General features: G+C 39.6%; 491 protein-coding genes, 11 tRNA genes, 2 other RNA genes, 2 pseudogenes and 2 riboswitches (2 of these 508 running past the window's edge). Of the genes and pseudogenes, 327 read left to right on the forward strand and 179 right to left on the reverse strand.

What is annotated here, in order from left to right; translation table 11 throughout:
* The 13 genes from SP60_RS04980 to SP60_RS05040 all read left to right on the forward strand — a co-directional run.
* Positions 1–2227, forward strand: the 3' portion of a protein-coding gene (locus SP60_RS04980) for a S1C family serine protease (protein ID WP_053951575.1). The gene continues 164 nt to the left of window position 1, outside the view; the window shows 2227 of its 2391 coding nt (coding positions 165–2391); its start codon lies off the left edge, out of view; its stop codon occupies positions 2225–2227.
* 7 nt (positions 2228–2234) lie between these two features.
* Entirely contained in the window at positions 2235–3011 is a 777-nt protein-coding gene (locus SP60_RS04985; RefSeq protein ID WP_053951576.1) for a hypothetical protein, read from the forward strand.
* A gap of 18 nt (positions 3012–3029) precedes the next feature.
* Positions 3030–5597 (forward strand): caspase family protein, encoded by a 2568-nt coding sequence (locus tag SP60_RS08500; protein ID WP_053951577.1) that lies wholly within the window; start codon positions 3030–3032, stop codon positions 5595–5597.
* Positions 5598–5616: 19 nt separating this feature from the next.
* On the forward strand, positions 5617–6441 hold the full coding sequence (locus SP60_RS04995; RefSeq protein WP_053951578.1) for a lipoprotein: 825 nt from the start codon (positions 5617–5619) through the stop codon (positions 6439–6441).
* A gap of 35 nt (positions 6442–6476) precedes the next feature.
* Positions 6477–9299 (forward strand): caspase family protein, encoded by a 2823-nt coding sequence (locus SP60_RS08270; protein WP_082319647.1) that lies wholly within the window; start codon positions 6477–6479, stop codon positions 9297–9299.
* Between the two features lie 4 nt (positions 9300–9303).
* The gene (locus SP60_RS05005) at positions 9304–11763 is read left to right on the forward strand and encodes a BON domain-containing protein (RefSeq protein ID WP_158403342.1); all 2460 of its coding nucleotides are present in this window, start codon (positions 9304–9306) and stop codon (positions 11761–11763) included.
* Positions 11764–11804: 41 nt separating this feature from the next.
* Positions 11805–14153, forward strand: coding sequence for a caspase family protein (locus SP60_RS05010; protein WP_053951580.1), 2349 nt, complete (start codon positions 11805–11807; stop codon positions 14151–14153).
* Positions 14154–14305: 152 nt separating this feature from the next.
* Positions 14306–14761 carry a hypothetical protein gene (locus SP60_RS05015; protein WP_053951581.1) on the forward strand — a complete coding sequence of 152 codons (456 nt, stop codon included), beginning with the start codon at positions 14306–14308 and terminating at the stop codon, positions 14759–14761.
* Between the two features lie 192 nt (positions 14762–14953).
* Positions 14954–15388 (forward strand): hypothetical protein, encoded by a 435-nt coding sequence (locus tag SP60_RS05020; RefSeq protein WP_053951582.1) that lies wholly within the window; start codon positions 14954–14956, stop codon positions 15386–15388.
* 122 nt (positions 15389–15510) lie between these two features.
* Entirely contained in the window at positions 15511–16059 is a 549-nt protein-coding gene (locus tag SP60_RS05025) for a recombinase family protein (protein ID WP_053951583.1), read from the forward strand.
* Positions 16060–16171: 112 nt separating this feature from the next.
* Positions 16172–17374: a tyrosine-type recombinase/integrase gene (locus SP60_RS05030; protein ID WP_053951584.1), complete on the forward strand. Its 1203-nt coding sequence runs from the start codon at positions 16172–16174 to the stop codon at positions 17372–17374.
* A gap of 4 nt (positions 17375–17378) precedes the next feature.
* On the forward strand, positions 17379–17600 hold the full coding sequence (locus tag SP60_RS05035; protein WP_053951585.1) for a helix-turn-helix transcriptional regulator: 222 nt from the start codon (positions 17379–17381) through the stop codon (positions 17598–17600).
* 68 nt (positions 17601–17668) lie between these two features.
* Positions 17669–17920, forward strand: a complete 252-nt coding sequence (locus tag SP60_RS05040) for a hypothetical protein (protein WP_144418595.1) — start codon at positions 17669–17671, stop codon at positions 17918–17920.
* A 205-nt stretch (positions 17921–18125) separates the two neighbouring features.
* On the opposite strand, the gene ssrA is transcribed toward SP60_RS05040, so the two are convergent.
* The 5 genes from ssrA to lptE form a co-directional block, all read right to left on the reverse strand.
* Positions 18126–18472: a transfer-messenger RNA gene (gene ssrA, locus SP60_RS08275) on the reverse strand.
* A gap of 24 nt (positions 18473–18496) precedes the next feature.
* Entirely contained in the window at positions 18497–19681 is a 1185-nt protein-coding gene (tyrS, locus tag SP60_RS05045; protein WP_053952227.1) for a tyrosine--tRNA ligase, read from the reverse strand.
* 16 nt (positions 19682–19697) lie between these two features.
* Positions 19698–20957 carry a glutamate-5-semialdehyde dehydrogenase gene (locus tag SP60_RS05050; RefSeq protein WP_053951587.1) on the reverse strand — a complete coding sequence of 420 codons (1260 nt, stop codon included), beginning with the start codon at positions 20955–20957 and terminating at the stop codon, positions 19698–19700.
* Positions 20945–21964, reverse strand: a complete 1020-nt coding sequence (holA, locus tag SP60_RS05055) for a DNA polymerase III subunit delta (RefSeq protein ID WP_053951588.1) — start codon at positions 21962–21964, stop codon at positions 20945–20947. Before holA ends, SP60_RS05050 begins: the two co-directional genes overlap by 13 nt.
* Positions 21954–22409: an LPS assembly lipoprotein LptE gene (gene lptE, locus SP60_RS05060; RefSeq protein ID WP_053951589.1), complete on the reverse strand. Its 456-nt coding sequence runs from the start codon at positions 22407–22409 to the stop codon at positions 21954–21956. Before lptE ends, holA begins: the two co-directional genes overlap by 11 nt.
* 153 nt (positions 22410–22562) lie before the next feature.
* Between lptE and ftsH the strand changes: the two genes are divergently transcribed.
* From ftsH to SP60_RS05120, 12 genes are read left to right on the forward strand one after another with little or no spacing between them, the layout of a single operon-like run.
* Positions 22563–24476, forward strand: a complete 1914-nt coding sequence (gene ftsH, locus SP60_RS05065) for an ATP-dependent zinc metalloprotease FtsH (RefSeq protein WP_053951590.1) — start codon at positions 22563–22565, stop codon at positions 24474–24476.
* An 18-nt stretch (positions 24477–24494) separates the two neighbouring features.
* Positions 24495–25304: a dihydropteroate synthase gene (gene folP, locus SP60_RS05070; RefSeq protein ID WP_053951591.1), complete on the forward strand. Its 810-nt coding sequence runs from the start codon at positions 24495–24497 to the stop codon at positions 25302–25304.
* A 1-nt stretch (position 25305) separates the two neighbouring features.
* Positions 25306–26631 (forward strand): phosphoglucosamine mutase, encoded by a 1326-nt coding sequence (gene glmM / locus SP60_RS05075; protein ID WP_053951592.1) that lies wholly within the window; start codon positions 25306–25308, stop codon positions 26629–26631.
* Complete coding sequence (locus SP60_RS05080; protein WP_053951593.1) at positions 26631–27368, forward strand: sulfite exporter TauE/SafE family protein; 738 nt, start codon at positions 26631–26633, stop codon at positions 27366–27368. Before glmM ends, SP60_RS05080 begins: the two co-directional genes overlap by 1 nt.
* 10 nt (positions 27369–27378) lie before the next feature.
* Complete coding sequence (gene rsxA / locus SP60_RS05085; protein ID WP_053951594.1) at positions 27379–27954, forward strand: electron transport complex subunit RsxA; 576 nt, start codon at positions 27379–27381, stop codon at positions 27952–27954.
* The gene (gene rsxB / locus SP60_RS05090; RefSeq protein WP_053951595.1) at positions 27954–28496 is read left to right on the forward strand and encodes an electron transport complex subunit RsxB; all 543 of its coding nucleotides are present in this window, start codon (positions 27954–27956) and stop codon (positions 28494–28496) included. The genes rsxA and rsxB overlap by 1 nt, the downstream gene beginning before the upstream one ends.
* Positions 28489–29997, forward strand: coding sequence for an electron transport complex subunit RsxC (gene rsxC / locus SP60_RS05095; RefSeq protein WP_053951596.1), 1509 nt, complete (start codon positions 28489–28491; stop codon positions 29995–29997). The genes rsxB and rsxC overlap by 8 nt, the downstream gene beginning before the upstream one ends.
* Positions 29990–30937: an RnfABCDGE type electron transport complex subunit D gene (locus SP60_RS05100; protein ID WP_053951597.1), complete on the forward strand. Its 948-nt coding sequence runs from the start codon at positions 29990–29992 to the stop codon at positions 30935–30937. Before rsxC ends, SP60_RS05100 begins: the two co-directional genes overlap by 8 nt.
* Entirely contained in the window at positions 30934–31536 is a 603-nt protein-coding gene (gene rsxG / locus SP60_RS05105; RefSeq protein ID WP_053951598.1) for an electron transport complex subunit RsxG, read from the forward strand. Before SP60_RS05100 ends, rsxG begins: the two co-directional genes overlap by 4 nt.
* Before the next feature lie 3 nt (positions 31537–31539).
* Positions 31540–32553, forward strand: a complete 1014-nt coding sequence (gene queA, locus SP60_RS05110) for a tRNA preQ1(34) S-adenosylmethionine ribosyltransferase-isomerase QueA (protein WP_053951599.1) — start codon at positions 31540–31542, stop codon at positions 32551–32553.
* Positions 32550–32906, forward strand: coding sequence for an HIT family protein (locus tag SP60_RS05115; RefSeq protein WP_053951600.1), 357 nt, complete (start codon positions 32550–32552; stop codon positions 32904–32906). The genes queA and SP60_RS05115 overlap by 4 nt, the downstream gene beginning before the upstream one ends.
* Entirely contained in the window at positions 32903–33232 is a 330-nt protein-coding gene (locus SP60_RS05120; protein WP_053951601.1) for a thioredoxin family protein, read from the forward strand. Before SP60_RS05115 ends, SP60_RS05120 begins: the two co-directional genes overlap by 4 nt.
* On the opposite strand, the gene SP60_RS05125 is transcribed toward SP60_RS05120, so the two are convergent.
* Genes SP60_RS05125 through sucC form a run of 3 tightly spaced genes read right to left on the reverse strand, consistent with a single transcriptional unit; the run spans position 33229 to position 36091 of the window.
* Positions 33229–33996 carry a hypothetical protein gene (locus SP60_RS05125; RefSeq protein ID WP_053951602.1) on the reverse strand — a complete coding sequence of 256 codons (768 nt, stop codon included), beginning with the start codon at positions 33994–33996 and terminating at the stop codon, positions 33229–33231. The two genes, SP60_RS05120 and SP60_RS05125, sit on opposite strands and share 4 nt — an antisense overlap.
* Before the next feature lie 56 nt (positions 33997–34052).
* Positions 34053–34922 carry a succinate--CoA ligase subunit alpha gene (gene sucD / locus SP60_RS05130; protein WP_053951603.1) on the reverse strand — a complete coding sequence of 290 codons (870 nt, stop codon included), beginning with the start codon at positions 34920–34922 and terminating at the stop codon, positions 34053–34055.
* The gene (gene sucC, locus SP60_RS05135) at positions 34919–36091 is read right to left on the reverse strand and encodes an ADP-forming succinate--CoA ligase subunit beta (protein WP_053951604.1); all 1173 of its coding nucleotides are present in this window, start codon (positions 36089–36091) and stop codon (positions 34919–34921) included. Before sucC ends, sucD begins: the two co-directional genes overlap by 4 nt.
* Positions 36092–36143: 52 nt before the next feature.
* Here sucC and efp point away from each other — a divergent pair, with 52 nt between their 5' ends.
* The 8 genes from efp (at position 36144) to rbr (ending at position 42681) form a co-directional block, all read left to right on the forward strand.
* On the forward strand, positions 36144–36707 hold the full coding sequence (gene efp, locus SP60_RS05140) for an elongation factor P (RefSeq protein ID WP_053951605.1): 564 nt from the start codon (positions 36144–36146) through the stop codon (positions 36705–36707).
* A 55-nt stretch (positions 36708–36762) separates the two neighbouring features.
* The gene (gene epmA, locus SP60_RS05145; protein WP_053951606.1) at positions 36763–37653 is read left to right on the forward strand and encodes an EF-P lysine aminoacylase EpmA; all 891 of its coding nucleotides are present in this window, start codon (positions 36763–36765) and stop codon (positions 37651–37653) included.
* Positions 37654–37665: 12 nt separating this feature from the next.
* Positions 37666–39135: a tetratricopeptide repeat protein gene (locus tag SP60_RS05150; protein ID WP_053951607.1), complete on the forward strand. Its 1470-nt coding sequence runs from the start codon at positions 37666–37668 to the stop codon at positions 39133–39135.
* Positions 39136–39139: 4 nt separating this feature from the next.
* On the forward strand, positions 39140–39589 hold the full coding sequence (locus SP60_RS05155; RefSeq protein WP_053952228.1) for a YcgN family cysteine cluster protein: 450 nt from the start codon (positions 39140–39142) through the stop codon (positions 39587–39589).
* Positions 39589–39996 (forward strand): DUF2914 domain-containing protein, encoded by a 408-nt coding sequence (locus tag SP60_RS05160; protein ID WP_053951608.1) that lies wholly within the window; start codon positions 39589–39591, stop codon positions 39994–39996. The genes SP60_RS05155 and SP60_RS05160 overlap by 1 nt, the downstream gene beginning before the upstream one ends.
* Entirely contained in the window at positions 39974–41185 is a 1212-nt protein-coding gene (locus SP60_RS05165; RefSeq protein WP_053951609.1) for an argininosuccinate synthase, read from the forward strand. The genes SP60_RS05160 and SP60_RS05165 overlap by 23 nt, the downstream gene beginning before the upstream one ends.
* 237 nt (positions 41186–41422) lie before the next feature.
* Entirely contained in the window at positions 41423–42034 is a 612-nt protein-coding gene (locus tag SP60_RS05170; RefSeq protein WP_053951610.1) for a fumarylacetoacetate hydrolase family protein, read from the forward strand.
* Between the two features lie 68 nt (positions 42035–42102).
* Positions 42103–42681 (forward strand): rubrerythrin, encoded by a 579-nt coding sequence (gene rbr / locus SP60_RS05175; RefSeq protein ID WP_053951611.1) that lies wholly within the window; start codon positions 42103–42105, stop codon positions 42679–42681.
* A 56-nt stretch (positions 42682–42737) separates the two neighbouring features.
* Here the strand turns inward: rbr and SP60_RS05180 are convergent.
* The 6 genes from SP60_RS05180 to SP60_RS05205 form a co-directional block, all read right to left on the reverse strand.
* A tRNA-Cys gene (locus SP60_RS05180) sits at positions 42738–42811 on the reverse strand.
* A 60-nt stretch (positions 42812–42871) separates the two neighbouring features.
* Positions 42872–42947: transfer RNA gene (locus SP60_RS05185), tRNA-Gly, on the reverse strand.
* 221 nt (positions 42948–43168) lie between these two features.
* Positions 43169–43753, reverse strand: coding sequence for a CDP-diacylglycerol--glycerol-3-phosphate 3-phosphatidyltransferase (gene pgsA / locus SP60_RS05190; RefSeq protein WP_053951612.1), 585 nt, complete (start codon positions 43751–43753; stop codon positions 43169–43171).
* Positions 43754–43806: 53 nt separating this feature from the next.
* Positions 43807–43883, reverse strand: a tRNA-Arg gene (locus SP60_RS05195).
* A 53-nt stretch (positions 43884–43936) separates the two neighbouring features.
* On the reverse strand, positions 43937–45190 hold the full coding sequence (locus SP60_RS05200) for a UDP-N-acetylmuramoyl-tripeptide--D-alanyl-D-alanine ligase (RefSeq protein ID WP_053951613.1): 1254 nt from the start codon (positions 45188–45190) through the stop codon (positions 43937–43939).
* Positions 45191–45248: 58 nt separating this feature from the next.
* The gene (locus SP60_RS05205) at positions 45249–46676 is read right to left on the reverse strand and encodes a UDP-N-acetylmuramoyl-L-alanyl-D-glutamate--2,6-diaminopimelate ligase (protein WP_053951614.1); all 1428 of its coding nucleotides are present in this window, start codon (positions 46674–46676) and stop codon (positions 45249–45251) included.
* Between the two features lie 232 nt (positions 46677–46908).
* On the opposite strand from SP60_RS05205, the gene SP60_RS05210 reads away from it, so the two are divergent.
* Positions 46909–48801 (forward strand): 5'-nucleotidase C-terminal domain-containing protein, encoded by a 1893-nt coding sequence (locus SP60_RS05210; RefSeq protein WP_053951615.1) that lies wholly within the window; start codon positions 46909–46911, stop codon positions 48799–48801.
* A 62-nt stretch (positions 48802–48863) separates the two neighbouring features.
* Positions 48864–49982: a HupE/UreJ family protein gene (locus SP60_RS05215; RefSeq protein ID WP_053951616.1), complete on the forward strand. Its 1119-nt coding sequence runs from the start codon at positions 48864–48866 to the stop codon at positions 49980–49982.
* A 63-nt stretch (positions 49983–50045) separates the two neighbouring features.
* Here SP60_RS05215 and SP60_RS05220 read toward each other — a convergent pair whose 3' ends face one another.
* Positions 50046–51011: a KpsF/GutQ family sugar-phosphate isomerase gene (locus tag SP60_RS05220; protein ID WP_053951617.1), complete on the reverse strand. Its 966-nt coding sequence runs from the start codon at positions 51009–51011 to the stop codon at positions 50046–50048.
* A 52-nt stretch (positions 51012–51063) separates the two neighbouring features.
* On the opposite strand from SP60_RS05220, the gene SP60_RS05225 reads away from it, so the two are divergent.
* From SP60_RS05225 to SP60_RS05395, 35 genes are all read left to right on the forward strand, one after another.
* On the forward strand, positions 51064–51540 hold the full coding sequence (locus SP60_RS05225) for a low molecular weight protein-tyrosine-phosphatase (RefSeq protein WP_053951618.1): 477 nt from the start codon (positions 51064–51066) through the stop codon (positions 51538–51540).
* Between the two features lie 115 nt (positions 51541–51655).
* The gene (gene rpsL, locus SP60_RS05230) at positions 51656–52030 is read left to right on the forward strand and encodes a 30S ribosomal protein S12 (RefSeq protein WP_053952229.1); all 375 of its coding nucleotides are present in this window, start codon (positions 51656–51658) and stop codon (positions 52028–52030) included.
* Positions 52031–52058: 28 nt separating this feature from the next.
* Positions 52059–52526: a 30S ribosomal protein S7 gene (gene rpsG, locus SP60_RS05235; RefSeq protein ID WP_053951619.1), complete on the forward strand. Its 468-nt coding sequence runs from the start codon at positions 52059–52061 to the stop codon at positions 52524–52526.
* Between the two features lie 30 nt (positions 52527–52556).
* Entirely contained in the window at positions 52557–54659 is a 2103-nt protein-coding gene (gene fusA / locus SP60_RS05240; RefSeq protein ID WP_053951620.1) for an elongation factor G, read from the forward strand.
* A 12-nt stretch (positions 54660–54671) separates the two neighbouring features.
* Positions 54672–55862 (forward strand): elongation factor Tu, encoded by a 1191-nt coding sequence (tuf, locus tag SP60_RS05245; RefSeq protein ID WP_053951621.1) that lies wholly within the window; start codon positions 54672–54674, stop codon positions 55860–55862.
* Positions 55863–55950: 88 nt separating this feature from the next.
* On the forward strand, positions 55951–56262 hold the full coding sequence (gene rpsJ / locus SP60_RS05250) for a 30S ribosomal protein S10 (RefSeq protein WP_053951622.1): 312 nt from the start codon (positions 55951–55953) through the stop codon (positions 56260–56262).
* A gap of 29 nt (positions 56263–56291) precedes the next feature.
* Positions 56292–57008: a 50S ribosomal protein L3 gene (rplC, locus tag SP60_RS05255; RefSeq protein WP_053951623.1), complete on the forward strand. Its 717-nt coding sequence runs from the start codon at positions 56292–56294 to the stop codon at positions 57006–57008.
* Between the two features lie 9 nt (positions 57009–57017).
* The gene (gene rplD, locus SP60_RS05260) at positions 57018–57632 is read left to right on the forward strand and encodes a 50S ribosomal protein L4 (protein WP_053951624.1); all 615 of its coding nucleotides are present in this window, start codon (positions 57018–57020) and stop codon (positions 57630–57632) included.
* Entirely contained in the window at positions 57629–57919 is a 291-nt protein-coding gene (gene rplW, locus SP60_RS05265; protein ID WP_053951625.1) for a 50S ribosomal protein L23, read from the forward strand. The genes rplD and rplW overlap by 4 nt, the downstream gene beginning before the upstream one ends.
* Before the next feature lie 9 nt (positions 57920–57928).
* Positions 57929–58759, forward strand: a complete 831-nt coding sequence (gene rplB / locus SP60_RS05270; protein WP_053951626.1) for a 50S ribosomal protein L2 — start codon at positions 57929–57931, stop codon at positions 58757–58759.
* 2 nt (positions 58760–58761) lie between these two features.
* Positions 58762–59031: a 30S ribosomal protein S19 gene (gene rpsS, locus SP60_RS05275; RefSeq protein ID WP_053951627.1), complete on the forward strand. Its 270-nt coding sequence runs from the start codon at positions 58762–58764 to the stop codon at positions 59029–59031.
* Between the two features lie 9 nt (positions 59032–59040).
* Positions 59041–59376 (forward strand): 50S ribosomal protein L22, encoded by a 336-nt coding sequence (gene rplV, locus SP60_RS05280; protein ID WP_053951628.1) that lies wholly within the window; start codon positions 59041–59043, stop codon positions 59374–59376.
* 3 nt (positions 59377–59379) lie between these two features.
* On the forward strand, positions 59380–60072 hold the full coding sequence (gene rpsC, locus SP60_RS05285) for a 30S ribosomal protein S3 (protein ID WP_053951629.1): 693 nt from the start codon (positions 59380–59382) through the stop codon (positions 60070–60072).
* 13 nt (positions 60073–60085) lie between these two features.
* The gene (gene rplP / locus SP60_RS05290) at positions 60086–60496 is read left to right on the forward strand and encodes a 50S ribosomal protein L16 (protein ID WP_053951630.1); all 411 of its coding nucleotides are present in this window, start codon (positions 60086–60088) and stop codon (positions 60494–60496) included.
* Positions 60496–60684, forward strand: coding sequence for a 50S ribosomal protein L29 (gene rpmC / locus SP60_RS05295; protein ID WP_053951631.1), 189 nt, complete (start codon positions 60496–60498; stop codon positions 60682–60684). Before rplP ends, rpmC begins: the two co-directional genes overlap by 1 nt.
* Positions 60681–60947 (forward strand): 30S ribosomal protein S17, encoded by a 267-nt coding sequence (gene rpsQ, locus SP60_RS05300; RefSeq protein WP_053951632.1) that lies wholly within the window; start codon positions 60681–60683, stop codon positions 60945–60947. The genes rpmC and rpsQ overlap by 4 nt, the downstream gene beginning before the upstream one ends.
* A gap of 25 nt (positions 60948–60972) precedes the next feature.
* Positions 60973–61341 carry a 50S ribosomal protein L14 gene (gene rplN / locus SP60_RS05305; protein WP_053951633.1) on the forward strand — a complete coding sequence of 123 codons (369 nt, stop codon included), beginning with the start codon at positions 60973–60975 and terminating at the stop codon, positions 61339–61341.
* On the forward strand, positions 61341–61652 hold the full coding sequence (gene rplX / locus SP60_RS05310; RefSeq protein ID WP_053951634.1) for a 50S ribosomal protein L24: 312 nt from the start codon (positions 61341–61343) through the stop codon (positions 61650–61652). The genes rplN and rplX overlap by 1 nt, the downstream gene beginning before the upstream one ends.
* Before the next feature lie 20 nt (positions 61653–61672).
* Entirely contained in the window at positions 61673–62212 is a 540-nt protein-coding gene (gene rplE / locus SP60_RS05315; RefSeq protein WP_053951635.1) for a 50S ribosomal protein L5, read from the forward strand.
* 5 nt (positions 62213–62217) lie between these two features.
* Positions 62218–62523 (forward strand): 30S ribosomal protein S14, encoded by a 306-nt coding sequence (gene rpsN / locus SP60_RS05320; RefSeq protein ID WP_053951636.1) that lies wholly within the window; start codon positions 62218–62220, stop codon positions 62521–62523.
* A gap of 11 nt (positions 62524–62534) precedes the next feature.
* Positions 62535–62930 carry a 30S ribosomal protein S8 gene (gene rpsH / locus SP60_RS05325; RefSeq protein WP_053951637.1) on the forward strand — a complete coding sequence of 132 codons (396 nt, stop codon included), beginning with the start codon at positions 62535–62537 and terminating at the stop codon, positions 62928–62930.
* Between the two features lie 15 nt (positions 62931–62945).
* A complete protein-coding gene (gene rplF, locus SP60_RS05330) occupies positions 62946–63491 on the forward strand; it encodes a 50S ribosomal protein L6 (protein ID WP_053951638.1) in 546 nt (181 codons plus the stop codon).
* 17 nt (positions 63492–63508) lie between these two features.
* The gene (gene rplR / locus SP60_RS05335; protein WP_053951639.1) at positions 63509–63856 is read left to right on the forward strand and encodes a 50S ribosomal protein L18; all 348 of its coding nucleotides are present in this window, start codon (positions 63509–63511) and stop codon (positions 63854–63856) included.
* Between the two features lie 40 nt (positions 63857–63896).
* The gene (gene rpsE / locus SP60_RS05340) at positions 63897–64415 is read left to right on the forward strand and encodes a 30S ribosomal protein S5 (protein ID WP_053951640.1); all 519 of its coding nucleotides are present in this window, start codon (positions 63897–63899) and stop codon (positions 64413–64415) included.
* Positions 64415–64597: a 50S ribosomal protein L30 gene (rpmD, locus tag SP60_RS05345; protein ID WP_053951641.1), complete on the forward strand. Its 183-nt coding sequence runs from the start codon at positions 64415–64417 to the stop codon at positions 64595–64597. Before rpsE ends, rpmD begins: the two co-directional genes overlap by 1 nt.
* A 4-nt stretch (positions 64598–64601) precedes the next feature.
* The gene (rplO, locus tag SP60_RS05350) at positions 64602–65036 is read left to right on the forward strand and encodes a 50S ribosomal protein L15 (protein ID WP_053951642.1); all 435 of its coding nucleotides are present in this window, start codon (positions 64602–64604) and stop codon (positions 65034–65036) included.
* Between the two features lie 3 nt (positions 65037–65039).
* The gene (secY, locus tag SP60_RS05355; RefSeq protein WP_053951643.1) at positions 65040–66338 is read left to right on the forward strand and encodes a preprotein translocase subunit SecY; all 1299 of its coding nucleotides are present in this window, start codon (positions 65040–65042) and stop codon (positions 66336–66338) included.
* Positions 66339–66353: 15 nt separating this feature from the next.
* Positions 66354–66467 carry a 50S ribosomal protein L36 gene (gene rpmJ, locus SP60_RS05360; protein WP_010646235.1) on the forward strand — a complete coding sequence of 38 codons (114 nt, stop codon included), beginning with the start codon at positions 66354–66356 and terminating at the stop codon, positions 66465–66467.
* A gap of 127 nt (positions 66468–66594) precedes the next feature.
* Positions 66595–66948, forward strand: coding sequence for a 30S ribosomal protein S13 (gene rpsM / locus SP60_RS05365; RefSeq protein WP_053951644.1), 354 nt, complete (start codon positions 66595–66597; stop codon positions 66946–66948).
* Between the two features lie 15 nt (positions 66949–66963).
* Positions 66964–67347 (forward strand): 30S ribosomal protein S11, encoded by a 384-nt coding sequence (rpsK, locus tag SP60_RS05370; RefSeq protein ID WP_053951645.1) that lies wholly within the window; start codon positions 66964–66966, stop codon positions 67345–67347.
* A 9-nt stretch (positions 67348–67356) separates the two neighbouring features.
* On the forward strand, positions 67357–67983 hold the full coding sequence (gene rpsD, locus SP60_RS05375; RefSeq protein WP_053951646.1) for a 30S ribosomal protein S4: 627 nt from the start codon (positions 67357–67359) through the stop codon (positions 67981–67983).
* An 11-nt stretch (positions 67984–67994) separates the two neighbouring features.
* On the forward strand, positions 67995–68975 hold the full coding sequence (locus SP60_RS05380; RefSeq protein WP_053951647.1) for a DNA-directed RNA polymerase subunit alpha: 981 nt from the start codon (positions 67995–67997) through the stop codon (positions 68973–68975).
* 9 nt (positions 68976–68984) lie between these two features.
* The gene (gene rplQ / locus SP60_RS05385) at positions 68985–69371 is read left to right on the forward strand and encodes a 50S ribosomal protein L17 (protein ID WP_053951648.1); all 387 of its coding nucleotides are present in this window, start codon (positions 68985–68987) and stop codon (positions 69369–69371) included.
* Between the two features lie 12 nt (positions 69372–69383).
* A complete protein-coding gene (gene rpsU / locus SP60_RS05390; RefSeq protein ID WP_053951649.1) occupies positions 69384–69599 on the forward strand; it encodes a 30S ribosomal protein S21 in 216 nt (71 codons plus the stop codon).
* Between the two features lie 86 nt (positions 69600–69685).
* Positions 69686–70132 (forward strand): GatB/YqeY domain-containing protein, encoded by a 447-nt coding sequence (locus SP60_RS05395; RefSeq protein ID WP_053951650.1) that lies wholly within the window; start codon positions 69686–69688, stop codon positions 70130–70132.
* A gap of 173 nt (positions 70133–70305) precedes the next feature.
* On the opposite strand, the gene SP60_RS08395 is transcribed toward SP60_RS05395, so the two are convergent.
* A complete protein-coding gene (locus SP60_RS08395; RefSeq protein WP_158403345.1) occupies positions 70306–70482 on the reverse strand; it encodes a hypothetical protein in 177 nt (58 codons plus the stop codon).
* Between the two features lie 162 nt (positions 70483–70644).
* Between SP60_RS08395 and SP60_RS05400 the strand changes: the two genes are divergently transcribed.
* Positions 70645–71370, forward strand: a complete 726-nt coding sequence (locus SP60_RS05400) for a DUF3530 family protein (protein ID WP_053951651.1) — start codon at positions 70645–70647, stop codon at positions 71368–71370.
* Positions 71358–72140, forward strand: coding sequence for a sulfite exporter TauE/SafE family protein (locus SP60_RS05405; protein ID WP_053951652.1), 783 nt, complete (start codon positions 71358–71360; stop codon positions 72138–72140). Before SP60_RS05400 ends, SP60_RS05405 begins: the two co-directional genes overlap by 13 nt.
* Positions 72141–72156: 16 nt before the next feature.
* Here the strand turns inward: SP60_RS05405 and SP60_RS05410 are convergent, their stop codons facing one another.
* Genes SP60_RS05410 through msrB form a run of 3 tightly spaced genes read right to left on the reverse strand, consistent with a single transcriptional unit; the run spans position 72157 to position 74419 of the window.
* Positions 72157–72756, reverse strand: a complete 600-nt coding sequence (locus SP60_RS05410) for a UbiX family flavin prenyltransferase (RefSeq protein WP_053951653.1) — start codon at positions 72754–72756, stop codon at positions 72157–72159.
* Positions 72753–74051, reverse strand: coding sequence for a UDP-N-acetylmuramate:L-alanyl-gamma-D-glutamyl-meso-diaminopimelate ligase (mpl, locus tag SP60_RS05415; protein WP_053951654.1), 1299 nt, complete (start codon positions 74049–74051; stop codon positions 72753–72755). Before mpl ends, SP60_RS05410 begins: the two co-directional genes overlap by 4 nt.
* Before the next feature lie 2 nt (positions 74052–74053).
* On the reverse strand, positions 74054–74419 hold the full coding sequence (gene msrB / locus SP60_RS05420) for a peptide-methionine (R)-S-oxide reductase MsrB (protein WP_053951655.1): 366 nt from the start codon (positions 74417–74419) through the stop codon (positions 74054–74056).
* Between the two features lie 41 nt (positions 74420–74460).
* Between msrB and SP60_RS05425 the strand changes: the two genes are divergently transcribed.
* Positions 74461–75546, forward strand: a complete 1086-nt coding sequence (locus SP60_RS05425; RefSeq protein WP_053951656.1) for a tRNA nucleotidyltransferase/poly(A) polymerase-related protein — start codon at positions 74461–74463, stop codon at positions 75544–75546.
* Here the strand turns inward: SP60_RS05425 and SP60_RS05430 are convergent.
* Together SP60_RS05430 and yihA are read right to left on the reverse strand one after the other, a co-directional pair.
* Positions 75523–77997 (reverse strand): PD-(D/E)XK nuclease family protein, encoded by a 2475-nt coding sequence (locus tag SP60_RS05430; protein WP_053951657.1) that lies wholly within the window; start codon positions 77995–77997, stop codon positions 75523–75525. The two genes, SP60_RS05425 and SP60_RS05430, sit on opposite strands and share 24 nt — an antisense overlap.
* Positions 77998–78597: a ribosome biogenesis GTP-binding protein YihA/YsxC gene (gene yihA / locus SP60_RS05435; RefSeq protein WP_053951658.1), complete on the reverse strand. Its 600-nt coding sequence runs from the start codon at positions 78595–78597 to the stop codon at positions 77998–78000.
* A gap of 82 nt (positions 78598–78679) precedes the next feature.
* Between yihA and SP60_RS05440 the strand changes: the two genes are divergently transcribed.
* From SP60_RS05440 to lon, 7 genes are all read left to right on the forward strand, one after another.
* Positions 78680–78961, forward strand: a complete 282-nt coding sequence (locus SP60_RS05440) for a c-type cytochrome (protein ID WP_053951659.1) — start codon at positions 78680–78682, stop codon at positions 78959–78961.
* A 94-nt stretch (positions 78962–79055) separates the two neighbouring features.
* Positions 79056–79697, forward strand: coding sequence for a c-type cytochrome (locus tag SP60_RS05445; RefSeq protein ID WP_053951660.1), 642 nt, complete (start codon positions 79056–79058; stop codon positions 79695–79697).
* A gap of 108 nt (positions 79698–79805) precedes the next feature.
* Entirely contained in the window at positions 79806–81101 is a 1296-nt protein-coding gene (tig, locus tag SP60_RS05450) for a trigger factor (RefSeq protein WP_053951661.1), read from the forward strand.
* On the forward strand, positions 81102–81698 hold the full coding sequence (gene clpP / locus SP60_RS05455; RefSeq protein ID WP_053951662.1) for an ATP-dependent Clp endopeptidase proteolytic subunit ClpP: 597 nt from the start codon (positions 81102–81104) through the stop codon (positions 81696–81698).
* 5 nt (positions 81699–81703) lie between these two features.
* Complete coding sequence (gene clpX, locus SP60_RS05460; RefSeq protein WP_053951663.1) at positions 81704–82969, forward strand: ATP-dependent Clp protease ATP-binding subunit ClpX; 1266 nt, start codon at positions 81704–81706, stop codon at positions 82967–82969.
* A gap of 11 nt (positions 82970–82980) precedes the next feature.
* Complete coding sequence (hflX, locus tag SP60_RS05465) at positions 82981–84291, forward strand: ribosome rescue GTPase HflX (RefSeq protein ID WP_053951664.1); 1311 nt, start codon at positions 82981–82983, stop codon at positions 84289–84291.
* A complete protein-coding gene (gene lon, locus SP60_RS05470; protein ID WP_053951665.1) occupies positions 84270–86606 on the forward strand; it encodes an endopeptidase La in 2337 nt (778 codons plus the stop codon). Before hflX ends, lon begins: the two co-directional genes overlap by 22 nt.
* A gap of 131 nt (positions 86607–86737) precedes the next feature.
* Here the strand turns inward: lon and rsmB are convergent, their stop codons facing one another.
* Entirely contained in the window at positions 86738–88003 is a 1266-nt protein-coding gene (gene rsmB / locus SP60_RS05475; protein WP_053951666.1) for a 16S rRNA (cytosine(967)-C(5))-methyltransferase RsmB, read from the reverse strand.
* Positions 87993–88712, reverse strand: a complete 720-nt coding sequence (locus SP60_RS05480; protein WP_053951667.1) for a DsbC family protein — start codon at positions 88710–88712, stop codon at positions 87993–87995. The genes rsmB and SP60_RS05480 overlap by 11 nt, the downstream gene beginning before the upstream one ends.
* A gap of 82 nt (positions 88713–88794) precedes the next feature.
* Here SP60_RS05480 and SP60_RS05485 point away from each other — a divergent pair, with 82 nt between their 5' ends.
* Together SP60_RS05485 and ppnP are read left to right on the forward strand one after the other, a co-directional pair.
* The gene (locus SP60_RS05485) at positions 88795–90219 is read left to right on the forward strand and encodes a leucyl aminopeptidase (protein ID WP_053951668.1); all 1425 of its coding nucleotides are present in this window, start codon (positions 88795–88797) and stop codon (positions 90217–90219) included.
* A gap of 9 nt (positions 90220–90228) precedes the next feature.
* A complete protein-coding gene (gene ppnP, locus SP60_RS05490; protein ID WP_053951669.1) occupies positions 90229–90540 on the forward strand; it encodes a pyrimidine/purine nucleoside phosphorylase in 312 nt (103 codons plus the stop codon).
* On the opposite strand, the gene SP60_RS05495 is transcribed toward ppnP, so the two are convergent.
* The 6 genes from SP60_RS05495 to SP60_RS05520 all read right to left on the reverse strand — a co-directional run bounded on the left by SP60_RS05495 (position 90537) and on the right by SP60_RS05520 (position 94499).
* Entirely contained in the window at positions 90537–91481 is a 945-nt protein-coding gene (locus tag SP60_RS05495; protein WP_053951670.1) for an MBL fold metallo-hydrolase, read from the reverse strand. The two genes, ppnP and SP60_RS05495, sit on opposite strands and share 4 nt — an antisense overlap.
* Positions 91482–91544: 63 nt before the next feature.
* A complete protein-coding gene (locus SP60_RS05500) occupies positions 91545–92165 on the reverse strand; it encodes a DUF302 domain-containing protein (protein ID WP_053951671.1) in 621 nt (206 codons plus the stop codon).
* 84 nt (positions 92166–92249) lie between these two features.
* On the reverse strand, positions 92250–92663 hold the full coding sequence (locus tag SP60_RS05505; RefSeq protein WP_053951672.1) for a CBS domain-containing protein: 414 nt from the start codon (positions 92661–92663) through the stop codon (positions 92250–92252).
* A complete protein-coding gene (locus SP60_RS05510; RefSeq protein WP_053951673.1) occupies positions 92663–93013 on the reverse strand; it encodes a P-II family nitrogen regulator in 351 nt (116 codons plus the stop codon). The genes SP60_RS05505 and SP60_RS05510 overlap by 1 nt, the downstream gene beginning before the upstream one ends.
* A gap of 11 nt (positions 93014–93024) precedes the next feature.
* Positions 93025–93768, reverse strand: coding sequence for a DUF1538 domain-containing protein (locus SP60_RS05515; protein ID WP_053952230.1), 744 nt, complete (start codon positions 93766–93768; stop codon positions 93025–93027).
* Positions 93768–94499, reverse strand: a complete 732-nt coding sequence (locus SP60_RS05520; RefSeq protein ID WP_053951674.1) for a DUF1538 domain-containing protein — start codon at positions 94497–94499, stop codon at positions 93768–93770. Before SP60_RS05520 ends, SP60_RS05515 begins: the two co-directional genes overlap by 1 nt.
* A 41-nt stretch (positions 94500–94540) precedes the next feature.
* Here SP60_RS05520 and mltG point away from each other — a divergent pair, with 41 nt between their 5' ends.
* Genes mltG through SP60_RS05555 form a run of 6 tightly spaced genes read left to right on the forward strand, consistent with a single transcriptional unit; the run spans position 94541 to position 100509 of the window.
* Positions 94541–96331, forward strand: a complete 1791-nt coding sequence (gene mltG, locus SP60_RS08400; protein ID WP_082319649.1) for an endolytic transglycosylase MltG — start codon at positions 94541–94543, stop codon at positions 96329–96331.
* Positions 96332–96336: 5 nt separating this feature from the next.
* Complete coding sequence (gene tmk, locus SP60_RS05535; RefSeq protein WP_053951675.1) at positions 96337–96954, forward strand: dTMP kinase; 618 nt, start codon at positions 96337–96339, stop codon at positions 96952–96954.
* Complete coding sequence (locus SP60_RS05540) at positions 96951–97964, forward strand: DNA polymerase III delta subunit-related protein (protein WP_053951676.1); 1014 nt, start codon at positions 96951–96953, stop codon at positions 97962–97964. The genes tmk and SP60_RS05540 overlap by 4 nt, the downstream gene beginning before the upstream one ends.
* Before the next feature lie 8 nt (positions 97965–97972).
* Positions 97973–99256 carry a glutamate-1-semialdehyde 2,1-aminomutase gene (gene hemL / locus SP60_RS05545; protein WP_053951677.1) on the forward strand — a complete coding sequence of 428 codons (1284 nt, stop codon included), beginning with the start codon at positions 97973–97975 and terminating at the stop codon, positions 99254–99256.
* A gap of 6 nt (positions 99257–99262) precedes the next feature.
* Positions 99263–99853, forward strand: coding sequence for an LOG family protein (locus tag SP60_RS05550; RefSeq protein ID WP_053951678.1), 591 nt, complete (start codon positions 99263–99265; stop codon positions 99851–99853).
* Positions 99854–99855: 2 nt separating this feature from the next.
* The gene (locus SP60_RS05555; protein ID WP_053951679.1) at positions 99856–100509 is read left to right on the forward strand and encodes a histidinol-phosphatase; all 654 of its coding nucleotides are present in this window, start codon (positions 99856–99858) and stop codon (positions 100507–100509) included.
* A 71-nt stretch (positions 100510–100580) separates the two neighbouring features.
* Here the strand turns inward: SP60_RS05555 and SP60_RS05560 are convergent, their stop codons facing one another.
* Both SP60_RS05560 and SP60_RS05565 read right to left on the reverse strand, forming a co-directional pair.
* On the reverse strand, positions 100581–101102 hold the full coding sequence (locus SP60_RS05560) for a DsrE/DsrF/DrsH-like family protein (protein ID WP_053951680.1): 522 nt from the start codon (positions 101100–101102) through the stop codon (positions 100581–100583).
* A gap of 28 nt (positions 101103–101130) precedes the next feature.
* A complete protein-coding gene (locus SP60_RS05565; protein ID WP_053951681.1) occupies positions 101131–101355 on the reverse strand; it encodes a sulfurtransferase TusA family protein in 225 nt (74 codons plus the stop codon).
* Between the two features lie 108 nt (positions 101356–101463).
* Here SP60_RS05565 and SP60_RS05570 point away from each other — a divergent pair, with 108 nt between their 5' ends.
* Positions 101464–102795, forward strand: coding sequence for a M48 family metallopeptidase (locus SP60_RS05570; protein WP_053951682.1), 1332 nt, complete (start codon positions 101464–101466; stop codon positions 102793–102795).
* A 6-nt stretch (positions 102796–102801) separates the two neighbouring features.
* Here SP60_RS05570 and rpiA read toward each other — a convergent pair whose 3' ends face one another.
* Positions 102802–103461 (reverse strand): ribose-5-phosphate isomerase RpiA, encoded by a 660-nt coding sequence (rpiA, locus tag SP60_RS05575; protein WP_053951683.1) that lies wholly within the window; start codon positions 103459–103461, stop codon positions 102802–102804.
* A gap of 42 nt (positions 103462–103503) precedes the next feature.
* Between rpiA and rdgB the strand changes: the two genes are divergently transcribed.
* From rdgB to SP60_RS05610, 7 genes are all read left to right on the forward strand, one after another.
* Complete coding sequence (rdgB, locus tag SP60_RS05580) at positions 103504–104091, forward strand: RdgB/HAM1 family non-canonical purine NTP pyrophosphatase (RefSeq protein WP_053951684.1); 588 nt, start codon at positions 103504–103506, stop codon at positions 104089–104091.
* Positions 104092–104097: 6 nt separating this feature from the next.
* Positions 104098–105204, forward strand: a complete 1107-nt coding sequence (gene hemW, locus SP60_RS05585) for a radical SAM family heme chaperone HemW (protein ID WP_053951685.1) — start codon at positions 104098–104100, stop codon at positions 105202–105204.
* On the forward strand, positions 105201–105608 hold the full coding sequence (locus SP60_RS05590; RefSeq protein WP_053951686.1) for a c-type cytochrome: 408 nt from the start codon (positions 105201–105203) through the stop codon (positions 105606–105608). The genes hemW and SP60_RS05590 overlap by 4 nt, the downstream gene beginning before the upstream one ends.
* A gap of 65 nt (positions 105609–105673) precedes the next feature.
* Complete coding sequence (gene argB, locus SP60_RS05595; protein WP_053951687.1) at positions 105674–106552, forward strand: acetylglutamate kinase; 879 nt, start codon at positions 105674–105676, stop codon at positions 106550–106552.
* A complete protein-coding gene (locus SP60_RS05600; RefSeq protein ID WP_053951688.1) occupies positions 106545–107402 on the forward strand; it encodes a dihydroorotate dehydrogenase electron transfer subunit in 858 nt (285 codons plus the stop codon). Before argB ends, SP60_RS05600 begins: the two co-directional genes overlap by 8 nt.
* Positions 107403–107465: 63 nt before the next feature.
* Positions 107466–108104, forward strand: coding sequence for a YggS family pyridoxal phosphate-dependent enzyme (locus SP60_RS05605; protein ID WP_269465019.1), 639 nt, complete (start codon positions 107466–107468; stop codon positions 108102–108104).
* A 48-nt stretch (positions 108105–108152) separates the two neighbouring features.
* Positions 108153–108638, forward strand: a complete 486-nt coding sequence (locus tag SP60_RS05610; RefSeq protein WP_053951690.1) for an asparaginase domain-containing protein — start codon at positions 108153–108155, stop codon at positions 108636–108638.
* 29 nt (positions 108639–108667) lie between these two features.
* Here the strand turns inward: SP60_RS05610 and SP60_RS05615 are convergent, their stop codons facing one another.
* Positions 108668–109105: a c-type cytochrome gene (locus tag SP60_RS05615; protein ID WP_053951691.1), complete on the reverse strand. Its 438-nt coding sequence runs from the start codon at positions 109103–109105 to the stop codon at positions 108668–108670.
* Positions 109106–109159: 54 nt separating this feature from the next.
* Between SP60_RS05615 and SP60_RS05620 the strand changes: the two genes are divergently transcribed.
* From SP60_RS05620 to SP60_RS05705, 18 genes are all read left to right on the forward strand, one after another.
* Positions 109160–111646, forward strand: a complete 2487-nt coding sequence (locus SP60_RS05620; RefSeq protein WP_053951692.1) for a YhdP family protein — start codon at positions 109160–109162, stop codon at positions 111644–111646.
* A complete protein-coding gene (gene tldD / locus SP60_RS05625) occupies positions 111643–113067 on the forward strand; it encodes a metalloprotease TldD (RefSeq protein ID WP_053951693.1) in 1425 nt (474 codons plus the stop codon). The genes SP60_RS05620 and tldD overlap by 4 nt, the downstream gene beginning before the upstream one ends.
* A gap of 93 nt (positions 113068–113160) precedes the next feature.
* Positions 113161–113517: an NADH-quinone oxidoreductase subunit A gene (locus SP60_RS05630; protein ID WP_053952232.1), complete on the forward strand. Its 357-nt coding sequence runs from the start codon at positions 113161–113163 to the stop codon at positions 113515–113517.
* Between the two features lie 3 nt (positions 113518–113520).
* Positions 113521–114000 (forward strand): NuoB/complex I 20 kDa subunit family protein, encoded by a 480-nt coding sequence (locus SP60_RS05635; RefSeq protein WP_053951694.1) that lies wholly within the window; start codon positions 113521–113523, stop codon positions 113998–114000.
* Positions 114001–114002: 2 nt separating this feature from the next.
* Positions 114003–114620, forward strand: a complete 618-nt coding sequence (locus SP60_RS05640) for an NADH-quinone oxidoreductase subunit C (RefSeq protein WP_053951695.1) — start codon at positions 114003–114005, stop codon at positions 114618–114620.
* A 2-nt stretch (positions 114621–114622) separates the two neighbouring features.
* A complete protein-coding gene (locus SP60_RS05645) occupies positions 114623–115876 on the forward strand; it encodes an NADH-quinone oxidoreductase subunit D (RefSeq protein WP_053951696.1) in 1254 nt (417 codons plus the stop codon).
* A gap of 142 nt (positions 115877–116018) precedes the next feature.
* The gene (locus SP60_RS05650; RefSeq protein WP_053951697.1) at positions 116019–116492 is read left to right on the forward strand and encodes an NADH-quinone oxidoreductase subunit NuoE family protein; all 474 of its coding nucleotides are present in this window, start codon (positions 116019–116021) and stop codon (positions 116490–116492) included.
* Positions 116489–117757 (forward strand): NADH-quinone oxidoreductase subunit NuoF, encoded by a 1269-nt coding sequence (gene nuoF / locus SP60_RS05655; RefSeq protein ID WP_053951698.1) that lies wholly within the window; start codon positions 116489–116491, stop codon positions 117755–117757. The genes SP60_RS05650 and nuoF overlap by 4 nt, the downstream gene beginning before the upstream one ends.
* Positions 117757–120015, forward strand: a complete 2259-nt coding sequence (gene nuoG, locus SP60_RS05660; RefSeq protein ID WP_053951699.1) for an NADH-quinone oxidoreductase subunit NuoG — start codon at positions 117757–117759, stop codon at positions 120013–120015. The genes nuoF and nuoG overlap by 1 nt, the downstream gene beginning before the upstream one ends.
* On the forward strand, positions 120012–121091 hold the full coding sequence (gene nuoH, locus SP60_RS05665) for an NADH-quinone oxidoreductase subunit NuoH (RefSeq protein WP_404815207.1): 1080 nt from the start codon (positions 120012–120014) through the stop codon (positions 121089–121091). Before nuoG ends, nuoH begins: the two co-directional genes overlap by 4 nt.
* Before the next feature lie 12 nt (positions 121092–121103).
* The gene (nuoI, locus tag SP60_RS05670) at positions 121104–121595 is read left to right on the forward strand and encodes an NADH-quinone oxidoreductase subunit NuoI (protein ID WP_053951701.1); all 492 of its coding nucleotides are present in this window, start codon (positions 121104–121106) and stop codon (positions 121593–121595) included.
* Between the two features lie 12 nt (positions 121596–121607).
* Positions 121608–122219: an NADH-quinone oxidoreductase subunit J gene (locus SP60_RS05675; protein WP_053951702.1), complete on the forward strand. Its 612-nt coding sequence runs from the start codon at positions 121608–121610 to the stop codon at positions 122217–122219.
* On the forward strand, positions 122219–122524 hold the full coding sequence (gene nuoK, locus SP60_RS05680) for an NADH-quinone oxidoreductase subunit NuoK (protein WP_053951703.1): 306 nt from the start codon (positions 122219–122221) through the stop codon (positions 122522–122524). Before SP60_RS05675 ends, nuoK begins: the two co-directional genes overlap by 1 nt.
* 2 nt (positions 122525–122526) lie before the next feature.
* Positions 122527–124497 (forward strand): NADH-quinone oxidoreductase subunit L, encoded by a 1971-nt coding sequence (gene nuoL, locus SP60_RS05685; RefSeq protein ID WP_053951704.1) that lies wholly within the window; start codon positions 122527–122529, stop codon positions 124495–124497.
* Positions 124498–124499: 2 nt separating this feature from the next.
* Entirely contained in the window at positions 124500–125999 is a 1500-nt protein-coding gene (locus SP60_RS05690; RefSeq protein ID WP_053951705.1) for an NADH-quinone oxidoreductase subunit M, read from the forward strand.
* 13 nt (positions 126000–126012) lie between these two features.
* The gene (gene nuoN / locus SP60_RS05695; RefSeq protein ID WP_053951706.1) at positions 126013–127467 is read left to right on the forward strand and encodes an NADH-quinone oxidoreductase subunit NuoN; all 1455 of its coding nucleotides are present in this window, start codon (positions 126013–126015) and stop codon (positions 127465–127467) included.
* 288 nt (positions 127468–127755) lie between these two features.
* A complete protein-coding gene (locus SP60_RS05700) occupies positions 127756–128007 on the forward strand; it encodes an RNA recognition motif domain-containing protein (protein ID WP_053951707.1) in 252 nt (83 codons plus the stop codon).
* Between the two features lie 31 nt (positions 128008–128038).
* A complete protein-coding gene (locus SP60_RS05705; RefSeq protein ID WP_053951708.1) occupies positions 128039–128248 on the forward strand; it encodes a VF530 family protein in 210 nt (69 codons plus the stop codon).
* Positions 128249–128268: 20 nt separating this feature from the next.
* Here the strand turns inward: SP60_RS05705 and bioC are convergent, their stop codons facing one another.
* Genes bioC through cmoB form a run of 3 tightly spaced genes read right to left on the reverse strand, consistent with a single transcriptional unit; the run spans position 128269 to position 130875 of the window.
* Positions 128269–129057 (reverse strand): malonyl-ACP O-methyltransferase BioC, encoded by a 789-nt coding sequence (gene bioC, locus SP60_RS05710; RefSeq protein ID WP_053951709.1) that lies wholly within the window; start codon positions 129055–129057, stop codon positions 128269–128271.
* Positions 129045–129908, reverse strand: coding sequence for a metal ABC transporter solute-binding protein, Zn/Mn family (locus SP60_RS05715; protein WP_053951710.1), 864 nt, complete (start codon positions 129906–129908; stop codon positions 129045–129047). Before SP60_RS05715 ends, bioC begins: the two co-directional genes overlap by 13 nt.
* 13 nt (positions 129909–129921) lie before the next feature.
* Positions 129922–130875 carry a tRNA 5-methoxyuridine(34)/uridine 5-oxyacetic acid(34) synthase CmoB gene (gene cmoB, locus SP60_RS05720; protein ID WP_053951711.1) on the reverse strand — a complete coding sequence of 318 codons (954 nt, stop codon included), beginning with the start codon at positions 130873–130875 and terminating at the stop codon, positions 129922–129924.
* 66 nt (positions 130876–130941) lie between these two features.
* On the opposite strand from cmoB, the gene SP60_RS05725 reads away from it, so the two are divergent.
* Positions 130942–131325 (forward strand): hypothetical protein, encoded by a 384-nt coding sequence (locus tag SP60_RS05725; protein ID WP_144418596.1) that lies wholly within the window; start codon positions 130942–130944, stop codon positions 131323–131325.
* Between the two features lie 66 nt (positions 131326–131391).
* Here the strand turns inward: SP60_RS05725 and frr are convergent, their stop codons facing one another.
* Both frr and pyrH read right to left on the reverse strand, forming a co-directional pair.
* Positions 131392–131949 (reverse strand): ribosome recycling factor, encoded by a 558-nt coding sequence (frr, locus tag SP60_RS05730; RefSeq protein WP_053951713.1) that lies wholly within the window; start codon positions 131947–131949, stop codon positions 131392–131394.
* Between the two features lie 2 nt (positions 131950–131951).
* Positions 131952–132665: a UMP kinase gene (gene pyrH, locus SP60_RS05735; protein ID WP_053951714.1), complete on the reverse strand. Its 714-nt coding sequence runs from the start codon at positions 132663–132665 to the stop codon at positions 131952–131954.
* 98 nt (positions 132666–132763) lie between these two features.
* Here pyrH and uvrA point away from each other — a divergent pair, with 98 nt between their 5' ends.
* Positions 132764–135580, forward strand: a complete 2817-nt coding sequence (uvrA, locus tag SP60_RS05740) for an excinuclease ABC subunit UvrA (protein ID WP_053951715.1) — start codon at positions 132764–132766, stop codon at positions 135578–135580.
* Here uvrA and SP60_RS05745 read toward each other — a convergent pair.
* From SP60_RS05745 to purM, 3 genes are read right to left on the reverse strand one after another with little or no spacing between them, the layout of a single operon-like run.
* A complete protein-coding gene (locus SP60_RS05745; RefSeq protein WP_053951716.1) occupies positions 135575–136291 on the reverse strand; it encodes a DUF3108 domain-containing protein in 717 nt (238 codons plus the stop codon). The genes uvrA and SP60_RS05745 overlap by 6 nt on opposite strands.
* Positions 136282–136887, reverse strand: a complete 606-nt coding sequence (gene purN / locus SP60_RS05750; protein WP_053951717.1) for a phosphoribosylglycinamide formyltransferase — start codon at positions 136885–136887, stop codon at positions 136282–136284. Before purN ends, SP60_RS05745 begins: the two co-directional genes overlap by 10 nt.
* Positions 136888–137889, reverse strand: coding sequence for a phosphoribosylformylglycinamidine cyclo-ligase (gene purM / locus SP60_RS05755; RefSeq protein WP_053951718.1), 1002 nt, complete (start codon positions 137887–137889; stop codon positions 136888–136890).
* Between the two features lie 54 nt (positions 137890–137943).
* On the opposite strand from purM, the gene SP60_RS05760 reads away from it, so the two are divergent.
* Both SP60_RS05760 and hda read left to right on the forward strand, forming a co-directional pair.
* A complete protein-coding gene (locus SP60_RS05760; protein WP_053951719.1) occupies positions 137944–138501 on the forward strand; it encodes a CDP-alcohol phosphatidyltransferase family protein in 558 nt (185 codons plus the stop codon).
* Positions 138502–138511: 10 nt separating this feature from the next.
* The gene (gene hda / locus SP60_RS05765; RefSeq protein WP_053951720.1) at positions 138512–139186 is read left to right on the forward strand and encodes a DnaA regulatory inactivator Hda; all 675 of its coding nucleotides are present in this window, start codon (positions 138512–138514) and stop codon (positions 139184–139186) included.
* On the opposite strand, the gene SP60_RS05770 is transcribed toward hda, so the two are convergent.
* On the reverse strand, positions 139183–139590 hold the full coding sequence (locus tag SP60_RS05770) for a hypothetical protein (protein ID WP_053951721.1): 408 nt from the start codon (positions 139588–139590) through the stop codon (positions 139183–139185). The genes hda and SP60_RS05770 overlap by 4 nt on opposite strands.
* Before the next feature lie 79 nt (positions 139591–139669).
* Here SP60_RS05770 and cysG point away from each other — a divergent pair, with 79 nt between their 5' ends.
* Positions 139670–141055 carry a siroheme synthase CysG gene (gene cysG, locus SP60_RS05775; protein WP_053951722.1) on the forward strand — a complete coding sequence of 462 codons (1386 nt, stop codon included), beginning with the start codon at positions 139670–139672 and terminating at the stop codon, positions 141053–141055.
* Positions 141056–141060: 5 nt separating this feature from the next.
* Here the strand turns inward: cysG and SP60_RS05780 are convergent, their stop codons facing one another.
* A complete protein-coding gene (locus SP60_RS05780) occupies positions 141061–141279 on the reverse strand; it encodes a YgaP family membrane protein (protein WP_053952233.1) in 219 nt (72 codons plus the stop codon).
* 91 nt (positions 141280–141370) lie between these two features.
* On the opposite strand from SP60_RS05780, the gene SP60_RS05785 reads away from it, so the two are divergent.
* From SP60_RS05785 to SP60_RS05860, 16 genes are all read left to right on the forward strand, one after another.
* Positions 141371–141455, forward strand: a tRNA-Leu gene (locus SP60_RS05785).
* Positions 141456–141474: 19 nt separating this feature from the next.
* Positions 141475–142296 (forward strand): phosphoserine phosphatase SerB, encoded by an 822-nt coding sequence (gene serB, locus SP60_RS05790; protein ID WP_053951723.1) that lies wholly within the window; start codon positions 141475–141477, stop codon positions 142294–142296.
* A 6-nt stretch (positions 142297–142302) separates the two neighbouring features.
* On the forward strand, positions 142303–144219 hold the full coding sequence (locus SP60_RS05795) for a heme lyase CcmF/NrfE family subunit (protein ID WP_053951724.1): 1917 nt from the start codon (positions 142303–142305) through the stop codon (positions 144217–144219).
* Positions 144216–145376 carry a c-type cytochrome biogenesis protein CcmI gene (gene ccmI / locus SP60_RS05800; protein WP_053951725.1) on the forward strand — a complete coding sequence of 387 codons (1161 nt, stop codon included), beginning with the start codon at positions 144216–144218 and terminating at the stop codon, positions 145374–145376. The genes SP60_RS05795 and ccmI overlap by 4 nt, the downstream gene beginning before the upstream one ends.
* Positions 145377–145380: 4 nt before the next feature.
* Positions 145381–146511, forward strand: coding sequence for a succinyl-diaminopimelate desuccinylase (gene dapE / locus SP60_RS05805; RefSeq protein WP_053951726.1), 1131 nt, complete (start codon positions 145381–145383; stop codon positions 146509–146511).
* A 4-nt stretch (positions 146512–146515) separates the two neighbouring features.
* Positions 146516–147190: a tRNA (guanosine(37)-N1)-methyltransferase TrmD gene (gene trmD, locus SP60_RS05810; protein ID WP_053951727.1), complete on the forward strand. Its 675-nt coding sequence runs from the start codon at positions 146516–146518 to the stop codon at positions 147188–147190.
* 159 nt (positions 147191–147349) lie between these two features.
* Positions 147350–147688, forward strand: a complete 339-nt coding sequence (locus tag SP60_RS05815) for a P-II family nitrogen regulator (RefSeq protein WP_053951728.1) — start codon at positions 147350–147352, stop codon at positions 147686–147688.
* A gap of 9 nt (positions 147689–147697) precedes the next feature.
* Positions 147698–148972, forward strand: coding sequence for an ammonium transporter (locus SP60_RS05820; RefSeq protein ID WP_053951729.1), 1275 nt, complete (start codon positions 147698–147700; stop codon positions 148970–148972).
* 114 nt (positions 148973–149086) lie between these two features.
* Positions 149087–149977 (forward strand): 4-hydroxy-tetrahydrodipicolinate synthase, encoded by an 891-nt coding sequence (dapA, locus tag SP60_RS05825; protein ID WP_053952234.1) that lies wholly within the window; start codon positions 149087–149089, stop codon positions 149975–149977.
* A gap of 1 nt (position 149978) precedes the next feature.
* Positions 149979–151112: an NlpB/DapX family lipoprotein gene (bamC, locus tag SP60_RS05830; RefSeq protein ID WP_053951730.1), complete on the forward strand. Its 1134-nt coding sequence runs from the start codon at positions 149979–149981 to the stop codon at positions 151110–151112.
* Between the two features lie 11 nt (positions 151113–151123).
* On the forward strand, positions 151124–153025 hold the full coding sequence (locus tag SP60_RS05835) for a BRCT domain-containing protein (protein ID WP_082319650.1): 1902 nt from the start codon (positions 151124–151126) through the stop codon (positions 153023–153025).
* 12 nt (positions 153026–153037) lie between these two features.
* Positions 153038–153973: a PDC sensor domain-containing protein gene (locus SP60_RS05840; protein WP_053951731.1), complete on the forward strand. Its 936-nt coding sequence runs from the start codon at positions 153038–153040 to the stop codon at positions 153971–153973.
* Positions 153974–154241: 268 nt separating this feature from the next.
* Positions 154242–154586, forward strand: coding sequence for a P-II family nitrogen regulator (locus SP60_RS05845; protein WP_053951732.1), 345 nt, complete (start codon positions 154242–154244; stop codon positions 154584–154586).
* 10 nt (positions 154587–154596) lie between these two features.
* Positions 154597–155808 (forward strand): ammonium transporter AmtB, encoded by a 1212-nt coding sequence (locus tag SP60_RS05850; protein WP_053951733.1) that lies wholly within the window; start codon positions 154597–154599, stop codon positions 155806–155808.
* Between the two features lie 156 nt (positions 155809–155964).
* Positions 155965–156408, forward strand: a complete 444-nt coding sequence (locus tag SP60_RS05855) for a CBS domain-containing protein (RefSeq protein ID WP_053951734.1) — start codon at positions 155965–155967, stop codon at positions 156406–156408.
* A gap of 17 nt (positions 156409–156425) precedes the next feature.
* Entirely contained in the window at positions 156426–157010 is a 585-nt protein-coding gene (locus SP60_RS05860) for an ANTAR domain-containing response regulator (RefSeq protein WP_053951735.1), read from the forward strand.
* A gap of 5 nt (positions 157011–157015) precedes the next feature.
* On the opposite strand, the gene tatC is transcribed toward SP60_RS05860, so the two are convergent.
* From tatC to hisI, 5 genes are read right to left on the reverse strand one after another with little or no spacing between them, the layout of a single operon-like run.
* Entirely contained in the window at positions 157016–157951 is a 936-nt protein-coding gene (gene tatC / locus SP60_RS05865) for a twin-arginine translocase subunit TatC (protein ID WP_053951736.1), read from the reverse strand.
* A complete protein-coding gene (gene tatB, locus SP60_RS05870) occupies positions 157948–158235 on the reverse strand; it encodes a Sec-independent protein translocase protein TatB (RefSeq protein WP_053951737.1) in 288 nt (95 codons plus the stop codon). The genes tatC and tatB overlap by 4 nt, the downstream gene beginning before the upstream one ends.
* Before the next feature lie 9 nt (positions 158236–158244).
* Positions 158245–158460 (reverse strand): twin-arginine translocase TatA/TatE family subunit, encoded by a 216-nt coding sequence (tatA, locus tag SP60_RS05875; protein ID WP_199401928.1) that lies wholly within the window; start codon positions 158458–158460, stop codon positions 158245–158247.
* A 19-nt stretch (positions 158461–158479) separates the two neighbouring features.
* Positions 158480–158797, reverse strand: coding sequence for a phosphoribosyl-ATP diphosphatase (locus SP60_RS05880; protein ID WP_053951738.1), 318 nt, complete (start codon positions 158795–158797; stop codon positions 158480–158482).
* Positions 158790–159170, reverse strand: coding sequence for a phosphoribosyl-AMP cyclohydrolase (gene hisI / locus SP60_RS05885; protein ID WP_053951739.1), 381 nt, complete (start codon positions 159168–159170; stop codon positions 158790–158792). Before hisI ends, SP60_RS05880 begins: the two co-directional genes overlap by 8 nt.
* Before the next feature lie 55 nt (positions 159171–159225).
* Between hisI and SP60_RS05890 the strand changes: the two genes are divergently transcribed.
* Positions 159226–159702 (forward strand): thermonuclease family protein, encoded by a 477-nt coding sequence (locus tag SP60_RS05890; RefSeq protein WP_053951740.1) that lies wholly within the window; start codon positions 159226–159228, stop codon positions 159700–159702.
* Between the two features lies 1 nt (position 159703).
* Here SP60_RS05890 and gorA read toward each other — a convergent pair whose 3' ends face one another.
* From gorA to SP60_RS05910, 4 genes are all read right to left on the reverse strand, one after another.
* On the reverse strand, positions 159704–161050 hold the full coding sequence (gene gorA / locus SP60_RS05895; protein WP_053951741.1) for a glutathione-disulfide reductase: 1347 nt from the start codon (positions 161048–161050) through the stop codon (positions 159704–159706).
* Between the two features lie 38 nt (positions 161051–161088).
* Positions 161089–162183: a peptide chain release factor 2 gene (gene prfB / locus SP60_RS05900; RefSeq protein WP_053951742.1), complete on the reverse strand. Its 1095-nt coding sequence runs from the start codon at positions 162181–162183 to the stop codon at positions 161089–161091.
* A 69-nt stretch (positions 162184–162252) separates the two neighbouring features.
* Entirely contained in the window at positions 162253–162513 is a 261-nt protein-coding gene (gene rpsO, locus SP60_RS05905) for a 30S ribosomal protein S15 (RefSeq protein WP_053951743.1), read from the reverse strand.
* 84 nt (positions 162514–162597) lie between these two features.
* A complete protein-coding gene (locus tag SP60_RS05910) occupies positions 162598–163494 on the reverse strand; it encodes an LpxL/LpxP family acyltransferase (protein ID WP_053951744.1) in 897 nt (298 codons plus the stop codon).
* A 13-nt stretch (positions 163495–163507) separates the two neighbouring features.
* Between SP60_RS05910 and dnaG the strand changes: the two genes are divergently transcribed.
* Positions 163508–165334, forward strand: coding sequence for a DNA primase (gene dnaG / locus SP60_RS05915; protein WP_053951745.1), 1827 nt, complete (start codon positions 163508–163510; stop codon positions 165332–165334).
* Here the strand turns inward: dnaG and SP60_RS05920 are convergent, their stop codons facing one another.
* The 9 genes from SP60_RS05920 to ppsA form a co-directional block, all read right to left on the reverse strand.
* The gene (locus tag SP60_RS05920; RefSeq protein ID WP_053951746.1) at positions 165335–167224 is read right to left on the reverse strand and encodes a peptidoglycan D,D-transpeptidase FtsI family protein; all 1890 of its coding nucleotides are present in this window, start codon (positions 167222–167224) and stop codon (positions 165335–165337) included.
* Complete coding sequence (locus SP60_RS05925) at positions 167221–167514, reverse strand: cell division protein FtsL (RefSeq protein WP_053951747.1); 294 nt, start codon at positions 167512–167514, stop codon at positions 167221–167223. The genes SP60_RS05920 and SP60_RS05925 overlap by 4 nt, the downstream gene beginning before the upstream one ends.
* Positions 167515–167516: 2 nt before the next feature.
* Positions 167517–168440 carry a 16S rRNA (cytosine(1402)-N(4))-methyltransferase RsmH gene (gene rsmH / locus SP60_RS05930; RefSeq protein ID WP_053951748.1) on the reverse strand — a complete coding sequence of 308 codons (924 nt, stop codon included), beginning with the start codon at positions 168438–168440 and terminating at the stop codon, positions 167517–167519.
* Entirely contained in the window at positions 168437–168889 is a 453-nt protein-coding gene (gene mraZ / locus SP60_RS05935; protein WP_053951749.1) for a division/cell wall cluster transcriptional repressor MraZ, read from the reverse strand. Before mraZ ends, rsmH begins: the two co-directional genes overlap by 4 nt.
* A 405-nt stretch (positions 168890–169294) precedes the next feature.
* Positions 169295–170593 (reverse strand): TRAP transporter large permease, encoded by a 1299-nt coding sequence (locus tag SP60_RS05940; protein WP_053951750.1) that lies wholly within the window; start codon positions 170591–170593, stop codon positions 169295–169297.
* Positions 170590–171105: a TRAP transporter small permease gene (locus tag SP60_RS05945; RefSeq protein ID WP_053951751.1), complete on the reverse strand. Its 516-nt coding sequence runs from the start codon at positions 171103–171105 to the stop codon at positions 170590–170592. The genes SP60_RS05940 and SP60_RS05945 overlap by 4 nt, the downstream gene beginning before the upstream one ends.
* A 112-nt stretch (positions 171106–171217) precedes the next feature.
* Entirely contained in the window at positions 171218–172216 is a 999-nt protein-coding gene (locus SP60_RS05950; protein ID WP_053951752.1) for a TRAP transporter substrate-binding protein, read from the reverse strand.
* Positions 172217–172310: 94 nt separating this feature from the next.
* On the reverse strand, positions 172311–173135 hold the full coding sequence (ppsR, locus tag SP60_RS05955; protein WP_233487238.1) for a posphoenolpyruvate synthetase regulatory kinase/phosphorylase PpsR: 825 nt from the start codon (positions 173133–173135) through the stop codon (positions 172311–172313).
* On the reverse strand, positions 173116–175488 hold the full coding sequence (gene ppsA / locus SP60_RS05960) for a phosphoenolpyruvate synthase (RefSeq protein WP_053951753.1): 2373 nt from the start codon (positions 175486–175488) through the stop codon (positions 173116–173118). The genes ppsR and ppsA overlap by 20 nt, the downstream gene beginning before the upstream one ends.
* Positions 175489–175769: 281 nt before the next feature.
* On the opposite strand from ppsA, the gene SP60_RS05965 reads away from it, so the two are divergent.
* From SP60_RS05965 to dnaE, 25 genes are all read left to right on the forward strand, one after another.
* Positions 175770–176252, forward strand: coding sequence for a hypothetical protein (locus SP60_RS05965; protein WP_053951754.1), 483 nt, complete (start codon positions 175770–175772; stop codon positions 176250–176252).
* Positions 176239–176835 (forward strand): succinate dehydrogenase/fumarate reductase transmembrane subunit, encoded by a 597-nt coding sequence (locus SP60_RS05970; RefSeq protein WP_053951755.1) that lies wholly within the window; start codon positions 176239–176241, stop codon positions 176833–176835. The genes SP60_RS05965 and SP60_RS05970 overlap by 14 nt, the downstream gene beginning before the upstream one ends.
* A complete protein-coding gene (locus SP60_RS05975; RefSeq protein WP_053951756.1) occupies positions 176832–178760 on the forward strand; it encodes a fumarate reductase/succinate dehydrogenase flavoprotein subunit in 1929 nt (642 codons plus the stop codon). The genes SP60_RS05970 and SP60_RS05975 overlap by 4 nt, the downstream gene beginning before the upstream one ends.
* Entirely contained in the window at positions 178757–179488 is a 732-nt protein-coding gene (locus tag SP60_RS05980; protein WP_053951757.1) for a succinate dehydrogenase/fumarate reductase iron-sulfur subunit, read from the forward strand. The genes SP60_RS05975 and SP60_RS05980 overlap by 4 nt, the downstream gene beginning before the upstream one ends.
* Positions 179489–179530: 42 nt before the next feature.
* Positions 179531–180757 carry a malic enzyme-like NAD(P)-binding protein gene (locus SP60_RS05985; RefSeq protein WP_053951758.1) on the forward strand — a complete coding sequence of 409 codons (1227 nt, stop codon included), beginning with the start codon at positions 179531–179533 and terminating at the stop codon, positions 180755–180757.
* Positions 180758–180829: 72 nt separating this feature from the next.
* Positions 180830–180914, forward strand: a tRNA-Tyr gene (locus SP60_RS05990).
* Between the two features lie 16 nt (positions 180915–180930).
* Positions 180931–181004 (forward strand) — tRNA-Gly (locus tag SP60_RS05995).
* Between the two features lie 13 nt (positions 181005–181017).
* Positions 181018–181093: transfer RNA gene (locus tag SP60_RS06000), tRNA-Thr, on the forward strand.
* Between the two features lie 40 nt (positions 181094–181133).
* Complete coding sequence (tuf, locus tag SP60_RS06005) at positions 181134–182324, forward strand: elongation factor Tu (RefSeq protein WP_053951621.1); 1191 nt, start codon at positions 181134–181136, stop codon at positions 182322–182324.
* A gap of 71 nt (positions 182325–182395) precedes the next feature.
* Positions 182396–182471, forward strand: a tRNA-Trp gene (locus SP60_RS06010).
* A gap of 16 nt (positions 182472–182487) precedes the next feature.
* The gene (gene secE, locus SP60_RS06015) at positions 182488–182859 is read left to right on the forward strand and encodes a preprotein translocase subunit SecE (protein WP_053951759.1); all 372 of its coding nucleotides are present in this window, start codon (positions 182488–182490) and stop codon (positions 182857–182859) included.
* An 11-nt stretch (positions 182860–182870) separates the two neighbouring features.
* On the forward strand, positions 182871–183404 hold the full coding sequence (nusG, locus tag SP60_RS06020; protein WP_053951760.1) for a transcription termination/antitermination protein NusG: 534 nt from the start codon (positions 182871–182873) through the stop codon (positions 183402–183404).
* Positions 183405–183488: 84 nt separating this feature from the next.
* Complete coding sequence (rplK, locus tag SP60_RS06025; RefSeq protein ID WP_053951761.1) at positions 183489–183917, forward strand: 50S ribosomal protein L11; 429 nt, start codon at positions 183489–183491, stop codon at positions 183915–183917.
* Positions 183918–183921: 4 nt separating this feature from the next.
* Entirely contained in the window at positions 183922–184617 is a 696-nt protein-coding gene (gene rplA, locus SP60_RS06030; protein WP_053951762.1) for a 50S ribosomal protein L1, read from the forward strand.
* Between the two features lie 199 nt (positions 184618–184816).
* Positions 184817–185335: a 50S ribosomal protein L10 gene (gene rplJ / locus SP60_RS06035; RefSeq protein WP_053951763.1), complete on the forward strand. Its 519-nt coding sequence runs from the start codon at positions 184817–184819 to the stop codon at positions 185333–185335.
* 32 nt (positions 185336–185367) lie between these two features.
* The gene (rplL, locus tag SP60_RS06040) at positions 185368–185745 is read left to right on the forward strand and encodes a 50S ribosomal protein L7/L12 (protein ID WP_053951764.1); all 378 of its coding nucleotides are present in this window, start codon (positions 185368–185370) and stop codon (positions 185743–185745) included.
* 171 nt (positions 185746–185916) lie between these two features.
* Positions 185917–189999 carry a DNA-directed RNA polymerase subunit beta gene (gene rpoB, locus SP60_RS06045; protein WP_053951765.1) on the forward strand — a complete coding sequence of 1361 codons (4083 nt, stop codon included), beginning with the start codon at positions 185917–185919 and terminating at the stop codon, positions 189997–189999.
* A 13-nt stretch (positions 190000–190012) separates the two neighbouring features.
* The gene (rpoC, locus tag SP60_RS06050; RefSeq protein WP_053951766.1) at positions 190013–194197 is read left to right on the forward strand and encodes a DNA-directed RNA polymerase subunit beta'; all 4185 of its coding nucleotides are present in this window, start codon (positions 190013–190015) and stop codon (positions 194195–194197) included.
* A gap of 83 nt (positions 194198–194280) precedes the next feature.
* Entirely contained in the window at positions 194281–195735 is a 1455-nt protein-coding gene (gene trpE, locus SP60_RS06055) for an anthranilate synthase component I (RefSeq protein WP_053951767.1), read from the forward strand.
* Positions 195736–195857: 122 nt separating this feature from the next.
* Positions 195858–196205 carry a sulfur oxidation c-type cytochrome SoxX gene (gene soxX, locus SP60_RS06060; protein ID WP_053951768.1) on the forward strand — a complete coding sequence of 116 codons (348 nt, stop codon included), beginning with the start codon at positions 195858–195860 and terminating at the stop codon, positions 196203–196205.
* Positions 196206–196215: 10 nt separating this feature from the next.
* The gene (soxY, locus tag SP60_RS06065) at positions 196216–196662 is read left to right on the forward strand and encodes a thiosulfate oxidation carrier protein SoxY (RefSeq protein ID WP_053951769.1); all 447 of its coding nucleotides are present in this window, start codon (positions 196216–196218) and stop codon (positions 196660–196662) included.
* 37 nt (positions 196663–196699) lie between these two features.
* Complete coding sequence (gene soxZ / locus SP60_RS06070; RefSeq protein ID WP_053951770.1) at positions 196700–197002, forward strand: thiosulfate oxidation carrier complex protein SoxZ; 303 nt, start codon at positions 196700–196702, stop codon at positions 197000–197002.
* Between the two features lie 25 nt (positions 197003–197027).
* Positions 197028–197843: a sulfur oxidation c-type cytochrome SoxA gene (soxA, locus tag SP60_RS06075; protein ID WP_053951771.1), complete on the forward strand. Its 816-nt coding sequence runs from the start codon at positions 197028–197030 to the stop codon at positions 197841–197843.
* Between the two features lie 9 nt (positions 197844–197852).
* A complete protein-coding gene (locus tag SP60_RS06080; protein WP_053951772.1) occupies positions 197853–198173 on the forward strand; it encodes a hypothetical protein in 321 nt (106 codons plus the stop codon).
* Between the two features lie 125 nt (positions 198174–198298).
* Entirely contained in the window at positions 198299–201736 is a 3438-nt protein-coding gene (gene dnaE, locus SP60_RS06085) for a DNA polymerase III subunit alpha (protein ID WP_053951773.1), read from the forward strand.
* Between the two features lie 24 nt (positions 201737–201760).
* On the opposite strand, the gene SP60_RS06090 is transcribed toward dnaE, so the two are convergent.
* The 3 genes from SP60_RS06090 to ribD form a co-directional block, all read right to left on the reverse strand.
* Positions 201761–204040, reverse strand: coding sequence for a DNA internalization-related competence protein ComEC/Rec2 (locus SP60_RS06090; protein ID WP_053951774.1), 2280 nt, complete (start codon positions 204038–204040; stop codon positions 201761–201763).
* Between the two features lie 344 nt (positions 204041–204384).
* Positions 204385–205578 carry a bifunctional phosphopantothenoylcysteine decarboxylase/phosphopantothenate--cysteine ligase CoaBC gene (gene coaBC, locus SP60_RS06095; protein ID WP_053951775.1) on the reverse strand — a complete coding sequence of 398 codons (1194 nt, stop codon included), beginning with the start codon at positions 205576–205578 and terminating at the stop codon, positions 204385–204387.
* Complete coding sequence (gene ribD / locus SP60_RS06100) at positions 205575–206591, reverse strand: bifunctional diaminohydroxyphosphoribosylaminopyrimidine deaminase/5-amino-6-(5-phosphoribosylamino)uracil reductase RibD (protein WP_053951776.1); 1017 nt, start codon at positions 206589–206591, stop codon at positions 205575–205577. The genes coaBC and ribD overlap by 4 nt, the downstream gene beginning before the upstream one ends.
* Before the next feature lie 90 nt (positions 206592–206681).
* On the opposite strand from ribD, the gene recA reads away from it, so the two are divergent.
* The 6 genes from recA to SP60_RS06130 are packed head-to-tail and all read left to right on the forward strand — an operon-like array spanning position 206682 to position 211745.
* Positions 206682–207689 carry a recombinase RecA gene (gene recA / locus SP60_RS06105; protein ID WP_053951777.1) on the forward strand — a complete coding sequence of 336 codons (1008 nt, stop codon included), beginning with the start codon at positions 206682–206684 and terminating at the stop codon, positions 207687–207689.
* Positions 207673–208104, forward strand: coding sequence for a regulatory protein RecX (locus SP60_RS06110; RefSeq protein WP_404815209.1), 432 nt, complete (start codon positions 207673–207675; stop codon positions 208102–208104). The genes recA and SP60_RS06110 overlap by 17 nt, the downstream gene beginning before the upstream one ends.
* Positions 208070–208474, forward strand: coding sequence for a hypothetical protein (locus SP60_RS06115; protein WP_144418597.1), 405 nt, complete (start codon positions 208070–208072; stop codon positions 208472–208474). Before SP60_RS06110 ends, SP60_RS06115 begins: the two co-directional genes overlap by 35 nt.
* Entirely contained in the window at positions 208458–210260 is a 1803-nt protein-coding gene (locus SP60_RS06120; protein ID WP_053951780.1) for an ABCB family ABC transporter ATP-binding protein/permease, read from the forward strand. The genes SP60_RS06115 and SP60_RS06120 overlap by 17 nt, the downstream gene beginning before the upstream one ends.
* Before the next feature lie 13 nt (positions 210261–210273).
* Positions 210274–211380 (forward strand): tRNA guanosine(34) transglycosylase Tgt, encoded by a 1107-nt coding sequence (gene tgt / locus SP60_RS06125; protein WP_053951781.1) that lies wholly within the window; start codon positions 210274–210276, stop codon positions 211378–211380.
* Positions 211380–211745, forward strand: coding sequence for a hypothetical protein (locus SP60_RS06130; protein WP_053951782.1), 366 nt, complete (start codon positions 211380–211382; stop codon positions 211743–211745). Before tgt ends, SP60_RS06130 begins: the two co-directional genes overlap by 1 nt.
* Here SP60_RS06130 and mrdA read toward each other — a convergent pair.
* From mrdA to SP60_RS06150, 4 genes are read right to left on the reverse strand one after another with little or no spacing between them, the layout of a single operon-like run.
* Positions 211722–213572: a penicillin-binding protein 2 gene (mrdA, locus tag SP60_RS06135; protein WP_053951783.1), complete on the reverse strand. Its 1851-nt coding sequence runs from the start codon at positions 213570–213572 to the stop codon at positions 211722–211724. The two genes, SP60_RS06130 and mrdA, sit on opposite strands and share 24 nt — an antisense overlap.
* A gap of 2 nt (positions 213573–213574) precedes the next feature.
* On the reverse strand, positions 213575–214045 hold the full coding sequence (mreD, locus tag SP60_RS06140) for a rod shape-determining protein MreD (protein ID WP_053951784.1): 471 nt from the start codon (positions 214043–214045) through the stop codon (positions 213575–213577).
* Positions 214042–214839, reverse strand: coding sequence for a rod shape-determining protein MreC (gene mreC / locus SP60_RS06145; protein WP_053951785.1), 798 nt, complete (start codon positions 214837–214839; stop codon positions 214042–214044). Before mreC ends, mreD begins: the two co-directional genes overlap by 4 nt.
* A 32-nt stretch (positions 214840–214871) precedes the next feature.
* Positions 214872–215903: a rod shape-determining protein gene (locus SP60_RS06150; protein ID WP_053951786.1), complete on the reverse strand. Its 1032-nt coding sequence runs from the start codon at positions 215901–215903 to the stop codon at positions 214872–214874.
* 90 nt (positions 215904–215993) lie between these two features.
* Between SP60_RS06150 and SP60_RS06155 the strand changes: the two genes are divergently transcribed.
* The 3 genes from SP60_RS06155 to SP60_RS06160 all read left to right on the forward strand — a co-directional run bounded on the left by SP60_RS06155 (position 215994) and on the right by SP60_RS06160 (position 218344).
* Positions 215994–217484, forward strand: coding sequence for a fumarate hydratase (locus SP60_RS06155; RefSeq protein WP_053951787.1), 1491 nt, complete (start codon positions 215994–215996; stop codon positions 217482–217484).
* 79 nt (positions 217485–217563) lie between these two features.
* An RNA gene (gene rnpB, locus SP60_RS08195) (RNase P RNA component class A) lies at positions 217564–217907 on the forward strand.
* 164 nt (positions 217908–218071) lie between these two features.
* Positions 218072–218344, forward strand: a complete 273-nt coding sequence (locus SP60_RS06160; RefSeq protein WP_053951788.1) for a hypothetical protein — start codon at positions 218072–218074, stop codon at positions 218342–218344.
* On the opposite strand, the gene SP60_RS06165 is transcribed toward SP60_RS06160, so the two are convergent.
* From SP60_RS06165 to SP60_RS06190, 6 genes are read right to left on the reverse strand one after another with little or no spacing between them, the layout of a single operon-like run.
* Positions 218331–219626 (reverse strand): TRAP transporter large permease, encoded by a 1296-nt coding sequence (locus SP60_RS06165; RefSeq protein WP_053951789.1) that lies wholly within the window; start codon positions 219624–219626, stop codon positions 218331–218333. The two genes, SP60_RS06160 and SP60_RS06165, sit on opposite strands and share 14 nt — an antisense overlap.
* A complete protein-coding gene (locus tag SP60_RS06170) occupies positions 219623–220048 on the reverse strand; it encodes a TRAP transporter small permease subunit (RefSeq protein WP_233487243.1) in 426 nt (141 codons plus the stop codon). Before SP60_RS06170 ends, SP60_RS06165 begins: the two co-directional genes overlap by 4 nt.
* Positions 220049–220100: 52 nt before the next feature.
* Positions 220101–221204, reverse strand: a complete 1104-nt coding sequence (locus SP60_RS06175; RefSeq protein ID WP_082319653.1) for a TRAP transporter substrate-binding protein — start codon at positions 221202–221204, stop codon at positions 220101–220103.
* A gap of 18 nt (positions 221205–221222) precedes the next feature.
* Positions 221223–222011 (reverse strand): peptide chain release factor N(5)-glutamine methyltransferase, encoded by a 789-nt coding sequence (prmC, locus tag SP60_RS08420; RefSeq protein ID WP_053951791.1) that lies wholly within the window; start codon positions 222009–222011, stop codon positions 221223–221225.
* A 3-nt stretch (positions 222012–222014) separates the two neighbouring features.
* Positions 222015–222641, reverse strand: a complete 627-nt coding sequence (locus SP60_RS08425; protein WP_053951792.1) for a rhodanese-like domain-containing protein — start codon at positions 222639–222641, stop codon at positions 222015–222017.
* Between the two features lie 17 nt (positions 222642–222658).
* The gene (locus SP60_RS06190; protein WP_053951793.1) at positions 222659–223294 is read right to left on the reverse strand and encodes an electron transport complex subunit E; all 636 of its coding nucleotides are present in this window, start codon (positions 223292–223294) and stop codon (positions 222659–222661) included.
* 148 nt (positions 223295–223442) lie between these two features.
* Between SP60_RS06190 and SP60_RS06195 the strand changes: the two are divergent.
* Together SP60_RS06195 and SP60_RS06200 are read left to right on the forward strand one after the other, a co-directional pair.
* A pseudogene (locus SP60_RS06195) lies at positions 223443–223706 on the forward strand (BrnT family toxin); the annotation flags it as partial.
* A gap of 2 nt (positions 223707–223708) precedes the next feature.
* A complete protein-coding gene (locus SP60_RS06200; RefSeq protein ID WP_053951795.1) occupies positions 223709–223921 on the forward strand; it encodes a hypothetical protein in 213 nt (70 codons plus the stop codon).
* 161 nt (positions 223922–224082) lie between these two features.
* Here SP60_RS06200 and clpB read toward each other — a convergent pair whose 3' ends face one another.
* Positions 224083–226641 (reverse strand): ATP-dependent chaperone ClpB, encoded by a 2559-nt coding sequence (clpB, locus tag SP60_RS06205; RefSeq protein ID WP_053951796.1) that lies wholly within the window; start codon positions 226639–226641, stop codon positions 224083–224085.
* A gap of 81 nt (positions 226642–226722) precedes the next feature.
* On the opposite strand from clpB, the gene SP60_RS06210 reads away from it, so the two are divergent.
* Positions 226723–227184 (forward strand): tRNA (cytidine(34)-2'-O)-methyltransferase, encoded by a 462-nt coding sequence (locus SP60_RS06210; protein WP_053951797.1) that lies wholly within the window; start codon positions 226723–226725, stop codon positions 227182–227184.
* Here SP60_RS06210 and SP60_RS06215 read toward each other — a convergent pair.
* Genes SP60_RS06215 through SP60_RS06230 form a run of 4 tightly spaced genes read right to left on the reverse strand, consistent with a single transcriptional unit; the run spans position 227176 to position 231198 of the window.
* The gene (locus SP60_RS06215; protein ID WP_053951798.1) at positions 227176–228381 is read right to left on the reverse strand and encodes an APC family permease; all 1206 of its coding nucleotides are present in this window, start codon (positions 228379–228381) and stop codon (positions 227176–227178) included. The genes SP60_RS06210 and SP60_RS06215 overlap by 9 nt on opposite strands.
* 2 nt (positions 228382–228383) lie before the next feature.
* Entirely contained in the window at positions 228384–229313 is a 930-nt protein-coding gene (fmt, locus tag SP60_RS06220; RefSeq protein ID WP_053951799.1) for a methionyl-tRNA formyltransferase, read from the reverse strand.
* Entirely contained in the window at positions 229313–230722 is a 1410-nt protein-coding gene (gene argH, locus SP60_RS06225; RefSeq protein WP_053951800.1) for an argininosuccinate lyase, read from the reverse strand. Before argH ends, fmt begins: the two co-directional genes overlap by 1 nt.
* The gene (locus tag SP60_RS06230) at positions 230719–231198 is read right to left on the reverse strand and encodes a thioredoxin family protein (protein WP_158403347.1); all 480 of its coding nucleotides are present in this window, start codon (positions 231196–231198) and stop codon (positions 230719–230721) included. The genes argH and SP60_RS06230 overlap by 4 nt, the downstream gene beginning before the upstream one ends.
* A 31-nt stretch (positions 231199–231229) precedes the next feature.
* Here SP60_RS06230 and hemC point away from each other — a divergent pair, with 31 nt between their 5' ends.
* Genes hemC through SP60_RS06250 form a run of 4 tightly spaced genes read left to right on the forward strand, consistent with a single transcriptional unit; the run spans position 231230 to position 234100 of the window.
* Positions 231230–232147 carry a hydroxymethylbilane synthase gene (hemC, locus tag SP60_RS06235; protein WP_053951802.1) on the forward strand — a complete coding sequence of 306 codons (918 nt, stop codon included), beginning with the start codon at positions 231230–231232 and terminating at the stop codon, positions 232145–232147.
* Positions 232147–232428: a 4a-hydroxytetrahydrobiopterin dehydratase gene (locus SP60_RS06240; RefSeq protein WP_053951803.1), complete on the forward strand. Its 282-nt coding sequence runs from the start codon at positions 232147–232149 to the stop codon at positions 232426–232428. Before hemC ends, SP60_RS06240 begins: the two co-directional genes overlap by 1 nt.
* Positions 232429–232431: 3 nt before the next feature.
* On the forward strand, positions 232432–233109 hold the full coding sequence (locus tag SP60_RS06245) for a hypothetical protein (protein ID WP_053951804.1): 678 nt from the start codon (positions 232432–232434) through the stop codon (positions 233107–233109).
* A 1-nt stretch (position 233110) separates the two neighbouring features.
* On the forward strand, positions 233111–234100 hold the full coding sequence (locus SP60_RS06250) for a zinc-binding alcohol dehydrogenase family protein (protein WP_053951805.1): 990 nt from the start codon (positions 233111–233113) through the stop codon (positions 234098–234100).
* 35 nt (positions 234101–234135) lie between these two features.
* On the opposite strand, the gene SP60_RS06255 is transcribed toward SP60_RS06250, so the two are convergent.
* From SP60_RS06255 to ftsY, 4 genes are all read right to left on the reverse strand, one after another.
* Positions 234136–234615: an efflux RND transporter periplasmic adaptor subunit gene (locus tag SP60_RS06255; protein WP_053951806.1), complete on the reverse strand. Its 480-nt coding sequence runs from the start codon at positions 234613–234615 to the stop codon at positions 234136–234138.
* The gene (locus tag SP60_RS06260) at positions 234605–235852 is read right to left on the reverse strand and encodes a TolC family protein (RefSeq protein WP_053951807.1); all 1248 of its coding nucleotides are present in this window, start codon (positions 235850–235852) and stop codon (positions 234605–234607) included. Before SP60_RS06260 ends, SP60_RS06255 begins: the two co-directional genes overlap by 11 nt.
* Positions 235849–236346 carry a thioredoxin family protein gene (locus SP60_RS06265; protein WP_082319654.1) on the reverse strand — a complete coding sequence of 166 codons (498 nt, stop codon included), beginning with the start codon at positions 236344–236346 and terminating at the stop codon, positions 235849–235851. The genes SP60_RS06260 and SP60_RS06265 overlap by 4 nt, the downstream gene beginning before the upstream one ends.
* 106 nt (positions 236347–236452) lie before the next feature.
* Positions 236453–237397 carry a signal recognition particle-docking protein FtsY gene (gene ftsY / locus SP60_RS06270; RefSeq protein ID WP_053951809.1) on the reverse strand — a complete coding sequence of 315 codons (945 nt, stop codon included), beginning with the start codon at positions 237395–237397 and terminating at the stop codon, positions 236453–236455.
* A 25-nt stretch (positions 237398–237422) separates the two neighbouring features.
* Here ftsY and SP60_RS06275 point away from each other — a divergent pair, with 25 nt between their 5' ends.
* The 6 genes from SP60_RS06275 (at position 237423) to SP60_RS06300 (ending at position 243923) form a co-directional block, all read left to right on the forward strand.
* The gene (locus SP60_RS06275; RefSeq protein WP_082319681.1) at positions 237423–238754 is read left to right on the forward strand and encodes a M16 family metallopeptidase; all 1332 of its coding nucleotides are present in this window, start codon (positions 237423–237425) and stop codon (positions 238752–238754) included.
* Positions 238751–240040: a M16 family metallopeptidase gene (locus SP60_RS06280; protein WP_053951810.1), complete on the forward strand. Its 1290-nt coding sequence runs from the start codon at positions 238751–238753 to the stop codon at positions 240038–240040. Before SP60_RS06275 ends, SP60_RS06280 begins: the two co-directional genes overlap by 4 nt.
* Before the next feature lie 38 nt (positions 240041–240078).
* The gene (locus tag SP60_RS06285) at positions 240079–240729 is read left to right on the forward strand and encodes a rhodanese-like domain-containing protein (protein ID WP_053951811.1); all 651 of its coding nucleotides are present in this window, start codon (positions 240079–240081) and stop codon (positions 240727–240729) included.
* Positions 240730–240839: 110 nt separating this feature from the next.
* Positions 240840–241547, forward strand: a complete 708-nt coding sequence (locus SP60_RS06290) for a rhodanese-like domain-containing protein (protein WP_053951812.1) — start codon at positions 240840–240842, stop codon at positions 241545–241547.
* 80 nt (positions 241548–241627) lie between these two features.
* The gene (locus SP60_RS06295; RefSeq protein ID WP_053951813.1) at positions 241628–243331 is read left to right on the forward strand and encodes a sensor histidine kinase; all 1704 of its coding nucleotides are present in this window, start codon (positions 241628–241630) and stop codon (positions 243329–243331) included.
* Positions 243324–243923: a response regulator transcription factor gene (locus tag SP60_RS06300; RefSeq protein WP_053951814.1), complete on the forward strand. Its 600-nt coding sequence runs from the start codon at positions 243324–243326 to the stop codon at positions 243921–243923. The genes SP60_RS06295 and SP60_RS06300 overlap by 8 nt, the downstream gene beginning before the upstream one ends.
* Before the next feature lie 31 nt (positions 243924–243954).
* Here the strand turns inward: SP60_RS06300 and SP60_RS06305 are convergent, their stop codons facing one another.
* Positions 243955–244524, reverse strand: a complete 570-nt coding sequence (locus tag SP60_RS06305; RefSeq protein WP_053951815.1) for a hypothetical protein — start codon at positions 244522–244524, stop codon at positions 243955–243957.
* A 266-nt stretch (positions 244525–244790) separates the two neighbouring features.
* Here SP60_RS06305 and SP60_RS06310 point away from each other — a divergent pair, with 266 nt between their 5' ends.
* Positions 244791–245963, forward strand: coding sequence for an IS3 family transposase (locus tag SP60_RS06310; protein ID WP_082319619.1), 1173 nt, complete (start codon positions 244791–244793; stop codon positions 245961–245963).
* A 44-nt stretch (positions 245964–246007) separates the two neighbouring features.
* A pseudogene (locus tag SP60_RS06315) lies at positions 246008–246466 on the forward strand (transposase); the annotation flags it as partial.
* 242 nt (positions 246467–246708) lie between these two features.
* Here SP60_RS06315 and SP60_RS06320 read toward each other — a convergent pair.
* A complete protein-coding gene (locus SP60_RS06320; protein ID WP_053951816.1) occupies positions 246709–247056 on the reverse strand; it encodes a hypothetical protein in 348 nt (115 codons plus the stop codon).
* Between the two features lie 91 nt (positions 247057–247147).
* Here SP60_RS06320 and SP60_RS06325 point away from each other — a divergent pair, with 91 nt between their 5' ends.
* Positions 247148–247504: a gamma-glutamylcyclotransferase family protein gene (locus SP60_RS06325; RefSeq protein WP_053952240.1), complete on the forward strand. Its 357-nt coding sequence runs from the start codon at positions 247148–247150 to the stop codon at positions 247502–247504.
* 6 nt (positions 247505–247510) lie between these two features.
* On the opposite strand, the gene SP60_RS06330 is transcribed toward SP60_RS06325, so the two are convergent.
* On the reverse strand, positions 247511–251194 hold the full coding sequence (locus tag SP60_RS06330; RefSeq protein ID WP_053951817.1) for a DUF3683 domain-containing protein: 3684 nt from the start codon (positions 251192–251194) through the stop codon (positions 247511–247513).
* A gap of 103 nt (positions 251195–251297) precedes the next feature.
* Here SP60_RS06330 and hemJ point away from each other — a divergent pair, with 103 nt between their 5' ends.
* A complete protein-coding gene (gene hemJ, locus SP60_RS06335) occupies positions 251298–251720 on the forward strand; it encodes a protoporphyrinogen oxidase HemJ (protein ID WP_053951818.1) in 423 nt (140 codons plus the stop codon).
* Here the strand turns inward: hemJ and SP60_RS06340 are convergent.
* The 6 genes from SP60_RS06340 to SP60_RS06365 form a co-directional block, all read right to left on the reverse strand.
* Positions 251717–252988 (reverse strand): chloride channel protein, encoded by a 1272-nt coding sequence (locus tag SP60_RS06340; protein WP_053951819.1) that lies wholly within the window; start codon positions 252986–252988, stop codon positions 251717–251719. The two genes, hemJ and SP60_RS06340, sit on opposite strands and share 4 nt — an antisense overlap.
* A 3-nt stretch (positions 252989–252991) precedes the next feature.
* Positions 252992–253885: a cysteine synthase CysM gene (gene cysM / locus SP60_RS06345; RefSeq protein ID WP_053951820.1), complete on the reverse strand. Its 894-nt coding sequence runs from the start codon at positions 253883–253885 to the stop codon at positions 252992–252994.
* Positions 253886–253919: 34 nt separating this feature from the next.
* Positions 253920–254984: a threonine synthase gene (gene thrC, locus SP60_RS06350; RefSeq protein WP_053951821.1), complete on the reverse strand. Its 1065-nt coding sequence runs from the start codon at positions 254982–254984 to the stop codon at positions 253920–253922.
* 12 nt (positions 254985–254996) lie between these two features.
* Positions 254997–256283, reverse strand: a complete 1287-nt coding sequence (locus SP60_RS06355) for a homoserine dehydrogenase (RefSeq protein ID WP_144418598.1) — start codon at positions 256281–256283, stop codon at positions 254997–254999.
* A 77-nt stretch (positions 256284–256360) separates the two neighbouring features.
* A complete protein-coding gene (locus tag SP60_RS06360; RefSeq protein ID WP_053951823.1) occupies positions 256361–256906 on the reverse strand; it encodes an RNA pyrophosphohydrolase in 546 nt (181 codons plus the stop codon).
* A gap of 23 nt (positions 256907–256929) precedes the next feature.
* On the reverse strand, positions 256930–257595 hold the full coding sequence (locus SP60_RS06365) for a Bax inhibitor-1 family protein (protein WP_053951824.1): 666 nt from the start codon (positions 257593–257595) through the stop codon (positions 256930–256932).
* A 63-nt stretch (positions 257596–257658) separates the two neighbouring features.
* Between SP60_RS06365 and murD the strand changes: the two genes are divergently transcribed.
* The gene (murD, locus tag SP60_RS06370; RefSeq protein WP_053951825.1) at positions 257659–258957 is read left to right on the forward strand and encodes a UDP-N-acetylmuramoyl-L-alanine--D-glutamate ligase; all 1299 of its coding nucleotides are present in this window, start codon (positions 257659–257661) and stop codon (positions 258955–258957) included.
* Here murD and miaA read toward each other — a convergent pair.
* Positions 258944–259825, reverse strand: coding sequence for a tRNA (adenosine(37)-N6)-dimethylallyltransferase MiaA (miaA, locus tag SP60_RS06375; protein ID WP_053951826.1), 882 nt, complete (start codon positions 259823–259825; stop codon positions 258944–258946). The two genes, murD and miaA, sit on opposite strands and share 14 nt — an antisense overlap.
* Before the next feature lie 118 nt (positions 259826–259943).
* On the opposite strand from miaA, the gene SP60_RS06380 reads away from it, so the two are divergent.
* Genes SP60_RS06380 through SP60_RS06395 form a run of 4 tightly spaced genes read left to right on the forward strand, consistent with a single transcriptional unit; the run spans position 259944 to position 263507 of the window.
* Entirely contained in the window at positions 259944–260957 is a 1014-nt protein-coding gene (locus tag SP60_RS06380; protein ID WP_053951827.1) for a CDP-6-deoxy-delta-3,4-glucoseen reductase, read from the forward strand.
* The gene (locus SP60_RS06385; protein WP_053951828.1) at positions 260954–261262 is read left to right on the forward strand and encodes a BolA family protein; all 309 of its coding nucleotides are present in this window, start codon (positions 260954–260956) and stop codon (positions 261260–261262) included. Before SP60_RS06380 ends, SP60_RS06385 begins: the two co-directional genes overlap by 4 nt.
* A gap of 2 nt (positions 261263–261264) precedes the next feature.
* Positions 261265–262809 (forward strand): LysM peptidoglycan-binding domain-containing protein, encoded by a 1545-nt coding sequence (locus SP60_RS06390; protein WP_233487246.1) that lies wholly within the window; start codon positions 261265–261267, stop codon positions 262807–262809.
* A gap of 5 nt (positions 262810–262814) precedes the next feature.
* The gene (locus SP60_RS06395) at positions 262815–263507 is read left to right on the forward strand and encodes a hypothetical protein (RefSeq protein ID WP_053951829.1); all 693 of its coding nucleotides are present in this window, start codon (positions 262815–262817) and stop codon (positions 263505–263507) included.
* Here SP60_RS06395 and SP60_RS06400 read toward each other — a convergent pair.
* From SP60_RS06400 to SP60_RS06475, 16 genes are all read right to left on the reverse strand, one after another.
* A complete protein-coding gene (locus SP60_RS06400; RefSeq protein ID WP_158403349.1) occupies positions 263491–264183 on the reverse strand; it encodes a cell division protein FtsQ/DivIB in 693 nt (230 codons plus the stop codon). The genes SP60_RS06395 and SP60_RS06400 overlap by 17 nt on opposite strands.
* Positions 264184–264259: 76 nt before the next feature.
* A complete protein-coding gene (locus SP60_RS06405; RefSeq protein ID WP_053951831.1) occupies positions 264260–265141 on the reverse strand; it encodes a D-alanine--D-alanine ligase in 882 nt (293 codons plus the stop codon).
* Positions 265138–265950 carry a UDP-N-acetylmuramate dehydrogenase gene (murB, locus tag SP60_RS06410; protein ID WP_053951832.1) on the reverse strand — a complete coding sequence of 271 codons (813 nt, stop codon included), beginning with the start codon at positions 265948–265950 and terminating at the stop codon, positions 265138–265140. The genes SP60_RS06405 and murB overlap by 4 nt, the downstream gene beginning before the upstream one ends.
* A 30-nt stretch (positions 265951–265980) precedes the next feature.
* Complete coding sequence (gene murC, locus SP60_RS06415) at positions 265981–267402, reverse strand: UDP-N-acetylmuramate--L-alanine ligase (RefSeq protein ID WP_053951833.1); 1422 nt, start codon at positions 267400–267402, stop codon at positions 265981–265983.
* Positions 267399–267872, reverse strand: a complete 474-nt coding sequence (gene ispF / locus SP60_RS06420) for a 2-C-methyl-D-erythritol 2,4-cyclodiphosphate synthase (protein ID WP_053951834.1) — start codon at positions 267870–267872, stop codon at positions 267399–267401. The genes murC and ispF overlap by 4 nt, the downstream gene beginning before the upstream one ends.
* Complete coding sequence (ispD, locus tag SP60_RS06425; RefSeq protein ID WP_053951835.1) at positions 267869–268576, reverse strand: 2-C-methyl-D-erythritol 4-phosphate cytidylyltransferase; 708 nt, start codon at positions 268574–268576, stop codon at positions 267869–267871. The genes ispF and ispD overlap by 4 nt, the downstream gene beginning before the upstream one ends.
* 53 nt (positions 268577–268629) lie before the next feature.
* Positions 268630–268965, reverse strand: a complete 336-nt coding sequence (locus SP60_RS06430; protein ID WP_053951836.1) for an FtsB family cell division protein — start codon at positions 268963–268965, stop codon at positions 268630–268632.
* Positions 268966–268982: 17 nt separating this feature from the next.
* The gene (locus SP60_RS06435) at positions 268983–269246 is read right to left on the reverse strand and encodes a hypothetical protein (protein WP_144418599.1); all 264 of its coding nucleotides are present in this window, start codon (positions 269244–269246) and stop codon (positions 268983–268985) included.
* A gap of 52 nt (positions 269247–269298) precedes the next feature.
* Positions 269299–269694: an RDD family protein gene (locus SP60_RS06440; protein WP_053951838.1), complete on the reverse strand. Its 396-nt coding sequence runs from the start codon at positions 269692–269694 to the stop codon at positions 269299–269301.
* Positions 269684–270508, reverse strand: coding sequence for a peptidoglycan DD-metalloendopeptidase family protein (locus SP60_RS06445; RefSeq protein ID WP_233487248.1), 825 nt, complete (start codon positions 270506–270508; stop codon positions 269684–269686). Before SP60_RS06445 ends, SP60_RS06440 begins: the two co-directional genes overlap by 11 nt.
* A complete protein-coding gene (gene xseA, locus SP60_RS06450; RefSeq protein ID WP_053951840.1) occupies positions 270495–271895 on the reverse strand; it encodes an exodeoxyribonuclease VII large subunit in 1401 nt (466 codons plus the stop codon). Before xseA ends, SP60_RS06445 begins: the two co-directional genes overlap by 14 nt.
* Before the next feature lie 3 nt (positions 271896–271898).
* Positions 271899–272381, reverse strand: a complete 483-nt coding sequence (locus SP60_RS06455) for a Smr/MutS family protein (RefSeq protein WP_053951841.1) — start codon at positions 272379–272381, stop codon at positions 271899–271901.
* A gap of 67 nt (positions 272382–272448) precedes the next feature.
* Complete coding sequence (gene rpsT / locus SP60_RS06460) at positions 272449–272709, reverse strand: 30S ribosomal protein S20 (protein WP_053951842.1); 261 nt, start codon at positions 272707–272709, stop codon at positions 272449–272451.
* Between the two features lie 87 nt (positions 272710–272796).
* Complete coding sequence (gene hflD, locus SP60_RS06465) at positions 272797–273435, reverse strand: high frequency lysogenization protein HflD (RefSeq protein ID WP_053951843.1); 639 nt, start codon at positions 273433–273435, stop codon at positions 272797–272799.
* Positions 273428–274513 carry a tRNA 2-thiouridine(34) synthase MnmA gene (gene mnmA, locus SP60_RS06470; RefSeq protein WP_053951844.1) on the reverse strand — a complete coding sequence of 362 codons (1086 nt, stop codon included), beginning with the start codon at positions 274511–274513 and terminating at the stop codon, positions 273428–273430. The genes hflD and mnmA overlap by 8 nt, the downstream gene beginning before the upstream one ends.
* Positions 274506–275423: a PhoH family protein gene (locus SP60_RS06475; protein ID WP_053951845.1), complete on the reverse strand. Its 918-nt coding sequence runs from the start codon at positions 275421–275423 to the stop codon at positions 274506–274508. The genes mnmA and SP60_RS06475 overlap by 8 nt, the downstream gene beginning before the upstream one ends.
* A 121-nt stretch (positions 275424–275544) precedes the next feature.
* Here SP60_RS06475 and SP60_RS06480 point away from each other — a divergent pair, with 121 nt between their 5' ends.
* The 4 genes from SP60_RS06480 (at position 275545) to SP60_RS06495 (ending at position 277618) form a co-directional block, all read left to right on the forward strand.
* A complete protein-coding gene (locus SP60_RS06480; protein WP_144418600.1) occupies positions 275545–275916 on the forward strand; it encodes a hypothetical protein in 372 nt (123 codons plus the stop codon).
* 69 nt (positions 275917–275985) lie between these two features.
* Complete coding sequence (locus SP60_RS06485; protein ID WP_053951847.1) at positions 275986–276480, forward strand: copper chaperone PCu(A)C; 495 nt, start codon at positions 275986–275988, stop codon at positions 276478–276480.
* Positions 276481–277170, forward strand: coding sequence for an SCO family protein (locus SP60_RS06490; protein WP_053951848.1), 690 nt, complete (start codon positions 276481–276483; stop codon positions 277168–277170). It begins immediately after the preceding gene.
* Positions 277160–277618 (forward strand): hypothetical protein, encoded by a 459-nt coding sequence (locus SP60_RS06495; protein ID WP_053951849.1) that lies wholly within the window; start codon positions 277160–277162, stop codon positions 277616–277618. Before SP60_RS06490 ends, SP60_RS06495 begins: the two co-directional genes overlap by 11 nt.
* Here SP60_RS06495 and miaB read toward each other — a convergent pair.
* From miaB to SP60_RS06550, 11 genes are all read right to left on the reverse strand, one after another.
* On the reverse strand, positions 277611–278933 hold the full coding sequence (miaB, locus tag SP60_RS06500) for a tRNA (N6-isopentenyl adenosine(37)-C2)-methylthiotransferase MiaB (protein ID WP_144418601.1): 1323 nt from the start codon (positions 278931–278933) through the stop codon (positions 277611–277613). The genes SP60_RS06495 and miaB overlap by 8 nt on opposite strands.
* Before the next feature lie 12 nt (positions 278934–278945).
* A complete protein-coding gene (locus SP60_RS06505; protein ID WP_053951851.1) occupies positions 278946–279983 on the reverse strand; it encodes a mechanosensitive ion channel family protein in 1038 nt (345 codons plus the stop codon).
* A 17-nt stretch (positions 279984–280000) separates the two neighbouring features.
* Positions 280001–280567, reverse strand: a complete 567-nt coding sequence (locus SP60_RS06510) for a M23 family metallopeptidase (RefSeq protein WP_053951852.1) — start codon at positions 280565–280567, stop codon at positions 280001–280003.
* Positions 280557–281129: a YqaA family protein gene (locus SP60_RS06515; protein ID WP_053951853.1), complete on the reverse strand. Its 573-nt coding sequence runs from the start codon at positions 281127–281129 to the stop codon at positions 280557–280559. The genes SP60_RS06510 and SP60_RS06515 overlap by 11 nt, the downstream gene beginning before the upstream one ends.
* Positions 281130–281135: 6 nt before the next feature.
* Entirely contained in the window at positions 281136–282035 is a 900-nt protein-coding gene (gene glyQ, locus SP60_RS06520) for a glycine--tRNA ligase subunit alpha (protein WP_053951854.1), read from the reverse strand.
* A gap of 276 nt (positions 282036–282311) precedes the next feature.
* Positions 282312–283229, reverse strand: coding sequence for a GDP-D-glucose phosphorylase 1 family protein (locus SP60_RS06525; RefSeq protein ID WP_144418602.1), 918 nt, complete (start codon positions 283227–283229; stop codon positions 282312–282314).
* Positions 283230–283507: 278 nt separating this feature from the next.
* A complete protein-coding gene (gene ahcY / locus SP60_RS06530; protein WP_053951856.1) occupies positions 283508–284878 on the reverse strand; it encodes an adenosylhomocysteinase in 1371 nt (456 codons plus the stop codon).
* A gap of 22 nt (positions 284879–284900) precedes the next feature.
* Positions 284901–284977, reverse strand: a riboswitch (S-adenosyl-L-homocysteine riboswitch).
* A 27-nt stretch (positions 284978–285004) separates the two neighbouring features.
* On the reverse strand, positions 285005–286144 hold the full coding sequence (gene metK / locus SP60_RS06535; protein ID WP_053951857.1) for a methionine adenosyltransferase: 1140 nt from the start codon (positions 286142–286144) through the stop codon (positions 285005–285007).
* Between the two features lie 154 nt (positions 286145–286298).
* Positions 286299–286964, reverse strand: coding sequence for a heme exporter protein CcmB (ccmB, locus tag SP60_RS06540; RefSeq protein WP_053951858.1), 666 nt, complete (start codon positions 286962–286964; stop codon positions 286299–286301).
* Complete coding sequence (ccmA, locus tag SP60_RS06545; RefSeq protein WP_053951859.1) at positions 286961–287563, reverse strand: cytochrome c biogenesis heme-transporting ATPase CcmA; 603 nt, start codon at positions 287561–287563, stop codon at positions 286961–286963. Before ccmA ends, ccmB begins: the two co-directional genes overlap by 4 nt.
* A gap of 6 nt (positions 287564–287569) precedes the next feature.
* Positions 287570–288292: an outer membrane protein assembly factor BamE gene (locus SP60_RS06550; RefSeq protein WP_082319656.1), complete on the reverse strand. Its 723-nt coding sequence runs from the start codon at positions 288290–288292 to the stop codon at positions 287570–287572.
* Between the two features lie 63 nt (positions 288293–288355).
* On the opposite strand from SP60_RS06550, the gene fur reads away from it, so the two are divergent.
* Together fur and SP60_RS06560 are read left to right on the forward strand one after the other, a co-directional pair.
* On the forward strand, positions 288356–288763 hold the full coding sequence (gene fur / locus SP60_RS06555) for a ferric iron uptake transcriptional regulator (RefSeq protein ID WP_053951860.1): 408 nt from the start codon (positions 288356–288358) through the stop codon (positions 288761–288763).
* Positions 288764–288778: 15 nt separating this feature from the next.
* On the forward strand, positions 288779–289567 hold the full coding sequence (locus tag SP60_RS06560; RefSeq protein ID WP_053951861.1) for a metal ABC transporter permease: 789 nt from the start codon (positions 288779–288781) through the stop codon (positions 289565–289567).
* Here the strand turns inward: SP60_RS06560 and prfA are convergent.
* Positions 289559–290650 carry a peptide chain release factor 1 gene (prfA, locus tag SP60_RS06565; RefSeq protein ID WP_053951862.1) on the reverse strand — a complete coding sequence of 364 codons (1092 nt, stop codon included), beginning with the start codon at positions 290648–290650 and terminating at the stop codon, positions 289559–289561. The genes SP60_RS06560 and prfA overlap by 9 nt on opposite strands.
* A complete protein-coding gene (hemA, locus tag SP60_RS06570) occupies positions 290650–291900 on the reverse strand; it encodes a glutamyl-tRNA reductase (RefSeq protein WP_053951863.1) in 1251 nt (416 codons plus the stop codon). Before hemA ends, prfA begins: the two co-directional genes overlap by 1 nt.
* Before the next feature lie 97 nt (positions 291901–291997).
* Between hemA and SP60_RS06575 the strand changes: the two genes are divergently transcribed.
* From SP60_RS06575 to SP60_RS06635, 13 genes are read left to right on the forward strand one after another with little or no spacing between them, the layout of a single operon-like run.
* Complete coding sequence (locus tag SP60_RS06575; protein ID WP_053951864.1) at positions 291998–292507, forward strand: lipoprotein insertase outer membrane protein LolB; 510 nt, start codon at positions 291998–292000, stop codon at positions 292505–292507.
* 22 nt (positions 292508–292529) lie between these two features.
* Positions 292530–293558: a Holliday junction branch migration DNA helicase RuvB gene (gene ruvB, locus SP60_RS06580; protein ID WP_053951865.1), complete on the forward strand. Its 1029-nt coding sequence runs from the start codon at positions 292530–292532 to the stop codon at positions 293556–293558.
* Entirely contained in the window at positions 293551–293952 is a 402-nt protein-coding gene (ybgC, locus tag SP60_RS06585) for a tol-pal system-associated acyl-CoA thioesterase (protein WP_053951866.1), read from the forward strand. Before ruvB ends, ybgC begins: the two co-directional genes overlap by 8 nt.
* Positions 293942–294610, forward strand: a complete 669-nt coding sequence (gene tolQ / locus SP60_RS06590; RefSeq protein ID WP_053951867.1) for a protein TolQ — start codon at positions 293942–293944, stop codon at positions 294608–294610. Before ybgC ends, tolQ begins: the two co-directional genes overlap by 11 nt.
* 9 nt (positions 294611–294619) lie before the next feature.
* A complete protein-coding gene (gene tolR, locus SP60_RS06595; protein WP_053951868.1) occupies positions 294620–295072 on the forward strand; it encodes a protein TolR in 453 nt (150 codons plus the stop codon).
* Complete coding sequence (locus tag SP60_RS06600) at positions 295072–296001, forward strand: TonB C-terminal domain-containing protein (RefSeq protein ID WP_053951869.1); 930 nt, start codon at positions 295072–295074, stop codon at positions 295999–296001. The genes tolR and SP60_RS06600 overlap by 1 nt, the downstream gene beginning before the upstream one ends.
* Positions 296001–296417, forward strand: coding sequence for an antitoxin Xre/MbcA/ParS toxin-binding domain-containing protein (locus SP60_RS06605; protein WP_053951870.1), 417 nt, complete (start codon positions 296001–296003; stop codon positions 296415–296417). Before SP60_RS06600 ends, SP60_RS06605 begins: the two co-directional genes overlap by 1 nt.
* Positions 296378–297127 carry a septum site-determining protein MinC gene (gene minC / locus SP60_RS06610; RefSeq protein ID WP_082319657.1) on the forward strand — a complete coding sequence of 250 codons (750 nt, stop codon included), beginning with the start codon at positions 296378–296380 and terminating at the stop codon, positions 297125–297127. The genes SP60_RS06605 and minC overlap by 40 nt, the downstream gene beginning before the upstream one ends.
* Before the next feature lie 8 nt (positions 297128–297135).
* Positions 297136–299175 (forward strand): glycine--tRNA ligase subunit beta, encoded by a 2040-nt coding sequence (gene glyS / locus SP60_RS06615; RefSeq protein WP_233487250.1) that lies wholly within the window; start codon positions 297136–297138, stop codon positions 299173–299175.
* A 6-nt stretch (positions 299176–299181) separates the two neighbouring features.
* Entirely contained in the window at positions 299182–299619 is a 438-nt protein-coding gene (gene dtd, locus SP60_RS06620) for a D-aminoacyl-tRNA deacylase (protein WP_053951873.1), read from the forward strand.
* Positions 299613–300023 carry a PGPGW domain-containing protein gene (locus tag SP60_RS06625; protein ID WP_053951874.1) on the forward strand — a complete coding sequence of 137 codons (411 nt, stop codon included), beginning with the start codon at positions 299613–299615 and terminating at the stop codon, positions 300021–300023. The genes dtd and SP60_RS06625 overlap by 7 nt, the downstream gene beginning before the upstream one ends.
* A complete protein-coding gene (locus tag SP60_RS06630; protein ID WP_053951875.1) occupies positions 300020–300643 on the forward strand; it encodes a hypothetical protein in 624 nt (207 codons plus the stop codon). Before SP60_RS06625 ends, SP60_RS06630 begins: the two co-directional genes overlap by 4 nt.
* Before the next feature lie 8 nt (positions 300644–300651).
* A complete protein-coding gene (locus SP60_RS06635) occupies positions 300652–300981 on the forward strand; it encodes an arsenate reductase (protein WP_053951876.1) in 330 nt (109 codons plus the stop codon).
* Here the strand turns inward: SP60_RS06635 and trxA are convergent.
* On the reverse strand, positions 300978–301343 hold the full coding sequence (gene trxA / locus SP60_RS06640) for a thioredoxin (protein ID WP_053951877.1): 366 nt from the start codon (positions 301341–301343) through the stop codon (positions 300978–300980). The two genes, SP60_RS06635 and trxA, sit on opposite strands and share 4 nt — an antisense overlap.
* 161 nt (positions 301344–301504) lie before the next feature.
* Between trxA and ruvC the strand changes: the two genes are divergently transcribed.
* Positions 301505–301975, forward strand: a complete 471-nt coding sequence (ruvC, locus tag SP60_RS06645) for a crossover junction endodeoxyribonuclease RuvC (RefSeq protein WP_053951878.1) — start codon at positions 301505–301507, stop codon at positions 301973–301975.
* Here the strand turns inward: ruvC and SP60_RS06650 are convergent.
* Positions 301972–303111, reverse strand: coding sequence for a cation diffusion facilitator family transporter (locus SP60_RS06650; protein WP_053951879.1), 1140 nt, complete (start codon positions 303109–303111; stop codon positions 301972–301974). The two genes, ruvC and SP60_RS06650, sit on opposite strands and share 4 nt — an antisense overlap.
* A 397-nt stretch (positions 303112–303508) precedes the next feature.
* Here SP60_RS06650 and SP60_RS06655 point away from each other — a divergent pair, with 397 nt between their 5' ends.
* The 5 genes from SP60_RS06655 to SP60_RS06675 all read left to right on the forward strand — a co-directional run bounded on the left by SP60_RS06655 (position 303509) and on the right by SP60_RS06675 (position 307639).
* Entirely contained in the window at positions 303509–303730 is a 222-nt protein-coding gene (locus SP60_RS06655; RefSeq protein WP_053951880.1) for a FeoA family protein, read from the forward strand.
* Positions 303727–305910 carry a ferrous iron transport protein B gene (gene feoB / locus SP60_RS06660; RefSeq protein WP_053951881.1) on the forward strand — a complete coding sequence of 728 codons (2184 nt, stop codon included), beginning with the start codon at positions 303727–303729 and terminating at the stop codon, positions 305908–305910. The genes SP60_RS06655 and feoB overlap by 4 nt, the downstream gene beginning before the upstream one ends.
* A 163-nt stretch (positions 305911–306073) precedes the next feature.
* Positions 306074–306685, forward strand: a complete 612-nt coding sequence (locus SP60_RS06665; RefSeq protein ID WP_082319658.1) for a cytochrome b/b6 domain-containing protein — start codon at positions 306074–306076, stop codon at positions 306683–306685.
* A complete protein-coding gene (locus SP60_RS06670) occupies positions 306682–307065 on the forward strand; it encodes a DUF1924 domain-containing protein (protein WP_053951883.1) in 384 nt (127 codons plus the stop codon). Before SP60_RS06665 ends, SP60_RS06670 begins: the two co-directional genes overlap by 4 nt.
* Before the next feature lie 10 nt (positions 307066–307075).
* Positions 307076–307639 carry a diheme cytochrome c gene (locus tag SP60_RS06675; protein WP_053951884.1) on the forward strand — a complete coding sequence of 188 codons (564 nt, stop codon included), beginning with the start codon at positions 307076–307078 and terminating at the stop codon, positions 307637–307639.
* Here the strand turns inward: SP60_RS06675 and SP60_RS06680 are convergent.
* Positions 307636–308157, reverse strand: coding sequence for a helix-turn-helix transcriptional regulator (locus SP60_RS06680; RefSeq protein ID WP_053951885.1), 522 nt, complete (start codon positions 308155–308157; stop codon positions 307636–307638). The genes SP60_RS06675 and SP60_RS06680 overlap by 4 nt on opposite strands.
* A 154-nt stretch (positions 308158–308311) precedes the next feature.
* Between SP60_RS06680 and SP60_RS06685 the strand changes: the two genes are divergently transcribed.
* The 6 genes from SP60_RS06685 (at position 308312) to SP60_RS06710 (ending at position 314625) form a co-directional block, all read left to right on the forward strand.
* Positions 308312–308962, forward strand: a complete 651-nt coding sequence (locus SP60_RS06685; RefSeq protein WP_053951886.1) for an ABC transporter ATP-binding protein — start codon at positions 308312–308314, stop codon at positions 308960–308962.
* 64 nt (positions 308963–309026) lie between these two features.
* On the forward strand, positions 309027–310046 hold the full coding sequence (locus tag SP60_RS06690) for an extracellular solute-binding protein (RefSeq protein ID WP_053951887.1): 1020 nt from the start codon (positions 309027–309029) through the stop codon (positions 310044–310046).
* An 85-nt stretch (positions 310047–310131) separates the two neighbouring features.
* The gene (locus tag SP60_RS06695) at positions 310132–311739 is read left to right on the forward strand and encodes an ABC transporter permease (RefSeq protein WP_053952242.1); all 1608 of its coding nucleotides are present in this window, start codon (positions 310132–310134) and stop codon (positions 311737–311739) included.
* Between the two features lie 42 nt (positions 311740–311781).
* Positions 311782–312966, forward strand: a complete 1185-nt coding sequence (argJ, locus tag SP60_RS06700; RefSeq protein WP_053951888.1) for a bifunctional glutamate N-acetyltransferase/amino-acid acetyltransferase ArgJ — start codon at positions 311782–311784, stop codon at positions 312964–312966.
* A complete protein-coding gene (gene purU / locus SP60_RS06705; RefSeq protein ID WP_053951889.1) occupies positions 312963–313814 on the forward strand; it encodes a formyltetrahydrofolate deformylase in 852 nt (283 codons plus the stop codon). The genes argJ and purU overlap by 4 nt, the downstream gene beginning before the upstream one ends.
* A 52-nt stretch (positions 313815–313866) precedes the next feature.
* The gene (locus tag SP60_RS06710) at positions 313867–314625 is read left to right on the forward strand and encodes a sulfite exporter TauE/SafE family protein (RefSeq protein WP_053951890.1); all 759 of its coding nucleotides are present in this window, start codon (positions 313867–313869) and stop codon (positions 314623–314625) included.
* Here the strand turns inward: SP60_RS06710 and SP60_RS06715 are convergent.
* Positions 314622–315500 (reverse strand): LysR family transcriptional regulator, encoded by an 879-nt coding sequence (locus SP60_RS06715; protein WP_053951891.1) that lies wholly within the window; start codon positions 315498–315500, stop codon positions 314622–314624. The two genes, SP60_RS06710 and SP60_RS06715, sit on opposite strands and share 4 nt — an antisense overlap.
* 388 nt (positions 315501–315888) lie before the next feature.
* Here SP60_RS06715 and SP60_RS06720 point away from each other — a divergent pair, with 388 nt between their 5' ends.
* The 11 genes from SP60_RS06720 (at position 315889) to SP60_RS06770 (ending at position 327808) form a co-directional block, all read left to right on the forward strand.
* Positions 315889–317271 (forward strand): ribulose-bisphosphate carboxylase, encoded by a 1383-nt coding sequence (locus tag SP60_RS06720; RefSeq protein WP_053951892.1) that lies wholly within the window; start codon positions 315889–315891, stop codon positions 317269–317271.
* Positions 317272–317432: 161 nt separating this feature from the next.
* A complete protein-coding gene (locus SP60_RS06725; protein WP_053951893.1) occupies positions 317433–318242 on the forward strand; it encodes a CbbQ/NirQ/NorQ/GpvN family protein in 810 nt (269 codons plus the stop codon).
* A gap of 14 nt (positions 318243–318256) precedes the next feature.
* Positions 318257–320503, forward strand: coding sequence for a nitric oxide reductase activation protein NorD (locus SP60_RS06730; protein ID WP_053951894.1), 2247 nt, complete (start codon positions 318257–318259; stop codon positions 320501–320503).
* Complete coding sequence (locus SP60_RS06735) at positions 320503–320892, forward strand: hypothetical protein (RefSeq protein WP_053951895.1); 390 nt, start codon at positions 320503–320505, stop codon at positions 320890–320892. The genes SP60_RS06730 and SP60_RS06735 overlap by 1 nt, the downstream gene beginning before the upstream one ends.
* Before the next feature lie 276 nt (positions 320893–321168).
* Positions 321169–322587: a form I ribulose bisphosphate carboxylase large subunit gene (locus SP60_RS06740; RefSeq protein ID WP_053951896.1), complete on the forward strand. Its 1419-nt coding sequence runs from the start codon at positions 321169–321171 to the stop codon at positions 322585–322587.
* A 59-nt stretch (positions 322588–322646) separates the two neighbouring features.
* Positions 322647–322994, forward strand: coding sequence for a ribulose bisphosphate carboxylase small subunit (locus tag SP60_RS06745; protein ID WP_053951897.1), 348 nt, complete (start codon positions 322647–322649; stop codon positions 322992–322994).
* Between the two features lie 74 nt (positions 322995–323068).
* Positions 323069–323386: a hypothetical protein gene (locus SP60_RS06750; protein ID WP_053951898.1), complete on the forward strand. Its 318-nt coding sequence runs from the start codon at positions 323069–323071 to the stop codon at positions 323384–323386.
* 16 nt (positions 323387–323402) lie between these two features.
* Complete coding sequence (locus tag SP60_RS06755) at positions 323403–324218, forward strand: CbbQ/NirQ/NorQ/GpvN family protein (RefSeq protein ID WP_053951899.1); 816 nt, start codon at positions 323403–323405, stop codon at positions 324216–324218.
* Positions 324219–324307: 89 nt separating this feature from the next.
* Positions 324308–326653 carry a nitric oxide reductase activation protein NorD gene (locus SP60_RS06760; protein ID WP_053951900.1) on the forward strand — a complete coding sequence of 782 codons (2346 nt, stop codon included), beginning with the start codon at positions 324308–324310 and terminating at the stop codon, positions 326651–326653.
* Positions 326654–326660: 7 nt separating this feature from the next.
* Positions 326661–326915, forward strand: coding sequence for a hypothetical protein (locus SP60_RS06765; RefSeq protein ID WP_053951901.1), 255 nt, complete (start codon positions 326661–326663; stop codon positions 326913–326915).
* A 14-nt stretch (positions 326916–326929) separates the two neighbouring features.
* A complete protein-coding gene (locus tag SP60_RS06770) occupies positions 326930–327808 on the forward strand; it encodes a tetratricopeptide repeat protein (protein WP_053951902.1) in 879 nt (292 codons plus the stop codon).
* Between the two features lie 2 nt (positions 327809–327810).
* Here the strand turns inward: SP60_RS06770 and mog are convergent, their stop codons facing one another.
* Complete coding sequence (gene mog, locus SP60_RS06775) at positions 327811–328338, reverse strand: molybdopterin adenylyltransferase (protein ID WP_053951903.1); 528 nt, start codon at positions 328336–328338, stop codon at positions 327811–327813.
* A 214-nt stretch (positions 328339–328552) separates the two neighbouring features.
* Here mog and SP60_RS06780 point away from each other — a divergent pair, with 214 nt between their 5' ends.
* From SP60_RS06780 to SP60_RS06810, 7 genes are all read left to right on the forward strand, one after another.
* Complete coding sequence (locus SP60_RS06780; RefSeq protein ID WP_144418603.1) at positions 328553–329827, forward strand: MFS transporter; 1275 nt, start codon at positions 328553–328555, stop codon at positions 329825–329827.
* Positions 329828–329859: 32 nt separating this feature from the next.
* Positions 329860–331473 carry an MFS transporter gene (locus SP60_RS06785; RefSeq protein ID WP_053951904.1) on the forward strand — a complete coding sequence of 538 codons (1614 nt, stop codon included), beginning with the start codon at positions 329860–329862 and terminating at the stop codon, positions 331471–331473.
* A 187-nt stretch (positions 331474–331660) separates the two neighbouring features.
* Positions 331661–335404, forward strand: a complete 3744-nt coding sequence (locus SP60_RS06790; protein WP_053951905.1) for a nitrate reductase subunit alpha — start codon at positions 331661–331663, stop codon at positions 335402–335404.
* Positions 335405–335424: 20 nt separating this feature from the next.
* Positions 335425–336984 (forward strand): nitrate reductase subunit beta, encoded by a 1560-nt coding sequence (gene narH, locus SP60_RS06795; protein WP_053951906.1) that lies wholly within the window; start codon positions 335425–335427, stop codon positions 336982–336984.
* Between the two features lies 1 nt (position 336985).
* Positions 336986–337501: a nitrate reductase molybdenum cofactor assembly chaperone gene (narJ, locus tag SP60_RS06800; RefSeq protein WP_053951907.1), complete on the forward strand. Its 516-nt coding sequence runs from the start codon at positions 336986–336988 to the stop codon at positions 337499–337501.
* Positions 337502–337512: 11 nt separating this feature from the next.
* Complete coding sequence (gene narI, locus SP60_RS06805; RefSeq protein ID WP_053951908.1) at positions 337513–338208, forward strand: respiratory nitrate reductase subunit gamma; 696 nt, start codon at positions 337513–337515, stop codon at positions 338206–338208.
* Between the two features lie 24 nt (positions 338209–338232).
* Positions 338233–338577 carry a TusE/DsrC/DsvC family sulfur relay protein gene (locus SP60_RS06810; protein ID WP_053951909.1) on the forward strand — a complete coding sequence of 115 codons (345 nt, stop codon included), beginning with the start codon at positions 338233–338235 and terminating at the stop codon, positions 338575–338577.
* Between the two features lie 149 nt (positions 338578–338726).
* Here the strand turns inward: SP60_RS06810 and moaD are convergent, their stop codons facing one another.
* From moaD to SP60_RS06830, 4 genes are read right to left on the reverse strand one after another with little or no spacing between them, the layout of a single operon-like run.
* Positions 338727–338963, reverse strand: a complete 237-nt coding sequence (gene moaD / locus SP60_RS06815; RefSeq protein WP_053951910.1) for a molybdopterin converting factor subunit 1 — start codon at positions 338961–338963, stop codon at positions 338727–338729.
* A 2-nt stretch (positions 338964–338965) separates the two neighbouring features.
* Positions 338966–339961, reverse strand: a complete 996-nt coding sequence (moaA, locus tag SP60_RS06820) for a GTP 3',8-cyclase MoaA (RefSeq protein WP_053951911.1) — start codon at positions 339959–339961, stop codon at positions 338966–338968.
* Positions 339954–340460 carry a cyclic pyranopterin monophosphate synthase MoaC gene (moaC, locus tag SP60_RS06825; protein WP_053951912.1) on the reverse strand — a complete coding sequence of 169 codons (507 nt, stop codon included), beginning with the start codon at positions 340458–340460 and terminating at the stop codon, positions 339954–339956. The genes moaA and moaC overlap by 8 nt, the downstream gene beginning before the upstream one ends.
* Positions 340457–341722 (reverse strand): molybdopterin molybdotransferase MoeA, encoded by a 1266-nt coding sequence (locus SP60_RS06830; RefSeq protein WP_053951913.1) that lies wholly within the window; start codon positions 341720–341722, stop codon positions 340457–340459. Before SP60_RS06830 ends, moaC begins: the two co-directional genes overlap by 4 nt.
* 77 nt (positions 341723–341799) lie before the next feature.
* Between SP60_RS06830 and mobA the strand changes: the two genes are divergently transcribed.
* Positions 341800–342381 carry a molybdenum cofactor guanylyltransferase MobA gene (mobA, locus tag SP60_RS06835; RefSeq protein WP_053951914.1) on the forward strand — a complete coding sequence of 194 codons (582 nt, stop codon included), beginning with the start codon at positions 341800–341802 and terminating at the stop codon, positions 342379–342381.
* Between the two features lie 3 nt (positions 342382–342384).
* The gene (locus SP60_RS06840; RefSeq protein WP_053951915.1) at positions 342385–342993 is read left to right on the forward strand and encodes a hypothetical protein; all 609 of its coding nucleotides are present in this window, start codon (positions 342385–342387) and stop codon (positions 342991–342993) included.
* Here the strand turns inward: SP60_RS06840 and moaE are convergent.
* Entirely contained in the window at positions 342988–343440 is a 453-nt protein-coding gene (moaE, locus tag SP60_RS06845; RefSeq protein WP_053951916.1) for a molybdopterin synthase catalytic subunit MoaE, read from the reverse strand. The genes SP60_RS06840 and moaE overlap by 6 nt on opposite strands.
* 312 nt (positions 343441–343752) lie before the next feature.
* Between moaE and SP60_RS06850 the strand changes: the two genes are divergently transcribed.
* Positions 343753–344040 carry an FAD-dependent oxidoreductase gene (locus SP60_RS06850; protein WP_053951917.1) on the forward strand — a complete coding sequence of 96 codons (288 nt, stop codon included), beginning with the start codon at positions 343753–343755 and terminating at the stop codon, positions 344038–344040.
* A 102-nt stretch (positions 344041–344142) separates the two neighbouring features.
* Complete coding sequence (locus SP60_RS06855; protein WP_053951918.1) at positions 344143–345597, forward strand: molybdopterin oxidoreductase family protein; 1455 nt, start codon at positions 344143–344145, stop codon at positions 345595–345597.
* Here SP60_RS06855 and SP60_RS06860 read toward each other — a convergent pair.
* From SP60_RS06860 to SP60_RS06870, 3 genes are read right to left on the reverse strand one after another with little or no spacing between them, the layout of a single operon-like run.
* Positions 345594–346631, reverse strand: coding sequence for a 4-phosphoerythronate dehydrogenase (locus SP60_RS06860; protein ID WP_053951919.1), 1038 nt, complete (start codon positions 346629–346631; stop codon positions 345594–345596). The genes SP60_RS06855 and SP60_RS06860 overlap by 4 nt on opposite strands.
* Complete coding sequence (ung, locus tag SP60_RS06865; protein ID WP_053951920.1) at positions 346628–347302, reverse strand: uracil-DNA glycosylase; 675 nt, start codon at positions 347300–347302, stop codon at positions 346628–346630. The genes SP60_RS06860 and ung overlap by 4 nt, the downstream gene beginning before the upstream one ends.
* Entirely contained in the window at positions 347284–347784 is a 501-nt protein-coding gene (locus SP60_RS06870) for a redoxin domain-containing protein (protein WP_053951921.1), read from the reverse strand. Before SP60_RS06870 ends, ung begins: the two co-directional genes overlap by 19 nt.
* A 181-nt stretch (positions 347785–347965) precedes the next feature.
* On the opposite strand from SP60_RS06870, the gene SP60_RS06875 reads away from it, so the two are divergent.
* The gene (locus SP60_RS06875; protein WP_053951922.1) at positions 347966–348691 is read left to right on the forward strand and encodes a Crp/Fnr family transcriptional regulator; all 726 of its coding nucleotides are present in this window, start codon (positions 347966–347968) and stop codon (positions 348689–348691) included.
* 1 nt (position 348692) lies between these two features.
* Here the strand turns inward: SP60_RS06875 and SP60_RS06880 are convergent, their stop codons facing one another.
* Together SP60_RS06880 and SP60_RS06885 are read right to left on the reverse strand one after the other, a co-directional pair.
* Positions 348693–349160, reverse strand: a complete 468-nt coding sequence (locus tag SP60_RS06880) for a tetratricopeptide repeat protein (RefSeq protein ID WP_158403352.1) — start codon at positions 349158–349160, stop codon at positions 348693–348695.
* Positions 349161–349247: 87 nt separating this feature from the next.
* On the reverse strand, positions 349248–350708 hold the full coding sequence (locus SP60_RS06885) for a multiheme c-type cytochrome (RefSeq protein WP_144418605.1): 1461 nt from the start codon (positions 350706–350708) through the stop codon (positions 349248–349250).
* 369 nt (positions 350709–351077) lie between these two features.
* Between SP60_RS06885 and SP60_RS06890 the strand changes: the two genes are divergently transcribed.
* The 10 genes from SP60_RS06890 to SP60_RS06935 all read left to right on the forward strand — a co-directional run bounded on the left by SP60_RS06890 (position 351078) and on the right by SP60_RS06935 (position 358769).
* The gene (locus tag SP60_RS06890) at positions 351078–351332 is read left to right on the forward strand and encodes a chaperone NapD (RefSeq protein ID WP_053951925.1); all 255 of its coding nucleotides are present in this window, start codon (positions 351078–351080) and stop codon (positions 351330–351332) included.
* An 11-nt stretch (positions 351333–351343) separates the two neighbouring features.
* Positions 351344–352180 (forward strand): ferredoxin-type protein NapG, encoded by an 837-nt coding sequence (gene napG, locus SP60_RS06895; protein WP_082319684.1) that lies wholly within the window; start codon positions 351344–351346, stop codon positions 352178–352180.
* Positions 352177–353037, forward strand: a complete 861-nt coding sequence (gene napH, locus SP60_RS06900) for a quinol dehydrogenase ferredoxin subunit NapH (protein ID WP_053951926.1) — start codon at positions 352177–352179, stop codon at positions 353035–353037. Before napG ends, napH begins: the two co-directional genes overlap by 4 nt.
* 102 nt (positions 353038–353139) lie before the next feature.
* Positions 353140–355683, forward strand: coding sequence for a nitrate reductase catalytic subunit NapA (gene napA / locus SP60_RS06905; protein WP_053951927.1), 2544 nt, complete (start codon positions 353140–353142; stop codon positions 355681–355683).
* A 12-nt stretch (positions 355684–355695) separates the two neighbouring features.
* On the forward strand, positions 355696–356298 hold the full coding sequence (locus SP60_RS06910; RefSeq protein ID WP_053951928.1) for a nitrate reductase cytochrome c-type subunit: 603 nt from the start codon (positions 355696–355698) through the stop codon (positions 356296–356298).
* A 16-nt stretch (positions 356299–356314) separates the two neighbouring features.
* The gene (napF, locus tag SP60_RS06915) at positions 356315–356782 is read left to right on the forward strand and encodes a ferredoxin-type protein NapF (protein WP_053951929.1); all 468 of its coding nucleotides are present in this window, start codon (positions 356315–356317) and stop codon (positions 356780–356782) included.
* A gap of 27 nt (positions 356783–356809) precedes the next feature.
* Positions 356810–357244 carry a thiosulfate oxidation carrier protein SoxY gene (locus tag SP60_RS06920; RefSeq protein WP_053951930.1) on the forward strand — a complete coding sequence of 145 codons (435 nt, stop codon included), beginning with the start codon at positions 356810–356812 and terminating at the stop codon, positions 357242–357244.
* A gap of 21 nt (positions 357245–357265) precedes the next feature.
* Entirely contained in the window at positions 357266–357574 is a 309-nt protein-coding gene (gene soxZ / locus SP60_RS06925; RefSeq protein WP_053951931.1) for a thiosulfate oxidation carrier complex protein SoxZ, read from the forward strand.
* Between the two features lie 94 nt (positions 357575–357668).
* On the forward strand, positions 357669–358136 hold the full coding sequence (locus SP60_RS06930; RefSeq protein ID WP_053951932.1) for a hypothetical protein: 468 nt from the start codon (positions 357669–357671) through the stop codon (positions 358134–358136).
* 9 nt (positions 358137–358145) lie between these two features.
* Complete coding sequence (locus tag SP60_RS06935) at positions 358146–358769, forward strand: c-type cytochrome (protein ID WP_053951933.1); 624 nt, start codon at positions 358146–358148, stop codon at positions 358767–358769.
* A gap of 5 nt (positions 358770–358774) precedes the next feature.
* Here SP60_RS06935 and SP60_RS06940 read toward each other — a convergent pair whose 3' ends face one another.
* Entirely contained in the window at positions 358775–359245 is a 471-nt protein-coding gene (locus SP60_RS06940; RefSeq protein WP_053951934.1) for a DUF302 domain-containing protein, read from the reverse strand.
* 273 nt (positions 359246–359518) lie between these two features.
* Between SP60_RS06940 and SP60_RS06945 the strand changes: the two genes are divergently transcribed.
* From SP60_RS06945 to SP60_RS06955, 3 genes are all read left to right on the forward strand, one after another.
* Positions 359519–360109: a c-type cytochrome gene (locus SP60_RS06945; protein ID WP_233487252.1), complete on the forward strand. Its 591-nt coding sequence runs from the start codon at positions 359519–359521 to the stop codon at positions 360107–360109.
* Positions 360110–360121: 12 nt separating this feature from the next.
* The gene (locus SP60_RS06950) at positions 360122–361420 is read left to right on the forward strand and encodes an NAD(P)/FAD-dependent oxidoreductase (RefSeq protein ID WP_053951935.1); all 1299 of its coding nucleotides are present in this window, start codon (positions 360122–360124) and stop codon (positions 361418–361420) included.
* 173 nt (positions 361421–361593) lie between these two features.
* A complete protein-coding gene (locus SP60_RS06955) occupies positions 361594–362331 on the forward strand; it encodes a Crp/Fnr family transcriptional regulator (protein ID WP_053951936.1) in 738 nt (245 codons plus the stop codon).
* On the opposite strand, the gene SP60_RS06960 is transcribed toward SP60_RS06955, so the two are convergent.
* Positions 362328–362828: a toxin-antitoxin system YwqK family antitoxin gene (locus tag SP60_RS06960; RefSeq protein WP_053951937.1), complete on the reverse strand. Its 501-nt coding sequence runs from the start codon at positions 362826–362828 to the stop codon at positions 362328–362330. The two genes, SP60_RS06955 and SP60_RS06960, sit on opposite strands and share 4 nt — an antisense overlap.
* Before the next feature lie 66 nt (positions 362829–362894).
* Positions 362895–362999: a twin-arginine translocase TatA/TatE family subunit gene (locus SP60_RS08520; protein WP_144418607.1), complete on the reverse strand. Its 105-nt coding sequence runs from the start codon at positions 362997–362999 to the stop codon at positions 362895–362897.
* A gap of 160 nt (positions 363000–363159) precedes the next feature.
* Here SP60_RS08520 and SP60_RS06965 point away from each other — a divergent pair, with 160 nt between their 5' ends.
* The 8 genes from SP60_RS06965 to SP60_RS07000 all read left to right on the forward strand — a co-directional run bounded on the left by SP60_RS06965 (position 363160) and on the right by SP60_RS07000 (position 370961).
* The gene (locus SP60_RS06965; RefSeq protein ID WP_053951938.1) at positions 363160–363810 is read left to right on the forward strand and encodes a thiopurine S-methyltransferase; all 651 of its coding nucleotides are present in this window, start codon (positions 363160–363162) and stop codon (positions 363808–363810) included.
* Positions 363811–363819: 9 nt separating this feature from the next.
* On the forward strand, positions 363820–364164 hold the full coding sequence (locus SP60_RS06970; protein WP_053951939.1) for a cold-shock protein: 345 nt from the start codon (positions 363820–363822) through the stop codon (positions 364162–364164).
* Complete coding sequence (locus SP60_RS06975) at positions 364165–364770, forward strand: transglycosylase SLT domain-containing protein (RefSeq protein WP_053951940.1); 606 nt, start codon at positions 364165–364167, stop codon at positions 364768–364770. It begins immediately after the preceding gene.
* Positions 364770–365072, forward strand: a complete 303-nt coding sequence (locus SP60_RS06980; protein ID WP_082319660.1) for a Rieske (2Fe-2S) protein — start codon at positions 364770–364772, stop codon at positions 365070–365072. Before SP60_RS06975 ends, SP60_RS06980 begins: the two co-directional genes overlap by 1 nt.
* Before the next feature lie 2 nt (positions 365073–365074).
* Positions 365075–366145 carry an anthranilate phosphoribosyltransferase gene (locus SP60_RS06985; RefSeq protein ID WP_053951942.1) on the forward strand — a complete coding sequence of 357 codons (1071 nt, stop codon included), beginning with the start codon at positions 365075–365077 and terminating at the stop codon, positions 366143–366145.
* A gap of 289 nt (positions 366146–366434) precedes the next feature.
* Entirely contained in the window at positions 366435–367940 is a 1506-nt protein-coding gene (locus SP60_RS06990) for an FMN-binding glutamate synthase family protein (RefSeq protein WP_053951943.1), read from the forward strand.
* Complete coding sequence (locus tag SP60_RS06995) at positions 367937–369574, forward strand: acetolactate synthase large subunit (protein ID WP_053951944.1); 1638 nt, start codon at positions 367937–367939, stop codon at positions 369572–369574. The genes SP60_RS06990 and SP60_RS06995 overlap by 4 nt, the downstream gene beginning before the upstream one ends.
* Positions 369575–369581: 7 nt before the next feature.
* A complete protein-coding gene (locus SP60_RS07000) occupies positions 369582–370961 on the forward strand; it encodes an aldehyde dehydrogenase family protein (protein WP_053951945.1) in 1380 nt (459 codons plus the stop codon).
* Between the two features lie 26 nt (positions 370962–370987).
* Here the strand turns inward: SP60_RS07000 and msbA are convergent, their stop codons facing one another.
* Positions 370988–372709, reverse strand: a complete 1722-nt coding sequence (msbA, locus tag SP60_RS07005; RefSeq protein ID WP_053951946.1) for a lipid A export permease/ATP-binding protein MsbA — start codon at positions 372707–372709, stop codon at positions 370988–370990.
* Between the two features lie 79 nt (positions 372710–372788).
* Here msbA and SP60_RS07010 point away from each other — a divergent pair, with 79 nt between their 5' ends.
* Both SP60_RS07010 and SP60_RS07015 read left to right on the forward strand, forming a co-directional pair.
* Positions 372789–374429, forward strand: coding sequence for a CTP synthase (locus SP60_RS07010; protein WP_053951947.1), 1641 nt, complete (start codon positions 372789–372791; stop codon positions 374427–374429).
* Positions 374430–374759, forward strand: coding sequence for a hypothetical protein (locus SP60_RS07015; protein ID WP_053951948.1), 330 nt, complete (start codon positions 374430–374432; stop codon positions 374757–374759).
* Here the strand turns inward: SP60_RS07015 and der are convergent.
* The 12 genes from der to rpsF all read right to left on the reverse strand — a co-directional run bounded on the left by der (position 374756) and on the right by rpsF (position 384708).
* Entirely contained in the window at positions 374756–376168 is a 1413-nt protein-coding gene (gene der, locus SP60_RS07020) for a ribosome biogenesis GTPase Der (RefSeq protein WP_053951949.1), read from the reverse strand. The genes SP60_RS07015 and der overlap by 4 nt on opposite strands.
* 14 nt (positions 376169–376182) lie before the next feature.
* Entirely contained in the window at positions 376183–376797 is a 615-nt protein-coding gene (locus tag SP60_RS07025) for a YfgM family protein (RefSeq protein WP_053951950.1), read from the reverse strand.
* Positions 376794–378062: a histidine--tRNA ligase gene (gene hisS / locus SP60_RS07030; protein WP_053951951.1), complete on the reverse strand. Its 1269-nt coding sequence runs from the start codon at positions 378060–378062 to the stop codon at positions 376794–376796. The genes SP60_RS07025 and hisS overlap by 4 nt, the downstream gene beginning before the upstream one ends.
* 66 nt (positions 378063–378128) lie before the next feature.
* Positions 378129–379016 carry a hypothetical protein gene (locus SP60_RS07035; protein ID WP_053951952.1) on the reverse strand — a complete coding sequence of 296 codons (888 nt, stop codon included), beginning with the start codon at positions 379014–379016 and terminating at the stop codon, positions 378129–378131.
* Positions 379013–379915: a 5'-nucleotidase gene (locus SP60_RS07040; RefSeq protein ID WP_053951953.1), complete on the reverse strand. Its 903-nt coding sequence runs from the start codon at positions 379913–379915 to the stop codon at positions 379013–379015. Before SP60_RS07040 ends, SP60_RS07035 begins: the two co-directional genes overlap by 4 nt.
* Positions 379900–380355 carry a DUF1249 domain-containing protein gene (locus tag SP60_RS07045; protein WP_053951954.1) on the reverse strand — a complete coding sequence of 152 codons (456 nt, stop codon included), beginning with the start codon at positions 380353–380355 and terminating at the stop codon, positions 379900–379902. The genes SP60_RS07040 and SP60_RS07045 overlap by 16 nt, the downstream gene beginning before the upstream one ends.
* Positions 380346–381071, reverse strand: coding sequence for a metallophosphoesterase (locus tag SP60_RS07050; protein ID WP_233487253.1), 726 nt, complete (start codon positions 381069–381071; stop codon positions 380346–380348). Before SP60_RS07050 ends, SP60_RS07045 begins: the two co-directional genes overlap by 10 nt.
* Entirely contained in the window at positions 381064–382110 is a 1047-nt protein-coding gene (alr, locus tag SP60_RS07055; protein WP_053951955.1) for an alanine racemase, read from the reverse strand. Before alr ends, SP60_RS07050 begins: the two co-directional genes overlap by 8 nt.
* A 6-nt stretch (positions 382111–382116) precedes the next feature.
* On the reverse strand, positions 382117–383562 hold the full coding sequence (gene dnaB, locus SP60_RS07060) for a replicative DNA helicase (RefSeq protein WP_053951956.1): 1446 nt from the start codon (positions 383560–383562) through the stop codon (positions 382117–382119).
* 70 nt (positions 383563–383632) lie between these two features.
* A complete protein-coding gene (gene rplI, locus SP60_RS07065; protein ID WP_053951957.1) occupies positions 383633–384085 on the reverse strand; it encodes a 50S ribosomal protein L9 in 453 nt (150 codons plus the stop codon).
* An 11-nt stretch (positions 384086–384096) separates the two neighbouring features.
* A complete protein-coding gene (rpsR, locus tag SP60_RS07070; RefSeq protein ID WP_053951958.1) occupies positions 384097–384351 on the reverse strand; it encodes a 30S ribosomal protein S18 in 255 nt (84 codons plus the stop codon).
* A 9-nt stretch (positions 384352–384360) separates the two neighbouring features.
* Positions 384361–384708, reverse strand: coding sequence for a 30S ribosomal protein S6 (gene rpsF / locus SP60_RS07075; protein WP_053951959.1), 348 nt, complete (start codon positions 384706–384708; stop codon positions 384361–384363).
* A gap of 261 nt (positions 384709–384969) precedes the next feature.
* On the opposite strand from rpsF, the gene SP60_RS07080 reads away from it, so the two are divergent.
* The 13 genes from SP60_RS07080 (at position 384970) to SP60_RS07135 (ending at position 393371) form a co-directional block, all read left to right on the forward strand.
* Positions 384970–385620, forward strand: a complete 651-nt coding sequence (locus SP60_RS07080) for a biosynthetic peptidoglycan transglycosylase (RefSeq protein ID WP_144418608.1) — start codon at positions 384970–384972, stop codon at positions 385618–385620.
* A 4-nt stretch (positions 385621–385624) separates the two neighbouring features.
* Positions 385625–386284 carry a tRNA (adenosine(37)-N6)-threonylcarbamoyltransferase complex dimerization subunit type 1 TsaB gene (gene tsaB, locus SP60_RS07085; RefSeq protein WP_053951960.1) on the forward strand — a complete coding sequence of 220 codons (660 nt, stop codon included), beginning with the start codon at positions 385625–385627 and terminating at the stop codon, positions 386282–386284.
* 26 nt (positions 386285–386310) lie between these two features.
* Positions 386311–387051, forward strand: a complete 741-nt coding sequence (locus SP60_RS07090; protein WP_053951961.1) for a heme ABC transporter permease — start codon at positions 386311–386313, stop codon at positions 387049–387051.
* A complete protein-coding gene (gene ccmD, locus SP60_RS08290; protein ID WP_082319661.1) occupies positions 387051–387212 on the forward strand; it encodes a heme exporter protein CcmD in 162 nt (53 codons plus the stop codon). The genes SP60_RS07090 and ccmD overlap by 1 nt, the downstream gene beginning before the upstream one ends.
* A gap of 1 nt (position 387213) precedes the next feature.
* A complete protein-coding gene (ccmE, locus tag SP60_RS07095; RefSeq protein WP_053951962.1) occupies positions 387214–387630 on the forward strand; it encodes a cytochrome c maturation protein CcmE in 417 nt (138 codons plus the stop codon).
* Between the two features lie 2 nt (positions 387631–387632).
* On the forward strand, positions 387633–388172 hold the full coding sequence (locus tag SP60_RS07100; protein ID WP_053951963.1) for a DsbE family thiol:disulfide interchange protein: 540 nt from the start codon (positions 387633–387635) through the stop codon (positions 388170–388172).
* A 100-nt stretch (positions 388173–388272) separates the two neighbouring features.
* A complete protein-coding gene (locus tag SP60_RS07105) occupies positions 388273–388578 on the forward strand; it encodes an HU family DNA-binding protein (RefSeq protein WP_417903483.1) in 306 nt (101 codons plus the stop codon).
* A 59-nt stretch (positions 388579–388637) separates the two neighbouring features.
* Positions 388638–388713 (forward strand) — tRNA-Val (locus tag SP60_RS07110).
* Between the two features lie 12 nt (positions 388714–388725).
* Positions 388726–388802: transfer RNA gene (locus tag SP60_RS07115), tRNA-Asp, on the forward strand.
* A 153-nt stretch (positions 388803–388955) separates the two neighbouring features.
* Positions 388956–390800, forward strand: coding sequence for a SurA N-terminal domain-containing protein (locus tag SP60_RS07120; RefSeq protein ID WP_053951965.1), 1845 nt, complete (start codon positions 388956–388958; stop codon positions 390798–390800).
* 75 nt (positions 390801–390875) lie between these two features.
* The gene (locus tag SP60_RS07125) at positions 390876–391805 is read left to right on the forward strand and encodes a sulfurtransferase (protein ID WP_053951966.1); all 930 of its coding nucleotides are present in this window, start codon (positions 390876–390878) and stop codon (positions 391803–391805) included.
* Between the two features lie 85 nt (positions 391806–391890).
* Entirely contained in the window at positions 391891–392922 is a 1032-nt protein-coding gene (locus tag SP60_RS07130; RefSeq protein ID WP_053951967.1) for a c-type cytochrome, read from the forward strand.
* A complete protein-coding gene (locus SP60_RS07135) occupies positions 392916–393371 on the forward strand; it encodes a DUF302 domain-containing protein (RefSeq protein WP_053951968.1) in 456 nt (151 codons plus the stop codon). The genes SP60_RS07130 and SP60_RS07135 overlap by 7 nt, the downstream gene beginning before the upstream one ends.
* Before the next feature lie 56 nt (positions 393372–393427).
* On the opposite strand, the gene SP60_RS07140 is transcribed toward SP60_RS07135, so the two are convergent.
* The gene (locus SP60_RS07140; protein ID WP_053951969.1) at positions 393428–394210 is read right to left on the reverse strand and encodes an enoyl-ACP reductase FabI; all 783 of its coding nucleotides are present in this window, start codon (positions 394208–394210) and stop codon (positions 393428–393430) included.
* Between the two features lie 91 nt (positions 394211–394301).
* Here SP60_RS07140 and SP60_RS07145 point away from each other — a divergent pair, with 91 nt between their 5' ends.
* The 12 genes from SP60_RS07145 (at position 394302) to SP60_RS07195 (ending at position 406629) form a co-directional block, all read left to right on the forward strand.
* The gene (locus SP60_RS07145; protein ID WP_053951970.1) at positions 394302–395765 is read left to right on the forward strand and encodes a PucC family protein; all 1464 of its coding nucleotides are present in this window, start codon (positions 394302–394304) and stop codon (positions 395763–395765) included.
* Positions 395762–396235, forward strand: a complete 474-nt coding sequence (lspA, locus tag SP60_RS07150) for a signal peptidase II (RefSeq protein ID WP_053951971.1) — start codon at positions 395762–395764, stop codon at positions 396233–396235. Before SP60_RS07145 ends, lspA begins: the two co-directional genes overlap by 4 nt.
* Positions 396232–397221, forward strand: a complete 990-nt coding sequence (locus SP60_RS07155) for an NAD(P)/FAD-dependent oxidoreductase (protein WP_053951972.1) — start codon at positions 396232–396234, stop codon at positions 397219–397221. The genes lspA and SP60_RS07155 overlap by 4 nt, the downstream gene beginning before the upstream one ends.
* Entirely contained in the window at positions 397211–397762 is a 552-nt protein-coding gene (locus SP60_RS07160) for an Lcl C-terminal domain-containing protein (protein ID WP_053951973.1), read from the forward strand. Before SP60_RS07155 ends, SP60_RS07160 begins: the two co-directional genes overlap by 11 nt.
* Positions 397752–399446 (forward strand): single-stranded-DNA-specific exonuclease RecJ, encoded by a 1695-nt coding sequence (recJ, locus tag SP60_RS07165; protein WP_053951974.1) that lies wholly within the window; start codon positions 397752–397754, stop codon positions 399444–399446. The genes SP60_RS07160 and recJ overlap by 11 nt, the downstream gene beginning before the upstream one ends.
* 214 nt (positions 399447–399660) lie before the next feature.
* Positions 399661–401565, forward strand: coding sequence for a threonine--tRNA ligase (gene thrS, locus SP60_RS07170; protein WP_053951975.1), 1905 nt, complete (start codon positions 399661–399663; stop codon positions 401563–401565).
* A gap of 2 nt (positions 401566–401567) precedes the next feature.
* The gene (infC, locus tag SP60_RS07175) at positions 401568–402101 is read left to right on the forward strand and encodes a translation initiation factor IF-3 (RefSeq protein ID WP_144418609.1); all 534 of its coding nucleotides are present in this window, start codon (positions 401568–401570) and stop codon (positions 402099–402101) included.
* Between the two features lie 159 nt (positions 402102–402260).
* Complete coding sequence (gene rpmI / locus SP60_RS08295) at positions 402261–402458, forward strand: 50S ribosomal protein L35 (RefSeq protein ID WP_082319663.1); 198 nt, start codon at positions 402261–402263, stop codon at positions 402456–402458.
* Between the two features lie 12 nt (positions 402459–402470).
* Positions 402471–402848 carry a 50S ribosomal protein L20 gene (gene rplT, locus SP60_RS07180; RefSeq protein WP_053951977.1) on the forward strand — a complete coding sequence of 126 codons (378 nt, stop codon included), beginning with the start codon at positions 402471–402473 and terminating at the stop codon, positions 402846–402848.
* Between the two features lie 118 nt (positions 402849–402966).
* The gene (pheS, locus tag SP60_RS07185) at positions 402967–403980 is read left to right on the forward strand and encodes a phenylalanine--tRNA ligase subunit alpha (protein WP_053951978.1); all 1014 of its coding nucleotides are present in this window, start codon (positions 402967–402969) and stop codon (positions 403978–403980) included.
* Between the two features lies 1 nt (position 403981).
* A complete protein-coding gene (gene pheT / locus SP60_RS07190; protein WP_053951979.1) occupies positions 403982–406345 on the forward strand; it encodes a phenylalanine--tRNA ligase subunit beta in 2364 nt (787 codons plus the stop codon).
* Positions 406345–406629, forward strand: coding sequence for an integration host factor subunit alpha (locus tag SP60_RS07195; RefSeq protein WP_053951980.1), 285 nt, complete (start codon positions 406345–406347; stop codon positions 406627–406629). The genes pheT and SP60_RS07195 overlap by 1 nt, the downstream gene beginning before the upstream one ends.
* 106 nt (positions 406630–406735) lie before the next feature.
* Here the strand turns inward: SP60_RS07195 and SP60_RS07200 are convergent, their stop codons facing one another.
* From SP60_RS07200 to SP60_RS07215, 4 genes are all read right to left on the reverse strand, one after another.
* Positions 406736–407206, reverse strand: coding sequence for a hypothetical protein (locus tag SP60_RS07200; RefSeq protein WP_053951981.1), 471 nt, complete (start codon positions 407204–407206; stop codon positions 406736–406738).
* A 67-nt stretch (positions 407207–407273) separates the two neighbouring features.
* Entirely contained in the window at positions 407274–408353 is a 1080-nt protein-coding gene (locus tag SP60_RS07205) for an AI-2E family transporter (protein ID WP_233487254.1), read from the reverse strand.
* A gap of 2 nt (positions 408354–408355) precedes the next feature.
* Positions 408356–408664 carry a YqfO family protein gene (locus SP60_RS07210; protein ID WP_053951982.1) on the reverse strand — a complete coding sequence of 103 codons (309 nt, stop codon included), beginning with the start codon at positions 408662–408664 and terminating at the stop codon, positions 408356–408358.
* A 1-nt stretch (position 408665) separates the two neighbouring features.
* Positions 408666–409370: a DNA alkylation repair protein gene (locus SP60_RS07215; protein ID WP_053951983.1), complete on the reverse strand. Its 705-nt coding sequence runs from the start codon at positions 409368–409370 to the stop codon at positions 408666–408668.
* A 40-nt stretch (positions 409371–409410) separates the two neighbouring features.
* Between SP60_RS07215 and msrA (SP60_RS07220) the strand changes: the two genes are divergently transcribed.
* From msrA (SP60_RS07220) to SP60_RS07255, 8 genes are all read left to right on the forward strand, one after another.
* Entirely contained in the window at positions 409411–409902 is a 492-nt protein-coding gene (gene msrA, locus SP60_RS07220) for a peptide-methionine (S)-S-oxide reductase MsrA (RefSeq protein ID WP_053952248.1), read from the forward strand.
* Positions 409899–410663, forward strand: a complete 765-nt coding sequence (locus SP60_RS07225; protein ID WP_053951984.1) for a HesA/MoeB/ThiF family protein — start codon at positions 409899–409901, stop codon at positions 410661–410663. Before msrA (SP60_RS07220) ends, SP60_RS07225 begins: the two co-directional genes overlap by 4 nt.
* Positions 410664–410819: 156 nt before the next feature.
* Positions 410820–411002 carry a hypothetical protein gene (locus tag SP60_RS07230; protein WP_053951985.1) on the forward strand — a complete coding sequence of 61 codons (183 nt, stop codon included), beginning with the start codon at positions 410820–410822 and terminating at the stop codon, positions 411000–411002.
* A 350-nt stretch (positions 411003–411352) separates the two neighbouring features.
* Positions 411353–412606, forward strand: coding sequence for a serine hydroxymethyltransferase (gene glyA, locus SP60_RS07235; RefSeq protein ID WP_053951986.1), 1254 nt, complete (start codon positions 411353–411355; stop codon positions 412604–412606).
* An 18-nt stretch (positions 412607–412624) separates the two neighbouring features.
* On the forward strand, positions 412625–413077 hold the full coding sequence (gene nrdR / locus SP60_RS07240; RefSeq protein ID WP_053951987.1) for a transcriptional regulator NrdR: 453 nt from the start codon (positions 412625–412627) through the stop codon (positions 413075–413077).
* Positions 413077–414438 carry a DNA repair protein RadA gene (gene radA, locus SP60_RS07245; protein WP_053951988.1) on the forward strand — a complete coding sequence of 454 codons (1362 nt, stop codon included), beginning with the start codon at positions 413077–413079 and terminating at the stop codon, positions 414436–414438. The genes nrdR and radA overlap by 1 nt, the downstream gene beginning before the upstream one ends.
* Positions 414439–414519: 81 nt before the next feature.
* Positions 414520–415779 (forward strand): peptide-methionine (S)-S-oxide reductase MsrA, encoded by a 1260-nt coding sequence (gene msrA / locus SP60_RS07250; protein ID WP_053951989.1) that lies wholly within the window; start codon positions 414520–414522, stop codon positions 415777–415779.
* Positions 415780–415883: 104 nt separating this feature from the next.
* Positions 415884–416216 carry a hypothetical protein gene (locus SP60_RS07255; protein ID WP_053951990.1) on the forward strand — a complete coding sequence of 111 codons (333 nt, stop codon included), beginning with the start codon at positions 415884–415886 and terminating at the stop codon, positions 416214–416216.
* 67 nt (positions 416217–416283) lie between these two features.
* On the opposite strand, the gene cobO is transcribed toward SP60_RS07255, so the two are convergent.
* From cobO to SP60_RS07270, 3 genes are all read right to left on the reverse strand, one after another.
* A complete protein-coding gene (gene cobO, locus SP60_RS07260) occupies positions 416284–416877 on the reverse strand; it encodes a cob(I)yrinic acid a,c-diamide adenosyltransferase (protein WP_082319664.1) in 594 nt (197 codons plus the stop codon).
* A 9-nt stretch (positions 416878–416886) separates the two neighbouring features.
* Positions 416887–417468, reverse strand: coding sequence for a hypothetical protein (locus tag SP60_RS07265; RefSeq protein ID WP_053951991.1), 582 nt, complete (start codon positions 417466–417468; stop codon positions 416887–416889).
* A gap of 86 nt (positions 417469–417554) precedes the next feature.
* Complete coding sequence (locus tag SP60_RS07270; RefSeq protein ID WP_053951992.1) at positions 417555–419297, reverse strand: TonB-dependent receptor domain-containing protein; 1743 nt, start codon at positions 419295–419297, stop codon at positions 417555–417557.
* A 16-nt stretch (positions 419298–419313) separates the two neighbouring features.
* Positions 419314–419439: riboswitch (cobalamin riboswitch) on the reverse strand.
* A 68-nt stretch (positions 419440–419507) separates the two neighbouring features.
* On the opposite strand from SP60_RS07270, the gene serC reads away from it, so the two are divergent.
* From serC to aroA, 5 genes are read left to right on the forward strand one after another with little or no spacing between them, the layout of a single operon-like run.
* Positions 419508–420587: a 3-phosphoserine/phosphohydroxythreonine transaminase gene (serC, locus tag SP60_RS07275; protein ID WP_053951993.1), complete on the forward strand. Its 1080-nt coding sequence runs from the start codon at positions 419508–419510 to the stop codon at positions 420585–420587.
* Positions 420580–421659 carry a prephenate dehydratase gene (gene pheA / locus SP60_RS07280; protein ID WP_053951994.1) on the forward strand — a complete coding sequence of 360 codons (1080 nt, stop codon included), beginning with the start codon at positions 420580–420582 and terminating at the stop codon, positions 421657–421659. The genes serC and pheA overlap by 8 nt, the downstream gene beginning before the upstream one ends.
* Positions 421656–422720 carry a histidinol-phosphate transaminase gene (gene hisC / locus SP60_RS07285; RefSeq protein WP_053951995.1) on the forward strand — a complete coding sequence of 355 codons (1065 nt, stop codon included), beginning with the start codon at positions 421656–421658 and terminating at the stop codon, positions 422718–422720. Before pheA ends, hisC begins: the two co-directional genes overlap by 4 nt.
* Complete coding sequence (locus SP60_RS07290) at positions 422717–423571, forward strand: prephenate dehydrogenase (protein ID WP_053951996.1); 855 nt, start codon at positions 422717–422719, stop codon at positions 423569–423571. Before hisC ends, SP60_RS07290 begins: the two co-directional genes overlap by 4 nt.
* 20 nt (positions 423572–423591) lie before the next feature.
* Positions 423592–424893 (forward strand): 3-phosphoshikimate 1-carboxyvinyltransferase, encoded by a 1302-nt coding sequence (gene aroA, locus SP60_RS07295; RefSeq protein WP_053951997.1) that lies wholly within the window; start codon positions 423592–423594, stop codon positions 424891–424893.
* A 71-nt stretch (positions 424894–424964) separates the two neighbouring features.
* Here aroA and SP60_RS07300 read toward each other — a convergent pair whose 3' ends face one another.
* The gene (locus tag SP60_RS07300) at positions 424965–425291 is read right to left on the reverse strand and encodes a TusE/DsrC/DsvC family sulfur relay protein (protein WP_053951998.1); all 327 of its coding nucleotides are present in this window, start codon (positions 425289–425291) and stop codon (positions 424965–424967) included.
* A gap of 89 nt (positions 425292–425380) precedes the next feature.
* Between SP60_RS07300 and lepB the strand changes: the two genes are divergently transcribed.
* Positions 425381–426265 carry a signal peptidase I gene (gene lepB / locus SP60_RS07305; protein WP_053951999.1) on the forward strand — a complete coding sequence of 295 codons (885 nt, stop codon included), beginning with the start codon at positions 425381–425383 and terminating at the stop codon, positions 426263–426265.
* A 29-nt stretch (positions 426266–426294) separates the two neighbouring features.
* On the opposite strand, the gene SP60_RS07310 is transcribed toward lepB, so the two are convergent.
* The 3 genes from SP60_RS07310 to SP60_RS07320 are packed head-to-tail and all read right to left on the reverse strand — an operon-like array spanning position 426295 to position 429260.
* On the reverse strand, positions 426295–427143 hold the full coding sequence (locus SP60_RS07310; protein ID WP_053952000.1) for a ParB/RepB/Spo0J family partition protein: 849 nt from the start codon (positions 427141–427143) through the stop codon (positions 426295–426297).
* 5 nt (positions 427144–427148) lie between these two features.
* Positions 427149–427919, reverse strand: a complete 771-nt coding sequence (locus SP60_RS07315) for a ParA family protein (protein WP_053952001.1) — start codon at positions 427917–427919, stop codon at positions 427149–427151.
* Between the two features lie 3 nt (positions 427920–427922).
* Positions 427923–429260: a S41 family peptidase gene (locus tag SP60_RS07320; protein WP_053952002.1), complete on the reverse strand. Its 1338-nt coding sequence runs from the start codon at positions 429258–429260 to the stop codon at positions 427923–427925.
* A gap of 101 nt (positions 429261–429361) precedes the next feature.
* Here SP60_RS07320 and SP60_RS07325 point away from each other — a divergent pair, with 101 nt between their 5' ends.
* From SP60_RS07325 to SP60_RS07350, 6 genes are all read left to right on the forward strand, one after another.
* Entirely contained in the window at positions 429362–430012 is a 651-nt protein-coding gene (locus tag SP60_RS07325) for an ABC transporter substrate-binding protein (protein WP_053952003.1), read from the forward strand.
* A 31-nt stretch (positions 430013–430043) separates the two neighbouring features.
* Positions 430044–430358: an ArsR/SmtB family transcription factor gene (locus SP60_RS07330; protein ID WP_053952004.1), complete on the forward strand. Its 315-nt coding sequence runs from the start codon at positions 430044–430046 to the stop codon at positions 430356–430358.
* A 36-nt stretch (positions 430359–430394) separates the two neighbouring features.
* Positions 430395–430471 (forward strand) — tRNA-Arg (locus SP60_RS07335).
* Positions 430472–430483: 12 nt separating this feature from the next.
* Positions 430484–431248 (forward strand): prolipoprotein diacylglyceryl transferase, encoded by a 765-nt coding sequence (gene lgt / locus SP60_RS07340; RefSeq protein WP_053952005.1) that lies wholly within the window; start codon positions 430484–430486, stop codon positions 431246–431248.
* On the forward strand, positions 431245–432099 hold the full coding sequence (gene thyA, locus SP60_RS07345; RefSeq protein WP_053952006.1) for a thymidylate synthase: 855 nt from the start codon (positions 431245–431247) through the stop codon (positions 432097–432099). Before lgt ends, thyA begins: the two co-directional genes overlap by 4 nt.
* Positions 432100–432108: 9 nt before the next feature.
* On the forward strand, positions 432109–432438 hold the full coding sequence (locus SP60_RS07350; protein WP_053952007.1) for a zinc ribbon domain-containing protein YjdM: 330 nt from the start codon (positions 432109–432111) through the stop codon (positions 432436–432438).
* 240 nt (positions 432439–432678) lie between these two features.
* Here the strand turns inward: SP60_RS07350 and SP60_RS07355 are convergent, their stop codons facing one another.
* Both SP60_RS07355 and cas6 read right to left on the reverse strand, forming a co-directional pair.
* Entirely contained in the window at positions 432679–433710 is a 1032-nt protein-coding gene (locus SP60_RS07355; protein WP_053952008.1) for a thioredoxin fold domain-containing protein, read from the reverse strand.
* A 69-nt stretch (positions 433711–433779) separates the two neighbouring features.
* Positions 433780–434448, reverse strand: a complete 669-nt coding sequence (gene cas6, locus SP60_RS07360) for a type I-MYXAN CRISPR-associated protein Cas6/Cmx6 (protein ID WP_053952009.1) — start codon at positions 434446–434448, stop codon at positions 433780–433782.
* 37 nt (positions 434449–434485) lie between these two features.
* Here cas6 and rnc point away from each other — a divergent pair, with 37 nt between their 5' ends.
* The 6 genes from rnc to acpS are packed head-to-tail and all read left to right on the forward strand — an operon-like array spanning position 434486 to position 438811.
* A complete protein-coding gene (gene rnc / locus SP60_RS07365) occupies positions 434486–435154 on the forward strand; it encodes a ribonuclease III (protein WP_053952010.1) in 669 nt (222 codons plus the stop codon).
* Complete coding sequence (gene era, locus SP60_RS07370; RefSeq protein WP_053952011.1) at positions 435154–436038, forward strand: GTPase Era; 885 nt, start codon at positions 435154–435156, stop codon at positions 436036–436038. Before rnc ends, era begins: the two co-directional genes overlap by 1 nt.
* A gap of 9 nt (positions 436039–436047) precedes the next feature.
* Positions 436048–436974, forward strand: coding sequence for a metal-dependent hydrolase (locus SP60_RS07375; protein ID WP_053952012.1), 927 nt, complete (start codon positions 436048–436050; stop codon positions 436972–436974).
* On the forward strand, positions 436971–437660 hold the full coding sequence (gene recO, locus SP60_RS07380) for a DNA repair protein RecO (protein WP_053952013.1): 690 nt from the start codon (positions 436971–436973) through the stop codon (positions 437658–437660). Before SP60_RS07375 ends, recO begins: the two co-directional genes overlap by 4 nt.
* 6 nt (positions 437661–437666) lie before the next feature.
* Positions 437667–438392 (forward strand): pyridoxine 5'-phosphate synthase, encoded by a 726-nt coding sequence (gene pdxJ, locus SP60_RS07385; RefSeq protein WP_053952014.1) that lies wholly within the window; start codon positions 437667–437669, stop codon positions 438390–438392.
* A complete protein-coding gene (acpS, locus tag SP60_RS07390; protein WP_053952015.1) occupies positions 438389–438811 on the forward strand; it encodes a holo-ACP synthase in 423 nt (140 codons plus the stop codon). The genes pdxJ and acpS overlap by 4 nt, the downstream gene beginning before the upstream one ends.
* On the opposite strand, the gene SP60_RS07395 is transcribed toward acpS, so the two are convergent.
* The 4 genes from SP60_RS07395 to SP60_RS07410 all read right to left on the reverse strand — a co-directional run bounded on the left by SP60_RS07395 (position 438808) and on the right by SP60_RS07410 (position 440819).
* Positions 438808–439113, reverse strand: a complete 306-nt coding sequence (locus tag SP60_RS07395; protein ID WP_053952016.1) for a hypothetical protein — start codon at positions 439111–439113, stop codon at positions 438808–438810. The two genes, acpS and SP60_RS07395, sit on opposite strands and share 4 nt — an antisense overlap.
* 75 nt (positions 439114–439188) lie before the next feature.
* The gene (gene ubiG, locus SP60_RS07400) at positions 439189–439887 is read right to left on the reverse strand and encodes a bifunctional 2-polyprenyl-6-hydroxyphenol methylase/3-demethylubiquinol 3-O-methyltransferase UbiG (protein WP_053952017.1); all 699 of its coding nucleotides are present in this window, start codon (positions 439885–439887) and stop codon (positions 439189–439191) included.
* On the reverse strand, positions 439884–440333 hold the full coding sequence (locus SP60_RS07405) for a peroxiredoxin (RefSeq protein ID WP_053952018.1): 450 nt from the start codon (positions 440331–440333) through the stop codon (positions 439884–439886). Before SP60_RS07405 ends, ubiG begins: the two co-directional genes overlap by 4 nt.
* 36 nt (positions 440334–440369) lie before the next feature.
* On the reverse strand, positions 440370–440819 hold the full coding sequence (locus tag SP60_RS07410) for a peroxiredoxin (protein ID WP_053952019.1): 450 nt from the start codon (positions 440817–440819) through the stop codon (positions 440370–440372).
* 44 nt (positions 440820–440863) lie between these two features.
* Between SP60_RS07410 and lepA the strand changes: the two genes are divergently transcribed.
* The gene (gene lepA, locus SP60_RS07415) at positions 440864–442651 is read left to right on the forward strand and encodes a translation elongation factor 4 (protein WP_053952020.1); all 1788 of its coding nucleotides are present in this window, start codon (positions 440864–440866) and stop codon (positions 442649–442651) included.
* A 27-nt stretch (positions 442652–442678) separates the two neighbouring features.
* Here the strand turns inward: lepA and SP60_RS07420 are convergent, their stop codons facing one another.
* Positions 442679–443473 carry a cytochrome C assembly family protein gene (locus tag SP60_RS07420; protein ID WP_053952021.1) on the reverse strand — a complete coding sequence of 265 codons (795 nt, stop codon included), beginning with the start codon at positions 443471–443473 and terminating at the stop codon, positions 442679–442681.
* Between the two features lie 63 nt (positions 443474–443536).
* Here SP60_RS07420 and ffh point away from each other — a divergent pair, with 63 nt between their 5' ends.
* Positions 443537–444961 carry a signal recognition particle protein gene (gene ffh, locus SP60_RS07425; protein WP_053952022.1) on the forward strand — a complete coding sequence of 475 codons (1425 nt, stop codon included), beginning with the start codon at positions 443537–443539 and terminating at the stop codon, positions 444959–444961.
* A 6-nt stretch (positions 444962–444967) separates the two neighbouring features.
* Positions 444968–445966 (forward strand): permease, encoded by a 999-nt coding sequence (locus SP60_RS07430; RefSeq protein ID WP_053952023.1) that lies wholly within the window; start codon positions 444968–444970, stop codon positions 445964–445966.
* 389 nt (positions 445967–446355) lie between these two features.
* On the opposite strand, the gene hisD is transcribed toward SP60_RS07430, so the two are convergent.
* From hisD to SP60_RS07450, 4 genes are read right to left on the reverse strand one after another with little or no spacing between them, the layout of a single operon-like run.
* Entirely contained in the window at positions 446356–447648 is a 1293-nt protein-coding gene (gene hisD, locus SP60_RS07435; protein WP_053952024.1) for a histidinol dehydrogenase, read from the reverse strand.
* Positions 447645–448262: an ATP phosphoribosyltransferase gene (gene hisG / locus SP60_RS07440; RefSeq protein WP_053952025.1), complete on the reverse strand. Its 618-nt coding sequence runs from the start codon at positions 448260–448262 to the stop codon at positions 447645–447647. The genes hisD and hisG overlap by 4 nt, the downstream gene beginning before the upstream one ends.
* Positions 448263–448274: 12 nt before the next feature.
* Positions 448275–449534, reverse strand: coding sequence for a UDP-N-acetylglucosamine 1-carboxyvinyltransferase (gene murA / locus SP60_RS07445; RefSeq protein ID WP_053952026.1), 1260 nt, complete (start codon positions 449532–449534; stop codon positions 448275–448277).
* A complete protein-coding gene (locus tag SP60_RS07450) occupies positions 449534–450184 on the reverse strand; it encodes an MlaC/ttg2D family ABC transporter substrate-binding protein (protein WP_053952027.1) in 651 nt (216 codons plus the stop codon). Before SP60_RS07450 ends, murA begins: the two co-directional genes overlap by 1 nt.
* A 48-nt stretch (positions 450185–450232) precedes the next feature.
* On the opposite strand from SP60_RS07450, the gene uvrC reads away from it, so the two are divergent.
* Both uvrC and SP60_RS08405 read left to right on the forward strand, forming a co-directional pair.
* Complete coding sequence (gene uvrC, locus SP60_RS07455; RefSeq protein ID WP_053952028.1) at positions 450233–452023, forward strand: excinuclease ABC subunit UvrC; 1791 nt, start codon at positions 450233–450235, stop codon at positions 452021–452023.
* Positions 452024–452028: 5 nt separating this feature from the next.
* On the forward strand, positions 452029–452205 hold the full coding sequence (locus tag SP60_RS08405; RefSeq protein WP_158403354.1) for a hypothetical protein: 177 nt from the start codon (positions 452029–452031) through the stop codon (positions 452203–452205).
* A gap of 7 nt (positions 452206–452212) precedes the next feature.
* On the opposite strand, the gene SP60_RS07460 is transcribed toward SP60_RS08405, so the two are convergent.
* From SP60_RS07460 to SP60_RS07470, 3 genes are read right to left on the reverse strand one after another with little or no spacing between them, the layout of a single operon-like run.
* Positions 452213–452542, reverse strand: a complete 330-nt coding sequence (locus SP60_RS07460) for a DMT family transporter (protein ID WP_053952029.1) — start codon at positions 452540–452542, stop codon at positions 452213–452215.
* The gene (locus SP60_RS07465; RefSeq protein ID WP_053952030.1) at positions 452539–453084 is read right to left on the reverse strand and encodes a haloacid dehalogenase-like hydrolase; all 546 of its coding nucleotides are present in this window, start codon (positions 453082–453084) and stop codon (positions 452539–452541) included. Before SP60_RS07465 ends, SP60_RS07460 begins: the two co-directional genes overlap by 4 nt.
* Complete coding sequence (locus tag SP60_RS07470) at positions 453081–454934, reverse strand: ATP-binding cassette domain-containing protein (RefSeq protein WP_053952031.1); 1854 nt, start codon at positions 454932–454934, stop codon at positions 453081–453083. Before SP60_RS07470 ends, SP60_RS07465 begins: the two co-directional genes overlap by 4 nt.
* Positions 454935–454996: 62 nt before the next feature.
* Here SP60_RS07470 and SP60_RS07475 point away from each other — a divergent pair, with 62 nt between their 5' ends.
* Positions 454997–455113, forward strand: partial view of a cytochrome c-type biogenesis protein gene (locus SP60_RS07475; protein WP_082319665.1) — the 5' portion only. It continues 351 nt past the right edge of the window; only the first 117 of its 468 coding nucleotides appear in the window; it begins with the start codon at positions 454997–454999; its stop codon lies beyond the right edge, outside the window.

Below are 455113 nucleotides of genomic sequence, written 5' to 3' on the forward strand. Positions count from 1 at the left end.
AAATAACTACATATCAAAACAGTTAATCACAGGAGAGGGCTCGAGGATTTCATTTGATGACCTGTTTCATCAAAAATCATTTAGAGATAGCTCGGCTTTACAGCAGCTGAAAGATGAATATGCGCCTAAGACGATTTCACTGGTTTGGATTGAAAGCGAAGACGTTAAAGACTACAAGGCTTACGGCTTAAAAAGAAGTGTTTTAAAGCTTAGATTACGAGTGATCGATGCAATAAGTGGCAGAACGATTACTGATAAGTCTATTTCATATAAACCAAGGTACAAGGTTGAGCCTAAGGATGAGGATGATAAGCTTGATGCAAGAAAGGCAACATTAGCAAAAGCTTTGTCTGAATTTGATTTAGATAAGGTTAAGAATTCTATAAGCAGTTATTTAGACGGTTCGGACTCCATGAGCAACAAGTTCCGTGTTGTTGTTAATGATGTTAAACAAAAAGATTATTTCGATTGGAAAAATAAGATGTTTGACTTTATGGGCCCTATCGGTGCAAACAACCTAAGAGAAAGCTACGATAAAGCTAGTAAGGTATTAACAGTTCGTGGTGATACTGGTAGTAATGTTTCTGATTTTTTTCAATCAATGTATCAGAAAGCTACAGACTCAAAAACCTTTGATGGTTTTGATATTGATAGGTCTGGCAATATGATCGAGTTTAATAAGCAACAAGCTGACAAACTTACTGTTGTTATTAATAATATTGCTCCAAGTGATTACCGCTCTGTTGGTGCTGCAATGGATTCTATTATTAAGAATCTTGATGTTAAAGAGTTAGAAAAATCATACAGTCGAGAAGACTTCCAGCTTACTTATGTATTTGATACGGTTGATAAAGCTGTCGATCTAGACACAGAGCTTTGGAAGCGAATTAGCGGCAATTCTAGTCTTGAAAAAATTGTACAAGATAGTGGTGCGGGTAATGTACTTGGCTATTTCTTTAATAATGATAGGGCTGATAGTCGACATATTGAAGTTACTGTTAGAAATGTTAATGAGGATGATTATTCCAAAGCGGGCAGAATGCTGATTACCACTGTTAAACAAATTGAAGGTGTTGATAAGTTTAAATATGATTACTCTGAGGAGGATCAAGTAATCAATATGACTTTCTTTTATAAAGGTGAAAATGCCTATGCAGTCGATAGTGTAATTTGGGATCGCATATCAAACAATAGAGATTTGTCAGGTCTTAAAGCGGGTCTTATTGATGAGAATGCTCTAGAGTATTTATTCAGTGAAAAAGACGATGGTAAGAATAGTGATCGTGTTTTAATTGTAATGAAAGGTGTAAGTGGTAAAGATTATAAGCACGTGTCGACTGCTTTTGCTAAAGCGCTTAGGTCAGCTAGAGACGTTCGTCATGTAAGATATGGTTACAGTGTAAAGAGGCAAACAATTACATTTAGAGTTAAATACAGTGGCGATGGGATGTTTGCACTTGAAGATGCTATTCAGCTAGCAATGTCTAAGGATGACTTATTAAAAGATGTTGAGCGTGGCCAGGACAAAGGCGGAAGATTAATCTATCATTTTAATAGTGAAGATTCGGATGATTCGTCTTCATATTCTAATGATCTGTCTACTAGTTTTTCTGGGTCTTTAATAGATAAGTTAGATAAGCAAGTTGTTTTTATTTCAGCGTACGACGGCGATAAAGGATCGTCTGGATCGGGTTTTTTTGTTAGTAAAAATGGCTACATTATGACTAATGCCCATGTAGTTGATGGCTCTGATCGATTGTACGTAACAACACTAGATGGCGATAGAATTAAGGCTGAAATAATTGATTCAAATGCCAAATTAGATCTTGCGTTAATAAAGCTAGTCACAGTAAAAAAAAACTTTCCAGCTAACAGGATTGGTAATAGTAACAATCTAAGAAAAGGCCAGCCAATCATCATGATTGGTAACCCGTTAGGGGCTCGTTATGAACATACAGTGCTCACAGGGATTATTAGTGGCTTTAATCGCCATAATGGCTCAATACAACTATCCATCCCATCTTACCCAGGAAGTAGTGGCTCACCAGTCTTCAATAGCCAGGGTAGAGTAATTGGCGTCATGAGAGCTAGAGCCGTTGACTCAAAAACAAGTACATACAAGATTAAAAAAGAAGAGGTGACCTTTACGAGTTACGAAGGTGTTGAAAATATTGGCTTAGCAGTTCCAATTAATTATGCAAAGCCTATGTTGAGTATGGCCAAGTAAGGAAAATATGAAAAAAATTATATTTATTATTGGAATAGTGTTTTTGTCAGGGTGTGGAATGACGCCTGTTAAACATATAGATCCAAATTTTATTGATAATTTAAGAGAAGGTAGAGTAACCCTTTCAGGTGGTGGTTGTGGCTTTACTTGGGGGGCAAGCAATCAAGCTATTCTTTCGAATCTTTCAGGGGAGAGATGGCATGATTTAGCTAACCTTATAAAGTCACTAGAGTGCTCACAAGATAGTGCTTATTATTTTTTAGGAAGGTCAGCTGAAGGTTTAGGGTTTAAGAATGCCGCCAAAAAGTATTACAAAACATCAATTAATAATTCAAAAGTAGGTAATCATTTGTATTCTTGTGCATCGATGCTTGAATATAACTGCTGGGGATTTAAGTTTCCTCAAGATTCAGAAACACGCTTATCTCAGTTAAAAATATATCAATTCAAGGATATGCCGATGGTTTTAGAGGTTACCGAAAGTGGAAGAACTTTTAAATTATCAGGAATAGTTAAAGACATATTAGGAAATCAAAATGATGTTTTTGGATTTTTCAACGATTCTGGTATAAAGGTTTGTTCGGGTGAATTTAATCTTAATAGGTCAAAATCAAGAGGAAGTGTTTCACTTAATTGTTTTAATGGGAAGTTTAGTGGGACTGGCGAGGTTCTAAGTTCTTCTTATAATGAGAGCCAAGGCACTTATAGTGGTGTTGGATTGATTAAGACACCAAGTACTCAAATAAGAATGCTGTATGGACCTAATGTATCAAGTATTGAGTAGGATTAAGTAATAAAGAAAATGAAACTAAAAAACACAATATTAACTCTATTACTATCAATTAGTTTAATTGGCACTACCTATGCTGATTATAGCGATGGCCTAAAATACTATAATGAAGGGGATTATGGTCAAGCATTTGTTAAGTGGAGCTATATGGCCAAACAGGGTGATTCTGCTTCACAGGCAGTCTTAGGTTTTATGTATTTAGATGGCAAAGGTGTAGCACAAGATGATAAACGGGCAGTAAAGTGGTATCGCAAGGCGGCCGATCAAGGTAATGTTGGTGCCCAATTCAATTTAGGCGTTATGCATTCAGATGGCAAAGGTGTAGCACAAGATGATAAACAGGCAGTAAAGTGGTATCGCAAGGCGGCTAATCAAGGCTATGCTAATGCCCAATCCAATTTAGGCTGGATGTATGAAAATGGCAAAGGTGTAGCACAAGATGATAAACAGGCAGTAAAGTGGTATCGCAAGGCGGCCGATCAAGGTAATGCTAATGCCCAATACAATTTAGGCTGGATGTATGAAAAGGGCGAAGATGATAAACAGGCAGTAAGGTGGTATCGCAAGGCGGCTAATCAAGGCTATGCTAATGCCCAATCCAATTTAGGCCTTATGTATTCAAATGGCAAAGGTGTAGCACAAGATGATAAACAGGCAGTAAGGTGGTATCGCAAGGCGGCCGATCAAGGCTATGCTAATGCCCAATACAATTTAGGCCTTATGTATTCAGATGGCAAAGGTGTAGCACAAGATGATAAACAGGCAGTAAGGTGGTATCGCAAGGCGGCTAATCAAGGCTATGCTAATGCCCAATCCAATTTAGGCCTTATGTATTCAAATGGCAAAGGTGTAGCACAAGATGATAAACAGGCAGTAAGGTGGTATCGCAAGGCGGCCGATCAAGGCTATGCTATTGCCCAATACAATTTAGGCCTTATGTATTCAGATGGCAAAGGTGTAGCACAAGATGATAAACAGGCAGTAAAGTGGTATCGCAAGGCGGCTAATCAAGGTAATGCTAATGCCCAATACAATTTAGGCTGGATGTATGAAAAGGGCGAAGATGATAAACAGGCAGTAAGGTGGTATCGCAAGGCGGCCGATCAAGGTAATGCTAGTGCCCAATCCAATTTAGGCCTTATGTATTCAAATGGCAAAGGTGTAGCACAAGATGATAAACATGCAGTAAGGTGGTATCGCAAGGCGGCCGATCAAGGTAATGCTAGTGCCCAATACAATTTAGGCTTGATTTATGAATATGGTAATAGTGTGCTTGATAAGAGTTATAAGTTGGCAATTGAATATTATAAAAATTCTATTAAAGGCGATGGTCTTAGCACAGATTCAAAAAATTTAGCTGTGCAAAAAATAGCCAAACTAACCGCTAAATTAAAACCAAACAAAGAAAAAAGTAGTTTTGCCGAATTATGGCAACAGTATGGTGGTGATTCATATACTGCTACTGATGATTCTACAGATGATAATGATCAGACTGCACTGGTCATCGATGAACAGCCCCCGGTTATACATATAACTCGAGGTGACAACATCTCCATCACTGAATCACAGACCACACTAAGTGGTTTGGCTATTGATGATTCAACAATTGCAGAAATTATTGTTGACGGGGATGCGGTAGCTATTAGCACTTCAGGAGGTTTTAGCGCCAAGTTGTATGTACCTTTTGGTAAGAAAGAGGTGTTAGTAAGCGCTACAGACGCTAAAGGTAATACTGCAATTAAGAGTGTAACGATTACTAGAAAAGAAGCAACTTATAAAAATAAAGATAAAAAACTTATACCGCCGTTAGATAGTAAAGCAAACAATCCTAATGCAGTGGCCTTAATTATTGGCATTGATAAATATGAAGCGATTGCTAATGCTCAGTGGGCTGAATCTGATGCAGGAATGTTTTATGATTTTGCCAATAAATCGTTAGGAATATCAACAGATAGAATAAAACTCATAAGAGGTGATAAATCTGACATGAGAGGGATTTGGAAATCAGTAGAGCAATGGCTTCCAGCATATGTCGACGAAAGGAAGAGTGATGTGTATGTTTATTTTGCCGGTCATGGCCTTGCTTCTGAGAATGGAGACGATGTTTATTTAATACCTTGGGATGGAGATCCTGAACTTCTAAAAAGAACAGCATTAAGAAGAAGTGAGTTTGTTGAAACACTTAAATCTTTAAATGCTGCAAGTGTTACCTTGTTTATGGATACATGCTACTCAGGAAAAGCTAAAGGTGGTAAGGGAGTATTAGTTGCAGATGCTAGGGGCCTTAGAATTGTCAAAAAAGACAAAACTTCGGATCTGCCGCCTAACTTTACTTTGTTTTCAGCAGCTGCGAATGATGAAACTGCTCGAAGCCATCCTTCATTAAAACATGGGCTTTTTAGCTACTGGATGATGCGCGGGTTAGGTGGTGAAGCGGATATGAATAATGATAGCAAGTTAACAAATGGCGAGCTTCATTCTTTTGTTAGTAAAAAAGTACAACAAACCGCAACTACTTCAGGATACAAGCAGCATCCTCAATTAGTTGGTGACAAAGACAAAGTTATCGCATCATGGTAATGTAGTAAAGGATAAAACAATGAGAAAAATTATATTTATTTTGTTTGGGGTAGTGCTACTTTCAGGGTGTGTAAGCAACCCTGTCAATCAATTAACCAGCACTTTAGGAATTGATTCAGCTGAAGCCTATAGAGTTTCATTACCGTATAGTATGAACGATCAAGCATGGAATACTAATGACTTGATAAGGCCGTATATGAGAAAAAGAAAGCCCGCTCAAAGTGGTTTTATAAATGATATTCGTAATATTAAATTCGTTGATAGGTGGCTTGACAGAGATAGTAACAAATCAAAAGCAATATTTGCTATCGATCCACAAAGCTGTAAAGACAGTAGTCGATATGCATCTTGGAATTTTAGAACTGACTTGGCTGCAATAACAAGAGCAAAAGATGGTTGTGACAAGACTGCTCAGAAAATAAATGAACAGCTAGGAAAAGCCTGTAAATGTAGGCTTGTTGCGCTGAATGACACCTTTTTTTATAACGCTAATACATATAAACAGCATACAGGAAGCTTTCCCTGGGTAATGGAGGTTGTTGAAAGCGACCAAACTATAAAAATTTCGGGCATGGTTAGTTTGGTTGGCGATAAGCAAGAAAGATTTAACCTTGTTAATGACTCAGGGCGTAACGTTTGTTCAGGGCGATTTGATTTTAATAAGGGCGGATCAAAAGGCGATATTTCATTAAGTTGCTTTGATGGAAAAATTAATGGCGATGGCGAAGTATTGAGGGCTGAATACAATAAAGATTTGCGTATGTATTCAGGTACAGCATTAATTAAAACTCAAAAGGGTGAGATGAGAGTTGTGTATGGGCCAAATGCTTTAAAAATTAAGTAATACAGAAGTGGAAATTATAAAAAAGAAGGCGTAGTATGATTAATATGAAAGCTCTAAAAATATTCTTAACAGTTGTAATGTTGCAAGTTGGCATGCAGGCACATTCTGATGATGCATTAGCTGATCTTATTAAGGGTATTTTAGGCGCTAAGTTGATAGAGGGTATAGCTCAAGAGTTTAATAATGAAGATGCCAGCCAACAAAACTATTCAAGTGATAATCGTGTTAATACCAGCTCTGGAAATGAGGGTAGTCTCGGGTATCAGTACTATGTTCTAGGGCAGAAAAGCTGTAAAAGTGGAGACCATCAAAAAGCACTTAAATGGTTTAGGGAATCTAAACAACAAGGCTATGTTCGTTCTGTTGAGAATGTTTATAAGGCTTGTTCTGGAAAGAGTGTGCAATATTCTCAAAGTGAGGTTGAGAGCAACAAGGGTAGTCTTGGCTACCAGTATTATCGTATAGGTAAAAAGCACTGCAAGAAGGGTGAAACTCAGCAAGCAATAAAGTGGTTTAAAGAATCTAGAGGCCAGGGTTATAAGTGGGCAGATAGAGCCATTGATAGCGTATATTCAAAATGTCGTGAAAGCACAGCACAGGTATTAAGTAGAGACAAGGTGTGCTCTAATGGAGTATTTGCAACTGCCTATGTTGATAATGAATGCCCTGGTATCACCAACAGATGGTCTAATAATACAAAGGTGAGTTCTAATTCCAAGGCGGTTACTAGCGAGAATATAACAATAAAAGCACCAAAGTACGTTGAAAACGCAGCGGTTGTACCAGTTACAGTAGTGTTTGGTGATCGAGTACATAGTGGTGACAAAATAAAGCTTTATGTGAATGGCAAGCTAGCCTTGCAAGTTAACCCAAAAAAAGGCAGTTACATTGATCAGATTTCAACACGAGTTATTCTTGAAAGAAAGAGCAGCCGTATAAAAGCAAAAATAATACGCTTAAGTGGGGTTGTTGAAACCAAAACATCTAACAAGATTTCTGCAGATAATTCTGCATCAATACCAAGTAGTTCTGATAGTGATAAAAAACATAAGCTTAAAGAAAAAGATGGCAACATTAAGATGTTGATCAGGAACAAGATGGGTAGTGGTAAGCACATCTGGAAAATTAAGTTAGCCTCATCTTCAGGTGAAGTTTTTGTTAAGTTGTCACCGTTACTCTCTAAAAATCCATATCTTCAGATAAAGGGTAACCATGATAATGCCAAGTTAGTAGAAACACTTTATGGTAGTTGTAACAAAGATTATTCAAGTTCAACTAAAGAGCCACATTGTCTTTTTGAGCAAGAAAATTGGTATGCATCATTAGGCCAGAATAAGGAAATTGCTCAGGAGGATATTCTGAACGAGTTAAAAGTAAATTATATTAATCAAATCGCTTCACGAGTTAAAAATAAATGGCGCTACCAAGGCGCTAAAGATCACTGGGGCTGTGATGTGTACATCTTGCAAGATGTGGATGGCAATGTACAAAGTGTGAATTTACAGTCTTGTAATATTGATAACAATGCGAAAGCAAAATCGTTTAAAGATTCGATTGAACGTGCGGTATATAAAGCATCACCATTGCCATCAGCTCCAGACCAAAGTGTTTTTGATCGCGAAATATTATTTCACTTTGTAATTAATTCAAATAATAACCCAGCAAAAGTTGTGCAGAAGAAGTCTAGCTTCTCCGATTTATGGGGTCAGTATGGTGGATCAATACTAGATTCAAACACTAACAGTTCTTCCGATAAAGGTGATTCATATAGTATTTCTGAGGCTGATACACAGCCACCAGTAATTCGTTTTAATCATAGTGACTCTATGGCGGTAAATGACAAAAAAGCAACAATAAGCGGTGTGATTAAAGATAGTTCAAAGATAACAGAATTACTTATTAAAGGCAAAAAGGTTGCAATAGATGAGAATGGTAATTTCAGCATATCTAGATATGTGCGCTTAGGGAGGAATACGTTTGATATTGTGGCATTAGATGCGTTTGGCAATAAGGCAGCCAAGGTTGTTACAATCACTAGAAATAAAGACATTGTTAAAAATTTAGATAAGCCTTTAGATTTGCCATCATTCAAAGGCAGAAAGGATAAAAATGCAGTAGCTTTGATTATTGGCCTTGATCAGTATGAGAATATAGCTAGAGCCCCATGGGCGGAATCGGATGCGTCTGTATTTTTTGATTATGCACAGCAATCATTAGGCATCCCTGCTGATAGAATTGCCCTTATCACTGGAGATAAGTCTGATAGAAGTGGAATTTATGACTCATTGGATATGTGGCTACCTACTATGGTTGAAAAAGGCCGTAGTAATGTTTATGTGTATTTTGCTGGGCATGGATTGGCAACAGCTAATGGTGAGCAGGCATATCTAATTCCTTATGATGGAAATTTGGAGAGCTTACGTAGAACAGCAATATCTAGAAAAGAAGTTATCAGCGTTTTAAAAGATTTAAAAGCTAAAAGTGTGACTTTGTTTATGGATACTTGTTACTCTGGAACTCCGAAGGGCGGTAAAGGTACGTTGGTTGCTGATTCTCGTGGACTGCGCATTGTTAAAAAGGATAATTTTTCTTCGCTACCTAAAAACTTTACAATTTTTTCAGCAGCTTCAAATCAGCAAACTGCTAGTAGCCATCCAAATTTAGAAAATGGTTTATTTAGTTACTGGATGATGCGAGGCTTAGGCGGTGATGCAGACAGTAATAACGACAGAAAAATCACAAATGGTGAGCTTCATAAGTTTATTAATAAAAATGTGAAGAAGGCTGCAGCACTAATGGGTCGCAAGCAAAACTCGCAGTTAGTGGGTGACGCTAATAAAATTATTGCGTCATGGTAGAAAGGTGAAATTTTCAAGTAAAACTATATTATTCATATTATTATTTTTACAGCTAATACTGCCTATTGCTTATAGTGATCGACATAGTACTGGAGGATTAACTGATGATCAAGCTATCATAGTAAGCCTTTCTGAATGGGAAAATAATGATTCAAAACTAAAAAATGCACATATAAAATGGAGTGTTTTTGATCGTGTAGTGCTTGTTACAGGAGAAGTGCCAAGTAGGAGGTTGCGCAACTATATTGCCAAACAAATATCAGATATTAACCCTAGAATAAATAGAGTTATTAATGAAACTGTTGTTAAGTCAAATAGTGATATTTTTAGCAAAATGAAAGATTCAGCTATTGAAGCTCAAGTTGAGGCATTATATCAGGATCAAAATACATTCCAAGCTAATCATGTAAGAGTGATATCAACAAACCAAACTGTATTTCTTATGGGTAAAGTGACTAAGAAAGAAGGTAACAAAGCCGTAAAAATTGCAGCAAAAGTAAAAGGTGTTAAGAAAATTATTAAATTATTTCATTATTTAAAACATCAGCCTGTTGACGCAGTGCTTTACGATCAAAACTCTTTTGCAAAGCACAGCGATAATTTAATAGATTATGCCTATCTAAAGACAAAAGTAATTGATCCCGGATTATGCGGCGGTTTTGCAACTAAAGATCGCCCTGGGCGGGTGGCATCATGTATTGCTAATCATTATTTAATTGGTAAAGGGGATTATAAAAATGCCCTTTTATGGTATTTGGAGACCAATAAATTTAAACCTGAATGGAATTTAAATAATGATATGGCCAAGATAAAAGATAAGCTTGGCTCAGATAAATTTTTTAAAATAAAACATCAATACAATTCAGGCGGTATTGAATTAAAAGATGTTCGCTCATGGGCTTTTAAAGATATCAAAAGTAGTGTAGATACCAGAGTGGTTGACAAAGTTGAATTAAAATTTAGTGATGAGTTAAATAAGGATATTGCAAGTAGCGACGCCAAATCAGAGTTAAAAGAAAAACCTTTATACAGTAAGAAAAGAGCAGACTTTAGATATGTTATGCGTGACGACACTAAGTTGAGAGATAATGATGGTTTTAGTGATAATGTAATAAAGCTACTAAAAAAAGGGACAATGGTGTGGTTAAAAAATGGAGGTAATAACAGTACGGGACTTATACCTGTTAGAGTAGATAGAAAGACATGGGGTTATGTTTTAAAGGCGACTTTATCAGAAGCAAAGCCAAAAGAGTTTTTTTCAGCCAATCCAACGAATAGTGAATTTGATAATGACGATAGTTTTTCTGGTTTGTGGGGAAAATACGGCGGATCAGTACTGGATTCGAAAGGTAGCCTAAAACAACAGTCTAATTACGCATCAAACACTTCTGTCGATACTAAAGCGCCAATTATTAGCTTAAATCAAGACAATCTTACAACAGTAGATAGCTCAAATTTTAATTTAAGTGGATTTGTTAAGGATGATTCTAGCGTGTCTGAGGTTAGTATCAATGGTGGCTTGATAGCAATTAACAGCTCTGGTCAGTTTGATATGGCAATGTATCTTGGGCTAGGTAAAAATAAATTTATAATTGAAGCAATTGATATTTTTGGCAATAAAGCAAGCAAGTCAATAACTGTAGTTAGGAATAAAGCTATAGTTAAAAATATAGATAAGAAGTTGACACCTCCAACTACACAGCTAGCAAGCAATCCAAATTCTATTGCGTTAATTATTGGTCTTGATGATTATAAATCTATGCCTAATGCTCCGTGGGCAGAATCAGATGCATCTACTTTTTATGACTATGCTCGCAATGCATTAGGCATTCCAGTAGAAAGAATACGATTAATCACTGGGCAAGAATCAGATAGAACAGCTATATGGAAGTCTCTAGAGCAGTGGTTACCTTCCCAGGTTGATAAAAATAAGAGCAATGTATACGTTTACTTTGCAGGGCATGGCCTAGCATCAGAAGATGGGAAAGACGCATATTTAATGCCTTATGATGGTGATACAAGTATGCTTAGTAGGACTGCTATTCCAAGAAAAGATGTTATTAGTGGTCTTGATAGCCTTAAAGCACGTAGTGTAACCTTATTTATGGATACATGCTACTCTGGCTCTGCTAAAGGCGGAAAACAAACGTTAGTAGCTTCTAGAGGGTTGAGAATTGTCAAGAAAAATACACTTGCTGATCTACCATCTAATTTCACATTGTTTTCAGCGGCAGCTAATGATGAAACAGCAATAAGTCATCCAACTCAAAAAAATGGACTGTTTAGCTACTGGATGATGCGTGGTTTAGGTGGTGAGGCTGATAATAACAATGATAGAAAAATTACTAATGGCGAACTTCACGCATTCATTAGTGATAAGGTTCAAAAAACAGCAATATCTAAAGGCCATAATCAGCATCCTCAGTTAGTTGGTGATAAGAATACTGTGATTGCGACATGGTGACAAGGTCTTGGTTATTACCAATAGTTACTTTATTGTTTTGTATGAGTTCTTATGCAAATTGGAATTCTAATAGCGATAGAACGTATAAAAAATATAATTGCTCAGGATTTGCAAGCGCCCCTGATGAGATTAGAAGTTATGAATGTTATGATGGAAAGGATTTTGAGACTCGGGTTAAAGATTATTATCATGGCCCCGGTGTTTTCAAAGATGGTCTTTTTTATCCAAAAAAAACAGCCATTATAGGTAAGAAGATTAATAAAGATAAGGTTAAGGGGGTGTCTTTCAAAAAAAGGCCTTATTCTGAATTATGTTTAGGTGATTCAGCTCCTATGCTTGCCTTATCCAAGGCAAATAATTATCATTTTAATTCAGATTATAGGAATGCAATAAAGTGGTATGTTGAAACAATAAAAGTAAACCCAAAAGAGTGTGTTAATACTGGATCTGTTGAGGCTAAAAATCAATTAGCTTTAATTAAAAGTCGAATAGGCACATATGAATTCAATAGATACAAAGGACTTCCGTTTGAACCAAAACTTTGTCAAGATGGAACTATTTCTGAGTCATATGTGGATGATGAGTGTCCTAGTAGGGCACTGATTGTTGAAGGTCATCCAATAAAAAATGATTATAACAATAAGATCTATAAAACAGGTACGAATATGGTTGTTGTAATTATGTATGACAAAGGTGTTAAATATTATGAAGATGGTAAAAATAGATTAAAGGGTTTTAAATTGATACTTGAGGCTGCTAATTATGATTTTTATAAGGCTCAGCATAAACTTGGTGACATGTATTCTATGAATGGAAGTCATGGTGGTTTAGCTATAGATTACAGTGATAAAGAAGCTTTTAAGTGGTATAAAAAATCTGCGAACCAAGGGTATGCAGAATCTCAGTACGAAGTTGGGGCAATGTATCATTATGGCGAGGGTATTTCAAAAAAATACTCTGAAGCTATTAGGTGGTATACAAAAGCTGCTTTACAAAATCAGGTAGATGCCCAATATGAATTAGGACAGATGTATGCTAATGGCCAAGGAGTTCCTGTAAATTATAAAAAAGCTATTAGATGGTATAGTTTGGCAGCAGAACAAAACGACACAAGGGCGAGTAATAAAGTTAAAGAGCTATTACTAGTAAAATTGGCGTTAAACTCTGGATTCACTCAACAAGAAATATCAGAGTCAGAAGGTGTTCAAAATAAAAAAACTGCATTAAACTTTGGATTCACTCAACAAGAAATATCAAAGGGAGAAGGTATTCAAAACTTTAATAGGGCTAGAAAAGTAGCAAATATTGATACAAGCCCGCCAGAGATTCGTACTTACAATAGTGACTCATTTACAACTACTGAAAAGTATATTACATTGTCTGGAGATATTAAAGATGATTCTAAAATAGCTAAAGTAACCATTAATGGTAAAGAAGTAGCTATTAAAAATGACGGGTTCAATCAATTTGTTGTGCCTGAGTATATACAATTAGGTAGAAATGAATTTAATATTGTTTCGATAGATGTATTTGGCAATAAAAGCTCTAAAAAAATTGTGTTTAATAGAGAGAAGGCTGTCTCTAAAAATAAAGATAAAAGGCTAGCGCCACCAACAACTGTGAGAAGATCTAGCCCTAACGCAGTAGCCCTGATTATCGGTGTTGATAAGTATGAATCAATAGCAAGCGCTCCATGGGCTGAATCGGATGCTTCAGTGTTTTACGACTACGTTCAAAATGCATTAGGTATTTCAGAAGATAGAATAAAGTTGTTAACTGGATCAGAATCGAGTGAGGCTGGTATATGGAAGTCTATTGAAAGATGGCTACCAACTGAAGTTGACAAGAATAAAAGTGATGTATATGTCTATTTCGCAGGCCACGGGCTTGCATCTACTGACGGCAATAATGCATATTTAATCCCATGGGATGGCGACACTGATTTGTTGGAAAGAACAGCGATTCTAAGAAGCGAACTTATTGATGGTTTGAAAGATTTAGATGCTAAGAGTGTAACACTATTTATGGATACGTGTTATTCAGGAAAAGCAAGGGGCGGCAAAGGTACGCTAGTAGCTAATTCTCGCGGCCTACGTATTGTTAAAAAAGACAAGCTGAACAATCTTCCAAGCAACTTCACCTTATTCTCTGCAGCGGGTAATGATGAAACCGCCAGCAGTCATCCATCATTAAAGCATGGTTTGTTTAGTTACTGGATGATGCGAGGTTTAGGTGGTGAAGCTGATAATAACAATGATAGAAAAATTACTAATGGCGAACTTCACGCATTCATTAGTGATAAGGTTCAAAAAACAGCAATATCCAAAGGACATAATCAGCATCCTCAGCTAGTTGGCGATAAGGATAAAGTTATTTCCTCTTGGCAGTAAGTTATTTCTATTAACGGATATTCAATCTGCTTGCCGAATAATGTTAAAGCTATAATTATTTTTAGGCAATCTTGAAAGAAGGCTAATTTCCGCAAATATATGTATTGAACTGTACATAAGTATGGACATAAAGAGGGAGTTGTAAATTAATAATGAAAAAAATATTGCTAGTTACTTTTTTATTAACATCATTTAATGCTTTTACAGCGTTTAATGCTACCCATCTTAATAATATTGATATAAGAGTTTTCAATGAAAGCAAGGTGCAAATTTTTAAAAACGATGTGCATATGTTTGGAATTGACTGTAACAACGGCATTTTATGCAAAGCATTTGTTTCACACGTACCAAGTCCAAAGTACAAGGTATTTGATGGCATGGTTCAGTCGAATAGTGAAGTATTGGAGTTGTCAGCTAAAAATATTCAATCAGTAGTCAATAAGAATCGCAGCCTGGTTTTTATTATGTCGAGTGGCAATGCATCTGGTTCCTACACAAATGTTCAAGAATTTGAAATAGATTCTGATACAGGTGCTTTTTATCATACAACTAAAGAATACGATTGGATGCGTTACGGCCATCCAGATGATTACCCACTTAATCGATAGATCTAATTACGAATTACTCAACTGTTAAGTGATGCAAGGCCGTTAGTCACAAATAAAGACTACCAATATACAACACGTTTAGCTAGAATTTAATACTTTTTACACTATGTAATTAAATAATTACGATATACTTGACATATGGTAATAGAATGATATAATTCAATCGTAAATTTTTATAAAATCGGAGAGTCGATGAAATATATTAAACCTGTTGAAGGTTATAAAACTAAGAAAAAAGTAATTTCTACACGCGTCACTGAAATTTTGATAAAAGCATTGGAGACTGCCAAGCCAGAAATGCCACATAGATTTGATTTTACATTTTCTATACCGGAGATCATAGACAAGGCATTTGAAGATGCGTTGGATGAAATTAAAGTAGCTACTGGCGGCTATGATTTTTATGAATTAGAAAAATTCAAATATTATATTAGGTATGCCAAGGAGAGATACGGTGTTGAAGACACAACTCTAATTGATCCTGATAAAGAAGCCCATAAAATTCTTGTCGCATATACAGAGCTAAGGTATGGAGAAGATCAGAAAAATCAAGTTGAAATGTCTTACCTTACTCATAACAGGAGGAGTGAAATTGAAGAGCAGCTGGCAGAGGAAGCCGGTTTATAAGTACAAGTTTTATTGTATGTGCTAAATCGTATACATGGTAAGACATGAAAGATAGTATGGGTCGTTATGTGCTATTTTATGTATTAAAATGTAATTCTTATAACGTTTAAGGATTACAAGACATGAGCAAAATAGCCTACGCAAGGATATCCAGTTCTGGGCAAAAATTAGATGTGCAACTCGATAAGTTGAATGAAGTCGGGTGTGATATGGTTTTCAAAGAGACGCACACAGGAACAACTGATCAAAGGCCGCAATTGCAATCAATGCTTCAGTACGCTAGAGAGGGCGATATTTTATACATAACAAAATTAGATCGTCTTGGACGTAGCACGTTGCATCTGACTAAAATTTTCGATCAACTTAAGCGGAAAGGGGTTGAAATTATTGTACTAGACCAAAACATCGATACTTCGACACCAGTTGGATCGCTTATGTTAAATGTCTTAGCATCAATTGCAGAATTTGAAACTGAAATTCGCAAAGAGAGACAATTAGAAGGCATTGCAAAAGCAAAGGCTAAAGGTGTTAGATTTGGCCGTAAGTCAGTGCTCGACGCTGAACAAGTAGAGCAACTAAAGAAGAAGCGTAAAGCTGGTGTTTTGATTCGGGAGCTTATGGGTGAATATGGTGTGAGCAAAGCGACAGTGTATAGGTTGCTAGCCGCTTAACCATATAAAAAACTAATGATTTTTTTACGCAATTAAGTTATGTGTGGCTTTAATCGCCCAGTGAAAAAGTAATTTTAATAAAAATATATGCCAATTAAGGCAAGGAGATAGATTGAAAAATAAACCATTTACAGATGCAAAAGTAAGAAGCCTTAAGAAAAAATCCAAGGTGTATCGCGAGCATGATTATGGCGGGCTATACCTTGAAGTTGCTGTATCAGGCTCTAAGATCTGGAAACAGCGTTTTAACTTTGAGCAAAAGCAGGTAATGATTACGATCGGACATTATCCTCATGTTAGCTTGCTTGACGCTCGTCAGGCAGTGAATAAAAATAAACAGTTATTAGTGCAAGGAGTTGATCCGAGGCATAAAAATATTAAGTCAAGCAAGCCGACTTTCAAGGAAATGTTTGATGCGTGGCATAATCAAAAGTGCAGTGAATGGAGTGACAACTATGCACATGATGTAAGGCAAAGAGCTAATTGTTATTTAATGCCGGTTATCGGCCGTAAGCCTATTGATAAAATCACAACCCCAGATATGCTTATGCTTCTTAAGAAGATTGAAGAAAAAGATGTGCTAGACACATTACGAAAAATCAAAGGTATCGCATCAAGGACCTTCTCTTTTTCAGTAGGCATGGGCGAGATTACTGTAAACCCAGTTAGAGACTTGCCAATGGATATTTTCAAACGAAGAAAGCAAGTGCATTATCCAACTTTTACTGACCCAAAAGACATTGGTCAATTATTAAGAACATTGGACTGCCATAAAGGCACTTATCAAGTTAGAGCCGCTCTAGAAATTGCGCCACATATCTTTTTAAGACCCGGAGAATTAACAAAACTGATTTGGGATTATGTTGATTTTTCAGACAGAATTATTCGCGTTGACGGGAGTATTATGAAAACGGGGCGAGATCACCTAATTCCTATGAGTAATCAGGTATTTGACATGTTGAAAGATTTAAGTTGCATTGAAACAGGAAGTAAGTTTATTTTTCCGAGTTTGAAGACTAAAAATAAAGGTATCACTACTAACGCGCTTCTTACGGCTATTAGATCTTTAGGTATCAGCGCAGATCAATTTGTGACACACTCATTTCGCGGGATGGCATCGTCGTTTTTGCATGAAAAAGGATTTGTTAGCGATGTCATTGAGCGGCAGTTAGCACATGTTGAAACTAACAAAGTAAAGGCTGCCTATTGTCACGCGGAGTACCTTGAGCAAAGAATTACTCTTATGCAGGCTTGGTCCAATTATTTAGATGACCTTAAAAGCAATGTAAATTTAACTAAAACTATACAGGAGTAAAAAAATGACCAACGATAGGCAAATGATTAAGATCGGCGATGTGATTAAGAAAACCATGTTGTCAAGAGCTACTATTTATCGATTAGTAAATTCAGGAAAATTTCCCAAGCAAGTTAATATGTCAGATCGCTCTGCTACTTGGCTGAAAGATGAGGTTGAGGAATTTATCGAAGACAAGATTAGAAGCCGATATGCATCTAATGACGATAGTTTTAAAAAATTATAATGCTATATAAAGAGAATAAAAAAAAGTCTAAAAAGTACATTAAAGAGTCTCATAAGCTGGCTATAAGTATGTACTGTTTAGCCAATAAGAATAAAAAAATTGCTATTGAAGAGATTCGAAAAAATATCGATTTACTGGTGCATTCGGTTGAATGCAATCATAGCCAATATAATGATAAACGGCAACTCACCAATGGAAGGTTTATTAAATGGATGGACAGTAATGCATGGCAATATTATGGCAGGTGGGGTTTGAATTATAATGAAGGGCAACGAATTGCTTTATTAGTGACAGCTCTTGGTGTTATTAACAAATCTTAAATAAGCAAGTGTTTATGTAGGTTTCCAGCGTAGGTTGTATGTATTATTTGATTTCTGATGTTGCATACATCAAATACATACAATTTACGTCAAGATTCCATGAAAAGTAAGATTCTATGTGAGACAAGCGAACATCACAAAATGGCTTAATAGCAGTGTTAAACACTGCTTATGAGTCATCTTGAGAAGTTATAAGAAATAATATTGGTGGAGATGGCGGGGATCGAACCCGCGTCCGAAAACCTTCAAACAAAGAGTCTACATGCTTAGCTTGGTCAACTTGAGTTAGCCGCGCAGCACCCGACCATCAGGGATCTGCAAAGCGATTTCCGAAAGTTTTAACCGAATCATTTGGAACAAATAATCCTAGCGAGTCTGTGAGCGACCGCTACCCAAGAAGTACAGACAACCTCAAGGGAGCGGCTAGCTATGCAGCTAGAGCGTAGTTGTTTTCGTTTGCAACTATATTTTTAAAGCATATTTTTACGAGTTATCTTTATCCTCGGCATGCGTCCTTGAGATCCAACTCCTCGTCGAAGCCATGTCATCCCCTGGAGCGTGTATTATAACATTTTTTTACTGAATTGTCACTCTCGCAAATTTGCGCTTACCAACTTGATAGACAGCTGTGCCTGATTCTGGCTCGAGATTTCGATCAGATATTTTTTCGCCTTCGATCTTAGCAGCGCCTTCTTTAATCATTCTAAAGGCATCAGAGGTGGAATTAACCAGCCCAGATTCTTTGAGAAGGTTGGCAATTTTAATACCAGCATCAAAACTAAACTCCGGCATTTCATCAGGAACCTTGTTTTTGGCAAATCGATTAATGAAATTTTGTTGCGCTTGTTTGGCAGCTTCACTGCTATGAAATCTTGTGATAATTTCTTCCGCTAAGCGAAATTTGATGTTTCTAGGATTTTCGCCGTTCTCAATTTCAACTTTCCAAGAGGCGATGGTTTCAAGTGTTTCGAAGCTTAGTAGTTCAAGGTAGCGCCACATTAGTTCATCGGAAATTGACATAATCTTACCAAACATATCGTCCGGTGCATCATCAATACCAATGTAGTTGTCGAGTGACTTAGACATTTTCTGCACACCATCAAGACCTTCTAAAATTGGCATAGTAAGAATAACTTGTGGCTCCATGCCAGCTTGTTTTTGCAGTTCACGCCCCATCAAGAGATTAAATTTTTGATCTGTACCACCAAGCTCAATATCTGACTCTAATGCAACGGAATCATAGCCTTGTATTAAAGGGTATAGAAACTCATGGATAGAAATACTCTTGCCAGACTTGTAACGCTTGGAAAAGTCATCACGTTCCAGCATTCTTGCAACTGTATGTTGAGAAGCGAGCTGAATCATTTGTGCAGAACTCATTTTCCCCATCCACTCAGAGTTAAATACGACAGTGGTTTTTTCCTTGTCGAGAATTTTAAAAACCTGAGTTTGATAAGTTTGAGAATTTTCAATAACCTGTTCTTGGGTTAGTGGTGGACGCGTGGCACTTTTGCCAGTCGGGTCTCCAATCATGCCGGTGAAATCACCAATTAAAAACAATATTTCATGACCTAGGTCTTGTAATTGCTTTAGTTTATTGATTAGAACCGTATGCCCAAGATGAAGATCTGGTGCTGTTGGATCAAAGCCTGCCTTAATGCGCAAAGGTTTGTTTTTGGCAAGTTTTTTCTTTAGTTCATCGAGTGGCAATATTTCATCAGTGCCACGCTCAAAAATGGCTAACGTATTTTCTGTATTCATTTTTTTTAAATTAGGTTTATTGTCTAATGTGACCATCACCAAGGACGATATATTTTTGTGAAGTTAAGCCCTCAAGGCCAACTGGACCACGTACGTGAAACTTATCAGTACTAATGCCAATTTCAGCACCAAAACCATATTCAAAGCCATCTGCAAAACCTGTGGAGGCATTAATCATCACAGATGCCGAGTCAACCTCGGTGATGAAGCGACGACCTGAAGTGTAATTTTCGGTAACGATAGACTCTGTATGTCCCGAGCCGTGTTGCTCAATATGATCAATCGCATCAGACATTGAGTTAACAATACGAATAGAAAGAATCGCATCTAAATATTCTGTATCCCAGTCTTCAGCGGTTGCTGCAATAATTTGTTTGGAAAATTGACGTGTCTGCTCGCAACCTCTAAGTTCAACCCCTTTAAGTGCGTATTCCGCGATCAGTTCAGGCAGCACTTTTCCAGCAGCTGACGCGTGCACCAGTAAAGTTTCCATAGCATTACAAACACCGTAACGCCTTGTTTTAGCATTAAACGCAATTTTAATGGCTTTATCAGCATCAGCGTCTTTGTCAATATAGGTATGACAAACGCCGTGAAGATGTTTGATGACTGGCACGGTAGCGTTTTGGCTAATCGCCTCAACCAAGCCTTTGCCACCACGCGGAATAATAGCGTCAATATATTCAGATGCTTGAACCAGTGCGTTAACAGCAGCGCGATCGGTGGTGTCAATCAGCTGCACACAATATTCATTTAAGCCATCATCAATTAGACCATCCTTAACACAAGCATAAAGTGCAAGATTAGAATGTATGGCCTCTGATCCGCCACGTAGAATAACCCCGTTGCCAGATTTTAGGCATAGAGCAGCGGCGTCAATTGTGACGTTTGGACGGGATTCATAAATAATACCCATCACCCCTAAAGGTACGCGCATCTTGCCGACTTGAATGCCACTTGGACGGAATTTTAAATCGGTAATTTCGCCGATTGGATCAGCCAAGGCGGCAATCTGATTAAGACTTTCAATAATGCCATCAATGCGAGTATCGTCGAGAATTAGTCTGTCAATGAGTGCATCATCTAGCTGGTTATCTTTAGCTTGTGCTACATCCTGTTGGTTAGCCTTAAGAATGACTTTTCTATTTTGATGAATTTGCTCAGCAATATTTTTCAGTGCGCTATTTTTTTTCTGAGTGGTGGCACCTCGCAAGCTTTTGGCAGCAATGCGCGCATTTGTACCTAGTGTGGTAATTAAATTTTCTATTGAGTCCATTGATTTTTCCCAGCCAGGTTTAATAAAAGCGTGTGTAGTTCATCCACTACATTAAGATTATCCGCGCCTTTGATGGAGCGGTCAATACGTCCGAGTGATAATAGTAGTTTTTGCAGGCGTTGATAAGAGTGGCGTTTTAGAATATTGGCCATAATAGGTTTACGCTTATTCCACACTCGGTGGGTTTGCAAAATAGCATTAATCTCACCCCCTTGATGAATCTCAATTGACATGTTGATGATGGATTTTATTTCTCGATACAGTGAGCTGCTTAGCAAAATAGGCATAGCAGTATCGTTAAGTAAGGTGTTATAAATTTTACTAATTTGAGCGGTGTCGCCAAATAAAGCGGCGTCAATAAGGCCGTAAACTGTATATTGAGACTGCTCTTGCGCTTGAGTGAGAAATTCTTGAGTGTTTATTTTTCCATCTGGGTAAGTCATCTTAAGCTTCTGAATTTCCTGCATAGAAGCGAGAAGGTTGCCTTCCGTGCAAAAAGCAATGCTTTGTGCAACTTCTTGATTGCTTTCTAAGCCGACACCGGCCATATGGTTGCTAATCCAGCCAACCAAATGATCACGAGTGATTTCCCAATGCTGAATGACGCCACCATGCTGCTCAAGGGTTTTAAACCACTTGCTTTTTTGCTGTGCAAGATCTAGCTTTGCTGTGGAAATTATTAACAAAATATCACTAGGCACATTGCTAGCGATTGCGGTTAAGGCTTTTGAGCCTTTGACGCCAATTTTGCCTGTTTTCAGCCGACACTCAATAATACGTTTTGGCGAAAATAAAGAAGTGTTAGCAATCTCGGCTGTAATTAAACCCCAGTCAAAATTACCATCAATTTCAAAACTGGTTTTTTCATCAAACCCAGCTTGCTTGGCAGCAGCGTTAATATCACTCAGACTTTGTTCGATTAATAAAAATTCAGCGCCAAAAATAAAATAGAGCGCTTCGAGCTGATGAGTGAGTTGAGAGTTAAGCGATTCTGGCTTAATTCTCATTGAGTTTTGATAGTCTTCTGATTAATTTCTTGATAAGAGTATTTCTTAGCTGAGTGTAAGATTCCTCAATTTGAAGTCTATCTGCTTGTGTCGAGCTGGTTATTTTATTTAGGTGTAAGCTGGCTGTTAAGTCTTGAGATAGTAATAGTTTTTGATCGACGTTGAACACTTTAACAGGCACACTTAAGCTTAAGGTATAACTATTGACAGAATTACTGGATGTGTACGAAGAGGTTTGTTGTTTTTGCACTTCCGAACCTATTTGAATGGTTAGATTTTGCATAGCTTCTTGGTTGAATCTTGTTTGCAGTTCTTGAGCAAACTCATTAGCATTAGCACTTACAACAACAGCGTTTAAGGGTGTATTTTTAATCGGTGTGTGAAAGCCACAAGAGCTTAGTAGAAGCGTTGTAAGAATCAGGATTGAGAAGTTAGTTTTTGACATAGCAGTAAATGTTTTATTTTATAAGTAAAGAATTATGACAGAATTTAATTTTTTTTGTTGAAAAACCTTGAAAAAACGCCATCAGCTCATATGTAAGTATGCAATAGGGTATAGTTACCTGTCTTATTTTTTTTATAATTTTAGTATTACGCCATGTTTAAAAATTTATTGTTATGGTTGGTTTTGGGTAGTGTTCTTACCTCAATTTTTAGCCAATTTGAAGTCAACGAACAAAAGAGTGAAATCACGTATTCCCAGTTTATTCAAAGTGTTAAGCAAGGGGATGTTTCTGAAGTGACTATTGCTGGAAGTAGTATTTCCGGTGTGGGTGCGGGTGGTGAACAATTTGATACTTATTCACCAGGTGACTTAGGTCTAATGGGTGATTTGCTTGATAACGGCGTGAATGTTGTGGCTAAGCCACCTGAAAAAGATGGATTCTTTAAGCAATTAGTTATCTCATTAGCGCCAATTTTATTATTAATTGCTGTGATTTTATATACCATGAAAGGCGCTGGCGGCGCTATGGGCGGTAAAAACCCAATGAGTTTTGGCAAGTCAAAGGCGCGTCTTATTCCTAAAGACGAGTCTAATGTAACTTTTGCAGATGTAGCAGGTGTAGATGAGGCAAAAGAAGATGTCGCTGAATTAGTTGATTTTTTATCTAATCCGGGCAAGTTTACCAAAGTTGGCGGGAAAATTCCTAAAGGTGTTTTATTAATTGGCCCTCCTGGTACGGGTAAAACCCTCTTGGCAAAAGCCATTGCAGGCGAAGCGGCCGTGCCATTTTTCTTCATTTCTGGCTCTGATTTTGTAGAAATGTTTGTCGGTGTTGGTGCGTCACGTGTGCGCGATATGTTTGAGCAGGCTAAGAAAAGTGCGCCGTGCATTATCTTTATCGATGAAATCGATGCAGTTGGTCGTCAACGTGGTGCGGGTATGGGCGGTGGCCATGATGAGCGTGAGCAAACTTTGAACCAAATGTTGGTAGAAATGGACGGCTTTGAAGGCTCGGAAGGTATTATTGTTATTGCAGCAACTAACCGCCCTGATGTACTTGATCCGGCGTTATTGCGCCCTGGACGTTTTGATCGTCAAGTGATGGTTGGTTTGCCTGATATTAATGGCCGTGATGCGATTTTAAAGGTGCACATGCGCAATCTTCCAATTGCAAAAAATGTTAAATCTATTAATATTGCTAAAGGTACGCCGGGTTTTTCTGGTGCAGATTTAGCTAATTTGTGTAATGAAGCCGCCCTTATCACAGCTGGAAAAAACAAACTACTGGTTGGTATGCAGGAGTTTGAAAAAGCTAAAGATAAAATTATGATGGGCGCTGAGCGCAAATCTATGGCAATGGATGAATCTGAAAAAGAAATGACCGCTTATCATGAGGCGGGTCACGCAATTGTTGGACGTCTAGTGCCAGAACATGATCCAGTTTACAAAGTGAGTATCATTCCTAGAGGTAGAGCACTGGGTGTGACGATGTTCTTGCCAGAAAAAGACAGCTATAGTATTTCTAGACGAAAGCTCAATTCGCAAGTAGCTTCTTTATTTGGTGGACGAATCGCTGAAGAATTAATTTATGGCAAAGACGCTGTTACCACAGGCGCTAGTAATGATATTGAGCGTGCAACAGAAATTGCTCATAAAATGGTTAAGCACTGGGGCATGTCAGATAAGCTTGGACCGCTAGCCTACGGCGAGGATGAAGGTGAGGTATTTTTAGGTAAGCAGGTCACCAAGCATAAGCATATCTCCGAAGATACCTTTAAAGTCATTGATGATGAGATTCGCATTATTATTGATACAAACTATGCAGTTGCTAGCAAAATTTTAGAAGATAACAAAGATATTCTGATTGAAATGACCAAAGCGTTAATGGAGTTTGAAACCATTGATAAAGAGCAGATTGACGATCTTATGGATCGCAAGCCAATTCGTGAAGCGGCAGTTGTGACTGATTCAGATGTTGCTTCAACTGAACTAGGCTCTGGTATTCAAGCGGATGATGCAAACGATTCTGACGAAAATCCACTTGATGGCGATCCTAAAATCGCATAAAGACAGCAGGTAGTCGTTATGACTATTAACAATACACAAGCGCTGGTGATGGGCATACTTAATGTCACACCTGATTCTTTTTCGGATGGCGGGCAATGTCTTAACGTTGATGATGCAATTCGGGCTGCGATGCGCCTACTTGATCAAGGTGCTGATATTATTGATATTGGTGGTGAATCAACCCGTCCTGGGGCAGCGTCCGTGAGTGAGGCTGACGAAATCAACCGTGTTGTGCCTGTGATTAAAGCTCTATCTACGCAAACTAATATCCCTATTTCGATCGACACTTCTAAGCCGCAAGTGATGCAACAAGCTGTAGAGGCAGGCGCCAGTCTAATTAATGATGTGAATGCTTTGCAAGCGGATGGCGCTTTGGAAATGGCCGCCTCGCTAGAAGTTGATGTGTGTCTTATGCATCGACAGGGGTTGCCGCAAACCATGCAACAAAATCCAACATATAACGATGTTATTGAGGATATTCAGCAATTCTTTCAACAAAGGATTGAGGCTTGTCAGCAGGCAGGCATTCAGCCAGAAAAAATTATTCTGGACCCTGGCTTTGGTTTTGGCAAGACGTTAGCACATAATTTAGAAATATTACATCGATTTAATGAATTTAAAGGTTTGGGCTTTAGGCTTTTAGCAGGACTCTCTAGAAAATCTATGATTGGTGCTATACTAAACAACAGAGAAGTTGAAGGTCGCATGATTGGCAGCGTAACAAGCGCTATAATAGCGGTTCAAAATGGGGCGGATATTGTGCGTGTGCACGATGTGTTGGCGACTAAAGATGCCTTATTGACATTGCAAGCAGTAAACGGAGCGTAAATTGGCTAATTATTTTGGAACGGATGGCATTCGAGGTGAAGTAGGTATAGCGCCTATTACGGCCGATTTCTTTTTAAAACTCGGTTGGGCAGTGGGCTCAGTTTTGTCCGAAAAGGGTAAAGCAAGTGTGGTTATTGGTAAAGATACACGCGTGTCTGGGTATTTGTTTGAATCAGCGCTTGAGGCAGGTTTTTTGTCAGCTGGCGTTGATGTTGGTTTATTGGGACCAATGCCTACGCCGGCTATTGCCTATTTGACACAAACTTACAATGCAACTGCGGGTGTGGTTATTAGCGCCTCACACAATCATTTCCAAGATAATGGGGTGAAGTTTTTCTCTGATAAAGGGCTCAAATTAAGTAATGAAGATCAGGCCAAAATTGAGCAAAAATTAGCCGAACCTATGCAGAGTGTTAGCTCTGATAAGATTGGCAAGGCGCGTAGACACGAGCAGCCAATAGGGCGATATATTGAATTTTGCAAATCAACATTTGATCGTACGATTAATTTAAGCGGGCTTAATATTATTATTGATTGCGCCAATGGTGCGACTTATCATATTGCTAAAGATGTTTTTTCAGAATTAGGCGCCAATATTACCGTGATTAATAATGCGCCAGACGGCTTTAATATTAACAAAAATTGTGGCGCAACGGATACTCAACATTTACAAGAAGTTGTGCTTGAAGCCAACGCCGATTTAGGCATTGCTTTTGATGGCGATGGCGATCGTTTAATGATGGTTGATCACCAGGGTGAATTGGTTGATGGCGACGAGTTGGTGTTTATTGTGGCTAAGGCTTGGCAAGCGCAACAGTGTTTGGATAATAATATCGTCGTTGGCACTAAAATGACCAATCTAGGTATGCGCCACGCTTTAAGAGATCTTAATATTGATTTTATTGAAGCTGATGTGGGCGATCGCTACGTTATGGAGAAGATGAAAGAACATGGCTCAATTTTAGGTGGCGAAGGCTCTGGTCATATGATCTGTCTAGATAAAACCACTTCGGGCGACGGCATTATTTCTGCACTACAAGTATTGGAAGTTTTGGCAAAGAGTGGTGCCAGCCTTAACCAGTTAAAAAACGAAATGGTGAAGTATCCACAAGTATTGATCAATGTCAGAACCAAAGAGAAAATCGATCTTGATAATCACCAACAGCTAGATGCAGTGACTAAAGAAGTAGAAGCAGAGTTGGGTGAACAGGGAAGGGTGCTCATTCGTGCTTCAGGTACTGAGCCACTAATCCGCGTTATGGTTGAGGCGAAAGATGCACAACTGACTCAACAAAGTGCAGAAAAGTTGGCCAACACACTGCGTTAGTGGTTTTTGATACTACCAGTCTTGCACTGGTTGGCTTGATTTTTCTATGGACAGGGTTTGTTCGTACTGGGCTGGGTTTTGGCGGTGCGGCGATTGGACTACCGTTGATGCTATTGATTGGGGGTAGCCCGGTATATTGGCTGCCCATTATCGGCATTCATCTATTGTTCTTTTCGTCATTAACACTGTTTAAATCCATTAAAAAAGTTGACTGGCGCTATTTAAAGCATTCGTTGCTTTGGATTATTCCACCAACGCTTGTTGGTGTTGCTGGCTTGTTAAGCTTGCCTGATCAAGTGGTGATTGTCTTTATTTATTCCATTACGATTTTTTACGCAATTACTTGGATTTTTAATCAAAAAATCACTTCCGATAAGCCCTGGGTAGACAAACTTTTGCTAATTTTGGGTGGCTATGTAGCAGGCACTTCGCTAACAGGTGCCCCCTTGATTGTGGCGGTATATATGCGCTATGTTTCAAAAGAATATCTGCGTAATACACTGTTTGTACTTTGGTTTATTTTAGTTAGCATAAAGATGGCCACCTTTATGCTGATGGGTGTTGTTATTGACTGGTCATTTTCTTTGGCCTTAATCCCAATTGCTGCCATTGGCCATGTGGTCGGCATCAAGGCACATCAAAAAATTATCGAGAATGATCAAGTTTTTAAAAAATGGGTGGGCAGTATGCTGTTATTGATCAGTTCATTTGGATTATTGAAGGTGGTTTTGAGTTAAAATCAGCACTATGAATGAATACGTTTTAATTTTGGTAAGCACGATTTTAGTTAATAATTTTGTCTTGGTAAAATTCTTAGGATTGTGCCCGTTCATGGGTGTTTCCAAAAAAGTTGAAACAGCCATTGGCATGGGCTTTGCCACAACTTTCGTGCTGACACTGGCGAGTGTCTCTAGCTACCTCATTAACACCTATATTTTGGTGCCATTTGATATGGAGTACCTACGAACCATCGCCTTTATTGTCACCATTGCTGGTGTGGTTGGATTTACAGAGCTCGTGGTTAATAAAACTTCACCCGTTTTGCATCAATCTTTAGGGGTGTTTTTGCCATTAATCACCACCAATTGTGCCGTATTAGGTGTGGCCTTGTTGAATGTGAATCAAGATAACGGATTTTTGGCATCGGCCGTGTACGGCTTTGGCGCCGCCATTGGCTTCTCTTTTGTTTTGGTGCTATTTTCAGCAATTCGTGAACATATCGATACAGCTGATGTCCCCATTGCTTTTAAAGGTGCACCGATCGCACTGGTTACCGCGGGGCTTATGTCGATGGCATTTATGGGATTTATTGGGCTCGCTTAGTGATTGAATCGATCGTTATTTTTTCAAGCTTAACGCTCATACTTGGATTGGTTTTGGGCTACGCCGCTATTCGCTTTAAAGTCAAAGGCAATCCTTTGGTGGATCAAATCGATGCTATTTTGCCGCAAACTCAATGTGGCCAATGTGATTTCCCAGGTTGTCGCCCCTATGCTGAAGCATTGGCCAAAGGTGAGGCGCAGATTAACCAATGTCCGCCTGGCGGGCAAGAGGGGGCTGATGCGTTGGCTGAGCTACTCGGCGTAGAAACTTTGGTGTTAAATGAAGAACACGGGGAAACCAAGCCAGACCATGTTGTCTATGTGGATGAGAAATTGTGTATTGGCTGTACTTTGTGTATTCAAGCTTGCCCAGTAGATGCATTTGTAGGCGCTTCAAAAGTTATGACAACGGTGATTGAAAAAGAATGCACGGGTTGTGATTTGTGCATTCCAGTTTGTCCAGTTGATTGTATCTATGTTAGGGAAATCAAGCCAACTTTATCCACTTTTATACCTGACTCTCCTGGAGAATCTCATGCTTGATCAGACTTTTTCAGGTGGCGTGGTGATTGCCAATCCTTATCCTGTTGAGCAAGTAAAAATTATTCAAGCGCCTTTGCCAAATCAGGTGGTATTACCACTTCAGCAGCGTATTGGTGCTGAAGCTAAGCCCTGTGTTGAAGTGGGCGATAGGGTGCTAACAGGGCAAGTGATCGCCAAAACACAAGATCAGTTTTGTGTGCCGATTCATGCTTCTATCTCTGGCACGGTGATGGCAATTGATAAACAAATTATTCCGCATAAATCAGGCCTCAAGTCCACTTGTATTCGTATTGAGTCTGATGGACAAGACGAATGGGTTGAGACTAAAGGTTGCGGCAGTGATTTCTTGCATTGTGATCGACAAACCTTGATTGATTATGTGCAACGCTCAGGTATTGTCGGCTTGGGTGGCGCTGGGTTTCCATCACACACTAAACTGAACAAGGCGACAGGTTGCCATACTTTAATTATTAATGGTACAGAATGTGAGCCTGGCGTGATGTGTGATGATGCATTAATGCAACACCATCCTCGAGAAGTTATTCGTGGCGTGGAAATTTTATTGCATATTACTGGCGCTAAAAGAGCTATTATCGCTATTGAGGACGATAAGCAAGAGGCGTATCAATCGTTATTAATGTTTAATCATAACGATTTAATTAGCTTGGCTCAATTGCCGACAAAATACACCTCTGGCGCTGAAAAGCTACTGATTAAAGCATTACTAGATATTGAAATTCCATCGGGTGGATTTGCTGCAGACAAAGGCATCTTATGTCAAAATGTTTCAAGCACTAAGGCTATTTTTGATGCAGTGATTGACCAACGACCGTTGGTTTCTCGTATTGTAACCATTACAGGAGATGCACTTACACCTGTTAATGTTGAGGCTCGACTAGGTACTTCTTTTGAACACATAATTAGTTTAACCGATGTTAATCAACAGGCTCATGATTACCGTATGGGTGGCATGATGATGGGAATTGATATTGAAAATACCCAAATGCCTATTTGCAAAATTACCAATTGTATTTTTGTGAATAATAGAAAACCAAAACAACTAGCTAAAGAGTGTATTCGTTGCAACACTTGCAATACCGTTTGTCCAATTGGCTTATTACCCCAACAGCTTTATTGGCACGCCAAAGGCGAGAATATTGAAAAATGCATGGATTACCATTTGTTCGATTGCATCGAATGCGCTTGTTGTTCCTATGTTTGTCCTAGTCATATCGATTTGGCAGGCTACTTTTCATTTGCCAAAGCGTTGCATAAAAAGCAAGCGACTGATCAGCATAAAACCGATATTGCCAGAGATCGGTTTGAATTTAGAGAGTATCGACTTGAGCGTAATAAACAAGAGCGTGCGCAAATGATGGCCGAGAAAAAACAGGCATTAAAAGACAAAATGGCCAAAGACAAGGAGCAGGGCCAGGTGCAAAAGGATAAAATTGCTCAAGCAATGGCGCGTGTCAATAAAATCAAGGAGAAGGATGCATAGCACTGGATTAAATACCAATCAAATGATGCGACAAGTAATCTACGCCTTAGTTTTGGGTGTGAGTGCATCGTATGTTTTTTTTGGCTGGGGTGTGGTGATTCAGATATTGCTTGGCACTATTGCCGCATTGGTTGTTGAAGCGACTTTTGTAGCCATGCGTGGCCGTCAAGTGTTAGCGTCTATTAGTGATGGCTCAGCCGCTTTAACCGGCATTTTACTGGCTATTTCCATTCCTGCTATTGCGCCGTGGTGGGTGGTGGTCGTAGGCGTTGCATTCGCTATTATTTTTGGTAAGCAGCTGTATGGCGGTCTAGGCAATAACCCTTTTAATCCAGCCATGCTAGGCTACGCTTTTTTGTTGATTTCGTACCCTTTACAGATGACCACTTGGCCGGTTGATTTTTTAAGCTTTAGTCAGGTAATTGACGAAGTATTTAACTTGGTTAATTTTGATGGAATCAGTGGCGCAACACGACTAGATGATGTGAAAACAAGTCTGTCTTTGGGGAGTGATATTGCAACATTGCAAGTGCGCTCTATCTCTCAAGCTTGGATTAACATAGGATTTTTAGTGGGTGGCATTTATTTACTAGCACGAAAAATAATTTTTTGGCATATTCCTGTTGCTGTGCTATCCGGAATTTTGATGATGGCACTGCTTATTTCAATATTTGATTCACAGCAGCATTTACCTGTTCAAAATCACTTAATACTGGGTGGCACTATGCTGGGTGCATTTTTCATTGCCACCGATCCAGTTTCAGCCAGCACAACCCCTAAAGGGCGGTTGATTTACGGCTTTTTAATGGGCGTACTGATTGTGATCATTCGCGCATATGGTGGCTATCCAGACGGCATTGCTTTTGCCGTTTTATTGATGAATATGATGGTGCCATTGATTGATCAGTACACACAGCCTAAGGTGTTTGGTAGATCATGATTAAGGCGATTTTAAAATCGGGAATATTGCTATTGGTCTTTACCATAGTGAGTATTTTTTTTGTTAGCTGGACGCAGGATACAACCCAAGTACAAATTAAATACAATGAAGACCAGCTACTCATTAAACGCTTAGCTGAGTTGGTGTCTGGTTACGATAATAATATTTTGCAAGAAAAATACACTCAAGAGTTAACCCTGCATGGCATCTATCAAAAGATTGGTATTTACCCAGCAAAGCGCAATGGAAAAATCTTTGCCTACTTGGTGGAGCATACCTATCCAAATGGATACAATGGCGATATTCGACTATTAACGGGTGTTGCTATTGATCAAACACTACTGGGTGTTCGCGTTATTACTCATAAAGAAACCCCAGGCTTGGGTGACAAAATTGAAGATAGAAAATCAGATTGGATTAAGCAATTTTCCGGATTATCATTATTAAATCCAATTCAAGAAAACTGGAAGGTTGAGCGCGATGGCGGTGTATTTGAAGCATTTACAGGCGCCACAATTACCCCTAGGGCGATTGTGACAGCTAGCTACCAAGTGCTAGAATTATTTAGCAATCAAGGTTTATCAGGTCAAGCCAAATAAAGTATGTTATTAAGTAAATTTGATTTTGACCTGCCCAAGTCGCTAATTGCACAAAACCCGCCAGACAATAGAACTGATTCACGCTTATTGGTGCCTCAGGGTCAAATAATTGATGCATATTTTCATCAAATTGCTGATTTTATTAAGCCAGGAGATTTGCTGGTCATGAACAATACTCGGGTTATTCCTGCACGATTATTTGGCCATAAGGCTTCGGGTGGAAAAGTAGAGATTATGATTGAACGCTTGCTAAACGATAAGCAAGTGTTAGCCATGGTGAAAGCCTCAAGAGCGCCAAAGATTGACAGCTTTATAACGCTTGAAAATGGCGATAAAGCCCAAATAATTCACAAAGAAAATGGCTTTTATACCTTAAATTTCGAAACAGATTCATTGCTAGATTTGTTAGATGAAGTCGGTCATATTCCTTTGCCACCTTATATTGAACGTGGTGATGAAAAATCAGATCTTGAGCGCTATCAAACTGTTTTTGCCGAGCAAGAGGGTGCGGTTGCCGCGCCAACAGCAGGCCTTCATTTTGATAAGGCCTTATTAGCTAGTTTAAAACAACAGGGAATTGATCATGCTTTTGTCACCCTGCATGTGGGCGCAGGCACCTTTCAACCTGTTAAAGTGGATAATATTACTGAGCATCAGATGCATAGTGAGTATTTTGAAATTAATCAAGATACTGTGGACAAAATTCAGCAAACCAAAGCCAGCGGAGGGCGTATTATTGCCGTAGGCACTACCGCTGTTAGATCTATGGAGTCTGCCGCCAAAAGTGGTGTGCTTATGGCCACCAAAGAAGAGACGGATATTTTTATCTATCCGGGTTATGAGTTTAAAATCGTAGACTTGTTAATTACTAATTTTCATTTGCCAAAATCCTCGCTACTTATGTTGGTGAGTGCCTTTATTGGCCAGGAGCGAATGATGGAGATTTATCGACATGCTATTGATCAAGAGTATCGATTTTTTTCCTATGGCGATGCCATGCTTTTGGAGCGCAGATGATTTTTGAAAATAAGTTAGTAGTAGTGGAAATTGAGCCGAGCGAAATCCCTTGGATTAAAGTATTTAGCAAACGTAAAGTTAAAGAGTTTAGCGAATGCACAGTAGCAGAGAAATTAGAAATTTTTAGAGTTATTGATATCATTGAAAAAAGAATGATTAGCTATTTCAATGCAGATAAGATCAATATTGCGTCATTTGGCAACCTATTGCCCCAAGTTCATTGGCATGTGATGGCAAGATTTGAGACAGACAGTTATTTTCCAGAGCCGATGTGGGGTGAAAAACAACGCCAAGCCAGCTTGGATTTACCTAGCTTTAAGGTGTTTTTTAAAGAATTGGGAGAGTGCTTATGAATCAGTTAGAGAATCAACAACAGCTGGACGCATTAAAGCAAGATAAAGAGGCGGTATTAATCTTATTTGGCGGCGCTAATTGTGGGGTTTGCCAAACCATTAAACCGCAAATTTTTGATAAATTCTCAGTTAAGTTTCCAAAACTAGAAATGGTTTATATCGATTGCGAACAATTACAAGAAGTCTGTGCGCAGCATGGTGTTTTTTCATTGCCTGTGGTGCAAGTATTTTTTATGGGACAAAAGTTTATTGAAGAGATTCGAGGCTTTTCACTCATAGCTTTGGAACAAGAAATTGAAAAAACCTACGCCAAAATGAATGGCTAAGATTTTTGCTTGATGTTTTGTAATGTTGGCATATCTAAGTTAAATTCTTTTGCTAATTCTAGCGCTCTATCCAGTCGTGCTGGTGCCGATCTGCCCATGCATCCATGTGCCAAATCCCCTTCAAAGGCTTTCATCATGCCTTGCTCTAATTGGATTTCATCAAAAGTTTGAGCGGTTAAGGCGGTTTGTAATTTAAGCACATCTCTAGATACTTCACGCATTAGGTCGAGATGGTTGTTACGTAGGTCGTCTACATTGGCGCCTGATTTAATGGCTATGCCGGCAATATTGGTAGTTAAGATGTAAAGATTTTTTACAACCAATTCGAATAATAAGTCAGCTTCATTGGCGAGCACATGAGCAGGGATATCAATCAGAGCTAGTGATTCTGCCAATATTTGAGCCTTTGTGCCAAATACTGGTGAAGAGATAAGCACTTTTGAATCCATGCCTTTTTTCTTTTCAAACCAAACTGAAATAACCGTTGGGTTAATAAAATTATGATTTTCCCAATCTCTAGGCAATAATTCATTTTGCATCATTGCCACACGATCTTTCCAGTGTGCTGGAATGGTTTTTAAGGCTGCTTGTAGATCGGACTCACCCGTACAAACCAAAATCAATTCTGGATCGATAGTAGCAGCTAATTCATTGATATCGGTCTTTCGAGTAATGGGATAAACCGGGTAGTTGTTCTTTAAAAAAGCGCGCGCAAAGACACTCCCTAGCTCACCAATACCTAAGACAACAATGGGTTTTTTCATCTTTATTCCTTAATAGCGCAGAAAATCTCAGCCTTCTGGCACTTTTATCAAATAGATTATTTTAAAATTTCTACTAAAGTTGAGCCCATGGTTGCAGGGGTGGGTGCAATGGCAACACCAACTGCTTGTAGTGCTTTGATTTTGTCAATTGCTTTTCCAGTGCCACCACTAATGACAGCACCTGCATGACCCATGCGTTTGCCTTTAGGTGCGCTTAAGCCGGCAATATAAGAAACCACTGGCTTGGAGACGTTGGAATTAATAAATTCTGCTGCTTCTTCCTCAGCAGAACCACCAATTTCACCCACCATAATGATTGATTTGGTTTGCGCGTCCGCTTCAAATAGCGCTAAGCAGTCAATGAAATTCATACCCTGAATTGGGTCGCCACCAATACCAATACAAGTGCTTTGACCCAGCCCTGCTAAAGTGGTTTGATGTACTGCTTCATAGGTAAGTGTACCTGATCGAGAGACTACGCCGACGCTACCAGCCTGGTGAATATTGCCAGGCATAATGCCCAACTTGCATTCGTCAGGGGTAATAACGCCTGGACAATTTGGCCCGATCAAAGTTGAGTTGGAGTCTTTTAAAATTGCCTTAACTTTAAGCATATCTTGCACTGGAATACCTTCCGTAATACAGGCAATAACTGGTATTTCAGCTTCAATCGCCTCAACAATAGAGCCGTAAGCAAAGCGTGGTGGCACATAAATCATGGTGGCTGTCGCCCCGGTTTCAGCCATCGATTCTTTGACTGAATTAAATACTGGCAAACCTAGGTGAGTTTGTCCGCCTTTTCCGGGCGTAACGCCACCGACAAACTGTGTGCCATAGGCGATAGATTGTTCAGAGTGGAACGTGCCTTGTTTGCCAGTAAAGCCTTGCGTGATTACTCGAGTGTCTTTATTGATTAATACGCTCATTGTAAGACTCCTTTTGATAATTCCACAATTTTGATAGCTGCTTGAGTCAGATCTGCTTCAGTATGAATATCTGCTGTTGATTCGTCTAATAATTTAAGTCCAGCTGTAGCATTAGTCCCTTCTAAACGAACAACAATTGGCAAGTTAAGCCCCACTTTTTCGATGGCTTGAAGAATACCTTCTGCAATTAAGTCGCAACGCACAATGCCACCAAATATATTTACCAAAATACCTTGAACATTTGCCTCGGTTTGGATAAGCTCAAAGGCTTTAGCAACTCGATCGGCCGTGGTGCCACCGCCAACATCTAAAAAATTAGCCGGAGAGCCGCCGTGATGTTCAATCAAATCCATAGTCGCCATCGCCAAGCCAGCGCCATTTACCATGCAGCCAATTGTGCCGTCTAGTGAAATATAGTTAAGCTGGTACTCGCTGGCTTCATTCTCTTTTTCATCTTCTTGTGATTTATCGCGCATGGTGACGATATCTTCATGTCGATAAAGAGCATTATCATCAAAATCAATTTTTCCATCCAGTGCGAGCAGGGTGTTTTCTGCGGTAGTAATCAGTGGATTGATTTCAATTAGACTTACATCTTTTTCGATAAAAATTTGATATAGTCCCATTAACGTCGTGATGAATTGATCAGTCAGCGTATTGTTAAGATTGAGTTGTGAAGCGATCGATGCGCAATCGTTTGTGCTTAGTGCGCCTAGTGGGTCAACGCCAAATTTGATGATTTTTTCAGGGGTTTCGCTGGCTACTTTCTCAATATCCATGCCGCCTTCAGTTGACGCTAAAATGGTAATTTTTTGAGTTTGTCGATCCACTAAAAGACCTAAGTACAGTTCGCGTTCGATGTTTTGCCCGCCTTCAATAAGAAGTTGATTAATCGGCAAGCCTTTATCGTCTGTTTGTGGTGTGATCAAGTTTGAGCCAAGCAGTTTTTCACAAGCAGCCTCGACAGCTTTAACTGAACGACATAAAATAACACCACCACCTTTGCCACGCCCGCCTGCGTGCACTTGGGCTTTTACTACCCAAATATCTCCGCCTAGCTCGCCACAAGCTTTGCTAGCCTCATCAACGGCGCTGATCAGAACAGCCTTGGGCGTTTGAATGTTATATTGTCTAAATAAGCCTTTCGCTTGGTATTCGTGTATGTGCATGAAAAAGTGCGTAAAATAAGATGCTTAAATTTTACACTTAATAGGTTAAAAAATGGCAAATTACTCTACCAGTCAATTCAAAAATGGCTTAAAACTAATATTGGGCGGCAACCCGTGTTCAATCGTTAGTAATGAAATTCGCAAACCTGGTAAGGGGCAAGCTTCCAACAAAGTAAAGCTCAAGGATTTGATTACGGGAAAAACTTTGGAAAAAACCTTTAAATCTGGCGAATCTGTAGAGGGCGCTGATGTGATGGAGCTCGATATGCAATATTTGTATAACGACGGCAATGAGTGGAATTTTATGGATCCAGACTCTTTTGAACAGTACTCTATTAACGACTCTTCTATGGATGATGCCAAAGGTTATTTGGTAGAACAAGATATGTGTGTTGTCACTCTTTGGAATGGCAACCCCATTTCGGTAACCCCACCAAATCACGTTATGCTCGAAGTGGTGGATACTGATCCTGGTTTAAAAGGTGACACTGCTGGCACTGGTGGCAAGCCTGCTACGATGAATACAGGTGTGGTGGTGCAGGTGCCATTATTTATTAGTATTGGCGAGATGGTAAAGGTGGATACGCGTACCAATGAGTACGCTGGCCGTACTTAATAGTAATGCTCTAAATATCCCTTTTAGCGAGTAAGACGCGTCGAATATATAATTTATGACACCACTCTTTAATTTTTCACTGAAGCAAAAAGCGGAAATATTTAGAAAAATCCGAACATTTTTTGATGCGCAAAATGTTCTTGAAGTGCAAACTCCGCACCTGTTAAACCATCCAACGACTGATGTTTATATTGATAGTATTAGCATGCAAGTCAATAAAGATATTGATATTCAATCAAAATATCTACACACATCACCCGAGCTAGAAATGAAAAAGTTATTGGCAAATGGCAGTGGTGACATCTATCAAATTTGCCAAGTTTTTCGTGACAATGAGCAAGGATCAGAGAATTTTAATGAATTTACTATGTTGGAGTATTATCGCCTGGGTTTTGATATACAGCAGCTAATGGATGATGTGAGCAATTTATTAAGCGCTTTAGGCTTGACCCAAAAAGTCATCAAGCTGTCTTATGCGCAAGCATTTAGTGAATTGGCTAATATTGATATTCTTAATACTAATTTTAATGAGCTAAAAAAAATCGCAAAATCGCACGACCTATGTACTGATTTTGAATGGATTGAAGATCTACAAATTCTCATGTTTACAGATTTGGTCGAGCCAAAATTGGCGCAATATCCATTGTGTTTTATTTATGATTATCCCGCTGGACAGTCAGCTCTAGCGAAAGTTTCAGGGCAAATAGCACATCGATTTGAGTTGTACTTAAGGGGTGTAGAGATTGCCAATGGTTATGATGAATTGCAATATGCGAGCGAATATCAACATATTTTTTCCCGGGAAAATCAGCAGCGTTTCCAGCTTGGCAAGGCGACTTTTGCACAAAATTTAGATTTTTTTCAGCAGCTGAAAAGCCCGTTGCCACAATGTGCTGGTGTGGCAATAGGGGTTGATCGATTGCTCTCTCAAATTGATCAAATTTGATTAAAATAAGTCATGATTAAAACCTTTTCAATAATTGTATTATTTTCTTTGCCTGTTCAGGCTTTGCAAATTCTGCAGTCTGAAAAAAGCCACGAAGTCGTCGCTCAGCAGTCTCAGGTGCTTGATGAATCGATCCAACTTTCGAACGATTTGTTATTGACTAAGTTGGAAAAATCTGCCAAAAGTGGCGATGCAAGAGCGCAATTTAGTTTGGCTAATATGTATCATCACGGTATTGGCATCAAGACTGATGAGAAGCTAGCATTTTACTGGTATAGTCAAGTAGCAGAACAAGGCTATGCGAGCGCACAGTTTAATATTGCTAATGGTTATTATCACGGTATTGGCACAGCCCAAGATTTAACACAGGCACAAATTTGGTATGAAAAAGCCGCTGAACAAGATTTTGTAGCGGCGCAATACAATTTAGCAGTTATGTATCGTCGTGGTGAAGGCTCAAAAGTCGACAATCAACAAGCATTCCGTTGGTATGAAAGAGCAGCTCAACTGGGCTACGGGGTTGCGCAATTAACCTTGGCTAAGTTGTATGAAGAGGGTGTGGGCGTCGAGCAAGATGATAGCTTAGCTCAAGCTTGGTATCTGAAAGCTGCTAGTCAGTATGATTCAGAAGCGCAATTTCATTTGGCTGATTTTTATCAAAAACGCAATCAATACGCTCAAGCAGTTTATTATTATCGAAAGGCATCAGATCAAGGGCATATTCAAGCACAATACGCCTTAGCGATGAATCTGTTTGCAGGTGTGGGTGTTATTGAAGATGAGGCTCAAGCGCAACAATTATTATTGGAAGCTGCGCAGGCAGGACACGCAAAATCTCAACTGCAACTTGGCCAAGGATTATTGGCTAATGACCAACTGATTGAGGCGAAGAAATGGCTGATTAAAGCCAGCGATCAACAAGAGAAACTAGCAAGCACTTTATTAGAAGATTTGGCAACCTTGGCGCAATCAAAACAAGATGCATTAGCCTTGGAGGTGATAGATCCTCAAGTGCCAAGTTTGCTACCAGAAGCTATAAAACTTCTGCCAGCGCCAGAGAGCATAAATCAAGTTGTATCAAGTGGTGTTACTATTCAACCACCCGCTGATATGGTTATTACCATTCCAAATCAACAGCAAATTTTGGACTCGTTAAACAGCCATGTAGAGTCAATGGTTAATGTTGAAAAATTGTTAAAAAGTGCACAGCAAGGCAATCCAATTGCTCAGCATAATTTGAGCACACTTTATAGTATTGGTGAGTTGGTGGCTAAGGATGAGCGCCAAGCATTTTTGCTCATGCAGCAGTCTGCCAATCAAGATCTCACGCGTTCTCAAAATTCTCTGGCAATGATGTACATTAACGGTGTTGGCGTAGCGCCAGATTATAAAAAGGCGTATTATTGGGCTAGTGTATCAGCTCGAAAGGGTGATGCAGAAGGTAAGAGAATTTTGGCATATTTGGTAAGTGGATCTTTATAAGTCTATGCAAAAAACAGATTTAAAATTTTGGGAAACACTCAGTTTAGAACAGATGAGCCGAGCACAGTGGGAGTCTTTGTGTGATAGTTGTGGACGCTGTTGTTTGCACAAGCTAGAAGATGAAGATACCGGCGATATTTATTTTACCGATGTGGTTTGCCACTATTTAAACGAACAAACTTGTCAATGCCCACATTATGATAATCGCCAAGAGTTTGTCCCTGATTGCCTAACCATCTACCCAGATTGGGGTAAAAAGTTTAATTGGCTGCCTAGCACTTGTGCCTACCGCCTATTACATGAAGGCAAGCCTTTATTTGATTGGCATCCGCTCATTAGCAAAGATTTGCAATCAGTACATTTAGCGGGAATTTCAGTGCGTGGACGCACCTTTTCAGATGATAAAATTAAAGAAGAGGAAATCGAATTACACATGATAGATTGGGTTGAGTAATGAAAAGAATAGTAGTTTTATTATTGGTATTTTTAACGCAGTCTACTATAGCAGCGTGGCCACATAAAAATATTTCTCAAGCAGTTTTTGCCAGCGCTATAGCTGATCGCCAACCCGTTGAGATAATCACTGAAGCGGATGATTCTTTAGGTAAAATCTATTTCTTTACTAATATTCGACACTTAACTGGCGACAGCATTACCCATCGCTGGATTTATAAAGACAAAATCAAGGCTGAAGTTAGCTTTGATATCAAAGGTGATCGTTGGCGCGTTTGGTCGAGTAAAAATATTTGGCATACATGGACGGGGAAGTGGCGCGTAGAGGTACTTGATCAGCACCGTAAAATATTGCTGGTAAAAACAATTAATTTTGGAAGAAAAGATGAAAAATACAAAAATAAATAAAGTAGTATTAGCCTATTCAGGTGGACTAGACACAAGCATTATCGTTAAATGGCTACAAGACACGTATCAGTGCGAAGTAGTGACATTTACAGCCGATATTGGCCAAGGTGAAGAAGTAGAGCCTGCACGCGCTAAAGCAAAAGCAGCGGGTGTTGAGCAAATCTTTATTGAAGATTTACGTGAAGAATTTGCACGTGATTTTGTCTTCCCTATGTTTAGAGCCAATGCCATCTATGAAGGCGAGTACCTGTTAGGCACCTCAATTGCCCGTCCACTTATTTCTAAACGCTTAGTTGAAATTGCCCGTGAAGTGGGCGCTGATGCCATTTCACATGGTGCCACTGGCAAAGGTAATGACCAAGTGCGTTTTGAGCTAAATGCTTATGCATTGGACGCCGATATTCAGGTGATTGCACCGTGGCGTGAGTGGGAGTTATCTTCTCGTGAAAGTTTGATGGCATATGCAGAAAACCACGGTATTGAGATTGATTACCAAAAACAAGACAAAAAATCGCCTTATTCAATGGATGCAAACTTATTGCACATTTCTTATGAAGGTGATATTTTAGAAGACCCGTGGGCTGAGCCAGAAGATGATATGTGGCGCTGGACAGTTTCCCCTGAGAATGCACCTGATAAGGCTGAATATATTGAACTTACTTATTCAAAGGGCGATATTATTGCCATTGACGATGAAGCTATGAGCCCTGCAACGGTTATGGAAGTGTTAAATCAGCGTGCAGGTAGCCACGGAATTGGTCGTGATGATATTGTTGAAAACCGCTTTGTCGGTATGAAATCACGTGGTTGTTATGAAACCCCAGCTGGCACCGTGATGCTTAAGGCTCACCGAGCTATGGAGTCTTTAACCTTGGATCGCAATGCTGCGCATCTTAAAGATGAACTCATGCCAAAATATGCTGAGATGGTTTATAACGGTTTTTGGTTTGCGCCAGAGCGTGAAATGCTGCAAGCAGCGATCGACCAAACTCAAGAAAGTGTTAATGGCACTGTACGTCTTAAGCTTTATAAAGGCGGCATTACCGTTGTTGGACGTAAATCTGATGATTCGTTGTTTAGTGAGAAAATTGCAACCTTTGAAGATGATGAAGGTGCATACGACCAAAAAGATGCAGCTGGCTTTATTAAGCTTAATGCACTGCGCTTACGCCTTAAAGCTTTAAAGTAAAAAAATAGCTCATTAATAAAATTTGCTAAATTTTTAAAAATACCCGCTAAAAACACCATTTAGTGGGTATTTTTGTCTTAAAAATAGCATTTTATTACTTAAAAGTGGTAATTTTTTATATAAATAGTCAGTTTTTGCATAAATTCAGAGTCAAATACTGGCAATTTTCATTATTTGCTAAATTTTTGCTCGGTTTTTAGGACGTAGAATTATTTTAGATAAAAAAATAGAGGGATTATGAATACTATTTGTATTAATAAAAAGACGATTACACCTTCAAAGATTGTTTGTGTAGGTAGAAATTATTACGCGCATATTAGCGAACTCAACAATGAAATTCCAGATCAAATGGTGTTGTTTTCTAAGCCCAACTCAGCCATTAGTCATGAGCTTAATTCATACCACCAAGAGCCTATTCATTATGAAGGGGAGTTAGCCTTTGTTTTTGAAAATGGCCGGTTTTTAGCAGTTGGTTTTGGCTTTGATCTAACTAAAAGAGAGCTTCAATCCCAACTTAAGAAAAAATCACTCCCCTGGGAGCGTGCTAAGTCTTTTGATGGATCAGCGGTATTTAGCATGTTTATGCCGATAGAAGATATTTCCCCTTCTTTATCGTTCACATTGTCTATTAATGGCGTTGTTGCACAGCAAGGAAATCTAGAGCTAATGATCCACTCTCCTGAAAAAATACTAAAAGAAATTCAATCTTTTATGCATTTAGAGGATGGAGATATTGTGATGACAGGCACACCAAAAGGCGTGGGTATTTTAGAGCCTGGAGATATGTATCAAGTCTTAATAAAAAATGATCAAGAAATTTTGTTAGAGCAGCAATGGGCAGCTCGATAGCGAATAACAAGCTGTAAGTCTTTGTATGGCGTTATAATTTTGTCATTATTTAGTTAACAATAAATCTTATGTCAAAAAGTATTAAAGGATCACAAACTGAGAAAAATTTATTGATTGCCTTTGCGGGAGAATCGCAAGCACGCAATCGCTATACTTTTTTTGCCAGTAAGGCAAAGAAAGAAGGCTTGGTGCAAATTTCTGATATTTTTCTGGAAACCGCTAATCAAGAGAAAGAGCATGCGGAGCGATTTTTTAAGTATTTAGAGGGTGGTGAGCTAGAAATTACCACGACTTTTCCTGCGGGCGTTATTGGCACGACTTTTGACAATCTGATTGCAGCGGCACAAGGTGAAGAATATGAGTGGTCAGTGATGTACCCTGCGTTTGCACAAATAGCCAGAGAAGAGGGGTTCGATGAAATAGCACAAACGTTTGAGTCAATTATCATTGCTGAGAAACAGCATGATAAGCGCTACAAAGCTTTAGCTGAGAATATCAAAGCAGGGCGTGTATTTAAGCGTAATGGTACGGTAACGTGGCGTTGTCGTAATTGCGGCTATTTACATGAAGCGCCAGAGGCGCCAGAATTGTGCCCAGCTTGTAATCACCCACAAGCTTATTTTGAGTTGCTGGGTGAGAACTGGTAGTTTGACCTAAATAAGTGTATAAAAAAGCCCGATAAAAAATCGGGCTTTTTTGTGTATGGAGGCCGGAACCAGAATCGAACTGGTCTAGATGGATTTGCAATCCACTGCAAAGCCGATTTGCTATCCGGCCAAGGTGGTGTGCAAAAAGGCTCTATAAAAAAGACCTGATAAACAGGCCTTTTTAAAAATCTGGAGCGGGAAACGAGATTCGAACTCGCGACATTCACGTTGGCAACGTGATGCTCTACCAGCTGAGCTATTCCCGCAATAGAAAGTGAAATTATAGTGTTTTTTTCAAAATAGTCAAGCCCTAATTCAAAGATAAAAACCACTAAGGTGGTATTATTTATTGTCTTATCTGTGTATGGGAAAAATATTAGTCCCACCCATAGGTTCGGCGATTATTTTTCACAAATGCAGATAAGGTAATGGGTGGTGCTAGGTTGGTGATTTCTATTTTTGGATTAGGGCTAAAGCTGATTTAACATTAATTGTCAAAAGTCTTAACTCCTTCTTTTAAATAAATAAAACCAGACCAGAGGGTTAGAAGCGTTGCGGCCATTAGTAGCACGACGCCGATTTCAAAACTTGGCAAGCCAAAGAACGGTTGTTGATAGAGTAGGAATAAAATAGCGAAAATTTGCACAAAGGTTTTAACTTTGCCGATATAAGAAACATTGACGGTTGAGCGCTGACCAATTGTGCCCATCCATTCGCGTAAAGCCGAGACTAAAATTTCGCGAGAAATGATAATCAGAGCTGCAATTGTTATATACCAATGGGTGCCAGAAGGGTAGAAATCCACCAGCATAATGAGAGCCACTGAAACCATCAGTTTGTCAGCAACTGGGTCTAGAAAAGCACCGAGTTGAGAAGTCATATTCAGCTTTCTAGCGAGATAGCCATCTAAGTAATCAGTGATACTGATAAAAGCATAAGCGCCGGTTAAGCAAAAGTTAATCCAAGTGAAAACAGGTGTTTGCGTATAGGCCGGTTGGAAATAATAAAGGGCGACAAAAACTGGAATTAAGAAAATTCGAGATAGTGTGATTAGGTTGGGGATTGTCATCATGTGGGTATTCTATCAGAAGCTGTTTGGGCAGAATAAACTTGATGTAAATTTGATGGTGGGCCCGACTGGAGTCGAACCAGTAACCGCTCGGTTCGTAGCCGAGTACTCTATCCAATTGAGCCACGGGCCCATCAAGCGCGTAATTATCGCTAGGTTTTGTCAAAAGGTCAAGCGAAAAGTGGTTTATTTTTGTAAAAGTTTTACTAATTTATCAAGTTGCGCGACTCTAGAGCCTTTGATTAATATAGTTGCACCCGTATGATTTTTTATTAAGTGTTTAGATAATACTTTTTTGCTATTAAAATTCTGGCCTTGATAATGCTTTGCCAACTTGCCAACAGTATAAAAATTCTTGGTTACTTTTTGAGTCTGAGCACCAATTTGTTGGTGTAATACAACTTCATCTTTGCCCAGCTCGGCCATGTCACCCAGTACAACAACCAATTCACCTTTGTAGTTTTGTAATGTTTCTAGTGCAGCGGTTATTGATGTGGGACTGGCATTGTAGCTATCATCAATCAGTGTGAATCGACTGGTTTTTATAATACTTAATCGACCATTTTCAGCAGTGGTCGCCTCTAGGCCAGTTTTAATCATATCAATGTCAATATTAAGTGCGTGTGCACAAGCACTTGCCGCTAAAGCGTTATCAATATTGTGTCTGCCAATTAGCTGAAGACAAACTGAGATTTTATTATCCAAGATGTGTAAATCAAAGCAGTTGTTGGTAATATTACCAGCATAAATATCACCACCTTCGCCAAAGCTAATATCACCCTTGAAGCTTGTTTGGGTGTTAACAATATTTTTAGAGTGGCTTGAGTAAATCTCACCTTTTGTTTTGATCAAATTCTCTTTACTGCCAAATTCGCCAATATGAGCGTCACCCGTATTAGTCACTATGGCGATATCAGGATTAACAATATTTCTTAAATGTGTAATCTCATTTAAATGGTTAGCACCCATTTCAATCACTGCATATTTGTGTTTCGGTTCAAGCTTGAGTAAGGTCATCGGCACGCCGAGATGATTGTTAAGATTGCCTTGAGTTTTGAGTGTTGGCGCAGACAAATTTAAAATATTGGCCAGTAAATTTTTAGTAGTAGTTTTGCCGTTACTGCCGGTAATTGCCACAGTGGTTGGCTTAATTTCACTCAGATGGTATTTGGAAATATCGCTTAGCGTTTGCAATGTGTCATCAACTTTTAAAACAGGTAAATTTGATGACACTTGTTTACTGGCAATAATGGCTACTGCACCCATTTCCTCTGCCTTTTCTATATAGTCATGAGCGTCGAAATTATCACCAATTATCGCAAGGAAAATGCCGCCATCCATCGGTTTTCGAGTGTCAGTATAAATTCCTGAAAATTCAACATTAGTGACACAATTGATGTTTAATAGTTTGGCTAAGGTTTTTGTATTCGTGTGTAGCATTTTTTTTGCGTTAGTGATCAATCCCCTGTTTACCTTTTCAAAAAAAGCTTCAATAAGCTTAACGCTGCTTGTTTTTTATTTTTTTCAATCTTGCTGCTTCGATAATAGCAGCTAACACCATATCATTGTCGTTTGATTTCAAGGTTTCATGGTTCAAAATTTGCGTGGTTTCATGCCCTTTTCCGGCGATTAGCAAACACTCTTCTTCGTTTAAAGTAATCACGGCATTTTCAATAGCAATTTGGCGATTTTCGTTAATGATAACTTCATAGCTATCGTCAATGCCACTCAGAATATCCTCAATAATAGTTTGAGGATTTTCACTTCTTGGATTGTCATTGGTGAGAATGATTGTGTCGGCTAATTTAGAGGTAATTTTGCCCATCTTGGCGCGTTTGTCTTTATCGCGATCTCCACCACAACCAAAAATAACACGAATTTTATGTTCTGGATAGTGATTTTGTAGCGTGGTAATGGCTTTTTCAATCGCATCAGGCGTGTGGGCGTAATCTATCCATATTAATTGCTGTGCATTTTTTTGCATTCTGCCTGGCGGCGGGCTTAGTTGATGTAATAATGGAATAATTTGCTCATCAGTAAAGTCGCGCGCTTTTAGAGTTTGATAGGCGGCTAAGATGTTTAGTAGGTTGAATTCTCCTAAAAATGGCACTTCAAAAACAAAGCCATTAAGCTGTGTAATAAAACCGTATTCAGTGGTTTTAATATCGTCAAAATCTTGAATAGAGTAGCGAGAAATTTGTTTATTCTTGCTGGCCATTTCAAAGTCTGCATGGCTGGCATCATCTTGATTAATCACCACACTTTGAACAGAGTTTTGCTGAAATAACTTCAGTTTTTCAGATTTGTATTGTTGCAAAGAGTGATGATAATCAAGATGATCTTGAGAAAAATTCGTGAACACGGCTTGGGTAATATTTAAACCTTGAATGCGTTGTTGTGCTAAGCCGTGAGATGAAACCTCTAGTACAGCCGTATTAATATCGTTCTGAGCGTATTCGTGTAGGGCGCGATACAGCGTAATAATATCGGGTGTTGTTTGGCTAGAAGTTTGTGAATTGTTGCTAATACCTAAAGTGCCAATAAGGCCATTTTTTACCCCTAGCTGGCTGAGTAGTTGTGAGATAAAGTGTGCAACTGAAGTTTTGCCGTTAGTGCCAGTTACACCGATTACATCAACTGTTTGAGCTTTTGGGTAAAAAGTCTTGGCCAGGTCGGCTAGGTGTGTTGTTAGGTTGTCTATACGAATAGCAGGCACATTGCAAACAGCGGTTTGCGAGTCTACTAATACGGCAATACAGCCTTGGTTGATCGCCTGATCGATATGATCTATGCCGTGACCTTTCTCCCCTTGTAGGGCGATAAACACGTCTCCAGGTTGTATTGAATTTGAGTTTAGACACAAACCTTCGACGGTTAAATCAAATTCAGTGGCAGTAATGTCTTGTAGTAGCTGATTAATTTTCATGGCAATATTATAAGATTTTTTGCAAGTTATGCTAAGATGAATCGTAAATATACCAATATTTATTCAAAAAGATGACCGCACTCTATTTTTTCATTTTATACTACATGCTTAATTGATGGTGTTTTGGCTTCTCATTCAAGAGTAAATAGAGCTTGTTTGAATAAGAGGCCATACAAAATTCTAATCATCTTAATTTAAAATTTTTTATAAAAATATGTTCCGAGGAGGGAGTATGTCATTAACACGTAGAGATTTCATTAAAGTATTGGGTGCTGGTTCGGCAGCAGGTTTGATTAGTGGCTGTGGTAGCGATGCGTCGGCCAAACTTGCGTCACAAGACAATATGTATGAGGTGCCTAAAACGGGTAATGCGCGAATTTTGCATATTACCGATACTCATGGTAACTTACTACCTAACTATTTTCGTGAGCCGAATGTCAACCTAGGTTTTGGCCCAACTTATGGTCAATTACCACATGTGGTTGGTAATAACCTGCTTAAGCAAATTGGTGTTAAGCCAGGTTCACCTGAAGCCTATGCATTTACTTATAATAATTTTGAAGATTTAGCAGCTAAATACGGTAAGACGGGTGGCTTTGGCCAAATTAAAACTGTTTTAGAGTCTTTGCGTGAGAGTGCTGGTGGCGTACAAAATACATTAACACTTGATGGTGGTGATACTTGGCAGGGTTCGGGTACCTCACTTTGGACGCGTGGTGCAGATATGGTTGAAGCTTGTAATATGCTCGGTGTCGATGTGATGGTTGGCCATTGGGAGTTTACTTATAAAGAAGCAGAAACACTAAAAAACGTTGGCTTCTTTAAAGGTGATTTCTTAGGCCAAAACGTGCGTATTCTTGAAGATGCACTAATGGGTGGTGAATATGCCACCATGACTGAAAAGTACGATGGTAACGGTCTTTATAGTGAAGATGATGCTATGCCATTTAAGCCTTATGTGATTAAAAATGTTGGTGGCCACCGTATTGCGGTCATTGGCCAGGCGTTCCCAAGAACTTCTAATGCCAACCCACAAAAATATTTCTTCCCTGACTGGTCATTTGGTTTGCGTGAAGATGAGATGCAGGAATTGGTAACAGACATTCGTGAAAATGAAAAGCCAGATGCGGTGATTGTTATTTCACATAATGGTATGGATGTTGATATTAAGATGGCTTCTCGTGTAGTTGGTATTGATGCATTTTTCGGTGGCCATACGCATGACGGTATGCCTAAACCAGTTGAAGTTAAGAATGCAGGTGGCGTAACTGTGGTGACTAATGCTGGTTGCTCGGGCAAGTACATTGGTGTAATGGATTTAAATATTGTTGATCATAAAGTGACTGGTTACGAATACAAGATGCTACCAATTTTGACTGACTTTATTAAGCCAGATGCAGCGATGGTGTCGTTCATCAGTAAAATGCGTAATACTAAATATGACGAAAATGTGGTTGAGGCGCGCAGTGCTGCAATGTCAAATAACGTGGATCGTCTGGGTAAAACTTACGATGAAATTCTAACTGAAAAACTTTGCTCAACTAACCAAACGCTTTATCGTCGTGGCAACTTTATGGGGACTTGGGATCAGGTATTGGTTAATTCATTGCGTGAAGAGCATGATGCGGACTTTGCAATGTCTGCGGGTGTTCGCTGGGGTACTTCGGTACCAGCAGGTCATGACGTTACCATGGAAGACTTGATGACGAATACATCAATGACTTATGGCGAAACTTACGTGAGTGAACTGAAAGGCGCGCAACTTAAAGAAATTTTAGAAGGTATTGCTGAAAACTTATTTGTACAAGATCCGTACTTGCAATCAGGTGGTGATATGGTGCGCATGGGTGGTATGGATTACACCATTGATCCAGCGGCAACCCTAGGTAATCGTATTTCTGAGATGAAGGATGATGAAGGTACGACGATTGATCCAAATAAATCGTACAAAGTTTCTGGTTGGGCGCAAGTGGGTTCAGTGGGCAATGGTCGACTTATGTGGGACGTTGCAGCGGATTACTTACGCAAGCAAGGTACACTAGACTTGAAGAAAGTTAATCATCCAACTATTAAAGGTGTTAAGACTAATCCAGGTATTGAAAATTACGCTGGAAAGCTTATTTAAGTTTGAATTAGGTAGATTATAAAAAAGCCCCGCCAGTCGGGGTTTTTTATTAGAAAAATCTTATGAAATTATTATCTTTATTATTGTTACTGATTAATATCTCTGTACAGGCGGATGTCGTTAAGCCGGCTTTGGTAGAGGTAACTATTTTTAACAATAAGACACTAGAAGTGACCATCGATTTGAGCCTTGAAGCGGCGATGGCGGGCATTGGGACACAGTATAAAAACACCACGGATTCGCCAAATTCACAGACGTATGATCAGCTGAGGTCACTCGAACCAGGGGTATTGCGCGAGCGTTTTAAGGCTTTTGAAGTAGAATTTTTAAACAGCCTTGATTTAAGTGTTAATCATCAAGCTCAAGTATTAGCCCTGACCAATGCAAAAATTGATATTGTCGGTTATAAAAAACGTCCTAGAAAAACCGTGTTGACGTATCAGACGCCACTTGATGAATGGCCCAAAACACTAACTTGGCAGTATGGAAAAATCCATGGTGATAGCGCTTTGCGTTGGCAAATATACAAACAAGACGAATACAATTGGAGTCAGTGGCAATGGTTGCGTGATGGTAGTTCTAGTGGGGTGATTGATATTAATCATCCAGAATCTCAAAGTACCGCACAGCGTTTTTTTCAATTTATTGATATTGGATTTGATCATGTGATTCCGCTAGGATGGGACCACATCTTGTTTATTATTGGCATGGCACTTTCGTCTTTATTATGGCGTCGACTGTTGTTATTAGTGAGTGTCTTTACTCTGGCACATACATTAACACTTGGCTTGGCGATGACAGGTGTTTTGGAAATATCGGCAAGAATTGTAGAGCCATTAATCGCTTTTTCTATTGCTTATGTGGCGATAGAAAATCTACTCGCGCACCAATCGATTAAACGTAAAACCATTGTTGTCTTTATTTTTGGACTTATACATGGTTTGGGTTTTGCCAGCATGCTTAAGAATTTTGAAATGGCGCCTGATTCCTTTGCCACCACGTTAATTGGTTTTAATGTCGGTGTAGAGTTAGCTCAAGTGGTGATTGTGCTAGGTGTAGTTGGCGTCTTACTGATACTCCGAAGACTGAAATTTAATTATCGACAATTGGCCATCATCCCTATTTCAATATTGATTGCAATTATCGGATTTTGGTGGGGGATAGAACGTCTGGTTGGATAATTGACAATTACAAATATTTTAGAAGCTTAATGTAGAAGAAGAAAAAAAGGCGCAGTCATTAAGTTAGATAATTTTGGCTTGCATTAGAGTGTGGGTGTTGATCGCTCCCAATACCTGGTTAGACTCATCAACAACAGGCAGAGAATTTAGATTAAATTCATCCATCATTTGTACAGCAGCCATGGCTGGCTTGTCCGCTAGAATGGTTTTGCAATTTGATATCATCACCTCTTTAATTTGCAAATTTTGAATATCAGATTGTGTTTCTAGTACACGACGCAAATCACCATCAGTAAAGATGCCTTCTAGATGATTGTTATTAGTGATAAGCACCATGCCTAATGCCTTTTGACTCATGACTAGTAGAGCGTCTAGCAGCTTGGTATCGGCGCTCACTATAGGAATCTCGTCACCTGTTTTCATGATATTATGAACAAAGGTTAGTAGTCTTCTGCCGAGTGCACCTGAGGGGTGTGAACGTGCAAAATCATCTGGGCTAAAACCTTTACTGGTCAAAATACTAACAGCTAGCGCATCACCCATAGCCAGTGCTACTGTGGTTGAAGAGGTTGGTGCCAAGTTATGTGGGCAAGCCTCTTTTTCAACACTTACATCTAAATGTACATCACTAATTTGAGCAATCGAGGAATTGGCGTTGCCTGTCATACCGATAATCGATGCACCTAGGCGCTTGATAACAGGAACAAGCGTCATGATTTCATCAGATTCTCCTGAATAAGAAATACAGATAGCCACATCATTTTTCTCAATCATGCCAAGGTCGCCATGTCCAGCTTCCCCTGGATGTACGGCAAAAGCTGGCGTGCCTGTGGAGGCAAAAGTAGCGGCAATTTTATTACCAATATGGCCTGATTTCCCCATGCCAATTAAAACCACCTTACCTGTGCAATTTTGAATAAGCGTACAAGCATTGACAAAACTTTGGTCAAGTCGTTCAGCTAACTGGGTAACAGCACGCGCCTCAGTTAAGATAACTTGTTGGGCAGATTTTAATAAGGTGTCAGACATAATTAACTTTAATCCTAGATATAATGATTGATTTTATCAACTATAAAAGTCGATGAGTGACGAAAAAACCAAAATTTTATTTGTGTGTATGGGTAATATTTGCCGTTCTCCCACGGCAGAAGGTGCATTTAGATCGCAAGTAGTGAAGCGCGGCATTGAGCATTTATTTGAAATTGATTCTGCTGGCACACACGCTTACCATATTGGTGAGCAGCCTGATGCTAGATCGCAAGTATCGGCCACTAAGTATCAGGTCGATTTATCCAGTCAGCAAGCGCGTCAGGTACATGAAAGTGATTTTTATCATTATGATTATATTTTTGCTATGGACGAGTCAAATTTATTCAACATGCGAAATATTTGCCCTCAAGAACAACAATTTAAACTGTCTTTGATGCTGGATAATATTCCTAACAATCAAATGAAAAGTGTGCCAGACCCATATTTCGAGGGCCGATTCGATGAGGTTTTTGAAATGCTAAATCGAGCCAGTAAGTTTTTATTAGAGCGCTTAGCGAAAAAGGCCTAAAACTTGTTGACATAAGCGCGCCTAACACAGTATAATTCACCCCTTTATTGCCCCTGAAAAAACAATGGGCGATTGTAAGTTACTTAAATTAAAGAAGATTTGGAGAAATAGCGATATGTCAACAGTTAATCAATTGGTACGTAATCCACGTAAAAAGAAGATTGTAAAAAGTGGCGTGCCAGCATTAGACAGCTGCCCTCAAAAACGTGGCGTATGTACTCGTGTATATACAACTACCCCTAAGAAGCCTAACTCAGCATTACGTAAAGTTGCTCGTGTAAGACTGACTAATTCAGCCGAAGTTACTACCTACATTGGTGGTGAAGGTCACAACTTACAAGAACACTCAGTGATTCTTATTCGTGGTGGTCGTGTTAAAGATCTACCTGGTGTTCGTTACCACACAGTTCGTGGTGCATTAGATACCGTGGGTGTTGATGGCAGAATGCAAGGTCGTTCTAAGTATGGTACTAAGAAGCCTAAGAAATAACAACAATATATAAAACAAGAGAAACCCTATGAGAAGAAGATCCGCCCCTAAAAGAGAAATCCTACCAGACCCGAAGTTTGGTGATTTAGTATTAGCTAAGTTTGTAAACATCTTAATGTTAGATGGTAAAAAATCAGTAGCTGAGAAGATCGTTTATGATGCGTTAGATACAATTGAAGCTAAAGGTAATGCTGAGCCAATTGAAGTATTCAAACAAGCCCTAGATAACATCGGACCACAGGTTGAGATTAAGTCTCGCCGTGTTGGTGGTTCAACTTACCAAGTTCCAATCGAAGTAAGAGCTGAACGTAAAATTGCGCTAGCCATGCGTTGGATTATTGAAGCATCACGTAAGCGTGGTGAAAAAGGTATGAAGCTTAGACTAGCAGGCGAAGTATTAGACGCGGTTCAAAATCGTGGTACTGCATTTAAGAAGAAAGAAGACACTCACAGAATGGCTGAAGCAAACAAAGCGTTTGCTCACTTCCGCTGGTAATCGAACACATAGATTTAAGGATTTAAGAAAATGGCAAGAAATCACCCACTTAGTCGCTACCGTAATGTCGGTGTTATGGCGCATATTGATGCTGGTAAGACAACTACTACAGAACGTGTTCTTTTATACACAGGCCGTACTCACAAAATTGGTGAGGTTCACGATGGTGGTGCAACCATGGACTGGATGGAGCAAGAGCAAGAGCGTGGTATTACCATTACTTCTGCTGCAACGACTTGTATGTGGAAAGGTATGGATGAGCAGTTTCCAGAGCACCGTATTAATATTATTGATACTCCGGGACACGTTGACTTTACGATTGAAGTAGAGCGTTCACTTAAAGTATTAGATGGTGCAATGGCTTTATTTTGTGCGGTTGGTGGTGTAGAGCCTCAATCAGAAACTGTATGGCGTCAAGCAAATAAGTACAATGTTCCACGTATCGGTTTTGTCAATAAGATGGACCGTGCTGGTGCAAATTTCTTACGTGTATGTGATCAAATTAAAACGCGTTTAGGTGCAAATCCTGTACCAATGCAAATTGCAATTGGTGCAGAAGAAGACTTTAAAGGTGTAGTAGATCTAATCACTATGAAGGCTATCTACTGGAATGAAGAAGATCAAGGCGCAACTTATGATGCACTAGATATTCCTGCAGAACTACAAGAGCTTGCTGAAGAAAAACGTGAATTTATGATTGAATCAGCTGCTGAAGCTTCTGAAGAGTTAATGGAAAAATACTTAGAAGAAGGTGAATTAACAGCTGACGAAATTAAAGAAGGTATTCGTACTCAGACTATTAATAATGAAATTATTCCAATGTTCTGTGGCTCAGCCTTTAAGAACAAGGGTGTACAAGCAGCATTAGATGCAATCATTATGTACATGCCATCACCACTTGATGTGGACGCAATTGAAGGTATCTTGGATGATAAAGACGAGACTAGAGCGCCTCGTCCAGCTGATGACGATGAGCCGTTTTCAGCACTAGCCTTTAAGATTGCAACCGACCCATTTGTAGGTACTTTGACATTCTTCCGTGTTTATTCAGGTGTCCTTAAAGCTGGTGATTTTGTTTATAACTCATCTAAAGGTAAGAAAGAGCGTATTGGCCGTATGGTACAGATGCACTCAAACGATCGTGAAGAAATTAAAGAAGTTCGTGCGGGTGATATCGCTGCTGCGATTGGCCTAAAAGACGTTACAACGGGTGACACATTATGTGACCTTAAAGAGAAGATTGTTCTAGAAAGAATGGAATTCCCTGAGCCGGTAATCGCATTAGCGGTTGAGCCTAAAACTAAAGCAGACCAAGAGAAGATGGGTATCGCATTAGGCAAGCTAGCTGCAGAAGATCCGTCTTTCCGTGTATCAAGTGATGAAGAGTCTGGACAGACAATTATTGCAGGTATGGGTGAGCTTCACTTAGACATTATTGTTGATCGTATGAAGCGTGAATTTGATGTTGAATGTAACGTTGGTGCGCCACAAGTATCTTACCGTGAAGCGATTACGACAATGGTTGAGCATCAGCATAAGTTTGCTAAGCAATCAGGTGGTCGTGGTCAGTACGGACATGTTCATTTACGTATCGAGCCTCAAGAAGCCGGTGCTGGATATGAATTTGTTGACGAAATTAAAGGTGGTGTTATTCCTAAGGAATACATTCCTGCAGTTGACAAAGGTGTTCAAGAACAAATGGAGAACGGTGTATTAGCAGGCTTCCCATTAGTTGATGTTAAAGTCACAGTTTATGATGGTTCTTACCATGATGTTGACTCGAATGAAATGGCGTTTAAGATCGCCGCGAGTAAGTGTTTAGCTGAAGGTGTTAGAATGGCCAATCCACAATTGCTTGAGCCAATGATGGCAGTTGAAGTAGTTACCCCTGAAGAATACATGGGTGACGTAATGGGTGACCTTAACCGTCGTCGTGGTTTAGTTGGTGGTATGGAAGACCTTCCAAATGGTAAGCAATTAAAAGCAGACGTTCCACTAGCAGAAATGTTTGGTTATGCAAACGATCTTCGTTCAGCAACTCAAGGACGTGCTAGCTATTCAATGGAATTCTCAAGGTATACAGCAGCGCCGAAAAATGTTGCTGACGATGTTATCGCAAAATTAAATAAGTAAGGAGTATTTACAATGTCAAAAGAAAAATTTGAAAGAACCAAGCCACACGTAAACGTGGGCACAATCGGTCACGTTGACCATGGTAAAACTACGTTAACTGCAGCAATTACTAAAGTAATGGCTGAGGCTAACGGTAGTGAAGCAACAGACTTTGCTGATATTGACAAAGCACCTGAAGAAAGAGAGCGTGGTATCACGATTTCAACGTCACACGTAGAATACGAGTCAGAGACTCGTCACTACGCACACGTTGACTGCCCGGGACACGCCGACTACGTTAAAAACATGATTACTGGTGCTGCACAAATGGACGGCGCTATTATCGTTATTGCTGCAACAGACGGCCCAATGGCTCAAACGCGTGAGCACATTCTTTTATCTAAGCAAGTAGGTGTACCTTACATCGTTGTTTACATGAACAAAGCTGACATGGTTGACGATGAAGAGTTAATCGAATTAGTTGAAATGGAAATCCGTGAACTTTTAAATGAATACGATTTCCCAGGTGATGACACGCCAGTTATTCTTGGCTCTGCTCTTAAAGCTTTAGAAGGCGATACATCTGACATTGGTGTACCTTCAGTCTTAAAGCTTGTAGAAGCATTAGACACATACATCCCTGAGCCTGTACGTGACACTGAAAAGACATTCATTATGCCAATTGAGGATGTATTCTCAATCTCTGGTCGTGGTACGGTTGTAACAGGTCGTATTGAAGCTGGTATCGTTAACGTTGGTGATGAATTAGAAATCGTTGGTATTAAAGATACACAAACAACAACGTGTACGGGTGTTGAGATGTTCCGTAAGTTATTAGATTCTGGTGAAGCAGGCGATAACGTTGGTGTGCTACTTCGTGGTACTAAGCGTGAAGAAGTTGAACGTGGTCAAGTACTAGCTAAGCCTGGTTCAATTAAGCCGCACTCTAAGTTTGAAGCAGAAGTTTATGTTTTAAGTAAAGATGAGGGTGGCCGTCATACGCCATTCTTTGATAACTACCGTCCACAGTTCTACTTCCGTACAACTGACGTAACAGGTGCTTGTAAGCTACCTGATGGCGTAGAGATGGTAATGCCAGGCGATAACGTAAAGATGCAAGTAGAGCTTCTTTCACCAATCGCTATGGAAGATGGTTTAAGATTCGCAATTAGAGAAGGTGGTCGTACTGTAGGTGCGGGTGTTGTTTCTAAGGTTACGGATTAATTAGTTAAATAGAGGCCGAAGATTTATTGTATAATCTTCGGTTTTTCGTTTGTAAAGATAGACACTACAAATAGATAGGACAAAACACATGAGCAATCAAAATATTAGAATTAAATTAAAAGCATTCGATCATCGTTTAATCGACAAATCGGCGCTTGAGATTGTAGAGACTGCTAAGCGTACTGGTGCTAGTGTAAGAGGTCCAATCCCTCTTCCGACTAAAAAGGAACGTTTTACTGTATTAACATCTCCGCACGTTAACAAAAAGGCGAGAGATCAATATGAGTTAAGAACTTACATTAGATTAATGGATGTGATTAGCCCGACAGATAAAACAGTAGATGCTTTAATGAAGTTAGATTTAGCTGCTGGTGTTGATGTAGCAATCAAGCTTAACTAGACAGATATAAATAAATTAGGAATAAGATCATGGCAATTGGTTTAGTAGGACAAAAATTAGGTATGACGCGCTTAATAAACGACGATGGCACAGCCACGCCGGTTAGCGTTATTAAAATTGAACCTAATCGTGTTGTTCAAACAAGAACACTTGAAGTTGATGGCTATAGTGCTGTTCAAGTTACAACAGGTGCAAAAGTTAACAAAAAAGGTGAAGCTAAAGTACGTCGTGTACCTGCTGCAATCAAAGGTCATTACGCGAAAGCGTCCCAAGAAATTGGTTTAGGTCTATGGGAATTTAGAGCAGATGCAAGCGAAATTGCAGAGGCAACAAGTTTTGATTTATCTATTTTTGGTGCTGGACATTATGTTGATATCACTGGCCAATCTAAAGGTAAAGGTTTTCAGGGTGGTGTTAAGCGTCATAATTTCCAAATGCAAGATGCAACACACGGTAACTCGATCTCTCATAGAGCCATTGGTTCTACTGGTCAGTGTCAAGAGCCTGGTCGTGTATTTAAAGGTAAAAAGATGGCTGGTCACATGGGTGATGAGCAAGTTACTCAAGAGTGTTTAGAAGTCGTTAAAGTTGACAGTGATAAAGGCGTAATCTTAGTTAAAGGATCAATTCCTGGCGCTACTAAAGGTTTTGTTAAAGTTTCATTGTCACCTAAGAAAGATAAAGTTAACGTTGAAGTAACTAAGAATATCAAAGACAATGCAGCCGCTGAGTCTGCAGAAGCGTAAGGTTTTAAGATGAAATTAAAAGTATTAAACATAAGCACAAACAAGTCAACTACGACCGAAGTAGCTGATACTATTTTTGCAAGAGATTACAACCAGTCATTGGTTCATCAAGTTACTACTGCTTATATGGCAGGCGGTCGTCAGGGCTCTAAAGCTCAGAAGAATCGTGCTGCTGTTAGCGGTGGTGGTAAGAAGCCTTGGAATCAAAAAGGTACTGGCCGAGCTCGTGCAGGTACATCTCGTGGCCCAATTTGGCGCTCAGGTGGTGTTACATTTGCAGCACAGCCTCGTAGTTACGCTCAAAAAGTTAACAAGAAGATGTACAAAGGTGCAATCTCAGTTATCTTTTCAGAATTAGCTCGAACTGATCGTTTAAGAGTAGTTAACGAGTTTGATGTTAAGGATGCAAAAACTAAAAACATTACTGCACTTCTTAAATCACTAGATATTAAAGATGCATTATTAATGACAGATGAGTTAGATGAGAATTTATACTTATCTTCTCGTAACCTGTACCATGTTGGTGTATGTGATACGCAAAGTATTGATCCAGTTAGCTTAATTGGTTATCAAAATGTTGTTGTTACTGAAGCTGCATTGAAGAATATTGAGGCAATGTTATGAATCAAGAAAAAATATTAAAAACCTTGCTATCTCCCCTTGTTTCTGAGAAGACAGCAATGTTGTCAGCCAGCAATCAATACGCTTTTAAAGTTCGTGTTGATAGTAACAAAAAAGAAATCAAGGCAGCTGTTGAATTATTATTCGGCGTAACAGTTGAAAATGTTACAACTTCAGTTGTTAAGGGTAAGAAGAAAGTATTTAAAGGCAAGATTGGTCGTCGTGTTAATTGGAAGAAGGCAATGGTAAAAGTGTCTGAAGGCCAAATGATTGACGTTAGCGCATCTTAAGAGAATATTATGGCACAAGTAATTAAAAGAAAACCAACCTCACCAGGTAGAAGATTTGTAGTTAGCATTGTAGATAAAGATCTACATAAAGGCGCACCTTATGCACCTCTAACTGAAAGCAAAAATAGAATTAGTGGTCGTAATAACGCTGGTCGTATTACTACTCGTCATAAAGGTGGTGGCCATAAGCGTCGTTACCGTATGATTGACTTTAAACGTAATAAAGATGATATTACAGCACGTGTAGAACGTCTTGAATATGATCCTAACCGTAGTGCAAACATTGCATTAGTATTATATGCAGACGGCGAGCGTCGCTACATCATTGCCCCTAAAGGCTTAAAGGCTGGTGATTCTGTTGTTTCAGGTGCTACAGTTGCAATCCAAAAAGGTAACGTTATGCCTTTGGCTAACATTCCTTTAGGTAGTGTTGTTCATTGTATTGAATTACAACCTATGAAAGGTGCTCAAATTGCACGTAGTGCAGGAACATCAGCACAGCTTATTGCTAAAGAAGGCAACTATGTAACGCTAAGATTGCGTTCTGGTGAAGTTCGTAAAGTATTAGCTGAATGTCGTGCAACGATTGGTGAAGTTTCTAAATCAGAGCACAGTTTAAGAAAATTAGGTAAAGCGGGCGCAACTCGCTGGAGAGGTGTTAGACCAACTGTTCGTGGTGTTGTAATGAACCCAGTAGATCACCCACATGGTGGTGGTGAAGGTAAAACAAGTGGTGGTCGCCATCCTGTTTCTCCATGGGGCACACCAACTAAAGGTTATAAAACACGTAGCAATAAACGTACCGATAAGCTTATCGTACGTCGTAGAAATAAGGGTTAATCATGGCTAGATCATTAAGAAAAGGACCATTTGTTGACGAGCATTTAATTAAAAAAGTGTTAACAGCTCAAGATAACAATGACAGAAAACCAATTAAAACTTGGTCACGTCGCTCAGTAATCGTACCTGAGATGATTGGTTTAACAATTGCAGTTCATAACGGTAGAGCGCATGTCCCTGTAGCAATTACAGAGGAAATGATTGGTCATAAGTTAGGTGAATTTGCCTTAACTAGAACTTTTAACGGCCACTCTGGCGACCGTAAATCATAGGTGAATGATATGAAAGAAGTTAAAGCAGTACATAAATACGCAAAAGGCTCATCTTTTAAAGTGAGATTGGTTGCGGATCAGATCCGTCAAAAGTCTGTAGAGGAAGCATTAAACATTCTCTCGTTTAGTAATAAGGGAGCGGCGAAATTAGTTAAGAAAGTATTAAATTCAGCTATTTCTAATGCTGAGCATAATGATGGACTTGATATTGACGAGTTAAAAGTAAGCAGTGTTTATATTGATGAAGGTTCAACGATGAAGAGAATTCGTCCAAGAGCTAAAGGTCGTGCAAACAGAATTTTAAAAAGAACAAGCCACATTACTGTTGGCGTGAGTGCAGGTTAAGTTATGGGTCAAAAAGTAAATCCAAAAGGTATTAGATTAGGTATCGTTAAAGATTGGGATTCAAAATGGTATGCCAATTCTCAAGATTATTCTAAATTCTTATTGTCTGATATTGAAGTTAGAGATTTCTTATTCGAGAAATTAAGCTCTGCTTCCGTAAGTCGTGTGCAAATTGAACGTTTAGCTAATAATGCTAAAGTGACAATTCACACTGCCCGCCCTGGTATTGTTATTGGTAAGAAAGGTGCCGACATTGAACAGTTGAAAGCAACTGTTTCAAAAATGATGGGAATCCCTGTTCATATTAATATTGAAGAAATTAAAAAACCTGAGCTAGATGCGCGCTTAGTTGCTGAGAATATTGCTCAACAGTTAGAAAAGCGTGTGATGTATCGTCGTGCTGTTAAACGTGTTTTAGGTAATGCGACTCGTTTAGGTGCTCAAGGTATTAAAGTAATGGTTAGTGGTCGTTTGAATGGTGCTGAAATTGCCCGTTCTGAATGGTACCGTGAAGGTCGTGTGCCATTGCACACATTTAGAGCGGACGTGGATTATTCTTCATACGGCGCACACACGCAGTATGGTGTAATCGGTATCAAAGTTTGGATCTTTAAAGGTGAAATTCTTGACCATAAAAAAGGTACATTAGATGAGGTTGCTCGTCGTGGTGCTACAAATCAAATCGGTAAGAAGTAATAAGGACTGAGAAATGTTACAACCTAAACGTACAAAATTTAGAAAAATGATGAAAGGCCGTAATCGCGGCCTGGCAACTGGCCACAAGGTTAGTTTTGGTGAAATCGGTCTACAAGCGACAGGAAGATGTCGCATGACTGCTAGACAAATCGAATCAGCACGTCGTGCAATGACTCGTCACGTCAAGCGTACCGGAAAAATTTGGATTCGAGTTTTCCCAGATAAGCCAATCACTAAAAAGCCTCTAGAAGTAAGAATGGGTAAAGGTAAAGGTAGTGTCGAGTATTGGGTTGCGCAAATTAAGCCTGGCCAAATGTTATTTGAAATGCAAGGTGTTGATGAAACAGTTGCAAGAGAAGCATTTGCATTAGCTGCTGCTAAATTACCAGTCAAGACAACGGTTATTAAAAGGACGGCAATGTAATGGATATTAAAGCATTAAGAGATCAAGATATCTCAACACTAAATGAAACGTTGATGACGCTTTTAAAAGAACACTTTGAGTTGCGTATGCAGCATCGCAGTGCGCAATTAGATGACGCAACTAAATTAGGTAAAACTAAAAGATCAATTGCACAAGTTAAAACTATTATTAAAGAGAAACAAGCATGAGTGATAATAAAGTAGAACGCGTACTAACGGGTACGGTTGTAAGTGCTGGTCGTGATAAGACGATTGCTGTTCAAATCGAACGCAAGGTTAGACACCCGATTTACAAGAAATACATCAAGCGTAGCACTAAGGTTCACGCTCATGATGAAAAGAATGAATGCTCAATGGGAGACACAGTAAGAGTGGTAGAGTCAAAGCCATTTTCTAAAACTAAGTGTTGGGCGTTATTGGAAGTGGTTGAAAAATCAGTTTCAGTTGATTAATATCAAAATTTAAAGAGAGTAAGACATGATTCAAATGCAAACAAAACTTAGTGTTGCCGATAATAGCGGTGGTGTTAAGGCTATGTGTATTAAAGTTTTAGGCGGTTCTAAGCGTCGTTACGCTAATATTGGCGATGTTATTAAAGTCAGTATCAAAGAAGCTTCACCGCGTGGAAAAGTTAAGAAAGGTGATGTGTATGATGCGGTTGTTGTGCGTACAGCACAAGGCGTTCGTCGTGCAGACGGATCACGTATTCGTTTTGATAACAATGCGGTTGTTCTTTTGAATACAAAATTAGAGCCAGTTGGTACGCGTATCTTTGGCCCTGTAACACGTGAATTGCGCAACAAGCAATTTATGAAGATTGTGTCATTAGCTCCAGAGGTTCTATAATGCAAAAAATTAAATTAAACGATGAAGTAATTATTATTGCTGGTAAGGACAAAGGTTCTACGGGCACAATTACTAAGGTTTTAGATAACAAGGTTATTGTGGAAGGTATGAACATTGCTAAGAAGCATGTTAAAGCTAACCCTAATGCTGGTGTAACGGGTGGCATTATTGATACTGAAATGCCTTTGGCTGTTTCAAATGTTGCGGTCTTAAACCCAAAAACAAACAAAGCTGACAGAGTTGGTATTCGTACTGATAAAGATGGCAAAAAGGAAAGATTTTTTAAATCAAACGGCGATTCAATCGTTTGAGCAAGTTAAGGAAATAAACCGTGTCTAGATTACAAGAAGAATATACAAAAGTTATTAAGCCTGCGCTACAAAAAGAGCTAGGTATTAGTAACCCAATGGCAGTGCCAAAAATTGAAAAGATTACTATTAATATGGGTCTTGGAAGTGCATTGGGCGATAAAAAAGTTTTACAAAGTGCTTTGGAGGAAATGGGTCTAATTTCTGGTCAAAAAGCACTTACCTGTAATGCACGCAAATCTGTCGCTAGTTTTAAAATTAGAGAAGGCAATGCGATTGGCTGTAAAGTAACATTACGTAAAGAGAAAATGTATGAATTTCTTGACCGTCTTGTTAATATCGCTATCCCTCGTATTCGTGATTTTCGTGGTTTAAAACCTACTTCATTTGATGGCCGTGGTAACTACAACATGGGTATTACTGAGCAAATTACGTTTGCTGAAATTGATTTTGAGAAAGTAACAAGAACTCGTGGTATGGATATTGCAATCACGACAACTGCTGCTTCTGATGATGACGCTAAGAAACTATTAGCAATGTTTAAATTCCCATTTAAAGGATAAGGAAAATGGCTAAAAAGTCTATGATAAATAGAGACGTCAAGCGTTCTAAGATTGCTGAAAAGTTTCAATCTAAACGTCTTGAGTTAAAGAAAATTATTAAGAGCGTGCACTCTTCTGATGAAGAGCGCTTCCAGGCAACTATTAAGTTGCAGGCGCTTCCACGTGATGCCTCACCAACACGCCAACGTAGTCGTTGTGGTTTGACAGGTCGTCCACATGGTTTTTACCGCAAGTTTGGTTTGGCTAGAACTAAGCTTAGAGAGCGCACTATGAATGGTGAAGTTCCGGGTTTATCTAAAGCAAGCTGGTAAGGAGAAATAATATGAGTATGTCTGATCCTATCGCTGATATGTTAACGCGCATTCGCAACGCACAAATGGTTGAGAAGAAAGAAGTTAGTATCCCAGCATCAAATTTAAAATCTGCTATCGCAAGTGTTATGCAACAAGAAGGTTACATTGAATCTTTTTCTGTTGACGGTGAAAAAGCCGCTAAAACATTGACGATCAAACTTAAATATTTTGAAAATAAGCCGGTTATTGATACATTACAACGTATCTCTAAGCCAAGTTTAAGAGTTTATGCTGCAAGTACTGAGATGCCAAGTGTGATGAATGGCTTAGGTATTGTTATTGTTTCTACCCCTAAGGGTGTAATGACTGGACAATCTGCAACTACCCAAAATGTGGGTGGTGAAGTTTTGTGCAGCGTTTACTAATATTGGAGATATCAAATGTCTAGAGTAGCAAAAGCACCTATTACAATTGAATCTGGTATTGATGTATCACTATCAGGTGCAACTATAACTGCTAAAGGAAAATTAGGCCAAATGACCATGGATGTTAATTCAGCGGTTGTTGTTGCCATTAACGATAACGAAATTACATTCACCATTGCTAAAGTTGAGAAAAAGGCTGAAAAGTTAGCATGGGCTCAAGCAGGTACTGCAAGAGCAAATACTGCTAACTTGATCCAAGGTGTTTCAGTAGGTTGGGAAAAGAAGTTGTCGCTGATTGGCGTTGGTTACCGTGCCAAGGCAATGGGTAAGTCACTTGATTTGACACTAGGTTTTTCTCATCCAGTTGTTTATGCACTGCCTGAAGGTATTACTGTTGAAACACCTTCTCAAACAGAGATTGTTGTTAAGGGTATGGATAAGCAAAAAGTTGGCCAAGTGGCTGCAGAAATTAGAGCTTACCGTCCACCTGAGCCATACAAAGGTAAAGGTGTTCGTTACACTGATGAACATGTTGTTCGTAAAGAAGCTAAGAAGAAATAATTGATAAGGTATTCAAAATGAAACTTTCTAAAAAACAAGCTCGTTTAAGAAGAGCAACTAAGTTTAGAGCTCAGCACGCTGATAGAGGTACTGAACGTCTATGTGTTCATAAAACTTCTGCTCATATTTATGCGCAGATCATTAGTAGCTGTGGCACAAAGACACTGGCCTCTGCTTCTTCAATTACTGCCAAAGTAAAAAATGGTGGTAATGTTGATGCAGCAACGCAAATTGGTACAGCAATTGCTAAAGCAGCTAAAAAAGCTAAAGTAACTAAAGTGGCATTTGACCGTTCAGGATTCAAATACCATGGCCGTATTAAAGCATTAGCGGATGCAGCAAGAGACGGTGGATTAGACTTCTAATCAACGGTTCAAACTAAGACAATATTAAAAGGCGACAATAATGGCTGAATATAAGAAAAATAATAATAACGACGACAACGAATACATTGAAAAATTGGTCAATATTCGTCGTGTTGTAAAAGTAGTTAAAGGTGGACGTATTTTTGGTTTCTCAGCACTGGTTGTGGTTGGTGATGGCAAAGGTAAAGTAGGTTACGGTACGGGTAAAGCTCGTGAAGTGCCTGCCGCTATTCAAAAGGCAATGGACAAAGCTAAGAAAGCGATGAAAACTGTTCCTTTAGTAAATGGTACGCTTCATTACCCAATTACTTCTAACGTTGGTGCTGCTAAAGTTTACATGCAGCCAGCTTCTGAAGGTACAGGTGTTATTGCTGGTGGACCAATGCGTAGTGTTTTAGAAGCAGTTGGTGTACATGATATTTTGGCAAAGTGTAACGGTACGCGTAATCCAATTAGTGTTGTGCGTGCAACAGTTGAAGGTTTGGCTTCAATGTCTTCACCGTCAATGGTTGCTGCTAAGCGTGGCAAAACGGTTGAACAAATTAACGGAGAAGCATAATGGCCGCTAAGACAGTCACAGTAACATTATTAAAGAGCTTTTATGGTCGCTTACCGTCTCACCGTGCAACGGTATCTGGCTTAGGCTTAAAAAGAATTAACCACACAGTAACTCTTCAAGATACGCCAGAAGTTAGAGGCATGATCAACAAGATTGCTTACTTATTAAAAGTAGAGGATTAAAAAAATGTTTTTAAATACATTAGCACCTAGTGAAGGTGAAAAGAAAGATAGAAAACGTGTAGGCCGTGGTATTGGTTGTGGCTGGGGTAAAACTTGTGGCCGTGGTCATAAAGGTCAAAAGTCACGTTCTGGTGGTTTTTCGAAAGTTGGTTTTGAAGGTGGTCAGATGCCATTACAGCGTCGCCTTCCGAAGGTTGGTTTCTCATCAAGAGTTTCAATTATTACTTCTCAAGTAACTCTATCTGAAATTGATAAGTTAGAAGAGTCAGAAATTACAGTTGAAGTGTTAAAGCAGCACAACTTGGTCACTAAAAACATTAAGCGTGTTAAAGTTATGTTGTCGGGTGAGATTACTCGCGCAGTAACACTAACAGGCATTAAGGCAACAAAAGGCGCTAAGGCGGCGATTGAAGCTGCTAAAGGCTCTGTCAACGAGTAAATTATGTCCCAACCTTTAGGCCTTTCTCAAGACTTATCGAAGCGCATCCTTTTCTTATTGGGTGCGTTAATCGTTTTTAGATTAGGCACGCATATTACCATTCCATTTATCTCAAGCGCCGCATTGGCGTCTTTAGTGCAAGATCAGCAAGGCACGATCTTGGATATGTTTAATATGTTTTCAGGCGGTGCTTTAGAGCGTTTATCCATCTTCACTTTAGGCATTATGCCTTATATTTCTGCCTCTATTATTGTCACCTTAATGACATCGGTCATTCCTAAGTTAGAGCAGCTTAAGAAAGAAGGTGAAACAGGCAAGCGTAAGATTACTCAATACACACGATTAGGCACTGTTGTTTTGGCCGTGTTCCAATCTTATGGTATTTCTATTGCTTTGCAGTCTCAAAGTGCAGGCGGTGTGGCACTCGTTACTCAAGGTGGCTTTACATTTAGCATGGTGACCGTTGTCACTCTAACAACAGGCACATTATTTTTAATGTGGCTTGGTGAGCAAATTACTGAAAAAGGTATCGGAAACGGCATCTCAATGATTATTTTTGCCGGTATTGTCTCTGGACTACCGTCTGCATTTGGATCAACTTTGTCGTTAGTGTCTACGGGCGAGTTAACCGTGATTTTGGTTGTTATATTACTCGCCATGACTTTATTAGTCACCGCTTTTGTTGTCTTTATGGAGCGAGGTCAGCGCCGTATTACAGTGAATTACGCCAAGCGCCAGCAAGGTCGTAAAATGGTTGGTGGCCAAAGTTCATACTTGCCGCTTAAGATTAATATGGCAGGCGTTATTCCACCAATCTTTGCCTCTAGTATTATTTTGTTCCCAGCGACCTTAGGTGGCTGGTTCTCACAAAGCGAGGGTTTGGGCTGGTTAGCAGACCTAACGGCTAGTATTTCTCCAGGTCAGCCGTTATACGTTATGTTTTATGGTTTAGCGATTGTATTTTTTACATTCTTCTACACTGCATTAACATTTGACTCTAAAGATACGGCTGACAATTTACGTAAATCTGGTGGCTTTATTCCGGGTATTCGTCCTGGCAAGCATTCGGCTGACTATATTGACTCTGTTATGTCTCGTCTAACAGCCTCTGGTGCAATCTACATTACAGCAGTATGTTTATTGCCAGAATTTTTAATTTTATATTGGAACGTGCCATTTTACTTTGGCGGTACCAGTTTATTGATCATCGTCGTAGTGGTGATGGATTTTATCGCGCAAGCCCAATCTCATTTAATGTCTAATCAGTACGAGTCATTAATGAAGAAGTCCGGCTTAAATTAACTAAAGGTAGTAATCATGAAAGTAAGAGCATCAGTTAAGAAAATTTGTAATAATTGTAAAATTATTAAGCGTCACGGCGTCGTGCGTGTGATTTGCAAAGAGCCTCGTCATAAACAAAGACAAGGCTAATTTCAATTGACAATGTTAAGCGTGCAACGTATAATTGCCCGTTTTTCAAATTTGAATTTTGCAAGTGTTGAAAGATGTAAATATTTGTAAAAATTAAGACTAAGAAGTAAAGGTATAAAGGAAAACTATGGCTAGAATAGCGGGAATTAACGTTCCAACACACAAACACATTGTAATTGGCTTGCAGTCAATTTTTGGCATCGGTGAAACAAGATCTAAACAGATTTGTGCAACCCTTAAAATTGACCCTGCAACCAAGGTTTCAGAGATTCCTGAAGACCAGGTTGAGTTAATTCGTGCTGAAGTTGCTAAATTTGAGGTTGAAGGTGATCTTCGTCGTCAAGTAGCACTTGATATTAAACGCTTAAAAGACTTAGGTTGTTACCGTGGTGTTCGTCATAGAAAGGGATTGCCGCTTCGTGGTCAAAAAACCAAAACTAACGCTAGGACTCGTAAGGGTCCTCGTCGTTTAATTAAATAATAATAGGTAGATATTATGGCTAAGGCTCCAATTAAAAAGAAATCTAAAAAAGTAATAACTGATGGTGTTGCGCATATTCATGCAACATTTAATAACACCATTGTTATGATTACTGATCGTCATGGTAATGCTGTTTGTTGGGCAACATCAGGCGGTTCTGGTTTTAGAGGTTCTAGAAAATCTACACCATTTGCTGCACAGGTTGCTGCAGGTAATTGTGGTGAAAAAGCATTAGCTTTCGGCATGAAAAACCTAGATGTACGTGTTAAAGGTCCAGGTCCTGGCAGAGACTCTGCTATTCGTGGTTTAAATGCACAAGGTTTAAAGATTCAATCAATTACAGATGTAACGCCAATCCCTCATAACGGTTGTCGTCCTTCTAAGAAACGTAGAGTATAAGGATAAATTATGGCTAGATATACTGGACCAACTTGTAAATTAGCACGTCGCGAAGGCACGGACTTATTTCTAAAAAGCGGCATTAGATCATTAGATTCTAAATGTAAAATAACTCAATTACCAGGTGTTCACGGTGCAAATGCACGTCGTCAAAAAGGCACAGAATATGGTTTACAGCTGCGTGAAAAGCAAAAAGTAAGACGTATTTATGGCGTATTAGAAAAGCAGTTCCGTCTGTACTACCAGAAGGCTTCACAAAAGAAAGGCTCAACGGGTGAAAACTTATTGTCTTTACTTGAGTGTCGTCTTGACAATGTTGTGTACCGTATGGGTTTTGGTGCTACACGTGCAGAAGCTAGACAACTGGTTTCACACAAATCTATCTTGGTTAATGGCTCTATTGTTAATATTCCTTCATATCAGGTTAGTGCCAATGACGAAATTTCGATTCGTGAAAAGGCTAAGAAACAAAGTCGAATTCAGTTGGCAGTTGAGCTTGCAGAGCAAGGTGACCAACCAGATTGGATCGATGTTGATTCTAAAGCCCTAAAAGGCCTATTTAAAAATGTTCCAGCTCGTGATGATTTGTCTTCAGACATCCAGGAACATTTGATTGTTGAATTGTATTCTAAGTAAGGAATTTTAATATGCAAGGTAATGCAAAAGATTTTTTAAAGCCAAAATTAGTTGAGTCTACACAGACTGCTACCAATGAGTTCAAAGTTATTCTTGAGCCATTAGAAAGAGGTTTTGGTCATACTTTGGGTAATGCCCTTAGAAGAACGCTACTATCATCTATGACAGGTTCTGCTGTGACAGAAGTTGCTATTGATGGTGTTATGCATGAATTTTCTACCATTGAAGGTGTTCAGGAAGATGTTTTAGACATTTTGCTTAACCTAAAAGAAGTTTCTGTTGCCTTAAACACGGCTGAGAGTGCTGAGGTTGTTATCGATAAGAAGGGCCCTTGTGAAGTTACAGTGGCTGATATCGAAGCGAATGGCAGCGATATTTCTGCGCATAACCCTGAGTTTGTTATTGCAACGGTTAATGAAGGTGGACATATACGTATGACGCTTAAGATTGGCACAGGTATTGGTTACGATACAGCGGCTTCTCGTTCTGATGAAGCAACTTCTATTGGCGGCATTCAGTTAGATGCAAGTTTCTCACCAATCAAGCGTGTTAGCTTTACAGTTGATGCAGCTCGTGTTGAGCAAAAAGTTAATCTTGACAAGCTTAACATGGTGATTGAAACTAATGGATCTGTTAATGCAGAAGCAGCTATTAAGCGTGCTGCATCAATTCTTCAAGATCAACTTTCATCATTTGTTGAGTTGGAATTAGTGGAAGAAGAAGAAGCGTTGCCAACATCTCAGGATTTCGATCCTCAGTTGTTAGCGGCGGTTGACGAGCTAGAGTTAACAGTGCGTAGTGCCAACTGTCTTAAGGCAGAGCAAATCTACTACATCGGTGATTTAATCCAAAAGTCTGAGCAAGACTTATTGAGAACGCCTAATTTAGGTCGTAAATCATTAAACGAAATTAAAGAAGTATTAACTGACAAAGGTTTAGATTTAGGAACAGATATTCCTAATTGGCCGCCAGTTGATCTAATGAGTGAATAAGGAAATAGCATGAGACATAGAAAGTCAGGTAGACAACTAAATCGTAACTCTTCTCACCGTAAGGCGATGTTTAAGAACATGGCGAACTCATTGTTCGACCATGAAACCATCAGAACAACTTTGCCAAAAGCAAAAGAGCTTCGTCGTGTTGTTGAGCCATTAATCACTAAAGCTAAGACAGACAGCGTTGCTAATCGTCGTAATGCCTTTGCGAAACTTCGTGATGATGCTATGGTTGCTAAGTTATTCACACAGTTAGGTCCTTTCTATAAAGATCGCCCTGGTGGTTACATCCGTATTTTAAAAGCTGGTTTCCGTACTGGCGATAAAGCACCAATGGCAATTGTTCAATTGGTTGATTTTGACAGCAGTACTGCTGATTCTACAGATTCATAAGGAAAAAATAACATGCCTTCAATTAAAGTAAGAGAGAACGAACCATTTGATATTGCCCTTAGACGTTTTCGTCGTTCATGCGACAGAGCGGGTGTGATTACTGATGTGCGTAAAAAAGAATTCTTTGAAAAGCAAACATGGGTTAACAAACGCATGAAAGCTGCTGCCGTTAAGCGTACTCATAAAGAGATGGCTAAAAACCGCGTTCATAGAAAGAGAATGTATTAAGAGAAATTTAACACTATTTTGAGTGTTAAAAATTTTTCAAATGCCGATCTTTGTATCGGCATTTTTTTCAACTAAATAATAAAATTATGTCAGAATTAAAAGCCCGTATTACAAATGATATGAAGTTGGCCATGAAAGCCAAAGATAAGCCAGCTGTTAAAGCAGTGCGTATGATTTTGGGTGCCATTAAACAAAGAGAGGTTGATGAGCGCATTGAGCTTGATGACACTCAAGTGCTAGTGGTAATCCAGAAGATGGTTAAGCAGCGTAATGACTCTATTGCCCAATTTAAAGCAGCAGGTCGTGATGATTTAGTTGACGTGGAAGAAGCTGAACTGGTTATTATCAATAACTATAGGCCTGCACAACTCTCTGAGGCCGAAATATCTAGTGCAGTTGATAAGGCTATTGCTGATTCTGGTGCCTCTTCGATGCAAGATATGGGTAAGCTTATGGGATTGTTAAAAAATCAGTTAGAGGGTAAAGCTGACATGGGTTCTGTTTCAGCATTGATTCGTTCTAAGCTTTCATAAGTAGTTCTTAGTTACGCTATTTATAAAAAATAGCAGCTTTATTAATTAGGGTGTTTTGTTTTTTACCTGTCATGTATTTAATCTGATTAGGCCCTTATTAATAGGCTGGGTATGCAAGTATGCGGAATACCGCTATATGAATTAGCGCTCAATATTTGTATACTGGCTAAGTGTTAAATATAAAAAAACCCTCTCCCCAAGAAGGTTGTATTTAATGCACTTCTTACATAGTTAAATTTTTTCGGAAATTTTACTAATGCAAGTAAGTTTTGAGTGATATTCGCGTAAAAAGTTGTTTTTTCATGCTCTTCTCCTGAGAATATCACTCTTTTTTTTGATTTTTTTTTCATAATTAATCAAAAAAAGTCTAATTCCCCCTATTTTTAGCTAAAAACGACTGTTTTTATCCTTATTTTGTATATTTCTTCTATTTTTGTCCAAATTTAGTCGTTTGCATTATTTCGTAAATTTTTACCTTTATAATAATTAAATCTTTTAATGGGGAAAATAAAATGAAACTATTGGTATCACTATTATTAATGAGTGGGTTGGTTAATGCACAAACCACACCTGATTATGCCAAAGAGACGCGTTGGGCCGAGCAAGTAGAAGATGGTTTGATGGATGGCGATGTGGTTTGGCTAAAGGCCAACAACCATGAGTTTATGTCGATTTACACACCGAGCGAAACCGACACTCAAAAAACAGCCATAATCGTGCATGGTTTAGGCGTGCACCCTGACTGGCAACAAGTTATTCAACCGTTGCGCGTGGCGTTAACAACTCAAGGATTTAATACCTTGTCAATTCAAATGCCGGTGTTAGATAACGAGGCGCATTCGGGTGCTTATAGGTCAGTATTTGATCAAGCAGATCAGCGTATTCAAGCGGCAGTTGACTATTTACAAAAAAATGATTTAGTCGCTGATGTATTGGTTGCCCATAGTTTGGGTAGTGTTATGTCAACACATTATTTAGCCAATTATCCACATCCATTTAAGCGTTTTGTTGGTGTTGGTATGCCGAGCGATAATGTCGATTATTTACCAAAATTGTCTATTCCAGTCTTAGATTTATATGGTGATCAGGATATTGAATCTGTCTTAACTAGTGTTAAATCTAGAGCGCAAGCAGCCAAGGGTAATAATGATTACACACAGATAATGGTGGGTGCAGATCATTTCTTTAACGACAAAGATGACGTGTTGATTGATTCAGTTGGGGCGTGGCTGAAATAATTTCATTCTTATTGCTAGGCGCATTTTCAGGTTTTATTGCTGGCCTGTTAGGCGTTGGTGGTGGGCTGATTATTGTTCCGGCTTTACTGTATTTACTAGCAGGGGATATTGATCAAGCTATTCTAATGCACAGCGCAGTTGCTACCGCTCTGACTGCTATTATTTTTACCTCACTCTCCAGTGTTAGGGCGCATCATCAACATAGAGCTATTCACTGGCATTATTTTAAAAAACTCACACCGACAATCTTACTTGGCGCTTTTAGTGGTGCGTTATTAACACAACTAATGAGCTTTGATTTCATGCGACTATTTTTTGCTGGTTTTGAACTGTTAGTCGCGGCCATCTTGTACTTTGGCTTAAGCAGTCAACAGCATATTGATCATCTATCTGGTTGGATTTGGAAAGTGGTGGGCTATACGATTGGCTTGATATCTGCCATTGTTGGTATCGGTGGTGGCACGTTGACTACGCCATTTTTAACTTACAATAATGTGGCTATTAAAAACGCCATTGCTACTTCTGCTGCAGTTGGCATGCCGATTGCGATAGCAGGTGCTTTTGGGTTTTTGGTTGCTGGCTGGGATGTAGAATCTGCAACGAACAACTTAGGTTTTATTCATATTCAAGCGCTGGTTAGTATTGTGGTGATGAGTGTGATTTTTGCGCCACTTGGCGCTAAAGTGGCGCACCGTACCAATGGCCAAAAGCTTAAAAAATTCTTTGCATTATTTTTAGCTTTTTTAGGAATTTCTGTCCTTGCTTTTTAAGTGTCTGTCACCAGCGTTAACCTTGCCAAGGGGGTGCTAAGCTGTGTTCTACATCTAAGTGATCTAGAATACGAGCCACCACAAAATTGACCAAATCTTGAATACAGCTTGGGTTTTGATAAAACGCAGGATTGGCATCCATAATCACCACACCGAGTCGGGAAAGCTTAAGCATATTTTCCAAATGAATGGCTGAATAAGGGGTTTCTCTAGGCACTAAAATGAGTTTTTTCTGTTCTTTAATGACCACATCAGCGGCGCGATGCATAAGGTTGTCTGCGTGGCCATGAGCAATAGCAGACAGCGTGCTCATGGTGCATGGGCAAACGACCAGCGCCCGTGGCGGGTTGGATCCTGAGGCAACAGGCGCTGTCCATTGGTTTTTGGAGAATACTTCAATTTGTCCCTCTTTAGCCCCTAAGTATTGGCTTAGGTTTTTTTCAATGGCGTTCGTGTCTGCACCCAGCTTAAGATCGGTTTCCATAGCAATAACGGTATTCGCTGCGGCTGATATCATCACGTAAATTTTGTCTTGAGTTTTGACCAATTCTTTTAGTAAGGTCAGAGCGTACGGCATGCCTGAGGCGCCAGTTAGGGCAATTGCAATGGGTTTCATAAGCGTTTTATTAGTTTGTTAAAAATATCGTCAAAACTGCCATTTGACATTACCACTAAGTGGCCTTTTTGAATGTGACTTAGAGTCTGTACTATTTCATCAACCGAGTTAAATAATACCGATTGATCAAATAACGCCTCTATATTCCAATCTTGGTTTGCAGGTCTAAGAATTAAAACTTGGTCAGCAACTGTTAGTGCATCAACCAGACTTTGCTGGTGGACACCAGATTTCATGGTATTAGATCTCAACTCTAAAATAGCCACAATTGGCTCATTACCCACTTTGGCACGCAAACCTTTTAGTGTGGTTTGGATGGCGCTAGGGTGGTGGGCAAAATCATCATAAAGAGTCAGGTGATCTGTTTGATGTTTAATCTCTAAACGGCGCTTAACACCCTTGAATTGGTTTAGCGCTTCACAAGCTAGAGCAAAAGGTATGCCGACATGGTGAGCGGCATAAATAGCACTTAGGCCATTTTGCATATTGTGCTCACCCAGTAAATGCCAGTCAACGCTCGCGCCTTGCACATCAAAACTACTACCTGTTTTTGTTGTGGTTAGTTGCTGAGCAGGCAAGGCCTGCTCATGAGACCAAAGGCCTTGTTTAAGGACATCATCAATAGCTTGATGATTGGCTGGGTGGATAATTAGACCGTCATTCGGCACAGTGCGAATGAGATGGTGAAATTGTTTTTGAATATCTTTGAGTGAGTCAAAGATGTCACCGTGGTCAAATTCAAGATTATTAATGACTAAGGTTTTTGGATGATAATGAACAAATTTTGAGCGCTTATCAAAAAACGCTGTGTCATATTCATCAGCTTCAATCACAAAAAAGTTTGAATCGCTCAGACGTGATGAAACGCCAAAATCCTCCACCACACCACCAATTAAAAAACTGGGATTGTAGCCGGAAAATTCTAAAATACAGGCAAGCATACTTGCTGTAGTTGTTTTACCGTGAGTGCCTGATACCGCTAACACCCATTGATTGCGCAAGACATTCTCACTTAACCACTGGGCGCCAGAAGTGTAAGCATATTGCTTGGTTAGGATTTCCTCTACACAGTCATTGCCACGAGACAAAGCATTGCCAATAATGTAGATATCAGCCTTAGGCATGTCAGCGACTTGATAACCATGCGTATAAGAGATATTTTGTTCATCAAGCTGTGTACTCATGGGTGGATAAACGCCTTGATCTTGGCCGGTGACGGTGTGGCCAAGTTGCTTAGCAATGAGAGCGAGTGAACCCATGAATGTGCCGGCAATACCTAAAATATGTAAATGCATAATTATTTTGCTTGAAAGTTTAGTGAGGCAGAGTTGATACAGTAGCGCTGTCCAGTTGGTGCAGGACCATCTGTAAAGACATGGCCTAGATGGGCATTGCAATTTTTGCACCTGACTTCCGTGCGTGTCATGGCGTGTGAGTTGTCTTGAATAAGAGTAACGCTATCAGCTTCGACCATATCGTAAAAGCTGGGCCAGCCGGTGCCTGAATCAAATTTAGTAGCCGATGAAAACAAGACTTGATCACAACAAATACAGGTGTAATAGCCTGTTTCATGGTGATTCACAAATTCTCCGCTAAAGGGTGTTTCGGTGCCACATTGCTGTGTCACTTTAAACTGTTGGGGGGTTAATTTAGATAAATCCATTCGTGTATTATATGAGAATTAATAAAATTCTTCCCATAAGTATGAAAGTTTATTTAGTTGGCGGTGCGGTTCGTGATCGTTTATTGAACCTTGCAGATGATAACACCGAGAAAGATTGGGTAGTGGTGGGTGCTTCGCCTGAGGAAATGTTGGATTTAGGTTATCGCCAAGTGGGTAAAGAATTTCCTGTTTTTTTGCATCCAGGTACGCAGGAAGAATACGCCCTAGCTAGGCTTGAGCGTAAAGTAGCGGCTGGCTATAAAGGCTTTGAATTTGATACCTCAAAAGCAGTTACCCTAGAGCAGGACTTGTCTCGACGTGATCTTACTATTAACGCCATGGCAGAAAAAAATGGTGAATTGGTCGATCCTTTTAATGGTCAAGAAGATTTAGACAAAGGCTTACTCAGGCATGTTTCTAGCGCTTTTAGTGAAGATCCGGTGCGTATCTTGCGTGTTGCACGTTTTGCAGCGCGTTTTAATCCAGCCGGCTTTAAAGTGGCACACTCAACCCACAAGTTGATGAAAGATATGGTGAGCTCGGGCGAGGTTGATGCACTAACCCCTGAGCGTGTTTTTAAAGAGTTGGAAAAATCTTTAGCGTATAAAACACCCTCTGCTTTTTTTAAGGTGTTATCTGCTTGCGGGGCTTACGAGCGTGTTTTTGTACCTTTGTCTATTAGTGCGCATCAAAACCACGATAATGCTTTTGAGTTGTTAGATACCTTAAAGACTAACCAGTCACAGTTGAAATTTTGTGTCTGGCTTATTCAGGAATCGGTTGAAAATATCGATCAACTATGTCAACGGCTAAAATGTCCAAAACATTATGAACAGCTAGCCAAACTGAGTGCTCAGTTTTATCAGTTTGTACAGTCTTTTACTCAGCAAACGCCCGAAGAAGTTTTTGAATTTTTTGCTAAGACCGATGCACTCAGGCGTAAAGACCGATTTGTAGATTTGCTGGCAGTTTATCAACTTTTGTCTATTAATGTAGATGCGATTAATCGACTCGCAGAGCAGCTGGCTACGATTGATATTGCCAGTCTTGATAAGTCCAATATTGCACAAGCCATTGCAAATGAGAAGAGATCAATTATTCAATTATTTTTGAATTCTGCACAATAAGTCGAATTCACAATAATCACAGGCAGTTTTATTGGGCAAGACTTGTGCTTGGCCTGATTGAAAATCCTGACTAGCTTGATTGAGTCTTTGTGTCCAAAGCTCTAATTGCTGATCCCATTCTTGACAGCTGCTTTTACGCCTGGATTGTTTGGGAAGGGAGTCAGGGTCTTTTGATAAACCTTTAAAACTTACTGCACTTGAGTTGAGTTCAATAAAAGCAGCGCCTTGGGTGTTATTAGTGACACTGTAGATGGGTAATTGTGGCTCGATAATATCTGCTGAGCACCATTTGGCGGTTGAAGTATCGCCCGTTTTGTAATCGAATACAATTTGATCGCCATTATCCATTTGATCAAGTCGGTCAAGTCGTGTATTGAAGCTTAATCCAACAATATCAACACGCACACTTTGCTCGGTGGCCAGTACGCGGAAATTCTCCCTAGCTTTATCGGTTTCGATAAATTTATGCAGCAGCTGTGTTAGTCTGATTTTTTCAATGGCTTTGTAGCCAGAGCTAGGATGGCGTTTGAGTGCAGCGTAAACTTTTTGATCAATGAGTGTGCCAAGCTCAGCAGGCGCTAATTGTAATAGTACTTCCTTTGAATCAATTTCTTGATAGATATATTGCAAGGCGTTATGAATTGCATTGCCTTGTTCGCGCCTGTCTAGGCCGATATGGGGTTCATCATAACGCGCTAAATTGAGTCGATGAGCAAACCCCTTAAAAGCGCAAGCCATTTGGTCTTTGAGTAGGCCAACCCCAGATTTAACCTCGGTCTGTGTATACCAAGTGCTAGTGTCATCTTGAAGTGATTCTGTTGCACAAGTGTTGACTGGTGTATCAGGAGGGGTAATGCTTTCAGTATCAAAGTAAACCAAGGGTGAGGGTAGTTGCTCGAGTGCCAAGTGGGATTTGGCATAAGATAAAATTACGCGATTTGATAATGAACACAAATTAGCTAACGTGTTTTGCGCATCCGTTTGAATAAGTTCATAACTACTATGCGTGATGGCGTGATGAATGGCGATATCAGTACTAATAAAGCGTGGCGCATTAAGTTTGGCGGGCAAAAAATCATGGCTCATGCCCATAACCCAAGCTTTATCAAAGCGCAAACCTTCTGCCTCTAAAGAGCCAATAATTTGAATGTTAGTCTGGCTGGATTGCGCTTGAAAAACAGTTTGATTATTAATGTCTTTGAGTTGTTGCAGCGCCGTTGTTGCAGAGCATTTATTTTGATGATGTGAAAGCTGGTTTAGCTTAAGAGAGCTAATTAAGTATTTGTTAAATAACTGGTATTCGCTACTACTAAGTGGGCGATCTGTGGCAAATCCCCAATGGGTTAGTACGGCATTAAAGCTAAGCAAGTGCTCACTTAGTAGTTGATTTTTTAAGTCATTGAGTTGAACAGTTTGAAACATATCCAGTAATACAGGGCATTGGCTGAGCGCCTGCTCTAAACGCTCTAATTGAAAATATTCAAGGGATAAAGATAAGGCGTGATTGGCGAGTAAATGTCGAGCACTACGCTCCAGTTGGTAGCCTCGAAGATAAACACTGGTTACGACTTGATTGAATAGAGTGGTTTGAATATGGTTAGCTTTAATTTGAGCATTTAACTCAAGTAGGCCGAGTAAATCTTGAATTAGGGTGTAGTGAGATAAGGGTAGGCCTAACGAAATATTGTAAGCTTTTTGCCCCGTTTCTGTTAATAGGTCATCAAATGTTTGATCAAAAATTGAGCTTAATAGGTATTGCATCTCGCTGAGTTGTGGACACACGATAGCAATTGATTGATTTGGATTTTTAGCTTGCTGATGCTTAGCCCAAAGTGCAGCAGCCTTAATTTCATGAGTACTATTGTCAAAGCACTTTTGCTCAGTTTCATGTGTATATTGAGCGCCAATAGTCTGATAATTTAGAGCATTAAATACTTGTTGTTGTAGCGGTGTAAGCGTTTTAAAGCCATAAACATGGGGTGCTTGAAGGCTATCCTTGTCTTTTAGTAGAAGTGCAGGTAGATCATTTGCATCAATGAGTTTTAAGTTGTGCTTGGTTTTTTGGTAATGCTTGATCCAATCTGTAAAAACCTCACAAATCTGAATTTTAGACTGGGCTAGTGTATCTAGCTCAATTAGATGATTAATGCAATAATCGTAATTTTTAATCACCTCATTGGTTAGTTGAGTTTGACGAGTTTGATCGAATTGCTGTAATGAGGATTCGATCAAGTAACGCTGTTCCGTAGCGTCAATTAGACGCAGTGCGTTATGAGTTTGCTGTGACTGCCAATAGTGTTTGAGGTATTGCTGCCAAGATAAGATATTTGGCAGTTGTGTCAGCGGTTGTTGTTTAGAAAAAGTGTATTTAAAAGCTAAAACTTGACGATTATTGGCAACAACAACTGTATCTGTTGTAACAAGGTGGGTCAGATCAGCATTTAAATGCATTTATTCGCCATAGCCAAAAAAAGTATCTAGGCGCGACCACAGCTCTTCTAAGCCTTGTTTTTTCAGGCTAGAGAATAGCTGAACATCGACGTAAGGATGGTTTTTAATGGTTTTTTTAACTTGTTGATAGGTATTAGCCGCTGCACCTTTTTTAAGTTTGTCAGACTTGGTTAAAATGATTTGTGTGGGCAGATTAATACTAACACACCAGTCCAGCATCATTTTGTCAAAAGGCTTGAGTGGATGACGAACATCCATGACCAAAACAGCACCACGTAAGCAGTCACGCTTATCAAAATATTCGCTCATGTCTTGGTGCCATTGTTTTTTAACATGTTCGGGCACTTTGGCGTAGCCATATCCAGGTAAATCAACCAGACGTCTATTTTCATCCAGTTCAAAAAATACTAAATGCTGAGTACGTCCTGGCGTGCGTGAAACTTTGGCCAACTTATTTTGCATGGTAAGGGTGTTAATAGAGCTCGACTTACCTGCATTGGATCTGCCCGCGAAAATAACCTCAAAACCTTCATCGGGTGGACAGCCTTTTAAAGAGGGGCAAGAGAGTAAGAATTTAGCTTGATGGTAGTGTTTGCGCATTTATTGAAATTATGTATAATCAGAAATCAGTGGTATTTGAACTACTTACCATTTTATATTATTAAAAAACAAGGAGAGAGTAATGAGAAAGGTTTTATTAGTAGCATCAGCTGTATTGGCAATGGGTTCTGTTCAGGCAAATCCATTTGACGCATTAGGTTGTTCAGGTTGTCATGGTGCGGGTGGCAAATCAGCAATTCCAACTTACCCATCATTAGCAAAATCAGCGCGTCCTGATCTGGATGTTGTGAAAGCGCTTAAAGATTTTCAATCTGGCGCTCGTGTAGATCCTACGATGAATGCAATGGCACCAATGGCTGCTGGTCAAGAGCAGGCGATTGCAGACTACTTAGCAGGACAATAAATTACTTGGCGTCTTTTAAGACGCATTTGGTAAATTTAATAAGCCGATATTAACGTATAATATCGGCTTATTTTTTTCTAAAAAGAGATACATTATGAATAAATTAGCACTGATCTTTGCAACGGCTCTAGCCCTTGTTTCCACTTACACTTTTGCTGCGGGTGACGCTGCTAAGGGTAAAGCTAAGTCTGCAACGTGTACAGCTTGTCATGGTGCTAATGGCAATTCAATGGTGCCAAATTTTCCGAAATTAGCGGGACAAGGTGAAAAATACCTTTTTAAACAGCTTAAAGATTTTAAATCGAATCAGCGTCAAGATGGATTAATGGCAGGTATCGTGGCAGTTTTAACGCCAGAAGATATGGCAGATTTATCCGCACACTTCTCTAAGCAAGTAATTACTCAAGGTGTTGCTAGTAAAACAGCTAATATTGCACTTGGTGAAAAACTTTACCGTGGTGGCGATAAATCTAGAGGTATTGCCGCTTGTATGGCTTGTCATGGTCCTCAAGGTGCAGGCATTCCATCTGCAGGATTTCCAGCACTTGCTTCTCAGCATGTTGCCTATACGACTAAGCAGTTAAAGGATTTTCGCCAAGTTTCTATCAATGCGCAAACAGATGCAAAAGCGCCAGCTAGAACTAATGATGATCGTAACATGATGATTGCATTTACCAAGGGCTTAACCAACGCTGAAATTGACGCTTTAGCTCAGTATATTGCTGGCTTGCATTAAAAGCATAAAATAAACGTATCAAAAGGCAGTCTTTACTGCCTTTTTTATTGTCTGCAATTTAGGTATAATTGAGCGTTTTATATAAACAAAGAGACGGATTTAAAGCACATGAAAACTTCACTAGAAACATTAGAAGGTCTAAAAAGATCATTAACAGTAGACGTATCAATTGATACTTTTAACCAAAAAGTTGACAAAATCTTAAAGACAATGGCTTCTCAAGTAAGTATTGATGGCTTTAGAAAGGGTAAAGTTCCTGTCTCAATGGTTAAGCAACGTTTTGGCGACAATGCTAAATCTGATGCGGTCAATGAAATTGTTAATGAAACTTTGGTGGAAGCTTTAACGGAGGCAAAAGTAACGCCTGCTGCGCGTCCATCTGTCAGTAAGATTGATTCAGAAGGTGATACTAACTTTTCTTACACGGTTGAGTTTGAAGTATTTCCAGAAGTTAAGATTGCTGATTTTGCTAAATTAGAAGTTGAACAGATTAAGGTTGACATCACCAAGGCTGACGAAGAAAGAACTTTAAGTGGCTTGCAAGAACAGTTGATTGAATTTAAAGCGGTTAAGCGCAAGTCTAAAGAAGGCGATCGCGTTGCCATGGATTTTGTGGGCACAATTAATGGCGAAACTTTTGAAGGTGGCGAAGCCAAAGATTTTAAATTAGTACTTGGTAAAGGCACCATGATTCCTGGTTTTGAGGAAGCAATTACCGATGTTGTTGCTGGCAAAACCGTTGATCTAGATGTTAGCTTCCCTGACGATTACCACGCAACACATTTAGCGGGCAAGCCAGTTAAATTTGATATTACAATTAATGAAGTGGGTTCACCAAAAGAGCCGAAGCTAGATGCAGAATTTGCTAAGAAGTTTGGCGAAAGCGATATGGACGCGTTATTAGTCAGCATGAAAGAGCAAATGCGTACTGAAATTGACGGACGTATTGAGCAGTTGAATAAAGACGCATTGTTTAATGCTTTAGCATCTGCTAATAAGTTTGATGTGCCTCAAGGAAGTATTGACGGTGAAGCGCAAAACTTACTGAGCGAAATGCAAGAACGCATGCAGCAGCAAGGCCAAACACCGCAAACAGATATGCCAGCGTCATTATTTAATGAAGAAGCTGAGCGTCGTGTGAAGTTAGGCTTGTTGGTGGGTCAAATTGCCAGTGATAACCAAATGCAAGCGAGCATGGAGCAAATTGATGCACGCATTCAAGAAATGTCTCAATCGTATGGTGAAAATGCACAGCAAATGGTTGATTATTACAACGAAGATGTTTCAAGAAAATCAAGTGTTGAGCTGATGATCGTTGAAAAAATGGTACAAGAGAAGATTTTAGAAGGTGCCAAAGTTAAGACGGTTAAAAAGAAATTTACAGATATTACTGAGCAAGCTTAAATGGGTATCAGTAATCTGAATCAAATACCAATGGTGGTAGAGCAATCTGCCCGAGGTGAACGCTCATATGATATTTATTCGCGTCTTTTAAAAGAGCGAATTATCTTTTTGGTTGGTCCAGTTGAAGATTACATGGCGAATGTGGTAGTTGCTCAGTTATTATTCCTTGAGTCTGAAAACCCAGATAAAGATATTCATTTATATATCAATTCTCCAGGCGGCTCGGTCACTGCAGGATTGGCAATCTATGACACTATGCAGTTTATTAAGCCTGACGTGTCCACGTTGTGTATTGGCCAGGCAGCGTCTATGGGTGCTTTGTTGTTAACAGCGGGCGCGAAAGATAAGCGTTTTGCTTTGCCAAATGCGAGAATGATGATACACCAGCCATTAGGCGGATTTTCTGGCCAAGCCAGTGATATTGATATTCATGCGCAAGAGATTTTAACGGTGAGAGAAAAACTCAATACCATCTTAAAAACACATACAGGCCAAAGCTTGAAGTCTATCCAAAAAGACACCGATAGAGACAATTTTATGTCGGCAGCAGCTTCTGCTAAATACGGCCTTATTGATAAGGTTATTGATAAGCGCTAAACATTATGGAAGACGATAAAAAAGAACTTTCTTGTTCGTTTTGTGGCAAGGCAAAATCTGAAGTTGAGCGTTTAATTGCCGGTCCTGGTGTTTACATTTGTAACGAATGTATTGAATCTTGCCATGATTTGATTGAAGAACAGTCTGTTAAAGAAGTTAGTGAAGAATACCAAGATTGGGACTATACCCCCATGCAACTTCGTGATTTTTTAAATGACTATGTGATTGGCCAAGATCATGCCAAGAAGGTTTTATCAGTTGCGGTTTACAATCATTACAAGCGTTTAAAAAACGACTATATTGCCAATGATGTAGAGCTTGATAAATCTAACATTTTAATGATTGGTCCAACAGGATCTGGCAAGACATTATTAGCACAAACCTTGGCACGTATTCTGGATGTGCCTTTTACAGTAGCAGATGCCACCACACTTACCGAAGCGGGTTATGTGGGCGATGATGTTGAAAATGTGATTAAAAATCTATTATCAAAATGTGATTTTGATCCGGTTCGTGCAGAGCGCGGTATTATTTTTATTGATGAAATTGATAAGATTTCTCGTCGTTCTGATTCGCCATCAATTACGCGCGATGTGTCTGGCGAAGGTGTTCAGCAAGCCATGCTAAAGCTAATTGAAGGCACTGTTGCTTCTGTGCCACCACAAGGTGGGCGCAAGCATCCAAACCAAGAAACCATCGATGTGGATACATCAAAAATCTTGTTTATCTGTGGCGGTGCATTTGATGGGCTTGATGCTATTATTAATCGCCGCGTTGAAAAAGTTACGGGCATTGGTTTTGCCGCAGCAGTCAAAGACAACAACGAAAAGAAAACATTGACCGATTTATTCGACCTTATTCAGCCTGAAGATTTGATTAAATTTGGTTTAATTCCAGAGTTGGTCGGTCGCTTGCCGGTACAAACTGCCCTAGGTGAACTAGATGAGGCGGCATTAGTACAAATTTTAACCAAGCCTAAAAACTCAGTTGTTAAGCAATTTCAAGAAATTTTTAAACTAGAATCGGTCAAGCTAACCTTTAGAAAGGCATCGTTACTAGCCATCGCTAAGCTGGCGATTAAGCGCAAAACTGGTGCTCGAGGCTTACGCTCTATCTTAGAAGATTTATTATTAGATACCATGTTTGAACTGCCTTCTTTGGAGCAAGTTTCAGAAGTTGTGATTGATAAATCAACCGTTGAAACCGATAAGGCGCCACTCATTGTTTATAAATCTGAAAAGAAGAAAAAATCAGATAAGAAAGCCAGCTAGGTCAATTTTCATTGGAATTATTTGATCGTCAAAAAGATGCTGTAGGTCAGGGTGAAAGAACTCTGTTGGTGTATGTTGAATTGCCAAGTACGCGCAATATCCATAATGCCAAGTCTGAATTTAAAGAGCTAGCCCAATCCTCGGGACTCGATATCATTGAAACTATTCAAGTTAATCGAAATTCGGCACTGGCACAATATTTTATTGGCACCGGAAAGGTAGATGAAATTGCGCAAATGGTGCAAGATTTGGAGCTCGACTTGGTGATTTTTTCACCAGAACTCACCCCTTCCCAAGAGCGAAACTTAGAAAAAACCTTAGCCTGCCAGGTGATGGATCGCACGGGCCTTATTTTGGATATTTTCGCACTCAGGGCCAGCTCTTTTGAGGGTAAATTGCAAGTTGAATTAGCGCAGCTCAGACACCTCTCAACGCGTTTAGTACGCGGCTGGACTCACCTAGAAAGACAAAAAGGTGGTATTGGTATGCGTGGTCCTGGCGAGACTCAGCTGGAAACTGATAAGCGTTTAATTGCTGTGCGCATTAAAAACATTACCAAGCGCCTAGACAAAGTGCACAAACAAAGAGATCTGGGGCGTAAATCACGTACTAAGAACGAACTACCTATGATTGCATTGGCAGGATACACCAATGCCGGAAAATCGACTTTATTTAATACCTTAACTGACGCCAAAGTCTTTGCTCATGATCAATTGTTCGCCACCTTAGACTCGACCATTAGGCGTGTTATTTTGCCTGCCTCTGGAGAAGCTGTAATTGCTGATACGGTAGGCTTTATTCAAGACTTGCCACATGACCTTGTTGATGCCTTTAAATCGACTCTAGAGGAAACTAAGCGCTCTAATGTGCTACTTCATGTTGTTGATGCGGCGGATGAATACAATATTGAGAAAATTGGCCAAGTAGATGAAATTATCGAAGAAATTGGCGCTGGAAAAATTCCAACAATTTTGGTGATGAATAAAATTGACTGCTTAGAAAATTTTGCACCGCGTCTAGATAGAGATGAATTTGGTAGAGTTTATCGAGTTTGGATTTCTAGCATGACAGGCAAAGGTGTTGATTTGTTATATCAAGCCTTAGCAGAGCAACTGAGTGGTATGATGACGCGAGCTAAGATACAGTTGGATGTAAAAAGCGCCTATATTCGTAGTGAAATTCACAATATTGGTTATATCCACAACGAGAAGGTGGATGATTTTGGCCAGTGGATACTTGAAATTAACGTCACGCATCACTATCTATCTAAATTATTAAACAAGAAAGGTGTTAAGCTATTATGGGAACAAAGCCGGAAGTAGAAGAAATCGATTTAAATCTTGAAAATGTTCCATTGCTGCCCCTTAGAGACGTGGTGGTATTTCCACATACGGTCATGCCATTATTTGTTGGTCGACAAACTTCAGTCAATGCGATTACTCAGGCAATGGGCGGCAATAAATATATCTTTTTAGTCACCCAAAAAGACGATAAAGTTGAAAACCCACAATTTAGCGACCTACATGAAGTTGGTACACTGGCTACTATTCTGCAAATGTTAAAACTACCAGACGGCACAATCAAAGTGCTGGTTGAGGGTGTTAAGCGTGCTAAAGTTGAGGCGATTGTTGAGCTGGAAGAATACAGTGAGGTAAGCCTAAGCGATTTAAGTCTAGAGGGCGAGAATGAAACTGAAGTAAAAGCGATGATGAGATTGGCGCTTGAAAGTTTCGAGCAATACATCAAGCTTAATAAAAAAATCCCAGAAGAAGTCTTAAAAATGCTCAAAGATGTGAGCGATGTTGAGCGTTTTAGTGATGTGATTATTGCCAACTTATCGCTTAAAGTTTCAGAAAAGCAAGCGTTATTAGGTGGGAACAACTCTCAAGATAGACTCGATAAAATCTTAACGGTTATCCAAAGTGAGATTGAAGTGCTCGATACAGAGCATAAGATCCAATCACGCGTACGCAAGCAAATGGAAGGCAATCAGCGCGATTATTATCTGAATGAGCAAATGAAGTCCATTCAAAAAGAGCTGGGCAATGCAGAAGATGAAAATGAAATAGAAGAATTACAGCTAAGCATTAACAAAGCGAAAATGCCTAAAGCTGCCAAAGAAAAAGCACAAAGCGAGCTTAAAAAACTTTCGCGTATGTCCTCTAACTCGTCAGATGCGTCAATTATTCGTACTTATATTGAAAATTTGTGTGAAGTGCCTTGGAAGAAAAAAACCATTATCAATAAAGATCTAAAGAAAGCACAGAAAATCTTGGATGATGATCATTATGGTTTGGATAAAGTCAAAGAACGAATCTTAGAGCACTTGGCGGTACAAACTCGAGTTAGTCACAATAAAGCCAATATTTTGTGTCTTGTTGGTCCTCCAGGTGTGGGTAAAACATCACTCGGTGAATCAATCGCCAAAGCAGTTAATCGTAAATACGTGCGCATGGCGCTAGGCGGCGTTCGTGATGAGGCAGAAATTCGTGGTCACAGGCGTACTTATATTGGCGCCATGCCAGGCTCGATTGTTCAAAAAATGCAAAAAGTGAAGGTAAAAAACCCTTTATTTTTGCTTGATGAAATTGAGAAAATGGCCAGTGATTACCGTGGAGACCCTTCTTCAGCTATGCTTGAAGTACTAGATCCAGAGCAAAATCATACCTTTAATGATCATTACCTAGAGGTGGATTATGACCTCTCGCAAGTGATGTTTGTGGCAACTGCTAACTCACTTGATTTACCCCAGCCATTATTAGATCGAATGGAAATTATTGAACTGTCTGGATACACTGAGGACGAAAAAGTTCAAATTGCCAAGCGTCATTTGCTTAAACAAGCAATGGACAATAACGGCATTAAAGCGGGCGAGATTAATTTTAAAGATTCTGCGATTTTGGATATTATTCGTTACTACACTCGTGAAGCGGGTGTACGAGGACTTAATAGAACTATTAGCACAATCTGTCGAAAAGTGGTGAAAGAGGTGGTTTTAAAGAAGCGCAAAACCAAGGCAACCATCACTGATAAAAATTTAGAAAAGTATCTAGGCGTTAAAAAACATCGCTTTGGCTTAGCTGAAGAAAACAATCAAGTGGGCGAAGTAACAGGCCTTGCTTGGACATCTGTTGGCGGTGATTTACTCACCATTGAGGCTACAGCTTACAAAGGCAAAGGCAAGCTTAATTACACGGGCCAATTAGGTGACGTGATGAAAGAGTCAATCCAAGCAGCAATGAGTGTTACTCGTACGCGTGCCAAAGAATTAGGCATTGCTGATGATTTCCAGGAGAAGCTAGATATCCATATTCACGTGCCTGATGGCTCCACCCCAAAGGATGGTCCAAGTGCTGGTGCAGCAATGTGTACAGCTTTGGTGTCAGTGTTAACGGGTAGAAAGGTGAAGGCAGATGTGGCGATGACAGGTGAGATTACCTTGCGAGGTGAAATCACTCCCATTGGCGGCCTTAAAGAAAAAATGTTGGCCGCACTTCGTGGCGGCATTAAGACGGTCATCATTCCAGATGATAATGAACGCGAACTTTCTGAAGTGCCTGAGAAAATCAAAGGCAAGTTAAATGTCATTAAAGTCAAGTGGATTGATGAAGTGTTAGATATTGCTTTAGAGAAATAATCCAACCCAATAAAAAAGGCGCTTTAAGCGCCTTTTTTATTGGGGTATTTTTTTTGACCAAGGTCTAATGTAAGAATAATCTTGCTGTTGCAATACTAAGTAGTATTTTTTTCATGATTCTCCCCCGAGAGTTATTCTACCTGCTTTTGTAGTTTTGCATAATAAAAGCCATCAAACTCATGAGTGGGTAGTTGTTGCCGGCCAATAGAAGTCTTGATTCCCCAGTCTAGATCGATTTTTATTTCGCTAGCATCATTTCGATCATTTAAAAAGTTGGCAATTTGAAACTCATTTTCTGCTTTTAAAACAGAGCAAGTGGCATATAGCAGAGTACCGCCAGGTTTTAGCATTTGCCAAAGGTTGTCTAATATTTGAGCTTGAAGCTTGACTAGATTAACAATATCTTTGGGCTTTCTTAAGAGTTTAATATCAGGATGTCTGCGGATAACCCCGGTGGCTGAACAAGGTGCATCTAGCAGGATTTTGTCAAACAATTCACCGTCCCACCAGTCTTGTTGTTGAGCATTGCCCTGGACGATATCAATACTGTTAATATCAAAGCGCTGAGCATTTTGTTTGACTCGTTCTAAGCGTTCTAAATCGCTATCAAGTGCGATAATTTTTGCTTTTGGCGCCAGCTCATGGAGATGAGTGGTTTTGCCACCTGGTGCGCTACAAGCATCAAGAATTATATCGGTATTTTTCGGCTCGAGAAGTGCTGCTGCTAGTTGGGCTGAAGCGTCTTGCACGTAGCATGATCCAGATTCAAAATCGGGTAAATCATAAACACTAACGGGTTTTTCAAGCACTAAGGCCTGAGGCGCAACACTTACAGTATCAGCATTAATGCCGCATTCAGCTAGCTCTTGTTGGTATTCAGCAAGTGTATATTTAGGATGAATGCGAATAGTCATCGGTGCTTGAGTGTTATTTTGGGTAAAAATTTGTTCAAAATTATCTGGGTAACTTTGTTTGATTTTTTTTACCATCCAAGTTGGGTGGGAATAATGCACTTGTTTTTTAAGCTGCTCTTGGTCGCGATCAATTTGTCTAAGTATGGCATTAACCAAGCCTTTAGCCCACGCTTTATCAAGCTCATTAAGCACATTTACAGTTTCGTAGATGCTGGCATGAATAGCGACTTTAGAATATAGAATTTGATAAGCACCTAAGAGCATTAAGCAATGAATATCCAAATCTTCTTTTTCCAAAGAATGATTAAGCAGGTCGGTTACTATGTCGTTCAGTTGGTGATAAAAACGAATGGTACCAAATACTAAGGATTTAGTTAGGGCGCTATCATCCTGATGATAAACAATAGAGGATAAAGAGCGTTTGTCTAAAACAACGGAGCAAATTACCTCTAGTGCGACTGATCGAGCGTGGCTAGTTTCCAAGAGTAGTTTGAATTTTTATTAATAGTTTATCAGCAGGCAAGTAGCCAGGTAGATGTGTGCCATCAGCTAAGAAGATAGCAGGTGTGCCAGTAACCCCCAGTTGCTGGGAGATTGCTAACTGACCAGCGACCGGATTTTCACAAGCAGGCGTGTTGGCAATTGTGCCATGATTGTTGTAATCATCCATAGCTTGGTTTCGATCCTTTGAGCACCAAATTTTTTGCATTTTTCCTTGAGCTTTAGGGTGTAGTGAGGCCAGTGGTGAAGCTAGATATTTTACGGTAATGCCTAGCGCATTCATCTGTTCCATATTGTTGTGCAGGCGTTTGCAAAATGGGCAATCGACATCAGTAAAAACATGAATTTGGTATTTTTCATCAGCTGCTGTATAGATAATCTTATCGCTTTCGTTAATTGTGCCGAGAAGTGCTAGTTTTAAATTTTTGACTTGATTACTTTTTCGAATTAGACTCCTGGTTGTGAGATCGACCACATCGCCTTGGATTAAATAGCGACCATCTTCAGAGATCAGCATTGAGTCAATTGGATTGTAAGTAATCACTTCATACACGCCTTTAAAAGGTGAGTGAGTAATATCTTTTTTGTCGATCTCACCAAAGAAGCGGCTTAAATGTTGAATAACCTCATCTTTTGTTGCAAATGCTGAGCCAGATAAGAGTGTGATAACTAAAAAAAGCGATTTAATCATGAGAAAAATATAAGGGAAAAATGAATAAATTTTACCTTTTTAGGTAGAATATCGGGATTATATTTTTTATTTAGGAAGTGACGTGGAATTTTCATTAATTAATACACCTGTACAAAAATTTGACGGTGATATGGTGGTGGTTTTTGCCAACTCAGAAGCTACTTTTGGTGATGCTAATATTCAGCAACTTATTGAATTAAATCATTTTGAATCAAAATCAGGATCAACGTTATTATTAAACTTGGTTCAGGGTTTTAAAGCTAAGCAAGTTCTAGTGTTAGGCTTAGGAGAATTACCAAATAATGCCAAGAATTATATCAAAGCATTAACAGCAGCAAGCAGCATACTAAGTTCAACCAAGGCTAAAAGTACGATGATTGAGCAGGTTAACATTGAAGGTTTTGATGAAAACTGGAGGCACAGAGTTTCTGCCAGAGTTTTAAAAGATGCAGAATACGAAATTCAACAGGTGGGCGCACAAGAGCAAGTGACCAGCTTGGAAAATATTGCCATTCAATCTACACAAACGGATGCGCAGGCAATGCTTCAGGGCGGCTCTATTGCGAGTGGTATGAAGCTCACGCGTCATCTAGGAGACCTACCCTCAAACATCTGTACGCCTACTTACTTGGCGCAGACAGCGCAAGATCTATCACAAGAATTTAATCTTGATTGCGAAGTATTAGATGAGGCTGAGATGTCAGTATTGGGTATGGGCTCTTTATTGTCCGTTTCTAAAGGTTCAATCGAACCCCCTAAATTGATTAGCCTGAGTTATAAAGGTGATGGCAATGCAAAGCCGATTGTGTTAGTGGGTAAGGGAGTGACTTTTGATAGTGGCGGCATTTCACTAAAACCGGGTGCTGGCATGGATGAGATGAAATATGACATGTGTGGTGCGGCTTCCGTATTAGGCACCATGCGTGCTATTGCAGAAATAAAGCCCAAGCTTAATTTAACCATTGTTGTGCCAGCGGTTGAAAACATGCCGGCACATAATGCTTCAAAACCTGGTGATGTAGTGACCAGTATGTCAGGACAAACGATTGAAATTTTAAATACCGATGCAGAAGGACGCTTAATTTTGTGTGATGCGCTTACTTATGTGGAGAAGTTTAATCCAGAAGTGGTGATTGATACCGCAACCTTGACGGGTGCAGTAATTGTCGCCTTGGGCAAGCATCATTGTGGCCTTATGGCGAACGATCAAGACTTGGCGAATGATTTAATTTCTGCTGGCCAGCAATCTTTGGATACGGCGTGGCAGCTGCCACTTGATGATGAATACGATGAACTGCTTAAATCGAATTTTGCCGATATGGGTAATATTGGCGGACGTGAAGCGGGTACAGTAACAGCAGCCTGTTTCTTAGCAAGATACACCAAAGATTATCGTTGGGCTCATTTAGATATTGCGGGCACAGCTTGGGTTAGTGGTGCTAAGAAGGGCGCGACAGGCAGACCCGTACCTTTATTGACCCAATATATTTTAGATCAAGCCAAATAAGGAAAAGATATGTCAAGTTTTGAAAATGTAGAAGTTGTTAAAGCGGCCAATATTTATTTTGATGGCAAGGTAACGTCACGTGTTGTGGTATTTGCAGATGGCTCAAAAAAGACCCTAGGAATCATGATGCCGGGTGATTATGAGTTTGGTACTGATGATAACGAGCTGATGGAAATTCAAGCAGGCGAGATGGATGTATTATTACCTGGTGAGAGTGATTGGCAAGCTTTTGCGCAAGGCTCGTCTTTTGAGGTGCCTAAAAATTCAAACTTTAAGCTCAAGGTTAAAGAGGTGACAGATTACTGTTGCTCTTACTTTTAGGCTGTTTTATCTAGCCAAACACCCAGACCCTGGGCGCAAATTTCTAAATCCCCTTTAAAGAGCTTAATTTGCTGGGATTCATCAAGTGTGACGCCGTGTTTGCTGGCAATTTCTAGTAAATAATCAAGCAAAGCCTTTTTAATCACCTGGTGACGATTAGGCTGATCTGCTGATTTTTTAGCAATTTTAACAAAGCCATTGATGTGCTGTATGAGCATATCAGCTGATTTTTTGGTAAATTCTATTTGGTTGAAATGGGTTAAATAAGCCATTTTTGGTTGCAACGTCATGAGGTGATTAACGGTATTAATCCAGGCTTCAGGGTCAAATTGTACGGGTGTTGTAGGCGGGAAAATTAATACACCTTGTTCAGTGTCAAATTCACGATAACTCACACCTAGCGTGTCACCCGAAAAAATACCTTGTGATAGTTCGTCCCAAATACACAGATGGTGCCTGGCGTGTCCAGGCGTGTCAATAAATTTTAATAGTCTTCCACCCAGATCAAGGCTATCACCATCTTTGGCAATGATGACTTTATCAGCTGCAATAGGAATCAAATCACCTAAAAATTGTTTGAAAAATAGCTCTCCATACACACCAATGACACCGGCACGCAGTTTTGAGGGGTCAATTAAATGTTGTGCACCGCGCTCATGAACATATACCTTGGCATTGGGTAGGTGTCTAATTAGCTCACCTGCACCACCCGCATGATCTAGGTGAATGTGGGTGAGGATAATACAGTCAACTGTATCAGTGCTGATATTTTTTTCTTTAAGGGTTGCGAGTAGTGCCGGTACTGATAAGTGACAGCCAGTATCGACAAATGCAGCTCGACCATTGTGCTCAATTAAATAGGCCGCCACAAAATCTTGGCGCATATGCTCAGTATCAATACAAGTGATATTGAAGTCGAGTTGGTGATAAATAGGTTTCATAAGCTTATTTTAGAGCAAAAAAAACCGCCCAATTGGGCGGTTTTTAACTGATTCAACTACAGCTTAGAAGTCTCCTTCTGCGCCACCATCTTGAATCGCTGTAATGACACGCTTAACCTCTAATGCTTTTTCAAGTAAGTAGTCTGGTAATGGTGCACCACCGTAAATCATAGCGTTCATGTCTAATGTGTACAACCATCTCTGGCCTTCTTTATCTTCAATAAGTGCTAAACGACAAGGCAAGTAAGCTGAGAACGCATCTGAATGATCAACCATAGTCATTGCGGTACGTGGAGAGCAATATTGGTAGATTTTTAAGAAACGCTGCTTTTCACCTGTTTGCAATTCAACCATTTCAGATAATGGTAGCATGCCAACTGAGCGAATTCCTTCAGCCGTTGCGATACTTTCCATTGCCTCTTCAACATCGCTGTTTGACACATCGTCAGCCACTTTAACACGCACAATAGAAGCCATGGTGATATCGCCTGTATCTAATAATGTATTAGTCATTGGCATATATACCTTAGACATAGAATCTGGGTGCAGCTTTGGTGAAACCATTTCGCTAATAACTTTGCCAGTTACGCCATCGTACTTCATTTGTAGTGACACACCGTAATAAACAGCAATGGCGCCAATAACAATTAACACCCATTTAACCAAACTAATAATTCCACCCATTCTTATCTCCTTTTTGTATTTTTAAGTTTAATATGAATTACAGATTTTAGCACTATCGTTAACCATAATGGTGAAAATATATCATTATGCAATTCTTAGCCCGTTAAAAACAATACTGGTTAAGCTGATAACGCCAACTACTTTGCCATTGTCTAGTACAGGACACCTGGATAAATTAAAATGAGTAAGTAGTTCAGCGCAGTAGCGAATATCCATATCAGGATGAACCGACATGGCTGGCTTATTCATAATTTCGTAGATATTGACTCGGTCAAGTGCACGATCTTTAGCAATAACTTTTGAAGCAATATCTGCAATTAAAACAACGCCATATTCATCATGGTCATGTGATTTTTCTACTAAAAGCACTTTTGTTTTTTTGTATTTCATGTCAGCAAGCGCTTGTTCTACAGTAGTTTTTCCATCAACAATATCAACCTGTGGCCACATGACATCTTTGACAAAAGTAGGTGTTTTTCTTTGTGTATTAGTACTCATTATATTTTCTCCTCTACGGTGTGTTCTAGTGCTTGAATTTGATGCATAACACCCATGGCGTCTTCTACATCTATTTGGAAAGCGATACCCTCTTGTGAATTTTCCTCAAAACTACCTGCTTGAGCAATACTTTCTAAGATTTCTCTTGCTAAGTGCTGTTCTACAAGTAAGAGTAATACATCTCTAGGGGTTTCCAAGCTTAATCCTAAAAATGTTTTGGTGTGCTCAAGACCTTCTCCTCGAGCTTGAGAGATGATGGTGGATCCTGTGGCGCCTTTTTCTCTAGCAGCCTCAAGAATTTTGTCGGTTTTGTCGCTATCAACAAAAGCGATAATCAATTTAAAATGCATAATGCCTCCTGTTATTGATTGGGTTTGTCATGGTTGGAAAGATGAATAATTTGTACATAAGCCAGTACACTCATAATGGGAAAGAGTGAAGCGAAGGCAATCAAGCCAAAGCCGTCTGTGAGTGGATTTCGCCCATCAATAGCACTGGAAAGGCCGAGTCCTAAAGCGGCAATAATGGGTACGGTTACAATGGAGGTGGTTACCCCACCTGCATCATAAGCGAGTGCAACAATACTTTTGGGCGAAAAATAAGTTTGAATCAGGACTAATATATAGCCACTAATAATAAAATAATGCAGGGGTAATCCGGTCACAATTCTAAAGCTTCCCAGTGCAATACCAATCGCCACGCCAATCGCCACTGTAATTCGTAACGCCTTAACTTTGATAAAACCACCCGATACCTGGTTAGCTTTAATTGCTACCGCTAATAGTGAAGGCTCAGCAATGGTGGTGGCAAAGCCAATACACCCTGCAAAAATATAAACCCAATAATAGCCGTACCAATCTAGCGGGTTGCTGACTAAATCGCTTGATGTAAGCTGTTTTGCCATGATTTTCCCGAGTGGGAATAGGGCTTTTTCAAGGCCAATGATTAAAAAAGTAAGGCCTAGCCAAACTAAGATAAACCCAACAATAATGCGTTTTAAATGTGGGATTTTTTGCTTAAGTATGCCTACTTGGAAAATAAACAAAATAGCGATAATGGGTACAACCGCCCAAAACGTTTCAACAAAATGGTGTGTGAATGACATCATTGAAAAATACCAAATATCATAATTGCGACAATGGGCAGTAATGAGGCGATGGCAATCATACCAAAGCCGTCAATAAGAGGGTTTCTAGCACGAATACTGCTACTAAGTCCAACGCCCAATGCGGTTAACAAAGGGACGGTAATTGGCCCCGTGGTCACACCACCTGCATCATAAGCAATGCCAATAATAAAGTCAGGTGCCAACAGTGTACCCACCATAACTAACAGATAGCCGCCGATAATCAAATATTGAATGGCCCAGCCTTTAAGGATTTTAATCACACCAATCACCACTGAAATCCCAACTGCAATGGCTACAGTGTAACGCAGGGTTTGAGCATACTGATTCAGCTCAGCATCTGAAGTAATAATACCGCCAAATTGGGCTACTTTCGCCGCTTCATTGGCCATCACAATGAGATCAGGCTCGGCAATTGTAGCGCCAAATCCTAGTGCAAAAGAAAAGACAAGTAGCCAGGCAATAGAGCCTTTTTTTACAAAAGAGAAGGCTAAGACTTCGCCAATGGGAAACAAGCCCAGCTTTAATCCATGCATAAACAGAGTAAGGCCAATCAGTACAAAACCCGTACCTATGACAATATTGTCCATATTGGGGATGGATTGTTGCAATACCACAATCTGAAAAAAAGCGATAACTAACACAATTGGCGCTAAATCTTTGGAACTGTCGACTAGATTTTTAGCAAATTGATAAAGTGTTTTCTTCATAAGTGTTCTTTTATAGGTGCACTGAATTATAATACTTGCTCATGAGTCATATCATCTTAATTAATGGAAAAAAACAAACCAAATTGAGTGTGTTTAATCGCTTAGTTCAGTTTGGCGATGGTTTGTTTGAAACCTGTTTAATAGTCGATCAAAAATTACTTTTGGCTGAGGCGCACTTTCAGCGATTAGAAAAGGGCGCAAAACGCTTAAAAATAGCGCCAGTGTCGCGTTCAATCTGGATTAAGGAAATTTCCAGAGCGGTCGTTATGGCTAAGTTAGATCGAGCCGTGGTTAAAATTATACTCTCTCGTGGTGAAACCTCTAGGGGTTATGGATATGATAAATCCATCACTCCAACACGCATCATCATCGTCTCCAAAGTGCCTGATTTGCCAAACGACTACAGCTTAAGTTTGTGTGATAGTGGCTACGCAACCAATCAGCTATTATCTGAAATTAAGCACTGCAATCGTTTGGAACAAATTCTGGCACGCACGCACCTTAAAACCCAAGAGTGCATTATGCTTGACCCACAGGCACAAGTCATTTCCGCTACTCAAGGTAATATCTTTGCCTTTAAAAATGGTGTCCTATTAACACCTGGGTTGAGTGAGTGCGGCATTGAAGGCACAAGAAGGCAAATGATTATTGAGTTGGCTAGAGGGCTCGGAATATCGGTAGAGATTTGTCGTTTGAGTGTGGCAGAGTTGCTAGCCTGTGATGAGATATTTATCAGTAATAGTGTCATGGGAATTAAACCGGTTAGACAGATTAATGAGCAAAAATATTCACAGCATCAATTGACCACTCAATTGCAAAATACTTTAAATGAATATTTACTGAAGCGTGAAAATTTCACTTTATTAAAGCCAAAAAAAAGCTCTTTAAAAGGTTGGTTGGTGCTAGCTTTGGGTCTGTTTGTGGCTTGGTCGCTGTGGGCAAATAAAATCAACACAGTTGAGTCGACGGTTTATCAAGTGCCACAAGGGGCAACTATTTATTCAACAGCTGACAGTCTCAAGCGCCACGGTTTGGTCAATTCGGCTCAGTTTGTGGTGTGGGCTGCAAAAGCGCTTGGCGTAGGCAATTCGCTAAAATCGGGCTATTATGATGTGGGTACAAACACCAGTGTTTTAAGTCTACTTGATGATTTTTCCAACGCTCGTGTTGCCACTCGAACAGTAACTTTAGTTGAAGGCCAAACTGTGCAAGAATATTATCAGTTGCTCAGTCAATCTCCTAGTCTAGCCTCATCACGTTCTTTTGCACAAGTTTTGCAACAATCTGGTGCTAAAGCACCGTATGACGGTAAATTTTGGCCAGATACTTATCGGGTTAATTATGCAGATAGCGTACTGAGTGTATTTAACAGGTCACATGTATTATTACAAGAAAAGCTATCCGAAGCTTGGAAAAATAGAGCAAAAGACCTGCCTTTGGAAAATGCCAATCAAGCATTGGTATTAGCCTCGTTGATTGAAAGAGAAACGGCAAACAATGCTGAAAAATCTCAAATTTCTGGCGTGTTTATCAATCGTTTGAAAAAAAATATGCGCCTGCAAACCGACCCAACGGTTGTATATGCTTTGGGTGATGCTTATCAAGGGAAGCTGAGTAAGCAAGATTTATGGTTTAAAAGCCCGTACAATACTTATCGACACAAAGGCTTGCCACCGGGTCCAATTGGCTCAGTTGGCCAAGAATCTTTAAATGCAGCCATGCATCCTTTACAAACTGATGATGTGTATTTTGTGGCCAAAAAAGACGGTACTCACGCCTTTGCAAAAACTTACAAACAACATCTTCTTAATATCAAGAAGTATCTAAAATAAAACCTATGAAAACAGGAAAATTTATCACTATTGATGGCGTTGAAGGTGCAGGAAAAAGCACCCAAATAAAATTTATTTGTGACTATTTGCAGACCAAAGGTATTAACGTTATTTTAACGAGAGAGCCAGGCGGTACTGACTTAGGCGAAAAAATTCGCGAGCTCTTACTTAGCACTCAAACCCAATCAATGCACAATGATAGCGAACTACTTTTGATGTTTGCTGCTAGAAATGAGCACATTCATCACAAAATTATGCCGGCACTTGAGCGTGGGAACTGGGTATTGAGTGATCGTTTTACTGACGCTTCATATGCTTATCAAGGTGGTGGTCGTGGGCTTGATATTGAGCGTATAGAGCAATTAGAACATTGGGTGTTGGGAGATTTTGCACCCGATATGACTTTATTGTTAGATATACCGGTAGAGCAAGGTATGTCTCGTGTTGAATCTAGAGGTGAAAAAGACCGCATTGAGCTTGAAAAAATGGATTTTTTCCAACGCGTAAGACAGGCTTATATTGATAGATCTAAAAAATATCCTAATCGAATCAAACTGATTGACTCTTCAAAAGAGCGTGAACATACCTCGCAACAAATACAACAAATTTTAGACAGCTTATGAATCTTCCTTGGCACGATCAAGCTTTGTCAAAATTACAAAAGATGATTGATCAAAATCATCTGCCACATGCTTTGTTAATTACCGGTAGTGAAAAAATCGGGAAATTTGAATTAATGCAGCAGTTGGTAGGTATTTTGCTTGATAATGATGAAATCATCAGGCGCGATAATATTCGCGAAGAGCTTGACCATCCGGTGTTAATTAGGCGCTCGAACTACACCAATATGATTTATTGTCGAGCGGGTGAAATTAATGAAAAAACCAAAAATCGCTCCAAGGATATTCTCATAGATCAGGTTCGTGCTTTTTGTGAAGCGCTCAATAAAACCGCAGATCAATTGCAAATTGGTGTTATTTTTTATGGCGATCAGATGAATGTCAATGCAGCAAATAGTTTGCTAAAAACCTTAGAAGAGCCACGAGAAAACACCCTTATTATTATTTTAACGCACAATATTCAAAACCTGCCAGCTACGGTTATTTCTCGCTGTCAAAATATCCATATTGCACCGAGTTATAGTGAGACAACTCAAACATGGCTTCGTGCACAACTTAGCGACACTCAAAATGCAGATTTTGATGTCAAGCAACTGCTTGAAAATACCCATGGAGTACCATTTAAGGTGCTTAGTGAGCTTACAGATGGCGGTTTTATTGCGTATCAAGAATATCAAAACCAATTGCTTAATATTGCTACACATCCGCTAAATATTAATCAAACACAGTGTTTTGAAGGTAGGGAATTAGAGGTGTTACGCTGTTTACAAAATTTAATTATTGAAGCCATTAAGCTTAAAACCACACAGCAAGAAGGCGGTTTGATAGAGCTTAATCAGCTGGTAGAGCGGGTCAAAGCAGATTTTTTATTTCAGTTATTGAATGATGTTTCTCACGCCATTCGTTTGTCAGAAACTAGTGTCAACCTTAAATTATTATTGGATAATATCTTAATTGTGTGGTCACACATTACCCATTTAAAGCAGTATCCGCAAATAAGCGCAAATTATTAGGAGCAAATATGAGTCAATCAGATATTTTATTCGAACAAGCAAAGCAAGTTATTCCAGGCGGGGTTAATTCACCCGTTCGTGCCTTTAATGGTGTGGGTGGCAATCCTATATTTTTCACTCGTGGTGAGGGGGCTTATTTATTCGATGCAGATGACAAAAAATATATCGACTATGTGGCTTCTTGGGGTCCAATGATTCTTGGTCATGCTAATCAAGCGGTTATTTCTGCAGTTAAAAAGACCTTGGAAAATGGGTTGGGTTTTGGTGCACCCACGCAAATTGAAACCACTCTGGCTGAAAAAGTTTGTGAGCTTGTACCTTCAATTGAGATGGTACGTATGGTTAGTTCTGGCACCGAGGCGACCATGAGCGCTATTCGCTTAGCACGCGGACACACGGGCAGAGATAAAATTGTTAAATTTGAGGGGTGTTACCACGGACATTCTGATTCGCTATTAGTTAAGGCAGGATCAGGCGCACTTACCTTGGGCGTGCCAACATCACCTGGTGTACCGGCTGATTTTGCCAAGCATACGCTCACCCTTGAATACAATAATATTGAGCAAGTACGCGAAACTTTGAGTGAGGTGGGCGATGAAGTGGCTTGTATTATTGTTGAGCCAGTTGCTGGTAATATGAACTGCATCCCCCCTGTGGAAGGGTTTTTACAGGGCTTACGTGAGGTATGCGATGAGCACGGTATTATTCTTATTTTTGACGAGGTAATGACAGGGTTTCGTGTGGCATTAGGGGGTGCGCAGGCATTTTATGGGGTAACACCCGATCTAACCACTTTAGGAAAAGTTATTGGTGGCGGATTACCAGTCGGCGCTTTTGGCGGTAAGTATGAAATTATGTCATCCATTGCGCCACTCGGGCCTGTATATCAAGCAGGTACATTGTCGGGCAACCCTATGTCAATGTCGGCGGGCCTCGCTATGCTCAATGCTTTATCAGCTGATAAAGATTTTTATCAAACATTGGGTGCTAAAGTGCAAAAACTAACTGATGGCATATTGGCTAAAGCTAAAGAAAATAACATTGGCATGACGGCAAATGTTGTTGGCGGAATGTTCGGCTTGTTTTTTACAGATTCAACAACGGTCACTAACTTTCATGAAACTTCAGAGTGTGATGTAGATAAATTTAAGAAATTTTATCATTTGATGCTAGAGGAGGGTGTTTATATGGCGCCTTCGGCTTATGAAGCGGGGTTTGTTTCTAGTAGTCATACTGACAAAGATATTGAAGATACCATTGACGCCGCTGGACGTGCATTCGCTCAGCTCTAAAATTTTATGAATATTGAGGCTGTTGAGTCAGAGCTAAAGCATGCTGCAACAGTACTGGGCCAGTTTACCTGTAATATTAGTATTTTTGGCTCGGCTCGAATTTCTGACGACAGTGATCTAGCAAAAACCGCTTACCAATTAGGTAGGCAGTTATCCGATCAAGGTTTTAATGTTTTAACGGGTGCAGGTCCTGGCATTATGAAGGCGGCTAATAAGGGTGCTTTTGAAGGTGCATCTAGCAGTATCGGTTTAAATATCAAGTTGCCGAAAGAGCAAAGCCCCAATTCCTATTTAAACCAGTGCTTAATGTTTGAACATTTTTTTACTCGTAAAGTTGCTTTAATTAAATATGCCAATGCTTGTGTGTTTTTCCCTGGTGGTCTTGGTACGGTTGACGAGCTAATGGAAGTACTCACCTTGTTGCAAACTAGAAAAGGCAGAAAAATTAAAATATTCTTATTGAGTGAGGCATTTTGGCGACCGTTAATTAACTGGTTAGAAACACTTGAACAGTCTCAATATATCAGCAAGTCTGATTTGGAATTATTTTGTATTGTTGATGATATCGACAATATTATCAAACAAATTAAGGAGTAATTATGGCGTTAGCTATTTTTGATCTAGATAAAACTTTAATTAACGGAGACAGTGATTTTCTCTGGGGTGAGTTTATGAGCGAGATAGGGGCGGTGGATGCAGATACTTATCAAGCAAAAAATCAATATTTTTTTGATCAATACGCGCTTGGAAAACTAGATATTAATGAATATCTGGAGTTTTGTTTAGAGCCATTATCACAGCACGATATGCCCACCCTTAATGCCTGGCATCAGCGCTTTATGCAGGACAAAATTAACGATATTTTACTCCCTAAAGCGCAAGCAGTAGTTGATGAGCATAGGGCCAAAGGCGACACACTCCTAGTTATTACTGCTACTAATAGCTTTGTAACTGCACCGATTGTTGAGCGCTACGGCATTGAAAATCTTTTGGCCACCAATCCTGAAGTTAAAGATAATCAGTTCACCGGCAAGGTGCTGGGCGAGCCTTGTTTTCAACAAGGGAAAATTATTCATTTAAAACAATGGCTTGAGCAAACAGGTGAAAGCATAAAAGGCGCTTATTTTTATTCTGACTCTCATAACGATCTGCCTATGCTTGAGTTGGTCGACCACCCTGTGATTGTGCATGGCGATGATACTTTGCAGAAAATAGCCAAACAGCGAGACTGGCCGAGTCTAGATTGGCACTAGTCAGTCATTAGTATTTAGACAATAAAAAACCGCCCGAAGGCGGTTTTTTATTACAGGTAGTTTTAAGAAAACTACATATAAAGGTGGTGGTCACCACTTGAAGCTTCATCAAAGTACATGGCAGCGCCAGCAAACTCAACACCATCGATAAAGTCTTCTTTATCAAAGCCGAATAGCTCTACTGTCATTTCACAAGCGATAAACTTAACGTCAAATTCTTGACACATAGAGCGCAGCTCTTCAATCTTGGCAACGCCGTGCTTAGCCATGGTTTTTTTCATTAACCAAGTAACCAAAGCTTCTGTGCCAGGAATGTTCCATAAAATATTTGGGATTTTAGGGCCAAAATCAATTTTTTGTAACCACTTAGGACCAAAAGGCATTTTCATTGGCATACCAGGGTTGGCAACCGGAGAAACCTTTAGCTTAGAAGTGTCTTTTAGTAAAAGATTTAAACCGTAAAAAGTAAAGAAAATAGTTACTTCCTTATCCATGGCAACACCCGTAGAGGCAATAATGAATGGGGGAAATGCCCAGTCAAAAGTACCTTTAGTGGCGATAATAGTCATCTTATTGTTATCTTTATCTGACATAGTTATTCTCCTCTGAAGCGATTATGAATTATACTTTTTCAATGGTGAAGATGTACTTGCCGCCATCTTCAGTTGTAGAAACTAATTTATTGCCCGTCTGATTACAAAAAGCTTCAATGTCTTTTACTGAACCAGCATCGGTAGAAATTACGTCTAAGATCTTACCAGTATCCATTTTTGATAATGCTTTCTTAGTTTTTAAAATTGGTAATGGGCAGTTTAAGCCTGATGCATCTAAAGTTTCGTCAGCCATTGTGGACTCCTTTTTTTGTTTTTTAAATAGTGAAATTAATCTTGTTTTTTTTAAACAAGTCCGTCTATTTTAGTCGCACGGCGTGTAAGAGTCAAATATAATGGAGTCATGATAAAGATTATTGTTGGTTTTTTGTATTTAACGGCGAGTGCTTATGCGCTAGATTTGCCTAAGGCAAACCTATCCGAATCACTCCAAGAGCAGAAACAGGGTAATGAATTTTTGCAAATTATTTGGAATACTGACAGGGTTGTTGCGGATGTTGAAACTCAAGCCTACTTAAAAAAAATTGGCAGAGAGATGAGTATTTATAGTGAAGACCCGAGTAAGCATGTTGATTTTTTAATGCTTAATGATGGCAGTATCAATGCATTTGCCGGCCCTTATGGGTATATTGGTGTGCATACTGGCCTGCTGCTAAGTTCGGAGACAGAGTCGGAGTTGGCGGGTGTTTTAGCTCATGAGTTGTCACATATTACCCAAAACCACCTAAAGCGTTTTAGTGAAAAAACCGACAAACAAACCTATCTTATGGTGGCAGGTATGCTGGCTGCTGCCTTGGTTGATAATTCTAATGCTTCTCAGGCAATTGCCGCTTCAACGGTGGCAGGAGCAGCGCAACAAAATATCAACTTTACTCGAGAGCATGAGTGGGAGGCTGATAGAATTGGCACGAGCATGCTAAGCAAATCTGGCTTTGATCCAAGTGGTATGGCGCATTTTTTTGAAAAACTCAAAGACGATGTCAATGCACAAGAATTTTTGCGCTCGCACCCACTGAGTATTAATCGAGTCTCTGATGCTATGCAGCGCTCTAGCCGACTAACGGGTGACTATCGAAAAGATTCGTTTGAGTATAAAAGTATTAAAGCCAAGCTGTATTACCACCAACACAAGCGTATTAATCTTGAAAAAGATCCAAGCTTAACGCTATATATGCAGGCCTATCAAGCGTTAGACGAGCAAAAATACGCGTCTGCTGAGCGCTATGTTGTTCAACTTTTAGAGCAAAATAAAGACGCACCAAGCCATATTTTAGCTGGCAGAATTTATGCTAAATTGGGGCAGTTAGAAGTGTCACAACAATATTTTTCAAAGGTTTTAGACCGTGAGTCGGGCGTGTATTATGCAGCTAAGGCTTATTTAGATAATCAGCAAACCCAGCAAGGTATTTTACTTTTAAGGCGCTATTTAAAGCAAAATTCAGGCACCTATCAGTCGCACAAGTTACTGTCTTCTTTATATGTGGGTGTAGGGAGTTTAGATCGAGCCCATATTCACAATGCCAAAGCGCTAGCTATTCAGGGCAAATTAGAGCAAGCGATAGATCGTTATGAGCGGGCTAAAACAACGACTCGCTCTCAAGACTTGTTTGATATTATTAGTGTTGAAATCGAACGCTTGGAAAAACGCATCGATCTTTATAAAGAGCTGCCTTAAAGGTTTTTAAGCACTAACAACTTTAACGCCATTTGGCGTACCTAATAATAAAACATTAGCACCACGATTAGCAAATAAGCCATTTGTGACCACGCCAACAATACCGTCTAGTTTTGTTTCTAAGGCTTTGGCATCCGTAATTTTTAAACCTTGAATGTCTAAAATGTGATTGCCATTATCCGTGGTAAAGTCTCTTAGAATAGCTTGCCCGCCAATATCTTTTTCAATGATGCGTTTAACATAGTTGGCCGCCATTGGAATCACTTCAACAGGCAGTGGGAACTCACCCATAACGCCCACTAATTTTGACTCATCTGCAATACACACAAAGCTATCGGCTACAGCCGCTACAATTTTTTCACGAGTTAGTGCGCCACCGCCACCTTTAATAAGATTTAGACCATCATCAGATTCATCTGCACCATCAATATAAACAGAAATTGATTCAACTTCGTTTAAATCAAATACTTTAATGCCATGACTTTCTAGGCGCTCCGCTGTAGCCACCGAGCTAGCAACAGCACCAATGATATCGTCTTTCATTGTTGCTAAGGCATCAATGAAAAAATTAGCAGTAGAGCCGGTGCCCACGCCTATAATAGTATTTTTTACAACGTATTTAAGCGCTGCTTGCGCCACGTCGAATTTCATTTCGTCTTGAGTCATAATGTGCTCCATAAATTCTAAATATCTAATTAATTATACACGATGAAAAAAATCATTCTCGCCAGCAATAACAGCGGAAAAATACGTGAATTCAACACCATGCTTGCCGGTATGTATGAGGTAGTTTCTATGCATGAAATGCAGGTTGAAGAAGTACCAGAAACCAGCCTAACCTTTGTTGAAAACGCCCTAATTAAAGCTCGCAATGCCAGCGCGCAATCAGGCTTGCCTGCACTCGCTGATGATTCGGGCATTGTGGTGGATGCTTTAGAGGGTGCGCCTGGTATTTATTCGGCGCGTTTCGCGGGTAATCATGGTGACGATGAAGCGAATACACAAAAGCTTCTTGATGAAATGGCACAAGTGCCTGATGCTCAGCGTAGCGCGCGTTTTTGGTGTGCGATTGTATTTGTTGAGCATGCAAATGACCCAACCCCAATTATTATTCAGAGAGGTTGGGAGGGTGAAATTTTGCGAGAAAAATCAGGTAATAATGGCTTTGGTTATGATCCAATTTTTTATGTGCCAACGCATAAAAAATCTTCAGCAGAGCTTTCTGCGGAGCAAAAAAATACCATTTCGCATCGAGGTAAGGCGTTGCAGGCGTTACTAGCAGAGTTAAAAAAATAAATCTAAATGCTAGAATTGCCACCACTATCGCTTTATATTCACTATCCATGGTGTGTTAAAAAGTGTCCCTATTGCGATTTCAACTCCCATGAAGGCGAGGATAGAGATGGGTATATTTCGGCATTATTAGCAGATCTTGATAATGATTTATCATACGTACAAGGCCGGTCTATTCATTCGATATTTATTGGCGGCGGCACGCCAAGTTTAATGACCGAACAGGACTTATCACAGTTGTTTAACGGCTTGAAATCTCGTTTGATTTTTGACGATAATATTGAAATCACACTTGAGACAAACCCAGGCACGTTTGAGATTGAAAAATTTAAAGCCTTTAAAGAAATAGGCATTAATCGCTTATCCGTTGGTGTCCAGTCTTTTAATGATAAATATCTAAAATCCCTAGGCCGCATTCATAATGCACAAGAAGCAGGCAAGGCCTGCACCCAAGCAGCAAAGATTTTTGATAATTTCAATATTGATTTAATGTATGGATTGCAAGGGCAATCTACTAATGAATGTCTGGCTGATTTAAACCAGGCAATTAAGCTTAATCCTACGCATATTTCTTTTTATCAACTCACGATTGAGCCTAATACTTTGTTTGCAAAATTCCCACCCACACTACCACAAGAGGATGATATTTACACTATGGGTGAGCAGGGCGTAAAACTCCTAGAGCAGCATGGATACACTAGATATGAAGTATCAGCCTTTGGCAAAAAAGCCTCAAAGCATAATATCAATTATTGGGAATTTGGTGATTACCTCGGCATTGGTGCTGGTGCGCATGGCAAAATTACACTCGCCAAAGATAGCTCAATGATTAGAACACTTAAATCAAAAGCGCCCAAAGAGTACATTCAAAATCGCAAAAAAACCACCGAATTAATTGAAAACCCAGCCTTTGAATTTATGCTCAATGCGCTCAGATTAAAACAGGGGTTTGACAAGTCTTTATTTTCTAATAGAACTGGAAAGTCTTTAAGCTCGATTCATGATAAACTGAATAAAGCCAAGGACTTAGAGCTATTAAAACAGCGTGGATCAAAACTTATACCCACTCAAAAAGGCTTTAATTTTTTAAACGATTTACAGGCATTATTTCTATGAAATTTTTAATACTATTCGCTAGTGCATTATTGCTAACAGGATGCTTTGACAATGACGATGCGCCAGCTCAAAATACAAGCAGTGCTCAATTAGGGAAAGCTACATTTGAAAAAAACTGTGCCACTTGTCATGGCAAACAGGGGCAAGGGCTTGTTAAAGATTGGAAAAAAAGACAGGCTGATGGCAAATTTCCCGCGCCACCGGTCAATGGGGCGGCGCACGCTTGGCACCATTCTCCAAAAGCACTATTGAATACGATTAACAATGGCGGTATTAAACTAGGTGGCTGGATGCCTGGCTTTAAAGATCAGTTAAACGAGGCTGAAAAACAAGCAGTTTTGGATTATATTTACAGCCTTTGGCCAGAAGACATTCAGCAAAAATACAGTTCAAGATTTAAATAGTTAGATTTTTAGAGTGTTAAAGGTTGGTAAAATAGCCATTTAATTACTTTCTACATTTATTTGACATGTCAGATACTACACACAATATTGCCAGCGTTCTAACTGAAAGCTTGCCATATATTCAAAAATTTCAAGGCAAAACCATCGTTATCAAATATGGTGGCAATGCTATGGTCGATGAAAAGCTAAAATCAAGCTTTGCACGTGATATTGTTTTGATGAAATCAGTTGGCATGAACCCTATTGTGGTGCATGGTGGCGGGCCTCAAATTGGCAAAACGCTAGAAAAAATCGGCAAACAAAGTGAGTTTGTTGGCGGTATGCGAGTAACGGATTCTGAGACCATGGACGTCGTAGAAATGGTACTCGGTGGCCTGGTAAACAAGGAAATTGTTAATCTGATTCATCAGCACGGCGGACACTCTATTGGATTAACGGGTAAAGATGGTAGCCTAATTTCAGCTAAAAAATTACAACATAACATTGCCCCAACTTCAGAGATTATTGACTTAGGCCATGTGGGCGAAGTTGATAAAATCGACACCTCAGTGATTGAGCTTTTGTTAAAGGGTGATTTCATCCCAGTTATTGCACCGATCGGTGTTGGCGAAGATGGTTTTTCATACAACATTAATGCAGATTTGGTCGCAGGCTCTATTGCTGAAGCCCTAAATGCGGAGAAGCTAATCTTGCTGACCAATACCTCAGGTTTGCTAGACGGTAAAGGCGAGTTATTAACGGGACTAGATGCTAAGATGGTTGATAGCTTAATCACCGATGGTACGATTCATGGCGGTATGTTGCCAAAAATTGGTTGCGCTTTATCAGCGGTTAAAAGCGGGGTTAAATCCACACATATTATTGACGGCCGTGTGCCTCACGCTGTGCTTTTAGAAATCTTTACCGACAACGGCGTTGGTACACTAATTACCTGCAATGAGTAAAAATAATCGTAACACCATTAAAGTTGTAGACTGCCAAGTGTTGGCGCATTATCAATTTGAAGGCGATCAATATATTTTGACGCTGTCTTCTGAGACTATTGCCAATGAAACCAAGCCAGGTCAATTTGTGCATATTACTGTGTCAGATGCATTGCCAATGAGGCGTCCAATTTCAATTATGTCGGTTGATAAAGAAAATGCCACATTTGATTTATTGTACAAAGTCGTGGGCAAAGGCACCAAGCAACTCTCTGAGCGCAAAATTGGCGAAACACTCAGCGTTATCGGCCCGATTGGCAATGGTTTTACCATGACTGACAAAAAACGCCCACTGTTAATTGGTGGCGGTGTTGGCATGCCACCTATGGTTGCTATTGCGCAGAATATTAAAGACAGCGATTATCAACCATTTGCTATTTTAGGCTCTGAAGTGCCGTTTCCTTTCGATGCGCAAGTGGCGAATGATGGCAAAGATTATCAAGGCGCAACACACACCATGCCTGAGTTAGAAGAGTGGGGGGTGGCGTGTCGATTAGCCAGTTTGCAAGATTATGAGGGTGTGTTTAAAGGCTACGTAACTGATTTAGCACGTGTGTATTTAGACAGCTTATCAGCTGACGAGCTTGCTCAAGTTGAAGTTTATTCTTGTGGCCCACATCCAATGCTTGAAGCAGTTGCAAAGCTAGCCAAAGAGTACAATTTGCCATGCCAAGTGTCTTTAGAAGAAAACATGGCATGTGCGGTGGGCGGTTGTGCAGGCTGTGTGGTTGAAGTGCAAACCGACAACGGCCCAGCTATGAAGCGCGTATGTGTTGACGGCCCAGTATTTGACGCAACAACAGTCTTTTAGCTTCTCCTTTTTTCCATCCTGACCACGTTGGATTTAAAAAAATATTCGCTAAAACCAATGTCTATGATTGCTGAAAATTTAAAAAATGTTCAAAACCGTATCAATGCTGTTGATACAAAAAAACAAGTAACCCTTATTGCGGTTAGTAAAACCAAACCAGCTTCAGACCTGCAGCAAGCGATTGACGCAGGGCAGCTGCATTTTGGTGAAAATTATCTGCAAGAAGCGCTGGATAAAATTGAAGCTCTAAAAGGTCAGAATCTTATTTGGCATTTTATCGGCCCGATTCAATCCAACAAAACTAAGCAAATTGCCGAAAATTTTAGCTGGGTACACAGTGTTGATCGCCTTAAAATCGCCAAACGACTCAATGATCAACGTCCGGAAAATCTAGAAAAACTCAATGTACTCTTGCAAGTTAATATTGACAATGAACCGACTAAATCAGGCGTATTAATTGACGAAATTGATGAAATCATTCCCCATTTTGAAAATTTCCAAAATATTTCTCTTAGAGGGTTTATGTGCATACCCAACCCTGATAATTCACAGCAAAGTTTTGCTAAAATGGCCAAAATACTGCAAAAAAACCCCGATTTAGACGTTTTAAGCATGGGAATGAGTGCTGATCTCGAGTTAGCCATTGAAAATGGCGCTACTTTTGTACGAATTGGTAGTGATATCTTTGGAAAAAGAGCTTAAACTTGCTCATTCGTAAAATTCCCGAAATTTTTGAATATAATAAATACTATGAAAATTAAAGTTTTAATCACCGGCGGCACGATTGACAAAACCTATAAAGAGTTAGCCGGCGAATTGTCATTCACCGAGACTCATATGGTGGATATGCTAAATCGTGGGCGCTCAATGGCGGATACCTTGTCTGAGGTGTTGTTTTTAAAAGACTCTCTGGAGATGGTGGATTCGGATCGAGCTTTTATTTTGGATAAATGCCAAGCATGTGACGAGCAGCATATTCTCATTACTCACGGCACTGACACCATGGTGGAAACAGCCAGCTATTTGGCTAAATCGCTTAAGGATAAAACCGTGGTTTTGTTTGGCTCAATGATTCCGTATTCGGTTAATAATTCTGACGCATTGTTTAATTTAGGCATGGCATTAAGTGCTGTGCAACTTAAGCCAAGTGGTGTGCATATTGCCATGAATGGCAAAGTATTTGATTTTGACAAAGTCCAGAAAGACAAAAGCCTAGGAATCTTTATAGACGCCTAGGCTTTTTGTTGATTAAATAAAAGTGCTTTTTATTTAATCATGTGTTCAATGGCTGCTTTTAGCTCATCATCAGAACAATCCATACAAGTACCTTTTGGTGGCATAGCGCCTGTACCCGTAATAGCCACTTTAACTAAATCGGCAATGCCGCGTTTAACTCTTGGCGCCCAATCAGCTTTATTGCCAAATTTAGGTGCACTTAAAACACCAACTGCGTGACATGATGCACAAACTGAAGTATAGACTTCTTCACCGCTTCGAGCTTTTGCAGCAGTTTTAACCGGTGCTTTAATAGCGTTAACGTCAATATCACCCTCTAGGTAAACTTGGCCGAGTGGCTTGATACGCTCCGCAACAGTTAAGTTGTCGTTATAGCCAACGTGAACAAGATTGCTAAAGAATGTTTTTGTGCCAAAAATAATGGCAAAAATAACGATGATAGCTGCAACTGAGTTTTTAAAGTACATGGTGATTTCCTTGTTTAGTAAGTTATAATTCTCAAAGAGCAGAATTATATCAGAATGATTAAGAGAACACTATCAAATGGCGTTAAAGTATTAAAAGTGAGCACTTGGATAAGTGCCGTTTTTTCTGTTTTACTGATCTTAGTCGTTGGCTTTTTTGTGGTTTTTCCAAACTTTATAAAAGCGCCAATTGAGTCTGAATTGAGCGAAATAACTGGGCTTGAGGTAGTGGTGTCATCGGTAAATTTTGAGCTTGATTCAGGCGGAATCACCCTTAATGTTGATGAGTTAACATTCAAACGCCCAACTTCTGAACAAATGCTAGCCCAAATTCAAGGGCTGCATTGGCGCATTCAATTAGCCAACTTTTTTGAAGATGTGTATCGACCAAATCGAGTAGGCATTGATACGCTAATATTAAATACTAGTCAGCAAGCCGATAGTGCTGATTTTTCACTGGAAGGCTTGAAGCGTTCATTGTCATTAGAAACGCTTGAAATTGTTAGCTTTTTTGAGTCGCTAACCATTGCAAAAACACGCATTGAGGGTGAACAAACATTTGAAATTGCCTCTTTAGATATTGGTCGTAATGAGCAGCAGTTACTCTTGCGTATTACTGATCAAGAAATTAATCAACAGCTATTTGATCTTACACTGGCATTGTCTGTGGAGCAGTTGGATCGTGATGGTTTTTTAACCCTGCCTATGGTGATGAAAAATGAGGAGTTTTCCTTACTTTCAAATCTTAAAATCTATCATCAGAATGCGCAGGATTATCTTGAATTTTCAGGATTTATTGACCAAGTTCAAGCTGCAGATCTTGATAAATATTTGCCAGCAGCTTTGATTGGAGAGTCGACCAATCAGTGGATGGCGCGTGGGTTTAAATCTGGCATGTTGCAAGATGTTAAGCTTCATGCGCTTAAAAATATCTCGCAAAATTTGCCCGTAGAGGCTAATCTATCAGCACATTTAACTGATTCAGAGTTGATTTTTAATGCCGATTGGCAAGCGCTTAAGCATTTGAACGCTGATATTAATACTGACGGCAAGGCGATTAATGTCTTGGTGAATAGTACAACGTTATACGATTTGCCACTAACTAATATCGCGCTGGCCATGGAAGATATGAGTCAAGCCAATTTGGATGTATCGATAGTTGGCAATATTCAGACTGATAGCAAGGACTTGACTGATTTTTTAGCGCAAGCGCCATTAGGCAATACGGTACATAACGTGATTGAGCAATTTAGCTTGACGGGCGGGCTAACTGGCGAGCTTGATTTGATTATTCCACTGGATAATCGAACGTCAACTCTAGATATTGATTTAAGCATTAAAGATAATCAGTTGACAACTTTAGAAGGCGCTGTGGTGATTGAAAACTACAACTCAGATATTGCTTTTCACGATGACCAAATCAGTAGCAATGGCATGGGCACAATTCGCGGCATACCTTTTGATATTCGGATTAATCCTCATAATAGGCAAGACGACAAAGATGCGTCCTTTGCGGTAGAGCTGGTGAATAATGAGAATGATTTCGAGTTGTATATTACCCAGCGCCTAGATCAATCTTGGCGCGCGCGCGTGGAGTCTGACACGCTGAAAACCAATATAGAAATTGGCCTAACGAATGACTTGCCAAGTGTGCGAATTTTGGGTCTGCAGGCTACCACTTTTGACAGTCTAAAAGGTGATTGGCATATTGAGCCTAAAGATTTACCTAGTATGTATCTTAGTGCTCATGGTGTGTTTATTGATGAGCAAATTGTGCCAAATTTTAGTGCGAAGCTAGAGTCAAATAATAATGTCCTCGAGATTAGCGACTTGGCACTTGAGGGTGTTGGCGTTGGCCAACAAGATTTGCGTTTTAATGGTGCTTGGGTGGCGGGTAAAACAGCGCTTATTGCCAAAGCAAAAGGCGATGCTTTGAGCGAATTTTTAGAAAAAATGAATATTGATGAAAAGGTCAATGGCGGTCAGTTTGATTTTGACATACGCCTATTTTGTGATTGTGCACCGTGGAATATGAATCTAAAGCAAATTAGCGGTATTGCTAATATGAATATTCGCCATGGCGTGTTTACTAATCAAGATCCTAATATTGGTCGAATTTTATCGTTGCTGAATATTAGGTCTGCTGCTAGACGTTTAAAGCTGGATGTAAAAGATTTAACTGACAAGGGTTTTGCTTATGACAATATCGATGCGCAAATAACCCTGCAAGCCGCAATTGCTAAAATTGACAATTTTAAATTAAGTGCCAGCGCTAGTGATATCACCCTGTCTGGACAGAGTGACATTGTTGAGCAGTTGTATGATGTTGAGGCGAAAGTGATCCCGGCGTTTGGCGACGCCGTACCTGCGGCGACGTATTTAGCAGGTGGTGGTTTGATTGGACTAGGGGTTTGGCTGGTAGATGAAAGCTTATTTGAGGGCAAGTTAATTAACAAGATTGTGGATAAGGTAGTTGAATTTAAATATAAAATTACCGGTCCATGGAGCGAACCCACTATTGAAAATATATCAAGTATTTTATGATCGAACAATTACTAGATGATCACCATCTAAATCAAGAAAAAATTTATTCACTATTATCGTCATTGTCAGACAAAACACCTGATTATGCAGATTTGTATTTCCAGTATTCGGTGGCTGAATCGTGGTTTTTGGAAGAAAGTATTGTTAAATCAGGCACTTATAATATCAGCCATGGTGTGGGTGCACGCTCGGTGAATGGCGAGCAAACAGGTTTTGCTTATTCAGATGATTTGAATATAGGGGCGATTGAAAAAGCTATTGATTTTGCCAAAGGTATTAGTGATAGTCATTCACCCGTGCAAATGCAAGCCTTTCAATCAGTACCTGAAATTGCTAAATATAGCGGTCTTAATCCACTAGGTAGTTTGAACTCTCAAGAAAAAGTTGATTTTTTAAATCGTATTGATGCGCTAGCTAGAAAAGAGCCAAAAGTAAAGCAAGTTAGCGCTTCTATTTCTGGGGCTTATTCTGAGGTACTGATTGCCTCAAGTGATGGTGTGTATCAGAAAGATTATCGCCCTATGGTTCGAGTCAGTGTCAGTGTTATTGTTGAGCATGATGGGCGCATTGAATCTGCCTCAAGTGGCGGCGGCGGTCGCTATGATTATCGTTATTTTATTGATCATAATTTAGATGAGATTTATGTGGCTGAAGCTATTAGACAAGCGTTAGTAGCTCTAGAGTCTAAGGGCGCACCAGCTGGTAAATTGCCTGTTATTTTAGGCCCTGGATGGCCAGGTGTTTTGTTGCACGAAGCAATTGGACATGGCCTGGAAGGCGATTTTAATCGCAAAGGCTCTTCAGTGTTTACAGATAGAATTGGCGAGCAAGTGGCCAGTTCAAAATGTAGTATTGTTGATAATGGCACATTGGCCAATCGACGCGGTAGTCTCACTATTGATGATGAGGGTACGCCTACTCAAAACACCACACTGATTGAAAATGGCATTCTTAAAGGTTATTTGTTTGACAAAATGAATGCCAAGCTTATGGGGGTTGAGTCAACCGGCAATGGTAGGCGCGAATCTTATGCGCATATGCCAATGCCAAGAATGACTAACACTTATATGCTTAATGGAGCTGACAATCTTGATGATATGATCGCCTCGGTTGATGAGGGTATTTATGCGCTGAATTTTGATGGCGGTCAGGTCGATATCACCTCAGGTAAATTTGTCTTTAGTGCTAATGAAGCGTACTTAATTAAAAATGGCAAAATCTCTCACCCCATTAAAGGGGCGACATTAATTGGCTCTGGCGATGAGGTGTTAAAGAAAATCTCGATGGTGGCAAATGACTTAAAGTTAGATGGCGGTATTGGTATTTGTGGCAAAGATGGACAATCAGTGCCAGTGGGCGTGGGTCAGCCTAGCCTTAAAATTGACGAGCTAACCGTTGGTGGGACGCAGTTAAATCCATAGAATTTACCCTTGAATGTATTTGTCGTTATCTATAGATAGCACGGCCAAATTAGATATAATGTTTAGATTGAAATTTTAACGTTGGAGCGTTGGGTGTTAGAGAACTATCTACCTATTGTTGTATTTATCATGCTGGGGCTTGGATTTGGCGCCGGACCAATGCTAATTGGTTATTTGCTCGGTCCAAGTAAGCCTAGCGAGGAAAAAAACTCCCAATTTGAGTGCGGATTCCCTGCTTTCGGTGATTCACGCATGTATTTCAATGTACGTTATTATTTAGTCGCTATTTTATTTATTTTATTTGATCTAGAAGTGGCCTTTGTTTTTCCATGGGCAGTGGTTCAATCTCAGCTTGGCTGGTTTGGTTTTATTGCGATTAGTATCTTTTTATTCATATTGGTGGTTGGCTTTATTTTCGAATGGAAGAACGGGGCTTTGGAGTGGGAATAAGCGATGGCTATTGAAGGACTAATGAAAGAAGGTTTTGTCACCACCTCACTTGATAGTGTCATCAATTGGGCGCGTACAGGCTCGTTATGGCCAATGACATTTGGCTTGGCTTGTTGTGCGGTAGAAATGATGGAAGCAGGCTCTTCACGTTATGATTTAGACCGTTTCGGTATCGTATTCAGACCCACACCGCGTCAATCAGATTTAATGATTGTGGCCGGCACACTAACTAACAAAATGGCTCCCGCTCTTAGAAAAGTTTATGACCAAATGCCAGAACCTAAGTGGGTAATCTCAATGGGCTCGTGTGCGAATGGTGGTGGTTATTATCACTATTCTTATGCGGTGGTTCGTGGTTGCGATCGAATTGTGCCAGTTGATATTTATGTGCCAGGTTGTCCGCCAACGGCGGAAGCATTGCTGTACGGTATTATGCAATTACAAGACAAAATTCGTCGTACTAACACCATCGCGCGCACATAATCATGCAAGAACTTAAAGAACAATTAGAAGAGATTTTTGCAGAGGCTGAGCTAGTTTCGGCATTTGGTGAGTTAACATTAACCGTTGATAGTGCCAATATTATTGATACTTGCTTAAAGCTACGCGACCAACTGGCCTTTGACACTTTGATAGATTTGTGTGGTGTTGACTACTTAACTTATGGCCAATCAGAATGGGCAGGTGATGTTAGCAATTCGGGCTTCTCTAGAGGTCGTCATGCACAAGGCGAAAAGGATAGACATCAACAGCGTTTTGCTGTGGTTTATCATTTGTTATCAGTGAGTAAAAATTACCGAATTCGAGTCAAAGCCTTTGTTGATGAGGCTGAGCCTATCATTAAATCAGTCACGGGTATTTGGGCATCAGCTGATTGGTATGAGCGTGAAGCTTTTGATTTAATGGGAATTTTGTTTGAAAATCATACCGACTTACGTCGAATTTTGACAGATTATGGTTTTGTCGGCCATCCACTACGTAAGGACTTCCCGCTAATTGGAGAAGTAGAAATGCGTTATGACGAAGATTTGGGTCGCGTGGTGTATGAAAAAGTCAGTATTGAGCCAAACATTAGTGTTCCTAAAGTAATCAGGAAAGGATAGATATGGCTGAAATTCGCAACTACACCCTTAACTTTGGCCCTCAACATCCAGCAGCGCATGGCGTACTGCGCCTGATTTTAGAGATTGACGGTGAGGTAATTGAGCGTGCTGATCCGCATATTGGTTTGCTTCATCGCGGTACTGAAAAATTAGTAGAGTCTAAGCCATACAACCAATCTATTGGCTATATGGACCGCTTAGATTATGTTTCGATGATGTGTAATGAGCATGCCTATGTGATGGCGATCGAAACCATGCTTGAGCTAGAAGTGCCAGAACGCGCCCAATATATTCGCGTTATGTTTGATGAGATTACCCGAATTCTAAACCACTTGATGTGGCTAGGTACGCACGCACTCGATGTGGGCGCGATGAGTATTTTCTTGTATGCTTTTCGTGAGCGTGAAAAACTGATTGATTGTTACGAGGCGGTTTCAGGCTCGCGTATGCATGCAACCTATTATCGTCCGGGCGGCGTGTATCGAGATCTGCCAGAGCGTATGCCAAAATACCTAAAGACAGAATCGCGTACAGACAAAGAATTAAAAGCCATGAACGAAAATCGTCAAGGCTCACTACTAGATTTTATTGAAGATTTTGTTGTAGAGTTTCCTCGTCATATCAAGCAGTATGATGATCTCTTGACTGAAAATAGAATTTGGAAGCAGCGCTTGGTCAATATTGGCATTGTGTCAGCCAAGCGAGCTAAACAACTAGGTTTTACTGGTCCAATGTTACGTGGCTCTGGCGTGGCTTGGGATTTAAGAAAGAATCAGCCATATGCAGTTTATGATCAGCTCGATTTTGATATTCCAGTGGGCGTTACCGGCGATAGTTATGATCGTTATTTGGTGCGCATGGAAGAGTTACGTCAGTCGAATAAGATTATTGGTCAGTGTGTCTCGTGGCTGAAAGCCAATCCAGGTCCAGTGATGAGTGATGATAAGAAAGTCTCACCTCCAAAACGTAGTGACATGAAGGACGATATGGAGTCGCTTATTCATCACTTTAAATTATTTACTGAAGGTTATTCATTGCCTGAAGGTGAAGTGTATAAAGCGGTTGAGCATCCTAAAGGGGAGTTTGGTATTTACCTTATTTCTGATGGCGCCAATAAGCCTTATCGCGTTAAGATTAGAGCGCCAGGCTTTGCACATTTGGCCTCAATGGATGAGATGACAAAAGGCCATATGCTCTCTGATGTAGTAACTATTATTGGTACACAAGATATTGTATTTGGAGAAATTGATCGATGAGAAACTTCGTCTTTTTTTACTTTTCTGCGTTACGCTTAAAAAATACGCAGTCATATAGCCATATCTATACTTCTTTGTATTTTTTCTCGCAAGCCTTGAAAAATAAAAAAATACTCGCTTCTAATATTGAGACTTTGGCATGATGATTTCAGATAGTGCAAAAAAACAAATTAATAGTTGGATTGAAAAATATCCAGAAGGGCGTCAAAGTTCTGCCGTGATGGAGGCTTTGAGAGTGGTTCAAGCAGAGAATAATAATCAGCTAAGTCATGAGGCTATTCAAGCAGTGGCTGACTATTTGCAGATGCCAGGGATTGCTGCTGCGGAAGTAGCTACCTTTTATGAAAATTACAATCATAAGCCTATGGGCAAGCACATTATTCGTTTTTGCCATAATATTTCGTGCATGCTAAATGGTGCTGATGAATTGATTGCTCATCTTGAAACCAAGCTTGGCGTTAAAACCGGCGAAGTGAGCGAAGATGGTCTAATTAGCGTGAAAAAAGTAGAGTGTTTAGGTGCCTGTGTAGGTGCGCCAATGTTTCAGATTGGCGATCAATACTATGAAAATTTAACCACTGATAAAATTGATGATATTGTGGACAACTTAAAATGAATGAAGTTTGTTTTAAAAACCTAGATAAAGACCAATGTTGGTCGCTAGAAACCTATGAGGCTAGTGGCGGCTATAGTACTTGGCGCAAAATTCTTAAAGGTGAATATACGCCGGATCAAATTATTAATGAATTAAAAACCTCGGGTCTTAGAGGGCGTGGTGGTGCTGGCTTTCCAACTGGATTGAAGTGGAGCTTTATGCCGCGTAATGCACAAGGTCAAAAGTACGTTGTGTGTAATTCTGATGAGGGTGAGCCAGGTACGTGCAAGGATCGTGATATCTTAAGGTTCAACCCGCACGCTGTTATTGAAGGCATGGCAATTGGTAGTTATGTCATGAATGCGACGGTTGGTTATAACTATATTCGTGGTGAATTTATGGAGCCTTTTAATCGCTTTGAAGGCGCTTTGAAAGAAGCCTATGCAGCAGGTTTATTAGGCAAAAATATTAATGGCTCAGAGGTGAGTTTTGATTTATATTCTCATCTGGGCGCAGGCGCTTATATTTGCGGCGAAGAGACTGCCTTGTTAGAATCGATTGAAGGTAAAAAAGGTCAACCAAGATTTAAGCCGCCATTCCCAGCGAATGTTGGCTTATTTGGTAGGCCGACCACGATTAACAATACAGAAAGCTTTGCTTCTGTGCCTGATATTATGCAAAACGGCGGTCAATGGTTTGCGGATTTGGGTGTTGAGAATTCTGGTGGAACTAAGTTATTTTCTGTGTCTGGACACGTTAATAATCCAGCCAATTTTGAGGTTTCAATGGGCATGCCGTTTAGCGAATTATTGGCGCTAGCAGGCGGTATGCGCAATGGTGCAAAGCTTAAGGCTGTCATTCCAGGCGGATCTTCCACGCCAGTACTAACAGCAGAGGCCGCTATGAAGATGACCATGGACTATGATGGCATTGATAAAGCAGGCTCTATGCTGGGCGCAGGCTCAGTGATTGTTATGGATGAGTCAACCTGTATGGTTGAAGCTTTAACGCGTTTGGCGCATTTTTATTACGACGAGTCTTGTGGGCAATGTACGCCATGTCGTGAAGGCACAGGTTGGTTGTATCGAGTACTAAAACGTATTATGGACGGCAAAGGCAAGGCCGATGATATTGATTTATTATTAGGCGTGCAAGAAAAAATTATGGGCAATACTATTTGCGCTTTGGGTGATGCGGCGGCAATGCCTGTTGAAAGCTTTCTTCGATGTTTTCGTGAAGAGTTTGAATACTACATTGAGCATGGCAAAAGTATGGTGAAAGGATAATGGCTGATATTAAAATTGAAATCGATGGTCAAATCGTTAACGCCAAAGCGGGCGAAACACTGATTGCCGTTACTGATCGAGAGGGTATTAGCGTACCAAGATTTTGCTACCATAAAAAATTATCCACCTCGGCTTCGTGCCGTATGTGTTTAGTAGATATTGAAGGAACGCCAAAGCCACAAACCTCTTGTTCAACGCCTGTTTCTGATGGTATGAAAATCCATACTCAAAATGAAAAGGCTATAGCTTCTCAAAAAGCCGTGATGGAATTTCTACTAATTAACCACCCGCTAGACTGCCCAATTTGCGACCAAGGTGGTGAATGTGAGTTGCAAGATGTAGCGGTTGAGTATGGTTCTGATGTTTCACGTTTTAGTGAAGGTAAGCGTGTCGTTGCAGTTAGCGATATTGGCCCTTTAATTCAAACAGATATGACTCGCTGTATTCACTGTACGCGCTGTGTTCGATTTGGTAGTGAGATTGCCGGAATGATGGAGATGGGTGGTACGGGTCGTGGTGAAGATTTAAAAATTGAGCCATTTTTAGCCCAAGGTATTACTTCTGAATTATCCGGCAATATGATTGATGTTTGCCCAGTGGGTGCACTCACTTCTAAACCCTTTAGATATGAGTTAAGATCTTGGCAAATGGCCTCGGTAGATAGTATTGCTCGCCACGATTTAACTGGCTCAAATATCTATGCGCAAACCTACAAAGGTCAGGTTAAACGTGTTGTATCAGGCGACAACGATTCGGTTAATGAAACTTGGATTTCAGACCGAGATCGTTTTTCTTATGAAGGGCTAAGTCATGAAAATAGACTACTTGCACCACAAATCAAAGTAGCAGGCCAATGGAAAGAAGTTGAGTGGGATGTGGCGCTTGATTTTGCTATTAAAGGGCTAAATAAAAATGTTCTTAATAATCGAAAAGCGCATCAATTAGGCGGATTAGCCTCTAATACAGCCACCACAGAAGAGTTTTACTTAATGCAAAAACTCCTTCGAGAAGTAGGTTGTGAAAATATAGACTATCGCTTAAATGTTAATAATCTAGAGCAAGCAATCCATCTAGACTCTACGCTTAAGTTAGAAGATCTTGAGCAAGTGGACCAGGCATTGGTGATCGGTGCAAATCTCCGTTTAGAACAACCGATGATTAACCACAGATTGCGCAAAGCTCAGTTGGCCGGTGCTCAAATCTCCGCTATCAATGTTAAAGCATTTGACTACAATCACACCACCAATCATACAACTGTTGCGCCACAAGAAATAGCGGCGGTATTAGCGGGTATCTTAAAGATCATCCTAGAGAAAAAGTCTGTTGAAATTCCAGCTTATTTGAGTGCGATAAAGCCTAATAAACTGTCGCTTGATTTGGCAGAAAAACTACTAAATGCTAATCGTTCAGTGCTTATATTGGGCGAGCACATTGTTAATAACGCTCAGGCTGCCGGCATTGCTCAATTGGTAGCTGCCATCGCTAAACAAATAAAGGCTGACACGTTAAATGTAAGTATGACGGCTAATGCCTTAGGTGCACAGCACGCTCATTTCGTGCCAAGTGGCGCGGGCATGAATGTTAATAAAATGCTGCAAGCAGATATGCGTGCCTTCTTGCTCTTGGATATTTATCCTGAATACGATTTTCATCATTCTAACTCAGCCATTGAGGCTTTATCTAAAGAGGATGTGTTTGTCGTGTCTTTAAACAGTTTTAGTAATGACTTGGTTTCCCAGTATTCTGACGTATTGTTGCCAATGGCGTCGATGTATGAAACTTCTGGCACACATGTCAATATTAATGGTGATATACAATCTTTTGCAGCGGTCGTTAAAGCGCCAGAAGAGGCTAAGCCCGCTTGGAAAATTTTAAAAGTGTTGGCTGATTTACTAGAGCTACCTGGTTTTCATTATGAAAACTCTAGCCAAGTATCCAGCGAGCTTACGCATCAATCAGCCCATGAGTACAATCAAGATGTTACTCTAGAGTTGAATACTAAATCAACCACGATTGAGACCATTTGGACGCACTCTGCTTACCATTCAGATGTTTTGCTTAGACATGCAAAATCATTAAGCATGAGCAAAATTGGGCAAACTAATTTTGCCTCAATGAGTGCTAGCACTGCCAAAGAATTATCATTAGAAGAGGGTGGTTGTTATTTAGGCGTGCCTGTTGATATTACGCCAAGTGTTGCTGAGCGATGTGTTTTTGTTAGTAGCAACCAAGCAACCAAGTCAGGAGGTGTTTCATGATGGAACTTTGGCAGTCTTTTGTTGGCTTGGTGTATGAGTCAATACCTTGGCTTGATGGCAATATTGCCGCCATTATCATTATTCTAGTTAAAGCCGTTGCTTTGATTATGCCACTGCTATTAACTGTGGCTTACTTTACCTACGCAGAGCGCAAAGTCATTGGCTATATGCAGTTAAGAATCGGGCCAAATCGAGTCGGCCCTAAGGGTTGGTTGCAACCAATTGCTGATGCTTTAAAGCTAATGACCAAGGAGATTATTTTTCCAAGTAAGGCTAATATTTACTTATTCTTACTTGCGCCAATTTTAGCCATCGCCCCTGCAATAGCAGTCTGGGCGGTTATTCCGTTTGACGAGGGTATTTACGTTACCAACCTTGATGTGAGCTTGCTCTACGTTCTAGCCATTGGCTCAATCGGTGTTTACGGTATTATTTTGGCAGGTTGGGCTTCTAACTCTAAATATCCACTTCTAGGCGCACTCCGCAGTGCATCGCTATTAGTCTCTTATGAAATTGTCATAGGCTTTGCTTTAGTAACTGTGGTGATGATTGCCGGCAGTGTTAATCTTAATACCATTGTGGCCGACCAGCAGGGCGGCATGCTAAATTGGTACTTTATTCCTTTATTCCCTATGATGATTATCTTCTTTATTTCTGCCCTGGTTGAAACAAACCGTGCGCCTTTTGACGTGGTTGAGGGTGAATCAGAAATTGTGGGCGGTACGCATGTAGAGTATTCAGGCATGACCTTTGCGGTGTTTTTCTTAGCAGAATATGCCAATATGATTCTGATGGCGGTATTGGCCGTGGTGATGTTTTTTGGTGGTTGGCATTCTCCGTTTGAAGGCGTGCCTTATCTAGAGGCTGTTTTTGCTTGGGTGCCTGGCATTATCTGGCTACTCGCCAAATCTACTTTCTTTATGTTTTTGTATTTATGGGTGAGAGCAACTTTTCCGCGCTTTAGGTATGATCAAATTATGCGCTTAAGCTGGAAGGTGTTTTTACCGATGACCATTGTTTGGATTTTTGTTGTCGCACTCATGACGCAACTTCACATTGGCCCTTGGTTTGCTTAAGGAGTTATAGAGATGATAAATAACATAAAAAAATTAGCAAAAAGTCTGAGTTTAAGTGAATTGCGCTCTGGCATGAAAATTACGGCCAAAGAGTTGGTTAACACCAAAATTACCGTACAGTACCCTGAAGAAAAAACCCCAATTTCACCTAGATTTAGAGGCTTGCACGCACTGCGTCGTTATCCGAATGGTGAAGAACGCTGTATTGCGTGCAAATTGTGTGAGGCAGTTTGCCCGGCTAATGCCATCACTATTGAATCAGAAGTACGTGATGATGGAACGCGCCGTACCACTCAATACGACATTGATCTGTTTAAGTGTATTTTTTGTGGTTTTTGTGAGGAGGCTTGCCCGGTAGATGCGATTGTGGAGACGCAAATATTTGAATATGCGTTCGAATCACGAGACGGCAGTATTATGACTAAAGATCGATTATTGAAAGTGGGCGATGACAATGAAAAAGTCATTGGCAAGGCAAAATCTGAAGATTCAAAATATCGATAAGGATAATAACAAATGAGTTCTGAGCAAATAATTTTTTATATTTTGTCATTTTGGTTTATAGCCTCATCACTGGCGATGATTTTTGCCCGTAATGCAGCTAAAGCGGTGTTATTTTTGGTTTTAGGTTTCTTTTCAGCGGCGAGTATTTGGATTTTGCTAGAAGCTGAATTTTTGGCCATCACCTTAATTCTTGTTTATGTGGGCGCTGTCATGGTGTTGTTTTTGTTTGTTATTAAGATGCTTAATATCGACAAATCAACCTTGCGTGCTAAGTTTGCGGGCTACTTGCCGCTCGGGTTGATTGTGGCACTTATTATTATTGCAGAAATGACTTTAGTCTTGGGTAGTGCTCAATTTGGCCTAGACGCCATGCCTTCGCCAGCGCGACACGCCGCTGATTATAGCAACATCACCGAGCTGGCTTTACAGCTCTACACTACGTATGTTTATCCGTTTGAGTTGGCCGCTGTTCTGCTATTAATTGCGATTATTGCTGCGATTACTTTGGTTCACAAGCAAGAAATTAATCGCAAAAAACAATCGATTTCTGAGCAAGTTAATGTACAAGCTAAAGATAGGGTAAGAATTGTTTCAATTGCCTCACCACCTAAGGAGGATAAGTAATGGTCAGTTTAAGTGATTACTTAATTTTAAGCAGTGTGATTTTTTGCATTGGCTTGGTGGGGATTTTTATTAATCGTACTAATATTATTACCTTGCTGATGTGTGTAGAGCTGATATTAGCAGCAGTTAACACTAACTTTATTGCTTTTTCTCATTTTCTGGGTAATGAAGCGGGTCAGATTTTTGTATTTTTCATCTTGACTGTTGCTGCTGCAGAAGTAGCCATTGGATTGGCCATCTTGACACTCTTATTTAGAGTGCGCGGATCGATCGATGTTGACGTCACTAATAGTTTAAAGGGGTAATGATGGAGCAAATATATTTAACAATTGCTTTGGCGCCTTTGGTAGGAGCGATCTTTGCTGGATTTTTTGGCTCGTTACTCGGCAGAATGGCCACTAACGTTGTTACTATTTTGGGCGTGCTGATTTCGACTATTTTATCTTTATACGTGTTTAATCATCATGTTTTAGATGGCGGTGAAATCTTCAATCAAAACCTTTATACCTGGATGCAAATTGGCGAGCTTAATGTTAGTGTTGGTTTCTTAATAGACAACCTAACCGCCATTATGCTAGTGATTGTCTCGTTTGTATCGTTGATGGTACACATCTATACTATTGGCTATATGCACGATGACGCCGGCTACACTAAGTTTTTTAGCTATATTTCACTATTCACTTTTTCGATGTTTATGCTGGTGATGAGTAACAATTTCATGCAGCTATTCTTTGGTTGGGAAGCAGTTGGTTTGGTCTCGTACCTGTTAATTGGTTTCTGGCATCATAAAGAAAGCGCTGTTGAAGCAAACCTGAAAGCTTTTTTAGTTAATCGTGTAGGCGATTTTGGCTTTTTACTAGGTATTGCTTTGGTGCTTATGTATTTTGGCTCGCTAGATTATGTCGAAGTATTTGCAAGCCTAGGCAATGTCACTGGCGTAACCATGCTTGACGGCACCAGCGTTATTACTGTTATTTGTATTTTATTATTCATTGGTGCAATGGGTAAATCTGCCCAAGTGCCACTTCACGTTTGGTTACCAGGTTCGATGGAAGGCCCAACACCAATCTCAGCATTGATTCACGCAGCCACTATGGTGACAGCTGGTATCTTTATGGTGTCGCGCATGTCGCCAATGTTTGAACTTAGTGAAACAGCACTAATGGTGGTGATGATCGTTGGCGCTATTACTGCCTTATTTATGGGCTTGCTGGGTATTGTGCAAAATGATATCAAGAAAGTGGTGGCTTATTCAACCTTATCACAACTTGGCTATATGACAGTCGCACTCGGTGTTAGTGCTTATTCGGTGGCTATTTTTCACTTGATGACGCATGCCTTCTTTAAAGCACTGCTTTTCTTAGGTGCGGGCTCGGTGATTGTAGCATTACATCATAAGCAAGATATACGGGAGATGGGTGGCTTACGCAAGAAAATGCCGATCACTTATTGGACAGCTTTGATCGGCACCTTGGCACTGATCGGCTTCCCAGGCTTTGCAGGATTTTATTCCAAAGACATGATTATCGAGGCAGTACATTTCTCACAATTGCCATTTTCAGATTGGGTTTATGTAGCCGTGATTTTAGGTGTCTTTATCACCGCTTTTTATTCACTCAGAATGTTTTTCTTGGTATTCCATGGTGAATCAAGAATGGACGAACATACCACCTCACACGTTAAAGAATCACCTTTTAGTATTACTCTACCACTCGTGGCTTTGGCGATACCGTCTGCGGTAATTGGCTATCTGACAATCGACCCAATGTTGTTTAATGGCTGGTTAGACAATGCCATTACGGTTGGTGCAAATCATAGTTCTATGGTCAGCCTCAAAGAGAGTTTCCATGGCGCAAGTGGCATGATTCCACATGCACTACAAACATGGCCTTTCTGGATGATGGTAGGTGGTATTGCGAGTGCTTGGGTACTAACTTTACATAGAGCTGAGTGGGCTACATGGATTCAGAAAAAATTTCACCGCAGCAATTACGTACTAGAATCGCTTTACGGTTTTGATCGTTTTAATGACATTGTCTTTGTACAAGGTGTTAAAAAACTGGGTAACTTTTTATGGAAGGTGTCAGATTCTGGCCTAATTGACAAGATATTGGTTAATGGTAGTGCGAGATTAGTGGGTTTTATTGGCTCAATAGTACGTCCAATCCAAACAGGCTATGTTTATCATTATGCATTTTTCATGATTTTCAGTTTATTAATTATTTTAACCTGGGTGCTGTTTGCCGGCGATAACCCACTTTTAAAAATCGAGTTTTAACTATGGAATTATTGAGTTTATTAATTTGGTTGCCAATATTGGGCGGTATTTTCGTCATCTTAATTGGCAATGATCGCGCTGATACCGCACGCTGGGTTTCTGTGGCTATTTCGATTTTAGTTTTTGTTATATCGCTGAGTTTATACACCGAGTTTGATTCGACCACGCATCTCATGCAGTTCGAAGAAAAAGCCTCTTGGATTTCTCAATTTAACATTTATTATCATTTAGGCGTGGACGGCATTTCCATGCCACTGATTATCCTAACAACCTTCTCAACAATTTTGGTGCTGGCGGCCGGCTGGGAAGTTATTCAAACTCGTCCAGCGCATTACATGGCTGCTTTCTTAATGATGGAAGGGCTAATTATCGGTGTATTTTCAGCACTTGACGCAATTCTGTTCTATGCATTTTGGGAGGCGTCACTCATTCCAATGCTATTAATCATTGGTGTTTGGGGTGGCGATAATCGTGTTTATGCGGCGATTAAGTTCTTTTTATACACATTCTTAGGCTCGGTATTTATGCTGGTATCGCTGATCTATATGTACAATAAAGGCGGTTCATTCTCAATTTTAGACATGCATAATCTAAGCTTAACCGCGACTGAGCAAGCTTGGATTTTCTGGGCGTTCTTTATGGCTTTTGCAGTTAAAGTGCCAATGTTTCCTGTACACACATGGCTGCCAGATGCACACGTTCAAGCGCCAACAGGTGGCTCGGTAATTCTGGCAGCCATCATGCTGAAAATGGGTGGTTACGGTTTCTTTAGATTTTCGCTACCCATTACACCTGATGCCTCTTTAGAGTTTTCAGAGATTGTGATCATTCTTTCTTTGATTGCTATTGTGTATATTGGCTTTGTGGCTTTGGTTCAGCGCGACATGAAAAAACTCATCGCTTATTCTTCAATCTCACACATGGGCTTTGTGACACTCGGTGTCTTTGCTTTATTTCTAGCTTATCAGCCAGGTGCTGCTGAAGGTGCACTACTTGGTCTTGAAGGCGCAATGGTGCAAATGATCTCACACGGTTTTATCTCTGCTGCAATGTTTTTGGTAGTAGGTGTATTGTATGACCGCCTACATTCAAGAGAAATCTCCACCTATGGCGGCGTGATTAACTCTATGCCGAAGTTCACCGGCTTTGCCGTACTATTTGCCATGGCCAATGCCGGTTTGCCGGGAACCTCGGGTTTTGTTGGAGAATTTATGGTGATTCTGGGTGCGGTCCAAGCTAATATTTGGTACGCTGTGCTTGCAGGTACAACATTAATTGTAGGCGCAGCTTATACCCTGTGGATGGTTAAGCGCGTATTTTGGGGTGCAATAACCAACCCAGAAGTATCAACCATGTCAGACCTTAATGCCAGAGAATTTAGCATCTTAGCCGTGTTGGCTGTAGCTGTTATTGCCATGGGTATTTACCCTCAACCAGTCATTGAAGTGATGCAGGTTTCTATTGAACATTTATTAAACCAAGCATTAGTCTCTAAACTTTAAGCCATTAAACATTATGAATAATACATTCACATTTGATACTTCTACTTTATGGGCGGCGATGCCTGAAATTTTCTTACTGAGTGCGATTGTTGTTGTGCTGTTGTTGGATCTATTCTTAACCAAGCCTTTTAAGCAAGTCACTTATTATCTAACACAAGCCAGCTTGCTGATCACCGGCGTTCTAGCCTTTAGTTTAATGGGTGAGCCACAAACCATTATCTTTGGTGGATCGTTTATTCTAGATAATATGGCCTCAGTATTTAAAGTCTTTATGGCGGGATCAACCATGGTGGCAATGGTCTATACGCGTCATTATCTCACCCAACATTCACTCTTCAGAGGCGAGTATTTTGTATTAGTCATGTTGGCCGTATTGGGCATGATGGTGATGATTTCTGGCTATAGCTTATTAACGTTGTACCTTGGGCTGGAGATTTTATCTTTATCACTTTACACCCTGATTGCTATTGCGCGTGAGCGTGCGGGTGCGGTGGAAGCAGCGCTTAAATACTTTGTGCTGGGTGCGATTGCCTCGGGTTTATTACTTTACGGCATGAGTATGATTTACGGCATTAGTGGTAGTATCAATATTACTGATATTGCCAACTTTGCTACCAGTGCTAATCTCGCTTCTAGAGAAACACTGATCCTTAATTTTGGCTTAGTGTTCTTAGTGATTGGTATTGCTTTCAAATTAGGTGCAGTGCCGTTTCATATGTGGGTGCCAGATGTTTATCAAGGCGCGCCTACTTCAGTCACTTTGTTTTTATCCACGGTGCCAAAAATTGCCGCTGTGGCGATGTTGGTACGCATTTTGGTAGATGGTCTAGGGGCGATGCATGCCTATTGGGCAGATCTATTTATGGTGTTGGCAGTGTTATCCATTGCACTCGGATCAGTCGTGGCACTTATGCAAACCAATATCAAGCGCATGTTGGCGTATTCAACCATCTCTCATGTTGGTTTTATTATGCTCGGTTTTGTCACGGGCGTTGTTAGTGGCTATGGCGCCGCTGTGTTTTATGTGCTGGTTTATATTTTGATGAGTTTGGCAGCTTTCGGCATGATTATTCTACTCAACAAAAAAGGCTTTGAGGCCGATCAAATTTCTGATTTTAAGGGTTTGAGCAAGCATTCGCCTTGGTTCGCTTTGATGATGTTAGTTATTATGTTGTCCATGGCGGGCGTGCCACCGTTCATTGGCTTCTACTCTAAGCTCTTTATTCTTCAGCAAGTTATATCTGCAGGCTTTGTAACGATCGCCGTCATCGCGGTTGTTTTTGCGGTGATTAGTGCTTACTATTATTTACAAATTATCAAATCGATGTATTTTGAAGATGGCGACACCCAAAGAACGATCACCGCACCAATGGATATGCAATTGATCTTATCGATCAATGCCATATTGATTCTAGCCGTAGGTCTATTCCCTGATTTTTGGATGAAACTCTCCGTATCATTGTTTTAAAGTGGTTCATTTTAATAATTTCCAAAATTTTTAATCAGAATGATAAACAGCACCCAATGTGCTGATTATTAACTAGAAAATACCCTTGTTAGCCTGTCAAAAGTCTGTTTTATAGCTATAAATTGAGATTTTTATGAAGATTAAGAGTGGTAAGGTGTTTTTAATGAGTGTTTGGGCTTATTATCATTATTTCCGATATTTTTTAATCAATAAAACGCCTATTTATTAGTGTGTTTGGCTCATCATGCTAAAATCCAATCCTAATTACACTTAATACACAGCCAGTCAATGAAAATACTCATCAGAAACTTACCTCGCACATTATTAGAAAACAGCCTTAAAGAGTTGTTTGAAGCTTATGGAGAGGTACAATCTTGCACAATAGTATTAGATAAAACAAGCGGCGAGTCTAAGGGCTTTGGTTTTATTGAAATTGCAAAAGTAGGTGATGCAAAAGCTGCCATTCAGGGTCTAAATGGCAAACCGATTAATGGCAATAAAATTAGAGTTAAAAAGGCCGAGACAACAAAAAACGCCTAATAATCAATCAATGGCCACAACATTAGAATAGATGCACAACCAAGATCCACTACATGGAATTACGCTCAAAACAATCGTTACTGAGCTAGAAGCACATTTTGGCTGGAAAGAGTTAGCTAAGCGTATTGATATAAACTGTTTTAAGAGTGATCCCAGTATCAACTCTAGCTTAAAGTTCTTACGGAAAACCCCATGGGCAAGACAAAAAGTTGAACGTCTTTATTTGAAATTTTTCGCCTAGGCTGTCGCTACCCATTTTTTTTAGTTATTACTTAGCTTAATTACACCAATCTCAGAGGTTTTCTTCCAGGCATGCCCATAAATTACTTCATAAGTAGCAGGTAGTTTTCCATCTTGACGGTAAGATTCATACATCTCAACCATGAGCTTGAATTTATCTTTTCCCATGAGTGCTTTTGAGCGCGCGTTGACACTTTGTGCACCGATGGCCTTAAGGTCTCTGAGTAAATCCGTAACTGTTTGATAGGTAAGGGTGAGAGTTTCCATTTCCATCACTGGTGATTGAAAACCGGCACCAAGCATTTGATCGCCAATGTCATGCATGTCGGTGAATGTATTGACGTGGGTTTCGTTGTCCACCACTGACCAGCTCTTTTTAAGCTCTTTAAGGGTATCGGGGCCAAAGGTAGAAAAGAGGATTAATCCGTCATTTTTAAGCACTCTATGGATCTCTGAGAATAACTGATTCAGATCAGGACACCACTGCATCATTAAACTTGAAACAACGATATCAACACTATTATCTGCCAAAGGTAGATGACTAGCATTAGCGCAAATTTTGTGGCTTGCTGGGTTATGCTTAAGAGAGTTTTGGGCAAAATCTAGGCAGATAACCTGCGAGCCCACAAAACGCTTTTCAAGCTGCTGAGACAGTAGCCCTGTACCAGCACCTAAATCAAGAATAACATCAGACTTGGTGGTAATGACATCAAGTTTTTTACTGAGTCGAGTGGCGATTTCTTTTTGCAAAAATGCATGATCCTCATAATCATTTGAAGCTTTGTTAAAGGCCGCTCTTACTTGAGACACTGCACAGCCTTATGAGTGATATCTTGTATGAGTTTTAAATAATGATTAGCACCCGGTTTAATATCAAAGCCGATAATATCAATATCTGCTGTTTTAATTTTTAATCCTTCGGTTAAGGTGTTAATGCGCTTATCTGAGGCTTCACTCGTGAAGAGCAAGCAAGTAACTTTCTCATCTTTGATGATTTGTTTGGCTTTTAGGATTTTAAAAATACTCAAGTTTTCACCATGTTGACGACTTACGCTGCCAACACTCTTAAGCTTATAATTTTCAATAAAATGCTCAAATGCATTATTATAAGTCATTAGTGGCTGGTTGGTATAGTTTGATAATTGTTGTTGAGTAGTATCTTGAAGTTCATCTAGCTTAAGTTTAAGTGTGTCTAAATTGGCAAGATAAATAGCTTTGTTTTTTGGATCAATTTTTATAAGCCTTTGACTGAGTGCTTGAGTAAAACCCTGCATATCTTCTATATTTAACCAACTATGATGATTAACTGAGCCGGCATGTTCATGCTCATGTTCATGTTCGTTACCTTGCTCGACTTCATTTTGATCAACCGTTAGTACTTTATCTGCTTGAATATTACGAATAGATTTGGCTAAGCCTTCTTCAAAATCAGGATGAACAATCACTACTAAATCAGCTTTTTCAAGTAAAGATATTTGTGATGGCTTTAGATGTGCATGGTGCGCTGATTGATTGCCACTCAGTAGTAATGTTGGCGTGCTAACACCTTGGGTAAGAGTACTTACAATTGAATGAATGGGTTTAATGCTCACCACAATGTTTGGATTAGCAAATGTATTGGTGGCTAGTAGCAGAGTGAGGAAAAATAGGTGAAATTTCATGTTGGTGATTATACTATTTTTGGCAAATAAAGACAGCACGCTTAGGTGCAGGCAAACCTTCGATGGTTAAATTGTCATCATTTGGATCGAGAAAGTCTTTGATAGATTGGGTGTTATCCCCAATCCAATGGGTGGCGCGCTGTTCTGCTGGCGTGGTTTTGGTGACATCGACTAGTTTAATATTTTTAAAACCAGCTGTTTGTAGCCAGCTGTGCAGTGTGTCAGTAGAAGGCAGGCACCAAACATTACGCATACGCGCATAACGATCTTCTGGAATGATTTGATCGCCATGCTGTTTGTCAATAATTAAGGTTTCTAAAATAAGCTCACCTTCATCAGCCATAACATTCATCAGTTGCTGAAGATGCAAGTTATGGTCTTTTTGGTGATACAAAACACCCATGGAAAAAACACTATCAAACAAAGGCTGCTCAGGCATTTGTTCAAGTTTTAAAGGTAGAACATAAGCTTTTGGCGGCTGGTTTATGAGTGCACGAATGGCTTGAAATTGATAGTTAAAAAGTAGAAAAGGCTCAATTCCGAGCGCTATTTCAGCGCCTTGCATGGCCATGAGATAGGTGAAATAACCATTGCCAGAGCCAACATCTAACACTATTTTTCCTTGTAAGGGCTTGACATGGTCTTTGAGTCGATCCCATTTCATATCCCCACGCCATTCACTTTCCAGCTTTAATTCTCCAATTTGATAAGGACCTTTGCGCCAAGGCATGAGCTGTTTTAAAGATTGTGCTAGCGCCTGGTCGTTAGTATGGGTATCGATCGCAATATAAGGATGTTTAAAGCTCAGCACTCCTGACTGAGTCTTTTGGATATTGGTAATAGCACCTTCCCACTTAGGGATGTTGCCATTATTAACGGCAAAAGCCTGCTTCGACAACTCAACTAATTGATTACAAATAGCAGATAGGCGCGTCATATTACAATGTTTTTTAAAATCGTTAATCATACAAAACCAAGGTGATATAAAATATAGTCAAGAAGAGGAATTTTAAATTATTTGGAGATTAAGGATATGATGAATAAAACATTAACTTTTGCAGCAGCAATTACTTTAACAACCGCGCTAATTGCTGGTGGTGATGATCGTGATATGGGCCCAGTTGAATCATTTGATTCAATGCAGCCTGTTGCTGAAAAAACTGTGATTACTGAACAAACACCAGGATCAATGAAATTAAGCAAAGTGATTGGTCAAACGCCATCAGGTTTTGCAGTGACTCAAGGTGCGCATGCAGCTTGTCAAGTAACATTAGACTTATCAGCTGACAATATTGCTAGATTTGAAGATGCACTAGCTGGCGGCTTCTTGTTTAACACCGGACCAATTGATGCTATGGGTACGTTATTTTCACCTGAGCGTTGGGCAGATTATTTTGCTTGTGTAAAAGGTCAGTAAGCGTTATTCTTGAATACCAATAAAAAGGCCTGCAATTGCAGGCCTTTTTTATGTCTAAAGAAAAGTTTAAATTTCTAGCAGTGAATTTTCTTTCTCGGTTAATTTAGCTTCCACTTCTTTAACACTAGCATCTGTTATTTTTTGGACATTTTCTTCTGCTTTTCTTGCCTCGTCTTCTGAGATTTCTTTTTCTTTTAATAAATCTTTAAAGTCGCCATTGGCATCACGGCGAATATTGCGAATGGCAATTTTGGCATGTTCTGCTTCGTCTCTAACGACTTTAACTAAATCACGTCGACGCTCTTCGGTGAGTGGTGGTAGCGGGATGCGAATCACTTGGCCCATGGTTTGAGGATTAAGGCCAAGATCTGAAGTCATAATGGCTTTTTCCACAGCGGCTGACATGTCTTTTTCCCAAACAGATACCTTAAGCGTGCGGGAATCTTCAGCAACAATATTACCCACTTGAGACAGAGGCACCATTGAGCCGTAATATTCTACTTGAACCTGTTCTAGTAAAGAAGGGTGTGCACGGCCGGCACGAATTTTTCCAAAATTTGTTTCGAGAGAGTCAACACTCTTGCCCATGCGCTCTTTGGCGTCTTGTTGAATTTCAGCTAGCATATTTAATTCCTTACAATGGTTCCTAGGGCTTCACCCTTGAGAATGTTAGACAAAGTGTTGGTGTCTTCAAGCATACTAAAGACACAAATTTCGATATCATGTTCACGACACATGGCAAAAGCTGACGTGTCCATAATTTGTAAATTTTTGCTAATGGCTTCATCAAAACTCAAAGTATCGTAGCGAGTTGCACTTGGATCTTTCATTGGGTCAGCGGTATAAACACCATCAACTTTAGTGGCTTTAAATACTGCCTGCGCACCAATCTCAATAGCTCTGAGTGTGGCACCGGTGTCTGTAGTAAAGCATGGTGCACCAGTTCCAGCAGAGAAAATAACCACTTTACCCTCGCCAAGTGCTTGCTTGGCTTTGTTGTGGTCTACAGGTTCACAAACACCACCACCAATTGGAAAGCCAGACATAACTAATACGTCAACGTTATTTTTGCGACAAGAATCTGAAATAGCGAGTGCATTCATCACTGTAGCGAGCATACCCATATGATCACCTGTAACTCGGTTCATGCCGGCCTCTGCCAACGCTGCACCACGGAAGATATTGCCACCACCAACAACAATACCCACCTCTACACCTTGATCTTGGACAGATTTAATAATGCCAACAACTTTATCTAATGTGGCTGGATCAACTGTGTTTTCTGAGCTAGCTAGCGCTTCTCCACTCAATTTTAATAAGATGCGTTTATATTTGCTCATGCTTGGTTAAATATTAATAATAGTCATTAGAATAGGGTGATTTTACCTATCTTACTCATTATAATGAACCCTTTGTCCGACATAATTTAAGCCCTAATATGGATCAGATTAGCATACGCGGCGCTCGCGTTCACAATTTAAAGAATATTGATATCAACATACCGAGAAATAAGCTGGTGGTGATTACCGGTTTGTCAGGCTCAGGTAAATCCTCATTAGCTTTTGATACGATTTATGCAGAAGGACAAAGGCGTTATGTTGAGTCTTTGTCGGCCTATGCGAGGCAGTTTTTGTCGCTAATGGAAAAGCCAGATGTGGACCACATTGAAGGCCTGTCTCCGGCAATTTCTATTGAGCAAAAAGCCACATCTCATAATCCTCGTTCGACCGTTGGCACAATTACTGAGATTTATGATTATTTAAGATTGTTGTTTGCACGAGCCGGCATTCCAAAATGTCCTGAGCACGAGATTGATTTAGAGTCGCAAACAATCTCTCAAATGGTTGATAGCATTATCACACTGCCTGAGGGTGAAAAGATTATGCTACTGGCGCCTATTGTGCAAAATCGTAAGGGTAGTCATAAAAAGCTTCTAGAAGAATTATCACACCAAGGATTTTTGCGTGCCAGAGTAGATGGTGAAGTACTGTACATGGACGAAATGGAGGAGTTGAACGGTAAAACCAACCATACTATAGAAATTGTTGTTGATCGTTTAAAGGTTCGTCAAGACATTGCGTCGCGCTTATCTGAATCTTTAGAGACCGCGCTGAATTTGAGTAGTGGTTTGGTTAAAGTGGTGCCAATGGGTGATGAAGCGACTTGGGATGAGATGGTGTTCTCTGCCAAATTTTCTTGTATTGAGTGCGGCTACTCATTAACCGAATTAGAGCCAAGGCTTTTTTCATTTAACAATCCAGTAGGCGCTTGTCCTACTTGTGATGGACTGGGTGTTAAAGACATGTTTGATGCGCAGAAAGTGGTGGCTAACCCAGGTCTGAGTTTAGCTGATGGTGCGATTTATGGCTGGGGTCGTTCTAACGCCTATTTTTATCAAATTTTGATGTTGGTGGGTCAATATTATGGTTTTGATATTGAAACTACTTATGAAGAGTTAAGCGATGAGCATAAAAAAATTGTGCTGTATGGTAGTGGTGAAGACGAGATTGATTTTTCTAAAATAAAAGGTCGTAAGGGTTGGTCAAACAAGCCTAAGCCTTTTGAAGGGGTTATTCCACGTATGATGCGTCGTTACGAAGAGAGTGAGATTCGCTCGGTTCGTGAAGAGTTATCACGCTATGTGGTAAGCCAGGATTGTATGGCATGTGATGGTGATCGACTGAACGAATCTGCCAGAAATGTCTTTATTGGCGGCAAGAATCTATCGCATATCACCAAACTTTCTATTGCCAATATCTATGAATTTTTAAAGTCGCTTGAGTTGGAAGGCGCTAGGGCGCAAATTGCTGACAAGGTTTTAAAAGAGATTATTCAGCGTTTAGAATTTTTGATTAATGTTGGACTTGAATATCTAAGTCTTGATCGTAGAGCCAACTCATTATCAGGGGGTGAGGCGCAACGAATTCGTCTGGCTAGCCAAATTGGTGCTGGATTGATGGGCGTGTTATATGTTTTAGATGAGCCTTCTATTGGATTGCATCAGCGAGACAATCAAAAACTTTTAAATACGCTGACGTATTTGCGTGATATTGGTAATACAGTGATTGTGGTTGAGCATGATGAAGATGCGATTAAGCAAGCGGATTATGTTGTTGATATTGGCCCTGGCGCAGGTATGCATGGTGGCGAGGTGATTGCATCAGGCACACCAGAAGAAGTAGCTAATAATCCAAAATCTTTAACTGGTGATTATATTAGTGGTAGGCAAAGTATTGAGGTGCCGAGTGTGCGCAAAACTTCTGACCAGTGGATTGAAATCAAAGGCGCCAAGGGTAATAACTTAAATGATGTGGATTTATCAATCCCTATTGGGGTATTGACATGTGTTACCGGTGTTTCCGGATCGGGTAAATCAACTCTGATCAACGACACTTTGTATGCATTAGCGGCGCGAGATCTTAATCGAGCACAAACCACACCAGCAGAATTTAAGAGTGTGACAGGGTTGGAAAATTTTGACAAAATTGTTAATATTGATCAAAGCCCAATTGGGCGAACGCCTCGTTCCAATCCAGCCACTTATACGGGTATTTTTTCTTTGGTTCGTGATCTTTTCTCACAGACATTAGAAGCACGAAGTCGAGGCTATAAGGCCGGTCGATTTAGCTTTAATGTCAAAGGTGGTCGTTGTGAGGCGTGTAAGGGTGATGGCTTAATTAAAGTAGAAATGCACTTTCTTCCCGATATTTATGTCCCTTGTGATGTGTGTCATGGCGATAGGTACAACCGTGAAACGCTAGAAATTACCTACAAGGGTAAGACCATTTCCGAGGTGTTGGATATGACCGTTGAGACAGCGGTAGAGTTTTTTGAGCCGATGCCAAAAATTAAGCAAAAATTACAAACACTAATGGATGTGGGCTTGTCATATATTACCCTAGGACAAAACGCTACCACCTTATCAGGTGGCGAAGCTCAGCGTATTAAACTAGCCAAAGAATTGTCAAAACTTGACACGGGACAAACGCTTTATATTTTGGATGAGCCAACAACAGGCTTGCATTTTCATGACATTAAGCAATTACTATCTGTGATTAATCGTCTGCGTGAAAGGGGTAATACCATTGTTATTATTGAGCACAATCTAGATGTGATTAAAACCGCTGATTGGATTGTTGATTTGGGTCCTGAAGGGGGTGACAAAGGTGGCTGTATTATTGCCACAGGCACGCCAGAATCGGTAAGCGTTGTTAAAGGTTCTTATACGGGCGAGTATCTAAAAAGTTATTTATAAAGTGTTTGGCTGATAATTAGTAATTTGATAATGATAATCTCTGCCGTTTTTAACTTGTTTAATGGATATTGGTAAGTATTGGTATTCTGGCAAAAAATAAGCTTCTAGGCGATCGCCTTTGCCAATTTTTTCAATTTTAATGGCGCTTAATTGTTGTTGGTTTAGACTGATTGGTTGCAAGCCAGTTTTTTTATAATACTGCTGTTCAACAGACTTTCCATTGGCTACTTGGTAGTGAAATTCAGTCTGATCTGGAGCGTACTTTAAATTATGGGCCAAGGCCAAAAATAAGCTAAGCGGGTCCACAATAGTGCCTGGCTCTGATTTCCAGGTGCGTACAGTGGGCTGGGTTTTAGTAAGATTTGAGACCACTCGTAGGTGTTTGGCGTTCATGTCAATTGAATAATTCTCTTTAACTTTTGAATCTTCCAGCTCCATAATTTGATAGTTAACGCCATCAACCCCCATTTGATTAATGCTAAATGTGGAGCTAGCAGTAACAGAATACTTTTTAACCAGCGCGGCTATACCGGTGGTTTTGGCATTGGCTGTATAAAAATACTGGTCGTCTAGCTGATGTAGTGTGCGAACCTCTTCTGCAATTTTCAAGCCATTAATAGATAGTTGGTATTTGGCAATATGAGGCTCAAGCGTCTGAGCGTTTGCAGAAATAATACTGATAATCAGCAAAAGTGTGGTTTTTATAGACATTTATCATCCACTACAACGCAATTATCGTTGAGTGATAGCCGCCCTTGGGTGAAGCAGTGAATCACTTTGGGGAATAGTTTGTGTTCCTCTGTCAGCACTCGCTGGGCGAGTGACTCGACAGTATCATCTGCTAGAACTTGAACACGAGCTTGGGCAATGACAGGTCCGCCATCTAGCTCAGAGGTGACAAAATGAACGCTGACGCCGTGTTCACACTCACCGGCATCAAGCGCTCTTTGATGGGTGTTAAGACCTTGAAATTTTGGTAGTAGAGAAGGGTGAATATTAAGCATCTTGCCGGCATATTTTTGGGTAAATTCTGAGGTAAGGATGCGCATAAAGCCTGCCAAAATAATAATATCTGGCTGGTATTGATCAATAATTTGACTTAAGCTTTGATCAAATTTTTCTCGAGTATCGAAGTTTTTATGATTGATTGCATGAGTAGATATATTAGCACTTTGAGCGCGCTTAAGCCCATAAGCATCTTCTTTGTTACTAATAACGGCTTGAATATCTAGATCAATTTTTTCAGCATTATCAATCAGTGACTGAAGGTTTGAGCCGCTGCCAGAGATTAGGACAACACCTTTCATTTAAATAATGACTTGCTTGCCTTCGTTAGCGACAATTTCACCAACGAGCCAAGCTTTTTCACCTTGTTCGTTCATGTGCTGAATAACAGCCGTGCTTTGCTCAGCTGGAACAACAAGCACCATACCCACGCCACAATTAAAGACGCGATACATTTCCATAATGTCGATATTGCCGTTGTCTTGTAAGAATTGGAAAATTTCAGGTAACACCCAAGAAGCACTGTCTAGCTTTGCAGCCAATTCAGCTGGCAAAACTCTTGGAATGTTTTCCAAGAGGCCGCCACCCGTAATATGAGAAATAGCATGCACAGAGTATTTTTCAATCAGTGATAGTACTGATTTAACATAAATTTTGGTCGGCTCAATGAGTGCTTTTAGTTGTGCATCTGTAGGCTTGGATTGTTCCAAGACTTTACGAACGAGTGAGTAGCCATTAGAATGAGGACCTGAAGAGGCTAGGGCGATAATATGGTCACCATTAGCGACTTTTGTGCCGTCAATAACTTTATCCTTGTCAGCAATGCCCACGCAAAAACCAGCTAAATCGTATTCTTCACCTTGATACATGCCGGGCATTTCAGCGGTTTCACCGCCGATTAGGGCACAGCCTGAAATTTTACAGCCTTCGCCAATTCCGTGAATAACCGAAGTGGCTAGCTCGGTATTTAGCTTGCCAGTTGCGTAATAGTCTAGGAAAAATAAAGGCTCTGCACCTTGTACGATTAAATCATTGACACACATGGCGACTAAGTCAATACCAATGGTGTCGTGCTTGTTAAGCATTTCTGCTACTTTGAGTTTGGTGCCAACACCATCTGTTCCAGAAATCAGAACTGGATTCTTATATTTTTTAAGATCTAGTTCAAACATGGCGCCAAATCCGCCAAGACCGGCTAATACGCCATCACGCATGGTTGATTTTGCAATGGGTTTGATTTGTTCAATTAAGTCATTACCTTTGGTAATGTCGACACCTGAATCTTGGTAAGTCAATGATGACATAGGGTTTTTTCCGTATAATTAATTTTTTTGAATCTCAATTGAATCCGTCGAAAAATGAATTTTTCCAACGTGCCAAATGCACTTTCAATTTTACGCATTATTTTAACAGTACCAGTTGTAATGACGCTGTTAAATCATCAATATTTTTTGGCAATGGTGTTGTTTTTTGTTGCTGGCATTACCGATGGTTTAGATGGCTGGATTGCTAAACGCTACTCATTTGAGTCACGATTAGGTTCTATTTTAGATCCGGTGGCTGATAAATTGTTATTGGTGAGTAGTTTTGTTACGCTGAATTTGATTGGCTTGTTGCCATTATGGCTGTTAGTTTTAGTCTTTTTACGTGATTTAATGATTGTGTCAGGCACAGTCGGGTGTTTTATTGGTGCTGGCACTCCAAAAGACGAGCTACTATCCCCTTCGAAACTGTCCAAAATCAACACCGCACTACAAATTGCCTTGGTTTTGTTTTTGGTGGTTGTACAGTTGTATCCAGTTCAAGAGCAGTGGAGTACCGTATTTTTTATCATTGTTGCCACTTCAACCGTGCTGAGTGGTGCGGATTATATTTGGATTTGGATGGAGAAGATTATCTCCCAAGAGAAAAAATAAACACCTTGTCATGAAGCAGTTAGGGCTCCCGATTTCACTCAATTCAAAGATGCTGCTAAGTAATTTTTCGCTTGATAAAAATCAAGCGTTACTGGCTTTTATTGATGATTTATTTGCTCAAGAGCGCCCTTCTGTTGTTTTTATTTCTGGTGACAAGTCCAGTGGCAAAACTCATCTATTGCAGGGTTGTATTTTTAAAGCATTAGAGCAAGGTTTGCAAGCAGTTTATCTAGACATTAAACAGGCATTACCAAATGATTTTTTAAATACACTGGCTGATTATGACTGGGTTTGTATTGACAACATTGACCAGCTTGATTCGACTCAACAACAAGAATTATTTGATCTTTATAATCAAATTAAACAAACCAAAACCAAGCTTATTGTTTCAGCGTCTACTCTCCCTGGTGAGTTGACCCTATTAACAGATCTTAAAACGCGATTATCTTTGGCGGTTGTGTATCGTTTAGAGCAGCTTGATGACCAAGAAAAGATTGATTTAATTCAGCGTAAGATGCAAGATAGGAATCTTGAGATTGATGACAAGGTTTACGCCTATTTATTTAAAGTTTTTTCTAGAGATTTGAGCGTGGTGTTATTGGCTATTGACCAACTAGACCAAGAATCTCTCAGACAAAAAAATCCAATTTCCATTCCTTTTGTTAAGAAGATTTTAAAAATTTAAGGTTTTTTTCTAAATTTAAATTTGGCAATTCTTGGCATGAGTTTTGAAAAAGGAATACGTGACAGGTCGAGATAATTTATATGAATCTTTGTCACTAGTGTTTTAATGTCGTCGATTTTATCGCCATTATCAACCCCCATTAACTCTTGTAGAGCCAGCAATCCACCCATTTTTATTTTGGATTGCTGACCAACCGATAAGTTATTAACGTGGTGGGTCTTTAGCACAAAATCGCTATTATCCCGCAAGTGATAATAAACCGCTTGACAAGCGTCTGAGGCGTTGTGATTTAAACATGAGCCAAATTCTTTTTCCGCCACACAATCTTTGGCGCCAAATTGACAGCCACATCGACCGCTAAGAATTAAATGAGAAAAAGGACAGGTAAAGTGCTCGTGAGCCATAACAATAGGTGTTTTGTGTCTTTAATTAAGGTTAAGACATTATAATATAAGCTTTTATTTTAGATAGTTGTAATAACACATGAATTACTTTCCTATTTTTATTGATATTAAGAAAAAATCTTGTCTGGTTGTTGGTGGCGGCGATATCGCCTTTAGAAAGATTACGTTATTACTGAAGGCTAACGCCCAAGTTATCTGTATTGATGGCGCTGCTTGCAAAAGTGTTAAAGCTTTAGCGGGCGATGGAAAAATCACTTTAATTGAAAGAGGTTTTGAGGTGAGTGACATTAATAATCAAGTGTTAATTATCTCTGCAACGGATGATACTCAGCTCAATGCACAGGTGTCTCAGTTAGCACATGATGCAAATATTCCTGTTAACGTGGTGGATTCGCCTGATTTATGCTCGTTCATTATGCCGTCAATTGTTGATAGGTCGCCTATTGTGATTGCTATTTCTTCTGCAGGAAAAGCGCCTGTGTTAGCGCGCCTAATTCGCGCCAAACTAGAAAGCACCATTCCTCATGCTTATGGAAAATTAGCGGAATTAGCGGGTAATTTTAGAGATCAGGTTAAGGCGAAATTTAGCAATATTGAAGATAGGCGTTATTTTTGGGAAAGAGTATTTTCAGGTATTGTTGCTGAAAAGGTTTTTTCTGGCAAGGTGGATGAGGCTAAGGTAGATATGCAGCAACAGCTTGATGATTCAAGCAATACCGAAGTGGGTGAAGTGTATTTGGTGGGTGGTGGCCCAGGCGATCCTGATCTGCTTACATTTAAAGCGTTGCGACTGATGCAACAGGCTGATGTTATTTTGTATGATCGCCTAGTCTCTGAAGAGGTAATGGAACTGGTTAGGCGTGATGCTGAGCTCATTTATGTCGGTAAAGAGCGCGACAATCACAGTGTTCCGCAAGATGGCATTAATCAATTATTAGTCGATTTAGCTAAAAAAGGCAGAAGAGTTTGTCGCCTAAAAGGCGGCGATCCGTTTATTTTTGGTCGTGGTGGTGAAGAAATTGAAACCCTAGCTGAAAATGGCATTCCGTTCCAAGTCGTGCCAGGTATTACAGCTGCTTCAGGCTGTTCAACTTATTCAGGTATTCCGTTAACACATCGTGATTATTCTCAATCTTGTCGATTTGTAACTGGCCACCTCAAAGATGGCAGCATGAATTTGCCATGGAGTGAGTTAGCGGTTGAACAGCAAACCATTGTGTTTTACATGGCACTCAAAGGCGCACAACATCTTTCAGACAAGCTGATTGAGTATGGTATGCGCAGTGATATGCCAGTTGCTCTGGTGGAAAAAGGCACAACGCCTGATCATAGAGTATGGACTACAACGCTAGGCGAATTGCCCAATGTCGTGGCTACACAGCCAATTAAAGCGCCAACCTTAATTATTGTTGGCGAAGTGGTTAAGCTAAGAGAAAAACTCAACTGGTTTGATACCAGTAACTAGGCCTATTAGTCTTTAACGCAGCAGTCGCTATCTTTAAAACCAACTGCTTTAAAGATTTTGGCAGCAGGGCAAAATCCCGTAAAAGCCGATTGAAATAAGTTAAAACCCACAAAGAAAGTTAGCCACAACCAGCTTGCTTCTGCAAACAGAGCGCCGTTGTTTAAAAGTAATGAAGCCATGATAATAGCGCCTGCCATAGCGGAGACTGCGTTAGTAATTGTCATTTGATGATTCCTGTATTTGAAAGTCTCCACTTTAACATTAATTAGGTATAATTTCAAATTCTTCACCCCTAGAGGGGTGCCAACACAACGCGCGGGAGTGGTGGAATTGGTAGACACGCTGGATTTAGGTTCCAGTGTCGTAAGACGTGAGAGTTCGAGTCTCTCCTTCCGCACCATATTTAAACAAGGTGACCTATGAAGACGATTATTCTACATAGTCAAGACTTGACAATAGCACAGCTGGTTTCTCAACAAGTTGGCGCAGATATCCAAAAAAAGCGAACACACTTTCGCTTTACTACAGATAAAATTATTGATTTAAACGCTCTCAGAGAGAGGTTTAAACTCGACTTCAATATAGTGCCGGAGTCATTTTCAGCGAGCCAAATCGGTCTTTTGGTTAGCGATATGGATTCAACCTTGATCAATATTGAGTGTATTGATGAAATTGCTGATTTTGCTAATTTAAAGCCACAAGTTGCAGGTATTACTGAGCGCGCAATGCAGGGCGAGCTAGATTTTGACAGCTCTTTAGTTGAGCGTGTTGCTTTGTTAAAGGGTTTGGATGTTTCTGTATTGGAGCAAGTTTATACACAGAGGCTTCAGATTAATCCTGGCGGCAAGGCGTTGATTAATTTTTTGCATGAGAGAAACATTAAAAGTGCGGTTGTATCGGGCGGGTTTACCTATTTTACCGATCGCCTAGCTCAGGATATTGGCCTTGATTATTCTAGAGCAAATGTTTTGGCGGTTGATAATGCTCGCTTGGCGGGTGTTACTCAAGGCGCTATTATTAATGCTCAGGCTAAAGCAGATTTTATTAATGAATTGTGTCAAAAGCACGCATTAGACGTTAGTCAAGTTATTGCTGTGGGTGATGGTGCTAATGATTTGGCGATGATGAAAGTTGCTGGCTTGTCGGTTGCTTATCATGCTAAGCCTATTGTGGCAGAACAAGCAGATATTGCCATTAATGTTGGTGGATTAGATAAAATTATGGATTTATTTGATGAATAATTTAATATGTTAGTAGAACTTGGACATTTTGCATTGGTGTTGGCATTGGCGTTTGCCTGCCTGCAAGTGGTGTTACCAACCATTGGCTTATTTAGAGGAAATCTGGCTTTGGAACAGTTGTCACGCCCAATGCTGTGGGCGCAATTTTTCTGGACTTTAGTCGCCTTTGCGGTATTGATGAATGCTTTTGTTATTGATGATTTTTCAGTGAAATATGTGGCTGGCAATTCTAATACAGAGCTACCAGATATGTTTAAGATGTCGGCTGTTTGGGGTGCACATGAAGGGTCGTTATTGCTATGGGCACTGATACTATCAGGCTGGAGTGTTGCAGTTTCTATTTTTTCTAAGCGTCTGCCGAACGAGGTTCTAAACCATATTTTGATTATTCTGGGCTTAATTAGTATTGGATTTTTATTGTTCTTACTGCTTACCTCAAATCCTTTTGAGCGTCTTGATATTATTCCTACTCAGGGTCGAGAGCTTAATCCGCTACTTCAAGATTTTGGCCTGATTATTCATCCGCCGATGTTGTACATGGGTTATGTAGGCATGGCAATTCCCTTTGCTTTTGTGTTGTCTTCGCTTATTCGCGGACAGCTTGATTCTACTTGGTTACGCTGGTCGCGTCCGTGGACATTAGTGGCTTGGGCATTTTTAACCTTTGGTATTACACTTGGCTCTTGGTGGGCATATTATGAGCTTGGCTGGGGCGGCTGGTGGTTTTGGGATCCAGTAGAAAATGCTTCATTTATGCCGTGGTTAGTGGCAACCGCTTTAGTGCATTCATTAAGCGTGAGCGAGAAACGTGGTGCTTTTAAACATTGGACAGTATTACTAGCCATTTCCGGGTTTTCTTTAAGCTTACTAGGGACATTCTTAGTCAGATCAGGTATTTTAACGTCCGTGCATTCCTTTGCTGCAGATCCTGCTAGAGGCGCCTTTATTTTGGTATTTTTGATACTTGTTGTGGGCGGATCTCTGGCATTATACGCATGGCGAGCTTCACTCATGCGCAGTCAAAATTCATTTCATTGGCTGTCGAAAGAAAGCGGTTTGTTAATTAACAACATCTTATTGGTGGCAGCGATGCTAAGTGTTTTTTTAGGCACGTTATATCCTTTATTGTTAGACTCTTTAGGATTGGGCAAGATCTCAGTCGGTGCGCCATATTTTGACGCTGTATTTGTGCCGATTATGATTCCTGCTGTTTTGGCAATGGTGATTGCGCCATTTTTACGCTGGAAGAAGGATACGTTTTCTCGTGTCTTAGGGCTTTTAAAGCCAATTTGGCTGGGTGTTGCTGCGTTGTTTGTGGTCAGTTTGTTTATGGTTGAAAATATTTCTGTTTCATTAGCAGTCTTCTTATTTATTTGGATTGTTCTGCATTCGTTGAGTTTATTGGTTAGTCGAATTCGCCAAAAAGGTGCAACCAGTTTGGCTTTTATTGGCATGATTTTGGCACATATGGGTATTGCTATTTTCTTACTTGGGGCAACGGTTACTACGCAATTGGGTATAGAAAAAGATATAAAAATGGAAATTGATCAGCCAATAACCATTGAAGGCTATGAGTTTGTTTTCAAGGGAGTAGATAGTTTCTCTGAGCAAAATTACCAAGGACACAAAGGCAGGATTGAAGCTTATTATGAGGGCGAGTTAATTGCTAATTTGCAACCTGAAAAGCGCCAATATGTTACTGGTATGCCAATGACAGAAGCGGCTATCGATCCTAGTTTGTACCGAGATTTGTACGTTGCCTTAGGTGAGTCTTTAGGAGACGGTGCTTGGAGTTTAAGAATTTACTATAAACCGCTTATTAGATGGATTTGGCTCGGTGGCTTGTTTATTTCATTAGGTGCTTTGTTGGCGGCATTTGACAGAAGGTATCGTTTATCTGTTCAATCGAGGATTGAGTCATGACAATGATTATTTGGATAGGATTGATGCTGGTCGGTTCTCTGGCTTGGGTTATTTGGTTTTTAAAATACCCACTGACTGATAACGGTGTGGATTTACAGCAATCAAATATTGATTTAGGCAGACAAAGAAAATTAGAACTGCAAACTGATCTTGACCAAGGCTTGATTGACCAAGAGCAATTTGATCAAGCACTAGAAGAGATATCAAGCACATTGGCATTGGAGCTTGACCAAACACAGACAAAAGCATTTAAGCAATCCAATATCACGCTTTGGAGTGGGCTGGTGATTGTACTATTACCTATTTTTGCTATCAGTGTTTATCAAAATTTGAGTAATTACACACCCACTAGTAAGGCGCCTACCCTTGATTCTGCGCCACTTAGTCTAGAGCAAAGTGCGACCAAACTTAAACAGCATTTGAATGATAATCCAAAAGATGCCGAGGCCTGGAAGATGCTGGGTTTGAGCTATTTTGAGCTGGGTAAAATCAAAGAATCTTTGAATGCTTATGAGCAGGCTTACCAGCTAAACTCGCAGGATCCTAGACTGCTGGTTGAATATGCATCCGCGATGATTAGTGCAAATGATGATCAGTTTGTAGGGCGACCGGTTAAGCTTATTAAACAAGCTTTAGAACTTGATCCACAAGCACCAGATGCGCTATATCTGGCTGGTATGTTTGCTGTTAGTGTGCAAGATTTTGAGCTGGCTAAAGCGCTTTGGAATAAAGCGTTGAATGCGCTGCCTGAGCAAAGTTCTGATCGACAAGCGTTGGTCAGCATTTTGCAAGAATTAAGTCGAGTTGAAAGTGGCAATATTAGCAATACAGTAACAGTCAATGTGGTAATTTCTGATGAAATTTTGGCCAGTCGCTCTGCTGAAGATTTTCTCATGATTTATGTCAAAGCCGCTAAGGGTAGGCCAATGCCGATTGCGATTCAAAAATTACCCATTAAAGCCTTTACTGGGCAAGTGGTGTTAAGCGATATGAATTCTGTAATGTCAGAAAAACTGCTTTCACAGCATGATCAAGCACTGGTTGTAGTGCGCTTAAGTACGACAGGCAGTGCAATGAAGCAGCCAGACGATTTACAAGTGGTGAGCGAAGTGGTGAGTATTGCTGACAATCCAAGTGTGATTTTAAAACTAAATTAAACCCATGAGTAAAACAATAGAACTAGCCCAAGCCTTAATAAAAATTGATTCAGTGACGCCTAATGACAAAGGGTGTCAGACGTTAATGACGGATCATTTGCAGCGCTCAAATTTTGAGATTAGTGATCTTAAATTTGGCGAGGTGGATAATTTTTGGGCTGAGCATGGCTCAGGCTCACCAGTGTTTGTATTTGCTGGACATACTGATGTTGTGCCAGTAGGTGATGAGTCAAAATGGGATTTAGATCCCTTTTCTGCGCAAATAAAAGACGGTATGTTGTATGGTCGAGGTGCAGCCGATATGAAGGGTTCACTTGCTGCTATGCTTAGTGCTAGTGAGCGCTTTGTTGCAGATTATCCAGATCACAAAGGCACGATTGGCTATTTAATCACCTCGGATGAAGAAGGTCCGGCGGTTGATGGCACCGTTAAAGTTTGTGAGCATTTAAATACCATTGGTCAAGCGGTTGATTATTGTTTAGTAGGTGAGCCATCAGCAACTAACACCTTGGGCGACATTATTAAAAATGGACGACGAGGTTCATTAAATGGCACACTAACTCTTATCGGCAAGCAAGGTCATATTGCCTATCCACATTTGGCCAACAACCCAATTCATCTAGCGGTTCCAGCACTGAATGAACTGTGTGAGGAGCTTTGGGATGAGGGCAATGAATACTTCCCGGCAACCAGTTTCCAAGTGTCAAATATTCACTCAGGCACGGGCGTAACCAATGTTATTCCGGGCGAAATAGAGATCGTTTTTAATTTTCGTTATTCAACCGAATCTACCCATGAAGGCCTGCAAAAGCGAGTGTGCGACATTCTGGATAAGCACCAGCTTAAATACAAAATTGACTGGAACCATTCAGGCTACCCGTTTTTAACCCCTAAAGGTGAATTGGTGAGTGGTTGTGTTGATGCAATTAAAAAAGTCACAGGCGTTGATACTCAGCTATCGACTTCAGGTGGTACTTCTGATGGACGTTTTATCGCGCCAATTCTTAATGCTCAAGTGGTGGAGTTAGGCCCTTTGAATGCAACCATTCATCAAGTTAATGAATGTGTTTCTGCTCAAGATCTCGATGATTTGAGCGATATTTATTATCACATTCTTAAAAATATCCTAAGCTAATATCATGCGCTTTGATATCATCACTTTATTTCCTGACATGTTTTCAGCGATTAAAGAAGAGGGTGTGGTTGCGCGAGCGCTGAAGAAGTCATTACTGGAAATTCATACCTGGCAGCTTAGAGATTTTACGGATAATAAATATCGTAATGTTGACGACAAGCCTTATGGTGGTGGCGCGGGTATGGTCATGCAGGTTAAGCCAATTCGCAATTGCATTAACCAAATTAAGCAAGAAAACCCAAAAACTAAAGTGATTTATTTATCTCCTCAGGGGCAAAAACTCACCCACCAATTGGCTGATGAAATCTCCCAGCTTGAGTCTGTTACTTTATTATGTGGGCGTTATGAAGGAGTTGATGAGCGCGTGATTGAGCGCGATGTGGATATGGAAATATCCATTGGCGACTATGTCATTAGTGGTGGCGAGTTAGCAGCCATGGTGCTCATTGATAGTGTTAGTAGGCAAGTGCCGGGCGTGTTGGGCAATGCACAGTCATTGAATGATTCTTTTGCCAACGGCTTGCTTGATTATCCACATTACACACGTCCAGAAATTATTGATGCTCAGCAAGTTCCAGAGGTTTTGCTGAGTGGTCACCAAGCCAATATTGACGCATGGCGTGCGGATCAAGCGCATAAAAATACCCAAAAAAAGCGCCAAGACCTGATCAAAAAATAGAGCTTATTTGCTTTTTTCCCAAATAAATTTATAATATATTAATTATTCTACAACGGCGTAGAGTCTTAAAAACAAGCAGTGTTGCTGACAAGTTACCCATGAAGGGTTTATTTCTATTTGCAAATGGTTAAATATTTGTAACTATCAAAGGGGAGAAGTATGAAATTTGTAACGGCAATTCTACGACCACACAAATTAGATGATGTTAGGGAGGCGCTTTCAGAAGTGGGCGTATCTGGCATTACGGTCACTGAAGTTAAAGGCTTTGGTCGTCAAAAAGGGCACACTGAGTTATATCGTGGCGCCGAGTATCAGGTTGATTTTTTACCAAAAGTTAAATTAGAGGTGGCTATATCAGCCTCCCAATTGGACGTTGTGATTGAAACCATTAGTAATGTTGCCAATTCTGGCAAAGTGGGCGATGGCAAAATCTTTGTTTCTAATTTAGATAAAGTGGTTCGTATTCGCACGGGCGAAACTGATCAAGACGCACTTTAAGGGGTAAAAATGAAAAAAATATTAAGTTTATTGGCTTTAATGCCAATGGTTGCGTTCGCAGAAGAATTAAACGGTGCGAATACATCTTGGATTCTGACATCAACTGCACTGGTTTTATTTATGACCTTACCGGGTTTAGCGCTATTTTATGGCGGCCTAGTTCGCAGTAAAAATATTCTGTCAATTTTGATGCAGTGTTTTGCGATTGCCGGTATTGTTTCAGTGCTTTGGCTGGTGGTTGGTTATAGTATTGCTTTTGCACCGGGTAATGAGTATTTTGGTAGTCTGTCTAAGTTTATGTTAGCTGGTGTTATGGAGGGTTCGCTGAGTGGCGACATTCCTGAAAGTTTGTTTGTGCTTTTTCAAATGACCTTTGCCATTATCACCCCAGCATTGATTATAGGTGGCTTTGCTGAGAGAATGAAATTTTCAGCAGTTGTTTTGTTTAGTGCGATTTGGTTAATTGTGGTCTATGCTCCAGTTACTCATTGGGTATGGGGTGGCGGCTGGCTCGGCGAGATGGGACTACTTGATTTTGCTGGTGGCACGGTTGTACACATTACTGCGGGTGTCGCCGCTTTAGTGGCGGCTATTGTTATTGGTCCGCGTAATGGCTTTCCAAATAAACCAATGCCTCCACACAACATGACCATGACTATCACTGGTGCAGGTATGCTTTGGGTCGGTTGGTTTGGTTTTAATGGCGGTTCTGCGTTAGCGGCTAATGGCGACGCGGCGATGGCAATGTTGGTAACGCATATCTCAGCGGCAGCAGGCGCTATTACTTGGATGTTTTATGAGTGGATTAAATTCGGCAAACCAACTGCACTGGGAACAGTCACAGGTTTGATTGCAGGCTTGGGTACTATTACCCCAGCTTCTGGCTTTGTTGGCCCGGCAGGTGCTTTGATCATTGGTATTACAGCAGGTATTGTGTGTTTTAATGCGGTAATTTTGATTAAGCAAAAATGGAAAATTGATGACTCATTAGATGTTTTCCCTGTGCACGGTGTGGGTGGTATTTTAGGAACAATTTTAGCGGGTATTTTTGCCTCAGATCAACTGGGTATTTTCTCAGGCCAAGGTTTGGCAGAAGGTATGAGCATTGCTTCTCAGGTTAATATCCAGCTAATTGGCGTACTATCAACCTTTGTTTATACGGCAGTGGCTACCTATATCATTTTGAAGGTAGTAGACATGATGGTTGGTTTAAGGGTGAGCGCTGAAGAAGAGCAGCAAGGACTAGATATCGTTTCTCATGAAGAGAGAGGTTACGACCTTTAAGAAAAGCTAAACTTAGCTAAAAAACCCACCTCTAGTTTGACTATTGGTGGGTTTTTTTATGCCCAGCAAAAGCAATTCGTATATAATCATAGCAATATTTTATGGTTTATTGTAATGCGACTTAATCACCCTTTAACTGGCTCAATGGTAGCCCTGATCACCCCAATGCTTGATGATGGATCGGTGGATTATGCAGCACTTGAATCTTTGGTGGATTTTCATGTAGCCTCAGGTACGCGTGCGATTATTTCCATGGGCACCACGGGTGAGAGCGCGACACTTGATCAGCATGAACATATTGAAGTCATGCGTAGAACGGTTGAGTTAGCAGATTCTCGTATTCCTGTTATTGCGGGTACGGGGGCCAATTCAACCTCTGAAGCTATTGAGCTAACTCAAGCGGCCAAAGACATTGGTGCAGATGCTTGTTTGCTGGTGACGCCGTATTATAACAAGCCAACCCAAGAGGGATTGTATCAGCACTATAAGCTGATTGCAGAGTCGGTTGATATTGATCAAATTTTGTACAATGTACCGGGTAGAACGGCAGTGGATTTATTGCCAGAAACTGTGGTGCGTTTAGCGGTTGTTAAGAATATTATTGGCGTTAAGGATGCCACTGGTGATTTGCAAGTTGCCAAAGCTTTGATTGATAGCTGCCCAGAAGATTTTTTGCTTTATAGTGGTGACGACGCCACAGCGATTGAGTTTATTTTAATGGGTGGCCATGGTGGCATTTCTGTGAGCGCAAATGTTGTGCCAAAAGCTTTGTCACAGGCTTATCAAGCAGCATTTGAAGAGAATCGAAAAGTTGCAGAAGCTACCAATCAACCGTTGACTGATTTACACCAGAGCTTGTTTATTGAGTCGAACCCAATTCCAGTGAAGTGGGCGATGCATAAAATGGGCAAATGCGGCAGCGGAATTCGTCTGCCGTTAACAAAATTATCATCACAAGCTCGAGTAGTATTAGAGCGAGATTTATCTAATTTGGGAGTTATATAGTATGATCAAAACATTATTAACAGCGCTACTTTCTTTGTCTTTGGTAGGTTGTTTTTCTTTTGAAGAAAAAGCACAAGAGCAGGCGCCAAGTTTAGGTGAAAGAGATATTAAATATTACGCTAACAAAACTGTTACTTCTTTGGAGATACCGCCGGATTTAACTAAGCCAAGTGTGCAAAATTCATTCAAACTTGAAAATTATGTATCGAATATTCAAGAGGATACTATTAGTTTTTCTAAGAAGGATGAGGCGATTAAAGAGGCGTCAAACATCTTAAGAACACCTTCAAATGTTGAAGTTAAACGCTCAGGTGAGCGTCGTTGGTTGGTGGTGGATAAAAACCCAGAAGCAGCTTGGGGTTTATCTAAGAGCTTCTTTAAGTCACATGGTTTTGCGATTAAAAAAACCAACAAAAAAATTGGCATGATGGAAACAGATTTTTTAGAAAATCATCCTGAAATTCCAGATCGTTCGTTAGGTGTGATTCGTTCAATGTTGAAAAAAGCCATTGCAGCGCGTTATGCATTGCCAATTGTTGATAAATACCGTATTCGTATTGAGCCACTGGCTGACGGTAAGCAATCGGCTGTTTATTTGTCTTTAACGTCAATGGAAGAAGTATTAACCAAAGCAGGCAGTGATGACGAGAATACCATTTGGCAATCTCGCCCAAAAGATCAGGCACTTGAAACAGAAATGCTTTATCGTTTGATGACTTTCTTGGGTAGTGATCACGCTGTGGCAAGAGAGAAAATCATACAAGCTAAAGAAGAGCAGGTGCTAACAGTTGAGTTAGAAAAAGGCATTGGTGGTTACGCTAAGCTGGCTTTCTCGTTAGGTCAATATGATACTTGGGATAATATGGGTTGGGCGTTAGACCAGTTAAATATTGATGTTGAAGATAAAGATGTGAAAGAAGGTAGTTTCTATATTAACGTTGCTAGAACTGAAGATCAGGGCATATTCTCACGTATGTTTGGTGATGATGCTATTAAAAAATCTTTCCAAATTATCGTTAAACAAATTGACACTGGCAAAACAGAAGTTTACTTTAATGATCTTTCCGAAGAAAACGAGCAAGCAACGATTGACTTTAGTTATGAATTCTTGGGAAGTGTTGCCAAGCAATTCTAATTAAGGCCAAGGTGACTCTGTCACAACAGGCAATTAATCAAATCATTCGTCAAGAGGTTTTGGCGGGTGATTTATCTGACCAAGATTTGGCGCAATTTTGTGAGCTGGCGAATGCCGCTTATCGAGACGGCAATCCTATAATTACTGATCAAGATTATGATTTTGTCTACCTGCCTGCTTTAAAGCAGAGGCTGCCAGAGCACTCATTATTTCAGGTGGTCGAGCCAGAAGGTCAGGGTTTTTCTGAAGAGAAAGTTTTGCTGCCTGAGGCTATGCTTTCAACGGATAAAGCCTATTCTTGGCATGAGATTCAAAAATGGATTGAGCGCTTAGAAAAATCTGCCACCGACATAAATCTAGCCATTCAATCCATTCAAATTAAAGCCACACCTAAGCTTGATGGCTTTGCGGGCTTTGATGATGGGGCTCGTTTATATACGCGTGGAGATGGCAAAAAAGGCAGCGACATTTCTAGAGTGTTTGCTCGCGGACTTCAAGTTTATAATGATTCTGGCCGTGGACAAGGGGCTGGTGAAATTGTCATCAAGCAAAGCTATTTTCAAACGCACTTAGCAGATAGTTTTGAATATCCGCGTAATTTTCAAGCCAGTCTTATTAAAGAAAAAGCACTAGACAAAAAAGCGCAACAAGCCATTAATGATAAGGCGGCTTTATTTGTGCCTTTTGTACAACTGCCCACTTGGCAGGGTGAGATTGGTGAGCTGATTGAGCAGTTTGAGACGATTGTAGCTGAAGTGCTAGCCATGGTAGATTTTGATGTCGATGGTGTGGTGTTTGAGGCTACGAATGAGGCGTTAAAAACTCAGATGGGGGCTAATCGAAAATTTCATCGTTGGCAGATTGCTTTTAAAGAAAATAAAGATAAGGCTCAAGTTAAAGTTTTATCCGTCACCCCACAAGTGGGACGTACCGGGAAAATTACACCCGTTGCAGAATTGGAGCCTACCTTGTTAAGTGGTGCCACCATTGTGCGTGCCACTGGGCATCATTATGGGCTGGTCAAGGAGCAAGGTTTGGGTGCGGGTAGTGTGATCGAATTGACCCGTTCAGGCTTAGTCATTCCTAAAATTAATCAAGTACTGCAATCAGCACCGGTAGATATTCCAGCTATTTGCCCTAGTTGTACGGCGCCATTGCAATGGGAGGCAGATTTTTTAATGTGTGTAAATCACGCTTTATGCCCCGCCCAAGTGATTGGGAAAATGGAGTATTTTTTCAAAATACTGGCCAATAATGATGGTTTTGGCATTGCCACGATTGAAAAGCTCTATGAACACGGCATTCGCAAAATTTCACAAATTTATCAGCTTGACCATAGTGCATTAGTGGCGATGGGTTTTGGTGATAAAACCAGTAAAAACTTAATGCACCAATTAAGAAGATCGCATACTGAACAAATAGAGGATTGGCGCTTTTTGGCGGCTTTTGGCATGGCTAGAATGGGTACAGGAAATTGTGAAAATTTATTAAAAGCCTATGCGTTGAAAGAAGTATTTGACTTAAGTTTGGCTGAAATTTCTGCCATAGATGGATTTGCCGAACTTAGTGCAAAAATGATTGTTGTGGGTTTGCAAGCGATCAGAGCTGAGTTTGATGTATTACAGCACTATCAATTTAATTTAGAAATAACACGATTAGATACCGATATTGCGCAATCATCTCATGCTCTTTTTGGTAAAAAAATCGTTTTTACTGGGAAAATGATTGGCTCTAGAGAAGTGATGAAAAAGCAAGCTAAAACATTAGGCATGCAAGTTTTATCAAGTGTGACGGGTAAAACTAATTATTTAATTATTGGTGAAAACGTAGGTCCAAAAAAAATCGAAAATGCACAAAAATTTGGCGTTGAAATTGTTAAAGAATTGGATTATATGGCCATGATTGCCCAATAGTGAGAATCAACCATGCAAATTTCAGAACTTATTACTAGACAAAAAGATTTTCTTAGCGATCAATTAGGCGAAGGATTAATGCAGCTTGCACAAGCTTGTGATAACTGTTTGGAAGACACCCCAAGCTTTGAAAAATTAAACACATTATTGCATGCCTATATGCAGCAGCATCAATACACTAATCTGGTTTATGTGATTGATAGTTTTGGCGTACAGCTAAGTGCCAATATCACTAGAGAAGGGATTAATACAGATTTTCAAGGGCAAGATTTATCCAGCCGACCATTTTTTAATGCCATTGATGATGAGCATCCTATTTATATTTCTGATGCCTATATTTCAACTGCAACGCTTAAGCCTTGTATTAGTGTTGTGCACACAATTTGTCATAAAAATGAGATTATTGGCATGCTGGTTTTTGATTTAGATCTTGAGAAGTTGCCTTTATTAAAACAAGAATTTGCACTGGATAATTGGCGTCAAATAAAGGGTGACCCTGAAATACGATCTAATTTGTTCAATCAAACAAGGGCTTGTTCTGCGATGGATCAATCCATAGATATGGTTCATAATATTGCAATCGAGCTTCTGTGTGAGTTGGGTGTGTTTCATTTAAAGCTGCACTACGCCTCGTCTAGAGCAACTATATGGCCTTTTGATGATCCGTATAATTATCATATTCATGTACTTGATGAAATTATAAGTCCAAATATTTTATTGCTGTATCCTAAAAAGACCTACCCACAGCAAGCTAAAGTGACGCCAGCACAAGTGAGAGAAGTTCTAGATAAATTTAAATACATGCGTTTTATGGATGAAAATCTATATTTAAAGACGGGTAGCTTGAATATTATGAATGGCATGATTGGGTTGAGCTTTTCTTGTGATGGCAATCATTACCTGTCAGTTGAGGAGTTTCTAGCTAATTTTGATAAAATTTATTCTTAGCAAAAGAACGAATTTGATCAAAATTCTGACAGATTCATTTTTTTAGGTATAATACGCAGTAGTTGTTTCCCAAAGACGGGAAGTTAACATCAAACATTGACGTTTATTTAGATTCCTTAATAAGGGATTTCAATAAACGTTTTTTTTTGCATGCTTCATGAGGGAGTTGTGTAAAAAATGGCATGGAAGCCAGATATTTTTATTTGCAAATTTTGCAAATTGAAATATCTGGCTTTTTTTTGGTTCAAAGAAAAATAGGAGAAAGACAATGAAAATAATTACAGCAATTATCAAGCCTTTTAAGCTTGATGAAGTGAGAGGGGCGCTATCAGAGATAGGCGTTTCGGGTATTACAGCAACTGAAGTAAAAGGTTTTGGTCGTCAAAAAGGCCATACAGAGTTGTACAGAGGGGCGGAATATACGGTAGATTTTTTACCTAAAGTGAAGCTAGAAATTGCGATTGCCGCAGACCAAGTAGATAGTGTTATTGAAGCGATTAGCTTGGCGGCTAAATCTGAGGGTGGCAAGATTGGTGATGGCAAGATATTTATTACTGCGCTAGAGCAAGTGGTTCGTATTCGTACGGGCGAAACTGGCTCAATAGCGCTATAAAGGAGGCAACATGGAAAATACAATTTTAGAAATGCAATTTGCATTAGACACCTTTTATTTCTTAATGATGGGTGCGTTGGTGATGTGGATGGCAGCAGGCTTCTCAATGTTAGAAGCGGGTATGGTTCGTAGTAAAAATACGGCTGAGATTTTAACAAAGAATATTGGTTTATTTGCCATTGCCTGTACAACCTATATGGTTTACGGCTATGATTTAATGTATGGCGGAGGTATTCTTTTGGACGGTATTAGCGGTGCGGGTGAAAAATATTCAAACGCCTCTGATTTTTTCTTCCAAGTGGTATTTGTTGCAACAGCAATGAGTATTGTTTCAGGTGCAGTTGCTGAGCGTATGAAGCTGTTCTCGTTCTTTGCATTTGCTGTTGTGTTTACAGGCATCATCTATCCAATGGAAGGTGCTTGGACATGGGCGGGCGAAGCGGTATTTGGTTTGTACACCCTGGGTGATTTAGGTTTTGCTGACTTTGCTGGTTCTGGTATTGTACATATGGCTGGCGCTGCTGCTGCTCTAGCAGGTGTGATTGTGCTAGGTGCGCGTAAAGGTAAATACAATAAAGACGGTTCATCGAATGCGATTCCGGGTGCTAATATGCCATTAGCAACACTAGGCACATTCATCCTTTGGATGGGCTGGTTTGGTTTTAATGGTGGTTCGGTATTAGCTATGGCGAGTAAAGAGAGTGCCAATGCTGTGGCAATGGTGTTTTTAAATACCAATGCAGCTGCAGCTGGTGGTGTGATTGCAGCATTGCTATTGGTTAAATTAATATGGGGTAAGGCGGATCTTACCATGGCACTAAATGGTGCGTTAGCAGGTCTTGTTGCGATTACCGCAGGCCCTGATACGCCAACGGCTTTGGAGGCGACTCTGATTGGCGGTGTTGGTGGTATCTTGGTGGTGATTTCAATCTCAGTACTTGATAAAGTATTCAAAATTGATGATCCAGTAGGTGCTATCTCTGTTCACGGTGTGGTTGGTTTATGGGGTCTATTAGCCGTACCACTAACTAACTCAAGCGTGTCATTCACAGGTCAGTTAGCAGGTGCAGGTACAATCTTTGTTTGGGTATTTGGCACATCGTTAGTATTATGGTTGGTACTTAAGGCAATTATGGGCGTGAGAATTTCTGAAGAAGAGGAATACGAAGGAGCAGATATTGCTGAGTGTGGCTTGGAAGCTTATCCAGAGTTTACAAAATAAACCTTCTCAAGGGAGAACTATAAAGAATTCCTGATAAAAATTTTAAAACGATTTTTACCCCGCTTCTTGCGGGGTTTTTTGGTATAAATCCCTTCTAAGTTTAAACATTAATTATGTAGAATAGGGAAACTAACCCTTAATAAAAATGGAGAAAGTATGATTGTTCAAAGTATTATGTCAACGGATGTAAAAACAGTAACTGCTGACCAACCTGTAAAAGATATCGCATTAATGATGATTATGGATCATATTAGCGGTGCACCAGTTGTTGATGCTGATAATAATTTAATTGGTATTATTTCTGAAAAAGATATTTTGCAGCATATGTTTCCGAAGTTGGAAGATATTATGAGCGATACACATTTTGATTTTGAGAATATGGAAACCAACTATAAAGAAACCATGAGTGTCAAAATAAGTGAAATTATGACCCATGGTGTTGATAGTATTGATCTTGATATGCCTTGTTTAAAGGCAGCGAGCACAATGTGGCTGAAGAAATATCGTAGAATTCCAGTGACTCAAAACGGAAAATTGGTAGGCATTGTGAGTATTGGCGATGTGCATAGAGCAATTTTCAAGTCTTGCATGACTTCATAAGCTAAAATATCTCTCTTATGAATACAGCACTTAAAATCATCTTAGTGGATGAGAACTCTGGACGCTCTGCCATGTTACGCAGAGCATTGCAAGACAAAGGTCATGAGGTTATTTGCCGCATGGCAAGTAGCGCCCAATTGCAAGATAGTAATGAAATGACTCATGCTGACGTGGTGATTGTTAATGCAGATATTCCAGATGAAGAAGTGTTTGCAAATCTGACTGATGTTAATAAAACTAAGCCCAAGCCTATCGTTATGTTTACAGAAGAGTCAAGCTCTGAAATGGCGAGTTCGGCGATTAAATCAGGGGTTAATGCTTACATTGTGGATGGACTTGAAGAGAATCGTGTCCAGCCTATTATTGATGTTGCTATGGCTAGATTTAGAGAGTTTCAAGCGCTTAAAGATGAGCTTGATGCGACTCGTAATCAATTGTCAGAGCGTAAAGCAGTTGAAAAGGCTAAAGGTCTATTGATGAAGCATAAAGAGATTAATGAAGATGATGCTTACCAATCATTGCGAAAAATGGCAATGGATAAAAATAAGCGTATTGTTGATGTCGCTGAGAGTGTTATTAACGCTTTTGAACTATTAGAATAATTAAATCAAGTATCCTTTTTAGGATCTTCATCATCTAGTTTTTTTAAATAATCGGCAAACTCATCATCCATTTTTTGGAAATCTTCATCGATTTTGTCCATTTCAGCATCAAATTCATCATCATCCCAATCCTCTTCTTCCTGCTCTTCTGCAGATTTAGATTGTGTTTTTGACGGCTGACTTGGTGTATTGTCAGGGTCATTATCATCCGACTCAGAGCTATCTTCTTTACGCAAAAATAGAGGGGCAAATATCAGTCCCGCTTCAAATAATAGCCACATAGGGATGGCGATTAAAGTTTGTGAAATAATATCAGGCGGAGTTAATAACATGCCTAATATAAATGCACTAATAACCACGTAAGGTCGATTTTTCTTTAAGTTTTCAATGGTTGTTGCGCCAAACATAAGTAGCAAAATAGTGGCAATTGGTACTTCGAAAGCTACGCCAAATGCAAAAGAAACCTTAAGTACAAAGTCAAGGTAGTATTGAATATCAGGTGTAAAGTCAACAATGCTAGGGCCAATGCTAGAGAGAAAACCAAAAATAACTGGAAAAACAATATAAAAAGAAAACAATAAACCGGCGTAAAACAACAGGGTTGAAGAAATAACCAAAGGCATAATCATTTGTTTTTCATGTTTATAAAGCGCTGGCGCGATAAACTTCCAAACTTGATACAGTAAATAAGGCATGGCGAGATAAACCGCCATAATAAGAGCCATTTTAAGTGGGGTCAAGAAAGGGGAAATGACACCAATAGCAATGATATTACTGCCTTGGGGTAGAACGCTAATAATCGGCGCAGCAATAAAGCTATACACTTCATTGGCAAAAGGAAATAGGCTAATAAAAATGACTAATATGGCGATAACAGAGCGCAATAGAATATCGCGCAGCTCAACCAAATGTTGAACAAAAGTCATTTCTTTAGAGGTCATGATTTAGTCTTATCAACATCAGTTTTGATGTCACTAATAGCTTGCTTGGTTTCATCAAAAATTTCAACAATATTGGCGTCTTTGTCCATCGCATTGAGTTGCTCTTTAAGCTTGTCAACTTCTAGCTCTTCACCGACATCATCTTGAATTTTGGCAATAAAGCGCTTGGCTTTTCCGGCGTACTTTCCTGCCGTTCTGGCAATACCAGGCATGCGCTCTGGGCCCACAATAATGAGAGCAATAACACCTATTAAGGCAAATTCCCAAAATCCAACGTCAAACATAATGGTGTTTTATTTTTTTTCTTTGTCTTTATCTTCTTCAACAACCTTGGCTTCGATAATATCTTCCTTATCATCAAGTTTGTCATTCTCACCTTCTTTCATTGACTTTTTGAAGCCTTTGATAGCGCCACCCAAATCACCACCGATGTTTTTGAGGCGCTTGCCACCAAACAGTAATAATACAATGACTAAAATAATAATTAGTTCAAAAGGTCCTGGCATCATAATTCTCTCCTATTTTTATTTATTGATTTCGATTGGCTTTTTCTTCTAACCCCGACAAGCCAAAGCGTCTTGATAATTCTTGCTCTATTTTATCGACTTCTATGTTCTTGTGTCGTAGTAATACGAGTGTGTGAAACCATAAATCTGCCACTTCATAGATGATTTTGCTATCAACCCCGTCTTTTGCCGCCATAATGACTTCAGCAGATTCTTCACCGATTTTTTTTAGAATTTCATCCACGCCTTTTTTATACAAAGAAGATACGTAGGAGCTCTCAGAACTTGCCTCTTTGCGCTGTTCTAAAATCACCTCTAATTGCTTAAAAATATCATCCATATATATCCTTTGGGTCTTTGATAACCTTAGTCATTGTACGCCAGTTGTTTTCATCTAATTTCTGAAAAAAGCAAGAGGCTCTGCCTGTATGGCACGCAATGCCGCCAATTTGCTCAATTTTAAGCAGGATAACATCACGGTCACAGTCACTGTAAATCTCTTTAATTACTTGCGTATGTCCAGACTCTTCGCCCTTGAACCAGAGCTGTTGGCGAGATCGGGAGTAATACACAGCTTGTTGCCTTTCAATGGTCAATGATAGCGCCTCTTGATTCATCCAGGCAAACATTAGAATTTCACCTGTTTGGTAATCTTGGGCAATGGCAGGTATTAACCCTTGATCGTCAAATTTTACTTGCTCTAATGCATCCATGGTTTGTGTCAATCATCAGCTAAAATGATTAATTTTACCGCTACAAATACAATCTATGAAATTATTTGTTTTTGCCTTGTTTCTCTCTTTAAATGCTTCGTCAAATATAAGTAGCTTCTCACTTGATAGCGATAAGTCCTTATATATTGTCGATGGCGATAGTGTGAGTTTGCAAATGCGAATTGCTGGTATTGATACCCCAGAAATAAAGCAAAAGTGTCGCAAGCACGTCAATCAAATCATTGATTGTGGACGCTTATCCAAGCGCTATTTACAGAAATTACTAAAAAGTATTCCGGGAAAGATTACCCTAGAACCTATTGGCATCGACCATTATCAACGGGTTTTGGTGCATGTTTATAAAGGTGACGCCAACATTGGCAAACTTATGGTTGAATCGGGCATGGCATTTTCTTACAAAGATACTTATCGCCAGGAAGAAGTGTTAGCTAAGGCAGAAAAACTCGGATTTTGGGGGTTTTACACCCCACCAATCAAGCCGTATAAATGGCGAAAAATGAATCGTCGTTAAATTATCTCATTGTCACTAATTCTTCCGCACTTGATGGGTGAATCGCCACTGTGTCATCAAACTGTTTTTTAGTCGCCCCCATTTTGATTGCCACTGCAAAACCTTGTAGCATTTCATCTGCACCATGGCCCATGATATGACAACCGACGACTTTTTCATCATTTCCTGCACAAACAAGCTTTAAAGCGGTGGTGGTTTTATGATCTAGTAGGGCGTCTGCCATTGGTGTAAATTCTGATTTGTAAACTTTAACTTGGTCAAATTTATCATTTGCCTCCTCTTCGGTAAGGCCAATGGTGCCAATTGGCGGATGAGAAAATACCACGGTGGCAATATTGTCATAATCAAGATGACGATCTGTCATGTTGTTATATAGTCGATCAGATAACCTTCTGCCAGCGGCAATGGCCACAGGCGTGAGTGGCGCTCGACCTGTTGCATCACCAAGCGCAAAGATATGTTTAATGTTGGTTGTCTGGAACTTGTCTGTTGGAATAAAGCCACGTTGATTCGCGTTAACACCTGCATTTTCTAGTCCTAAATGCTGAGTCATTGGATTGCGGCCCACTGCCCAAATAATCACGTCAAAGCCGGAAAACTCTCCTTTGTTAGTGTAGATGGTTTTATCTTTTGAGATTTTATCAATCTGTGTACCGTGATGTAGTTCAATGCCATGATTTGTATAGTCTTTGTCTAAGGCATCTTGAATCATTGGATCAAATCCACGTAGTAGCTTGTCAGATCTACCAAAAATTTCCACAGTTGATCCAAGTGCATTGAGTACACCTGCTAACTCGACGCCAATATATCCGCCACCAATTACTGCTACTTTTTTAGGCAAGGCTTCCAGTTCAAAAAATCCATCTGAAGTAATACCGTATTCTGCACCTTCAATATGTGGCACAGTAGGTTCGCCACCTGGTGAAAGAACAATGGTGTCAGCACTGTATAGTCTGCCATTAACACTAATGGTGTTTTGATCGACTAATTTACCAAAGCCATGAATATAATCAATACCTAGATCCTCTAGGTAGCCATCGTACCAAGTGGTAATACCTTTAATATAGTTATCTCGACCTTCTTTTAGCGTTTTCCAAGAGAAGTTTTTCAATTCCACGTCAAAACCAAAACCTTTGGCACTGTTAATTTGTGTGGCAGTATTGGCAGCAAACCACATGACTTTTTTAGGGACACAGCCCACATTAACACAAGTGCCACCAATGGTTTTAACTTCGATAACTGCGCATTTTTTTCCGTATTCCGAAGCTCTTTCTACCGCTGACAAGCCGCCAGATCCAGCGCCAATTGCAATTATGTCATAATGTTTTGTCTGTGTATTATTTGTCATATTTTTTCCTAATGTTAAAGGGGTGGCTCTAGCGCCTACTAATAACCAGCCTTAAGACTGGCTTCAATAAATTTATCTAAATTGCCATCAAGTACATCGCCTGTGTTACTAGACTCAACACCGGTACGTAAATCTTTAATACGTGATTGGTCAAGTACGTAAGAGCGAATTTGGTGTCCCCAGCCAATATCTGATTTAGCATCTTCTAGTTCTTGACTTTCGCTGTTACGTTTTTGTATTTCAAGTTCGTAAAGCTTGGATTTTAACTGCTTCATGGCTTGATCTTTGTTGGCATGCTGAGACCTTCCATCTTGACATTGTACAACGGTATTAGTGGGCAGGTGAGTAATGCGTACAGCTGAATCTGTTTTATTAACGTGCTGACCACCTGCGCCACTAGCGCGATAAGTATCAATGCGAATATCAGTTTTGTTGATGTCAATATCGATGTTGTCATCCACCTCAGGGGAGACGAAAACTGAGCAAAATGAGGTATGACGCTTGCCATTGGCATTAAAAGGTGATTTTCGAACCAATCGATGAATGCCAATTTCGCTACGAAGCCAGCCGTAAGCGTATTCGCCCTGCATATGAATGGTAGCAGATTTTATGCCAGCTACTTCACCTGCTGAAGCTTCCATGAGCGTTACTTTAAATTTGTGCTTTTCGCCCCAGCGTAAATACATGCGTAACACCATTTCTGCCCAATCCTGCGCTTCAGTGCCACCTGAGCCTGATTGAATATCTAGATAAGCTGAATTAGCATCTAAGTCGCCATCAAACATGCGCTCGAATTCTAATTTGGCGATAGCAACTTCAGTAGATGCTAAATCTTCTTGAACGCTCAAAGCAGTTTCTTCATCCTCTTCAGCTTGCGCCATGTCTAGTAATTCTGTAGCATCCTCTAAAATATTGTCTGCACGTTCGAATGTTTGGCAAATATTTTCTAACTTAATCTTTTCTTGGCTTAATTTTTGCGCCTGCTCAGGGTTTGACCAAAGCTCAGGATTTTCCATTTCCAATAGCACTTCTTCTAAGCGACCTTGCTTTTCCTCAAGCTCTAAGTGTGCAGAAAGTAGACTAGACCTTTCAAGTAGGTCGTTAATTTTTTGGTAAGTGGGTGATAGCTCCATGTTCTAGATTTTACTATTGAGTGGGCATAAAAAAAGCCCCAAACGGGGCTTTTATGAAAATAATTTAAATTATTTTCTCAGACCTAGACGTGAAATTAAATCAGAGTATGCATCCACGTTTGTACCTCTAAGGTATGTCAGTAATTTTTTACGTTGAGAAACTAAATGCAAAAGGCCTCTTCTTGAATGGTGGTCTTTTTTATGTGTTTGGAAATGCTCAGTTAAATGCTTAATGCGAGCTGTTAATAAAGCGACTTGCACATTAGTAGAGCCTGTGTCTCCATCAGTAGTTTGGTATTCTTTGATAATTGCTTGTGTATCAATTGACATAATAAATAATTCTGAAACTTAAAATAATAAAGGGCAGATTATACGCTAATTTGGTTAATTGTTCTGATACTTAGACTAAATAAGTTAATAAAAATCACGCTCACCTTTAGGGCGAGTTTTGAAACGCTTGTGTATCCATAAATACTGCTCAGGATATTGCAAAATTTGAGCTTCTAGAATTTGATTGGTTATGGTTGCACTTATGCCAGCATCCGCATCAGGGTAGTTTTGAATTGGCGCTTCAAAGCGCATATTATAGCCTGACTCGGTGCGAATAAAAAAGTAGGGAATAACGACAGTATTTTTGCCTTTAGCCAAACGCGCAGTGGCAGAGACAGTGGCAGTCTGAATGTTAAAAAAAGGTGCAAATATGCACTTTTCCATGCCTAAATCTTGGTCAGGCGCATACCAAATTGGCAGTTTATTTTTAATGGCCTTAAGCATGGATTTGGTGTCTTTGGTTTTAATCATGGTGGCACCATTATCAACAAAGCCTTTGCGCATCACCTCATCGAATAAAGCGTTGTTTTGAGGTCGGTAAATATTAGCGATATGATGTTTGAGTAGTAGCGCGCGAGAGCCTAGCATCAACGGCATAAAATGAGCTGCTAATAAAATAATACTTTGATCATTGTCAATTGCCTGAGTTAAGTGGTGCTCGTTTTCAATACTTAGTAGAGCAGTGATTTTTTTATCTGTTGCAAAATAAGCATTGGCCGTTTCAAAAATAGAGACACCCAGGGCTTCAAAATTTTGTCGGACAAGTGCCTCGACTTCTGATTTATTTTTGTCAGGAAAACAGCGTGAGATGTTAATAAAGGCAATTTTCCTGAAGCGTTTAAGCAGAGGGTACAAGGCCAGACCCATTGTTTTTCCAATAATGATTTGAACTTTGAAAGGCAATTTGGCACCGAGCTTCATCAAGCCGATGAGTAGCCAGGTTGGTAGAAATTTAGGATGATAAAATTGTCGGTTATTCATTAAAATACGCTTTATGCCTTATATTAGTCAGAGCTTTATTGACGATCTTCCTAATCAAGTCGACATCGTTGATTTGATCAATAAACGCGTGCCACTTAAAAAATCTGGCAGTGATTATCGTGCGCCCTGTCCATTTCACGGAGGTAAAAATCGTAATTTCGCCGTGAATGCTCATAAGCAATTTTATCATTGTTTTAAGTGTGGCGAGAGTGGCGGTGCCATTAGTTTTATTCAAAAATTTGACAACTTAGACTTCGTGGAAGCGATTGAAACCATTGCTAACGAATGCGGACTTACCATTGAGTACGATTCTAATACCAATCCGGTTGACCCAAGGATTGAGCGCTATCGAGCATTGTCCAAAAAAGTGGGTGAATTTTATATGGCACAATTGCGTACTTCTCCAGCTAAAGCTAAAGCAGTAGATTATGCTAAATCTAGAGGTATTAGTGGCGAAATTGCCAAGCGTTTTGAGCTGGGATTTGCCACACCAAGTAACAAAGATTTGCTGTTGCATTTTGAAGGTAATGAGCAAGAAGTAGCTGATTTAAAAACACTGGGCTTGGTTAAAGAAGGTCAGTATGGAGATTACGACTTCTTTCGTGATCGCCTAATGTTTCCGATTCATAATACCAAAGGTAATATTATTGCTTTTGGCGGTAGGGCGTTTGATAAAGACGCAAAGGCCAAATATCTTAACTCTTCTGAAAGTGTTATTTTTTCCAAATCAAGAGAATTATACGGCTTATACCATGCGCGCAAAAATTCCAGATCTATGGATTATATGCTGGTGGTGGAAGGTTATATGGATGTGGTGGCATTGCATCAGGCAGGCATTACTAAAGTTGTTGCCACGCTTGGTACGGCGACCAGTACCGAGCATTTGCAAATTTTAATACGTACGACCAATACCATTGTGTTTTGTTTTGATGGTGATGATGCGGGTCGTGCAGCAGCCTGGAAGGCTTTAAAAATTACCCTATCCGTCATAAAAGCAGGCGCAACATTCAAGTTTTTATTTTTACCAGATGGAGAGGATCCAGATTCTTTGGTGAAAAAAGAGTCAGCCAAGGCTTTTGAGCAACGCATTGCCAAAGCTCAGACTTTATCTCAATTTTTGTTCACGCATCTCCAAGCAGAAGTCGATTTTGATACCATTGAAGGCAAGACCTTATTTTTAGAAAAGGCGACAGGATTGATAAAATCGGTTAATTATGAGGCCTATCAACAACAATTGCTAGAGGGCTTAGCTCAAGTGGTGGATCAAAATATTGACCAAGTGCGATCCATTGCTGAACAGCAAGCACCACCAACACAAGAGCCGCCGCCCGTTTATGTAGATATGGAAGTAGACTATGAAAATCTAGATGAGGTTGATATGTCTAGCTTTACAGATGATAGTGGACATTCACAGCCCATGCGCAAGCCTGTTGTTAAGCGTTCCAACATGAAAGCATTGATGTCTAAAATGATTACTTTGCTATTAAATTATCCAACATTGGCTGATTCAACGATTGAGGTTAGGGTGCGTACCATCGAGAATTCACAAGTGCTTTTAGAGTTGGTTAGATCGGCGCAAATGGATGAGGATATTTCCCAAACTGAACTAATTAAACCTTTTCAAGATAAGCAAGGGATTTTTGATCGACTTAAGCAATTGTGTACGTTAGAGCCTCGTTTGAGCGAGATTCAGGCTCGTGAAGAATTTTTAGCTATTTTAACTGCTATAGAAAATCAGCAAAAATCGGAGCAAATTAAATCTTCTATTCATCATGCGCATACTTTAGAAGATCAACAAAAAATTATGCAAGGCATTCTTAAAGGTAAGCGCAAAACCTAATTATCTTAGACTCATTTTAATTGACTTGTCATTGGTTAGAATGTGTTTCATGGTTTCGTTAAAAACAATGGCAGCTGAGTTGGATCCTTGACAATTTCTTTTCAATTTTTTCTTACCCTTTGAATAGCATTTTTTAGGGTGATCTAACCTCACCAGCATAATATATTTCGGTTTTTTAACTGGTACAAAGCCTGCAAAGAAGGTACGCTGAGCGCCATTTTTATCATAAGAGCCGTTGATACTCATCTCTGCAGTACCGGTTTTTCCCGCAATACTATAGCCCTTAATACTTGACCAATAGCCAGAGCCATCATTAGAGGCAACACTGTCTAGTAATTCTGCTATTTTATCAGTTGATTTTTTATTAAAAATTTGCACTTTTTCTTCATTATAAACCATGTTTTTAATCAGCTTTAAACTGGGCATTGCACCCTGATTGGCAAAGACAAGGTAGGCTCTAGCAAGCTGAGCTAGGTTGGTATTCATGGGGCCGTATCCGAAGGAAAGTGTACGCTTGTCCATCATTCCCCACGATGAATAATGCCTAAGCGATCCTGAATTTTCAATACTTGGAATTAAGCCCAGAGGATGGCTAAATCCAAGCTTATTCCAAGTGTTATACATGGCTTCTTTGCTAAGACGCTCAGAGACGTTAACAGTGCCTAAGTTATGAGATTTTTGCAGGATCTTTTTCACAGTAATAGCGTCACCATATTTCCTTACTTCCCGATTGGTTTTAAGGTGCCCGATTGACTTGCTGACATCAATCAGCTCACCATCTTCTGCGCTAATTTTGCCCTGGTCAAGTGCCAAAAGCATGGTGAAGGGTTTCATAGTAGAGCCTGGCTCTACTTTGTCAGATAATACGCGATTACGATAATGACTCGGATTGTACAAACTCTTATCATTAGGGTCATCAGCAGGGTAGTTGACCATGGCTAACACCTCGCCATTAGGCGATAGAATAATGGCCGATCCTGAGTTAGCCTCATGTTTTAAAACCGATTTTTTAATCGCTGCATAAGCATGGTATTGGATATCGGTATCAATTGTTAGCTCGATATTTTGCCCATGTAATAGCTGAGCCGTCACCTGTGGATTGAAATAAGCCTTACTGCTCTTTTTTAAAAAGTTTAAATGGTTTTTACCATCTACACCAGCCAGAACATTTTCAAACTCTGCCTCGATGCCTGATCCACCTTTATTTTCTGAATTAACACGACCCAACAGAGGTGCCATGGAAGCAGACTTAGGATAGTATCTTTGCGTGTCTTGTCTTAAAACAACTGCCTGTCCAATTCTCTTTTTTGAGCAACGGTTAATCATTATTTTTTCACCCGTTACCGATTGCCAATTAATAGCGTTCAGTATTTTATCGGTTAAGCTGATTTTGGCATGACCTGGTTTTTTAATGCATACTCGTACTCTTTGTTTTTTAAAAGCAATCAGGTTTTCAAGAATAGGGTCGGTGAGGGTGATGTTTTTCTTAATCGGTAGGTAGCGTGATTTTATCGCTCTTTTTTTAGCAAGCAGTGTGCTGAGTTTTTCCTCATTCATATTGAGTGCTTGTGCCAAGCCAGGGATAAAAGCTGGATCAATCAGCATGGGATCTAATATCACCCGTTTTAGCAGTCTAGAGCTGGCCAATATGTTGCCATTTCGATCTAGAATATCCCCGCGTCTAGCGGTGTTGGTTTGTAGTTTGTTGGCTTGGTTGTGCGCGCGTTCTTGCACAGATAATCCAGGTTTATGGGTATTGGAAATGGAAATAGCTTGATAAGAAAAAATAGCAAATAAAGCGGTAAATATAAATTTTACAAACCCCTGTCGACGCCAATATCCTTGAACTTTTTCAAGGCCGGGAAATTTTTTTAGAAAAGGGATTTTCATAATGACAAATTACCCTTAAACCATCTGCCAAAATCACCCGGCTCAGGCTCTTTCATTTTTAGCTGATTGATCGCGTGCACTTTAATTTCATCGCCACTCATAATTTGAGAGTGTTCACTTAAGAGTTGTTTGTTTAGCGCCATCATTTGATGCTGCTGGGTGGTGGCACGCTTAATCTGTTTATAAAGTGTATAGGTTTGATGATGCCAAACAATACTTAACAAACTTAAAGCAACTATAGCAAAGAGTAGCACAAGATTAAGTTGAAGCTTGTTTATGGCTGCTGGCATGATCAGTTTTTCACCGCAACCCTTAAGATAGCGCTACGTGAACGTTTATTGTGTTTTACTTCGTCTTTACTAGCAAATTGTTTACCTAGATCCTTAAACGGCATTTTTTCTAATGCTTGATTAGCCACTGGCAAGCCTTTAGGCAGGGGCTTTTGTCGTGAATTTTTCTGAATAAAACGCTTTACAATACGGTCTTCAATCGAGTGAAAACTGATAATAGATAATCTGCCATTGTTACTTAGAACGTCTTTAGAATGCTCTAACGTCTCTGTAAGCTGTTTAAGCTCTTGATTGATAAAAATTCGAATCGCTTGGAAAGTTCGTGTGGCGGGGTGTTTTTTCTTTTGACCTCTGACCACTTCACTAACAAGATTGGCCAATTGTAAAGTGGTCTCTAATGATTGCTCTAATTGAAATTTTTTAATTCTAGAAGCGATATGACGAGATTTTTTTTCATCACCAAATTGATAAATCACATTGGCAATTTCTTCTTCATTAGCCTGTGCTAACCATTGCGCCGCACTTAATCCTGTGGTTTGATTCATGCGCATATCCAAGGGGCCTTCAGTTTGAAAGCTAAAACCTCGATCGGCGTTGTCAAGTTGTGGCGAAGAGACGCCTAAGTCCATCAAAATTCCGTTAATTTTTCCGCTAAGTCCGAGGGCTTCAATCGCGGTGTGCATTTGTGAAAAAGGACTGTGAATTAGGGTTAATCGAGGGTCATTAAATTTATCTTTAGCGTATTCAATGGCGCTTAAATCTTGGTCAAAAGCAATCAGTTGAGCCTGATCACCCAGTCGATCTAAAATCCCCTGAGAATGGCCACCACGTCCAAAAGTCGCATCAATATAAATACCATGTTCGATTAAATCAAGCGCATCAATCGATTCATTAAACATAACCGATTGATGATGATTTGAGCTCATAACGATAATTGAGAAATTTCTATTGGGATTTCTTCCTTTTTGCTTAACGCTTCTAGGTTGTTAAGCTGCTCATTCCAAGTATCTTCATCCCAGAGTTCAAAATTGTGACCTTGGCCACTGAGAATAATTTTTTTGCCAATGTTTGCATAGTCTCGCAAAGCACTAGGGATTAAGATGCGCGCTGCTTTGTCTAGCTCACAATCTGTTGCATGTCCAATGAGCTTGCGCTTTAAGCGTTTGGTATGGATATTTAAAGAAGGCAGGGCGCTGACTTTTTCTTCCAGCGCTTGCCAATCTTTTAAGGGGTATAACAATAAACATGGATCATCAGGATGAATACTAAGTACCATCTGTCCGGCGCAAATACTATCGATCTGAACCTGATGACGCGTGGGGACTTTTATTCGCCCCTTTGCATCGACTGTTAAATTGTGTACACCTCTAAACATTTTTTAATGGTGTTAAACAATCGTTGCAAAACCCAATGAAAGGATAACTGCTGCTGATGCGTAGATAAAAGTGTGTAGTAAAGCGTCCATATTTTTCTCTCCCGAATGATTGATTGGTTGCATTTTTTATAACTCTCCTCAAGTAGTTATAAATAACATTTTATACCACTTTGTACCACTTTCAACCACTTTATTATAATTTTGATAAAAATACGTTTAATAAAAATTTAACAAATTATTGAAATGTGACAAATATCAGTGTTTAAAAGGGTTTTAAAGGTGTTATCTTGATCAAAAAAGTGTGTTTTTGGCCGAAAAAATACGGTTTTTTGCTAGAAAAATGGCAAATTTGGAGAATGATAGATATTTTTTTAAAAATTTTGGATATTTTGCAAATGAGCAAATTTAACCGCCAATAATCTCTGGACCCATGAGCAGGGTTGGTAGGTAAGTAGATATTTGCGGAATAAAGGTGATCATCATCAAGAAAACCATCATTAGTAATAACCATGGCAAGGTTGATTTAATCACTTCAATCAGTGGCATGCCAGTAATGCTTGAGGTGACAAACAGATTCAGGCCGACGGGTGGGGTGAGCATGCCAATTTCCATATTAACCACCATGATAATACCCAAGTGAATAGGGTCAATGCCGAGCTCTATCGCAATAGGAAATAAGATAGGCGCCATAATCAGTAATACCGCTGAAGGCTCCATGAAGTTGCCAGCGATCAGTAACACCAAATTAACAATGAGTAAAAATCCCCATACGGGCAATCCAAATGCAATGATAGTTTCAGCGATTTCGTGTGGAATACGTTCGTTGGTCAGTACAAAGGCAAAAAGCATGGCGTTAGCAATAATGAACATCAGCATGATTGAGGTTTTTGCTGAATCCTTAATGACGGTCGAAATTTCTTTTATTTTGATATCTTTATAAACAAATACGCCCAGAATAAAGGCGTAAACGGCCGCGACGGCGGCGGCTTCAGTTGGGGTGAAAATGCCACCATAAATACCACCCATAATAATAACCACTAAGAACAATCCACCTGATGCACCCGTAAAGGCTTTGATTAAATGCTTGAATCCTTTAAAGGTCACGCTTGGATAGCCTTTAATTCTGGCGGTGAAATAAATGGCAACCATCATCATTGAGCCAATGATCAGCCCTGGAATAACACCTGCTAAAAACATTCTGCCGACGGACACTTCAGTAGCAGCGGCGTATACTACCATTACAATAGAAGGTGGTATGAGAATACCCATGGTGCCAGCAGAGCTAATAACGCCGGCGGCGTAAGATTGTGGATAGCCTTCTTTCACCATGCCAGCAATTACAATAGAGCCGATGGCGATAACGGTGGCAGGTGATGAGCCAGAAACAGCAGCAAACATCATGCAAGCGAGTACAGAGGCCATTGGCAGGCCGCCTTTAATCCAGCCTATACTGGCGATAGCAAAATCAACCAAACGTTGTGCAGAGCCACCTTTGGATAAAAAAGAAGAGGCTAGAATGAAAAATGGAATCGCCATTAATGTGTAATGCTCCATAGCACTGAATAAATGACCTGCAAGGGATGCTAGAGATTCACTGCCGAATAGAAGAATAACGGTGACACTGGACAGGCCTAATGAAAAGGCGACAGGAACACCCATAGCCATCAAGCCAAAAAGCATAAAGAATAGAGTGAAAATAATCATTCTTTATAGTCGTTGTTGTGCGTATCAAAATGCATGGAGGATGTTTTGTTATTAATAACATCAATTGCTACTTCAATCAGTCGATAAAACATCAGTGCAAAGCCTAGTGGCAGGATGATTTTGGCTTGCCATTCTAGGATTGGTAAGTCTTCCATTTCAATGTCAATATCTTTAAGTAGCGATACATATTCATAACTACCAATAAACATAATGATGACAAACACCATGCAAGCTGAAATGGCAAATAAGGTGATTATTTTTTTATTTTTTTTAGAGAATAAATCAACAACGCTATCTACTGCAATGTGTGCACCGCATTTGATAATATAAGAAGCACCTAGTAAAACTAGCCAGGCAAATAAATAGGTTGTGGCCTCGAGCACCCAAACGGCGCCAGAATTAAAAACATAGCGAGCAACAACTTGTGAAAAAGTCAGTAGCGTCATCGAGGCTAATAAGAGGGTGATAAGCCACTCTTCAAGATGATTGATAAGGTTTGAGAATTTAATCATGAAAAAATCTTTGCGTAATTATGACTATTGCTAATATGTCTTTGATTCATAATTATGAAAAGGTTTTTTATAAAAACACAACACTTAGATTGGTTGTGTTTTTATTATTTCCTTAGTTTTTGGCGTTACACTGCTGTACTGCAGCAATGTTGTCTTTGCCCACTTGGTCTTCAAATTGAGCCCAAACTGGCTTCATAGCGCTCACCCATTGCTCTTTTTGTGAATCAGTAAGTGTGTGGATGTTGGTTTTTCCAGAATCTGCAACAGTCTGCATATCTTTAACCGCTGCATCCAGTGCAAACTGCGTAACTTGAACTGTTACTTCTTTAACAATTTGGTCTAACTGCATACGAATGTCAGTTGGTAGATTATTCCAAAAACGCTTATTAGTAACAAGTGCGTACTCTAAAACACCATGGTTAGAGATAGTGGTATCTTTTTGTACTTCAAAGAATTTCTTTGAACGAATATTTGACCAGGTGTTTTCTTGGCCATCAATAACACCCGTTGCAAGCGCATTGTAAACTTCTGAAAAGGCCATTTTTTGTGGATTTGCATTAACCGCTTCAAATTGTGCTTTGAGTACATCAGAGCTCATGATACGGAATTTCAACCCTTTGGCATCTTCAGGGTTAATTAAAGCATGGTTAGCTGAAATTTGCTTCATACCGTTTAGCCAGTAGCCTAAACCTTTAATGCCTTTTCTTTCAGCAGCCCCTAAAAGCGCCTGACCCTTAGCAGAGTCGGTAAAGCAATTAAGTGCTTGTGGGTTTTTAAATAAGAAAGGCAGGTCAAATAATGCCCATTGCTTAGTGTATTTGCTAAATTTAGATAGCGATGGTGCTGCTAATTGAACATCATTTAATAACAAGGCTTTTAAAACAGCCTTATCAGTATATAGTTGAGAACTTGGAAAAACCTCAACACGCACTTTTCCGCCTAGACGCTCATCTACCAGTTTTTTAAACAACATGGCGCCTTTGCCTTTGGGTGTAGCTTCTGTGGTGACGTGTGAAAACTTGATCACAATTTCTTTAGCAGAGGCTATAGGTGATGCGAGTAATCCCATGGCAACAACAGTGGCTGCTATTAATTTTATATCTTTTTTCATTTTTCTCTCCTCAGAGTAGTTTAGTCAATAACAATTGCAAGGTTATGCTATAAGTTTAATCCTGTCAATGGCCTTCTAAAATAAAGCATGCGGCTTATCTTAGCGATAATTTGTTGATAATTTTGGCACTAATTTCCTCAATAGAAGTTTGTGTGGTATCTATAAAAGGAATGTGGTTAGTGTGGTACAAATCTTCTGCACGTTTCACTTCATTTTGGCATTGCTTGAGTGAGGCATAGTTACTATTACTTCTACGCTCATCTCTGATTTTTTGCAGGCGAATGGGGTTAATGGTAAGACCAAATAACTTGTGTTTATAGGGTTGCAAGCTTTCTGGTAGGCGCGTATTGTCCAGGTCTTGTTCGATGAGTGGGTAGTTCGCTGCATTAATACCGTATTGCAATGCCATAAATAAACAGCTGGGTGTTTTGCCGGAGCGGGATACGCCAATCAGAATAAGGTCTGCATTTTCATAACTTTTGGCGCCTAAACCATCGTCACTGCCTAGGGCAAAGTTAATACTACTAATTCGATCTGTATAGTTGCTATTATGGCTTAATCCATGCAATCGTCCGGCAGTATGCGAAGATTTTAGTTCTAGCGAACGCTCCATTTTTGAGATAAACGTATCAAAAAAATCAAAAAATACACAATCACTTTTTGACATCATGACTCGAAATTCATGATTAATTTGAGTGCTAAATACCAAGACTGGACTGCCTGCCTTTGAAGAGGCACGATTGACCTGTTCAACTGCATCGATGGCTTTATCCAGTGTGTCAATAAAGGATAGGTGGATTTTATTAAATTCCACACTTTCAAATTGGCTGAGCAGACTACTTCCCAATGCTTCTGCCGTAATGCCTGTACGGTCAGAAACGAAAAAGACGTCTGTGCTTTTAATGTTTTGCTTGACCAAGGTGTGACCAGGTTTGTACAACGGTATCTGGATTGAGCGAAATGCTGGTGATTTTTTGTTCCAGTAGCCATTGTGCTAACTCTGGATGATCAGAAGGGCCTTGTCCACAAATACCAATATATTTATTTTGTGCATGACAAGCACTAATTGCCATAGAAATCATCTTCTTAACCGCCGGGTCTTGCTCGTCAAATCCATCGGCAATAATGCCTGAGTCACGATCCATGCCTAGAGTGAGTTGTGTTAAGTCATTAGAGCCAATGGAGAAGCCGTCAAAATAGTGTAAAAATTCATCAGCAAGTACAGCATTTGAAGGTAGCTCGCACATCATAATCACTCGAAGGCCGTTAACACCACGCTCCAATCCGTTAATCTTTAAGAGTTCAATAACTTGGGCAGCTTCGCTCAAGGTTCTGACAAATGGGATCATAATTTCTACATTAGTTAATCCCATTTCTTCTCTAACTTTTTTAAGTGCCTGACATTCTAATTCAAAGCAAGCTCTAAAATCTTCTGACAAGTATCTGGCTGTCCCTCTGAAGCCGATCATTGGGTTTTCCTCAGTAGGTTCGTATCTTGTGCCTGCATATAGATTTGCATATTCGTTGGATTTAAAATCCGACATTCTAATAATGACAGGGCTATTAGAAAATGAGGCGGCGATAGTAGCAATACCTTCGGTAAGTTTGCTCACATAGAATTCAAGAGGAGAGTTGTAGCCTGCTGTTTTTTGTTGAATATGTGCTTGCATATCACTCGGCAATTGGTTAAATTCCAGCAATGCCTTAGGGTGAATGCCAATAGTGGTATTAATGATAAACTCCAAGCGCGCCAAGCCAACGCCCGCATTAGGAATGCTGGCAAAATCAAAGGCTCTACTTGGATTACCAACATTCATCATAATTTTGGTGGGAATTTCAGGCAGTGCATCAACCGCTAGCTGTGTGTGCTCAAAATCTAGTATGCCTTCATAGACATAGCCGGTATCACCTTGTGCACAAGAGGCGGTGACAGGTGTTTGATTAGTTAAGGCCTCTGTTGCATTGCCCGTGCCAACAATGGCTGGAACGCCTAATTCACGAGCGATAATAGCAGCGTGACAGGTACGACCTCCGCGATTGGTAATAATAGCAGAGGCGCGTTTCATCACCGGCTCCCAATCGGGATCTGTCATGTCTGTGACTAAAACATCTCCTGGTTGAACTTGGTCCATTTCAGAAATGTTACTAATAATACGCGCAGGACCGTGTCCAATTTTTTGACCAATGGCTCGACCTTCAATGAGTATGTCTGATTTTTGTGTGAGTTGATATCTATCGATTGTATGCGAGGTGTCTTCTCTGCTTTTAACCGTCTCTGGACGAGCTTGTACAATATAGAGTTTGTTATTGCCGCCATCGAGTGCCCATTCGATATCCATCGGCCTTTGATAGTGTTTTTCAATAATGACTGCGTAGCGAGCAAGCTCTTGAATTTGATCGTCGTTTAAACTGAATTGCTGCTGTTGATCTTTAGGGACAGATTCAATGGCAACACTGCTTTTTAAATCATCATAAGCGTAAGTCATTTTGATTTCTTTTGAGCCTAGGGTTCGACTTAAAATAGCTGGTTTATTAGCGTGCAAGGTTGGTTTATGGGCATAAAACTCATCAGGGTTAACCGAGCCTTGAACCACTGTTTCACCTAGTCCATAAGCAGAAGTGATAAAGACTGTTTCATCAAATCCAGATTCTGTGTCAATCGTAAACATAACACCACTGGCACCAATGTCACTTCTGACCATTTGTTGAATGCCTGCTGATAGGGCGACTTCTGAATGCTCAAATCCTTGGTGTACACGATATGAAATAGCGCGATCGTTATAAAGGGAGGCGAATACTTTCTTGATAGCGCCAAGGATATCGTCAATACCATGGACATTGAGATAAGTTTCTTGTTGTCCGGCGAATGAGGCTTCAGGCAAATCCTCGGCAGTTGCAGAAGATCTTACCGCAAAGGTGGCCGTTGATCCTAGCTCTTGTTCCAATTGTTGATAATTGCTAATAATATCATTGTGTAGTGCCTCTGGAAAATGAGATTCTTGCACCCAGTTACGTATGGTTGAGCCAACAGAGGTTAGTGCTTGGATATTATTAGGATCTAGATCTTTAAGCAACTCATTAATTTTTACTTTGAGATTATTATGATCTAGAAACATTTCAAAAGCATAGGCTGTTGTGGCAAAGCCACCAGGTACTCGCACACCTTGGCTGGTTAAGGCGCCAATCATTTCTCCTAAAGAAGCGTTTTTTCCACCAACACTTTCTACATCGGTAATACCCACTTTATCTAGCCAAACAACATAATCACTCATATCTCCCCCTTGGTTATTGTGATTAAAACAATTAAATTTTGTTGTGTCAATTTGATTGTTCTTTAGGTTTCTTATAATATAGGATGATTTTTAATAGGTCGCTTTATTATTGTAATAATATTTCATATTATGAAAATAGTTGGTTACATTATGAAAAAAATAGTTAGGTAAGACGGGTTTATGTATGATAATCTTTATCTTAATAAAACCATAACACCAAGACTGTTTAATATTTAGTACATAGGTTTAAACATTTAAGTAATATTTTTATAAGGGGGGGTATGAAATACCATTTAATCGATAAAGAATCCATTGATACGGTACTTGATAAAGCTAGACAGTATCGATCATTACTAGAGCCAGATTTGGCCATTAGCATTTGTATTGATGTGTTTGCAGTAGATCCTGACAATCAGCAAGCACTTGTGGTTTATATCTTGGCATTAACGGATCAATTAAGCCTTAGTAATGTCAAAATCTCGCATAAGAAAATTACAGAAACAATTGATAGACTCGATTCTGAATTTCATCGACATTATTATATGGGTATCTTTTTGGAAAGAAAGGCAAGAGGGCTGTTAAAACACTCTATGTCTCACTCTTTTGCTTATAAAGGCTTAATGGAAGCAATTGGCAAGTATGAAATTGCTGAGAAAATGGCACCTAAACACTGTTCAGATCCGATTTTGCGTTATAACAGTTGCCTTAGAACTATAGAAAAAGAAGGCTTACAGCCTAGAAAGGAATTCGATGAACTTTTTTAATCACACAGCAACGCGTAAAAAATGGATGGCCATTGCTGGTTTAATTTGGCTTTTGTATCTTGTTTTTCATTTGTTGAGCCTGCTTAACTTTCATTCAGGAAAAGATACTTTTAATGATTTTTATCATTGGTTTTCGCAAACGCCTTTTTATGCCTTTATGTTGGTACTATTGATTGCAACACTAATTTTTCATGTGATTACCGCTGTTTCTCGTCAACTTTATAATAACACTAGTGCTGGAGTTAGATATCAGAAAAAATATCCTGAGGCTATTCCAAGAGTGCTAGCTTGGGGCGGTGCAGCTGCATTATTCGCCTTTATTGTTTTTCATTCTGTGCAGATGACACTATTGATTGATAAAGTCGATTTATACCAATCAATTGTCTCTATGTTTTCTAATCCAATCATGTGGCTTATTTATGGACTTGGTTTGATAACCTTGGCGGCGCACTTGCATCACGGACTAACTAATGTATTACAAACATTTGGCTTATCGTCCAAGCATCATCATGCTGCTGCAATTGGCATTGTTCTGGTTGTTGTTGTTAGTTTTATTAGTATTCCAATGAGTGTTATATTATGAGTAATCTTTATGCAAACGAGCCAACAGGTCCTTTAGAGAGTCGTTGGGAAAAACATCTGTTCAACTTATCGTTAATTGCGCCACAAAATCGTAAAAAACATAAGATTATTGTTGTGGGTACAGGGCTTGCAGGCGCTTCTCTGTGTGCGACATTGGGTGAAGCCGGTTATCAAGTAAGCTCTTTTTGTTTTCAAGATTCCCCACGCAGAGCGCATTCTATTGCTGCACAAGGTGGTATTAATGCCACCAAAAATTATCAAAATGATGGTGACAGTGTTTGGCGTTTATTTTACGACACCATTAAAGGTGGTGATTTTAGAGCGCGCGAATCTAATGTATATCGTTTAGCTGAGTTGAGTGGTAATATTATTGACCAAGCTGTTGCTCAAGGCGTGCCTTTTGCCAGAGAGTATAGTGGTTATTTGGCTAACCGTTCGTTTGGTGGAACCCAAGTTTCTCGAACTTTTTATGCACGCGGACAAACAGGCCAGCAGTTGTTACTTGGCGCTTATCAAGCGCATAGTCGTCAACTGGAAAATGACAACGTTTCTCATCAGTCTCGAGCAGAAATGTTGGAGCTAATTATGGTTGATGATAAAGCGCGAGGCGTGATAGTGAGAGATTTGATCAGTGGCGAGATCTCTGCACACACAGCTGATTGTGTTATTTTGTGCACAGGTGGCTATAGCAATGCCTTTTATTTATCAACCAATGCCAAAGGTTGCAATACCTCAGCAACTTGGCGTGCTTATAAGCAGGGCGCGTATTTTGCCAACCCAAGCTTTACTCAAATTCACCCAACTTGTGTACCACCAACAGGTGAGAATCAATCTAAATTGACGCTAATGAGTGAGTCTTTGCGTAATGATGGACGTATTTGGGCCCCTAAAAATATCGAAGATTGCACAAAAAATCCAGCGGACATTAAAGAAGAAGATAGAGATTATTTTTTAGAAAGAATGTATCCAGCTTTTGCCAATCTAGTGCCTAGAGATGTAGCATCACGTGCGGTGAAGCATATTTGTGACCAAGGTCATGGTGTGGGCAGTAAGATTCATGGCCAACGTTTGGGTGTGTATTTAGATTTTAGCGCTATTATTGAAAAATTAGGCCTAGAGGCAGTCGCCGAAAAGTACGGTAATTTATTTGACATGTATTCGAGTATTACTGGTGAAGATCCTTATCAAACCCCGATGAAGATTTATCCGGCGCCACACTACACCATGGGTGGATTGTGGGTAGATTACAATTTAATGACAACCATAGAGGGTTTATTTGCCGGTGGTGAAGCTAATTTTTCTGACCACGGTGCTAACCGCCTGGGTGCTTCTGCACTAATGCAAGGGCTGGCAGATGGCTATTTTATTCTACCAAAAACAGTTGCTAATTATTTAGCCAATAGTAGCTTGGCTGACGTAGACGATACCCATCCTCAAGTGGTGCAGAGCTTGAAGACAGTGAAAGATCGCATTCACCAATTAATGAATGCACCCGCACCTAAACACTCACCAGAATATTTTCATCAAAAGTTAGGAAAGGTATTATGGGAAGCTTGCGGCATGTCGCGTGAAGCAGATCGATTAAATCAAGCCATTGGTGAGATTGCTGAATTAGAATCCCAGTTTTGGCAAAATATTAAAGTGACTGGCGTTGATCAAGATCTAAACCAAACGTTAGAGCGTGCGGGTCGAGTGGCAGATTTTATTGAATTAGGTAAATTGATGTGTCAAGATGCATTGATGCGTGAAGAATCTTGTGGCGCTCATGCGCGAGTGGAATATTTGTCTGAAAGTGGTGAAGCAAAAAGAGATGATGACGATTTTTCATTTGTGGGCGCATGGGAGTATAAGCCTGAACAACCAATGCTACGTAAAGAGCAGCTTAATTACGAGTTTATCGAACCGACTGTAAGGAACTACAAATGAATTTTACTCTACATATTTGGCGACAAAAAAACGGCGATATTAAAGGGGACTTTGTCACTTATCAGATTGATAATATTGATGAAGATACCTCGTTTTTGGAGATGCTTGACCAACTCAATGAACAGCTTATTGCCAAAGATCAAGATTGTATTGTTTTTGATTATGATTGCCGTGAAGGTATTTGTGGCGCTTGTTCATTGGTTATCAATGGCTATCCACATGGTGATAAAAAAGCCACAACAACGTGCCAACTGTATATGCGTGATTACAAGCATCAAACTGAGCTATGGGTAGAGCCTTGGCGCGCTGAATCGTTTCCAGTGATCAAAGACTTAACGGTTGATCGAACCTCATTTGACAATATTATTCAATCAGGTGGTTACGTATCAGTGCATACTGGGTCTGCACCTGAGGCGAATGCTTTGTTGGTGGATAAGCATAGCGCAGATGAAGCTTTTAATTCAGCCACCTGTATTGGTTGTGGCGCTTGTGTTGCTGTATGTCCAAATGCATCGGCAACCTTGTTTGTTGCCGCTAAAATTACACACTTATCGTTATTGCCACAAGGTAAGATTGAAGAACAAGATCGTGCACAAAAAATGTTTAATCAAATGGAAAGTGAAGGCTTTGGCAGTTGTTCAAATCATCGGTATTGTGAGCGTGTATGTCCTAAAGGGATTTCGGTTTCTAATATTACCAAGATGAATCAAGTTCTTGGTTGGGCGTAAAAAAATTTAAAGATACTTATTAATTAAAACAAAATAAAAATTATGATAACTCAAGAAGAATTACATCAGCAAGCACTTGATTACCACCAAGGTGATCGTCCTGGAAAATTAGTGGTTTCGTCACATAAGCAATTAGCTACAAAAGAGGATCTAAGTTTGGCATATTCACCAGGTGTTGCTGCACCTTGTCTTGAAATTGCTAAAAACCCTGAACTGGTGAATAATTACACCATTAAAAATAACTTGGTTGCTGTTATTACGGATGGTTCTGCAGTATTAGGATTGGGCAATATTGGTCCATTGGCCTCGAAACCTGTAATGGAGGGTAAGGCAGTCTTGTTTAAACATTTTGCTGATGTTGATGTGTTTGACATTGAAGTTGATACGCAAGATGTAGAAGAGTTTATTCAAACGGTTAAAAATATTGCACCAACTTTTGGTGGAATTAACTTGGAAGATATCTCTGCACCACGCTGTTTTGAAATTGAAAAACGCTTAATAGCAGAGTTGGATATTCCAGTTTTTCATGATGATCAACATGGCACGGCAATTATTATTGCAGCAGGACTTTTGAATTCAATTGAAATTCAGGGTAAGTCTATTGAAACTGCAAAGTTGGTTTGTCTAGGCGCAGGGTCAGCAGGTATTGCAACATTAAACCTTTTGTGCGAATTGGGTTTGAAAAAAGAAAACATTCTACTGGTTGACCGAGAAGGCGTAATTTCAACAGACTTGCAAAATGTCAGTGAAGTTAAAGCACAATATGCGGTTAAAACCAATAAGAAGACATTAGCAGATGCTATGCAAGATGCAGATATTTTTATTGGTGTAGCTGCGGCTAATTTAGTCTCTCAAGATATGGTTAAGTCAATGGCAGATAATCCTATTGTATTTGCCTTATCCAACCCTGATCCTGAAATTTCACCTGCTGATGCAAACGCTGTACGCGATGATTTAATTATGGCAACAGGGCGTAGTGATTACCCTAATCAGGTTAATAACGTTTTAGGCTTTCCTTTTATTTTTAGAGGCGCATTAGATGCAAAGGCGAGCGAAATTAACATTGAAATGAAAATTGCTGCTGTACATGCATTAAGAGATTTGGCGAAGTTAGAAGTCCCTAAAGATGTATTAATTGCCTACAACGCTGAGTCTATGAGTTTTGGAAAGGAATATATTATTCCTAAGCCATTTGATAAAAGACTGATCGATATCGTTCCAAAAGCTGTTTATGATGCGGCTATTGCCAGTGGCGTTTCACGACTTTAGAAAAAACTTAAAAAAACATCAAAATACCCCTTGCGAATAGTAAATAGCTATGGGATAATTGCGGATTGTTTTGGAGAGATTTACGAGTGGTTAAAGTATGTGGATTGTAAATCCATCGCCTCCGGCTTCGAAGGTTCGAATCCTTCTCTCTCCACCATAAAACAAAAGAATTTGCGGGTATCGTATATTGGTATTACCTTGGCCTTCCAAGCCAATGAGACGAGTTCGATTCTCGTTACCCGCTCCAAGTGGGGGAATGTGCTCACCTAGCTCAGTCGGTAGAGCACTTCCTTGGTAAGGAAGAGGTCGGCGGTTCAAATCCGCTGGTGAGCTCCATAATTTGTAAAATTTAATTGTAAAACGTAGGGGACTAAAAATGTCAAAAGAAAAATTTGAAAGAACCAAGCCACACGTAAACGTGGGCACAATCGGTCACGTTGACCATGGTAAAACTACGTTAACTGCAGCAATTACTAAAGTAATGGCTGAGGCTAACGGTAGTGAAGCAACAGACTTTGCTGATATTGACAAAGCACCTGAAGAAAGAGAGCGTGGTATCACGATTTCAACGTCACACGTAGAATACGAGTCAGAGACTCGTCACTACGCACACGTTGACTGCCCGGGACACGCCGACTACGTTAAAAACATGATTACTGGTGCTGCACAAATGGACGGCGCTATTATCGTTATTGCTGCAACAGACGGCCCAATGGCTCAAACGCGTGAGCACATTCTTTTATCTAAGCAAGTAGGTGTACCTTACATCGTTGTTTACATGAACAAAGCTGACATGGTTGACGATGAAGAGTTAATCGAATTAGTTGAAATGGAAATCCGTGAACTTTTAAATGAATACGATTTCCCAGGTGATGACACGCCAGTTATTCTTGGCTCTGCTCTTAAAGCTTTAGAAGGCGATACATCTGACATTGGTGTACCTTCAGTCTTAAAGCTTGTAGAAGCATTAGACACATACATCCCTGAGCCTGTACGTGACACTGAAAAGACATTCATTATGCCAATTGAGGATGTATTCTCAATCTCTGGTCGTGGTACGGTTGTAACAGGTCGTATTGAAGCTGGTATCGTTAACGTTGGTGATGAATTAGAAATCGTTGGTATTAAAGATACACAAACAACAACGTGTACGGGTGTTGAGATGTTCCGTAAGTTATTAGATTCTGGTGAAGCAGGCGATAACGTTGGTGTGCTACTTCGTGGTACTAAGCGTGAAGAAGTTGAACGTGGTCAAGTACTAGCTAAGCCTGGTTCAATTAAGCCGCACTCTAAGTTTGAAGCAGAAGTTTATGTTTTAAGTAAAGATGAGGGTGGCCGTCATACGCCATTCTTTGATAACTACCGTCCACAGTTCTACTTCCGTACAACTGACGTAACAGGTGCTTGTAAGCTACCTGATGGCGTAGAGATGGTAATGCCAGGCGATAACGTAAAGATGCAAGTAGAGCTTCTTTCACCAATCGCTATGGAAGATGGTTTAAGATTCGCAATTAGAGAAGGTGGTCGTACTGTAGGTGCGGGTGTTGTTTCTAAGGTTACGGATTAATTTTAAGCTAAAGCTTAATAAAACCTAAGAAGAATTTGGCTCGGACTTAGGTCCGAGCCTTTAAAGTTTATAGGCGAGTGGCTCAACTGGTAGAGTGGCGGTTTCCAAAACCGTTGGTTGGGGGTTCGAGTCCCTCCTCGCCTGCCATGTTAAAAGGTGTAATGTGAGTAAAGCAATAGAAAGCCAAGCAAAAGATTCATCACTAGGAATGTACTTATCAATTCTTGTAGTGATTGGGTCTCTTGTCGTGTTTTATTTGGATCCATTAGCACTAGCAACAACATTGTACAAAGTGTTGGTTTTGTTGGTGGGACTGGTTATTGCTGGCTTGATATTTTTCAAGACACCCCAAGGTAAACGTTTAGCAGCGTTCACAAAAGAAACCAAAATTGAATTACGCAAGGTTGTATGGCCAACGCGTGATGAAACTGTTAAGACAACAGGCATGATTATGGTTGCTGTTGTGATTGTTGCTATTTTCTTGTGGATAGTTGATGCATTCTTCTCATGGATGGTTCAGCTATTAACAAATTAAGAGAGTTATAAATGTCTAAAAGATGGTACGTCCTTCACGCTAGAAGTGGATATGAAGCTAAAGTTAAAACTGCAATCGAAGATGCTGTTGCTAGAGAAGGTTTAGAGGATCTAATTGGCGAAGTAATGGTTCCAACTGAACAAGTTGTTGAGCTTAAAGATGGTCAGAAAAAGACCGCTGAGCGCAAGTTTTTCCCAGGCTATATGTTGGTTAGCATGGAGCTCACTGAGCCAAGCTGGTTGTTGGTTAAAAATACCAATAATGTTATTGGCTTTATTGGCGGCTCTTCAGGCAAACCTTCACCAATTACCCAACGCGAAGTAGATCGTATTATGGCGCGCGTTCAAGAGGGTGCTGATAAACCTAAACCTAAGGTTGCTTATCAACCTGGTGAAGAGATTTTAGTGATTGATGGGCCGTTCAATGAGTTTAATGGCACGGTTGAAGCGGTTGACTATGATAAGAGTATTCTTAAAGTTGAAGTGTTAATCTTTGGTCGAACAACCTCAGTAGAGCTTGAATTTTCCCAAGTAGAAAAAACGTAAAAATAACGACTTAAAGTCGTCTGTTAAACGGGGAGCTGTATAAGCGCTTGTACCCAAATGAGGAAACCCCTCAAGGAAGTAAGAATGGCTAAAAAAATTGAATCATATATTAAGCTTCAGGTGCCTGCACAAGAAGCTAATCCTTCACCTCCGGTTGGTCCTGCACTAGGTCAGCACGGTGTAAACATCATGGAGTTTTGTAAGGCGTTTAACGCTAAAACTCAAGAAATTGATAAAGGTATGAAGGTGCCTGTAATCATTACAGTCTACAGTGACCGTAGTTTCACATTCATCACTAAGACGCCACCTGCAGCATTGTTAATCTTAAAAGTAACAGGAATCAAAAAAGGCTCAAGCGCCCCTCATACTGATAAAGTTGGTAATATTACACGTGCCCAATTAGAGGAAATTGCAGCGATCAAAATGAAAGATCTTAATGCAAATGATATGGAAGCAGCAGTCACTATTATTGCTGGCACAGCCCGTTCTATGGGTATTACGGTGGAGGGTTAATCAGATGGCTAACTTAACTAAAAAACAAAAAGACATTGCTTCTAAAGTAGAAATTGGTAAGCGTTATGCAATTGAAGATGCTTTGGCATTGATTAAAGACTGTGCAACTGCTAAATTTGATGAGTCTATTGATGTAAGTGTAAACCTTGGTGTTGACGCTAAGAAATCTGACCAAAATGTACGTGGTGCAGTCGTGCTTCCAAATGGTACTGGTAAAACAGTTCGTGTTGCGGTATTTACGCAAGGCGATAACGTCGCTAAAGCAGAAGCAGCTGGCGCTGATGTTGTCGGTATGGAAGATTTAATGAAATCTATGCAAGATGGCGATCTAAATTATGATGTTGTTATCGCTTCACCAGATGCAATGGGTGTTGTTGGTCGTCTAGGCCAAGTTTTAGGTCCTCGTGGTCTAATGCCAAACCCTAAAGTTGGTACAGTAACGCCAGATGTTGCTACCGCTGTTAACAATGCCAAAGCAGGTCAAGTACGTTACCGTACTGACAAGGCTGCTATTGTTCATGCAGGTATTGGTAAGGCGTCTTTCGATGTGAAGGCATTAGCTGAAAACATCGCTGCATTAATGGAAGCTCTTAAGAAAGCTAAACCAAGTTCAGCTAAAGGTATTTACTTTAAAAAATTAAGTGTTTCATCAACAATGGGTGCAGGCATTGCTATTGATTTAAATACGCTAGATATCTAGTAATATCAGCAAAAAGAATTCTTTGGGTCGTAGGGTGAAAATCTTGCGTTCCTCAAAGACCATAGGTGTAGATCTTCCTCCTGGAATTTTTACATAAATAACTGGTAACACAGTTGGCCTATGTAGAGGGTGCGTAAGTACTCTGTGGCGAAAGTTGTAATAATATGACTTTCTTTTTTAAACTGTTCAGGAGAGGCAAATGGCTCTAAATCTTGAAGCAAAAAAAGTTGTTGTCGAACAAGTAAATGCATTAGCAAATGATGCAATTTCTGTTGGCGTAGCTGAATATCGCGGATTGACAGTTGAACAAATGACGATGCTTCGTGCAAGTGCTTTGGATGCAGATGTTTCTTTACGTGTTGTAAAGAATTCATTAGCAAAATTAGCATTTAACGAAACAACGTGTGAGTGTGTATTACCGGTTCTTAGTGGCCCAGTAATCCTAGGATTTTCTCAAGAAGATCCAGGCGCAGTTGCACGTGTCTTCAATGACTTTGTAAAAGACAATGAAGATTTGGTCGTTAAAGGTTTGGGCGTTTCAGGTGAATTTGTAGATGCAGATCAGCTTAAGCGTATTGCAGACCTTCCAACTAAAGATCAAGCAATTAGTACAGTTATGGCATTAATGTTAGCACCAGTTGAGAAACTAGCTAGAACTTTAAACGAAGTTCCAACTAAAGTAACTCGCGTCGTGTCAGCAGTGGCGCAACAAAAATAATAATCAAATAATAAATAAAAGGAGTAAATATCATGGCATTATCAAATGAAGATATTTTAAATGCAATTGCAGATATGTCTGTAATGGATGTTGTTGAATTAGTTTCAGCAATGGAAGAGAAGTTCGGTGTAAGTGCAGCAGCAGTAGCAGCAGCACCTGCAGCAGGCGCTGGCGATGCTGGTGAAGCGGCAGCTGAAAAAGATGAGTTTGACGTTGTAATGACATCATTCGGTGAGAAGAAAGTTGCTGTTATTAAAGCAGTACGTGGTATCACTGGCCTAGGTCTTAAGGAAGCTAAAGATATGGTTGAAGCAGTTCCTGCATCGATCAAAGAAGGCGCATCTAAAGCAGAAGCAGAAGATGTTAAAAAGCAGCTTGAAGAAGCTGGTGCTAGCGTAGAACTTAAGTAATTAGTTCAGCGTAAAAACCCAAAATCCCCATTAGGGGATTTTGGTGTTTATTGCATTAGCACTCTTTATTGAGTGCTATTTCAACCTATTACTTTAACGAAAGCGATAGGTTGGTTTTATTTTAAGAAGAAAACTTCTTAAACGAATTAGATCGACTAATACGAGGTATTTATGGCTTATTCATTTACAGAAAAAAAGCGCATTAGAAATAATTTTGGTTCAAGAGCATCAATCTTGCAAGAACCAGACTTGCTAGCTATTCAAATTGATTCTTTTAACGGCTTTATTCAAGCTGGTAATGATAGTAAAGAAGATGTTGGATTGCATTCAGTGTTTCAATCTGTTTTTCCTATTACAGCAGTTAACGGCTATGCCGAAATTGAGTATGTAGATTATGAATTACAAGAGCCTAAGTTTAACGTAGAAGAGTGTAAGTTACGTGGTGTAACCTTTGCTTCTACATTGCGCGTTAAGCTTAACCTAGTATTGTTCGATAAAAACGGCTCAACGTTAAAGAAAAAACGTAAAGTTAAACAAATCATCGAAGAAGATGTTTATTTGGGCCAATTGCCACTAATGACTGATACAGGTACCTTTGTTATCAATGGTACTGAACGTGTTGTTGTTTCCCAATTGCATAGATCTCCCGGTGTTATTTTTGAGCATGATAAAGGTAAGACACACTCATCAGGCAAGATTTTATTCTCCTCACGTGTGATCCCTTACCGTGGCTCATGGTTGGACTTTGAGTTTGATCATCACGAGCATTTATATGTTCGAATTGATCGCCGCCGTAAGCTTCCAGTTACGACATTATTGCGTGCAATGGGGCTTTCTAGTAGTGAAATTCTCAATACTTTCTTTGAAAGTTCAACGATAAAAATCAAGGCTAAGTCTTGTGACTTAGGCATTAAACCATCACGCCTTCGTGGCACGATTGCTGAATTTGATATCTTATCCGGCAAGGATGTTGTTGTTGAAAAAGGCCGCCGTATTACTGCTAAGCATGTCAAGATTTTAGATACTGCTGGTGTTAAGACAATTAATGCGCCGTTAGAGTCTCTGATTGATAAAGTTATTGCTAATGACATTGTTGATACCGAAACGGGTGAGATTCTAATTGCGACTAATACGGTTATTTCTGAAGATATTTTAGAGATTTTGGTTTCAAACAAAGTGAAGAAGTTTGATGTCTTGTACATTAATGAATCTGAGACAGGTGCTTATATTTCAGATACATTGCGTCTTGATGATACTCAAACTGAAATTGAAGCACGCATGAGTATCTATCATGTGATGCGTCCGGGCGAGCCAGCTACTGAAGATGCAGTAAACTTATTGTTCAACAATCTATTCTTTAAGAATGATCGTTACGATTTGTCTAAAGTTGGACGTATGAAGCTTAATCGTCGTTTGGGTATTGAATCTGAAACAGGTGAACATGTATTAACAAATGATGACATCTTAAATGTTATTAAATTACTAATCAATATTAAAGATGGTAATGATTCTGTTGATGATGTTGATACGCTTGCAAACCGACGTGTTAGAGCGATTGGTGAAATGATTGAAAACCAATTTAGAATTGGTTTAGTTCGTGTTGAAAAAGCCGTTAGAGAAGGTTTAAACTTAGCAGAAACTGATGAGTTAACACCGCAAGATTTGATTAACTCTAAGCCTGTATCTGCCTCAGTTAGAGAGTTTTTTGGCTCTTCTCAGTTGTCACAGTTTATGGATCAAGTGAATCCATTATCGGGTGTCACTCATAAGCGTCGTATTTCAGCCTTAGGTCCTGGTGGCTTAACACGTGAACGTGCTGGTTTTGAGGTACGTGACGTACATCCATCACACTATGGTCGTCTATGTCCAATTGAAACACCAGAAGGTCCAAATATTGGCTTGATTAATACTCTGGCTGTTTATGCAAAAACTAATGATTACGGCTTCTTAGAGACACCTTACCAAGTAGTTAAAAATGGTAAAGTGACAGAAGAGATTATTTATGTATCTGCTATTGATGAAATTGCACATACGATTGCACAAGCAAACGCTACTGTTAGTGACAAAGGTCAGTTAATGGACGATTTAATTTCATGTCGCCATAAGAATGAATTTGTATTAGTTGATTCAGCTGACGTAACGTTGATCGATATTGACTCGAAGCAAATCTCATCAGTGGCAGCATCATTGATTCCATTCCTTGAGCATGACGATGCTAACCGTGCACTTATGGGTTCAAATATGCAACGCCAGGCCGTACCAACACTACGTGCTGAGAAGCCTTTGGTGGGTACTGGTATTGAGCGTGTTGTGGCAACAGACTCTCGAGTTTGTGTGACTGCAAAACATGGCGGTGTGGTTGAGGCAGTTGATGCATCACGCATTGTAATTCGTGTTGACTCTAAACAAGCTAAAGCAGGAGAGTTGGGTGTCGATATCTACAACCTAACTAAATACTCACGTTCAAATCAAAACACGTGTATTAATCAAAAGCCATTAGTAAATGTTGGTGATAAGATTACTGCAGGCGATGTATTGGCAGATGGCCCTTCGACCGACTTAGGTGAATTGGCTTTAGGTCAAAACATGAAGATTGCCTTTATGCCGTGGAATGGTTACAACTTTGAGGATTCAATTTTAATCTCTGAAAAGGTTGTGCAAGACGATCGCTATACAACAATCCATATTGAAGAATTAACAGCCTATTCTCGTGATACTAAATTAGGTCCTGAAGAAATTACAGCAGACATTCCTAATGTAAGTGAGTCAGCATTGGCTAAGCTTGATGAAGTTGGTGTGGTTTATGTTGGTGCACGTGTTAAGGGTGGTGACATTTTAGTGGGTAAAGTTACCCCTAAGAGTGAAACGGTATTATCACCAGAAGAGAAATTATTACGCGCTATCTTTGGTGAAAAAGCCAATAACGTTAAAGACTCTTCTTTAAGAATTGGTGCTTCTAAATCGGGTGTTGTTATTGACGTTCAAGTCTTTACACGTGACCGTGTAGAAAAAGATTCAAGAGCGTTAAGTATTGATGCTGAGCGTTTAGAAAAGATCAAGAAAGATATTGATGATGAGTTTGGTATTATTGATGGTGATATTTTCCGTCGTGTACGCTTGAAGTTGTCAGGTAATGTTATTACTAAGGCAGTTGGAGATATTAAAGCTGGCGAAAAGCTAAGTACAAAATTAATGAAAAAACTTGACAATAAAGATATTGCCAAGATTAAAGTTGAAGATGCATCAATCAACAAAGAAGTGGCCGCACTGGTTAAACAGGCTAAAGCTAAACAAGTTGAATTCGATAAATTCTTTGAAGAAGAAAAAGCTAAGATTAACGAAGGTGCAGAATTACCACCAGGTGTTATGAAGATGGTTAAGGTTTATGTAGCAACACGTAAGACGCTCCAGGTGGGTGATAAGATGGCGGGACGTCACGGTAACAAAGGTGTCATTTCACGCGTGTCACCTGTAGAAGACATGCCTTATTTGGCAGACGGATCAACTGTTGATGTTGTGCTTAATCCATTAGGTGTGCCGAGTCGTATGAATGTTGGCCAGGTACTGGAAGTTCATTTAGGTTATGCAGCAAAAGGCTTGGGTTACAAGATTGCAGCCATGCTAGATGAAAAGCGCAGCGAAATGGTTGCTGAAATTAGAGCGTTCTTAAATGAAATTTACAATTCTCATGGTAAGCAGGAAGATTTAGACGCATTCAATGATGAAGAAATTATTGAGTTGGCTAAAAACCTAAGAGAGGGTGTGCCAATGGCAACACCAGTATTTGATGGTATTAAAGAAAAAGATATTAAATCTTTACTTAAGTTGGCTGATTTACCAGAGTCTGGTCAAGAGCAGTTGTATGATGGTCGTACAGGTGAGGCGTTTGATCGCCCAGTAACAGTTGGTTATATGCACATGCTTAAGCTTAATCACTTGGTAGACGATAAGATGCATGCACGTTCTACAGGTCCATATTCGTTAGTCACGCAGCAGCCTCTAAGTGGTAAAGCTCAATTTGGTGGTCAACGCTTTGGTGAGATGGAAGTGTGGGCACTTGAGGCTTACGGAGCGGCACATACGCTACGCGAAATGCTAACGGTTAAGTCTGATGATGTTGCCGGTCGTGCGAAGATGTATAAGAGTATTGTTGATGGTAAAAATCTGACTGAGTCGGTTATGCCAGAATCATTTAATGTACTTATTAAAGAGATCAGATCATTAGGTATTGATGTTGAACTTGAGCAATACTAATTAGGAGAGTGAAGTGAAAGATTTATTAACGATTTTAAAGCAAGAAAATAAAGAGCAAGACTTTGATGCAATTAGAGTTGGCCTGGCTTCTCCTGAGAAGATTCGTTCATGGTCATATGGTGAGGTTAAAAAACCAGAAACCATTAACTACCGAACTTTTAAGCCAGAAAGAGAAGGGTTGTTCTGTGCAAAAGTATTTGGCCCAATGAAAGACTTTGAGTGTTTGTGTGGTAAATACAAGCGCATGAAGTTTCGCAACGTTGTTTGTGAAAAATGTGGCGTAGAGGTAACATTCTCTAAGGTTCGTCGTGAACGTATGGGTCACATCGAATTAGCAGCGCCAGTTGCTCACATTTGGTACCTTAAATCACTACCTTCACGTTTAGGTTTGTTAATGGATATGACGCTTAAGGATATTGAGCGTGTTTTGTATTTTGAAGCATTTTTAGTGACAGATCCAGGTGCAACACCTTTGGTACACAAGCAGTTATTAACTGAAGAAATGTACTTTGATGCATTGGATGAGTACGGTGAAGATGAGTTTGAAGCAAAAATGGGTGCGGAAGCAATCCAAGATGTTTTGGCTGAAATGCAGCTTGAAAAAGAAGCGGCAAATTTACGTGAAGACAGTCTAAATACCAAATCTCAAACTAAACTTAAGAAATATAATAAGCGTCTTAAATTAATTGACTCTTTAATTCAATCTGGCAATAAGCCAGAATGGATGATTTTAAAAGTCTTGCCAATTCTTCCGCCAGATTTGCGTCCATTGGTACCTTTAGATGGTGGTCGCTTTGCAACCTCTGATTTGAACGATCTTTATCGTCGTGTTATTAACCGTAACAATCGTCTAGCACGTCTGTTAGAGCTTGATGCGCCAGAAATTATTGTTCGTAATGAGAAGCGTATGCTGCAAGAGGCGGTTGACTCGTTGATTGATAATGGTCGTCGTGGTCGAGCAGTGATGGGTAATAATCGTCGCCCATTGAAATCTATCTCAGATATGATCAAAGGTAAGCAAGGCCGCTTCCGTCAAAACTTACTTGGTAAGCGAGTTGACTATTCAGGTCGTTCGGTTATTGTTTGTGGTCCTTATCTTAAGTTACATCAGTGTGGATTACCGAAAAAAATGGCTTTGGAATTATTCAAGCCATTTATCTATAATCGTCTAATAGCCAAAGGCTTAGCATCTACAATTAAAGCGGCTAAAAAAATGGTTGAATCTGAAACGCCTGAAGTTTGGGATGTTTTAGAAAAAGTGGTACATCAGCATCCTGTGTTACTAAACCGTGCGCCAACATTGCATAGATTAGGTATTCAAGCATTTGAGCCGTTATTAATTGAAGGTAAAGCGATCCAATTGCATCCTTTGGTGTGTGGCGCATTTAATGCTGACTTTGACGGTGACCAAATGGCTGTACACGTGCCATTATCAGAAGAGGCTCAATTAGAGGCAAGAACTTTAATGTTGGCTTCTAATAATGTCTTACACTTGGCAAGTGGTGAGCCGATTATTGTTCCTTCTCAGGACGTTATTTTGGGCTTGTACTACATGACTCGAGATAAAATTAATCAAAAGGGTGAAGGCATGATATTTGCCTCACCTGCAGAAGCGCTTAATGCGTATGAAGCGGGCTATATAACGCTGCATGCTAATATTAAACTAAGAATTCAAGATTACATTAAGAATGATGCAGGCAAGTTTGAGCCAAGCTCAACACGCATTGTAGACACAACAGTAGGCCGTGCGATTTTTTCAAGAATCCTACCTAATGGATTGTCTTTTGATTTAATTAATGAAGCTATCTCTAAAAAAGTGGTATCTAATCTAATTCATGTTTGTTACCGTACTCAAGAGTTAAAAGAGACGGTTATGTTTGCTGATCAGATGATGTATTTAGGTTTTCAGTATTCAACTAAGTCAGGTATCTCGTTCTGTTCAAATGATATGACTATCCCTGATTCAAAAGCAGGCATGATTGATGCTGCTGAGGCTCAGGTTAAAGATATTCAAGAGCAGTATTCCAAAGGTGTTGTTACTGATGGTGAGCGTTATAATAAGGTGATTGATATTTGGTCACGCACTTCAGAGACCGTTGCAAAAGCCATGATGGATGAAATTGGTTTTGAAGAGTTTGAGACTAAAGATGGTAAAACTGAAAAACTCGCTTCATTTAACTCCGTTTATATGATGGCTGATTCTGGTGCTCGTGGTTCTCCAGCGCAAATGCGTCAGTTAGCAGGTATGCGTGGTTTGATGGCGAAGCCAGATGGCTCAATTATTGAAACACCAATTACTTCAAACTTCCGTGAAGGTTTGAACAACATGCAATACTTTATTTCAACGCATGGTGCTCGTAAAGGTCTAGCAGATACAGCACTTAAAACTGCTAACTCGGGTTACTTGACACGTCGTTTAGTTGATGTTGGCCAAGACTTGGTTATTACCGAAGAAGATTGTGGCACGGATAATGGTTTGATGATGAAAGCGGTTATTGATGGCGGTAACATTGTACAAACTTTAGGCGCGTCAGTGTTAGGGCGCGTTGTTGCAGAAGATGTATTGATTCCTGATACTTACGATGTGTTTATGCCTAAAGGTCATTTGGTTTCGTTAGGAGATTCTGACAAAATTAATGATTTAGGTATTGAGTCAATCAAAGTTCGTTCGGCAATTACTTGTGATACACGCTATGGTGTTTGTGCCAGTTGTTATGGTAATGATATGGCGCGTGGACATAAAATTGGTGTTGGTGAGGCAGTTGGTGTGATTGCAGCACAGTCAATTGGTGAGCCGGGTACGCAGCTTACAATGCGTACGTTCCATATTGGTGGTGCAGCGTCAGCATCTACAGCAGTTAGTAGTATTAATGTTAACGTAGATGGTACAGCACACTTTGAAAATATTAAGTCAATTACCAATGATAATGGTGATTTAGTGGTGATCTCTAGATCTGCCGAAGTAACGATTAGAAATACAAAAGGTCAAGATGTTGAGCGTTATAAGATTCCTTATGGTGCGGTTGTACACGTGCAAGAAGGTGGCACAGTTAAAGCAAAAGAAAAAATTGCTGATTGGGACCCACATACGCATCCAATTATTACTGAGCAATCTGGTCGCGTTATTTTTGTTGATTTTGAAGAGGGTATTACGGTTAACAGAAATACAGATCCATTAACTGGACTAACCTTCTTTGAGATGATTGACGAAGCGGAAAGGTCTGCAGCAGCCAAAGGCCTCAAGCCAATGATTAAGATGGTTGAGCAGAGTGATTCTGAAGTTGTATTGTCAACTCATTACTTGCCATCAATGGTGAAGATTAACCTAGAAGATAATCAGGTAATTTCAGCAGGTGAAGTTCTAGCTAAAATTCCAAAAGATCAGTCTAAGACTAGTGATATTACGGGTGGTTTGCCACGTGTTGCTGATTTATTCGAAGCACGTAAAGCAAAAGATCATTCTATTCTTGCAGAAGAGTCTGGTGTGATTAGCTTTGGCAGTCCTACTAAGAGTAAAGATCGATTGATTATTACTTCAGCAGAAGGTGAGCCGACTGAGATGATGATTCACAAATGGCGTCAAATTAACGTTTTCGACGGTGAAACAGTTGAAAAAGGCGATGTAGTTTCTGATGGACCATCAAATCCTCATGATATTTTACGATTGTTGGGTGTTGAAGCGCTAGCGAACTATGTTGTTAAAGAAGTGCAAGATGTTTACCGTCTACAAGGTGTAAATATTTCAGATAAACATATTGAAGTGATTGTGAAGCAGATGCTTCGTAAGGTGGAAGTATTAGATTCTGGCGACTCTAGATTTGTCAATGGTGAGACTGCTGAATACGCTCGAGTTATTGAAACCAATAAACAATTAGCGGCCCAAGGAAAGTCTCTGGTTACTTACCAAAGATTACTCATGGGTATTACTAAGGCGTCATTGGCTACAGAGTCGTTTATCTCAGCTGCCTCTTTCCAGGAAACAACGCGCGTGTTAACAGAAGCTTCGACCACAGGTAGAGTGGATTCTCTACAAGGCTTGAAAGAGAATGTTATTGTTGGTCGTTTAATACCAGCAGGAACAGGCTTTAAGTATCATCAAGAGAAGCGTGCTAAGCGTCCCGCTAGCATGACTCAGAGTGCTGATGCTGAAATGGCATTAGCAGCAGAGTTAAGCGAAGCAGAAGAGTCACAAGAGTAATACTCTAGCTACCGGCTAACTTTAAAACCGCATCTAATTATGGATGCGGTTTTTTTATGCCCAAAATCCGTTAAAATGCGTGCATGGATAAAACAAGTTTTAATGCATACATTGACCAGGGGTATAACCATATTCCAGTATTTAGAGAAGTTGTGCTTGATACCGATACAGCTTTAGGTTTGTATTTGAAATTAGCCAACAACACTTACAGCTATTTATTTGAATCGGTTCAAGGCGGGGAAAAATGGGGCCGATATTCAATTATTGGGCTTCATGCGCAAACTGTGATCAAAGTATTTGGCTATGAAATTCAAATCGAGAAGGAATCAAGTGTTGTTGAACGCTTTAAGGTAGAAGACCCTTTGGCATGGATTGAGCAATATCAACAGAAATTTAAAGTGCCTGAAATTGGCGAATTACCTGAGTTTAATGGCGGTTTAGTTGGGTACTTTGGCTATGAAATTGTTCGCTATATTGAGCCAAAACTCAAAGATATCAATCTTAAAGATGAGCTAAATATTGCCGATATTTTGTTAATGGTGTCAAATGATTTAGTTGTATTTGATAACTTAGCAAATAAGGCATTTTTATTGACACATGTCAATCCTGAAACCCAAAGTTATGATCAGGCAATGGCTTATCTTGATAGTATCGAAGCAGATATTGATCGACCGCTTGTTAAACAAGATTATCAGTCAGACAACCTAACAACACAAGATTTTAGCTCCAGTTTTGGTGAACAAAATTATAAAGATGTTGTTGAGCGTATTCAGCGCTATATCGTTGCTGGGGATGTTATGCAGGTTGTACCTTCTCAAAGACTAAGTGCACCTTATAAAGCACCGTCAGTTGAACTTTATCGTCAGTTAAGAAGGCTAAATCCCTCGCCTTATATGTATTATTTAAACTTAGGCGATGTTGATGTGATCGGATCTTCGCCTGAAATTCTTACCCGGGTTGATTGTGATAGGCGTGCGACGGTGCGTCCAATTGCAGGTACCAGAACAAGAGGTGAAGACCAAGCTCAAGATTTAGCCCTTGAGAAAGATTTATTGGCAGACGAAAAAGAAATTGCTGAACACTTAATGCTGATCGACCTTGGGCGTAACGATCTTGGTCGAATTGCTAAAACAGGCAGTGTTAAATTAACGGATAAAATGTTTGTTGAACGATACTCCCATGTCATGCACATTGTTTCTAATGTGGAATGTGAACTCAAAGACGATATGAGTGCTATGGATGTGTTGAAAGCAACTTTTCCTGCAGGAACACTCAGTGGCGCCCCCAAAGTAAGAGCAATGGAAATTATTAATGAGGTTGAGCCATTGAAACGTAATATTTATTCGGGGGCAATTGGTTATTTATCTTGGCATGGCGGTATGGATATGGCTATTGCTATTCGAACTGCTATTGTTAAAGATGAGATGCTCTATGTGCAAGCAGGCGCAGGCATTGTGCATGATTCTGTTCCGCAGTTAGAATGGGATGAGACCATGCATAAAGCTCGCGCTTTAATCGCCGCTGCAGTACAAGTATAAAAAACAATATAAAAGTTTTATAATAGAGTTGCATTTAATTCAAAAATGTATAACATGGTTATCTCAGTAAGGGTTTTAACCCCCCTTTTATGGGGATTTTTTTATATAAAGAGGAGAGAAACATGAAGAAAACTATTTCTTCAATTTCGGCAGTAGCCGCTTTAGCAGCATTATTCGTAATGCCGTTACAAGCTGGTGCTAAAGAAATGACAGACGAAGAGGTTACTTTTGGTCGTAAAGCGGGCAATTGTTTAGCATGCCATATGATTCCAGGCGGAAACCTGCCAGGTAACATTGGTCCACCGCTACTTGCGATGAAGGCAAGATTTCCAAATAAAGCTGATTTAAGAGCTCAAATTTGGGATGCAACAGCAAAAAACCCAAACACAATTATGCCTCCTTTTGGAAAGCATGGTGTTTTGTCTGATAAGCAAATCGATCAAGTGACTAACTATATTTACACAAAATAAGGAGAAAACAATGAAAAGAAGATTATTTTTAAAAAGTGCAATGGCAGGTTCTGCAGTTGCAACAGCAGTAGGCGCAGGCTTACTAACACCTTCAATGGTATTTGCAAACACTGCAGATTTTAAAGCGAAATCAGATGCAGCAACTGCATCTATAGCAGCAGCAGGCAAAGGTTCATTTAAATTTAAAGCGCCTAAAATCGCTGAGAACGGTGCAGTAGTTCCAGTAACTGTAGATGCATCTAAGATGGAAGGTGTGACAAACATCTCTATCTCTGTTACTAAAAACGGTACACCATTGGCAGCTTCATTTAACTTATCTGGTGCAGCAGCAGGTTATGTTTCTACTCGTATTAAAATGGGTACAACATCTCCAGTAGTAGCATTAGTTACTGCAGGTGGAGTAACTACTCAAGTTTCTCAGGAAGTTAAAGTAACAATTGGCGGCTGTGGCGGTTAATTCGGTAACCGAATCAAACAAATAAGGAGAATATAAGATGGGATCAATTAAATTAAAACCAAAAGCTAGAAAAGGTGTAATCGGTATTAAGGCGCTTATTAAGCACCCTATGGAAACTGGTGCACGTAAAAAGAAAGGTAAATTAGTACCTGCAAATCATATTGTACATATGGTAGTTTCTCATAATGGTACAGTTGTGGTAGATGCGGATATTGGTAGTACTATTTCTAAAAATCCGTATTTTAAGTTTAATGTTGCTGGCGCTAAAGGCGACACAATCGAACTTAAGTACACAGACAACAAGGGTAAGACTGGTTCTGAGACTGCAAAGTCTAAGTAATCTCTTATTCAAAGAGGAGAGAGAAATGAAAAAACTAATAACAGTAGTAGCTGGTATCGGTTTTTTAGTTGGAGCAGCATCTGCGGATGTCGCTTCTGACCAAAAAGATTTGATCGGTTATTTTAAAGCACTTAAACCTAATGTTGAGTTTGCAGACTACACCAATGGTGTTTATGCATATGATGCAGGTTCAAGAGATCAATTTGAAGAAATTTTAGATGGTATTCCTCCATATGAGGAAGCTGTTGAAAAAGGCGGAAAGGAGTTTGTTAAGTTCGGTCTTAATAAGTGTGCTGCACTTAAAGATCCTGCTGCAGCTCGTGTGAAGCATCCTTACTTTGACGAAGCAACTCAAAAAGTTGTAACTCTTGAAGGTGTTCTTAAGGCGTGTTACCTAGAGCAAACGGGTAAGAAGCTAGGCTCTAATAAAGGAAAAATCGCGCGCATTAGTGCATGGATTTCTGATCAAGCGGCTGGAGAAAAAGTCAATGTAAAGGTTGAAGGTGCTGCTGCAAATGCTGCTTACAACCAAGGTAAAGCTTACTTCTATGGAAAGCGTGGTGAGTTCAATATGTCATGTGCAGATTGTCATGTATACAATGCTGGTAAAAAAGCTCGTGCTGACATCTTATCACCTGCTCTAGGTCATACAACACACGTACCGATGTATCGTGCGAAGTGGGCTGGTTTAGGTACGCTACAACGTCGTTATGGTGGTTGTTTGAAGAATATGCGTGCTAAGCCAATTAGTTCTCAATCTGAGTTAATGAATAACTTAGAGTATTTCCATCAAGCAATGAGTAACGGTCTAGAAATCACTGACGCTCGTTACAGAAAATAGGAGAATAATATGAAAAAGATACTAATAACAGCTCTATCAGTATTCGCCTTAACGGCTCAAGCTAATTTTTTAGGCGCTTCACATGACTGGAACAACGGCTCTTCTGACCCGTTTAAGTCTGCTATTTCTGCTGCTGAAACTGGCTATAAAGCCAACTTAGCAGTTAATATGGCATGGCGTGATACGGGCAAGATGATTAAGGATGCTAAAAAACTAAATGCTGCAGGTAAAACTGCTGCTGCAGTTAAGTTAGCAAATGCAGCTCATCATCAGACAGTACAAGCTACTGCTCAAGTTGATGCGGCTTTAACTGCTGGTCCTCGTTTCTAATACAAGCTTGGATTTTTAAAAAAATACCCCTTTATTGGGGTATTTTTTTGTCTTAAATAAAGCTAACTATTCATGAAATTGATGGATAATTAATTTCTACATTTGATTTAATAAAACCCCTTTTTATGTCTAATTCTGGTTTTTGCCATCTACACTGTCAAAGTGAGTTTTCAGTCGTTAACTCCTTAATACGTATACCAAAATTAATCGATTCAGCGGTTGAACTAGGCATGGATAGTGTGGCGTTAACGGATGAATCTAATTTATATGCTGCGGTTAAATTTTACCAAAAAGCAATTTCCGCCAATATTAAACCTATTTTTGGCGCACGTATTAATGTCGTAGATGAAGAAGGTGAGTTTTATTCAATTTTATTATTGTGTCAAAATCATCAAGGTTTTTTAAACTTATCAGAGCTTATTTCCCTATCTTATATGCAAGAGCAATCGCTCGAAGGTGTATCAATTAGTGAGGCGCAACTTGAAGCGCATCATGAAGGATTGCTTCTAATTGCCACTCCTGTTTATAGTGACGTTGCCAAGCATTTATTGAATAATCAAATTTTGGAGGCGCAGCAAAAAGCCTCTCATTGGCGTAAGGTTTTTAATAATCGATACTATCTTGCGGTACAAAGAACTTCTAGAGAGTTTGACGAGCGCCACCTGCATTTGTGTATTAATTTAGCATTGGAATTAGATATTGCTGTTGTTGCAACTAACGATGTCCAATTTCTTGTTAAGGATGATTTTGATGCCCATGAGGCGCGTATTTGTATTTCACAAGGCGGACTGTTAGATGATGCACGTCGTACACGCCATTTTTCTGATCAACAATACTTGAAGTCAGTTGCACAAATGCAAAGTCTATTCTCCGATTTGCCTGAGGTGCTGAAAAATACCGTAGAAGTTTCACAACGCTGTAATGTTCATTTTGAGCTTCACCAGAAGAATTATTTGCCAGATTTTCCTATTCCTGAAGGGTTGAGTATTGCTGAATTTTTCACTCTTGAGTCTGAGCGTGGACTAGCTTCTCGCCTGCAAGGGTTGGAGGTGGATAAGGCTGAGTATGAAGCAAGGCTTAAGTTTGAGTTAGACGTTATTATTCAGATGGACTTTCCTGGCTATTTTCTAATTGTGGCTGATTTCATTCAGTGGTCTAAAGATAACGATATTCCTGTTGGCCCTGGACGAGGTTCTGGTGCTGGATCTTTAGTTGCCTATGTACTAGGTATTACCAATGTCGATCCTATTAAACACGAGCTATTATTTGAGCGATTTTTAAATCCTGAGCGTGTTTCTATGCCCGATTTTGATATTGATTTTTGCACGGATAGGCGTGACGAAGTTATTGATTATGTGGCTAAAAAATATGGTCGTGAGAAAGTATCTCAAATTATTACCTACGGTACGATGGCGGCTAAAGGTGTGGTGCGCGATGTTGGGCGTGTACTCGGCCATCCTTATGGCTTTAGTGACAAAATATCTAAGCTAATCCCTAATGACTTGAAGATGACCCTTGATAAGGCATTAATGCCAGAATCGGAAGGAGGGTCTGATGATCTTTTGGCGCGCTACGGCTCTGAGGAAGCGGTCACGGATTTGATTAATCTATCTAAAAAACTAGAGGGTGTGGTGCGTAATGTGGGTACGCATGCGGGTGGCGTGGTGATTGCCCCAAGTAAGATTAGTGATTTTTGCCCTGTTTATAAAGGCTCAGGCGAGAATGATGGTGTGGTGTCTCAGTTTGATAAAGATGATGTTGAAGCGGTCGGTTTGGTTAAGTTTGACTTTTTAGGTTTGTCAAATTTAACCGTTATTCAAAAAGCCATCAAAATGATTGAAGCAAAGGGATTGAGTGATAGCAAAATCGACCTTGATAGCTTGCCGTTGGACGATGAAAAAGTCTATGAATTATTGCAACGTTGCGATACGACGGGTATTTTTCAGTTAGAGTCTGATGGCATGCGTAGTTATTTGAAAAAACTACAGGCTGACAACTTTGAAGATATTGTTGCTATGTTGGCCTTGTATCGTCCAGGTCCATTAGATGCGGGCATGGTAGATGACTATATTAATGTTAAGCATGGTGCTCAGGTTAAGTATCCACATCCTATGTTAGAAGAGATTCTAGCACCAACCAATGGTGTATTTTTATATCAAGAGCAGGTGATGAAATCTGCCCAAGTCATGGCTGGTTATTCGCTAGGTGGTGCGGACTTATTACGTCGTGCTATGGGCAAAAAGAAAGTAGAAGAGATGGATCGTCAGCGTAGTGTTTTTGTGGAAGGTGCTGCTGAAAAAAATATTGATGAGAAAAAAGCAAATGAAATTTTTGATCTGATTGATAAATTCTCAGGATATGGGTTTAATAAATCACACTCGGTTGCGTATGCTTACGTTTCTTATCATACAGCTTGGCTGAAATCTCACTATCCTGCACCTTTTATGGCGGCAGTATTATCAGGCATGATGGATGACACGGATCGAGTGTCGTTTACAGTAGGTGAAATTATTCACATGGGGCTGAGAGTTAATGGCCCGAATGTTTGTGAGTCTGATTATCAATTTAGTATTGCAGACGACAAAACAGTCGTTTATGGTTTGGGTGCCATTAAAGGTGTGGGTGAAGCTTTGGTTGAAAGACTGATGGCAGAGCGTCAGGCTAATGGTGTTTTTAAAGATTTGTTTGATTTCTGTTTTAGAATCGAAAAGCGCTATTTGAATAAACGCGCACTAGAGGCATTAATTTATAGTGGCGCATTAGATGTATTTGACGTTTCAAGAGCAAGTTTGATTAAGACTTACCCAGTAGCTGTCAAACAGGCAGAACAACGTCAAAATGATCATTCTAGTGGCCAGAGTGGTTTGTTTTCTGTTGTGGAAGAGCATGTTGAGTATGAAGTACATTATTTAAACGCACCAGACTTTGCTTTTCGACAACGCTTGCAATTAGAAAAAATGGTTATGGGTTATTATTTTTATGATCACCCAACTGACGAGTACAAAACTGATACCAGGCATATTAATGCTGTACTACCTTCTGAAATACGCTTTAGGAATAATAAAGATGTGCGTGTGCTGGCGTTGATTTCTGAGTTGCGCTATCGACCCACTCGAAAAGGGGGTCAGATTGCCATTGTGGAAGTTGAAGATGGTAGCGTGTCATTGAATGCTGTGGTTTTTTCAAAGTCTCTAGGTGAGGTAAGCGACAAGCTTATTGTAGATGATGTGGTTATTATTTCAGGCAAGATTCAGCGCGATGATTATCGAGACGGCTGGCAGATTATTGTAGATAAAATCGAAAATATTAACGAAGTAAAGATGAATTATGCCAAAGGTTTTGAAGTTAGGCTTGATCATCAGCATCAAGCTATTTTTCACAAAATTCACCAGCTTCTAGGTGAACATAAAGGCAGTTGTCCAGTTAAAATTTCTTATAATACTGAGCGCTTAAAAGGTAGCATACCATTGAGCAAAGAGCTTAGTGTTAACCCGGAGCAATCATTAGTCGATGCGCTTAATGCACTAACCTTAACCCAGGCTAGTAAGATTCATTATCATTAATCAAATCAGATTATTAAAAAAAAACTATTCAGGGCAGCTACGCTGATAATAGCGCTGCTGAGACTCTCTATAGCGGGTCAAGGTAATTTTGTCAGCCATAAGAATATCAATTTGCCCTGTGCAGCTGGTATTTAACATTTGGATTTTATGGTCTTGATAGCGAGTTACAACGGTTTTAGCAGGATGGTTAAATCGATTTTTGTAGCCACTAGAAACAATAACCCACTGAGGCTTTACCACGGCTAAAAATTGATCACTAGATGAGGTTTTGCTACCGTGATGAGGGCTGATGAGTATGTTTGACTGTAGTTGTTTGCCCCAAGTCCTTAACAAGTGTTGTTCTGCTTTTTTTTCAATATCACCCGTTAAAATAATCGCATGATTCTGGGTGGATATTTTAAGTACGCAAGAGGCGTTATTACCGGTAAATTTATGCCCTATATTGAGCATTTGAAAATGAACCCCATCCCATTCCCAGTCGGGTTGTAATTGACACAATTTTGCTGTTTTTGATATTTTTTCAGGAACAGAGCTGAGTATTTCTCGGCTATTGATATTTTCCAAGATACTATCAAGTCCGCCAATATGGTCATTATCACCATGCGATATAACAATTAAATCAAGCGTATCAATCTGTTGTGATCGTAAATAAGGGGTGATGACCGCGTCACCCATATTAAATCCAGAAGGGTATTTTGCACCTGCATCAAATAGCAATGTATGATTTTTTGTGCGCACAAGTTGTGACAATCCTTGGCCTACATCTAGGACTGTAATTTGCACCTGCCCGTATTTGATTTTGTCAGCAGGGTGAAGCCAGATAATAACCACTAAAAATAAAGCTATTTTTCTAAGCTTTAGGGCGCCGGGCAATAGAGCGAATAATACAGCCAGGATTAGCGTGGCCAAATCAAGGCTTGTGTTTTGAGTGTAGTGCCAAAGATTAAATTTTAACTCTGTCAAAAACTGAAGCAATAAGGATAAGTATGCCAATGATTGGTTGGCGATTGTAAAACTAAGATGACTTAAAAACTGTACATCGAGATATAAGAATAAAGCGCCTAATAAGGAAAAAGGCGTACTAATAAAACTAAAAACCGGAATTGCCACTAAATTAGCAATTGGAGAAAGTAGCGAGCCAGAATGAAAAAACCAAGCTATCAAAGGTAGGGTGGCTAGACTGATTAGCAGCTGAATGTAAAGTAGGCGTAAAAACCAATGCTTATCTTGATGCTGACCTACACCGTAAATAATAACACCAACAACATAAAAAGAAAGCCAAAACCCGGCACTAAAAATACTCAATGGATTAAAGAAAAGCACCAAAATAAGCGCTATTCCATAGAGTTGCCAGACATTATGATGACGTCTTAAAATTAATGATAAAAACACTACGCCAGCCATGATAAAAGCACGCTGTGTTGGAATAGAAAATCCTGCGATAAGTGCATATATTAAAGCACTTGATAGTCCAAAGTAAGCACCTAAAACGTTGGCTGGTAGTTTAGAGGCACAGCTTGCACAACGCCGCCATATGAAACTAACCAGCATAAATATAAAGCCAGAAATAAGACCAATATGCAAACCAGAAATGACACTTAAATGAGTTGTATTAGTGGATTTAAACAAATCCCAGTGCTCTTGGTTAATTAAAGATCGATCTCCAATAACAAGCGCATTAATAACGCCTAAAAAAGGAAGGTCAGCTAGCTGGGTAGCTAGTTTTTGGCGAATATTTTGTCTGATGGAGTCGATTGAAAATCCAGAGCTTTTGCTGATAAGCTGATTGCTATTGCTGTGTCTTACATAGCCTGTTGCATCAAACTGCTGATAAAAAAGCCATTGTTCGTAGTCAAAACCACCTTTATTTTGATAGCTGTTGTTATGTTTAATTTTTATTAACAGCTGCCAGGTGTCGTCATTGTTAAGAACATTTGGTGTTTTTCCATACCAAGAGAGTTTAAGTTTTGCTTGAAAAGGCTCTGACACTTGAAAGCTAAAACGTGATTTTTGCTCAGATTGGTCGGGAAGGTTGTGGATTTTTCCAACGACATTAATGGGCTTATTAAAGAATTCTTCAGCAATATTTGAATGCAGTGCATGGCTGGAAAATACACCCATCCAGACAAATCCAGTGATAAAAAGTATTAAATTTTTAGAAAAGCTTTTATAGCGTTTAAAAGTAGCGAAAACAGCCCCAATTAAGGTTAAAAATAGCGTAATTTCTAGCGTTGATAATGTTAGGGTATTTTTAAGTGAAAATACCAAGATTCCAAGTAGAAAATTAAGGGCTAAAATTAGCATTATTATGGGTTAAATTCCAATATTTTTTAAGTTTGGTAAAATATAAGTTTATGATTATCTAATATATCGTGAAACCCTTGATTTAATGCGTGAAACACGTTTAGTTTTCCTCCGATGTATTTTTAAAACTATTAATGAGTATTTTCTAATATTACAGTTTTATATATTATTATACAACTAATTGATTTTTAATGAAAAAAATTAAGTGATTAGTTTTTATTCAAAACCATAAAAAAAGGCAATCTATCAACGTTTTTAGTGATTTTTCAAGAGATATTAACAGAGTTATCCACAGTTTTGTGAGTAACTTTGTTGGGTGTTGATTTAACGGTATTTTTCAGCGTTTATAAGAACTCTTTAATGAAGATTTCAAGGATATTTTTAGCAATCTTGGTTTTGCTATTTTTAGCGATATTTTCTTGTTGTTTTTGACTGATAAAAATCACCTGATTTTCATCAGAATTAAAGCCAATTTCCGTTTTAGAAACATCGTTCAGAATAATGGCTTCACAACCCTTGTTTTTAAGCTTTAATTGAGCATTTTTGAGTGTATTTTGAGTCTCAGCAGCAAAGCCGATGCATAGAGGTTTTTTCTCAAGTTTACAAACATCTGCAAGAATATCTTTATTGGGTATTAGCTCCAAAATCAGATTTTCCCCATTTTTTTTGATTTTTTGATCGGACGGGTCTTTTGCTGAATAATCACAAACGGCCGCACAAGCAATGAATAAATCACATTGATGAACTTGGCTCAAGACGCATTCATACATTTGTTGGGCACTAAGTGTTTGTATATTGGTGGCTTTGTCATTTAATGGAATGCTAATATTGCCATAAACACAAGTTACTTGAGCACCCATTTCAATACAGGTATCAACCAAAGCCATACCCATCTTTCCGCTTGAATGGTTGGAAATAAAGCGCACTGGGTCGATAGCCTCAAGTGTTGCGCCCAGTGTAATTATAATGCGCTTACCACTTAGTTGAGTTGTTTGAAACTGAGTGGCAACCTGTTCGGCAATATCGCTAGATTCTGGCAATCTTCCAGGGCCAATGTCACCACAAGCCTGAGTGCCTGAATCAGGCGTAATGATATTAACGTTGCGAGATTTTAATAGCGCTAGATTAGCTTGAAGGGCGCTAGAATTGTACATTTGTTGGTTCATAGCAGGTGCAATAATAAGCGCTGCATTGCTAGCTAAAATGACATTATTGAGTAAGTCGGAGGCTTTTCCAGAGGCTATACTAGAAATGACATTGGCACTTGCTGGAGCAATAAGAATACAGTCAGCCCATTTGGCAAGTTCAATGTGCCCCATAGATAATTCAGCCTCTTTATCCCATAAATTATGATGAACTTTATTTCTGGAAATTGATTGAAGTGAGAGTTCAGTGATAAATTTTGAGCCACCGGCAGTAAGAATAACTCGAACATCAGCACCTAGATCTTGCAAACGTCTAACAATATCAGGGGCTTTGTATGCAGATATTGATCCGCTAACACCTAGTAAAATACGTTTATTAGTTAAACTTTTCATGGTTTTATTGAGGCCGTTATGCGCATATCTTCATCTATCATACGCACATCATGAATAGCTAGGTTGATTTTATCAGTCATCTGGTTAATAGGTAGTTGTGCCATTGAGTTGGCATGACTACCCATGAGTGTCGGAGCACTATAGATGATAAACTCGTCTATTAAATTGCTTTCAATCATAGCGCCAATTAAGCCAGGGCCAGCTTCCAGTAGGACGGTATTAATGCCTTGGTCGCCAAGTTGTAAAAGCACATCTTCAAGTTTTATTTTTCCGTTTGTAGCTAATTTTGTGTTGTCTGTATTGAATATTTGAGTAGGTGCATCGTTGGAAAAGATATTAAGTGTTTTGTCGGTAATAAGGTGTCCAGAGTCGATTACTACTCGAATAGGGGTATGACTCAAACCTTGAAGACGAACGGTCATAGCAGGGTTGTCGGCCAGGATTGTTCCAGAGCCTGTTAGGATAGCTTGATTTTTAGACCTAAGCTTTTGCACATCAATTCGAGCACTTTCACCCGTAATCCATTTACTCTCCCCAGATTGCATGGAGGTTTTTCCATCTAGACTCATGGCAATTTTACAAGTAACAAAAGGGAGTCCTGTTTTCATGCGTTTAATAAAGCCGCGATTAAGTTGTTGTGCTTGTTGTTCTAGTAGGCCAGCCAAAACCTCAATACCTGCATTCTTAAGCATGGCAACACCCTTGCCACTCACCAAGGGATTAGGGTCGAGCATGGCAATAATCACTTTTTTAGCGCCAGACTCAATAATAGCTTGAGCACATGGCGGGGTTTTTCCTTGGTGAGAGCAAGGCTCTAAAGTGACATACAAGGTTGCGCCATCAGCTTGATGATTAATTTGATTCAGAGCATTGATTTCAGCATGAGCTTCACCAAATACTTGATGATAGCCTTGAGCAATAATACGACCGGCTTTTTCAATGACACAGCCCACCATCGGATTGGCGCCAACACCGTGCATTCCTTGGCATGCAAGTTTGAGTGCCAAGTCCATATTTTGAGTGTCATTTATTGAAAAAGTTGTCACAATATTTCGGATATAATTGCTAAATTAATTAAATATATTTTACCTAGGAGAAAGAACATGGATGAACAGAAAAAACAAGCGCTTAAGGTGGCTTTATCGCAGATTGACAAGCAGTTTGGTAAGGGTTCAGTTATGTTTTTGGGTGACGAAGGTGCGCAAGCAGACATTGAAGCAGTTTCAACAGGTAGCTTAAGTCTGGATGTGGCACTTGGTATTGGCGGCTTACCTAGAGGTCGAGTGATTGAAATTTATGGCCCAGAATCTTCAGGAAAAACAACTTTAACTTTACACGTTATTGCCGAAATGCAAAAGCTTGGTGGTACGGCGGCATTTATTGATGCTGAACACGCGCTAGATCCACAATATGCCAAGCGCTTAGGGGTTAACACAGATGATTTATTAATTTCTCAACCAGATACAGGTGAGCAAGCACTGGAAATTACCGATATGCTAGTCAGATCCGGTAGTGTTGATATTGTTGTGGTTGACTCTGTAGCAGCGCTAACACCAAAAGCAGAAATTGAAGGTGAAATGGGTGCGTCACATATGGGCTTGCAAGCTCGATTAATGTCTCAAGCACTTAGAAAGCTTACTTCAAATATTAAAAAAACCAACACCATGGTTATTTTTATTAATCAATTACGTATGAAAATTGGCGTCATGTTTGGCAATCCTGAGACAACAACAGGTGGTAATGCGCTTAAATTTTATGCGTCTGTTCGTCTTGATATTCGCCGTATCGGCGCCATTAAAAAAGGTGATGAAATTTTGGGTAATGAAACACGTGTCAAGGTATTGAAAAATAAAGTAGCACCCCCTTTTAAGCAAGCAGAATTTCAAATTTTATACAATGAAGGCATTTCGCTTGAAAGCGAGATTATTGATTTGGGTGTTAAACTCGGCTTTGTGGAAAAAGCAGGCGCTTGGTACAGTGTTGAAGGTGAGAGAATTGGTCAAGGTAAAGACAATTCACGTGATTATTTAAAAGAGCATCCAGAATTGCGCCAAAGTATTGAAGATAAAATTCGTGAAAAGCTGATGAATAATAGTGACGAGCAAGCCTAGAGAAAAATGCTATGCTAGCGCGATGCGTATGCTTGTTAGGCGCGAGCATTCAACACTTGAGCTAACAAACAAGCTAACAGCAAAAGAATTCGATCAAGACGATATTGATTCGGTTATTAGCTCTTTAATTCAGAAAAATTATCAAAGCAATGAGCGCTTTGCTGCTGAGTTTATTCAGATGCGTTTTAATCAGGGCAAGGGGCCAATTAAAATCAGTCTGGATTTAAAGCAGCGGGGTATTGATCAATTTGATTTATCCGAGTTTGATTTTTATGCGCTCGCATACAAGATTCGTCAGCAAAAATTTGGTCAAGTGGTGCCAAGTGATTTTAAAGAAAAAGCCAAACAACAACGCTTTTTACAGTCAAGAGGATTTAGTTTTGAGCACATCAGCCAATCATTTAAAACCGCATAAACTGCTTTTGATGCGCTCACCCTTGTATATTAAGTACCCAAATACTGAAGTGCGAGTTATTGAGAACTTGTTCGAACATCCACAAGGCGTATTGTATTTTGAATTATTTTGGGAAAAGGATCCTCAATACAGTATTCATTTAATCAAGGGTAATATTACGGGTGATGGCCCTTGGAAAGTAGGCGAATGCTCTTTTCATATTTTAGGTTGTAATCACACGCATCCACAAATGTGTGAAATGCATTCTTTTTGGCAGCAACAGCGCTTGCAAGATCCGGCTCAATTTCGATCTGCAGAAGTGGTTGAGATTGCTTTAAAAAAAGGCGCTATTGTGCCTAAAGACCACCCAATGAATGATGCGCGTTACTAAACAAACTCAAGCGTACGATTTCAAGACCCAAGATGTCAAGGTTTTGAAAAAACTGTTGCCCTATTTGCTAGCGATGCGTACGCGTGTTATTCTGGCTACGTTATTTTTGATATCGGCCAAGTTGGCAAATGTAGCAGTTCCTATTGTTCTAAAAGATATTGTTGACTCATTGGATCAGACTAATATGGTGCTGATATTACCTGTCAGCTTGCTGTTTGCTTATGGACTACTGAGACTGTCTAGTTCTTTATTTAATGAGTTAAGAGATGCAGTTTTTGCCAAGGTTCGCTACCACGCTATGCATTTAATTGCTCTGGGTGTTTTTAAGCATTTGCACACACTTGATTTATCATTTCATTTGGATAGGCGTATCGGCGGTATCACTCGAGATATTGACAGGGGTACTCAAAGTGTCTCCACCTTGCTCTCTATTTTTGTCTTTAACATTCTGCCTTCATTTTTTGAAATTTGTTTAGTTATTGGTGTACTTTGGATTAATTATGATGTGTTTTTTGCTGGCATTTCCCTAGCAACTGTGGTGTTTTATATTGGCCTGACACTAGCGATTACTACTTGGCGTATGAAGTATCGTTATCAAATGAATGACATGCAATCTGAGGCCAATACCAATGCGGTAGACAGCTTAATTAATTATGAAACGGTTAAATATTTTAATCGAGAAGAATTTGAAGTGAATCGTTATCAAGATACCATGACCCGCTGGGAAGATGTGGCAACTAAAAGTTTCACCTCCATGACAGCGCTTAATTTTGTTCAAGGGGCGGTTATTGCTGTTGGTGTTACCATTGTTCTAGTTATGGCGGCTCAAGGCGTGGTGGATCAAAGTTTAAGTTTGGGTGATATGATTATGATCCAAGCTTTACTGCTGCAATTATTTATGCCACTAGGATCTTTAGGGATTGTTTACAGGCAAATTAAACATAATTTTATTGATATGAATAATATGTTTAATTTACTGGACAAACAGCCTTTAGTTGCTAGTGCTAAAGGGGCGCCAGAGCTTAAGGTTGGGCAGGGAAGGGTTGAATTCAAGGCGGTTACGTTTTCTTATCCAGGTAAAAAATCAGTATTGAGCGAGATAAATTTTAATATTGAGCCTGGGCAAAAAGTGGCTATTGTAGGATCTTCAGGCTCAGGTAAATCAACACTTGCCAAATTGCTATTTAGATTTTATGACGTCACCTCTGGTGAGATATTGATTGATGGTCAAAATATTAAAAACCTAAATCAGCATTCTGTTCAGTCTGCTATGGGCGTTGTGCCACAAGATACAGTGATGTTTAATGAAAGTATTTATTATAATATTGCTTACGGTAAGCAAGGCGCGAGTGAAGCTCAGGTCAAAGCGGCAGCGAAATTGGCTTTTATCGATGAATTTATTGAGCAATTGCCCGATCAGTACAATACCTTGGTGGGTGAGCGCGGACTGAAGTTGTCTGGCGGTGAAAAACAGCGCCTGGCCATTGCTCGAGTACTGCTAAAAAATCCACCTATTTTGATTTTTGATGAAGCTACTTCGGCACTAGATTCTTATTCAGAAAAGATGGTGCAAAAGGCATTAAATTCTTTAAGTCAGCAGCATACCACTTTGGTAATTGCACATCGACTTTCTACAATTGTTGATGCAGATAAAATTCTCGTGCTTGGACGCCACGGCATCCAAGAAAGTGGTTCCCATCAGCAATTGTTAAATGCTCAAGGGGAGTATGCCAAACTTTGGGCATTGCAAAGTGAGGCTCAACATTCCCATAAACCTAATACATAACCCATTTATAAATATGAAATTTGAATTAAAGCATACACATAATAGCGCCAGACGCGGAAAAATGATCTTTGAGCGTGGTGAAGTTGAGACGCCCGCCTTTATGCCAGTAGGAACTTATGGAACGGTCAAAGCAATGACCCCAGAAGAGGTAAGTGGTTTGGGTGCTCAAATTATTCTAGGCAATACCTTTCATTTGGCAATTACCCCGGGCACTGAAGTGATTGAAGCGCACGGTGATTTGCATGATTTTATGCATTGGCAGGGTCCAATATTGACAGATTCTGGCGGCTTTCAGGTATTTAGTCTGGGCGCTATGCGTAAGATTAGCGAGCAGGGAGTGGATTTTAGATCGCCAAAAAATGGCGATAAAATCTTTATGGGACCTGAAGAATCCATGCAAATTCAAAAAAAGCTTGGATCTGATATTGTCATGATTTTTGATGAATGTACACCTTATCCTGCTGATAAGGCAACAGCAGATCAGTCGATGCAATTGTCACTTCGTTGGGCTAAGCGCTCAAAAGATGAACATCAGAAGTTAGATAATAAAAATGCTTTATTTGGTATCGTGCAAGGCGGCATGCATGAAGATTTGCGCAGTGAATCTACTAAAGGCTTGATTGATATTGGCTTTGATGGTTATGCGATTGGTGGTTTGAGTGTTGGCGAACCTAAAGAGGAAATGATGAGAGTATTGGATTATTTACCCGAGCAATTACCTGATAACAAGCCACGATATTTAATGGGCGTGGGCACGCCAAGTGATTTGGTGGAAGCGGTTGAACGCGGAATTGATATGTTTGACTGTGTAATGCCAACTCGAAATGCTAGAAATGGCTATTTATTTACCTCAGCAGGTATTGTTAAGATTCGTAACGCTCAATATAAGCTTGATGTGAGTAAGCTAGACGAGCGCTGTGGTTGTTACACTTGCCAGAATTACACCAAGTCATACTTACATCATTTACAACGAAAAAATGAAATCTTAAGTGCTAGACTAAATACCACACATAACTTGTATTATTATCAAGATTTAATGGCGCAGATGCGTCAAGCAATCGAAGAAGATAGTTTTGCTGAATTTAAGCAAAATTTTTACCAATTGCAAAATCAAATCTAATGAGTCAAAATCTATTATTTTTTGTCGATGAAGGTGGGTTTGAAGACTTTACCCCATTATTTATTGAGCAAGGGTTTTCGGTGGATTTTGAAGACTCTCAGCGTAAAGCAAACAAACTCGCCAAGAAAAACACTTATCAAGTGTTGGTGGCAGAGTTTAGCCATAATCCAGAGTTTCGGGATCGGGTTAGTAATATCGAATCTCTGCTAGCAACTTTAGAGGGTAGCTCCCCGCAAGCCAAAATTGTTATTTTGTACGATGAGATGAATCAGCCACAATTAGATCAGCTTAAAGCACGCTACCGTATGGATGCAACTTTAAAATTTCCAATCAATAAAGATTTATTGTGCCAATTCATTGTCTAAGTGTTTATTAAAATAAACATCTAGAACTTGGCGTGCCAGAGGGGCAGCTTTTGAGCTGCCACTACCGGCGTTTTCAACGACTACTGCGATGGCTATTTGTGGATTTTCAATCGGTGCAAAGCCTGTAAATAGAGCATGATCTCTCAGCTTTTCTTCCAGTTTTTCTGCAATATAAACCTCCTCTGCATCTAGGCCAAATACTTGGGCAGTGCCTGTTTTTCCAGCTAGTGTATAGCCAAGCTTGTTGTTTAATCTTCTGGCCGTGCCTTTAGGTGAGTAGATTACTTGGCGCATGCCATCAATAACAGTTTCCCAATTTTTAATATCATGAATGGGTATCTGCCTACCTACTGCTTTTTTAACCTCAGTGATTGATTGCCCAAGTAGTTGTGTATTTTTTAATAAGATGGGTTTGAGTAGTTGGCCTTTATTGGCTAAAGCAGCGGTAGCAACAGCTAATTGTAAGGGGCTGGAGGTCATAAAGCCTTGGCCAATGCCCGTGTTAAGGGTTTCACCCTTATACCAAGGCTCGTTTTTATTAATTTTTTTCCAAGACTTAGAAGGCAAGATCCCGCCTTGTTCTCCGGGGATATCAATGCCAGTTTTTTGGCCAAAATTAAAAAGATTTAAGCCGTTATGCAAATTGTCGATACCCATCTTATTGGCTAAATCGTAGAAAAATACATCATTTGATCGGGCGATAGCATCCGTAACATTAACGCGACCATGGCCATTTCTATCCCAATTATGAAACTTGCGCTTGACGCCAGGTAGCTGATAGTAGCCTCTGTCAAATACGCTAGATTGATTATCAATTGTACCTTGCTCTAGCCCAGCAAGTGCCACCATGGGCTTGATAGTGGAGGCAGGCGGGTACAAGCCTTGAACGGTTCGATTAAGCTGGGGTATGTCGCTTGAAGATTGCAGTGAATTGTAATTTGCATGAGAGATGCCATTGACAAACCAATTGGGATTGTAGATAGGTGTACTGACCAAAGCCAGCACTTCACCATTTCTAGTATCAATCGCGACAATAGCGCCACGCTTGCCTTTGAGTAATTCTTCAGCCTTTTTTTGCATGTCTAAATCTAGACTAAGGTATAGGTTTTGTCCAGCAATAGCGGGCGTTATAATTTGCGTATCAATCACCCGGCCACTGACATTACGCTCTATTTGTTTCAATCCTGTCTGCCCATGCAACAACGATTCATATTGTTTTTCAATACCTACTTTACCAACAAACAAAGTCCCAGAATAATTACGCTTGTCGTATAAAGCTTTATCTTTTTTACTCATCCTGGAAACATATCCAAGTGCATGAACGCTAGAAGCATTATGGGGATAAACGCGATGAAAGTAAGGTTCGATATCAACCCCAGGGAATTGATTGCTAACTAAAAATTTGGCAACCTGTTGCTCGCTTAAATTTAGCTTAACAGGAATGTTGTGAAACTTCCGAAAACGCTTTCTATTTTTGTAATACAGTTGAATGTCTTCTTGATCAATAAAACCTTGCTTTTCCAGGCCGATTAAAGTTTTGCTAATATTGCCAACCTTTTCAGGTGTGAGTGTTAGCTGGTAAGTGAGTTTATTGGTGGCCAGTATTTGGCCATTGCGATCAAAAATCTTGCCCCGGCTTGGAATGATAGGCAAGGTTCGCATTTGGTTTCCTAATGACTCTTCTTGGTAGTACTCATGGTGAACAACTTGAAGGTTGTAAATTCGCACTAATAGTAGCAAGGTTAACAGAAAGATGAAAACCAAAGCGAGCTTTAGTCGGGACGACAATAGCGTATTTTCTAGCTGAGTATTGCTAATGCTATCCACAGTTACTGATGTCTACATTTGGCCAGAAAAAATCGAACCACAGGCCAAATAAGCGCACTGGTGAGCGGTGCTAAGAGTAGGTAATAGTTATCAGTCAAGCCGTGAATGAGTGCGTGTGTGAGAAAGAAAAAAGCCAAATAAATACTACTAGATAAAAACACATAAACTTGTTGAGTACTTAGGTTGGATACGTAAAAAGATTGTTTGACATTATTGATAAAAATACTAGCCATGATGAGTGCCAACGCATTTTGACCTAAAAGATCCCCTTGTAAAATATCTAGTAAAACGCCCAATATGAGAGCGATAAATAGACTACCTTTAACTGGAAAATTAACCAGCCAATAGCTGTAAAGTAGTAGCATCCAAAAAGGCGAGCTATCTAGAATAGCCTCATTAAAAGGAAGAGCACTCAGGATGAATGCGAATAGCGTTATTTTGAATAAAAACAGATAAGGGCGCTGAATATTCATAAAGCATCCAAAATAATAACAAATTCCAAATCATAGATTTGTTGCATAGGTTCAAGCGTGACATGCATAAAAGACTCATTTTTACGCTGTTCTACGTCTGTCACTCGACCCACAGGATAGCCATTTGGAAATTTAGAGCCTAGGGCACTGCTAACAAAAATATCGTCGATTTTAATATCCGATTCTGGCTCAATAAATCTAACCAGTAGTTGGTGTTTATCTTCCGCTATACCTTGACTCATACCTTGAACGCCATTACGAACATTTTTAATTGGTATGTATTGGGTTGGATCACTAACAATTAAGATGCTAGCATTCGTTGACGTAGTTTGTGTAATTTGTCCGAGTACCCCGTTAGCACCCAAAGCCACTTGACCCACTTTAAGATTGTCATTTCCCCCTTTATTAATGACAATTTGTTTTTTTAATCGAGAGCGACTGACGCTTTCAATACGAGCAACAGTAAAGCTAGCTTGTTGTAAGCCGTAGCTGGATTCTAGCAGTGTGTTTAGTTTTTTGTTTTCGAGTGCCAGTGCGTCTCTATGCTGCAGTTTAACTTTAAGTTTGAGTAGTTCATTATTCAAACTTTGATTGTCATTCAGGAGTTGTTCTTTAGACGTACCCTGCTCGTTAATCCAAGTATAGAGTTTCTCAGGTAGGCTAACTACCATATAAATGGGCGAAATAAGCGTGGCAACACTTTGTCTTAGATTATTTAGATAGGAAAACTTATAATCAAAAATAATTAAAAAAATGGCAATCGTAATAGGGGTAAAAATTTTAAGAAAGTTCATTTTCCCCTAGCCTAAATTGAGTGTTGGTCGTTTTATTCAGCTGCCAAAAAGCCCATATTATGTTTGCTGATCATGTCTAGTGCAACACCACCACCGCGAGCAACACAGGTTAGCGGATCGTCAGCAATGCGAACAGGCAGATTGGTTTCTTGGTTGATTAATTTATCAAGTCCGTCTAGTAGTGCACCACCACCCGTTAGCACTAAGCCGTTTTCAGCAATGTCTGAGCTAAGCTCTGGTGGTGTTTTTTCCAATGCCGTTCTAACAGAGCTAACAATGGTTTTAAGTGGCTCTTGTAGCGCTTCAAGGATTTCAGAATTGGTAATCTCGAAACTAACAGGGATTCCTTTGGCAACATCTCTACCTCTAAACTCAATTTTTTTAACCACGTTGGTTTTAAATGCAGATCCTACCTCTTCTTTGATTTGCTCCGCTGTTGCTGGGCCAATGATAATGCCGTGCTCTCGACGTACAAACTTGACAATGGTGTCATCAAAGACATCACCACCAACACGTAAAGAGTCAGAATAAACAATACCATTAAGTGACATAATAGCGATTTCAGTAGTACCACCACCAATATCGATCACCATAGCACCCGATGCTTCCTCAATCGCCATACCAGCGCCGAGTGCCGCTGCCATAGGCTCTTCAATAAGATATACATCACGCGCACCCGCACCAACTGCACTTTCTTTAATCGCGCGACGCTCAACCTGAGTAGCGCCACAAGGAACACAAATTAGTACTTTAGGGCTTGGTGAGAAAAATCCAGAGCGTAATACTTTACGAATAAAGTGTTGTAGCATTTTTTCAGTCACTTTAAAATCAGCAATCACGCCGTCTTTCATCGGGCGAATAGCTTCAATTGATCCAGGCGTTCTACCCAACATGCTTTTAGCATCTTGACCTACTGCAATCACAGTGGCTTCCATTGAGCCTCTATCTTGGCGAATTGCCACAACTGAAGGCTCGTTTAAAACAATCTGGCCATCCATATAAATAAGTGTATTGGCAGTACCCAAATCAATTGAAAGACTTTGTGCCTTGAAAAAATCAAACATAAAAATTCCTGATTAATTATTAGTGAAATAAAGAGATATAATACTATAAATCATTGGTAAAAATACAACAATCCTAAAGGTGGTAAAAATATGAAAATTCAGCAAAAACATGTGATTGAGAGCATCTTTAATGCCTTGCAATATATTTCTTATTACCATTCGCCTGATTTTATTCAAGCCATGGCAAAAGCCTACGAAAAAGAAACGCATGATACTGCTAAAAACGCCATTGCACAGATTCTGATCAACTCAAAAATGGCCGCCCTGGGGAAAAGACCTTTGTGTCAAGATACTGGTATTGTTAATGTATTTGTTGAAGTGGGTATGGATGTAACTTGGGAGGCAGAGCTTTCCTTGGATGAAATGATTAACGAAGGCGTAAGACAGGCCTTTACGTTCGATAAAAATCCATTGCGTGCCTCGATTGTTAAAGACCCTTTGTTTTCAAGAGAAAACACTAAGGATAATACTCCGGCTGTTATTCATTCAAAAGTGGTAAAGGGCGATCAGCTCAATTTTATTGTTGCTGCCAAAGGCTGCGGTTCTGAAAATAAAGCAAAATTCGCCATTCTTAATCCTTCTGCCAGTGTGGCTGATTGGGTGCTTGATATGATTCCAACTATGGGCGCAGGCTGGTGCCCACCTGGGATTATTGGTATTGGTGTGGGCGGCACCGCAGAAAAAGCCATGCTCATGGCTAAAGAAAGCTTGTTAGATCCTATTGATATTACGGATATTGCTCAAAAAACCAACCCCACTAACCTTGAAAAACTCCGCTTAGAATTGCTAGAAAAGATTAATAATTTAGGAATTGGCGCTCAAGGTTTGGGCGGATTAACAACTGTACTGGATGTTAAGATTAAAGATTACCCAACACACGCTGCCTCACAAGCAGTTGCCATGATTCCTAATTGCGCTGCCACGCGGCATTTGCATTTTTCTATGGACGGCTCAGGCGTGGCAAAGTTGCCAACAGTTGATATGAGTATTTATCCTCAGTTAGAAATGGATTATTCAAAATATAAACACGTTGATTTGAATGCGCTAACGCGAGAGCAAATGAATGATTGGAAGATTGGCGATACTTTGTTATTAACAGGTACGATTATCACCGGTCGTGATGCAGCGCATGCACGCCTGAAAAAAATGCTAGACAATGGCGAAGGCTTGCCAAAAGGTGTTGATTTTGATAATAAGTTTATTTATTATGTGGGTCCAGTAGACGCTGTGGGCGATGAAATCATTGGCCCTGCAGGGCCAACAACAGCCACCCGTATGGATAGATATACCGATATGATGCTTGATAATACCAATATTTTAGGCATGATCGGCAAGGCTGAGCGCGGTGAAAAAACGGCCAAAAGTATCAAAAAGCATAAGTCTAGCTATTTGATTGCTGTTGGCGGGGCGGCGTATTTGATTTCTAAATCTATCAAGAAGGCTGAAAAAATTGCCTTTGCAGACATGGGTATGGAAGCAATTTACGAATTTGAAGTAGAGAATATGCCAGTTACAGTTGCAGTCGATAGCCAAGGTAAGAATATTCATGACATTTTTCAAACGATTCAAAATCTTAAATAGCCCTTAATTTTCTCAAACTTTGTTCGTAAATTTTGAGTGAGTGTAACCATGATAATACTAAGCTAGTATAATAAGCCTCGAAGTTGGTCGGATGGTCGCTGGTAGGTTTGCTTATCAGAGGAAAGTCCGGGCTCCATAGAGCAAAGTGCTAGCTAACAGCTAGGTAGGGTGACCTAATGGAAAGTGCTGCAGAGATTTAAACCGCCTGTTTCGGCAGGTAAGGGTGAGAAGGTGCGGTAAGAGCGCACCGCGCGGAAGGCAACAACCGTGGCAAGGTAAACCCCACTTGGAGCAAGCTCAAATAGGCTACCATTGATGCGGCTCGCATAAGGTAGCGGGTAGAGTGCTAAAGGGTATTGGTGACAATGCGCGTAGATGAATGACTATCTATTACAGAACCCGGCTTATAGACTAACTTCTTACTTCTTCTTTTTTCTTTCTACTTTGTTAAGTTTTAAGAAAATACTCAATCACATGGTTTTATCCATGTTCAGTCTTATTTTTTAATACTTGCCTCGCATAAAGTAAAAAATAATTGTAATAAGCTAATTATTGAAATTCCTATTTAATTGTTGTAGAATGAAACAATGAGCAGATTTCAAAAAATCTTATTAATGGTGTTGCTAGTCTTGTCGGTGAGTGTGTCGGCTGATAAAGCTATATTCTATTCTGATGACAAGGTTACAATTTATACGGATAACACCGTTGTACAAACTGGCAAAACCACTGCGCCGATATTTGCAGCTTCGAGCACTTGGGTGGAAGAAGATTATTTTACTCAGCAAGAAAAATATTGCGAAGTGGATTCTGTTTACAAAGGTAAGTTAAAAATACTTTCGCAAGGTTTTAAAAACCGCTAAATCCATACCAACTTGGAAAGACGATTAAGCTAATTAAAACACTCACTTGTATAATAATAAAAGGCATAACCCCTTTGTAAATATCCGTAGTTTTAATAGAGGCTGGTGCAACACCTTTGAGATAGAACAGACTAAAGCCAAATGGTGGCGTAAGAAAAGAGGCCTGTAAATTCATCGCAATCAAAATTGCAAACCACTCCATGTCAATACCAAGAGATAAAGCGATTGGGTAGAAAATCGGCACAATAATGAGTGATATTTCAATAAAATCAATAAAGAATCCCAGGATAAGGATGATCAGCATTGAGATTAAAATAAAACTCATTTCTTTAGCAGGCAAGCCCATGATGAATGCTTCAAGCACGGTATCACCACCTGTATAAGTAAACACCATGGAAAATGCTGTTGCGCCGACTAAAATAGCAAATACCATTGAAGTAACTTTAACAGTTTCAATGCTGGCCTCGCGCACCATATTCCAGTTAAGTCGCCTATAGGCTAATGCTAAAAACAAAGAGCCAACCGCACCAATAGAGGCAGATTCAGTCGGTGTAGCAATACCACTAAAGATAGAGCCTAGCACGGCAATAATCAAAGCGAGAGGTGGAATAACAGCTTTGGCTACTAGCCAGTATTTTGCACCACTTGATAGATGGCTGTTCTTGTTAGAAGAAGCGGGCGCAGCTTCTTTGTCTAAATGCGAAATGATTAGTACATACAAGATATAACTACCCACCAGGACTAATGACGGCATAACCGCACTGCGGAAAAGGTCACCAACAGGCACCCCTAAAACATCCGCCAAAATAATTAATACAATAGAAGGTGGAATAATTTGCCCCAAGGTTCCTGAAGCGCAAATAACCCCCGTTGACAGTGTTTTTTTATAATTATGCTTAAGCATAACTGGCAGTGAGATAACGCCCATGGCGATAACACTTGCACCAACTACGCCAGTAGAGGCAGCGAGCAAAGAGCCTACTAAGATAGTTGAAACTGCCAACCCACCTCGCATACCACCAAATAAATCTCCCATAGCTTCAAGCAATTGTTCAGCCAATTTGGTTTTTTGTAGAACAATACCCATAAAGATAAACAAAGGTACTGCCATTAAAATGGTGTTTTGCATCACACTCATAATGCGATAAGGCATAAACCCAAATAGATTAACACCTTCAGTGAGTGTGCCAAAAATAACTGCTACACCAGCAAAGGTAAAGGCGACTGGAAAGCCTATCATTAACAGCATTAAGGTAACACCAAACATGATTAATCCAATCATTGTTTTAATACCTTGTAGTTATCTTTGGCAAATAAAGTGCCTGAAATAATCACTAGAATAAAGCTAATGGGAATAATGCTTTTAATGATAAATCGGTGGGTTAATCCGCCAGGATCACCACTTTGTTCGTTAATTGTGTAAGCACCATAAGCAAAATCAAGTCCATAATAAGTAATTAAAAGACTAATGGGTAGGATAAAAATAACAAAGCCGATAAGGTTGATTAGGGCTTGTTTTTTTGGTAATAGGTTGGCATAAAAAATATCGACTCGTACATGCGCATCAGTTTGTAATGTGTATGAAATTCCGAGTAAAAAAAGCGAAGAAAATAGGTGCCATTCCATTTCCTGCAAAGCGATAGATGAATTATTGAAGGCGTAGCGAAGTACAACATCAATAAAGACATTAAAGATAGTTAGCAATAAAAGCCCGATGGTTAGATTTTCTAACCATCGGGTATAGATTGATCGAATTTTAATTGCCTAAAGCATTAAGATAAGATTGATCAGAAATTGCAGTCCAAGCACGTGCTTTCGCTAAATAAGCCTGCTGAGAGTCAATAATTTCTTTAGCAACTGGATCTGATTTAGCGCGCTCTTCTAGTAGTTCAGTATTAGCCTGCTTCAAAGCATCAAAGACGGGTTTAGGGAATGTCTTAACCTGGATATTTGGATAATCCTTTTTCATAGTTGCCCAGTTTTTTGCACTAGCGTATTCTGAATGTGCGTACATATCATAAGCGGCAAGCTCCATAGCATTCGTTAAAATATCTTGCAAGTCTTTTGGTAGTGAGTTTAATTTTTTCAAATTAATCAAGAATTGCAATTCTGTTGCTGGTTCGTGCCAACCCGTGTAGTAATACGGAGCAACTTTATGAAAGCCCATGCGTAAATCTAGCGACGGACCCACCCATTCTAGCGCATCAATCGTACCGCGATCAAGTGCTGTGTAGAGCTCACCCGCTGGAATGTTGGTAGGTTTGGCACCTACTTTGGCCATTACATCACCCGCAAATCCAGGGATGCGCATCTTTAAACCTTGAAGATCTTCAACTGTGTTGATTTCTTTTTTAAACCAGCCACCCATTTGGTTGCCTGTATTACCGCCAATAATAGACTTCATGCCGTGTTTGGCATAGACTTTGTCCATAAGTTCCTGACCGCCACCATATGCAAACCAAGCGTGCTGTTCAGAAGCCGTCATACCAAATGGCATGGTGGTAAAGTACAATGTATTCGCATCTTTGCCTTTCCAGTAGTATGAGGCTGAATGGCCTAAATCATATTGACCAGATTTTACAAAATCAAAAATACCTAGTGCTGATTTATGCTTGTTCTTTGAATCGATTCTAATCGCTAAACGCCCGCCAGACATATCATGAGCGAGCTGTGCAAATTTTTTGGTAGCATCGCCAAAAACAGGGAAGTTGCTAGGCCAAGTTTCGGCCAACGTTAAGGTGTAGACCTTATTATCTTGTTTTGCTTCAGTTGCTTTGTCGTCTCCATCAAACCAGCCAGCGTTTGCATTGGTTATGGTGACAAGTGCAACTGCTGTAAATAATTGCATTAATTTTTTCATCGTCTCTCCTCGTTGAGATTAATTTTTAACCTGTGCCAAAACAGCACGGTCTTTGGAATTATAGTCCTTGAAAGTCTGAATGTGGGTAAAATTTTCTGTTAATAATTCAACAATTCTAGCTTGTTGATCGTGGCCATGTTCAAGTAGTAAAAAGCCATTATTTTCAAGATGATTAGGCGCTTGATTAATAATAATTCTAATATCATCCAAGCCATCTTTTCCTGCTGTGAGCGCACTAATTGGCTCGAAACTCAAATCGTCAAGATAGCTGTCATTTTCTTCAATATAAGGTGGATTAGAAATAATCAAATCAAATGTCTGGTCAGCTACAGGCTCAAACCAACCGCCTTGTAAAAATTCAATCTGAGTGGTGGCGTTGGATTTTGCCACCTCAAGCGCTTGAGCTGAGTAGTCAGTTGCGCTCACTTGCCAGTGCGGGTTTTTATCTGCCAAAGTAATGGCAATAATGCCACTACCTGTGCCCAAGTCTAATACCTTTAAGTCTTGATTTGAATAAGGAAGTTCTAGAGCAATATCAATCAACAGCTCGGTTTCTGGGCGTGGAATAAGGGTATCAGGCGTCACTTTAAAATCCAAATGATAAAAGCCACGATTACCACTTAAATACGCAAAAGGCATGCCTTTCTGTCTTTTTAGAATAAAGCTTTCTAGGCGAGATTTTTCACCCAAGCTGAGCTGGTAATGGTTGTTTGAAATAAGCTCGGTACCACTTTTTTCCAGCACCAAAGATAAAAGTGGTGCAATATCAATCGCACCACTTTTAAGGTAGTCTTGGACGGTTTTCAAGGTTTATAGCTTGACAGTCGTCAACCCTAGAGATTTCCAGTTTTGCATGCCACCACGGAAATATTTAATTTTAGCAGCTGGGTAGCCGTAGCTAAGTAGCGCTTTGACCGCCGCAGGCGTTTGTCCACACCAAATACCGTTGCAATACATCACCAAGGTTTTGGCGTAAGTAAAGTCAAACACATCATCTACTTGCACACCAAGCTGATCTTCCATGATCTCTAGCGCTTTATCTTTTTTCTTGAATTTGGTATATGGAATATTAACTGCAGTCGGTATGCCACCTGAAATCGTTACCCAGTTTGGAGTGCGAGTATCGATCACCATGATTGAATCATCACCAGAAGATTTTTGTTTGACATAATTAATCATATCAAGCTCACCAATAGTTTCAACCAAGTTCGGTGCAAACGGGTTCATGGGTTGGATTTTCCCACGTGCAGTTTTTAGGTAAAAATCAGAAATTTCATTATCCTGATCTTGATCACGCTGTAGTTTGACAGTTTTGTCATTATGCATAACCTCAATCGAAACTACTCCCGGAGACATAAACACTTGTTTGGTTTTTTCGCCTTCGGCACTGGCCATAAGCGGTAGTGTACTTATTAATAAAATTGCTAATTTATTCATTTCTTTCTCCTCTTTTTTTAAACTTTTTTTAAATCAAAATAATTTTTAACCGCCACAATCAGCCCTAAGCCAATAAACGCCCCGGGCGGCAATACGGCTAATAACGTGCCTTGATAATCTTCAAATACGGTAATGCTTAGGGTGTCGCCCAAAGAGCCAAGTATTAAAGAAGATTGATCAAATAAAGTGCCTGAGCCAATTAGCTCGCGCATAGCACCTAAAATAACCAAAATAATAGAAAATCCCACGCCCATCATCAGCCCATCAAGTGCTGATTTATCCCAGCTATTTTTGCTCGCGTAAGCTTCTGCTCGCGCCAGAATTGCACAATTAGTAACGATCAGAGGTACAAAAATACCCAAAATCAAATACAGATCATAAAAATATGATTGCATTAATAGCTCAACAATCGTCACAAATGAGGCGATTAATAAGACAAAAATGGGAATACGAACTTCCTTGCGAATCTGATTTCTAAAGACTGATACTGTTATATTTGAAGCAACCAATACAAAAGTTGTCGCTAGTCCCAAGCCAATTGCATTAACGATGTTATTAGTCACCGCCAAAAGTGGACACAAGCCCAACAGCGCCACCAAAGCTTGGTTGTTGGTCCACAGGCCGTTTTTAGCAATTTTAAGATAATCGTTCATAAGCTTTAATTATATCAATAACTATCCATTGGAAAGCGGCTTAAATATTGATACTAAAAATTTCGCAAATTTTGGAAATTACAGTACACAGCCTAACAAGTAAGACTTGTTTAGGTTGATTAACGGCTAAAACCCCTGGGATCCGAATAAAGCAAAAACCAATCTGTCAAAGCACAAAATAAACTTTGAAGATGCTGTTTCTATTTTTAAAGATAAAAATGCTATTTCAATTTATGATGATAAACACAGTATCCATGAGGATAGATGGGTTACAATTGGTTTAGATGATAAAACAAGAATGCTGGTTGTTATTCATTCATTTGTTATTATTGATAAAAATGATTGTAACGTAAGAATTATTAGCGCTAGGAAGGCAACAAAATTAGAGAATAAAGTATATCAACAAGGATAATCATGGAAGCAGAATACGATTTTACAAAGGGAGAAAGAGGTAAGTTTTATAATAAAAACGCTCAATTTCATTTGCCTATTTATCTCGAGCCAGAAGTTGAAAAATTTTTTATTAAATTAGCAAAGAAGCAAGAGAGCAACTTAACAAAAATTGTTAATAGTTTGCTTTATAAAGATAAAGAGTTGATTGAGATAGCAAATAGAAAATCTTCATAAAAGCTTAATATTTTAGGATCGTTAATTAGCGATGAGCTTACTGAGGCTGTAGGCTATCCGAATAGCTTGGCGGTTAAGGTTGGGTTGAGGTTTTAAGCTTGTAATAATTGTTAACTAAAAAGGAGGCTTTCGCCTCCTTTTTTATAAGTATTAATCAGGCTTTAAGAAAACACAAGCTCATGGTTGATTACATCAGCCTTGATGGTTGAGCCCGGTAGAGAGTCGCCAGCTAAAATCTTTTGTGAGAGTGGATTTTCCAATAATTGCTGAATGGTGCGTTTGAGTGGTCTTGCGCCAAACACAGGGTCGTAACCTTTGTCAATAATCAAATTCATCGCTTCATCGCTAAGCTCAAGTTTAAGATCTAAATCAGCCAATCGTGAAGATAAAATCTCAATTTGTATTTTAGCAATACCTCTGATTTGTTCCTTACCAAGACTGTTAAAGGTAACGATTTCATCGATACGATTAACAAACTCAGGTCTAAAGTGCTCACCGACTAATTGGGTTAACTCAGCCGAAACATCTTTGCCCGGGTTGTCCTGAATTAGGTGTGAGCCTAAATTTGAGGTCATGACAATCACGGTGTTTTTAAAATCAACCGTGCGTCCTTGGCCATCCGTTAGTCTGCCATCATCCAGCACTTGCAAGAGAATATTAAATACATCTGGATGGGCTTTTTCAACCTCATCTAAAAGAATAATTGAATACGGCTTGCGACGCACAGCTTCGGTTAAAACACCGCCTTGTTCATAGCCAACATAGCCTGGAGGTGCGCCGATTAGTCGTGATACTGAGTGTTTTTCCATAAACTCACTCATATCAACGCGTACAATCGCCTGCTCTGTGTCAAACAAGAAATCAGCCAAAGCCTTGGTCAGCTCGGTTTTACCCACGCCAGTAGGACCCATAAACATAAACGAGCCATCAGGACGATTAGGATCGGATAATCCAGCACGCGAACGGCGCACCGCATCGGCAATGACTTTAACAGCCTTGTCCTGTCCAACTAGGCGCTTGGTGATAATGCCTTCCATATTAAGCAGTTTGTCTTTCTCACCTTCCATCATTTTATCCACAGGGATGCCTGTCCAACGCGCTACAATTTCGGCAATTTCACTTTCAGTTACCTTGTTGCGCAGTAGAGTCATTTCTTCAACGTCAGCAGATTCTGCTTGGGTGATTTTTGCTTCAAGTTCGGGTATTTTTCCGTATTGAAGCTCGCTCATTTTGGCTAGATCGTTGTTACGTGAAGCGGTTTCAAGCTGGGCTTTAACTTGCTCTAATTCTTCTTTAAGGTGTTGCGCACCTTGAACCTGGGATTTTTCTTTTTTCCAAATTTCTTCAAGATCAGCATATTCTTTTTCAAGATTTTTAATGACATTTACAAGCTCTTTAAGACGCTCCTTAGAGGCCTTGTCTTTTTCTTTTTTAAGTGCCATGCGCTCAATCTTAAGTTGTACTAATTTGCGATCAAGTTTGTCCATTGACTCAGGCTTTGAATCAATCTCCATGCGAATTTGTGAGGCGGCTTCATCGATTAAATCAATGGCTTTATCGGGTAATTGTCGGTCAGTAATGTAGCGTGTTGAGTAAGTAACCGCGGCAATAATTGCCGGATCGGTAATTTCCACACCGTGATGAACTTCGTATTTTTCCTTTAGGCCACGCAAAATAGCAACCGTGTCTTCTTCAGTTGGCTCATCAACCAAGACTTTTTGAAAGCGACGCTCCATAGCGGAGTCTTTTTCAATGTATTGTCGATATTCATCGAGTGTGGTAGCGCCCATACAATGAAGATCACCACGAGCAAGTGCCGGCTTGAGCATATTGCCGGCATCCATAGAGCCTTCACCTTTTCCTGCGCCCATCATGGTGTGGAGCTCGTCAATAAATAAAATAATTTGACCGTTTGCCGCTTCCACTTCTTTAAGCACAGCTTTCATCCTTTCTTCGAATTCACCTTTGTATTTTGCACCGGCAACCAGTGATGCCATATCAAGCGATAATAGATGTTTACCTTTAATACCTTCTGGCACCTCGCCATTAATAATGCGCTGCGCTAAGCCTTCGGCAATGGCAGTTTTGCCCACGCCAGGCTCACCAATGAGCACGGGGTTGTTTTTGGTGCGACGTTGCAATACTTGAATAGCACGGCGAATTTCGCCGTCACGACCAATAACGGGGTCTAGTTTTCCTTGCTCAGCAAGCTCGGTTAAATCTTGGGTGTATTTATTTAGCGCGTCTCTTTGTGTTTCTGCATTTTGTTCGTTCACGTTTTTTCCTCCTCTAAAGGTTTCAATGGCTGTGCTTAACGCTTGCTCATTAACACCTGAATTTTTTAATAATTTTGTGGTTATATCGTTACCTTGAATAACGGCTAGTAAAAAAATCTCTGTGGACAAATAGCTATCACCTTTTTCGGTGGCTATTTTTTCTACCGAGGTTAATAATCGCAATAAATTTTGAGAAATTCCAATATCGCTATTTGGGTTATTAACCACGGCCAAGTTTTGCATTTCTAAATCAAGCTTACTTTTTAGCTTGCTTGTCTCTATATTAATAGATTTTAAGATATTACTAACACTAGAGTTTTGATCACTCAACATAGCACTTAGCACATGCAATGCTTCAATACCACTGTGGTTGTTGCCAACAGCGAGTGATTGCGCAGAGCTAAGATCTTGTTGAAATTGAGAGGTTAATTTTTCAATATTCATTGATTTATTCGTTGTTTTTGTTTAAGTTAGCTTCTATCTATGGGATGATATTGCAATATTCAAGGTCCAAAATAAAATATTATGTTAAATTTAGTCTTGTTCGAACCTGAAATCCCCAATAACACCGGTAGCCTTATTCGCTTGTCAGCCAATATGGGTGCAAGTTTGCACTTAATTAAACCTTTTGGGTTTGAGATTACCGATAAGCGCCTAAGGCGTGCAGGACTTGACTATAAAGAGCTAGCCAATGTGGTTGAATATGAAAATTTTGAAGATTATTTGGCCAAGGCTAGGCCGCAACGTTTGTTTGCAGTGAGCTCAAAAGTGGATCAAATTTATACCGATCCAGTTTATCAAAGTGGGGATAGTTTTTTATTTGGCCCAGAGACCCGTGGCTTACCACAAGAGATTTTAGATCAATACCCAGGCATTACGCTACCTATGCAAGCAGGATCTAGAAGTTTAAATTTGTCTAATTGTGTCTCTATTGTGGCGTATGAAGCTTGGCGTCAAATTGGCTTTGTCGGCAAAGTCTCAAAATAGTAAGTAAAAGGCAATAAAGCCTGTATTGGTTATAAGCCCAATTAGTGGTAAGCTGAAATGATAGCGCCTGATATTTTTACTAGGTTTGGGTTGCTTTGCCTTGATAACCAGCAACGCAAGATGCATTAGTGAAAAAATAATTAAGATAAATAAACTGGTTAATTCTGCCAGTGTCATAATTGGCAACCAAAGCGCCAAAACATAAATAATAAGTACAACAATTAAAGTGGCGTAAACAGGGGTTCTGGTTGTTTTGTTAATGTTGCTCAATATACTAGGCAGCCATTTTTGCTTGCTCATGCCGTAGAGAACGCGAGAAGCCATAATAATTTGTATGAGTGCGCCGTTAATAATGGCAAGCATACCGATAACGGCAATTAAGTTGGGCGAAAGTCCGCTAAGCTGTTCGTAAATAAGCGCTAGTGGTGCTTGGTGTGCAGATAGGGCGTCTAGTGGTACGGCGCTAACAGCTACTAGTGACACCAATATGTAAATAACACTGGCAATAGCAAGAGACAGAATAATGGCTTTTGGCATATTTTTTTCTGGCTCAATAACCTCTTCAGCGACGTTAACCATATCCTCAAAACCAATAAATGCATAAAATGCCAAAAAAGAGCCTGCAAATATACCACCCCAAATGGCTAAATCGCCAAATTTAAAAGTGTTTAAATACGCTTGAGTGTCGATGTTATGGAGATAGTCACGACCAAACCAAATGATAATCAGTAATCCTGTAATTTCTATTAAGGTTAAAAGTGCAGCCACCTGGACGGATTCTTTAATACCCCAAATAGCTAAAACCCCTAATACTGTTAATAGCAGTGTAATCGTAACAAGGCTGGATAAATCAACAAAAATATCCAAATAACCAATAAAGCCAACAGTGATCGTGGCAGAAGATAGAACGCCCGTTATAACAATCATAATGCCGACTATAAAGGACAGGTGTCGATTGCCAAACGCTTTAAACAAATAAACCGCCTCACCAGCACTCACAGGATAACGCGATGATAGTTCGCTGTAAGTAAAGGCTGTTGTAACAACCAATAGCGATGCGACAAAAAATGATAACGGTGCCATCATGCCCGCTACACCTGAGACCTTACCAATTAGAACATAAATACCAGCGCCTAAAATATTGCCTAACCCGTAAAGTGTGAGTAATGGCAAAGTTAGGGTACGCTTAAGGGGCATGATTATTCCAGTATTGTTAGCGTGTAAGCGTTTGTGAAATCTTTAATATCGACGGCTTTTTTGCCAGCAAGCTGTACTTTTTCTAAACTTAGCGCACCATCACCCGTTGCAACAATGCAAACCCCTTTGCCGTATTCAGCCACTTCACCGGGTTTTGCGTCATAGGCCTTGCCTATGACGCAGGCAGATAAAATGCGTAACACTTTTGATTCGAATTTATTACTGCTCGCATTTGTTTGAGCAATTGGATAAGGGTTAAAAGCTCTAATTTGTTGGTTGATTTGTACGGCCGATTTTGACCAATCAATCCAGGCTTCATCTTTAGATAGTTTTTTGGCGTAGGTAATGCCCGCTTCATTTTGTGGGGTTGGCGATAGGGTGTTAAGATTGGCTAAAGCTTTAACAATGCCTTGTGCACCGAGTATGGCTAGCTTGTCATGTAAAGATTGGGCAGTATCAGACTCAAGAATATCGCAAGTTTTTTCCAGCAAGATGTCGCCTGTATCTAAGCCTTCATTCATTTGCATAATGCCAATCCCTGTTTGCTTATCACCGGAAATAATCGCACGCTGAATCGGTGCAGCCCCGCGCCAACGTGGCAGTAGCGAGGCATGAATATTAAGACAGCCGTATTTAGGTGTCTCTAACACCTCTATTGGTAAAATTTGCCCGTAAGCTACCACCACCATCACATCAGCATTTAAGCTGGCTAATTGTTGTTGAGCTGTCTTATCTTTTAGGCTTTCAGGTTGAAAGACCGGTAAGTTGAGTTCAAGTGCTTTTTCTTTAACGGGGCAGGCAGTTAATACACGACCACGACCCTTGGGACGGTCGGGCTGGCAATATATACCAACTAATTTATGCTCACCTTGAGCAAGCGCTTCGAGTATGCCAACTGAGAATTCAGGCGTACCCGCAAAAATAACCCGCATTAGATTAAGTTTTTTCTGGCAGTCTTAATGGCGTATTTAACTTGATTAGGCGAAGTTGCACCTAGGTGGTCACGCGCACAAAGTGAGCCTTCTAATGACAAAATATCAAACACATCGTTTTCAATGCGATCATCAAACAATTGTAGCTCTTCTAAGCTGAGCTCTGCCAAATCTTTTTGGTGCTCGATGCCGTAAGAAACGGACTTACCAACAACCTCATGTGCATCTCTAAAGGCTAAACCTTTGTTGACTAGATAATCGGCCAAATCAGTTGCTGTAGTGTAGCCTTTTTTGGTTGAGTTATACATGGTGTCACGTCGCGTCTCGATCGTTGGTACCATATCAGCAAATACACGCAAGCAAGCTTTAAGAGTATCAACTGTATCAAACAATGGCTCTTTGTCTTCTTGATTGTCTTTGTTGTAAGCCAAAGGTTGAGATTTCATAATGGTGAGCATGGAGGTTAAATTTCCATACACGCGCCCTGTTTTTCCGCGCACAAGCTCTGGTACGTCAGGGTTTTTCTTTTGCGGCATGATAGAAGAGCCAGTGCAAAAGCTATCTGGCAGCTCTATAAAATTAAACTGCGCAGAAGACCATAAAATTAACTCTTCTGAAAAGCGTGATAGGTGCATCATAATCATGCTGGCAGCAGACAAGAACTCAATGGCAAAATCGCGATCACTAACGCCATCAAGTGAATTTAAGCAAATACGATCAAAGCTCAGTAGTTCGGCAGTTCTTTCACGGTTTATTGGATAAGTAGTTCCTGCTAAGGCAGCAGAGCCTAGCGGCATGGAGTTCATACGCTTACGACAATCAACTAAGCGTTCACCGTCTCGAGTTAGCATTTCAAAATAGGCCATCATATGGTGGCCAAAACTCACAGGCTGTGCTGCTTGGAGATGAGTAAATCCTGGCAAGATGGTGCTGGCTTCTTTTTCTGCTAAATCGAGCAAGGCCTGTTGTAAGCGATTAATCTCAACTAGAATATCATCAACTTGATCGCGCAGATATAGGCGAATATCAGTCGCTACTTGATCATTGCGAGAGCGGCCTGTATGGAGTTTTTTGCCCGCATTGCCAATCAATTGCGTGAGACGTGATTCAATATTCATATGCACATCTTCCAGTGCAACAGACCATTCAAACTTACCTGTATTGATTTCTTCCAAAATTTGATCCAGACCCGTTAGAATTTGGTCTTTTTCGTCTTCGGTTAATAAGCCTACTTCTTGCAACATGGTGGCGTGCGCTCTAGAACCGGCAATGTCGTATGGGGCTAAAATTTTGTCAAAAAAGACAGAAGCACCAAAAATTTTGACAAATTCATCAGTTGGCTCGCTAAAGCGTCCACCCCAAGATTGATTCGTGTGTGTTTGGCTTGAATTTTGTGTGTTATTGGTCATAATTTTGCACTAAGTTGTTTGTTAATTTTTAGAGTAGAGCTATCAATTAGCTTGTCAAGATCGGTCCAATAATAATCTTCATTGGTAACGCCTAAGACTTTTTCCAAAACCACGCCATAGTTGTCTACCAACATAACCGTTGGAAAGAAATTAACTGCATACTTAAAGGCAAACTCATTTTGAGAAACAGTTTCATTGTAAAAATCATTGATTTCATCAAAGCTATTAGCATTGATATGGCGAATGATTACTTTATCTTGGTATTCCTCGAGATCTGCCATAGGGCCAATGGTATTTTCTTTGACTTTTTTGCAATATCCACAATCAGGAATGGAAAACATTATTAAAATAGGTATCTTTTTCTTCCAAACTTGTTGTGAGTCTAAAAAGAAATTTTTTGCGTCTGGCAGGTTGAGTTCTTGCGCGATCGCAAAATTTGATAAAAAGACGGCAACTAATAGATAAAATCTAAACATTGGCACTATTTTAATACAAACTCCTTGAAGCATGAATAAAACCCTGAAAATTGCAACTCGAAAATCTCCGCTAGCACTTTGGCAAGCAGAGCACGTAAAAGCTAGGCTGGAGGCGATTCATCCAGATTTAAAAGTAGAGTTGGTTAAGATGACCACCAAGGGTGACCAGATTTTAAATTCACCTTTATCTAAAATTGGTGGCAAAGGTTTGTTTATTAAAGAATTAGAAATAGGCATGATGGAAGGGGTGGCTGATATTGCTGTGCATTCGATGAAAGATGTGCCTTATGAGATTCCACCTGGATTTGAGCTAGGCGCTATTTTAAAGCGTGAAAATCCATTTGATGCATTTGTGTCTAATCATTACGATGGTATTAATGATCTACCACAAGGCGCTAAAGTGGGCACTTGTTCAATGCGCCGAATTGTGCAGCTGAAAGCTCAACGCCCAGATTTAGAAATTCTAGACTTACGAGGCAATGTAAACACCCGACTTCAAAAACTCGATGACGGTGAGTTTGATGCGATTATCTTGGCGTGTGCGGGTCTTATTCGCCTTAAGTTTGAAACGCGTATTAAGCAAGAGATTCCAGCGATCGATTCTTTGCCTGCAGTTGGCCAAGGGGCAGTAGGGATTGAGATTCGCGAGAATGATCAGACTATTCTAGATTTAATTAGCCCTTTGATTGATCAAGAAACTACTTACAGGGTAAATGCAGAGCGGGCGATGAATGCACGTCTAGAAGGTGGGTGTTCAGTGCCTATAGCAGGGTTTGCCACACTGGATGGTGACCAGCTTAATGTGACGGGCTTGGTGGGCAATGTTAAATCTGGCGTTATTTTAAAACACCAAGTATCTGGGCACGTGAGCGAGGCACAGGCTTTGGGTGAAGAGTTGGCCGATCAGTTGATTGTCATGGGTGCTAAAGATATTTTAAAAGTTGACTAATGACTGATTTGCAGGCTTTGCAGCAACTGCCAGACTGGTCAATTGTTAATCAAAAATTACATCGGCAGTTTGTTTTTCAAGACTTTGTCCAAGCTTTTGATTTTATGACGCAAGCGGCCATCATGGTTGAAAAAATGGATCATCATCCAGAGTGGTCAAATAGTTATAATACGGTCGATGTTGAATTGATTACGCATTCTCAGAAGTGCATCAGCCAATTAGATATTGAGTTGGCAGTATATATGAACGATATCTTTAAACACAGTCTTACCAAGGAATAAAGCATGTTGAAATTTATGGAAAAAAGTTTTTTTAGTCTCGTACAAAAAATAGGTTTATTGTTCGCGCTTATCTCATTTACTTTGGTTGTTTTTCTGGGCTGGTTTAGTTATGAAAAAATCAATAGCAGAGCAACAGATGAAATTAGCAAGCCGATGATTGAACTCGCTAAATATCAAAATCCAATCAGCTTACAGCTGGAAACTGTCCCAACTGATGCAATGATCAGTAGTGCCCCGAGTGCTTCCCAAGCAGCTTTTAATCAAAAGTTCGATGCTTATATTGAGCAAATTATGGCCAATTTACAAGCATTGCCAAATGAGGTTATTGGCAAAAGTGATGCGCAGTTTCAAATTAAGGTGATGATTAAAATCAAGTCTAATGCCTATGTGCCAGCACTTAAGTTAAGCTATGTAGAGTCTTTATCTAGGCTAACCAGGCAGTTGGTTAACGTAGGAGGTGATCAAGTGAATGTTGATGAGTTTCTGCATTGGCACGATCAAGAATTTGCCCGCCAAGTTGAGCAGCAAACTCAGCAAAATTTAATCAAAATGGGTACAGCTAAATCTGATCAAATGACAGGATTTATCTCTTTAGGCATGATGGGCGCTGCACTTGGATTTTTTATTATGTTTGTCATGATGCTAGCCATGTTGCGCATTGAAAGAAACACGCGCCGATAACATGCAAGCAATTGGCTATAACGGCTGTGATTTTATTGAGTTTGAAAAACCTTTAGAAAATCCTGCAGGCCAAGATCTTTTGGTTGAGATAAAAGCCATTTCTATTAATCCAATTGACACTAAAGTTAAGCAAACTATTACTAAAGATAGCGCGGTAAAAATTCTAGGCTATGATGCTTGCGGTGTTGTTCGTGCGGTTGGAGAGGAGGCATCGATTTTTAAAGTGGGCGATGAAGTTTTCTATGCAGGCGACGTAACCCGAGATGGGTCTAATGCCACACATCAACTTGTAGACGAGCGCATTGTCGGCCGTAAGCCAAAATCGCTCAATTTTGAACAAGCCGCCGCACTACCTTTAACCAGTATTACCGCTTGGGAATCGTTATTTGACCGCCTAAAAATTACCCCAAAAGATAAAAACAAAACATTATTACTGATTGGTGCAGCAGGTGGCGTCGGCTCTATGGCGATACAATTTTCCAAACAAATTATTAGCATGAATGTCATTGCCACTGCCTCACGACCAGAGTCAAAAGCTTGGTGTAAGCAGATGGGTGCTGATACGGTACTGGATCATCAACAGCTTGCTAAGCAATTTAAGCAGCAGTCATTAACTGCTCCAGATTATATTTTATGCATGGGTGTGCCTGATGATTATCTCGAGCAAATGGTTGATTTAATCGCGCCACAAGGATGTATTTGTTTGCTTGCGAACACTCAAAAAAGCTATGATCTTAACTTATTAAAAGCCAAAAGCATTACACTGGTTTGGGAGATGATGTTCACCCGCTCGATGTTTCAAACTACCGATCTAATAAAGCAGCACCAGCTACTCAACAAAGTGTCTGATTTAATTGATCAACAGCAGATTGTGAGTATTGCCACGCAACAACTTAGCCCAATTAATATTGATAATATCACTAAAGCTCATCAGCTAATCGAACAGGGTGATATGATTGGAAAATTAGTCATTTGTGAGCAGCATTTGTAAGAAAAAGTGTCGAGGATTCGCTATTTCAAATGAGACTATTCAATAACTATTAATACCTTTGGTATGGCTATATTAGTCGCATTTCTTAGATCAGGTGTTTGTTTGACTACGCCAGAGATGGGAGATTTAATTTGATATTTTTCCAGCTCAATCATTTGAATTTTGATCAGTACATTATGTGCATCTAGCTCACGTTTTTGAGCATTACGAGCCATTTTAGCAATATCCAAATCACGATGAGAAGCGACCATGCGATCATATAATTCTTGAGTTTGATCAAATACAAGAAGTGCATCGTCAAAAGCTTGTTGCTTGATATTACCAATGGCTTTAAGGTGTTGCAAGGTTAGCTGAGCTTGCCTATCATCCAATTTGACCAATACATCGCCAGAGCTAACTTGCTTTCCTGGCGGGATTATCTCAACAATGGTGCTAGATACTTGTGGGTAGATATCCAGCGCCAAAGTAGCGCCAGACAGAAGCATGCTTAATGCTAACCAGGAATTAAATTTCATAATCTTCTCCAATCAAGTGATGTAATTTTTTAAGGGTAATGACATAGTTAAATTCATTCTCAGCTAGTTTTCTTTCAGTATCTGTGTAGTTGACCATAGCCTTACCGATGTCACTTTTGATCTCCATTTCATAATTGGCACGCGCTTTTTCCAAATACAAATCTCGATAGTCCAATTCAACGATTAGCGCTTTATGGATTTGCCTTAATGCACTAAGATTAAGGTGATGATCCAATGCTTCCCCTAATAAATCTTGCTGAATCTTTTCAATCTCAAGTTGTTTTTTCTTAGATTGAATCATGAGTTGAGATATCTCACTATCTTGTTTGGCATCAGTACCAAAAGGCATAGATAGCTGAATTCCAGCACGCCATTGGCCATTTTTCTCGCGCAGATAGCCTTGTTCTCCAATTCGAGCGCTTGAGTTAAGCACAATACCTAAATTACTTTTTTGCTGAGAAATTTGACGACCGATGGCTGATAAAGCTTGTTTCAATTGTTTAAGCTTTAAGTTGTCTGTAAGCTTTTCTTGATAATAAGAAAACTCGGCCAGCTCTTTTTTAAATAAAGACTTGTAATTAGGCATAACAACATCATCAGGACGATCTTCATAACTAATATTAAGTAGCTGAGCCAACTTAGCTCGAGTTTGAATTTGCTTAGATTCTGCCCTAATACGGTGAATTTGACTAATTTGCGTTTTGGTTTGTTTTTCTAATAAGGTTACTTCTGATGCACTTTGAATGTCGTAATCATCTTTAACTCGACCTTCCTGAACAGCAAACATTGCCAGCTCCTCTAGTGCAGTTTCATAAGATAAGTCTGCTAAAACGATGTCAAAATAAGCGCGCATTATCCCAATGGTTTTATCTTGCTGTAATTGCTGAAAAGACAAAGTTGCATTATTAAGTGTATTTAGCTGTGTATTTTTTCCAATTTCAATGGCTTGATTGTAAAGTGTTTTTTTAAGAAAAATAAAGGCGTGAGAATTATTAATAGCAGAGTTGTAGTCGCTTCGCTTTGCAAGCTGTAAATCAATATTTGACGTTACATCGTATTGGTTTTCCCAATCACTCAGTCGATGTTGCTCAGAATCAATATTTAAAAGCTGCTGTTTTTCAGCGAAGTTATGCTCATCAGAAAGTTTTAGAGCGTCACCCAGTGTTAAAGGGTTAGGCAGTTGCTCTGAGTGAACAAAACTAGATACTAGCAATAATAAGAAGCTTAAAAATTTCATCGGTTTTTACGCTTATAGCGAATAAATTTTTCCTCTAAGTAGGCGTCTTCAACCATAAATTTGGCGAGTAGTAAAAAGTCTGCTTGGTTAGCAAATCCAGTGCGTCTAACCACTCGGTTACCCTTGAGATCAAAAAAAGCGAGTACAGGTGTTGCACCAATTCGATTGTGTTTTTTTGCAAAAACTCTTTCAACCGTATCATTGCCGTCAAAATCAACTAATTCAAGATTTGAATTGGTATTGATTTTGTAATTTAAAAAATGCGTTTTAAAATATTTAATAACGTCAGGCTGATTTAATACTTGGCGCTCCATTTTTTGGCAAAAAGGACAGTCATCCATAAAGAAAAAAACAAACACACCTTTTTTGTTGGCATCCTGAGCATCACTCAAATTTTCAGAATAATCATTAAAATGCTCGTCAAATAAATCGCCATCCGACATTGCTTGAAATGATACGAGTAAACCTAAGATTAATATTAGTTTTTTAAACATTAAGCGACCTTAAAAAAAATATGTATAGTTTGATTAGAGCTATCGTAAATAATCATACCATTTGAAGTTATTAATTTCAAATGAAAATTAACCTTAGATATGAGTACTACTCAAACAATGCGTCGACAAACTTTTTAGCGTTAAAAGGCTTTAAATCATTAATCCCTTCACCAACACCAATATAGCGTACGGGCAATTTAAGCTCATCAGAAATAGCAAATACCACACCACCTTTAGCAGTGCCATCAAGCTTGGTGATACTAATGCCGCTTAGTCCAACTGTCTTGTTAAACTCTTTGGCCTGATTAATGGCGTTTTGCCCCGAGCCGCCATCAATAACCAGCATGGTTTCATGTGGGGCATTTTCATTGTGTTTTTTTAGTACGCGCTTTATTTTTCCAAGCTCTTGCATTAGATTACCTTGAGTATGCAACCGTCCTGCGGTATCAGCAATAAGAATATCAATATTTTTAGCCCGTGCTGATTCATAGGCATCGTAAATCACCGAGGCGGCGTCAGAGCCAGTTGTTTGAGCAACAACTGGTATTTCGTTGCGCTCACCCCATACTTTTAGCTGTTCAACGGCGGCGGCGCGAAAAGTATCGCCTGCTGCGAGCATGACAGACTTGCCTTGATTTTGAAAAGATTTGGCCAGTTTGCCGATGGTGGTGGTTTTGCCAGCACCATTAATACCCACTACTAAAATCACAAATGTTTCGTTGGTATCGGTATTTAATTGGCTGTCTTTAATCAGTAATTCAGATAATTCATCTTTTAAGAATTGATACAAACTATCAGAGTCTTTTAGTATTTTTCGTGAGGCGTTTTTGCGTACCGATTCAAGCACTTTGTCTGTAGTGCTAATGCCAATATCTGCTGTGATTAGGAGCGTTTCCAGCTCATCTAGCAAATCCTCATCAATGGCTTTTTTACCTAATAGTAAGCTGGATAATCCCGAGCCTAATTTTTGCCTAGATTTGGCCAGGCGCTCTTTTAGCGAGGTGGATTTTTCTATTGGGTCAGATTTATCTTTTTTAAAAAAATTAAACAAAGCTTCTCGCTATAATGGTTTGAATATGAAGAATCTAATTTTACTAGCCTTTTTTTTGTCCACCAGTGCTTTTTCTAACTCCGTTAGCGCCAAGGTCGATGACACCGTGACCCAAACAACACTCGATAATGGGCTAAAAATTATCGTTAAAACCGACCATCGAGCACCTGTATTTATCTCTCAACTTTGGTATAAAGTGGGCGCTAGCGATGAATCTAGGCCTAATACTGGCATCTCTCACATGCTAGAACATATGATGTTTAAAGGGACGCACGATTATAAAGTAGGTGAATTTTCAAAAATTATCGCGCGTAATGGTGGCGATGATAACGCCTTTACTTCAAAAGACTATACAGCCTATTATCAAAAAATGCATCGCTCAAAATTGGAGCTAGCCATTAAGATGGAAGCTGATCGCATGCGTAATTTAACCTTCTCAGGCAGTGAGCTAGAAAAAGAAAGACGTGTGGTAATCGAAGAGCGTAGATTGCGTGTGGAAGACAATCCCAATGCTCAAGTTTACGAGCATTTACGTCTTATTTCGTTTGATCAAAAAGGTGCGTATCATGCGCCTGTGATTGGCTTTAAAGCCGATATTGAAACTTATCGACTGAATGACTTACGCCAATGGTACCAAACCTATTATGCACCGAATAATGCCACGTTGGTAGTAGTGGGCGATGTTGACCCTCAAGTGGTTATCCAACACGCACAGCGCTATTTTGGTCATTATCCGTCAAATCCTAAAATTAACACCATTAAACGCCATCCATCGATCGCCAAAATAGGGCAATCTAAAGCGCTCAAACTCAAGGCAAAACTGCCTTTTTATACACTTGCATTTCACGTGCCTAGTTTGAAAACTGCGCTCAATGAAAAACAAGCCTACCAATTAGAAATGTTGGCCTATATTTTGGATAATGGCTTATCTAAAAAACTGATTCGCAACCAGCAAATTGCCTCGGCCATTAGTGTCGGGTATCGTCTTTATGATAAATACAACACCCTGCTGAGCATTAGTTTTGTACCAGCCAAAGGCGTGGATAAGCAAATACTGATTGACGCCATTAAAACCCAAGTTAAAGCATTAATTGAACATCCTAAACTGATTGAAGATGAGCTTGTGCGTACCAAAGCTCAGTTGGAAGCAAGTTTTATTTTTGAGCAAGACCTTATTCATACCCAAGCTTATTATTTAGGCATGCTCGAAACGGTGGGTTTAGGTATTGATAAAATGTTTGAATATGTTGATAAAATGAACGAAATAAGCGCTAAAGATGTGTCAAATGTTGCTAACACCTATCTTGATTTTTCACAAGCAAACAGCGTTGAACTCATCACTCAGGAGCTTAAATGAAGCTATTAGCACTATTACTGCTACTAATTACTCAAGTAGAGGCTAAAGTAAACATTGAGCAGTGGTATACGCCTGAAGGTGCCAAGGTATTATTTACTCAAACTCAAGGCCTGCCAATGCTTGATGTGGCACTTAACTTTGATGCGGCTAGCTCACGAGATGGTGAAAAACACGGCCTAGCAAGTTTGACCAATAGCCTAATTGGTACGGCGAGTAAGTATCGCAGCGAAGAGCAAATTATTAACCAGTTTGAATCACTGGGCAGTGAATTTTCTACCGCCTCACTTAAAGACATGTCGATTATCTCTATGCGCAGTTTAACGCGCCGTGATATTTTGCAATCTTCATTAGACTTGTTTACTGAAGTGGTGTCCAAAGTAGACTACCAACAACGCTATTTAAGTCGTGAGAAAAAACAAACGCTACGCGCCATTGAGGCTGCCAAGCAAAGCCCAGGCAGTGTTGCTAATACTCGATTTAATGAGTTGGTATTTGGCGAACATCCCTATGCACACAAAAAAATTGGCACCCAAGAATCGCTTCAACAAATCAAATTGATTGATTTAAAACAGCATTATCAACGCTATTATGTCGCCAAAAATCTCACCATTGCCTTGGTGGGTGATATTTCCAAAGCGCACGCCAAGCAAATAGCCCGCCAAATCTCACATGGGCTAAACAGTGGGCAAAAAGCGCGTGATAATCAGTCAGTCTTGCCTTTGTCAAAAGCCATACAAGAGCATATTGAATTCCCCTCAACGCAAACGCATTTACTCATCGGGCAAGTTGGTATTAACCGTGCACATCCTGATTATTACGCGCTTTATTTAGGCAATCATATTCTCGGCGGTAGTGGGCTAACTTCTATTTTGAGTGATGAGGTGCGTGAACAAAGAGGTTTGGCTTATTCGACTTCTAGCTATTTTACCAAGATGAAGTCCAACGGCTATTTTTTAATCAAACTACAAACCAAAAACTCACAAGCCGATCAAGCCAAAAAAGTCGCGCTAGAAACACTCAAAAATTTCAGAAATAATGCGATTGATGCGCAAAAACTACAAGATGGCAAGGATAATATCATCGGCGGCTTTGCTTTAGAGACAGCTAGCAATGCCAATATCCTTACTTATCTCTCTATTATTGGATTTTATGAGCTACCTTTGGACTTTTTGAACGCTTTTATTGACAAAATAACACCTATTAGTGTATACGACATTCAAAAAGCCTATAAAAGACTGATTAATATGGATAAACTGGTTGTTTTGAGTGTCGGTGCTAAAAAATAGCCCATTTTCATTATTTTCGAAATTTTTTTATTGGTTCAATGATGCTACGTCAATTTTTTTATAAGTTTAATTTTTCTATATTGCTAGTCAGTGCTAGTTTGCAAATTATTGCAGATAGTGAGGTGCCTGTAAAAGAGGTGTTAATCCAGAAAGACTTTAAGTCGATCAATGTTATTCATCATAGTGTTCCTGTTGATATTGAGCGAAATCAAGATCGTAAAAATAATATCATGGCGTTTTATCAGGGAACTTGGCGTGGGAAAATACAGCCATTACATCCGTTTAAGCCTCACCCAGTAGAAACAGTAGCCGAGCTTGAAATGATCGATTATATTGATAAAATGTCCCATGGTGATGATTCTATTATGATTGTTGATTCACGCCCTAAATCAGCTATTTTAATTACCGGCATGATTCCTGGTGCAACTCAGGTTGATTATATCGACATTGTTTCTAGTCATTACAGAGTAAAAGCTTTTGAATTATTTAATGTTAAAAAGAATAATTCCCAATGGGATTTTACCGATGCCAAAATATTAGTTATTTATTGCAATGGCCTTTGGTGTGGAAAATCTCCAAGAATGATTCGAAAGTTAATTAAACTTGGTTATCCAGCACAAAAAATTAAATACTATCGTGGCGGTATGCAAGCTTGGAAATCAGTCGGACTAACAACTGTTAAGGAATAATTTTTCCTTATTGTTGGATAATCATGGTTTACCATAATATCATATTATTCTAATATAAATTAAAATACACACCTGGAATTATTAAAATTAAAAAAAATCTAGGGGTAAATATGAAATTGTTAGTCTTGATACCTGTTTTTACAGCTATTATCTTTGCGTCTGTAAGTGCCAATCAGCCAAATAAAGAAGTAATTAATGCTGTTGAATATAATTCAGTTATAAATACTTCTAATGTTAAAAAAATAAAAAAGAAAAAGCCGGTATGGCTTAAACCTGGTGTTATTGGCACCACTCTGGTTGTAGACGGCAAGCCTTTTGTTATTGCTAGAAATCAGGATAGAAAACATCTTATTGCTAAGATTTATCAAAAAACAGGTCGGGGCATTATTAAGCCAATGCATCCGTTTAAACCGCACGCTGTAGAGACTATTGCTGAGCATGAAATGATTTCATATATTTCTCGTTTATCATCGAAGAAGGGCGATGTTGTTGTGGTTGATGCCAGAAAATCAATTTGGCCAACATTGACTGGAAGTCTTCCAGGGGCAATTCACGTGCCATTTCATCGATTTAAGAAAAACAAAAAATATGCACTCGAGACTCTTGAAGATGAATTCGGTGTTGTGATTAATAATAAGGGTGAAATGGATTTCTCCAATGCTAAAACATTAGCGGTTTATTGCAATGGAAATTGGTGCAAAATGTCTCCAGAACTTATTTGGGCGTTATTGGATTATGGCTATCCAGCTCACAAAATCAAATATTATCGTGGCGGCATGCAAGCTTGGCAACTGCTCGGATTGACCACTGTTGATTAACAGCTGGATTAATACATCAGCCTTTGATTTGTATGGTTTACCATGATATAGGTCAACTGATATCAGTGTTAAAATAAGACATGTCTTGGTATAAGTTTATTACCACTATTGTTTTGTTATTTAGTTTCAATGCAGCCTTTAGTGCCAAACCCACTGAAATTACGATTGCTATTCAATCTTTTTTAGGGAAAGATGCTGCGTATCAAAAATGGCAGTCCACTACCGATTACCTTTCTCGTCGGATGCCCGATTATTCTTTCAACATTATTGTTGTTGATGCGCCAGATGATGCTTTGTTATACGATATGGTGAAGCAAAAAAAAGTTGATTATGTCATTACCCAGCCTATTGCATCTGTTGAGCTTAATCGTCTATACAATACAAAAATTAATTTAACAAAAGTCAACCAAGCAGGTGTTGATCAGCTTGGTGGTGTCATATTTACTTCGGTTAATAATCATTCCATTACTACTATTGAGGCATTGAAGGGTAATAGCTTTGCCGCTTCAACGCCAAGGCGATTAGGCGGTTGGCTGCTTGCCTTGGATTATTTACGCGATAAGGGTATAAACCCCCAAAGTGATTTTTCTAAAGTTGTTTTTTTAGGCTCTCAAGATAATATTGTCAATGCGGTTGTTAACGGTTTGGTTGATGCTGGCACGGTACGAACGGGCGTTATTGAAAAGATGATCGATTCAGGTCAATTGCGTATGGAACAGATTAAAGTACTCAATAATAAACAAAATTCTTCTTATTTTATAACGACAAAAACAGCGCCAGAATGGTCATTTTCATCACTCGAGCATACTGATGTAGCACTCTCTAAAGAGGTGCAAATAGCATTGTTAAATTATCATGTTAACGGCCAAAAGCAGTGGAAAAAAGCACTAGATTATGAAGGTGTTCGTGCGTTAATCAGAAAGCACAGAATTGGCATCTATCAAGATCCTGGACATATTAATTTTTATAAAAAGAATTATCAATTAATTTTAATTATTTTACTGTTGATTGCTTATTTATTGTTCATGTTAAAAAGCCGCCGAGAGTCTGAGATTCATAACTACAAGCTCAAGCTTGAAGAGTTATACAAAGTCTCATCAGTTGATCAGTTACTGTCAGAAATAGCACACGAACTGGCTCAACCCATTACTTCACTCAAAATTGATGCGCATATGTTAGATAGTATGCTGAAAAATCATGACAGCTGTCAGTTAGATGAAATTCGATCAACCTCAGATGGGTTGCGTGAAAAGACAGACCATTGTGTTGATTTGATTTTGAATATTCGTCAATTCTTATCAACAAAAACCACTGTTAAGGAAATTTTCAATATTAATAATAATGTTGAAAGAATTATTCGATTATTAAAAAATGAACTCAATGAGCATAATATTGAGGTGAGATTATCCCTTAAACAGAACTTACCAGATGTTAATATGAGCCCCGTTGAGCTTGACCAAGTGCTACTTAATTTAAGTAAAAATGCCATCAGCGCCATGGCAGATAATCAAAAATCTGACAATGTGCTTAGTATTTTTACAACTGATAAACAAGGTTTTGTTGAGATTATAGTCAGTGATACCGGCTCAGAAATTAAAGATAAATTGCATTTATTTGATTTGTTTAAAACATCAAAAAAGCAAGGAGAGGTAGAGGGATTGGGTATTGGTTTGAGTTTGAGTCGACGCATTGTTCGTTCTTATGCGGGTGAATTATCGTTAGAATCTAGTTCAATTGGGGGTAGTCAATTTATGGTAAAAATTCCGAGTATTAAAGATGAATGATTTACTTAAACAATCAGTCAATGTCTATATTGTTGATGATGAGGCTGAAATTAGAGAGTCGTTGTCACGATTTTTTACTTATCATGGTTGCCAGGTTGAAGTTTTTGCTGATGCAAAAAGCTATCTCGATCAGCTTGATCAAAGTCAAGTAGGTTGTTTGGTGAGTGATATTGATATGGAAGGGATGAGTGGTCTTGGGCTTCAGCGTCATTTGCAAGAGATTAACTGTATTCGCCCCACTATTTTTATGACGGGTCATGGTAGTGTAAATCTTGCTGTTAAGGCAATGAAGCTGGGTGCAACTGACTTTATTGAAAAGCCTTTTGATCCAAATATTTTGCTTAAAAAAATTAAAATTTGTATTGATTCAAATCGTAAGCAAATTGAATTGCTTGGTCGTTATCGCACGCTTACCAAAAAAGAATGTGAAATTTTTGAGTGTGTTGCTAAAGGTAAAAAGAATAAGGAGATGGCCGAAAATTTGTGTATTTCTATGCCCACTGTTGAAGCGCACCGCTCTCGGGTTATGAAAAAGATGCAAGCAAGCTCTTTGTCAGAGTTGGTAAAAATGTCAGTTACTCTGTCAAAATAAACCTAAGAACGCTTAACTGTTTAAACTAAAGCTAAATCATATTGTGTTTGATTAATGTTGGTTTAAAGATGACCAATGCTGCAATAATAAAAACAATACCGCCTAAAATTCCACTAATTGAATATGATTGCATAAACCATGTCCAATCATCAATAATTTTTCCATTCATTGGATAGACTATCAACTTACCGAGCGTTGCAAGAAAAACAGTTAAAACAATCAATGCTAGAATGTGCGCATAGTTCGCTTTTCCGGCAAAGAAAAAATTACCAAAATTAGCAGATCGCATTGCCCAGATAGCGATAACTGGTGCTAAACTATCAATAACCTTTCCCAAATAGCTATTGATGTAGACCATGTCAAAGCCTCCTTTGATAATAAGGGCGGCAACCAAGTATCCGGCCAAAACACCAAAAAACGCTCGATTTCCAAATATTAAGATTGCAAAGATGGAAGCCCCCATTGGAAGCCAAATGTAATTGGCTACAGAAATATTATAATGATCAAATGGAATGATTGCGTATCTCGATAAAAAAACTGCAACAAAAGCTATTAAGTTATATTGTATAAACCTTTTATTTATTATACTATTTTCAGACATTGTCTACCTTTACCATCTATATTGGTATCTAATTTTAATATTTGGTATTATAAACATTGAGGTTATTTAATTATTATCATTAAAAGCATTTATTATATGGTTTTTTTTAAAACTATTTTTCAAGCTCGCTTATTAGGAACAAAATAATCTAGAAATTTATCTATGGACCAATATAAACTATAACACCCCAATAAATTAAGACAACAATTTAAGATTTCTTATTTCGAACGAGTTAAACTTAACCCAACAATTCGGAGTAAAAAATTATGAGTAAAAAACGTACAACCTACAGCTCAGCATTTAAAACAAAATTAGTACTTGAACTATTACAAAATGCAGATACCCTGGCAGAGATTGCCAGCAAGCATAACATTCTTCCACAAAACCTAGTGAACTGGAAGAAGACCTTCCTTGCCAACGCAGAGATTGCTATGGAGCCCTCTAAAGCAGTTAAAGAGTACAAGGAGGAGCTTATTAAATCACAAGAGAAGAACGAGCGCTTAACAGCGCTGGTAGGTAAAGTAACCGTAGAGAAGGAATGGTTAGCAAAAAAGCTAAAAAGCTTGGGCTCATCTAAACTAAAACAATTAGTTGATCTCAAGCCATCACCAGCATCTATCTCTATTAATCATCAATGTCAGCTGCTTGGCATTAACAGAAGTGGCTTGTATTACAAGCCACGAGTTAACCACGCCAAGCAAACAATTAAGAGTCATATCACCAAGGTGTTTGAACAGATACCCATTTACGGCGAGAAGAAGGTGCATCAGCAACTGCTTGAGGATGGTATCAAGGTCAGCTTAAATACGGTAGCTCGCTACCGTCAAGAGTTGGGCTTAAAGGCTGTATTGGCCGTTAAACAAGTCAATACAACCATGCCAATCAAAGAGCATAAGAAATACACCTATAAGCTCAGAGGGCTTAATATTAGCCATGCTAATCATGTCTGGAGTACCGACATCACCTACATCAAGATTGCCGGTGGCATGGTCTATATGGCAGCCATCATTGATTGGCACAGCAAAGCTGTGCTATCACACAGAATATCTAACACCATGGATGTTCAGTTAGTGATGAGTGTGCTCAATGATGCACTAGCTAAGTATCCATATCCAGAGATCTTTAACACCGATCAAGGTAGCCAGTACACCAGTGAGATACACACTCAAAGGCTTAAAAATCTAGGTATTACTATATCCATGGATGGTAGGGGTAGAGCCACAGATAATATCTGCATTGAGCGCTTCTGGCGAAGCGCCAAATGCGAAAGAATCTATTTGAACGAATACCAAAATATCAATGAGTTAACCACTGATGTAGATGACTATATTGAGTTTTACAACCATCGAAGATTCCATCAAACGCTAGACTACAAAAAACCAATGGACGTGTACCAAGAAAGTATAAAATTAAACCAGAATAAGAAGAAGGCCTCTTAGGATGTTCTATATAAGAAATTTTAAAAAGTTGTCAGAGGTTTTGGGGTGATAAAGTGTATATGGCAGCCATCATTGATTGGCATAGTAAAGCTGTGCTATCGTATAAGATATCAAATACCATGGATACTCAGCTTGTCATGGGTGTACTTAATGAAGCTTTGGAGAAATACCCACATCCAGAGATATTTAATACTGATCAAGGCAGTCAATACACCAGCGAGATACATGCGCAGCGCCTTAAAAATCTAGGTATTACTATATCCATGGATGGTAAAGGTAGAGCGACAGACAATATCTGCATTGAGCGCTTCTGGCGAAGCGCTAAAGTTGAAAGAATCTATTTAAATGCATACCAATCCATTGGCGAGTTAACTACCGATGTAGATGACTATATCGAATTTTACAACCATCGTAGATTCCATGAAACACTAGACTACAAAAAACCAATGGATGTGTATCAAGAGAGTATAAAATTGAACCAGAATAAGAAGAAGGCTTCTTAGGATGTTCTATATAAGAAATTTTAAAAAGTTGTCAGAGGTTTTGGGGTGGTGAAAACCTTTCAAATATGGTTTACCATAATAGACTATTTATTCAATATTTAGGATAATAGAATTAGTTGCATTGGTTTTCTATCTCTCCTCAGATTTATTTTTCTAGTGCAACACCCTATTTGATAGTTGAATGCTAATTATAAAAAACCCTAATCATTGATTAGGGTTTTTTATGTCAGTGATATTTTGGCTTAGTATGAGTTACTGGCTTGGACTACTTTGACATTCATAATAAATTGATAATATTCATCATTTAAATATTTAACGATTTCCTTTTCCTCTTCTGGAAACCAAGCAGAATCGTAGTAGTTTGAGCAGCGATTAATTTGACCTTTTAAATCGGCAAAGTTTTTGATCTTGGCGCCACCTAAAGAACGAGACTCGTAAAATTCTCGATTATGACTATAATTCGCACCACTATCTTTATGACAATTCAAACAGGTTTCGTTGTGAATATCTTGAGCGTTAAAAGCCGTAGCTGTATTTAATAGGCTAAAACTTAGTGTGATTGCTAGTGCTTTTAAAATCTTAACTTTCATATAATTTCCTTGTTATATAATTGTCCTCAAGTGATGTGTATATTATATTTTGTATTAGAAGATTAGTATATTATGGTATTCCATATTTATGATGAGAGGCTCGCTAGTGAGTGAAATAAAATTACTTTTTTCTTATGGAACTCTGCAAAACAGATTGGTGCAGCTAGAAACTTTTGGTCGAGAATTAGTGGGTAATGAAGATCAATTATTAGGCTATAAATTAGAGATGGTTAAGATTGGTGATCAGCAGGTTGTAGCCTTAAGTGGTAAAACCCACCACCCGATTGCGGTTGCCTCTCAGGATAAAAGTGATTTTGTGTCAGGTGTTATTTTTGAAATTACATCTGAAGAATTAACACAATCAGACTTATATGAAGTGAGTGATTATAAGCGGGTGATGGGCGCGTTTAAATCTGGCCAAAAAGCTTGGGTGTACGTACAAGCCTAAAGACTTTTAAAGTAGTACTTTTTCGATATTAACCGATTGTATAAAGTCTTTCTGCCAATTCTCACCCAGTTGTTGTTCGGCGATAAGCTCAATCGGATAAACAGGCTCAATGTTAGTAGTACTTTGGTAGCGCGATAAACCTTGTCTACAAGCTGGGCAAGTAGTGAGCATTTTAACGGGCTTGTCGGTTTTGGCAATAGTGGCTATGTCTTTTTTGATTTCCAGCTCTTTTCTGTATTTGGCTTGCTTGGCGATATCAGGGCGCGCTACGGCAAATGTGCCAGCTTCACCACAACAACGATCGTTGCTAATGACTTCACTATTAACTATTTTAGAGATGAGATCGCTAGATTCCTCTGATTTAATCGGATCATGACAAGGTGCATGATAGAGGTATTGTTCACCTGTAGCTTTTAGCGTAACGTCTTGCTCTAGTAAGTATTCGTGAATATCTGTTAAGCTAGAATCTTTAAAAATATCGCCAAGTTCGTAAGTCATCAGCTGGTCAATACAAGTACCACATGAGGTAAGCACATGCTTGATATCCAGGTAGTTTAAGGTGTTGGCCATGCGATGGAAGAGTACACGATTATCAGTTGAAATAGCTGTACTCTTGGCTTCATCGCCACTGGCTCTTTGTGGATAGCCGCAACATAAATAGCTCGGTGGTAAAACCACTTTAACCCCTTGATGATAAAGCAGAGCAACAGTCGCTAAACCAATTTGAGAATAGAGGCGCTCAGACCCGCAACCTGGAAAGTAAAACACACTGGGTGAATCGGCATTGGATTTGGTTGGATGCGATAAAATTGGCACACTGGTGTTGTCGAGAATATCAAGCAACTCACGCATTGGCTGAAGCCCTGTATCCGTTGGTAGAGGCTTATCTAGCAAAGTAGTTAGCTCAATGGCCATACTTGGCCTGCCCACAGTTTTATTAGGTTGTTTGCTTAAGAATGGCTTGGCAAGTCGTGAGGCGATATTTTGCGCTTTGTAAGCGTAATCAATCAGTAGTTTTTTCGCCAGTTTTATTTTCCAAGGCTGAGTGGCATTCAAATAGGCTATTGAAGCTTTTGAGGCTAGGTTTGTTTGGCGCTTGCCCTGCTTGATTAGGATTGATTTCATCTTAATAGAGACATCGCCAAAATCAATATCAACTGGGCACGGCGTCGCGCAACGATGGCAAATAGTACAATGATCAGCAATATCGTCAAGCTCTACAAAGTGATTGAGCGAAATGCCTCGGCGTGTTTGCTCCTCATATAAAAAAGCTTCTGAGATGAGGTTGGTGCCGATAATCTTGTCACGCGGTGAATATAGTAGGTTGGCTTCTGGCACGTGCGTAGTACACACACCCTTACACTTGCCACAACGCAGGCAAGACTTAACCATATCATTAATTTCACCAATTTCACTACTTTCAAGAATAAGAGCCTCTTGTTCTACCAAATGTAGAGAAGGTGTAAAGGCACCATTGAGTCCGCTGCCAGGCATTAACTTGCCTTTGTTGAAATGATTGTTTGGATCAACTTGGTTTTTATACTCAACAAATTCTTGTTTGAACTCGTCAGATAAATATTGGTATTTGGTGAGACCAATGCCGTGCTCACCAGAAATAACACCACCAAGATTGGTCGCTAGAATCATAATCTCATCAACCACGCTTTCGGCCTTATGTAGCATCTGCACATTGTGAGAGTGTACTGGAATGTTGGTGTGCACGTTGCCATCACCGGCATGCATATGTGTGGCAACAAACAAGCGAACATTGCGATGTTCGGCGTGAATGGCTTGAATATCGTTACGTATGTCGGTAAATACATCGCCCATGAGTAGGTCGTTCAGCGGGTGTGCAAATTCATCCATGTAGGAGATAACACGTTCAGCCGTTTGTACTTTTCTAAAGACTTTTGAGTCGTCTAGCTGATCAAGAATGGTTTGCCATTGACTGCTAATCTGGTTTAATAACTCGATAGCGGCCACACTCTTTTCTTTAACCAGATGGGTCTTTGGCTTAATACTACCAAGATAGGTTTGAGCTTCACTGAGTGTGTCTAGTTTGTTTTTAATAGACAGGCGAATATTGATATGTTCAATACCGTCGTTATAATCAGCCAGCTTATCTAGCGGGATAACCACATCTTCGTTAATCTTAAAAGCATTGGTGTGAGCGGCAATGGCAGCGGTATTGGCACGATCTTTCCAAAAAGTTTGTCGTGTGCTGGCAGCTTTTGCAATAAAGCACTCGCCTTCTTTCTGGGTGGTAATAGCCTGGATTTTTTCGCCTATGCTGTCCAGTGATGATTGGGATTGGCTAGAAATATCAACCAATAAAACCATTTTTGGCAGCTCAGATTTATTGGCTTTAGTGGTGTATTTAACTGCCTTAATATAGCGTGCATCGAGATGCTCCATACCGACAAGATCTACTTCTATTGCATGATCAATTAAATCTTTAATGTCAACAATACTAGAAACTGCCGCTTTTAAATCATGGCCAAAGAATTCTAAACATAGGGTGTTAATATGCTTTAAAGGCTGATGTAGAACAAATTCTGCTGAGGTAATAAAGCCATCACAGCCTTCTTTTTGAATGCCTGGAAGCCCATCTAAAAATTTGTTGGTGACATCTTTGCCCAAGCCGCTTTTGCGTAGGTTTTTGGTGTCAATGGTTAAGACTCTAGAGCTGACGATGGTTTTAGAGTCATTCTCGAGCGTGTCAATTTTGAAACTAATTGATTTTAGTAGTTGGATTTTGTCTTGATTATGCTCTAAACGTTCTATACGTAACCAAGAGCCATCAGGCGTTACCATTTTCCAAGACAGTAGGTTGTCAATGGTGGTACCCCATCTAAGGGCTTTTTTACCGCCTGCGTTCATTGCTACATTGCCACCAATGGTACAAGCATCTTGTGAAGTTGGGTCTACGGCAAAAACTAAATTATTTGCTGCGGCCAATTCGCTTACGCGTTTAGTAATAACACCCGCACCAACATTAACACTTTGCAGGTTATTGGTATTTTTAATGTCACTGATAAAACTAAGTTTTTCAGTATTAATAACCGCTGTTTGTGTGTGCAATGGGATGGCACCACCGGTGTAGCCTGTGCCACCACCACGTGGGATAATGGTTAGTCCGAGCTCAATACAAGCTTTGACAATAGCGGCAATTTCAAGCTCAGTATCTGGGGTGATAACAACTTGTGGGTATTCCACGCGCCAATCAGTTGCATCGGTTGCATGCGATGAGCGAGAAAGCGCATCAAAGCGAATATTGTTGTTATGAGTGACTTTGAGTAGGGCTTGTTTAATGCGCTTTTTGTGCCGTTTAAAATCACTTAAACAGAGTTCAAACTTAGCCACTGCCAGATCAGCACTATGAAGTAGCTCTAAAACTTTGCTGTTGTTTTTGGCGCGCTTTCTAACGAGGTCTAGGCGTGAATTAAGCGCTTCAATCAGAGACTTCCAGCGACGCTGATTTTTGATCAAGTCTTCTTGTAAATAAGGGTTTCGATCAACCACCCACATATCGCCCAAAACTTCAAACAACATTCTAGCGCTACGCCCTGTATTGCGATTAGCACGAAGAGATTCTAGCAACTCCCAAGCATCTAAGCCTAAAAAGCGACATACAACCTCTTTGTCAGAGAATGAGGTGTAATTGTAGGGTATTTCTCGGTATTGCTTCAATTGAAGTAAAGTTCACAAAAATTAAATTTTATTTTACTATAATGGTTGATAGTTAAGGTTAGTTGTTTACACCCTTGAAAGGGTGATTTAAAAAGGAAAAAACATGTTGTGGATTAAGGCGTTTCATATTATTAGTATTATTACTTGGTTTGCAGCTTTGTTTTATTTGCCGCGTTTATTTGTCTATCATGCGATGAGCCAAGATAAGGTTAGTCTTGAGCGTTTCAAGGTGATGGAGCGCAAGCTTTACCGCGGCATTATGACGCCAAGTATGATTTTGGCAGTTGTTTTAGGTACTTGGATGGTGGTGGATGGCTGGGAGATTTACCAGACTCAGTATTGGCTACATGCCAAGCTAGCTTTAGTAGTGCCTCTGATTGTTTATCATTTTTATTGCGGGCATTTATTGCAAATCTTTAAGCAAGATAAAAATACACGTTCTGATGTTTTTTATCGTTGGTTTAACGAGTTTCCTGTTTTAGTTTTGATCGCTATTGTTGTTTTAGTGGTGGTTAAGCCTTTTTAATTCTTGGTTAGTTTTAAATAGTTTTCCGCCAAGGCTTCGTAAATAGGCTGGGTGAATATCTGCTTGCTAATCCAGTTAGCAATAAAAGCCACCAGCAATCCTGGAATGAGTAAATTAATTGCAGCACTCATTTCCAAAATGACAAAAGTTGCGGTGAGTGGCGCTCTAATGACAGCACTTAAATAAGCAATCATTGACATCATTAAAATCACTTGAGCATCAATATTTGAGTAGTAGGGCGCGATCTCAGCACCAATGCCTGCACCAATAGAAATACTGGGCATGAATAAGCCACCTGGAATGGTTGAGACTAGCGAAGTGAGTGTGGCAAAGTATTTCATGAATACAAACTCAAGTCCTAGTTGGTTGCCTGCTAGCATTAGAATAACTTCATCTCGTCCAGAACCGGCAATTTTTCCAGCCGACAGGTAATTAAAAAGACCAATAATCAAGCCTAAAAATAAAGCAATGGTAATCACGCGTGCTTTATTATGGCTAATGAATTTGGCGATTAAATAAAGAATACTTTTGGAGAATAGACCGCCGACAACACCTGCTAAAACAGCTAAAGGTATGAGTTGCCAAATAAGCTCAAGATTTAGGGAGTGGGCTGAGAAATCACCCAAATAAGGGGTGTTACCTCGATAGAGCAAGGTTAATACGTAGACCAAAGCACTAACAATTGCAATGAGTACTAAAGCTTGTTTTTTAAGTTTTCTACCAATTTCTTCGTAAGCGAATAAAAACCCTGCAAGTGGTGCATTAAAGGCGACAATTAATCCAGCGCTACCACCAATTGCGATTAATGAATGGATGAGGAGTTTGCGTTTTAATTTTAAAAACCGATTAAATCCATAAAAAATTGAGCCACCAATATGAATACTTGGCCCTTCAATACCAATGGGTGCACCGCCAAGCATACCGACAAAAATAAAAACAATTTTGCCTACAGCTACTCGGAATGAAAGTAGTTTCTCGCGAATGGTTTTGTTGCGTGAATCGTTCGCTGCGATAAGTTGTGGAATGCCGCTACCTTGAATATAGTGGCAGAAGTATTTAGCTGTGTAAACGATTAAAATGAAAGTAATCGGAGTGATGGCAAAACTTAAAGCAGGGTTCTTGCCAATAAGATGTTTAAACGCATGTTGTGCATAGTCACTCGATAATAAAAAAAAATCAATAGCAATAACAGTTAATACGCTAGCCAGTATTAATGAAATATAGGTTTTTAACTCGTTTGGAAATTGATGCGAGAGATATCTGCGCATGGTCTATTTGGCGTTAAACAAGCCAGTGGATAGGTAGCGATCGCCACGGTCACAAACAATGGTAACAATGGTGGCATTGTTGACATTTTTTGAGAGCTCTAGCGCTGCTGCGACTGCACCACCACTAGAGACACCGGCAAAAATCCCTTCTTTAGTGGCCAGCTCACGTGCGGTTTGTTCAGCAACAGATTGTGAAACATCCATTATAGAGTCAACTTTTGAGGCGTTAAAAATTTTCGGTAAATAGGCTTTTGGCCAGCGACGAATGCCCGCAATTTGTGATCCATCTTCTGGTTGTACGCCGATAATTTGAATATCGATATTTTTTTGTTTAAGCGCTGTAGAAGCACCCATAATAGTGCCAGTTGTACCCATGGCAGAGACAAAATGGGTTATCTCACCATGGGTATCTCGCCATATTTCTTCAGCCGTGGTATTAATATGTGCACCAGAATTGTCGAAATTAGCAAACTGGTTAAGTTGCAAGCCTTTACCGTCTTGCTCTAATTTGTCTGCTAAGTCACGTGCACCTTCCATGCCGGCTTCTTGGGTAACAATCAGTAGCTCTGCACCGTAGGCGGTCATGGCGTCACGACGCTCTTGAGAGAGGTTTTCAGGCATGATTAACATCATCTTGTAACCCTTGATAGCAGCCACCATTGCCAGTGCAATACCGGTGTTGCCACTGGTTGCCTCAATGAGTGTATCTCCAGGCTTGATATCCCCCCGGATTTCAGCTTGAGTAATCATGTTAAAAGCAGCGCGATCCTTAACCGATCCTGCTGGATTATTACCCTCAAGTTTGACCAATACAATATTAGACGGATTTGGGTTGAGACGTTGCAATCTAACCAAGGGTGTGTTGCCAATAGTTTGGTCGATGGTTTGATACGGCATTGTTCCCCCTAAAATCTACATAAAGTTTGTAGATTTACATATTGTTTAAAATTGCATCACGCACTTCACTCATCACTGGATTGATGTTGATCATCTCACTAGCGCATTGTGAGATGGCTGTATCTGGATCTTTCAGACCATGACCTGTCAATGTGCAAACCACTTTAGAGCCTTCAGGAATTTTGCCAGTTTGAATGTCGCGCATTGCGCCTGCTAATGAGGTGGCAGAGGCAGGCTCACAAAAAATTCCTTCTTGTTCGGTGAGTAACTTTTGTGCGGCTAGAATTTCAGTATCAGTTAATGAGTCAAACCAGCCGTTAGATTCGCTTTGTACTTTGTGAGCCAAGCCCCAGCTTTGGGGGTGACCAATGCGAATAGCAGTTGCAATAGTTTCAGGATTATCAACCATTGCACCTTTAACAAAGGGCGCTGCACCTGCGGCTTGATAGCCCACCATTTTTGGCTTATTTGTTGCTTTGCTATCATCAAAATATTCCTTATAACCCATCCAATGGGCTGAGATATTGCCAGCGTTGCCTACAGGCAAGCAGTGATAATCAGGTGCATTGCCTAATTCTTCAATAATCTCAAAGGCAGCAGTTTTCTGACCTTGTAGACGATAAGGATTAATCGAATTAACAATGGCAACAGGCGCATGGTCTGCCACTTCTTTTACTAAGCGCATACCATCATCAAAGTTACCTTTTATTTGAATAATAACTGCACCGTGGATCATAGCTTGAGCCAGTTTTCCTAGGGCAATTTTTCCTTCGGGGATTAGTACAAATGCTTTGATACCAGCGCGAGCGGCGTAAGCCGCAGCTGCAGCAGAGGTATTACCTGTTGAAGCGCAAATAATGGCTTTTGAGCCTGCTTCAACTGCCTTAGTTACCGCCATGGTCATACCGCGATCTTTAAACGACCCAGTTGGGTTTAGACCTTCGTATTTGATATAGATATCTACATCTTTACCTAGTGTGGCAGGAATGTTTTCCAAGCGAATTAAGGGCGTATTACCCTCGCCAAGACTGATTAGTTTGGTGTTTTCGTCAACTGGAAGTCTATCGCGGTAGTTTTCAATTAGGCCTGTATATCTCATTGTAAATTCTCCTTAATCTAGGTTTTCTACATGAATAATTTTAACATCCTCTTGGATGAATTCATGACTTTGGATTTCTGTTATGGCAGTATTTAAACTAGCAGTACTGACACGATTAGTGATAATGGCAATGTGAGCATTATTTTGTGCATCAATTTGTTTTTGAATGACCGACTCAACACTGATATTATGTTTGGCAAGGGTGGTGGTAATATCTGCCAACGCGCCAGGTTTGTCAGTGGCTAGTAGACGTAAATAAAATACACTATCAATGTTATCTGGGTCGCAATTAGGGATTTCAGTGAGTGCTTTCCAGCCTAATACATCGTGACTTACTGTTTCTTTAATAATGTCAACCAAATCGGCAATGACCGCACTGGCAGTGGCTTCATCGCCTGCACCTGCGCCATAATAAAGTGTTGGGCCGACTGCATTACCTTTGACCAATACCGCGTTCATCACGCCATCAACATTAGCTAAGAGTTGGGTTTTAGGGATAAGCGTTGGGTGAACACGCATTTGTAGCTCGCCATTGACTTTTTTAGCAATACCTAAATGCTTGATTGAATAATTAAGTTCGGTGGCAAACGCAACGTCTTCGCCACTAATTTGGCTAATACCTTGTGTCGATACTTTATCCATTTGTAATTCACAGCCAAATGCAATAGAAGCTAAGATCGCAAGTTTGTGAGCAGCATCAATGCCCTCTACATCAAAAGTTGGATCTGCTTCGGCGTAGCCTAAATCTTGAGCTTCTTTTAATACATCGGCAAAGTCTCTGCCTTTATCACGCATTTCAGTAAGGATGAAATTGCCTGTACCGTTAATGATGCCAGCGACTAACTCAATTTTATTAGCACTTAAACCTTGTTCTAAAGATTTTAGAATGGGAATACCACCAGCAACAGCCGCCTCAAACAACAAATGCACGTTTTTTTCTTTGGCCAAAGTTAATAGCTCATTACCGTGAGTGGCAATTAAAGCCTTGTTGGCAGTAATAACATGCTTGTTGTTGTTGATTGCCGCTATGACTAATTCTTTGGCAATGGTTGTGCCACCAATAAGCTCTAAAACAACGTCTATTGTTGGATTGTTAACTATTTCAAAAGCGTCTTCGGTGATATTGATATTGCCATCTGCGCAAATTCTAGGCTCAGAAATGCTTTTAACTGCGCCGTGGGTAACGTTGATCTGTTCACCAGTGCGCGCAAAGATTTCATTTTCATTTTTACTTAAAACGTTGACAACGCCACCGCCTACAGTACCCAGTCCTAAAATTCCAATATTCACGTTACTCAATCCTTTTTCAAAATGTTTGATAAGAGGGGAATTATACCAACTGGATATTGCTGTATAAAGGTATTAGAGTTGGGAATTTATTTGGTTTTGTCTAGCGTAATGGCAGAGCACTTGAGTGGGCGTGAATAATGTGCAGGAATAGTGTGTTGATTGTTAAAAAGTACAGGTGCTAGTGCCTTTAACATATCTTCGTAAATTGGCTTTTTAAAGTCAATCACTTTTTCGATAGGATGCCAATAATCTACCCAAGCCCATTCGTCAAATTCAATATCAGAATGTGTATCTAGCTTAATATTTTCTTCGCCTGAGGTTAGGCGTAGTAGAAACCAAACCTGCTTTTGTCCAACGCAAATAGGTTTTTGAGAGCGTCTAATGTGGCAGTCTGGCAGATCGTAACGTAGCCATTTTGGTGTTTTAGCAAGCACACTAACGTGATGAGACTCTAATCCAACCTCTTCGTTGAGTTCGCGAAAAAGCGCCTCTACATCGCTTTCACCTTGATCAATGCCACCTTGTGGCAGCTGCCAAGAATTTTGCTTATAGCGCTTGGCTAATAAAACTTGGTGTTTGTCATTGGTGATAACAATGCCAACATTGGCACGATATCCCTCACTGTCAATCATGATTAGGTGGCGTTTTTTACGCTTTAATCGTCGTTAGAAAAGGCGCCTAGCAGATGTAATAAGCTGGTAAACATATTGTGGAGTGCCAGGTAAAGACCAACAGTTGCAGAAATGTAATTTGTTTCGCCACCATTGATAATGGCAGACATTTGACTAAGCATGAAAGCACCCATAATCATCACCACGGCAAATGAAATAAGAAGGCTAAAAGCAGACGACTCAAGGAAGAAGAAGTTCAATAAAGACAAAATAATAATACCCACCATAGCGAAAAAGATCATGCCATTTAAAAAGCTAAAATCTTTCGTGGTATTTTGAGCGTAAAAACTAATGGCAAAAAACGCAACACCCGTTCCTGTTAAGGCCTGAATAACCAAATCAGCACCATTTGGCATGGCTAGATAATGCGTGAGCATTGGACCAATTGAATAGCCAAGTAGGCCCGCTACAGCAAAGGCTGTTAAGATGCCTTTGTTGCTATTTTGGGTTTTTGGTAATACAAACCAGATTACCGCGATTGCAGCAAGAGAGCTAACTATAGCTGAGCCAAATCCAGCGCCTGAGGCGACTGAAAACCAAGAGGCTAGACCACCAAAGACCAGCGTATAAGAAAGTAATCTCATTGTATCTGACAAGACTTTATTTTTAACTTTAATATTGCTAACGGCAGTCGTTGAAAATGTACTCATAATTTATCCTTCGGATTAAGTGTGTAAAATAATCTTATTTTATACTGAAAATAAAGTAATAGCATGAAACTAGTTTTAGGCTTAGGAGTGACCGGTTTTTCCATTGCACGCTTTTTACAGCAACAAGAAATTGCATTTAAAGTGGCCGACTCTCGACAAGCGCCACCCTTATTAGCTGAGTTTTTATTAGAATTTCCAGTAGTGGAGCTTTCTTTAGGTGATTGGGATGATTCTGTACTTGAAGGCGTTGATGAAATTTTTATCTCCCCAGGTATTGCCAAACGCGAAGCGATTGTTGTATGGGCATTGGACAGAGGTATCGAGGTTGTTAGTGATATTGAATTATTTTCTAGGTATGCCCAAGCACCTGTTATTGGCATTACTGGCTCGAATGGTAAGTCAACAGTCACTCAGCTACTCGGAGAGATGATTCAGGCTAGTGGTCAAAAAGTAGCAGTGGGTGGTAATATCGGTACACCAGCCTTAGAGTGTCTGGATGAGACGGTTGAATTTTATGTGTTAGAGTTATCAAGCTATCAGCTGGATTACAGCAAAAATCTGAATTTATTAACGGGTGTGGTGCTTAACATAACCCCTGATCATTTGGATCGATATGACAGTTTTGAACAGTATATAAACTCGAAGCTAAGCTTGTATCAATATTGTCAGCAATCGGTTGTTAATATTGATGAGCCACTTGTTCCTAAGCAAGATTCAGCTGTTTATTTTGGTATTAGTATTCCAAAACAAGAGCAAGATTTCGGCACCGTTACTTGCCATGGTAGTTGTTATTTTTTAAAGGGTGACGATGTGCTAATGGGTGTGGATGAAATGCAGCTAATTGGTGAGCATAATGTGGCCAATATTTTAGCCGCATTAGCACTGGGCGATCAAATTGGCTTAGATATGACTTTAATGACTGATTGTGTTAAGGTTTTTAAAGGGCTTGAGCATCGATTAGAATGGGTGACAGATCAGCAGGGTATTGCATTTTATAACGATTCAAAAGCAACCAATGCTTTGGCTAGCATGACAGCGCTTAGAGCTCTGATTGATAAACATGAAAATATTGTTTTAATTGCAGGCGGTATGGCTAAAGATGAAGATTATTCTGAGTTTTTTAAGCTGGTTGATCAAAATGTATTTGGTGTGGTCTTAATTGGTCGAAGTGCGATGTATTTTGAGCGCGGTATTCACACAGCAAAAACGCTTCATGCTCAAAATATGCATGAAGCAGTTGCTTTGGCTAGAGGTATGATTAACAAGGGTGTGGTACTGTTATCCCCAGCCTGTGCAAGTTTTGATATGTTTGATAATTTTGAGCAACGAGGTCGTGAATTTAAACGCGCTATTGCTGAATAAAGTTAACAGATTTTTCAAGATCTGCAGCTTTCAGCGTTAAGCCTTCAGTCTCATTTTTTAGCCAAGTACTTTGACGCTTACACAACTGGCGTGTAGCAATAATCGATCTTTCAATCATTTCTGCTTCATCAATTTCCTTATTTAAAAATTGCCAAGCTTGTCGATAGCCAACGCAACGAATTGAAGGCAGGTCTTGATGTAGTTCTGGTTTGGCTTTTAAAGTTTTTACTTCTTCTATGAAGCCTTGCTCCATCATTAAATGAAACCGAGTTTGAATACGCTGGTGCAATTCAGAGCGATCAGGCATTAGGATGATTTTTTTAATCGTGTAATTTAGCCCACCTTGTTTTTTCCCCTGAAGTTTTGTGAGGGTCTGGCCACTAATATCAAAAACCTCCAGAGCACGGGTAATACGTTGTGCATCGTGAGCATGAATTCTTTCAGCGGCTATAGGGTCGATTTTTTGCAAATCTTGGTGTAATGCTGCCACGCCTTTTGTTTTGAGTAGCTGGTTATATTTTTCTCGTGATTCTGGTGTGGATTCAGGTAGATCAGATAAGCCGTGCTCTAAAGCATTGAAATAAAATGAAGTGCCGCCGACCAAAATAGGAAGCTCACCGTTATTAAAAGCCAGCTCAATTTGCGCCTTAGCATCGGTAATAAAATCTTGAGCCGAATAAGCATCGCTAGGTTTGCAGATGTTAATCAAGTAATGAGGGTGGGCGCTAAGGGTTGCTGCATCAGGTTTAGCGGTACCAATGTCCATGCCTTGATAAATTAATGCAGAATCGACACTAATCAGTCTGGATTTGATTTTTTGGCTAATTTTAATGGCCAGATCTGTCTTGCCTGAGGCGGTAGGGCCCATTAAAAAAAGCACAGTGTTAGTTGGTGGATTGAGCACAAAGATCCTTGTATTAGTAAGTATTTTTCATAACTAACCTAGATTATAATGTCAGCATTAAAAATATTGATAGAATAAAGTCATGTTTACAGTAGAAAATCAAGTGAGCGGTAATCGCTTTGAAGTTGCACAAGACGAAACCATTCTCGATGGCGCTATTAGTCATGGCCTGGGGTTTCCTTACGGGTGTCAAAATGGCTTTTGTGGCAAGTGTAAAGCGACACTTATGGAAGGTGAAGTGGGTTATTTAGAAGGTATTCCGCCTGGAATTACGCCTGCAGAGGTTAGCGACAATATGATTTTGCCATGTAAGTGTTATGCCAAAACAGATGTGTCAATTGTGGTTACAGAGCTTGAAAGTATTGCAGATATTGAAGTTAAAACACTGCCTTGTAAAGTGGCTAAGATAGAGCATTTAAACGAGGATGTGGCCAAAGTTGTTTTGAAAATTCCAGGTAATGAGGCGCTGCAATATTTAGCTGGTCAATATATAGATTTAATTCACCCTGATTTTGAGCCACGTGCTTTTTCTATTGCTAATGCGCCGCATAATACTGGCATTATTGAACTGCACGTGCGTCTGATCTCAGGGGGCAAATTTACCAATTTTGTGTTTAATGAAATGCAAGAAAAATCCTTGTTAAAAATCCAAGGCCCTAAAGGAAGTTTTTATTTAAGAGAAGATAGTGAAAAGCCTATGATCATGATTGCTGGTGGCACAGGGTTTGGCCCTGTAAAGGCTATGGTTGAGCATGCTATTGAATCTGGTAGTCGAAGAAAAATTGATATTTATTGGGGAGCGAGAAGTGAGCAAGATTTATACATGTCACTACCTAATGAGTGGGCTGAGAAATTTGACTATATTAATTTTGTACCTGTATTGTCCATGCCAGATGACAATTGGCAGGGTCGAGTAGGCTATGTTCATGATGCGGTTTTAACGGATTTTGAAACATTAACTAATTACGAAGTGTATGCTTGTGGACCGCCAGAGATGGTTAAATCTGCTGCTAATACCTTTGTTAAAAAAGGCATGTTCGAGAAAAATTTCTTTAATGATAGTTTTGATTTCGCCCATCAAGTGAGTAGTGTATGAATGATTTGCAACAGCATTTAACGCAGCAGCTCCAAGTGGCTCTAGCGCCAAGTTATTTAGAAGTGATTAATGAGTCTGCCAATCATTCTGGGCCAGCAACACAGTCACATTTTAAGTTGATTGTTGTGAGTGATTATTTTAAAGATTTGACATTAATTGCCAGACATCGCTTTATCAACCAACTATTTAAAGAAGAATTGGATCATATTCATGCACTGGCGATGCATACTTACACACCCGATGAGTGGCAACTAAAAGGCAGCGCTCCCAGCTCTCCAAACTGTGCAGGTGGTAGTCAATCTTAAGAGTGATTAAACAATCTCTATTTGCTAGCTTTTTGTTTTTGGGTGCTTGCAGCTCTCAAACAAACAATGCAATAAGCCAGTTAAGCAAAACTGACGCACCACAAATGGCGAGTGTTAAATCGATTGCTGAAAAAGATCTTTGGCGTTATATTACCAATAGATCAACCTTAAAAGCGCCGAGTCAAAAACAATTGTATTGGCATATCGATTGGTTTAAAAAACATCCTGATTATTTAACGCGTATTACCAAGCGCGCCAATCCTTATTTGCATTTAGTTGTGCAAGAGGTTGAAAAAGCAGGATTGCCACTTGAAATTGCCCTACTACCTATTGTGGAATCTGCGTATTATCCATTTTCATATTCCCACGGTACAGCGTCTGGACTCTGGCAGTTTATTCCATCGACAGGCAGGCTTTATGGTTTAAGGGATAACTGGTGGTATGACGCGAGACGTGATGTGCTAGCCTCTACCAAGGCAGCAGTAAAATATTTGAAAAATTTAAATAAGCTGTTTAAAGGTGACTGGTTGCTAGCTATTGCGGCTTATAACTCTGGCCCAGGGCGTGTGCAAAGGGCCATCCGAGATAACAAAAAACAAGGTAAGCCAACTGACTTCTGGCATTTGAAATTGCCGAGTGAAACCAAAGGTTATGTGCCTAGACTGTTAGCGGTGACCGAGCTAATCAAGCATCCTGAAAAATATGCACAGACTATTACACCTGTTGAGAATAAAGCTATTTTGCGCTCCATTCGACTAAAAACTCAATTTGACTTGGCTTTAATTGCCGAATGGTCTGCTGTAGAGTTGGAGGATTTGTACACTTTAAATCCTGGTTTAAAGCGTTGGGCAACGCCTAACAAAGGTTCTTATACTTTGTTGCTGCCTAATAAGAACATGGACTTGTTTAAGAAGGCTATGCTTGGCAACCCAGATATGGCTCGACTAAAATGGATACGTCACCTAGTTAAGCAGGGGGATAGCTTGAGTATGATTGCACAGCAATATGCAACTACCACCAGTCAAATTATCAGTGTCAATCAGTTAGAAGATCACTTGATTAAAGCGGGTGATTATTTAATTGTACCTATTGCTAAAAAAGGTGCTAAAGCCTATTCATCATCAGAATCTGAGCGAGAAAAATCTCGTTTAAATGCGAATAAAGCGGGACGCAAAGTTATTCACCTTGTTAAAGCGGGAGATAGTTTATGGTCAATTTCTAGGCAATATCAAGTTAGTATTAATCAACTTATTAAATGGAACCATATTAAGCGCTCAGAGCCTTTAAAATTAGGCAAAAAATTAGTGCTTTGGCAAGCTAACGTTGCATCAAATAAAGATTTATCGTCGGTTACTTCACTGGGTATTGATATTGATAGAAAAGTGGTTTACCGGGTAAAAAGTGGCGATAATTTATCAGTTATTGCGCTTAAGTTTGGAGTGAGTGTTAAACAGATTAAACACTGGAATCAGCTTAGTAATAAACCCCTGCAGCCAGGCCAAAGACTAACTATTATGGTTAATGTTATTAATTCAAAAATGAAATAAATATTATGAATATACTTCCTATCAATAAAATTATCTTAGCCAGTTTTGCCTTTGCGCTTACGCATTGGAAAAAGATTGCTGAAATCTCGATTCTTCCAGTGGCTATTTCACTGCCATTATTAATGATATTGCCGCAAATGCTTGAGTTGATGGAAATGGTCTTTCAAGGCGGGGATCTGAGCGAGGTGATATTGCCAGACAATACCCCTATATATTTGCTGTTTTTTTTATATGGCTACATCATGTTGTCAGTTAATATGTATCGTTTGGTTGTATTGGGTGAGCAGAGCGTTGTGGCTTTATCGCCAATTTTTAATATTCGTCAAATTTTTAGATTTATTGGTTTAACGCTTTTTATTGGGTTTGTGACTACGGTGCCTGTTATGCTGACAGGTATTGGCTTTTTACAACTAATTATTTATTTTTTAATTATGCCAATTACCCTTAATTTTATTAATATTGCCACTAACCAGCCTTCAAAATATAAATGGCAATTAAGTTTTGCTTCTCAGACTAATTTGTTTTTATTGCAAGCTATTATTCCTGCTTTAATTGGTATGATTTTCACAGCATTGTTTAATGCTGTAGGTTTGCCAGAGGCTTTTGGGTGGGGAGTTAAGATAATTCTCTTTTACTGGGGCTTGGTTAATTTGGCATTATGTTATCAATTAATTCAAAAGGCTAATACTTCAGCGTAAAGCCTTTTGGATAGCGCATATCATAAGTCATCTTATGTAGTTTTTTGAGGGATATTTTCTGTCTCAATTTTTGATAAATTTTAATAAAGTTTTTTAGTCGTTGTTGCTGATTGTTGTAGCCAAGGATAACCGTCATGTTTGGCTTAATGGTTAAACGATCAATATTACTTCTTGCTAAAGAAAGAATTTTCATCTCTGCCAAGATGGTTTGATAGGTACGATAATCTTTAAAAAGTGCAGTACTTTGCTCTGGGCTGTGATTAGATTTAAGTAGTGCTAGAGGCTCGCTTTCTTGAGAATTAGACTGATAGGATAAGTTTTTAGGCGTAATTAACACACCTTCGGTGGTGATATAGCCTTGGCATTTTTTTGATTCAGTGGTTTGATTGCAAGCAATATTCTGCCAATGAGTAGCAATCTGGTGTGTGGTTATATTGATCCCAATAGCATCCCAAAACAAGCGTTTTACTTGGGCGTATTGCACCCAAGGGTGCCGCTCTAATACGTATTTAATTTCATGTAAATCGAGTTGGTAAGCCTCATTGATTAATGACTTTATTTGTTGTTCGAGTGCTTCTATATTAACGAGATCGCTGCGATCTATTGTCCAATTGATATCCACTTTTAGTAATTCACGCGGATTGTAATGGGTGGCACTCCAGCCGATGATTGCCATGATTAGAATCAAGATGGCTGGTTTAAGCCACAATCTTAAATATTGAGAAAAAGACCGTCTATGCCGGTTTTTACTTTTAAGCTTCATCGATAATTTGTTGAACCAGTTGTTCAAAGGTAATGCCTGCTGCTTTAGCAGCCATTGGCACTAGCGAATGAGAGGTCATACCAGGAACCGTGTTAATTTCTAATAAACAAGGTGCGTTATGCTTATCTAGAATAAAGTCGACTCTCCCCCAGCCTGTTGCATTGATCGCTTGAAAAGCTTTTAGTGCAATTTTTTGTAATTGGTTTTCTTGTTCTTTGCTTAAGTCGCAGGGGCAAAGGTATTGAGTGGTGTTTGATAGGTATTTGGATTCATAATTATAAAAGTCCTGGTCGGTGACAATTTTAATGACAGGCAGAGTCTTATTACCCAATATGGCAACCGTATACTCTTCTCCTGCAATCCACTGTTCAATTAATATTTTGTCATCATAGCGCTGAGCAAGTGTTAGAGCACTGTCGAGTTGCGAGCGATTGGTGACTTTGCTAATGCCGATGCTAGATCCTTCTGAAGCCGGCTTAACCGCCCAAGGCAGAGGGAAGTTAATATCAGGCAGTTGAGACTCTTTATTGACTAGAACAGAAGCCGCCAAAGGCAGGTTTTCAGACTGCCAAATTTCTTTGCATAGGTGTTTATCCATGCCATTTGCACTGGCAGTTGAATTGGAGCCAGTATAGGCAATATGACGATCTTCCAGTTGTTTTTGTATCACCCCATCTTCACCACCGCGACCATGTAAGACAATAAAGGCTAAGTCAAATTTTTGCGACCAGAGGTTGTTTAGGTTGTCACCATGCCAGTCAAATTTAAAGCAGGCAATGTGTTGAGATTTTAATGCTTGGTAAACAGCCTCTCCACTATCTAAAGACACTTTTCGTTCAGCAGAGTTGCCACCCATTAATACTGCAATCATATAATTTTTAGCTCGGTTTCTAAATCAATATCAAAATTTGATTTTACGGTTTGTTGGATATGAAGGATTAAGTTTTCAATATCAGCAGCGCTAGCATGCTGATGGTTGATAATAAAGTTGGCATGTTTATTCGATACACAAGCACCACCAATACAAAACCCTTTCAACTGAGACTTTTCAATCAACTCAGCGGCATAATGCTTGGCTGGATTTTTAAAAACACTGCCACAACTTGGTAAGCCAATAGGCTGAGTGTTGTTTCTTTTTTGTAAAAGTTGTTGAATATTCTGATTAGAAGGTTTTTGATTAAACACCAATTCTGCAGAAATAAAAAATTCATGAGAATGGGTTGGCGTTGCCTGGCGATAACCAATGTCAAAATCAGCTGGCTGACGCTGAAACACTTCCCCTGAGGTATTCATAGTATTCACACACTTAACAAACTGCCAAAATTCCGAACCAAAGGCACCGGCATTCATAGCCAATGCGCCACCAATTGTGCCAGGAATGGCGCTTAGGAACTCCGCACCATATAGGTTTTTCTCTTGTGCAAATCTGGATAATTTGGCGAGCGTTACACCAGCCTCTGCCGTTATGTGAGTTTGACTAATGTGTAGAGATTTAAGCTGAGTTAGCTTGATGACAACACCATCAAACCCTGAATCACGAACTAGGAGGTTACTACCCAATCCGAGCAATAAAACCGGTTTGGTATTTGACTGTAGAAATTGAGCGAGTGTTTGAATGCTTTCTGGCATAAACAAATCTTGCGCCATTCCACCTGCGCGTAAAGAGCAGTGTGAAGCCATTGGTTCACTATGTTTTAGCACGTTGATAATTCAACCATAATTTGATTTTAATAGACCAGGTACTTTGTGAATATCGCCTGCACCCAAGGTTAGTATTACATCATTTTGATTAATCATATGAGGTAATACCTTTAAAACTTCTTGCGCATCTTTAATAACAACTGGATTTAAGGTTGAACGCTTTCTAATGGATTCTGCTAAGGTTGAACTGCTAATTTGAGCAATAGGCTCTTCACTAGCCGGGTAGATATCTAGCAAAATTAAGCCATCTGCCTGGCTTAAAATACGTGCAAAATCATCAAATAGATCTCGGGTTCTTGAATAGCGATGTGGCTGAAAAATAACCACCAGGCGCTTATCGGGATAGGTATTTTTGAGTGAGTCAAAAATAGCGCTAATTTCTACAGGGTGGTGTCCATAATCATCAAATAGATCAAGAGAATGTTGCTGAATCTTTAGTTGGCCATGGTAATCTAGCCTTCTAGCAACGCCAGAAAAATGACTCAGTGCAGATTGAATAATATCAATATCAATATCAAGCTCACAGCAAACACCAATAGCCGCTAAGGTGTTAAGAATATTATGTCTGCCAATTAGATTAAGCTGTATTGAGAAGGGTTGATTATATTTTGGGTGATCACGAGTGTAAACAACATCAAAATGCATTTGCATGCCAACTTGCTTAACATTAACAGCACGTATATCAGCCTTTGAATTAAACCCGTAGCTGATCACAGGGCGATGAATGTCAGCAATAATATCACTCACACCTTGATCGTCACTACATAGAATACAGGCACCGTAAAAAGGTAAATTTGAAGTGAAACTGACAAACGTATCTTTTAATTGCTGATAGTTGTTATCATAAGTTTCCATATGATCTTGGTCAACATTGGTAATAACGCTTAACATCGGTTGCAGATGCAGAAAAGAAGCATCAGATTCATCCGCTTCTGCAATTAAGTAATCGCTCGCACCTAATTTAGCATTAACACCATTAGAATTTAAAATACCGCCAATAATATAAGTAGGATCGAGCTCAGCCTGATTTAGAATGTGAGCAATAATACTGGTTGTAGTGGTTTTTCCATGGGTTCCGGCAATAGCAATACCAAAACGAAAACGCATAATTTCGGCCAACATTTCCGCCCTAGGAACAACAGGAATATGCAGTTGTTGAGCTTTTTTTAACTCAGGGTTGCTGGCGCTGATAGCACTAGAAATGACGACTGCTTGTACATCACTAATATTTTTCGCATGATGTTGATAGCTAATTTTACAGCCCATTTTTGAGAGTCTATCGGTAATATTATTTTGCTGAAGATCCGAGCCAGAAATTTGATAACCAAGGTTGTGTAATACCTCTGCAATACCACTCATACCGGATCCACCAATGCCAATAAAATGAATTTTATGGATTCTAGACCTGGATACTTGTCTTAAATTGTTCATGCTTGTATGACGCTTATAATGCATAACACTTGAATGCCTTCGCCTTTACCAAAAGCACTCAAACCCTCGCCAGTAGTTGCTGTGATACCAATATCATCTGTAGAGATGTCAAATAATTGTGCGATATTTTTTTTCATATCAGCCATAAATGGTGAAATCTTTGGCGTCAAACATTCAATAGAGATGGCGATATGTTGTACTTGCCAAGTATTTAAATCTTGTAAGGCAAGCTTAAGATATTCACGGCTATCTGTTACCCCTTGTTGACAAAGATTGTCTGCTTTTTCACCCAGTATATTGACACCAGTGATAGAGGAAACCGCGTTGGTTAGAGCGTGAAGCACTACATCGCCATCACTATTTGCACGTAAACCTTGGGCATACTTACAGTCAACGCCTGCCAATAATAGAGTTTTACTATTGTTTTCAAAAGCATGTGAATCTTGTCCTAGGCCGGTTTTGAATTTCATGAGATTTGGGTTTGGGTTAGATAAAAATTGGCTAAAGCCAAGTCTTCAGGATTAGTAATTTTTAGATTGGTTTTTGAGGATTCAACTAACAAAGAATTCCAGCCCATGTGTTCAATTGCGCTAGCTTCATCTGTTATGTTGACGCCATCACTATGAGCGCTATTGAGAGCTTTTAATAGTAAGCCAAATCGATACATCTGAGGTGTTTGCGCTTGCCAAAGATTGCTTCTATCGACTGTAGATTCAGCCTTTTGATGGCTTGCTTTTTTAATAGTATCAACGACTTTGGTTGCTAACAATCCGCCAATTTCTTGACCTTCAAGCTGTTGAATAAGATTTTCAACATCGTCAGCTTTAATACAAGGTCGGGCCGCATCATGGACCAAAACCCAATCGTTATCTTGAACAAAAGGCTTAAGTGCATTAAGTGCATTGATGACTGAGTGGTAGCGTTCTTTGCCGCCAGTAACGACTGATAAAAGTTTGGGATGGTGACAATATTTAGATGATTCAAATAAAGTATCTTGTTTTGAAATTGCCACCACACAGCCTTTTATTTTTTCAATATTGAGTAAGGTTGATAGGCTTTGATCAAGAACGCTAAGACCATTATCTAGTTGTAAATACTGCTTTGAAACAGTCGCCTGCATCCGCGTTCCAACGCCACTGGCGGGTACAACAAGATAGCAATGATCAGTTGACATAAGGTTTGAAATTAAACTAGATTATTTTTTATTATACCCAAGCGACGCTGGTTTTAATCTTGATCAGAAATGCTGATTTGGTAGTATTTTTCACCCGGTTTAATTAGGCCAAATTTTTGTCGAGCCATAGACTCTAAAATTTCTAATTTTTGATCTGATTTTGCGTTGAGCTCTAGCTGGAGCTTTGAGTTATCTTGTTTCAGTTGTTGGTTAGTAGTAAGATTTTGCTCAAGCACGGCTTGTTTATCGTACACGTCAAAAGGAAAGGAGTTAACAACAAAGTTCTGACGAATGAGTGCAACTAGCACAACCAGCAAAATAATACTAATCCAGTAGCGATAAAAAAAGCCAAATAAACTATTTGGCTTTTTTAGAGAGTTAATGTTCAATGTTGTGACTTAAGGTATTAGCCGTCAGCAAGATTTTGACCATCTTTAGCATCTTGCGCAAACATCCAAATTGAGCCGCCAATAATATAAATAGTAGAGGCGATGACGCCGAAAGCAGCAATCCACTCTGCTGTTCCAGTAATAACTTCAATGTATGAAAGGATAATCAAGGCTAATGGCGCAACTAAAGAAACTGCCAATGTGCTGATCATTAAAATATTGCCTTTTGCACTACTGTTATCGACTGTTGAGCTCATGTCTTTATCCCTTGATGAATTCATTAATTAATTAAAAATATTATATCACAGATCTTTTTGCCTTTCTTGACGTAAGTCAATTTTTCACCAATAAGGTATGGGAAATTTTGTCGTGCCAAGCTAGGTTATTTTGATTAAAAAGTTGGTATATAAAGCCACTACCTAATGTTAAAAATGAGATAAATCCTGCCAGAAACCGCACGAAAGCCTGTTGATGAGTGATGCTTTGCTGATTGGGCTGGATGACTTGAAATTTCCAAGCTTTCATACCAATGGTTTGACGCCCTTTAACCCAAGAAATAGTAAAGTATAAATAAATACTTGGCAGGGTAATTAAGTAGAAAAAAGCATCACCCATGCCGCCAAATAAAGCATTGGTCACCAAGCCTATAAAAAAGACCAAGGAAAAAGCTAGGCAGGTATCGTAAAACATAGCGCCTAAACGGCGAAATAAAGAGACATTAGATTTCATTATTTATCAGTAGGTTGGGGTTGATTACGGTTTGGTTAAGGTAAATGCCAAAATGTAGGTGCGGTCCTGTCGCTCTGCCTGTTTGACCTATTGTACCAATAATATCACCTTGTTTGACGATCTGACCAGCTTCAACTAGGCGTTTGTTTAAATGAATATAAACGCTAATCAGTCCCTGTCCATGGTCAATAAAGACAGTATTACCATTAAAGAAAAATTCATCACTAATGATGACTTTGCCACTCGCCGAGGCTTTAATGTTAGCACCAGTTTCTCCGGCATAATCTAAGCCTGTGTGTGGGCGTCGAGCTTGCCCATTGTAAAAGCGCTTAAAGCCAAAAGGACTAGTGGTTACACCTGGAACAGGGCGCATAAAGGCAGATTCTTGAATACTGGCATCTGAGAAGGTTTTACGAGCTTTGGATAGAATTGGGCGCTCTTGCTTGATTCTATCCATGTGTGACAAATTAGGATTAACATATTTTTTATTTTTTCCGCTGAGGGTAATATGCTGCTCTTGATAGGCATGCTCTCCAACTTTAAAAGTGATTTGGCGTGTGGAAAAGTCTTTAATGGTAAGTTGCTTATCGCCTGTTTTGGCTAGTAAAGGAATACCAATGAGCGCTTGCCAATGCGTATCGTTAAGGTGTTGAATGTAGACCGGAACTTGACTGTAAAAAGCTTTTGGATTGCTGTGGTTGGTATAAAAATCAACTACGGCAACACCGCCTGGTACAGGGGTGTTTTTAATCGTTAGATTTGCCATAACAGTTAGTGGCAAAAGTAGCAGAAGTAAGAGTTTAATTTTTTTCAATTTTTTCCACCTTAGAATAAATAACGCCATCACTTAGGCGCGTTTGGATGGTTTGTCCGGATTGAGCCTGGGTTGTTAATGTGAGTACTTGTTGCTTGGTATTGGTGGTAATACTATACCCTCTAGATAGAGTGCTGAGAGGGGATAGATGCTCGAGCGCATATGCATGGTTGGCGAGTTGGTTTTTTTGTTGATTAATCAATTGCCGCGTTGCATTTTTAAGTCGAATGTTTAACTGTACAAGTGTTTGTTTGTGATGTTGGATCAGCTGACTGATTTGCTGATTTAGGCGTTTAGCTGATAGCTGATTAAGAGTTATGGCGTGTTTAATTTGCGCCTCTGGTGAGTGTTGTTTCAAGTTGGAAGACAAGCTACCCAGTTTAAATTTTTGGCTGTCAACAATACTGGTAATGATATTCCCTAGGCGATGTGATAAGTAATCCAGTTGTTGAGACAAATAGTTGAGTTGCCTATCAGGTGTGATAATTCTCAGTTGGAGCTGATCAAGATAGGCTTGTTGACGTTGTTGATTTTGAGCAATCTGCTGGCGTAATAGGCTTGATAATTTTACCACACGAGAAAGCAATTCTAATTTATCAGGGGTGGCCAGCATGGCAGCAGCACTCGGTGTCGGTGCACGTACGTCAGCAACAAAATCAGCAATAGTGGTATCTGTTTCATGACCAATAGCACTAATAATAGGCGTTTTAGCATGGTAGATAATGCGGGCCAATGATTCTTCATTGAAAGCCCATAAATCTTCCAATGACCCACCGCCACGAGCAATAATTAGCACATCACAGCGCTGAGAATTGTCTGCTGCAATAATAGCTTGCTCGATTTTTGCAGCCGCACCTTGTCCTTGAACGACGCTGTCAAATAATAAAATATCAGCAAAAGGGTAGCGCTTGTTAAGCACCTTGATAATATCTTGAATAACAGAGCCTGTAGATGAAGAGATAACACCAATCGTGTTGACTTGAGTAGGTAGTATTTTTTTATGGGAAGGATCAAACAAGCCTTCATCAGTAAGCTTACTTTTTAATTGTTCAAAGGCAAGATTAAGATTGCCCACGCCAACAGGTTCAATCTGTTGAACAATCAGTTGAAAATCTCCTCGCGCCTCGTACAAGGTGGGTGCGGCGCGTACCAAAATCTCCATGCCATTTTCAGGTGTAAATTTAACATTGCGCTGATTGAGACGAAATAGAGCGCAACGAACTTGAGTTTTGTTGTCTTTTAATGAGAAGTACCAGTGTCCAGAAGCAGGACGCGCTAAGTTAGATATTTCTCCTTGTAGCCAGCAAGTTGGAATATTATTCTCAACTGTTTTATTACACAACGATAAGAAGTTAGAGACACTATAAATTTCATCTAAATTAAACATAGGCTAGTGTTTAAGCAGGGCGAATACCGCTCCTGTACCACCATCTTTATCAGGACAAGAATTAAAAGCAAGCACTTGAGGATGTTGACTTAGGAAGCTAACAACCTGGGTTTTTAAAATACTCATACCATTTTCAGAGTGATAACCTTTGCCATGAATAATATGAACAAACTCTTCATGCTGATGATGATGCATAAACTGACTCATTGATTCACAAGCTTCAACTACCGTCTGTCCATGAAGGTCTAGTGTTGGTGTGTAACCAATATCGCCGCGTTTCATTTTTTTGATGATTTTTGGTGATAGGCCGCCTTTAGCGTAAGCTACGATCTCTGAGCCGTTTAATCGCGCTTCAGTAATATAGCTGTAAGCAGTGAAGGCTGGCTGATTAGCTTGGTGAGCTACTTGCCTAGTGCTATCTTTATCAATGGGCGCATTGGCATCAACACTGGCTCTAAACAGTTGTTTATCGTCGTCGTTGATCATGATTTGGTTTGTACATTAAAAAAGCCCTCAAAAGAGGGCTTAATTATAGCAATGTTAAATAAGTTTTTTACAGAGCTTTAATTTGTGCATTAATACGAGCCTTCTTTCTAGCCGCTTGATTTTTATGCATAAGACCCTTGCTAACTGACTGGTCAATCATTTTTTGCATTTCAACATAACCACCTTGAGCCTCTTCTTTGTTACCAGCTTCTAGTGCATAAGAGACTTTTTTGATGAAAGTACGTACTTTAGCGCGAATTTGAGAATTATGCTTGTTACGTTTTGTTGCTTGTCTTGCGCGTTTTTTTGAACCTGCTGAATTGGCCATTGTGTTATATAAGGATTAAAATAATTAAAGGCGTAATTATAAAGTCTTAGTGAGAAAAAGTCTAGTAAAAATTTAAAATTTAAATGACTAGGATTGTGCGAGATTTTCTGGCGAGTTAGTAGCGCTCTCTATTAAATCTATAGTCTTGAGTATCTTGCGCTTCTTGATGAGTAAATGCCAGGTTTTGCCACCTTGAGATCTCCATAAAGAAGCTGCTCGTATGCCAGATAATAGCAGTGCTCTAATATGGTCCGCAGTACGTTGATTGGATAAATACACTTGCTCACCCTTGACCATGATCCTAGGGTTGAGCTCGCCTAGGGTTGATTTGTATAACTCACCCAAGCGAGCAATAGAATTGGTATGCGTAATTTCAAAGAACGCTTGTTTGTTAAGGGTATTGATCTCAGCAGTAATAGTATCCAGCAAGGCGGGATTTTTCATCAACTTCTTTTCTAGATTAATCAGCGACAAAGTGTAGAAAGTAATAACTTGCATGGATTTTGTTTTTTTACCTAACACCGCTTTCAAGGTGGAGATGCCAATAGACAGTTGTTTTTGTGAGTTAAAAATATCCACTACATTCGAGCTAGTGTTGACGATACTACCGAGGCTGGCACTAGCGCATTCGTTATGGCAGCTACCATTTGAAGCGAGCTGATCAACTAATGCTGCACTTTGTAAAATACCTGCAAGGGCTAGCGTTTGATTTTCTATTTTATTCATAGTTCCTTTGTTCAATAATGGCGCCACCTAGGCAAATGTCTGCTTGATAAAACACCACAGATTGCCCAGGCGTTATCGCTCTTTGTGGAAGTTCGAAAATAACCTTTAGTGAATCACCGTAGCTAATAACCTGGCAATTTTGTGAAGCTTGTCGGTAACGAATTTTAGCCTGGCAATCAAGGGGTAAGTTTGGCGGAGTTCCAATCCAATGTAGATTGGAAGTGGCGAGCGTCTGGTGATATAAAAGCGGATGATTACCCTGGACCACTAAAAGCTCATTAGTATCGATGTGCTTATCGGCGACAAACCAAGGCTCTGGCGAGTCACTAAAGCCGCCGCCAATTTCCAAGCCTTTTCTTTGGCCAATAGTATAAAAAGCCAAACCTTGATGGTGTTTGATAAAATTTCCATGCTCATCAACTATATTGCCCGGCTGTTTAGGTAGATAAGTTTGTAAAAATTGTGAAAAATTACGCTCCCCAATAAAACAAATTCCAGTGGAGTCTTTTTTATCAGCTGTGATTAAATCATGTTTTTTGGCCAGTGCGCGCACGTCAGTTTTGCTAATTTCTCCCAACGGAAACAAACTTTTACTCAGTTGGTTTTGATTTAAAAGATGCAAGAAATAGCTTTGATCTTTGCTATCGTCCAGTCCAGCTCTAAGTTGGTATTCACCATTGTCTTGTGTAATTCTAGCGTAGTGGCCTGTGGCAATTTTGTCAGCCCCTAGTGACAGAGCGTGTTCAAGAAAAACCTTAAATTTTATTTTTTGATTGCAAAGTACATCTGGATTTGGGGTTCTGCCTTTTTTGTGCTCTTGTAAAAAATGTTCAAAAACATCCTCCCAATAATCTGCCGAAAAATTAATACTATGAAGTTTTATGCCGAGTTTGTCGGCTACTTTTTGTGCATCTGATAAGTCTTGTTCGGCGGTGCAGTGGCCGTCTTTATCATCCTCATCCCAATTTTTCATAAACAAAGCTTCTACTTCGTAGCCTTGTTCTAACAGCATGAGTGCGGCAACTGATGAATCAACACCACCCGATAAGCCAACTATGATTTTTCCAAGCTTATTCAAAGATTTCGTAAGCCTGCACAATGCGTTGGACTAATTTGTGTCTCACCACATCTCGAGAATGAAAATGACAAAAAGAAATCTTAGACTCACTTTCTAACACTTTCATTGCATGTAGTAAGCCTGATTGATTAGGTCGAGCTAAGTCAATTTGAGTGACATCACCGGTAATCACCATTTTTGAGCCGAAACCCATGCGCGTTAAAAACATCTTCATTTGTTCGGTGGTCGTGTTTTGCGCTTCATCGAGAATGATAAAAGCTTCATTTAGTGTACGTCCGCGCATAAAAGCTAAAGGCGCTACTTCAATAATGTTTTTGTCCAATAATTTGGTGACTTTATCAAAGCCCATCATTTCGTATAATGCATCATAAATGGGGCGTAGATAAGGGTCTACCTTTTCAGTTAGATCACCTGGTAAAAAGCCAAGCTTCTCACCCGCTTCAACCGCAGGTCGAACCAATATAATGCGTCTAACATCTGAGTGTTCGAGCGCTTCAACAGCGCGCGCAACAGCGAGGTAGGTTTTTCCAGTACCCGCAGGGCCAATACCAAACGTACAATCTTGATCCTTAATGGCTTTGACGTAATGTTGTTGATTTTTTGAGCGCACATGAATAAATTTGCGCTTAGTTTTGATATTGACTGATTCGCCAGGTAAGTCGTCTTCTGTGTAAGCTTTTAAACTCATTTCAACGTCATGAACTTCAATTGTTTGAGTTTGTGATAGGGCGCTTAAATCTTGCAAAATTCGAGCTGCCAAGTGTTTGTTGTCGCCGCGTATAACAAACTCTTCGCCTTTATTGTTAATGTCCACATTTAGACTTTTGGCAATGGTTTCTAAATGGCGATCAAATGATCCGCAAACGTTAGCGAGCTGCTCGGTGTTATTAACTTCTAGAGTGATATGCATAAAATATATTTTAGCATTTTTGCTGGCAACAATAAAAACAGTTGTCTTATTAGAATTTCAAAATACGTTATGATACAATGATTAAAATACATAACAAGGGCAGTAGATAAATATGCGTTTAATGATGGGCAATAAATCCCTATACGCTATTCGTATGACAATATTAGTCATGCTGTTTCAGCTGTTATCTCCAGCAGCTTCAGCGCTGATTGCAGAGTCACAGAAGAACGGGGAGTTTGCTGTTGTTTGCACCCTGCAAGGTTATCAGCAAGTTTGGATTGAAGCGAATAATCCACAAAAGCACTCTAATACTTTAAATTGTCCAATTTGCTTATTGGCTTTAAGCTCGCTAGACGTTATAAGTCCAGATACTGGGCGTGCTATTAACAGGGTTGATGAGGGTGTAATTTACACCTCAGCGATTCAAAAAAATACCCAATTAAGTAATTTATCTCAATCTTTTGCCATTCGTGCGCCACCTCTTTTTAGCTAATAGAAATTTTTACAATCCCACTGACGATTGATAGTGGGATAAATACTATACAGTTAAAAGGAAAAAACCATGCTAAACAATATTAAAAAAATACTATTTATATTAGTGGCATTCGTCAGTATAACAGCGACAAATGCCGCATCTCACGCACACCAAAACAATCACGTAAATCATCAAATCACTATTACAGACCCCTGGATTCGTTCAGCGCCTATTAATGCACCTGCATTAGGCTTGTTTATGAATATTAGTAATAATACTAATCAGGAGGTTAGACTAATTTCTGCTCACACTAAGGGCTATAAACGCATTGAATTACACAGAACAATTGATAGTAATGGTGTTATGAAAATGGTTAAACAGGCGTTTATGCCAATTCCTGCACATGCTAAATTGCACTTAAAGCCTGGTAGTTGGCATATTATGCTAATTGCACCAGAGCAAGTGCCAAGTGAAGGTGAGCAGGTTAGCGTGAGTCTTAAGTTTAATGACGGCAGTACGCAAACGATTCAAGTTTTGGTTAGAAAGGGAGGAATGATGATGCAACATCATTCGATGCATTAAATGAGAGCTAAGTTTTTTATGGTGGCTGGTGCGGCTATCTTGTTGATAGCTGCAGTACTCTATTCTTTGAGCGGTAGCAAAGATTATAGAAGTTTAAATGCTAAATTAACAGCAGCGCAAATCATGCATAATCCGCAGAGGCCGTTATCTACATTCTCTTTGAGTGATCATAATGGCGATGTGTTTAATAATAACAGTCTTATGGGTGATTGGTCGCTGGTGTTGTTTATCTATACTCATTGCCCAGATGTCTGCCCAACGGAATTAGCCAATATGGCTATGTTGAAAGCGCAGCTTAAAAATAAGCACGCAGCTATTATTCCTAAAGTCGTTGCCATTACATTTGACCCTCTAAGAGATACGCCCAAGGTACTGAAAACCTATGTTGCTCATTTTGATAAAGCGTTTATCGGTGTATCAGGCGATACCCAACAAATTGACCAACTAGTTAAGGATTTGGGTGCGTATTATGAGCGCGTGGTTTATGATGAAGCAGGCAAGCCAATAACGCTTAAAAAGCACGAGCCATTACCTGATGACGCAATAGAGAAGGGCTATGTGATTAATCATACGGCTAGAGTCTATTTAATGAGTCCCGATGGGCAAGTTTTAGCTGGTTTTCCAACACCGCATAAGGTGGATGATATGGCTAATGATATCGAATTATTAATCAAAGCTTTTGAAGAATAGAAATGCCCTTCTGGCCATTTTGGCAAGCTTGCTTATCGTTGGTGGCTATCTATATCAATGGGTGAATGAACGCTCCGTTACCCATGATGTTCAAGTGTCAAAGTGTCAAATATCAAAATCGATCTGTATGGTCGGCTTGGATGGCGATAAAAGTATTGAGTTTAGTATTACACCACAAGGCATTCCTACCACTCAAGCTCTATCACTCAGTGTGTTAACGCACGGCTTGGATGCAGATGAAATATCGGTTAATTTTGAAGGCATTGAGATTGATCATCACTTACCTCCTTACCTACTCAATAAAATAGATGATGAAAAGTACATAGGTAAGGGTTTTTTGTCACTGTGTGTGCTTGATACCATGCATTGGTTGGCGCATGTTAAGATTCAAGAAGGGCAAACTATTTGGCGTATTTCATTCCCATTCGAGACGCACAAGGCTAACTAAGCAGCTCACCCACTAAAGAATTGCCGCGAGCAGCGGTGATCTTGACATTAACAATTTGACCAATAAGTGATTCATCGCCTGCAAAATGTGTATTGCGCATATTTTCAGTGCGTCCGAACATGCCGTCACTTTTTTTAGCCTTATTTTCTACTAATATTTTTTGCACACTACCGACCATGGATTTTGAAATAACTTCGGTTGATTCATCAATAGTTTTTTGCACGCGCGCTAGGCGATCTTTTTTCACCTGCATATCAACATCATCAACAAAATTACCCGCTGGCGTACCTGGGCGAGCAGAGTAGATGAAACTAAAAGATTTATCAAAACCAATGTCATCGATAAGCTTCATAGTCTGTTCAAAATCTTGATCATTTTCACCTGGAAAGCCAATAATAAAATCACTAGATATGGAAATATCAGGTCGAATTTCACGTAATTTCCTGATCTTTGATTTGTATTCGAGCGCCATATGTCCGCGTTTCATTAGCCCTAAAATTTTGTCAGAGCCACTTTGAATAGGTAAGTGCAAATGTGAAACTAGCTCAGGCACCTCAGCGTAAGCTTCAATGAGTGAGTCTGAAAATTCAACTGGGTGAGAGGTGGTGTAGCGAATGCGATCAATGCCGTCAATTTGTGCAACAATATTAATCAAAAATGCCAAATCAGCCAATTCTCCATCATCCATTAATCCTTGATAAGCATTAACATTTTGACCCAATAAATTAACCTCACGAACGCCTTGTTTGGCCAGTATTCCTACTTCCTTAATGACGTCATTAAAAGGGCGAGAAACTTCTTCTCCACGTGTGTAAGGTACGACGCAAAATGTGCAATACTTACTACAGCCTTCCATAATAGAAACAAACGCACTAACGCCGTTTGATTCTGGCTCGGGTAAGTGGTCAAATTTTTCAATCTCAGGAAAAGAGATATCAATACTGGTTTGTTTGTCATTCAACACTTCGTTAAGCATTGTCGGCAAACGGTGTAGAGTTTGCGGCCCAAAGATAATGTCCACATACGGTGCGCGTTTAAGGATTAGTTCACCTTCTTGCGAGGCCACACAACCACCAACACCAATCACTAAATTAGGATTTTTTTCTTTAAGTTTGCGCCAGCGACCCAGCTGATGGAATAGTTTTTCTTGGGCTTTTTCACGGATAGAGCATGTATTGAGTAGTAGTACATCTGCCTCACCCGCTTCATCCGTGAGTGTTAAGTTGTGTGAGTGTTTCAGTACGTTGACCATTTGGTCAGAATCGTACTCATTCATTTGGCACCCAAAAGTGCGGATGTGTAATTTATTCATTATTAAGGCTTGCTACTACGATTCGGCGCTATTCTGAATATGTAGCGTTTGAGTTGGGAAGGCAATCTCGGCTTGGTGAGATTCAATAATTTTGGCCACTTGAAGCAAGACGTCTTGCTTGATTTTTTGATATTCACCCTTGCCAGTTGTATTGGTGAAGGCGTAGAGATTAAAATCAATTGATGAAGCATTAAAATAGTTAAAGTACACTCGTAATGATTGAGTTTGATCAATATCTTTGCGCATTTTCAGCATATTCTCAACCTCGGTTACAATCAATGGCATTTGCTTAATGTCATCATAGCGAATGCCAATCACTTCATTAATGCGACGATTGGTCATGCGCGAGGGTGTTTCGATAGGGATTGAGGCGAAAATTGAATTAGGGATATAGACTGGATTTTTGCTAAAAGTGCGAATGCGTGTCATGCGCCAGCCAATTTTTTCAACGGTACCTTCAAACTCGCTAGAGCGAATCCAGTCGCCGGTAGAAAAAGGCTTATCCATTTGAATCATCAGGCCGCCAAAAATATTGCTTAGCATGTCTTTAGCCGCAAAGCCCATAACAATGCCGCCAACACCACCAAATGTTAGTAGACTTGAAATTGAAAAACCTAGAAATTGAGCAACCCCCAGCAAAATAGCAACAATAACCAAAATCTTAATGAGTCTTGAGAATAATCTGACAGAGTCATTATCAACGTTATTGTTATCTTCAATTAGGTAGGTTTCAACGCCTGAAATCACGCGCACAACGCCCCATGTAATAATAAATATTGGGGTGATGTCAATATATTCAGTCACGGAAGCCAGCACCTCAATTTGGTCTTTAAAGGCGACAATAGAGAAGTAAATCCAGCCAAACCAAATAAGAGCTTTAAGTGGGGTAGAAATGGATTTGATCAGATGATCATCGAGCTGATTTGTAGTTTTATCAGTGTGCTTGATAATCTGATTTAAGATGAAGCCAAGAATTACATGCGCAACCAGTGCCACAACAAATAAAATACCAACGGCTTGGTAGGGTGTCATATTTTGTAAAAAATCATTCATAATCAATATTTTAGTCTTTATTTTAGATATTTTAGCGGATCAATGGTTTGTTCGAATTTTTTCATTTCAAAGTAAAACGGCTGGCTATTAGTGCTGGCAATAACCTGATTTTTGCTAATTTGATCGCCAACCGCAACTGACAAAGACTGGCTTTGAGTATAGGTGCTATAAAACCCCAATGGGTGACGAATAATAATCATGGTGCCGTGGCTTTTCATTTTGTCACCAATATAGATAACTTTACCTTTACGAATGGCGCGAATTTTTTGCCCAGATTGCGTGTTAAAAGTTAAGCCTTGGTGTTTTTTAGAGAAAGTTTGGCTAACTTTTGCGCTCACTGGAGTGCGCCAGGTTTTGCGTTGATTGGATTTTTGCTGAGGCTGAGATTTTTGTTGACTAACTTTTGCCGTACTTTTATCTACGGTTCGGTGATTTTTTTCACTGGGCTGAATAGTCAGACGTTGCTGATTAATATTCTCTAAATGGCTAGATTTTTCAACAACAATGACAGCTTGTTTGGGTGTTGTAGAATAACACCCACTGAGTGATAGTAACACAACCAAACTGAATAATTTAACCAACATACCAAGCTCCAAAAATAACAATAACAATTAATCCGTAGCCTAAACGATCAATGTATTTTTGCAACCATTGATCACATTGACTACCGTAGGTTTTAACCAGACTGGCTACAAGATAGTAGCGTGCGCCACGTGCGAGTATTGAAATCACAATAAACGGCAAAAGCGCCATGGCCATGCTACCTGCGGTAATGGTGGCGAGTTTATAAGGAATAGGGCTAAACGCCGCCACACCAACAACCCAGATGCCGTATTGATCAAAAAAATCTTTCACCGCATAGATTGCATTGGGCTTAATGAGTTCGGTTGTGAGTAAGAAATTAAGTAGAATTTCGCCCAAAAAATAACCGACCAAGCCGCCTAAAACCGAAAACAGAGTTGTGATTAAGGCGAAGTAATAAGCCTTTTCAGGACGCTTTAGCACCATTGGTGCCAAGATAATATCAGGTGGCGGGTAAGGCAAAATAGAGGATTCTAAAAAACTAACTATTGATAGCCAGTAAATCGCAAATTGACTTTGAGCCCAATCCAGGGTTTTTTGATAAAGTCTAGAAAAGATCTGCATGGTGCTTTAGCTGTCTTGCACCATTGGAAAGCCCAATGCTTCTCGAGAGTCAAGGTAAGTTTGTGCGACTTTTTGGCTCATAGCTCGTACGCGACGAATAAAGCGCGCTCGATCTGTCACACTAATAGCATGACGGGCATCGAGCAAGTTAAATAAATGAGAGGCTTTCATCACCTGCTCATACGCAGGATAAGGCAGTGCTTTTTCAATCAACTGCTCGTTCATAGCTTCTGCTTCATCAAATTGTTTAAATAAAACATCGGTATCTGCAATTTCAAAATTATAGGTAGATTGCTCCACTTCATTTTGGTGGAAAACATCGCCATAGCTCACGCCTTCTGTCCAAACCAAATCAAACACACTGTCAACACCCTGAAGATACATAGCCAAACGCTCAAGACCATAAGTCAGTTCGCCCGCAACTGGCTTACAAGCCAATCCACCGACCTGCTGGAAGTAAGTAAATTGCGAGACTTCCATGCCGTTTAGCCAAATTTCCCAGCCCAAACCCCAGGCGCCAAGTGTTGGCGATTCCCAGTTGTCCTCTACAAAACGCACATCGTGTTTTGCCAGGTCGATACCAATTTCAGCCAAAGACTCTAAATACAAATCTTGAATATCCTTGGGCGAGGGTTTTAGAATAACTTGGAACTGGTAGTAATGTTGCAGGCGGTTTGGATTTTCACCATAACGCCCATCTGTTGGGCGGCGTGAAGGCTGCACATAAGCTGCTTTCCAAGGCTCGGGACCTATAGCCCTTAAAAAGGTTGCTGGATGAAAGGTACCAGCGCCCATTTCCATATCAAAAGGTTGCAGTAAAGTACAACCTTTGGACGCCCAAAAAGTTTGCAGCTTTAAGATTAAATTTTGGAAAGAGGCGCTTGCATCTAAGTCTGAAATTGACATAAGTCAGTTTGGAATAAGTCTAAAAATTACAAAAATTTTACCGCATCAAACCACAATAGATTGGGTTTTATTGATAGATAAAATAGAGAAAAATGAGGGTTTTTATAGATAAAACCGAGAAGAATTATTTAAAACCCCCAAAAGTTAAAAAAGCAATATGGAGATAAGGTCTTTTTTAACAATTACTAAATGTTGAGGTTATTTAGTAATTGCGTCAATTATAGCAAAAAAAAACGATTTTAGTATAATTGACCAAAATACTATATTAATAATTTACTAGGTTATTTTGAGTTTTAATAATTCCGCTTTAAGTTTGTCTTCACTCAAATGATCGTAGTCATCAAGTGTGGCAGTATTAACACCGCCACAGGCTTCATACCAAGCGTATCCAGAAGTCCAGCTCGCATGCTTATAATCATCTTGACGCTGTCGAACGACACACAAAATAGCTTGATTTCGATAGATTAAATGATAGGGTTGCTCGTCACGATGTAGGCTTTGAACAAACTCCCAAGCGTCATTAACCGAATTAAACCAATAGTTAATTAAAGGAAATTTATCATCATTTTCAATGGGTAATGGCTGCTCACGAACAAAACACTGCAGATGAAAATGATTAACCGAGGCGTAGGCACCATATGAATTGTAAGCCAAAGTAAAACCTTTTATGTTTAAGCCAATGGCATTGGCCATCATCCAGGCAAATTGATGTAATTCCGGCGTGAGTAGTTGTGGATGTTGCTTTTCTGCTTCAACCACGACTAGTCCGTGGTATTTCGCAAAAGGGAATTTGTTATAAAAAAGTGAGATCTCTTTAGAGAATAGTTTGCCTTGGAAGAGCAATTCTTTTTGCAAAAAATCTTTATTAAAATGAAAACCATTTTCGTTAAAGTCTGCACTCATGCCTTGGGTTTTGGCACTAGACATGCGCTGTGGGCGCAAGGCTCGCAGTGGATTGTATTGCAGTTCAAAGTTGCCAAGGATTTTGTGTTTAGTGGCCTCCAAGGTATTTAAATCAAGTTTGAGTAGTTGCTTAAAAACGATCACGTCATCTTCAGCGCCCGTTATTTCTCCCATTTTAAGCTGTTCAAATTTTTGGATTAATACTGGCTTTAACGCTCTCCAGAGTTTTTCATCAGACAAAGCGTTGGCGAGCACTAAAATAAACACCCCTAACTCGTTATTATTTAACATTTTTTCCAAATTATTGGAAAATTCCTTTTCGAAGTGGTATGTGTCAGTAAAAATAGGGTTTATCATGGTAAATACCTTAAAAATAAGCGATTTTTAGTTAATTTCATTAAAAAATAGCCAAATATTGCTTTAAAAGTGCCATTTTTTGTTAATTTTGTCGATTTATTGTTTTGCTTTAAAAAATTTAGCAAATAATCCAAATGACGTAAAAAATGCGACCCGAAAGCCGCACTTGTACCCCCCTTTCGGGGTGTTTTTTATTTTACTAAAGCTAGAGTCTAGTATTTATAAGATTCTGGCTTAAATGGACCTTCTTTCGAGACATTAATGTAATCTGCTTGCGTATCAGTTAGTTTGGTTAATACACCGCCAAATCCACCAACCATACCGGCTGCTACTTCTTCGTCAAGCTTTTTAGGGAGAACCTCTACGTAAATATCACCACCACGTGATGCAAATTTTGCATCAAACAGGTGCATTTGCGCCAATACTTGGTTAGCAAATGAGCCGTCCATAATGCGTGAAGGGTGGCCTGTAGCGTTTCCTAGGTTAACTAGGCGACCTTCTGATAAAAGAATTAGGTAATCGTTTTTATCGTCGCTGCGATAAACGCGGTGAACCTGAGGCTTAACCTCATCCCAGCGCCAATTATCACGCATGTATTGCGTGTCGATTTCATTGTCAAAATGACCAATATTACATACTACAGAGCCCGCTTTAAGCGTTTGTAACATAGCAGAATCACACACATTGTAGTTACCTGTCGTGGTGACAATTAGGTCAGTTGTCGCTAATAAGCGTTTATTGATATCATCAGTTTTTCCGGTGTTATTGCCCTGATTATAAGGCGATACAATTTCGAACCCGTCCATGCAAGCTTGCATGGCACAGATTGGGTCAATTTCAGCAATTTTAACAATCATGCCTTCTTGACGCAGAGATTGCGCTGAGCCTTTACCAACGTCACCATAGCCAATAACCAACGCTTTTTTACCTGACATAAGCATATCAGTACCACGCTTGATTGCATCATTTAAGGAATGACGACAGCCGTATTTATTGTCATTTTTTGACTTGGTAACAGAATCGTTAACATTGATCGCTGGCACTTTAAGTGTGCCTGCTTCCATCATCTCAAGTAGACGGTGAACGCCAGTTGTGGTTTCTTCACTAATGCCGTGAATATCGTTAAGCATTTCTGGGTATTTGTCGTGTAGCATTTCAGTTAAGTCGCCACCATCATCAAGTACCATATTGGCATTCCAAGGCTTACCATTGTCTAAAATCGTTTGTTCAATACACCATAAAAACTCTTCCTCTGTTTCACCTTTCCAAGCAAAAGTAGGAATATCTGCGGCAACCATTGCTGCGGCTGCATGATCTTGAGTTGAAAAAATATTACAACTTGACCAGCGCACTTGTGCACCGAGGTCAACCAAGGTTTCCATTAATACTGCTGTTTGAATGGTCATGTGAATACAGCCCAAGATGCGCGCATCTTTTAGAGGTTGTTCGTTACGGTACTTATCACGCAATGTCATTAGTGCTGGCATTTCCGCTTCGGCTAATTCTACTTCTTTACGCCCGTAATCAGCCAATGACATGTCTGCTACTTTATAGTCGTTGTTATTCATTGTTGAGTTGCTCATTTTTTCTCCTTTAAGAAACTTAAAAAAATGAGCGTCGTTCTAGTGATTCTGATTGCCAAGCCTGATTGAAAAAAATTCAACGCAACGCTCCTTGGCGGTTTGGTTATTATACCAAATTTGATTAATTTAGTTTGTTTTCAACAAGTGAGTGCGATCGGTTTTTTCCCAGGTAATGTCATCTTCTGTACGACCAAAATGACCATAACTTGCTGTTTTTTGGTAGATTGGACGCTTAAGATCAAGCATAGCGATTAGACCTTTTGGACGTAAGTCAAAATGCTCGCGTACGAGTGCCTCGATGGCGTCGTTAGAAATTTTGCCTGTGCCAAAAGTTTCAACACTGATAGAGGTTGGCTCAGCCACGCCAATAGCGTAAGAGACTTGCACCTCGCACCTATTAGCCAAGCCAGCTGCCACAATATTTTTAGCCACGTAGCGCGTTGCATAAGCCGCAGAACGATCGACTTTTGAAGGGTCTTTGCCTGAGAATGCGCCGCCGCCATGACGTGCCATGCCGCCATAAGTGTCAACGATGATTTTACGACCAGTAAGGCCTGCGTCACCAACTGGCCCTCCAATTACAAAATTACCCGTTGGGTTGATGTGAAATTTGGTCGAATCCGTTAGCCATTTACTCGGTAGAACAGGCTTAATAACTTCTTCTAAAACTGCTTCACGCAAATCGTCCAAAGAAATATCTGCATCGTGTTGAGTAGAAAGTACCACAGCGTCAATACCAACAATTTTATGATCTTTATAAATACAAGATACTTGTGATTTTGCATCAGGGCGCAACCAAGGTAGTGTGCCATTTTTCATGAGTTCGGCTTGTTTGGCCACTAAACGGTGTGCGTATAGAATTGGTGCAGGCATAAGCACGTCAGTGGCATTACAAGCGTAACCAAACATAAGACCTTGGTCGCCCGCACCTTGTTCGTGATCTGATGACTCATCAACGCCCATGGCAATATCTTGAGATTGCTCTCCTAATAGGTTTGTAAGGTCGCAAGTGTGGCCATTGAAGCCGTATTCTTCTTTATCGTAGCCAATGCCAATAATGGTGTCGCGTACGATTTTTTCATAATTAATGGTTGCACCTGTCGTGATTTCACCCGCTAAGACAACATGATTGTCTTTGACGAGGGTTTCAACCGCAACGCGTGAATTTTTGTCTTGCGCTAGTGCAGCGTCTAAAATAGCATCAGAAATTTGATCGCAAACTTTATCGGGATGTCCTGCCGAAACAGATTCAGAAGTAAATATCATTTTGTTCTCCATATGAACATTAAAAAACCCTTGTCAAGAAGGGTTTTCAATGAAGAATAACGCCTGCTTTAGCTTGATTTAACTACTCTGGGTAGTGACGCTAGCAATCGGGACAAATCAGCGTGTATGAAAATATTATAACAAATAAAAAGGTTTATTCCAAACTTATTTTTAAGGCGATGGCGCTCACAAAGGGCGCACTCATTAAACTGAGTACTAGAAATAGGGCTAGGAAATACAGCTGACTGCTAATATCTAGACCAAATTGCGCTTGGGAAACGGCGCTTGAGGCAAAGATTAAAATAGGAATATAAAGTGGCAAAATAAGTAAAGATAATAGCATGCCAGAGTTTTTAATACCGACAATCAAAGAAGCGCCAATACTGCCGATTAAACTCAAACTTGGGGTGGCGAGTAATAAAGTGATCATTAATACCTTAATACCTTCATCATCGAGAAATAAAAATACTCCTAATAAAGGTGATAATAAAATAATAGGAATGCCGGTTAATAACCAATGGGCGGTAATTTTTGACAGGATGAGTAGTGGCAGGGAGTGATGCGAAGTCACCATCTGCTCCAAGACGCCATTTTCAAAATCGTGATGAAATAGCGCGTTAAGCGACAACAGTACAGCCAGCATGCTAGCCACCCAAATAATGCCAGCCGCAATTTGAGATAAAGTCTCGGCTTCTGGGCTAATAGCGAGCGGGAAGAGTGAGACAGAAATTATAAAAAATAACAAAGGATTAAGAACACTAGAGGGGTTTCTAAGAGCTATGCGCAGGTCTCGGCTTAATGTTTGCAGGTAAATATTCATAGCGCAATCGTGCGTTGGTTGGGTAGTGCAGAGTCTTGGTGCGTGGTAAATAGGCACATCCCGCCATCGGCACAATGTTGAGAAATTCTATTTTCAACAATTTTAACGCCTTTGGGATCAAGCGCAGTAAAGGGTTCATCTAGTAGCCATACTTTGGCTTTTGAGATGAATAAACTGGCCAAAATAACACGTCGTTTTTGACCAGCTGAAAGGTTGGCACAAGCCTCGTCTGCATAGCCTTTTAGGCCAATATCTTCTAATGCTTGGATAAGAACTTCACGTGCAACCGGCTGATTTAGAGCGCTTAAAAATTCAAGATTTTCAAGACTACTGAGTTCAGCACTGAGTGCTGCTTGATGGCCTAGATAAAACACCTCTTGTTGATATTCGTCACTTTTAACAAAGTGCTGATCGAGTTTAATATCACCTTGCTCTTGAATATTAACCCCTGCTAAAATTTTTAAGAGTGAGGTTTTTCCACTACCATTTGTGCCAGTAATTCTAAGCACTTCTTGGGCATGCACCTGAAAAGAAAGGTTTTGAAAAAGCTGACTATAGCCTCTTTGACACTCAAGATTGTTAATAATAAGAGATGACACAATTAATCAATCCATCCAGAATTTGTACCAAGGCGCTGGTACTGGTGCTTGTGGTTTTTTATTGATAGTTTTTGGTTTGATGTGTTTTACTGGCGCTATTTCAGAAGTTTTGCTCGGCTGTGAGCTGACCACTTCCTTAGCTTTAATTGGCTGCTTGGCTTGTGCTAGTTCAGTCTTTTTTTTTAATGCCTCAGCCTCTGATTTTTCTGCCGCAATGCGCTGAGCCTCTACTTCTGCCTTTTCTTTGGCGAGCTCCTGTGCTTTGATTTTGGCTTGTTTAGCGGCTTCAATTGCTACTTTTGCTTCAGTAAGGCGCTTTTCTTCAAGTGCTTTTTCTTTGTCGGTCAGCTCAGGTAGGCTGGCAATTTCTGTTGTATCAATAAGGGTTAATTTATTTTGCTCAAACTTTAAAACCAAGCGATAGTGAATATCACCCTGTTCATGACGAGTTGAGTGGTTGACATAGTTCCATTGGTTATTATGAAAAGGGTCGATAACGCTTGGTGAGCCGATTAAATCTTGCACCTGTGCGGTTGACATGCCAACTTTAAGCTGGTTAATTTTAAATCTTGTTAGTACCGATCCTTGCTGAACATCATCTTTATAAAGCGTAGGTAGTGATAGATCAGGCAAGATGTTAGGCATGTCAGGTAGTGTCGGCATAGAAGGGGTGCAAGCAGACAGAAATGGTAATGAGAACGAGAATGCAATTAAAGTTAGTTTGTTCATTTGTAATTAATTGATTAAAATGATTAAGAAATATTTTTCTGATTTTACCTCAAGGATTCGAATATGGACGCCCAAGATTTAAAAACTGCAGGTCTTAAAGTTACACTGCCAAGACTTAAAATTTTAGAAATTTTAGAAAAAAGCGATAACCATCACATGAGTGCTGAAGATATCTACCGTTCTCTAGTGATGCAAGGTGAAGAGGTCGGGGTGGCAACTATTTATCGAGTGCTCACTCAATTTGAAGAGGTGGGCATGATTAACAAGCATAATTTTGATAATGGCCAGAGTGTTTATGAGCTGTCTAATGCTGAGCATCATGACCATTTATTGTGTGTTAAATGTGGCAAGATTGATGAGTTTAATGACGCAGTAATTGAGCAGCATCAACATGATATTGCTACTAAATATGGCTATCAGCTAACCGATCATTGTTTGTACTTGTACGGTCTGTGCAAAAACTGTCAATAATAGGCTAATCTAATTTTGGAAGATTTTATTCTAAGAGCACTTATAGCGGCGCTCGGTATTTCTATTATCGCAGGCTCGCTCGGCTGTTTTGTGATCTGGAAGCGTATGAGTTACTTCTCTGAGTCTATCTCGCACTCTGCCTTGCTTGGTGTATCGCTTGGCTTGGCTAGTGGCTTGGGTATGCACGTAGGATTGATAGTGGTGGGTACTATTTTTGCAGGATTGATTGTTATACTGCAACAAAAGAATTTTTTGTCTAATGATGCTATTTTAGGGATATTTTCACACCTCGCACTATCACTCGGTATTGTTATTTTGAGTATTGTTGGTGGAGAAAACACAGATTATTTTGCCTTGTTATTTGGTGATGTCTTGTCGATTAGTACTCAAGATATTATTTGGATCTATGTAGTTTTAGGGATTGTGGTTGGCTTGTTGGTCGCTTTTTGGCAAAAATTATTACTGTTAACACTCAATGAAGAGTTAGCGGTTTCTCAAGGGTTGAATCGAACTTTTTATCAATTATTGTTTATGTTGATGATTGCTTTAACGGTGTCAATTTCTGTGCAAATTGTTGGCGTTTTACTCATTACTTCTTTGCTAATCATTCCGCCTGCAGTTGCCAGAGTATTTGCACGCTCTCCACTGGCCATGGTTTTTCAATCGATTGTTGTCTCTATGGTGGCTGTGTTGATGGGATTGAGCGCTTCTACATTTTACGATTTGGCCACAGGCCCAACAATTGTGATTGCGCTAGGCGTGTTGTTTATCCTATCGCAATTATTTACTAGAAGGCTAGGCTAGCGCGTCGTTCAAATCTGTTAATTGGTTAGTTTGTTGCTCAACAATGAGTGGCTCAATAATAGACTCTAAATCCCCTTCCATGATTTCTGCTAATTTATATAGCGTTAAGTTAATTCTATGGTCAGTGATACGCCCTTGAGGGTAGTTGTAGGTACGAATTCTTTGTGAGCGATCACCACTACCAACCAACTCTTTGCGCGCAGAGGCTTGTTCTTTTTGTTGAACTTGCTGCTGGGCATCTAAAATTCTGGATGCTAGGACTGACATTGCTTGCGCTTTATTTTTGTGTTGCGAGCGTCCATCTTGGCATTCCACTACTGTTCCAGTTGGAATGTGGGTAACGCGCACAGCTGAATCGGTTTTGTTAACGTGCTGACCGCCTGCGCCACTCGCTCTAAAAGTATCAACACGTACATCACCCATGTTGATATCAATATCTTCAATATTTTCCACTTCCGGCATAATGGCCACAGTACAAGCAGAAGTATGCACACGACCTTGGCTTTCAGTTTCTGGCACGCGTTGAACACGATGCGCACCTGACTCAAATTTAAGTTTGGAATAAACATCAACACCACTAATGCGAGCAATAATTTCTTTATAGCCGCCATGATCACCAACATTGGCACTTAAAGTCTCTATTTGCCATTTTTGTTTTTCACAGTAGCGCGTGTACATTCTAAATAGATCTCCTGAAAAAATGGAAGCCTCATCGCCGCCCGTGCCTGCACGAACCTCTAGAATAATATTACGAGAGTCGTTAGGATCTTTAGGCAGTAAGGATTTTTTTAGCTCGAGATCTAGGCGCTCTAAATTATCTTTAGCACCACTAATCTCTTCTTTAGCCATAGCCTTAATATCTGCATCTTCCTCTTCCAGCATTATCTTAGCATCTTCAAGGTTTTGCTCGGTTGATAGGTATTCTTGATACTGATCATTAACAGGGGTTAGCTGTGAGTGCTCAATAGACAGGTCTCTAAATTTTTTGGCGTCGCTGGCAACAGTTGGGTCGCTTAACATAGCGCCTACTTCTTCTAGGCGCATAGACATTTGTTCTAACTTAGCAAGAATAGATTCATTCATTATTTTTTAAGATTGGGTATGCAACCTTCGCATTGAGATAAAGCTTCGTGCGGAGTTTGCTTGATATTTTTAAAGGTAGTATGGAGTATTTTGTTAGCCAATTGGTCAGCTAATTTTTTAATAATTTGTTCGCTATCGCCACCATTATTTAGACGTTTTAAGGCATCTACGAGTGCCTCGTCTTTAATTTGATTAACGCTGTTGCGATAAGTTTGTACTAATTGTTCATTAGGTAGGACCGATAGCCATTTGTTAAAAACTTGCGTTTGCTTGATGATAATCTCTTGTGCCAAGACCTTTTCTTTTTCACGCGAATCGATATTGTCGTTTACCACTTGTTCAAGGTCGTCAATGGTGTAGAGATAGACATCATCTAATTGACCCACTTCAGGCTCAATATCCCTTGGAATGGCAATATCAAGCATAAACATAGGCTTGTGTTTGCGAAGTTTTAGAGCGCTTTCAATCAGACCTTTGCCAATCACTGGCACTGAAGCGGCTGTTGATGAAATAATAATATCAGCTTGATGAATAACCGTAGAAAACTGCTTTAAGCTGATGGATTGTGCATTGTAAAGTGCGGCAATTTTTTGGGCATTTTCAAGAGTTCTATTAGCCACAATCATATTTTTAACACCTTTTTGACTTAGGTGTTGTGCGCAGAGTTCGATCATCTCTCCTGCGCCGATTAATAAAACGGTTTGTTCGGATAAATCAGTAAAAATCTTTTCGCTAAGTTTGACAGCGCAATAGGCAATAGAAACAGGGGATGAGCCAATCTGTGTATCCGTACGTACTTTTTTTGCGGTTGAAAAAGCATGTTGAAATAGTTTTTCTAGCTTTTTATCCAGTGTCTTTGCTTGTTTGGCTGCGTGATAAGCATCTTTAAGCTGGCCTAAGATTTGCGGCTCTCCCAATACCAAAGAGTCGAGCCCGCAAGCAACATTACAAATATGCTCTAAAGCAGCGTCATCTTCAAAATATACCAAATAATCATCAATTTCTTCTCTAGAGATTTGGTGTGTGTCGGCTAAATATTGGCTTAAAATTTCTTGTGGATTGTCAGCATTAACGATCGCATAAATTTCCGAACGATTACAGGTGGATAAAATAACACCCGCCTCAACGCCTGCAAGAGCATTTAATGTTTGCAATTCACGATTTAAATGGTTGGGCGCAAAAGCCACGCGCTCACGCACCGAAACAGGTGCTTGTGCATGGTTAACACTTAAAATAGCAATGCGTGACATAAACCTAAATAACAAACTCAATAAGCGCTTAATTATACAGCAAACGCATTTTTTTAGGCGTTCGCTATTACAACTCCAATGTTAGAATAGCCACCTTATGAAAGCACTCTTTATCGTCCTTATATTTTTGTTCTTGCAGGGCTGTGAAACGCTTAATATTCGGGATCAGCCTGCTACTTCAGGATCTATTCCTGAATCGTGGTCTGCTAAAGGTAGAGCGGGTGTTAGCGTTGACGATAGTTATCAAAGTGTTGGTTTTGATGTTGAGTTTGTAGACCAAGAGTTTGAGCTAGTATTGGTCGGCGCACTAGGATTGGGCAAGGTGAATATTCGCTCAACAGTACAAGGTCTATGGGTAAATCATCAGCGCACATCACTCAGTCTGCAGCAATGGATGGAGCAAGAGTTGGGCTGGCATCTACCACTGAGTAGTTTGGCCAATATTGTCTTTGAGCATCAGCTTAATGCGAGTCATGAATGGCAGGTTAAGATTAGTAGATTTATGCCATATCAGGAAGTAAATGTAGCCAAATTGGTTAAATTACAGCATCAACATAAGCCAATCAAAATCAAACTATTGTTCCAAGAAGTTAATCAGTTAAAATAACTTAAAAAATGATTAAATTAGCATGATAGAAGAAGACTCTTTAGTAGGCGGCGAAGACCAAGGCGGCGAAGATATTATTATTGCCTCAGTGCGCCCAGATAGCTTGTCAGAGTATATTGGCCAGGATGATGTTAAATCGCAAATGTCCCTGTTTATCAAGGCCGCCAAAAAACGCCAAGATGCACTCGATCACTGCCTAATTTACGGCCCACCTGGGCTAGGAAAGACAACTTTAGCCAATGTCATTGCCAACCAAATGGGTGCAGGGATGAAGCAAACTTCTGGACCAGTTTTAGAGCGTTCGGGTGATTTAGCCGCTATTTTGACAAAATTAGAGCCTTATGACGTCTTGTTTATTGATGAGATTCACCGTCTAAATCCTGTGGTTGAAGAGATTTTATACCCAGCCTTAGAGGATTTTAAATTAGATATTATGGTGGGCGAAGGTGTGGCTGCACACTCTGTGCAATTAGATCTGCCACCCTTTACCTTAATTGGTGCAACCACACGCGCTGGCATGCTTACTTCTCCGCTACGCGATCGTTTTGGGATTGTCCAGCGTTTAGAATTTTATAACAATCGCGATTTGCAAATTATTGTAGAGCGCTCCGCTAAGATTTTAAATATTGAAATTGAGTCAAGTGGTGCATATGAAATTGCCAAACGTTCGCGTGGCACGCCAAGAATTGCTAATCGACTATTACGCCGAGTGCGTGATTTTGCAGATGTTAAAACCAACGGTATTATTCATCAAGCGATTGCCAACGAAGCGTTAAGTGCGCTTAAAGTAGACGAAGCAGGGCTAGAACAGCTAGATCGTGATTACTTATCTATTATGACTAATAAATTCGCAGGTGGTCCGGTTGGACTAGATACATTAGCCACTGCCATTGGTGAAGAGCGTGGCACTTTAGAAGATATGGTTGAGCCTTATTTAATTCAGCAAGGCTTTATTCAGCGCACTCCCAGGGGGCGTAGCGCTACCAATTTAACCTATAAACATCTAGGCTTGGCCCAGCCTTCAAATCGCCAAGATTTGTTTAATGAGTAATTTAGAAGTTAGGGTTTATTACGAAGATACTGACAGTGGCGGTGTGGTTTATTATGCTAATTACCTGAAGTTTATTGAGCGTGGACGCAGTGAATTTTTGCGTGAAATGGGTTTTGAGCAAGATCAGCTGATTAAGCATCAAGGCGTTGTTTTTGCGGTTAAATCATTGCAGGCTGAGTATCTTCTGCCAGCTAGATTTAATGATTTGCTAAGGGTCCACACTGAGGTGAAAAAATCGCGTCGTGCAAGCTTGATTTTTTCACAGAAAATAAGGGATCTTAAGCAAAATAAGGTATTATTTGAGGCACAAGTTACCGTTGCTTGTTTGGACGTGCAAAATTTTAAACCGCGCGCCATTCCAAGCGACATTCTGGAGAAAATAAATGGACAGTAGTTTATCAATTTTTAGCTTAATTATTAGCGCAGGTTTTGTGGTGCAGGTAGTGATGTTTGTTTTGGTATTAATGAGTATTTATTCTTGGACTGTTATTATGTCTAAGAAGAAAACTCTAATGGACGCCAACAAAGACATTAAGCGTTTTCATAATAATTTTTTAGCTGATACAAATTTGTCAATTTTGCATGGACAGATTCCCGCTCAAGTTTCTAATCGTACCCCGATGGAGCATATTTTTGGTGCGGGTTATGGTGAATTTACTCATACCACCTCTGCTTCTAACCAGGCGCTAGTGATGAATTCAGAGCGTGCTTATCGCTCTATGAATACTGCCGTTAATAATGAGGTTGACCGCTTAGATCATGGCTTGAGCGTGTTGGCCATGATTGCTTCATCAAGCCCTTATATTGGTTTATTTGGTACAGTTTGGGGCATTATGCATTCCTTCATTGGTCTGGCATCTGTTAAGCAAGCAACCATCGCTATTGTTGCACCTGGTATTGCTGAAGCATTAATTGCCACAGCATTTGGCTTATTTGCCGCAATCCCGGCAACCATTGCCTACAATCGATTAATTACCCAAGTGGGTGAGATTCAAAACAAATATACATCGTTTGTTGAAGAATTGTTTGTTACCTTCCAAAGGCAAAAATAGCTTTTAGTTATGATGGAGCTACCTCAACGCCACAGACCAAGTGTTGATGCACATATCAATATTGTGCCGTATATTGATGTTATGTTAGTGCTGTTAGTCATTTTTATGATGACAACCCCTATTATTGAGCAAGGTATTGAGGTTGATTTGCCAACAGCTGATGCCAAAATGGTAGATTTTACTGAGCAACAGCCTACCATTGTCACCATTAATAAAGAAGGTGAGTATTTTATTAATTCACTGAATGAAGATGATTCAGATGTTGCCCAAGGTGAAAAACTACCACTCGGTATTATTGCAGGTCGTGTGAGTGCGCGCCTAGAGATTTATCCAACCATGAAAGTTTTTGTCAGGGGTGATGCCAGTGTGGCGTATGGATCGGTCGTGTCTCTTATGTCTTTCTTGCAAAAAAATGGTGTTAATAAGGTTGGCATTGTGACTGAATCGGGCGATGGTCAATAATGAAAACTGAGCTAATTAAAAACATTAAGCTGCCCAAAATTGCCAACAAGCATCCTGTGGCATTTTGGAGTGCAATCGCGCTACATGTGATATTGGTTATTGGCTTGGTGTTTTCGAGTGTTCAGCGTTGGGAGATTCCTAAAACAGCGCCAAAATCCTCAGCCCATTCAGTGCCTAAAGCAGTCACTGTTGACTTGAGCGAAATTAAAAAAGAAAAGCAGCGCTTAATTACTATTAAGCAAAAGCGTGAAAAACGCTTAGCAGACCTTAAGCGTGCTGAAAAACGTGTCGAAAATGAGCGTTATAAAGAACAGCAACGCTTGAAAAAATTAAAAGCAAAAACCAAAAAAGAGCAACAAGCTAAAGCCAAAGCTGAAAAAAGTAGAAAAGCTGCTGAAAAGAAAAACAAGCAAGCGTTAAAGAAAAAGAAATTAGCAGAGAAAAAAGCACTTGAAGCTGAAAAACGCAAAAAGATAGCGGAAAGTAAAGCAAAGACAGCTGAACAAGAAAAGCAAAAAATTGAAAAATTAAGAGCTGTAGAGGCTAATAAGTTTGAAAAAGAACAAGATACTCGCTCTCTAAAGAAAGAGATTCAAGCGGAAGAGGATCAAGAAAGAGAGATTGCTCAAGAAGATATCTTAAGCGAATTAAAGGCAAATTATGTCAATCAAATTGCTGCAAGAGTTAAAGAAAAATGGCGCTATCAAGGCGCACAAGATGATTGGGGTTGTGATGTTTACATATTGCAAGATTTAAACGGCAATGTACAAAGTGTTAATTTGCAATCTTGCAATGTTAGCAATAGCGCCAAAGCAAAAGTATTTAAAGATGCTATTGAGAGGGCAGTTTACAAGGCTTCGCCACTGCCACATGCGCCTGATAAAAGTGTATTTGATCGCGAAGTGTTATTCCATTTTAGGGTGAATTGATGCATAAAAATACCGCCTCAGAGCAAGACATCGTTAATTTCAATGATGATGAAAAAAACCAGTTAACTTTCCAGCTTTCACAAATTTTAGAAAATTGGAAATTAGAAGATAGCGATCAATTGATTATTTTGGGTCTTGAGGATATCATCAAGCCTAGGCATTTGTATTTATATCGCCGTGGCGACAAAGCGTTTGAATTTAATGACAATATGGTGAAGCGTAGTAGAATGATTCTAGGCATTCACGAGTCATTGGGAACCACCTTTCCTACCAATAAAGAATATGCCAGTGTCTGGCTCAAGCGTAGTGTGAAAAAGTTCAAACACAAAACCCCATTAGAGTTGATGTTAAGTGGCGATGGTGGGATGAACCGAGTATGGCATTTCTTAGATTGCACGCAAGGGTGGCGCAGTTGAATCAGATTGAAGTTATTACTCAAACAGAGGCACTCTACACGTTAAGGGTTTTAACAAATAACACCGACGCTTTGGTGGACGAAATTACCACGCTTGCCAGTAGCAATAAATCGCAATTTCAGCACGCCCCGGTGATCTTGGAAATTGAACATAAAAACTTTCAAGCCAATGAACTAGCGGTTTTAATTGAAATTTTGGCGCAAAATGAAATGGTGGCAGTGGGTATTCGTTCACGTAAACAAGAGTTAATTGATTTTGCAAAGTTCTCTGGTTTGGCTGTATTTGGAAAATCATTATCGCCAAGTAGCAAATCAAAAATTAAAACTCAAGCGCCACAACAACCAACACCAAGCGCACCAAATCCACATCAAGACAAGATCTACCAAGCACCAAAAATTATTACCAATAAAGTTTATTCGTTTCAGCAGGTGATCGCTGAAGATAGAGACTTGGTGCTATTGGCCAAGGTTAAAGCGGGCGCTGATGTTATGTCATTTGGCTCTATTTCTGCTTATAAAGAGGTTCAGGGCAGTTTATTCGCTGGCATTCAAGGCGATGATAAAGCAACTATTTTTGTACAATCGTTTAATGCAGAATTAGTTTCCATTGCGGGTGTTTATAAGAAGTTTGATGTAGTGCCAACTAAGTTATACGCTCGCTCAGTGATGATTGATTTGTCCAATGGCCAGCTTCGATTCCAAATTATTTAAAATTTATTATGATGAATACACAAGATTTTTTACTCGAATTAGGCACGGAAGAGTTACCACCTAAACTATTACCAAAACTCTCACAAGCATTGACAGCTAATTTAGTTAAAGAATTGTCTGAATTAAAGCTTAGTCATGCCAAAGTTGAGTCGTTTGCTACTCCGCGTCGCTTAGCGGTTTTGGTACGTGATTTACAATGCCAACAAGAGGATCAAATAATTGAGCGCAAAGGGCCTTCGGTTTCTGCACCAGAGCAAGCAGTTGAAGGTTTTGCAAAGTCTTGTGGGGTGTTATCGTCTGAGCTTGATAAAAAACCATTTGGAAAATCAGATTATTATTTCTTTAGTAAAGAACAAAAAGGCTTGGAAGCTAAAGACTTATTGGCGCAAGTAGTTGACACTGCTATTAAAAATATTCCAATTGCCAAGCCTATGCGCTGGGGGAGTTCTGAGCAGCAATTTGTACGCCCAACGCATTGGCTGGTGATGCTATTAGGTGCTGAGGTTATTCAAACGCAGGTGATGGGTTTGAATGCAGGTAATGTCACACACGGTTTACGCTTTACAGGTCCAAAAACGATTGAGATTGACCAAGCTAAAAACTATCGTACTATTATGCAACAGCAAGCACAAATCGAAGTTGATTTTGATACGCGAAAAGAGATGATTCGACAGCAGGTTATCCAAGTGGCCACTGAGAATAAAGCAACAGCAGTGATCGATGAGTCGCTATTGAGTGAGGTTTGTGCCTTGGTTGAGTATCCTCGTGCATTCTCTGGCGGGTTTAGCGAGTCATTTTTAGCGGTGCCTGAAGAGGCGCTTATTTCTGCTATGAAATCTCATCAAAAATATTTTCATATGCTAGACAAGCATAACAAATTATTACCAAGTTTTATCTCGGTGGCTAATATTGAATCAAGTGATCTTGCTGTTATTGTTAGCGGTAACGAGCGAGTTATTCGACCAAGATTAGCGGATTCAGAGTTTTTTTGGGAGCAAGACAAATCTCAAACACTACACTCGCGCTTAGAAAAGCTAGATCGTGTGTTGTTTATGAAATCACTAGGTTCTATGGGCGATAAGGCTAAGCGTATTGAGATTTTATCAGGCGATATTGCTAAAATGATTGGCATTGATGAAGCGGACGCTAAGCGCGCTGGATTACTCTGTAAAACAGATTTGGTGTCAGAAATGGTGGGTGAATTCGCCGATCTTCAAGGGGTGATGGGCGGTTATTACGCTCAGAACGATCAGGAGAGTTCTGCTGTTTCAATAGCGATTAGTGAGCACTACCATCCACGATTTTCTGGTGACACGCTACCTTCAACCGAGACAGGCTTGGCGGTTGCTATTGCAGATAAGCTTGATACGATTACCGGTATTTACGGTATTGGACAAGGGCCAACAGGATCTAAAGATCCTTATGCATTACGTAGAATGGCATTAGGCTTGTTAAGAATTATGGTGGAGAGTAAGCTTGAGCTAAACCTTAAGGCTTTAATCGCCAGTTCTTTATCCGCTCACTCTGCCGATGTAGATAGGCAATGTGCACCTGCTATTTACACATTTATGATGGATCGCCTGCGTGCTTATTACAAAGAAAAACAAGTGAGTGGTAAGGCGTTTGAGGCGGTGTTAGCAGTGGCGCCAGAATCTCCATACGACTTTCATCTACGGGTTGAGGCCTTAAACATCTTTACTCAAGATCAGGCTGCTGAGAGTTTAATTGAGGCCAATAAGCGTATTGCTAATATGCTCAAAGATCAAAAGAATTTATCCATTGAGGTGGACGCCTCTGTATTGGTTGAAAAAGCAGAAAAAACTTTATTTGCTCAGACGCAAGCGGTAGCTGAAAAATTGTCTAACTCTACAGATTATGCATCCAGTATGAGTGAGTTGATTTCTCTTAAAGTGAGTATTGACCAGTTCTTTGACCAAGTGATGGTTAATAGTGATGTGGCTGAACTAAAGCAGGCTCGTCTTAATTTAATCTATTGGGTTAGATCGCTGTTTTTGTCGGTTGCTGATGTATCACACTTAAGTGCTTAATATCAAATGAAAGCTCTAATTCAACGCGTTTCTAAAGCCGAAGTAGAGGTCGATGGGCAGATAACAGGTGCGATTAATCAAGGTCTTTTGGTGTTTATTGGCATTGAGAAAAATGATGAGCAGGCACAGGTTAATAAAATGATTAAAAAAATATTGGCCTACCGAGTGTTTTATGATGCAGATGAAAAAATGAATTTATCAGTTAAGGATGTTGAAGGCGAGCTTTTGTTGGTCTCTCAATTTACCTTAGCAGCAGACACTAACTCAGGCACAAGACCTGGATTTTCAACAGCTAAAGTCCCCGCAGAAGCTAAAGAGCTTTATGAATACTTTTTATCGAGTATTTCTCAGCAGTATGCGCAGATTCAAAGTGGGGTGTTTGGTGCAGATATGCAAGTGTCTTTAACCAATGATGGGCCAGTTACTTTTTTATTGTCATGCTAGCAGATTTGTTTGAATATTTTAATCAATACGAAGAGTTATTGATATTAGTCAGCTTGATTTCTGCAGTTGTGTTTGTTTTAACTTTGTTATTAACACCATATTTACTCGGACTTATTGCTAGTGATTATTTCACTATGGAAAATCCCCATAAGTTAGAAATTAAGCATATTGGTCATGTTATTGCGGTAATTATTAAAAGTGTTATTGGCCTAGCATTATTGCTTGCTGGAATCATTATGCTTGTTACCCCAGGACAGGGCGTTATATCAATTTTATTGGGATTGTTTCTAATGGAGTTTCCCGGTAAGCGCAAACTTGAGCTTAAGATTATTAACCACGATCCAACATTTAAAACCCTAAACTGGCTGAGAGAAAAAGCCAGCAAACCACCATTTAAACGATGAAAGAAAGACACATAGTTGGCTACACGTTATTAGGCTCCATACTAGCATTTTTGCTAATTTTTCTATTAACGCGTGATGTTGAAATGCCTGAAAATCAGGCCATGCCTTGGCAAAGTTATCTAAATGAGCAGGGTCAAACTGTGGTTTTTGAATTGACCATGGGTCGTAGTCAGTTAATTGATGCGGCGCGCCAGTTTGGTGTGGAGATTGAGGCATCACTGTTTGAGCGTGAACACATAGAGCCTGAGCTAGAAGTATACTTTCCAAGTACCAAAGTAGGCGGTATTGGCGCTAATATTATTTTAAATTTGGCAGTAGATGCTCAGCACCTTGAAATGCTCAGAAAAAATATAGACCAATCTATGTTAATGCCTTCAGGGGTTAAGAAAACTACCTTTACAACAACTGGTGAGGCACTAATGTCGCATTATCAGATTAAATCTCTGAGCTTTGTACCTAAGACCGATTTAAGTGAGGAAGTGATGTTGAATTTATTTGGCAAGCCAGAGCAAATAGAGTCTGCTTCTCCAAGCGTGTCTTATTGGCATTATCCTCAAAAAGGGTTGCGTATTATTGTTGACGATGAGCATAAAGAAATTCTTGAATTTTTTAATCAGTAGGTCAGCAGATGATAACCATGTACGGCATTAAAAATTGTGACACCATTAAAAAAGCCAGGCGTTTTTTAGAGGATCATCAAGTTGAATTTGAGTTTATAGATTTTCGCCAGCAACCAATCGAGCCAACACTGTTACAAAGTTTTGTTGATCAAATTGGCTGGGATAAGCTAATCAATAAACGCTCTACAACTTATAGAAGTTTGAGCGATGTACAAAAGGCTAATATCACTTTAGAGCTGACGTTAAAAAACCCAACCCTTATCAAGCGACCTGTTTTAGTAACAGATGGCAATATAAGAGTTGGGTTTAGTGAAAAAGGCTATTCAGATTTAGTTTAGCTTTTCGCTTGTTCTTCAATTTCCTTACGCACAACATCCATATCAAGCTCTTTCGCTTTATTTAAAACATTTTCAAGGTCTGCTTCTGCCATTGCACCAGGTTGTGAAAAAATAGCGATTTGATCTCTGAAAATCATCAAAGTTGGAATAGAGCGAATTTGGAATTTACCGGCTAAATCTTGCTCATCTTCGGTGTTAATTTTGGCAAATGTTACGCCATCAATTTTTTCACTCATGGCTTCATAAGTTGGTGCAAATGATTTACAAGGTCCACACCAGGGTGCCCAAAAATCCAAGATAACTAGCTCGTTGTTTTGAATAGTGTCGTCAAAGTTGTCTTTGTTTAGCTCTAATACTGCCATGATTTATCCTTGTTTAATCTTAAAGGGCTAAAGTATATCATAAATGCCTTATATCTATCAACCTGTGCAACAAGATTTTAAGGCTTAATATGGGTTTTTGTTCAGCTAGAAATACTTTTATAGTAAACTTATTTTTTAGGTATTTATATTTGTAATAGTTCATGAAAATTTTAGGAGTTGACCCTGGCTCAAGAATCACAGGCTTTGGCCTGATTGAAGCTCAAAAGCTTAAATTTAGCTATATTGCTAGCGGCTGCATTCGTACTAAGGGTGAGTTGACAGATCGAATTACCACGATTTTTTTAGAAATTGATCAGGTGGTTAAAAAATATCAGCCCGATATCGTAGTGATTGAGCGTGCTTTTATGCGCCCTGATCGACCTAATCCTGATGCAGCTATTAAGCTGGGCCATGCACGGGGCGCTATTATCTCGGCTGCAGGTATGAATGGCATTACGATGGTTGAATATAGCCCCAATCAAATTAAAAAGGCAGTTGTGGGCAAAGGGCACGCGAGTAAGGATCAAGTGTCTTATATGGTGTGTGAGTCCTTAAAGCTTAACAAAGCACCTCAAGAGGATGCGGCAGATGCGTTAGCAGGTGCTATATGTCATGCCTATCACAGTCTTTAGCTTTTACTAAAGTAAACCTTAACCTTTCCAAATCCTTCTAAAGCATCCACTGTTTCATGTAATTTAGATAAGATTTCATCACTACTTTGGTCAGATTCCAGGCAGCTTAGTGGCAGGTAAAAATCAACATGAATTCTACTATCTAGATAATGCAATTGAATGCGCTCAATCTCCCCATCACATTTATTGCTAAATAAGGCTTTTGTTAACATTCCTAGCGCTTCAGCTCGCTCTGGAAGGGTTGCGTAAGGGGCAACGGTCTCATCATCTTCAGGATCGATGTGAACAGTTACATCATTAAGATCCTCTAGGCACTCTTTAGCGACACGCTCGACGCTCACACTAATAATATGACCTTCGCTCACACTTAAAAAAGGATCAACTTGTACATGCACATCGCAAGAGATTGCATGCCCGATTTTACGAGTGCGTAATGAATGGACGCTATTAACCCCGCTAATTCTACCAATGGCGTTTCTAAGATTTTCTACCTGATCTGCATCAATCGAAGAGTCGACCAGCTCTTTGGTAGCACCCAGTCCTAGCTCCCAAGCAATATAGATAATCATGAATCCTACTACGATTGCCGCCGCACCATCTAAGTACAAATAGCCATTAAGGCTACCCAAAATGCCAATAAATACAACGATAGAAGAGAGAGCGTCAGAGCGATGATGCCAGGCATTGGCTTTCAACATGTCTGATTTGTAAGTTTTGGCCACTTTTAGCGTATACCAATATAACGCTTCTTTGGAAAAAATTGATAGCGCGGCAACACTAAGCAGCAGCACGTTGTACGATAGCTCACTAGGGCTAAATAAACGCTCAAACGCGTCATAGATAATCCCTATGCCAATGATGACTAAGATGATGGCAAGACCAAGTGTAGCAACAGTTTCAAACCGCTCATGACCGTAAGGATGTCCATCATCTGCCTCTTCGGCTGAATGCTTGGCAGCGTAGAGTACAACACCATCTGATAATAAGTCAGAAAATGAGTGAATGCCATCGGCGATTAAAGCGCCTGAATTGCCCAAGGTGCCAACAATAACTTTAAAGATTGCTAGCAAGAAATCAATGATAGCACCAATAATGGTTACTTTTTGACTGGCTTTTGCGCGATTTTCTAAATTCATAGCTATTGCGTATTCGTATTTAATATTTTGACCATTTTATGACATCTGGCGCTGATTGTGTATTTATCAATGCGGTATAAAAATTTAGGAAATTTTGTGAATGGCTATTTAATTGGGTGAAAATATTATAAATAAGAGTCTTTTGAAAGGGTTTAGAGCTTGATTTTCAAGAAAAACACCTTATTTTTACAACTTAATGTCCTGTATTTTATTTATTTCGGAAATTTTTAAAATGGACTATTTTTTAATTCTTATATTAATGCAAATGATAACGTGTATCATTTGCATTAATTATTTAACAATAAATAGGGAGTAAAGTGACTCGTAAAAAATCTTATATAAAATTAACACCACAACAGTTGAAAGATTTTATTAACCGTTTAAAATAATACAATCTATGAAATTACTCTGCACACTCGATACTGACCAACAAGGGTTAGTTAGTCAAATTAATGCGACGCATGAAAAGAAAATCAAGTTATTAGGTTTGGGTATTAATACCAACTCTAGTATTGTTGTACTTAGGAATCGAGGGGGAGATATGGTGCTGGCACTGGGTAATGCTAGAGTTAGTGTAGGCAGAACTTTGGCCAAGCTTATTGAGGTGCGTGAGTTATGAGTTTTGAAAAAATCGCCTTAATTGGCAATCCTAACGCCGGCAAAACAACATTATTTAATTTATTAACAGGTGCTAAGCAGCGTACGGGTAATTGGCCGGGTGTGACAGTTGAACGCAAAGAGGGTGAATTTTATATTGAGAATCAGCAATTTTCAGTCACTGATTTGCCAGGGGTGTACTCGATTGACGATAAAAACTCATCCATAGATGAGCAAATTGCTCGGGACTTTGTGCTTAATAATCCTGATCATTTATATTTTAATATTGTCGACGCATCCACACTAGAGAGAGGGCTATATTTAACAACTCAGCTTAGAGAGCTTGGGGTGAATGTCGTGGTCTTGCTTAATATGATGGACGTTGTTGCTAAGCGTGATATGCAAATCGATGTCGCAGCTTTAAAGGGCGCCTTTGCTTGTGAAGTGATTCCTGTGTCATTAAAAGGAGCAGCCGATTTAACACAATTACTCGAATCTATTACGCACTATCAGCCTCTACAGGCGTTTAACATCGAATACCCAATAAAAAAAATCACCGATTTACAGGGTGATCATAAAGCGATAGAATTATTAGAGGCTGAAACGAGATTTAACAGAGCAAATAGTATTGCTCAGGCGGTCACTACCCATGCAAAAAGTTTTAAAAAAACATTATCTGATACCATAGATCATTGGATATTGGGCGCTTGGACGGGCGTGCCAATTTTCTTGACAGTTATTTATCTTTTATTTTTGTTTAGTATTAATTTTGGTGGCGCACTGATTGATTTTTTTGATATTTTTGCCGGAGTTGTTTTTGTAGAAGGCACACGCTACGTGCTCGATTCCATTGGTACACCTGAATTCATGCAAGTAATTTTAGCGGATGGCGTGGGTGGCGGCATTCAAGTTGTGGCAACGTTTATTCCTATTATTGCCTCCTTGTATCTGTTCTTAACTTTGTTAGAAGAAGTGGGTTATATGGCGCGCGCTGCTTTTGTGATGGATAAATTTATGCGCCGTATTGGCCTATCAGGTAAGGCGTTTATTCCTTTGATTGTGGGTTTTGGCTGTAATGTGCCCGGCATTATGGCGGCCAGAACACTTGATACTCACAGAGAAAGGGTTACTACAGTGATGATGTCACCTTTTATGTCATGTGGCGCAAGACTCGCTGTGTATGCATTGTTTGCGGCGGCTTTTTTCCCGGTGGGTGGGCAAAATATTGTGTTTTCCTTATATTTAATTGGTGTGATGTTTGCCATATTAACCGGCTTAATTTTAAAGCGCGCATTTAAAGGAGGCGCTGATACTAGTGATTTCTTAATGGAGTTACCGGGCTATCAATTACCTTCATTCAGAAATCTTGGTATTAACACTTGGAATAAATTAAAGGGCTTTGTACTAGGCGCAGGTAAGGTGATTGTGATAGTGGTCACTCTTATTAATGTCGTGAACAGTGTGGGCATGGATGGCTCATTTGGTAATCAAAACTCTAAGAATTCAGCACTTAGTGCGTTGGCACAAACCATTACACCTGTCTTTGAGCCGATGGGTATTGATCAAGACAACTGGCCGGCAACGGTTGGTATTGTCACAGGTATTTTGGCTAAAGAAGTGGTGGTTGGAACGCTTGACTCCTTGTATTCAAATTTAGATGTAACAGTGGATGCCAATGAGATAGCGGCTGAGTATGATTTGGTGAATGGTGTGAGTGAAGCTTTAGCAACCATTCCTGTTAATATAGCAGAGGCCGTGTCAAATATTTCAGACCCATTAGGCTTGAGTGTTTTGGATGATACACATTCTCAAGATTTAGCGGCAGAGTCGCAAGCCGTTTCTGCAGATACTTTTGGGGTGATGGTTTCTCGTTTTGATGGAAAAATAGGTGCTTTTGCTTATTTATTGTTTATTCTTTTATACTTTCCATGTGTCGCCGCCTTTGGTGCTATGACGCGTGAAGTGGGTAAAAAATGGGCGATTGTAGGTGCCCTATGGGCAACAGGCTTAGCCTATTTTTCAGCAACTGTTTTTTATCAAATCGGCACATTCTCACAACATCCAATGCACTCACTACTATGGATTGGCGTGTCTATCGTCATATTAATTATCTCAGTGATGATGTTGATGACAACAGGCAGTAATGCCAGTAATAGAGCTATTCCAGTTGTTACTGAGACTGAATGTCACCACTGTAAGTAGCCATTCGTGTTATTGGTGCGATTTCAGTCTGGTAACTGAAATAAGACATATGTCCTAAAGTTGCGTCCTTTTAGTAATATACGAACCTTTGTCCAATAGACTTTGCAAGCCATTGTCGTTATTCTTGATTGCAAGTTATTTTAATTGAGAAGTGTATTTACTAATGAAGTCTGTCCAGTCAATGCCATTAATCCAAGAAGCGTCCATTAATATTATGGTCAGGGTCTTCCATTGGAGTGTTGTCATTTTATTTAGTGTTTTGTTTATCACTGGAGATCAGGGCGATGGCGCTGATGCCATGCACATCATTACTGGATATTTGTTAATCAGTGTTATTGTTGCAAGAATATTATGGGGATTTATCGGTGATGAAAATGCACTTTGGAAAAATTACCTAAATCACCCAAAGCTGATATTTACTTACTTATCTAAATTACTTTCATCCGTCAAAGTTAAATTTCAAATGCATAACCCTGCTGGTAGCAGCATGATACTGGCCATGATATTGACGTTATTAATAACAACGTTTAGTGGCTTGTTATTGGAGGCGGTGTTTGAATTTAGCGGTGCACTATTATGGCTATCTACTGTTATTAGTGATGATCAGTCTTTTCTAATTAAAGAGCTGCATGGTATTGCCGCACACCTTATGTTATTTGCTATTACGTTGCATTTTCTAGGGGTTTTATACTCAAGTTACCGATACCGAGTCAACATGCCACTGATGATGATTACTGGACGTCTTCATTTTATAGAAAATAAGGGAAAAATATGAATAAAAAATATCTAACTGTGTTGATATTATTTGCTTGCACAAGTCACGCACAAGCTGTTGATTTTAACCAATTGTATCAGTCATGGTCGGGCACAAGTTTGGTGTCTCCCAGCGCCTCTAAAGGTCAAGAGTTATGGGAGTATGAATTAATTCCTGGAAAAAGTTGCGCTAGTTGTCATGGTAGTGATCTTGCTCAATCAGGCTCACATACTAAGACCAATAAATTGATCAAGCCTTTATCGCCCAATACAAACTCGAAGCGATTAACCAAAGTTAGTAAGATAAATAAATGGTTGAAACGCAATTGTAAGTTTACTTATAAGCGCGAATGCACCCCGGAAGAGAAAGTTAATTTTATTGAATTTATAAGAACAAACTAAGGAGAAAATTATGTTTAAAAAAAATGTATCAGTTATTTTATTTTTTGCGGTGACTTTTTTTGCACTACAAAGTCAATCAGATAGTAGTATTTGGCGTTATTTTAGTGGCGAAGAGCGAGGTGTTGCTGCGGTTAACAACGACTTATATCAGGAAGAATGTGGCGCATGCCATTTTACTTACCAGCCAGGGCTATTGCCAGCTAGATCATGGGATCGGCTAATGAGCAATAAGGAATTGACAGATCATTTTGGTGAAGATATTGCATTTGATGATCAAGTGAGCGTTAACAGCCTAACCAGTTATTTAATAAAAAACGCGGCCGATAATTCTTCATATAAACGTTCACGAAAAATCATGCGCTCTCTTGGGTCGATTGACACACCTTTACGCATTACCGATACCCCGTATATTATTCGTAAGCATCGTGAGATTCCAGACAAGCTAATTAAACAAAAAGAAGTGGGCTCTATTGCCAATTGTAGCGCTTGTCACCAAAATGCAGATACTGGTAGTTTTGATGATGATAATGTTCGCATTCCAAATACTGGGTTTAGAGGCTGGGATAATGATTAAAGCAAATCTTCAAAGAAAAAAGCGGAAAGTTCGTGCCGACCTTTGAGGTTAGATTTTTTATAAATTGCAGAGGCTTGTTGACGGGTTGTTTTTTCTTTAGTCTTTCTGATTTGACTAATTTCATCCAGCGACAAGCCTTTTAGTAGCAATATTGCCACCTCTTGTTCTGATTTGCTTAATAACCAGTCTTCAAGCTGAGCGCTAACCACTTGAAACAATTCATGCTTCAATATTTTTACTTGTTTAGAATAGTTAAGATTATCCAAATCTAGGCGTTGTATGGATTTTTTTAATGATTTTTCATTGCGATAGCCCGCTTTAATCTCTTTCCATACTATAGTAGTTGCCACAATGGTTAAAAGTAAGATTAAGCCCTCATTAAATAAGTGCAGGTTGTCATGATATCCTTCATTAATATCTTGCACAAAGGCTAAAGCATTGATTAATAAAAAATAGGCCAAAGGTAATAAAACCAAATATTTTCTTGTGAATAGTTTTTTCAAGTTGTATTTGATCATTGGGTAATACCCCTATTAATAACAAGTTGTTGTTTTATTATAGCTACTAAATGCCATTCACTATAGATGATGAACATCTTTAAAGAGTTTGTTGGTTTTGTAATCCGTCGTCTTGTATAATATTGAGAATCATTCTTATTAGTATTTACACTTTATGTTGGCTATTCATAACTTATCGGTTGTCTATCAAAACAATATTGTTTTAGAAGGCTTTGATCTGAGCCTTGAGCAGGGTGAAATTTTTGCCTTACTGGGGGATAGTGGTAGTGGCAAGAGCTCTACACTTAGATTTATAGCAGGACTTGATGAGGCAGCTAATGGAGATGTATTATTAGACAGTGTTCAATTATCCCGGGACGGCATTCATTTGGTGACACCAGAAAACCGGGAAGTTGGTATGGTGTTTCAAGATTATGCGTTATTTCCACATATGACAGTTTTTAAGAATATTAGCTTTGGCATTCATAATCTTGCTAGCGATACACAACAGCAAAGGGTGGCAGAATTGTTGTCGATGATTGGTTTAGAGGGTATTGAAAGTAAGTATCCGCATCAGTTATCAGGAGGTGAGCAGCAGCGAGTTTCTCTGGCTCGAGCCCTGGCACCTTCGCCCAAAATCTTGTTAATGGATGAGCCTTTTTCTAGTTTGGATAAAAATCATCGTGATCAATTAGTATCGCAAGTTCGACACATCCTTAAAAAAACTAACACCACTTCAATTTTGGTGACACATGATATTAATGAGGCTAATGCCCTTGCTGATAAAGTGGGAAAAATTCAGAATAAGCGCTTGACTATTAAATGATAATGAGTATCATTAGTAATTGATAATCATTATCATTTATAAAAAAATCAGGAGAAAAAGTAAAATGAATATTAAGAAATGGGTTTCATCAGCAATTATGCTATCAGTGGCATTAGTGTCAAGTATGTCAGCAGTGCAAGCAGCAAGTGACGATTCAGTCACTGTCTATAGTGCTAGAAAAGAGCATTTAATTAAGCCATTGTTTCAAGCCTTTACACAAGATACAGGCGTCAAGGTTGACTACCTAACAGGTAAGGGCGGAGCGTTGATTGAGCGTTTGAAGCTTGAAGGTGCTAATACGCCAGCAGATATATTTATGACAGTCGATGCGGGTAATCTTTGGTATGCAGGTTCGCAAGACTTGTTCCAGAGTGTGCAAACAGATATCTTAAAAAGCAATATTCCTGCTTATTTAAGAGATCCTCAAGGATTGTGGACGGGTTTATCAGTTCGTGCACGTACGATTGTTTACTCAACGGACCGCGTTAACCCTAATGAACTATCAAGCTATGAAAATCTTGCAAGTGAGAAATGGAATGGGCGCCTATGTTTAAGAACCAGTAAAAAGGTTTATACCAAATCGTTAGTGGCCTCTGTTATTTACCACCATGGTAAGGAAAAGGCGGGTGATATTGTTAATGGTTGGGTGAATAATTTGAGCGCCACACCGAATGCTAAGGATTCGCATGTCATGAATGCTATTTTGGCAGGCCAGTGTGATGTTGGACTGGTCAATACATATTACTTTGGCCGTCTGATTGAGAAAAATCCAGAAGCGCCACTCAAGCTATTTTGGGCTAATCAAGACACAACAGGTGTACATGTTAATGTCTCTGGTGCGGGCGTGACTAAGCATGCATCTAATGCAGCTAGCGCTATACAATTGTTAGAATGGTTATCATCTGCAAAGGCGCAAGCGATTTATGGTTCTTTGAATAAAGAGTATCCGGCTAATCAAAATATTGCAGCAGATGAGGTAGTGTCCACTTGGGGGTCTTTCAAACAAGATAACATGAATTTGTCACAGGCAGGTATTTTGCAGTCTGAAGCGGTTAAGTTGATGCAGATAAAAGGCTATCGATAAACCTAAGTTAACCTAAACAACAAAACCCAGGCTAGATACTTGGGTTTTGTTGTTTAGTATTAAATTAAAAAATAAGAGAAAAATTTTGAAAAAATACTGTCTTAGCTCAAAAATTTGGATTAGCTTACTAGCTTTGTTAGTGGCCATGCCAATCTTTGTGGTGGCATTTTCTTGGCTACTTCCTGAGCATGAACTCTGGACGCATTTTTCTCAAAATTTGCTACCTGACTTAATCAGTTCAACGGTTATTTTGTTATTTGGGGTAGGTCTCGGTGTCACGTTGCTAGGCACTGTATTGGCTTATTTGGTGGTGATGGTTGAGTTTCCGGGTAGAAAATGGTTGGAATGGGCGCTATTTTTGCCCTTTGCGGTTCCTGCTTACGTCTTAGCATTTGTCTATTTAGGGGTTTTTGATTATTCAGGTTATGTACAAGTTTGGATGCGCGAAGTCTTAGGCTTACCAGGATTTGATATTCGCGCTGGCTCATGGGCGATTATTCTTACCTTTGTATTGGTGTTTTATCCGTATGTTTACATGATGACCAGAGCGTCGTTTAAGCGTCAAAAAATTAGCATGATTGAAGCGGGTAAGTTGCTTGGTGCTAACCCCATTCGTGTTTTCTTTAAAATTTCCTTGCCTTTGGCTCGTCCGGCAGTAGCGGCAGGGCTGCTAGTAACACTGATGGAAACCCTGGCAGATTTTGGTGTGGTGAGTTTGTTTAATTATGATACATTCACAACCGCTATTTACTCTGCTTGGGGAGATTTCCGCTCAATTGAAGTGGCAGCTCAGCTGGCATCTTTATTAGTTTTGGTGGCATTTTTCTTGATTTATTTTGAAAAGAAAGCGCGCGGTCAGGCTAAATATTATTCAGCAGATGTTGTTAATAAAAAACCTTATCAGGCTACAGGGGTCATTGGTTGGTTGATTAGTTTATTTGTCTTAAGTGTGTTTATGTTTTCTTTTGCCTTGCCAATGTTGCAGTTGGTTGTTTGGGGTTGGGCGTCGGTGGGCGAAGAGTGGAGTTCAAAATATTTTGATTTGATCACATCTACTTCTATTTTAACCATCTCAGCTGCATTGATAACGGTGGTGATTGCGACTGTATTGGCGCTACCGGGACGATGTAAGCAAGGTAGTATTTGGCTTAAAAGCGTCATTCGACTGGCTACATTGGGCTATGCTCTACCGGGTTCAGTGATGGCAGTTGGGCTACTATATGGGATTAATCAAATCTCTGAGGTGAATATTCATTGGGGTGGTGAAAGTATTAATCATCTTATTTTTGGCTCCATTGCACTCTTAATTTTTGCCTATGTTTCTCGTTTTATGGCTATTGCTTATAGTTCAATTGAGGCAAGCGCCCAACAAATTAAGCCGGTTTACACCCAAAGTGCAAGGCTTTTAGGTGCGTCGCGATTACGACTTATTTGGCAGGTGTATTTACCCATGATGATGCCGGGAATCTTGGCAGGAGGGTTGTTAGTAGCAGTTGATGTCATGAAAGAGTTGCCAGCTACTTACCTGTTACGCCCATTTGGCTGGGATACTTTGGCTATCCAAGTGTATGAGCTTAGTGCTGAAGGTTTGTTTGAACGTGCTGCAATTCCAGCGTTGATTATGGTGCTGTTTGGTGCAATACTAATGGGTGTTTTCCAGTATCTGGATAAAAAATCTTCAAAAACTTCGTAAGTCAGTAAAATACCCTTAATTATTAAGGATTTTTTATCAGTTATGAGTCAAGCGTTATTAAAGGTTAAAGGTGTAATTTGCGGTGCAATTAATGCACATATTAAAAATAATGACGCCCTGGATTTGTCGGTTATTTCATTGGTTAAAGGGTCAACAACTGCAGGCGTTTTCACTCAAAATATTTTTTGTGCAGCACCTGTTTTGGTGGCTAAAAATCACCTGCAGTGCTCGCCATTGGCACTACTAATTAATAGTGGTAATGCGAATGCTGGAACGGGTGCGCAAGGGTTGAAAAATACGGTTAAAACTTGTGAGTTGTTGGCTAGCGAGCTAAATATTAAAACAGAGCAAGTGCTACCTTTTTCAACGGGCGTGATCGGCCAGCAGCTTGATGTCTCTAAGTTTGAAGTAGGCATTCCAAGTGTGGCTGCCCAGTTGTCAGAAGACGCTATGGATAAGGTGGCGAAAGGCATACTAACTACAGATTTGCTAGAAAAAACCCATTCCAAGACATTCGATGTGGCCGGGAAAACGGTAACTATTAGTGGTATTGCCAAAGGTTCAGGCATGATTCGTCCTGATATGGCCACCATGTTAAGCTTTGTTTTTACTGATATTAAGGCGACTCAAGATCAGTTGCAAGCTTGCTTAACACAGGCGACCAATCAGTCTTTTAATCGAATTACCGTTGATGGTGATACCTCTACTAATGATGCTTGTACACTCAGTGCAACAGGGGCAAGCGGTATTAATTTCGCTGATTGCAAAGACGTGTTTCAAGAGGCGCTAAATGAAGTGACAAAGTCTTTAGCGCATCAAATTATTAAAGATGGTGAAGGCGCCACAAAATTTGTTGAAGTATGTGTCAAGGGTGGCAGTACTTATAATGATTGTTTAGAAGTGGCCTATACGGTCGCACACTCTCCTTTAGTTAAAACAGCTTTATTTGCTAGTGATGCAAATTGGGGACGTATTTTGGCAGCCGTGGGGCGTGCACATGTTAAAGACTTGGATATTAGTAATATTAATATTTATCTAAATTCAGTTAGCCTAGTCAAGGCAGGCGAGCCAGATCCTACTTATACAGAGGCGCTGGGTAGTGCACAAATGCAAAAAACCGATATTGTGATTACCATAGAAATTGGCGCCAGCGATCTACAAGAAAGTGTTTGGACGACGGATTTTTCTTATGATTATGTCAAAATTAATGCGGAGTATCGAACATGAGTGTTTATCGATTGTTGATTTCTTGCCCTGATACCCATGGATTGGTGGCTATTGTCAGTCAGTTTATTCTTGAATATAATGGCAATATCAAAGAAGCGCACCATCATTTGGATGAGCAAAACCAGCACTTCTTTATGCGTATTGAGATTGAATCAAACTCTATCTCCTGTTCTTTAGATGAATTTAAAGAGGCTTTTTCTGTTTTAGCCGAGCGGTGTAACATGGCTTGGAAGCTGAGTGACGCTACACAGCTTAAGCGTATCTTGATTATGGGATCAAGTGCCTCACATTGTGTGGCAGATCTCTTGCATCGCGACCATGAAGACGAGCTTGAAGGTGAAATTATTGGTGTTTTATCAAATCATAGCAAACTCTCAAAGCTGGCTAGTTGGTACGACGTGGCGTTTAAAAAAGTAAGTATTAGCCAAGACACTCAAGAGGCTGATAAAGTGAAAATGATGCAAGCGGTTGACAGCTTTAATCCAGATGTGATTGTTCTAGCGCGCTATATGCAAATTATCCCTGAAGAGATGTGTGCTGAATATAACGGTAGAATTATTAATATTCACCATTCATTTTTGCCATCATTTGTGGGCGCTAATCCGTATGCACGTGCCGCTGAACGTGGAGTAAAGCTGATTGGCGCAACCTGTCATTATGTGACGGCTAATTTGGACGAAGGGCCGATTATTGAACAAGACGTGGTGCGTGTTGATCATGGTGATAGCGCCGATGACATGAAAAAAATGGGCCAGGATGTTGAGAAAATTACCCTAGCTAAAGGCCTCAAGTATCATCTAGAAGATCGCGTTTTAACCTGTAACAATAAAACCATTGTATTCTCATAATTGTTGACTTAGGTCAATCAATTGAGTGGGGCTATCCGTAAAATAAACCCACATGGAAGCAGTCCTCTATATTGATTATCTATTGCCGTTCTTGTTTTTTATTGTGGCGTTTGTCTATTCTTCGGTTGGCATGGGGGGCGGCTCATCCTATACAGCCATTATGGTGATTGCAGGCATGTCTACTTTAGTGATCCCGATGGTTTCTTTATCGCTTAACCTTTTTGTAACGACCATTGGAAGTTATAACTATTTGCGTAACAAGCATGGTAAGTTGCGTATTATTCTGCCATTTTTGTTCTCAGCAATTCCATTCGCTTATGTAGGTGGCGCGCTGCATTTACCTAAACAAGTATTTTTATGGATACTGCTGGCCTCGTTGATATTAGTTGCTATACGAATTTACTTCTGGAAAGATACAGGCTTTAGGTGGCAATTAAACCATTGGGGTAAAATTGCCATTTCTTTAATTGCTGGCTCTATTATGGGATTGGTTGCGGGTATTGTCGGTATTGGCGGCGGCGTATATTTGGTGCCTTTGATTATTATGCTAAATATTGGTACGCAAAAAGAAGCAGCAGCAGCGGGTGTGGTGTTTGTTTGGGTGGTGTCTCTATCAGGATTGGTATCGCGTTTGCACTATAATTCGATCGATCTATCTGAATATATACCTCTGATTGTGGCAGTCGTTGTGGGTGGGTTTTTAGGCTCTTATATGGGTTCGTTTAAGTTTAACCCAAAGACTATGGAGAAAATACTAGGTCTGGTTATTCTTGTGGCTATTGCGCTACTTATTAAGAAAATAGTTTTTTAACTATTTTCAACGATAAATTTTTTAAAGCGTTCGGCAATCGGCGAAAGCTTGTTTTTAGAATGATGCACAACATACCAATGACGAGTAATCGGAAATTTATCAATATCAAGCTGCTTAATAACATTATTTTCAAGCTCTAATTTAACCGTATGTTTGGATACAAATCCAATACCCAGTCCAGCTTGAACAGCCTGGATAATAGCTTCATTAGAGTTTATTTCAATATCAGAGTTGAGTCGCATGCCAATAATTCTTTCAATGGTAATGCGTGTACCTGAGCCTTGCTCTCTAGTAATAAGTGTCTCATTAGTGAGATTTTTAATGGTATTTTTCTGATTTTTAAGTAAGGGGTGCTCTGGATGAGCGATAGCAATTAGAGGATTCTCCATAAATGGCTGGGTAATCAGAGGCATGTCTGTTGGGGGTTCCCCCATAATAATCAAATCCGCTTCATTGTTATCAAGCTTTTTAAGTAATGATTCACGATTGGTTACATCTAAATAAAAAGACATTCGTGGGTATTTTTTCTTAAATTTAGCCAAAATATGACTAACAAATGAGTTGGTGGTCGTGGCAACGGCAATTTGCAAATGACCTGCTTCAGGATCTAGCGTTTGATCAATATCTAATTTACTTTTTTCAAGCGTATCAATAACGTCGATACAGGTCTGATAAAACATTTTTCCAATGTAGGTTGGTGTCACTGTTTTTCCTTTGGTATTAATAAGATCTGCCCCAATATTTTTAGTGAGTTGTTGTATCTGCATATAAACAGCAGGTTGGGTTACAAACAGCTCTTTACTTGCTCGGGTAAAACTTTTGGTGCGCACAACCGCTTCAAAGCTATACAATTGTTTAAGTGTGTAATTAATCATAAATAAATATTATTATTTAATAAAAAAATATTATTTTACCTTTTTAATCAAGTATTTAAATTAGCTTTCACCTCTATTTTATTAGGTGTTTTTTTTATGGCTAATTTGATTATTGATACTAACCATATTGGCAATATGTTTTTATATAAACCCTTGTTTTAACAAGGTTTTATATAAATACCCTAATAAATAAGTAAAGTTTATTTTTATTAAATTTTTGATTAGTTTTTATTAATAAATATTTATAAAAATATATAAGGATTTATTAAGAAAAATGGCTTTATATCGGTATTTTTTGCCAAAAAATGTTGAAACTGAAAAACAAAAGACTTACAAAATGAATGGTATTAATTATAATGGTATTTTTTTTGTTAAATAGGAGTCCACAATGGATCAATCGAATAGATATGCTGATTTGTCATTAGACGAAGATACGCTAATCGCACAAGGTGGCCATATTTTGGTTACATACACTATGCACCCAATGCCTGGTTTTTTTGGCTATTTAGAAACTGCTGCTCACTTTGCAGCTGAGTCTTCAACAGGTACAAACGTAGAAGTTTGCACAACAGACGACTTTACTAAAGATCTAGATGCAATGGTATATGAAATTGATGAAGCTAAAGGCATCATGAAGATTGCATACCCATGTGGCTTATTTGACCGCAATGTAATTGACGGTCGTGCAATGGTTGTATCTTTCTTGACACTTGCTATTGGTAACAACCAAGGCATGGGTGATGTTCAAGATGCGCAAATGATTGACTTCCATGTTCCTAAGCAGATGCTTGACATCTTTGATGGCCCATCTATGGATATCACTGATCTTTGGAGCCTATTAGGTCGCGACCGTGAAAATGGTGGTTACATTGCTGGTACTATTATTAAACCTAAGTTAGGTTTGCGTCCTAAGCCTTTTGCTGAAGCTGCATACCAGTTCTGGTTAGGTGGCGACTTCATCAAGAACGATGAGCCTCAAGGTAACCAAGTTTATGCTCGTATGAAGGATGTAACGCCTTTAGTTGCTGATGCAATGAAGCGTGCACAAGATGAAACAGGTGAAGCTAAGATTTTCTCTGCAAACATTACAGCTGATGATCATCATGAGATGATTGCCCGTGGTGAATACATCTTGGAAGCATTCGGTGAGAATGCTCATCACGTTGCATTCTTAGTTGACGGTTATGTTGGTGGTTGTGGTATGGTTACTACAGCACGTCGTAACTTCCCTGGTCAATACTTACATTACCATAGAGCCGGTCATGGTGCGATTACATCTCCATCTTCAGTTCGTGGTTACACTGCATTTGTTCTTGCTAAGCTTTCTCGCCTTATGGGTGCGTCTGGTATCCACGTGGGTACAATGGGCTTCGGTAAGATGGAAGGTGGTGCAGATGATAAGCATATTGCATACATGATTGAACGTGATAGCGCTCAAGGTCCAGTTTATCACCAAGAATGGCACGGTATGAAGCCGACTACACCAATTATTTCTGGTGGTATGAATGCGCTACGTCTTCCAGGTTTCTTCGAAAACCTAGGTCACGGTAATGTAATCAACACTTCTGGTGGTGGTTCTTACGGACATATTGATTCTCCTGCAGCGGGCGCTAAGTCATTGCGTCAAGCGTACGAATGTTGGATGGCTAAAGCTGATCCAATTGAGTTTGCTAAAGAACACAATGAGTTTGCTCGTGCATTCGAGTCATTCCCAGGTGATGCAGATTCTCTATACCCAGGTTGGAGAGATCAGCTAGGTGTTCACAAGTAAATCTTGTAACGTTTAGTTATAAAAGCCTCTGCTACATGTAGAGGCTTTTTTTTCTAAGAAACTCTTACCCAAGTGAGAACGTAGGTTCTTATTTTGGTAAGCGTTTCAAACTACACAAGTTATTGTGTTTAAGTATAACTTAAATTAATAAGGATAGAACTATGTCAGATTTCGATATCAATCAATTTAAAATTGAATCAGAGCCGTTTTACGAAGCACAATCAAACGAAGCAGAACTTTATACGGCGGCATACAATGCAAGATTTCCGGTGATGGTTAAAGGTCCAACAGGTTGTGGTAAATCTCGTTTTATTGAGTATATGGCGTATAAGTTAGATAAGCCTATTATTACCGTTTCTTGTAATGAAGATATTACCGCTTCAGATCTAATTGGTCGCTACTTGTTGGATTCTAATGGTACTCGTTGGGTAGATGGTCCTTTAACATTAGCAGCGCGTCATGGCGCTATTTGTTATTTAGATGAAATCGTTGAGGCTCGTCAAGACACCATGGTGGTTATTCACTCATTAACGGATCATCGTCGTGAATTAATGTTGGATAAAAAAGGCGAACTTGTTAAGGCACACCCTGATTTCCAATTAGTGATCTCATATAACCCTGGTTATCAGTCACTCATGAAAGATCTTAAGCAATCAACCAAGCAGCGTTTTACAGGTATGGACTTTGACTATGCTTCAGCTGAATTGGAAGCGTCAATTGTTGTTAAGGAATCGGATGTAGATGCAGATACTGCCGCTAAATTGGTTAAGCTTGCTGAAACCACTCGTAATTTAGTAGGGCATGGATTGGATGAAGGTGCTTCAACGCGTCTTTTAAATTATGCAGGCACGTTGATTGCTGCTGGTGTTGATACTAAGGATGCTTGCCATATGGCATTAGTGTGTCCAATTACAGATGATGCTGAGGTTCGCACAACTATGAGTGGTGCAATTGACGCTATTTTTGGCTAATAGGTAAATAACTTATGACCGAAGAAGTTCAATATAAGCCTCTAGATTGCGCATTTGAATCCGTACAAGCCGTTTTTGCCTTAAATATTGAGCAGGCAGTAGAGCACTTATCAGAAGCCAGCCTTAGTGAGTATTATGAGGGTGCTGAGTTTTTGGCTAAAATTGGCCAGGGTGACAAATTATCTATTGCATTTTTAAAAACCATGCCATGGGCGGGTGAGCATTTTGGTGACGGTAGCATTAAAAAAATTACTGATTTCACCTACAATAAAATTTGTAGAACGCCCAACAAACCAGCTGTTGAAAAGTTTCTAGATAGCTTTATTATTGTTGTTGATCATATTGACAAAGATCAGCTAGATGAATATTTAGCATTAATTGAATATCATTTGTCTGAGACAACCTTCTCTATTCATGGTATTCACGACACACATCCATCGCCATCGCTAATAGCAATGCTTGCTAATATTAATTTATTATTAGAGCAACTAGATTTTAAAGGTATTTATGAGTGGATTAATTATGGTCTTAGATATTTTAAAGATCATCCAGAGCGCCAAGAAGAGTATTTTACGTTAACAACGGCTGATTCGAAAGCAGTCTTTCAGCGTCAACGAAAAGGTTTGTTATTTAGTGATATTGAACGTCCTATTAATTTATTCCAGCAAGCTCTATGGAAGACGAATTTTATGTACGCGCCGTATTCACCAGATTTTGAAGCGCTTGAGCATTTTCATCCTTATTTAGAAGATGAAGTTATTCGCTTGCCTGATATTTATAGCGACTTAAATGGTGTTAACGGTTGTAAGCGCTATATGGCATTAATTGCGCATATTATTGCCCATCATCAGTTCACCACAAAAATTGTGGCTGATAACGTCTCACCACAGCAACGATTCTTTACCGAAGTGTTTGAAGATGCACGCGTTGAATATTTAGCCATTCAGCAATATCCAGGTTTGAAAAAACTTTGGTTAAGTTTAATGCCAGTAGTGGACGAGTTTGATTGTGACGATACGAGGCAGTCTTGCCTAAGACACCGAGCCATTATGCTTACTCGCGCATTACTGGATGACAATCATCCGTATCAAAATCAAATTATTTTGGATTATGTTGAAAAGTTCAAAGAATTAATGAGTAGGGGTGAAACAACTACTTCCGATAGTTTAAGTCTTGGCCTTGGTTATTTAATTAAAACTCGAAGTGCGTCTGATGCACTGGGCAGTATTTATTTTGAAAATACTGAGGTTAGCTATCGTGATGACAATCGTTCTATATGGCTGTTCATTGAAGAGTTTGATGAAGAAGATAATATTTTTGAACATCAGAAAAAATCTGAGGATGAAGATGATGAGGAGGTTGAAGTAATTCCGCCACATTATTACGATGAATGGGATTATGCCTATGAATCGTATAAGCCAGATTGGGCGGCGGTTTATGAGCGCTTGCATACACATACGAATGCTTCAAAAATTGATCAAATTTTAGACAAGCATTCATCTTTAGTTAAACAGCTTAAGAAGGTGCTTGATTTGCTTAAACCTCAAAATAAGAAGCGTGTTCGTTATCAGGAAGAAGGTGTTGAGTTGGATTTAGATATTGCACTTCGTAGCGTGATTGATATTAAAAATGGCTCACAGCCGGATACTCGAATTAATGTTGATTTTGAGCATGATTCTCGCAGTGTCTCAGTGCTATTGTTGCTTGACTTATCACAATCACTTAATGAAGTGGCAGGGTCTTCTGGTCAGACCATTTTAGAGCTTTCTCAAGAAGCGGTATCGCTATTGGCTTGGGCGGTGGAACAATTGGGTGATAATTTTGCCATTGCAGGGTTTAATTCAGATACTCGTCAAAAAGTTATGTATTATCACATTAAAGGCTATAGTGAGCATTGGGACGATACGGTTAAATCTAGATTGGCCGACCTTAAGGCTGAGTTTTCAACGCGTATGGGCGCCGCTATTCGTCATGGTGCACATTATCTTGATATGCAGCAAAGCGATAAAAAACTCATGTTAATCCTAACTGATGGCGAGCCTGCTGATATTGATATGCATGATTCAAAAGCTTTGATTCAAGATACGCACAAAGCAGTACAAGAAGCGCAGCAAAAAGGCATGTATCCATATTGCATTAGTTTAGATAAAAAAGCGGATGAGTATATTGCTGATATTTTTGGATCGCATTATTCAGTGATTGATCGTATTGAGTCTCTACCAAAAGAATTACCACAGTTATTTTTATCCTTAACTACATAATGAAAAATATTACGGCCACTGTAGAATTTGATTATAAAGCTCAGCATTACAAACTGTCTTCAGAGATTGATATTGAGACAATCATTAATCAAGATAACTATTGTGAATCTATCTATCTGACAATTGCAAGGGAGAATAGTGTTGGACTTTACAGTTATGAGCTTGAAATTATGATGGATCAGAAAATCATATTTTCAGATAAGGATGGATATATACAGCAGTGTTTAAACAATGGAGATATAGATATATCAAAATTGAGAGATTTACATACCAAACAACTATTGACATCAGTTATAACTGAATTAATGGATAAATATGATTTGAAGAAAGACGATAAAAATACGTTCGATGCACTAACAGATGCATATATTAAAGGAAAAAATAGCTAATTTTCTTACTTTCTTTAGCTGAATAGAGCTGATTTATAGCTATTAACCATGTTTATTTTAGGTTTATACCTTATAAAAGCACTAGGTTTTTTCTATTTTCAATAGAAAAAAATATAGAAATATCCTTTAGTGTCAGTATTTTTTGCAAGAAATTGATATATTACCAACTTCTAATAATAATAATAACTTATGATTAACTAAAAAAAAATTAATTTACATTTTTTTTTCTCTACCTATAATGGGGGCTCCAATTTAACAAAAAAAGGAGTTAAAAAAATGGCAAAGGTTTATGATGCGGGTGTTAAAGATTACCGCGAAACATATTGGATGCCGGATTACACACCGTTAGAAACGGATATCCTGGCATGTTTTAAAATCACACCACAAGACGGTGTACCACGTGAAGAAGTAGCAGCGGCAGTAGCAGCTGAGTCTTCTACAGGTACTTGGACTACGGTGTGGACAGATCTATTAACAGATCTTGATCACTATAAAGGTCGTTGTTATGCGATCGAAGACGTACCGGGCGATGATACATGTTTCTACGGTTTTGTTGCTTACCCAATTGATCTTTTTGAAGAAGGTTCAGTTGTAAACGTAATGACATCATTAGTTGGTAACGTATTCGGCTTTAAAGCTCTACGTGCACTTAGACTTGAAGATATCAGATTCCCAATTGCATACGTAATGACTTGTAACGGTCCACCGCAAGGTATCCAGTTAGAGCGTGACATCATGAACAAATACGGTCGTCCTTTATTAGGTTGTACTATTAAGCCTAAGTTAGGTTTATCAGCTAAGAACTATGGTCGTGCATGTTATGAAGGTCTTCGTGGTGGTTTAGACTTCACGAAAGATGATGAAAATGTTAACTCACAGCCGTTCATGCGTTGGAGAGCTCGTTTTGACTTCGTACAAGAAGCTATCGAGAAAGCTGAAGCTGAAACTGGTGAGCGTAAAGGTCACTACCTAAACGTTACTGCGCCGACTTCTGATGAAATGATGAAGCGTGCCGAGTATGCTAAAGAAATCGGTTCTCCGATCATTATGCATGACTACATTACTGGTGGTTGGTCTGCTAACACGCAGCTAGCACAATGGTGTCAAGACAACGGTATGTTATTACACATTCACCGTGCAATGCATGCGGTATTAGACCGTAACCCGCATCACGGTATCCATTTCCGCGTATTGACTAAGATCTTGCGTTTATCTGGTGGTGATCATTTACACTCAGGTACTGTTGTAGGTAAGCTTGAAGGTGACCGTGAGGCTACTTTAGGTTGGATCGACATTATGCGTGATTCATACATTAAAGAAGATCGTTCACGCGGTATCTTCTTTGACCAAGATTGGGGCGCAATGCCGGGTGTAATCCCAGTAGCTTCTGGTGGTATTCACGTATGGCACATGCCAGCACTAGTAAACATTTTCGGCGACGATTCTGTATTACAGTTTGGTGGTGGTACATTAGGTCACCCGTGGGGTAACGCAGCTGGTGCAGCAGCAAACCGTGTAGCGGTTGAAGCTTGTACTGAAGCTCGTAACCAGGGTCGTGAGTTAGAGAAAGAAGGTAAAGACATCCTTACTACTGCAGCTAAGCACAGTCCTGAACTTGCTATCGCAATGGAAACTTGGAAAGAAATCAAGTTTGAATTCGATACAGTTGACAAGATTGACGCAGCACATAAGTAAAGTGTCACTAGCAAGGTGTCAAAACCTTGCTATTTAACTAATATATAAGGAGCATTAATATGCAAGATTATCAATCAAGTTTAGGTAACACTGACAGTCGTAAATTTGAGACTTTCTCATACTTACCTACAATGAACGCTGAGCAAACTCGTCAACAAGTTCAATACATTATTGATCAAGGTTGGAACCCGAGTATTGAGCACACTGAGCCACAGCATGCTGCTGGTTCGTACTGGTACATGTGGAAACTGCCAATGTTTGGTGAAACAGACGTTGACGCGATTCTTCAAGAAATTGAAAATTGTCATGCTGCACATCCGGACAACCATGTTCGTTTGTTAGGTCTAGACAACTTCGCACAATGTGCTGGCGCTTCAATGGTTATCTACCGTGGTAAAACGGTTTAATAACTCTTAAGTGATAGATTTAAAAAGCCTTAGCTATTAATTTGGTTAGGGCTTTTTTTAACTATCAAATAATTATGACAAATAAACCAAAAACATATATCGGTATTAATAATGAGATCAATGGCGGCATGACCACCATTGGTAAAATAATTCGCGATGCCTGGGTGTTTGAGTTAATTGAAGAAACAGAAACTTGTGAAGGGTGGAACCTGGCAGGTATTGACGCATTGTTAGAAAAAGTTAATAATGAGTGGGATAAGTACAGCTGTTTAGTCGGTTTTTTACCACCAGAGCTAAGAGAACGCCATCAGCGTATTCATGATGTTGCCATTCAAAATGCTAAGAAAGCAGGCTGGTCAGGCGAATCAGAAACTGATGATGAAGATGAATAAATAGGAAAGGAGAATTATGTCTGAAATAAAAGTAGATCCAAAACAATATATTGTTAAAGATGAGCCTTACTATGAGGCCGTTAATGATGAGATAGAATTATATCAATCAGCTTACGATGTACGTATGCCAATGATGATTAAAGGTCCAACAGGTTGTGGTAAATCACGTTTTGTTGAGCACATGGCTTGGAAACTTGGAAAGCCACTAATCAGTGTTGCCTGTAACGAAGATATGACTGCCTCTGATTTAGTGGGTCGTTTTTTATTAGACAAAGATGGTACAAAGTGGCAAGATGGACCTCTAACAACCGCTGCTCGTATTGGTGCGATTTGTTACCTAGATGAAATCGTTGAAGCGCGCCAAGACACGACAGTTGTGATTCACCCATTAACGGATCACCGTCGTGAATTACCTCTTGATAAGAAAGGTGAGTTAGTTAAGGCACATCCTGATTTTCAATTAGTTATTTCATATAACCCTGGTTACCAGTCTCTTATGAAAGATCTTAAGCAATCTACTAAACAGCGTTTCGGTGGCATGGATTTTGATTATCCAGAGACTGAATTAGAAGTGGCAATTGTTACTAAAGAGTCTGGTGTTGATCAGGCGATTGCTGAAAAACTAGTGCAAATTGCACATCGTGCTAGAAACTTAAAAGGCCATGGTCTTGATGAAGGTATCTCTACTCGATTATTGGTTTACGCAGGTCAGTTAATTGCTAAAGGTGTTGCTGCTGAAGCAGCTTGTAGCATGACGATGATTACTCCGTTGACAGATGATCCAGATATGCGTGATACACTTAATGCTGCTGTACAAACGTTTTTAGGCTAAAACAGACTATTCGTTAACAATAATTTCTCGTTTGGTAATATTATTGGCTTAACGGGTTGATTTTAAGTAATTAATCAAGGTGAGTTGTCATGTCAAAAGTTGTACTTGAAGATTATGCAGAATTTCTAGAAAAAATCGCACCTGAAGTAAGAGGTGTTTTGGATGCAACATTTCAGGATGCTGCTCGTGTAATTTCTCCTGCAGGTTTAAAAGATTATTTAGATGGTGCCAAGTCTTTATGTGGTTTGGGTAGAGGTAATGACCTTGTCATAACTTATTTAGAGGTTATGCCACAAATTGCAAAAGAATGTGGTGAGGATATTATCCCTGATTGTGTTACTGCCGCTATGAAGGCTTCATCTCTAACCTCAGGTGAAGTTATTTCATTGTTGATATCGACACTTCCAGTGGTTTCTAGACACCTGGGTGATGCTCAGTTGGTTCGTGGCTATCTAACGATGATTCATCAGCTTGCCTCTACAGCAGCCCGTGGATTGCGCCCAATGCTACTCAATATCGATGAGTTATTGTCTAAACTAACGTTAAGTGGGTTGCGTCGCTGGTCCCAATTTGGTGCCAAAGCTTACCGTCGTGATTTTAAAAATCTAACCTCTTATTTCTCCCTAGATTCGGCAGATTCTCGTGCCATGCTTGAAAAAGAACGTCGTGGCGTTTTATTTGTTAGAGTTCAGCGAAAGTTAAACTTTTATTTGCGTGCTCTATGGGGGCGTGACTTCTTTATTCGTCCAACGGGCGCTGACTATGCTGATTTTAGACCTTATGTTGAAGATCGGATTATTTATGTGCCAGATGCACTAGATGATGTTGAGGGGGTTGAAGGCTTAGAAGTATATCGTGCAACTGTAGCCCATATGGCTGCACACATGATGTATACCAATAAATCCATGTCAGCAGAGCAGCTTAGCCCTGCGCAAATGTTTTTTATTGGCCTGCTTGAAGATGCCCGTGTTGAGTATAAAGCGATTAATGATTTTCCTGGATTGGGTAAGTTATGGCGTTCGTTAATGGTGTTAGAGCATGAAGAGCCTTCAGAGCACAAAACCATGGATATTTTAGAGAGTTTTGCTTTGCAATTGCTTGATCCAGAGGTTAAGGGAGGTGACGAACAGTTAAACGATTTTGCAGAAAAGTTCCATCGTGAGATTGAAGCCAATCAAGATGATAATCACTTTGCTTGGTTAATGGGTGTTGAACTTTATAATATTTTTGAGGGGCGTAAAGAAATTCCTAGTTTGAGAATTTTAGAACGCTACCGCATTGATTACCGTGATGATAATCGCATTATTTGGCATTACGAAGATATTAACTGGGACATGGGTATTGAATACATGGCTGCCAGTCAACAGCAAGTGCGTTATGAAGTAAGCCCCTTAATGATGGCGCATGAAGTGGATTGTGAATTAGCCGGCGATGATGCTCAAGAAGTTTGGACTTGTAAAGATAATATGCGTTTTTATGAGGATGATTTAACAGATACCGCTAGATCGTTTAATGATGAATGGGGTAGGGAGCCAATTTCAGATCCTTATCATTATCATGAGTGGGATTATCAAATCCAACTTCATCGTCCAGATTGGGCAACAATTTATGAAAGGCGTGCCACCAAAGGAAATCCAGAAGATATTGAGGCGATTTTGACCGAGCATAAGCCAATTGCCCATAGAATTAGGCAAATTATTGACTTACTGTCTCCAGCGGGTGTTCAGCGACAACGCGGCATGGAAGATGGCGATGAAGTGGATATTAATGCAGCTATTGATGCAATGATTGCTATTCGCATGGGCGAGCAGCCTAATCCTCGTATTACCATGCGTAATGTGTTAAATAATCGAGATCTGTCTGTAGTTGTGCTTTTAGATTTATCTGAGTCAACCAATGAAATGGTGGGTGATTCTGATAAGACAATCTTGCAATTAACGCGTGAAGCGGCCACATTAGTTTCAACTGCCATTGAAGGTATTGGCGATCCATTTGCACTTCATGGTTTTGCTTCAGATGGTCGTCACGATGTTCAATATTTCCGTTTTAAAGATTTTAATCAGCATTTTGATGATGAGGCAAGATCCCGTTTAGCAGGCATGAAGGGTGGTTTGTCTACTCGAATGGGTGCGGCGCTAAGGCATGCAGGCGCGCATTTGCATAAACAACAAGAAAAGCGTAAGCTGATTTTGTTAGTCACTGATGGTGAGCCGGCAGATATCGATGAGACAGATCCGCAACACTTACGTTTTGATACTAAAAAAGCAGTTGAAGAATTATATTCAACTGGTGTTTTAACATACTGTCTAACGCTTGATCCACATGCAGATGCTTATGTGAAGCGAATTTTTGGTGAAAATAATTATACGGTTATTGAAAATGTTGAAAAATTGCCTGAACAGTTGCCGTTACTATTTGCCAGTTTAACTGCTTAGTTATCACATGTTTGAGGATGATGAAAAACTCATTGAGTTTGTTCCTAAATATCCTCATACGTTACCGCAAGATTGGGCCGATACGGGAAATCCTACTGTTTATGAGATAAGTGCAACTCTGGATACCCTTAAAAAAATGTATGCTGACCAAGTTAAAGACCTAAGCCAAGGTCGAGTTGGTACTGAAATAGGCGAAGAAAATTTAAGAAATATAGCGACCAATTATCAGTCGATTAAATCGATTTTATTTGAACCCCGTTAAAAGAGGAAGGCCGTGTGAGTGATGAAAATAAACCCCTAATTTTTGAAGTTAGTCAAAATAATTTTGAAGATCTTGTTGTGCATAATTCATCGCACTTACCGGTTTTAGTTGAATTTATGGGAATTTGGTCTGAGCCATGTATTAAGACTGAATACATTTTGTCAGACCTTGCTAAAGAATTCCCTGGCGGCTTTGTTTTTGCTAAAGTTGATATTGATGAGCAAGAGGAATTGAAACAGCAATTTTCAATTACCAACATACCTACCTTGGCAGTATTCAAGGATGGTAAAGAGGTTCAGCGTGAAGAGGGTGAATTACAGCAAGAAGAGCTACGTATCTTGTTGAAACATTATGGGGTTTTTCGAAAGTCTGATGAATTGCGCGACCAAGCCAGAACTAAGCATATGGCAGGCGATACCCAGTCTGCAATTATGCTACTAACTCAAGCCATTTCATCTGATCCAAGTAATACCCGTATTGCTTTGGATATGGTGCAAATTTTCTTGGATATTAATGAACTGGAGCAAGCGCAAGCATTATTTGATAAATTACCTGAATCCGTTAAAACAAAGGATATGGGCTTGTCAATTTCAACTCAGATTAATTTCATTAGGCTTGCTCAAAATACATCAGGCATTGACTCTCTGAAAGTGCAAATTTTAAGTACCCCGAATGACTACCAGGTTCGTTTTGATTTGGCAGTTTGTTTATTTGCTCAACATGAGATTAAAGAGGGCATGGAGATGCTATTCTTTATCCAAGAAAATGAACCAAGCTTTAAAGAGGGTGCTGCCAGAGAAATGATCGGTATGATCTGTAACATGCTGGCTAATACCAACCCTGAAGAAAGTGGCGCATACCGCCAGCGCTTAGCTAATTTAATTAGCGAATAGTCTTAAAATTCCTGTTCAACAAAATCCAAATCAATTTGAATATTAGAGCCATCCAAAAGCTCTAAACATTTTGGCACGGCTAAGAATACCGCGCCCAAACATACTGCAATAGCAGCTGGCTTGCCAGGCAGGTTAATGATTAAACTTTTACCACGTGTACCAGCAGTCTGACGCGAGAGTATTGCGGTTGGTACAGTTTTTAAACTAACTGCACGCATTTGTTCAGCAAACCCATCAAAAATACGCTCACAGACAGTGTGTGTCGCCTCAGGGGTAACATCGCGCGTGGTTGGTCCAGTGCCACCCGTTGTTAGGATTAAATTACAATTTTTATTGTCAGCAAAGTCAATTATGGTTTGTTCAATGAGTGATTGCTCATCCTCAATAATAATATTGTCTATTTCATAAGGCGACAAGACTGCACTTTTAATCCACTCTTGCATGGCTGGACCGCCAATATCCTCGTATTCGCCACGGGCAGCTCGATCTGAAATCGTAATAAATCCAATTTTTATCTTTGTGTTATTCATATTTCTTTTGTTGAACTAAAAGTTTCATAATTTTAATCGTAAAAAACCAGTCAAGAGTTGTCAAAAATTAAAAAAACCTAATTTAATTAGCTTTCTTGATATGGGTCAAGAAAGTTAAAAATAGTTTTATAAATTGATCCAAGTCAAGGTTTATAAGGGTTTTAAAGGCAAAATCGCTGACAAGTATTCTTAAATTTGATAACAAGGAGAAATAATGGGTTTATCGATGATTAAAAGCCATGGCGCACAAGCCAACTCTGTTTTAGCGGCAAATACAATTGCATTTACAGCTTGTTTTGCAGTTTGGGTTATGTTTTCAATTATTGGTATTCCAATTAAAGAATTACTTGAATTATCTGAAACACAATTTGGATTATTAGTAGCCACTCCTATTTTAACAGGCTCGTTGTTTAGATTGCCTGTGGGTATGTTGACCGACAAGATTGGTGGTCGAGTTGTTTATCTAGTCCTGATGCTGGCGATGATTATTCCATTATGGTTTATTGGTAATGCTACTGAATACTGGCAATTTTTAGTATTGGGTTTATTTGTTGGTATTGCAGGCGCATCATTCTCAGTTGGTATTGCTTATACTGCCAAATGGTTTGACAAAGATCATCAAGGATTTGCTATGGGTATTTTTGGTGCGGGTAATGCAGGAGCTGCGTTAACTAAGTTTATTGCCCCTTCATTGGTTATTGCGTATGGATGGCAGGCAGTTCCTAAAATTTACGCAGTGGCTATGGTGATTGTGATTATTGGCTACTGGATGTTTACTTATGAAGATCCTGCTCACCATACCGCTAAAAATGTCAGCATGAGAGAGCAGTTAAAAGCCTTGAATGACCCTAAGCTTTGGAAATACATGCAGTACTACTCACTAGTATTTGGCGGGTTTGTTGCCTTATCTTTATGGATGACAAAATACTACATTAACGAATATGGTTTTGATTTACAAACAGCTGCACTATTGGCTGCTATTTTTGTATTGCCTTCTGGTGTGATTCGTGCATTAGGCGGGTGGTTTTCAGATAAATATGGTGCTTACAAAGTCACTTGGTGGGTTATGTGGATTTCTTTGGTTTCGCTATTCTTTATGTCATATCCACAAACTGCAATGATAATCGAAACAACTCACGGACCTGAAAAGTTTGATCTTAGTTTGAACGTTTGGGTGTTTACAGCATTTTTATTTATCCTAGGTATTGCTTGGGGCTTTGGCAAGGCATCAGTATTCAAATTCTTATCAGATGAGTATCCAGATAATATCGGTGTGGTTTCAGGCATTGTAGGTCTAGCAGGTGGTATGGGTGGATTCTTGTTGCCAATCATGTTTGGCGCATTGATTGACTACACACATGTTAATTCTGTGATTTTTATGTTGCTATATGGTGCAACAGCAGTATCACTAATCTGGATGCACTTTACATTTGGTAAAGAACAAAAAGCAAAGAATATTGAACAAGCAGTTCAAACAGTAAACGAATAATTTTAATCAATTTTTAATAAAAGGAGCTAATCATGGCTAAAGACATAAAAAGCTGGAATCCGGATGATTCATCCGAGTGGGAAAGCACAGGTAAGGCGATAGCTACCCGCAATTTGTGGATTTCTATCCCAAGCTTGCTGGCAGGTTTTGCCACGTGGTTGATGTGGGGTATTATTACCGTGCAAATGATGAATACGGGTTATGGTGGTTTTGATAAATCCCAGTTATTCACACTAGCAGCGATTGCTGGTTTATCGGGCGCAACACTACGTATCCCTTCAACATTCTTTATTCGTCTAGCAGGTGGTAGAAATACTATCTTCTTAACAACCTCGCTATTGATATTACCAGCCTTGGGTTTGGGTATGGCATTATCAACACCAGATACGCCTTTTTGGCAATTCCAGTTATTGGCATTGTTATCTGGCTTTGGTGGTGGTAATTTTGCTTCTTCAATGTCAAACATCTCTTTCTTCTTTCCTAAAAAAATCCAGGGTTATTCATTGGGCATGAATGCAGGTTTGGGTAACTTTGGTGTAACAACCATGCAAATCGTTATTCCTTTAGTGATGACACTAGCAGTTATGGGAAATCCAACCGAGCTGCAGATTGCTTCAGGAACCTTGATTGGTAAAATTCCTGCAGGTACAGACACCTATTTACAAAATGCAGGTTATGTTTGGCTGATTATCTTAATTCCATTGTCAATCGCATCATGGATGGGGATGAATAATATTACCGAAGATCATGTATCTCCAAATATTGGCTCAACCATGGGTGCTTTTATTAAGATTATCGTTATGTTAATTTTAGGTCTTTCAACAGCGGCATTTGGTTTATGGTTGATGTTGCCTGAAGTTGCATCTGGATCAGGACTAATGATTAGTAAATGGGTAGTATTACCAATAATCATTGCACTAACAGTGTTGTTACTTAAGTTGTTACCACTAGGTAAAGATTATAAAGATGGACTTAAGCGTCAATATAAGATTTTTGAAAATAAGCACACATGGGCAATGACAATCATTTATGTGATGACATTCGGATCTTTTATTGGCTACGCTGCAACGCTAGCCTTGTCAATTAAAGTAATTTTTGGTTTTCAGCATATTATGGTTGATGGCATCATGACACATAATACGGTTAATCCAAATGGCCCTTCGGCATTAACTTATGCTTGGATGGGTGCCTTTGTTGGTGCGCTTATTCGCCCAATTGGCGGCATGATTGCCGATAAGATTGGTGGCGCAAAAGTGACACAAATTATCTCAGCAGTGATGGTTGCTTCAGCTTTAGGCGTGGCTTATTACATGAAGCAGGCTTACGCTAGTGCTACACCAGAAGAATTCTTTTGGCCATTCTTAATCTTATTTGTGGTCTTGTTTGCAATGACCGGTTTGGGTAATGGATCGACCTTTAGAACTATTTCACAAGTGTTTAATAAAGAGCAAGCTGGCCCAGTTCTGGGTTGGACATCTGCGGTAGCAGCTTACGGTGCTTTTATCATTCCTAAAGTGTTTGGTGAGCAAATTAAGCTAACGACACCTGAGAACGCTTTATATGGTTTCGCGGTGTTCTATGCACTTTGCATGGTGATTAACTGGTGGTTCTACTTGCGTAAAAACGCTGAGTTTCATAATCCATAGACATAAATAAATAAGTTGAGTAGTGCAAGCTACTCTTCTTTATTAAAAATAATTTTAAATGGTTATTTTTAATAAAGAGTTGAATTTTGTTGATCCACATCAAGGTTTATTTAGTAAGTGTGAGCAAAATTTATCTTTACAGCAGGGCTTTTAATTAATAAAAAAAAGAGATAAACAGGAGAAAAATATGAGTCATTTTTTAGACAGACTTAAATATCTTAGTCGTAAAAAATCAACCTTTTCTAAAGGACATGGTATTGTTACTGGTGAGGATCGAGCATGGGAAGACACCTATCGTAATCGCTGGCGTCATGATAAGGTGGTTCGATCAACACATGGTGTGAATTGTACGGGTGGTTGTTCATGGCAGATTTTTGTAAAAAATGGCCTTGTATCATATGAAATGCAACAAACGGATTATCCACGTACTCGTGAAGATCTTCCAAATCACGAGCCTCGCGGTTGTCAACGTGGCGCCTCATTCTCTTGGTACTTATACTCTCCACACCGTATAAAATATCCATTGGTTCGTGGTCGTCTACTTGATTTATACCGCGCTGAACGCGCTACCGGAAAAGATCCAGTAGAATCTTGGGAAGCGATTCAAGCTGATAAAGCTAAGCGCGATTCTTATGTTAGTGTTCGTGGTCTAGGCGGGTTCGTTCGTGGAAACTGGGATGAAGTGGTTGAAATGACAGCTGCTGCAAATGTCTACACGATTAAAAAATATGGCCCTGACCGTATTTATGGTTTTTCTCCAATTCCTGCTATGAGTATGATTTCATACGCTGCTGGATCTAGATACTTATCTATGATTGGCGCAGGTGTGGGCTCGTTCTATGATTGGTACTGTGACTTGCCACCAGCTTCTCCACAAGTATGGGGCGAGCAGACTGACGTACCTGAGTCAGCTGATTGGTACAACTCTAAATATATTATTATTTGTGGTGCAAACCTACCAATGACACGTACACCAGACGCACACTTTATGACAGAGTCGCGTTATAACGGTACCAAAATTGTTTCAATGGCACCTGATTATGCAGAATATGTGAAGTTTGCTGATCTTTGGATGCCAGTTAAGCAAGGTACAGATGCAGCTGCATTTATGGCCATGGGTCATGTTGCATTAAAAGAATTCCACGTTGATAAGCAAGATCCGTATTTTGCTGAATATGCGCGTAGTTTTACTGACTTCCCAATGCAGGTTATCCTAGAAGAGGTTAACGGAAAATTGGTTACGGGTCGTTTCCTTCGTGCTTCGGACTTTGACAAGAATATGGGTGAAGATAACAACCCTGAATGGAAGACAGTTGTTTTCGATTCCAAATCAAATACCTTTGTTTCTCCAAACGGATCAATTGGTTATCGTTGGGGTGAAGAGGGTAAATGGAATATTTTAGAGCAGGCTAATGGTAAAGATATTGAACAAGAGCTTAGTTGTATTGATAATTCTGATGCAGTTATCGATGTAACTTTCCCACACTTTAACCCAGAAGAGGGTGATACATTAGTTCGTAAGATTCCAGTGCGTAAATTAACACTTACTGATGGTAAAGAAGTAATGGTTACATCAGTTTGTGATTTACAAATTGCACAATACGGTATTGATCGTGGCTTGGGTGATAACTTAGCTACTTCATACGATGATGAAAGTGTTCCTTACACACCAGCATGGGCTGCCAAAATTACAGGCGTTCCAGCTGCTGACTTAGAAAGAACAGGTCGTGAATTTGCTGATAATGCTTCGAAAACTCGAGGCAAGTCAATGGTTATTTTAGGTGCGGCGATTAATCACTGGTACCACAATGACATGAATTACCGCGGCATTATGAATCTACTGCATATGTGTGGCTGTGTTGGCCAATCAGGTGGTGGTTGGGCTCACTATGTGGGGCAAGAGAAATTACGTCCTCAAGCAGGTTGGGCGCCAATTGCATTTGGTTTGGATTGGAATAGACCGCCACGTCACATGGCCTCAACAACTTACTGGTATTTCCATACAGATCAGTGGCGTTATGAGCGTGTTGAAGCGGACGAATTATTAGCATCAACTGCTAAAGCTAAATACAAGGGTAATCAATTAGCCGACTATAACGTTGCAGCGCAACGTATGGGTTGGACACCTTCGATACCACAATTTGATCAAAACCCGTTAGAACTTGCTAAAGAGGCTGAAGCGGCGGGTGCAACCGATGAAGCGGCAGTATCAGATTATGTTGCTAATAAGCTTAAAAGTGGTGATTTGAATTTTGCTTATGAAGATATCGATGCAGAGGAAAACTTCCCTCGTAACTTATTCGTATGGCGAGCTAACTTAATTGGTAGCTCATCTAAAGGTCATGAGTACTTCCTTAAACATTTACTAGGTTCACAAAATGGTGTACTTGCTGAAGGCACAGAAGGTGAAGCTTGTAAAGAAATTAAGTGGCATGAAAAAGCACCAGTCGGTAAGTTGGACTTAATGGTCGATATTAACTTCCGATTGAATTCAACAGGTGCTTATTCTGATATTGTCTTACCAACAGCAACTTGGTATGAAAAAGCCGATCTTAATACGACAGATATGCATCCATTTATCCATCCATTGGGTAAGGCAGTTGATCCAGCTTGGGAGTCTAAGTCTGATTGGCAAATCTTTAAAACCATTGCTAAAAAATTCTCAGAATTATCAGAGAAGCATTTAGGTGTACAAAAAGATGTGGTATCTCTACCAATGCAACACGATACACCAATGGCTATGGCTCAACCTTTCGGTGAGGTAAAAGATTGGAAGAAAGGTGAGTGTGATTTAATTCCAGGTAAGACGGCGCCAATTTTTAAAGTCGTTGAAAGAGACTATCCAAGTACATATGCTAAATATATTGCTCTAGGTCCTCTAATGAAGACTATTGGTAATAACATCAAGGGTATTGATTGGAATACCGATCATGAAGTTGATGAACTTGCAGTATTGAATGGTGTTATTAAAGAAGAGGGTGTTTCTAAAGGCATGCCGTCACTCGCTGAAGATATTCATGTGTGTGATGCGGTAATGCGTATGGCACCTGAAACTAATGGTGAAGTGGCGCATAAATCGTGGTCTGGTCAATCTAAGAAAACAGGTATTGATCATTCACACCTTTATAAAGGCCGTCAAGATGAGAAGATTACTTACAGAGATATTGTATCTCAACCACGTAAGATTATTACCGCACCAACTTGGTCTGGTATCGAATCTGAAGAGGTGAGTTACAATGCTTGTTACACCAATCTTCATGAGAAAATTCCTTTGAGAACATTAACAGGTCGTGCACAATTCTATCAAGATCATGAATGGATGCTAGACTTTGGTGAAGGTTTCTGTGCTTATAAGCCAGCAATCGACATGAAGACGCATAACAACATTCCTAAGAATGTTAAAAATAAACCTCACTTAGTGTTGAACTGGATTACACCACACTCAAAATGGGGTATTCATTCAACCTATCAAGATAACTTAAGAATGTTGACGCTTTTCCGTGGCGGTCCATACTTCTGGATTTCTGAAGAAGATGCTAAGTCAGTTGGTCTTGAGGATAACGATTGGGTGGAAGCGGTTAACGATAACGGCGCAACAACTGCAAGAGTAGTTGTTTCACAAAGAGTACCAAATGGTATGGCGATGATGTATCACGCTCAAGAAAAGATTGTTAACGTTCCAGGGTCTCCAACTACAGGAAAACGTGGTGGTATTTTGAATGCAGTAACAAGAACGGTGCCTAAGCCAACTCATATGATTGGTGGCTATGCGCAACTATCTTACTCATTTAACTACTACGGCACAGTGGGATCAAATCGCGATGAATACGTTATTGTTCATAAGATTGAAGATCAAGATGTTGATTGGTTAGAAGAGCCGTTGACGCCAGAAAGAGAGGCTCAGAAGAATCCTCCAGGCATCAACAATTAAACCATCTAGGAGAATAAGAGATGAAAATAAGAGCACAAATTTCAATGGTACTGAACCTAGACAAATGTATTGGTTGTCATACTTGTTCAGTTACTTGTAAAAATATTTGGACTAACCGTAAGGGTGTTGAATACGCTTGGTTTAATAATGTTGAATCTAAGCCGGGTATTGGCTTTCCTAAAAATTGGGAAGATCAAGGTAAATGGAAAGGTGGCTGGGAGCTTGCCAAAGGCAAGTTAGAACTTAAGGCAGGCGGACGTATGAGTAAACTGGCCAATATCTTTGCCAATCCTGATATGCCGGAAATTGATGATTACTATGAGCCTTATGATTTTAAATATCATAAGTTGCAGTCATCACCGCTACTTGAAGCGGCACCAACAGCGCGCCCTGTCTCGCAAATTACAGGTAAGGATATGGACAAGATTGAATGGGGTCCTAACTGGGAAGATGATCTTGCAGGTGAGTTTGAAAAGCGTTCTAAAGATGTCAATTTCAAAGATATTGAAAAAGAGATGTACAAGGACTTTGAGAATACATTCCATATGTATCTTCCACGTCTTTGCAACCATTGTCTTAATCCAGCTTGTGCTGCGTCTTGTCCATCGGGTGCAATCTATAAGCGTGAAGAAGATGGTATTGTTTTAGTTGATCAAGACAAATGTCGCGGTTGGAGAATGTGTGTTACTGGCTGCCCTTATAAGAAGGTTTATTACAATTGGGAATCAGGAAAATCTGAAAAATGTATTGGTTGTTATCCACGCATTGAGTCTGGCTTGCCAATGGCGTGTGCAGAATCATGTGTAGGACGTATTCGTTATGTGGGCGTTATGTTGTACGATGCGGATAAAATTGGTGATACTGCTGCAACACCTAATGAAACAGACCTATACCAAGAGCATTTAGATGTATTTATGGATCCAAATGATCCAGAAGTAATCAAACAAGCTTTGGAGGACGGTGTACCACAATCATGGATTGATGCTGCTCAAAACTCTCCAGTTTATAAAATGGTCATGGACTGGAAGATTGCTTTCCCAATTCACCCTGAGTACAGAACTTTGCCAATGATGTGGTATGTTCCGCCTTTATCTCCGGTTCAATCTCAGATTGATAAGGGTACGATTCAAACATCAAATGGCGTTATTCCAACAGTTGATTCTGTACGTTTTCCTGCGAAGTATTTAGCTAATATGTTTACTGCAGGCGATGAGAAGCCAATTATCAACTCGATTAGTAAGCTACTCGCTATGAGAGCTCATCAACGCTTTAAATCAGTTGATGGAACGGATGGTAAAGAGGTATTGGCAGATGCAGGTTTGAGTGTTGAACAGGCAGAAGAGATGTATCAGATGTTAGGTATTGCAAACTATGAAGATCGTTTTGTTATTCCAACTTCACACGAAGAGATGCGTCATGAAGACCCGTACGGTTTCCAGGGTCAAAATGGTTTTTCTGGTGGTAATACTAGTTCTCATGGTCCAGATGGTGGATCTGGGTTTAGCTTATTCCCATCAACCCGTAAAAAGTCATTTATTCCAGTAGAAAATATGCCTAGGCATAAAAGTAAGGAGAGTTAACATGCAAATATTTAAAGTTATATCAAAACTTATTGATTATCCAAATAAAGAGTTGATGGAAAATTTGGATTCGGTGATTGAATTTGTGAAAGATTCATCAGAAATTGATGATAGCGAGAAAGAGGCTGTCATGGAATTTATCTCTTGGATGGGGGTACATACAGAAACAGGCCTGCAGCAAACCTATGTCGAAACATTTGACATGGTGCCAGAGCACGATCTACATATCACACACCATATTTTTGGTGATGATAATAATCGTGGCCCTGCCTTGATTGATTTATCTGAGCATTATAAAGGCGAAGGTTTTGAGGTAAATGATGGAGAAATTCCTGATTTTCTACCTTTGATTTTAGAATATGTATCAACGTTAAGCGAAATGGAATCACGCATATTCTTAGGTGATGCCAAGAAAGTCATTAAGGTGATAGCGGACAATTTGGAAGAGGCTCAAAGTCCTTATTCTAAGTTGATTAGAATTGTTGAGAAGCGCAGCTATTTAGCTGAAGCAGCATAAGGAGAGATGATATGAGTTTAGATAACTTTTTATTTGGGGTTTATCCCTATATCGCTGGCGTAGTTTTTATTCTAGGAAGCTGGATTCGATTTGATCGAGAACAGTACACTTGGAAAGCAGATTCGTCTCAGCTACTTGGTAATAAAGGCATGGTTATGGCCAGCAATTTATTTCATGTTGGTATTTTGGGTATTTTCTTTGGACATGCGGCAGGCATGTTGTTGCCGCATAGTTGGTGGCAGTTAGTGGCAACCGACGTTCAACATCAGTACATTGCTATTTATGCAGGCATGGTGTTTGGTGGTATGGCGGCTATTGGTGCTGCCCTTCTTTTTTATCGTCGCATGACAAACGAGCGCGTGAAAGCGGTGAGTCGTTTTAGAGATAATTTTGTGATTTTTTGGCTACTGGTCACTGCAACATTAGGTCTTAATACGATTTTTGGTTCACTACATCATGCTGAGTCGGGAGACGTATCAACTATGCTGGTGTTGGCTGAATATGTAAAGAGTATTGCCACATTAAGTGTTGATCCAACTTTGTTAACAGGCGTTTCGTATACTTATAAGTTGCATATGTTATTTGGCATGACGTTATTTTTAGTATTTCCGTTCACACGTTTGGTGCACGTTTGGTCAGTGCCATTAGCTTATTTAATGCGCCCTTATCAAATTGTTAGAACAAAACGGATTAAGACCCATCTATAAAATTTGCTTGATTAGAGGTAATGTATGGTGACTATAGAAGTAGATAATAAAAAAATAGAGCTAGATCCAGAAGGGTATTTGATCTATCCAGAAGATTGGAGTCATGATGTCGCACTTGAATTGGCTGGCTCAGAGCAACTAAATTTAAGCGAAGAGTATTGGGTGGTATTTGACTTTATGCGTCATTATTATGACGAGCATGGCGTGGCACCTGATGTGCGGCATACAACCAAGCAAATGGCGATTGATTTTGGTATTGACAAAAAAGGCGCCAAGGCAAAATTATTTACTATGTTTCCTTATGGTTACGTGAAACAGGCTTGTAAGGTCTCAGGTATGAAACGACCACGAGGCTGGAGTACTGGATAAGATTAGCCCACTCAGCTTGTTGAGCGCAGACGAATAGCGCTTAATAATAAGTTAGTGAATTGCATGCTTCCCTCCCTTTTTATAGAAAGGTCTGAACACCTTTCTTAGGTATGCAGTTTGCTAATTTATTATTAATAGTGTATCGCTTTTTATCCGCCAGTTACCGGCGGGTAGAAAGCAACTTCGTCAGTTTGCTGAATCACTAAAGCATCAGCTGCAATAGCCTGGTTAACGGCACATAAAATATTTTCAGGAAAATAATGTTGACCATGCTTGTTGGCTAGAATCTCTCTTAATTGTTTGACACTTATCTGAGTGTTAATTTCAATCTCTTCACTGGGAATTTTAAGATTTTCTTTAAGAGATGCAAAGTATAGAATTTTCATTTTTACCCCCCAATTTCTACCATTTGTCTATTGCTGATATTATCAATAGATTCATTAAACACATGTTTCTCAGGTTTTTTGTTAATCGCATTAATGATCATTGTTTTGATTTCCTTATCGCTCAAATTAGAGCGTACCGCATCTTTTAAAGAAATACTGTCCTCTTGCCCTAAGCACAAAATAAGATCACCTTTAGCGGTTAATCTAACGCGATTACAGGTTTGGCAGAAATGATTAGAAACAGCACTAATAACGCCAACAGTTGTATTGGTGTTATTAATTTTGTAATTACTCGCAGGACCATCTGTTTTACTGGCTATCAGTGGTGTTAATTGGCCAGGAAGGTGTTGCTTAATCCTGTCCATAATATCATCTTCACTCATGTGATGCGATTGCATACCAATCCCAGCTTCACCGATTGGCATAGCTTCAATAAAGCGAATGTCAATGCCTTTTTCGATGGCAAAATCAATCAAAGATTCGATCTCATCATCGTTAACGCCTTGCATAGCTACTGCATTAATTTTAATTGGATGCATGCCCGCTGCAATCGCAGCATCGATTCCTTTGATCACTTGTGTCACATCGCCACCGCGGGTGATTTCTTTAAATCGTTCAGGTATTAAAGAATCAATAGAAATATTAGCCCGATTGACGCCGTTTTCATGGAGTTTGTTGGCAAATTTTTCTAATAGTTGGGCGTTAGTTGACAAGGGTACATCAGTAATACCTGGTATGGTACTAATGAGTTTGGCGATTTTGGAGATTCCGCGACGCAACAAAGGCTCACCCCCTGTGAGACGAACTTTAGAGATGCCCATTTCAGCGAATAGCCTGACAATTCTTTGAATATCCTCATAGCTTAAGATATCTTCACGTTTACAGTTTGGCAGTAGCTCATCATCGCGACAATAAAAACATCTAAAGTTGCAATGTTCAGTTACAGAAAGCCTTAGATAGCTAATCTCGCGACCAAACTTATCGACTAATTTAGTCATGGTCTTTAGAGGTTTGTCTAGAGTGTTGAGTGTCGTTGCTCCACTGGCCAGATTTTCCACCTTGTTTTTCCAGTAATTGCACATCAGTTATTTGCATAAATCGATCTACTGCTTTGCACATATCGTAAATCGTTAAAGCGGCAATACTGGCTGCTGTAAGCGCTTCCATTTCAACCCCAGTTTGGGCATTAAGTTTGGCAAAAGTGGTAATTTGCACGCCATTTTCAATAAATTCAAAATCCACGCTAACCTTTGAAAGATTAAGGCTATGACACATTGGAATAAGGTGGTGCGTCTGCTTGGCCGCCATAATGCCTGCAATTCTTGCTACCGATAAAACATCGCCTTTTTTAAAGTCGTTGTCTTTAATTTTTTGCAGCGTTGCGCTTTTCATTAGAATTTTGGCCATTGCTTTAGCGCTGCGTGTTGTACTATCTTTGCTTGATACATCAACCATATTGGCTTCACCTTGGTGATTAACGTGTGTTAGTTTGCTCATAGCATCATTGTATTTAAGGGATAAAAATTAACCAGCTCGCCTGATTTTAAAACAGTATCTTCAGGAATTTCTGCAAAGCCATCTGCCCATACCATTGAAGACAAAACATCAGAGCCTTGTTTGGGGTATTGGTTTACAGTTGCAGGCAGGGTTGATTGATCTAGCTTAACTCTGACAAACTCTCGTCTTGGCTTAGGTCTATGCCAATCAAAATCAACAGCGACTTTAAAATGGGTGTTTAGATAATTTGCACAGCCTTGGGTTTTTTTAATAAAAGGGCGGGCAAATAATAAGAAAGTGACCATGGCTGAAACAGGATTTCCTGGTAGGCCGATAAAGGCTGATTGGCCAATTTGGCCAAAGGCTAAAGGCTTGCCCGGCTTCATTTTAATACGCCAAAGATTTAGCTGTCCTAGCTGTTCTACTGCAGGCTTAACGTGATCTTCTTCGCCAACAGAGACACCGCCTGTGGTAATGATTAAGTCGCATTGATTTTGGAGTGAGTTTAGAGCACTGATAGTATCATCTAGTGTATCTTTGATATGTTGAAGGTTGATAATGTCACAGCCTAAATTATTCAGCATGGCGACTAAAGCATATCGGTTTGAATCATAGATTTGTCCTGGACGAAGCTCATCCCCAGGCTTGACAAGCTCATCCCCAGTGAAAAAAATACCCACCTTAATTTTTTTAAATACTGCTAACGTACTAATGCCTACAGAGGCTGCTAGCGCAATATCTTGAGCTTTAAGTGTTATGCCTTTTGCTAGAATTGTGTCGCCTGATTGAATGTCATTGCCCATAGGGCGAATGTTTTCATTTAATGATAAAGGGCGCCAGGTTTCAATACTATTACCTTCTTCAGAGACTTCACACTCTTCTTGCATGATGACAGTATTCGCCCCTTGGGGAATAGGTGCACCGGTAAATATTCGCGCTGCACATCCAGGCTGTAGTTCAGCGCCTGTCATGCCTGCAGGAATTCTCCCAGTAATAGTAAAGGAAAGAGCGCCAGGTTTATTTATTTGCTCTTCTTGCAAGTGAATAGCATAGCCATCCATTGCAGAGTTATCAAACCCGGGTACGTTGATGTTAGATTGAATATCAGCGCTTAATACGCGCCCCAGAGCTTCATCAAGTTCTAGCGACTCAGTGGTGCTAATAACCTTGGCTGCATTGGTTAGGGTGGCTAGCGCTTGATCGGTTGATAGAAGTGGTTGCGGTATTTCATCACAACCACATTCAGTGTTTTGATCACTCATTGGTTAATACTCTGTTGTCTATAAAAAATGCGTTTAATTGTATCATATGCTTATTAATTGTCCGATAACATAACCACATGAAAAATATAAGTAAACGCGATGTTAGTGTTGTTATCCTTGCTGGTGGCCAAGCCTTGCGCATGGGTAATAAAGACAAAGGGTTGATTTTATTTAATCAAAAACCACTTATCCATTACGTAGTGCATGCCGTTAGTCAATCAGTGGGTAGTATATGGGTGAGTGCTAACAGAAACCTTGACCTATATCAAAAATTTGGCCAAGTGGTCAGTGACGAGCTATCTGGTTATCAGGGTCCGTTAGCCGGTATTTCTGCTGTGTTAAGTCACATCGATACTCGATATTTGCTGGTTGTTCCGTGTGATGGACCTTATATTAATACAACCTTATTAGAAAGATTGGCTGATGAAATGCTAACAAAGCAAGCTAAGTTGTGTGTGGCCAGTGAGAAAGGTTGTTTGCATCCAACTTTTGCATTACTTGAAACTTCTATTAAAACTGAGCTGGACCAATACCTGCGAAGTGGACAAAGAAAGCTCGGCCATTTTTTTAAAGAAAATAATGCCATTGAGGTAGATTTCTCGGACTCCCCTGAATTGTTTGTTAATTTTAATACACCTGAAGATTTGCTTAAGCGTTAGTTGATGATGGATATTGAAGTTTTTAACAAAGTTTTATTTTTTTGGTTTATTTTTTATATAACGCCTGGCCCAGTGTGGTTGGCTGTGATGGTAACAACCGCAAAGAAAAGCAGCCGACAAATTATCGGTTTCTTTCTAAGTGTTTTTTTAGCGGTTAATCTCATCGTTCAAGCCCCTCAAGCCTTTATAAGTGTTGTTTTTATCGATACGGTGATGAGATTATTTGGAGAAATTGGCTTTATTTTTTACTTTTTAGGCGGCGCTTATATTTTTTATTTAGCAATAAAGGCGCTTAAAGCTCATCAAGCAGAATCAACTCTGCAGTTGAGTTTTGGAAACTTGATGTTGATTATGTTGTTATCGCCCAAGATTTGGATATTATTTCCTTCTGGCGCACTGATTGCTAATCAACTGGGTTTGGGTTTAATGGCCAATGCCAGTATTTATGCACTAACAATGTTTATCATCTCTAGCGTGTTCTTCTTCTTTTATGTGATGGTTGGAAAAGTGGGTCAAAAAATATTAAAAGACAATTTTGCATATTTGGTGTTTTTGCTATTGAGCGGGTTTGCAATATTTTTATTATTTGAGGGTGTTCAGGCGATTTTATAATGCCCATTTATCCATTTGATCGGTATCGCTATCTTTAGCCTCAACCCATTTAGACTGCTCATTAGTCTGTTCTTTTTTCCAAAAAGGCGCCTGAGTTTTTAAATAATCCATGATAAATTCACAAGCCTCAAAAGCAGCTTTTCGATGTTTGCTGGTAGTAACAACCAACACAATCTGATCATTAATGGATAGCTTTCCAACGCGATGAATAATGGTTGTGTTGCCAAGAGGCCAGCGCTTTTGGGCTTGCTCTGCAATCGTGTTTAGGGCTTTTTCTGTCATACCTGGATAATGCTCCAAGGTCATGGATTGAATGCTTGAATGCTCAAGATCTCGCACCGTACCAACAAAGCTAACCACGGCGCCAATATCACTATCATTAGCTCTAGCAAGTGTTACTTCAGTGGTTAGATCAAAGTCAGATTTTTGGACAATAATTTTGTTCATATTTTTATTATAGGGGTATGTCGCTTGATCGTTTATCCTTTTTTATTAGTTTATTCTAATATTCTGAATAAAATTTGGTATAATTGACATCAGTTAATTCCCAAAGACGGGAACAGCAACAAACACAGACGTTTATTTTTTAAATCTATTTGATAGGTTTTAAAATAAGCGTTTTTTTTTTTGCCAATTTTAAAGATGAAGTTGGTCCCAAGGTATTGAAGCCGGATATTGTCTAAGCATTTTGCTAACGACAATATCCGGCTTTTTTTTGGCTTAACGCCAGTGATTAATTAACACATAGAAGGATATAGAATGAAAAATTTAGTGATAGTTGGCTCAGGAATGAGTGCGATGAAAGTAGTGGACGAAGTATTAAAAATAGATCCCTTAATGTATCACATTACCATTGTTGGTGCAGAAACGGTATTGCCATACAATAGGATTATGTTGTCACCGGTTTTAGCGGGAGAGAAAGAATTTGACGACATTAAAACTCATGATGATAATTATTTTGCTCAAAACAACATTGTTTTTAAGCCAGGTTGTGAAGTGACAATGGTTGATAGAAGATCCAAATTCAAATTTTTTAAAGACTTATAAGCCGAAGAATCCTGAATCTAAATTAAGCAAATATAAAGCTTTTATTGCGCTTTCTATGTTGTTAAATCTTTTCTTATTATTGTTAGTTATTAGATAAAAAATATGAGCTTTAAAACAACTTGTCCTTATTGTGGCGTTGGTTGCGGTATTGAAATTAGCCGCACAGGATCAAGCCTAAAATTAATCGGAGATAAAGACTCGCCTGTTAATCAGGGCATGCTCTGCATTAAAGGCCAAACCTTGTTAGAAACTGTGGGTAGCGACGATGATAGACTCCTAGTGCCATCAACTGGTAGTTGGTCGAGTGCTATTAAGCGTATTAGCGAGGCGTTTAAAAACACCCCAAAAGATTCGATCGCGTTGTACCTCTCTGGTCAAATGCTGATGGAGGACTTATATGTGGCCAAAAAATTTGCCCATGCTTATGGCATTAAAAATCTAGAGAGTAATTCCAGGTTATGTATGTATTCTACGGTGGCTGCTAACAATCGAGCTTATGGCAGCGATATTGTGCCGGTGTCGTATGATGATATTTATCAAGCTGAAACAGTTTTTATTATTGGTAGTAATACCGCAGATTGCCACCCGATTGTGTTTAATCATATTAAGAAATCTAAGGCTTTTGTGGTGTGCGTGGATGTGTACAAAAGTACCACTGCCAAACGCTCTGATTTGTTTATTCAGGTTGAGCCAGGCCAAGATATGGTATTGATTGATGATTTGGTCAATCAGTCTTGGTTTAAGGATAAAAAAACTTTAAGTGTTTATTCTCAAGGGCTAACCCAATCAACTGACGCCACCGATAAGGTCAACGCGTTGATCAATGCTCATATTAAAACAGGTAATATCAACAAACCAGGCTGCGGCGTTTTGTCACTTACAGGGCAATGTAACGCCATGGGTGGGCGTGAAATTGGCATTAAAACTCAAGACTTAACCGCGACTGAATTTTTCTCTACAGATCAAATTAAAACCCTTTGGGTAATGGCAACCAACCCAGCTCATAGCATGATAAATTACCGACAATTTGAAACACTAATTGTTTCAGATTTTACAAAAACTCTAACCACGCAAGACGCAGACATTGTCTTACCAGCTTGTAGCTGGAGTGAGCAAACAGGTCATCAGAAAAATTCTGAGCGTCGATATTTAGAGCAAAATGCATTTTTACCACCAGCGGGTGAGTCAAAGCCCGATTGGGAGATTATCTGCCTAGTAGCGAAAGAGCTAGGTTTAGAAGGTTTTGATTATGCGCATGCTGATGAAATTTGGGCAGAAATGGACATTGATCAAACTTGGACGTCTAATATCCAGGTAAGAGAAGTGCCTGTTGAAATCAACACCCCCGAAAGAGAATACGGCTCGTCGATTAATAATGGGCGTTTATTGGCGCAATGGCACGGAATGAGCAGAACAGGTAAAAGCGAAACGCTTAATAAAATGACTCAAGAGAATTCTGCAATGGTGTCAATACATCACATCACCAATACTGAGCTGTTTAAAGATAAGGAAGTTGAGCTAGACAAGTACTCCAAACAGCCTTGCTTTAAAGGCTAGACAATTGGCAGAGGTGTTTTGCTACGGTAATGTGGCCATTCGTAGCGAATTGGATAATTTCGGCGATAAATTTCAAAATTTTCAATATTTTTAATGGCTATTGTGTCTTGTTTAAAATCGTAAATCTCGTTAAGAGAATCGAGTAAATTATCACTTTTTAGCATTAAAACACCAGGATTTATGAGGTTTTTGATGTTTTCTTGCTGTTTTTCGCCAAAAAATTCACATAAAGCTTCATAAACCATAAAACTTCCCATAAATTTGGCATCAACAGAGTGTCCAGCGATGTGTGGTGAGGCTAAATAGGCGGTTTTTTGTAAGTTTTGGTTAATATTTGGCTCATTTTCCCAACAATCGATCACATTTTCAAGCGTTTGCGTTTTTTCCCAAATTTTTTCATCGATGACACCGCCACGCGCGGCGTTAAAAAGGATGGTTTGCTCGTTAATATGGTGAAAATTAGCCTGATTAAGTAGTTTATAGCTTGGATATTGCCCGTCAAACGTCAAAGGCGTATGAAAAGTGACAATATCAGCGCTGAGTGCGATGTCAAGATCAACAAAATTTCCCAAATTTTCATTATGCTGACGAATCGGGTCATTCAGTAAGGTTTTAATGCCTAAAAGATCTGCTTTTGCCGCTAGACGCGAACCCACATTACCCACACCGATTATTCCCAAGGTTTTTTGTTGATAATTAAATTTGTGCTTTTCAGCTAAGTTAATAATCGTACTAATAACAAATTCCGCCACCGCCATCGAGTTACAGCCTTGGGCGGAGAAAAACTCAATGTCATTGTTTTTAAGATAGTCCTGATCAACATGATCAAGCCCTGCTACGGTTGAGCCGACAAATTTAATCGAGCTGCCTTCGAGTAAGGCTTGGTTGACTTGGGTGCGCGAACGCACGATTAATACATCGCAATCTTTGACAGATTTAGCGTTAATATCACGTCCAGCCATTGTAATAACTTTCCCAAATTGAGAAAAAATTTCATCATAGGCGTAGCAAGCGTCGTCAATAATAAGCTTCATGGTTGCCAATTAATTTGTTGTAAATGGTTTATTTTAAGGTAGTCATTAGTCTTAGAGAAATGTTTACAACCAAAAAAACCTTTATAAGCAGAAAAAGGTGACGGATGTGAGGCGACTAATACTAGGTGTTTATCGCTATCGATCAGCTCGGATTTTTGTTGTGCGTGCGCACCCCAAAGCAAAAACACCAAGTTTTGCTTGTGATCGCTGAGTTGTTGAATCACGGCTTCGGTGAAATCAATCCAAGGGGTTTTTGCATGTGATCCTGGGGAGTTTTTCTCAACGGTGAGTGCACTATTAAGCAGTAGTACGCCTTGAGATGCCCAACGCTCTAAATTGCCACTAGCATTAGGCGTAATGCCCAAATCCAACTCTAACTCTTTGTAGATGTTGAGCAGCGAAGGCGGTATTTTTATACCATCGGGCACCGAAAAGCTGAGTCCGTGCGCCTGATGTTCGTTATGATAAGGGTCTTGCCCAAGGATAACTACCTGAGTTTTGGCAAAGCTACTGAGCTCAAACGCTTTAAAAATTTGTGCCTCAGGTGGAAAAATACTGATTTTTTTATCTTTTTGATATTGCAAGAATTCTTCAAGTCTTTGAAAAGATTCTTGTTGAAATAAAGGGTCTAAATACTCAGACCAATCATTGTTTAAAGTCCTGCCCACCATAGCCTTAAACGATAGCCTAGTGTAGTGACATAGCCCACTTCAACAAACTGAATTCTGCCTTTGGTGTTTACAAAAAAACTACTGGGCGTGCCTTTAACGCCAAATAGTTTGGCAATCGAGCCGGATTGGTCGTTAATAATATTGTCGAGCTGCATATTGTTTTCTTCAGCATGTGCTTGAATCTCTAAATCACTGCCTGACTGAATAGCAATATTTAGCACTTTATAGTCTTTTGAAATGGCTTGAATGTTGTCATTTTCTAGATTGCACACAGGGCACCAAGTGGCCCAAAAGTGAATTAACACCCCTTGATCTGGTAGTGGATTGGAGCTCATGACTTCGCCACTTAGCGTTTGTGAGCTAAAGCTCGGTACTAAGCCAATAGTTAAATCTTGTTGTTGATAGGCGCGGATAATAAAAATGGCTAAAATAACCATCATAAATTGCATGAGGGTTTTTCGATTTGGTCGTTTAATGTTCATTTTTAAATTATATCCTAAGCACTCAATCTATAAGTTTTTACCCTTGTTTGTTTTTTAGAATGTGTCGCCTTATAAAAAAAGTTTGACCAAAATCAAGAATTATTAACATAGGTTGTTTTTTATTTAAACAGTGAATCATATAATGTGCTTGTCAAATTAATTTAATACCTGGGGGTTTGAAATGATTTCTGCAAAAAATTACCACAATAAATACTATAAGTTTTTGGAAAAGACGTCTATATTTAAAGATATAGATACGAACGATCTGGTCGATTTTCTTGAGACGATTAAAATTAAGCAATATCGCAAAGGGGAGATGGTCACCTTTGATTCGCAAGAGCATGCCAAGTGTTATATTGTATTTGATGGCTTGTTCAAACTTACCAGAGTAGATGAGAGAGGTGATGAAATAGTCATCGCTCTGGTGGATAAAAAAGATATTGTGTCGCCAATGCATTATTCTAAGCATTATGACATTTGTGCAGAATTCGTTAAAAATACCACCTTGATTTATTTTAATAAAGATGAAATTGAGAGATTTACAGAGAAAAGCCATCAATTCTCTACCAACATCATTACTTATTTGGCAGGCAATGTGCAGAAATTGATGGTTAATGCCGAGGTGTTGCAATTGAAATCTGCCAAGGAGAAAGTGGGCTGGTATTTGGCGCACAGCAAAATTAACAACACATTTAGATTGCCTTATTCAAAAAGCCTGATTGCCTCTTATTTGGGGATAAAGCCCGAGTCTTTTTCAAGAGCGTTAGTTTTATTAAAAGAAGAAGGTATCAGTCTTGCCAACAAGACTATTAATCTTGAAAGTGGTGATGAGCTGTGTAAATATTGCGACAAAGTGACAGGATCAAATTGCCGCTCTTTTGAGTCTGAAGGTTGTGCACACGCCTAGTTTAATTCGTTTTCCCGGCTTTAGCCGCTCTGGCTAACACAGCTTGCTTTTTGTCAATATATTCAACAATTTTACTTGCATGCTCGAGTGTTGGTTTTAGGGCTAAAGCCTGCTGTGCCATTGCTTTGGATGCTTCGTAAAATCCAAGATGCAGATAGGCAACAGACATAGATGTAAAGACCTTTGGATCTGTTGGCTCTAATAGCGCCGCCTCTTGATAATAACCGATTGCCTCCTGGTTTTTGTTTTGCCCAATATATAAATTGGCTAATTCTACATAAGCTTGCTTACTGGGAGAATTTGCAATTATATTTTTGAGCTTTTGTTCAGACTCTTTGAATTTATTATCTTGCATTATTTGACCTACCTGTTGCAAAATTTTGCTTGAATCTGGTAATTTTGCCAGGGCAGGGTAGTTTAAAGCAGTGATACAAAATAGTAGTAATGTGATTAGTTTTTTTGATTTCATTTTCTTATCCATATAAAAAATAGTAAAAAAATACCCCTGTCAAGTTGCCTTGTCAGGGGTATTTAAGTTAAAACTTATGAGGCCTTGTTATTTTTCAAATTGAGCCTTAAAGTCTGCAGTCGCCTTCTTGCGAATCTCCTGCTGTTTGGCGCTCATCTTGCCCAGGTACCATTTATGGTTATCCGAGTTGAGCACTTCATCAATGGTTGCCTGTAAAAGCGCAGCAGATGCTTGTTTCTTCTCAGATGTAGAGCGCATACCTTTTTCAACTAGGTACTCTAATTCTGGAATGAACTTAGCATAGAAATGCTTAGCAACTTCATAAGTACCATGCCAATGAGTGATATCAGGACCCATCATTGCAGCACCATGACGAGCTCGACGACCTTCGTGATGCCAGATTTCAAACCAAATAAAGTCAATCTTATTAGAGAATTTAACTGGCTTCATCAATGGTTTAGCGGCCTTCATTAACTTAATACCAGGCTTGGCAAACTTTTCATTGTACAAGTTAACCAATCCATCATATTGTGCATAGAAGTTTTCAATATAGTCTTCTGAGTGACAAGCGGAACAAACATCTTGCATGTTGTCTCGACGAGTTTCCCAATCGACGTGTTGACCAGGTAGACCCATTTTCTTATCAGACACTTCAGGACGAATAGATACTGGTGGGCGATTGTTCCAAGAGATGCGCATACCTACATCATGTGTCACATCTTGATCTTTAGTCGCACCCATATGACAAGTTGAGCAAGTTGGGGCGGTGTAGTAATCTTCACCAGGAACCCACTTGGACTTATCCATACCTAATTGACCTTTTTGAGAAGCATATTGAATACCATGCTTAGACTCATTGTAGATTTCGATATGTGGATGATCAGGGCCCATATGACACTTACCACAGGTTTCAGGTGCACGTGCTTGCTCTACCGAGAAGCTATGACGAGAATGACAAGCTGTGCAAGCGCCTTCTGAGCCATCAGGGTTGATTCTACCAATACCTGTGTTTGGCCATGTTGCAGGATCTAGCGCACCATCTTCTAGCACCTTTACCTGTGAACCGTGACACTGCCAACAGCCATTAACGGCAGCAGCAGAATTACCATCAGGGAATCCTTCTGTTACAAAGCCACTATTACCCTCCACAACCTCTGCTAATAAATTATCTAGCGATCCTAGAATTCGACCTGCTTTAGCATGGTGTGAATCTTCAGTTTGTTTAACTTCGTGAGCGTGGCAATTTGCACAATCACGTGGGGATACGATAATGGAGATTAGTTTTTTATCGCCTTTCTTACCATGCAAGAAAGCATCTTTATCTCCAGGATCAGCAGCGTGACATTCGTAACAGCCTACTTTAGCACGATGATGTTTGCTGTCCCCCCATTGCTGGACGATGCCGTTATTGTTCTTTTTATGGCAAGTGGCACATTGCTTACTAGTCTCTGACATTTGAGCGGGCGGCTCAGTAACTGACGAAAACGCCGAGCTACTTAAAAACATCAAAGATAAAAAGAAAATTAAACTTTTTATAATTGCTTTCATTGCATTTCTCCTGTAGATTTTTATAACAAAATAGTGGTTTTCCATGCAATCTTAACTTATTTAAAAAAATATAAAAACAACTTAGGTTATCAAAATAAAACTATTTTTTATTAAGATAACATAGGTCAAGAAAAACGTTAAAAATTATAAAAAATTAACCTATATTATTGAAATTAAAGGGAATTTTATTAGAATGCAATTGTGCCTTCTGTATATCATTCTCCCAATATAGTAGCTAACAGGAGGCACACCTTCTTTGCCATTCCAATACCGTGAATTAACTAAAAACAATCTATGTTGTTGTTAATTTGGGGTGTCTTTTTTATAATGTCAGTCTATATTTAAAATTGGTATTGGGTGGTCTTAACAATGGAGCAGACTAAGGATAGTATTGATATTTGTGGTGTTTTAGTGCACACAAGTAAAGGTAAGGAAGAAGAGGTAAAAAATGCGCTCAGCATAATAGAAGGCGTCGAAGTGCATCATACAACACAAGATTCACGATTACTAGTCACCATTGAGCTCCAAGGTAGAAAACAAATTATGGATACCATGGGCAGTTTTAACGATATACCTTATGTAATTTCTACTGTATTAACTTACCAACACTCAGAAGAAGTGTAGGCTTGGGCGGTATGGCTATTTCTCGTCGAGAGTTTTTCATAAATTCTGCAAAATTAGCCACCACATCAGCCCTGATTGCAACCGGGCTCATCAGTTATTCAAAATATGCGTATGCAATTCCAGCAACTGCCATACGCCCGCCTGGCGCCTTAAAAGAAAAAGAGTTTATTTCAGCTTGTATTCGTTGCGGGTTGTGTGTCAATGATTGCCCATTTCCAACCTTATCGTTAGCAACTGAAAAAGACAATATAGCAATTGGCACTCCTTTCTTTACTGCGCGTAAAGCAGGATGCGAGATGTGCGACGATATTCCTTGCGTTAAGGCTTGCCCAACAGGTGCATTGGATAAAAGTCTAACGGATATTAATGATGCAAAAATGGGGCTTGCACGCATTGTCGACACCAAAGGCTGTATTGCTTATCAAGGGTTAAGATGCGAGGTGTGTTTTAATATTTGCCCACTTCAGGGTAAAGCGATCACTGTAGAAATGCGACATAATGACCGCAGTGGTAAGCATGCGCTCTTTGTTCCAATGGTTAATTATGAGCATTGCACCGGTTGCGGAAAGTGTGAAGAGGCTTGTATTATGGAAGAAGCAGTTATCAAAGTATTGCCGACTCATTTAGCCATGGGTAAGCGTCAAGCGCATTACAAAATTGGCTGGGAGGAAAAGCAAAAATCTGGTGGATCTCTGGTGTCCCCAGATATTGAGCATCAATACAATCTTCCTAAAGGTAAAAAATATGACTTGCAAGGCGAAGGTTTGACAGATGTCAATACTTCTTTAGATAATGCACTGGATGCCTTGAACAATCTTAACCCGTTGTTTGATATTAAGAAAAAATGAAGAAAGTTAATATTTGCAAGGTAGTGGGTAAAGATGCCAAAGTCTCAAGAGGATGGCTAAGTAGTCACAAATATCTAATCCTTCGCCGCCTATCGCAATTGTCTATTTTGGGGTTATTTTTATTAGGCCCATGGTTTGGCATTTGGATTGTCAAAGGCAACCTTTCTTCGAGCCTTACTTTGGATACACTGCCACTAACCGATCCCTTTGTTTTATTACAATCTGTATTTGCAGGGCATTCAATCGCCACTGATGCGCTCATTGGTGCCTTGATTATTTTGGTGTTTTATTTATTAATTGGTGGGCGAGTTTTTTGCTCTTGGGTGTGCCCGGTAAATATCATAACGGACTCGGCATCCTGGCTTAGATGTAGACTTGGCATTAAGACCAATAGTGGCGGCGTTTCCAGAAAAACGCGCTATTGGCTATTGGCCACTATTATGCTTGTATCCTTAATAACCGGATCCATTGTTTGGGAGTTGATAAACCCGGTTTCGATGCTGCACCGCGGTATTATTTTTGGCATGAGTTTTGGCTGGTTTTTAATTGTATTGTTGTTTTTATTTGATGTGTTTGTGGTTAAAAATGGCTGGTGCTCGCGGATATGTCCAATGGGAGCTTTTTATTCACTATTGGGTAAATTTTCAATACTAAGGGTAAATGCATCCCGTAGAGATGCGTGCACAGATTGCTTGGAATGCTTTATCGTCTGCCCTGAATCACAAGTTATTAACCCGGCATTAAAGGGTACAAAATCTCCCATTGTACTGGATAGTAATTGTACAAATTGCGGCAGATGTATTGATATTTGTGAGCCAAAAGTCTTTAGTTACTCCTCTCGAATAAAGAGAAATTAGTACAAAACAACCTATGTTAATGAAATAAAACGTTGAAGCGTTTAAAGTTGTTAGTTCATTTTAATAGCTAATTTATTTCAATAAAATTTACGAGGAGAAGAGATGGCCATCACAAGAAGAGAGTTCATTAAAAATAGTGCAATTAGCGCAACAGCTGCAACAGCTGGCGTAACCTTGCCAGGTATTGCCTTATCAAATTACAACGAAAGTGTTGACGGTATTAAGTGGGATAAAATTCCCTGTCGTTTTTGTGGCACTGGTTGTTCCGTTTTAGTAGGTACTAAAAATGGCAAAATGGTGGCCTCACAGGGTGATCCAGATGCACCAGTAAATAAAGGTCTTAACTGTGTTAAGGGTTATTTCTTATCAAAAATTATGTATGGTAAGGATCGACTTACTCAGCCTCTTCTTCGTAAGAAAAATGGTAAATATGATAAAAATGGTGATTTCACTCCAGTATCTTGGGATGAAGCATTTGACATCATGGAAGAAAAATGGAAGACCGCCCTTAATGTATCTAAAGAAGAAAATAAAGGTAAGCCTGCTGACAAGCTAACCTCTCGTGTTGGTATGTTTGGCTCAGGACAGTGGACTGTTTGGGAGGGTTACGCAGCAAGTAAATTATTCAAAGCTGGCTTTAGATCAAATAATATCGATCCTAATGCTCGTCATTGTATGGCATCAGCAGTGGGCGCTTTTATTCGCGCCTTTGGTTCGGATGAGCCAATGGGTTGTTATGATGACTTCGAGCATGGCGATGCATTTGTGCTTTGGGGTTCGAATATGGCAGAGATGCATCCAATTTTATGGTCTCGTATTTCTGATACTCGCCTCACCAAGAAAGACTCAGAGGTTCATGTGTTGTCAACATACGAGCATCGTTCATTTGAGTTAGCAGATAATGGCATGATCATGAATCCGCAGTCAGATTTAGCGATTCTTAACTACATTGCAAATTACATTGTTGAAAATAAGGCTTATAACAAAGATTTTTTAAGAAAGCATGTTAATTTCAACAAAACTCCAACTGATATTGGTTATGGATTGAGAAATGAACACCCACTGCAAAAAAATGCTAAAAATCCTAATAAAGGCAAACTGACTAAAATTAGTTGGGAAGAGTACAAAGAATCACTTAAGCCTTATACTTTAGAAAAAGCAGTTGAGATTTCAGGTGTTCCAGCAGAAAAATTAGAGCGTTTGGCTAAGCTTTATGCTGATCCAGATAAAAAAATCGTATCACTATGGACAATGGGCTTTAACCAGCATACTCGTGGTGTTTGGGTAAATGGTCTAATGTACAACGTACACCTATTAACCGGTAAGATTTCTGAGCCTGGCAATGGTCCATTCTCACTAACTGGCCAACCTTCAGCTTGTGGTACTGCTCGTGAGGTAGGTACATTTGCTCACCGTCTACCTGCAGATTATGTCATCATGAAAAAATCACACCGTGATTTTGCTGAGAAAATTTGGAAGCTGCCAGAAGGCACAATTCCTGGTAAGAAAGGCTTGCACGCGGTTGCACAAAGTAGAGCGCTTAAAGATGGCAAGTTGAATGTTTACTGGGTAATGTGTAATAACAACATGCAAGCCGGCCCTAATATCAACGATGAAATGCTACCTGGTTGGAGAAATCCAGATAACTTTGTTGTAGTGTCAGACCCGTATCCAACAGTATCCGCACAAGCGGCTGATCTTATTTTGCCAACAGCAATGTGGGCAGAAAAAGAAGGTGCATACGGTAATGCTGAAAGACGCACACAATTCTGGCGCCAGCAAGTTCAGGCACCAGGTAAAGCAAAATCTGATTTATGGCAGTTGGTTGAATTCTCCAAGAGATTTACAACGGACGACGCTTGGACAGATGAGTTGCTAGCTAAAAACCCAGAATATAAAGGTAAAAATTTATACGATGTACTGTTTGCCAATGGTCAAGTTGATAAATTTGATAAGCAAGATATTACCGATGATCGTGGTAACAAATACGATAACAATGAAATGGATGATTTTGGCTACTACATTCAAAAAGGATTGTTTGAAGAGTATCGCAGGTTCCAGCTTGAAGGGCCTAAAAAAGGCCATGAGCAGGCAGACTTCGATGTGTATCACAAGGCTAGAGGTTTGCGCTGGCCAGTGGTCAACGGCAAAGAAACGCTATGGCGTTACCGTGAAGGCTATGATCCATATGTTAAATCTGGTGAAGATGTTAGTTTTTATGGGAATAAAGATGGCAAGGCCAATATTATTACCGCACCATACGAGCCACCTGCAGAAGTGCCAGATGAAGAATTTGACTTATGGATGTCAACCGGACGTGTACTTGAGCACTGGCATTCAGGCTCCATGACAAGACGTGTACCGGAGTTGTATCGCGCAGTGCCAGATGCGGTCATTTACATGCATCCAGATGATGCTAAATCACGTGGTTTAAGACGTGGTAAAAACGCTAAAGTTGTTTCTTCACGTGGTGAAATTGTTGCCATGATTGAAACCAAAGGCCGTAACAAGCCACCTAAGGGTTTGGTATTTGTACCGTGGTTCGATGCATCGCGCTTAGTTAATAAACTAATACTGGATGCGACTGATCCACTTTCTAAAGAAACGGACTACAAAAAGACGCCCGTTAAAATTGTTAAGGTATAGGAGGAGATGAGCATGAAAACTAAAATATTAGCACTAACAATTGCATCAGTTTTTACACTAGGATCTCAGGCTAATTTCTTTGGCAGTGGCCATAACTGGAATAATCCATTTTCAACAGTCATTGAAAATATTAAAGAGGTGGCTGAAGAGGTTAAAGAGGTTGCAACTGATACGGTAGATTCGGTTAAAGATGCTACAGAGGTGGTGGTTGATACAGTCACTGATGTGGCTAGTTCAGCAGCCGATGTTGTTGACGTTGCTTCTCTTCGTGGTACTCATGTACTGGATGATTTGTCAATTGCACCAGATAAAATTAAGTGGATTAAGAAAAATGTTGAGTTTGAAAGAAATTATGATGATCAGCCGCCACTAATTCCACACAAAACGGATGGCATGACAATAAATCTTAAAAAGAATAAATGTTTGAGTTGCCATAGTGATGAGAATTATAAAGAAGAAGATTCACCAAAAATGTCAAGCACACACTTCTTTACTCGTGATGAAACACGCTTACCTGAAATGTCGCCAAGACGCTATTTTTGCCTACAGTGTCATGTTCCTCAGGCTAAGTTAGATCCTTTAGTTGACAGTAACTTTGTTAACTTAGATGAGTAGCATTTGAGTGAGTGTCATGACCAGAGCCCAACTCCTGCGAGGGGGGTGGGGCTCAAATAAGAAATCTGTTGTTAGGCCGCCATGGGCTAAGGACGAGGCTTTGTTTACAGATTTGTGTAATCGGTGTGGTGCTTGTATAGACGCATGTCCTGAGAAGATTATCACAACAGGATCTGGAAAGTTTCCAGTGATTGATTTTAGTAAAGGTGGCTGTAGCTTTTGCAAAAAATGTGTGACATCTTGTCAGTATGACGCTTTTAGTAAGGTCGATGCACCTTGGAATTTGACGGCCAATATTAAAGACAGTTGTCTGTCTAAAATTGGCGTGGTTTGCCAGTCATGCTCTGAGGTGTGCGAGCACGGAGCTATTGAATTTAGCCTGCAAATGGGAGGTGTGCCACAAATCGCAATGGACACCAGCCATTGTAATGGTTGTGGTGAGTGTGTTTCAGTTTGCCCAAAGAGCGCCATACAATTAAATTAAATATATTTTATAAAAGGAGAAAATAAAATGAATAGAAGAGCTGCTATAAAAATGTTAATGGGTGGTGCAGTTGCGCTATCTGGAATATTGCCGTTAAGTGCAATTGCCAACTTCATGGGTAATTTAAAAGCCGATGATGCAATCAGTAAAATTACCGGTGGAAAGCACACAGCCTCAGCTGATTTAAAGCTTAAAACCCCAAAGTTGGCTGAGAATGGATCACAAGTCCCAGTAACAGTTGATGCAACTGCATTAACAGGTGTTAAAAGTGTTTTTTTGATTGTTCATGAAAATCTTAAGCCGGTGGCTATGCGTGTAGATTTTGAATCTGCAGATGTTGCTGCTTTTGCCAGTTTCAGAGTGAAGATGGGCAAGCCTACTAAAGTTACGGCCATTGCGCATACTGCAAACGGCTTTGTAACGGCTAATGGCATTACTAAAGTTACCAAAGGTGGCTGTTAATCTAATTAAGGAGAATTTATCATGGCAAAAAAAATTAAAGCAAGAGCAAAAATGAAAAGCGGCCTTATTGAGGTTAAATATAAAATTACACACCCAATGGAAACTGGACGAAGAAAAGACAAGGCGGGAAATATTGTTGCTGAAGAATACATTAATCACATCACGATTTTAAAAAATGGTAAAGAGATGTTAAGACTATCTCCTAACTCTACAGTATCTGCAAATCCGTACTTATTTGTTAAATTAAATGGCGCTAAAGGTGATGAAATTACCTTGTCATGGGTGAGTAATACTGGTGAAAAAAATTCATCCACAACCAAAGTTAAATAACCAGTTAAATTATGTTTACTAATAAACCCTTACTGATTAATATTGGTAAGGGTTTATTAGTATCTGGATGAATATAAAAAAAAGGGGGAGTAGCATGAATACCATTATTAAAATTGGCATTATTCTAGGTGGAGGTGTTGGTGCTTATGGCATGGGGTCTTTTATGTACAACATGGGCCATGATATGACTAACATGACAAAATCTGTTGGGCAAATGACTCAAGACGTCCACTCTATGGCAAGGAACATGAATGGCATGGCTGGAAACATGATGCAAATGGCTCAAAGCATGGTGGAAGGCCAAAAGAAAATGGGTGATGATTTTTCAAATGTTGCTAAAGATATGAATGTTATGACAAGATCGATGGCCTCAATGGGTAATGATATGCATAAGATGGGTGGTCAAATTGCACAAATGAATGACAATATTAAAAACATGAATGGATCAATGGCTCAAATGAGTAACGATATGTCAATTATGAATGGATCGATGTCAGGTATGCGTTACGATATTAATAAATTTACCAAACCTGAAAATATCATGATGCCTTGGCTGAGATAGGAGTTGAATATGAATAACAAAACCTCACTAAAAATAACTGCATTATTTTTAACACTCACATTCCAAGTGCAGGCATCTGATCCTGTTAATGGGCAAATTATTGCCGCTAAGTCATGCGATCGATGCCATGGGGAGTTTGGCATTAGTGATGATACTGATACGCCTCATTTGGCATCACAAAGTGTTAACTATATCGTTAAGCAGTTAAAAGATTACAAGAGCAAGGCTCGCAAAGATAAGAATATGTACAAGCGTGCTAAAAAGTTAAACAATAAGCAAATGCTCGATGTTGGCGCTTGGTATGAATCTCAATTGTTACCTGAACAAAATCCTACTCTAAGGGAGGCAATTAAAACACCTGCACTAATAAATAAAGGTGACACCAATCGCGGTATTCCGCCGTGTGATTTGTGTCATGGAAAAGATGGAAAAACTTCAATTGGATCAACGCCAGTGTTGGCAGGTCAGCAGTTTGGTTATTTACTTTCTACTATGGAGTATTTTGCAGACGGGTCTCGAAACAATGATCCAGGCGGCGCTGTGCAAAGCATTATTAGGAAGTTATCAGATGTTGAGATACAAGCGTTGGCAAAATATTATTCACATTTAGGTGGAACCGAGGTTGAGGAGTAAAACCCCTACCAAGTGACATTCTCTATTAAAGATTGAATGAGCTTATTAGCTTTAATAGTGGGCGCTTCTGATTGTTGATCTAGTGGCTTTAGCTTTGTATACACCAGATGAGTTTGCTTAGAATTGTTACTTAGTGTGTATAGCGCAATTTTAAAAGGACAAGCTGAAATATTTAAATGATTAGCCAGTACCAATTGATGAGATATGCTGGCAGAGCAAAATTCAATAATTTCTGCCTGGTGATAAATTTCTTTTGCATTCGATATACTGTCTTTGGTGCGATTCAACATGTCACTCGCATGATATATTTTAGAGATATTAAGCGCTCTTTGTTCAATGCCATCAATCAGATTACTGCGAATATCTTCATAGGTGTTGTCAACAGACGTACTGATAACCGTATTAGCCCATGTAGTATTTGAAAAATAAATACCAGTAATGAGTAATAAAAGTTTTGCCGTTATATTTGTTTTCAAGGATTTATAAGGTTGGTTGTTAGGGGCTTCCTTAGTTTTTTATATCACTATGGGAGAGAGGGTTTAAAAGAAAGGAAGCTTGAAAAAATATTATAGGTCAAATTTATTTCTAACGAAATAACCTATGTTATTTGTTTACATTAAACAACCTTATAGAATTAAACCTAATAATAAATTTGTTAAGCAAGTCTATACTGTTTTTTTATTATTTAAGTGAGGGGGCTCTGCTGGTTAGTAGTAGGGGTTAATTTAATATAAACAACATGGAGTTTTATGATGAAAGATACAATCATTAAATCTACACTACTAGTTGCCACATTGGCGTTAGGTTCGTATGCCCAAGCTGCGCCATCTGGCCAAGCTTTAGGCTACACATGTGCAGGTTGTCATGGTACCAATGGTGCCAGTACAGGTAATGCTATTCCATCTATCGCAGGTTTATCTGAAACCTACATGGTAGAAACAATGAATGCATATAAGTCAGGTGATAAAGCTTCTACCATTATGGGTAGAATCGCTAAAGGTTATTCTGAAGAAGATATTGAAAATATGGCAGGTTTTTTTGCTGAGCAAGAGGTACACAAAAACACTAACCAATCTTTCGATGCAGCCAAAGCCAATGCAGGGCAGGCGTTACACGAGAAATATTGTGATAAGTGTCATACTGAAGGCGGTACTGTAGCAGATGATGATGCAGGTCAATTATCGGGTAATGCTAAGCTATTTATGCAATATTCATTGGCTGATTTCCATGATGGATCGCGCGACATGGAAAAGAAAATGGCTAAAAAAATGAAGAGAATGATGAAGAAAGATTCGGATGCATTCGATAAGCTTGTCAATTACTACACAAGTGGTCAATAGAGGAGAATACTGATGAGTAAACAAAATAGAAGAAGTTTTTTAAAGACATTAGGTCTGGGTGCGACAGCTGCAACTGCAGCAACATATGCGCCATTTGCAATTGGCGGCTCTAGCAAGAAAGTGGTTGTGATTGGTGGTGGTATGGGTGGTGCAGTTGCCGCAAAATACATTCGTATGATGGATAAGTCTGTTGAAGTTACGTTAATTGAAGCAAACGAAAATTACTTTACCTGCTTTGGCAGTAATGAAGTATTAAGTGGTGAGCGCACCATGGATTCAATTAAGTTTGGCTATGACGGTCTTAAGGGTCATGGCGTTAACGTAGTAATTGACAAAGTTATTGATATTGATGCAAGCGGAAGACGCGTTAAGACAGCAAGCGGTCGTAGCTTTAATTATGATCGTTGTATCGTCTCTCCTGGTGTCTCTTTCAGATACGACAAAATTGATGGCTATGATGAAAGTGTGGCAAATACCAAGATTACACATGCTTGGAAAGCGGGTCCACAGACAGCTTTATTGCGTGATCAAATCCAATCAATGAGAAAGGGTGGAACAGTCATCATTTCTGCGCCACCTAATCCATTCCGTTGTCCTCCAGGGCCTTATGAGCGTACCGCACAAATTGCTCATTACTTGAAGCATAACAACCCTACAGCTAAAATTTTAGTTTTGGATGATAAGGAAAAATTCTCAAAGTTTGGATTATTTACTGCTGGCTGGAAAAAGCATTACGGCTATGGCACGGACAACTCTATGATTGAATGGGTGAAAGGCTCTGCTGGTGGTAAGATTGAATCAGTTGATGTTGCTGGTATGACATTATCGGGTGAAGTTGACGACTATAAAGGTGATGTAATTAATATTATCCCTGCTCAAAAAGCAGGGCATATTGCTCATGTTACTGGCTTAACTAATGATTCTGGCTGGTGCCCTATTGAAGGCAAAACTTTCGAATCAACCATTCACAAAAATATCCATGTGATTGGTGATTCAGCTATTCAGTCTCCACTACCTAAGTCTGGCTACGCAGCCAACTCAGAAGGCAAAGTGTGTGCAGCAGCAGTGGTTGCAATGCTAAATGGTGATAAAATTCCAGATCCTTCATACGTTAACACTTGTTACTCAGTTATTGCGCCAGGCGACGGCATTTCTGTTGCGATGGTTTATAACTATGCAAATGGAAAAATTAACAAGGTTAAAGGCTCTGGTGGTTTAACACCAGGCAAGTTTGATGCCAAAGCTCGTGCAAGAGAGCAGCAAAATGGCTATTCATGGTTTGATAATATCACCAATGATACATTTGGCTAAATAACGTCAAGTTTTAAAAAAACTTAATAAGTCCGTACTCATGTAAGGACTTTTTTTATGTTTTTTTTAAATTTTATGTTTTTTCCTTTTTTTTACCTATAATCTTAATTTTATGGGTTTTGTTGACCTATTATATGATAATATAGTAATATTGAAAATTTGAGGAGAAAAGCATGTCTTGTGGGGGTAGTGATAAAAATAAAGTAAACTGCATGGAATGTGGCATACGAAAGGACTCGCTGTTTAAAGATTTGGATGATGAAGAGATCGTGCTAGCAGAGTCACACATTGATTTACAAAGGCAGTGTAAGCCAGGTGAGTATGTTATCAGTGAGCAGCATCAGGCAAAATCAAGCTACATTCTTGCTTCAGGCTGTGTAATTTTAGGCACTTATTTGGAAGATGGCTCTCGGCAAATATTCCAATTGGCTTTGCCTGGCGATGTGATTGGCTTTGGTGTTAATAAAGACAATGGGTATTTTGCACAAGCCATTTCCGATGTAAAAGTATGTGTTATGAGTAACACCTCTTTGGACAATTTGGTGAAAAATCATAGTGCTGTTGCTATGCGCTTGATTGAAAACCTTGCTAAAAGTAACTCCTCTTATCAGCAATATTTATTAAGCCTAGGTCGTAAAGACGCCAGACAAGCGCTAGCCTATCTAATAATGGATGTTACAGAGCGACTTAAGAAGCAAGTCCCTGGGTGTTCACTTGACAAGTCAGAAGGTTGTTTTTTTCCACTAAACCAAGAGGCGATGGCTGATACTTTAGGGATTACAAAGGTGCATGTTTCTCGTGTGATATCTCAATTCAAAAAAGAAGGCTTGATTGAGTGTAGTCATAAAAAACTAAAAGTGTTAAATCAAGAAAAACTTGGTGAAATAGGTAACTACGCCGCTAGTATTTAATTTATTTCTTTATTGTTTTTAAAGTTTTTTTCTGCCCATATTTTTCCTGATTTATCCCACCAGGTAGATTGCCCGTCTAGTTGGTTGTTTTTGTAATGGTAGCGCTTCATTTTTTTACCATTGGAAAAAAACCAAGTTTTTGGTCCGTTTAAGGCGCCATATTGATAGCTTATCTCAATTTTCTTGTGACCATTTTTTCGCCAAAAAGTGCTAACTCCGTGCTCAACGCCGTTGTCGAAGTTGGCTATAAAATCTTTGTTGCCATTAGGTAGGTAGAATATTGATTGCCCTTGTTCTTTGCCGTCTTTGTAGTTAGACTTTCTAATAATTTGCCCATTTTTGTGTTTACTGATTACTTTCCCGGTGAACACCTTCGAGCTGCCTTTTTTATAAATTGTGCCATTAATACTGATGGTATCACTTGCGTCCAAAGTGGCATCTGAACAGGAGGCTGTAAAAAATAGTAACAGGCAAGCAATGACAAGGTTTTTAATCATTACTAGACTTTATTTTCAGCGATAGACTTAGACTCTCCTGTCTTTACTTCTTCTTTCATTGATTTTTTAAATGCTACCTAAATCGGTGTCAATATTTTTTAGACGTTTTCCGCCAAAAAGTAATAACACAATTGCTAAAATAATAACGAGTTCAAATGGTCCAGGCACCATGCTTTATCCTTATAATTATGATTAAATTTACCTAATTTTAACAAGTTAAAATACTACTGTGTCGCCTATTTGACAAGGCTTTGCTATTGTTAACATAGGTTAATTATTATTTGTATTTTTAGTTAAAATATTGACTTGATATTTCATTATTAATAAGTATATGACGAATTGGATTCAACGTTGGAATGAGGGAGAAATTGGCTGGCATCGAGAGGTGCCAAACTCAAAATTAATAGAGTTTATTGACCATCTTCAACTAAAAGCTACTGACACGGTATTTGTTCCATTGTGTGGTAAGAGTGTAGATATGTTGTATTTACTAGAGCAGGGTTATCAAGTGATTGGTGTTGAGCTGAGTACGATAGCTGTTGAACAATTTTTCTCAGAAAACTCAATTCCATTTGAGGTTTTTCAAGAGCCTGATTTTGTTGTTTACCAGTCAGATAAGTTGCGTATTTATTGTGGTGACTATTTTAAATTAAACGCAAAACATTTAGCGTCAGTTGTGGCGGTGTATGATCGGGCGGCTTTAATCGCACTACCGACGGGGTTAAGGGTGAAATATGCACAACATTTATACGCTATAATAGCTAAAGGTTGCCGGGTGTTATTATTAACCTTAAATTATCCGCAATCACAAATCAGTGGCCCGCCTTTTGCTGTGAATCAAGAGGAGGTGTTGTCACTGTATGAGAATGGGTTCGAATGTCAACTATTGCAATGTTTTAATGACCTAGAAAATGAGCCCAAGTTTCAACGTGAAAACGTTGATTTTATTGAAAAAGCAACTTATTGTTTGCGTAAATATTAAGAGGAAAAAATGGCTAAAAAAATAAAAGGCGTTGTCGCGCAGTTTGGTACTAAAGGATATGGATTTATTACCGGTGATGATGATGAAAAGTATTTTGTTCATCAGAAAAATATCTTTAATAAATCTCGCCTAAAGGCGGGCACAAGAGTTGTATTTGGTGCTGAGGAGTCTGAAAAGGGTTTAGTGGCTACCAATGTTGAACTTGAAGATGGCTCGAAAATGGCAAGTTTAGGAAGATCGTCAAAGGCGTCTTCAGGTTCATCGAACGGCGCTATTAAGACTGCATTAGCTATCTTGTTTATCGCCCAAGCTGCGGTGATTTACAAAGTATTTTTCACCAGTGTTGCGGGCTAAATGAAAAAGATTCTATTATTGATGTTGTTATCGCTTTCTTTAGGTGGCTGTCTTTCAACGCCTGCGGTAACGGTTAATAATATCTGTACGTTAATGGATGAAGAGGTGAGTTGGTATCGTTCTGTTAAAGCGGCGGAGAAAAAATACGGCGCACCAGCGCACGTGGCTTTGGCGATTATGTATCAAGAATCTCATTTTGCTTCGGATGCCAAACCGCCAAGAGAAAAACTCTTTGGCGTTGTGCCATGGTTTAGACCGACAACGGCTTACGGCTTTGCTCAAGTAACGGATGATACTTGGGAATGGTATCAGCTGAAAACGGGCAATCATAGTGCAGATCGCGATGATTTTGATGATGCGGCGGATTTTGTGGGTTGGTACATTGTGCAATCGTCAAAACGTTTTGGTATTGCTAAATCTGATACCTACAACCAATATTTGGCGTATCACGAAGGTCATGGCGGTTTTAAGAGTAAGACTTACAACAAAAAACCTTGGCTGAAAAAAGTAGCCCGTAAGGTCGATGACAATGCACAGCGTTACAAGCGCCAACTTAACCAATGTTCTTCTGAGCTAAATAGTAATAGTATCTGGAGTTTGTTTTAATGGCTGATTGGCATAAGGCGCTTAGCCACCCACCCAAAGAAGGTACGATGGTTGAGGTTGAAATTCAAGGTCAAAAGTTATTTGTCACCCTGAATAACGGCCAATTATATTGCGCTGAAAATCGCTGTCCTCATGAAGATATCGAGCTCACGCTAGGGTGTCTAAAAGGCAATCGAGTCAAGTGCTCTTTACATGGCTATAGTTTTGATTTGGCTACTGGCGATAGCTCAGAAGAAGATGTGGATAATATGCAAACTTACCCCGTCAAGCAAGAGAATAACGAAATTTATATCGAGGTTTAATCATGAGTACCGACTCACAAGCATTAATGAAATCTATTATTCAGCGTGTGGCCACTGGCCCAGACTTGAGTAAAAATATCGACTTTGAAGAAGCTAGAGACGGCATGCAGGCGATTTTGCGCGGTGAAATTGACGATGTTCAATCGGCCATCTATTTAATTGCGCTACGTATGAAGCGCGAAACTATGGATGAAAATACTGGTATTTTGGCCGGAATTTTGGCGCAGAGCGATAAGCAATCTGTTGATGTGGATGAGTTGGTAGACTTAGGCGACCCTTATAGTGGTTATAACCGTTCGATCCCTATTTCGTCTTTTTTGCCACCAGTTTTAGCTGAGCTAGGCTTGCCAACTGTGATCCATGGTTTGGATAGTGTATCGCCAAAATTTGGTTTAACGCATCGCCATATTAATGAAGCGCTAGGGCTGAGTGTTGATCATTCAACAGCAGAGGCTAAAGCTCGATTAGAAGATCCAAGTATTGGTTGGTCTTATATTGATCAAGCCAGCTACTGTAGTGGTTTGCATGATATGGTTGGGCTGCGTAATCGAGTTATTAAGCGTACGGTTATTAATACAGTAGAAACTTTGATTGGCCCGTTGCGCGCTAAGAAAACACATTCTATTTTGGGTTATGTGCACAAGCCTTATCCGCCAATCTATGCAGAATTAGTTAAATCTTCTGGCATGGATAGCGCCCTCTTAGTGCGTGGTGTTGAAGGCGGCGTTATTCCGTCTTTGCGTCAAAAAGGACTAATGGTATCGTATGCAGGAAATATTGAGCAAAATCGAGTAGATATTGAGCCTGCCTCATTGGGCATTGAGCAAGACATGCGTGCAATTTCATTTCCACCTGAGATGGATGTGCATAGCGATATTCCAGCTTTGGCGCAATATACGGTGAAATTGGGTAAGGCAGCTTTAGCTGGAGAAAAGGGCATGTTTTATGATGGCTTGGTATTGAGTGCTTCACTTGTACTTTGGCATACTAAAAAAGCAACAACTCTAGTTGAAGCGGCAGATATGGTTAGGTCTGTTTTAGATTCGAAAAAAGCATTAGCGCGACTTCAATAGTTCATTAATTAATTTTTTCAGCAATTTTTATCCTTAAAATCTAGTTTTTTAGGGTGTCTGCTGTTATTTTTTTATCAATATTGGTAGTTTCTGATATTTTTCCAGTGATCGTAAATTTATCTAGGTTCAAGAAAAAGTCAGCTAAATAATTTCAATCATTTAGGTTTTTTATTTTTTCCTGAATTATGTTTTATGTTGACTTAAAAACACATAATAAAACTTTCTACATATTAACGGTTGAAATTATCCCAGTTAGGCGTAAGATGACTATCAAATATTCGGGGGAATAATGCAAACAACAGACAACTTTAACACCGTCACTAATCTGATGCCAGTTTTGTTTGTCTGGCTGTTAGGCCTGATCTTTGCAGTGGTTGTTTTGACATTTATATTTGATGTTACTCAGAGTAAAAACGCTGTCTTAAGAAACTACCCTGTTGTTGGACATTTTCGTTACCTATTTAGCAATTTGGGAGAGTTTTTTCGTCAATATTTCTTTGCGATGGATCGCGAAGAAATGCCGTTTAATCGTGCTGAGAGAGAATGGGTGAATCGCGCCTCAAAAGGCAAGGGCAATACTATTGCTTTTGGATCAACAAAAAATCTCAATATACCGGGTTCGACCATTTTTATTAACTGTCCTTTTCCGATGTTGGATAGTGATGCAGTAGAGACTAGAACGGTCATTATTGGTGAGGGTTATAGTGAGCATCCTTACGCTGCTAAGTCAATCTTTAATATTTCAGGTATGAGTTACGGCGCTATTTCCAAGCCTGCGGTATTAGCCTTATCTGCTGGCGCTAAAAAAGCAGGCTGTTGGATGAATACAGGTGAGGGTGGATTGAGTCCTTATCATCTCCAAGGTGGTGCGGATTTAGTCTTTCAAATTGGTACTGCTAAGTATGGTGTCAGAGGAGAAGATGGCCATCTGGATGATCAAAAACTGGCAGATATCGCCCAGCATGATCAAGTGAAAATGTTTGAGATTAAAATTTCTCAAGGGGCTAAGCCAGGCAAGGGTGGTATTTTGCCAGGTGTTAAGATTACTACTGAAATTTCAAAGATTAGAGGCATACCAAAAGGCATAGATTCAACCTCTCCTAATCGTCATATTGAGGTTGCAAATGCCAGTGAGTTGCTTGATATGATTAACCATGTTCGCGATGTTACTCACAAGCCAGTTGGTTTTAAAACGGTTATTGGCCACATAAGATGGCTAGAAGCTTTATTGACAGAGGTGAATAAGCGTGGTGTACAAAGTGCACCTGATTTTATTGCAGTTGATGGCGGCGATGGTGGCACAGGTGCAGCGCCTATGGCGCTCATGGATAATGTAGGTTTGCCTCTTAAAGAAGCGCTACCCTTGGTGGTAGATAAGATCATGCAATGCGGGCTAGAAGATAGAGTTAAGGTGATTGCTTCTGGCAAGATGATCACCCCAGCGGATGTTGCTTGGGCGATTTGCGCAGGTGCAGATTTTGTCACCTCGGCGCGCGGATTTATGTTTTCTATTGGTTGTATTCAATCATTAAAGTGTAATAAGAACACGTGTCCAACTGGCATTACAACACACAACAAGCGCTTGCAAAAGGGTTTAGATCCAACCAGTAAAGCTTTAAAAGTTGCTAATTATGTTGATAATATAACAAAAACCGTTGAAGTGATTGCACACTCATGCGGGGTTAAAGAGGTGCGTCTTTTAAATCGAACGCATGTTAGAATTGTGCAAATTGATGGTAAATCCATCCCCATGGATGAGTTGTGTCCGTTATGTGTTGAAGGAGAAAATAAATGAAGGCGTCAGACCTGTTTGTAAAAGCGTTAGAAAATGAAGGTGTAGAGTATATTTTTGGTATTCCTGGTGAGGAAAACCTGGATTTGCTCGATTCGTTACGTGGTTCAAAAATTAAATTTATCCTAACGCGCCATGAACAGGCTGCGGCTTTTATGGCGGCAACTTATGGTCGGTTAACAGGAAGAGCTGGCGTATGTTTAGCAACCTTAGGTCCAGGTGCGACAAACCTAGTTACAGCAATTGCATATGCGCAATTGGGCGCTATGCCTATGGTGGTTATTACAGGTCAAAAACCTATCAAAGCGGGCTTGCAAGGAAAGTTTCAGATTTTAGATATTATTAGAATGATGGAGCCTTTGGTTAAAGACTCTGATCAAATTGTTTATGGGAGGCAAATCCCTTCATTAGTTCGTGGAGCATTTCGTATTGCTGAAGAAGAGCGACCAGGCGCTGTTCATTTAGAATTACCAGAAGATATTGCTAGAGAGGAAGTTGAAGACGAAAGAGTTTTTCCTAGGCAAACCATCCATCGAGTGTTTGCTAGTGATCGTGCCATTGAAAAAGCAGTAAATGTGATTAAAGCCGCTAAAAGGCCTTTACTCTTAGTAGGTGCGGGCGCCAATCGTAAACGTATTAGAAAGCCATTATCTGATTTTGTTAATAAAACCGGCATTATGTTTTTTAACACTCAAATGGGTAAAGGTGTGCTGAGTGGTGACGATTCTCATTTTATTGGAACGGCTGCATTTTCTTCAAAAGATTACGTTCATGAAGCTATTAAAAAGGCAGACTTAATCATTAACGTAGGTCATGACATTATTGAAAAACCCCCTTTTATTATGAAGGGTGATGAGCAAAAAGTGATTCATGTTAATTTTCATTCGGCACAGATTAAAGATATTTATTACCCACAGGTTGAGGTAGTTGGTAATATTTCTAATTCTATGGATCGAATCAATGAAGCGCTAAATGAGTGTTATGCGTGCAATCGAGACTGGATAAAACCAATTCGTGAAAAAACACGCAACGCTATTCATTCCCTAGATAACGACACCTCGTTTCCAATGGTGCCACAGCGAGTTGTGGCAGACGTGAGAAAAGTAGTGGATGAAGATGGTATTGTATCGTTAGACAACGGCATGTTTAAACTTTGGTTTGCCAGGCATTATCATACGCATCAGCCTAATACATTATTGCTGGATAATGCTTTAGCAACTATGGGCGCCGGCTTGCCTTCTGCAATAGCATGTGCACTAATGTATCCAGAGCGTCAAGTGGTAGCTGTGTGTGGTGATGGTGGTTTTATGATGAACTCCCAAGAGCTAGAAACAGCCGTAAGACTAAAACTTAATTTGATCACAATCATTTTTAATGATAGTGGTTATGGCATGATTAAATGGAAGCAAAAAGGGCAAGAATTGCCTGATTTTGCATTGGATTTTAACAATCCAGATTTTGTCATGTATGCGAAAAGTTATGGCGCCACTGGGCATAGAATAGCTTCTAGCGAGGAGCTTGTCCCAACCATGAAAAAAGCCTTTGCTGATGGCGGTGTGCACGTGATTGATTTGCCGATTGACTATTCACAAAACACCAAAACATTGCTAGATGATTTAAAACAATTTAATAATTAGAATAACTATGTCAAATTTATTACAGGTTAAGCAAGCCTATACGGGTGAAGTATTAAAAGAGCTAAAAATGCATGATGGTAATCAGGTTGATCAGATGCTAACAACGGCCCAAACATTGCACCATCAAGGTGCCTTACCTGTTTATGAGCGTGTTAATATATTAAGAAAACTGGCTGATTTGGTTGCAAATGAGCATGAGCAGTTTTCACAATTGATTGCTAACGAAGGTGGCAAGCCAATTCGTGATGCTCGTGTTGAAGTAACACGTGCAGTAGGCGGTATTCATATTGCGATTGCTGAAATTCAAACTAGTCAGGGCACTGAAATCCCAATGGATTTAAGCGCCGCAGGCAGTGGACGCAAGGCTTTTACAATTTTAGAGCCAATTGGCGTGGTGGTAGCGGTCAGCGCTTTTAATCATCCGTTGAATTTAGCCATTCATCAAGTTATTCCTGCAGTTGCAACAGGTTGTCCGGTGATTATCAAACCAGCAGCACTAACACCTTTATCAACCTTGCGCTTAGCAGAGCTTATTTTAGAAGCTGGTCTGCCAGCAGGCTGGGTGCAAGTGGCGCTCACTAATCGTGAGAATTCGGAAAAGCTAGTTACTGATTCCCGAGTAGCTTTTTTCAGTTTTATTGGTTCTAGCAAAGTTGGCTGGTATCTGAAGTCTAAGCTAGCACCTGGCGTGCGCTGTGCGCTAGAGCATGGCGGTGTGGCGCCACTAATTTTTGATCAGTATGCTGATGAAGAGGGGTTTGTGAGTGGCGTAGTTAAGGCAAGCATGTATCATTCAGGCCAGGTTTGCGTATCTGTACAACGTGTTTATGTGCCTCAAAATCGAGCGAGTGAATTGGCGCAAAAAATTGCTGATATTGCTGCTAAACAGGTGGTTGGTGATGCTGTTAATGAAGACAGTGATTTAGGCCCACTTATCCTACCAAAAGAGACTGATAGAATAGAATCATGGGTTAATGAAGCAGTTGAGCAGGGTGCGCAAGTACTGACAGGCGGCAAGCGAATTAATGATGTTAGCTACGAGCCGACTGTTTTACTTAATCCTTCTAAAAAGTCTAAAGTATCTACGCATGAAATTTTCGGCCCTGTTGTTTGTGTGTATGGTTATCAGAATATTGACGAGGCAATCTCAGAGGCGAATAGTCTGGATGTTTCATTTCAGGCAGCTGTGTTTAGTGATGACATATCTAAAGCAATGGATATTGCTAAAAGGCTAGAGGCATCAGCCGTGATGATTAATGATTACACAACCTTTAGAGTGGACTGGATGCCATTTGCAGGGCGTAAGCATTCAGGTTATGGTATTGGCGGTATTGGTTATAGCATGAAAGATATGCTTGAGCATAAGATGCTGGTTGTTAAAGGTTAGTACCCCCACTTCTCTAGAAATTTACCTTAATTCTTAAATTGGTGATTATAGAGAGAGGCGTACTCTCCTTTTTGATCTAGCAGTTCTTGGTGAGAGCCAAGTTCGATAATATTACCTTGACGCAAAACGACAATTCTATCGGCTTTTTGAATGGTGCTAAGTCTGTGAGCGATAATAATAGTAGTTCTATCTTTTTGCATTTCATCAATAGCGGCCTGCACCTGTTTTTCTGTGGCAGAATCGAGCGCCGAAGTCGCCTCGTCCAAGATTAAAATTGGACTGTCTTTGGCGATTGCTCTAGCAATCGCTAGACGCTGGCGCTGACCACCAGAGAGTTTAGCGCCATCTTCGCCAATTTCGCTATTAAAGCCCTTTTCCATTTGCTCAATAAACTGTGAGGCGTTAGAAGCACTTGCCGCCTGTTTAATTTTTTCATCGCTCATCGTTTCAGTTTGGCCTAGTGCAATATTACCTTTGACCGTGTCATTAAAGAGGCGGACATTTTGATCAACAAAAGAGATTTGAGAGCGTAGAGAGTCAATATCAAATTCGCTAATATCAACACCATCAATGGTAATAGAGCCTTGTGTAGGACTATAAAAACGAGTAATTAATTGAATAATTGTGGTTTTTCCACTGCCGGTAGAGCCGACTAAGGCAATGGTTTCGCCAGGGGTGATATCTAGGCTGATTTTATTGAGAACAGTTTTGCCACCTTGATAACTAAAAGAAACATCGTTAAATTGAATGCCGCCTTTTGCATTTGATAAGATTTTTAATCCTTGATTTTGCTCCTCTTGTTCGTCAATCAGACCAAAAACACTCTCACCTGCAGCCATAGCAGTTTGCAAAGGTTTATTGATATTAACTAAACTTTTAGCCGGTTTAATCAACATACCCATGGCTGTAAAGAAGGATAAAAACTCGCCAGCAGTCATTTGTAAAGAGGTTGATGAGAAATACACCACACTGCCTAATGATAGTCCGATTAATATATTAACAAAACCTGTATTAAAGGCGCCCGTCATATCTACTTTAAAGCGTTGTTGACGAATATTTTTAATAAGGTTGTTAAATTTGGAGCTTTCCTGGTTTTGTGCATGATAAATTTTAACCAATGACGATCCAGAAATATTTTCATCTAGCAAGTGGGTCATGCTGCCCATGGATTTTTGCACTTGAGTGCTGGCACTGCGCATACGATTTGATGATAGCTTAACTGCTAAATACACTAAAGGTAATAGAATAATTAAGCTTAAGCTAAGTTGCCAATTTTTATAAAGTAGGTAGCTGATAAGAATAATCACCGTCATAGATGACTTGATAAAATCAAGCCAAATAGTGGAAGCCGCTGCTGCAATTTGCTCAACATCAAAAGTCAGTTTTGATAGAGTTTTTCCAGTAGGGTGTTGGTCAAAATAAGATTTAGGCAGTTTGAGTAGTTTAGCAAACATGGTTTCTCTCAAATCCATAATCACTTTGTTGGATACCCAAGAGCTGGCCGCTGTTGAGGTGAGTGCAAAAATAGAGCTTAAAACAATAACGCCAAATAGCGCGAATGCATAAAGAAGGGCCGAGCTTTCACTGCGTTCACTGGCAAATAGCTCATCAACGATTTGTCCGCTAATTTCTGGAATGGCACTCTCTAAGGCAGTTGCCAGCATCATCATTACCGAAGTAAAGATAAGCTTGCCAACGTGCGGTTTTAGATAAACGAATAAGCGTGAGACAAATTGTTGGTATTGCATTTACAATTACTTTGTATTTTGATGTTCAACATTATAACGCGTTAAGGTATCATAAGCATTTCAACTTTGCTACTTTTACATGGCAACAAAATACATCTTTATTACTGGCGGTGTGGTCTCTTCTTTAGGCAAGGGTATCGCTTCAGCTTCATTAGCTTCTATTCTAGAATCCCGTGGTCTTAATGTGACCATGCTTAAGCTTGATCCTTATATCAACGTTGATCCTGGCACTATGAGTCCATTCCAGCATGGTGAGGTTTTTGTAACCAACGATGGTGCTGAAACTGATCTTGATTTAGGCCACTACGAGCGTTTTATTCGTCAGCAACTAGGCAAGAAAAATAACTTTACCGCAGGCCGTGTTTATAGTAATGTTATTGAGCGTGAGCGCCGTGGTGACTATCTGGGTGCTACGGTTCAAATTATTCCACACATTACCAATGAGATTAAAGCTTTGGCACAAGCGGGTGCACAGGGTGCAGATGTCGCCTTGGTTGAGATTGGCGGCACAGCAGGTGATATTGAATCCTTGCCTTTCCTAGAGGCGATTAGACAGATGAGTCTTGAATTAGGGCGTGAGAACACTTTATTCATTCATTTAACACTACTGCCTTATATTAAAGTAGCAGGCGAGCTAAAAACCAAACCAACTCAGCACTCGGTTAAAGAGTTGCGCGGTATTGGTATTCAACCTGATATTTTGATTTGTCGTTCAGAGCATCCTTTGCCAGAGGCAGAACGTGCAAAAATTGCACTATTTACCAATGTTGCTTCTGATTCTGTCTTTATGTCGCTAGATGTAGATACGATTTATAAAGTGCCTCGAGCTTTGCATGAGCAGGGGCTAGATGAAGTAGTTGTCAAGAAGTTGAGTCTTGATTGTAAGCCAGCAGATTTAAGCGAATGGGATAGCGTTATTGCCAAGCTTAACGCGCCAAAATCTAGTGTTGATATCGCCATGGTGGGTAAATACATTGACTTAACCGAGGCTTATAAGTCTTTATCTGAAGCACTACTTCATGCGGGTATTAATACTGGCACCAAGGTTAATATTCATTATTTTGATTCTGAAGAAATTGAAAAAACGGGCATAGACTGTTTAAGTGAAATGAGCGCTATTTTGGTACCAGGTGGTTTTGGAAACCGTGGCGTTGAAGGTAAAATAGCTACTGTACAATATGCCCGTGAAAATAACATTCCTTACTTGGGTATCTGCTTAGGAATGCAAGTAGCAGTTATAGAGTATGCGCGTAATGTTGCAAGAATGAGCCAGGCAAACAGCACCGAATTTGATGAAAACACACCTTATCCAGTGGTTGGCTTAATTACCGAATGGCAAGATGAACACGGCTCTACACAAACTCGAAATGAAGCCTCTGATTTAGGTGGTACGATGCGTCTTGGCGGGCAAGAGTGTGCCTTGGTTGAAGGTACGCTGGCTCAAGAAATTTATGCAGCACCAGTGATTACTGAGCGCCATCGCCATCGTTATGAGGTGAACAATAGTCTGATTGAGCAAGTTCAGAAAGCGGGCTTAGTTATTTCGGGTAAATCCATTGATGGAACCTTGGTTGAAATGGTAGAGGTTAAGAATCATCCGTGGTTTGTGGCTTGCCAGTTCCACCCTGAGTTTACCTCAACGCCACGAGACGGCCATCCATTGTTTGAAAGCTTTATTAGAGCTGCTAACGAAGCGCATAATCTTATTCTATCCTCTTAAGTGTTTGATCAAGCGCTAGAATACTGGGGAAGTGATAGCTTCCCGCATTATTTTAAGCGTGCTTTTAATGAGTTAAGTTTGGCCGAGTTGCCTTTGCTTGCTTGTTGTCAGCATAGCGGGGTGATTGATAAAGAGACAATCAGTCTAAGCATTCTAACCAGCTCAGCTGATGAACAAACAATTCACTTAAAGATTGGTGTGTTTTTCTGCGAAATTTTATCGGGCTGCGCCTGTAGTGACGACCCTTCTCAAGCAATGATACTCGAGAATTCCTATTGCGAGCTAAGTGTTAAACTTGATCGCAACAAGGCTGAATTAAGTTTTGACTAACGCTTTTTTCTTTTCTTAATAAACTTCATTAGGCGACGCCTTTTAGTTACTTGTCGTGCACTGAGTTCATTCTTAGTGTCTTTAAATGGATTCTCTCCACTCTTATATTCGCATCTCAAGGGTGTATTTGTTAATTTAAGTGCATCAGTAAAGAAATTCTTTAAATAGCGATCATAGGCGTTAGGGACATTCTGTAGATGATTTCCATGGAAGGTAAGTGTTGGTGGAAACACATCTGTTTGGTTTACGTATTTAATCTTTAATCGTCTGCCTTTAACAGGTGGCGGTTGATGACCATGATTAGCCGCTTCCAGAATTTTGTTCAAGGTTGAGGTTGAGTGTTGAGTGCCTGCATTTTTGTAGGATTTAACAATCGGTGCAAACAATTTTCCAACGCCTGAGCCATGCAAGGCAGAAATATAATGCACACTAGCATAATTGACAAATGAGAGTTTTACATCTAGCTTACGTTTAACTTCTGATTTTTGGTATTCATCCAAACCATCCCATTTATTAAGAACAATAAGTAGTGCTCGGCCTTTATCAGCAATCATACCTAGAAGTGTTGCATCTTGCTCAGTAACCCCTTCACGTGCGTCTAACACTAAGATAACTACATGTGATCGATCCAGTGCATCAATGGCTTTAATAATAGAAAAAATTTCAATTTTTTCATGAGTAGAGCGTTTACGCCTAATTCCAGCTGTATCAATCAGGGTGTATTTTTGTCCTTCACGCTCAAAGGGGATATAAATGCTATCGCGTGTGGTGCCAGGCATATCAATGGCTAGTACTCTTTCTTCACCTAAGATTCGATTAATAAGGGTTGATTTTCCTACATTAGGCCTACCTAAAACAGCAACTGCAATGCCCTCGACTTCTTCCTCGTCTTCTTCTATTTCTTGATATTGAGGTAGTAAAGGAAGTGTGTATTCGATTAAATCAGCAATACCTTGACCATGTTCAGCAGAGATAAGTCTAGGCGTTCCTAGACCTAACTCGTAAAATTCAGCCGCCTTAATCTCATCCAAACCCTCGGATTTGTTACAGACAAGGATTACTTCTTTTTTAAGTCGTCTTAGGCGTGAGGCAATCTCTAGGTCTAGGCCAATCACACCGTCTCTACTACTAACAATAAAGTAGATAACATCAGATTCTTCAAGCGCACTTAGTACTTGCCCTTGAATGCCACTATCGACTTCGTTGTCTTCATTGGTTAATCCGCCTGTATCAATAATAGTGACGAATGTTTCGCTGTCATCATCGAGCAAAACTTCTGCATATTGACGATCACGTGTTAAACCTTCAAAGTCAGACACGAGAGCTTGACGAGAGTGACTTAGTCGATTAAATAAAGTAGACTTGCCCACATTTGGGCGTCCAACAAGAGAGATGGTAGGTAGGCCCATGGTATTTTTTATAATTAGTTAAGGTCAGCGAGCTTAATACTGATTAAGCTTTGCAATTCTGAATCTCTAGAGATTTGGCTAAGGGCTAACTTATAGTGCTCTTTAGCTTTTTCAATTTGATTATCAGCCACATAAATATCGCCTCTTAATTGGCTGTATAGGCCGTTAAACTCGCCTGGTGCTTTTTGATCTAGTGTGTTGAGTGCTTCTTTAAATTTGCCCATTTCAAACTGTATGCTAGCCATTCTCATATTAGCAACAATGGCGATTAAATCATTATCAGCATCTACTAGAGTTGATAAATGTTGTAACGCAGTATCATAATCTTGCTTGTTAACAGCTGTTTTAGCTAACATTAAAATAGCTTGTTGCGTGTATCCACTGTCAGCATGATTGGTACTTAGCGCCTCAAAAGCTGTTAAGTTGTCTGTTGAAGTGGTATTTAAATATAAAGATCTTGCTTCGATAGACTGTTGTTGCTGGTAGGTTTTGTAAGCGCCCAGTCCCCAAATACCGCCTAATCCAAGGGCAATACCAACAACAATTTGCAAGCCATTGTCTTTAAGCCATTTTTTAATTTGCTGCGCTTGTTCGTCTTCAGTTTTGCCTACTTCAATAAAATTTTTCATGTGTAATCCTTAAAATACTTAATCGCCTCGTCAAGACTTAGCGCCACTTGCTGTTCTTGAGATTTTAATGGTTTAATGCTAACTTGGTTATTATTTAATTCTTCTTCGCCCAATATTAGTGCAAAGTCAGCATTGGCTTTGTCTGCTTTTTTGAACTGACTTTTAAAGCTACCCAAGCTAATGTCATTATAAATAATGACATTAGCCATAGACTCATGCAGCGTGCCGGCTATTTGCATAGACTGGAGTTGGGCGCTCTCACTAGGCGTAATAATATAAATGGCAAGCGGCTGATTGTGCAAGTCTATTTCTTGCGCTTCTAATAGCAAAATAAGGCGCTCTAGGCCAATAGCCAGACCAACAGCAGGCGTTGGCTTGCCACCCATTTTTTCAACAAGACCATCATAGCGTCCGCCAGCACATATCGTGCCTTGTGCGCCTAAGTCAGTTGTGGTCCATTCAAATACAGTTCGATTGTAATAATCAAGCCCACGAACCAAGCGCGTATTAATAACAAAATCAATATTCAAAGCTTTTAAATAGGCTTTAAATTGCTCAAAATGCTGATCAGATTCTTCATCTAAATGCGTCATGAGTTTTGGTGCATTGTTAATTAAATCTTGCATAGCTGAATTTTTACTATCAAGAATTCTTAGTGGATTGCTTTCAAGACGTCTAAGACTGTCTTCATCAAGCTGATCTTTATGAGATGAAAAATATTCAACTAAAATATCTCGATAGCTAGCTCTGGCTTCACTAGAGCCTAGGGTGTTAATCTCAAGAGTGATGTTTTTTAAGCCTAGTTTTTGCCATAGACTATGCGTTATCATCATCAGTTCTGCATCGACTTTTGCATCTGGTGCACCAAATACCTCAAGCCCAACTTGATGAAATTGGCGGTAACGTCCTTTTTGTGGACGCTCATGTCTAAACATAGCACCTTGATAGAAGACTTTTTGAATACCTTCACGCGGAAGATTGTGCTCGATCATCATGCGTACACAACCAGCAGTTCCTTCAGGGCGTAAACTTAAAGAGTCGCCATTAGATTCATGCCAAGAGTACATTTCCTTTTCAACAATATCAGTAGCCTGACCAATAGCACGACAAAAGGTGTCGGTTTTTTCAACCACAGGCGTGCGAATATTTTTATAGCCATAAGCAATAAACAAATCAGCAATAGTGCGCTCTACAAACGCCCAAAGAGCAGAGTCTTTGGGTAGTAGATCGTTCATGCCACGAATGGCCTGGATTTTTTTGCTCATTTTGACTAGCTAATGATAAGATTAAAAGCGGTATTTTACCAATAATTACAAGGCTTTACCCTGGTATTAAGTGTCAGTTGTCTTGTAATAGTTTGAGATGAAATAAAACACAATCAGAGCAAAAAACAAACGAATACCAATTAGCAAGAAAATATCGGCACCAAAAAACACAAACAGTAAAGTGTCTTCAATGATAGCATGCGCCACCATTAAAAAATAACATACAGAAAGGATTTGTTTTTTGCTCATGTACTGAGCCTCTTTAAGAAGCACACCTGCGCCATAGGTGATGCCAATCAGTAGGCCCGTTATTAAGGCCATAATCGTACTCAGATGATGGTCAAATTTTTGTAGAAATTTCAAGCCTTTGATTAGAGTAACAATAAAAATAACAAGGCTCACTAATATGATAATTTCAATTGCTAACAGAACCGCTTCATAACTTTTTTGCAGTATAAAATCAGTGAAATTATCTGGTGTTGTTAGGGTTGTTTGATATAGAGCGCTGGCGACATGATCTGGATTATCAAATAAAAATTCCGTTGGAATAATCAGAAGCGGGATTAGTACAATAAAAGCCATGATCAGCCTAAAACCAACGGAGTGAAGCCAGTCAACCCCCAGTTTTTTCATAATGGCTGACTCGATTGGAATAGAGTGTAATACGCCTAAAAACAAACCTAATATTGTCCAATCATAAACGCTTAATCCCAAAGGAGCGGCAAAGGCAATCGCAGCATATAAATTAAGAAATACGCCCGATGCTAGTGCTAGTGCGGTTTCTGGTGGCAGATTAAGCAAGTTAGTAAAAGGCTCAAATACTTGGGCAATAATAGGCATTAACTCAAAATACATGAGTAATTCTGCCAATAAAAAATAAGGAATAACTGTAAATACAATAACTTTGGCAGTTGATAAGGCGCTATTTAAAAAGGCTTGAGTGTCAAAATTCATGAATTAGAAATTCCGTTAGGAACATGCCCAGTGGGCACATATTGCGAGGCTGATTCGCAATGTGAATGCTGATCATCAAAGAAAATATCGGCGCTAAATTCTTTTAAGAAAACACCTTTATCTAGTCCGCCTAAAAAGAACGATTCGTCGATGCGAATACCCCATTCACGCATTGTATGAATAACGCGCTTATGCGAAGGGGCGGAGCGGGCAGTGACGAGTGCGGTTCGAATGGGGTTGTTTTCAACGGGAAAGGCAGATTGGATTTTGTGTAATGATTTTAAAAAACACTTAAACGGGCCCGCTTTAAGCTCTACATTGGCAGACGCTCTTTCGTTTTCTTCAAAAGCATCAATACCTTTTTCTTGAAATATTTTCTCAGATTCGTCCGAGAAGATAACCGCGTCGCCATCAAAGGCAATTCTTAGTTGAGTTTCATGGGCTCCTTTGGAGCTTGCGCCAACAATAGAGGCAGCAGCAAAGCCAGATTCTAGTGCCTTTTGCACGTCTTGATAATTACTTGACAAGAATAAATCTGCCTCAAAAGCACCCACTAAGCTGTGCGTGCTTTCGCCACGAGTAAACGCTGCACGAGAGATATTAAGGCCGTAATGCTCAATTGAGTTAAAAATACGCAACCCTGTGTCCGCACTATTTCTAGAAAGCAAAATAACATCAATGGGGTTTTTTTTGGTATTAAGCGTCAGTAGTTTTTTAACCAAAGAGAATCCAACACCAGGGGGTAAAACCACATCTTCGTTTTCTTCTTGGTGCTGAGCATAAGCTTCAACCCCTTGCTGTTTGAAGATTTGATGTGATTCATCTAAATCAAACAATGCTCTGGATGAAATGGCAATAACCAGTTTGTTTTTAGCTTTTGGGTCTACAGCATCTGCCATGATTTTCCTTGATATTGGTTCAAACAATAGTCTAGCCATCTTTCAATGAATAGATTGAGTTCCCATTGTATATTCAGATCACTACATTGGGTTAAATAAGGGTGCTTGCTATTCAACATAGTTTCGTTACAAACCGACAGCACTTCGACAAGTTTTGCATCAAAATATACTTTGAATTTAATATCAGGCTTGTGAGTAGTGTCTTTAAGAACATGTGTTAAAGTAAAAATACCCGTATGAGTAAAGCGCTGTTCAACAATCAAATGTAGATCGGGGCAATTAGAATGGCGAATAATACTTGTATGTGCTGTTTGCTCAATAAGCGGAATGATTTTTAGTATTTTTTGATAATTTGATTCAAACAATTTTGAAACGTCACTATAAGTCTTCGCTTGACGAGAATTGTATAAATGATGCAAATATTGAGCGTCTAAATCCATTGTGTTTTAAAATTAATTGTGCCGTTTTCATTAAGCTCAAGCTCATTAAAGCCGATTCTATTTTTTCTTTTTAATGCTCCCTTGAGAGGTGCTTGGTTAAATTGTAGAGCAGTGGACGGACATGATAAGATTGTTATACCTAAGTGAGAAAATTCAGCCGCCTCATGCGCATGACCAAAGGTAATTAGGCGTATTTTAGAGTGTTTATCTAATACTTGAAATAAATCTTGAGGATTTGTTAATGATAGTGCGTCATCCCAGCTGCTGTTCATCGGCACAATAGGGTGATGCAAAACAATCATGATATGCGCCGCATCAGAATTTAAACAAGCTTGATCAAGCTCTAAAAGCGCTGATTGAGTCACTAGGCCGTGAGTCTTTTTTGCCTGCACCGAATCAATGTTAATAATTTCCCAATTGGCTAGTTTAAAGCTTTTAAACAAGCTTTTTTTAAAGATTTTTTCGAGATTGTCTGCTTGGTCATGATTGCCGCCAATGACAAAAATTGGCTGCTTAATGGGGCGGAGTATTTCTTTTAAAGTTTGGTAAGAATTGAGTGTGCCTTGATGTGTTAAATCACCACTGATTAATACGCCATCAGATTCAATCTCTTTGATTCGTTGTGCCACTAACTGAAGATTGTGTTGAGAGTCAACCCCCATGACCATGGGTTGGTCGTCAATATGGCAATCACTTATTTGAATTAGTTTAGGCACACTGAGTAAAGGTTACGCGAGCACTAACGCCCGTTAGTAGTTCGTATGCAATTGTCTGGCTATAAGAAGCAACAGTTTCAACGCGTAGTTTAACATTTCCCCACAAGATGGCGCGATCGCCAATTTTGGCGCTGGTCTGTTTAATATCAACACAAATCAGATCCATGGATACACGCCCTGCCAGTGCGCATAAAGCACCATTGATGAGTACAGGTGTGCCATTTTTTGCATGGCGAGGATAACCGTCACCATAGCCAATACCAATAATAGCAATGCGCGTGTCTTTGCTGGCTTTCCAAGTGGCGCCATAGCCGACAGTTTCCCCAGCTTTGATTGTTTTCAAGCTAAGAATGGGTGCAGACAATTCCATCACCGGCATGAGTTGTTCGTCAATATTGGTAAAAGGCGAAGCGCCATACAGCATAATGCCTGGACGTACATAATCAAAATGTGATTTAGCTCGGCTTATAATCGAGGCTGAATTAGCCATCGATCGATAAAAGTCTTTCGTGTCGAGCTGATTAAAAATATCTAATTGTTGGATATTTTTAGGATGCATAGGCTCATCAGCACAGGCAAAATGGCTCATGATGCATTTAATTTGAATATGCTCATGGTTGTCCAACTGGCTTAAAACATCTGGCAGGCTTTGTGTTGCAATCCCTAGACGGCGCATGCCGGTATCGACTTTAATCCATAGTTTAACAGGATGCTTGCTACTGATGAGAATTGCTAATTGCGCAAGGTCATGAAAAACTAAATGGCAGTTTAGTTGAATAGCTTCTTGCAAGTCTTCTTCAGTAAAAACACCCGGTAGCAATAAGATAGGTTTTTGCGTCAATGGACGCAATCTTCGAGCCTCACTTAGCTCGCTAACCGCCAACATGTCAGCCGCAAATAAAGGTGTAATTAAGTCAAGGTGATGGCCATAAGCATCCGATTTAACCATGCTAACCACCTTTGCCTGCGGTGCATGCGTGTGAACAACTGTTAAATTATGAGCCAAGGCTGATTGAGAAATAGCGGCTACGGCTTGCATAAAAAGCTAGAAAGGCTCTTGGTCGAAGTTAGACATGTTGTTGTTGTAGGCGGCGTCCATTTGCTCATCAGGCATACCTTGGAACTGGTCTTCGTTAGCCAAATCTTCAAAACGCGCATACTCACCAATAAAGGCTAGCTTTAGTCTGCCAGTAGAGCCGTTTCTATGCTTAGCAATTTGTAAGTCTGCTTTGCCTATTTCTTCGGGATTTGAATAAGAATCGTCATGATATTGTTGATCACGATAGATAAAGGCAATAATATCTGCATCTTGCTCAATAGAGCCAGATTCACGTAAGTCTGACATTTGCGGCATGCGCCCTTTGCCCGCTTTAGGGCGCGATTCTACACCACGGTTAAGCTGTGAAAGGGCGATCACTGGCACATTAATCTCTTTAGCTAGTGCTTTTAGAGAGCGAGAAATTTCTGAAATTTCTTGAACGCGGTTATCACTCTTGCCGTGTACAACCATGAGTTGTAAATAGTCCACCATGATCAGGGATAGATCAGGATATTGGCGCTTTAAGCGGCGACATTTTGCCCTGATTTCAGTTGGGGTGATAGAAGGGGTTTCATCAATTAAGACGGTTGATTTTTCAAGTGCCAATACTGCATGATTAAAGCTATTCCAATCAGTTTCCGTCATAGTGTCTTTAAGATTTTCACCTTTAATATGACCAAACGAAGTAATCATGCGCATGACTAATGACTCTGTCGGCATCTCCAAGCTAAAGACCGCTACAGGCTTAGGCTCTTTAGCGGTAATAGCGACATGCTCAACAATATTCATTGAAAAAGCTGTCTTACCCATGGAAGGGCGTCCAGCAACAATAATTAAATCACCATTTTGTAAGCCAGAGGTGATTTTATCTAGTTCGGTAAATCCTGTTTCTAAGCCGGTAACCCCTTCAGTTTCTTGCATTTCATGAACGCGATTGACCACATCTTTGATAATATCTTTAACGTTAACAACATCTTGCTTGCCACGGGTAACTTGTTCAGCAATTTCAAATATTTTCTTTTCAGATAGGTCGATTAGGTGCTGAACTTCCATATCTTTTGGATTGTACGCCGTATCGGCAATTTCGTGACTGGCAATAATAAGCTGTCGATAAACACTAAGCTCGCGTACGTGCTTGGCGTAAGCTTCAATGTTAGAAATACTTGGCGTGTTTTCTGCAATTTGTGCCAAATAAACAAAGCCACCAATAGTCTCTTCATGGCCTGTTTTTTTAACATGCTCTTTAACCGTTAAAATGTCAGCAGGTTGATCATGTTGCAATAGGGTGGAGATCGCTTCGAAAATGATTCGATGCGAAGCATTATAAAAATCAACCCCCGTTAAAATATCTGCCACCTGATCCCAGGCATCGTTATGTAGTAGTAGGCCACCCAAAACAGATTGTTCGGAGTCAATAGAATTAGGCGGAATTTTAACGTTTTCGATGTTCATAGGCTTGTTTAAAAAATAAAAAACCCTCTTGCGAGGGTTCTTAATTTTAACTCAATTTTGGGCTAAATTTTTACTCTTCTTCTTGCGCCTCAATAACCACTTTAATGGCAACTGAAATTGAAGAATGTAGAGTTACGCTAACATCGTACTCACCTATATGGCGAATAGCTTCTGGCATATTAACGTTACGTTTTTCAACTTCAAATCCAGCACTAGCTAAGCTAGCTGAAATATCAGCTGTAGTGATAGAGCCGAATAGCTTGCCTTCGTCGCCCGCATTTGCACTAATAGTACAAACAGTGCCAGTCATCTTAGCTTCAACAGCTTGCGCCTCTTTAAGAGTAGCAGCTTCTTTAGCTTCTAAACCAGCTTTAATAGTTTCAAATTCAGCTAAGTTGGCTTTAGTCGCCGGCTTAGCTTTACCTTGAGGGATTAAAAAGTTACGTGCATAACCCGCTTTAACATTAGCAAGTTCGCCTAGGGCGCCTACTTTCTGAATGGTTTCTAATAAAATTACTTGCATGATCGTTGCTCCTATTTCTTGTGCTTATCAGTGTAAGGAATCAGGGCTAAAAATCTAGCTCTCTTAATGGCAGTTGTTAACTGACGCTGAAATTTAGCGCTAGTACCTGTCATTCTTGATGGTGTGATCTTGCCACTTTCATCAATATTCTTTAATAATGTATCAACATCTTTATAGTCAATTTTTTCAACACCTGCTGCTGTAAAACGACAAAAAGTGTTTACTTTAATTTGAGGTCTACGCTTTCTCTTTTGTTGCTTAGCCATAATATTCTCCTATCGTCTAACGGGTTTTTTATCTTCGTCTTTAGCGGTCATCATGATCGAAGGTTCAGTAATTGCGCCATTTTCAGAAATAATTAAATTTCTAAGAACTGCATCATTAAAACGGAAGTTATAGTTAAGCTTATCAAGCGTATCTTGATCACATTCAATATTCATTGATAAGTAGTGAGCTTTATAGATTTTGTCAATTGGGTAAGCTAGGTGCTTACGACCCCAATCTTCTTCTCTATGAATTTGTCCACCACCAGTGGTAATGATCTCTTTGTAGTTATCCATCATTGTGCTTACTTGAGCCGATTGGTCAGGGTGCACAATAAGTGTAATCTCATAATGTCTCATGAGTCTTTCTCCTTATGGTTATTAGTAAATAGCTTGGAACACCATGTTCTCAAGCAAGGGAGTGGGTATTTTATACTAATTGTTAAATTTTTTGGCTATAAATTCAGTCATTTACATAATTTCCGAAATTTTTAAATAATCTTTTAAGATGTATTGATATTATTTTAAGTTTGTAGCTTAAAAAAACTTTTAAAATCACAGACTATGGTTATTTATTTAGATAAATCCGGCACTTTACATTGTTAGTAGAGAAAGATAAAGATGAATAAGATTTTTTTCAAATGGTTTAAATACGCCACAGCGCTTAGTGTTGTGATTTTTGTGCTGTATGTGAACGAGCTTGATAATCAAGTTAAGAAAGAGTTTTCAAAGCCGCAAAATCCTAATTTTATGAGCTTTGAGCAGCAGCCAAAAGTGGTTATCAATATGTTGCTAATGACTGAAGATCAATCATTTTTTGAGCATTCAGGTGTGGATTTTAAAGAAATTGCTAGAGTATTGCGTGATTATTATTTTTACGATAAGCCACTACGTGGCGCTAGCACAATCACGCAACAGTTGATTAAAAACACCTTGTTAACTCGAGAGCGCACACTTGATCGTAAGCTTAAAGAAATTGTAATGGCGTTATTATTAGAGGCTGCTTTTGATAAAGAATTTATTCTTAATTATTATATGAACAGCGTTTATTTAGGTCAAAAAGGTAATTTAAGTGTTAAAGGCTTTGATCAGGCTGCACATTTTTATTTTAATAAGAGTGTTGAACATTTATCTTTGGAAGATGTGGCAACTTTGGTGGCGCTGGTTAAAGGGCCGAGCTATTATCATCCAATCAAATATCCCCAAAGATTAGCAAAGCGCAGACAATTGGTTTTGAGCTTATACAATAAGTATGAAAAGATTGTAAAATAACCAAATGCAAAATATTCTCGCCATTGATACCTGCACTGAAGTTTGTTCAGTCAGTCTTTATACTCAGTCTAAAAAAACCTCGCGCTTTTTAAAAGGCGTCGCAAAAAGCTCGGGACTCATTTTGCCGTTGTGTGATGAAGTGTTTGATGAGACGGGGTTGAGTGTTGCTGATCTTGATTTAATTGTATATAGCAAAGGCCCTGGTGCGTTTACAGGCGTACGCATGTGTATAAGCGTGGTGCAGGGTATGTCGTTGGCATTCGATATTCCTACTTTGGGGTTTTCTACGCTGGAAGTGGCGGGCTTGGGTGCGAGTAAAAAATACAATACTGATAAAGTCGCTATCGCGCTTGATGCGCGTATGAATGAAGTCTATTGGGGGCTTTATCAGCAAGGTGTTTTCACCAATGAAATGTTATGTAAGCCTAGTGAAGCGCCACAGCTTGATGCTGATTATATAGGTGTCGGCACGGGCTGGGGTGCTTATCAGCAAGCGCTCATAGAGGCAACGGGTGTGGATTGTTGTGAGCCTGAGTTTTATCCTAAGGCAGAAAATTTAATCGATTTGGCATTGGCGCATATTGAGCGTGGCGGTTTGTTGGATGATAATTTGCCATTGCCAACTTATTTACGCAACAACGTGGCGCAAAAATCCTTAAAATAATTCTCAAATTTTAATTATTATTTATTATGTGGAAATGGATTCAGGCATTTGCCTCCCCTAAAAATTTCTATCAAATTAGTGCCAAGATTATTCCTTGGTTTATGTATCCCTTTATTGGTCTAACGCTACTTGGCCTGTATTGGGCTTTGATTGCCTCACCTGCGGATTATCAACAAGGCGATAGTGTGCGCATTATGTATGTCCATGTACCGGCGGCGTGGATGAGTTTATTTATTTATATCGTCATGGCAGTTGCCGGTGCAATTGGCCTTATTTGGCAAATTAAGCTGGCCAATGTTGTGGCTACAGTGTCAGCGCCAATAGGTGCTGTGTTTACTTTTCTAGCGCTGGTTACGGGCGCAGTTTGGGGTAAGCCGATGTGGGGTACTTGGTGGGTATGGGATGCACGCCTGACTTCTGAACTGATTTTGTTATTTCTATACTTGGCTTATATTTCCCTGAACAATGCCTTTGATAATCCAAAAACAGCAGCAAAAGCCAGCGCTATTTTAGCGATTGTGGGCTTGGTTAATATTCCTATTATTTATTATTCTGTTGAGTGGTGGAACAGCCTGCATCAAGGTGCCTCCATTGGTGTTAATAAAGTGTCAATGCAAATAGATATGTTTATTGCATTGATGCTTATTAGCTTTGCCTTTAAATTTTTGTACGGTGCTTTGGTTTTAATGCGAGCCAGAGATGAAATCTTAATCAGAGAGCAAAATTCAACTTGGGTAAAAAAATTGATTATGGGAGGCGATAAATAATGGAAATCTTCAATGCACTAGCTTTTGATAAATACGCCAGCTATATTTGGTTTTCATATGGACTGACTGGAATCATGATCGCTATGCTTTTTTTAAGAACAAAAAGCATTCGCCGCAATACAATTAAGCAATTGCGTGCTAAATATTTAAGGAATTTATAACATGACTAAACGACAAAATAGAATGGTGCTGGTAGCCTTGTTAGTAGCTGGTGCGATATTAGCAATTACTTTGTTGCTACAAGCATTGGGCAGTAACACTAATTACTTTTATTCGCCGACTGAAGTGGCGCAGGGTAAGGCGCCAGTTGGAAAAAGTTTCCGCTTGGGCGGTCTGGTTGCAAATGGCAGTGTCGTGCGTGAGGATATGGTGGTTAATTTTGATGTTACTGACAATAAAGAGACATTTAAAATTAAATACACAGGCATCTTGCCCGATTTATTTAGAGAAGGTCAAGGCATTATTACAACAGGCTCTTTGGTAGATGGCACTTTTATTGCAACAGAAGTCTTGGCTAAGCACGATGAAAACTACATGCCACCTGAAGTAGCCGATGCGCTAGAAAAGGCTAAAAAATAAGCATGGGTAAATTCCTACCTTTAGTTGTCTTTGTTGTTCTTGCGTGGTTTTTATACGACGGATTAGGTCGTGATACCAAAAAATTACCCTCACCTTTAATTGGTAAATCTTTTCCAAATTTGGAAGTAGAAGATTTTAATACTTATAAGCGCTATACAACTCAATCTCAACTGGCGGACAATATAACATTGGTTAATGTTTGGGCTTCGTGGTGTGTTACGTGTCGAGCAGAGCACCAAATGTTAATGGAAATTGCTCAATCGAATAACGTCAAAATGCTTGGTATTAATTACAAGGATACACGTAAAGAAGGGCGGTTTTTTTTAGACAGATTGGGCAATCCTTATGAGCAGATTATTTTTGATGAACAAGGAAAATTAGGTTTAGAGCTTGGCGTATACGCCACACCTGAAACTTTTCTTGTCGATAGTCAAGGAATTATTCGTTTTAAGCGTATTGGTCAGCTCACACCAAAGATCTGGAAAACGAAAATTTTACCGTTAATTCAACAGCTTAAAATATCAGCAGCAACTAATACATAAAATTTATATTTTTTTGAAAAAATCCATTGACAGTGCGGGTATTTAATGGATAATTCATTGAAAGCAGTAGTACAAAGGCTTAACAAATTTCAATAATGAAATGCGAATTACGAAACAGGAGAATAGAGTAATGAATAAATCAGATTTAGTAGCAGCAATTGCAGAAGCTTCAGGCTTAACAAAAGCAGACGCAGCTCGTGCATTAGACGCAACAACTGGTGCGATCACTTCAGCATTATCAGCAGGTGATAGCGTAGCAATTACAGGCTTTGGTAGCTTTTTGGTAAGAGATCGTGCAGCACGCACAGGTCGCAACCCACAAACAGGCGCAGCGATTCAAATCGCAGCTTCTAAAGTACCCGCATTTAAAGCAGGTAAATTACTTAAAGAATCAGTTAACGCTTAAGATTTTTTCAGTATAATATGCCCGGTGCTTAATCTTAAGTGTTGGGCATATGTTTTTTTGGGCGATTAGCTCAGTTGGTAGAGCGTCGCCCTTACAAGGCGAATGTCACAAGTTCAAGTCTTGTATCGCCCACCAAAAAAACATTTCGGAGCGGTAGCTCAGCTGGTTAGAGTGCCTGCCTGTCACGCAGGACGTCGCGGGTTCGAATCCCGTCCGCTCCGCCATAACTATTTCTAGTTTTGGCATCCGAATTCAAATCAATTTAAAACTATCTAAAAACACCTTTTATTTTTATAAACTTTTTCGTTTATAATCATTTGTTTTTTATTGTTTAAATTTTGACGCTTGTCTTTCAAGCATCAAGCCACTTCATACTTATGCTTAGTTCTATTAAAAACAAAACCAAGGGCTGGTTAGCCTATTTAATTGTCGGCTTAATCACCATTCCTTTTGCCTTATTCGGTGTTAATGAATACTTTACCGGTGCTTCTAATATTATTGTTGCTTCCATTGATGACGATGAAATTTCAAAAGAGGCGTTTTTGGCTGAATTCAATCCACAAAAAAGACGCCTACAGCAAAAATTAGCTGAGCAGTACAATACAGATTTTGATGCGGTTTTAAAGCAATCAATTATCAATCAAATGATTGATAAGCATCTACTTAATCAGTTGGCTGAAAATATGTCGCATGCGACAAGTGGTTCAGAATTAAACGCTATTATTCAAACTAACGACTTGTTTCAAGAGCAGGGGCGTTTTTCGTTAGAAAAATATAAAAACTTATTGAGATTAAATGGCTATACAGCTGCTGAGTACGAATCTGTTAGAGCAAAAGAGTTAACGCAAAATCAAATTAAATACAACTTACTTGACTCTGCTTTTATGTTGCCTTCACAGCTTGAAAGATTGCAAAATTTAAATGATCAGCAGCGTGAGTTTTCTTATATCAGGCTTAATGCTGATGATTACACAGCTAAAGTGAATGTGAATGAAAAAAGCATTGAGGATTATTATAACAATCAAAAAGAATCATTCTTTGCACCTGAGCAAGCCAAAATTGAATTTGTTGAGCTTTCTTTAGCTCAAGTAGCTAAAACTATTAAAGTCACAGAGAATGAGTTGTTTAATTTTTATGAAGACGAGCAGGCTCGATTTACAACAGAAGAAGAGCGTCAAGCACAGCATATCTTATTAGCAACCGAAGAAGCTGCTAACAAAGTACTAGACTTGCTTAATAAAGGCGGTGATTTTGCCAAATTAGCAGCGCAATACTCCCAAGATGAAGGTTCAAAAGATTTAGCTGGCGATCTCGGTGCGTTCGGTCGTGGAGTGATGGTTGGCGCTTTTGAGGACAGTGTCTTTGCTATGCAAGAAGGGCAGTTAAGCGAGCTGGTCAAGTCTGAGTTTGGCTATCATATTATTAAGCTTAACAAGATTCAACCTGGCTCAATAAGGCCTTTTAAAGCGGTTAAATCAGAGCTAACTCAGCTTTATACTGAGTCTAAGGCGCAAACAGATCTCTATGATTTAAGAGAGCAATTGGCTAATTTAGCCTATGAGACCAATCTAGAAGAAGTGTCTAATCAAATGGCACTTGAGACACATACTAGTGATTTTTTTGACAAAAAAGAAAGTAAGCTTGATGCTAAGATTGTAGCCGCTGCATTTAGCGATGTTGTTTTAAACAAGGGTGAAAATTCTGAAGTATTAGAGCTTGATAAAGATCGATTTGTTGTTGTACGTTTAAAAGATAAATTGGCACAACGCCAAAAGACATTTGACGAAGTTAAAGGCGAGATTAATACACACTTAACTCGTTTATTGGCCAAGACTTTTGTTGATAATATCGCTACTCAAATTGCGACATCTGCAAAAGCTGGAGATGATAAGTCTGTGATGCAATTATTGAACAAAAACTCACTTAAGTGGGAGTCTGCAGGCTGGGTTAAGCGTGACACTACTGAGGTAGATATGGCAATTGTTAATAAGGTTTTTGCCTTATCAAAGCCAAAATCTGGATCAGTCTTTAGCGCTCAAAGTCTAGATAAAAGACGTGCACTGGTGATTAACCTAACAGGGGTTAAAGTGTCTGAATCCAAAACTTCAAAAGCCAATCTTGAGACCGTGTTGTTAGGTTTTGAGTCTAATGAGATTTTTGTCAATATTTTGCAAACATTACGATCTCAGGCCGAAATCAAGGTCTTTAATGCAAATCTATAAGCTTTAGCTTATGTTGTAGAGTTCTGTCTGTTTATTTAGTATACTGTCCTTGTATTTTTAAGATAAGAGGTTGTTATGTTGCTTAGATTTTTGCAGACTATTATATTTTCGTGGGCTATTTTTCCAGCTTTTGCATACTCATTAGTTATCCCTTCGCCCTTAGTTGATACCGACTGGGTCAGTGAAAATATCGAAGATCTGGTGATTTTAGATGTACGTAAAGATCTTGATAGTTTTTCTGAGCAAGGCCATATTCGTGGTGCAAACCTTGTTAACACCAAAAAAGTAAGAGTCACACGTACCATTGATGGTGTTGAGCTTACACGTATGAGACCCGATCAAGCTGGTTTTGAGCGCTTTATGTCGGCACATGGTGTGAGCAACAACTCTATTGTGCTAATCACCCATCAAGGGCAAACACCTGGAGATGTTGCTGGTGCAGCTCGCTTGTATTGGCAAATGAAGTATTACGGCTTTGAGCAAGTGTCTATGCTAGACGGAGGTGATGCTGCTTGGACTGCAAGCATGGAAGAATTAAGCAAAGATTCTACCAAGGTTAAGAGTGGTCAGTTTAATTTTGAAAATAACGCCAATAATAAAATTTTAGCAACCATTGAAGAGGTGAGGTTAGCGATACTTGATCCTAGTATTCAACTAGTCGACACTAGAAGCTTGCGTTTTCATGTTGGCTTGGATAGTAGAAATTATGTGTATGATTTAGGCCATATTCCCAGTTCTAAGGTTTTTCCTTATAAATTTTTACACCCGCTCAAAGGGGTGATGGTTTTTCCTACTAAGCAACAAATAAAGGCCCGATTTAGCTCGCTTAATATCAACCCAGATGCATCGATTATTTTGTATTGTAATAGTGCTTATGAGTGCTCATCTGTCTGGTTTAGCTTGCACGAAATTTATGGCAATCAAGCGGTTCAGGTTTACGATGGCTCGCTGCACCAATGGACTAAAGATGCCAGCCACCCAATGACGATTAATTTAGCAAAATAAATCTGTTTTTTTCTTGATGTAAATCAATCTTTTATCGGGCTTTCTATATTAGAATGCTCTTATAAAAAATAAAGAGAGAAAAGTTGTGAAATCAAAGAAATTATTAATTATTTTATTTTTGCCCTGGTTGAGCTTTGCCGGTGGACAAGAAATCTATTCTGAAAATTGTGAAAAGTGTCATGGCTTTTCTCAACAAGGATCTTTAGGTTTACCACTGTATCGCTCAACGGTTGCGAATCATTCGGATGGCTACCTTAAGAAAACCATTGAGTATGGACGCCCTGGAAGAATCATGCCAGGCTTTAAACTCTCTAACGCTCAAACGGTTAAGTTAATTCGTTTTTTACGTGCAGGTGTTAAGGCTCCACAATATAGTAAAGAGCCTATTGTTGGCGATGTTGAGGCGGGTAAGTATACTTATGAGCAATATTGCCAAAGGTGTCATGGCAAGCAATTACAAGGTGGTGAAGGTACGGGTAAGAATTTCTCATGGCAAAAGGATCGAGATGTTTCTCCTCCTGCGCTTGCCAATCAAGGATTTTTGCATGCAGCTGAAGATCAAATGATTAAGCACATTATTATGAAAGGTATTAAAGATACAGAAATGATGTCGTTTGAAAAGGAATTTAATTTCACCGATCAAATGGCGAATGATTTGGTGGTTTATATTCGCTCACATCAGCAATCATCAGTCTTTAGCGATACACCCAAAGCTGTTGAGGATGAAGAGCCGCTAGTATTTGTTTATCAATCTCAACATGATCTTGCTACGACTGTTGATAAGCTCAAAGATTCTGCAGCAGCTTATAATTTTAGAGTGTATCCATCTAGAACTTTATTTGAAGGTCTTGGAGGTCCAGAAGGCGCTGATCAAAAACAAATTGTCGTGAGATTTTGTAATTTTAAAAATATGCAGAAATTCTTAAAACTCGACCCAAGGCTCGGCGTTATACTGCCTTGTAGGGCGACAGTGGTTGAAAACAATCAGGGGGAAGTGCATATATATTTAGAAAACTACGTGCATGCAATTAAACGTTTTAACAATGAACAAATTTCAATTGATGCTAAGGATTTGATTGACAGCATGAAAGAGATGGTTGAGGAGGCAGTATGGTAGTTAGAGTTTTTGCTTTATGTGTGCTAATGTTTGCATCAGTGGCTTCAGCTGGACACAATGAATTATTGATTGAACGTGTTAACGCTAAGTTTTCTTATACTTGGCTTGCACTAGACAAAACCATTAAAGCCAATGGCTATAAGGCGGCTTACTTACAGCGTTGTGATTTTGCCTTGAACGAGCGCCATTACAAATCAGATAAATACCGTATTTTGTTTTTTGGCCAATATGATGAGATGAGGCGGATGAGTGCAAAATATCCTAAATTGTCACCGTTTTTCCCATTAAAGATAACAGTTATGGAAGAAGGTTTACATACATTAATCATTGCCACACCGCCAATTACATTGCTGCCTTTGGTAAAAACTGATGAAGATAGAATGCAGATTTTTCGCTGGAATGAGGATGTAAAAAGTATCCTGAAACAAGTTAAAAACCAATATAAATAGACACAAAAAAGCCTTGATTTATCAAGGCTTTTTTTTGTTTTGGCGTAACTTAAAGTTTACTCAGGGCCTTTATCATAAAAACTATAACCTGAGTCAATATAAGTAATTTCACCGGTAATACCCGAGGCTAAATCAGAACATAAGAAGGCGGCAGCATTACCCACCTCTTCTGTTGTAACCGTGCGTTTAAGTGCTGATGAGTCTGCAGCGTAGTCAAGCAACTTACCAAAGTCTTTAATGCCTGAGGCGGCTAAGGTTTTAATTGGACCAGCAGAGACAGCGTTCACACGAATACCGCGCTCAGGCCCCATGGCTGCTGCCATATAGCGTACGTTTGCTTCAAGTGAAGCTTTGGCAACACCCATAACGTTGTAGTTAGGGATGGCGCGAATCGCACCCAAATAGCTAACGGTTAGCAAAGCACCATTATCGTTAAGCATAGGTGAGGCGTATTTAGCCAAGGCGGTAAAGCTGTATGAGCTAATATCATGTGCTGCAGTAAAATTTTCACGTGTAGTTACTTCAACGTAGTTACCATTGAGCGCTTCACGCGGTGCAAAGGCTACTGAATGTACAACAATATCAAAGCTATCCCAATGGTTTTTAAGCTCTGCAAAAGTTTGCTCAATACCTTCGTCGGTGGCTACATCACATTCGATTACAATATTAGAGTTGCAGACTTCAGCACATTTATCAACACGTTTTTTTAATTTTTCGTTTTGATAGGTTAGTGCAATTTCACACCCTTGTTTTGCCATCGCTTCAGCAATACCCCAAGCAATAGAGCGGTTAGAGGCAACACCAACAACCAGCGCTTTTTTTCCAGTCATGAAACCCATTTAAATCTCCCATATGTCATTAATAAAAAACAAATTATAACCTACACAGCACCTATAATAGCTAACTGTTATTGTAATTATTAGTTGCTGAATGTTAGATATTTTCTTAACGCCGATTCGCGCATTTAGAATGCGCTACATTCCTTTATTGTTAATCTACTTTTCGTATGGTAGTGGTATAGCATTTACAGCGATTGCTGTAAATTTTTGGGTAAAAGATACATTGGATATGACAGCATCAGATTTAGCCGAGCTAGGTATTTGGCTAACTATACCGTGGACAGTTAAGATGATTTTTGGGCAAATGGTTGATAGCGTCAATATCTTTGGTTCTAATCGAAAACCCTATGTTTATATCGGTGCACTGCTAATTACCACCAGCTCGCTGATGATGATTGCGGTAGTGGGTGATTATGCCATTGTGGAAAATTTTCCCAAGAAATTCGTCTATATTTTAGCCAGCGTAATTGCAGTGGTTGGCTTTGTTATGCAAGATGTGGTAGCCGATACCATGACCACTGAAGTTCATAATAAAAATCAATCTGAAGAAGAAATTCATCACGAACTTGCCACCATTCAAGTACTGGCACGTTTGTCTTTAGGCTTTGCTATTTTTATCACGGGCTGGGTTGGCGGTGAGCTGGCTGATGTGTTTCATGATCATCGCGAGGTTGTTTTCCAAATTGCCCTGTTTGTACCTTTGCTTTCTATTTTGGGTGTGAGCCTGGTTAAGCTCAACCCTGTAGCCGTATCACCTGTAAACAAACATGTACTATATGGCGGGCTTATTTTTGCGGTGTTTATTGTGCTTATGGGTTATAACGATGTGCCTTATTCACAAGAGATTGTTTTTGTTATCTCATTGTCAGTAGTGCTGTATTTGTTGTCTGATCTTATTAATGATTTGGATGCAAGCACCATTCGTCATATCAAAATGGCGATGATTATTATTTTTGTCTATCGTGCTATGCCCTCAGTCGGCGCGGGATTAAGCTGGTGGGAAATTGATGTTTTAGGCTTTGATGAATCCTTCTTTGCTAAATTATCCGCCATTGGTGGTGGTATTGCTCTGGCAGGTATGTGGTTCTCGGCTAAGTTTATTATCAAGCGTGATATTGTTGAAGTGCTTATTTTCCTGACTATTATCGGCACGTTGCTTTCTATGCCGATTGTGGCGATGTATTATGATATTCACACCATGCTTGGTTTTGATGCGCGTACAGTGGCTCTAGTGGATACCGCTATGGCTTCCCCGTTTGATTATATCGCCCAAGTGCTGATGCTGACTTTAGTCGCCATTTATGCACCCGAAGGTAAGAAGGGTACTTGGTTTGCGCTGATGGCAAGTTTGATGAATATTGCACTGTCTGCAGGCGGCTTGTTTACCAAATATTTAAATCAGGTGTTTGTGGTGAGTCGAGAAGTGGTGACTGATGGGGTGATTACAACAGCGCAGAATTACACAGAGTTAGGTAGCTTACTTTGGGTGGTGATTGTTATTGGTTTTGTGGTGCCTATTGTTACTATTATTAAATACAACCCTAATAAAGCATGAAGCATACAAAGTGGTTTCTCTTAGCGTTGTTATTAGTTGTTATTGATCAGCTAACCAAGCTCTTGGTTTATGGCTATTTAAAGCCTCATGAGTCCTTGGAGATTACTGGATTTTTAAGTATCACTCACGTGCATAATTATGGCGCTGCTTTTAGTTTTTTAGCCAATGAAGATGGCTGGCAGCAAACTTTTTTAGTGACTATTTCCTCTATGGCTAGTTTAGCCATTATTATCTGGATGGTAAAAACAGCTCAAGTGCATGCATCCAAGCTGATAGCACTCAGCCTAATTCTATCCGGCGCTATTGGTAATTTAATTGATCGAGCGGCGCTCGGCTTTGTAATTGATTTTATTGATCTGCATTATCAGGACTTTTATTGGCCAGTGTTTAATGTGGCAGATATTGCCATTACCTTAGGTGTTATGCTATTGCTAATGGTTGATTTTAAGCAAGAGAAGTCTAAGTCATGAGTGATTGTCTGATTATTGGCGGCGGTGTTATTGGCATGATGAGTGCACGCGCCTTAGTGCTTAGTGGTGTCAAAGTGACGCTGCTTGATCAAGGTGTATGTGGCCAGGAGTCCTCTTGGGCGGGTGGTGGAATTATTTCGCCGTTGTACCCCTGGAAATATGATGATTTAACCAATGAATTAAGCCTGGCTTCGCAAGCAGTTTATGAGCAATTATGCGCACAAATCTTAGAAGATACCGGCCTTGATCCAGAGTATTTAAAGTCGGGCTTACTGATGATGGATGAATACGATTCCAACGTAGCAAGCGCTTGGTTGATGCGTTATGGCTTGGATTATCAAACGCATGAGAAGGGAGGGTTGTTTACCAATATTGCCCAAGTTCGCAATCCTAGATTAATCAAGGCCTTAAAGGCAGATATTTTAAGTAAAGGCGTAAAAATTGTTGAAAACACTCAGGTTGAATCACTTTTACTTAGCCATGATAAAGTACGGGGTGTGAACACTAGTCAGCAGGCATATTTATCAGATCATGTGGTGGTTTGCTCAGGTGCCTGGAGTTCGCAGTGGCTAGACTTAAAAGAAGAAATCTTTCCTATGAAAGGTCAGATGATTGTGTTGAAATCCAAACCAGGTGTTGTTGAGCACATTATGCTCGACCAAGGGCGTTATATTATTCCTCGTCAAGACGGGCGAATTTTAGTCGGCTCAACCATGCAAAATGTTGGATTTGATCGTACGACAGACCCTCAGACGCAGCAATCATTACAGACTTTTGCAGTACAACGATTCCCAGATTTGAAACGTGCAGTTATTGAGCATCATTGGTCGGGCTTTAGGCCGGCGAGTAAATCTGGTAAAGTAATGCTTGGCAGACATGCAGAGTTTGATAATGTCTATCTAAATACTGGGCATTTTCGCAACGGTCTTAATATGGCACCAGAAAGTGCCAAAAGAATCACCCAATTAATTACCCATGAAACTTAGACTACTATTTTTAATCCTGATATCGCTTACTGGCATAGCCAATGCCCAGCTTTTTAAAGTATCTGATCAGGGTGCAATTTTAAGCAATATTTCTACAAAACAGCGCTGTGTACTGGATGATCAATCAAAACTCGTCTGGGAAATAAAGCTCGCCAGTAAAGGTTTGCAAAATACCCAAAATACCTACACTTGGTTTGATGGGCAAAGCGGTGTTCAAAACGGTGATTACTCGCATAATTGTCATTGGGCTGATTCTTGTAATACCCAAGAATATATTAAGGCCATCAACACTCTGAAACTTTGCCAACAAAAAAAATGGCGCTTGCCAACACAAGCAGAGCTAAAAACATTGCTATTGTATGGCGACAATGATTTACTGATTAACCAGCAATTTTTCCCTAATACTCAGTTAAAGTCTTACTGGAGTTCTAACGAATTAAGTCGTGATATTGCCATTGATGTGCCGTTTTATTATGGTGGTAGTCAAAGCGCAGACAAGTCATTTGACGCCTACGTACGTTTGGTCAGTGATGCTCACTAGAGAATTTGACCAAGTTTTATTTGAGTCTTACTCGAATGACATTCCCACTTTTTTAAAAAAGATTTATGCTGCTCGTGGTGTGTCTGAAACTCAACTATCACTTGGGCTTAACAATCTACTCACACCAAAATTTGATCAATTAAATGATGCATTAGCCATATTGGAGCAGGCTTTGCTTGCTCAGCAAAGAATTTTAATTATTGGTGATTTTGACTGTGACGGCGCAACTGCTTCGGTGGTGGCGGTTAAATCCCTGCGCATGATGGGCGCTAAATACGTGGATTTTTTAGTACCCAATCGCTTTGAGCATGGCTATGGCTTGTCACCCGAAATTGTCAAGCTAGCTATCAAGGAAAAACAGCCTGATTTAATCATCACCGTTGATAATGGAATTTCCAGTTTTGAAGGTGCTAAGTTAGCTAAATCCTCAGGCATTCAAGTGATTATTACAGATCACCATCTGCCGAGTGAAAATCTGCCAGAAGCGAGCGCTATTATCAATCCAAACCTTAAAGGCTGCGAGTTTTTAAGTAAAAATCTTGCTGGTGTTGGCGTCTGTTTTTATTTGTTTTCAGCGCTAAAAACCCATCTGAATAAAGCGCAATATTTTGTTAAAAATAATATCCCCTTGTCAGACCTGCGCACTGTGCTTGATTTGGTCGCACTTGGTACGGTGGCGGATGTAGTGAGGCTTGATCAAAATAATCGAATTTTAATTGATCAAGGTATTAAGCGCATTCAAGCTAAACAATGTGCGCCTGGCATTTTGGCACTACTGGAAATTGCCAATCGGCAAGCTCAAACCTTACAAGCCAGTGATTTGGGTTTCGCCGTAGGTCCACGCCTAAATGCAGCGGGGCGTTTAAGTGATATTTCTCGAGGCATTAAATGTTTGTTAACGGATGATATTAATGATGCTAGGCGTTATGCTCAAGAGTTAGAAGAGTTTAATCAAAAGCGTAAAACAGAGCAAACGCGTATTCAAGATGAGGCACAAGCCATTGTTGATAGCCAAGATGTATCAGAAGGAAAGTTTGCCCTAAGTTTGTTTAACCCTTCTTGGCATGAAGGCATTGTTGGCATTGTCGCGGGCAAGCTCAAAGAAGATTATCATTGTCCTGTAGCAGTATTTGCCAAATCTGGCGATTTTCTAAAAGGCTCTATTCGCTCTATCCCTAGCGTGCATATTAAAGATTTACTTGATTTGGTGGATCGAGAAAATCCTGGCTTAATTTTAAAATTTGGCGGTCATGCGATGGCAGCGGGTTTAAGCATTAAAGCAGAAAATTTCTGGTCATTTAAGCGTGCTTTTAACGACGCTATTAAAGCCCATCTTAATGATCAAATTCCAACAGTAGAGCTCTTAACTGATGGCGATCTTGAAGCATTTGACGTTTCTTTAGAAAATGCTGAAATCATCAAAAATGCTGGACCTTGGGGGCAAGGGTTTGACGAGCCTATCTTTTTTGGTGAGTTCGATGTAGTCGATCAAAAAGTCGTTGGCGAAAAACACCTTAAATGTCGATTAAAGCTACAAGGCGATACTCAAGTGCATGACGCTATTGCCTTTTTTCAAGCACCGCTTGAATCAACCCAAGTTAAAGTGGCTTACAAACTCTCAATTAACATTTGGCGAGGAAACACATCCTTACAACTGATGGTTGAACAAATTAATCCGGTTTAATTAGGTTGTAAAATTTCAGAAATTTTGCAAATCATTCTTTTTAAACACTTTTTTATTGATAAAAACACTTAAAACAGCCTTTTAAAGGCTATAAAAAGCTATTTTTTTGTTGTTTTATTACTTAAATATTGTATTATTTTAAAAATTTCGGATTTTCTTTAAATCTGCCTATATCAAGGTAAAATACAAGCTTTTATTTTTTGATATTTCTATCATGCCAATCATCACTCTGCCAGACGGCAGCACAAAATCTTTTGATCAAGCATTAACCGTCTTTGAAGTGGCCAAGTCGATTGGCTCTGGACTTGCTAAAGCAACACTCGCAGGAAAAGTAAATGGCGAGTTGGTTGATGCTTCTTATTTGATCGAATCAGATGTTAGTGTCTCTATCATTACTGCAAAAGATGATGAAGGCTTGGAAGTTATTCGTCATTCTACGGCGCATCTTTTGGCACAAGCCACACAAATGCTTTATCCGGATGCTCAAGTAACGATTGGCCCGGTGATTGATAATGGTTTTTTCTACGATTTTGCTTACAAAGATGGTTTTTCAGAAGGCGACTTAGCCAAGATTGAAAAAAACATGAAAAAACTGGTCAAGCAAAGTCTTAAGATTGAGCGCTCTGAGATGAGTCGTGATGAGGCAGTTGAGTTCTTTAAAGCCAAAGGCGAGCATTACAAAGCAGAAATTATTGAATCTATTCCTGCAGATCAAACCTTGTCTTTGTATAAGCAAGGTGATTTTATTGATTTGTGTCGTGGCCCACATGTGCCGTCAACCTCAAGACTTAAAGCTTTCAAGCTGATGAAACTTGCCGGTGCTTATTGGCGTGGTGATTCTAACAATGAAATGTTGCAACGTGTTTACGGTACGGCGTGGGCAACCAAAGAAGATTTAGAGGCGCACTTGCATCGCTTGGAAGAAGCGGAAAAACGTGACCACCGAAAAATTGGAAAAACTCAAGATTTATTTCACATGCAAGAAGAGGCGCCTGGCATGGTGTTTTGGCATGAAAAAGGTTGGACGTTATATCAAATTGTTGAGCAATATATGCGTGGTGTATTTAGAGATAATGACTATAAAGAGGTGCACACGCCACAGCTAATTGATAGAACGCTTTGGGAAAAATCAGGTCATTGGGATAAGTTTGGTGATGCGATGTTTACCACTCATAGTGAAAATCGTGATTATGCGGTGAAGCCAATGAATTGCCCTGCGCATATTCAAATTTATAATCAAGGGCTTAAGTCTTATCGTGACTTACCACTGCGTTTGGCGGAGTTTGGCTCTTGTCATCGTAATGAGCCTTCGGGTACTTTGCACGGCATTATGCGTGTGCGTAATTTTGTTCAAGATGATGGGCATATTTTTTGTACTGCAGATCAAATCCAATCCGAAGTATCTGAGTTTATTGATTTAACTTTTAACGTATATAAGCATTTTGGTTTTGATAATGTTGATATTAAGCTTTCTACTCGCCCTGAAAATCGAGTGGGATCGGATGAAGTTTGGGATAGAGCGGAAGCAGCACTCGCTGAGGCGCTAGATGCAAAAGGCATTAACTGGGAATTGCAAGAAGGCGAAGGTGCGTTCTACGGCCCTAAAATTGAATTTGTCTTAAAAGACTGTTTGGATCGTGAATGGCAATGTGGCACGTTACAGGTTGATTTCTCAATGCCAGAGCGCTTAGATGCGCATTATATTGCCCAGGATAACTCTAAGCAAACCCCAGTTATGTTGCACCGCGCAATTGTTGGATCTTTGGAGCGATTTGTCGGAATTTTGATCGAACATTACGAAGGCGCTTTTCCATCTTGGTTGGCGCCAATTCAAGCGGTTGTGCTTAATATTTCTGAAAAACAGCTTGATTTTGTCAAAGATGTGAACAAAAAGTTAAAAAAACAAGGACTTAGAGTGATTTCGGACTTGCGTAATGAGAAGATAGGCTTTAAAATACGCGAGCATTCCATGCAACGTTATCCGTATATTTTAGTGGCGGGCAAACGTGAAATGGAAAACAACGAAATTTCAGTACGCAGACGCGGCGGCGAAGACTTAGGGTCTATGTCGATTGAGGCGTTTGTAGAGCTGGTAAATAAAGAAACAATAGAGGGATAATTATTAAAAAACCAAGTAATAAGAACAAAACTCGAGTTAACGATTATATTAGAGTTTCAGAAGTTCGATTAATTGACGAAAAAGGTGGGCAAGTTGGTATTGTTGATACTAATGAAGCTAAACAAAGAGCTAAAGAAGTAAACTTAGATTTAGTTGAAGTTTCTCCAAATGCGGAGCCGCCAGTTTGCAAGATCATGGATTTTGGTAAATATCTTTACGAATTAAAGCAGCAAAAGAAAGAAGCTAAAAAGAAACAAAAGAAAACCCAAGTTAAAACCATTAAATATCGCCCTGGTACAGAAGAGGGTGATTACCAAATTAAATTTAGAAATTTGGTCAAATTTTTAGATAATGGTGACAAGGTTAAAGTAAGTATTTGGTTCCGTGGTCGCGAAATGCAGCACAGAGAATTGGGTATGGAAATGCTCGACAGAATTGAGAAAGATTGCGAAGAATTTGCTAATGTAGAACAAAAAGCAAAGATGGAGGGTCGTCAGCTAGGCATGATGCTGGCACCCAAATCGAAAAAGAAATAACGATGCGTTAAATTATACTGCGTTATTCAGTCTTTACCGTACCTAGGTGTACTGTTCAAGACTGAATGCCTTGTCTAATTTAGACCTCATTATTTCTTTAGTTTTATAATAAGTTATTCATATGAATAACAAATATGTCCAAAGGACAAGGAGAAAATTATGCCGAAGATGAAAACCAATAGAGGTGCTGCAAAGCGCTTCAAGAAAACTGCCAGTGGCGGTTACAAGTGTAAACACTCTCACTTGCGTCATATCCTGACTAAAAAGAGTACTTCTAGAAAGCGTAGCCTACGTTCACCTGACACAGTAGAGAAGGTAGATGTACCAATGGTTCGTAGAATGTTACCGTATAGTTAAGGAGAATAGAAAATGGCAAGAGTATCAAGAGGTGTGCAAGCGCACGCAAGACATAAAAAAATATTAAAGAAAGCTAAAGGCTATTACGGTGCACGATCAAAAGTATATCGCGTTGCTAAGCAAGCGGTTATTAAAGCGGGTCAGTATGCATACCGTGATCGTCGTCAGAAGCGTCGTCAGTTCCGTCGTCTTTGGATTGTACGTATTAATGCAGAAGCTCGTAATTGTGGTTTAAGCTACTCAAGATTGATTGATGGCTTAAATAAAGCAGGTATCGAGATTGATCGTAAAGTTTTATCAGATATTGCAATTTTTGACAAACCCGCATTCGCCATGATTGCGGATCAAGCAAAAGAGGCAATAGCTAAAGCGGCTAAAGCAGCCAAATAGCTAAAACTAAAGCCATGATTTATCATGGCTTTTTTCATACCAAACTATTAAAGACATCTTTAAAAATTTATGATAACTTCTAGAAAATACCATGAATTCTTAAAGATGCCCCGTACAAATGATTGAACCAATTCTTGAAAAAGCTAGCTCAGCTATTGCTGATGCGCAAGACTTAAAAACGCTCGACGACATTAGAGTTACTTTTCTGGGCAAAAAAGGTGAACTGACTGCTTTGCTAAAGGGGCTAGGAAAGCTTTCTAAAGAAGAGCGCCCTAAAATGGGTGAAGCCATTAATCAGGCCAAGGTTGAGCTGCAGATGCAGCTAACAGATAAAAAAAATCACCTAGAGACAGTCGAGCTAGAAAAGCGCTTATTAGAAGAACAAGTGGATGTTTCTCTTCCCGGGCGTCACGCTGAAATGGGCGGCTTGCATCCTGTTACGATTACACTTAAACGTATTCAGGCACTTTTTGCCAAAAATGGTTTTGAGGTAGCAACTGGCCCCGAAATTGAAGATGATTTTCATAACTTTACCGCGCTAAATATCCCTGAGCATCATCCTGCGCGCGCTATGCATGATACCTTTTACTTTAATGATAATACGGTACTTAGAACGCATACATCGCCAGTGCAAATTCGAACCCTGGAAAAACAAAAACCACCTGTGCGTGTGATTGCACCAGGGCGTGTATATCGTTGTGATTCAGATATTACTCATACTCCGATGTTTCACCAGGTTGAGGGCTTAATCGTTGACAAAGATGCTAATTTTGCGCAGCTAAAAGGCTTGTTGATTGATTTCTTACGTGCTTATTTTGAAAAAGAAGATTTACAAGTGCGTTTTCGCCCCTCTTACTTTCCGTTTACTGAGCCTTCAGCTGAAGCTGATATCGAATGTGTGATTTGTGGTGGCGAAGGTTGTCGCGTTTGTAAGAAAACCGGCTGGCTAGAAGTGCTAGGCTGTGGTGTGGTACACCCCAATGTGTTAAATTCCGTTAATGTGGATTCTGAAGAATTTACTGGATTGGCCTTTGGCATGGGTGTAGAGCGCTTAGCAATGTTGCGTTACGGCGTTAACGATTTAAGACTATTCTTTGAAAACGACGTACGTTTTCTAAAACAATTTAACTAATATGAATATTTCAACATCTTGGTTGCGTGAGTGGATTTCACCAGTCGTTACAGACGAAGTGCTCGCTGAACAATTAACAATGGCAGGTCTAGAAGTAGACAGTATTGAAACGGTTGCACCTGCTTTTAGTAAGGTAGTGGTTGGACATGTTGTATCGTGTGAAAAACACCCGGATGCTGATAAGCTTAACTTGTGTCAAGTTGATGTAGGTGAGGCTGAGACTGTACAAATCATCTGTGGCGCTAAAAACGTGCGTACAGGGCTTAAGGTAATGGCCGCTTTGGTTGGTGCAAAATTACCCGGTGATTTTAAAATTAAAAAAGCCAAGTTGCGTGGTGTTGAATCATTCGGCATGATTTGCTCTGATTCAGAGTTAGGGTTGAGTGATGCTTCTGACGGCATTGCTGAGCTCGATGTTGAGGCGCCAATTGGTCAAGATATTAGAGAATATTTAGATCTTGATGATCATATTATTGAGCTAGACATCACCCCTAATCGTGGCGATTGTTTTTCAGTGTTAGGTGTTGCGCGTGAAGTGAGCGCTAATTACAACATGGCATTTGTCATGCCTGAGATCGAAGTAAACGCTTCTGGCAATTCGAGTATCTCTACCAATGTAAGCAATACTAAAGCCTGCCCTAAATATTTAACCAGGGCTATTAACGGTATTGATAATACCGTGCAAACACCTCAGTGGATGGCAGATAAATTAACGCGCTCAGGTCAAGCGACACATTCTCCAGTAGTTGATATTACCAACTATGTACTCATGGAGCTCGGCCAACCAATGCATGCATTTGATTTGTCTAAAATCAAGGGTGCGATTGACGTTAGAAACGCGAATTCAGGCGAAACTGTTGAGCTTCTAAATGATTCAACGGTTGAGTTAAAAGAAGATACCTTGGTTATTGCTGATGAAAATTCTGTGTTGGCGATTGCTGGTGTGATGGGTGGCGAAGCAAGCTCTACACAGACAACAACAACGGATATTTTGCTAGAAAGTGCCTTTTTTGAGCCAGTCTCAATTGCGGGCAAGGCCAGAAATTATGGCCTGCATACTGAATCATCACTGCGTTTTGAGCGGGGTGTAGATTTTAATATCACCGAGCTTGCACTAGATCGTGCCGCTCAGCTTGTGGTTGAAATTTGTGGCGGTGAAGTGAGTGATATTACAGCTAATATCGATGATTCAACACTCCCAGAGCTAACACCTATTACCATTACAAAAGCCAAAATTCAGAAAGTATTGGGCTTTGAGCTAGACAGTGATTGGATTGAAGAAAAGTTTATTAATCTTGATTTTGAAATTAGCGATAAAACTGCTGATTCATGGACAATTGTCCCGCCAAGTTTTAGGTTTGATATCCGTATTCCTGCTGATTTAATTGAGGAATTGGCTAGACTCTACGGCTATGATAAATTACCCGTGCAAAAATTATCACTAGATGCCAATATTAATGTGATTAAAGAGGCGCAGGTTGATCAGTATGATGTGATGCAGGCTTTAGTGAGTCGTGGTTATCAAGAAGTGATTACCTATAGTTTTATTGCTGAAAAGTATCAAACGTTAATTGACCCTTCAGCTAAAAAAATCACGCTTTCAAATCCAATTTCAGCCGATATGTCGACCATGCGCTCGTCACTTTGGGCTGGTCTTTTGCAAACAGTAGAATCTAATCAAAGACGTGGTCATACAGATGCACGATTTTTTGAAATAGGCTTATGTTTTGCTGGTGTGAAAGCGGATGAGCAATCAAATAAATTAGCAGGTATTGTTTCGGGTAACCGTTTTGATGCTCAGTGGTCAGGTGAAACCCAACCTTTAGATTTTTTCGACGCTAAAGCTGATCTTGAGTCAATCTTGAGTTTTACATCAGCAATTTTTGATTTTGAAGCAGCTGAACATCCGGCACTACAAAAAGGCCAGAGCGCTAAAATTAGCCTGAATGGTGAGCAAGTGGGCTGGATTGGTGCACTGTCTCCAACCCTGCAAAAAGAACTATCACTGCCGCAATGTTATTTGTATGAGGTGGATTTAAATGCCATCTTAATAGGAAGAGTTGCTAAATATCAGGCTTTCTCCTCTTATCAGCAAGCCCAAAGAGATATTGCACTTGTGGTTGATCAAGCAACACCAGTTGCCCAATTAACAGATGCAATCAAAGGTTTGTGCCAAGAGCATTTTGTTGGTGTGAATTTGTTCGATGTGTATGCAGGCGAGCATGTCGAATCTGGCAAAAAGAGTGTTGCGCTTAATCTTATATATCAATCTTTAGAGGCAACTTTGGCTGATGAAGAAGTCAATACAAAGGTCGATGAAGTGCTTAGTCTAATGCAAGATAAATTTTCGGCCACACTTCGATAATGGCACTCAGTAAAAAAGATATTGCTGATGAGCTGGTGCGTGAGATAGAGATAACGCATGCACAAGCGTTACAATTAACCAATGATTTTTTTAACCAAATTCAGGCAACACTAGCTTCAGGTGAAGAAGTTAAGCTGTCTAGTTTTGGTAATTTTGTACTCAGAGAAAAATCCGCTCGTCCTGGTAGAAACCCTAAAACAGGTGAGGCGGTAGAGATATCAGCTCGAAAAGTGGTGAGCTTCAAAGCTGGACCAAAACTCAAAAAACTTACTCAAGCAGGCTAGTTAATCACTGATAGCGTTCACACCCCGCAAGGGGTGTGTTTATCCAGATGGACAAGTGATGGGGTTGATTACTTGTAGATATTATGAAAAATTATAGGCTTGGTTGTTAGTCACTAATAGCATTCATAAAACCCTTTAACACCGGCATGACTTTATCAACAATTTGCTGATTTTTTTCACTATTGTTTACATGGCCTTCAATAATTTTTTGAGTATCTAGTAGTGTGGTTTGGTAATCATCATCAAACTCAAAATTAATAAAGTAAAAACCTTTGGCTTTATCTCTCACAGATCTTACTGATAAGAAATCAGTCTCCCAGGCAAGTTCAGCCGTATACACTGCGTTAGACTCTGTTGTGTCTTTTTGCAATAGAATAATAGTACTACCAAAATGAAAAATAAAATGATTAGCGCCACAACTAGAGGCAGGGCTGGTGGCTAGCTCACCACTTTCTAAGGCATCAGCAATTTGTTTTAATTGGGTGTTATTAAGCTGGATGTATTTAGCATCTAGATAAGCATCAACATTGGTATCAGGATGGTTATTTTTAATATATTCAACTAACTTATTTAACATGCAAACCCTATTGGTAAATTAAAGGAAGGCATTATACCTGATTTTGATTTTATCGCCAGAGAGGTGTTTAGCGCTGATCTAATGAGTCGGCATATTTAATCGCGTAGACATCAAAAATACTGATAGCCATAGCGGCAATAATTGGCCCAATGAATAAGCCTAAAATGCCAAATTGAATAATCCCAGCCAGTGTTGATAAAACAGTGATTAGCGTGTGGTTTAGCGCACTAGAGTGATGACTGTTTTGGGTAAATTTCTGAATGATCAAAGGTCTAACAAAATTATCAATAATAGTGCCAATAAACACCGCACCAAATAACACAATAATTAGTGCATCAGTTGTTTGTCCTTGTGAATAAAGATACAGGCTCAAAGGTAGCCAAATAATCAAGCCTCCGAGTACCGGGATAAAGCTGGCGAGCGCCATGGCAATGCCAAAATATAAAGCCGGCAAGCCTACCAGGATCACCGCGATAGAGAAAAGCACACCTTGTAAAATAGCAATACTAAAAACACTACCGACGAGGGTAATAGAAAGGCTTGAAAATTGCTTTAGTAAAATCTCATCTAGGTAGTTTTCTAAAGGTGAGAGATTCTTAAGGCGTTTAATGGTGTTTTTGCCATCTATGTAGAAATAGTAAAGTGCAAAAACACTAACAACCAAGAAAAAGACAAAATGCGAAGAGAGAGATAAAATACTGGTCAAAATAGTCACTGAAAAATCTTTAATATTAGTCAATAAGCCTTCTAAGTTGTTATTGATGGTTGTACTTAAAGTGGCTTTAAGTGGCTCGGAAAAAGGCAATCCTGAAATGGTTTGCTCAAGTATTTGGCGGCTTTTCTCCAAACTAAAGTCGGTATTGATGGTTTGAATTAGGGTTGATACTTCAAGACCGCTAATGAGCAAAATATAGCTCAATGGTAAAATCAGAATGGTTGTTACTAATGCTGTCATTGCTAGTGCTGCATGGTTAGCAGATAGGCGCGATTTGAGTTTGTTGTATTGTGAAAAAGTGGCAATGGCAATAAGTAGCGCTAAAAATAAAGCAGGGATAAAAGGCATAAATAGCCAAATGAGTCCACCAATGGCGAGCAATAATAAGCTCAGCATAAATCCATGTTCGTACGGGGCTTGTTTCTTCATCATAATTAATACTCCATTTTGATAACGCTATAAGCTACTTGCTCATAAGGATGAGAAAATTTCATGGCTTTAATGGCTAAATCAAGGTTGTCATCAACACAAAGCATTTCCACTTTGTACTCTTCTATAGCTTCTAATTCGTCCAATAGGCCAATGGCAGGCTGGGCATTGTTGATAGGCTTGAATTGCCCCATGCCAATAGTTTGCCAAGCACATTGTTCGTAGTTTTCATGCTGGCCTGCACCCGCATCAAACATCGCATTTTTAACAATTTCTAAGTCGGTTTCTGGCACATAAAAACTAATTTGATACACGTTAAAAACCTCCTTTCAGATACGCTTTTCGCTCAATTTCGGCCATGCGTTCAATCGCATATCTTAAAGTAGTTCTAGGGAGTTGTGCGTAATTTTCTCGTAAGAAAGCTTTGCAGGTGTCAGGATTTTTTTTATAAACCTCTCTTAGCATCCAACCAACAGCTTTATGGATTAAATCTTGCTGGTCGTTTAGCAGTAGTTGGCTAATCGTTAAAGTTAGTGTGAATTGATTTTGCTTGATAAAGGCGAGGGTTGCCACAATGGCAATGCGCCTTTCCCATAAATTATTTGATTTTGCCCAATCAAGCAAAAGACTATGTTTGTTTGGATGGCTGAGTAGATAATCACCAATAATATGCGGCGTTGAGTAATCAACCAAATCCCAATTATTTACTGCCTGTAGATTTTTTAAATAATAATTAAAAACCGCTTCCGACTGGGAAGACTGATATTGATAAACTAGAATAATTAACCCACAGTAGCGAATTTCATGAACAAGGTGATTGATTAATAGGTCAATTTCATTAAAGTTGATACGCTGATAATATTGCTTGGCAATTGAGCGAATTTGCGGCGTGCGCACGCCGATAAATTGGTCAAACTCGCTATACTCTCCCGGCCCAGTTTTAAAGTAATATTCGTTTGATTTTCGCCGAGAGTCGCTCGCAAAAGATTTGAGTTGTGTGATTACTTCTTGGGCGCTCATCAGCTATACTATTATTTTTTTAAATTATATTGAATCATACATGCAAACAGCTTATTTTGCCGGCGGATGTTTTTGGTGTGTTGAAGCTGTTTTTCAACGTATTTCAGGTGTGGCGAGTGTTGAGTCTGGCTATTGTAATGGGCTCACTCAAAACCCTACTTATGTAGATATTTGCACCGGATTAACTGGGCATGCTGAGGTGGTTAAAGTTAATTTTGATGAATCTCAGCTGAGCTTTACACAGTTACTACAGGTCTTTTTTGCCACACATGATGCCACGACGCTGAACCAGCAAGGTAATGACAAGGGCACGCAATATCGCTCAGCTATATTTTATGAAAATATTGAGCAAAAAAATCTAGCCCAGCAATATATGCAAACATTGGGCGACAAAATTGTGACAGAAGTGAGCGCCTTGGATGTGTTTTATCCAGCGGAAAACTATCATCAAAACTATTTTAATAACAACCCAGATCAAGCTTATTGTAGAATGTTAATCATGCCAAAACTCAATAAATACTTTAATTCATGAACGATCAAGACCTGCTTAGATATTCGCGCCAAATTATGTTGCCCCAAGTGGGCATTGAAGGTCAGCAAAGTCTGCTAGATGCCACTATGTTGTTAATTGGCGTTGGTGGCTTGGGTTCTCCTAGTGCGCTGTATCTAGCAGCTGCAGGCGTTGGACATATTATTATTGCTGATTTTGACAAAGTCGAGCTCTCCAATCTTCAGCGCCAAGTGATTCACCATACACCCGATATTGGCCAATATAAAACTGACTCGGCTAAAGCAAAAATGCTGGCCATTAATCCAGACATTAAAGTAACCACGTTGACGGATCTTAGTAAAGAAAACCTAAATAGTTGGGTGGCCAAAGCAGATGTGGTGTTAGATGGCACGGATAATTTCGCCACGCGCTTTAAAATTAACGCCGCCTGCGTACAAGAAAAAGTAACACTGGTTTCTGCAGCGGTTATTCGTTTTGAAGGGCAGCTATCGGTCTTTAAAGGTTATGAGGCAGACCAGCCTTGTTATCAGTGTTTGTATAGTAAAGAAGGCGAGGATAATGAAAATTGCACAGAAAACGGTATTCTTGCACCGGTTGCAGGATTTATGGGCACATTGCAAGCGCTTCAAGCTATTAAAGTAGTGCTAGACTTGGGTGAGCAGTTGAGTGGAAAGTTGATGATTATCGATGCGCTAAAGCTTGATTTTAGAACGCTAACAATTAGTAAAGATGCCCATTGTCCAATATGCCAGGCTAAGTCAGAATCTAACCAAACAAGCTAGATTTAATTGCACTAAATTGGATAATTTTTTTGATAAAAAATGGATTATTGATGGACATCGCTGTATAATTGCTCAAATTATAAATTTTATTGTTTAAAGTGTTTTTTAGTTGTAGACCTTTACAGCGGATACTTTAAGATTTTTTAGGAGTAAGATATGAGCGGACAAATGCAAAGACCTGCAGTTCCTACAGGTGTAGTTGGTAAAGAAGGTTTCAGAGTTACAACAACTCAAAAAACTGTAGATGGTAAAGTACCTGCAGGTTTTCACGTTGGTTACACAACTGAATGGGATTCAGTGCAAACAGAAGTGCCATACCAAACACCTAAGAAGCCATAATTTATAACTAAATTATTGGAATAAAAAAAAGCCGCAAACTGGGTAATTAGTTTGCGGCTTTTTTATTGTTTAAGCGTTTTTTTTAGTGTCATTCTTAAAATTTCCAAAATTTTTCATACGCAAAGTTTGGCTCGACTATTTTTGCTTAATTGCTTGAATTTAAGCATGTAAAGTGACTATTTTTACAAGGTTTTTGCTCAAATATACCCCTTATAAGCCTTATTCTGGCTTGATTTGCATAATTTCCTAAATTTTTAAAATTAGACGCTGACTTTGGTCGATAGATTGCTGTTTGTGCGTTAAAATTATCATCTTAAATCTAAGAAAATATTAAAAAAAAGGAGAATGTTATGTTTGATAGATCCCAAACTTTAGCCAAAGTAGATAGTGAAATTTCAAATGCAATTGTGGCGGAGGTTGCTCGTCAAGAAGCGCATATTGAGCTGATCGCCAGTGAAAACTACACCTCACCTGCAGTGATGGAGGCTCAAGGCTCTCAGCTGACTAATAAATACGCTGAAGGCTATCCTGGGAAACGTTATTACGGTGGTTGTGAGCATGTAGATATCGTTGAGCAATTAGCAATTGATCGTGCTAAAAAATTGTTCGGTGCAGATTATGTTAACGTGCAGCCGCATTCTGGCTCTCAAGCAAACGCAGCGGTTTTCCAAGCATTGTTAGTACCGGGCGATACTATTTTAGGTATGAGCCTTGCACACGGCGGACATCTTACACACGGCGCCAAACCTTCTTTTTCTGGAAAAAACTTTAATGCAATTCAGTATGGCTTAGATGAAAGTACTGGCGAGATTGACTACGCTCAAGTAGAGGCGCTAGCCCAAGAGCATCAGCCAAAAATGATTATTGCAGGATTTTCAGCCTATTCACGCGTGGTTGATTGGCAGCGTTTTAGAGACATCGCCGATTCAATTGGTGCGTATTTGATGGTAGATATGGCGCACGTTGCTGGTCTGATTGCAACCGGTGAATATCCATCTCCAGTGGGTATTGCTGATGTTACTACCACCACGACACACAAAACTCTACGCGGCCCTCGTGGCGGTCTGATTTTGGCTAAAGCTAATGAAGAAATTGAGAAAAAGCTTAATTCGGCGATTTTCCCAGGTATTCAAGGCGGCCCACTGATGCATATTATTGCTGCTAAAGCGGTTTGCTTTAAAGAGGCAATGAGTGATGAGTATAAAGCCTATCAAAAGCAAGTTAAGGTCAACGCACAAGCGATGGCGGATACTTTTATTCAGCGTGGCTTTGATGTTGTTTCTGGCGGTACAGACGATCATTTATTTTTAGTGAGCTTTATTGATCAAGGTTTAACTGGTAAAGCAGTTGACGCAGCGCTTGGTAATGCCCATATTACCGTTAACATGAACGCCGTACCTAATGATCCACAATCACCATTTGTAACCAGTGGTATTCGTGTGGGTACGCCTGCGGTGACGACGCGCGGATTTGGTGAGCAGGAGTGTCGTGATTTGGCTAGCTGGATTTGTGACATTTGTGATGATCTAGATAATCAAGCGATGATCGATGAAGTGAAAGCAAAAGTGGCTAAGGTTTGCGCTCAGCATCCTGTGTACAAATAGTTAGTATTAAGGGGAAGAATGCGCTGTCCATTTTGTCAGTCTGACGACACCAAAGTATTAGACACACGTTTAATTGATGATGGCTCGCAAGTGCGTCGCCGTCGCGAGTGCACCTCTTGTGGTGAGCGCTATTCAACCCGAGAAACGGTTGATTTAAATCTACCACGCCTGATTAAAAGTGATGAATCTCGGGAAAGCTTTAGTGAAGACAAGCTTCGCTCTGGCCTACTTAAAGCTTTAGAAAAACGCCCGGTTAAAACCTCGCAAATTGAAACCTCCATTGCTAGAATTTCACGCAAACTAATGACTCAAGCAGAGCGCGAAGTGCCTTCAGCCAAAATTGGCGAATGGGTGATGGAAGAGCTTAAAGCGCTTGATGAAGTGGCTTATATTCGCTTTGCTTCGGTTTATCGTCAATTTCAAGATATTGAAGCCTTTAAAAATGAGATTGAAAAGCTCATGAAAAAGTAGTGGCAAAAACTAAAGTAGAGTTTGTTTGTCGTGAGTGTGGTTCGTCGCAACCACAATGGGCAGGGCAGTGCCTAGACTGCAAAGCCTGGAATACTTTGGAAGAGGTGGTTTTATCTCAAGCAACTTCTTCAAAACCTGAAAGTCTTAAAGATCTGCCACCTTCTAAAGTTCAAAACTTATCAGACATTAAGTCTGAGCATCGTCAAAGATTAACAACAGGTTTAACAGAGCTTGATCGCACTTTAGGTGGTGGTTTGGTAGATGGCTCAGTGGTGCTAATTGGCGGTGATCCTGGGATTGGTAAATCTACGCTCATTTTGCAAGCAATGGCCGCCATTAATAAAACCAATACTACCTTGTACGTCAGTGGTGAAGAGTCAGCAGAGCAGATTAGTGATCGTGCAATTCGCTTAAATATTCATGAAGATATTTTGCTTTTGAGTGAAACTCACTTAGAAAAAATTATTAAATTAGCTAAAGAAGTTAAGCCTAAAGTTATTGTGATTGACTCCATCCAAACCATGGTGACAGACGGCTCCACCTCGGCGCCTGGTTCAGTTACGCAAGTGAGAGATTGCGCCGCTCAACTGACGCAGTTTGCCAAGCAAACCAACACCATTTTACTGATGATTGGCCATGTGACTAAAGGTGGCGCACTGGCTGGACCTAGAATTTTAGAGCACATGGTTGATGCGGTATTGTATTTTGAGGGCGATGCAGGCGGGCGTTATCGCATTATTCGCGCGGTGAAAAATCGCTTCGGTGCGGTAAATGAAATCAGTGTTTTTGCCATGGGTGAAACTGGCCTTGTGCAAGTGGAAAATCCGTCAGCCATTTTCTTATCTAATCAAGCCAAGCCATCGCCAGGTTCGATGGTCATGGTTACGCGTGAGGCAACTAGGCCGTTGATGGTTGAAGTGCAAGCTTTGGTTGATCAAGCGGGTGGCAACCCTAAGCGCGTGAGTGTCGGTTTAGAACAAAATCGCCTAGCGTTGCAACTCGCTGTGCTACATAAGCATGGCGGTGTAGCAACACATGATCAAGATGTTTTTGTGAATGTGGTTGGTGGTATTAAAGTGAATGAAACCGCTTCTGATCTGGTGGTGATGCTGGCAATTATGTCGAGTCTGAGGGATAAAGTAATCCCGAATGATTGGATTGCGTTTGGCGAAGTAGGCTTAACGGGTGAGGTGCGCCCGGTTTATAATGCCATTGAGCGCTTGCAAGAGGCGCAAAAACACGGCTTTAAGGTGGCTATCATCCCTAAGGGTAATATCCCAAAAAAAGCGCCCAAAGGCTTAAAGATTGTTCCAGTAGAGTATTTATACCAAGCTTTACAATATATGAGCGAGAATACTTAAATATTTTTTTCAAAAACTTGAAACTCTTTGTGTACTGAGCACGTATTAATAAATATAGGTTTATTAATCAAAGGATAATTTATGTTACTAGAAATCGTATTTGCAGCCGGTTGTTTTTGGGGTGTAGAAAAAAACTTTGAAAAAATTGAGGGCGTGGTTGAAGCTACCTCTGGCTATGCTGGTGGTAGCTATGCCAATCCTAGTTATGACGATGTACTCAAAAATCGAAATCTTCAAAGCTCGGGTTTTGTTAGTTTTTTAGAAAATATTGGACTCACTGATAAAAGTGCGCTTGAGATCGACAAAGAATTGGTTAATCATACTGAAGTAGTAAAGGTAACTTACAACCCAGCCAAAGTCTCCACCAAAACTCTGATAAAGAATTTTTGGGAAATTCATGATCCAACCCAAGTAGATGGACAAGGTGGTGATATTGGTAATAATTATCGCTCAGCACTTTATTGGACCACAAAAGACCAAGAGGCAGTTGCACTAAGTACCGGGCAAAAATTCCAGCAACTGTTAACAGCTAAAGGCTATGGCAAGATTGTTACTGAAATTAAACAACTGGATAAATTTTGGCCTGCAGAAGATTATCATCAAAATTATCTAGTTAAAAATCCAAATGGCTATTGCCCTAATCATGCAACTGGTGTGAAATTTGATCAAGCCATGCAAAAGCAGGTAGTGCATGAGACGGTGAAACCACTTGGCGGGTTGGAGATTTTAGTGATCGAAGCAGAAGACAAAGGTTCGTGCTTATATTGTCTGCAATTTGAAAAAGAAGTTACGTCAAAATACAAAGGCAGTATTCCCCTTAGAAGTGCCCCGATGACTGCACTGCAAGGGTTTGATTTAAAAACACCAACTTGGGCAACGCCAACTATTTTCTTTATTAAAGAGGGTAAAGAAGTTTGGGCTCAGCAAGGCTATATGTCACCGAGTGAATTTTACAAAGCATTGGGTGAGTTTAAACTTGGAAAATCATCAGAAGCTTTTGATGTCGCTTTTAACAAAGGCACAGATGGCAGGTTTTGCAAGCAATACGATATTTTTAAAAATACACCTGATGGTGTATTTATTGATAAATTATCTGGCAGAGCTTTATTTGATACCCGTGATCGTTTTAATTCAAAATCTGGCTGGCTATCTTTTACCAAGCCGGTAGCGGGCGAAGTGTATGAAAAAGCCGATAACAGCTTTGGCATGACGCGCACAGAGATACGCTCTGTTAGTTCAGATATTCACCTAGGCCATGTATTTAGCGACGGCCCTAATGGCAAGCCAAGATATTGCATTAATGCGACCGTATTAGAATTTGTACCTAGAAAGGATAACTAGTTTTAAATATCAATACCTCTGTCTTCATCTTTGGTTGATGATTAGCGTATAAGGGTGTTATAATTTTTATACTATTAAGTTTTATAACCAAATAAGGATGAACAATGAATAAATTTATTATGGCCATGGTGCTAACAGTGGTTTCTGTAACTGCTCAGGCAAACTTTGAGTCAGCATGGGAGAAAAGTGTTGGCTGGACTATTGAGAATACTAAAACAATTGATAGTTTTGAGCACGAAGACGGAAGATTAGAGTCCGCTTTTCAAGGGTGTGAAGTTGGAAGAGAGATTAATTTTAGTGATGATACTTATGTTACTTGTACTACTCAGGGATATCATTATGCCTATGCCCCAACTGCAATATTACTTAGCAAGAATGGCTCTTATGGAAAGGTTTGGAGAATGATTGTTGATGGAAAGATGTACGGAATAAAATAAATTTCAGTTAATCGTTATCTGAAACAATAAAAGCCTAAGAGTTTATATTCTTAGGCTTTTTTTTGCATTAAAGGTCAACGCCTTTTTGGGCTTTAATATTAGCTCTAAAAGCGTGCTTGATATCTTTCACTTCACTGACTGTATCGGCAATCTCTATTAATCCTTCTGAAGCGGCGCGTCCGGTGATTACCACGTGCTGATTTTTTGGGCGTTTATTTAGTGCATTAAGGATCATTTGCTCATCTAAGTACTTGTAGCTAATCATATAGGTGAGCTCGTCAAGCACAACCAAATCAATAGATTTATCTTCTAAGTAGCTTTGAGCTTTTTGCCAAGTTTCAAGCGCCATAGTGGTATCGTATTCTTTATCTTGCGTATCCCAAGTAAAGCCAGTTTTCATAAACACAGTTTGAATATTGGGCTGTTGAGCTAGAAAAGCATCTTCACCAGTATCTTGCACGCCTTTTAAAAACTTAGCAACTCCTACTTTCATATCGTAGCCGAGTGCTCGACAAATCATCCCTAAAGCCGAAGAAGACTTACCTTTGCCGTTGCCAGTAAGGAGTACGATAATACCTTTGTCAATATTAGCCTGCTCTATGCGAGAGTCAATATGCGTTTTTTTGCGCTGCATTCTGGTTTTGTATTGGTCATCTGACACCGGTGGTTTTTAGCTTTTTTTAGCTGAAAAGTACGGGATAAATGCGTAGCGCTGGTTCAGCGTAAAGACGATTGATATAGCAGCCATCCAGAAAAGTACCGGGATAATTTCAGCCACTGACCACTGAGCAATATAGGCAGGGAAATTGCTCCAACCAGTTTTTGCATAAGTCGCAGTAAAGAAGTAATAGCTTGAAGTGGCCACTAACCATTGGGTGCTCGTTGCCGCAATAACAATCAATGCATTTTTGACTATACTGGTATCAATATTTAAACTACTCATGTATTTACCCACCCAGAAAATTCCGTAGTAAGTAAGGGGTAGTACGCTATAAGCAGGGGTGATGCAGTTTGCACTAATACCTTCATGTACAATGGCGTAGTTATCAATCGCTACAGCGCTGATAATAATCACAAAAGCCGCCCAAAATTTTCGCAAATACACGCCAGCGATAAACAAGGCTGGAATAGTAAAATCAGGTAAATGCACCAAACTATTTAGCCAATTTGCATGTCCGCGTGTCGCGATCATTAAAAGTACCATGATAAATACAGCGAAAATGGCTTTAGTTTTGTTGATTTGATTTGTCATTTAAAATCCTGTTTGTTCAATGTTAATGGTTTTATTATAGTCAATGTTATTCTTAGCAGTCTTAATAAGACAAGGTGGCAAGATGTTTAAAACTTATGAGCAATACCAAGAGTGACAGTTCTGCCCAAAGTGTTGTAGCCTTTGGCCATTTCATATTGTTTATCTAAGGCATTATTCAAGCTTACTGAAATACTGATTTGTTTATTGTAGTCATAATCGGTAAATAAATTAAGTAGCCCATAGCCACCCAACTTATCATTATTGGTATGTGCATCTTTATCCCAAGCCCAAGACTTTCCTGTTAGATTAATTCGGTGACTATATTGTCCTTGTGTTTTTGTAGCTGTGATACTGCCAGTATGATTTGGCCTTCTACCTTTTTGTAAATTGGTGGATTCGCTGACAGCAGTGTTATAGTCGTAATTTGTCTTGAGATCCCAGCCTAATACATTAGCCTTTGCATCCAGCTCAATACCTTTGATATTAACCGTACCTTCATTGGTATACCCTGTTGCACTCCATTTAAAAGCATCCGTTACTTTACTTTTATAAAATTTTGCTAACACAGACCAAGTATGATAATTTTTGCTAATGCCAAGCTCAATATTTTTTGAATGCTCTGGATTTAATTCTGTTTTACCATGCTCAATGTTTAGATTGTTTTGGTAGTGATCAGGTAGATTGGTCGCCTTGCCAAAAGACGCAGCGATTCTTGCATTATTATCTATATTTTTAGCCCAATTGATATTATAAGTGTTGTGCTTGCTAAATTTATCATGGTCAACTACTCTAGCACCAAGTGATAATTCATTGTGGTTAACAACACCTTGCCATTGTGAAAATAAATCAGTGTGTTTGATTTGCTTGGCATTATCAACATCTTTATCGGTAGTTTGTGAAGCGCCTAATGATAGCTTGGCATTATTTAGTGTATATTCGTTAACAATGGATAATGTTTCTAATTTGTATTGAGCTTCACGACGCTGTGTTTTTTGCCTCATGATGTCAAATTTGGTATTAAGCATCTTGTTAAACTGATGATTAACTTCAATATTAAATTGGGTTAAGTTGTTGTCTGGTTTTGGTGCGCTCCATGAGTCATCGTATTCGATATCGGCTTTGGTATTTAAAATATTCAGCTTAGCAGTGGTTGCATCAGAAAGAGTTCCGCCAATATTTAGGCTGCCTGAGGTTCTGTCTATAGGGTCTAAGTCGCCGTTACTGGTTGCGTCAATACCATCTGTATGATACTTGCTAAGTGTATAGTGAGCATAATTCCCGTTGTTGTTAGCACTAGAGCTTACTGATATTTTTTGAGTATTGTGAGTGCCGTAAGAGAACCTGGCTTCGCTCTGTACGCCTGGCTCAGACTCTTTATTGGTAAAAACATGAATCACGCCACCAATAGCACCAGGGCCGTAGAGTGATGAAAAAGGCCCTTTAATGATTTCGATGCGTTCAATTTGCTCTAGTGGTACTACATCAAAATTGGGCTGAGTTGCACTGATAGAGACAACACTACCATCAACCAATAATAAAGTGTGATTTGCTTCATTGCCTCGAATGCGAAGTGCTGTTAGATTTCCCTGCCCACCTTCAAAGGTGATGCCACCAATGGTTGCCAATAGTTCAGTAAATGTATGAGAGCCTGTTTTTAAAATATCAGCTTTATTTAGTTGAATGGTTGAAGCAATAGAGCCGATAACTGGAGATTCGGTTCGATATTCCGTATTTAGGTAAATAGGAATAGGGCCTAACACTGCGTTGGTTGTGGTGGTAAATGTGAGTGCTGATATTGCAGCGACTAACGAGAGTTGCTTGAGTTTCATGATGATTATCCTTCGTAAAATTTAAATGACTAAATTATGTGTCGGACTGATTTCTGATTAGAAAAATACCGTTGCGAGGACAGCGTAGGATTTTCACCTACTTCCATAATTAAGCTGGTAAATTATAATCAGTTTTTTAAGCTGGGTTTCAAGTAAAAAATTGATTAATATTAACGTAAAATAAATTGAAACTTTTTAGGGAAATCATCAATGAGCGAAATATACAATTTTAGCGCCGGTCCAGCTATGCTGCCAAAGCCAGTATTGCGCCAAATGCAAGAAGAACTTGTAGAGTACGGCAATGCTAAAGCTTCGGTGATGGAAATTTCTCATCGTGGTGTTGATTTTACGGCTTTGGCGCAAAAAGCTGAGCAAGACTTGCGCGAGCTGATGAATATTCCTAATAACTATAAAGTGTTGTTTTTACAAGGCGGTGCATCGGCTCAATTTTCCATGGTGCCGATTAATTTGTTGCGTGGGAAGACTAAGGCGAACTATGCCAATACAGGCCACTGGTCAGTTAAAGCAATTGCTGAGGCTAGGCGCTATGCAGAGGTTAATATTTGTACAGATAGTACGGCTAATAATTTTACCGATATTGAAGATTTTTCTGATTGGCAGATTGATGAACAAGCGGCATATTTGCATTACACGCCGAATGAAACCATTGCAGGCCTAGAGTTTGATTATGTGCCAGAAGTCGATATGCCACTTGTGGCTGATATGTCGTCAGCTATTTTGTCACGCGAAATTGATGTATCAAAATTTGGTGTAATTTATGCTGGCGCGCAAAAAAATATTGGCATTTCAGGCTTGACAATTGTTATTGTGCGTGAGGATTTAATTGGTGATGTGGTTGCTAAGCAGCCAGTATTGTTTGATTACGCAACACAAGCTAACAATGATTCTATGTACAACACCCCTGCAACTTATCCTTGGTATGTAGCGGGGCGCGTATTTGAATGGCTAAAGGATCAAGGTGGAATAGGTGCTATAGAGGCGATTAACAAGCGTAAGGCGCAAAAGCTTTATCAAGCAATTGACGCATCTGGTTTTTATTCAAACCCGGTTAATCCGAAGTATCGCTCATGGATGAATGTACCCTTTATTTTGGCAGATGACAGTCTTAATCAACTATTCTTAGAAAAGTCTTATAATGCTAACTTATTAACCTTAAAAGGGCATAAGTCTGTGGGCGGTATGCGTGCTAGTATTTACAATGCCATGCCTGAGAGTGGCGTGGATACATTAATTGAATTTATGACAGATTTTGAGAAGCAATATGGGTAAAAAAACACTGGCAGAATTAAGAGTAGAGATTGATGCACTAGATAAAAAAGTGCAATCACTTATTGGCGAGCGTGCACAGCTAGCTTCGGATGTGGCAGAAGTTAAAAAAGCAGCAGATGATAATAGCGTGTTTTATCGCCCCGAACGTGAAGCTCAAGTATTGCGTTCTATTATCGAGCGTAACGATAATCTGCTTAAAGACAAGGATATGGCGCACATTTTTCGTGAAATTATGTCAGCCTGCTTAGCATTGGAACAGCCACTAAATATTGCTTATTTAGGCCCTGAAGGTACCTTCACCCAAGAAGCAGCTTTGAAGCATTTTGGCCATGCGGTTTCTACGCTTGATTGTGGCAGTATTGATGAGATCTTCCATCAGGTGGAAAAGGGTAATGCGCATTACGGTGTTGTGCCTATCGAAAACTCATCTAATGGTGTGATTGGTGGTACAGTTGATATGCTTTATTCGCAAGATCTTAAGATTTGTGGCGAGGTAGAGATTTCAATTCAGCATCAACTTATGAGTGCTGATCAATCTGTTGAGATTAAAACCATCTATGCGCATCAGCAAGCACTTGATCAGTGTCAACGCTGGCTAGCAAATCATTACCCCAATGCGCAATTAAAAGCGGTTGCTTCCAATGCATTGGCTGCTCGACTGGTTAAAGACGAAGTCGGTGCTGCCGCAATTGCATCAGAAGCTGCACTAGGCCTGTATGATCTAGAGCGAGTGGCTAAAAATATTGAAGACAAAACCGGCAATACCACTAGATTTTTAATACTTGGCAAGGAATCTATCGAGCCTTCGGGTGATGATAAAACCTCTATTTTGGTGGTTACTAAGCATGAGTCGGGTGCATTATTTGATTTGTTAGAGCCATTTAAAGAGCAAGGAATTAACATGATGCAGCTAGCGCGGCACCCTATTCCTGGGGTGAAGTGGGAATATTTGTTCTTGATTGATATCGAAGGCCATCAAGAAGATGATAAGGTAAAAGTTGCTTTGGCAGAAATTGAAAAAAGAGTGCTTAAGGTTGACGTTTTAGGCTCTTACCCTGTTGCTGTATTGTGAGTGTTTGTGATACTGTCAAGGGCTTAAGCCCTTATCAAGGCGGTAAGCCAATTAGTGAATTGCAGCGTGAATTTGGGCTTAAGTGTGTGGTTAAACTCGCCAGTAATGAAAATCCATTAGGCATCGGTCAAAAGACTCTTGAGGCTATGCAACAAGCGGTGAGTGAAGTGGATCGTTATCCAGATGGTAATGGTTTTGAGCTTAAACAAGCAATCAGTAAGTATCTCGATGTCACAACCGATATGATTACGCTAGGTAATGGTTCTAATGATATTTTGGAATTAATTGCTAAAGCGCATGTGTGTGCCAAGGATGATGAGGTGATTTTTTCGCAGTATGCTTTTGTGGTCTATCCATTAGCAACTCAAGCTTTAGGCGCGACAGCGGTTGTCACTCAGGCGAAAAACTTTGGTCATGATTTAGAAGCTATGTTGCTCGCTATTACAGACCGTACTAAGCTGATTTTTATTGCTAATCCTAATAATCCAACCGGCACTTTGCTGACTGATGAAGCACTACATGGTTTTTTATCGCGCGTGCCAAATTCTATTGCGGTGGTGTTGGATCAGGCCTATGTTGAATATTTAGATACAGCAGGTGTTGCTATTGGCTGGCTTAAAGAGTTTGATAATTTAATCATCACCCGAACTTTTTCTAAAGCTTATGGTTTGGCGGGTTTACGAGTTGGTTACTCTATATCAAGTGGCAAAATTGCCGATTATTTAAATCGTATTCGCCAGCCTTTTAACGTCAATCATGTCGCGCAAGTAGCGGCCGTTGCCGCTTTGGATGATCAATCTCATTTAGTGCGCTCTGTGATCGCCAACAGGAATGGACTTAAACAGCTTCAAGAGGGGTTTGATAAGTTAGGCTTATCTTACATTCCTTCGTCAGCCAACTTTATCGCGGTTCAGGTTAAAGATGCGCCAAAACTTTATCAGCAATTATTAGAACTCGGGTTTATTGTGCGCCCCGTTGAGATGAAAAATTATTTAAGAGTGTCGGTCGGCACATCTCGAGAAATTTCAGATTTTTTAGAGGCACTTAAATCGTTATTATGATGAATAAAATTTGTATTATTGGTGTTGGGCTTATCGGTGGATCGTTTGCTGCAGGTTTAAAAAAAGTCAACAAAGTTAAAACTATTGTAGGCTTTGGTCGAGATGAAGCTAACCTTGCTAAAGCAAAATCCTTAGGGGTTATTGATGAATACACACTCGATATTTCCCAGGCACTTAAGGGTGCTGATTTAGTATTGATCGCTACTCCAGTTAATAGTTTTAAAGCCATACTAGAAATGATCAAACCGCATATCACTGAGCGAATGATTATCTCGGATGTGGGTAGTACCAAGGGCAGTGTTATTCAAATTGCCAAGCAAGTATTTGGCCATATGCCGGAGCATTTTATTCCTGCTCATCCGATTGCCGGTAAAGAAAAAAGTGGGGTTGGTGCAGCTGATGCGAACCTGTTTAACCATAAGCGTGTCATTATTACACCAGAGAAAAATGCCGATACTCAGTCTGTTGTCGCTGTGAGCGATTTGTGGGAGAGTGTGGGCGCAAAAATAGAGATTATGAATGAAACTAAGCACGATGATTTGTTAGCCATGACATCACACTTGCCACATATGCTGGCTTTTTCACTGATGGATTATTTAATCTCTAGCAATCCACAAGCGTGTAAATACGCAGCAGGTGGCTTTAAAGATTTTTCTCGTATCGCTTCATCTGATTCCATTATGTGGCGCGATATTTGCATTAATAACCCCGATCAAATTATCAAGCATATTGAGGGTTATCAGCAAAGTTTAGATAAAATCGCCAATTTAATTAAAACCCAACAATCAGAAGCGTTGGAGCAAGTATTTCATGAGGCAAAGTCTGCTAGAGATAGCTGGTTAAAGGATTAAAGGATCCATAAAATAAAATTATGAGTAAGTTTATTGCAAGTCCTGCCAATAGTTTGTCAGGCAATTTAAAAGTTCCTGGAGACAAGTCTATCTCTCATCGCTCCATTATGTTGGGCTCTTTAAGTAATGGCATAACCAAGGTCTCGGGTTTTTTAGAAGGTGAAGATGCACTCTCAACCCTGAAAGCCTTTCAAGCTATGGGGGTCAAAATTGAGCGTGAGGGCGATAACGTTACCATTCATGGTGTTGGTATCAATGGCTTAAAAAAGCCAGAAAAAGCACTTGATTTAGGCAACTCAGGCACCTCTATACGTTTAATGTCAGGCATTCTTGCCGCTCAAGCATTTGATTGTGAATTGGTGGGTGATGAGTCATTATCAAAACGCCCAATGGGGCGAGTGATTAACCCTTTAAAAGAAATGGGTGCGGTAATTGAAAGCAATGACGGCAAGCCACCTCTAAAAATTACCGGCGGGCAAAATCTCAAAGGCATTCAGTATGATTTGCCAGTAGCATCGGCACAGGTAAAGTCATGTGTGTTATTGGCAGGTTTGTACGCTAATGGCGATACTTGTGTGACTGAGCCAGCACCAACACGCGACCACACTGAGCGCATGCTTAAAGGCTTAGGTTATGAGGTGCGTGTAAATGATAATAAAATGTGCTTAACGGGCGGTGGCGAATTAACCGCCACGCAAATTCAAGTGCCGAGTGATATATCATCAAGTGCTTTTTTCATGGTGGCAGCAGCAATTTCGCCAAAAGCAGACATTACTTTGCTAGGGGTAAATATCAACCCAACTCGAACCGGCGTTATCGATATTTTAAAGCTCATGGGCGCAAATCTTACTCTGGCAAATGAGCGAGAAATTGGTGGTGAACTATTAGCTGATATTCGTATTCAATCATCCAAGCTAAAAGGAATTCAAATTCCAGAATCGTTAGTGCCCCTTGCGATTGATGAATTCCCAGCTGTGTTTATTGCCGCTAGTTGTGCAACTGGAGAAACCATTTTAACTGGTGCAAAAGAGCTAAGAGTTAAAGAATCAGATCGCATTCAAGTCATGGCTGATGGGCTAAGTATTCTAGGTATTGAAAACCAAGTGCTTGAAGATGGTATTAAAATCCAAGGTGGTTCGTTTAAAAAGCCAACAGGTATTATTGAGTCACACCACGATCATCGTATTTCTATGTCATTCGCCGTGGCTTCTTTAAGATGTAACTACCCGATTGAAATTAATGGCGTAGATAATGTAATGACTTCATTTCCAAATTTTGTTAATTTGTCTAATACTGCAGGCATGGCTATTACTGAGATTTGAAGTTTGACAAAAAATTCAATAAAAAAGGCGCTCAATGAGCGCCTTTTTTATTGGGTTAAAAAGCTGTGTGCTTAGTAACCACCTTTACGTCTAGTCTCTGGAAGACCGGCAACCTTACCTGCTTGTTTAGCAGGACCTTTAGGAAATAGGCTGTATAGCTCTTTAGTACCTAATTTACCGTCCCAATCAGCTTTTAAGCCTTTAACCATGTTGCGCTCATTAGGCTGATTAGCATTATTATTAATGTACTCATCACGCAGAAAGTTAATCAACTTAAAACTGTCAGCTGTTAATTCAATACCTTCTTCTGCTGCAATTTCTTGAGCAATATCTTCATTCCATTCGTTAAGGTTAACTAAGTAACCGTGAGCGTCTCTTTCTAAATCTGCTAATGCCATTGTATTTCCTCCAATGTGAAAAACTATAAAAAGAAGTTATTATATAATAACAACGTTTTGCTTTACCTTTTTTTTGTACGGATATTATTATGACACTTGAAAATGCTTCACCTTTCTTTGCCTGGGATGTTTCATCGTATTTAGCTTTATTTTTAATCAGTGCTTTTTTGATTGTGAGCTTGGATCATTTGCTTTTTAACAAAGGCGAGAAGTTGTCCCATCCAACACCTGATAAAACAGGATTTACTAAATTTGTATATTTTGTGATGTTCTTGCGCTTTAATAAGAGCGAAAAATATAGCGATCGCCCCAAGGTGGTGCAATGGTCAGCTGAGTTCTTTCCTGTGTTGTTGCTAGTTTTTGTGCTGCGTGGCTTTATTGTAGAGCCTTTTAGAATTCCGTCTAATTCAATGATGCCAACCTTGTTAACAGGTGATTTTATTTTGGTTTCTAAGTTTGATTATGGCGTGAGTATTCCGGTTTTAAATCAGAAGCTGATTGAGTTTAAAAAACCTGAAAGAGGCGATGTGGTTGTTTTTAGATATCCTAATTATGAAAAAAATGCCAAATATCAAGGTGCTGACTTCATTAAAAGAATTGTCGGTATTCCGGGCGATACAGTGGTTTATCATGCAGATCGCTTATTGGTGAATGGCGAAAAAATTAACTATGAAAATTTTGAAGATTATCACGGCGTTGAGTCGGGCATAGAGATGACAGGCTTTAAGCATCAGCGAGAATTATTGGGTAATAATCCTCATGATATTTTGCTAGATCCGAATCAAACCTCTCGGGGAGTTAAGGCAGTTGTTCCAGCAGGGCATTATTTTGTTATGGGTGATAATCGCTCACGTAGTAGTGACTCTCGTTTTTGGGGATTTGTGCCGGAAAAATACATCATTGGTAAAGCCTTCGGTATTTGGATGCACTATGATGACTCACTCAAATTAGATCGAGTTGGGAGTTTTGATTAGTCGTTCAGACGAGCCTAGTTAAACAAAAACTAATTAATATGTTTTAAGATGTTGCTAAGCTCGTCTTCTGATTTGTAATGGATGATGATCTTGCCTTTATCACCCGTTGCTTTAATCTCTGTTTTGGAGTTGAATGTTTTTGATAGGGTGCTCATGAGCTCAGAGATATGAGGCTCAATCGAGGCAGTAGCTTTTGTTTTTGGCGTTAAAACTCGCTTCACCAGCTCTTCTGTTTGACGCACAGATAAAGACTTTGCAATGACTTGGTTAGCTACCATAAGCTGATTTTCTTCTGTTAAGGGTAGCAGGGCACGTGCATGACCCATTTCAATTTTCCTCTGACCAAGTAATTGTTTTGAAGCTTCACCAAGTTGTAATAGGCGAATAAGATTACTCACGCTAGAACGTGAGCGACCCACCACATTTGAAATTTCTTCATGAGTCATTTTAAAATCTTCGATTAGCTGCTGTAAAGCTTTAGCCTCTTCTAATGGAGTTAGTGATTCGCGCTGGATGTTTTCAATCAGGCCAATGGCGAGCGCTACTTGGTCATCAATTTCGCGCACAATAACAGGAACTTCGCTTAGCCCTGCAATTTGAGCCGCATGCCAACGACGCTCACCAGCGATGATTTCGTACTTATCGTAAGTAACCTTTCTAACAACCAGTGGCTGAATAACGCCTTGGGAGGTAATAGACGCCGCTAGCTCGTTAAGTGTTTCTGTATCTATGTCGTCTCGAGGTTGAAACTTGCCGCGCTGTAGGCTGCCAACATTTAGCATCTTCAGGTTATTTTCACCATTAGCATTTTCGCTATTAGTGCCAACCTGTCCTAATAAAATATCCAATCCACGACCGAGTTTTGATGTTTTTGCCATAATAGTTAGTTTATTGATGTTTTCCTGAGCACTTCACTGGCTAAGGAGATATAGGAAATTGCACCCTTGGATGATCTTGCATAGCTGATTGCATCTTGACCAAAACTCGGCGCTTCTGCTAATTTTACATTTCTAGGTACAATGGTTTTAAAGACTTTATGTGAGAAATATTGTTGTAATTGTAAGGATACTTCGTTAGAAAGGTTGTTGCGTGTGTCATACATTGTTCGCACTAATCCAGTAATCTCAAGCTCTGGATTGGTGGTGGCTTTGATTTTTTCAATGGTTTGCATAAGCGCACTCAAACCCTCTAATGCATAATATTCGCACTGCATAGGGATAATAATCCCATCAGAGGCAGTGAAAGCGTTAATGGTGAGCATGTTAAGAGAGGGCGGACAGTCGATAATAATATAATCATATTGGCTGGCTATTGAGTTAATGGCATTTTTAAGCTTAAACTCAGAGTTGTCCCCACGTAATAATGCGATTTCTGCTGCGATTAAATCAGTATTTGAGCCTAGTACATCAATACCTGATTCATCCACATGAACAATGGCTTTATTGATGCTACATTCATCAAGTAGCAACTCGCAAATAGAATTATCAAGCGTGTGCTTGTCAACCCCACAGCCCATGGTGGCATTACCTTGCGGGTCGATATCAATGAGTAAAACACGTTTTTTAATCGCTTTTAAAGCAGCACTTAAATTAACGGCTGTGGTGGTTTTTCCCACCCCTCCTTTTTGATTTGCGATTGCCAGTGTTGTTGCCATTAACTATCGACCTAACACCGTTAGTGCCTTGAGAAGATTACTTGCCTCGTGTACAAAGTAGTCTTTTTTAAGTTTTTCAATGGCTTTTTTATCAAGCGTTGCTTGGTTATCTTCCTGTAATTTGATAATTTCCGCTTCTGACATGTTGCTTGGATCTTCTTGTTCTAGATGGCCATTGAGATCGTTTTCTTTGATATCAATGATCGACTCTTCTTTCTCATTTTCAAGACTGATATTTTTTAGCTTAATATCTGGCTCAATTCCTTTGGCTTGAATTGAGCGGCCATTAGGTGTGTAGTAGCGCGCAGTAGTTACTTTAAGTCCATAACCTTTGTCTAGCTCAATAATAGTTTGTACCGAGCCCTTACCAAATGAAGTGTTACCCATAATAATGGCGCGCTTATGGTCTTGCAGGGCGCCGGCAACAATTTCTGAGGCCGAGGCCGAGCCTTCGTTAATTAAAACAACAATAGGTGAGCCAAGCATGATATCACCACGCTCGGTTTTAAACTTTAAGTTGGAGCTTGGAATTCTGCCTTTTGTGTACACTACCAACCCTGCCTCATCAATGAATAAGTTAGATACATCGACCGCACCATCTAACACACCACCTGGATTGTTACGCAAATCTAAAATTAAAGACTCAAGGTAGCCATCGTTTTGCTCAACTAGTTCAGCAATTGTTTCTTTGAGTAGTGCGGCTGTTGGACCTTGAAAGCTTGAGATGCGCACATAACCAATATTTTTTTCTAGTAGGTAGCCCTTAACACTTACAATGGTGATAATTTCACGCGTAATATCCACGACAAAAGGCTTTTGATTAGCTCTCAGGATGGTAATCTGTACATCTGTACCTGGCTCGCCACGCATCAAGTCCACACCATCTTCTAAGGTCATTCCGCGAACAGGCTTGTCACCGATTTTTACAATTAAGTCGCCTGCTTGAATGCCAGCTTTGTAAGCGGGTGTATCGTCAATTGGAGAGATGACTTGAATGCCATCGTCTTTTTTGCTGATGACAATACCTAGGCCGCCAAATTTTCCAGAGGCACTTTCCATGAGGCTTTTTTGCTCTTTAGGTTCTAAATAGACTGAGTGAGGGTCTAAGCCACTGACCATGCCTTTAATGGCGTTGTTGAATAACTCTTTATTTTCAACATCTTCAACATATAGCTGTTTGATATCGCTAAAAACTACAGTAAAGGCTTCAAGATCTTTAAAAAAAGCCTCAAGCCTTTGCTCCTCTTCTGCCGTTTTTGCTACACCAGAAGTGGACAATGAAAATAATGCAATAAATAGGGTTGCTAAAAGAGGAGTTTTATAAAAATTAAATAAAGTCATAATATAGTTATTTACTTATACGAAGTTTAAATATAATACGGTAAAGCAAGAGGTATTATTTTAGATTTTACTTGGTTTTGTTTTTATTAAATGGAGAAAAAATGAGAAGATTGAACGTGATGTTATTAGCCCTATTATTGTCTTTATCAACCTTAAGCTTTGCGCAAGAAGCCTTAGAAGATACTCAGGATGCAACAGATATTCAATCGCCAAGCACTGCTGAAGTGCCAGTTTCAGAATCTCAAAAGCCAGAAGGTCCTGTTAAAACCATTCAAACTGCCATTGTTAAACTTAATCAATTAACCACGGTAGCTGCCTATTCACCACAACTTGTAAACACTTTAATTAAAACCGAAGTGGCGCCTTTATTTGATTTTGAGCATATTGCCAGTGAGATTTTACTAGTGAGTAATTTAAATTTAGGCGCTGATGAGCAGGCTTACTTTGCTAATAAAATTAAGAAAAACATCATTACTTCATTATTATCAAGACTTACACAAACGCGCTCTACTTCTTTCCAGTTTATTTCGGCGCGACCAATGATTGGCGCCTCAATTGCTGTTAAGCTAAAGGTTAATGGTTATTATTCATACGGCATGTTCTTGGATATTGTTTTCCATCAAACGGCCAATCAAGACTGGAAAATCTCAGATGTGGTACTTAACAATGACAGCCTGATTAATTATTATCAAAAAATGGTGTTAATTAAATTAAGAAGATATGGCGTATACGGTATGCTAGGTCGACTTTAGTTCGCCATCTACAGAAACACGAGAATAAATTATGAGTGATATGACATTATTAGAAAAAGAAGAAGATATTGAAAAGGCAACAAGAGCCTTAAAAGCGATGGCACATCCATTACGCCTGAAGATTTTATGCGCCCTTAAAAATGACGAACTGCCTGTTTTAGAAATTGTAAAACAAGTAGGTTCTTCACAATCAAATATTTCTCAACATATTGACATTCTTAGAACTAAAGACATTGTTGAATCAAGACGTGATGGCAATAAGATTTTATGTAAGGTAAAAGACGCCAAAATCTTAAAATTAGTAGCCAACATGCAAGCTGTATTTTGTACAGCTGATGATATCTAACTCAAGCAGGTTATTTCCTTACTTCTGCACAAATATGTGCTTGTAGCTCAGCTGGATAGAGTGTTGGCCTCCGAAGCCAAATGTCGGGTGTTCGAATCACCTCAAGCACACCATCTTAATCATTTATGATTTATCCAACTATTAATCCCATTGCCCTAGATCTAGGTTTTATCCAAATCTATTGGTATGGATTAATGTATCTCGGCGCTTTTTTAGCGGCTTATTTTTTGGCGAATTATCGCGCTAAGCAATCTGATCATTGGAATCCACAGCAAGTTGAAGACCTGATTTTCTATGGCGCTATTGGTGTCATTGTTGGCGGTCGTTTGGGTTATATGTTGTTTTATAACTTGCCACATTTTTTATCTGACCCACTCTCGATTTTTGCCATTCAAGGTGGCGGCATGTCATTTCATGGCGGATTTTTAGGCGTGTTACTGGCTATGGTGCTGTTTAATCGAAAATACCATAAAAGCTTTTTTACCACCATGGATTTTGTTGCACCCTTGGTGCCGTTAGGTTTGGGCTTTGGTAGAATGGGTAATTTTATCAATGGTGAGCTTTGGGGTAAAGTAACCACCAGTCCTTTAGGTATGTTTATCCAAGAGCAGGGCGTGGCTCGCTATCCATCACAATTGTATGAGGCCTTTTTAGAAGGCCTGGTGTTGTTTATTATTCTTTGGGTGTATAGTCAAAAATCGCGACCTTTGATGTCAGTTTCAGCGCTATTTTTAATTTTCTACGGACTCTTTAGATTTATAATTGAATTTGTTCGAGTGCCTGATGTGCAGTTAGGCTACTTGGCGTTTGATTGGCTTACCATGGGGCAATTATTAAGCCTACCGATGATTGTTTTAGGTGTTTATCTTATTTTTAAAGCAAAAAAATGAAAGCATATATTGATATTGGAAAACAAATTTTAGACGAAGGTGTGTGGCTGGAGAATGCCCGCACTGGGCAAAAAACGCTCACCATTATTGGTGCAACTTTCGAGCATGATTTGTCAGATGGTACCGTGCCCGTAGTCACCACCAAAAAGCTTTTTTGGAAATCTGCCATTGCTGAGATGTTGGGCTATATTCGTGGTTATAGCTCTGCGGCTCAATTTAGAGCGATAGGGTGTAATACCTGGAACGCTAACGCTAATGACAACCAAGCTTGGCTAGATAACCCGCACCGCAAAGGTGAAGACGATATGGGTATGTGCTACGGAGTGATTGGGCGAGCTTTTCCTGGTATCGAAGATGATGAGCCACTTGATCAGTATAAAAAGATTGTGACAGATCTATCAAAAGGTGTGGACGATAGACGTGAGATTATGACTTTTAATCATCCTAATCTTATTCATCGGGCGTGTTTGCCGGCGTGTATGCATACTCATCATTTTAATTTACTCGGTGATGATTTGTATTTAGAGAGTTATCAGCGTAGTAGTGATTACGCCTTAGGTCAGCCGTTTAATCATTTTCAGGTGGCATTCTTGCTACTGATTACTGCACAAATTACCGGCAAAAAAGCTAAAAAAATGCGCCATCATTTATCTAATGTGCATTTGTATGAAAATCAAGTAGAAATTTTTAAAAACCAGCAAGTGGATCGCGAACCATTGGCATTGCCAAGTCTTAAAATTAATCCAGAAATTAAGACACTAGAGGATCTAGAAACTTGGGTTACCATGGATGATTTTGAGTTGCTTGATTATCAACATCATGATCCGGTTAAATATCCATTCACTGTATAAGAGAAAACTATGAGCCTACCTAACTGTCCACAATGCCAATCTGAATATATCTACGAAGACGGCAATCTTTTTATTTGCCCTGAATGTGCACATGAATTTTCAGCGGATGATTTGAATGAACAAGAGGAAGTAGTTAAGGATGCTAATGGCAACATACTGGTAGATGGTGATACGGTAACTGTTATTAAAGATCTAAAAATCAAAGGCACTTCAAACGCAGTAAAAGTTGGCACAAAGGTTAAAAACATCCACCTGTGCGAAGGTGATCATAATATTGATTGCAAAATTCCTGGCTTTGGTGCGATGAAGCTTAAATCAGAATTTGTGAAAAAAGTTTAATCAGTTTAAAAAATTTCACAAATTATTTAAATCGCACTTTGAGTGCGATTTTTTTTGGCCCAATATTCAAAAAAACGACTAATTTTAGGGTGTTTTGTTATGTTTTTAGTGCTTTTTAAGGTTATTTTGCTAGAAAGTGCTTTGCTTTAGGTTGTTTTTCGAAAGGGTGGCAAAAATATTAGAAATTTTACAAACGGCTAATATTTCTTTAAAAAAAGCTACTAAATTAGTATTTTAAGCCTATTTCCAAAGATCTACAGTGATTCCTTGCTCTCTCAAAATGTCTGATTTATGCTCAAGATAACGCTGGAAGTTTGGCTGCGTTTTGTATTCACCTGAGAGTACATAAGTCATAATTCCGTGAGTGTGATAGGCCTTGAAAAAAGCATCTCTGCGAATAATCTCCTCGCCTGTTTTATCAAAAAATACAATGGCTGGTTTGTAAGTAAGGTTCAGCTCATTGTACCAATCTTTAGCGGTGGTGCGCTTACCAGCAGGGGTGATGAGCTTTTCATCAGAGAGTGTATTAAAGCGTACAACTTGCATTTGTTTTAGATGCTTTTGAGTTTCTTCGAGTGGCATGAGTTGTTGATAAAAATCATTACATTCTAGACAATTTGGCTCTTCGAAAAATACCGCTAAGTATTTTTGTGCAGGCAGGGTCTTGTTTCGAGCTAGCATATGTGGGCCTTGCTCGAAAATAGCATGGGCATTTAGTGTGCCTGAGGTGTCTTTTTTAAGGCTATTAAGGTAGCTAGCGTAAGATTGATTAAAATAGGTTTTTTGGGAAATATAATCAAGTGTGGCGTGCATTTTATCAATCGATTGATAGCCATTAAGCCTAAGCAAAATATCACCTTTTGAGTTTAAAAACAAAGTTGTTGGTGTAAATTGGATTTTCATTTTGGCTGAAAATTCTTTTTCAGTGTAATCATTTCCTTGCCAATCAACCAGTTCACGATCCCCCCACATATTGGTTTCAATGACGTCAAAATCTTGTTTTAATTTAGCGACTAAATCATCATCATGAAAATTATCTTGTACGAGTTTGGCACAATAAGGACAGCCGTCTTGGTGAAAATAAATCATCACGTGCTTACCCTCATCTGCTGCCTCTTCCAAGTCTTCAGAAAAATCCATGAAGCTGGCTTTAAACCAATTAGGCAGTTCGTCAACGACTTTACCGCCTAAAAATTCTGCCTTTTTAACGTGCTCTGTGGCTAGTGATGGTTGTAAGATTAGTAGTGAAAATATTAGAATTAAGGTCCGCATAACTCCTCCCCAGAGTTGTGTGATTGATACCTAGAATTGTAGAGTGAAAGTCGTGCTAATGCAAATGATCTAGCTATCGATGGTTTCAATACCTTTTTGAGGAATGAATAGTCCACAACCTAGTAGGCGATGATCGCCCAGGCCTTTTTCTTGCAATAAGACGGATTCGTCTTTTTTAAGGTCGGCCACCATCAGCGATCTGGTGTGAATTGTGCCGTTATCTGTTTGAATGTTGTGCTCAAGGCCGGCCATCATTTTTTTAACTTGAATCCCCATTTCAGACAACTGCTGATAGCATAATTTTAAAAAATCATCTTCACTCAAACTTTGCTCGCAGGCAACTTGTTTGGCAAACAAAACCGGTAGATCACTCAACAGTTTGTTATTGATGAATTTAACGACTTTAATTTCATAATCGCCCAAATCAAGGGTTTTGCCAACCAATGACTGCACGTCTTTTAGACGCTCTTTAGTAATACGCAAGGTGAGTTTGGAGCGTCTTGAAGGATGGTAGAATCCGCCGGTTTTGCTTTGCTCCCAGCCATTGCCATCAGCCACGCCAATATCATGAATACCAGCATTGATATCTGCCAACCAAGGTAGATGTTTAAGCAGGGCTTGTGCCAGCAGAAAGCTATGATCCATCGGTAATATTTTTGACTGGATTTTAAAGCTAGCCTCTTGAATCCTCTCAGAAAGCGTAAAATGCTCTTCATTGGTGTCTTCTTGCCAAAACATACAAAATAATTGTTAAATGAATATTGTGTCATTATAGATGGAAAAATTACAACAAAAACTCAACTATCAATTTAAAGACCTGTCTTTGCTCGAGCTGGCGTTAACGCATCGTAGTGTTGGTAAGAAAAATAATGAACGTCTAGAATTTTTAGGCGATAGTATTTTAGGACTGGTAATTTCACGAGAGCTGTACAAACGCTTTAGTCATGTTGAAGAGGGCAAGCTGTCACGTTTGAGATCGCATTTAGTTCGAGGCCAAACATTGGCTAAATTTGGCTTGGCGTTAAATTTAGCAGATATATTAATTTTGGGCTCAGGCGAGCTAAAAAGTGGTGGCTACCGACGTGAATCAATTCAGGCGGATGCGGTTGAGGCTATCTTTGGCGCTATTTTGCTGGATTCTGATTTAGAGACGATTAATACCGTTATCTTGGTTTTGTTTAAAGAGCTTTTAGACGGAATCGATCCAAACGATTCACTAAAAGATCCCAAAACCCAGCTTCAGGAATATTTGCAAAAGCGTAGTAACGCTTTACCTAAATACGAATTAATTAAAACAGTGGGCAAAGATCATAACGCTGTTTTTACTGTTAACTGTTTTTTAAAGGATCAAAATATGCAAACAAGCCAAGATGCTAAAAGCCTTAAACGTGCTGAACAAGCTTGTGCACAGGTGCTTTTAAAAAAACTCAAGGAGATTAAATAATGGGATTTCAGGCAGGATTTATTGCCGTTGTTGGCAAGCCCAATGTTGGTAAATCAACTTTGGTTAATGAGTTGATTGGACAAAAGTTATCAATTACTTCTCATCGCCCGCAAACAACGCGCCACCGCATTCATGCGATTGATACAACGGACCAATATCAAATGGTCTTTGTCGATACGCCAGGGGTGCATATTGGCAATAAAAAAGCTATTAATGCCTATATGAACCGTGCAGCAAGTTCTAGCATTAAAGATGTGGATATGATCTTATGGCTAGTGGAAGTGGGTAAGTGGACCAAAGAAGATGCACGTGTTCTGGAGCATGTCTCACAAGTGGATGTGCCGGTGATTATGTGTATTAATAAAATTGATAAATTATCCTCTCCTCAAGCAGTTCTACCTTTTTTAGAAAAAATTGCAGAAAAATATCAGCCGACTGATTTATTCCCGCTCTCAGCATTTCAAAAGAAAGATACAACTGCATTGAGAGCTTTAATCTTGAAACATTTACCCGAGCAAGAGATGATTTTTGATGCGGATTATGTCACTGACCGCTCAGAAAAATTTGTCGTTGCAGAGTTTATCCGTGAAAAACTCATGCGTCATTTAGATGATGAGTTGCCATACGATTTAACAGTGGAAATCGAGCAGTATGAGTTAGACGGCAATATGCAGCGCATTGCCGCACGTATTTTTGTTGAGAAAGAATCACAGAAAAACATTGTTATTGGTAATAAGGGTGAAATGCTGAAAACAATTGGCACCGAAGCACGACAAAGTATTGAAGGATTTTTAGAACGTAAAGTCTTTTTAAGGCTTTGGGTTAAGGTGTCCATCGGCTGGTCCGATTCTAAGCGCTCACTGGCTTCATTAGGTTATGACTAATTACTGTTAATGGACTCTATTACTCAATTTAGTCTCGGAGCTGCTATTGGAATAGCTGTTTCACCCAAGAAAACAGCCAAAGTTGCACTTATTTCAGGGCTTGTGGCAACCATTCCAGATCTGGATATTTTTCTTAGTCATGCAGATGATTTAACTAGCACTATTAAGCATAGAGGTTTTTCACATGCTTTGTTTTATTTATCTTTAATTTCCCCGTTAATCGCTGTATTACTATATAAGTGTTTTTCTTTGATTAGCTATTTTCGCTGGTGGCTATTAGTTTTTCTTGTGTTAATAACACATACAATTCTAGATAGTTTGACAATTTACGGCACTTCTTTGTTCCTGCCTTTTAGTGATTTTAAAGTTATGATAGGATCTATTTTTGTGATTGATCCTATTTATACGTTGCCACTAATAATTAGCATCTCTTATCTTTTCATCAAGAAAAAACTGTTATTTGTTCATAATATTTCATTTAATACAATCGCGCTTATTTTTTCACAAGTGTATTTGTTATCTACATTTTTAATCCAGCAAGCAATCGTGCCAAATGGCAAGTCTTTTGCAACTCCTACGCCATTTAACAGTTTGTTGTGGCGAGTTGTTATTATGGAGGATGATTATATTAGACAATATTTTGTTGATATTTTTGGAAACAAAGGTATGGAAATCAAAGTTGAAAATCGTCATTATTTAAAAAATATTAATAGCCAAGTGGTTAATAAGTATGCTGATTTTTCCAGTGATTTTTACAACTTGGCTATTGATAATAATAAACTGATATTGCAAGATCTTAGGATGGGAAATATTAAAAATCCATCTTTTAGTTTTGTTGTGGCTGAATTTAGTAAGGGTAAATGGATGGCTGTAGTGCCTTCTAGAAATGCAATGAATTTTCAGTTGAAAGGTATGTTTGCTAACGAGCAATTATGACAAAAGTTGATCTAATTCCGGCTTTTTTAATCCACCGAAGAGCTTTTAAAGATAGTTCTTTGTTATTAGATTTTTTTACGCTTGAGCACGGCAAAATTAGGCTGGTGGGTCGAGGCTTGCGCAATTCAAAAACACCCATTCAAGTCTTTCAACATTTAAAAATTTCTTATCGTGGCAAGGGAGACTTGAAAAGTCTCAATCATTGGGAGGCGGATGATATTCCTAGGCAACTTAAAGGCGATCATCTGATTTTAGGTATGTATGTGAATGAGTTAATTTCAAGACTTTTGCATGAACAAGATCCGCACTTTGAATTGTTTGAAATTTATAAAAAATTTATTGAAAACTTAGCGACGATCGAGTCTTTGTCGAGTCACTGGCTGTTGCGTTTATTTGAGCATCAGCTGTTAACCGAGCTGGGCTATGGTGTGGATTTTTCCTGTGATATGACGGGGGATGAAATTCAGCTGGATGCAGTCTACGAATATCAGCATCAAGGTGGATTTTTTAGAAGTGTTGCGGGTAAAATATTGGGAAAATCAATCAACCAGTTGTTAGCAGATGATATTAATAACATGCCAGATTTAGAACAGCTCAAGGCCTGTAGAGATCTTAACCGTCAGCGACTAAACCCTTTACTAGGCAACAAACCCTTGCAAAGTCGAGCATTATTTTTTAGCAAATAATCCATTATGAGTATTTATTTAGGAATTAACATTGACCATATTGCCACCTTAAGGCAAGCACGTGGCACCCACTATCCGTCTCCAATTGACGGGGCGTTATTATGCGAGCAATCTGGCGCTGATAGCATCACTCTGCATTTGCGTGAAGATAGGCGTCATATTCAAGATTCTGATGTAGAAATTCTGCGTGAAAAACTCACCACTAAAATGAATTTAGAGATGGCAACGACTGATGAGATGATTGCTATTGCCAGTAGAATTAAGCCAGAAGATTGCTGTTTGGTACCTGAAAAACGTGAAGAGCTGACCACCGAAGGCGGGCTTGAAGTTGCTAGCCAAATCTCAAGAATGACAGATGTATGTGCTCAGCTGGCCGAATCCAATATCATTGTATCGCTTTTTATTGATGCACAAAAAGATCAGATTGATGCAGCTAAGATGTGTGGTGCGCCGGTGATTGAGCTGCATACTGGACACTACGCTAATACTCAAGGCGCGGAGCAGCAACAAGAATTTGAGCGAATTAAATCCATGGCAAGCTATGCGCATTCAATTGGCTTACAAGTTAATGCAGGACATGGGCTGACACGTGAAAATACCACAGCAATTGCTGAATTGCCTGAAATTGTGGAGCTAAATATTGGTCATTCTATTATTGCCAGAGCGGTGTTTGTAGGACTTGAGCAGGCAACGCGCGAAATGAAAGAGCTGATGCTTAAGGCCAGAGTGTGATTTACGGCGTAGGCACAGATATCATTAATATTGAGCGTGTTGAGCACATCTTAACCAAGAATAAAGACGGCTTTGTTAGGCGTGTATTGTCTGAACATGAGCAGTCATTGTTTGCTAATAAAGGCGATAGCGCCTCATACTGTGCTAAACGCTTTGCTGCCAAAGAAGCCTTTGCAAAAGCGCTGGGGACAGGCATTGGCAAAGTGGTTAGTTTTCAAGATTTAAGTGTTCGCAATAATGACAATGGCAAGCCGTATTTCATTCCGAGTGAGAAATTGCGCCTTTATTTGCTGAGTAAAAATATTAAACAAGCACATTTAAGCTTGTCCGATGAAAAGCTTAATGCAGTGGCATTTGTGGTATTGGAGCTGGGTGAGGAAAAAGAAGGACAACCAAAGGATTACGGTACCACTTTTTAATTAATATATTGGCCGTATCCTGCTTTTTGAGCTTCGTTTTTGGTGCCATGACAGCCAAATTTTTGCGCCGTTCGATAGCCAGAAACAGCCATCGAATTTCTCTCTAAAATACCAATGGGTGTGTTATCCATATCGAAATGTTTGAGTGATTTGTTCATTTTTCTCATACCTTTATGGGTGAGCCCGCCGCAATTTTCATTGTAATATTTAACCGCGCCAATCACCACAAGCATTTCATTGGGCGAAAGGGCGTAGCTGTTGATATGCAGGGTTAAAAAAAATAAAGCCAATAGGTTTTTCATAAATCTCAATAAACTTTAACAAATGCCTGGCTAAAGTTTACTACTTTTCTTTAAGAAAATTACAGATTTATTGTGTTATTTTGAATAGTGGCACAAGTAGTTAACGCTGACGTCATCTTCTAGCTTGTATACCTTAGTAAAAGGATTATAAGTCATGCCAATCATGCCTTTAAGGGCTAAATCAGCTTGTCTTGAATAGTCGTCCATTTCGCTAGGTTGAATAAATTTATCCCAATCGTGAGTGCCTTGAGGCAAAAGCTTAAGAACATATTCAGCGCCAATAATGGCAAATAAATAAGATTTGGCATTGCGATTAATGGTGGACAAAAATACTTGTCCACCAGGCTTAACTAACGCAGCACAAGCTTTAATAATAGAGCTTGGATCAGGTACATGCTCTAACATCTCCAAACATGTCACCACATCAAATTGACCAGCATGAGTTTTAGCCAACTCTTCTACTGGGATTTTTTGGTAATCAACTTCTAGTCCAGATTCTAATAGGTGTAGCTTGGCCACTTCAAGTCCCGCTTCAGCCATGTCAATGCCAGTTACTGTTGCACCTTCGCTTGCCATCGCCTCACTTAAAATGCCACCGCCACAGCCTACATCTAAAATCTTTTTGTTAGCTAGGGTGTTGCTACAGCGCTCTTTGATGTAGTTAAGGCGTAGTGGGTTAATGTCATGTAGTGGTTTAAATTCTGAGTTTTTATCCCACCAGCGAGAAGCAAGTGCGGCGAATTTATCAACCTCGTTAAAGTCTACATTGCTCATAGCGATTGAACCACTGCTAAAACTTCTTCAACATGACCGCCTACTGCAACCTTATCCCAAGATTTAAGGATATCACCCTCAGGGCTGATAACAAAGGTGGAGCGTACGATGCCCATTTTTTCCTCACCATTTCTAGACTTTAATTGCCAAGCGCCAAATGCTTCACATAGCGTGCCGTCTTCATCAGAGATTAGCTCAAACGGAAAGGATTGGTTTTTTTTGAATTTTTCATGGCTAACTATACTGTCTTTTGATACACCATAGATTACGCAATTCGCATCGACAAAGGCTTGGTGATTATCTCTAAAGTCTTGACCTTCAAGTGTACAGCCTGAAGTGGCATCTTTAGGATAGAAATACAGCACAATGTTGCGTTCTTTTGTATCAGGAATGCTAACGTCTAAATTACTGGTTGCTTTGCAGTTGATTGTTTGAACTTTACTCATAGCGGTTGATATTTAAATTGATAAAAGCTTATTTTATCATAGAGACTGGAGCGCTTCCAAGACCTCATTAACATGACCTTTAACCCTGACTTTATTCCAAGATTTAAGGATATCGCCCTCAGGGCTAATAATAAAGGTGGAGCGCACAATACCCATATACTCTCTACCCATGAATTTTTTCAACTGCCATACTTTGAACACCTCGCATAGTTCACCCTGTTCATCAGAGATTAGCTCAAACGGAAAGGCTTGCTTGGCTTTAAATTTCTCATGTTTTGCTAAGCTGTCTTTTGACACGCCATAAATAACCGCGTTTGCATCAATAAAGGCTTGATGGTTATCTCTAAAATCTTGGCCTTCGGTGGTACAACCTGGCGTCGCATCCTTGGGGTAGAAGTACAGAATAATATTGCATCCTTGTGGGTCAGGAATACTAACGTCTAAATTACTGGTTGCAGAGCAGGTAATGGGTTGAACTTTATTCATTGCTTGTATAATGAGCTGTTTAAAACCTTGATTTTATCACCTTCATGAAGAACATCCGTAATTTTTCAATTATTGCTCATATTGATCATGGTAAATCCACCATTGCTGATCGGTTTATCCAGTTTTGTGGCGGCTTGAGCGATCGTGAAATGTCCGCGCAAGTACTTGATTCGATGGATATTGAAAAAGAGCGGGGTATTACTATCAAATCTCAAAGTGTTACTTTGGATTATAAGGCTAACAATGGTGAAATTTATCAGCTAAATTTTATTGATACGCCTGGACATGTTGATTTTTCTTATGAGGTTTCGCGCTCACTCTCTGCTTGCGAAGGCGCACTACTGATTGTGGACGCCTCTCAAGGCGTTGAAGCACAAACTGTTGCTAATTGTTATACCGCATTAGATCAAGGCTTGGAAGTGGTTGCGGTGCTTAATAAAGTTGATCTTCCTGCTGCAGAGCCAGAGCGTGTTATTGAAGAAATTGAAGATGTGATCGGTATTGAAGCGACAGATGCAGTGTATGCAAGTGCCAAATCTGGGCTTGGTATTCAAGATATTTTGGAACAAATTGTTGAGAAAATTCCTGCCCCAGAAGGGGTTATTGATGCACCTATTAAAGCACTAATTATTGATTCTTGGTTTGATAATTACTTGGGTGTTGTCTCGTTAGTTCGGGTGATCGATGGTGAGATCAAAGCCAAAACAAAGATTAAGATTTTTTCTAATGGTGACGAACATTCAGTAGATGAGGTGGGTGTTTTTACCCCTAAACGTGTTAAAACTGACAGCTTAAAAGCTGGCGAAGTTGGGTTTCTAATTGCCAATATTAAAAATATCGATGGCGCACCAGTAGGCGATACAATTACAGGCGCTAAAAATTCAGTTTCTGAACCTTTAGAGGGATTTAAACCGGTACAGCCGCGCGTATTTGCAGGCTTGTTCCCTATTTCTGGTGAAGACTATGAGAAATTCCGTGATGCTTTAGCGAAACTGCGTCTGAATGATGCCGCACTACAATATGAGCCAGAAAGCTCAGATGCACTAGGCTTTGGCTTTCGTATTGGTTTTTTAGGTTTGTTACATATGGAGATTGTTCAAGAGCGCTTAGAGCGTGAATATGATCTAGATCTCATCACCACAGCACCAACAGTTATTTATGAAATACTAGATAGTAAGGGCAATATTCATCATGTTGATAGCCCCTCTAAAATGCCTGAAAATCAAGCGATTGCAGAATTTAGAGAACCAATTATTACCGCTAATATCTTGGTAACTGATGAATTTGTCGGTGCAGTTATCAGCCTATGTGTAGAAAAACGTGGCGTGCAAAAGAGCCTGACTTATCTGGGTAGACAAGTACAATTGGTTTATGAATTGCCTTTGAATGAAGTGGTGCTTGATTTCTTTGATCGACTTAAATCAGTTTCACGCGGCTTTGCTTCGATGGATTATCAGTTTGAACGCTATCAAGAGTCTGATCTGATCCGCCTAGATATTATGATTAACCAAGAGCCAGTAGACGCTTTAGCGCTTATTATTCATCGCGATGATTCGGTGCGTAAGGGCAGAGAAATTGCTGAGAAAATGAAAGAACTAATCCCGCGCCAAATGTTTGATGTGGCGATTCAAGCGTGTATTGGTGTCAAAATTATCTCACGTGCGAATGTTAAAGCACTTAGAAAAAATGTAACAGCTAAGTGTTATGGTGGTGATGTGTCACGTAAGCGTAAATTACTAGATAAGCAGAAAAAAGGTAAAAAGCGCATGCGCAGTGTGGGTCGTGTTGATATTCCGCAAGAGGCGTTTTTAGCCGTCCTTCATATCGATTAATCTATTTGAATCTAAGTCTTAAATAGATTAACTAAGTAAGCGTTCAATCACAAACTTAGAGCCAAAATATGCCAATACCAAAATAGCAAATCCGACTTGTGTAGCGGTAATAGCTTGCTTACCACGCCAGCCAAACAGTTTCCTGCCAAAGAAAAGTGTGGCAAAAATACCCCAGGCAATTAGAGAAAGTGTAGCTGTATGAATTAAGCGCTGAGTGAAGAAATCCTCAACAATAATAAATCCGGTAATCAGTGATAAAGTTAGAAGATAGAAGCCAATTCTTAAGCCTTGAAACATTAAGTTTTCCATGGTTTGTAGGGCTGGGAGTTTATTGATAAATGTGTTTATTTTTCTACCATGAAGATGACGCTCTTGAATTTTTAATAAGACTGACTGACAAACAGCGAGTGCAAGTAGGGCGTAGGCTGTGATTGATAAAAATACGTGTGATGCCAAAGCGAGACTCATGTGAGTTGCCTCTTTTCCGGTTGCATCTGGGAAGGCAATGCTAAAGGCCAATGTAATTGCTGCCAATGGGTAAACCAAAATACCTAGCGCATGCACCGGCTTGGAAATAGAAGATAAAAATAGCAAAATAGCAATAAGCCAAGCAACAAATGAAGCACTATTTGCCAAGCCAAATACAACACCTTCTGTCGTCCAAAAATTAGTGAAAGTCAGTGTTTGAGCGATAATGGCAAAACTAATAAGCAAAGAAGTGGTTTGCTGATGAGGGTGAGCAAGTTCATTTTTGCTAAAAAAACGCATGAGCAATAGAGCTGCAGCCAAATAAGCCGATATTGCAAAATAAGATAAAAACATAATTAACTGGTTGGATTAATACAAGGTACTATAATACGATACTTTGATTCAATAATAGTAATAATGTTTGATAATTTAACCGATCGCCTGTCCAATAGCTTTAAAGCCTTACAAGGAAAAAATAAGCTGTCCGAATCCAATATAAAAGAAGCCATTCGTGAAGTGCGCCGTGCCTTGTTAGAGGCCGATGTTGCCCTTGAAGTCATTAAGGATTTTTTAGATCGCGTTCAAGAAAAAGCACTCGGACTTAAAGTGGCAGAGGGGCTTAACCCATCTCAGGCCTTTATTAAGCTGGTTGAAACAGAACTGACTGATATTATTGGCGGTGAAAATAAAACCCTAGATCTTAAAGCGCAACCACCTGCAGTGGTGATGGTAGCGGGCCTGCAAGGTGCAGGTAAAACCACTTCAATTGCCAAATTAGCGCGTTACTTAAAAGAGCGTGAAAACAAAAAAGTCTTGGTGGTGAGTGCGGATGTTTATCGTCCAGCAGCCATTGCGCAGTTAGAGGTTTTGGCCAAACAAGTTGAGGTTGATTTTTTCCCATCAGATATCAAGCAAAAACCAGAAAAAATTGTCGCAGCAGCTAAAAAGCATGCGCAACAACAATTCTTTGATGTGCTATTGGTGGATACCGCTGGTCGTTTGCATATTGATAGCGAGATGATGGATGAGATCCAAACGCTACAGAAAAAAGTCAATCCAATTGAAACTCTCTTTGTCGTTGATTCAATGACCGGTCAAGATGCGGCTCATACCGCTAAAGCATTTGCAGATGCTTTACCCTTAACAGGTGTTATCCTAACCAAAACCGATGGTGATGCACGAGGTGGTGCAGCGCTTTCTGTGCGCCACATTACCGGCAAGCCAATTAAGTTTTTGGGTGTCGGCGAGAAAATTGACGCACTCGAGCCGTTCCATCCAGATCGTGTGGTTTCGCGCTTGCTCGGTATGGGCGATGTACTCTCTTTGGTGGAGGAAATATCGCGAAAAGTTGATCATAAAAAAGCCGAAAAATCCGTTAAAAAAATGGCCAAAGGTCAGTTTGATTTGGATGATATGCGTGAACAACTTTTGCAAATGGAGCAAATGGGTGGCATGGAGGCTTTGATGGATAAAATGCCAGGTATGGGTCAAATTCCTCAGAGTGTTAAAAATCAAATGATGGGCGGGGTAGATACCAAAAGAATGGTGGCGATTATTAACTCGATGACATCCAAGGAGCGCTCCCATATTAAGCTCATTAAAGGCTCACGTAAAAATCGCATTGCTAAGGGGTCAGGTACGTCGCCACAAGACGTTAATAAATTGTTAAAGCAGTTTGAGAAAATGCAAAAACAAATGAAAAAAATGGGTGGCGGAAAAATGCAAAAAATGATGGCAAAAATGGCTGGTGCTCAAGCTGGCGGTGAAATGCCTGCTGGCATGCCTGACTTATCTAAAATGAAACTTCCTGGCATGGGTGGTGGTAATAAGTTCCCATTCTAAGCCGATATGGGTGATTTTTTCACAATAGAAATACAGCAAAAACTAATAGAAACAGGCGAAGCATTTGTTACTTTGTTTGTTGAGTTAACGCTGTTATTTATTGCAATTAGCTATTTAGTTGCCATTATTAACCAAAATATTTCAGCTGAAAGAATTCAAAAATTATTGGGCACTCGTAACGGTAAAGGATTTTTAATCTCTGCAGGCTTAGGTGCAATCACTCCATTTTGTAGCTGTTCTACCATTCCTATGCTAATTGGCCTACTTAAAGCGCGCGCAGGTTTTGGCCCAATAATGACATTTTTGTTTACCTCACCTTTACTTAATCCCATTGTAATTATCTTATTTATCCCCGTTTTGGGTGTTCAGGTAACTATTATTTACGCTGTTTTGGCGTTAAGCATTTCGATTGCTGCCGGTGTTTTGTTGCAATACTTTAAGTTTGATCGTTTCGTGAAGCAAGAATTAATTGGAATTAGCTCATGTTGTGCAACGGAGTCGAACTGCTGTGAGCCAGCAAGTGGCTCATCTTCAGACTGTTGTTCAACAGAAGAGCAAACATCAGGCTGTTGTGGTGAGAAAAAAACTGAACCCAGTAAATATCAGCTGGCCTGGGTGGAGAGTTGGTCACTATTTAAAGTCATGATGCCGTACATGTTTATTTCCATGATTATTGGCGCTTTTGTTCACGGCTTTGTGCCAGCTGATTTCTTTACTGAGGTGGCTGGAAAAGACAATCCTGCGGCCATTCCAGTGGCAGCATTGGTAGGCATCCCTCTTTATATTCGTGTTACCGCACTCATTCCACTAATCGGCTCTTTTGTCGCTAAAGGTGTGAGTATTGGTGCAGTTATGGCGCTGGTGATTGGTAGTGGTGGTGCTAGTTTACCGGAGATGATTTTATTGAAGAAGATCTTTAAATGGCCGTTGTTATTGGCATTTTTAAGTGTTATTTTCACCATGGCCATTGTTGGTGGTTTTGTGTTTAATGCACTACTTGGATAAGTAGCTATTAAAAATATTGGAAATAATCAAAATCAAATCAAAATTTCTAACAAAAAACACTTAAAACACTTAAAACCCTTTGATTCCTTAGTTTGAAGGCAAATTGGCAGTTTTTAAAGGGCTTTTCTTTAAATTTATATGGCTAAAGTTAAGACCTATAAAAAAATGGAAAAATTTCCGAAATAATAGAAATGACTAAATTCCCACTATTTTTATTGTTAGAACGTAAGCTATTCAGGAAATAGCCAGTATTTTTTTCTTGTGTGAGGCAGATCTTGTAAAATTTGATTAAGCATAGTAAATCTATGCGATTGAAAATTTTAAAAATCTAACAAAACACTCGGTTCAGTACCCCCTTGAGGGGTAGAAGGAAAAAGACGCAGTTATTTTTATTTGATTCGGTAGCGGGCGGACTGCGCGTGAGCCTGTAGGCCTTCGCCGTCAGCCAAAGTTGCAGCAATTTCACCTAATACATTAGCACCTTCGTCAGACACCATAATCAAGCTTGATTTCTTTTGGAAGTCATAAACACCAAGAGGTGATGAGAATCTTGCTGTGCCGGAAGTTGGTAGCACATGGTTTGGACCAGCGCAATAGTCGCCAAGTGATTCGCAGGTGTGTCTGCCCATAAAGATCGCACCCGCGTGTTTAATGCCGTCTAGCATGGCTTGTGGATCTTCAACAGAGAGCTCTAAATGCTCAGGCGCAATTTGGTTTGATAGTGAGATTGCCTCATCCATGTCTTTGGTTAGAATCAATGCACCGCGATCTTTAAGTGCAGTGGCAATGATAGCTTTGCGTTTCATAGTTGGTAGTAGCTTGGTAATGCTTGCTTCAACTTGGTCGATAAAATCCGCATCTGGACAAAGTAGAATAGACTGGGCATCTTCATCGTGTTCAGCTTGAGAGAATAAATCCATTGCAATCCAGTCTGGATTGGTTTTTCCATCGCAAATAATCAGTATTTCACTCGGTCCGGCAATCATATCAATGCCTACCTGACCAAAGACAACACGCTTAGCAGTAGCCACATAGATATTACCCGGGCCGACGATTTTATCAACTTTGGGAATGGTTTGTGTGCCGTAAGCTAATGCTGCAACTGCTTGCGCGCCACCCACAGTAAAAACAGTATCTACACCTGAAATATAAGCCGCAGCAAGCACCAATTGATTGGTAACGCTGTCTGGAGTTGGCACTACCATAATAAGTTCTTCAACGCCTGCTACTTTAGCAGGAATAGCGTTCATCAATACCGAAGAAGGGTAGGCTGCCTTACCGCCCGGTACATACAAACCGACACGATCTAGCGGGGTGATTTTCTGGCCAAGCATGGTGCCGTCATCTTCGGTGTAAGTCCAAGTATCTTGTTTTTGTTTTTGATGGTATGTCTTTACCCGATCGGCAGCAGTTTTTAGAGCGGTTTTTTCTTGTTCATCGAGTGTATCGAATGCTTCTTTTAGGGTTGCTGTGTTAATTGACAGCTCGCCCATATTCTGAGCATTCATTCTATCAAATCGATTGGTGTAATCCACTAAAGCTTTATCACCAGTGTTGCGAATATTAGCAATAATGTCATCAACTGTTTGTGCAACTTCACTATTAGAAACGCTTTCCCAAGCGAGTAGTTTGCTTAAATTATCTTGAAAGTCTGAATGGCTAGAGTTAAGTTTTGTAATCATAGGTTTTTTTCAATGGCTTTAATCCACGCTTTAATAACTGTATTTTTAGTTTTAAATGAGGCGCTGTTGACTACTAAGCGTGAGCTAATATCTACAATATGGTCTAATGGGATAAGGCCGTTAGCTTTTAGGGTATTGCCGGTATCAACCAAATCCACAATGCAGTGCGACAAGCCAACCACAGGGGCAAGCTCCATCGCGCCATATAATTTGATGATTTCACAAGGCTGGCCTTTTTTCTCAAAGTATTGTTTGGCAGATTTTACGTATTTTGTTGCTACTTTTAAAACACCCGTTTGTTGATAATCTGGAGATTTAGCAGCCACCATAAGTTTGCACTTAGCAATGCCCAAATCCAACATTTCAAAAAGCCCATTAGCACCATGCTCAAGAAGCACATCTTTACCAGCAATGCCTATATCAGCAGCGCCATGTTGTACAAAAACGGGCACATCAGTGGCTCGAATAATAATGACTTTTATATCCTCAAGGTTAGTATCCAGAATTAGCTTACGAGAATTAAGCTCTTCATCAGCAATTTCTAGTCCAGCTTTTTTTAATAAGGGTAGGGTTTGCTCTAAGATTCTGCCTTTAGATAGTGCTATGGTTAACATGATATTTTTTCTCTAATCTTGTATGCGTTCAATTTGAGCGCCTAGTAATTTTAATTTCTCTTCAATGGTTTCATAGCCGCGATCAAGGTGATAAACGCGTTCAATCGTGGTTATGCCTGTGGCAGCTAAGCCGGCGAGCACCAAAGAAGCCGAAGCTCGTAAGTCAGTTGCCATCAAATTCGCGCCTGTTAGCGATTTTACACCTTTGCAAATAACCGTGTTACCTTCTAAAGTCAGCTTGGCGCCCATGCGTGATAGCTCTGGAATGTGCATAAAGCGATTTTCAAAGATGGTTTCGGTAATGGCTGACTGTCCGTCGGCAATGCTATTGAGTGCACAAAATTGCGCTTGCATATCAGTCGGGAAATTTGGATAAGCACTGGTTTTTACATTAACGGCTTTAGGGCGTTTTCCTTTCATATCGAGCGTGATTGATTGATCATCATAATCAATTGTAGCACCAGCCTCTTGTAGTTTGCTAATAATAGCCTGCATTGATTGGTGGCGAGCGTTTTTAAGTGTGATTTTTCCGCCGGTAATTGCGCCGGCGATGAGATAAGTGCCTGCTTCAATACGATCTGGACAAACACTATGGCTAGTGCCAGAGAGATTGGAAACTCCTTGAATAGTAATAACAGATGTACCAGCACCGCTAATCTTAGCACCCATGCTGATTAAGCAATTCACCAAGTCTACAATTTCAGGCTCTTGGGCGGCGTTGTGGACAGTGGTTGTGCCTTGGGCTAAAGTGGCCGCCATGAGGATATTTTCAGTGGCGGTAACACTGACTTGCTCAAAATGTATATCCGCGCCAATCAGTTGATCAGTCGTTGCATAAATATAGCCACCTTCAACCGTGATTTTCGCCCCTAGGCTTTCTAGTGCTTTTAAATGTAAGTTAACCGGTCGAGTGCCAATAGCACAACCACCAGGTAGGGATATTTTGGCCTCTTTATATTTGGCCAGCATTGGTCCGAGTGCCAAAATTGAAGCACGCATAGTTTTAACTAAATCGTACTCACCCATTAATTTGGTGAGTTTTGAGGCGTTAATATGCAAAGAGTTATCAGACTCAAGAATGAATTCTCCGCCCATATCCATAAGTAGTCTTAGCGTGGTTGAGACGTCGCTCAGATGAGGTGTATTGGTGAGTGTTAGTGGTCCATCGGCTAAAATTGAGGCAAATAAAATAGGCAGTGCGGCATTTTTAGACCCAGCAATCTTAACCGTTCCGTTAAGCGGTGTACCGCCTTTGATAACCAGTTTATACATTATTTCTGATTGAGTTTATCAAAGGTTTTTTGAATTAAACTGTCTAAGCCTTTACGTTTAATATGTGAGTTAAACTGTGCGTTATAATTTTTAACAACACTTACGCCAGCAAACACCACATCATATATTCTCCAGCGTTCATTCCTAATCATTTTTAAAGTAATTAGTGAAGGTTTGCTTTGTGCGTTGGCTTTAATTTCAAGCTTAACCAAGGCCTTATTGTCCTTTCTTAAAACTTTTTTCTGTAAGGCGATTTCGACAAAATCTATATCCTTATAGGAATGCAGCATGCCGACATAATCTTTGATTAAAGAGTGTTCAATGTAGTTAATAAACAATTGTTTTTGTGCAATATTTAATTGATCCCAGTGATCTTCAAGAGCGATTTGGGTGCTAGTCTGCATATCGATAAAAGGCAAAACCTTTATCTTAACTAGGCTTGTGGTGTTTTCTATTGAGGCTTGCTCGGATTTTTTCAGCTCTTTAAATGAAGAAAGCGCACTAAGCATAATGTTAAGAGCTGCTGCACCAGGAGGATCAAGAATTTCAATTACCTCTTTTTTATCAATGGGAATTTTAGGAGCCTCTGATTGTGCAAAAGCAAAGTTCATTTGCAGGATAGATAATATAATAAGAGCTGTTTTTATCATTATTTATAGTAAGAAATAAATTTTGTTTTTATTTTACCTTTTTCACTTATGTCTATTCAAGAAAAACTTGACAATCTAACGCAAAATTCTGGTGTTTATCAAATGCTGGATAAACAGGGTTTAGTCATTTATGTAGGCAAGGCTAAAAACCTAAAAAATCGAGTTTCTAGCTATTTTGTTAAACATCATGATAGCGGCAAGACTCGAGCACTTGTCGCTAATATTGATAGCTTTGAGGTGTTGCTAACTGAGACCGAAACCCAAGCACTATTACTTGAGGCAGAGCTGATTAAACAGCATATGCCTAGATACAATATTTTGTTAAAAGATTCAAAGAGTTACCCTTATATTGCTATTAGTAATGACAAACATCCTAGAGTGAGTTTTTTTAGAGGAAAAAAACAAGAAAAATGCCAGTATTTTGGACCATACCCCTCGGCTCATGTGGTGCGAGACTCTCTTGGGTTGCTAAAGAAGATATTTAAAGTAAGGCAATGCACTAATGCAACTTATAGATCTAGATCTAGAGCGTGTTTGGAGTATCAAATCGGTTTGTGTAGTGCGCCTTGTGTCGGGCATATTAACGATGAAAATTATCAGCAAGATGTCAAGATGATGTCTTTGTTTTTGGCAGGTAAGGGCAAGCAAACTTTAGATAAAATTTCTCAAAAAATGCAAATTGCATCAGCCAATCAAGAATTTGAGCTCGCTGCACACTTGCGTGACCAACTGATTGATTTAAGAAAAATTCAAGAGCGGCATGCTTCAAACTCTACAGCGGATATGGATGTTATTGCTGTTTATCAGCAAGATGGTGTTAATGCAATTGAGGTGTTGTTTATTCGTTCGGGTAAGCAAGTAGGGCAAGAGTTTATTTTGCCGAAAAACTCATCCCATCAAGCGGTTGAAGTGGTTCTGAGTGCTTTTTTGCCTTTGTATTATGTCGGAAAAGACACCCCGAAACAACTACTACTTAGTCATCAACTGTTAGACAAAAAAATTATTTCCACGGCGCTCAATACCCATATTATTGACGCCCCAGGCAAGAATAAAAAGCATTATTTAAACATTGCAAATTTAACCGTTAAAGAAAATCTTAATCAAAATCTTTTGGCCAGATTTAGAAAGAAATCAACCCTCGTGCATTTGCAAAGTATTTTGAATTTAAAAAAACTGCCAGAAACAATGGAGTGTTTTGATATCAGCCATATGATGGGTGAATCCACTACAGCTTCGTGTGTTGTGTTTGAAAAAGGCGTGCCGAAAGTGAGTAAGTATCGTCAATTTGACATTAAAAATATCACCCCAGGCGATGATTATGCGGCGATGAATCAAGTGATTTTTCGGCGTTATTCTAAACGTTTAAAAAACAAACAGCCATTGCCAGACTTGGTCTTTGTTGATGGTGGATTGGGTCAGCTTAATCAAGCTATTATGGTCATGGATTCTATTGGCATTGACGAGGTTCAATTGGTTGGTGTTGCTAAGGGTGAAAAACGCAAAGCTGGTTTGGAGACGCTAATCACTGTTGATCAGGGGCAAGTACATAAGATTAATCTGCCACCCCATGATCCAGCTCTTATGCTGATTAATCACATTCGCGATGAATCGCACCGTTTTGCGATTAAAAATCATCGGATAAAACGCTCTAAAAATCGTACCACTTCGCCTTTAGAATCTATTTCTGGGGTGGGTAAATTAAGGCGAGCTGCACTGCTCAATTATTTTGGCGGACTCCAAGAAATCAAACAAGCGTCTGTTGATGAAATTCAAAAAGTCCATGGTATTAATTTAGCATTAGCGACTAAAATAGTCGAAACACTCAACGCATCTAGGTAGGAACTATGTTTTTAATTCGTCTTTTAATTATTGCTTTTATTGTTGGTTATTGTGTCTGGTTTATCAGCAATAAAGTATTAGGAAAAAATTTAAAAATAGCACGAGTGATTGCCGCAACTTTGATTGTTACGACAGTTATTTATCTGTTATTAGGCGGTTTGTCGTATTTGCTAGAAGGCTAATTTTTTGCTAAAGGTTATTGGCGCTTAAATGTAAGCCAATAACCCCAGCAACAATCAAAAGAATGCTAAAAAATTTCACAAAGCTAATAGATTCTTCGAAATACATAATACCAATCACAGTGATGAGTACTGTACCTAGTCCTGCCCAAATGGCATAAGCAATACCCATTTCAAACTTTTTTAAGGCCAAGGTTAAGGCGATAAATGATAAGGCATAGCAAACAAAGATTAGCACAGAGGGTAAGAGTTTGCTAAAACCATCTGAGAGTTTCATAGCAGTCGTGCCAGCCACTTCAAGAGCAATAGCCAATATTAAAAATAACCAAGCTTGACTCATGATGCTTTTTTGGAAATAAGTAGCGTGTTTAAATGGGCTGTGTGCTTGATAATTTTGTTAGTGACATTTACCAAAATTGACAAGTTTGACGCCTCCCAAACTGGCATATCGCGCATATGATCACCCATATAATCAAATCCCTTATGGCCAAAACGCTCAATAAGCTTATCAGCTTTATTGTGCGAAGATAGGTTGAAATCGGCATTACTAGCCATAACGTCATCAAACAAATCAATGTGTTTGGCAACGGCAAAAGCGTAGTCTTTGTGCGAAGCTGTTGCTAAAATAATGCTCGATCCTTGTTGTTTACGCTCATGAATATAATCAATGGTTTCTTGCAGGTAGGGTAGGCTAGATACGTCTACTGTAAAACGTTTAACCAGTTGATCTTTCAAATAACCCTTGCCTTTAAAAAACCAAAACGGATAAAGCAAAATCAGCCAAGGTTGTTTTTTAAGAGTACCTAGGGAAGATTCGTATAATAAGTCGGTGTTAATAAGGGTGTGGTCCAGGTCAACAATAAGCGGTATTTTTTTATTCATTCTAGCTCTCCCCATTGGTCAAAGTAGCGTTCTAAATCCGCTTCTAATCTGGCTAGGCGAATGAGTGCATCTTGCGATTCATCTGTTTGGAAAAATTCTGGGTCTGAGAGTAGCATCTGAATTTCTCCAATTTCAATTTCAGTTTTTTCAATTTTTTCAGGCAATTGCTTTAACGCTTGTTGTTGCTTGTAGTTAAGTTTCTTAGGGTTGTTAGCAGTTGAATTTTCAGCCTTTGGTTTGGGCTTTGTTTTGGTTTTTTGAGTCGCTACCTTGTCCTGTTTTTGAATCAGATAATCATCATAGCCACCTGCATATTGATTAATAACACCATCTCCATCGAGTACCACAGTTGAGCCAACAACATTATTTAAAAAAGTTCGATCGTGAGAAATTAAAATCAGTGTGCCTTTGTAATCCACCAGCATTTCTTCTAGAAGCTCGAGGGTTTCTACATCTAAATCATTGGTGGGCTCATCAAGCACAAGCAGGTTGGCAGGTTGAGATAGGATTTTAGCGAGCATGAGTCGATTCTTCTCGCCACCAGAAAACATCCTAATTGGTGCCATGGCTTGCTTGCCTGTGAATAAAAACTGGCGTAAATAACCGATAATATGCTTACTCTTGCCGCCAATATCAATATGTTCACGACCGCCAGAGACAAAGTCCATGGCTTTCATATTTGGATCAAGATTATCACGCATTTGATCAAAATAGGCGAGTTGAATGGTTTTGGAGCGTCGTATTGTGCCCTTGGTTGGCTGTAGTTCGTCTAGTAGTAGCTTGATGAATGTAGATTTACCGCTACCATTGCCACCAATGATGCCAATTTTCTCACCTTTTAAAACCAACATTGAGAAGTCTTTGACCAGCTCCAAACCTGCTATTTCATAGGAAATTTTTCTCACTTCAAAGACGACTTTTGAAGCCCTATTTTCATCTTCTAAAGCATGAATTTTAACGTTGCCTTTTTTCGCACGACGATCAGTGAAAGATTTGCGCATAGACTCTAAAGACCGAACCCTGCCTTCATTTCGGGTGCGACGAGCTTTAATACCTTGGCGAATCCAAACTTCTTCTTGAGCCAGTTTTTTATCAAAGCGAGCATTGGCAATCTCCTCAGCATGAAGCTGTTCATCTTTACGTTTTACATAAGCTTTGTAGTCGCATTCAAAGACACTTAAACGTCCTCGATCAAGATCAAAAACTTTGTTCACAATGCCGGCAATGAATGAGCGGTCATGACTAATAATAACCAGGGTTCCGTGGTATTCCTTTAGCATGCGTTCCAAATCCAAAATGGCAGTAATATCCATATGGTTGGTTGGCTCGTCTAGTAATAGTACGTCAGGCTCTTGAATTAAAGCGCGTGCTAACATAACGCGACGCCTCCAGCCGCCTGATAAAGTGGCAAGCGAGGTTTGTGGATTGAGTGAAAATCGATTAAGAATAGCCTCGATTTTGTGTAAGTATTGCCAACCATCGAGCTGGTCAATTTTCTGTTGAAAATCACCAGCTTTATCAAGCTCACCAATATGAATAAAATGTTGATATTGAGCGATAATATCGCCAATTTCACCCAAACCTTCAGACACAATATTAAACAGAATTTTGTCATTGTCTTCAGGTGGCATTTGCTCTAAAAAGCTAATTTTTATGCCATTTTTAACCTTTAATTTGCCATCATCGGGCTCGATAGAGCCAGCTAAAATGCGCATAAAGGTTGATTTTCCTTCGCCATTTCGACCAATCAGAGCGATTTTGTCACCTTTTAAGATGGTGGAGCTAACCTCGTTGAGTATGGGCTTATCTGAAAAACTCAAAGAAATTTTATCAAGTGTAATTAATGGCATGGGTCTCCTTTTACATCCGTCGAGAAGTGTAAAATCTAGGTTTTAGTGTTCATAAATAGCGTATGCGAAATTTTACCCAAACAACAGCCCTATTTAAAAGAGTTGCCCTATGTATTGCATTATTAGCTTTTCAGCCAGCTTTCGGCGAAAGTATTGAGGCAAATAGCTTTAAAAATGAG

The sequence above is a fragment of the Candidatus Thioglobus autotrophicus genome (assembly GCF_001293165.1).
Lineage (GTDB): Bacteria > Pseudomonadota > Gammaproteobacteria > PS1 > Pseudothioglobaceae > Thioglobus_A > Thioglobus_A autotrophicus.

What these genes read in the sequence shown, in the direction of transcription:
- SP60_RS04985 (WP_053951576.1), top strand. Translation starts at nt 2,235, where the DNA reads ATGAAAAAAATTATATTTATTATTGGAATAGTGTTTTTGTCAGGGTGT.
- SP60_RS08500 (WP_053951577.1), top strand. Translation starts at nt 3,030, where the DNA reads ATGAAACTAAAAAACACAATATTAACTCTATTACTATCAATTAGTTTA.
- SP60_RS04995 (WP_053951578.1), top strand. Translation starts at nt 5,617, where the DNA reads ATGAGAAAAATTATATTTATTTTGTTTGGGGTAGTGCTACTTTCAGGG.
- SP60_RS08270 (WP_082319647.1), top strand. Translation starts at nt 6,477, where the DNA reads ATGATTAATATGAAAGCTCTAAAAATATTCTTAACAGTTGTAATGTTG.
- SP60_RS05010 (WP_053951580.1), top strand. Translation starts at nt 11,805, where the DNA reads ATGAGTTCTTATGCAAATTGGAATTCTAATAGCGATAGAACGTATAAA.
- SP60_RS05015 (WP_053951581.1), top strand. Translation starts at nt 14,306, where the DNA reads ATGAAAAAAATATTGCTAGTTACTTTTTTATTAACATCATTTAATGCT.
- SP60_RS05020 (WP_053951582.1), top strand. Translation starts at nt 14,954, where the DNA reads ATGAAATATATTAAACCTGTTGAAGGTTATAAAACTAAGAAAAAAGTA.
- SP60_RS05025 (WP_053951583.1), top strand. Translation starts at nt 15,511, where the DNA reads ATGAGCAAAATAGCCTACGCAAGGATATCCAGTTCTGGGCAAAAATTA.
- SP60_RS05035 (WP_053951585.1), top strand. Translation starts at nt 17,379, where the DNA reads ATGACCAACGATAGGCAAATGATTAAGATCGGCGATGTGATTAAGAAA.
- SP60_RS05040 (WP_144418595.1), top strand. Translation starts at nt 17,669, where the DNA reads ATGTACTGTTTAGCCAATAAGAATAAAAAAATTGCTATTGAAGAGATT.
- tyrS (WP_053952227.1), bottom strand. Translation starts at nt 19,681, where the DNA reads ATGAATACAGAAAATACGTTAGCCATTTTTGAGCGTGGCACTGATGAA.
- SP60_RS05050 (WP_053951587.1), bottom strand. Translation starts at nt 20,957, where the DNA reads ATGGACTCAATAGAAAATTTAATTACCACACTAGGTACAAATGCGCGC.
- holA (WP_053951588.1), bottom strand. Translation starts at nt 21,964, where the DNA reads ATGAGAATTAAGCCAGAATCGCTTAACTCTCAACTCACTCATCAGCTC.
- lptE (WP_053951589.1), bottom strand. Translation starts at nt 22,409, where the DNA reads ATGTCAAAAACTAACTTCTCAATCCTGATTCTTACAACGCTTCTACTA.
- ftsH (WP_053951590.1), top strand. Translation starts at nt 22,563, where the DNA reads ATGTTTAAAAATTTATTGTTATGGTTGGTTTTGGGTAGTGTTCTTACC.
- folP (WP_053951591.1), top strand. Translation starts at nt 24,495, where the DNA reads ATGACTATTAACAATACACAAGCGCTGGTGATGGGCATACTTAATGTC.
- rsxA (WP_053951594.1), top strand. Translation starts at nt 27,379, where the DNA reads ATGAATGAATACGTTTTAATTTTGGTAAGCACGATTTTAGTTAATAAT.
- rsxC (WP_053951596.1), top strand. Translation starts at nt 28,489, where the DNA reads ATGCTTGATCAGACTTTTTCAGGTGGCGTGGTGATTGCCAATCCTTAT.
- SP60_RS05100 (WP_053951597.1), top strand. Translation starts at nt 29,990, where the DNA reads ATGCATAGCACTGGATTAAATACCAATCAAATGATGCGACAAGTAATC.
- rsxG (WP_053951598.1), top strand. Translation starts at nt 30,934, where the DNA reads ATGATTAAGGCGATTTTAAAATCGGGAATATTGCTATTGGTCTTTACC.
- queA (WP_053951599.1), top strand. Translation starts at nt 31,540, where the DNA reads ATGTTATTAAGTAAATTTGATTTTGACCTGCCCAAGTCGCTAATTGCA.
- SP60_RS05115 (WP_053951600.1), top strand. Translation starts at nt 32,550, where the DNA reads ATGATTTTTGAAAATAAGTTAGTAGTAGTGGAAATTGAGCCGAGCGAA.
- SP60_RS05120 (WP_053951601.1), top strand. Translation starts at nt 32,903, where the DNA reads ATGAATCAGTTAGAGAATCAACAACAGCTGGACGCATTAAAGCAAGAT.
- SP60_RS05125 (WP_053951602.1), bottom strand. Translation starts at nt 33,996, where the DNA reads ATGAAAAAACCCATTGTTGTCTTAGGTATTGGTGAGCTAGGGAGTGTC.
- sucD (WP_053951603.1), bottom strand. Translation starts at nt 34,922, where the DNA reads ATGAGCGTATTAATCAATAAAGACACTCGAGTAATCACGCAAGGCTTT.
- sucC (WP_053951604.1), bottom strand. Translation starts at nt 36,091, where the DNA reads ATGCACATACACGAATACCAAGCGAAAGGCTTATTTAGACAATATAAC.
- efp (WP_053951605.1), top strand. Translation starts at nt 36,144, where the DNA reads ATGGCAAATTACTCTACCAGTCAATTCAAAAATGGCTTAAAACTAATA.
- epmA (WP_053951606.1), top strand. Translation starts at nt 36,763, where the DNA reads ATGACACCACTCTTTAATTTTTCACTGAAGCAAAAAGCGGAAATATTT.
- SP60_RS05150 (WP_053951607.1), top strand. Translation starts at nt 37,666, where the DNA reads ATGATTAAAACCTTTTCAATAATTGTATTATTTTCTTTGCCTGTTCAG.
- SP60_RS05155 (WP_053952228.1), top strand. Translation starts at nt 39,140, where the DNA reads ATGCAAAAAACAGATTTAAAATTTTGGGAAACACTCAGTTTAGAACAG.
- SP60_RS05160 (WP_053951608.1), top strand. Translation starts at nt 39,589, where the DNA reads ATGAAAAGAATAGTAGTTTTATTATTGGTATTTTTAACGCAGTCTACT.
- SP60_RS05165 (WP_053951609.1), top strand. Translation starts at nt 39,974, where the DNA reads ATGAAAAATACAAAAATAAATAAAGTAGTATTAGCCTATTCAGGTGGA.
- SP60_RS05170 (WP_053951610.1), top strand. Translation starts at nt 41,423, where the DNA reads ATGAATACTATTTGTATTAATAAAAAGACGATTACACCTTCAAAGATT.
- rbr (WP_053951611.1), top strand. Translation starts at nt 42,103, where the DNA reads ATGTCAAAAAGTATTAAAGGATCACAAACTGAGAAAAATTTATTGATT.
- pgsA (WP_053951612.1), bottom strand. Translation starts at nt 43,753, where the DNA reads ATGATGACAATCCCCAACCTAATCACACTATCTCGAATTTTCTTAATT.
- SP60_RS05200 (WP_053951613.1), bottom strand. Translation starts at nt 45,190, where the DNA reads ATGCTACACACGAATACAAAAACCTTAGCCAAACTATTAAACATCAAT.
- SP60_RS05205 (WP_053951614.1), bottom strand. Translation starts at nt 46,676, where the DNA reads ATGAAAATTAATCAGCTACTACAAGACATTACTGCCACTGAATTTGAT.
- SP60_RS05210 (WP_053951615.1), top strand. Translation starts at nt 46,909, where the DNA reads ATGTCATTAACACGTAGAGATTTCATTAAAGTATTGGGTGCTGGTTCG.
- SP60_RS05215 (WP_053951616.1), top strand. Translation starts at nt 48,864, where the DNA reads ATGAAATTATTATCTTTATTATTGTTACTGATTAATATCTCTGTACAG.
- SP60_RS05220 (WP_053951617.1), bottom strand. Translation starts at nt 51,011, where the DNA reads ATGTCTGACACCTTATTAAAATCTGCCCAACAAGTTATCTTAACTGAG.
- SP60_RS05225 (WP_053951618.1), top strand. Translation starts at nt 51,064, where the DNA reads ATGAGTGACGAAAAAACCAAAATTTTATTTGTGTGTATGGGTAATATT.
- rpsL (WP_053952229.1), top strand. Translation starts at nt 51,656, where the DNA reads ATGTCAACAGTTAATCAATTGGTACGTAATCCACGTAAAAAGAAGATT.
- rpsG (WP_053951619.1), top strand. Translation starts at nt 52,059, where the DNA reads ATGAGAAGAAGATCCGCCCCTAAAAGAGAAATCCTACCAGACCCGAAG.
- fusA (WP_053951620.1), top strand. Translation starts at nt 52,557, where the DNA reads ATGGCAAGAAATCACCCACTTAGTCGCTACCGTAATGTCGGTGTTATG.
- tuf (WP_053951621.1), top strand. Translation starts at nt 54,672, where the DNA reads ATGTCAAAAGAAAAATTTGAAAGAACCAAGCCACACGTAAACGTGGGC.
- rpsJ (WP_053951622.1), top strand. Translation starts at nt 55,951, where the DNA reads ATGAGCAATCAAAATATTAGAATTAAATTAAAAGCATTCGATCATCGT.
- rplC (WP_053951623.1), top strand. Translation starts at nt 56,292, where the DNA reads ATGGCAATTGGTTTAGTAGGACAAAAATTAGGTATGACGCGCTTAATA.
- rplD (WP_053951624.1), top strand. Translation starts at nt 57,018, where the DNA reads ATGAAATTAAAAGTATTAAACATAAGCACAAACAAGTCAACTACGACC.
- rplW (WP_053951625.1), top strand. Translation starts at nt 57,629, where the DNA reads ATGAATCAAGAAAAAATATTAAAAACCTTGCTATCTCCCCTTGTTTCT.
- rplB (WP_053951626.1), top strand. Translation starts at nt 57,929, where the DNA reads ATGGCACAAGTAATTAAAAGAAAACCAACCTCACCAGGTAGAAGATTT.
- rpsS (WP_053951627.1), top strand. Translation starts at nt 58,762, where the DNA reads ATGGCTAGATCATTAAGAAAAGGACCATTTGTTGACGAGCATTTAATT.
- rplV (WP_053951628.1), top strand. Translation starts at nt 59,041, where the DNA reads ATGAAAGAAGTTAAAGCAGTACATAAATACGCAAAAGGCTCATCTTTT.
- rpsC (WP_053951629.1), top strand. Translation starts at nt 59,380, where the DNA reads ATGGGTCAAAAAGTAAATCCAAAAGGTATTAGATTAGGTATCGTTAAA.
- rplP (WP_053951630.1), top strand. Translation starts at nt 60,086, where the DNA reads ATGTTACAACCTAAACGTACAAAATTTAGAAAAATGATGAAAGGCCGT.
- rpmC (WP_053951631.1), top strand. Translation starts at nt 60,496, where the DNA reads ATGGATATTAAAGCATTAAGAGATCAAGATATCTCAACACTAAATGAA.
- rpsQ (WP_053951632.1), top strand. Translation starts at nt 60,681, where the DNA reads ATGAGTGATAATAAAGTAGAACGCGTACTAACGGGTACGGTTGTAAGT.
- rplN (WP_053951633.1), top strand. Translation starts at nt 60,973, where the DNA reads ATGATTCAAATGCAAACAAAACTTAGTGTTGCCGATAATAGCGGTGGT.
- rplX (WP_053951634.1), top strand. Translation starts at nt 61,341, where the DNA reads ATGCAAAAAATTAAATTAAACGATGAAGTAATTATTATTGCTGGTAAG.
- rpsN (WP_053951636.1), top strand. Translation starts at nt 62,218, where the DNA reads ATGGCTAAAAAGTCTATGATAAATAGAGACGTCAAGCGTTCTAAGATT.
- rpsH (WP_053951637.1), top strand. Translation starts at nt 62,535, where the DNA reads ATGAGTATGTCTGATCCTATCGCTGATATGTTAACGCGCATTCGCAAC.
- rplF (WP_053951638.1), top strand. Translation starts at nt 62,946, where the DNA reads ATGTCTAGAGTAGCAAAAGCACCTATTACAATTGAATCTGGTATTGAT.
- rplR (WP_053951639.1), top strand. Translation starts at nt 63,509, where the DNA reads ATGAAACTTTCTAAAAAACAAGCTCGTTTAAGAAGAGCAACTAAGTTT.
- rpsE (WP_053951640.1), top strand. Translation starts at nt 63,897, where the DNA reads ATGGCTGAATATAAGAAAAATAATAATAACGACGACAACGAATACATT.
- rpmD (WP_053951641.1), top strand. Translation starts at nt 64,415, where the DNA reads ATGGCCGCTAAGACAGTCACAGTAACATTATTAAAGAGCTTTTATGGT.
- rplO (WP_053951642.1), top strand. Translation starts at nt 64,602, where the DNA reads ATGTTTTTAAATACATTAGCACCTAGTGAAGGTGAAAAGAAAGATAGA.
- secY (WP_053951643.1), top strand. Translation starts at nt 65,040, where the DNA reads ATGTCCCAACCTTTAGGCCTTTCTCAAGACTTATCGAAGCGCATCCTT.
- rpmJ (WP_010646235.1), top strand. Translation starts at nt 66,354, where the DNA reads ATGAAAGTAAGAGCATCAGTTAAGAAAATTTGTAATAATTGTAAAATT.
- rpsM (WP_053951644.1), top strand. Translation starts at nt 66,595, where the DNA reads ATGGCTAGAATAGCGGGAATTAACGTTCCAACACACAAACACATTGTA.
- rpsK (WP_053951645.1), top strand. Translation starts at nt 66,964, where the DNA reads ATGGCTAAGGCTCCAATTAAAAAGAAATCTAAAAAAGTAATAACTGAT.
- rpsD (WP_053951646.1), top strand. Translation starts at nt 67,357, where the DNA reads ATGGCTAGATATACTGGACCAACTTGTAAATTAGCACGTCGCGAAGGC.
- SP60_RS05380 (WP_053951647.1), top strand. Translation starts at nt 67,995, where the DNA reads ATGCAAGGTAATGCAAAAGATTTTTTAAAGCCAAAATTAGTTGAGTCT.
- rplQ (WP_053951648.1), top strand. Translation starts at nt 68,985, where the DNA reads ATGAGACATAGAAAGTCAGGTAGACAACTAAATCGTAACTCTTCTCAC.
- rpsU (WP_053951649.1), top strand. Translation starts at nt 69,384, where the DNA reads ATGCCTTCAATTAAAGTAAGAGAGAACGAACCATTTGATATTGCCCTT.
- SP60_RS05395 (WP_053951650.1), top strand. Translation starts at nt 69,686, where the DNA reads ATGTCAGAATTAAAAGCCCGTATTACAAATGATATGAAGTTGGCCATG.
- SP60_RS08395 (WP_158403345.1), bottom strand. Translation starts at nt 70,482, where the DNA reads ATGAAAAAAAAATCAAAAAAAAGAGTGATATTCTCAGGAGAAGAGCAT.
- SP60_RS05400 (WP_053951651.1), top strand. Translation starts at nt 70,645, where the DNA reads ATGAAACTATTGGTATCACTATTATTAATGAGTGGGTTGGTTAATGCA.
- SP60_RS05410 (WP_053951653.1), bottom strand. Translation starts at nt 72,756, where the DNA reads ATGAAACCCATTGCAATTGCCCTAACTGGCGCCTCAGGCATGCCGTAC.
- mpl (WP_053951654.1), bottom strand. Translation starts at nt 74,051, where the DNA reads ATGCATTTACATATTTTAGGTATTGCCGGCACATTCATGGGTTCACTC.
- msrB (WP_053951655.1), bottom strand. Translation starts at nt 74,419, where the DNA reads ATGGATTTATCTAAATTAACCCCCCAACAGTTTAAAGTGACACAGCAA.
- SP60_RS05425 (WP_053951656.1), top strand. Translation starts at nt 74,461, where the DNA reads ATGAAAGTTTATTTAGTTGGCGGTGCGGTTCGTGATCGTTTATTGAAC.
- SP60_RS05430 (WP_053951657.1), bottom strand. Translation starts at nt 77,997, where the DNA reads ATGCATTTAAATGCTGATCTGACCCACCTTGTTACAACAGATACAGTT.
- yihA (WP_053951658.1), bottom strand. Translation starts at nt 78,597, where the DNA reads ATGCGCAAACACTACCATCAAGCTAAATTCTTACTCTCTTGCCCCTCT.
- SP60_RS05440 (WP_053951659.1), top strand. Translation starts at nt 78,680, where the DNA reads ATGAGAAAGGTTTTATTAGTAGCATCAGCTGTATTGGCAATGGGTTCT.
- SP60_RS05445 (WP_053951660.1), top strand. Translation starts at nt 79,056, where the DNA reads ATGAATAAATTAGCACTGATCTTTGCAACGGCTCTAGCCCTTGTTTCC.
- tig (WP_053951661.1), top strand. Translation starts at nt 79,806, where the DNA reads ATGAAAACTTCACTAGAAACATTAGAAGGTCTAAAAAGATCATTAACA.
- clpP (WP_053951662.1), top strand. Translation starts at nt 81,102, where the DNA reads ATGGGTATCAGTAATCTGAATCAAATACCAATGGTGGTAGAGCAATCT.
- clpX (WP_053951663.1), top strand. Translation starts at nt 81,704, where the DNA reads ATGGAAGACGATAAAAAAGAACTTTCTTGTTCGTTTTGTGGCAAGGCA.
- lon (WP_053951665.1), top strand. Translation starts at nt 84,270, where the DNA reads ATGGGAACAAAGCCGGAAGTAGAAGAAATCGATTTAAATCTTGAAAAT.
- SP60_RS05480 (WP_053951667.1), bottom strand. Translation starts at nt 88,712, where the DNA reads ATGATTAAATCGCTTTTTTTAGTTATCACACTCTTATCTGGCTCAGCA.
- ppnP (WP_053951669.1), top strand. Translation starts at nt 90,229, where the DNA reads ATGTCAAGTTTTGAAAATGTAGAAGTTGTTAAAGCGGCCAATATTTAT.
- SP60_RS05495 (WP_053951670.1), bottom strand. Translation starts at nt 91,481, where the DNA reads ATGAAACCTATTTATCACCAACTCGACTTCAATATCACTTGTATTGAT.
- SP60_RS05500 (WP_053951671.1), bottom strand. Translation starts at nt 92,165, where the DNA reads ATGGGTGGAATTATTAGTTTGGTTAAATGGGTGTTAATTGTTATTGGC.
- SP60_RS05505 (WP_053951672.1), bottom strand. Translation starts at nt 92,663, where the DNA reads ATGAGTACTAATACACAAAGAAAAACACCTACTTTTGTCAAAGATGTC.
- SP60_RS05510 (WP_053951673.1), bottom strand. Translation starts at nt 93,013, where the DNA reads ATGCATTTTAAATTGATTATCGCTTTTGTTGATAGCGACAAAACCGAC.
- SP60_RS05515 (WP_053952230.1), bottom strand. Translation starts at nt 93,768, where the DNA reads ATGTCATTCACACACCATTTTGTTGAAACGTTTTGGGCGGTTGTACCC.
- SP60_RS05520 (WP_053951674.1), bottom strand. Translation starts at nt 94,499, where the DNA reads ATGAAGAAAACACTTTATCAATTTGCTAAAAATCTAGTCGACAGTTCC.
- mltG (WP_082319649.1), top strand. Translation starts at nt 94,541, where the DNA reads ATGAGTCATATCATCTTAATTAATGGAAAAAAACAAACCAAATTGAGT.
- tmk (WP_053951675.1), top strand. Translation starts at nt 96,337, where the DNA reads ATGAAAACAGGAAAATTTATCACTATTGATGGCGTTGAAGGTGCAGGA.
- SP60_RS05540 (WP_053951676.1), top strand. Translation starts at nt 96,951, where the DNA reads ATGAATCTTCCTTGGCACGATCAAGCTTTGTCAAAATTACAAAAGATG.
- hemL (WP_053951677.1), top strand. Translation starts at nt 97,973, where the DNA reads ATGAGTCAATCAGATATTTTATTCGAACAAGCAAAGCAAGTTATTCCA.
- SP60_RS05550 (WP_053951678.1), top strand. Translation starts at nt 99,263, where the DNA reads ATGAATATTGAGGCTGTTGAGTCAGAGCTAAAGCATGCTGCAACAGTA.
- SP60_RS05555 (WP_053951679.1), top strand. Translation starts at nt 99,856, where the DNA reads ATGGCGTTAGCTATTTTTGATCTAGATAAAACTTTAATTAACGGAGAC.
- SP60_RS05560 (WP_053951680.1), bottom strand. Translation starts at nt 101,102, where the DNA reads ATGTCAGATAAAGATAACAATAAGATGACTATTATCGCCACTAAAGGT.
- SP60_RS05565 (WP_053951681.1), bottom strand. Translation starts at nt 101,355, where the DNA reads ATGGCTGACGAAACTTTAGATGCATCAGGCTTAAACTGCCCATTACCA.
- SP60_RS05570 (WP_053951682.1), top strand. Translation starts at nt 101,464, where the DNA reads ATGATAAAGATTATTGTTGGTTTTTTGTATTTAACGGCGAGTGCTTAT.
- rpiA (WP_053951683.1), bottom strand. Translation starts at nt 103,461, where the DNA reads ATGACTCAAGACGAAATGAAATTCGACGTGGCGCAAGCAGCGCTTAAA.
- rdgB (WP_053951684.1), top strand. Translation starts at nt 103,504, where the DNA reads ATGAAAAAAATCATTCTCGCCAGCAATAACAGCGGAAAAATACGTGAA.
- hemW (WP_053951685.1), top strand. Translation starts at nt 104,098, where the DNA reads ATGCTAGAATTGCCACCACTATCGCTTTATATTCACTATCCATGGTGT.
- SP60_RS05590 (WP_053951686.1), top strand. Translation starts at nt 105,201, where the DNA reads ATGAAATTTTTAATACTATTCGCTAGTGCATTATTGCTAACAGGATGC.
- argB (WP_053951687.1), top strand. Translation starts at nt 105,674, where the DNA reads ATGTCAGATACTACACACAATATTGCCAGCGTTCTAACTGAAAGCTTG.
- SP60_RS05600 (WP_053951688.1), top strand. Translation starts at nt 106,545, where the DNA reads ATGAGTAAAAATAATCGTAACACCATTAAAGTTGTAGACTGCCAAGTG.
- SP60_RS05605 (WP_269465019.1), top strand. Translation starts at nt 107,466, where the DNA reads ATGATTGCTGAAAATTTAAAAAATGTTCAAAACCGTATCAATGCTGTT.
- SP60_RS05610 (WP_053951690.1), top strand. Translation starts at nt 108,153, where the DNA reads ATGAAAATTAAAGTTTTAATCACCGGCGGCACGATTGACAAAACCTAT.
- SP60_RS05615 (WP_053951691.1), bottom strand. Translation starts at nt 109,105, where the DNA reads ATGTACTTTAAAAACTCAGTTGCAGCTATCATCGTTATTTTTGCCATT.
- SP60_RS05620 (WP_053951692.1), top strand. Translation starts at nt 109,160, where the DNA reads ATGATTAAGAGAACACTATCAAATGGCGTTAAAGTATTAAAAGTGAGC.
- tldD (WP_053951693.1), top strand. Translation starts at nt 111,643, where the DNA reads ATGATCGAACAATTACTAGATGATCACCATCTAAATCAAGAAAAAATT.
- SP60_RS05635 (WP_053951694.1), top strand. Translation starts at nt 113,521, where the DNA reads ATGGCTATTGAAGGACTAATGAAAGAAGGTTTTGTCACCACCTCACTT.
- SP60_RS05640 (WP_053951695.1), top strand. Translation starts at nt 114,003, where the DNA reads ATGCAAGAACTTAAAGAACAATTAGAAGAGATTTTTGCAGAGGCTGAG.
- SP60_RS05645 (WP_053951696.1), top strand. Translation starts at nt 114,623, where the DNA reads ATGGCTGAAATTCGCAACTACACCCTTAACTTTGGCCCTCAACATCCA.
- SP60_RS05650 (WP_053951697.1), top strand. Translation starts at nt 116,019, where the DNA reads ATGATTTCAGATAGTGCAAAAAAACAAATTAATAGTTGGATTGAAAAA.
- nuoF (WP_053951698.1), top strand. Translation starts at nt 116,489, where the DNA reads ATGAATGAAGTTTGTTTTAAAAACCTAGATAAAGACCAATGTTGGTCG.
- nuoG (WP_053951699.1), top strand. Translation starts at nt 117,757, where the DNA reads ATGGCTGATATTAAAATTGAAATCGATGGTCAAATCGTTAACGCCAAA.
- nuoH (WP_404815207.1), top strand. Translation starts at nt 120,012, where the DNA reads ATGATGGAACTTTGGCAGTCTTTTGTTGGCTTGGTGTATGAGTCAATA.
- nuoI (WP_053951701.1), top strand. Translation starts at nt 121,104, where the DNA reads ATGATAAATAACATAAAAAAATTAGCAAAAAGTCTGAGTTTAAGTGAA.
- SP60_RS05675 (WP_053951702.1), top strand. Translation starts at nt 121,608, where the DNA reads ATGAGTTCTGAGCAAATAATTTTTTATATTTTGTCATTTTGGTTTATA.
- nuoK (WP_053951703.1), top strand. Translation starts at nt 122,219, where the DNA reads ATGGTCAGTTTAAGTGATTACTTAATTTTAAGCAGTGTGATTTTTTGC.
- nuoL (WP_053951704.1), top strand. Translation starts at nt 122,527, where the DNA reads ATGGAGCAAATATATTTAACAATTGCTTTGGCGCCTTTGGTAGGAGCG.
- SP60_RS05690 (WP_053951705.1), top strand. Translation starts at nt 124,500, where the DNA reads ATGGAATTATTGAGTTTATTAATTTGGTTGCCAATATTGGGCGGTATT.
- nuoN (WP_053951706.1), top strand. Translation starts at nt 126,013, where the DNA reads ATGAATAATACATTCACATTTGATACTTCTACTTTATGGGCGGCGATG.
- SP60_RS05700 (WP_053951707.1), top strand. Translation starts at nt 127,756, where the DNA reads ATGAAAATACTCATCAGAAACTTACCTCGCACATTATTAGAAAACAGC.
- SP60_RS05705 (WP_053951708.1), top strand. Translation starts at nt 128,039, where the DNA reads ATGCACAACCAAGATCCACTACATGGAATTACGCTCAAAACAATCGTT.
- SP60_RS05715 (WP_053951710.1), bottom strand. Translation starts at nt 129,908, where the DNA reads ATGAAATTTCACCTATTTTTCCTCACTCTGCTACTAGCCACCAATACA.
- cmoB (WP_053951711.1), bottom strand. Translation starts at nt 130,875, where the DNA reads ATGATTAACGATTTTAAAAAACATTGTAATATGACGCGCCTATCTGCT.
- SP60_RS05725 (WP_144418596.1), top strand. Translation starts at nt 130,942, where the DNA reads ATGATGAATAAAACATTAACTTTTGCAGCAGCAATTACTTTAACAACC.
- frr (WP_053951713.1), bottom strand. Translation starts at nt 131,949, where the DNA reads ATGCTAGCTGAAATTCAACAAGACGCCAAAGAGCGCATGGGCAAGAGT.
- pyrH (WP_053951714.1), bottom strand. Translation starts at nt 132,665, where the DNA reads ATGAGCAAATATAAACGCATCTTATTAAAATTGAGTGGAGAAGCGCTA.
- uvrA (WP_053951715.1), top strand. Translation starts at nt 132,764, where the DNA reads ATGGATCAGATTAGCATACGCGGCGCTCGCGTTCACAATTTAAAGAAT.
- SP60_RS05745 (WP_053951716.1), bottom strand. Translation starts at nt 136,291, where the DNA reads ATGTCTATAAAAACCACACTTTTGCTGATTATCAGTATTATTTCTGCA.
- purN (WP_053951717.1), bottom strand. Translation starts at nt 136,887, where the DNA reads ATGAAAGGTGTTGTCCTAATCTCTGGCAGCGGCTCAAACCTTCAGTCA.
- purM (WP_053951718.1), bottom strand. Translation starts at nt 137,889, where the DNA reads ATGTCATCATTGACTTACCAAGATTCAGGTGTCGACATTACCAAAGGT.
- SP60_RS05760 (WP_053951719.1), top strand. Translation starts at nt 137,944, where the DNA reads ATGAATTTTTCCAACGTGCCAAATGCACTTTCAATTTTACGCATTATT.
- hda (WP_053951720.1), top strand. Translation starts at nt 138,512, where the DNA reads ATGAAGCAGTTAGGGCTCCCGATTTCACTCAATTCAAAGATGCTGCTA.
- SP60_RS05770 (WP_053951721.1), bottom strand. Translation starts at nt 139,590, where the DNA reads ATGGCTCACGAGCACTTTACCTGTCCTTTTTCTCATTTAATTCTTAGC.
- cysG (WP_053951722.1), top strand. Translation starts at nt 139,670, where the DNA reads ATGAATTACTTTCCTATTTTTATTGATATTAAGAAAAAATCTTGTCTG.
- SP60_RS05780 (WP_053952233.1), bottom strand. Translation starts at nt 141,279, where the DNA reads ATGACAATTACTAACGCAGTCTCCGCTATGGCAGGCGCTATTATCATG.
- serB (WP_053951723.1), top strand. Translation starts at nt 141,475, where the DNA reads ATGAAGACGATTATTCTACATAGTCAAGACTTGACAATAGCACAGCTG.
- SP60_RS05795 (WP_053951724.1), top strand. Translation starts at nt 142,303, where the DNA reads ATGTTAGTAGAACTTGGACATTTTGCATTGGTGTTGGCATTGGCGTTT.
- ccmI (WP_053951725.1), top strand. Translation starts at nt 144,216, where the DNA reads ATGACAATGATTATTTGGATAGGATTGATGCTGGTCGGTTCTCTGGCT.
- dapE (WP_053951726.1), top strand. Translation starts at nt 145,381, where the DNA reads ATGAGTAAAACAATAGAACTAGCCCAAGCCTTAATAAAAATTGATTCA.
- trmD (WP_053951727.1), top strand. Translation starts at nt 146,516, where the DNA reads ATGCGCTTTGATATCATCACTTTATTTCCTGACATGTTTTCAGCGATT.
- SP60_RS05815 (WP_053951728.1), top strand. Translation starts at nt 147,350, where the DNA reads ATGAAATTTGTAACGGCAATTCTACGACCACACAAATTAGATGATGTT.
- SP60_RS05820 (WP_053951729.1), top strand. Translation starts at nt 147,698, where the DNA reads ATGAAAAAAATATTAAGTTTATTGGCTTTAATGCCAATGGTTGCGTTC.
- dapA (WP_053952234.1), top strand. Translation starts at nt 149,087, where the DNA reads ATGCGACTTAATCACCCTTTAACTGGCTCAATGGTAGCCCTGATCACC.
- bamC (WP_053951730.1), top strand. Translation starts at nt 149,979, where the DNA reads ATGATCAAAACATTATTAACAGCGCTACTTTCTTTGTCTTTGGTAGGT.
- SP60_RS05840 (WP_053951731.1), top strand. Translation starts at nt 153,038, where the DNA reads ATGCAAATTTCAGAACTTATTACTAGACAAAAAGATTTTCTTAGCGAT.
- SP60_RS05845 (WP_053951732.1), top strand. Translation starts at nt 154,242, where the DNA reads ATGAAAATAATTACAGCAATTATCAAGCCTTTTAAGCTTGATGAAGTG.
- SP60_RS05850 (WP_053951733.1), top strand. Translation starts at nt 154,597, where the DNA reads ATGGAAAATACAATTTTAGAAATGCAATTTGCATTAGACACCTTTTAT.
- SP60_RS05855 (WP_053951734.1), top strand. Translation starts at nt 155,965, where the DNA reads ATGATTGTTCAAAGTATTATGTCAACGGATGTAAAAACAGTAACTGCT.
- SP60_RS05860 (WP_053951735.1), top strand. Translation starts at nt 156,426, where the DNA reads ATGAATACAGCACTTAAAATCATCTTAGTGGATGAGAACTCTGGACGC.
- tatC (WP_053951736.1), bottom strand. Translation starts at nt 157,951, where the DNA reads ATGACCTCTAAAGAAATGACTTTTGTTCAACATTTGGTTGAGCTGCGC.
- tatB (WP_053951737.1), bottom strand. Translation starts at nt 158,235, where the DNA reads ATGTTTGACGTTGGATTTTGGGAATTTGCCTTAATAGGTGTTATTGCT.
- tatA (WP_199401928.1), bottom strand. Translation starts at nt 158,460, where the DNA reads ATGATGCCAGGACCTTTTGAACTAATTATTATTTTAGTCATTGTATTA.
- SP60_RS05880 (WP_053951738.1), bottom strand. Translation starts at nt 158,797, where the DNA reads ATGGATGATATTTTTAAGCAATTAGAGGTGATTTTAGAACAGCGCAAA.
- hisI (WP_053951739.1), bottom strand. Translation starts at nt 159,170, where the DNA reads ATGGATGCATTAGAGCAAGTAAAATTTGACGATCAAGGGTTAATACCT.
- SP60_RS05890 (WP_053951740.1), top strand. Translation starts at nt 159,226, where the DNA reads ATGAAATTATTTGTTTTTGCCTTGTTTCTCTCTTTAAATGCTTCGTCA.
- gorA (WP_053951741.1), bottom strand. Translation starts at nt 161,050, where the DNA reads ATGACAAATAATACACAGACAAAACATTATGACATAATTGCAATTGGC.
- prfB (WP_053951742.1), bottom strand. Translation starts at nt 162,183, where the DNA reads ATGGAGCTATCACCCACTTACCAAAAAATTAACGACCTACTTGAAAGG.
- rpsO (WP_053951743.1), bottom strand. Translation starts at nt 162,513, where the DNA reads ATGTCAATTGATACACAAGCAATTATCAAAGAATACCAAACTACTGAT.
- SP60_RS05910 (WP_053951744.1), bottom strand. Translation starts at nt 163,494, where the DNA reads ATGAATAACCGACAATTTTATCATCCTAAATTTCTACCAACCTGGCTA.
- dnaG (WP_053951745.1), top strand. Translation starts at nt 163,508, where the DNA reads ATGCCTTATATTAGTCAGAGCTTTATTGACGATCTTCCTAATCAAGTC.
- SP60_RS05920 (WP_053951746.1), bottom strand. Translation starts at nt 167,224, where the DNA reads ATGAAAATCCCTTTTCTAAAAAAATTTCCCGGCCTTGAAAAAGTTCAA.
- SP60_RS05925 (WP_053951747.1), bottom strand. Translation starts at nt 167,514, where the DNA reads ATGCCAGCAGCCATAAACAAGCTTCAACTTAATCTTGTGCTACTCTTT.
- rsmH (WP_053951748.1), bottom strand. Translation starts at nt 168,440, where the DNA reads ATGAGCTCAAATCATCATCAATCGGTTATGTTTAATGAATCGATTGAT.
- mraZ (WP_053951749.1), bottom strand. Translation starts at nt 168,889, where the DNA reads ATGTTTAGAGGTGTACACAATTTAACAGTCGATGCAAAGGGGCGAATA.
- SP60_RS05940 (WP_053951750.1), bottom strand. Translation starts at nt 170,593, where the DNA reads ATGATTATTTTCACTCTATTCTTTATGCTTTTTGGCTTGATGGCTATG.
- SP60_RS05945 (WP_053951751.1), bottom strand. Translation starts at nt 171,105, where the DNA reads ATGATTAAATTCTCAAACCTTATCAATCATCTTGAAGAGTGGCTTATC.
- SP60_RS05950 (WP_053951752.1), bottom strand. Translation starts at nt 172,216, where the DNA reads ATGAAAAAAGATATAAAATTAATAGCAGCCACTGTTGTTGCCATGGGA.
- ppsA (WP_053951753.1), bottom strand. Translation starts at nt 175,488, where the DNA reads ATGAGTGATTATGTTGTTTGGCTAGATAAAGTGGGTATTACCGATGTA.
- SP60_RS05965 (WP_053951754.1), top strand. Translation starts at nt 175,770, where the DNA reads ATGAAATACCATTTAATCGATAAAGAATCCATTGATACGGTACTTGAT.
- SP60_RS05970 (WP_053951755.1), top strand. Translation starts at nt 176,239, where the DNA reads ATGAACTTTTTTAATCACACAGCAACGCGTAAAAAATGGATGGCCATT.
- SP60_RS05975 (WP_053951756.1), top strand. Translation starts at nt 176,832, where the DNA reads ATGAGTAATCTTTATGCAAACGAGCCAACAGGTCCTTTAGAGAGTCGT.
- SP60_RS05980 (WP_053951757.1), top strand. Translation starts at nt 178,757, where the DNA reads ATGAATTTTACTCTACATATTTGGCGACAAAAAAACGGCGATATTAAA.
- SP60_RS05985 (WP_053951758.1), top strand. Translation starts at nt 179,531, where the DNA reads ATGATAACTCAAGAAGAATTACATCAGCAAGCACTTGATTACCACCAA.
- tuf (WP_053951621.1), top strand. Translation starts at nt 181,134, where the DNA reads ATGTCAAAAGAAAAATTTGAAAGAACCAAGCCACACGTAAACGTGGGC.
- nusG (WP_053951760.1), top strand. Translation starts at nt 182,871, where the DNA reads ATGTCTAAAAGATGGTACGTCCTTCACGCTAGAAGTGGATATGAAGCT.
- rplK (WP_053951761.1), top strand. Translation starts at nt 183,489, where the DNA reads ATGGCTAAAAAAATTGAATCATATATTAAGCTTCAGGTGCCTGCACAA.
- rplA (WP_053951762.1), top strand. Translation starts at nt 183,922, where the DNA reads ATGGCTAACTTAACTAAAAAACAAAAAGACATTGCTTCTAAAGTAGAA.
- rplJ (WP_053951763.1), top strand. Translation starts at nt 184,817, where the DNA reads ATGGCTCTAAATCTTGAAGCAAAAAAAGTTGTTGTCGAACAAGTAAAT.
- rplL (WP_053951764.1), top strand. Translation starts at nt 185,368, where the DNA reads ATGGCATTATCAAATGAAGATATTTTAAATGCAATTGCAGATATGTCT.
- rpoB (WP_053951765.1), top strand. Translation starts at nt 185,917, where the DNA reads ATGGCTTATTCATTTACAGAAAAAAAGCGCATTAGAAATAATTTTGGT.
- trpE (WP_053951767.1), top strand. Translation starts at nt 194,281, where the DNA reads ATGGATAAAACAAGTTTTAATGCATACATTGACCAGGGGTATAACCAT.
- soxX (WP_053951768.1), top strand. Translation starts at nt 195,858, where the DNA reads ATGAAGAAAACTATTTCTTCAATTTCGGCAGTAGCCGCTTTAGCAGCA.
- soxY (WP_053951769.1), top strand. Translation starts at nt 196,216, where the DNA reads ATGAAAAGAAGATTATTTTTAAAAAGTGCAATGGCAGGTTCTGCAGTT.
- soxZ (WP_053951770.1), top strand. Translation starts at nt 196,700, where the DNA reads ATGGGATCAATTAAATTAAAACCAAAAGCTAGAAAAGGTGTAATCGGT.
- soxA (WP_053951771.1), top strand. Translation starts at nt 197,028, where the DNA reads ATGAAAAAACTAATAACAGTAGTAGCTGGTATCGGTTTTTTAGTTGGA.
- SP60_RS06080 (WP_053951772.1), top strand. Translation starts at nt 197,853, where the DNA reads ATGAAAAAGATACTAATAACAGCTCTATCAGTATTCGCCTTAACGGCT.
- dnaE (WP_053951773.1), top strand. Translation starts at nt 198,299, where the DNA reads ATGTCTAATTCTGGTTTTTGCCATCTACACTGTCAAAGTGAGTTTTCA.
- SP60_RS06090 (WP_053951774.1), bottom strand. Translation starts at nt 204,040, where the DNA reads ATGCTAATTTTAGCCCTTAATTTTCTACTTGGAATCTTGGTATTTTCA.
- coaBC (WP_053951775.1), bottom strand. Translation starts at nt 205,578, where the DNA reads ATGAAAAGTTTAACTAATAAACGTATTTTACTAGGTGTTAGCGGATCA.
- ribD (WP_053951776.1), bottom strand. Translation starts at nt 206,591, where the DNA reads ATGGACTTGGCACTCAAACTTGCATGCCAAGGAATGCACGGTGTTGGC.
- recA (WP_053951777.1), top strand. Translation starts at nt 206,682, where the DNA reads ATGGATGAACAGAAAAAACAAGCGCTTAAGGTGGCTTTATCGCAGATT.
- SP60_RS06120 (WP_053951780.1), top strand. Translation starts at nt 208,458, where the DNA reads ATGATGCGCGTTACTAAACAAACTCAAGCGTACGATTTCAAGACCCAA.
- tgt (WP_053951781.1), top strand. Translation starts at nt 210,274, where the DNA reads ATGAAATTTGAATTAAAGCATACACATAATAGCGCCAGACGCGGAAAA.
- SP60_RS06130 (WP_053951782.1), top strand. Translation starts at nt 211,380, where the DNA reads ATGAGTCAAAATCTATTATTTTTTGTCGATGAAGGTGGGTTTGAAGAC.
- mreD (WP_053951784.1), bottom strand. Translation starts at nt 214,045, where the DNA reads ATGAATATTCAGCGCCCTTATCTGTTTTTATTCAAAATAACGCTATTC.
- mreC (WP_053951785.1), bottom strand. Translation starts at nt 214,839, where the DNA reads ATGAACTTTCTTAAAATTTTTACCCCTATTACGATTGCCATTTTTTTA.
- SP60_RS06150 (WP_053951786.1), bottom strand. Translation starts at nt 215,903, where the DNA reads ATGTTTGATTTTTTCAAGGCACAAAGTCTTTCAATTGATTTGGGTACT.
- SP60_RS06155 (WP_053951787.1), top strand. Translation starts at nt 215,994, where the DNA reads ATGAAAATTCAGCAAAAACATGTGATTGAGAGCATCTTTAATGCCTTG.
- SP60_RS06160 (WP_053951788.1), top strand. Translation starts at nt 218,072, where the DNA reads ATGAGCAGATTTCAAAAAATCTTATTAATGGTGTTGCTAGTCTTGTCG.
- SP60_RS06165 (WP_053951789.1), bottom strand. Translation starts at nt 219,626, where the DNA reads ATGATTGGATTAATCATGTTTGGTGTTACCTTAATGCTGTTAATGATA.
- SP60_RS06175 (WP_082319653.1), bottom strand. Translation starts at nt 221,204, where the DNA reads ATGAAAAAATTAATGCAATTATTTACAGCAGTTGCACTTGTCACCATA.
- SP60_RS08425 (WP_053951792.1), bottom strand. Translation starts at nt 222,641, where the DNA reads ATGAATAAATTAGCAATTTTATTAATAAGTACACTACCGCTTATGGCC.
- SP60_RS06190 (WP_053951793.1), bottom strand. Translation starts at nt 223,294, where the DNA reads ATGAACGATTATCTTAAAATTGCTAAAAACGGCCTGTGGACCAACAAC.
- SP60_RS06200 (WP_053951795.1), top strand. Translation starts at nt 223,709, where the DNA reads ATGGAAGCAGAATACGATTTTACAAAGGGAGAAAGAGGTAAGTTTTAT.
- clpB (WP_053951796.1), bottom strand. Translation starts at nt 226,641, where the DNA reads ATGAATATTGAAAAATTAACCTCTCAATTTCAACAAGATCTTAGCTCT.
- SP60_RS06210 (WP_053951797.1), top strand. Translation starts at nt 226,723, where the DNA reads ATGTTAAATTTAGTCTTGTTCGAACCTGAAATCCCCAATAACACCGGT.
- SP60_RS06215 (WP_053951798.1), bottom strand. Translation starts at nt 228,381, where the DNA reads ATGCCCCTTAAGCGTACCCTAACTTTGCCATTACTCACACTTTACGGG.
- fmt (WP_053951799.1), bottom strand. Translation starts at nt 229,313, where the DNA reads ATGCGGGTTATTTTTGCGGGTACGCCTGAATTCTCAGTTGGCATACTC.
- argH (WP_053951800.1), bottom strand. Translation starts at nt 230,722, where the DNA reads ATGACCAATAACACACAAAATTCAAGCCAAACACACACGAATCAATCT.
- SP60_RS06230 (WP_158403347.1), bottom strand. Translation starts at nt 231,198, where the DNA reads ATGTTTAGATTTTATCTATTAGTTGCCGTCTTTTTATCAAATTTTGCG.
- hemC (WP_053951802.1), top strand. Translation starts at nt 231,230, where the DNA reads ATGAATAAAACCCTGAAAATTGCAACTCGAAAATCTCCGCTAGCACTT.
- SP60_RS06240 (WP_053951803.1), top strand. Translation starts at nt 232,147, where the DNA reads ATGACTGATTTGCAGGCTTTGCAGCAACTGCCAGACTGGTCAATTGTT.
- SP60_RS06245 (WP_053951804.1), top strand. Translation starts at nt 232,432, where the DNA reads ATGTTGAAATTTATGGAAAAAAGTTTTTTTAGTCTCGTACAAAAAATA.
- SP60_RS06250 (WP_053951805.1), top strand. Translation starts at nt 233,111, where the DNA reads ATGCAAGCAATTGGCTATAACGGCTGTGATTTTATTGAGTTTGAAAAA.
- SP60_RS06255 (WP_053951806.1), bottom strand. Translation starts at nt 234,615, where the DNA reads ATGAAATTTAATTCCTGGTTAGCATTAAGCATGCTTCTGTCTGGCGCT.
- SP60_RS06260 (WP_053951807.1), bottom strand. Translation starts at nt 235,852, where the DNA reads ATGAAATTTTTAAGCTTCTTATTATTGCTAGTATCTAGTTTTGTTCAC.
- SP60_RS06265 (WP_082319654.1), bottom strand. Translation starts at nt 236,346, where the DNA reads ATGTTTAAAAAACTAATATTAATCTTAGGTTTACTCGTATCATTTCAA.
- SP60_RS06275 (WP_082319681.1), top strand. Translation starts at nt 237,423, where the DNA reads ATGAAGAATCTAATTTTACTAGCCTTTTTTTTGTCCACCAGTGCTTTT.
- SP60_RS06280 (WP_053951810.1), top strand. Translation starts at nt 238,751, where the DNA reads ATGAAGCTATTAGCACTATTACTGCTACTAATTACTCAAGTAGAGGCT.
- SP60_RS06285 (WP_053951811.1), top strand. Translation starts at nt 240,079, where the DNA reads ATGATGCTACGTCAATTTTTTTATAAGTTTAATTTTTCTATATTGCTA.
- SP60_RS06290 (WP_053951812.1), top strand. Translation starts at nt 240,840, where the DNA reads ATGAAATTGTTAGTCTTGATACCTGTTTTTACAGCTATTATCTTTGCG.
- SP60_RS06295 (WP_053951813.1), top strand. Translation starts at nt 241,628, where the DNA reads ATGTCTTGGTATAAGTTTATTACCACTATTGTTTTGTTATTTAGTTTC.
- SP60_RS06300 (WP_053951814.1), top strand. Translation starts at nt 243,324, where the DNA reads ATGAATGATTTACTTAAACAATCAGTCAATGTCTATATTGTTGATGAT.
- SP60_RS06305 (WP_053951815.1), bottom strand. Translation starts at nt 244,524, where the DNA reads ATGTCTGAAAATAGTATAATAAATAAAAGGTTTATACAATATAACTTA.
- SP60_RS06310 (WP_082319619.1), top strand. Translation starts at nt 244,791, where the DNA reads ATGAGTAAAAAACGTACAACCTACAGCTCAGCATTTAAAACAAAATTA.
- SP60_RS06320 (WP_053951816.1), bottom strand. Translation starts at nt 247,056, where the DNA reads ATGAAAGTTAAGATTTTAAAAGCACTAGCAATCACACTAAGTTTTAGC.
- SP60_RS06325 (WP_053952240.1), top strand. Translation starts at nt 247,148, where the DNA reads ATGAGAGGCTCGCTAGTGAGTGAAATAAAATTACTTTTTTCTTATGGA.
- hemJ (WP_053951818.1), top strand. Translation starts at nt 251,298, where the DNA reads ATGTTGTGGATTAAGGCGTTTCATATTATTAGTATTATTACTTGGTTT.
- SP60_RS06340 (WP_053951819.1), bottom strand. Translation starts at nt 252,988, where the DNA reads ATGCGCAGATATCTCTCGCATCAATTTCCAAACGAGTTAAAAACCTAT.
- cysM (WP_053951820.1), bottom strand. Translation starts at nt 253,885, where the DNA reads ATGCCGTATCAAACCATCGACCAAACTATTGGCAACACACCCTTGGTT.
- thrC (WP_053951821.1), bottom strand. Translation starts at nt 254,984, where the DNA reads ATGAGATATACAGGCCTAATTGAAAACTACCGCGATAGACTTCCAGTT.
- SP60_RS06360 (WP_053951823.1), bottom strand. Translation starts at nt 256,906, where the DNA reads ATGATTGACAGTGAGGGATATCGTGCCAATGTTGGCATTGTTATCACC.
- SP60_RS06365 (WP_053951824.1), bottom strand. Translation starts at nt 257,595, where the DNA reads ATGAGTACATTTTCAACGACTGCCGTTAGCAATATTAAAGTTAAAAAT.
- murD (WP_053951825.1), top strand. Translation starts at nt 257,659, where the DNA reads ATGAAACTAGTTTTAGGCTTAGGAGTGACCGGTTTTTCCATTGCACGC.
- miaA (WP_053951826.1), bottom strand. Translation starts at nt 259,825, where the DNA reads ATGGGCCCTACCGCCTCAGGCAAGACAGATCTGGCCATTAAAATTAGC.
- SP60_RS06380 (WP_053951827.1), top strand. Translation starts at nt 259,944, where the DNA reads ATGTTTACAGTAGAAAATCAAGTGAGCGGTAATCGCTTTGAAGTTGCA.
- SP60_RS06385 (WP_053951828.1), top strand. Translation starts at nt 260,954, where the DNA reads ATGAATGATTTGCAACAGCATTTAACGCAGCAGCTCCAAGTGGCTCTA.
- SP60_RS06395 (WP_053951829.1), top strand. Translation starts at nt 262,815, where the DNA reads ATGAATATACTTCCTATCAATAAAATTATCTTAGCCAGTTTTGCCTTT.
- SP60_RS06400 (WP_158403349.1), bottom strand. Translation starts at nt 264,183, where the DNA reads ATGGCAATCATCGGCTGGAGTGCCACCCATTACAATCCGCGTGAATTA.
- SP60_RS06405 (WP_053951831.1), bottom strand. Translation starts at nt 265,141, where the DNA reads ATGATTGCAGTATTAATGGGTGGCAACTCTGCTGAACGAAAAGTGTCT.
- murB (WP_053951832.1), bottom strand. Translation starts at nt 265,950, where the DNA reads ATGGCTTCACACTGCTCTTTACGCGCAGGTGGAATGGCGCAAGATTTG.
- murC (WP_053951833.1), bottom strand. Translation starts at nt 267,402, where the DNA reads ATGAACAATTTAAGACAAGTATCCAGGTCTAGAATCCATAAAATTCAT.
- ispF (WP_053951834.1), bottom strand. Translation starts at nt 267,872, where the DNA reads ATGAAATTCAAAACCGGCCTAGGACAAGATTCACATGCTTTTGAAAAC.
- ispD (WP_053951835.1), bottom strand. Translation starts at nt 268,576, where the DNA reads ATGTCAACTGATCATTGCTATCTTGTTGTACCCGCCAGTGGCGTTGGA.
- SP60_RS06435 (WP_144418599.1), bottom strand. Translation starts at nt 269,246, where the DNA reads ATGAATTCATCAAGGGATAAAGACATGAGCTCAACAGTCGATAACAGT.
- SP60_RS06440 (WP_053951838.1), bottom strand. Translation starts at nt 269,694, where the DNA reads ATGAAATCTAATGTCTCTTTATTTCGCCGTTTAGGCGCTATGTTTTAC.
- xseA (WP_053951840.1), bottom strand. Translation starts at nt 271,895, where the DNA reads ATGTTTAATTTAGATGAAATTTATAGTGTCTCTAACTTCTTATCGTTG.
- SP60_RS06455 (WP_053951841.1), bottom strand. Translation starts at nt 272,381, where the DNA reads ATGATCAACGACGACGATAAACAACTGTTTAGAGCCAGTGTTGATGCC.
- rpsT (WP_053951842.1), bottom strand. Translation starts at nt 272,709, where the DNA reads ATGGCCAATTCAGCAGGTTCAAAAAAACGCGCAAGACAAGCAACAAAA.
- hflD (WP_053951843.1), bottom strand. Translation starts at nt 273,435, where the DNA reads ATGAATAAAATAGAAAATCAAACGCTAGCCCTTGCAGGTATTTTACAA.
- SP60_RS06475 (WP_053951845.1), bottom strand. Translation starts at nt 275,423, where the DNA reads ATGCATATCACTCTAGAAGTTAATAACACCGAGCAGCTCGCTAACGTT.
- SP60_RS06480 (WP_144418600.1), top strand. Translation starts at nt 275,545, where the DNA reads ATGATGGGCAATAAATCCCTATACGCTATTCGTATGACAATATTAGTC.
- SP60_RS06485 (WP_053951847.1), top strand. Translation starts at nt 275,986, where the DNA reads ATGCTAAACAATATTAAAAAAATACTATTTATATTAGTGGCATTCGTC.
- SP60_RS06490 (WP_053951848.1), top strand. Translation starts at nt 276,481, where the DNA reads ATGAGAGCTAAGTTTTTTATGGTGGCTGGTGCGGCTATCTTGTTGATA.
- SP60_RS06505 (WP_053951851.1), bottom strand. Translation starts at nt 279,983, where the DNA reads ATGAATGATTTTTTACAAAATATGACACCCTACCAAGCCGTTGGTATT.
- SP60_RS06510 (WP_053951852.1), bottom strand. Translation starts at nt 280,567, where the DNA reads ATGTTGGTTAAATTATTCAGTTTGGTTGTGTTACTATCACTCAGTGGG.
- SP60_RS06515 (WP_053951853.1), bottom strand. Translation starts at nt 281,129, where the DNA reads ATGCAGATCTTTTCTAGACTTTATCAAAAAACCCTGGATTGGGCTCAA.
- glyQ (WP_053951854.1), bottom strand. Translation starts at nt 282,035, where the DNA reads ATGTCAATTTCAGACTTAGATGCAAGCGCCTCTTTCCAAAATTTAATC.
- SP60_RS06525 (WP_144418602.1), bottom strand. Translation starts at nt 283,229, where the DNA reads ATGTTAAATAATAACGAGTTAGGGGTGTTTATTTTAGTGCTCGCCAAC.
- ahcY (WP_053951856.1), bottom strand. Translation starts at nt 284,878, where the DNA reads ATGAGCAACTCAACAATGAATAACAACGACTATAAAGTAGCAGACATG.
- metK (WP_053951857.1), bottom strand. Translation starts at nt 286,144, where the DNA reads ATGATATTTACTTCTGAATCTGTTTCGGCAGGACATCCCGATAAAGTT.
- ccmB (WP_053951858.1), bottom strand. Translation starts at nt 286,964, where the DNA reads ATGAATATTTACCTGCAAACATTAAGCCGAGACCTGCGCATAGCTCTT.
- SP60_RS06550 (WP_082319656.1), bottom strand. Translation starts at nt 288,292, where the DNA reads ATGAACAAACTAACTTTAATTGCATTCTCGTTCTCATTACCATTTCTG.
- fur (WP_053951860.1), top strand. Translation starts at nt 288,356, where the DNA reads ATGGACGCCCAAGATTTAAAAACTGCAGGTCTTAAAGTTACACTGCCA.
- prfA (WP_053951862.1), bottom strand. Translation starts at nt 290,650, where the DNA reads ATGAATGAATCTATTCTTGCTAAGTTAGAACAAATGTCTATGCGCCTA.
- hemA (WP_053951863.1), bottom strand. Translation starts at nt 291,900, where the DNA reads ATGTCACGCATTGCTATTTTAAGTGTTAACCATGCACAAGCACCTGTT.
- SP60_RS06575 (WP_053951864.1), top strand. Translation starts at nt 291,998, where the DNA reads ATGAAAGCACTCTTTATCGTCCTTATATTTTTGTTCTTGCAGGGCTGT.
- ruvB (WP_053951865.1), top strand. Translation starts at nt 292,530, where the DNA reads ATGATAGAAGAAGACTCTTTAGTAGGCGGCGAAGACCAAGGCGGCGAA.
- ybgC (WP_053951866.1), top strand. Translation starts at nt 293,551, where the DNA reads ATGAGTAATTTAGAAGTTAGGGTTTATTACGAAGATACTGACAGTGGC.
- tolQ (WP_053951867.1), top strand. Translation starts at nt 293,942, where the DNA reads ATGGACAGTAGTTTATCAATTTTTAGCTTAATTATTAGCGCAGGTTTT.
- tolR (WP_053951868.1), top strand. Translation starts at nt 294,620, where the DNA reads ATGATGGAGCTACCTCAACGCCACAGACCAAGTGTTGATGCACATATC.
- SP60_RS06600 (WP_053951869.1), top strand. Translation starts at nt 295,072, where the DNA reads ATGAAAACTGAGCTAATTAAAAACATTAAGCTGCCCAAAATTGCCAAC.
- SP60_RS06605 (WP_053951870.1), top strand. Translation starts at nt 296,001, where the DNA reads ATGCATAAAAATACCGCCTCAGAGCAAGACATCGTTAATTTCAATGAT.
- minC (WP_082319657.1), top strand. Translation starts at nt 296,378, where the DNA reads ATGGCATTTCTTAGATTGCACGCAAGGGTGGCGCAGTTGAATCAGATT.
- glyS (WP_233487250.1), top strand. Translation starts at nt 297,136, where the DNA reads ATGATGAATACACAAGATTTTTTACTCGAATTAGGCACGGAAGAGTTA.
- dtd (WP_053951873.1), top strand. Translation starts at nt 299,182, where the DNA reads ATGAAAGCTCTAATTCAACGCGTTTCTAAAGCCGAAGTAGAGGTCGAT.
- SP60_RS06625 (WP_053951874.1), top strand. Translation starts at nt 299,613, where the DNA reads ATGCTAGCAGATTTGTTTGAATATTTTAATCAATACGAAGAGTTATTG.
- SP60_RS06630 (WP_053951875.1), top strand. Translation starts at nt 300,020, where the DNA reads ATGAAAGAAAGACACATAGTTGGCTACACGTTATTAGGCTCCATACTA.
- SP60_RS06635 (WP_053951876.1), top strand. Translation starts at nt 300,652, where the DNA reads ATGATAACCATGTACGGCATTAAAAATTGTGACACCATTAAAAAAGCC.
- trxA (WP_053951877.1), bottom strand. Translation starts at nt 301,343, where the DNA reads ATGGCAGTATTAGAGCTAAACAAAGACAACTTTGACGACACTATTCAA.
- ruvC (WP_053951878.1), top strand. Translation starts at nt 301,505, where the DNA reads ATGAAAATTTTAGGAGTTGACCCTGGCTCAAGAATCACAGGCTTTGGC.
- SP60_RS06650 (WP_053951879.1), bottom strand. Translation starts at nt 303,111, where the DNA reads ATGAATTTAGAAAATCGCGCAAAAGCCAGTCAAAAAGTAACCATTATT.
- SP60_RS06655 (WP_053951880.1), top strand. Translation starts at nt 303,509, where the DNA reads ATGAAATTACTCTGCACACTCGATACTGACCAACAAGGGTTAGTTAGT.
- feoB (WP_053951881.1), top strand. Translation starts at nt 303,727, where the DNA reads ATGAGTTTTGAAAAAATCGCCTTAATTGGCAATCCTAACGCCGGCAAA.
- SP60_RS06665 (WP_082319658.1), top strand. Translation starts at nt 306,074, where the DNA reads ATGAAGTCTGTCCAGTCAATGCCATTAATCCAAGAAGCGTCCATTAAT.
- SP60_RS06670 (WP_053951883.1), top strand. Translation starts at nt 306,682, where the DNA reads ATGAATAAAAAATATCTAACTGTGTTGATATTATTTGCTTGCACAAGT.
- SP60_RS06675 (WP_053951884.1), top strand. Translation starts at nt 307,076, where the DNA reads ATGTTTAAAAAAAATGTATCAGTTATTTTATTTTTTGCGGTGACTTTT.
- SP60_RS06680 (WP_053951885.1), bottom strand. Translation starts at nt 308,157, where the DNA reads ATGATCAAATACAACTTGAAAAAACTATTCACAAGAAAATATTTGGTT.
- SP60_RS06685 (WP_053951886.1), top strand. Translation starts at nt 308,312, where the DNA reads ATGTTGGCTATTCATAACTTATCGGTTGTCTATCAAAACAATATTGTT.
- SP60_RS06690 (WP_053951887.1), top strand. Translation starts at nt 309,027, where the DNA reads ATGAATATTAAGAAATGGGTTTCATCAGCAATTATGCTATCAGTGGCA.
- argJ (WP_053951888.1), top strand. Translation starts at nt 311,782, where the DNA reads ATGAGTCAAGCGTTATTAAAGGTTAAAGGTGTAATTTGCGGTGCAATT.
- purU (WP_053951889.1), top strand. Translation starts at nt 312,963, where the DNA reads ATGAGTGTTTATCGATTGTTGATTTCTTGCCCTGATACCCATGGATTG.
- SP60_RS06710 (WP_053951890.1), top strand. Translation starts at nt 313,867, where the DNA reads ATGGAAGCAGTCCTCTATATTGATTATCTATTGCCGTTCTTGTTTTTT.
- SP60_RS06715 (WP_053951891.1), bottom strand. Translation starts at nt 315,500, where the DNA reads ATGATTAATTACACACTTAAACAATTGTATAGCTTTGAAGCGGTTGTG.
- SP60_RS06720 (WP_053951892.1), top strand. Translation starts at nt 315,889, where the DNA reads ATGGATCAATCGAATAGATATGCTGATTTGTCATTAGACGAAGATACG.
- SP60_RS06725 (WP_053951893.1), top strand. Translation starts at nt 317,433, where the DNA reads ATGTCAGATTTCGATATCAATCAATTTAAAATTGAATCAGAGCCGTTT.
- SP60_RS06730 (WP_053951894.1), top strand. Translation starts at nt 318,257, where the DNA reads ATGACCGAAGAAGTTCAATATAAGCCTCTAGATTGCGCATTTGAATCC.
- SP60_RS06735 (WP_053951895.1), top strand. Translation starts at nt 320,503, where the DNA reads ATGAAAAATATTACGGCCACTGTAGAATTTGATTATAAAGCTCAGCAT.
- SP60_RS06740 (WP_053951896.1), top strand. Translation starts at nt 321,169, where the DNA reads ATGGCAAAGGTTTATGATGCGGGTGTTAAAGATTACCGCGAAACATAT.
- SP60_RS06745 (WP_053951897.1), top strand. Translation starts at nt 322,647, where the DNA reads ATGCAAGATTATCAATCAAGTTTAGGTAACACTGACAGTCGTAAATTT.
- SP60_RS06750 (WP_053951898.1), top strand. Translation starts at nt 323,069, where the DNA reads ATGACAAATAAACCAAAAACATATATCGGTATTAATAATGAGATCAAT.
- SP60_RS06755 (WP_053951899.1), top strand. Translation starts at nt 323,403, where the DNA reads ATGTCTGAAATAAAAGTAGATCCAAAACAATATATTGTTAAAGATGAG.
- SP60_RS06760 (WP_053951900.1), top strand. Translation starts at nt 324,308, where the DNA reads ATGTCAAAAGTTGTACTTGAAGATTATGCAGAATTTCTAGAAAAAATC.
- SP60_RS06765 (WP_053951901.1), top strand. Translation starts at nt 326,661, where the DNA reads ATGTTTGAGGATGATGAAAAACTCATTGAGTTTGTTCCTAAATATCCT.
- mog (WP_053951903.1), bottom strand. Translation starts at nt 328,338, where the DNA reads ATGAATAACACAAAGATAAAAATTGGATTTATTACGATTTCAGATCGA.
- SP60_RS06780 (WP_144418603.1), top strand. Translation starts at nt 328,553, where the DNA reads ATGGGTTTATCGATGATTAAAAGCCATGGCGCACAAGCCAACTCTGTT.
- SP60_RS06785 (WP_053951904.1), top strand. Translation starts at nt 329,860, where the DNA reads ATGGCTAAAGACATAAAAAGCTGGAATCCGGATGATTCATCCGAGTGG.
- SP60_RS06790 (WP_053951905.1), top strand. Translation starts at nt 331,661, where the DNA reads ATGAGTCATTTTTTAGACAGACTTAAATATCTTAGTCGTAAAAAATCA.
- narH (WP_053951906.1), top strand. Translation starts at nt 335,425, where the DNA reads ATGAAAATAAGAGCACAAATTTCAATGGTACTGAACCTAGACAAATGT.
- narJ (WP_053951907.1), top strand. Translation starts at nt 336,986, where the DNA reads ATGCAAATATTTAAAGTTATATCAAAACTTATTGATTATCCAAATAAA.
- narI (WP_053951908.1), top strand. Translation starts at nt 337,513, where the DNA reads ATGAGTTTAGATAACTTTTTATTTGGGGTTTATCCCTATATCGCTGGC.
- SP60_RS06810 (WP_053951909.1), top strand. Translation starts at nt 338,233, where the DNA reads ATGGTGACTATAGAAGTAGATAATAAAAAAATAGAGCTAGATCCAGAA.
- moaD (WP_053951910.1), bottom strand. Translation starts at nt 338,963, where the DNA reads ATGAAAATTCTATACTTTGCATCTCTTAAAGAAAATCTTAAAATTCCC.
- moaA (WP_053951911.1), bottom strand. Translation starts at nt 339,961, where the DNA reads ATGACTAAATTAGTCGATAAGTTTGGTCGCGAGATTAGCTATCTAAGG.
- moaC (WP_053951912.1), bottom strand. Translation starts at nt 340,460, where the DNA reads ATGAGCAAACTAACACACGTTAATCACCAAGGTGAAGCCAATATGGTT.
- SP60_RS06830 (WP_053951913.1), bottom strand. Translation starts at nt 341,722, where the DNA reads ATGAGTGATCAAAACACTGAATGTGGTTGTGATGAAATACCGCAACCA.
- mobA (WP_053951914.1), top strand. Translation starts at nt 341,800, where the DNA reads ATGAAAAATATAAGTAAACGCGATGTTAGTGTTGTTATCCTTGCTGGT.
- SP60_RS06840 (WP_053951915.1), top strand. Translation starts at nt 342,385, where the DNA reads ATGATGGATATTGAAGTTTTTAACAAAGTTTTATTTTTTTGGTTTATT.
- moaE (WP_053951916.1), bottom strand. Translation starts at nt 343,440, where the DNA reads ATGAACAAAATTATTGTCCAAAAATCTGACTTTGATCTAACCACTGAA.
- SP60_RS06850 (WP_053951917.1), top strand. Translation starts at nt 343,753, where the DNA reads ATGAAAAATTTAGTGATAGTTGGCTCAGGAATGAGTGCGATGAAAGTA.
- SP60_RS06855 (WP_053951918.1), top strand. Translation starts at nt 344,143, where the DNA reads ATGAGCTTTAAAACAACTTGTCCTTATTGTGGCGTTGGTTGCGGTATT.
- SP60_RS06860 (WP_053951919.1), bottom strand. Translation starts at nt 346,631, where the DNA reads ATGAAGCTTATTATTGACGACGCTTGCTACGCCTATGATGAAATTTTT.
- ung (WP_053951920.1), bottom strand. Translation starts at nt 347,302, where the DNA reads ATGGTGGGCAGGACTTTAAACAATGATTGGTCTGAGTATTTAGACCCT.
- SP60_RS06870 (WP_053951921.1), bottom strand. Translation starts at nt 347,784, where the DNA reads ATGAACATTAAACGACCAAATCGAAAAACCCTCATGCAATTTATGATG.
- SP60_RS06875 (WP_053951922.1), top strand. Translation starts at nt 347,966, where the DNA reads ATGATTTCTGCAAAAAATTACCACAATAAATACTATAAGTTTTTGGAA.
- SP60_RS06880 (WP_158403352.1), bottom strand. Translation starts at nt 349,160, where the DNA reads ATGAAATCAAAAAAACTAATCACATTACTACTATTTTGTATCACTGCT.
- SP60_RS06885 (WP_144418605.1), bottom strand. Translation starts at nt 350,708, where the DNA reads ATGAAAGCAATTATAAAAAGTTTAATTTTCTTTTTATCTTTGATGTTT.
- SP60_RS06890 (WP_053951925.1), top strand. Translation starts at nt 351,078, where the DNA reads ATGGAGCAGACTAAGGATAGTATTGATATTTGTGGTGTTTTAGTGCAC.
- napG (WP_082319684.1), top strand. Translation starts at nt 351,344, where the DNA reads ATGGCTATTTCTCGTCGAGAGTTTTTCATAAATTCTGCAAAATTAGCC.
- napH (WP_053951926.1), top strand. Translation starts at nt 352,177, where the DNA reads ATGAAGAAAGTTAATATTTGCAAGGTAGTGGGTAAAGATGCCAAAGTC.
- napA (WP_053951927.1), top strand. Translation starts at nt 353,140, where the DNA reads ATGGCCATCACAAGAAGAGAGTTCATTAAAAATAGTGCAATTAGCGCA.
- SP60_RS06910 (WP_053951928.1), top strand. Translation starts at nt 355,696, where the DNA reads ATGAAAACTAAAATATTAGCACTAACAATTGCATCAGTTTTTACACTA.
- napF (WP_053951929.1), top strand. Translation starts at nt 356,315, where the DNA reads ATGACCAGAGCCCAACTCCTGCGAGGGGGGTGGGGCTCAAATAAGAAA.
- SP60_RS06920 (WP_053951930.1), top strand. Translation starts at nt 356,810, where the DNA reads ATGAATAGAAGAGCTGCTATAAAAATGTTAATGGGTGGTGCAGTTGCG.
- soxZ (WP_053951931.1), top strand. Translation starts at nt 357,266, where the DNA reads ATGGCAAAAAAAATTAAAGCAAGAGCAAAAATGAAAAGCGGCCTTATT.
- SP60_RS06930 (WP_053951932.1), top strand. Translation starts at nt 357,669, where the DNA reads ATGAATACCATTATTAAAATTGGCATTATTCTAGGTGGAGGTGTTGGT.
- SP60_RS06935 (WP_053951933.1), top strand. Translation starts at nt 358,146, where the DNA reads ATGAATAACAAAACCTCACTAAAAATAACTGCATTATTTTTAACACTC.
- SP60_RS06945 (WP_233487252.1), top strand. Translation starts at nt 359,519, where the DNA reads ATGATGAAAGATACAATCATTAAATCTACACTACTAGTTGCCACATTG.
- SP60_RS06950 (WP_053951935.1), top strand. Translation starts at nt 360,122, where the DNA reads ATGAGTAAACAAAATAGAAGAAGTTTTTTAAAGACATTAGGTCTGGGT.
- SP60_RS06955 (WP_053951936.1), top strand. Translation starts at nt 361,594, where the DNA reads ATGTCTTGTGGGGGTAGTGATAAAAATAAAGTAAACTGCATGGAATGT.
- SP60_RS06960 (WP_053951937.1), bottom strand. Translation starts at nt 362,828, where the DNA reads ATGATTAAAAACCTTGTCATTGCTTGCCTGTTACTATTTTTTACAGCC.
- SP60_RS08520 (WP_144418607.1), bottom strand. Translation starts at nt 362,999, where the DNA reads ATGGTGCCTGGACCATTTGAACTCGTTATTATTTTAGCAATTGTGTTA.
- SP60_RS06965 (WP_053951938.1), top strand. Translation starts at nt 363,160, where the DNA reads ATGACGAATTGGATTCAACGTTGGAATGAGGGAGAAATTGGCTGGCAT.
- SP60_RS06970 (WP_053951939.1), top strand. Translation starts at nt 363,820, where the DNA reads ATGGCTAAAAAAATAAAAGGCGTTGTCGCGCAGTTTGGTACTAAAGGA.
- SP60_RS06975 (WP_053951940.1), top strand. Translation starts at nt 364,165, where the DNA reads ATGAAAAAGATTCTATTATTGATGTTGTTATCGCTTTCTTTAGGTGGC.
- SP60_RS06980 (WP_082319660.1), top strand. Translation starts at nt 364,770, where the DNA reads ATGGCTGATTGGCATAAGGCGCTTAGCCACCCACCCAAAGAAGGTACG.
- SP60_RS06985 (WP_053951942.1), top strand. Translation starts at nt 365,075, where the DNA reads ATGAGTACCGACTCACAAGCATTAATGAAATCTATTATTCAGCGTGTG.
- SP60_RS06990 (WP_053951943.1), top strand. Translation starts at nt 366,435, where the DNA reads ATGCAAACAACAGACAACTTTAACACCGTCACTAATCTGATGCCAGTT.
- SP60_RS06995 (WP_053951944.1), top strand. Translation starts at nt 367,937, where the DNA reads ATGAAGGCGTCAGACCTGTTTGTAAAAGCGTTAGAAAATGAAGGTGTA.
- SP60_RS07000 (WP_053951945.1), top strand. Translation starts at nt 369,582, where the DNA reads ATGTCAAATTTATTACAGGTTAAGCAAGCCTATACGGGTGAAGTATTA.
- msbA (WP_053951946.1), bottom strand. Translation starts at nt 372,709, where the DNA reads ATGCAATACCAACAATTTGTCTCACGCTTATTCGTTTATCTAAAACCG.
- SP60_RS07010 (WP_053951947.1), top strand. Translation starts at nt 372,789, where the DNA reads ATGGCAACAAAATACATCTTTATTACTGGCGGTGTGGTCTCTTCTTTA.
- der (WP_053951949.1), bottom strand. Translation starts at nt 376,168, where the DNA reads ATGGGCCTACCTACCATCTCTCTTGTTGGACGCCCAAATGTGGGCAAG.
- SP60_RS07025 (WP_053951950.1), bottom strand. Translation starts at nt 376,797, where the DNA reads ATGAAAAATTTTATTGAAGTAGGCAAAACTGAAGACGAACAAGCGCAG.
- hisS (WP_053951951.1), bottom strand. Translation starts at nt 378,062, where the DNA reads ATGAGCAAAAAAATCCAGGCCATTCGTGGCATGAACGATCTACTACCC.
- SP60_RS07035 (WP_053951952.1), bottom strand. Translation starts at nt 379,016, where the DNA reads ATGAATTTTGACACTCAAGCCTTTTTAAATAGCGCCTTATCAACTGCC.
- SP60_RS07040 (WP_053951953.1), bottom strand. Translation starts at nt 379,915, where the DNA reads ATGGCAGATGCTGTAGACCCAAAAGCTAAAAACAAACTGGTTATTGCC.
- SP60_RS07045 (WP_053951954.1), bottom strand. Translation starts at nt 380,355, where the DNA reads ATGGATTTAGACGCTCAATATTTGCATCATTTATACAATTCTCGTCAA.
- alr (WP_053951955.1), bottom strand. Translation starts at nt 382,110, where the DNA reads ATGCAAGCCGTAGCCGCTATTTCTCAATCAGCCTTGGCTCATAATTTA.
- dnaB (WP_053951956.1), bottom strand. Translation starts at nt 383,562, where the DNA reads ATGAACATCGAAAACGTTAAAATTCCGCCTAATTCTATTGACTCCGAA.
- rplI (WP_053951957.1), bottom strand. Translation starts at nt 384,085, where the DNA reads ATGCAAGTAATTTTATTAGAAACCATTCAGAAAGTAGGCGCCCTAGGC.
- rpsR (WP_053951958.1), bottom strand. Translation starts at nt 384,351, where the DNA reads ATGGCTAAGCAACAAAAGAGAAAGCGTAGACCTCAAATTAAAGTAAAC.
- rpsF (WP_053951959.1), bottom strand. Translation starts at nt 384,708, where the DNA reads ATGAGACATTATGAGATTACACTTATTGTGCACCCTGACCAATCGGCT.
- SP60_RS07080 (WP_144418608.1), top strand. Translation starts at nt 384,970, where the DNA reads ATGAATAAGATTTTTTTCAAATGGTTTAAATACGCCACAGCGCTTAGT.
- tsaB (WP_053951960.1), top strand. Translation starts at nt 385,625, where the DNA reads ATGCAAAATATTCTCGCCATTGATACCTGCACTGAAGTTTGTTCAGTC.
- SP60_RS07090 (WP_053951961.1), top strand. Translation starts at nt 386,311, where the DNA reads ATGTGGAAATGGATTCAGGCATTTGCCTCCCCTAAAAATTTCTATCAA.
- ccmD (WP_082319661.1), top strand. Translation starts at nt 387,051, where the DNA reads ATGGAAATCTTCAATGCACTAGCTTTTGATAAATACGCCAGCTATATT.
- ccmE (WP_053951962.1), top strand. Translation starts at nt 387,214, where the DNA reads ATGACTAAACGACAAAATAGAATGGTGCTGGTAGCCTTGTTAGTAGCT.
- SP60_RS07100 (WP_053951963.1), top strand. Translation starts at nt 387,633, where the DNA reads ATGGGTAAATTCCTACCTTTAGTTGTCTTTGTTGTTCTTGCGTGGTTT.
- SP60_RS07105 (WP_417903483.1), top strand. Translation starts at nt 388,273, where the DNA reads ATGCGAATTACGAAACAGGAGAATAGAGTAATGAATAAATCAGATTTA.
- SP60_RS07120 (WP_053951965.1), top strand. Translation starts at nt 388,956, where the DNA reads ATGCTTAGTTCTATTAAAAACAAAACCAAGGGCTGGTTAGCCTATTTA.
- SP60_RS07125 (WP_053951966.1), top strand. Translation starts at nt 390,876, where the DNA reads ATGTTGCTTAGATTTTTGCAGACTATTATATTTTCGTGGGCTATTTTT.
- SP60_RS07135 (WP_053951968.1), top strand. Translation starts at nt 392,916, where the DNA reads ATGGTAGTTAGAGTTTTTGCTTTATGTGTGCTAATGTTTGCATCAGTG.
- SP60_RS07140 (WP_053951969.1), bottom strand. Translation starts at nt 394,210, where the DNA reads ATGGGTTTCATGACTGGAAAAAAAGCGCTGGTTGTTGGTGTTGCCTCT.
- SP60_RS07145 (WP_053951970.1), top strand. Translation starts at nt 394,302, where the DNA reads ATGTTAGATATTTTCTTAACGCCGATTCGCGCATTTAGAATGCGCTAC.
- lspA (WP_053951971.1), top strand. Translation starts at nt 395,762, where the DNA reads ATGAAGCATACAAAGTGGTTTCTCTTAGCGTTGTTATTAGTTGTTATT.
- SP60_RS07155 (WP_053951972.1), top strand. Translation starts at nt 396,232, where the DNA reads ATGAGTGATTGTCTGATTATTGGCGGCGGTGTTATTGGCATGATGAGT.
- SP60_RS07160 (WP_053951973.1), top strand. Translation starts at nt 397,211, where the DNA reads ATGAAACTTAGACTACTATTTTTAATCCTGATATCGCTTACTGGCATA.
- recJ (WP_053951974.1), top strand. Translation starts at nt 397,752, where the DNA reads ATGCTCACTAGAGAATTTGACCAAGTTTTATTTGAGTCTTACTCGAAT.
- thrS (WP_053951975.1), top strand. Translation starts at nt 399,661, where the DNA reads ATGCCAATCATCACTCTGCCAGACGGCAGCACAAAATCTTTTGATCAA.
- rpmI (WP_082319663.1), top strand. Translation starts at nt 402,261, where the DNA reads ATGCCGAAGATGAAAACCAATAGAGGTGCTGCAAAGCGCTTCAAGAAA.
- rplT (WP_053951977.1), top strand. Translation starts at nt 402,471, where the DNA reads ATGGCAAGAGTATCAAGAGGTGTGCAAGCGCACGCAAGACATAAAAAA.
- pheS (WP_053951978.1), top strand. Translation starts at nt 402,967, where the DNA reads ATGATTGAACCAATTCTTGAAAAAGCTAGCTCAGCTATTGCTGATGCG.
- pheT (WP_053951979.1), top strand. Translation starts at nt 403,982, where the DNA reads ATGAATATTTCAACATCTTGGTTGCGTGAGTGGATTTCACCAGTCGTT.
- SP60_RS07195 (WP_053951980.1), top strand. Translation starts at nt 406,345, where the DNA reads ATGGCACTCAGTAAAAAAGATATTGCTGATGAGCTGGTGCGTGAGATA.
- SP60_RS07200 (WP_053951981.1), bottom strand. Translation starts at nt 407,206, where the DNA reads ATGTTAAATAAGTTAGTTGAATATATTAAAAATAACCATCCTGATACC.
- SP60_RS07205 (WP_233487254.1), bottom strand. Translation starts at nt 408,353, where the DNA reads ATGATGAAGAAACAAGCCCCGTACGAACATGGATTTATGCTGAGCTTA.
- SP60_RS07215 (WP_053951983.1), bottom strand. Translation starts at nt 409,370, where the DNA reads ATGAGCGCCCAAGAAGTAATCACACAACTCAAATCTTTTGCGAGCGAC.
- msrA (WP_053952248.1), top strand. Translation starts at nt 409,411, where the DNA reads ATGCAAACAGCTTATTTTGCCGGCGGATGTTTTTGGTGTGTTGAAGCT.
- SP60_RS07225 (WP_053951984.1), top strand. Translation starts at nt 409,899, where the DNA reads ATGAACGATCAAGACCTGCTTAGATATTCGCGCCAAATTATGTTGCCC.
- SP60_RS07230 (WP_053951985.1), top strand. Translation starts at nt 410,820, where the DNA reads ATGAGCGGACAAATGCAAAGACCTGCAGTTCCTACAGGTGTAGTTGGT.
- glyA (WP_053951986.1), top strand. Translation starts at nt 411,353, where the DNA reads ATGTTTGATAGATCCCAAACTTTAGCCAAAGTAGATAGTGAAATTTCA.
- nrdR (WP_053951987.1), top strand. Translation starts at nt 412,625, where the DNA reads ATGCGCTGTCCATTTTGTCAGTCTGACGACACCAAAGTATTAGACACA.
- msrA (WP_053951989.1), top strand. Translation starts at nt 414,520, where the DNA reads ATGTTACTAGAAATCGTATTTGCAGCCGGTTGTTTTTGGGGTGTAGAA.
- SP60_RS07255 (WP_053951990.1), top strand. Translation starts at nt 415,884, where the DNA reads ATGAATAAATTTATTATGGCCATGGTGCTAACAGTGGTTTCTGTAACT.
- SP60_RS07265 (WP_053951991.1), bottom strand. Translation starts at nt 417,468, where the DNA reads ATGACAAATCAAATCAACAAAACTAAAGCCATTTTCGCTGTATTTATC.
- SP60_RS07270 (WP_053951992.1), bottom strand. Translation starts at nt 419,297, where the DNA reads ATGAAACTCAAGCAACTCTCGTTAGTCGCTGCAATATCAGCACTCACA.
- serC (WP_053951993.1), top strand. Translation starts at nt 419,508, where the DNA reads ATGAGCGAAATATACAATTTTAGCGCCGGTCCAGCTATGCTGCCAAAG.
- pheA (WP_053951994.1), top strand. Translation starts at nt 420,580, where the DNA reads ATGGGTAAAAAAACACTGGCAGAATTAAGAGTAGAGATTGATGCACTA.
- SP60_RS07290 (WP_053951996.1), top strand. Translation starts at nt 422,717, where the DNA reads ATGATGAATAAAATTTGTATTATTGGTGTTGGGCTTATCGGTGGATCG.
- aroA (WP_053951997.1), top strand. Translation starts at nt 423,592, where the DNA reads ATGAGTAAGTTTATTGCAAGTCCTGCCAATAGTTTGTCAGGCAATTTA.
- SP60_RS07300 (WP_053951998.1), bottom strand. Translation starts at nt 425,291, where the DNA reads ATGGCATTAGCAGATTTAGAAAGAGACGCTCACGGTTACTTAGTTAAC.
- lepB (WP_053951999.1), top strand. Translation starts at nt 425,381, where the DNA reads ATGACACTTGAAAATGCTTCACCTTTCTTTGCCTGGGATGTTTCATCG.
- SP60_RS07310 (WP_053952000.1), bottom strand. Translation starts at nt 427,143, where the DNA reads ATGGCAAAAACATCAAAACTCGGTCGTGGATTGGATATTTTATTAGGA.
- SP60_RS07315 (WP_053952001.1), bottom strand. Translation starts at nt 427,919, where the DNA reads ATGGCAACAACACTGGCAATCGCAAATCAAAAAGGAGGGGTGGGAAAA.
- SP60_RS07320 (WP_053952002.1), bottom strand. Translation starts at nt 429,260, where the DNA reads ATGACTTTATTTAATTTTTATAAAACTCCTCTTTTAGCAACCCTATTT.
- SP60_RS07325 (WP_053952003.1), top strand. Translation starts at nt 429,362, where the DNA reads ATGAGAAGATTGAACGTGATGTTATTAGCCCTATTATTGTCTTTATCA.
- SP60_RS07330 (WP_053952004.1), top strand. Translation starts at nt 430,044, where the DNA reads ATGAGTGATATGACATTATTAGAAAAAGAAGAAGATATTGAAAAGGCA.
- lgt (WP_053952005.1), top strand. Translation starts at nt 430,484, where the DNA reads ATGATTTATCCAACTATTAATCCCATTGCCCTAGATCTAGGTTTTATC.
- thyA (WP_053952006.1), top strand. Translation starts at nt 431,245, where the DNA reads ATGAAAGCATATATTGATATTGGAAAACAAATTTTAGACGAAGGTGTG.
- SP60_RS07350 (WP_053952007.1), top strand. Translation starts at nt 432,109, where the DNA reads ATGAGCCTACCTAACTGTCCACAATGCCAATCTGAATATATCTACGAA.
- SP60_RS07355 (WP_053952008.1), bottom strand. Translation starts at nt 433,710, where the DNA reads ATGCGGACCTTAATTCTAATATTTTCACTACTAATCTTACAACCATCA.
- cas6 (WP_053952009.1), bottom strand. Translation starts at nt 434,448, where the DNA reads ATGTTTTGGCAAGAAGACACCAATGAAGAGCATTTTACGCTTTCTGAG.
- rnc (WP_053952010.1), top strand. Translation starts at nt 434,486, where the DNA reads ATGGAAAAATTACAACAAAAACTCAACTATCAATTTAAAGACCTGTCT.
- era (WP_053952011.1), top strand. Translation starts at nt 435,154, where the DNA reads ATGGGATTTCAGGCAGGATTTATTGCCGTTGTTGGCAAGCCCAATGTT.
- SP60_RS07375 (WP_053952012.1), top strand. Translation starts at nt 436,048, where the DNA reads ATGGACTCTATTACTCAATTTAGTCTCGGAGCTGCTATTGGAATAGCT.
- recO (WP_053952013.1), top strand. Translation starts at nt 436,971, where the DNA reads ATGACAAAAGTTGATCTAATTCCGGCTTTTTTAATCCACCGAAGAGCT.
- pdxJ (WP_053952014.1), top strand. Translation starts at nt 437,667, where the DNA reads ATGAGTATTTATTTAGGAATTAACATTGACCATATTGCCACCTTAAGG.
- SP60_RS07395 (WP_053952016.1), bottom strand. Translation starts at nt 439,113, where the DNA reads ATGAAAAACCTATTGGCTTTATTTTTTTTAACCCTGCATATCAACAGC.
- ubiG (WP_053952017.1), bottom strand. Translation starts at nt 439,887, where the DNA reads ATGAGCAATGTAGACTTTAACGAGGTTGATAAATTCGCCGCACTTGCT.
- SP60_RS07405 (WP_053952018.1), bottom strand. Translation starts at nt 440,333, where the DNA reads ATGAGTAAAGTTCAAACAATCAACTGCAAAGCAACCAGTAATTTAGAC.
- SP60_RS07410 (WP_053952019.1), bottom strand. Translation starts at nt 440,819, where the DNA reads ATGAATAAAGTTCAACCCATTACCTGCTCTGCAACCAGTAATTTAGAC.
- lepA (WP_053952020.1), top strand. Translation starts at nt 440,864, where the DNA reads ATGAAGAACATCCGTAATTTTTCAATTATTGCTCATATTGATCATGGT.
- SP60_RS07420 (WP_053952021.1), bottom strand. Translation starts at nt 443,473, where the DNA reads ATGTTTTTATCTTATTTTGCAATATCGGCTTATTTGGCTGCAGCTCTA.
- ffh (WP_053952022.1), top strand. Translation starts at nt 443,537, where the DNA reads ATGTTTGATAATTTAACCGATCGCCTGTCCAATAGCTTTAAAGCCTTA.
- SP60_RS07430 (WP_053952023.1), top strand. Translation starts at nt 444,968, where the DNA reads ATGGGTGATTTTTTCACAATAGAAATACAGCAAAAACTAATAGAAACA.
- hisD (WP_053952024.1), bottom strand. Translation starts at nt 447,648, where the DNA reads ATGATTACAAAACTTAACTCTAGCCATTCAGACTTTCAAGATAATTTA.
- hisG (WP_053952025.1), bottom strand. Translation starts at nt 448,262, where the DNA reads ATGTTAACCATAGCACTATCTAAAGGCAGAATCTTAGAGCAAACCCTA.
- murA (WP_053952026.1), bottom strand. Translation starts at nt 449,534, where the DNA reads ATGTATAAACTGGTTATCAAAGGCGGTACACCGCTTAACGGAACGGTT.
- SP60_RS07450 (WP_053952027.1), bottom strand. Translation starts at nt 450,184, where the DNA reads ATGATAAAAACAGCTCTTATTATATTATCTATCCTGCAAATGAACTTT.
- uvrC (WP_053952028.1), top strand. Translation starts at nt 450,233, where the DNA reads ATGTCTATTCAAGAAAAACTTGACAATCTAACGCAAAATTCTGGTGTT.
- SP60_RS08405 (WP_158403354.1), top strand. Translation starts at nt 452,029, where the DNA reads ATGTTTTTAATTCGTCTTTTAATTATTGCTTTTATTGTTGGTTATTGT.
- SP60_RS07460 (WP_053952029.1), bottom strand. Translation starts at nt 452,542, where the DNA reads ATGAGTCAAGCTTGGTTATTTTTAATATTGGCTATTGCTCTTGAAGTG.
- SP60_RS07465 (WP_053952030.1), bottom strand. Translation starts at nt 453,084, where the DNA reads ATGAATAAAAAAATACCGCTTATTGTTGACCTGGACCACACCCTTATT.
- SP60_RS07470 (WP_053952031.1), bottom strand. Translation starts at nt 454,934, where the DNA reads ATGCCATTAATTACACTTGATAAAATTTCTTTGAGTTTTTCAGATAAG.